Genomic DNA, 339,292 nt, shown 5'->3' on the forward strand with positions numbered 1-339,292 from the left:
CGGTCGGGCCCTCCTGCGTACCGACGGCTTTCTCTGCGCGGCGCAGGTCAGTGGTCGGAGTAGCTGAAGTCGCCCACGGTCCAGGCACTGACATCCGCGATCGAGACTCGATACATCCCACCCGTCTCCGGGATCCCCACCGGGCCCTGCAGGATGCGGGCCACGTGGAAGTGCAGATGGGTCGGCGGCCCGTCCCGGCGGGTCGTGGCGGTGAAGATGGCGGAGAACTCGGCCAGGCGGGCCGAGTCCGTCAGGACCTCCGACACCCGCTTCCTCCACACGGCTTCGGGGGCCAGCCGACCGGTGATGACAGCACCGCTGGTGACCACCGTCAGGGACATCTGGTTGCTCTGCCCGGACTCCACCAGGGTGGCGACATCAACGAGCAGCTGGTCAGGCTTCGACATGAGAGCTGATTCTATTCACCGGCCTTTCCGCCCGCTCCAGCGCTCGCGCTACCAGGCGAGAAGGGCACTCACCGTCTTCCCGCCGGAGGCCCGACGGGTGACCGCGGTCGCTCGGGCGAGTCTGTTGACCAGGGGCCAGCCGAACCCCCCGTGCCACCGTCCATGTCAGGGGTGCGCATGCGCGGCGCGTGCGGGCTGGGGTCGTGGACGGCCACCTCAATGCCCTCCGCGTGGGCCGTCAGTTCCAAGGTGCAGGTCCCTCCGCCATGGCGCAGGGCGTTCGTGACGAGCTCGGACACGACCAAGACCACGGTGTGCGCGGCTTCTGCGGCCATCGCCGGTTGCCGCAGACGATCCAGGAAGGCTCGCGCCGCATCGCGTGCATCCGCAACAACCGCCACGGAACGACTTGTTGCGAAGCTTTCAGCCGTCGTGTTCATCAGGGTCACCCTGGTCTCTGGATCGTGCGCGCCCGACCTCGCCTACCTGACCCCTGTGCCCCGCCCCTCGTTGCGCCAACCCGGTTCAGGTCTCCAAGAGCGGGTCGAAGAGGCGCCAGAGTACGACGCCAATCGGCGAGGCCGGATCCGTCACGCCTTCGGCTGCGGCCCTTCCGGGCGCCTGACCTGCAATGCAGGCTGCTCACGGCATGCTGGCCCGACCGCGAACGTCCAGCTGGCCTCGGCACACCGGAAAATCTATGTCGGCCGGAGTAGACTTTGGGCTGTGGCGTGGTTATGGTTTCTCTCGTAACGCAGAGAGACAGTAGGGCCTGGCAGAGACGAACTGCCGGGCAGCAGTACCCGCAGTTGCAGTGCGCAGGACGGTGCGGTGGTGGAGTTCCGAAGCCAGAGCGGTTGCAGGACGGCGACGGGGCTGACGACCGGACCGGGTGGCCCGCAGTGATCAGGGGCCGCCACGAGCAGTACCGCAGTTAACGCAGTGGCAGTACCCGTAGTAAGCGCAGTTCGCAGTACCAGTAGGGCAAGCAGTAACGCAGTTCCGGCAGTACAGCAGTGAGTGCAGTACCCCGCAGTGAGCAGTCCCTCCCGTTGGGTAAGCAGTTGATCACCGAGGGAAGAACGGAGGAGCAGAGCACCATCAGGATCGCCCGGGCGGAAGTCTCAGCCCGGGTACCGCAGGACATCGATAGTGAGGTGGTCTCCGGTCAAGCAACCGCGATCCCCGCACTCCCGGCAGCATCTTGGCCGGGTCGGCGGACACAGAAGGCCGGCGCAGGACTAGGGCCGGCAGATGGTGTAGCAGTTCCTTCGGGGCCCTGGTGCTGTACGTACCAGGGCCCCTCCGCGCGTTCTCACCCGTTTCCTCCACCTGTTTCGCAGTGAGGTGCGATGACAGCAGACGATTCGTTCAGCCGTCTCGACGACGACCACTACCCCGCCTACACGATGGGCCGGGCCGCCGAGATGCTCGGCACCACCCAGGGCTTCCTCCGCGCCATCGGCGAAGCCCGCCTCATCACCCCGCTCCGCTCCGAGGGCGGCCACCGCCGCTACTCCCGCTACCAGCTGCGCACCGCCGCCCGCGCCCGGGAACTCGTCGACCAGGGCACCCCCATCGAGGCCGCCTGCCGCATCGTGATCCTCGAGGACCAGCTCGAAGAAGCGCAGCGCATCAACAGCGAATACCACCGCGTAGCTGAATCATCCTCTCTGTCGGCCTCGGCCTGAGGTGAATGTGCCCGTCGCCTCGGCGCTTGTCCTGGTGGGTGCCGTGCCAGTCCAAGCAGGTGACCGTGGCGTCGTCCTGGAGACGGCCGCTGTAAGCGCGCGCCACGTCTGCGACCAAGGCCCGGGAGGCCTCGCGCGGGGTGGAGACCGCCCGTGCGCGCGGCAAAAGGAGGGCGGGGCGACCTCCACAGCGCGGCGCCCGCATGCCGTCGGTAAGCATGGCAAGCCGGCCACCCGGGAGTCCAACCGCTCACCCGATGGCGACGCGAGCGTGGACACCGAACGGTAGATCCACTTCGGGAAGGTGTCGCCGCCGACGCGCGTCGCCGGTTCCCGTGCTCCGGCGCCGGTGAACTGGGCCGCCTCAGATGCCAGCGCGGCGGGAAGGAGCCGACCGGCAACGCGTCGGCCCCGCTGGGCCGGCCGGGCGCGCAGCAGGACATCGTCGTGGTCAGCAGGCGACGAGGAAGATGGCGATGTAGTGCGCGGTGAAGGCTGCCACGGTCAAGGCGTGGAACACCTCGTGGTAGCCGAACCAGCGGGGTGAAGGGTCGGGGCGCTGGAGGGCGTACACCACCCCGCCCGCGCTGTAGAGGAGCCCGCCGGTCACGATCAAGGCGAGTACGGCCACCCCTCCACTGTGCAGGAAGTCGGACAGGTAACGCACCGGTGCCCAGCCCAGCGCCAGGTAGCAGGGGGTGTACAGCCAACGGGGAGCTCCGACCCACAGGACGCGGAAGGTGATTCCCGCCAACGCGCCCGTCCACACGATCCACAGGAGTACAGACCTCTGGTCAGGGGGGAGGAGGAGCACGGCCAGCGGGGTACAGGTGCCTGCGATGATCAGGAAGATGTTGGCGTGGTCGAGGCGGCGCAGAACGGCCTCGCCGAGTGGCCCCCAGGTGCCGAGGTGGTAGACGGCACTCGTCCCGAACAGCAGCCAGGCGGTGACGGAGTACACGCTGCACACCAGAGCGGCCTGCGGTGTCCCTGCCAGGCAGATGAGGACGATGCCCGCGGCCAGCGATGCGGGGACCATTCCCGCGTGAAGCCAGCCTCGTAGCTTCGGCTTGATCGGCTCCACCAGATCGGCCGCTCGCTCGACCAGGTCGGCAAGGCCCAGGTCAGCGACCTGGGCCTTTTTCGTCCCTCCGAACCGCCTTCGGCGGATGCGGAATTGGCGCGCCACGCGGGACGCGCTACTTCGTCCGTGGCACGAGGTGGAGAGTGAAGCGGGCGCCGCCGCGTGGGCTGGTGGCGACGTCGAGGGTGCCGCCGTGGGCATGGGCGACCCAGGAAGCGATGGACAGGCCGAGGCCGCTGGAGCCGGAGCCGGAGGCGGAGCCGCTACGGAAACGCTGGAAGAGCGAGTCGGCCAGTTCCCGGGGTACCCCCGGCCCTGCGTCGTCTACGGTCAGCGTGCCGTCGGCGGTCACGGTGAGCTCGACCTCCGCAGGCCGGCCGGGGGCGTGGCCGTGGACGAGGGCGTTGCCGAGCAGGTTGGCCACCGCCCGCCGCAGGAGGTCGGGGTCTGCGACCACGACGACCGGTTCGGTGCGTACGACCACGCGGTGCCCGCCGGTCTCGGTGTCGTCGACGACCGCTTCGACGAGCTGGTCCAGGCGCATGGGCCGGCGGTCCGGGGCGCTGACGCCCGCCGCCATCCGGGCGCGGGTGAGCAGGCCGTCGATGAGGTCGCCCATCCGGTCCGCCAGCCGCACGGTCCTTTCCAGCGCGGCGTCCCGGCTGGCGTCGTCCCGCAGCGCGGTCTCCGCGAGGATGCGCAGCGAGGCTGCCGGGGTCCGCAGGTCGTGGGCCGCGTCGGCGAGGAACTCCTCCTGCTGGCGCAGTGCCGTCAGCGCGGGTCGGATCGCTCGTCCGGAGAGCAGGTGTCCGGCCGCGGCGGACAGGGCCACCAGGCCGGCGCAGCCGCCGATCAGGAGCAGCGTCAGCCGACGGTGCGCGGCCCGGTCCGCGGACATGTCCACTGCGGCGACCAGCGCGCCCTCCGGTGCCGCACCGTCGGCTGCCGTGTAAGGCTCGGCAACCAGCCGGATCTCCTGGCCTTCCTCGCTCAGGGTGTCCGTGGCGATCGCCTCGCCCTCCTTCACGGCTGCGGCGGCCGCCTCCTCGATGTCCTCGTTCCGCGGCCCTACGCAGGCCCGGCGCGGCTGGTAGACGATGGTGGGCTTGTTCGCCGTCGTGGCCACCACGGTGAGCAGTGGGCACTCGGTGTCGATCCCTTCTTCCAGGGCCCGGGCGTCGAGTTTGCCGTTCTCGTCGGTGCCCAGCAGCGGGATCGCCCGGCTGGTCTGGAGGTTGAGTGCGTCGTCGAGCCGGTTGCGCCAGGAGTTGTCGTCGGTGCGGATGGCGAACGCCGCGAGGGCGATCAGCCCGGCCGCGCTGGTCAGGGTGAACAGAGCGGTGAGCCGTCGGCGCAGCCGACGGGCGCGGGCCTCGGCGGCCGTCATGTGCGGCCGGTGGTGAGGGGTGCCAGGCGGTAGCCCACTCCTCGGACGGTGTGGATCAGCGGTGGGTCGCCGAGCTTGCGGCGGAGTTGGGAGACCAGTACCTCGACGACGTTGGAGCTCGGCTCGGCCATCTCGTCCCAGCACTTCTCGATCAGCTCGCCGCGCGGTACGGCCTGGTCCGCCCGGGCGGCGAGGAGTTCCAGCACCGCGAACTCCTTGCGGGTCAGGATCAGCAGCACGCCGCCCCGGTGCACCTGCCGGCGGGCGGTGTCGATCTCCAGGTCGGCGATGCGCTGCACCGGTGGCCGGGCTGCCCCCGCCCGCCGGCACAGGTTGTGCACCCGGGCCACCAGCTCGGGCACGGCGAACGGCTTGACCAGGTAGTCGTCGCCGCCTGCGGCGAACCCCGCGACCCGGTCGGCGACGGTGTCGCGGGCCGTGAGGAACAGCACCGGAACGGTTCGCCCGGCGCGCCGCAGCTGGTCCACGTAGTCGATGGCGTCTCCGGAGGGCAGGGTCCGGTCGAACACCACGCAGTCGTACTCGGTGACGAAAAGTGCCTCGTCGGCGGCCGGCAGATCGGCGACCTCGTCGACGGCCAGCCCCTCGGAGCGCAGCGCCGCGGACACCGCGAACCGCAGATCGCCGTCGTCCTCGACCACCAGTACTCGCACGGCGGTCAGGATAGCCCGCCCTTCAGGCAGGCCCCGGTCCTCGGACCCCGGGCCCGTCCTCATCAAATCCTCAGGTTCCTTCGGGGACCATCCATCCAGGTCACAGCGGAATCGAACACGCGGCGACCTGAGACACCCCCGGGCGTGGCCCCCCACCCCCACCCGGCTCCGCGTCCGGGGGGCAGGCCGCAGGCGGCCGCCTTCCTGCTCTGCGGCACCGGCTTGAACGCCCGTGCCCTGCGTGCGGTGAACCGGCGCCGACCAGTCCCGACGGAGTACTCCCATGAACCACCCGGTCCGCAAGCGCGGCAGCCTGATCCTGGCCCTGGCCGCACTCGCCGCGACGGCACTCGCCGGCTGCGGCCCGGCCGGTGATGACGCACGCCCGCCCGCCGCCGGCGCCGTATCCGGCGATCCTGCCGGGCAGCGCGAGCTGCAGGGCTTCTACCGGCAGAAGCTGTCCTGGACGCGATGCGGTGAGCTGCAGTGCGCCACGCTGACCGTCCCCATGGACTACGCACACCCCGAGGACGGCCGGACGTTCACCCTGCCGCTGGCCAAGGCCGTCACGGCGGATCCCGCCCGGCGCATCGGTTCGCTGGTCTTCAACCCCGGCGGCCCGGGCGAATCCGGGGTCGACCAGCTGAAATCCGGCGGGCTGTCGTCCTTCAGCGAGCGGGCCCGCGCCCGCTTCGACATCGTCGGCTTCGATCCGCGCGGCGTGGCCGGCAGCAAGCCGGCCGTCGACTGCGGGTCCTCGGACCCCGCCGCCGAGGACCCGCCGATATCCGGCGCCGGCGACACGTCGACGAGCCTGTATCCGAAGACCGACGCCGAACGTCACGCCGCGCTCACCGACGCCGAACGCCAGGCCGCCTCCTGCAAGGACCGCAGCGGCGCGATCCTGCCGCATGTCGGCACCCTGGACGCCGCCCGCGACATGGACGTACTGCGCGCCGCCCTCGGCGACGACAGGCTCACCTACCTCGGCTGGTCCTACGGAACCTACCTCGGCACGGTCTACGGCGAGCTGTTCCCGCGCCGGGTCCGCGCCCTCGTCCTGGACGCCGCGGCCGACCCCGCACTCGACTGGTCCGAGGCCGCCCTCCAGCAGGCCACGGGCTTCCGGAAGTCGGTGGAGGACTACGCCGGGCAATGCGCCTCCGTGGCAGGGGACGCCTGCCCCGCCGCCACCCCGGACGGCATCCGCACGGTGATCACCGACCTGTACGCGCGGGTCTCCAAGCGCCCGCTGCGCATCAAGGGCACCGAAGAGCGGCTCGACCAGGCCATGCTGCACACCGCCGTCAGCATGTCGATGTACTCGCCCGAGTCCCAGTGGCAGCCCCTGTCCGAGGCGCTTCGCGCCGCACAGCAGGGCGACGGGACGAAACTCGCCGAGATCGCCGACCCCGGTATATCGGCTCAGGACGAAAGCTCCGACACCTCCGACAGCTCCGACGGCTCCGGATCCGGTCCCGGCGCCACCGACGACCAGCCCCCGGGCAACTCCTCCGACGCCCTCATCGCCGTCAACTGCCTCGACCAGCCGCACCCCGGGGACCCGCAGCCCTACTGGGACCTGCTCGACCGGGCGAACCGCGAGGCCGGCGCCTTCGGCACCTCGGGCGTCCTCGCCGAGCTCATCTGCAAGGACTGGCCCGCCGGACCGCAGAAGCCGCACCGCGTCCAGGCCGAGGGCCTCCCCCCGGCCCTGGTCGTCGGCACCACCGGCGACCCGGCCACGCCCTACGCGTGGTCGAAGAACCTCGCCGCCCAGCTGCCCGGCGGCATGCTGCTCACCTTCCGGGCGCCGGGCCACACCGCCTACGGCCGCGGCAGCGCCTGCGTCGACGACGCCGTGGACGCCTACCTCCTCGACCTCAAGCCGGTCCCGGACGGGAAGACCTGCTGAACAGCCACCTCACAGCTCGTACGTACCACTGGAGACCCTCCGCATGCCCACCGATCTGACCCCGGACTCCTCGCTCGCGCGGGCGGTCTTCCAGCCGTTGCAGCCGGACGACCCGGGCGAAGTGGGCGGCTACCGGCTGCACGCCCGGCTCGGGGCCGGCGGGATGGGGCGGGTCTACCTGTCCTACACACCCGGCGGCCGGCCGGTGGCCCTGAAGACGGTCCGGCCGGAGTTCGCACAGGACCCGGAGTTCCGGCGGCGGTTCGCGCACGAGGTGGCCAACGCCCGGCGGATCCACGGGCTGTACACCGCGCAGGTGATCGACTCCGGTGCGGACGCCGAGGTGCCCTGGCTGGCCACCGCGTACGTGCCGGGCCCGTCGCTCCAGCAGGTGGTACGGGAACACGGCTCGCTGCCGGTGCGCACGGTGCTTCTCCTGATGGGCGGGGTCGCGGAGGCACTGCAGGCGATCCACGGCGTGGGGGTGGTGCACCGGGATCTCAAGCCCGCCAACGTGCTGCTCGCGGCCGACGGACCGCGCGTGATCGACTTCGGGATCGCCCGCGCGGCCGACGCCGTCGCGCTGACCGGCACCGGCTTCCGGATCGGCTCCCCCGCCTTCATGGCGCCCGAGCAGGCCCTGGGCCGGCCGGCCACCTCCGCGACGGACGTCTTCGCGCTGGGCGCGCTGGCGGCCTACGTGGCGGGCGGCACCCCGCCGTTCGGTGAGGGGCCGGAAACCGCGGTGCTGTACCGCGTGGTGAACGAGCAACCCGGGCTCGACCGCGTCCCGGCCGACCTGCGCGCGCTGCTGCTGCGCTGCCTGGAGAAGCGGCCCGAGGACCGGCCGGCTCCCGCCGAGATCATCGAGGCAGCCCGCACCCACCCCGCCGTGGGCGGGCAGTTGCGCTTCGCCGACGACTGGCTGCCCAGGGGGGTCAGCACCGACATCACCCGCCGCTGCGACCTGCGGCAGCACCTTCCCACGGCTGTCTCCCCCGCCTCCGTTCCCGCCCAGGCACCGCCCGGCTCCTTCGGCGCCCCGCACCCCCCGACCCGGATGTCGACCGCCCCGCTGCCCACCCCGCCGGCGGCCGTTGCCGCGCCGGCGCCACCCGAGCAGAGCAAGCCCCGCCGCCGCCTTCGCCGCAAGGGCGCGTCCTGGAAGACGGTGCTCGTCGTGGGGCTGGTGATGGCGCTCGGCGGCGCGGCCAGCGGCGTGGTTCTCGTCATCAAGGCCGACCAGACCCTCGAAAACACGGAATCGTCAGACGACACCAGCCCCGACGCGGCGGCGAGCACGGCCACGTACGCCGCGGCGTACACCGAGACGGTCCTGACCGCACCGGACGACTCCTACGACTTCGACATCACCACCGGCACGCTCACACCCGCACGGTCCACCCCGTGGGCCGTGGGGCACGACGCCGACGGGTTCCTGAGCCCGTCGGACAGCGACGCCTCCATCACCCCCAGCGGCCGGCCGACCCCGGCCGAGTGCGCGGCGGCCATCGACCGGCAGCCGGCGGCGGCCCTCGCCTTCGGCGACCTGCCCGCCGGACGCGCCTTCTGCGTGCGCTCACGCAGCACTCACGACATCGCGATCGTGCGAGTGGTCACCGTGGCCGACAGCGGTCCGGTGACGATCTCGATGGACTACTACCGCAACGGCGACTGACTGCCGTGCGGGGCCGTTCGTACCGGGTCATCGCCGACCTCACCCTGATCGCCGTGTCGGGTGCCACCGTGTGGGTTCTCTTCGGCTGGGTCGACAGCTGGGGCGTCGCAGCCGTGCTGTTCGGTGAGTCGGCGGGCCGTATGGCGGTGGCCGGTTGCGCCGTGTCGGCCGTACTGATCCGCCGACGGGCACCGTCGGCCGCCGTCGTGGTCGTGGCGGGCCTGGTGGGGGTCGATCCGCTGACCGGCGGCGCGCTGGCGATCGTGGCCTATACGGCGGGTCTGCGCTGGTCGAGCCTGCCGCGCAGGCTTGCCCTGCCGGCCGCGTGTCTGGCCGTACCGGCTGCCGTGACCGCTCTCATCGCGGCCGAAGGGCCCCCGCCGCTGCTGCGGTACTCGGTCATGGTGGTGCTCGTCACCGGGGTCGTGTGCGGCGTGCTGCCCGGCCTGGTCGGGGCGCTGGTCGGCCAGCGCGAGCGGCTGGTCAGGGCACTGCGGGAGCGCAGTTCCTCTCTGGAGCAGGCACACCGCGCCACCGAGGAGCAGTCCAGATTGCGGGAACGGTCCCGGATCGCCGGGGAGATGCACGATCTGCTCGGCCACCGGCTGAGCCTGGTCGCGCTGCACTCCGGCGGGCTGGAGATGGCCGGCGAAGGAGGTCATCCCGAGATGCATCGGACAGCGGTGCTCGTGCACAGCTCGGCGCGGGAGGCGATGCAGGAGCTGCGCGGGGTTCTGGGAGTGCTGCGCGCCGGGGATCCGACGGCGGAGAAGTCCGAGCCCCTGACCGGTGTGACCGGCACCCGGGCCGACGTCGACGCCTTGGTCGCCGACTCCCGGGCGGCCGGCATCGCCGTGCATCTGGACTGGGCCGGGGACGATCTGACAGAGGCCGCCGCCTCCGCCCGACGGGCTGTGCACCGGGTGGTCCGCGAGGCGCTGACCAACGTGCACAAGCACGCCGCGGGGTCGGCCGTCGAGGTTGCCGTCCGGCGCGAAACGCGGCAGGTGCGGGTCGAGATCCGCAACGGCCCCGAGCCGGCCGACCGCCCGGCGCACCCCCTTCCCGGCAGCGGTCTCGGGCTGGTCGGCCTGCATGAGCGGCTTCGCCTGCTGGGCGGCACGCTGTGGGCAGGGCACACGCCGGACGGAGGGTTCGCCGTCGGCGCGTGCATCCCCTTGGACGACCGCACCGACCTGGCAGCCGGAGTGGCGCGGCGGCCACCGCTGGGGGGCGGCGGGCGGCCGGCGCAGGCGGCCACCTCCAGGTGGCTGACCCGCGGTGCGACGGCCGCGGCGCTCGGGCTCGGGCTCGTGGGCGTCGTCGCGCTGCAGTTCGCCACGCTGGCCTTCGTCCCGTACCCGACGGAGAACGGGCCGCCGGAGTCTTCGCAGGGCGGGGTCTCGCACGATGAGTTCGTCCGCGAGTTCGGTCCGAGCGATCCGCTCGCCGAGACCGCCGTCCAGGAGGAGGAGCCCGTCCGGCCCGCCGGCACCACATGTGACTACCACGTCGGCGCCGGCGGGCTGCCGTCGCCGGCGGCGGTCGTGCACCGCTACTGCTTCAGCTCCGGCCGGCTCGTCGAGGTGGTAGAGCTCGCCGTGGACCAACCCGCTCAGTGAGGCCCTGTCGTGATACGTGTTCTCCTTGCCGACGACCAGGATCTGGTCCGGGCCGGCATCAAGCTCGTCCTCAAACACGCCGAGGACATCGACGTGGTCGCGGAGGCTTCCGACGGACACGAGGCCACCCGGCTTGCCGCAGCGCACCGAGTCGACGTCGCACTCCTCGACATCCAGATGCCCGGCAGCGACGGACTCCTGGCGGCCGAGCGGATTTCCGAACGGGCACCCTCGGTGCGGGTCGTCATGCTGACCACGTTCGGCGAGGACGAGTACGTGGCCCGGGCGCTGCGGGCGGGGGCGGCGGGCTTCCTGCTGAAGGACAGCACCCCGCAGGAGCTCATCCGGGCGGTCCGGTTGGTCTCGCGCGGCGAGCCGATCGTGTCCCCGCAGATCACGAGACAGCTCATCGGCCGGTTCCTCAGCAACGACAAGGGCCCCACCGATCCGCGACCGGACCGGATCGCGACTCTCACCGATCGTGAGCGCGAGGTGCTGGTGATGGTCGCCGCCGGGGCGCCCAACGCCGAGATCGGCAGGCAGCTGCACCTCGGAGAGGGAACGATCAAGGCGCATGTGAGCCGGATGCTGACCAAGCTGGACTGCGCCAACCGCGTCCAGGCGGCCATCGTGGCCCACGAGGCCGGACTCCTGCCCGGCCGGTGACCCGCCGCCGGGCGGGCTACTTCCAGTGGGGGTTCAGCAGTGCGCTCCAGCCGTCGACGAGCTTCTTGTACTCGTCCTGGCAGCCTTCTGCCCGGTCGGGGTGGAGATGTCCTTCCTCGATCAGGAAGGCGAAGGTCTTCTCGTCGGAGCCGTAGAGGTAGCACAGGAAGTTGGCCGAACGCTGCTGGTCGAGTGAGTGGGTGTCGTAGAACGGCAGGTCGCTCACCCTCTTGATCTCCTCCGCGGACAGGGCGTAGGAGTGGGCGACGCTGATCAGTACGTCCTTGGACTCGTCTCCCTTGGTGAGGACGTAGGCGGCGAGCTGGTCGGCGACGTCCTCCTCCCGACCGGTGAATTTCAGGCCCAGCTCGCCGATCAGGGCGTGACCTGCCTCGTGCCACAGCGTGCCGATCGCGCTGTTGACGACCTCTTTGTCGAGGCTCCCGCCGGAGGTTCCGTCCTTGGCGAACTGCCGGCGTTCCGAGGTCAGCAACTCGTAGCAGAGCTGGATCTTGTGCTCCTCCTCGGAGTAGAACGCGTTGGCCTCGCCGCAGTCCTCCGCTGCGACCCGCAGGTCGCGCGGCAGCTTGATGGACTCGGTGAGCGCCTGGGCGAAGTCCTCCAGGACCTTGTTCTTTCCCAGCAGCCCCTGCTCGGCCTTACCGGCATCGGACTTTGCTCCCCGGTACTCGGCCACTGCCCCGCCGGGGGCGGACCGGGCCTTGTCGGCGGCTGGGGGCGCCTTGCCGGCTGTGGCCGGCTCCGCGCAGCCCGCCAGTGTGGCGAGCATCGTGGCCGCCGCGACCAGCGCGGTCTTCGTGGGGTCTCTCATGGGGTGTCTCATAGGGCCAATGCCTCTATCTTTCAGCGGGAACGGGACCGTCTGTAGGGGATGGTTCGCCCTCGGCTCCGGCTTCCTCGTCGTCGATCGGCGTGTCATCGCCTTCTTCGGTTTCGTCGACTTCTTCGGTTTCGTCGACGGGCAGGTCGCTCTCCGCCGGACCGGGGCCGGTGGAGACCGGTGAGGGGGAGCTGGAGAGGTGAGGGGTCGGATCGGCCGCCGGCGGCCGGGGGCGCGTGGTGTGCGTCGCCCGCGGTGTGGGCGGGACTTCGGGCCGCGGCGAGGCCGGCGAGACAGCCGCCGACCCGGGCGGTGTGTTCCTCAGCTTGGTGAGTTCCTTCGCCCGGTCCGGGGTGACGGGTATCTCCTTGACAGTCTGGGGATCGGGGGCCGGCCGTGGCGGCTTCGCCCCGGCGACGCTCGCGGCCAGGAATGCGCCGGCAGCCCCCGCGACGGCAACCTTGAACAACAGTGCGATCCAGCGCATCAATGCCTCCTCGGCTGTGTGGTGGCGGTGATCAGGCCGTGGCCGGTGACGTTCTGGATCTGCAGGCCCGGGCGGGCGTTGACCTCCAGGATCAGCGGACCACGGTCGGCGTCGACGACGATGTCCGCACCGAGGTACCGCAGGCCGGTCGCACCCGCGCACCGGCGCGCGGCGTCGAGTACCCCCGTCCAGTGCGGGACGGTCGCGCCGATCAGCGGTTGCCCCGTGTCGGGATGGGCCTCGATCGGCTCCTTCCCGACGAGGGCGTACGTGATCCGGCCGGTGGCCAGGTCCACGGCCGCACCGATGGCCTTCTGGTGCAGGTTGGCCCGGCCGCCGCTGAAGCGCGTCGGCAGCCGCAACATCGCCAAGTGCGGCTCGTCGCCGATGCAGATGACGCGGATGTCGGGCAGCCCCTGATGGGACAGGAGCGCCAGAGCAGGGTCCGCACGGATCAGCGGTTCGAACATGGCCCAGTCGTTCGGCCGCGGTGAGAACTCCCCGTCCAGGATCCGGCGCAGCTGGTCGGCGACCATCGGCCGTGAAATCCTCTTGCCCGAAGAGGACAGCCAGTCACGCCTTCGCCGGCCGAAGGACAGGAGGATGCCGCTGCCACCCAGGCTCTGATTCGGTTTCAGCGCCCAGCAGTCGGGCAGACCGTCCCAGTCCAGTGCCGCGATCTCACGCCGGGATCGCAGGAGTGCCAGGGTCGGGGAGGTCGGCGCGCCCACGGACACCAGCGCCTCTTTGGTGGCGTACTTGTCGTTGACGAGCCGGATCGCAGCCGACGCGTTCTCCCGTGAGATCCGGGCATTGCGCAGGTTCATCCCCATGACGTCGTCCCAGCCGCGGAGCCGGATCACGACGCCGCGTCCTGCACCCGGGCGGTGGGCGCGAACCGGAGGAGTTCCATCAGCCGCAGCCCGCGGTAGGTTCCGACGATCAGCGTCCACACGGCACAGACGACCGCCAGTTGCAGCGGCACCCTCTCGGCGAGGTGACGGACGTACGGGGTGAGCAGGAGCAGCGCCACCAGAACCGCCGTGCCCATGGTCAGGGCGGCCCCGACGGCCGCGGCCCGTACGCCGTCGATGTCCCACTGCTCCCACAGTCGTTCGATGATGATCGCGGTGACGACGACAGGCAGTGCCATACCCCATGAGTCGGAGAGCCCCGCGCTGCCCAGCGCGAGCTGAGCCCCGATGAGGCAGGTGGTGACCACTCCGATCAGGGCGCCGAGCCGGGCGACACGCGGCAGGTGAAGGCGGAGCAACAGCGGTTGCACGACGAATCCCAGCGCGAACATCGCCAGCGTCAGGGGTATGCCCAACGTCAGCCCTGCCTGCGCGTACGCCATCGCCAGCAGAACAGGGCTGAACGTGCCCAGGGTGTTCAGCCCGACGACGACCCTCAGTACGACGATCAGCAGGGCGGCGAGTGGCAGCAGCGACATCAGCGACACCGCGTCGATCGCCGGCGCCTTGGCGAACAAGATCTTCAGGGCGGACGGCGCGGTGGTCGTGTCCGGCCGGGTCAGCAGCCGCTTGCCGACAGCCACCTGGAGTCCCTGGACGTCCTGGCGTCCGAGCAGCACCGGTGTCTCGCGCTTGGCACGGCTGTTGACGTTGATCTTGGAAACGAACGACCGATCGGCGAGCTGCATCACCGCATCGACCACGGGACGCTCCTCCCGGCCGAGGGACGAACCGACCGTCACCTTCGGCGCGTGAGCGAGATCGAAACCCAGATCCTTTGCCAGCACGGTGTCCATCGACGAGGCCGTGGCACCTGTGTCGATCAGCGCCAGCACCTCGACCGTCTTGTTGGACGGGCCGGTGATGCGCACCATCTCCCGCTCGCCGATGGTGTCGGACGACCTCGACAGCGCACGGCTGGGAGAGCCGAGCACACCGAACAACAGGATCCCCACGCCGGCCACTGCCGCGATCACCTTCAGGACCACCGGCACCTTCCGGCGCACGCCCCGATGGTCGCCCGGGGGCGTCCGATCACCGCGTTTCATACCCACTCCCGCCATCCGAAGGCCACGACAGCCTCAGCATCCGGGAGCCGGATCCGTGCCCAGTAGTAACGATCGGCCGGGCGAGGTAAACGAAAGTGTCGTCGTGCGTATCGTTGCCGCAGCCTCAGGGAGGAGCCGACCGCACGAGGCCGGGAGGGGGAAGCATGCGGGACACCGTGGCACCAACGGCGACGATCAGGCTTGAGGAGTACCGGGGAGAACTGACCGGGTACTGCTACCGGATGCTGGGGTCGTACGCCGAGGCCGAGGACGCCGTGCAGGAGACGATGGTCCGGGCCTGGCAGAACTTCGAGCGGTTCGAGGGACGTTCGTCGTTGCGGTCGTGGGTCTACCGCATCGCCACCAACGTGTGCCTGGACGCCTTGGCCGCGGGCAGGCGGCGGGCTCTGCCGATGGACCTCTTGGAGCCTTCGTCCGGAGCCTCGTCCCCAGGAGACCCGGAGGACGCCGCCCTGTGGATCGGGCCCTGTCCCGGCGGGGGCCCCGAGGCGGCGGCGACGGCGGGCGAGTCGGTACGACTGGCGTTCATCGCCCTGCTCCAGCACCTGCCGCCCAAGCAGCGAGCCACGCTCATCCTCCGGGACGTGATGGCCTTCTCGGCCCGCGAGGTGGCCGAGCTGCACGGCTCGACCGTTGCCTCGGTCAACAGCGCTCTCCAGCGGGCCCGAGCCACACTCACCGCCCACCGTGGCCACGTCGACGACTCCGGCACCCGGCTCCCCGACGCCGTCCGCCGGATGCTGGCCGAGCGGTACGCGATGGCCTTCTCCCGCTACGACATGGAGGAGCTGAACATGCTGCTCCACGTCGACGCCACCCTGTGCCTGCCCCCGTACGCGAAGTGGATGCGCGGCGTCCCCGACATCCAGGCGTGGCTGACCGGCCCCGCCGTCGGCTGCCGCGGCTCCCGTCTGATCCCGACCACGGCGAACGGCACCCCCGCCTTCGGCCAGTACCGGCCGAGCCGGGACGGAACGGGTTACGAACCCTGGGCACTCCAAGTCATCGAATTCTCCGGCAACCGCATCACCGGCATCCACGCCTTCCGCGACACCGAGCGCTTGTTCCCCCTCTTCGGCCTGCCCGCACGTATCGACCCGGACTCCTCCGTTGAACGCCTGAAGGACCCTGTATGACCTGGTCAGAGCGCACCGTCGTCCGTGAGAACGTCCGCATTTCCTGCCGTGACTGGGGTGGATCAGGGGCACCTGTCGTCCTGCTGCACGGGCTGGCCGGCCACGCCGGTGAATGGGACCCCATCGCCCAAGACCTGAGCCCCCGCTACAGGGTCGTCGCTGTCGACCAGCGCGGCCACGGTGCCAGCGAGCGCCGTCCGGCGGACGTCTCCCGGGCTGCGTACGTTGCGGACGCCGTCGCCGTGGCCGAACAGCTCGGCCTCCACCAACCCGTCCTGGTGGGCCAATCGCTGGGCGGGCACACCGCCATGCTCGCCGCTGCCGCGCACCCCGGGTTCTTCCGTGCGCTCGTCCTGGTGGAGGCGGGGCCGGGTGGTCCGAACCGTCAGGTGCAGGCGGAGATCGGGCGTTGGCTCGACTCGTGGCCCAGGCCGTTCCCGTCGCGCGGAGCTGCCGTCGAATTCCTCGGCGGCGGCCCGGTCGGCGAGGGCTGGGCGGCCGGCCTGGTGGAACGCGATGGCGGCTGGTGGCCGCACTTCGACCGCGACGTGATGGTCGAGTCGCTGGCGGACATCGCCCAGCGGTCCTTCTGGGACGAGTGGTCGAACGTGACGTGCCCGACCCTGGCTGTCCTCGGCCAGACCGGCATCATCGCGCCTGCGGAGATCGACGAGATGCTCCGGCGACGGCCGGAGACCGTGGCCTTGAGTGTGGCCGGGACGGGGCACGACGTCCATCTGGAGCGGACGGACGTCCTGCGGCACGTACTCCATCGGTTCCTTGAAGACGTCACGTGATCTGCCGCCGGCCGGACGGCGGGACCACGATCGCGTTCACTGACCGCTGTTCTCGGCGAGGAGAGGCGGTCCGCTAGCGGTTCGCCGGGGTTCGGGCCAGCCGGGCCGTCACCCCGGTCAGCCACAGCAGGCCGAGTCCCGCGCCGGCGGTGAAAGCCAGGACGGAGACGGCCGAGGCCATGAAGCCCGCGAGGACGACGACCGGTACGAGGCGGGTGGCGACGGCCCAGCCCCGCAGGCCCAGGGCGGCGAGCGGACGGGCCAGGACGACGAACGCGGCGCACAGGGCGAGATAGCCGACCATCCCGCCGAACATGTGGACGGCGCCGTGCCCACTCATCACGGTCGCGTCGGGGGCGCCGACGGGAAAGCCCGCCCCGGCGTCGGCCGGGAAGACCGCGGCGACCCAGAAGGAGACGGCGAACACGCCGACCAGGACCGGCCCCCACGTGCCGCCCGCGCCGCCGCGCAGCACCCGTCGCAGTCCCGCCGCGCCGGCGATCAACAGCGCGCCGGCGAGCAGGAAGTTCACCGTCTGGACCCAGCCCGCCTCGCCGAGGGCGAGCTGGCTGATCGCGTTACGGGTGAAGTCGAAGCCGTCCCGCGCAAAGCCCTGGGCGAGTCCAACCGCCAGGAACAGCGGGCCCGCCACCATGCCGCCGGTCACCGCCCACCGCGCCGCCGGGCGCGATGCGGGCGCGAGGGAGACGATGTCGTGCGGGGCGGTCGGCGTGTGGGTCATGGCGGGCCTTCTTCCAGTCGGTGGTTTCGCTTGTACGACCGACGGCAAGAGGCGAAGTCATCGCTCCCGGCGGCGTGTGCCGGATCACACGCACAGGCAGGTTGAGCCCAGATCGCTGCTCGAAGGCCCCAGCAGAACGGTAGATCCGAGCCTCACCCCCGCCGTTTCAACGCCCGTGACAGGCGGGGGAACTCGTTGTGGAGCAGTCGGCCGGCCAGGGCGCCGCCGAACACGACGACGCCCACGCCGACCAGCCAGGACTGGATGACCAGGACGGTTCCGAACGGGCCGTAGGTGACGGCGCTGGATGCGATCAGCGGTGAGAACACGAGCCGGGAGAAGAGCCTGAGGCCGAGCAGCCCGAGCATGGTGGCGACCGCCCCGGGCAGCAGGGTGGCCCAGGCGACCCGGCCGCCGAGCAGGAGCCGCTGGGACCACCAGAAGAACAGGGTGCCGCTCAGCACGGTGACCACCCCGCGGGCCGAGGATCCACGCCACAGGGGTGTGATCGCGGAGAGGAAGAGGAGCCCGATGAGGACGGCGAGCCACATCACGTGCCGCCACCTGGCCCACCAGCGGGCCGGGGGCAGATCCCAGATCTCCTCGTAGCCGCTCTGCACCGCCGCACCGAACGACAGACCGAATACGGCGAGCACGGCGAGACCGAACGCTGTCGTGGTCCGCCACGCCTGGCCCGGCAGAGCGAACAATCCCTCGATCTCCTGCCTGGCGGCCGTCGAGACACCGAGCCCGTCCCCGAGCCACTGCGCGAACCCCCGTCCGCCCGCCGGATCGGCCGCGGACACGACGATCAGCAGCGGCACCAGGGTCAGGAACCCGAGCGCCGCGAATCCCAGTGAACGCTGCAACAGGTCGAGATCACTGCCCCACCCCCACCGGCGTCCGGCCCGCGCGCGGCGGATCACGCTGCGCAGGCGACCGAGCGGCGAGAAGCGGCCTCCGGCATCGGACGAGATGCCCTCGCTAGGGCGCACTTGAGCGTGTCCCCGAGCCCGGGGCCTCGGTCGGCTGCTCTGCCGAGGCGCCGTGCTCAGGAGCTTTGCGCCAGCGGGCCTCGCAGAACGAATAGAGGCCGAACAGCAGGAGGCCCACGGCCGCGGCGATCAGCAGCACGGGTCCGGCGGGTGTGGTGGCGAACGAACGCAGCGTCTCGTCCATGCCCTTGGCTCGGCCGGGATCGAACTGCACCGCGGCCAGCAGGACGAACAGCCCGGCCACCGCCGCGACCACGCCGCACGCCACGCCGCCGACGATGCCCAGCCCCGCGACGGCCCGCCGCGTCGGCCCGCTCATCTCGCCCGTCCGGAGATTCTCCTCGAACTTCCGCATCAGGCTGCGCACCACGATCACCACGCCCACGATGACCAGGACGGCTCCGACCACGCCGACGAGCACCCGCCCGAGGGGCCAGTCCAGCACCCTCGCGGTGTACTCCTTCGACGTCTCATCGCCGGGACGACCTCCGGCGGACCCGCCGACCAGCGCGGTCTGCACCACGCCGATACAGATCACGGTGTAGAAGACCGCCAACCCCAGAGAGCCCAGGCGCCGGGTCCACTTGTCACCGCCCGTCACCGCCTGTCCGAACGCGGCCTCGGACAGCCGCCACAGCGCCATCGCCGCCAGCCCCACCACCAGCGCCCACAGCAGCACCCGGCCGAACGGCTGCTCACCGATGGTCCGCACCGCACCGGACCGGTCGGCCTCCTTGCCGCTGTCGCCGCCGAAGCCCATCTGCACGGCCAGCAGCCCCACCAGCACGTAGATCACACCCCGCGCGCAGAGTCCGACCCTGGACAGGACCTCCATGGCGCGGCTGTTGGACACACGCCGCCCCTGGGACCTGGCCTGGGCGGCACCCTTTCTGATGGCCATGCCTGGCACCTCCGGGGCCCTGCCGTGAGGCCGGCAGGGCGGGCGCAGTGGTCAGTGCTTGAAGGCGTCCTTGATCTTCGCCCCCGCCTGCTTGGCGTTGCCCTTGATCTGGTCACCACGGCCCTCGGCCCGCAGGTGCCAGCTGCCGGTGACACGGCCGACGGTCTTCTTGGCGCCGCCCTTGACCGCCTCGGCCTTGTGCGCGATCTTCTTGCCGATACTCATCCGTGGCCACCCTTCGTAAGTCGTGGGCCGAGATGTGGCGGCCTACCGGGGCTCCGATCGGTGCTTGAACGGGTTGAGCCCCCTGCGGTGCTCGCCGTCCGGGTCGGGCTCACGCCCACCCGTCGCCTCTGGGCGAGCGGTGCCGCGCTGGTCTACGACGTCTGCACGGTCGTTGCCGGCGGCTGCCCCCGGGCGCGCCGTGCGTCCGGGGCGTACGTCATTGCTGCGGTAAGAGGTACGTCGACGGCGGGCACCGGCCACAACGAGGCTCAGCCCGAGCAGGGCCACGGCCCCGACGACGATGCCGTAGAGGAAGAGGGTGCCGGTGGAGCCGGTGACATGGTAGTCGAATACGGAGAATCCGCCGGTCAGCTGGTGGGCGGTGCCGTCATTGGTGAGGACGCCGGCCACGCCGACGACCAGCGCGGCAATCAGGAGGACGAGTCCGAGGATGACGAGCATGGCACGCTCCAGAGGTCTGGTCGCTGTTCCTCCACGGTAGGACCGTCCCGCCTGGGAAGCCACAGCCAGAGGGCGGACCCATCCTGGGAACAGGGACGACCTCGCACACCCCGGGGGCAAGTGGCCGCTCGGAGTCCGCCACGTCCTGCGGCCAGGCGGACGTGGCGTGCCGCAGGACGGCCAGGCGCCGCAAGGTGCCCGGAGTCATGGCGTCGCCTGGTGCTGGTGGCCGACCTCGCGCGCGAGGTCCAGCCCGAGGACGCGGTCGAGAAAGGCGAACGCCTCGAACTTGGCACCCGCCGGCACGTCGGCGCGCTTCGCCACGCTGTCCAGCATGTCCAGGACAGCGGGGACGCCGAGATCGTCGGCGAGCGCGGCATGGGCCTGTCGCAGCACGTCGGCGGGGATCGGCCTGGACGGCTCCTGCGCCCAGTCGGCCACCTGCTGCCGCCAGCGCCTCAGCATCCGCCGGGCCTCGACGAGCGCGTCGCTGGTGACCGTGACCGGCGTGCGGTAGGCATGGCCGAGCAACAGCATCCTCAGAGCCAGCGGATCGGTCCCCTCTCGGGCGCATGCGTCCGGGAGACCAGAGACGAGAAGGTGGCCCTCGTCCGGGACGCCCCCGTCCGGTGGTACTGCGCTGACCTGGCCCACCTCGATCCGGACCCCGCCCACGGCGTCCTGCACGGCGGTGCCGTACGCGAGCACGTGCACGTCGGCAGCGGCGCACATCGTCTCGGTCAGATGCTGGACGCCGACGGTCGCGGGCGGGTGGATGCCGAGAACAGCCATGGCCCGTTCGAGCGTCTGGGCCGGCTCAGGCGGCAGGTCCGGCGTAGTGAGGACCGTGACGGACTGCAGCCCGTGCAGCTCCGCGGTGCGCGCCAGTACGTCACCGACCAGGGGCGCCCGCACGTGCACCGCGCCGATCCCGGTGTCGGTGACCGGCAGGTGGACGCAGATGCGCAGCAGGTGGCGGTGTGCGGAGGGGGTCTCCACGAGGCGGCCGGTACGGCTGTCGGCGATACGCAGCATGATGCGGAGGTTAGTCGTGGAGACCTCCGGTGCGGGGGAGGACCTGACCACGTCGGCTGTCCGGCCCGTATCGCCGGGAAAAGTCACTGATGCCGGAGAAGCGCCAGGGGCATACCATGATGAATGGGTCGGTGCACTCTCACGTGCAGCGCCCGGAAGGGCGGCCCCGGCGTGTGAATGTGTCGGGGCCGTTGTGTCACCCTCGTAGCCGCAGGGAGCGGGGCATGACCCATTCAGCCGATATCCGCGAGTGGCGCGGCTGCGACGTCGTCGACCCCAAAGGACACAGGATCGGCTCGCTGGAAGCGATCTACGTGAACACCGCTACCGACGAACCGGCCATGGCCACCGTCCTCACCGGCTTGCCCGGCCGCCGGCGCCTGGTCTTCGTTCCTCTCGACGAGGCGATCCTGGGACCGGGCTACGTCAAGGTCGCGCACGCGAAGGCAGTCGTGAAGAAGTCCCCGGCCATCGGTACCGACGACATCCTGCCCGCCGAGCAGGAAGAAGCGATCTTCAAGCACTACGAGATGGCCTACCAGCCGGGTGCCGGCGGTGAACGGCAACTCGCTCGCCGCTGACCGCCCGGGCCCGGCGCCGGAGGAGGTGTTCTCCCCTATGGCGATCTTCCTGTTCCTGCTTCTCGTGGCCGTCGTTCTGGGGCTCATCGGCGTGGTCGCGGAAGGCATGCTCTATCTCCTGATCATCGCCATCCTGCTCGTCGTGGCCGACGTGGCCTTCATCGCCACACGACGGTCCCGGCGCTCGCGTCGCAGCCACCTTCGGTAGTACCGGCAGGGGCCTTCCACCGCGTGCCCCGAATCGCGTCCTCCTCGGCGCTGGAGGGATGGCCGGCCTTTCGACGCCGGCCGCTGGGGAGGGGCCTCATCCGTGTGCCTCGCTTCGCGGCCGACATGATGCGGGCCGTCGCTGTGCGTGTCAGCGTGATCCGAGAGGAATCCGCCCCCCACTCATCAAGAGGAGTCGCCGTCATGGACGGTAGGCAGGACAAGCGTCAGGAGCCGGGCAAGGGCCACGAGGCGCAGGAGCACCATCGCCCCGGAGACCCCGCGCAGCCCCAGCCGGGCAAGTCCCGCGAGAAGGGACAGAAGTCCGGCCCGAAGGAGACCTCACGCCGCCGTGAGGACGACCTGCTGCGCGAAGAGGACCTGCACGACGAGGGGCTCTGACCAGCGCACGACTCGCCCACACGCCCAGAGCCCGGCCGGTCCACAGTCACTCCGGCCGGGCTCTGTGGCATCCCGCCCGACGCCGGAGGAGACGGAGCCGCCCGCCACGGTGGCGCCGCGCTCCCGGCTCGGCCGGTGAGGATTCGGGGTCAGCCTGCCCCATCGGCGTCGCTGTCCTCGGATCCGGGTGTGGTGGCGATGAGGAGCTGAGCGGCCTGCGTGACGTTGTCGGCGCGGACGGCGCGGGCCATCACTTCGCGGGCCGCGTCGGCGGTGGTGTCCGGGGGAACCACCAGCAGGGCGAAGTGGTCGTTGTGGCCGCGGGTGATGAGGACGGTGTCGTCGCCGACCGGGTCGGAGTCGAGGTGCACGATCTGGTCGTCGATGACCAGGCGGGCCGGGAGGCCGTTCCAGGCGGACGCGTCCACGCCCACCCGTGTGATCGGCCCGAGATGCCCGGTCAACACGCTGATCAGCGCAGGCAGCTCCGTCTCGATGTCGCGGGTGCGCGGCCACCACGCGCCATCCAGGCGCCCCTGCCGCGAGCTCGTGGTCTCCAGGCGCAGCAGTGCCGTACCCGGTTTGATCGCCCGGTGGATCGCATCCGGCAGGAGCAGTGGAGGCGTGTGGGGGGTGTCGGAGTCAGCCATGTGGATCCGCCCGTCTATGGGGTGCGGCCGTACGGCGTCGCGGGCCGACACGAGTGCCGTGCCGTCGGGCGACGTGCGCGGGCCTGCCATCCTTTCACGGTACTCTCGCCACCCGCTCCGCGGCCCGCCGGGAAATACCTGGTCACGCCGGTCACAGTCGGCCGAACAGGCGTACAGTGAAAGCACCGGAAGTACTTCGCACACCGGCTTTCACGCGGGTGTCATTTCCGGCGATCGCCTAAAAACCGGGCTGCCGACGGGCAGTCCGGGGGCAGGTCCACATCATGACCACGACCCTCGAACGGACCGCGCCCCGCGACCTCGCCGCAGAGCTTCCGGCTCGCTTGTCCCTCACCCCGAAGAGCACGCTCGCCGGCCAGCTGGACGGCGCCTGGTGGCCCTACTCACGCAACCTCGAAACCGAGCTCCCGGGGCTGCTGGCTGCCCTGGACGAGCCCTGGGGCCGCATCACCCGCGTCACCGTGAACCCCACCCGCTGGCCCGTCGTACCGCACACCGTGCCCATGGACGGGCGCACGCTGCACGTGGGCTGGTTCACCGAACAGGACCCCGACAAGCTGATCCTGCTCTCCTACACCGTCGGCCGCTGGGACCTCCTCGTCATCCCGCCCGAGACCGCACCCGCAGCCGCGGCCCGGCTGATGGCCGCCGCGGCGATACCGGGCAGCGTCCTCACCTCGGGCGTGCTGATGGCCGACGAAGCCGCCATCGGGCGCGGCATCCGCGACGCCCGTCGCGGGGAGGACACCTGGGAGGGCGAAGGCGGGGCATGCATGTCCCCCTTCGGGAACCCGATGGACCGGAGCACCCTCCCGCTGCCCGGAAACGGCTGGAGGTGAGCCTCGTGGAGACCCTCGTCCTCATCGCGGTGATCATCCTCGCGATCGCCATCGGAATGCGCTGGATCCACCTGCTGAACGCCCAGCACGACGCGCGGATCGCCGCCTACCACTTCAGCGACCCCCTGCCGAGGCCTCCCGGCCTACCGGACGACACCAGTCGTCGAGCCCTCCACACGGATGCCGACCGGTGAGGAACAGACCTTCCTCCGACCGGGGGCAGCGGCCGGGGCGCCACGGCGCCCCGGCCCGTCGGCCTCTCACCTCCCCGGAAGGGAACCCGCCCACGTGAAGTACATCGAGACCCAGACCCTGCCGTCGCCCGGGCATGCCGAGGTACGGATCATCGCGCACACACCCGAAGCCGCCCGCGCGGTCGCGGAAGCCCTCCGCGGCTGCTTCGCCGGAGCGGAACAGCGCAGCTACCCCGGCCTCGACGGCGACACCCGCCTGCACCTCACCGTGGACACGGCAACACCCGCCGGCCCCGCCGCCCGCTCGTGGCTGGCCGCCAGCCGGACCCCCGTCGGCACCGGCACCCACTCCGACGAGATCTGAGAGCCCCGGCGGGCCCCGGAGCGCACCCCACACGAAAGGACGCGGTCATGGCCACACTGCGCGAACGCAAGACCTACCGCGAACAGGTGCTCCGGGTCCTGTACGAAGCCGTCGAAGGCAACCGCCTCCTCGGCATCACCGGAGCGCAGCTGCGGCGCGACCTGCACGTACCCGAACAGGACCTGGCCGCCGCCTGCACGTACCTGGCCGGCGAAGGACTGATCACCGTCGACTGGGAACCCGGCAACACCCCCGCGATGGTCACCCTCACCCACGAGGGAATCCGGCGCATGGAGGCCGAGGAGGAAGGGACGGCCGGGGGCCCGGACTGATCCGAAAGGCACGCCCTGACGTATTGATCACGAGCGTTCGGGGCCGGCCGATGTGCGCGCGGACGCGAACGCCGGGCGAACCGGAAACGCCGTCGGGCACGGAAGCCGTGTGGCGGGCCCGGTCGCGGGGGAGCATCCTGGAGGCCAGGCCGCCCATGCAGCCGTACGCCGGCCCGCCGGCCGGTTGGAGGCATCAGGATGACCGTCGGAGGGCGCGGGGACCCGGACCGCTCGGAGAGCTTCGGGGAGGAACTGCTCGGGGTGTTCCTGGACCGGGCGCCCGAGCTGGCGCCGCACATGGTCGGCCCGCTCGTCGCCGAGACGATGGCCCGGCTGGGGGGCCGCGAACCACAGATCCTGCTCCAGGACTACGGACAGCGACAGCTGGTCCCCCTGTCCGCCGGCGGCTTGACCGCAGGTGATCCGCAGCCCATCGACCGGTCCGAAGCCGGCCGGTGCTTCCTGGAGTCACGCCCCGTCGAAGTCCTGACGCCCGACGGCGTACGCGTCCATCTGCCCCTGCTGGACGGCGGCGACCAGGTGGGGGTCCTGGCCGTCACCCTGGACGGGATCGACGACGACGCCCGCCGCCTCCTGCGCAGGATCGCGGGCCTGACGGCCGACCTGCTGGAGACGAAGAACGGCTACACCGACCTCTTCTTCCGCACCCGCCGCAGCGAACCGATGAGCGTGGCCGCGGAGATCCAGTGGTCCCTGTTGCCCCCACTGTCGATGGTGATGCCGCGCGTCGCGGTGGCCGGAGTCCTGGAGCCCGCCTACGCCGTGGCGGGGGACAGCTTCGACTACGCCCTGAACGGCGACGTCCTGCACCTCGCCATGGTCGACGCGATGGGGCACGGCCTGGACGCGGCCACGATGGCCACGGTGGCCATCGGCGCGTACCGCCACGCCCGCCGGATCAGCATCGAACTGTCCGAGATCTACCTCTTCATGGACCGGGCCGTCGCCGAGCAGTTCGACCCGGACCATTTCGTGACCGCGCAGATGATGCGCCTGGACACGAACACGGGCCGCCTCCAGTGGGTGAACGCGGGGCATCCCGCGCCGATGCTGATCCGCGCGCACCGCGTCGTACGCCGTCTGGACAGCCCCACGACCCTCCCCGTCGGCTTCGGAGGGGCCCAGCCCCAGGTCAGCTCGGTGGCACTGGAACCGGGCGACCGCGTCCTCTGCTTCACCGACGGCTTGATCGAAGAACACCAAAGCGGGCAGGAACAGTTCGGCGAGGAGCAGCTGATCGACTGGGTGAACCAGCTGGAGCAGGCTGACAAGGGGATCCGCGTGGTGGCCCGGGACCTGTCCCACACCCTCATGCGGGCACGCGGCGAAACCACCTCGGACGACGCGACGCTCGTCCTGTTCGAGTGGCGCGGATGACGGAAGGCCGTGACCCGACCCCGTACGCCGTTGGGGCGAAACCGCCGGCCGGCGGGGTTCCGGGCCCGGCCCGGCAGGGGAGACCCAACACCGTGGCAAACCGTGGAGCAGGAAACGTCATTCCGTACGAGGTACAGGGCAGCGGTCCGGAGCGGGTCATCGCACTCCACCACTGGCTCAGCGACAGGTCGAGTTTCGGCCCTCTGCGGCAGCACCTGGACGGAGGCGCGTTCAGCTACGCGTTCGTGGACTGCCGTGGGTACGGCGAGGCGATGGACACCCCCGGCACGTACACGATGGAGGAAATCGCGGCGGACGCCCTCGCCGTGGCCGACGGCCTCGGCTGGGACACCTTCTCGGTCATCGGCCACTCCATGGGCGGCAAGGCGGCCCAGCAGATGTTGCTGGACGCCCCCTCACGGATCCGCTCGATCATCGGCATCTCGCCCGTGCCCGCGTCCGGGTTCCCGCTCGAAGGGGAGATGTGGGAGCTGTTCGCCGGGGCCGTGGAGGATTCCGGCAACCGCAGGACGATCTTCGACGCCCTCACCGGCAGCCGGCACGACGACGCGTGGCTGGACGCCAGGGTGAACGGCTCGGAACGCTCCTCGCAGGCGGCCCTGCGCCCGTACCTCGAATCCTGGACGCGCGGCCCCGATATCCACGAGCTGGTCAAGGGAAACACGACGCCAGTGCTCGTAGTGGCCGGTGCGAACGACCCGGCGATGAGCCCCGACACCATGCGGTCCACGTGGCTGCAGTGGTATCCGAACGCCGAGCTCGAGGTCTTCGACGACGCCGGTCACTTCGCCCCCGACGAAAGTCCGCGGGACCTGGCGACGGTGATCGAGAGGTTCCTCGGCCGCTAGACGGCCGGCCTTCTCGTACCCGCCGCACCGCCCGGCGACACACCCCGTGGGACGGCCGGGGCCGTGGCCCCGGGACTCCGTTCAGAAGGCGCTCAGCGCGTCGCGGGTGTTGGTGCGGTACAGGCCGACCTTCGGGTCGGCGACGCTGCCCGGCTTGGCCAGCTGGAGGCTGACGCCGTCCGCGTTCGGCATGTGCTCCTTGTCGGCCAGGATGTTGACCTCGTCGGCCACGGGGCCGTTGCCACCCGACGGGTTGAGGTCCACGGCCGCGTACGCGGTGGCGCCGGGGTGCACCGGGTACGCCGGGGCGCCGCCCAGACCGCCGGGGGCAGCGGCCTGGAGACCGAGCGCGCCGCCCTTGGCGCTGAAGCCGACGGTCGGGAAGTAGTCCAGACCGCAGGAGCTGGAACCGTTGTTGGTCACGGTGATGACGCGGACGGTGGCCGGAGCGCCCGTCGGGGAAGTGACCTTGACGGTCAGGTCGCGGGCCGAGCAGGGGTGGGTGTAGGCGTAGGAGTCACCGGTGGTGCCCCCCGTGCCCTTACCTCCCGAACCGGCCTTCGCCGGGGTGGTGGTGGCCGTGCCGGTTCCGGTGCCCTTGCCGGCGGACGGGGCGGCGGAGGCGCCCTCCCCGGACGGCGTCACGGTCCCGGTCGAGACCGGCTTGTCCGCGCTCTTGGTCGCGGCGGGGTTCCCGGCCGGCCCGCCGGCACTGTCCGAGCCGCCGCAGGCGGTCAGGGCCAGAGCGAGGCCGGCGGTCGCGGCGGCCAGGGCGGTGGTGCGGAGTCGGTGGGTGCGCATGGGGAACTCTCCGTGTCGGTGCGGTCGTCAGACGGAGGCTTCCGCTTCCCGTCTGACGAGACGTTGGGTGGGGCTGCTGTTCCGGTCGGCTGCTGCCGCAGGCGGCCGAGGGCGGTCGCCGGGGCGGGTGGGGGCCCTCCCGTTGCGACCGCCGAATCCGACCGCCGGTCCGATGGCGGACCGACCGGCTGATGACGCAACTGTGGGGCCGGTTTCGTCCCAGTGGCGTCCGGACCGGGATAGTTGGAACCCTGGAACGCTCCCGACCCCTCTCACCTGGGCGATCGGGCGACCCTGGAACGTGCTTCCGGGATGAGGGGGAGGGTGGAATGGCCACGGAGACGGAGCGGTTCGCGGAGCTGATGCGCGGATTCAAAGAGCGCTCGGGGCGCAGCTACGGCACGCTCGCGAAGCGTCTGCACTCCAGCAACTCGACGCTGCACCGCTATTGCAGCGGCGCGGCGGTGCCCACGGATTACGCCCCGGTGGAGCGGTTCGCCCGAGTCTGCGGCGCCTCGGCCGACGAACTGGTCGCGCTGCACCAGCAGTGGCTGCTGGCGCTGGTGGAGCGGCGGCGGGGGGTGACGGAGGGGCAGGCCTCGGGGTCGGGGCCGGCGAACTCCGCGGCGCCGCGGGGCGGTGACGCCGCGCCGGAGGTGCCGCCCGCATCGGCGGCGGTGGTGGCTGGGGAGGCTTCGGAGGTCCCGCCGCAGGCGGAGACCGACCCCGCACCGGCCCCGGCGTCCGCGGCCGGGCCCGCCCCGGCGCCCGGACCTGACGCCGCCGAGGCACCCACCCCGGTGTCCACCCCCGCTGCCGCGCCGGCACCGGCGGAGGACCCCGCCCCCGCACCGGCGACGGAGGTACCCGCAGGTGCCCCCGCCGCCCTCATCCAGCCGGGCCCCGCCCGGACCTCCGTACCGGGGGCCCGGCGTCCTCGGCTGCTGCTCGCCCTTGCGGCCGCCGTGGCCACCGTTGCGGTGGCGGGGACCGCCGCCGCCGTCTCCGCCATGGGAGAGACGGATCACGGGGACACGCGCCACGGCGCCGCCCAGCCGTCCTCGCGCGAGCGGGCGGCGGCGGGCCCGGCCGGGCCGTCCGGCGGGTCGTCGTCACCCACGCCCACAGCGGATTCCGCACCCCCGTCCAGCCCCGGAACGTCGTCCCCCCCGGCAGCGTCCGCGTCCACCCCGGCAACGTCCGCGTCCACCTCGCCGGCCACCGCCAAGGAGGGGGCCTCCCCCGCCGCCCCGTTCACGGTCAACGTCCTGCCCGACAACTGGGACAGCCCCTGCGACCAGTGGTTCGCCCTGGACAAGGCACCCGGCACGGTCCCCCCGCCCCCCGCCGGGCAGGCGACCGAAGGGTGGGCCCGGGCCCTGCAGGCCGTCCCGGCGGGGCACCTGCGCATGCAGCTGACCGTCCAGGGCACCGAGGGCAAGGCCGCGGTCCTGCACGCGCTGTACGTCCATGTCGTGAGCGGCCGCAAGGCTCCCGGCTGGAACGCGTACACCATGGGTGCCGGTTGCGGCGGCGCGCTGGTGCCGGCGTCCTTCGCCGTGGACCTGGACGACGCCTCCCCGAGGGCCAGGCCCGTACCCGGCAAGGAGGGCGAGCGGCTGACGGCCTCGACCGACTTCCCGTACAAGGTCTCCGCCACCGACCCCCAGGTGCTGAACATCGACGCCGCCACACTCGGTCAGGACGTCAGCTGGTACCTGGAGCTGGCCTGGAGCAGTGGCGACCGCAAGGGCACCACCCGCATCGACGACCACGGCCGCCCGTTCCGCACGGTCGCCCTGAACGCCGGCCACAGCTACTGGTACAACGAGAACAACAACGCCTGGCTGCCGTACAGGGAATGAAAGACCCCGGCCCCCCTCCGGAGGGTCAGGCCCGTGCGACGGTGAACAGCACCGGCGTACGGATTCCGATGCGGGCGGCGGAGTCGGCCACGGTCGCGGCGAGACAGCCGGCCCCGTCGCAGGACCACTCCGCCAACTCGCCGGAGAGTGTGATTCCGTGCAGGGGCACTTCCGGCCGAAGGCCGTGCCCGACTCGGGTGAAGGCCCGCGTCCGCGCGAATTCGCTGCCCCGAAGAGGCACTCGGCTACCCGGGGCGGGGTGGCGAGCTGCGCGGAGCCACCAAGCCGGATTCGTAGGCGAGGATCACGAGCTGGGCGCGGTCGCGGGCGTGGAGCTTGGTCATGGCCCGGTTGACGTGGGTCTTCGCGGTCAACGGGCTGATCACCATGCGGGTCGCGATCTCGTCGTTGGAGAGGCCGTGCGCAACCAGGACGACGGCCTCCCGTTCTCGGCTGGTCAAGCCTTCGAGACCTGTGCCCGTGCCGGTGGGGGGCGGCTGGGTGACGTACCGGTTGATCAGTTTGCGGGTGATCGAGGGTGCGAGGAGGGCGTCGCCGCGCGCGGCCACGCGTACGGCGTGCAGGAAGTCCTCCGGCACGATGTCCTTGACGAGGAATCCGGCGGCGCCCGCGGACAGGGCGTCGAAGACGTATTCGTCGAGGCCGTAGTTGGTGAGGATGACGACGTGGACGCCGGCCAGCGCCGGGTCGGCCGCGATGCGCCGGGTCGTCTCGATGCCGTCGAGGACCGGCATCTGGATGTCGATGAGTGCGACGTCGGGCAGGTGTTCTGCGGCGAGCAGCAGGCCCTCCTGGCCGTTGGCGGCTTCGGCCACGACCTCGATGTCGTCTTCGAGGTCGAGGAACGCGCGGAATCCGCTGCGGATGAGCGGCTGGTCGTCGACCAGCAGGACACGGATCACGAGGCACGCTCCACGGGGAGTTCGGCCCGGACGGTGAAGCCGCCCCCGTCGCGCGGTGCTGCCCGGAGGCGACCGCCGAGAGCGGTGACGCGTTCGCGCATCCCGAGCAGTCCGATGCCGGGCACGGGGTCGGTGTCCGGCGTGGCCTTGCCGTTGTCGTCGATCCGGAGGGCGACGGCGTCGGGGCGGTAGTCGATGTGGACCGATGCCGTGGTGGCGTCCGCGTGACGGGCGACGTTGGTGAGGGACTCCTGCACGATCCGGTAGAGGGTACGGCCCACCGCGGCCGGTACGCCGTGCTGCCGGCCCTGGATCGTCAGCGTCGCCTGCACGCCGGTCTTGCCGGCGCGCTCCACCAGTTCGGGGATGTGGTCGAGGCCGTGCGGCGGGGTGGTGTCGTCGTCGCGCAGGGCCTCCAGGGTGGCGCGCAGCTCGCGCGACGCCTCCCGGCCGGCCTCCCGGATGGCCAGCAGGGCCCCGGGGACCTCTTCGCCGCGCTTGCGGGCCACATGGACGGCGGCTTCGGACTGCACCTTGATCACCGAGATCTGATGGGTGAGCGAATCGTGCAACTCCCGCGCGATGTGCAGCCGTTCCTCGTCGGCACGGCGCCGCGCCGTCTCCTCGCGGGTGCGCTCGGCTTCGTCCGCCCGCTGCTCGGCCTGCCGGAGGGCTTCACCGGCGGCGCCGGCGGCGATGAGCCAGGCGATCTGGAGGGCGCCCCGGGCCTGAGCGAACGCCGCGCCCGTGTCGTGCAGGCCCGAGGCGAGGGCCGCGAGGGGGAGCGCTGCCAGCACGGCCACGCTCACCGCCCCCGTGACGATGCGGTGTCCCGCCCGCATGGCCGCGTACACCGCGAAGAGGAACGCGACGGCAGCCACATCGAACCCTGCCGCCTGGTACCCCACCGCGCACAGCCCCGTGACGGCGAGGACGGCGACCGGAGCCCGGCGGCCCCCGGCCAGCGCCAGGCCGCCCACCGCCAGCAGCACGTAGCCGAGCAGGCCGAGGCCCGTGGCGGAGTGCTGCCCGGACAGCCCGGTGATCAGCAGCGCAGCCGCCACGCCCACGGCGATCAGCCAGTCTCTGACACCGGCCCGAACGCGGAACCGTCCATTGCTCATACGCGCACCGTAACCGGAGGCCGCCACGGGCGAATCCCGCTCACGGACCAGCCGCCGACTACCACGCACGCAGTAGCTCCGCGGCAGCTGCCGCGTCCGTGGTAGCGCGAAGTGTCTGCGCCTGCTGGACGACCTGCCGGGGGCCCGGCCGACATGCTCGAAGCACATCCAGTCGTGGGAAGAGAAGGAGCACCTGATGTCCGCCATCTCCGCGATATCCGCGATATCCGCTCGTCGCCTGTTCGCCGCTTCCGCGGCCGCCCTGCTCGGCGGTCTCAGTCTCGGTCTCGGTCTTGCTCTTGCCACACCAGCGGCAGCGCACGCCTCGGTCCAGCCTGTCGCCGCCGGCGTGACCGACTTCAGCCTCGGAAGGCTCGGAGCCACCACCGGCGGGCTGCTGGGGCTGGCCGCCGTGGTGATCGCCGTGCTGGCGCTGACCCGGCCCGCCGGTCGTCTCGGCACTGCCACCGGGTCGCTCGGCGCCACGGCCGCCTTGGCCGCGGGGCCGATCGCCATGGCTCTCGGCGGGCTGGTCGCGGCCACCGCTGACGGTGGACTCGGCACCGGCAACGGGCTCGGCGGCGCCTACGTGGCCCTGCTGCTCGGGCTGGCCGGCACCGTCCTGGGCGGGCGGGCTCTGACCCGCTCCCGCCGCACCGGCTGACCACCCCGGATACGTGTGCGCTGATGACATCGCGTTGCAGTGCGCCACTACGGCGGCCGGCGCCAGGCCGAGCGGCCGCCCCCGACGCGGCCGTCCCGGCCGCCGGAGCCGGGGCCGGGGCCGGGGCCGCGAAGATGCCCGCCCCGGTCATCGGCCCCAGGCCGATCACCGCGGACGGCAAGGTAGCGGCCCCGCCCAGCGGGGGCGGGTTCCGAACGTCGCAGGGGCCCCGTCCCGGACTGGCACGCTCCGATGACGTGCCCACATCCGGAATGCGGACACCCGTCCTCTCGAAACACTGCACTCGGGGTGAGTCAATATCTGCTGCGGCGGTCTAAGAGTTTAACGGGCCCCGCAGGAAGAGTTTTCGCCGCACCGCGCAGGGCGAAAATATTCAACACACGCAGACCCCCGCAGCATGCTACTGTCGATCTCGGTTGCAGTTTTGGTACCCATAAACTTCAAGCGCCTTCGCCGGCCTCCGAGGCCACACGCAGGCGCTTTGCATTCCCCGGATCATTCTCCGGGCGGGGCATCATCGCGGCGACACGGCATCCGCACCTGCGGACGCTGGTGTACTGCCCCCGAAGGAGATATGACATGGCTACTGGCACCGTCAAGTGGTTCAACGCGGCAAAGGGCTTCGGCTTCATCGAGCAGGACGGCGGCGGCGACGACGTCTTCGCCCACTTCTCGAACATCGCCGCCCAGGGTTTCCGCGAGCTGCACGAAGGCCAGAAGGTCAGCTTCGACATCGCGCAGGGCCAGAAGGGCCCGACGGCCGAGAACATCCTTCCCGCCTGACACTGACGCGCATCTTGCAGCTGGGGCCCGCATCCCTCGGGGTGCGGGCCCCAGCTGCACGCATTTCCCGCGGGCGTGTCACCTGGACACGGCACGGAGGGGACGCCCCCTCCTCAAGGTCCACACCCGAGCAATTCTCACGATTTTCGCGTCCGTACGACGCCCCCCATTCCAGCGCCTGCGCCACGCCCGTGCAGTTTCCTTGCGGGCCAGCCGCGCTATCGCATTCCATTCGGCTCGTTCTTGCGATTCTCTGCACTGCTCTTCTGCTGCGGGAATTCCTTGGTGCGTGCCGTATCAAGGAAGGTTCTCAATGAACCCCATCCGCACGAACAACCGCTCCGCCCGCACCCGCAGCCGCACCGGCGGCCCCGCTTTCGGCGCCGGCGCCGGCGCGGAGCGGGGCGGCCGCTTCGGGTCGCCCTCCGCGAGCCGCTCCGGGGGCCGTTCCGGCGGTCCGAGCCGCTCAGGCGGCTACGGCCGCCGGCCCGCCGCGGTGCAGGGTGAGTTCGCCCTGCCGAAGACGGTCACCCCGGCGCTGCCGCCCGTCGAGACCTTCGACGCCCTCGACATGCCGGCCGAGCTGCTGGCCGCACTGCGTACGCAGGGTGTGACGGTGCCGTTCCCGATCCAGGGCGCGACGCTGCCGAACTCCCTCGCCGGCCGTGACGTACTCGGCCGCGGCCGGACCGGCTCCGGCAAGACCCTCGCCTTCGGCCTCGCCCTGCTGGCCCGGACCGCCGGACAGCGCGCCGAAGCCTGTCAGCCGCTGGCCCTGATCCTGGTCCCGACCCGTGAACTGGCCCAGCAGGTCTCCGACGCCCTCACCCCCTACGCCCGCGCCGTGAAGCTGCGCCTGGCGACCGTGGTGGGCGGGATGCCCATCAGGCGTCAGGCCAATGCGCTCAAGGCGGGCGCCGAGGTCGTCGTCGCCACCCCGGGACGGCTGAAGGACCTCATCGACCGTGGGGACTGCCGCCTGAACCAGGTCGCGATCACCGTCCTGGACGAGGCCGACCAGATGGCCGACATGGGCTTCATGCCGCAGGTCACCGCCCTGCTGGACCAGGTGCGTCCCGAGGGCCAGCGGATGCTGTTCTCCGCGACCCTGGACCGCAACGTCGACCTCCTCGTGCGCCGGTACCTCACCGACCCGGTCGTCCACTCGGTGGACCCCTCGCAGGGTGCGGTGACCACGATGGAGCACCACGTCCTGTACGTCCACGGCGCGGACAAGCAGGCCACGACGACGGAGATCGCCGCCCGCGACGGCCGCGTGATCATGTTCCTCGACACCAAGCATGCCGTGGACCGCCTCACCCAGGACCTCCTCAACAGCGGGGTCCGCGCCGCGGCCCTGCACGGCGGGAAGTCCCAGCCCCAGCGGACCCGGACCCTGGCCCAGTTCAAGACCGGGCACGTCAGCGTTCTGGTCGCCACGAACGTCGCCGCCCGCGGCATCCACGTCGACAGCCTCGACCTCGTCGTCAACGTCGACCCGCCCACCGACCACAAGGACTACCTGCACCGCGGCGGACGCACCGCCCGCGCCGGCGAGTCCGGCAGCGTCGTCACCCTGGTCACCCCCAACCAGCGCCGCGACATGACCCGCCTCATGCTGGCGGCCGGGATCGTGCCGCAGACCACGCAGGTCCGCTCCGGCGAAGCGGCCCTCAGCCGGATCACCGGCGCCCAGGCCCCCTCCGGGATCCCCGTGGTCATCACGGCACCGGTCACCGAACGCGCCAAGCGCGGTGCGGCCTCCCGCGGCAGGCGGCGCCCCGCTCCTGCCGGCCGGCGCGAAGGTGCGCGAAAGCCCGCCTTCGACGCGGCCGCATGAGAACCACGTGATCAGAAGACTGACCCATCTCTGCAGGAGGCACGTTGTGACGCTGGTCCGGATGCAGCCCCGCTCAGCACGTCCCGACCCGGTACACCGGACGGTGGACGACGATGCCATCGCCGCCGCCGACCCGCAGGTCTGTGACGACATGACGGTCGAGGTGGCCCTGGCCGTCATGTCCAGTGCCCGCACGGACCGTCTGCTCGTCTGCGACGAGGACGGCCTGTGCAGTGGGCTGGTCACCCGGGCCCAGCTCGCCACCGTCCGTGACAGCTCGGCGTACACGGACCAGGTCCGCCTGCGCGCTGTGATCGGCGAGCGCGGACCGTTCGTCACCTCGTCCAGGACGACGACGGCCGAAGCCGAGCACGCGATGCGCCACCGCGGGCTGGACGCCCTGCCCGTCGTCGACGAGCAGGGCGGCGCCCTGGGAGTTCTCGCCCGCGCCAGCTGACCGGCCCCACCGGCACGACCATCCCCCCCTTCTTCCGACTGTGAGGCCTCATGCGCTGTGTCATCGCCCGCTTCCCGTTCGACCTCACCAAGAGCGGTGTCCTCGAGTCGATGAAGGGCGTCAAGCCCGAAGAGGTCACCGGGGCGTCCGTGATCATCGGCCGCCGAACGTACCCCGCCAAGCAGGTCGGTCAGGTCATCACCCGCCAGGACCGCCGCGACTTCAGCACCGGCGAAGTCCTCCGGGCCATGACCCAGCTCGGGTTCACCTGCCGCGTCCTCCCTCCGGCCGCCGTGGCCCCGCGCGCCCTCAGCCCGCTCCAGCAGGCTTCCGCGATGCTCGGCACCCCAGTGGCCGTCTGACCGGCAGGGCGTCGCGAGCCGACGACCGAAACAGCGATGAGGGGCCGACCGGCACGTGCCGGTCGGCCCCTTCCGCGTGTCCAGGGGGTTCCCAGGCGGGCGGCGGTCAGTGGTCGGCGCCCACCCGGCAGCGCCCCCGCACGTCTGACCCCATCGCGGGCGGTGCCGATTACCTCCTCACCGGACACGCAAAAATCTATCTCGGCCGGAGTAGACATTGGGCCGTGGCGTGGTTATGGTTTCTCTCGTAGCCAGAGAGATCACAGGGCCCGGCAGAGACGAACTGCCGGGCAGCAGTACCGCAGTACCGCAGTACCGCAGTACAGGTAGGTGCAGTTCAGCAGGGCGGTGCGGTGGTGGAGTGTCGAAGCCATGGCTGTTGCAGGACGGCGACGGGACTGACCACCGGACCGGGCGGCCCGCAGTGATCAGGGGCCTCCAAGAGAAGTACCGCGGTTACGCAGTGGCAGTACCCAGCAGTGAAGTCAGTGAGCAGCACCTCGGTGAAGGCGTCGGCTGCGGACGCGCGCACCGGGAAGTTCGGCAGTGGGGTTCCAAGCCAGAGCAGACGCACGATGGGCGACGGGGCTGGCTGCCGGAGAGCGGCGCTGGGCAAGGCCGCTGAGCAGTACGCAGTACCAGCAGTACCAGCAGTACGCAGTACCAGCAGTACGCAGTTGATCACCGAGGGAAGAACGGAGGAGCCCCAGCACCATCAGGATCGCCCGGGCGGGAAGCCGGCCCGGGTACCGCAGGACATCGATAGTGAGGTGGTCTCCGGTCAAGCAACCGCGATCCCCGCACACCCGACAGCAGCCAGGTCGGGTCCGCGGAAACAGGAGGTCGGCGCAGTACCAGGGCCGACAGATGGTGTAGTAGTTCCTTCGGGGCCCTGGTGCCATACGGCACCAGGGCCCCTCCACGCGTTCCCTGAGAGAGGTTCAATGACAGCAGACGACTCGTTCGGCCGCCTCGACGACGACGACTACCCCGCCTACACGATGGGCCGGGCCGCCGAGATGCTCGGCACCAGCCAGGGTTTCCTCCGCGCCATCGGCGAAGCCCGCCTCATCACCCCGCTGCGCTCCGAGGGCGGCCACCGCCGCTACTCCCGCTACCAGCTGCGCATCGCCGCCCGGGCCCGGGAACTCGTCGACCAGGGCACCCCCATCGAAGCCGCCTGCCGCATCATCATCCTCGAAGACCAGCTTGAGGAAGCCCAGCGCATCAACGCGGAATACCGCCGCGCCGCCGAATCGCAGACTCCTCCGACCTCGGCCTGAAACCGCCGCGCCCGCTCCGGCCGGCCGGCGCTCCGGAGCTCATCGGGTCACGTACGGCGTCACGTACTGCGCCGGTCACCGCTTTCACGGCGGAGCCTGTCGGTGTGCCGGGTCATGGCGTCGATCCGCTCGGCGAGTGCGACGTCCTCCGGCCTCAGGTGGGGCCGGGTGCCGGTCAGGGGGCGGACGAGGTGGGCCGCGTCGTTGTCGGCGAGCGCCAGGTTCAGTTCGTCGACCGCTCCTCGGGCGTCGGCCGACAGGCCCGTGAGGGCGGTGACCTGGCCGGCGAGCCGACGCAGGTCCGCCGCGTTGTCGCGGGCCCAGGCCGACACGGTGCGGTCGGCTGCACGCCTGTCCCGGGTGGCCTGGACGCGCTGGTCGCCGGTGCTTCCGGCGACGCCGGGACGCAGTCTCAGGTAGCGCCGTTCGGCGGCCTGACGGCTGGCGACCCCCAGGGGCCCGGCAAGATCCGCCCAGCTCGCACCCTGCTCCCGTGCGGCCTCGATCAAGCCGCTTTCCCAGCCGGCGAGCTGCTCGCGGACCTCGCGCAGCATCAGCAGTGCGGCCAGGGCAGGGTGCGGGCCGGAGTCGGCCATGGGCGGCGGTCCGGCCGCCGCGGTTCCCCGAGGGGATTGCCGCGCATCTCGCACGGTCTGCTCGATGGCTTCCAGCGCCGCGGCAGCGGCCGGAAAGGGAACGGGTGTGGCCGGCTCGGCAGCTTCATTCATGACGTCTCCGCTCTGTCATCCTCCAGATGACCTGTCGCTTGTCATCGTTCCGATGACATGTTACAACGGGAGGACGTTGAAGCGCATTGGCAGTTCCTGCCTGAACCAACTGGAGGTGTTTCGCGATGTTGATGCGCACTGACCCGTTCCGCGAGATGGACCGGATCCTTCAGCAGCTCTCGGGTGCGTCGGGCACGTGGTCGAAGCCGTCCGTGATGCCGATGGACGCCTACCGCCAGGGCGACGCGTACGTGATCGCCTTCGACCTCCCCGGCGTGAGCACCGAGGCCATCGACATCGACGTCGAACGGAACATGCTCACCGTGAAGGCCGAGCGCCGGCCTGCCGAGCAGTCCGACGGCGTACAGATGGAGCTCTCCGAACGGCCCCTGGGCGTCTTTTCCCGCCAGGTCATGCTGGCCGACACCCTCGACACCGAGCACATCGAGGCCGACTACGAAGCAGGTGTCCTCACCCTGCGCATCCCGATCGCCGAACGCGCCAAGCCTCGGAAGATCGCCATCGGTGGAGAGGCCGGCCGCAAGCAGATCTCCGGCTGACCAGCAGGGCCCCCAACGGCGGAGGACGGCGGCTGCGATCCCCCCTCCGGCACCCGCCCCTCCGCCGCCCCCTCCCCTCCCCTCCCCCGGAGGTGATGAGATGCCGATGCGCCCGGAGGCGTTCCTGGAGCACGTCCAGGAACGCGGCGAATACCGCACTCGGGAAGAAGCCGAACGAGCCGCCCGCGTCGTCCTGGCCCTACTGGGCGCTCACCTGGTGGGCACGGTGCGAGCCGAACTCGCCGCCCGGCTCCCCGAGACGTACGCCCTGATCCTCCTCAATCCCCTGCAGGCCGCCGAACCGCTCACGCCCGAACGCTTCGTCCGCGCGGCCGCGGCCTGGATCGAAGGCGCCACCGAGAAGACCGCGCTCTGGGACATCGGCGCGGTCCTCTCCTCCGTGGCCGCCGCGGCCGGAGACGAGCTCACCCGCGAGGCCCTGCTCCAGCTCCCACCTGGCTACGACCTCCTCTTCGGTCTCGCCCGGCCCACCTGACCGCCCCGCCCCGCCCCGCCCGTCTCGGACCGGTGTCCGGCATCGCGCGGGTGCAGCCCTCCGGTCCGACCGAGTCGTAGAGGCCCAGTCGTAGAGGCCCAGCCGTAGAGGCTCGGCATCCCCCCAGGATCAAACGCGTCCTCGTGCGCTGTTCACATCGTGAATCCCCCGGGCGGTCGCGAAGATCCGGTCCAGGTGGTGGTGGAGCACCGCGATCGCCGATTCCGGGCTCCGCTGGCCCACGAGGATGCTGGTGCCCATGGTCGCCGCCATCGCGAGCAGGCTGATCGCCTCCGTGCGGGCGTCGGCGTCCGGGTCGGCCAGGCCGGCCTCCTGCGCCTGCTCCAGGAGCCCGGTCAGGGCGTTCTCCGCGGCGTCGGGGTTGTCGATGAACGGCTGTGCGGCCAGCGCCTCGTCCGTCACGGACAGGATCGCGTACGAGCTGTAGAGCAGGTGGAAGGTACGGCTCTCCTCGTCGGTCGGCAGCGAGGCCAGCAGCAGCGCCTCCACCGTGGCGCGCGGCCCGGGGTCCGGGCCGACGGCGGCCAGGCGGGCGCCCACCCTCGCGGTGAAGCGGTCGGTCAGGTGCCGGAGGCCGTAGAAGAGCAGCTTCTCCTTGGTCTCGAAGTAGTACTGCACGAGCCGGAGCGACACACCGGCTTCCGCGGCCACGTCCCGCATGCCGATCGCATGCAGCCCGCGCCGCCCCGCGACCTGGATGAGCGCCTCGGCGATCTGGGCGCGCCGCTCCTCGTGATCCACCCGCTTCGGCATGGTCCCGTGTCTCCGCCCGTCGATCGTGGTTTCGCGCTCCGCTGCCCGAACCCTTTCATGATACCGATGTACCACATTAGTGATACGGTCGTACCACGAACACGGATCTTCACAGGAGGTGCCGCCGTGCCCGAGAACACCGCCCGCGCACGCCGCGATGTCGGCCGCTACATCGACGACGCCCTGCGTGACCGCTACTTCGCCGCCGCCGACGTGCTCTACGCGATGGGCGCGCCGATCCGCTCCGAGACGGACGTGGAGACCAGCTTCGGCACCACCCACGTCTACCGGTACGGGCCCACGGACCCCGCGGCCGAGTCCCGCACCCCGATCGTCCTGATCCACGGCGCCGGCTACAGCTCGGCGATGTGGTACCCCAACACCCCCGGGCTCAGCCTCGACCGCCCCGTCTACGCCCTCGACACCCCCGGCGACGCGAACCGCAGCGTCCACCGCGAGCCGATGTGGCAGCCGGAGCGTGCCGCGCAGTGGATGGACGAGGCCCTCGACGCGCTCGGCCTCGACCGGGTCCACCTCGTCGGCTCCTCCTACGGCGGCTGGCTCGTGCTCAACCAGGCCCACCGGCGGCCCGGACGGCTCGCCTCGGTCACCGCCCTCGACCCCGGCGGCCTGGAGAAGGTCGGCCTGCGCTTCTTCGCCTGGGTCTTCGTGAGCCTGTTCGCCACCTTCGCCCCGAAGGCGCTGCGCCCCCGGCTCGCCAAGTGGCTGGACCAGCCGGTGATCGCCGTCCCCGAGATGCGCAAGTGGATCCAGCTCGGCGCCCGCGCGTACCGGATCCGCCGCCCCGCACCGCTGCCACTGGCCGAGGACGCACTGCGGTCCATCCGGACCCCGCTCTACGTCATCATGGGCAGGCACAGCCTGCTCGTGCACCCCAAGCGGCAGCTGGAGCGGGTGCCGCGCCTCGTCCCCGGAGCCCGCGCCGAGATCATCACCGCGACCGGCCACGGCCCGCAGATCGACCACCCCGACGTGGTCAACGCCCGGATGCTCTCCTTCATGGAGGACGTCGACTCCCTCGACCCCGCTGCGGTCGACGCACAGTCCTAGGCCGATTCCCGAGGCGGGCCCGGGTCACCACTCGGCGATGAGCGGTGTGTCCGGGCCGTGCTGCCGCCAGGCTTCGCCGAGGCGGACGAGGCGGAGGGGGGCGGCGATGCCGCGCACGGTCGCGATCTTGCCGTTGGTGAGGTCGAACGTCACCGCCCCGACCACCCGGTCGCCGACCACGAAGAGGACGGCGGGGGCGCCGTTGACGAGCGCGTAATGGCCGGAGGCCGCGCCGCCGGCCAGCCGTCGCTTCGCGGGCGTGGATTTGAAGCCGCCCCGTGCGACGGCGGCGACGCGCTGCGGAGTGTCGAACCGCAGCAGCTTCTCGGACAGGCCGGCGCCGTCGGAGATCGCGACCACGTCGTCGGTGAGCATCGCCACCAGCCGTTCGGTGCGGCCCGAGGTGGCAGCGGTGAGGAATTCCTCGACGATCCTGCGGGCGGACGCCGGGTCGACCTCGGGGCCGCGGCGGCGCGCGGCGGTGACGCGGCTCCGGGCGCGGTGGAGGTGCTGCTGGCTCGCGGACTCGGTGATGCCGAGGATCTCGGCGATCTCGGCGTGGCCGTAGGAGAACGCTTCGCGCAGGACGTAGACGGCCCGCTCTAGCGGGGACAGGCGCTCCATGAGGGTCAGCACCGCCAGGGACACCGATTCGCGCTGCTCGAAGGTTTCGGCCGGGCCGAGCATCGGGTCGCCGTCGAGGAGCGGTTCGGGCAGCCAGGCGCCGGCGGTGCGTTCGCGGCGGGCCTGCGCCGAACGGAGCCGGTCGAGGCACAGGTTGGTGACGACCTTGGTCAGCCATGCTTCCGGCACTTCGATCCGCTGCCGGTCGGCGGCCTGCCAGCGCAGGAACGCGTCCTGCACCGCGTCCTGGGCGTCGGCGGCGGAGCCCAGCAGGCGGTACGCCAGCGAGGCCAGCCTGTTCCGGCTGGCCTCGAACCGGCTGGTGTCGAAGCGGTCGCTCGCGGTGCGGTCCACGTTGATCATCCCGGGCCGCTACACGAACGCCTTGGACGGGGCGGTGGCCCCCTGCGGTGCGGCGGCCAGCCGGTGCTTGCGCTTGGGCAGGCCGAAGGTCGGGTGCGAGGTGGCCCACAGCGACATCCTCACGATGCCCGCCTTGATCCGTGCGGCCTTCCGGCCGCCCATGTACGTGGGCTTCGCCCGCCCCTGGTCGTCGACCATCTGCAGGATCCCGTCCCCCCGTCCGAGGCTGATGTGGTTGCCCACGTACTCCAGCTTGGTGTTCGCGATCTCGCGGCCGGTCAGGTGGGCCACGATCGCGTCCACGGCCTGCCGGCCGGTGAAGCCGGCCGAGGCGCAGGACATCGGCAGCGGCCGGCCGTTGTCGCCGATGGCGTGGGCGCTGTCGCCGACGGCGTAGACGTTCGGGTGCGAGACCGCCCGCATGGTGCGGTCGACGACGATCCGGCCGTCCTCGGTGACCTCCAGCCCGCTCGCGGCCGCGAGGGGGTGTACCGCGAACCCGGCCGTCCACACGGTCGCGTCGGACGCGAGGACGGTGCCGTCGGCGCACAGTACGCGCCCGGCTTCGACGGCTTCGACGGTGGTGTGCTCCAGGACGCTGATGCCCAGCCGGTCGCAGGCCCGCCGCAGGTACTCGCGGGCTCCGGCCGCGAGCGCGGCGCCCAGCTCGCCGCGGGCGACCAGCGTCACCGACAGGCCGGGCCGGGATTCGGCGATCTCGGTGGCGGTCTCGATGCCGGTCAGGCCGTCGCCGACGACCAGTACGCGGCCGCCGCCGTCCTGCCGGCTCAGGCCGTCCAGGCGCTCGCGCAGGCGCAGCGCGGAGGGCCGGCCGGCGACGCCGAAGGCGTGTTCGGCCACACCGGGGACCCCGTGGTCGGCGTCGCGGCTGCCGAGTGCGTAGATCAGTGTGTCGTAGCCGAACTCGCCGCCGCCGTCGGCGTCCGCCACGGTGACGGCCTGGCGCTCGGGATCGACGGCGGTGACACGGCCCAGGCGCAGCCCTATCCCCGTGCCCGCGAAGACGTCGGCGAGCTTCGGGGCGTCGATCTCCTGGCCGGCCGCGAGCTGGTGGAGCCGCAGCCGCTGGACGAAGTCCGGCTCGGCGTTGACCACGGTGATCTCGATGTCCTCCGGCGACAGCCGGCGGGCCAGGGTCCCGGCCGCGTAGGCCCCGGCATAGCCGGCACCCAGGACGACGATGCGGTGCTTCATGTCTCGCTCCCGTCGGTTTTGCTTGCTGCTTCGGCGACTTGAGCGGAACAGCGCCCCGATTCCTGACAGGAAACGGGTATGGCGTGGGTCACACGACGGGGGCTGCGGCTGAAGTGCTCCGGCTCACCCGCGCCCAGCTCGCCGGGGAACTGGTCGCGGACGTGAACCTGGAATTCGCCGCCGAAGTGCTGTGCGGCACCTTGTACTACCGCAGCCTGCTGTCGGCCCGCCCCATCGACGAGAGCGCGGTCGACGGCCTGTTGGACATGTTCATGGCCGCCTACGGAACCGGCGGCAGGTGACCGGCGAAGACCGGGCCCGCTGAACCCGCCCCGAACCGCCCCGACTTGCCGGAGGCACCCATGACGACCGCGCCGCCGCGCGCGACCTCATGCGCGACGGCCGCCGGCTCGCCTGAAACAGCCCCGGCCGCCGCCGGGTTCCCGGGCGGCGGCCCGGCCGGCGAGGGCCGGGCGGCCGGCCCGGAGGAACGCGACGGCGGCCGGTGGGGGCTTCGGGGAAGTCAGCCCTGCGGCGGGCGCTCCTGCGGCTTCTCGGTGGTTCCCAGCTGCTCGTTGATCTTCTGCTGGGCCATGTCCACCTGGCTCTGGTACTTGTCGCCGGTCTTCGCGTCGAAGGCGTCGCCCGCCTTCTCGACCCCTTGCCTCGCCGTGTCCTCGTGGCCCTGCAGCAGACTCTTGAGCTTGTCGAGCATCGACATGGGTTCCTCCTCGCGGACGCCGGCACACCCGGAGCGCGGCCGGCACAACCAGCATCCGCGCCTTCGCCGGGACCCGCACCCGGAGGCGGAACGGCCGGGCCTGCGTGGGCGGGGAGGACGGATACACCGACCACCCCGCGCTCCCGGGCCGACCCGGTCAGTCCGCGTACGTGCGGCAGTGCAGGCGGCGGGCCGCCCGGGGCGACGGGACGACGGCGAAGCCGTGGTTGGCGGCGACGGCCCGGGTGTGGTCCGCCGAGAGGGAGCCGTGCCGTTCGAGGGTGAGGACGGGCAGGCCCGAGCGGCCGCGGCCGGGTGCGTGGTGGAAGGACAGCACCGTGGTCGACATCGGGGCGTGGTGCGGGTGGCGGCGGCGGGCCGCGGGCTCGTCGTCGTGCACGAGGATCCTGACGTCCTCCTCGTGGCCGAAGTCGGCGATCACCCCCTCGGCCCGCCAGTGGGCCGGTTCGTGCTCCGCGCCGGTCAGGTACCGGGAACGGTTCACCGAGCTGACGGACAGCAGGGCGCCGCGGGTGCGGTCCAGCGCCTCGGCGAGGAAGCCGTTGGACGGGCAGCGGTAGCCCGGGCCGATGAGCTGCACGGTCGTGACCCCGTCCTGGACGGCCGTCAGATGCCGCGGCACGTGCGCGGCGGCCGGTCCCCGGAACCCGAACGGGCCGAGCAGGAACAGCTCCTCGACGAGCTGGCGGAGCTGCCGGCGCGGCAGGGCCGGGGGGAGCAGGTTCCAGTCGAAGAGCGACGGGACCCGCTCGGGGACCGTGGTGACGCTGCCGACCTGCCCGTCGGGGCGGCCCTTCATCCGGTTGACGCGCTCGACGGCGGCCCGGTCGGCGCGCGCGGTGACGGCGTAGAAGTTCCCGAACCCGTGGGCCACCGCGCAGCCTTCCGCGAGCGCGCCCGCCGCGGTCCGTACGTCCTCGGCGTCGTCCAGGACCAGATGCCGCCCGCTCGTCCTCGTCCGCTGTCCGTTCACTGCCGGCCTCCGAAATGATCTTTTTGGAAGGCCAACGACGGGACTCCCGACTCGTCACCCCCGGGAGCGGCCGCGGCGACCCCCGGCGGGGCCCGTACGTGACGCGGGTCACAGGGAATGTTCGGGGGCCCTCCGTGCTCTTCCTTGCCGAGACCTCGCCGAGGAGGAAGCAAGGGGGATCCCGTGAGCAGAACCGGCACCGCGGAAACGGCCGCGAGCACGACCGCGAGCACGGCCGTGGACACGCAGGCGAACGCGGACGTGGCGGAGCTCGTGCGCGCCGCCCAGCGCGGCGACCGGATGGCCGTCCAGGACCTGCTCGACCTGCTGACCCCCTACGTCGGGCGGCTGTGCGGGCCCATCGCCCTCCAGGACGGCCCGGACGCCGCACAGGAGGCGCTGATCGTGGTCTTCCGCAAGCTGGGGCAACTGCGCGAGCCCGCCGCCCTGTTCGGATGGGTACGGGTGATCGCCGTACGGGAGGCGGTCCGGGTCGCCCGGTCGGCGGCCCGGACCGTCCCGGACCCGCTCGACGACGTACCCGCCGCCGGCGATCCCCAGCTCGCCGCCGACATACGGGACGTGCTGGAGCGCCTCACCCCGGCCCACCGCGCCGTCCTGGTCCTGCGCGACCTGGAGGGCATGGACGAGCACTCCGTCAGCGCACTGCTCGGCGTACCCGAGCCCACCGTGCGGACCCGGCTCTTCCGGGCCCGCCGCAACTTCAGGAAGGCGTGGGGACGTTGAACGAGGACTGGCCCGTCGCCGAACTCGACGCGGTCCGCAGGCTGCGGGTCGTCGCCCGCACCACTCCGGCCGCCAGCTACGCGGAACACCTGGTCCCGGCACCCTTCGACCGGGTCTGGGGGCTGGCCTCCGACCTGGAGGAGCAGCTGCCCCGGCTGATCACCGACATCAGCGCCTTCACCGTGACCTCGGCCCGCGGCGACCGCCTGGAGGCCAGGGCGCGCAGCCCGCTGGGCATGCGGGCGCGCTTCGACATCGTGCTGCGGCCCGGCTGGTGCCTGATGCAGAGCCGGTTCGTCCTGGGCGGGATGGCCGCCGTGCCCGAGGGGGACGGCACCCGCTTCGCCTTCTTCGGCGCCCTGCGGATCCCGGGCGTCCGGCTGCTGGACCGTGCCCTGCACCCCCTGGTGGACCCGCTGGGCGCCAAGGCCCTCAAGCGGCTGACCGACCAGCTGGACACCCCCTGAGGGTGTGGACGGCGGCCGGGAGGGTAGGCGCAGCGGGCGCCCGCGCCGCGGAGAGTGCCGCGGACGGTCGCGGGCGCCGGACATCCCGGGAGGTCTGCCATGGACGGCCCCGAGCTCTCGGAGCGCGAGCGCATGATCCTCGCCGGCATCGAGGGGGACCTGCGGTCCGACGAGCGCCTCGACCGCAGGCTCCGTACGCTGCGCCGCGGGATCGGACCGTGGAGCGGCACCTGGAGCCGGGCGGGCACGTGGACCGCGCTGCTCGTCCTCGGCTGCGCGTGCCTCTTCGTACGGGCCGTGGCGACGGGCGCGCCGGCCCTGCTCTGGCTCTTCGCCGGCGTCTGGGTGGCCACCGCGGTGCGGCTGCTGTGGCTGGGGTGCTCGTGGGGGCGGCGGAAGGCGAACTCCAGGGCCCCGAGCGGGGGGAAGTGAACCGGTCAGGATTCGAGAAGCGCCTCCCGTGGCCCGCAACTAACGTGGCGGGCATGGACATCACCATTCACACCACGGCCCTCCCGCACGACGACCCGGACGCCTCGGTGGCGTTCTACCGCGACGTCCTCGGCTTCGAGGTCCGCAGCGACGTCGGCCAGGGCAAGATGCGCTGGATCACCGTCGGCCCCGTCGGACAGCCCGGTACGTCGATCCTCCTGGCACCGCCGGCCGTCGACCCCGGCATCACCGAGGACGAGCGCCGCACCATCCTCGAGATGATGGCCAAGGGCACCTACGGCTGGATCCTGCTGGCCACCCCCGACCTGGACGGCACCTTCGAGAAGGTGCAGGCCACCGACGCCGAGGTGGTCCAGGAGCCGACCGACCAGCCGTACGGCGTGCGCGACTGCGCCTTCCGCGACCCCGCGGGGAACCTGGTCCGGATCCAGGAACTGCGCTGATGTGCCGCCCCGGGTGGGCGCGCGCGCTCACCGAGGCGCAGCACCTGAGGACGCTCGTGCGGCTGCGCCGGGTGCGCGACCGGATCGACCGGGAGTACGCGCGGCCGCTGGACGTCCTGGCCCTCGCGCGGGGTGAGGACATGCCGGCCGGACAGCTCAGCCGCGAGTTCCGGCTGGCCTACGGCGGGTCCCCGTACGCCTACGTGACCGCGCGCCGGGCCGCCGTCCGCGTGGCGGCCACCGCCGCCGCCGTCTGACCGTCCCGCCCAGGCGCTGTCCGGGCGGCGTGGGCCCGCGAAGATCGCCCGGACAGGGCCTACAGGGGCGCGGTGTCGTCCGCCGGGAAGGCGGGACCGTGGCCGGGGACGATCACGTCCGCGGCGGCGAGCACCCGCTCCCGGGACGCCCGCAGGACGTCGTGGTCGGGGGCGACCGGGTCGTCGACCGGGCCGTTGGGGCGCCACCACAGGTCGCCCACGAAGGCGACGACGCCCTCGTCCGTGCCGGCCAGCAGCGTGATGTCCTCGCGGCTGTGGCCCGGGGTGCGGATCAGCCGGAGCGAGGGGCTCAGCTCGTGACCCTCGGCGTCGCGGTCGGTCCACTGGTCGTTCTCGTAGATCGCCTTGTGGTCGTGGACGCGGGCGTGGCCGAAGAGGCCGACGTTCATGGTGTTGTCGGGGTGGTGGTGGCTGAGCACCACGTCGGTGATGTCGTCGGGGCCGAGCCCCATCTCCGCGAGCGGGCCGAGGATCCGGTCGCGCCCGGCGACCATGCCGGGGTCGACGATCACGTGGCGGGCGCCGTCGCCCACGTAGGAGACGGTGGCGGCCACGCCGGGGCCGGTGGAGAGGGTGTAGCCGGTGGTCAGGATGCGGAAGCGGGCGGTGGCGTCGAGCGGTGTGTTCGTCATGGCCCCAAGTCTTCGTCGTGGCGGGCCCCTTCACGAGTGGCCGTACTGCCACTGATCGCGGGAATCGTGCCACCGCCGCGGCGGTGGCACGTGCCAGACTGCGCGCATGCCGCCCTTCGTGTCCGTCGCCGCGTACGCCCCTCCCGGTGTCGGGATGCTGGGGGCGGGGATCGTTTCCGAGGTGTTCGACGAGCGCGGGCAGGGCCTGCCCCGCTTCGACTTCGCCCTCTGCACGGACCGGCCCGGGGCGGTGCGCAGCGATGTCGGGCTGCCGCTGATGGTGGAGCACGGCCTGGACCGGCTGGCCTCCGCCGATCTCGTGATCGCCCTGCCCTGGGCGGACTTCCGCACGCCGCCGCCGGCCGCGGTGCTGGAGGCGCTGGCCGCCGCGCACGGGCGGGGCGCGCTGGTGGCGGCGCACTGCGTCGGGGCGTTCGCGCTCGCGGCGGCCGGGCTGCTGGACGGGCGCCGCGCCACCACCCACTGGCGGTTCGCCGGCCTGCTGGCCGAACGCCATCCGGGGATCAGCGTCGAACCGGACTCCCTGTACGTGGACGAGGGGGCGGTCGTCACGGGCGCGGGCGCCGCCGCCGGCTTCGACCTGTGCCTGCACCTGCTGCGGCGGGAGTACGGGGCCGCGACGGCCAACGCCATAGCCCGGGACCTGGTGCTGCCCTCCCACCGCGACGGGGGCCAGGCCCAGTACCTGGCGACGCCGGTGCCGGAGGACTGCCGGGACGAGAAGCTGGCCGAGGTGCTGGCGTGGGCGCGGGAGCACCTGCACGAGTCGCTGCCGGTGGCGGAGCTGGCCCGCCGGGCGCTGATGAGCCGGCGTTCCTTCGCCCGCCGGTTCGCGGCCTCGACCGGCACCACCCCGCACGCCTGGCTGCTGGGGCTGCGGCTCAGCCGTGCCGAGGAGCTGCTGGAGACCACCGACCTGCCGGTCGAGGAGATCGCCCGGCTGGTCGGCTTCGGCAGCGCGGCGGTGCTGCGCGAGCAGTTCGTACGGCGGCGCGGGGTGCCGCCGCGCTCGTACCGCAGGGCGTTCAGCCGCGCCGCGCGGTGAGGGGTCCGCGGGCCGTGGCCGGCCGCGTGACGATCCCCGCCACGCCCGGCGGCGGGGCCCCTATAGTCGGTCGGGTGACTGACTCACCGGGATCCCGCACGGCACGGGCGGCCGAGAAGCGCAGGCGCCTCGCCGAGGCTGCCGCGCGGGTCCTGCACGAGCAGGGCGTCGAACGGACCACCCTCGCGGACATCGCCCAGGCGGCCGGCGTCCCCGTCGGGAACGTCTACTACTACTTCAAGACCAAGGACGACCTGGTCCGGGCCGCCCTGTCCGAACAGAGCTCCCACCTGGACGGACTCACCCGGCGGCTGGACGAGCTGTCCGACCCGCTGGAGCGCCTCAAGGGCCTGGTCGCCGCCTGGGTCTCCCAGCGCGAGACCGCCGCCCGGCGCGGCTGCCCCACCGGCACCCTGGCCGTCGAACTCGACAAGCGGCCGGACGGGACGCTGGACGCGGAGGCGGGCGCGGTCATCCGGCGGCTGCTGGACTGGGCCGGCCTCCAGTTCCGGTCCCTGGACCTGCCCGACCCGGACGGTCTCGCCCTCACCCTCGTCGCCGGCTACCAGGGCATGTCGCTCCTGGCCAACGCCCTGCGCGAGCCCGAGGTCATGACCCGCGAGGGCGCCCGCCTCACCGCCTGGCTGGACTCCCTGACCCGCTAGGCCCTGTCCGGGCGATCTTCGCGGGCCCACGCCGCCCGGACAGGGCCTAGGGGGTGAGACGCCGGCCCGCGCGCAGGCCGGTCACCGCCCCGGCCGTCCACAGCACGGCCGCGCAGCCGACTCCCGGCACGGCCTGCCAGACGTGCGCGGTCGCCCCGGGCAGCAGCGCGGCCAGGGCCGCGAGGCCGACGGTGGCGATCATCGCCACGCCGACCACCCGCAGCACCGGCGCGCTCAGGCTCCGCGCCATCGGGAAGAAGTGCGCCCCGACCACCAGCGCCGACCAGCTCAGCATGAGCTCCGGCCGGTGCAGGGAGTTGCGCACGAAGCCGTTGCCCACTCCGAGCGCGACGGCCTGTACGAGCACCACGGTGAGGAACTTCGGCCCGCCGGCCGGGGCGGGCGCCGTCGGCAGGCCCGCCTCCTCGGCGGGGGTGCGCCGCGCCAGCACGAAGAGGCGTACGACGGCGGCCGCGCTCGCCGCCAGCAGGACCAGCCCGGCCCCCAGTACGGCCGGACGGGCGGCGCCCTGGACGGCCGGCTGGCCGAGCGCGAACCACATCAGCCCGAAGGCCGTACCGATCAGCGCTCCCCTGCCGCCGTTGCGGAGCTGCTCCCGCCGGGTGCGGACGGCGGGGCGGACAGCAGGGCGGACGCCGGGGCGGGCGATGGTCTTCTCCACGGGTTTCGTCTCCTTGTCTCCGCACCCAGCCTGGCCCACGGGGGACTCCGGGCGGAAGCGGATCCGGGGGCAGGAAGAACCGCCTGGCAGGTCGGTGCCAGCCCTCCCGGAACCGCCCGAACTGGCGGTCGAACCCGGGCGTCTCATAAGTTGGACGCTTCGGCGCGGCTCGGGCAGGAAGAGTGCGCGGGGGACCGGACGGGGAACACCCATGCTGGAACTACTGGGGCTCGACGCCGGGACGGCCGCGGTCTACCAGCTCGTACTGGCCGACCGCACCTGGGGGGAGACCGAACTCGCCTCCCGTCTGGAGGTGCCGGCAGCCGAAGTCCGCGACTCCCTGGCCAAGCTCACCGAACTGAAGCTCCTGCACCGCTCCCCGCTGGACGACGAACTGCGGCCCAGCGACCCGGCCACGGGCCTGCGCGAACTCCTCAACCACCACAAACGCGAGCTGGAGCGGCGGCAGGAGGCCGTCGAGCGCTGCGAGGCCGACATGGCCGCGGCCCTCAGCACCTATTCCGACCTGTACACCGGTCAGAGCCGGCGTGTGGCACGCCAGTTCCTCGGCGTGGAATCCGTCCAGAGCCGGATCCGGGAGCTGTCCGCCGAGACCGGCTCCGAGTGCCTCACCTTCAACCCGGGCGGCGCCCAGTCCCGGGCCAGCCTGGAGGCGAGCAGGGCCCTGGACCGCGACACGCTCGGCCGGGGCGTCCGGATGCGGACGGTCTACCTCGACAGCGTCTGCAACGACGCGGTGACCCGCGAGTACGCGGAGTGGCTCACCGACCTCGGCGGTGAGGTCCGCACCGTTCCCACACTGCCCGTGCGGATGCTGCTCTTCGACCGGAAGACCGTCATCGTGCCGGCCGACCCGGACAACACCCGCAAGGGCGCGGTGGAGCTGGCCGAACCGGGCGTGATCGCCGGCCTCGCCGGGCTCTTCGACCGGGTCTGGGAGTCGGCCACGCCCCTGGGAACGAGCCGGGACCGCGACGACCACGGCCTGACGCGGCAGGAGAGGGAGCTGCTGAAGCTGCTGGGCTGCGGCCTCACCGACGAGGCCGCCGGCCGCCAACTGGGGCTGTCCCTGCGCACGGTGCGCCGGATGATGGCCGAGCTGATGAAGCGCCTCGGCGCGGGCAGCCGCTTCGAGGCGGGCCTGCGGGCCGCGCAGCGCGACTGGATCTGACGCGCCGGGCGGGACCGGTCAATTGCGCGCGAGCAGCGGCGGGTTGAGGCGCGCGAAGCCCTCCTGCCGCTCGTACGGGAAGTACGGGTACGGCGCCGGCCGGTGGCTGGCGGCGTCCAGCCGGGCCACCTGCCCGGGGGTCAGCTCCCAGCCGACGGCCCCGATGTTCTGCCGCAGCTGTTCCTCGTTCCGGGCACCGACGAGGACGGTGGAGACGGTCGGGCGGCGCAGCAGCCAGTTGATGGCCACCTGCGGGATGGTCCGGCCCGTCTCCTCCGCGACCTCGTCGAGGGCGTCGACCACGTCGTAGAGGTGCTCCTCCTCCACCGGCGGGCCGTAGTCGGCGGTCTGGTGCAGCCGGCTGCCGGCCGGCAGGGGGCGGCCGCGGCGCAGTCTGCCGGTGAGGCGGCCCCAGCCGAGGGGGCTCCACACCATCGCGCCGACGCCCTGGTCGTGGCCGAGCGGCATCAGCTCCCACTCGTAGTCGCGGCCGACGAGGGAGTAGTACACCTGGTGGGCCGCGTAGCGGGGGAAGCCGTGCTTCTCGGCGGCCGAGAGGGACTTCATCAGTTGCCAGCCCGCGAAGTTGGAGACGCCGGTGTAGCGGACCTTGCCGGACCGGACGAGCTGGTCGAGGGTGGACAGCACCTCTTCGACGGGAGTGGCGGCGTCGAAGCCGTGCAGCTGGAAGAGGTCGATGCGGTCGGTGCCGAGCCGGCGCAGGGCGTCCTCGACCGCCCGGATCAGGCGGGAGCGGGAGGTGCCGTACTCACCGGGGCCGTCGCCGGTGGGCAGGCCCGCCTTGGTGGAGATGAGGACCTCGTCCCGGCGGCCCTTGACGGCCTGCCCGAGGACCTCCTCCGAGGCGCCCGCCGAGTAGACGTCGGCGGTGTCGAACAGGGTGATGCCGGCGTACAGGGAGATGTCCACCATCCGGCGCGCCTCCTGGGCGTCCGTGCTGCCCCAGGCGCCGAAGAGGGGACCCCGGCCGCCGAAGGTGCCGGCTCCGAAGCCGAGGGCCGGGACCTTGAGGCCGGACGCGCCGAGCTGCCTGTATTCCATGACGGACTCCTCCCGTAAGCGGTAATGGCACCGCAGACCCTTTAAGGTGATCCCAACGTAACAGCCGATCACCATTAATGGAACCGGAGACCCGTTATGACTTCGCCGAGTGAGGCCCCGGAGGGCGCGGGAGACATGTGCGCCGAGCCGGGGACCGTGCGCCCCGGGGGCCGGACCGCCCGGGTGCGGGCCGCGGTACTGGAGGCGGCCGGGGACATGCTGGCCGAGCAGGGCTTCCACGGGCTGGACCTCGCCGAGGTCGCCCGGCGGGCCGAGGTCGGCAAGACCACCGTCTACCGGCGCTGGGGCACCGTGGCCGGCCTGGTCGCCGACCTGCTGACGGACATGGCCGAGCAGTCGCTGCCGCGCACCGAGACGGGCTCGCTGGAGGAGGACCTGCTCGCCAACGCCGGGCTCGTCCGGCGCACCCTGTCCGACCCGCGCCAGGGCCCCCTGTTCAAGGCCGTCATCGCCGCGGCCACGGGCGACGCCAGGACGGCCGAGGCACTGCACCGGTTCTACGAGGTCCGGGTCGCGGAGTGGGCGCCCTGCGTCCGGCAGGCCGTCGAGCGGGGCGAGCTGCCCGAGGGCACCGACGCGGCCGAGGTGGTCCGCGCCGTCTCCGCCCCGCTGTACTACCGGCTGCTGACCACGGACGCCCCGCTGGACGAGGCCGCGGCCCGGCGGGCGGCCGCGGCGGCGGTGGCGGCGGCCCGCGCGGGGGCCTTCGTACGGACTCCGTAGCCGTCGGCGCTGGTTGTTAGCCTGCGGCGATGGGACTGGACATCACCGTGGTCGCGGCCGACTGGGAGCACCTCGCCCGGATACCGGCGGGCGAGCGTCTGGACGCCCTGACCGACGCCGTGCACCCGTACTTCTGCTGCGACGCCTGCGACGAGGCCGACCGCGCCGTGAAGGGCGACTGGGCCTCGCCGCGCGGGGTCTCGTGGTGCGCCGAGTACCGCTTCTCCGGGACGACCGGCACCTACGCCTGGCACTTCTGGCTGGCCGAGATCTGGCAGAGCGCCAGGGGCTCCGCCGAGCCCGGCCTCCGGGACGGCCTCGACGTCTTCCTCGGCGGCCTGGTGTGGGACGGCCCGGACTACGCCGAGGACCCGGACGCCGAGGACCCGCCGACCCTGCGCGGCTTCCCGGACGACCCCGAGCCGTGGCGCCCGCAGCTGCTGCTGGGCCGGGCGCCGGACGAGGTGCCGGCGCTCGCCCGCGCGTGGCAGGGGGTCGCACCCCGGCTGGCGGAACTGCGCGGACCCCTCGACGCCACGGACTTCCGCTGGCCGGGCCGGCTCGACACCTTCGAGGGGGCAACCGCGCTGATGCGCGAGTGGGGCGAGGTCGTCACGGGCGCCGCCGCCCGGGGGCGGGGGCTGGTCGGCCTGCCGTATTGAGGCCGGCCGCATGGAGGGCCGGACCGCATGGAGGGCCGGCCGCATCGAGGCCGGACAGTACCGAGGCCGGACAGCACCAGGCCCGGGCCTCAGGTGCGGTCGACGAAGACGCTGGTGGACTTCACCCGGGCGGTGGCGCGCATGCCGACCTCCAGGCCCAGCTCCTCCACCGCCTCACGGGTCAGCAACGACACCACCCGGTGCGGACCCGCCTGGATCTCCACCTGCGCGCTGACCGAGCCCAGCCTGATTCCGGTCACGATGCCGGGGAAGGCGTTGCGGGCCGAGGTGTACGGGGCCTCCTCGTCCTCACCGGCCTCCTGGGCCACCTCCACGCAGAACGCCGCCAGGTCCGGCCCGTCGACGATCCTGCGGTTGCCCTCCCGCCGGGTCGGGAAGCGCTCGGCGTCCGCCCAGCGGCGGGCGGTGTCACTGCTGACGCCGAGCAGCCGCGCCGCCTGGCCGATCGTGTAGGACTCCATGCACCGCAGCGTAGGTGGTGCCGGGGGCCGGACGGAGATCAGGGCGGAGGCAGGCCGCACCCACCCCTGTGACCAGGAATTTCGGGCCGGGGGTGGTTTCACGTGAAACATGGCGCGAGAGAAAGCACGGGTATCGACCTGAATCGGGGGGTATATCCACCTGGACGGTGACGGCCCCAACAGCTCATGACCTGGGACCGCGACCCGGGGCCTCCGTCTGAGGAGCGCAGAGCGATGGACCGTACCGAGCGCGACCACACCCCCCTCAAGGGCCGCGACGGCGGCGGAAGCACCGACCGCGCGGACCACACCGACCGCATGGACGCGGCAACCCTCGAGGCCAGAGCCCTCTCCACGGCCCTGTTCCACCGGCTGGCCGAACTGGACGAGGGGACGGCCGACTACTCGTACGTCCGCAACACCCTGGTCGAGCTGAACCTCAGCCTCGTGAAGTACGCCGCCCGGCGCTTCCGCGGCCGCAGCGAGCCGATGGAGGACATCGTCCAGGTCGGCACGATCGGGCTGATCAAGGCCATCAACCGGTTCGACCCGGAGCGCGGGGTGGAGTTCACGACGTTCGCGATGCCGACGATCAGCGGGGAGATCAAGAGGTTCTTCCGCGACACCAGCTGGGCGGTGAAGGTTCCCCGCCGGCTCCAGGAGCTGCGGATCGACAGCGCGAAGGCCCACGACGCGCTGGAGCAGGACCTCGGCCGCGAGCCGACCGACGCCGAGATGGCGCAGGAGCTGGACGTCACGCCGGAGGAGTTCAGCGAGGGCCGTAAGGCTGCCAGCGCGTACTCCGCGCGCTCCCTGGACGCGCCCGTGCAGGAGGACTCGGAGCGCGACCCGGCCGCGGAGCGCGCCTCGCTCGGCGAGGAGGAGCCCGCGTACGACCGGATCGAGTGCCTGGAGTCCCTCAAGCCCATGCTCGCCGGGCTGCCGGAGCGGGAGCGCGAGCTGCTGTCGCTGCGGTTCGGGCAGGAGCTGACCCAGTCCGAGATCGGAGCCCGGCTGGGCCTGTCCCAGATGCACGTCTCACGGCTGCTGAACCGCACCCTGACCCGGCTGCGCGGAGGACTCCTCACCGAGGCGTAGGCCCCGGCCGGGCGGCTCGGGGCACTCGGGGGCACTCGGGGCAGCGGCCCGGGCTGCTCGGGGGCCCGGGCGGACGAAGGGCGGGGGATCAGGGGTCGGGGGGCGGGCGGGTCAGGGGTCAGTGCGGATCAGGGACGACCTGGGAGGCCGGTGGGTCAGGGGCCCGGGAGGCCGCTGGGTCAGAGGCCCGGGAGGCCGCTGGGTCAGGGGCCCGGGAGGCCGCTGGGGGGCTCGGGGGCCGTCACCTCCAGCCAGACCGTCTTCCCGGGGCGGCCGTCCGCGGCCGGCTGGGAGCCCCAGTTCTTCGCGAGCCGCTCCAGCAGGACCAGTCCGTGGCCGCCCGGCCGGGAGCGGTCCCGCATCACCCGGCGCACCGGCTCCTCGGGACTGTCGTCGCTCACCTCGACCCGCAGCAGGCCGGGGCCGTGCCGCAGCACCAGCTCGCGCGGGCCGCCCGCGTGCAGACAGGCGTTGGTGACCACCTCGGAGACCAGCAGGAGCAGGTCCTCCCCGGCCTCCGATCCCTCGGGCCAGAGCCAGTCGGTGAGGGCCCGCCGGGTGAAGTCACGGCACCGGGCCACGACCCCTGCCGTGGCGCCGCCCAGGACCAGCCGCCGCGTCTGCTCCGCCACAGGCCCTCCCGTCTCCGACGCCGCTCCCCCCGGCGCCGCACCTACCCCCGGCCGGGACGGACAAATCCCGCGCGGACCCCACGCTACTGCCGAGTCGGCGCCCGAAGCGTGATGCGCGGCGGCGAGGGGTGCAGGCGAGGCCGTACGAGGTCATGGAGTGCCCCTCAGCCGCCCGCCCGGGCAACGCCGGGCAACGCCGGCCTCGAAGGGGCCTCGAAGGCGGATCCACGGGCCGCGGGGCGGCGGATCAGGGGCGCGCCGGGGGCGGCCCGGGGCCGCCCCCGGCGCGCTACGCGGGGCCGCACAGGGCTCCCACCATGGGTTTTCCGCCGCTCTCCCCCGTGGAGCGGCCGGTCCGACGGACGCTATGCGGGCCGTACGGACCCGTCGAGGACCCGCCCCGGGGTCCGTCAAGTCGCCCGGGCGGGGTGTCGTACCCCAGGCACCCCGGCGTCCACATCCTGGACAACTACCCTCGATATATGAACGCAGAAGCCGACGCCCTCGCGGCCGTGAAAGACGCAGTCAAAGAAGCAGACCGAAACCACGTTTTCCATTCGTGGTCGGCTCAGGAGCTCATCGACCCGCTCGCCGTGGCCGGGGCCGAGGGCTCGTACTTCTGGGACTACGACGGCAACCGCTACCTCGACTTCTCCAGTGCGCTCGTCTACACCAACATCGGCTACCAGCACCCCAAGGTGGCCGCCGCCGTCGCGGAGCAGGCGACCAGGCTCTGCACCCTCGCGCCCGGCTTCGCCGTCGACGTCCGCTCCGAGGCGGCGCGCCTGATCGCCGAGCGCACCCCCGGCGACCTCGACAAGATCTTCTTCACCAACGCCGGCGCCGAGGCCGTGGAGAACGCCGTACGCATGGCCCGGCTGCACACCGGCCGGCCCAAGGTGATGTCCGCGTACCGCTCGTACCACGGGGCGACCACCACCGCGATCAACCTCACCGGCGACGCCCGCCGCTTCGGCAACGACGGTGCGACCGCCGGCGTCGTCCACTTCTGGGGCCCGTTCCTCTACCGCTCGCCCTTCCACGCCTCCACCGAGGCCGAGGAGTGCGAGCGCGCCCTGCGCCACCTGGAGGACACGATCGTCTTCGAGGGGCCGCAGTCCATCGCCGCGATCATCCTGGAGACCGTGGGCGGCGCCCCCGGCGTGCTCGTGCCCCCGGCCGGCTACCTCAAGGGCGTGCGCGAGCTCTGCGACCGCTACGGCATCGTCTTCATCCTGGACGAGGTCATGGTCGGCTTCGGCCGCACCGGCGCCTGGTTCGCCGCCGACCACTGGGAGGTCACCCCCGACCTCCTCTGCTTCGCCAAGGGCATCACCAGCGGTTACGTGCCGCTCGGCGGCGTCGCCATCTCAGCCGCGATCGCCGAGACCTTCGCCCGCCGGCCCTACCCGGGCGGTCTGACGTACTCCGGGCACGTGCTGGCCTGCGCCGCCGCCGTCGCCACGGTCAACACCATGGCCGAGGAGGGCATCGTCGAGCAGTCCGCGCGCACGGGCGCCGAGCTGCTGGGCCCCGGGCTGCGCGAGATCGCGGAGCGCCACCCCTCCGTCGGCGAGGTCCGCGGCATGGGCACCTTCTGGGCCCTGGAGCTCGTGAAGGACGCGCAGACCCGCGAGCCGCTGGTCCCGTACAACGCGTCGGGCGCCGACAACGCGCCGATGGCCGCCTTCGGCGCGGCCCTGAAGAAGGGCGGCCTGTGGCCGCTCCTCGCCGGGAACCGCATCCACGTCGCCCCGCCCTGCAACATCTCGGCCGAGGACGTGGCCAAGGGGCTGGCGATCCTCGACGAGGCCCTGTCGGTCACGGATGCGCACATGGTCTGACCTGCGGTCTTGTGCGGTCGCCCAATCCGTGGGTGCTGGTGTTCGGATGTTCCGTGCGGTGGTCACCCCGCCGTACACATGGTGCAATCCCGTCAGTACTTCAGTACGAATCAGCACCTACGGACCGGGATGCACGTCAGTCCCGGGGCGGTCCTCCGGGGCCGAACGGCGGGGAGCGGGACGTCCTCCAGGAGGGCGGGCGCTGGACGCCGGGCGTACGGGATCCAGAACAACGGACTCCGTGTTCCCGAGTACCCGAAGGAAGACAGCATGAGCAAGCACGTCCTGGGCCAGAACCAGTACGGCAAGGCCGAGAACCGCATCGTCGTGGTGACCCGCAAGGGCAGCGACGGCTCCTGGGCCGAGATCCGCGACCTGAACGTCTCGGTCGCGCTGCGCGGCGAGTTCCGCGACGTCCACCTGACGGGTGACAACGCCAACTGCCTGCCGACCGACACCACCAAGAACACGGTGTACGCCTTCGGCAAGGAGCACGGCATCGCCTCCCCCGAGGCCTTCGGCATCCTCCTCGCCAAGCACTTCGTCTCCTCTCAGGCCCCGATCCGCGAGGCGCAGATCCGCATCGAGGAGTTCGCCTGGGAGCGGATCCCCGTCCCGACCCGCAAGGAGCAGCACTCCTTCGTCCGCAAGGGCCAGGAGGTGCGCACCGCGCAGATCACCTACAGCGAGACCACCGGTCTCCAGGTCATCTCGGGTCTGAAGGACCTGACGGTGATGAACTCGACCAACTCCGAGTTCCACGGATTCATCAAGGACAAGTACACGACCCTCCAGGAGGCGTACGACCGCATCCTGGCGACCAAGGTCACCTCCCGCTGGGCGCACTCGGCGCTGGCCGGCGACGACGCCGCGTACGACTGGGACCAGTCGTACAAGAAGGTCCGCAAGCACATGCTGGAGGCCTTCGCGGAGACGTACTCCTACTCGCTCCAGCAGACCCTGAACCAGATGGCCGAGCGGGTGCTGGACAACTGCCCCAAGGTCAACGAGGTCCGCCTCAACCTGCCCAACAAGCACCACTTCCTCGTCGACCTGGAGCCCTTCGGCCTCAAGAACGACAACGAGGTCTACTTCGCCGCGGACCGCATGTACGGCCTGATCGAGGGCACCGTCCACCGTGACGGCGTACAGCCGGTCATCGCGACCTCGGACTGGATCACGGCCTAGGTCCACCGCCCCAGCCGTTCCGTTCGGCCCGGACCGCGTCGCGGGGTCCGGGCCGTCCGGCGTTCCCGGCCGTTCGGCGTTCCCGCTCGTCCGGCGTTCCCGGCCGCGGCTACCGGGGCTGTCCCACGAGGAGGTTCCAGCGGCCCGCGCGCCCGCTGAGGGACGTCACGGTGTCCGGCCGCACGTCGAGCCGCCAGAAGGCCGCGGCCGGCAGCTCCAGCACGGCCACCACCGCCGCCCGTACGACGGCCTGCGCGACCACCGCGTGGTGCCTGCCGGGGCCCAGGCCCGCCAGGTACTCACCCGTCCGGGTGATCAGCGCCGCCACCGGCTCCCCGCCGCCCGGGGGCGCGTACCGCGGGTCCGTGAGCCAGCGCCGGATGCCCTCCGGGTCCTCGGCGGCCACCTCTTCGAGGGTCCGGCCCGCCCAGTCCCCCATGGCGGGCCCGGCCAGGCCCGGGTGGCCGGGGCACGGCTCCCCGTACCCGAACCGCCCCTGGCGGGCGGCGTCGTCGAGCGGGGGTGTGGCGAGGTGTACGCGTACGGATGGCATGCGGGGAGCGTAGAGCGCACGCCCAGGGCGTGAAACGTCGGCCACGCGCCGTGGTGTTCAAGCCAGGGGCGCGGTACGGTCTCGGACGACATGACGAAGGTATGACGGAAGCACCGGTGAGAATCCGGCACGGTCGCGCCACTGTGAATCCTCCCGCGGCACCCGGGGAGGGAAGTCAGACCCGCCTCCTTCGAACAGAGCACCACTGACCGGGACGCGTGTTCCCCCTGGAGGTTCTGCAATGGCCCACACCGCCGTGTCCGCTTCGGCGCCCGCCGCCGTCGCCCCCATCTCCCTTTCAGCGCTGGCTCCCTGGGCCGCCTTCGCCGCGGTCCTGGCCCTCGTCCTGCTGTACTTCGTCGGCATCGAGCAGGGTGCCACCGCCGTCTTCCAGGGCGAGACCGTCCACGAGTGGCTGCACGACGGCCGCCACCTGCTCGGTTTCCCCTGCCACTGACCCCCTTCCGATCTCCCTCACGATCACCAAGGGGTTCATGCGTGAACACCGTCTCCCCCCGCGTCCTTCTGGTGCGGGGCATGCTGGCCGGCCTGCTCGCGGGCGTCGCCGCCTTCCTCGTCGCGTACCTCCTCGGCGAGTCCAAGGTGGACGCGGCGATCGCCATCGAGGAGGCCGGCCACCTCGCGGCCGGCCATGACCACGGCGCCGAGGACGCTCCGGTCAGCCGGGCCCTCCAGGCCACGGCCGGCCTCGGCACCGGCGTCCTGCTGTACGGGGCCGCCCTCGGCGGCATCGCCGCGCTCGTCTACTGCTTCGCCCTGGGCCGGATCGGGCGCTTCGGCGCCCGGGCCACGGCGGCCCTGGTCACCGGTGCCCTGTTCGTCACCGTGACCCTGGTGCCGTTCTTCAAGTACCCCGCCAACCCGCCGGCCGTCGGGGACCCCGACACGGCCGCCCGGCGGACCGCCCTCTACCTGCTGATGATCGCCCTGAGCGGGCTGCTGGCGGCCGCCGCGCTGATCCTGGGGCGGCGGCTCGCGCCGCGCCTGGGCAACTGGAACGCCTCGGTGGCGGCCTCGCTGGCCTTCGTGGCGGCGGTGGGCGTCTCGTACGCGCTGCTGCCCGGGATCAACGAGGTGCCCGCCGACTTCCCGGCCGCGCTGATCTGGCAGTTCCGTCTCGCGTCGCTGGCCATCCAGGCAGCGCTGTGGACGACTTTCGGCCTGGCCTTCGGTTTTCTAGCCGAACGCGCTCTTGCCCCGTCCGCCGCACCCAAGGAGGCTGTACAGCCAATGAGTTGAGCGCGACGCCTGTTGCGCATGTGACAGGTGTGGAGGTGGGATCCGGCGATGCAGTACGCGATCCGGGAATGGCGGGGCTGGACCGGCGCCGCGCCGTTCTGGCTGAACTCGGTACTGCTGGTCCTGGCCCCCTTCACCGCCGCCACCCTCCTCGCCCAGATCGGCGTCATCAGCGCCCTGGCCGCCCTCGGCGGGCTGGCCCGGCAGCTCTGGTTCGGGGACTACGGCCACCCCGTGATGCACCTCGCCGCCGCCCTCATGGGGGCGGCGGCGGTGGCGCTGGTGGTGGTCTGACCCCTCCTCGGCTCCAGCCCCCTTCCCGCCGCCCGCCGCCCTCCCGGTCGAGTTGATCTTGGTGCGGGGGAGAATGGCGGTTCGTTCGAGCGGAGCCGACCGAGGAGTTGGTGTGGAGTCAGGGCGGGACATACCCGAGGAGTACCTGGACGGGTACGTACGCATGCTCGCGGACGCCTCGGCCACCGGCCGGCGCCCCGGCCGCGAGGAGCTCGACGCCCGCCGCGCGCTCGGCGAGCAGGCCGCCGGGGCCGGATACGGGCTGCGGAGCCTCATCGGCGCACACCTCGCCGCCACCCGCACCGCCATCGGCGGACGCCTCGCCCCCGACCACGTGCTCGCGGTGGTGGAGCAGGCCGTGGACGCCTTCACCGAGGGGTACGAGCGGGCCCACGGGCCGGCCGCGCACCGGGAAGCGGCCGCCCGCCGGGAGTTCGTCGACGACCTGCTGCTCGGCGGAGGCGACCCCGGCCGCCTCGGCGAACGCGCCGCCCGCTTCGGGATGGACCCGGCACCGGCGCACGCCGTGGCCGTCGCGCACGGCCCCGTGCCGTACGAGGACGGGGGCCCGGAGCAACGCCGGCTCCAGTCGGCCCTGGCCGGGTGCTTCGGGGACCGGGACTTCCTGCTCGCCACCAAGGACGGGCGGCTGGTCTGCGTGGCACCGGGCCGGCGGGACGAGATACCAGTGCGCTTCGCCCGGCTGGCGCACGCGGAGTCCGAAGGACGGGGGCTCGTCGCGCTCGGACGCCCGCACCCCAGCGCGGCCGGGGCCGCGACCTCGTACGCGGAAGCCCTGGACGCGCTCGGCGTCGCGGACCGGCTCGGACTCGGGGGCCCGCTGCTGCGCGCCGCCGACCTGCTGGTCTTCCCGGTGCTGACCCGCGACCGGGAGGCGATGGCCGAGCTGGTGCTGGCCGCGCTGGGGCCGCTGCGGGCCGGGCGCGGCGGGGCGGCACCGCTGCTGGACACCCTGACCGCGTACTTCGATTCGGGGTGCGTGGCCGCGGAGGCGGCCCGGCGGCTGAACCTCAGCGTGCGGGCGCTGACCTACCGGCTGGAGCGGATCCACCGGCTGACGGGGACCGACCCGGGGGACCCCGTGCAGCGGTACACCCTCCAGACGGCCGTGATCGGCGCGCGCCTGCTGGACTGGCCGGCCCGGCCGCTCCAGGGAGGTGTCACCTCCTCACCCGTTCGGGGGTAGCAGCCCGACCGGGCGTGTACCGCCCGCGCACCCGCCGCCAGCTGGGAGGACACGGACGCCAGGACCCGGAGAGCACGTGACGCGCCGTCATTTCCCCTGCGGGCGGCGATGTACGGGTGGACGGGGAGCGGTCCACTGCTTCCAGGAACCGGCCGCCCGAGCCGGACAGGAGGAACGCCATGTCCCGCGCCCAGTGGGCCGCCGCCGCGCTGACGGTCACTCTGCTCTGCACCGGTGTCGCCCTGTTGCGCAGCAGCGCGGGCGCGGAGCCCGCCGCCGCGAGCGTCACCGACGCGCTGCCCTCGCGGGCCCTGGGCCTGTCCGGGCACCGCCGGCTCGTACGCGGGCTGGAGCAGTCCGGAGCGCACGGTCCCGGCGCGGACCGCCGGACGGTGTCCGCGCCGCCGATGCGGGCATCACGGCCGCTGCGGCTGCGCATCCCCAGTCTGGGCGTGGACCTCCCGCTGGCGAGGGGCCCGCGGGACGGTGGGGGCGAGGCCGGCTGGGACACCGGGGGCCCCGCTCCCGGCTCCGCCGGCACCGCCGTGGTCACCGGCGACGGGCTGCCGCTCGCCGGACTGCGGCGGGGCCGTGTCATCGAGATCCCGCGCGCGGACCACCGTACGGCGGTGTTCACCGTCGAGCGGGTCTCCCCCCACGCGGTCACGGCGCCGGCCGGGGACACCGGCCTCGCCCGGCTGCGGCTGGTCAGCGGCGAGACCTCCGTACTGGCCCGGCTGACGGGGCCGCTGCGCAGCGGCTGAGTCATCCGTGGGGGGTGTCTTCGTCCCCCGGTCGGGGGCTTCTCGGGCGTCCGCGGAAAGTTGCCCGGCGTGTCGGGGCATGCAGGCCCCATGAACGGTGCGCGGTGCGCGCGGACGGCGCTGACGCGGGCCCTGACGGTGGCCTGCGTGGCTCTCCTGTGCCTGTTCGGCGTCGGTCCGGCGGCCACGGCCACGGCCGGCGCGGAGCCCCGCCCCGCCTCCTCGGCGCCCGCCGATCCCACCGAGGGACAGTCGGAGCCGGCCGGGGATCCCGTAGGCCGCTCGGCACTGCGTACGGTCGAACGCGCGGCGCCGGCCGTACGCCATCTGACACCCCGGATGTTTCACGTGAAACACGCGGGCGAACCCGCCCGCGTGGCCCCCCACGGGGCGGCCGAACCGGCCCTGTCCGGCCGGACGGTACGGAGTGTGGTCCTGCGCTGCTGAGCGGGCCGAGCAGCGTACGCAACCCCCCCACACCCCCGAAGCACCGTGAGGTTCCGCCATGCCCATCGACCCGTACGCCGCCCTGAACGCCATGATCCGCGCCGAGGCCGCCCGCTTCTCCCCGCCGGCCCGGAAGGAGGGCCAGGACCGCCCGCGCCCGGACCGGACCCGCGCCGACCGGACCGTCCCGCAGCCCGCCACCGCCGAGCCCGAGTCCGAGTCCGAGTCCGGTTCCGCGAGCGAGGAGCCGCAGCCGCAGCAGGACCAGCCCGCCGGCTCGGCGGCGTAACGACAGGCGACGGCGCCGGTCCCCGCACCCCGCCGTGGGTGCGGGGACCGGCGCCGGTCCCGCCCGCCGGGCTCAGTCCTCCCGCGTGTAGTACCGGTAGAAGGCCCCGAGCCCGACGCCGAGGCCCACGAACAGGCCGATGACGGTGGCCTTGAGCACCGACTCGTTGGTCAGGCTGTGGAGGTAGCCGGCGGCGATGCCGGCGAAGACCCCGTACGCGGCGGCGTGCAGCTCCCGCTTCAGCCTCGGGCCGACCTTCGCGAGGGTGAACATGATCGCCGCGAAGATCGCGCCGCACAGGATCCCGTAGAACACGTTGCCCGCGTCGACCGGGCCCATCTGGCGCTTGATGAAGGCCGCCCAGACCCCGTAGACGAGGCCCATGAGCAGCGCGCGCGTCAGGCGGTTCCGGTCGGTGTGCCGGTCCGCGTCCGCCGACGCCATCGGGCGGTGCCGCCGGGGGACGGTGGGTGCCGCATGTGCCATGGCGGGGCTCCTCTCTTCCACCCTCAAGGGCACACCCGGCACCCGGGAGCGGCAAGTGGATCACTCGTCCGGACGGTGCGGACCGCGCTCCCGGAGGGAATCCGGGCCCCCGGACGCAGCAGCAGGGGTGGCGCCCCGCACCGCACCCGGCTTTCCCTGGTGACGTGCGCACCTACCTGTCGGCGGCCCTCATCGTGCTCGTGGCCCTGCTCGTACCCGCGAGCGCGGTCGCGTACTGGGCGGACCGCCGGCTGGGCGACGCCGACCACTACACCGCGGCCATGGCCCCGCTCGCCAAGGACCCGGCCGTGCAGGAGGTGGTCGTCGACCAGGCCACCCGTGCCCTCTCCGGGCAGATCGACGCGGGCCCCTTCCAGGGCGCCGTGGACGCCCTCCTCGGCGACGCCCTGCGTTCCTTCACCGGCACCCCCGCCTACCGGACGGCCTGGGAGACGGCCAACCGCGCCGCGCACACCGCCTTCCTCGACGCCCTGAACACCGGTCACGGGGACGCCGTCACCGTGGACCTCGCACCCGTGATCGCGCAGGTCAAAGAGGAACTGATCGCGGACGACGTGCCCTTCGCCGACCGCATCCCGGAGACCCACCTCTCCGTGAAGGTCATGGAATACGACAACCTCGGCGCGCTCCGGGAGGGGTTCCACGTGCTCCAGATCGCCGGCGTCTGGCTTCCCGTACTGACCGTGCTCCTCGCGGTGGCGGCCGTGGCCGTCGCCGTCCGGCGCCGGCGGGCCGTCCTCGCCACCGGCGCCGGGCTCGCGGTCGGCGCCGTACTGCTGTGGGCGGCGGTGGGCGTGTGCCGCCGCATCACGCTCGACGACCTGCCCTCCGACGTCGACCGGCCCGCCGCCGCGGCCGTGTACGACGCGCTCACCGCCTTCCTGCGGACCACCGCCTGGGTGGTCCTCGCCGTCGGGCTGGCCACCGCGCTGGCCGCATGGCTGGTGGGCCGGCTACGCCGCACCCCATAAGCTCGGAAGGTACCCATCCTCCGCAGAACTCCCCAGAACGACCGATTCGCGAGCGGCGACACGGAAGCGGAATGACCACCGAACGACGCACCGAGCACATACCGTCCGGGCGGCCCCGGCCCCACCCCCTGGCTCCCCCCACCTGGCTGCTCGCGGGACTGCGGCCCAGCAGCGCGCCCGTCCCCTGGGCGGCGGCCGCCCGCGCCGGGATCGCGATGGCCGTCCCCCTCGCCGTCGGCTTCGCCCTCGACGAGCCCGAGTACGGCGCCCTCGTCGCCATGGGCGCCCTCGCCGGGGTGTTCGGCGACACCGCCGACGCCTACCGGATGCGGGTCCTGAACATCGCCGTCCCGCAGGCCTTCGGCGCCATCGGGGTGGCCGTGGGCACCCTCGTCTACGGGCGCGGCTGGCTGGCCGTCGCCGTCCTCACCCTCATCGCCCTCGTCTCCGGGATGATCTCCTCGATCGGCACGGTCGCCTCCGTGTCCGGACTGCTGCTCCTGCTCAACGCCGTCGTCGGAGCGGGCCTGCCGATGCCCCAGCCCTGGTGGACCGCGCCGCTGCTGCTCACCGCCGGCGGCCTGTTCGTCCTCGCGCTGACCCTGCTGGCCTGGCCCCTGCGCGGACGGCAGCCCGAACGGGCCGCCGTCGCGGCCACCTACCGGGCGCTGGCCGACGCCCTGGAAGCCTGCGGCGGACCCCAGGACGTCTACGACGAACGCCGCCGCCAGGTCACCCAGGCCCTCAACCAGGCCTACGACCTCGTCCTCGGCCGCCGGGCCCGGGTGCACGGCCGCAGCCCCTCCCTGGTGCGGATGCTGGCCCAGCTGAACGTGCTGATCCCGCTCGCGGAGGCCGCGCCCGCCGCCCACCTGCGGGGCCGCCCGCTGCCCGCCGAGATCCCGGCGGCCGTACGGGAGCTGGCCGGGGCGGTCGAGGAGGGCCGCACCGGGACTCCCGTCCTCACCCTGCCCGCCCCGCACACCCCGTCCGAGCGGGCCATCGACTCCGCGCTGCGGCACGCGGCGGCCATCGTCCACCTCGCCGAACCGGACCCGTACAACGTCGACGACCGCCTCGGCCGGCCCGCCGCCCTGCGCGTCCGGGCCCGGCGCGGGGTGCGCGACATGATGCTGTCCGAGGCCTCCTGGCGGTACGGACTGCGACTGGCCCTGTGCATCGGCCTCGCCCAGTCCCTCGTCTCCCTGATCGAGGTGGAACGCTCCTACTGGGTGGCCCTGACCGTCACCTTCGTCCTGAAACCGGACTTCGGCTCGGTCTTCTCCCGCGCGGTCCTGCGCGCCCTGGGCACGGCGGCCGGGCTGGTCCTCGCCGCCGCCGTCCTCGCCGAGGTGCCGCGCGGCTGGTGGGACGTACCGGTGATGGTGGTGCTCGCCGCGCTGATCCCGGTGTTCTCCGCCAAGGGGTACGCCTTCCAGACCGCGGCCATCACCCCCGTGATCCTGCTGCTCTCGGACCAGCTCAACCACGAGGGCTTCGACCTCATCCTGCCCCGGCTGCTCGACAGCCTGATCGGTTGCGCGATCGTCCTGGTCGCCGGCTACCTGCTGTGGCCCGAGAGCTGGCACACCCGCATCGGGGACCGGCTCGCCGACGCCGTCGACGACGCCGCCCGCTACGTGGAGCGGGCCTTCGCCCCCGTCGCGGACGACGCCGAGCTGCGCGCCGCCCGGCAGTCCCGCCTCCAGGCCCGGCGCCGCATCTACCGCGACCTGTCGGGGGTGCGCAGCGAGTTCCAGCGGGCCCTGACCGAGCCGCCGCCGACGGGGGACCGGGCCGCCGCGTGGTGGCCACTGGTGGTGGCCGTGGAACGCATCGTGGACGCCACCACCGCCGCCCGGGTCCGCGTCAACCACGGCGCCGATCCGCCCGCGGCAGGCGAGGTCGACCGGATCGCCCGGCAGCTCCGCGAACTCGCCGAGCGCGTCCGCAGCAGCCCCACCCCGGTCCGCGTGGACGTACCGCCGCAGGACGCCGGGACGAGCGTCCTGGCCCCGGTCCACCACGAACTGGCGGCGGCCCGGGCCATCTCCGACGCCCCTTCTTGACGCGCCGCGCCCCTTCTTGACGCGCCGCGCCCCTTCTTGACGCGCCGCGCCCCTTCTTGACGCGCCGCGCCCCTTCTTGACGCGCCGCTCGCGCGGCTCGGCCGCAGGCGGCCTCCCCGGCTTCGCGCCGCTGCGCCGGACTCCGTCCGGCGGGGCCGGGGCGGGGTCGGTTCGGGTGGCTGGGACCGGTGGGTCGGGTGCGGGTCGTTGGCCGCTGCGCGGGGCTGGCCCCTCCCCGCCCTTCAACCTCCCCCGGACTCCGTCCGGGGGGACCCCCAGGCCTCAGCGCCGGCGCCGCTCACTGCACGGCTACCGCGCCCGCTCCTCAAACGCCGACGGGGCTGATTCAGCCTCGCCGGGCGGCGGACCCCCGGATGGAGCAGTGGCCGGGCCGGGAGGCCGGGGCCGGGGGAGCATCGGTACATGCGGAGCCCCCACGCGCTGGCCCTCGCCGCCCTCCTGGCGGCCACGGCCGGCTGCGCCGACGTGGAAGGGCTGCGCAGTTCCGGCGACCTGGGCACCGCACACGCCCCCAAGACCCTGTGGAAGGACTACCACCCCGATCCGCCGGGCCCCGGTCAGCAGCCCGGGGCGGCCGCCGTGGTGCCCGGGCTCCCCGAGCCGGACGGCCCGGGCATGCGCGGGGTGGACGCGCTGGCCGTCGTACGGGCCGACATCACCTCCGCCACCGCCGAGGACGCCGGCACCGGCCGGCTCGTCGACCCCCGGGCCGCCCAGCGGCTCGCGCTCTGCACACAGGCTGTGGACGGCGGCCCGTACTGCCCGGTCCGCCCCGGCGTCCTCCACGACCTGACCGGGGACGGCAAGGACGAGCTGATCACCGCCCTCGACGTGGACGGCCGCGTCGGCGAACTGCGCGTCTACACCGTCCAGGACGACGGCAGGATCGCCCGGATCCTGGCCCGGCGCGGGGTGCTGGAGGGGGTGGAGGTGGCCTCCGAGCACCTGGCGGTCCGCGAGCCGACCTCGAACCCCGCCTACATCTCCGTCTCCGACTACGTGTGGGACCCGAAGGCACGCAGCATGAGCCTGACCCAGCTGACCCTCGACGACTGCCCGGCCGTCACGGACGTCCCGCTGAGCGAGGGACGGGCCCGATGCGCCCGCTGAGCAGCCTGCGCTGGAAGATCGCCCTCACCACCACGCTGGTGTGCTGCACGGTGGCCGCCGCGCTGGGGATCCTGGTGCACAACGTGGTCTCGCGGCAGGTCGTCGGCGAGGTCCGCAAGGAGGTCGAACGGGACCTCGACCACGCCCTCGGCCACTACGAGTACGGCACCTCGCACGGGGACGTGAACGTCGCCCTGGACCCGCCCGGCCTGCCCCGCCCGCTGCGCGAGCTCGTCGCCCGCGGACGGACCGGCAGCATGGTCGGCACCCAGGACGGCAAGCCCGTCATGTGGGCCGCCGGGCCGGCCGACCAGAAGGCCCTGGCGGTCTGGATCCCGTACGCGAACACGCGCCACCGGCTGCGCGACGTCGACACCGCGATCCTCGCCTCCTCGGTGGTCGCGGCCGGGGTGGTGGCCCTGGCCGGCGTGTTCCTCGCCGGCCGGATCAGCCGCCGGCTCACCACGACCGCCGCCGTCGCCCGCCGGATCAGCGCCGGGGACCTCGACGCCCGGGTGGCCTTCCCCGCGGACACCGGACCGGGAACGCGCCGCTACCACGACGAGGTGCGGGACGTCGCACAGGCGCTGGACTCGATGGCCGCCTCGCTCCAGGAACGGCTGGAGGCGGAGAAGCGGTTCACCGCCGACGTCGCGCACGAGCTGCGCACCCCGCTGACCGGTTCACTGGCCGCCGCCTCGCTGCTGCCCGAGGGCCGGCCCAAGGAGATGATCAACGACCGGCTGAAGGCCCTGCACCTGCTCACCGAGGACCTGCTGGAGATCTCCCGGCTGGATTCCGGGGTGGAGCGGGCCGACCTGGCCCAGGTGGAGCTGGGCCGGGCCGTGGAACGGGCCGTCGCCGGGACCCGGCTGCCCGCCGAGGTACGGATCGTGCGGGACGCGGTGGTGTTCACCGACCGCCGCCGCCTGGACCGGATCCTGGCCAACCTGCTGGTCAACGCCCACAAGCACGGGCGCCCGCCGGTCGAGGTGACGGTGGAGGGGCCGGTGGTGGTGATCCGCGACCACGGTTCCGGCTATCCCGCCGAGCTCATCGAACAGGGCCCGAAGCGGTTCCGCACCGGGGACCCCGGGCGCGGCCGCGGCCACGGGCTGGGCCTGACGATCGCGGTGGGCCAGGCGGCGGTGATGGAGATCGGGCTGGGCTTCGCCAACGCCCCGGACGGGGGTGCGCTGACGACGCTCCGGCTGCCGGTGGGCCGGCTGCCGGAGCCGGGGTGACCCCCGCCCGCCTGCGGATCAGACGCCGATGTTCTTGCCGTCCTTGCGCCACACGGACACCACGGCCGGGCGGACGATCCTGCCCGGGCCGTCGGGCCACACCGACTGCGGCTTCTCGACGGACGCGCCGTCGATCTCGCCCGGGTGCTGGACCGCGACGAGCACGCGCTTGTCCTGGACCAGCGGGCCGCAGGTCTCGGCGCCGCGCGGGACGGTGAGGAACTGCTTCAGCTCACCGCGGCGCTCACCGGCGGTCGCGACGCCGAACAGGCCGTCGTGCGAGCCGAGCTGGTTGCCGTCGGTCGAGATCCACAGGTTGCCGTGCGGGTCGAAGGTGACGTTGTCCGGGCAGGAGATCGGGCTGACCTTGTCCTTCGGGAAGCCCGCGAAGTAGGTGGCCTGGTCGTTCGGGTCACCGGCGACCAGGAACAGCCGCCAGGCGAAGCCGTCGCCCGCCGGATCGTCGAAGTTCTCGGCGAGCTCCAGGATCTGGCCGTGCTTGTTCAGGTTGCGCGGGTTGGCCTCGTCCGCGCCCGCCTTGCCGGCCTTGCCGCGGTCGGTGTTGTTGGTCAGCACCACGTACACGCGGCCGGTGCGGGGCGAGGGCTCGATGTCCTCGGGGCGGTCCATCTTGGTGGCGCCCACCTTGTCGCCGGCCTGGCGGGTGAAGACGAACACCTCCTCGGCGGTCATGCCCTCGACGTGCGAGACGTTGCCGGAGGGGGAGGCGGTGGCGAGCTTGATCCAGACGCCGGAACCGTCGAACCGGCCGTCGGAGGGGAGCTTGCCGGAGCCGTCGATCTCGGCGGCCGGGGAGTCACCGGTCAGCTTGGCGACGTAGAGGGTGCCCTCGTCGAGCAGCGTGAGGTTGTGCTCCTTCGCGGCGCGCGAGTCGCCCTTCTTCATCTGCTTCGAGGAGACGAACTTGTAGAAGTAGTCGAAGCGCTCGTCGTCGCCCATGTAGACGACGGGACGGCCGTCCTCGGTGAGGCGGGGCTGGGCGCCCTCGTGCTTGAAGCGGCCGAGCGCGGTGCGCTTGCGGGGGGTGGAGTTCGGGTCGTACGGGTCGAGCTCGACGACGTAGCCGAAGCGGTTCGGCTCGTTGGGCTCCTGCAGCACGTCGAAGCGCTTGTCGAAGCGCTCCCACTTGCGCTCGGTGGCGCCGGTGGACACGCCGTAGCGCTTGAGGCGGGCGGCCTGGGTGGCGTCGGTGACCTGCCCGGCGTTGGCGAAGTACTGGTTGAAGTTCTCCTCGCCGTGCAGGGTGGTGCCCCACGGGGTGGTGCCGCCCGAGCAGTTGTTGAGGGTGCCGAGGACCTTGGTGCCGGTGGCGTCGGCGGAGGTCTTCACCAGGGCGCTGCCGGCGACCGGGCCGGAGAGCTTGAACTCGCTGGTCGCGGTGAGGCGGCGGTTGAGCTGGTGGCGGTTGACCGCGGTCAGCTTGCCGGAGCGGTGGTCCTCCTGGACCACGACGACGCCGAGTCCGTGCGCGGCCCAGGCGATCTCGACCTGCTCGCGGGTGGGGTTGGCCGGGTCGTAGTTGCGGAACATGAGGTTCTCGTCCGTGTACTCGTGGTTGGCCACGAGCAGCTGCTGGCGCTCGTACTTGCCGCCGAGCGGGAGGAGGCTCAGGAAGTCGTTGTTGTACCCGAACTGACCGGCCTGGGCGGCAGCGGTCTGCTTGTCCGAATTGAACGCCGGTGCGCCCTTGATGATCGGGTCGCCCCAGCGGATCACCACGTTCTGCTCGTGGCCCTCGGGGACGGTGACCTTGTCGTCGGTGTTCGGCGCGACGGCCTTGAAGCGCAGGCCGCGGGCGGCCTCGCCCGTACGCTTGGCGTCGTCGGCGGAGGGGGCGGCGCTGGCGGTCTGGCCGCCGCCCGCACCGAGGGTGACGGCGGTGCCGGCGGCCGTCGCGACGGTGACGATCGCGGCGGAGCGCAGCATCGAGCGGCGGGAGTAGGCGCGGGCTATGACGTCGCCGACGTACTCGTTGTCGCTGGTGTTGGGCACCTCGTGGAAGCATGCGTCGCCGCAGCGGTAGCGGCAGGTGAGAGCGGAACGGCCGCTGCCATGCGGGTTGCCGATGAGCGGCAGGAGCTTGCGCACGAGGTGTCCTCCGGTAAGTGCACGGCGCCGACGACGTGTCGGTACGAATCCAGCCGCGACGGTAGGCAAGGGTTGCGCCGATGCGGCGGCGTGGGGATGAACGGTGGATGAACCCGGCACGGCGGAGGGGCAGTTAGGACAAGGGGTCCGGTTGTGTGGACGGGCGGGCGCCACGAAAGGCGCCCCTGCCGAAGTTCCAGCCAAGGGGCCGATAACCTTACGTGTCCACTCTGGGCAGGGATCAACCGCACAGCACGGACAAATGACGCACGCACTCATGCGAAAGGCCTGGCCCATGGGTATTCGGAGCTTGTTGCGCAAGGTGTTCGGACGGACTGCGGAGCCGGTCCCCGAGACGGCGGACGCCCCTTCGGCGGCCCTTCCGAGCCAGGCCGAACGCACGCCCTTGGACGTGGCGGCCGAGCTGGTGGCGGCGTCCTTCGACAACCCCACGGTCCCGCCGCAGTCCGCGCCGCGCGACCGCGAGCCGGGTACGGTCCTCACGGCCGCCCCGGCCGCCCCGGCCCCCACGGCGGACCCCACGGTCCCGGAGGCCCGCCGTCCGTCGCCTCCGGCGGCCTCGGAGGGTACGGGCGATCCCGCGACCCCCGGAGCAGCGGCCCCGGAGCCCCCGTCCTCCGCCACCGTGCCGGCGCAGTCGACCGCCGAGGCCGAGGACACCGCTGCCGCGCCCGAGGCCGCCGCCGCGGCCGAGCCGGAGCCCGAAGCCGAGGCCGTGCCCGAGCCGGCCGCCGCCGCCGAAGACACCGCGCCGCAGGCCGGGGCCGACCCCGAACCCGCCGCAGAGGCGGAGCCGGAGGCCCCGGCCGAGGCCACCCCGCCGCAGGCCGACGCGGAGCCGGAGGCTCCCGCGCCGCAGCCGCAGGCCGACGCGGACCCGGAGCCGGTGGCCGCCACCGCGCCGCAGGCCGAGGCCGAACCCGCCGCAGAAGCGGAGCCCGAGCCCGTCGCCGCGCAGCCGGAGCCGGAGCCCGTCGCCGCCGAAGCCACCACGCCGGAGCCGGAGCCGGAGCCCGTCGCCGCCGAAGCCACCACACCGGAGCCGGAGCCGGAGCCCGTCGCCGCCGAAGCCACCACGCCGGAGCCGGAGCCGGAGCCCGTCGCCGCCGAAGCCACCACGCTGGAGCCGGAGCCGGAGCCCGTCGCCGCCGAAGCCACCACGCTGGAGCCGGAGCCCGTCGCCGCCGAAGCCACCACACCGGAGCCGGAGGCCGAGCCCGAGCCCGTCGCCGCCGGAGCCACCACGCCGCAGGCGCAGGACGAGCCCGTCGCGGAGCCTGAGCCGGAGCCCGAGCCCCTCGCCGCCCAGGCGGAGCCGGAGGCCGAGCCGGAGCCCGAGGGCGTGGCCCTCGTAGCCCCCGGAGCGTCGCCGCAGGCGGACACGCAGGCGGACCCGGCGGAGGGACCCGCCATCGCCGCGGCAGCGGTCCGGCGGCGGGCCGCCGGGGTCTCCGGGGCGTACAAGGCCGCCGGGCAGGTCCTGCGGGCCAAGGGGAAGGCAGGGGCCCGCGCGAAGGTCTACCTCGTGCTGGACCGGTCCGGCTCCATGCGCGGCTTCTACAAGGACGGCAGCGCCCAGCACCTCGCCGACCACGCCCTCGCCCTGGCCGCGCACCTGGACGAGGAGGCCACCGTCCACACGGTGTTCTTCTCCACCGAGCTCGACGGCACCGCCGAGCTGACCCTCGACGCGCACGACGCGACCTGGGTCGAGGCCCGCCACGCCGAGCTCGGCCGGATGGGCCGCACCAGTTACCACGTGGCCGTGGAAGCGGTCGTCGAGCGCTACCAGAAGGACGGCGGCACCGGCCCGGCCCTGGTCGTGTTCCAGACGGACGGCGCCCCCGACAACCGCCAGCCGGCCCGCCAGGCCATCACCGACGCGGCGGCCGCCGCCCCCGGCATCCACTGGCAGTTCGTCGCGTTCGGCGACCACGACGCCAAGGCCTTCGACTTCCTGCGCAAGCTGGACGCCGAGAACGCCGGCTTCTTCCACGCCGGCCCGGCCCCCGCGGAGCTGACCTCCGCCGCCCTCCTCAAGGGCATCCTCGACCGGTTCTGACCACCGGAAGCAAACGGAACGCGGAAGGGCCCGGGATCCTCGATCCCGGGCCCTTCCCGCTACAGGAGCGGCGGCGACTAGCGCGCGGCGTCCGGGTGGACGGCCTCCGCGACCGGCTTGGCGTCCGCGGCCTTCGTCTCGACCGGCTTGCGCAGGGCGATGTTCAGCTCGCGCAGGCGGGACTCCTCCAGCACCGTGGGCGCGCCCATCATCAGGTCCTGGGCGTTGCCGTTCAGCGGGAAGGCGATGGTCTCGCGGATGTTCGGCTCGTCGGCCAGCAGCATCACGATGCGGTCCACACCCGGGGCGATGCCACCGTGCGGCGGGGCGCCGAGGCGGAACGCGCGCAGCATGCCCGCGAACTCGCGCTCGACGGTCTCGGCCTCGTAACCGGCGATCTCGAAGGCCTTCAGCATGACCTCGGGCTCGTGGTTGCGGATGGCGCCGGAGGACAGCTCGATGCCGTTGCAGACGATGTCGTACTGCCAGGCCAGGATGTCGAGCGGGTCCTTCTCCTCCAGGTCCTTCATGCCGCCCTGCGGCATGGAGAACGGGTTGTGGGAGAAGTCGATCTTGCCGGTCTCCTCGTCCTTCTCGTACATCGGGAAGTCGACGATCCAGCAGAAGCGGAAGACGTTCTCCTCGAACTGGCCCGCGCGCTTGGCCGCCTCGACGCGGACGCCGGACATGATCTTGGAGACCTCGTCGAACTCGCCCGCGCCGAAGAACACCGCGTGCCCGGCCGCCAGGCCCAGACGCTCGGTGAGGACCTTGACGTTCTCCTCGGTGAGGAACTTGGCGATCGGGCCGGTCAGAGAGCCGTCCTCGCCGACGCGGACCCACGCCAGGCCCTTGGCGCCCAGCGAAATCGCGTACTCGCCGAGGCCGTCGAAGAACTTGCGCGGCTGCGCGGCGGTGTCCGGGACGGCCAGCGCACGCACGTGCTTGCCGGCGAACGCCTTGAACTCCGAGCCCTCGAACACGTCGGTGATGTCGACGAGCTCCAGCTTGGCGCGCAGGTCGGGCTTGTCGTTGCCGTACTTCAGCATCGACTCGCGGAACGGGATCCGCGGGAACGGCGAGGTGACCGGGCGGCCGCCGCCGAACTCGGTGAAGAGCTCGGTCATCAGCTTCTCGATCGGCTGGAACACGTCCTCCTGCTCGACGAAGGACATCTCCACGTCGAGCTGGTAGAACTCGCCCGGCGAACGGTCCGCGCGGGCGTCCTCGTCACGGAAGCAGGGCGCGATCTGGAAGTACCGGTCGAAGCCCGAGATCATCAGCAGCTGCTTGAACTGCTGCGGGGCCTGCGGCAGGGCGTAGAACTTGCCCGGGTTCAGACGGGACGGCACGACGAAGTCACGGGCGCCCTCGGGGGAGGTCGCGGTGAGGATCGGGGTCGCCATCTCGTTGAAGCCGAGGGTCACCATCTTCGAGCGGATGGAGGCGATGACCGCCGAGCGCAGCATGATGTTGCGGTGCATGCGCTCGCGGCGCAGGTCGAGGAAGCGGTACTCCAGGCGGCGCTCCTCGTTCACACCGTCGTCGGTGTTGATCGTGAAGGGCAGCGGGGCGGCCGCGCCGAGCACCTCGACCTCGGCGGCCTCGATCTCGATCTCGCCGGTCGGCAGGTCGGGGTTCACGTTGTCGGCGCCACGGGAGACGACCTTGCCGTCGATCCGGACGACCGTCTCCTTGGACAGCTTGTCCAGGACGTCGGCGGCCGCGGTGCCGGGGCGGGCGACGAGCTGCGTGATGCCGTAGTGGTCGCGCAGATCGATGAAGAGGATGCCGCCCAGGTCTCGACGATTGTGCAGCCAGCCGCTCAGCCGGACGTCGGTGCCGACGTCAGAGGCACGGAGCTCGCCGCACGTGTGGGACCTGTACCGATGCATCAGTCATCCAGTTCTACGCGATACCAGGGTGGATTCAACCGTCCCAAGGTTACCGTCCGGGCGGGGCACCGCGCGGGCGTGCCCGGGCAGGCTCCCGAACAGGCAGGCCGACGGGATCACCTGTAAAGATGACCGGGTGCGCACCGAGGACGTCCTGGCCGCCATCGCGACGGGCCTGTGGCGATGGGACAACGCCTCCGGGACGGTCGCCCTCGACGGCGAGGCCGCCCGGCTGCTCGGCCTGCCCGCCGAGCCCGTGGTCCTGCCCGAGGTGGCGGTGCGCTCGCGCTTCCACCCGGTCGACTGGAACGAGATCAACGGCATCGTCAACCTCGCCGTCGCCGAGGGCACCCTCGCCGAGGCCCGGCTGCGGATCATGGACGAGGACGGGCGCGTGCTGCGCACCGTGCGCAGCCGCTCCAAACCCCTGGAGAACCGGTCGGCCGACGGCCGCGTCGACTACGAGCTGATCGGCACCATCCAGGAGATCGCCGAGCCGCAGCCCGGCACCACCGCCGTCCACACCCCCATCACCGGCGACTGGCGGCGCTCCCGCGAGGCCTTCCTGCTCGACGCCGGCCGGGCGCTCGCCGAGGCCCGGTCCACGGCCGAGGTGCTGCGGGTGGCGGCCTCGCTGTCCATGCCGGGCTTCAGCCCCGACGGGCTGGCGGTGTTCGGGGTGGCGGGCGAGAAGCTGTCGGTCATCGGCCACCACGGGCACGCCCCCGGCGACGAGGCCCCCTTCACGGACATGGTGCTGGACACCGCCTATCCGGCCGCGGAGGTCGTCCGCACCGGCAGGGCGATCTACCTGCCCACCCCGGAGGACTACGAGCGGCGCTTCCCCGTCACCTGGCCGCTGGCCGAGCCCTTCGGCCGGGCCTCCTGGGCCTTCCTCCCGCTGATCGTGGCCGGGCGGACCATGGGGGCCTGGATGGCCGCCTTCAAACAGCCGGTGACCTTCTCGCCCGACGAGCGGTCCGTGCTGACGACGGTCGCCCGGATGCTGGCGCAGGCCCTCCAGCGGGCCGGCGTCGCGGAGTCCGAGCGCGAGCTCACCACCGGACTCCAGCGGTCGATGATGCCGCAGCTCGGGCCCGAGATCCCCGGCATGACCATCGCCGCGCGCTACGTCCCCACCGGCGGCGGGCTCCAGGTCGGCGGCGACTGGTACGACATGATCCCGCTGCCCTCGGGACGGTTCGCGCTGGTCATCGGCGACGTCCAGGGGCACGACGTACGGGCCGCCGGCCTGATGGGCCAGCTGCGGATCGCCGTACGGGCGTACGCGTCCGAGGGCCACCGGCCCGACGCGGTGCTCTCCCGGGCCTCCCGCTTCCTCGCCGGCCTCTGCTCCTCCCAGGAGGAGGAAGCCGGGGCGGGGGCCGGCGGACGCGGCCCCGGCGGCGAGTCCGACTACCTCAGCCCCCGCTTCGCGACCTGCCTGTACGTGGAGTGCGATCCCCGGACCGGCACGCTGGAGGTGGCCCGCGCCGGGCACCCCGACCCGGCGGTCCGGATGACGGACGGCACCGTCCTGATGCGGCCGACCGCCGGCGGCCTCCCGCTCGGGATCGTCCCCGACACCGACTACCCGACGACCCGGTTCACCCTGGAACCCGGCGAGACGATGATGCTGTGCACCGACGGGCTCATCGAGACCGGCGGGCACGACCTCGACACCGGCTGGGCCCGGCTGCGGGCGATCCTGGAGGCCGACGCCGAGACGTACGGGCCCGGCGGGGACGGCGGCACGGACGCCGCAGCCGGGCTCACCGCCGGGCACCTGGAGCGCCTCGCCGACCTGCTGGTCCAGGCCGTGCACGGGCCCTCCTCGCACCACACCACCGGGCCGCTCGCCGACCGCCGCGAGGACGACATAGCCGTGGTGCTGCTCTGCCGCGAGGGCGCCGGCTGCGGCTGCGGGACCGGCCCGCTGCACCCGGCCCGTCCCGCCCGGCGCACGGTGCTGACGGTGGCCCAGGCCGAACCCGGGCGGATCGCGGGCGCCCGCCGGCAGATCCGGGAGCTGCTGCACGACTGGGCGGACCCGGAGCAGGTGGACTCGGCGGAGCTGATGGTCTCCGAGATGGTGACCAACGTGCTGGTGCACACCGACGGGGACGCGCTGCTGGTCGCGGAGGCGGCCGGCGAGCTGGGCACCCGGCGGCTGCGCGTGGAGGTCGCCGACGGCAGCGACGAGCTGCCGCACAAGCGGCACCCCGGCGAGATGGCCTCCAGCGGGCGCGGGGTACTGCTGATGGAGATGCTCGCCGACACCTGGGGCGTGGACCCCAGGGGCGCGGGCAAGTCGATCTGGTTCGAGCTGTACGAGCGCTCCAAACCGGCCGACGAGACCGAGTAGGGCTCCCCGGGAGCCGAACCGTCGCCCTCGCCGACCCGCGCGCGCCGGCCACCCGCCGGGGCGCGCCGCCGTCCTTACGAGTGCTGCTCCGCCGAGGCCGTGCGCTCCCGGGCAGTGGTGGGGATCCGGCCCAGCCGGCCCGCCTGGAAGTCGTCGAAGGCCTGCTGGAGTTCGTGCCGGGTGTTCATGACGAACGGCCCGTAGTGCGCCATCGGCTCGCGGATCGGCCGGCCGCCGAGCAGGACGATCTCCAGGTCCGGGGTGTGGGAGTCCTGGGACTCGTCCGCGCGCACCGTGAGGGAACCGCCCTCGCCGAAGACGACCGTCTGCCCGGTGTGGACCGGCCTGCGGTCGGTGCCCACCGTTCCGCGCCCGGCCAGTACGTACGCGAGGGCGTTGAAGTCCTCGCGCCACGGCAGGGTGAGCTGCGCGCCCGGGGTGACGGTCGCGTGGATCATCGTGATGGGGGTGTGGGTGATGCCCGGGCCCTCGTGCCCGTCCAGCTCACCGGCGATGACGCGCAGCAGCGCGCCGCCGTCGGGGGTGGTGAGCAGCTTGACCTTGCCGCCGCCGATGTCCTGGTAGCGCGGGGGCATCATCTTGTCGGAGGCCGGGAGGTTCACCCACAGCTGGAGGCCGTGGAAGAGCCCGCCGCTGACGACGAGGTGCTCCGGCGGGGCCTCGATGTGCAGGAGACCCGAACCGGCGGTCATCCACTGGGTGTCGCCGTCGTTGATGACTCCGCCGCCGCCGTTGCTGTCCTGGTGGACGAAGGTCCCGTCGAGCAGGTACGTGACGGTCTCGAAGCCGCGGTGCGGGTGCCACGGGGTGCCCTTCGGCTCGCCCGGCGCGTACTCCACCTCGCCCATCTGGTCCATCATGATGAACGGGTCCAGGTACTGGTAGTCGATCCCGGCGAACGCCCGGCGCACCGGGAAGCCCTCGCCCTCGAATCCCCCCGGAGCCGTGGTCACGGCGAGCACCTTGCGGGCGGCGGCCGTCTGGGGCTCGGCCACGCGCGGAAGCGTCAACGGATTCTCAACAGTCACTGCGGGCATGGTCAGGACCTCCTTCTGCGTCGAGTTTAGTTGAAACTCGAACTTTCTGCCACACCGCACGGAACAACTCACCCGAACGGAGCATTCCCGGCCGGGCGCACCCGGCCCCGGGGGGCGGAGGCCGGGCGTTTTCGGCCGTTTGCGCCTCGGGCCATGTTTTTTGCCCGTACCTGACAACCAGGGGGAGGGCGGGCTCGGTCTACCGGGTCATGGAGACGAGCACCCCCCGGACCGACCCCGACCCCGAACCCGGCACCGGACCCGGCCCCGAGCCGCAGTGGAGCCCGCCGGCGTGGCTGCGCGTGACCGGGCCGGCCCTCGCGATGACGGCGCTGATGACCGGCGCCGGGTACGCCGTGTACCGCTGGGCGGCCAGCGGTCTGCCGATGGAGCCGCTGCCCGGCTCGCCCTGGCCCTACCTCGGCGCGTGGGCGGTGCTGACGTTCCTCGCCTCCCTGCTGCTGCAGTGGGCGACGTCCGGGATCGACTACGACGGCCGCTGGGGCCTGATCGGCATCCCCTTCTTCGCCGGGATCCGCCTCTCCCTGGCCTACCGCCCCGACCCCGCGCTGCTGTACGCGTACGGACTGACGGCCCTGGCGGTCGCCGCCGCGGGCATCGCCCTGTGGCGGCTGCGGCGGGCGGCCGGCCGGAGGTAGACGGGCGGGGGACCTCCCCCGTGGGTCCCCCGCCGCTCCCGATGGTGCGGGAGGACGGGCCGCCCCGGCGATCCTTTCGGCGGTGGCCGAAACCTCTAGCGGTCCTCCACCGGTTCTCAGCCGCCGTTGCGCAGCAGTTCCACGCCCAGGCCCGTCACCGAGTGGAGCACCGCCTTCCCGTCCCGCTCGGTGGTGATCAGCCCCGCCGCGCGCAGGGTGCGGGTGTGCTCCGAGACCGACGGGAGGCTGACGTCCAGGTCCCGGGCCAGCTCGCTCGTGGTCCGCTGCTGGACCAGCAGCCGGAGCACCGCCGCCCGGGTCCGCCCCAGCAGCGCGTCCAGCGCTCCCCCCGACGGCCCGCCCCCGCCAGGGCCCGCCTCCACCAGCGGCAGGGGCGTCAGCGCCGGGTACAGGAGCAGGGGCCGCCCGCCGGGCCCGTCGGGGCCCTCCGCGAGCAGCGGCCGGCCCGTCCAGAACGGCGACGGCATCAGCAGCAGCCCGCGCCCGCCGAGGTGCACCTCGTACCCGGGCGGCCCGTCGACCTCCAGGACGGTGCCCGACCAGCGGGCCGCCGGGTGGATGCCGGCCAGGCAGGCCTTGATGCCGTGGGCGGCCAGGAGCCGGGTGCGCCAGGCCACGTCCGCCCGGAAGGACTGCCGGATGTGCGGCCAGTACGGGGCCACTACCACCTCGTACGCGGAGCCGATCGCCCCGCCCAACTGGTCCCAGGCCCCGCGGTCCTGGTCCCACAGGGCGCGCAGCCAGGAGTCGCGGCCGTCGGGGGCGCGGGCGGCGGCGGCGGCCAGCTGTTCGCCGGTGAGCCGCGCGCCCGCCTCGCGGACGGCCGCCAGCCCCTCCTCCAGGGTGGCCGCGTACGGCTCGACGAACTGGGGGTTCTGGCCGTCCGGGCGCAGCAGTTCGAGCAGCGGGCGGGCCCGGCCCGGCAGCTCGCGGCAGACGCGGCGGCGCCAGGGGCCGAAGACCGCCGGCTCGTCGGTGCGCTGCCAGGCCACCAGGGCCATGGCGAGCTCCAGCAGCGGCAACGGCTCGGCGGCGAAGGTGACGTTGAACAGGTCCTCGGCCGTGAAGTGCACCCTCAGCAACGCCCACCCACCCCCGGCGCCGGCACCACTACGACAGGTCAGCCATACATGCGGCGCATCGCGAAGTCGACCATCTGCTCGACGGCCTTCGCGTCGAACACCATCCGGTGGTCGCCCTCCATGTCGAGGACGAAGCCGTACCCGGTCGGCAGCAGGTCGATCACCTCGGCGCCGGTGATCACGAAGTACTTGGACTCCTTGCCGGCGTACCGGCGGAGCTCCTTGAGCGTGGTGAACATCGGGATGACCGGCTGCTGGGTGTTGTGCAGGGCCAGGAATCCCGGGGTGTCGCCGCGCGGGCAGTAGACCTTCGACGTCGCGAAGATCTGCTGGAAGTCCTCGGCGGACAGCGACCCGGTGGTGAAGGCCCGGACCGCGTCGGCGAGCGACGGCGGCGAGGGCTCGGGGTAGAGCGGCTGCTCGCCGTACCCGCCGGCCATCTGCTGCGGGGCGGCGTACTGCTGCTGCCCTGCGCTCACGTTCTGGTCGTAGCCGTACATGGACCGAAGCCTACCGAGCGGCCCCCGTCCCCAGGCACCCTCCAGGGATTCCCGCTTGATGCTGGTCACAGTGGCCGACGAAGGGTTGCTTCTTATTACTGGTGGGTAGCATCATGACGTTACCGATTGGTATGTACGAGGAACCTGTCTCCCCGAGCCTTAACGGAGCCGTCGCCATGGGGCACTACAAGTCGAATCTCCGCGACATCGAGTTCAACCTCTTCGAGGTGCTCGGCCGCGACAAGCTGTACGGCACCGGCCCGTTCGGCGAGATGGACACCGAGACCGCCAAGAGCATCCTGTCCGAGATCGCCCGCCTCGCGGAGAACGAGCTCGCGGAATCCTTCGCGGACGCCGACCGCAACCCGCCGGTCTTCGACCCGGCCACCAACACCGCCCCGGTCCCGGCCTCCTTCAAGAAGTCCTACGAGGCCTTCATGGACTCGGAGTACTGGCGCCTGGGCCTGCCCGAGGAGATCGGCGGCACCACCTCGCCCCGCTCGCTCATCTGGGCCTACGCGGAGCTGCTCCTCGGCTCCAACCCGGCCATCTGGATGTACTCCTCCGGCCCGGCCTTCGCGGGCGTCCTCCACGAGGAGGGCAACGAGGCCCAGAAGCGCATCGCGCAGATCGCCGTGGAGAAGCGCTGGGGCTCCACCATGGTCCTCACCGAGCCGGACGCCGGCTCGGACGTGGGCGCCGGCCGCACCAAGGCCGTGAAGCAGGAGGACGGCTCCTGGCACATCGAGGGCGTGAAGCGCTTCATCACCTCCGGTGAGCACGACATGGAGGAGAACATCCTCCACTACGTCCTCGCCCGCCCCGAGGGCCACGGCCCGGGCACCAAGGGCCTGTCCCTCTTCCTCGTCCCGAAGTTCCACTTCGACTGGGAGACGGGCGAGCTGGGCGAGCGCAACGGCGTCTACGCCACCAACGTCGAGCACAAGATGGGCCTCAAGGCCTCCAACACGTGCGAGATGACCTTCGGCGACCAGCACCCCGCCAAGGGCTGGCTGATCGGCGACAAGCACGACGGCATCCGCCAGATGTTCATGATCATCGAGTTCGCCCGCATGATGGTCGGCACGAAGGCCATCGCGACGCTCTCGACGGGCTACCTGAACGCCCTGGAGTACGCCAAGGAGCGCGTGCAGGGCCCCGACCTCGCGAACTTCATGGACAAGTCCGCGCCCAAGGTCACCATCACGCACCACCCCGACGTGCGCCGCTCGCTGATGACGCAGAAGGCCTACGCCGAGGGCATGCGCGCCCTGGTGCTCTACACGGCCTCCGTCCAGGACGAGATCGCCGTCAAGCAGGCCGCCGGCGAGGACGCCTCCGCCGAGATCGGCCTCAACGACCTGCTCCTGCCGATCGTCAAGGGCTACGGCTCGGAGAAGTCCTACGAGCAGCTCGCCCAGTCCCTGCAGACCTTCGGCGGCTCCGGCTACCTGCAGGAGTACCCGATCGAGCAGTACATCCGCGACGCCAAGATCGACACCCTCTACGAGGGCACCACGGCCATCCAGGGCCAGGACTTCTTCTTCCGGAAGATCGTCCGCGACCAGGGCGCCTCGCTGAACATCCTCTCCGAGACGATCAAGAAGTTCCTCGCCGAGGGCCCCGGCGGCGAGGACCTCGCCCCCGCCCGCGACGCCCTCGCCAAGGCCGCCGTGGACCTGGAGGCCATCGTCGGCCAGATGATCGTGGACCTCACCGCCACCGGCGAGGACGTCAAGAACATCTACAAGGTCGGCCAGAACACCACCCGCCTGCTGATGGCCTCCGGTGACGTCGTCGTCGGATACCTGCTGCTCAAGGGCGCGGCCGTGGCCGCCGGGAAGCTGGCGGGCGCCTCCGCGAAGGACGCCGCCTTCTACACCGGCAAGATCGCCGCCGCGAAGTTCTTCGCCGGCCAGGTCCTGCCGGGCGTCTCGGTCCAGCGCGCGCTGGCCGAGGCCGTCGACAACTCCCTCATGGACCTCGACGAGGCCGCCTTCTAAGGAAACGCGCCCCGCCGACCAGCCTCCCCCAGCTACCGCTGGGGGCGCCCCCAGCGGTGTACGTACGCACAGTGGCCGGACCCTCCCTGTCGGGGGTCCGGCCACTGCTGTCGGACCGTTTCGGCCGTTGTCGGTGGTTCGTGGCACGCTCGTAGACATGAGTCCACAGGAGCAGCACGGCAGCAGGGGGTATTCCGTCCCCACGGGGCGCCCGTACGCCCTCAAGGAGCTCCAGGCGAACGTGGGCGCGCTCGGCGACCGGATCAAGGACCTCTACGACGGCGCCCACCCCGCCGAGTACGACCCCGTGGCCGACGCCCTGTACGTCGCCTTCCAGACGGCGGCGGGCCTGGCCCCCGCCAAGAGCTACACCGGCTGCCCCGAGCACCCCAACGGCGCCCTCGACCCCGAGGCGCCCGAGGGCTGGGGCCGCTGCCTCATCTGCAACGACCGCCGCCGCCTCGGCCGGCGCCTCCAGGGCGGCCGGGCCGCGGGCCCCGCCCCCGCAGGCGAGCAGCGGCGCCTCGGGTACCCCGTCCCCGAGCCCCCGTACACCCTCGACGTCCTGCGCCACTACCTGCGCGTGATCGACGAGCAGCGCTTCCACCTCACGCTCGGCTCCGCCGACCAGGACTTCGTGCGCATCGCGGACGACCTCCACCGCGCCTTCATCGTGGCCCGGGAACTGTCGCGGCCGCGCAACGCGTCGGGATGCTCCGAGCACCCCGGCGCACCGATCGACCCCGATGCCCCTCCGGGCGAGGCCTGTATCTTCTGCGCCGGACGCAAGAGACGCGCGCAGCGCCCGGCGCAGACCCCCGAGATGCTCCCGCGCATCCGCCGGGGCGAGCGCAGACAACTGCAGCGCAGATTCGAGCGTCCGCCGGGCTGAGAACGACGGGATCGCGGGGCAAACCCCCCGCGGTCCTCGTCCTTTCGGCTATCCGCCGCAGTCCGGCCAAGGCGAACACGACCGTCGTTAAGGTGAACCACATGAGCTCTCCCGCCCGCTTCGACCGCGGCCACACCGACGATCTGATGACCTACCTGACGGCCAGTCCGTCGCCGTACCACGCAGTGGCGAACGCGGCGGAGCGGCTGGAAAAGGCGGGCTTCAGGCAGCTGTCGGAATCGGACGCCTGGGACTCGGGCACGGGGGGCAGGTTCGTCCTGCGCGGCGGCGCGCTCATCGCCTGGTACGTGCCCGAGGGCGCGGCCGCGCACACCCCCTTCCGGATCATCGGCGCCCACACCGACTCCCCCAACCTGCGGGTCAAGCCCGTACCGGACACGGGCTCGCAGGGCTGGCGCCAGGTCGCGGTGGAGATCTACGGCGGGACCCTGCTCAACACCTGGCTCGACCGCGACCTCGGCCTCGCGGGGCGGCTGACCCTGCGCGACGGCACCGAGCGCCTGGTGAACGTGGACCGCGCGCTGCTGCGCGTCCCGCAGCTCGCCGTGCACCTCGACCGGTCGGTCAACACCGACGGGCTCAAGCTCGACAAGCAGCGGCACATGCAGCCGATCTGGGGCCTGGGCGAGGCCCGCGAGGGCGACCTGATCGCCTTCCTGGAGGAGGAAGAGGGCCTGCCGCAGGGCTCGGTGGCCGGCTGGGACCTGATGGTCCACTCGATCGAGCCGCCCGCCTACCTCGGCCGCGACCGCGAGCTGCTGGCCGGCCCGCGCATGGACAACCTGCTGTCGGTGCACGCCGGTGTCGCGGCCCTCGCCGCGGTCTCCACCTCCGAGGGCCTGGACCACATCCCGGTGCTGGCGGCCTTCGACCACGAGGAGAACGGCTCCCAGTCGGACACCGGCGCCGACGGCCCCCTCCTGGGCAACGTGCTGGAACGTTCAGTCTTCTCGCGCGGCGGCACGTACGAGGACAAGGCCCGCGCCTTCGCCGGCACCATCTGCCTCTCCTCGGACACCGGGCACGCGGTCCACCCCAACTACTCCGAGCGGCACGACCCTTCGCACCACCCCCGCGCCAACGGCGGCCCCATCCTGAAGGTCAACGTCAACCAGCGCTACGCCACCGACGGCAGCGGCCGCGCGGTGTTCGCGGCCGCCTGCGAGCGGGCCGGGGTGCCGTGGCAGACCTTCGTCTCCAACAACTCCATGCCGTGCGGCACCACGATCGGCCCGATCACCGCCGCCCGCCACGGCATCCAGACCGTGGACATCGGCGTGGCGATCCTGTCGATGCACTCGGCCCGCGAACTCTGCGGCTCCGACGACCCGTTCCTCCTCGCGAACGCCCTGCTGGCGTTCCTGGAGGGCTGACGACAGCCCTCCAGGCCCGGCCGCCCCGTCAGGCGTCCATGCCCGCCAGCACCAGCGGCAGGCGCGCCGCGCCCGCGGCCGTGACCACGACCGGGACGCCCCAGTCCTGCTGGTGGACGTGGCAGGCCGGGTACTCGTTGGCCTCCTCGGCGGAGCTGTCGTCGCAGGACGCGGCCATCGCCGAGACGTGCAGCACCCCTTCGGTGACGGCGGGGTTCAGCACCAGGTCCCGGAACAGGTCCGTACCGGCCCCCTCGCCCTCCGCCAGCAGCTCCGGCGGGGTCGAGGAGACCAGCAGCCGGGTGGAGGGGCCGTAGCGGGTGTCGAGCTTCTGGCCGGCCGGGGCCTGGAAGACCACGTCCAGGCGGAGCGTGCCGGGGGCCACCTCGGTGGCCGCCCGCTGGGTGCGGTGGGCGACCGCGTCCACGCGTACGGCCTCCTCCGGGAGCCGCAGGCGGGTCAGCCGGTGCCGGGCGGACTCCACGACCACGATGTCCTCGCCGGCCAGCACGGCGGCGCTGGGCTCGCGCAGGTCGGTGGCGAGGGTGGACACCTGCCCGGTGGCCGGGTCGTAGCGCCGCAGGGCGTGGTTGTACGTGTCGCAGACCGCGACCGAGCCGTCCGGCAGCGCGGTCACCCCCAGCGGGTGCTGGAGCAGCGCCTGGGCGGCGTCGCCGTCCCTGTGCCCGAAGTCGAACAGCCCGGTCCCGACGGCGGACCGCACGGCGTACCCGTCCTCCCCCTCACGCTCCACGTACCGCAGGGCGCTGGTCTCGGAGTCGGCGATCCACAGCCGGTCCCCGGCGGCCGCGAGCCCGGACGGCTGCGCGAACCAGGCCTCGGCGGCGGGCCCGTCGACGAGCCCCTCGTTCGTCGTCCCGGCGGCGACCCCGACGGTGCCCGTCTCCGGGTCCCAGGTCCACAGCTGGTGCACCCCGGCCATGGCGATCCACACGCGGCCCTGCCACCAGGCGACGTCCCACGGCGAGGACAGGTCCACCTCCAGCGCCGGCCCGGAGGTCGGGGACCCCTGCCACCACTGGCGCCCGGTCCCGGCGACGGTCTCGACGGCGCCCGTCTCCGGGTCGAACACCCGCAGCGCGTGGTTGACGGTGTCGGCGACCACGACCCGCCCGTCCGGCAGCAGCGCGAGCCCCTGCGGCTCGCTGAAGGCGTCCGGCCCGAAGCCGCGTTCGCCGCTGCCGATCCGCCGTACGACGGTCTCCCCGTCGGCTTCCAGCTCCACCAGCTGGTGCCGCGTGGAGTCGGACACCAGCAGGTTCCCGGAGGGCAGCACGAGCGCCTTGCCGGGGAAGCGCAGGTCGGTGGCGACGGGCTCGGGTGCCACGTAGGGCCCGTCCCCGCGCCGCAGGGTCCCCTTGGCCTCGTGCTCGGCCTCCAGCTCCTCGACGAGTCGCGCGATGGCGTGCGCGTGCCCCTCACCGGCGTGCTGCGCGACGACGTACCCCTCGGGGTCGATCACCACGAGCGTGGGCCAGGCCCGCACGGCGTACTGCTTCCACGTCGCGAGCTCGGGGTCGTCGAGCACGGGGTGGTGCACCTCGTACCGCTCGACGGCGTCGACGACGGCGGCGTGCTCGGCCTCGTGGACGAACTTCGGCGAGTGCACGCCGATGATCACCACGGTGTCCCGGTGCTTCTCCTCCAGTTCCCGCAGCTCGTCGAGGACGTGCAGGCAGTTGATGCAGCAGAACGTCCAGAAATCCAAGATCACTACGCGTCCTCGCAGGTCAGCGAGGGTGAGGTCCTTCCCGCCGGTGTTCAGCCAGCCCCCCTTGCCGATCAGCTCGGGGGCACGGACACGGGCACGGCGGGGCGCGGGCGCGGGGGTGGGCGCCGGGGCAGCATCGTTCATCCTTCAAGCTTGCCATCCCGTCCTCCCGCCCTCCCGGCCGCACGGGCTCCCGGGCGGGCGCCTGACGGCACCGGCGGGCTCTAGGAGGGGTCGGCGGAGGGGCCGGCGGAGAGGTCGGCGAAGGCGCGCAGCGAGCGGACCAGGGCGGCCACGAAGGAGTCCCGGACCGGTTCCGGGAGGAGGTCCAGGGACAGGTACGGGTTGAGGTCCTCCAGCTCGACCAGCAGGAGTTCCCCGGACGGGGCCCGGCAGGCGTCCACGCGCTGGATGCCGTGGCCGAGGGTGTTCCAGTCGATGAAGCGGCGGGCGAAGGCCAGGTCCCCGGGGGTCGGCTCGTACGGGGTGAGCTCCCAGCGGCGGGCGGGGTCCGGGGCGTACAGGGCGTACTGGAAGGCGTCGTCGACGAAGTAGAAGGACACCTCGTACGCGAAGTCGATCCGCGGCTGGATCAGGACCTCACCCGCCGGGCCGGACGGGGTGGCGGTGAAGGTGAGGCCGATGGAGTCGGCGCCCTGCTTGGGCTTGACCGCGTACGTGGCGGTGCGCGGCAGGCGGTGGAGGTGCGCCGGGTCGTCCACCGTGGGGATCACGGGGTACCCGGCGGCCGTGAGGTCGAGGAGGTACTGCTTGCCGGCCATGTCGGCGCGGCCGGTGAGCGGGTTGTAGACGGGCGTTCCGGCGGCGAGGGCGGCGGCGCGGAAGTCGTCGTAGGCCTGCTGGTAGCCGAGGACCGGGCCGCTGTTGCGGACGACGACGGCGTCGAAGCCCGGCATGAGGGCCCGCGCCTCCAGCGGGTGGCACAGCGCCAGGTCGAAGTGCTCGCGCAGGCGGGCGGTGAGGAATATGTCCTCGTCGCAGTAGCGGCGGCCGCGCGCGGGGTAGGCGAGGTCGGTCACGTAGAGGAGGCGGGTGCGGGGCTTCGTCGGCATGCGGCAAAGCTATCCGGGCAACGATCAGCGCATGAAATACCTCGTTCGGGACAAACTGCTGGCCATCGGGGACGACTACTGGATCGAGGACGAGGACGGCCGGCACGCCTTCCTCGTCGACGGGAAGGCGCTGCGCTTCCGCGACACCCTGGAGCTGAAGGATCCGCAGGGGCGGATCCTGCTCACCCTGCGGGAGAAGCTCTTCACCCTGCGGGACGCGATGACCCTGGAGCGCGACGGGGTCCGACTCGCGGTGGTCCGGCGCAAGCGGCTCTCGCTGCTGCGCAACCACTTCCGCGTGACCATGGCCGAGGGGACCGAACTCGACGTCAGCGGGCGGATCCTGGACCGCGAGTTCAAGGTCGAGTACGAGGGCGAGCTGCTCGCGCTGGTGTCCCGGCAGTGGTACCGGATCCGCGAGACGTACGCCGTCGACGCGGTCCGGGAGGACGCGGACGCGGCGCTGCTGGTGGCGCTCGCCGTCTGCGTGATCAGAATGGCCGAGAAGGAGCGGGAGGACGGGGACTCCGACGGGTGAGGCCGGAGCCCCCGGAGGGCTACGGGTGGCGGCCCAGGGTGCGGTCCTTCAGGGCCGGGAACTGCTCCCTGGTGTCGGCGACCTTCGCCGGGTCCAGGTCCACCGTCAGCACGGCCTCGCCCGGGCCCGCCTCCGCCAGCACCTCGCCCCAGGGGTCCACCACCAGGCTGTGCCCGGACTGTTCGACGCCCGCGTGCGTACCGGCCGTCGCGCAGGCCAGTACGTACGACTGGTCCTCGACCGCCCGTGCCCGGTTCAGCAGGGTCCAGTGCTCGCGCCGCCGGGCCGGCCAGCCCGCGGAGACGACCATCGTGGTGGCGCCCGCGTCGACGAGTCCGCGGAACAGTTCGGGGAAGCGCAGGTCGTAGCAGGTGGCGAGGCCGAGGGTCTGCTCCGGCAGGGCCACCGTCGTCAGGGAGTCCCCGGCGGACATCAGCACGGCCTCGCCCTGGTCGAAGCCGAAGCGGTGGATCTTGCGGTAGGTGGCGGCGAGCTCGCCGGACGGGGAGAGCACGAGCGCGGTGTTGTAGAGCGAGCCGTCGCCGGCGCGCTCCACGACCGAGCCCGCGTGCAGCCAGACCCCCGCGTCGCCCGCCGCCTTGGACATGGCCGCGAAGGTCGGGCCGTCCAGGGGCTCGGCCTCCGTCTCGAACTGCTCGTAGGCGAAGGCGCCCACCGTCCACAGTTCGGGCAGCACGACGAGATCGGAGCCGCTCTGCTCCCTGACGAGTTCGGCGGCCCGCTGCCGCCGGGAAGCCACCGACTCCCCATCGTTCACCGCGATTTGGATCAGCGAGGCGCGCACACTACCACCGTCCTGGCATGTCAGCCGGTCAAGTCAAGGCCTACGATCGTCACACGAAAGCGCTGTCGGGGTGCTCATCGGCAGCGTAGTTTTGGGAATAGTCCACAACGCGCCACTGAACAGCCAGCGAGGGGTCCCGTTGACCGTCCATCCCAGCCTTGAGCCCTATGCCGACGCGTGGACGCATTCCATCGAGGCGATAACCGAGCTGGTACTCCCCCTCCCGGAGGCCCAGTGGAACCTGCCCACGCCCTGCCCCGGCTGGTCCGTGCGCGACATCGTCTCCCACCTCATCGGCCTGGAGCTGGAACAGCTCGGCGACCCGCGGCCGATCCACACCCTGCCGCGCGATCTGCGGCACGTGGTGGACGAGTTCACCCGGTACATGGAGGTGCCGGTTGACGTCCGCCGCCACCACACCGCCCCGGAGATGACCTCGGAGCTGGAGTACACGGTCATCCGCCGCCAGCGCCAGCTGCGCAACGAGAAGCGTGATCCGGCCACCACGATGGTGCGCGGGCCGCAGGGCAACCAGATCACGCTGGAGTTCGCGCTGCGGCTGCGCGCCTTCGACACCTGGATCCACGAGCAGGACCTGCGGGCGGCACTGGGCGTCCCCGGGAACTGGGACTCGCCGGGCGCGTTCGTGGCGCGGGACATCCTCCTCGCCGGGCTGCCGAAGGTGGTCGCGAAGGGCGCGGGCGCGCCGCCGAACTCGGCCGTGGTCATCGACGTGCACGGGCCGGTGGAGTTCCTGCGGACGGTGCGGGTGGACGCGGCGGGCCGGGCCACCCTCGACAAGACCCCCTCGCTGGGCCCGGACGTGTCGCTGGGCATGGACTGGGAGACGTACGTACGGCTCGCCGCGGGCCGGGTCCGGCCGCACACCGTCGCCGACCGGCTGAAGGTGGAGGGCGACGCCGAGTTGGCGACCGCCGTCCTCGGGGCGTTCGCCGTGACTCCGTAGACGGGACTCCGTAGAACCGCCGCCCGCACCTGGGCGTCCCCCTCTTCACGCGCGAACGCGCGGTGTCCCGAGGGAGGCTGCTCAGGTGTGGGCCAGGTTGTCGGCCGCCGCGGTGCCGGCGGCCGTAGGGACGGCGAGGGCCTCGCGTTCGCGGGCCAGGGCGCGGGGCGCGAGCCGCAGGACCTGGGTGAGGCCGAGCAGCTCCACCACGAACACCGACGAGAAGGCGGTCCGGTAGTCGTCCCCGGTGGCGTCGAGCAGGACGCCGACCGCCAGCAGGGTGGTCATGGAGGCGAGGAAGCCGCCCATGTTGGTGATGCCGGACGCGGTGCCCTGCCGTTCGGCGGGGTTCGCGGGCCGGGCGAAGTCGAAGCCGATCATCGAGGCGGGCCCGCAGGTGCCGAGCACCACGCAGAGCGTGACCAGCAGCCACATCGGGGCCCGGTCGCCGGGGTACACCAGGACGGAGGCCCACAGCAGGGCCGTGACGCCGACCGTGCCCAGTGCCAGCGGGAGCCGGGCGCCCGGCCGGCGGCCGATGAGCTGCCCGTAGACCAGGCCGAAGCCCATGTTCGCGGCGACGACCAGGGTCAGCAGCCCGCCCGCGGTGGTCCGTGACAGCCCTTGCGCCTCGACCAGGAAGGGCATGCCCCACAGCAGCAGGAAGACCATCGCGGGGAACTGGGTGGTGAAGTGCACCCACAGGCCGAGCCGGGTGCCGGGCTCGCGCCAGGAGTCACGGATCTGACGGCGTACGAAGCCCCCCGCGCCCCGGGTGACGGGTGCCGGGCCCTGCCCCTCGGGGTGGTCGCGCAGGAACAGCACGAGCGGGACGAGGACGATCAGCCCCGCCACCGCGCTGCCCGCGAAGGCCGGCACCCAGCCGAGGCCGTGCAGTACGGGCGCCAGCACCAGGGTGGAGACCAGGTTGCCCGCCATGCCCACGAGCCCGGCCAGCTGCGCCATCAGCGGTCCGCGCCGGGCGGGGAACCAGCGGGTGCCGAGCCGGAGCACGGAGATGAAGGTCATCGCGTCGCCGCAGCCCAGCAGGGCGCGGGCGGCCAGCGCCATGCCGTACGAGGGTGAGAGGGCGAAGCCGATCTGCCCGGCGGTGAAGAGGACGGCGCCCAGCGTCAGCACCTTCTTGGTGCCGAGACGGTCGACCATCAGGCCGACGGGGACCTGCATGCCGGCGTAGACCAGCAGCTGGAGGAGGGAGAAGGTGGACAGGGCCGAGGCGTTGACGTGGAAGCGGTCCGCCGCCTCCAGGCCGGCGACGCCCAGGCTGGTGCGGAAGATGACGGCGACGAAGTAGACGGCGACGCCTATGCACCAGACGGCGACGGCCTTGCGGCCGCCGGGCGGCTCGGCGGTCATCGGGCCCCACCGCCGTCACGGGCGTCACGGGCGTCACGGGCGTCGCCGGCTCCGGCACTGGCACCGCCGCCGGCACCGCCACCGCCCCGCACCAGTGCGCCGACCCGGCCCACGTGGCCGCGTACGGCCGCGGCGGCCGCCTCCGCGTCCCCGGCGCGCAGGGCGTCCAGGATCTCGGCGTGCTCGTCGAGGGTGCGCTCCACCCGGTCGGGGTGGGCGTGCAGCAGGGCCACGCCCATCCGCAGCTGCCGGTCGCGGAGCTGGTCGTAGAGCCGGCTGAGGATCTCGTTCCCGGCGTGGCGGACGATCTCGGCGTGGAAGCACCGGTCGGCGGTGGTCATCGCGGCGAGGTCGCCCCGGTCCGCGTACAGCCGCAGCTCCGCCAGCAGTTCCGTGAGCCGCTCCAGCAGCGCGGGCGGGGCCGGCACGGCCCTGCGCACGGTGAACTCCTCGACCAGCAGCCGGGTCTCGACCACGTCGGCGATCTCCTGCGCGGAGACCGGCAGCACCAGCGCGCCCTTCTTCGGGTAGAGCCGCAGCAGGCCCTCGGTCTCCAGCCGCAGCAGGGCCTCGCGGACCGGGGTGCGGGAGACGCCGACGGCCCCGGCGAGCTCGCCCTCGGTGAGCAGGGTCCCGCCCTCGTAGCGCCGGTCCAGTACGCCCTCCTTGACGTGCCGGTAGACGCGGTCGGCGGCGGTGGTGACGCGGGTGGCTGATGGCATGCGCACAGGATAGATACATGAAGGGTGCAACGATCCTCCCGTCCGCGATGTGGACGCCGGGCGCCCACGGCTGCATCGAAGGATGTAGCCCGCGTTCCTCCACCGGCAGGACGAAGCGGGCCGTCCGCCCCGGGAATCTGGAGGCATGGCCGACATCCTCCTCACACCCCGCGCGGACACGACCGCGGCCCGGCTGCCCCTGCTCGACGTCCTGCGCGGCGCCGCGATCCTCGGCACGCTCATGACCAACGTCTGGATCTTCGCCTCGCCCGGCTCCGAGTGGAGCGTCCTCCAGGGCGGCCTGAGCCTGCCCGACCCGATCGCCGACCCCTCCGCCGCCACCATCGCCGAGACCGCCTTCCGCTTCCTGGCCGACGGCAAGTTCCTCTCCCTGCTGACGGTCCTGTTCGGCGTGGGCCTGGCCATCCAGTTCGACTCCGCCGCCCGCCGGGGCGAGCCGTGGCCCGGGCGCTACCCGCGGCGGGCCGCGTTCCTCTTCCTGGAGGGGACCGTCCACTTCGTCCTGGTCTTCGCCTGGGACGTGCTGATGGGGTACGCCGTCACCGCGCTGCTGGTGGCCTGGCTGCTGGCCCGCTCCGAGCGGGTGCGGCGGGTCGCGATGTGGGTCGCGGCCGGCGTCCACCTGACGCTGGTCGCCCTGGTGACCCTCGGCGACGCGGTCACCCCGGACACCCCCAAGACCCCGGATCCGGAGGCCGTCCGGCTCTACGCGCACGGCAGCTGGGCCGAGCAGATCGGCTTCCGGCTCGACAACGCCCTCGCACTGCGCATCGAGCCCGTCTTCACCTTCGGGATGCTGGTGTTCCTCTTCCTCCTCGGCGTCCGCCTCCACCGCGCCGGCGCCTTCGGCCCGACCGCCGCCGGGCGCCGGATCCGCGGCCGGATGGCCGCCTGGGGACTCGGCCTCGGGCTGCCGCTGGGCATCGCCGCCGAGCTGGCCGGCCCCGACTTCTTCGTCCTGGGCCGCTACGGCATCGCCCCGCTCGTCGCCGTCGGGTACATGGGCCTGATCGCGTGGGCCCTCGACCGGTTCGCCGTCCCCGGCGCGGCGGCGCTCGGCTCCGTCGGGCGCACGGCCCTGTCCTGCTACGTCGGCCAGAACCTGCTGTGCGTACTGCTCTGCTACGGCTTCGGGCTCGGGCTGGCGGAGCGGTTCGGCGGGAGCGGGCCGTGGTGGGTGATGGGCCTGTGGGCGGCGGTGAGCCTGGTCCTGGTCGCCGCGTCCCGGCTGTGGCTGCGGCGCTTCGGCCGGGGCCCGCTGGAGGCCGTGCAGCACTGGGCGCTCAGGACCCGCCGGTGACCTCGACGTCCAGGACGAACTCGTCGTAGGGGGCCTCCTCGGGGTAGGGCGGCCGGATCTGCGCGAAGCGGATCCTGGCCCGCCCGCCCGGACAGCGGCCGCGCACCACGTACGTCCGGGCCAGCGGGGCGCCGGGCTCCGCGGACGGGGGCGGGGACGGGGGCGGGGACGGGTCCGGCACTTCCGCCACGGAGACGGCGTCGGCGTTCCCGCTGACCTGCCAGGTCCACACGTACCCGCGCGCCCCGCGCCCGGTGAGCCGCAGCTCGTACGACTCCCCGGCACGCAGCGCGATGCCGCGAACCTCCACCGGCAGCCTCCCTCGTGGTTCACGCCGGCCCGATCACCGCGCCCTCGTGCCAGCCGGCGCCGTCGCGCCAGTAGTGCTGGAGCAGCCGGTCGGTGCGCAGCACGAGGACTTCCAGGTTGAACCCGAAGCTGCCCTGGAGCATCCCGGTGACGGCGAGCGCGTCGTGCCCGAAGACCGCGCTGCGGGCCCAGGGCGCGCCGGCCGCGTTCCCCCGCCACCAGTGCTCGATCCGGCCGTCGGCGCCGGCCACGCACAGCTCGTAGTTCCCGGCGGTGTCCTCGTCGGCGGCCCCGTACTGGCCCTCGATCAGGCAGGGCGCGGAGTTGACGCGGCTGCCGAAGACCTCCCCGGCCCGCCAGACGAACCCGTTGGGGTCGTCGCGCCACCACAGCTGCATCCGGCCGTCGGTGCGGGCGGCGACCAGGTCGAGGGTGCGGGAGCGGGTCTGCACGAGGGCGGGGCCGTAGTGGGCGATGCCGGAGGCGAAGCGGCCGCCGTCGTTCCAGGTCCAGGGGGCACCGTTGATCCGCCACCAGTGGTTGAGGCGGCCGTCGGCGGTGCGGACGACCACCTCGAAGTTGCCGGGCTTGCCGTAGTCGCTCTGGACGAAGGCCGGGGTCGAGCCGATGGCCGCGTCGCCCGGGCCGAAGGCGCCGCCGTCGCGCCAGACGCCGACGGCCTGCTCGTAGTACCAGTGCCGCAGCCGGCCGCCGGTGGTGACGTGCAGGGACTCCATGTTCCGGTTGTAGGTGGAACCGGTGAACGCGGGCTGGCCCGAGGCGTCGGAGGCGAAGGTCCGGCCCCGGGCCCAGGCGAAGGGCGCGTCGCCCTCGCGCCACCAGTGCTGGAGCCGGCCGCCGCCGGCGGTCGCCGCCATCTCGAAGTTGCGGTGGGCCCGGCCGTTGCCGCTCTCGTAGACGCTGCCCGCGTGCAGGCGGCGCTTGCTCCAGGGGTCGATGTTGGTGCCGCGCAGGCCGCACTTGGCCCAGTAGTCGATGTTGACCTCGCCGTACGCGATCCGGCCGTAGCCGCCGACGTGGTAGCCGGGCCCCCAGGAGTTCTTGAACAGCCAGCAGCCGGCCGCGTCGTCGTAGCCGACGACCAGTACGCAGTGCCCGCCGGCCAGTCGGTCGCTGGTGCGGTGGTACACCCCCGCCCCCAGCCCGAAGAAGTCGTCGTAGACGTCGAAGCAGGCGGTCAGCGGGCCGACCGTGTCCAGCCACACCTTCTGCTGCTCGACGTCGCCGAGCCGTACGTAGTCACCGATGCGGACGGTCCGGCCCGAGCGGTCCCAGCTGGGCGTGTACTCGGCGCGCCAGGCGTCGCGCCGCTCGGCCGGGAGGCCGGGGGGCGGGGTGCTGTACGGCCAGCAGTCCGGGTCGGCGAGGCCGCCGTTGTCCTTGATCCAGTCGAGGGCGGTCTCCGGGTTGCCCCCCTGCCCGCAGGTGGACTTCAGTCCGTCGTGGACGTCGCCCTCGGAGCGCTTCGCCCATACGTCGTGCTCGATCCGGGCCATCGACTCGACGAGCCCGGCCGCGCCGAAGGCCCAGCAGGAGCCGCAGGGGTTCTGGTCCTTGACCTTCGTCAGCCAGGGCCAGCCCCAGCGGCCGCGCCAGTCGACGGCGGCGGGCCTCCCCGGCGCCGGCCCCGTCCCGGCCAGCAGCCCGTTGGCGGCGCGCCGCCGGGTCAGGTGCGGGTTGCCGCTCGTCCTCCCCACGAGCGCCCGCAGGTCCACGGAGCCCGCCTCGGCGGCGGGCGTCAGGTTGACCCCCGGCTCCAGGCCGAGCGCGGGCCTCGGCACGGGTTCCGCGTCCGCCAGGTGCTCGCTGACGGTCCACCGCGCCCCGTGCTCCATGAGCTGCGCCCGCAGCTCCCCCACCGTCTGGACAGACTCCTCCGGCATCCCCGGCCCCCCAGCTGCAACCCTCGGTCGTGAGCCCGGGGAGCGTCTCCCCGCCGCCTCCCCCCGTCAAGGGGGGCCGGGCGGTCGCGCGGTGGCACGGGGGTCGTACGCGGGTTCGGAACCTACGGGGTCATGGCCTGGCCCCCGATACCCGCGGCCCCGCCCAACTGGCCGTGCCACCACGCCTCGACCTCGCCCCCGCTCATCCGCCCCCACTCCGGCGTCCGCTCCACCTGCGCCCGCCCCAGCCGCCGCGCCAGCGCGACCAGCTCCCGCCCGGCCGCGCCCCTGGCCGCCTGGTAGTCGCGCAGCAGCTCCTCCCACGTGCCCGCCCCGGCCCACGCCGCCCCGAAGGCGGTGGCGTCCTGGAGCGCCTTCGCGGCGCCGCTGGTGTTGTGCGGGCGCACCACCGTGGCGGCGTCCCCGGCGAGGAGGAGCCGGCCGGCGGTGGTGCTCGCGGTCTCCAGGTCGTAGATGGGCTGCACGAAGGTGTCGGCCGGGTCGGTGAGGCCCAGCGCCCGGCCCCAGTACGGCGGGAACTCCCGCTCCAGCAACGCCCGCAGGTGGTCCAGCAGTTCGGGGGTCAGCGCGCCCGGCGGGAAGCTGGTGGGGTCGTCGAAGCGCAGCCGCCCGTCCGGCGGGGGCGGCGCGTACAGCACCCAGTTCACGCGGGGTCCGTCCGGCCCGGGGATCCGGTAGATCACGCAGCTCCCGCCGGGGAAGCACACGGTGGTGACCGCCTCGGGGAAGGACTCCTCCCCGTCCAGCAGCCCCGCGTCGAAGTTCCCCCGCCAGCACACGTACCCGGCGTAGTGCGGCCGCGCCCCCGGGGCCACCGCCTCCCGCACCACCGACCGGTACCCGTCCGCGCCGACGGCCAGGTCGTACCGCTCGACGGAGCCGTCCCCGAGCCGCACCTCGGCCGCGCCCCCGTCCCCGGCGACCCCGGTGACGGCCACGCCCTGCCGGTACACGACCTCCTGCGGCGTCGCCTCGCGCAGCCCGCGCCACAGCAGTCCCCAGTGGTACGAGTGGAACGGGAACGGCTGCTCCCAGATCATCCGCCCGCCCGGCCCGGCCTCCGGATCCCGCACCACCCACCGCCGGCGCAGCAACCGGTGCGCGGGGATCCCGCCGGGCAGCGCCCCGGCGGCGGCCAGTTCGGCGGCGCGCCCGTCGTGCACGCACAGGCCGACCCCGCGGTCCGCGAGCCGCCCGCGCGTGCGCTCCAGTACGACGACCCCGTCGGCCCCGGCCCGTACCGCGGCGGAGGCGAACGCGCACCCCGCGATGCTCCCGCCGACCACCGCTACCGTCCCGCCCCGCATAACAGCCCCCTACCGCAGCCGAGTTGCCCTGGGACGACCACCGTAGTGGGCGGACCGGCCACGGGTGGGCGTTAGCGATGCGTGAGTCGAACGTCAGCGGCACCGACCAGCATGAATCCGGTCAGCGCAGGTCAACCGACCTGCGCGACGGCACCCATCGAATCCTCAATCCCCACAGGGAGCAGCAGATGAAGATGATCATGGCGCTGGTGAAGAAGTTCAAGAAGGACGAGGAGCTCGCCAACCACGCGTGGGTGCTGCACGTCATCTGACCCACCCCAGTCGGCGCGGGACGCGGCATCCCCCTGTCGCGTCCCGCGCGCCGGCGCCCCACGTCCTTCTCCCGGAGGCAGGATCCCCATGGCAGAAACGGCCCCGAAGCCGGCGGGCGGCCATCGCGTCGTCTACGCCCCGCGCATCCAGGACCTGCTGGCCAGGAAGGAAACGGTCTTCCGGATCGACGCGGCCACGGTCGGCGTCTGTGACCCCGCCCTGATGGCCGAAGTCGTCGCGGCCCGCCCCGTCCTGTCGGCGGAACGTTCCGTCTACAAGCCCGCCGCGGGCGCCGACATCCCCCACGACAGCGCGACGCGGACGATCCGCGCCCTGGGCCAGGACGTCATGGCCGCCATCCGCAACCCGCCGCCCCCGGCGCGCGGGCTTGCGGGCGCCTGGCCGTACGCGGCCACCTCCTACCTGCGCCGGTGGCTCTTCGCCTCCGACCCCCTGCCGATCTCCCTGCTGTCGAAGCGCGGCGTCACCGGCTCCGACGCCCTCTCGCGGCTCGTCGACCGCGCCGTCACCGTCTGGCCGGGCTCGGACCCCCGGGGCACGGCCGGCGCGCTGGCCGGGCAGATCCGCGACGCGCACGGCGCCCACGAACGGAAGCAGGCCATCGCCCTGTACCGGCGGGCGAGCGCCACCCTCTGCGACGGCGTGGCCGCCCTGGCCGGCAACGCCCTGTGGCTCATGGGGCCGGCCCGGGAGCAGCGGGCGGCCCGCCCCGGCCTCACCCCGTTCCTGTGGGAGACGCTGCGGCTGCTCCCGCCCGCCTGGATGCTGTGGCGCAAGGGCGGGGACGCGTACACCGCACTGCATCCGGAGATCCGGGCCGAGGACGACGTCGCGCTCTTCCCGCTGCTGATGCACCGCCACCCCGACTTCTGGTCCGACCCGCTGGAGTTCCAGCCGGAGCGGTGGGCGGGCGTCGCGGATCCGGAGAAGACCCCCGCGTTCATGCCGTTCGGCTTCGACGGCGCCCGCTGCTGGGCCAAACACCTGGTCGTGCCGCTGGCCGAACGCCTGCTGGAGGTCGCCTTCGAGAACCGGATCTCGCTGCGCACCCCGGGCGGGGAGACGCACGTCCCCCTGCGCTCCCTGCTCTCCGTCCGGTTCGAAGCGGAAACCGGGGCATGACCGCCCCCGGCGGCGACACCGACGACACCGACGACACGACCAGGGGACACACCATGGAATCGCCCACGCTGGCCGGCTGGGTCGGCGACGTCGCGAGCTTCGCCGAACGCCGGTGGCAGCGCGAGCCGGCCGTCTTCACACCCTCGTCGCCCGCCCCGCCGTTCGACCTCGACGAGCTGGACGCCGCCTTCGACTCGGGCCTGCTGCGCACCCCCTACCTGGAGATGGTCCGCTCCAACAAGGTCGTCGTGCCGCCCGACGCCTACACCGTCTCCCGGGTGGTCAACGGCATCACGTACACCGGCTTCGCCGACCGTGCGAAGGTCGTCGCCCAGCTGCGCGCCGGGGCGACGCTGCTGCTGCGCTGCGTCGACCAGTGGCACCGCCCGACGGGCGATCTGGTGGCACGGCTGTCCGAGGAGCTCGACCGGCGGGTGGAGGCGTTCTTCTTCGTCACGCCCGTCGGCGGCCAGGGCCTCGCGGTGCACCGCGACGACGCCGACGTGTTCGTCCTCCAGGTGGCGGGGAGCAAGACCTGGTACGTGCACGACGCGCCGACGGTGGCGGACTGGCAGCCCGGCGAGCTCCCGGACGACGAGTACTCCCCCCGGCTCCTGCACAGCGTCCTCGAACCCGGCGCCGTGCTCTACGTCCCGCGCGGCTTCGCGCACCGGGCGGTGGGCGCCGCCGGGCTGTCCGCGCACCTGTCGCTGACCATCCGCGACGTCGGTCTCCAGGACCTGCGGACCGCCCTGGAGAAGCTGCTGACCGAGGGGCTGGACCTGCCGGCCCGCCCGCTGGGCGAGGCGGCGATCACCGAAGCCTGCGCCGCCCTCCTGGGGCGCGCCCGGACGGTGCTCGACACGGCCGGACCGGATGACCTGCGGCTCGCCGCGCGGGCCGCACGGGCGCGACGGCCGGCCGAGCCCGCGCCGCCGCTCGCGGAGACGGCCCGGACCTGGGACGCCGCCGCCCGGCCCGGCCTGACCTCCGTCGGCCGCACCTGGCGCAGGCTGCGCGACGCGGCCCGCACCGCCGGCCCCTGAGGCCCGCCGGGCGGCCCCGGGGGTGCGGACCTACGCTGGGTGGGCCTTGTCCTTCGCTCCTCGGGGACGACAGGAGGCCGCGCCATGACGCCGACCGCCCGTATCCGGCTGCGCCGGGCCTGCACGGCCGTGGCCGCCGCCGGGGTACTCCTCGCCCCGGCCGCCGCCGGTCCCGCGCACGGGGCGCCCGCCCCGGCCCGCGCCGCCGCGGCGGCCCCCTCCCCCGACACGGGCGGGGACTTCCCGCAGCTCACCCCCGAGGTGGCCGCGAAGCTCGACAAGGCCGTCCAGGACACCCTGCGCGAGGCGAAGGTGCCGGGCGTGATCGTGGGGCTGTGGGCCCCGGGCAAGGGCAGCTACGTGAAGACGTTCGGCGTGGCCGACAAGGAGACCGGCGCCCGGATGCGCACGGACTTCTACACCCGCATCGGCAGCCAGACCAAGACCTTCACGGTCACCGCCCTGCTCCGCCTCGTCGACCAGGGCAAGGCGGGCCTGGACGACCCCATCGGCAGGTACGTCTCCGGCGTCCCGAACGGCGACCGCATCACCCTGCGCGAGCTGGCCGGGATGCGCAGCGGTCTGTTCAACTACAGCGAGGACGACGCCTTCGACAAGGCGCTCACCACGGCCGGTACGCGGCCCTTCACCCCGCAGCAGCTGCTCGCCTACTCGTTCAAGCACCCGGTGAACTTCGCGCCGAACGCCGAGTTCGAGTACTCCAACACCAACCTGATCCTGCTGGGCCTGGTCATCGAGAAGATCACCGGACAGCCCCTCCAGCAGGTCCTGAAGCAGCAGGTCATAGACCCGGCGGGGCTGCACCACACCCTCTTCCCCACCAACGCGGCCTTCCCCTCCCCGCACGCCCAGGGCTACACCGACCAGTCGGCGTCCGGCGGCATCGTGAACGCCACCGACTGGGACCCCTCGTGGGCCTGGGCGGCCGGTGCGATGATCTCGGACCTGGAGGACCTGCGCAGCTGGGCCAGGACCCTCGCCACCGGCACCCTCCTGAAGCCCGCGACCCAGGCGGAGCGCCTGAAGACCACCTCGGTCGGCATCCCGGGCGCCGGCTACGGCCTGGGCCTGTTCGACGTCCAGGGCTGGATCGGCCACAACGGCTCGCTCCCGGGCTACGAAAGCCTCGGCGTGTACCTGCCGGAGGAACGGGCGACCCTGGTGGTCATCCTGAACACCGACGCCCTGCACGACGGCCAGGAGCCCAGCACCCTCTTCGGCGAGGCCATCACGGAGATCGTCACCCCGGACCACGTCTACCCGGGCCACAAGCCGACCTCTCCGAGGCACGGCTGAGGCCGGTCCTGTCCGGGGGGAGGGGAGGGGGGTGGGATCGGGGACCGTCATAGGTCCCGAGCCGGCTGCCGGGGACCCTTTGTACCCACCCCCCCTGACCGCGGACCTCTGGGGTTCTCCGACCGGCCTCTGTCCCAACGGGCAAGCTAACAGGGGCCACTGACAACACCCCCGGGCTCAGGACGCCCGGTAGCCGGCGAGCACCTGCTCGGCGATCCGGGTCAGGCCGTGGTCGAGCCGACGGAAGTACGTGGCCCTGCTCAGGTGCAGGCGGTTCGCCACGCCCACGTGGTCGGCCCGGCGGCGCAGGTAGTAGGCGTCCAGGATCCGGCCCGCCTGGGCGGTGGGCGGGTCGCCGGAGGTGATCAGCACCCCGATCGCGTCGACCAGCGCCGCCCGCAGCTCCTTCGGTGCCGGGAACTCGGGCGAGGCCAGCAGCGCGCTCCGGGCGAGGCGGAGAGGATCGTGGAGGTTCTCCAGCGCCTTGCGGACCTCCGCCACGCACCACCGGAGGTCCGGTGGGACGGATCCCCCGGCCAGCCCGGTGGCGGCTATGCGGCCGAGCCATGCGGCCAGCCCGCCCGGGGTGGTGAGGGCCAGCTCGTGGATCTCCGCGTGCTGCCCGCCGTCGGACGGCTCGTGGCGGGCCGTTCCGACGAAGCCGAAGCCGAGCCTGCGGACCAGCAGCTGGTAGTCGGGCGAAGGTGTCGCGACCACCATGCGCCGCTGCTCTATCCCATCGGCCAGGATCCGGCGCAGCAGCGCCGAGTGCGCGTCCGGGTGTCCGTCCTCGCACGCCGCCATCCCGATGAACGTCCCGCCGGACCCGACGGCCAGCCGGTCGGTGTGCTGGCGGGTCACCGGCTCGATCACGGCCGCCGAACGGTCGGTGAGCAGCGGGGTGTAACTCATGCCCACCGGCCGGCCGTCCGGGTCGCACACCACGCGGAAGCCGTCGGGGGTGTGGCGGAGCCAGCCGTCGAGCAGCCGTCCGGTACGGGCGGTGCTGTGTCCGCCGCGGCGCGCCCACTGGTCGGCGAGCCCGGCGATCCACTCGTGGTCGTCGGGCCGTGCCCGCCGTACGGCGGGCACGTTCGGGGCGGGCGGGAACAGCGTCCGCCGGACGACCGGGTCGTCGGTGAGGTAGAGCGAATGCTCCGCGAGCGCCTGGCGGCGTCCGTCGTCGGTGGTCGCGGCCAGCAGGCGGAGGTTGCGGGAGGCGGCCCGCGTGATCGCGGCGCGGTGCGCCACGGGCCGGCGCCATCGGTGCCGGAGGTCGAGGAGGGTCCGGAACGGCTCGACCACCGCCGGACCGCACTCGGTGGCCGTGATCAGCGCGAGGTCGGTGAGCGCGGCGAACCAGTCGGGTCCGTCCGGTGGCCGGACCAGCTCGGACAGCAGTTCCTCGTCCCCCCGGCCCACCGCGGCCAGCGCGTCCAGTACGTCGGACAGGTGCCGGTCCAGCGGAACGTCCGCGAGGAGCTCGCGCAGCGCCCGGTCGGCTACGGCTCCCGGCACGTCCGGCGGTGTCGGCGCGAGCAGTGCCCGGCTCAGCCCGCCCGCCACCAGCGGCAGCCCGCCGGCCAGATCCACCACCAGGTCGAGGCCGGCCGTCACGCCGAGTGCGACCGCCAGACCGCGGACCTCCGCGTCCGTCCACCGGGGTACGGGCACGGTGGACGTGCCGGGTAACGGGCGCGTGCTCGCCAGGACGACGTGCGTCCGTGTCCCGGACCGGCGGAGTTCGCTCCGCAGGACCCCCATGGAACCGGGCTCGTCGGCGTCGTCGACGTACACGACGGGATGTGCGCCCTCGTGCGCACCGCGCAGGGCGGTTCCCGGGTCGTCGCCCCGGGCGCTGAGGACCGGCCGCCCGTCGGCGAGTTGGCCCAGGACGGTGCTCTTCCCGGACCCGAGGGGTCCGAAGAGGCTGATGACGAGGGGCCGTTCCGCCCCCGCGAGGAGCGCCGTCACCTCGTCCCGGACGGCCTTCTGCCCGGAATTGGCTAACGCGGGCTCGGACGGTGCTCTTTCCACGTCGGGATCCCCCCACCCTCTGGTCACCGTTTGGCAGACGATGATAGGGCCGGGGCCGCCGCTGAAGAGGGCGTTCCGATCACTCCGGGAGACCCTGGGGCCTCCCGGAGCGACGCGTCAGCCGCGGATGTCACTCACCGCAGATGACCACGTGCACCACGGTGCCGTCGGAGTAGATGATGTACCCGCCGTACCGGCAGTCGGAGGCCAGAGCCGCCGTCCGCGCGGCACTCGCGTCGGACACCAGCGTGACCTTCTCGGACTTCTCGGCCGGCCCGGTCGCCGCCGAAGCCGGAACCGCCGCGAACAGCATCGCGCCCAGCCCCAGCGCTCCCCCGACCAGTGCGGTACGCATCCCTCGCATCATGATTTCCCCTCACTATCCCTCTGCCCCCTGACGTCAGAGGTGGACACCACTGACGTTACGAGCGGGACGATCGCGCGGAGTCTCACGAAGGTCTCAACCGGCGGCTCAGCCGGCGAGGGCCTGCCGCACCTGGGCGAGCGAGGGGTTGGCCGTGACCGATCCGGCGCCCGAGGCGGAGACGACGCGGACCGTGGGAACGGTCTCGTTGCCGTCCTCGTCGACCGGGCCGTCCGTCCGCTTGCTGTCCCGGACCGCCACTGTGCCGGGCACGCGGTGTCCGGCGAGGAGCGGTACGGGCGCGGGCTGCGGATCGTGGAGGCCGTGGCCCAGCGGTGGGGGGCGTCACAGCGAGTGGTCGCGAAGACCGTGTGGGCCGAGTGCGCGCTCCCGGGGCCCGTATAAGGTCCCCCGTATGGATGGCTGGACGGCGCCGAGTGCGATCGAGAGGGAGTTGTACGAGGCCAAGCGGCGCGGGGACTGGCCGGGCTACCTCGACGCCCTGGCGCGTGCCGAGCTGTTCCTGCCCCAGGCCCGCGCCGACGTCGACGCCGATCCCCGCGCGGCCCGCTTCCACCCCGGCCCCGCCGGCCTCGCCGTCTACACCCGGGGCATGCTCCCGGCCCCCGGCCCGGACACCGTGTTCCTGCGCCAGAGCCTCGCCTGGTTCGCGAACGCCTGGGACCACCGGGACCCCGCCCACCTCGCCGTGAACCCCGGCACGCCCGCCGAGGCGTACCTCACCACCACCCCCGCGGACCGCGCCCGCTGGCGCGCCCACTGGGACGCCGCCCCCTCCTGGGGCCTCACCCCCGGCGCGCTGCACGCCCTGCACACCGGCGGGCCGCTGCACGGCCCCGTCGCGCACGGGCTGGCCGTCGGGACCCACCTCGCGGTCTCCAACGGGGAGTTCTGGAACTCCCTCGCCCACCACGGCAACGGCTACGCCCACGAACGCGACCGGCTGCGCAGGTCCTGGGGCGTCACGGACACCGCCGGCTGGTTCGAGGTGCTCCAGCGGATGCTGAACGCCGAGATCGTCAGCCCCGTATGGGAGTACGCGCTGCGCGTGCGCCGGCTGCTGTCCTCCGAATTCGCCGGGCCGGTCGAGGTGGAGCACTGGCGCGACGCCGCCGAGGCGAGCCTGCGGCACGGCGCCGAGAAGGCGGCCGAGCCGCAGCTCACCCCCGACGGGGTGACCGTCGCCGCCCCGCGTCCCCTGGCGGAGGTCGAGGGGGAGATCGCCGGGGTGCGGCGGCTCATCGGCCGGATAGCCCGCTACGAGCAGCGCTTCCGGGCCGACGGGCTGCTCCCCGAGGACGGCTGGGTGCGCTCGGTGCACGCCTGGGACCTCGGCCGCGCCTCGCAGATGGCCCGCTGGGGGGTCGCCGCCCGCTACGGGACCCTGGAGGACGCCGAGCGGGCCGTGCTCCGCGCGAGCGCGTCGGCCCGGGGGGCGTACCGCTCGTGGGAGGAGTTCTCCGCCGGGTACTCGCTGGGGCGCTGCCTGCACTTCGACGAGGAGGAGTTCGGGCGCTGGTACGGGTCCTCGCTCGCCACCCACCTGACCCTCACCACCGACCCGGCCTCCCCGTACCGGAACATCCCCTGGGAGTGAGAGGGGACTTCGGGTAGTACGGCCCGGCCGCCGGAAACACGGATGAGTTCGCAGGCCGGTCCCACTACCTTCGGCGGTATGACGATTGCGCTGAACGATGCCGTACGGCGGCTGCTCGACTCCCCCCACCCGGCGGTGCTCTCCACCCTCAACCCCGACGGCAGTCCGCAGAGTTCGGTGGTCTGGGTGTCCCGGGAGGGTGACGACCTGCTCGTCTCCACCGAGCGCGGCCGCCGCAAGGAGCGGAACATCGCCCGCGACGAGCGGGTCGGCCTCACCGTCTTCGACCTCGCCAACCCCTACCTCTACGCCGAGATCCGCGGCACCGCCACCGTCACCGAGGACACCGGCCGGGCCGTCGCCGTCCGGATCGCCGAGGAGTACCTCGGCCCGGGTGGCGGCAAGGAGTACCAGGACGCCTCCGACGGGGCGGTGCGCGTGGTCGTGCGCATCACCCCGTCCAAGGTGCTCGGCAACGCCGCGAAGGCGAAGGACTAGCGCCGCCCGGGCAGCCGCAGGGCCGGGATCGCGGCCAGGGCCAGGAGTACCGCCGCGGCTCCGTAGGCGAGGCGGAAGCCCGCCGGGCCCACGCCCACCCCGCCGAGGAGGACGGACAGCAGGGCCGTGCCGACCGAGGCCCACAGCTGGGAGTTGATGCTCAGGGCGGTGCTCGCCGCGGCCATGCGCCCGCCGGGCAGCTCACGGCTGGCGGTGGTCATCGTCGGCATCAGCACCATCCCGGCGCCGACGCCCATGACCAGTCCCGCGCCGACCACCAGCCAGACCGGCACCCCCTCGGTGCCGGTCAGCAGGGCGGTGGCCGCCATGCCGAGGGCCCCCACCAGCGCCCCGGCCGGGATCAGCCGGCGCGGGGAGACCTTGTCCACGCGCCGGGAGGCGATCTGCATGGTCACGCCGACGGCGAGCCCGGCGGGGGCGACGAGGAGGCCGGCCGCGCTCGCGCTCAGACCGCGCGCCTGCTGGAAGTACACCGGGCCCAGCAGCATCGACCCGAAGTAGCCGCAGGTGAAGAAGGCGAGGGTGGCGATGCCGGCGGCGAAGGTGCGGTCGCGCAGCAGCCGCAGGTCCAGCAGCGGTTCGCGCACCTTGAGGGCACGCCGTACGAAGGCGGCGGCGAGGGCCGCTCCGGCCAGCGTGGGCAGCAGCGCGCCGGGAGCGGTGAAGTCGCCGCCCTCGCCGCCCCGGGACAGTCCGAACAGCAGCAGGGCCAGGCCGGGCGAGAGCATCAGCAGCCCGGGAACGTCCAGCCGGGGCGCCGACGCCGGGTCGGCGGGGGCGTCGGGCACGAGGAGCTTCGCCGCGAGCGCCAGGGCGGCCGCTCCGACGGGCAGGTTGACCAGGAAGATCCACTGCCAGGAGGCGGAGTCCACGAGCCAGCCGCCGAGCATCGGGCCGGCGACCGGGCCCACCAGGATCGGCAGTCCCAGCAGGGCCATCGCCCGTCCCATCCGGGCCCGGTCTGCGTTCCGCATGACCATGGTCATGCCCACCGGCATCAGCAGGCCTCCGCCCAGCCCCTGGACGGCCCGGAAGGCGATCAGGCTGCCCGCGTTCCAGGCGCAGGCGGCGAGCAGGGAGCCCAGGGTGAAGAGGACGAGGGCGGTCAGGTAGGTGCGCTTGGCGCCGATCCGGCCCATGGCCCAGGCCGCCGCCGGGATGACGGCGGCGAGCGCGAGGGTGTAGGCGGTGGCGGTCCACTGGATGGTCTCCAGCGGGGCGTGGAAGGCCTCGGAGAGCCGGCCGAGGGCCACGTTGACGATCGTCATGTCGAGGACGGCCATCACCGAGCCGGTGATGACGACGGCGATCGTCTTCCCCAAGGCCCCCGGGCCGGCGGGCGCTGCCTCGCGGGGTGCCGCGGAGGCGGAGGCGGAGGCGGGTGCGGTGGTCATGGCGTCCGGTTCCCTCAGCCCTCGTAGGGCCGGGTCGCGCGCGCCGTCCGCAGCGCCCGCCCCCACCAGTCCAGCTGGCCGATCATGTTCTTGGCGGCGCTCTCGGTGACGGCCGCGTCGCGCGGGGCGCCGTCCTGTCCGAGCCCGGACCACGGGCCGTGCAGGCTCACGGAGTCCCGTACGGTCACGGCGTGCAGCTCGGCGAAGACCAGCCGGAGCTGCTCCACGGCGCGCAGGCCGCCGCCGACCCCTCCGTACGAGACGAAGCCGACGGGCTTGGCCAGCCACTGCGGCCGGTGCCAGTCGATGAGGTTCTTCAGTACGGCCGGGAAGCTGTGGTTGTACTCGGGGGTGACGAAGACGAACGCGTCGGCGGCGGCCAGGCGCGGGCTGACGTCCGCGAGCGCGGCGGCGGCCGCCGGGTCCGGGGTGCCGCCCCAGTCGGGCATGGCCAGCGGGAGCGGTACGTCGGCGAGGTCGATGACGTCGAAGTCGAGGCCGGTGTGGTGGCCCGCCGCGGCGCTCAGGAACCAGTCGGTGACGGCGGGGCCCCGGCGGCCCTCGCGGACGCTGCCGATGACGACGGCCACGCGCAGCGGCTCGTCCAGGACTGTTTCGTTGGCAGACATGATGATCCCCCTTGGACAGCGGACCGGCCGCCCGGTGCGACCTCCGCTCCGGTAAACTACAACGGGCGTTGTAGAAACTGCAACGCCCGTTGTAAAAAATTGAGGAGGCTGGTGTGGACGGCAGCAACGGCACCCGGGCATCGGACACCCGGGCAGCAGAGGTACAGCCCGAGATCCCGCCGCGGAAGCTGGCGAAGCGGATCGCCCTGGCAAAAGCGGCCTGCGGGGTATTCGGCCGCGAGGGGTACGCGCGCGCCTCCGTCGACGCGCTCGCGGAGGCCGCGGGCGTCTCCACCCGGACGCTCTACAACCACTTCCCGGGCGGCAAGGCGGAGCTCTTCGCGACCGTCGTCACCTGGACCTCGGGGGAGGTCCGCGACACCCACATCGCCAAGGTGCGCGCCCTGTTCGACCCCGAGCGCCCGCCCCACCCGGACAACCTGGAACGCGATCTGACGGCCCTCGCCCGCGCGCTGGTCCGCGTGATGTTCGAGCACTCCGACCACTTCGCGCTGGTCCGGCACATCCACGCCGAGGTCAACCACGTGCCGGCCGAGGTGCTGGAGGCGTGGAAGGAGGCCGGGCCGCGGCCCGTCGCCCGCGCCCTCGCCGAGGCCATGGAGGGGCTCGCCGCCGCCGGGCTGATCGACGTGCACGGTGACGCGGAACTGGCGGGCGTCCACTTCACGGCACTGACCGCGCACCAGATCGTGCAGCAGTCCCACTACGGCTTGCTGCCCCTGCCCGAGGAGGAGACCGAACGGCTCCTCACCGGCGGGGTGGCCGCATTCACGCGCGCCTACCGGGCCGGATGACGACCCTGCCCCGGAGCGTGCCTAGGGCAGCCCTGGACGCACCCGCGACCAGGCGTCCAGCGCCACCGCCAGCGGGTCGCCGTCCACCAGGTACGGCCGGGCCGCGCCCGTCCGCCGCAGCAGGTTCTTGAGGTGGCGCAGGTGCACGATCTGCGCGCGCGGCAGCTCCCGCCAGACGCGCGCGCGTGCGGCCGCCTCCGCCGGGGTGAGGTCCACCAGCGCGAGCGCCTCCCGGCACAGGGCGGCCGGATCACCGCCGCGCCCGGGTCCGAACTCCCGGATCAGGTAGCCGCGTACGAAGGCCAGCTCGATCCCCCGGACCAGGTCGGACGCGCCCTCCGCCGCCGCGCAGCGGTACGCCGCCGCCACCGCCAGCCGGCCCCAGCGCAGCCGCGCCGCGTCCGGCAGCAGGTCGTCCTGCATCCCGCCCACCGCGAGGCCGCGCAGGGTGCGCGGGTGCGGCTCGTCCGTCAGCGGCGGCCCGGTGGCCAGCCAGGCCTCCAGCTCCGCCAGGCCGTGCCCGTCCGGGGGTACGCGGGTCAGCAGCTGGCCCCGGCTCAGCAGCGCGACGACGGCGCCCGCGAGGCGGACCCGCGCGGTGTGGCCGGCGCCGAAGGACGCGGCGCCGCGGCCGTGGCGCTCTATCCCGCGCAGCCAGAGCCTCGACTCCCCGGCCGCGTACGCCTGTCCGGCCCGTGCCGTCCCGCCGACGCACCGCACGAGGCACACCCCGCCGGTGACGTCGGCCTGTTCCACGCGATACACCTGCAACTCGGCGAACGGCATGGCCGGGAGGCTACCGCCTCAGCTGCCGGGCGGGGTCTCCAGGACGAGACGGATCTCGGTGACCTCGTAGCCGGCCCGGTCGAAGGCGGCGGCCATCGGGCGGTTCACGGTGTCGGTGGTCGCCGTGATCCGCTCGGCGCCCTCGCCGGCGTGGAAGCGGGTGATCTCGGCGAGGACCTCGTCGATCAGGCCCTTGCCGCGCTGCTCGGGGACGACGCCGAGGTAGCCGACGTTGCGGTGGTAGGGGGTCGCGGAGGGGATGGCCAGCCCGGCGAGGGTGCCGTCGGGGAGGTGGGCCAGGCGCCACCAGGAGCGCTCGCCGGGGCAGTCGCGGTAGAACGCGAAGTCCTCGCGGGCGAACTCCTCCTCGGTCATGCTGCGCAGCTCGTCCTGGGTGTTCAGGTCGAGGCTGCCGCGCGAGAGCCGGGCGAAGGCGTCGAGGAACTCCTCGTCGGTGCCCTCGCGGAAGACGAGCCTGCCGGTCGGCTCCGCCGTCCCGGCGGCCGGCGTCCACTCGTAGCGCAGCCGCTCGATCTCCCGCGTCAGACCGGCCCGGTGCGCGGCCTCCTGCCGCCAGGCCACCGCCGCGGCCAGGTCCGGGCGGGCCCGCCAGTCGCGGGGCAGGGAGACGTTGTAGCCCGGGCGCTTGCCGAAGGCGGAGTGGCCGGCCTCCAGCAGGGCGGCGGCCAGGCCGGCCGGGTCGGCGACCCCGGCGCGGACCTGGAGGCAGTCGAGGGCGACGGGCCGCTCGCTGTCGGCGCGTCCCCACCACAGGGCGCGGGCCAGGACCCGGCCGTCCGCGTCCTCGGCGGACCAGGTCCACTCGGGGCGCATCCGGTTCGCCGCGAACTCCTCGCGGATCCGGTCGGGGGTCAGGGCGGCGACGGGGCCGTCGGCCGGGTGGGCCAGGGCGCGGTCGAGGTCTGCGGGGTCTGCGGTGGCAGCGCGAAATCTCATCCGCCCGATGATCACATCGGGCCTCGCCCTTGACCAGGGGATTTCCTCACGGACGGGGCCGGAGGAACGCCCGATGGCCGGTCCCGCGGAGGAGGGACCGGCCATCGGGGGGTTCGCTGCCCGGGTCTCACACCCGGGGCTCCGCTACGACCAGGTGATCAGCCGGCGCGGGTGCTCCAGTACCGCCGCGATGTCCGCGAGGAACTTGGAACCGAGCTCACCGTCGATGAGGCGGTGGTCGAACGACAGGGCCAGGGTGGTGACCTGGCGCGGCTTCACCTTGCCCTTGTGGACCCACGGCTGGAGCTTGATCGCACCGACCGCGAGGATCGCGGACTCGCCGGGGTTCAGGATGGGCGTACCCGTGTCGACGCCGAAGACGCCGACGTTGGTGATGGTGAGGGTGCCGTTCTGCATGTCGGCCGGGGAGGTCTTGCCCTCGCGGGCCGTGGCGACCAGCTCGGACAGGCCCGTCGACAGCTCGGCCAGGCTCTTGGCGTGGGCGTCCTTGATGTTCGGGACGATCAGGCCGCGCGGGGTGGCCGCCGCGATCCCCAGGTTGACGTAGTGCTTGAGCACGATCTCCTGGGCCGCCTCGTCCCAGGAGGCGTTGACCTCCGGGTTGCGGCGGACGGCGATGAGGACGGCCTTGGCGATCAGGAGGAGCGGGTTGATCCGCAGGCCCGCGAGGTCCGGGTCCTCCTTGAGCTCCTGGACCAGCTTCATCGTGCGCGTCACGTCGAGGGTGATGAACTCCGTGACGTGCGGCGCGGTGAACGCGGAGCCGACCATGGCCTGCGCGGTGACCTTGCGGACACCCTTGACCGGGATACGGGTCTCCCGCGCACCCGCCGCGGACGCCGGCGCGGACGGCGCCGCGGCCGGGGCCGGTACGGACACCGGTGCGGGCGCGGCCGCCGGGGCCGGGGCCTGGACGGGGGCCTGGGGGGCGAGCGCGGCCGCGGCGGCGGCGTGCACGTCCTCCCGGGTCACGACCCCGCCGTCACCGGTGGGGACCACCGCGGCCAGGTCGATGCCGAGGTCCTTGGCGAGCTTGCGCACGGGCGGCTTGGCCAGCGGCCGCTCGCCGGTGGCCACGCCGTTGCCGTTGGCGTACGCGGTGCCGTTCTGCGCCGCGGGAGCGGGCGCGGGCACCACGGCCGCGACCGGCGCGGCCGGGGCCGGGACGGCCGCCACCGGGGCCGCGACGGCGGCCGCGGGGGCCTTGCGCGGGCGGCGCTTGGTGGAGGCCTGGGAGACCCCGTAGCCCACCAGCACGGGCTGGCGGCCCTCGGGCGCCGGCTCCTCGGCCGGAGCGCCGGACGCGCCGGACGCGCCGGACGCGCCGGCAGCCTCCGAGCCCGCCGGGGCGGCAGCGGCGGCCTCCGCCGGGGCCTCGGCCCCGGCTCCGCCGGAGGCACCGGTCTCCACGGAGATGATGACCTGGCCGACGTCGACCGTCACGCCCTCCTCGAAGAGCAGCGCGTGCACCACCCCGTCGAAGGGGATCGGCAGCTCCACGGCCGCCTTCGCGGTCTCCACCTCGCAGACGACCTGCCCGTCGGTGACCGTGTCACCCGGCTGGACGTACCACTTGAGGATCTCGGCCTCGGTCAGGCCCTCGCCCACGTCGGGCATCTTGAATTCGCGGATCGTCATCGCGCTGATCTCCTCAGTACGCCAGCGAGCGGTCGACGGCGTCGAGCACCCTGTCCAGGCCCGGCAGGTACTCGTCCTCCAGGCGGGCCGGCGGGTACGGGGCGTGGAAGCCGCCGACGCGCAGCACCGGCGCCTCCAGGTGGTAGAAGCACCGCTCCGTGATGCGGGCGGCGATCTCCGAGCCGGTACCGAGGAAGACCGGCGCCTCGTGGACCACGACCAGACGGCGGGTCCTCTCCACCGACGCCTGGATCCCGTCGAAGTCGATCGGGGACATCGAGCGCAGGTCGATGACCTCCACCGACTTGCCCTCCTCGGCGGCCGCGGCGGCGGCCTCCAGGCAGACCTTCACCATCGGGCCGTACGCGGCCAGGGTGAGGTCCGTGCCGGAGCGGAGGACGCGCGACTTGTGCAGCTCGCCCGGGATGGCCTCGGTGTCGACCTCGCCCTTGTCCCAGTAGCGGCGCTTCGGCTCGAAGAAGATCACCGGGTCGTCGCTGAGGATCGCCTGCTGGAGCATCCAGTAGGCGTCGCTGGCGTTCGACGGGGAGACCACCTTCAGGCCCGGCACGTGCGCGAAGAGCGTCTCGGGGGACTCGCTGTGGTGCTCGACGGCGCCGATCGCGCCGCCGTACGGGATGCGCACGACGACCGGCATCTTGATCTTGCCGAGGGCGCGGGCGTGCATCTTCGCGAGCTGCGTGACGATCTGGTCGTACGCGGGGAAGACGAACCCGTCGAACTGGATCTCCACGACCGGCCGGTAGCCGCGCAGGGCCAGGCCGATGGCGGTGCCGACGATGCCGGACTCGGCGAGCGGGGTGTCGATGACCCGCTCCTCGCCGAAGTCCTTCTGGAGCCCGTCGGTGATGCGGAAGACACCGCCCAGCTTGCCGACGTCCTCGCCCATGATCAGGACCTTGGGGTCCGTCTCCAGGGCCTTGCGGAGCGACTCGTTGAGCGCCTTCGCGATCGACATCTTCTCGACAGCCATCAGTGACCCTCCTCGAAGGACGCGAGGTAGGCGGCGAACTGGGCTCGCTCCTCGTCGACGAGCGCGTGCCCGTCCGCGTAGACGTTCTCGAAGATCGCCATGGTGTCGGGGTCGGGCATGGCGCGCACGACCTCGCGCACCCGCTTGCCCAGGGCCTCGCTCTCGGTCTCCAGCTCCTCGAAGAACGCCTCGTCGGCGCCGCCGGAAGCCAGCAGGTGGGCCTTCAGGCGCAGGATCGGGTCCTTCGCCTCCCAGGCCGCCGTCTCCTCGTCGAGCCGGTACTTGGTCGGGTCGTCGGAGGTGGTGTGGGCGCCCATGCGGTACGTGAACGCCTCGATCAGGGCCGGGCCCTCGCCGCGGCGGGCGCGGTCCAGCGCCCAGCGGGTGACCGCGAGGCAGGCCAGTACGTCGTTGCCGTCGACGCGGATGCCCGGGAAGCCGAAGCCCTGCGCGCGCTGGTAGAGCGGCACGCGCATCTGGCGCTCGGTCGGCTCGGAGATCGCCCACTGGTTGTTCTGGCAGAAGAACACCACGGGGGAGTTGTAGACGGCGGAGAAGTTGAAGGCCTCCATCACGTCGCCCTGGCTGGACGCGCCGTCGCCGAAGTACGCGATCACGGCCGAGTCGGCGCCGTCCTTGGCCACGCCCATGGCGTAGCCGGTGGCGTGCAGCGTCTGCGAGCCGATGACGATCGTGTACAGGTGGAAGTTGTTGGTGTTCGGGTCCCATCCGCCGTGGTTCACACCGCGGAACATGCCGAGCAGGTTCGTCGGGTCGACGCCGCGGCACCAGGCCACGCCGTGTTCCCGGTAGGTCGGGAAGACGTAGTCGTCGTCGCGAAGCGCCCGGCCGGAGCCGATCTGCGCGGCCTCCTGGCCCAGCAGCGAGGCCCACAGGCCCAGCTCGCCCTGGCGCTGGAGCGCGGTCGCCTCGCCGTCGAAGCGGCGGGTGAGGACCATGTCGCGGTACAGCGCCCGCAGGTCCTCGGTGGTGATGTCCGCGACGAAGGGCGCGAATTCCGCGACGTCGGGGTTGCCCTCGACCTCGACCCTTTCACCCTCGGGCGTCAGCAGTTGTACGAGCTGAGGCTCGGCGTCGTGCGGCTGTGCGGTGGCAGCGGCGGTCTTGCGGGCGCTCGCCGCGCCGGCCGCCCGCTTGGTGCCGCTGCTGCGTCGCGGCTTGCGCGCGGCAGTGCTCTCCACGGTCACGTGTGCTCCTCCGTCGGTCCGGCACCCGGGTTCTCCGGGGACCAGTGCGGCTCACCTGTATCCGTACCCGTGCACGGGGTGGGTGCACGGCGCGTAACGGATTCAGGCGTGACAGGCGCCCCGGCGAGTGCCCTGCGCACAGCACGTTACCCAGTGCGACGCATAACTGCGAAACCCCATTTGACCTGCGATTTTGCTTGGATATCCAAGTAAATCGGCCGCCTGGGGAACATCCACTGGTCACAGCCTTGCAGGGGGCCGGAACAACGGCACGTTATCCCGGGTAACCGCGGCAGGGAAGAGGTGAGTGTGTGAAGATGAGTTTGTGCGCGAAGACGGAAAAATCAAGGTATTTCTCCTGGACGACCACGAAGTGGTACGTCGGGGCGTTCATGAGCTTTTGTCGGTCGAAGAGGACATCGAGATCGTCGGTGAGGCCGGTACCGCCGCCGACGCCCTGGTCCGCATTCCCGCCACCCGCCCCGACGTCGCCGTGCTCGACGTACGCCTGCCGGACGGCAGTGGTGTCGAGGTCTGCCGCGAGGTGCGCTCGCAGGACGAGGACGTCAAGTGCCTGATGCTCACCTCGTTCGCCGACGACGAGGCGCTGTTCGACGCGATCATGGCGGGCGCCTCCGGCTACGTCCTCAAGGCGATCCGCGGGAACGAGCTGCTCAGCGCCGTGCGCGACGTTGCGGCCGGCAAGTCGCTGCTGGACCCGGTGGCCACCGCGCGCGTGCTGGAACGGCTGCGCGACGGCAAGAACGGCAAGGGTGACGACCGGCTCGCCAACCTGACCGACCAGGAGCGCAGGATCCTCGACCTGATCGGCGAGGGCCTGACGAACCGGGTCATCGGCGAGCGGCTGCACCTGGCCGAGAAGACCATCAAGAACTACGTCTCCAGCCTGCTGTCCAAGCTGGGCATGGAGCGCCGCTCCCAGGCCGCCGCGTACGTGGCCCGGCTGCAGGCGGAGAAGCGCTAGCTTCGAGCGTTCCCCGAGCGGTTCTCGACCGTGACGCCCCGTGGCCGCGTGATGCCCCGGGGCGCACTGTTCAATTCGGGACCAACGTCCCCGGTCATCGGGGCGGGATCCTCTGTCCGGCGCTCCGTCGGTGCCCGAGAGTGGCTGCATGTCCCCAGAGGAACTCCACGCCATCGAACTGCTGCGCCGCGTGCCCTACGGCCGGGTCGCCACCAGCATGCGCGCGCTCCCCTTCCTCGCCGTCGCCCGCCACATCGTGGTGGACGGCAGGGTGGTGCTGAGAATGCACAGCGGTTTCGGGTACCACCAGGCGTGCGCCGGCAGTGTCGTCGCCTACGGGGCGGACAACTTCAATTCCGGTGAGGCCACGTTGTGGACGGTGCAGTTCACCGGTACGGCGGAACTGGTCGAACCGACCACGGCAGAACTGGAACTGTTCGGTCCGGGGCCGCATTTCGTGGACGGGGACGTGTTCTACCCCGTCTACATGCGCATCGAACCGCAGCTCGTCACCGTGCACACGCTGCCCGGGAACCCGGCCGCCGAGACCTGCGGCGGCTCCGCGGACCGCCCGTACCAGCACGCCCTCTGACCTGCTGCCGGACGTCGGCCGTCAGACCTCGCTCGCGGGGCTCCCGCCGCTGGTGGGCGGCGTCGGCTTGGTGGGCTGGTCCGTCGGCGGGGTGGTCTTCGGCGTCGGATCCACCGGCGGGGTGGTCTTCGGCGTCGAGGGCGCGGTCGACGGGGCCGACGGGGTGGTGCTCGGCGTGAACTTGCTGCGGCTCGGAGTCGGCCGGTACGTCTCCTCGGTGTGCGAGCCGGTCTCCGGGCTCGGCGAGGTCGACGGGGTCTCCGGCGTGCTCCCGCTGCTCTGCGACGGCGCGGGCGTGCTGGTGCTGGTCTTCGGCTTGTTGCCGCCGCCGCCCACGCCGAGCCCGCCGCTCTTGACCGCGTACGCGACACCGCCGGCGATCGCGAGGACCGCGAGCACCGCGAAGAGCCACGCCTTCCACGCGCCGCCGCGCCGGCCGTTGTCGTACGGGTCGTAGCCGCCGTGACCGCCGTGACCGCCGTGGCCGCCGCCGTGGCCGCCGCCGTGGTTGCCGCCGCCGGGGAAGGCCGTGCCGTCGTCCGGGTTCAGCGGGGGCACCATCGGCTGCTGGAACTGCGAGGTCGTGGCGTGCGAGGGGTACTGCTGGCGCGGGCCGCCGTTCTGGGCGGGCGCCATCGCCGTGGTCGGCGCGCCGCCCGGCTGGCCGTGCGGGAGCGCCATCGTGACGGGGCCGGTGTTCCAGGTGCCGGTGTTCGGCCCCTGGTCCTGGAGCATCTGGAGCGCGTACTGGACGAGCCCGCGCATCTCCTCGGCGCTCTGGAACCGGTCGTCCGGGTCCTTGGCGAGGGAGCGCATGACCAGTCCGTCGAGCTCCTGCGGGATGGAGCCGCCCTCGGGCAGCTGCGAGGGCGGCACCGGCGCGTCCTGGACGTGCTGGTAGACCACCGACAGGGGGGTCTCGCCGGTGAAGGGGGGCCGCAGCGCGAGGAGTTCGTAGAGGAGGCAGCCGGTGGCGTACAGGTCGGAGCGGTGGTCCACGGCCTTGCCGAGGGCCTGCTCGGGCGACAGGTACTGGGGGGTGCCCATGACCATGCCGGTCTGGGTCATCGTCGACTGGGCGCCGTGCAGGGCGCGGGCAATGCCGAAGTCCATCACCTTCACCGCACCGCTGTTGGTGATGATGACGTTGGCGGGCTTGATGTCGCGGTGCACGATGCCGTGCTGGTGCGAGTAGGCGAGCGCTTCGAGCACGCCCGACACGATGATGAGCGCCTGCTCGGGCCCCGGGGCCTCGGCACTGATGAGGAGCTCGCGGATGGTCCGGCCCTCGACCAGCTCCATCACGATGTACGGAACCACGTTCGGGCCGACCCGGTCCTCGCCCGAGTCGTACACGGCGACGACGGCGTGGTGGTTGAGGCCGGCGACCGACTGTGCCTCACGGGTGAAGCGGGCCTTGGACACCGGGTCCTCGGCCAGGTCGGCGCGGAGCAGCTTCACGGCCACGGTGCGGCCCAGCCGTACGTCCTCGGCCGCGAACACCTCGGCCATGCCGCCGCGGCCCAGGCGATGCGTCAGCCGGTAGCGGCCGTCCCCCACGAGGCCACCGGCGCCCCAGTGCTCAGGACCGTCGGTCATCCCGGCGCCGTTTCCCTCGGGTTCGGGTGCCATCAGTCCTCGCCGTCGTCTCTCTCGTCCGCTCTAGCGGTGGGTCCTCATCGGGTGCTCCGACTGAACGCTACAGCCTCTGAACCCGTCACCGTTCGGCTACAGACGCCCCGTAGGCCTGTGGTCACGCAGCGGGCACCGGCTTGACGTGTGCTTGCCCTCCGGCAGACTGGGCGCGACATGCGCTCAGCCAGACGCGTAGGGAAACAGCCCGAGGGGAAGCAACAGTCATGAGCCAGGACGGCACGCAGGGCCGGTACGCAGGCGGCTCCCTGGCCGGTGGCCGTTACCAGCTAAGGGATTTGCTGGGCGAGGGGGGCATGGCCTCGGTCTACCTCGCGTACGACTCCGCACTCGACCGCCAGGTCGCGATCAAGACCCTGCACAGCGAACTCGGGCGCGAGGCGTCCTTCCGCGAGCGCTTCCGGCGCGAGGCGCAGGCTGTTGCGAAACTGTCGCACACCAACATCGTCTCGGTCTTCGACACCGGCGAGGGAACCGTCACCTTCGGCTCCGGCGGCGGGGACGAAGCGGTCATGCCGTACATCGTCATGGAGTACGTGGAGGGCCAGCCCCTCGGCTCGGTGCTCGACGCGGACGTGCGCCAGTACGGCGCCATGCCGGCGGACAAGGCGCTGAAGGTGACGGCCGACGTGCTGGCCGCGCTGGAGACCAGCCACGAGATGGGCCTGGTACACCGCGACATCAAGCCCGGCAACGTGATGATGACCAAGCGCGGCGTGGTCAAGGTGATGGACTTCGGCATCGCCCGCGCCATGCAGTCGGGGGTCACCTCGATGACGCAGACCGGCATGGTCGTCGGCACCCCGCAGTACCTCTCCCCGGAGCAGGCGCTGGGACGCGGCGTGGACGCCCGTTCCGACCTGTACTCCGTCGGCATCATGCTGTTCCAGCTGCTGACGGGCCGGATCCCCTTCGACGCGGACTCCCCGCTGGCCATCGCGTACGCGCACGTCCAGGAGGAGCCGGTGGCTCCGTCGACCGTCAACCGGTCGATCACCCCGGCGATGGACGCACTGGTTGCGCGGGCGCTGAAGAAGAACCCGAACGAGCGCTTCCCCACGGCCGCTGCCATGCGGGACGAGATCATGCGCGTGATGTCGGCCGGCCAGACCGGCGCCCCGGTCATCGTCCCGGGCGCCGCGGCCGGCGGCAGCGGGGCCGGCGTGGGCTCGGCCGTCTTCCCGCCGGTGGACTCCGGTTTCCAGGCGCCGCCGCCGCAGTCGCTCCAGCAGCCGTACCAGGCCCAGACGCCGCCGTCCCCGTACGCGCCGCAGACGCACCAGCAGCCGCAGCAGGCCCAGCAGCCTCAGCAGCAGGGCGGTTACGCGTACCCGCATACCCCGCCGCCGGTGCCGCAGCAGCAGTACGCCCCGCAGACCCCGCCGCCGTTCACCATCTCCCCCACTCCGGCGCCCGCCCGGGCGGCCTCCTCGGGCGGCGGGAAGAAGAACACCCCGGTCGTGGTCGGCGCCATCGCGGTGGCCCTGCTGGCCATCGGCGGTCTGATCGCGGTGCTGAACATGGACGACGACGACAAGAAGGACGAGAACGCCTCCCCGGCCACCTCGGCCTCGGCGTCCGCGTCCGGCTCGGCGAAGCCCGGCCACAAGGGGCCGGACGCGTCGCGCACGATCGACCTGGAGAAGTGCAAGAGCCCGACGAAGTCCTACAAGGACGCCACCAAGGTCGTGGCCCCGGACTTCCGGTACAAGAACCTGCGCTCGGTGAAGGAGTGCATCCAGGCCGCGGGCTGGAGGTTCGAAATCCAGAACCGCGACGAGACCGTCTACGGCCAGGACACCGTCCTGGAGCAGCTGCCGGCGTCCGGGACCGACGTGCCCAAGGAGGGCACGCAGTTCACGCTGGTCGTCTCCACCGGCGACCCCCAGTAGGCACCCGCGCAGGCTGCCCGCGCGCAGGCACCCGCGCAGCACCCGCCAGCCGCGCAGCACCCGCCGGCAGGCGCCCGCGCAGGAACCCGCCAGCAGGCGCCCGCGCACCCGCCCCCGGCCGACATCGCTCGGCCGGGGGCGCTTCGTCTTCGGCCGCCGTACCGCCGGCCCGGTGGAAACGGGGTCCCGGGCACTCCGACGGACCGCCCGGGATGCCCGCTTTGCCCCAGCATGTGAACCTGAGTGCGGCGCTCCGACACCGGACGTCCGGGCCGCACGGAAGGGGAGGGGCACCCCGTGACTCGACGCCTCCGCCCGCCGCACTGGACCGCCGGGGCCTCGCTGGCCGCCGCCGCACTGCTGGCCGCCGCGCCCGCGAGCGCGACCCCCGCCCGCGCCCCGGCCGTCGCCGCGCCCGCGCTCCCCGGCCGGGCGGCCTGGGGGCCCCTCCCGGCGGTAGCCGGGGGAGTACCGCAGGAGGCGTACGAGGAGCTCGCCGGCAGCGCCGCGGGCGTCGCGCGGGAGCACCCCGGACGGCCCGCCGACGCGCCCCCCGACCCCGCCTTCGCCGCCGCCTCCCGGCCGGTGCGCCCGGTCCACCCGGCGCGTCCGGCGCACCCGCTCCAGCCGACGCAGGAGCGGCCGGAGGCCGTCGCACCGCGGCCGGACGCGGTGCCGAGCCCGTCGGGGCCCGTCGCCCCGTCCGACACCGCGCCCGCCACCGCGCCCGTCACCGCGCTCGGTACCGAGCCCAACGAACGGGCCGCCGACCTGGCCGCGCACCTGCTCCCGCTGGGCACCGGACTGGCCCTGATGGGGGTGGGGATCGGCTACATGGGCATGCGGCTGCGGCGGGGCCGGTAGAGGCCGCCGCCCCGGGCCGCGGCGCTTGCAACGAAGAGCATACTCGGTATACATACTGAGTATGTCGATCCGTCACGGCCTTCTCGCACTGCTGGAACGGGGCCCCCGCTACGGCTCCCAGCTGCGCACCGAGTTCGAATCCCGCACCGGCTCCACCTGGCCGCTCAACGTCGGGCAGGTGTACACGACACTGGCCCGCCTGGAGCGCGACGGGCTCGTCGCACCCGGCGGCGAGGACCACGCCGGCCACACCCTTTACGCCATCACCGACGACGGCCGCGCCGAGCTGCGCGCCTGGTACGAGCGGCCCGTCGACCGCACCAACCCGCCCCGGGACGAGCTGTCCATCAAGCTCGCCATGGCCGTGGGCGCACCCGGCGTGGACATCCGCGCCGTCATCCAGGCCCAGCGGCACGCCACGCTCAAGGCGATGCAGGACTACACCCGGCTCAAGGCCGGGGCCCTCGCCGCCATCGAGAGCGGGCAGTCACGCGAACGCGACGACCTGGCCTGGCTGCTGGTCCTGGAGCAGCTGATCTTCCAGACCGAGGCCGAGGTGCGCTGGCTCGACCACTCCGAGTCCCGGCTCGTCAGGCTGGCCGCGCTCGGCCCGGCGGACGCGCCCGGTCCGGCCGGCACCCCGGGTCCGGCAGCAGCACCCGCCACCGGCACCACCGGCGCCACCGGTACCACCGGCACGACCAGGCCCGCCGCCCGCACGCGGCGCGGCTGAACGAACGCTCCAGGGGGGATCCCTCATGCCCGACCAGCACAGCTCGAACCCCGTACTCCGGCTGGACCGCCTCGTCCGCACCCATGGCAGCGGCGCCACCGAGGTGCACGCCCTGCGCGGGGTCGACCTCAGCGTCCGCCCCGGCGAACTCGTCGCCGTCATGGGCCCGTCCGGCTCCGGCAAGTCCACGCTGCTCACCCTCGCGGGTGGGCTCGACACCCCCACCAGCGGCAGCGTCCTGGTCGAGGGCGTCGACATCACCACCGCCTCCCGCCGGCAGCTGGCCGCGCTGCGCCGGCGCAGCATCGGCTACGTCTTCCAGGACTACAACCTGATCCCGGCCCTCACCGCCGCCGAGAACGTGGCCCTGCCCCTCGAACTCGACGGCACCTCCGCCCGCAAGGCCCGCCGCGCGGCCCTCGCCGCGCTGGAGGAGATACGCCTGCCGCAGCTCGCCGACCGCTTCCCCGACGAGATGTCCGGCGGCCAGCAGCAGCGCGTGGCCATCGCCCGCGCCCTGGTGGGCGAACGCCGCCTGGTCCTGGCCGACGAACCCACCGGCGCCCTCGACTCCGAGACCGGCGAGTCCGTGCTCGCGCTGCTGCGCACCCGCTGCGACGCGGGCGCCGCCGGCATCCTCGTCACGCACGAACCCCGCTTCGCCGCCTGGGCGGACCGGGTCGTCTTCCTGCGCGACGGCAGCGTCGTCGACGAGACCATGCGCAGCCAGGCCGACTCGCTGCTCCACGGGCGGGCGGCCGGCCTGTGACCTCCCCGCTCACCGCCTGGTACCACTCCTGGATCGCCGCCCTGCGCATCGCCCGCCGCGACGCGTGGCGCGCCAAGGGCCGCAGCGCCCTCGTCCTCGCGATGCTCGCCCTGCCCATCATCGGGATGAGCGCCATCGACCTCACCTACCGCAGCGCCGAACTCTCCACCGACCAGCGGATGACCCGCGAACTCGGCGCCGCCGACGCCCGGATCAGCCCGGCGGGCCTGCAGGCGCCGGTCTACCAGCACCCCAACGGCGAGCAGTACGCCCCGGTCGGCGGCTACGACAAGTACCGCCCGGGCCGCGAGGAGGACCGGCAGCCGCTGAAGTCCGCGCTGCCGCCCGGGATCCGGTCCGTCGAGGACCGCCGCGGCTTCGCCAAGGTGCACACCGCGCACGGGCTGCTCGGGACGGACCTGCGCGAGCTCGACGTGCGCGACCCGCTGACCCGGGGCCTGCTCACGCTCGACCGCGGGCGCATGCCCCAGGGGCCGGGCGAGGTCATCGCCACCAACGCTTTCCTGAAGGCCTCCGGCCTGTACGTGGGCTCCACCGCGACCCCGCGCGGCGGCACGTCCTCGTACCGGATCGTGGGCGCGTACGAGATACCCGACAGGCTCGCGCGCACCGAGCTGCTCGCCCTGCCGGGCGCCCTGCTCGACCCCCTCGACAAGGCGCTCAAGGCCACCGGAGCACCCGGGATCAGCCCCCGGCCCGCCTACCTCGTCGCGGTGGGCGGCGATGGTTTCACGTGGAACATGGTCAAGGAGGCCAACAAGCACGGCGCGCTCGTGCTCTCCCGTACCGTCGCCCTGCACCCGCCGGCCGACTCCGACGTCCCCCTGTTCAAGCAGCAGCCCAAGAACACGTTCGGCATGCCGGACGGGGGCCTGGTGACGCAGAAGGCCATCCTGGTCACCGTCATCGGCCTCGCCATGCTGGAGATCTGCCTGCTCGCCGGACCCGCCTTCGCGGTCGGCGCCCGGCGCTCGCGCCGCCAGCTGGGCCTCGTCGGCGCCAACGGCGGTGACCGCCGGCACATCCGGGCCGTCGTCCTCTCCGGCGGCATCGTGCTCGGCGCCGCGGCCGCGGTCATCGGCACGGCCATCGGAGCGGCCCTCACCGTCGGGCTGCGGCCCGTACTGGAGGAGCAGCTCGGCGCCCGCTTCGGCGGCTTCGAAGTCCGCCCGCCGGAGCTGCTGGGCATCGCCCTGCTCGCCGTGGTGACCGGCCTGCTGGCCGCGGTCGCCCCCGCCGTCACCGCGTCCCGGCAGACCGTCCTGTCCTCCCTCACCGGCCGGCGCGGGGTGCGCCGCGCCGGCCGGGTGCTGCCCGTCATCGGGATCCTCGCCGTCGCCGGCGGCGCGGCGATCGTCCTGTACGGGAGCCGGTTCCGGGTCAACACCACCTTCGTGATGGGCGGCAGCGCCCTCGCCGAGCTGGGCGTCGTCGCCCTCACCCCGCTGCTGGTCGGCCTGTTCGGGCGGCTCGGGCGGTGGCTCCCGCTGTCACCGCGGCTCGCGCTGCGCGACGCCGTCCGCAACCGGGGGCGCACCGCCCCGGCCGTGGCCGCCGTACTGGCCGCCGTCGCCGGGACGGTCGCGGTCGCCACGTACCAGCACAGCCTGGACGTCCAGTACCGGCACGAGTACGAGGCCGTACTCCCCGACAACGCCGGCTATCTGACGAGCAATGACACCGCCGCCCACAGGGACGTGCCGGCGCTGCGCGACGCCGTCTCGAAGAACCTGCCGGTGGCGGTACGGGCCGATGTGGACCGGCTGGTCGTGGGCAACCCGAACTGCTCCCCGCGCTCGTCGGCCCCGGGGTGCGGGCGGGTCGAGGTCATCGTCCCCAAGGAGCAGCGCTGCCCGCTGTCCGAGGCCGAGCACGGACCGTCCTCCTTCACGCCCGACCAGGCCCGCGCACTGCGGCAGGACCCGCGCTGCAAGCAACAGGGCGGCCGCTACACCCCCTTCGACGTCGTCGTCGCCGACGAGAAGCTGCTCACGGTGCTGGCGGTCTCCGACCCGGGCTCGGCGGCCGCGCTGAAGGAGGGCCGACCCGTCTCCTTCAACGCCAACCAGGTCAAGGACGGGAAGGTCACCCTGCGCCTCGTCACCGACCAGGCCGCCGCCGACCAGGCCGCCGACCGGCGCGCCGACCCGCCCGGCCAGGACAAGGTGCTCGCCGTCCACCAGGCGCCCGACACCGCCCGGGCCTGGGGCGTCGAGCTGGTCCTGCCGCCCGCCGCCGTCCGGGCCTCCGGAATCGCCACGGCCCCGGCGGGCGCCTTCTTCAGCCTCGACCGGAAGGCCGCCACCGCGGAGCGGCAGCGGCTGGACGGCGAGATGGACCGGACGGGCGCCGACGCCGAGGTCAGGATCGAGGAGGGCTACAAGGAGCAGAACACCCTGGGCCTGCTCGCCCTGAGCGTCTTCGCGGGGCTCGTCACCATCGGCGCCGCCGGCATCGCGACGGGTCTGGCGCAGGCCGACTCGGAAGCCGACCTGAAGACCCTCGCGGCGGTCGGCGCGGCCCCGCGCGTGCGGCGCACCCTCAGCGGCTTCCAGTGCGGGGTGGTGGCCCTGATGGGCGTGGTCCTCGGCTCGGCGGCGGGCATCCTGCCGGCGGTCGGACTCCGCCTCACCCAGGAGCGGGAACAGCGGCGGCTCATCCAGAGCGCCCTCGACATGGGGTACGCCTCGGCGCGCGACACCGAGCTGTACGTCCCGATCGCGGTGCCGTGGGACACGCTGGCCGGCCTGCTGGTCCTCGTCCCGCTGGGCGCGGCGTTGCTGGCCGCGCTGGTCACCAGGTCGAGCGGTGCGCAGGCCCGGCGGGCGGCGGGCTGATCCCGGTGCCCCCGTACAGGGTGGATCACGCCCGTACGGGGGCACACCGTGTGAGTACGCAGGTGTGCGAGAGAATGACGGCATGGAGATGCCGAGGAGTGAACGGTCGCAGGACAGCCCCCCGCACGTGCTGATCGTGGGCCAGGACGGGATGGCGGTCGGCGGCACCGATGACGAGTCGCGCGAGGTCCCGGTGACGGAGATGGTCGAACAGCCCGCCAAGGTCATGCGCATCGGCAGCATGATCAAGCAACTTCTGGAAGAAGTCCGCGCAGCTCCTCTGGACGAGGCCAGCCGGGTCCGTCTGAAGGACATCCACGCGGCGTCGGTCAAGGAGCTCGAAGACGGCCTGGCGCCGGAGCTGGTGGAGGAACTGGAGCGGCTCTCCCTGCCGTTCACCGAGGAGGCGGTCCCCTCCGAAGCCGAACTGCGCATCGCGCAGGCGCAGTTGGTGGGGTGGCTGGAAGGCCTCTTCCACGGCATCCAGACGGCCCTGTTCGCGCAGCAGATGGCGGCGCGGGCCCAGCTGGAACAGATGCGCCGAGCCCTTCCGCCGGGCAGCTCCCACGACGACGACGAAGACGGCCCCCACGGCGCGGTCCGCTCCGGCCCGTACCTTTAACTCTCTGCGCCGCTCGCGCGGTGCGGCGCCGGGGCGCCTCACCGGCTTCGCGCCGCTGCGCCGGACTCCGTCCGGCGACTCCCGGGCGGGGCCGGTTCCCGTGGCCGAGGTGGGCCGTCGCCTGCGGGTGATCGCCGCTGCGCGGAGCGGTCCCCGACCCACCCTTCCACCGTTCCCAGGGGCGCTGCCCCTGACCCCGCATGGGCGCTGCGCGCCCATCGCCCCTCCCAGCGGTAGCTGGGGGAGGGTCCGGGGGCTGGCCCCCGGGAACGGCCCGCACCCGAACGCCCAGCGCAGCCAAATTCCAGCCCCGCCGGCGTTTGAGGCGCGGGTCCGGGCGGAGTCCGGGGAACGGGCGAAGGGCGGGTAGGGGACCGCTCCGCGCAGCGGCAGCCCCCAGGCGGCGCGCCCCACCCACCGGCACCGGCACCGGCACCGGCACCGCGGCAGCGTAAACGGCGCATAAGTGGGCCGCCGCGCAGCGGAGATGGCCCGCGCATACTCAGGGGCATGAGCTACGACGCCATCGTCCTGGCCGGCGGCGCCGCCCGGCGCCTCGGCGGGGCCGACAAGCCGACCCTCCACGTCGGCGGCCGCACCCTCCTCGACCGGGTCCTCGCGGCCTGCCCGGACGCCGCCGAGACCGTCGTGGTCGGCACCCGCAGGGCAACGGCCCGCCCCGTCCACTGGACCCGCGAGGACCCGCCCGGCGGCGGCCCGGTGGCCGCGCTGGACGCCGGGATCCGCCGGACCACCGCCCCGCTGGTCCTCGTACTCTCCGCCGACCTGCCCTTCCTCGACCGGGACACCGTCCGCGCCCTGCTCGCCGCGGCCGTCGCAACCACCCCCGACGGCGGCCCGCGCGACGGGGCCCTGCTGCGGGACGCCGACGGACGCGACCAACCCCTCGTCGCCGCCTACCGCGCGGAGCCCCTGCGCCGCGAGATCGCCCTGCTCGCCACCGAGCACGGCACCCTCCACGGCCTCCCGCTGCGCGCCCTCACCGGCGAGCTCGACCTGGCCAGGATCGGCGCCGCTGAGCCACTCGCCTCCTTCGACTGCGACACCTGGGAGGACCTGGCAGCGGCCCGCGCCCGGATCAGGGAGCATGGGAACGTGCTGGAGCATTGGATCACCGCCGCCAAGAACGAACTCGGGATCGACGACGTCCCCGTCGACGTCGCGACCCTGCTCGACCTCGCCCGTGACGCCGCCCACGGCGTGGCCCGGCCCGCGGCACCGCTGACGACGTTCCTCGTCGGCTACGCGGCCGCCCGCGCCGAGGCCACCGGCGCGGACCCCGCCCTGGCCGTCGCCGAGGCCTCCCGCAAGGCCGCCGCGCTCGCGCTGCGCTGGGCCGCCGAAGCCCAGCCCCCACACCCCGAGGAGACCGGCTCCGGATGACCCGTACCGACGCCGACGGCGCCCTGGACGAGGCCCTCGCCCTGGTCAGCCGCAACCCCGACCCCGGCGGCGCCGGCGGCCACCGTGCCGCCCCCTGGCTGCGCGCCCGCGAGACCGCCGCCCGGGCCGGCACGTCCGTGCCGGCCCGCACCCACCGGGTACCACTCGCGGACGCGCTCGGCGAGGTGCTGACCGCACCGCTCGAAGCCCTCAGCGACCTGCCCTCCTTCGACACCTCGGCCATGGACGGGTGGGCCGTCGCCGGCCCCGGCCCCTGGCGCGTCCGCCCCGGCGACGGGATCCTCGCCGGGGACGAACCGCCCGCCCCGCTCGCCGACGGCGAGGCCGTACGGATCGCCACCGGTGCCCGCGTCCCCACCGACACCACCGCCGTGATCCGCAGCGAACACGCCCGCGAGTCCGGCACCCAGCTGTACTCCGACCGGCCCGTGAACACCGGTCAGGACATCCGCCCGCGCGGCCAGGAGTGCCGCTCCGGCGACCTGCTGCTGCCCGTGGGCTCCCTCGTCACCCCGGCCGTACTCGGCCTCGCCGCAGCCGCCGGGTACGACGAGCTGGTCACCCGGCCCCGGCCCCGCGTGGAGATCCTGGTCCTCGGAGACGAACTGCTCACCGAGGGCCGCCCGCACGACGGCCTGATCCGGGACGCCCTCAGCCCCATGCTCGGCCCCTGGATCACCCGGCTCGGCGCCGAGGTCATCGGCACGCGCCGGCTCGGGGACGACCCGGCCGGGGCCGAGGCCCTGCTGGAGGCCGTCACCTCCTCCACGGCCGACGTCGTCGTCACCACCGGCGGCACCGCCTCCGGCCCCGTCGACCACGTCCACCCCGTCCTGGAGCGCGCCGGGGCCGAGGTGCTCGTGGACGGGGTCGCCGTGCGCCCGGGACATCCGATGCTGCTGGCCCGCATCGGCGACCCGGAGCGGCCCCGCCACGTGGTCGGCCTGCCCGGCAACCCGCTCGCCGCCGTGTCCGGGCTGCTGACCCTCGCCGAACCGCTGCTGCGCGCCCTCGCGGGCCGCCGCCAGCGGCCCCGCTACACGGTTCCGGTGGAGGGCGACGTGCCCGGCCACCCGTACGACACCCGGCTCGTGCCGGTACTGCTGACCGACGAACACGCCGTACCACTGCGCTACAACGGCCCGGCGATGCTGCGCGGGGTGGCGGGCGCCGACGCGCTGGCCGTCGTACCGCAGCACGGCGCGCGGTCGGGGCAGGAGCTGGAGATCCTGGACCTGCCCTGGGCTTCCGGGGGATGTTTCACGTGAAACTTCACGGTCAGGACGCCATGGCGCGCGGCGCGGACGAGAAGCTCGTCTCACGCCGCGTCAAACTCCCCAAGCGGGTGATCGAGAAGCCGCTGCGGCAGGTCACCCGACGGCTGCTGATGGCCCTCTTCGTGCTGTGCCTGACGGTGCTGATCGTCTGGCTCGACCGCGAGGGCTACCACGACAACGCCAACGAGAAGGTCGACTTCCTCGACTGCGTCTACTACGCCACCGTGACCCTGTCGACCACCGGCTACGGCGACATCGTCCCCTACAGCGACAGCGCGCGGCTGGTCAACATCCTGCTGATCACCCCGCTGCGCGTGCTGTTCCTGATCATCCTGGTCGGCACCACCCTGGAGGTCCTGACCGAACGCACCCGCGAAGAGTGGCGGCTCAACCGCTGGAGGAAGAACTTGCGTGAGCACACGGTCGTCGTCGGCTTCGGCACCAAGGGCCGCTCCGCCCTGCAGACGCTGCTGGCGACCGGCCTCCCGAGGGAGCAGGTCGTCATCGTCGACCCCAGCGCCAAGGTGATCGACATCGCCAACGCGGAGGGCTTCACCGGGGTCGTCGGCGACGCCACCCGCTCCGAAGTGCTGCTGCGGGCAGAACTCCAGAAGGCCCGTCAGATCATCATCGCCACCCAGCGCGACGACACCGCCGTCCTGGTGACGCTGACGGCCCGGCAGCTCAACCGGGGCGCGAAGATCGTGGCGGCGGTCCGCGAGGAGGAGAACGCGCCGCTGCTGAAGCAGTCGGGCGCGGACGCGGTCATCACCAGCGCGAGCGCGGCGGGCCGGCTGCTGGGCCTGTCGGTGCTCAGCCCGAGCGCGGGCACCGTGATGGAGGACCTGATCCAGCAGGGCAGCGGCCTCGACCTGATCGAACGCCCCGTCAGCAAGTCGGAGGTGGGCCGCAGCGTCCGCGACACCGGCGACCTCGTCGTCAGCGTCCTGCGCGGGCACCGGCTGCTCCCGTACGACGATCCGCACGCGAGCCCGCTCCAGCTGACGGACCGCCTGATCACCATCGTCCGGGCGGTCCCGCCGACCGGGCCCCAGGTCACCCTGGGCCCGGCCGAGTAGCACCGGTAGATTCCGGGCCATGCATGCGATCACGATCGAGCAGCCCGGCGGCCCCGAGGCCCTGGTCTGGGCAGAAGTACCCGATCCGGTGGCGGGCGAGGGGGAGGTGCTCGTCGAGGTCGCGGCGAGTGCCGTGAACCGCGCCGACGTCCTGCAGCGGCAGGGCTTCTACGACCCGCCGCCGGGCGCCTCCCCGTATCCCGGCCTGGAGTGCTCCGGGCGGATCGTCGCGCTCGGGCCGGGCGTGTCCGGCTGGGCGGTGGGCGACGAGGTGTGCGCGCTGCTGGCCGGCGGCGGGTACGCGCAACGGGTCGCCGTCCCGGCGGGGCAGCTGCTGCCGGTCCCGACGGGCGTGGACCTGGTGACGGCGGCCGCGCTGCCGGAGGTCGTCGCGACGGTGTGGTCGAACGTCTTCATGGTGGCGGGCCTGCGCCCGGGCGAGACCCTCCTGGTGCACGGCGGCTCCAGCGGAATCGGCACCATGGGGATCCAGCTGGGCAAGGCCGTCGGGGCGCGGGTGGCGGTGACGGCGGGCGGCAAGGAGAAACTGGCGCGCTGCGCGGAGCTGGGCGCGGACGTCCTGATCGACTACCGCGAGCAGGACTTCGTGGAAGAGCTGCGGTCCGCGACGGGCGGGGCCGGGGCGGACGTGATCCTGGACATCATGGGCGCGAAGTACCTCGCGCGGAACCTGGACGCGCTGGCCACGAACGGCCGGCTCGCGATCATCGGCCTCCAGGGCGGGGTGAAGGCGGAGCTGGACCTGCGCACCCTGCTGGCCAAGCGGGCGGCGATCACGGCGACGTCGCTGCGCGCCCGGCCGCTGGAGGAGAAGGCGGCCATCGTGGCGGCCGTCCGGGAGCACGTGTGGCCCCTGGTCGCCGCCGGCCGGGTCCGCCCGGTGGTCCACGCGACGTACCCGATCGCCGAGGCGGCAGAGGCCCACCGCGTCATGGAGGCCAGCACCCACGTGGGCAAGCTGCTCCTGACGGTCTGAGGCGGGGTGTACCGCTGCGTGGAACGGGCGCGATGGGCGCGCAGCGCCCGTTCCGGGGTCCGGGGCAGCGCCCCGGAGAACGGGTGAAGGGCGGGTAGGGGGCCGCTCCGCGCAGCGGCCCCCGGAACCCCCTACAGCCCGCGCAGCAGAACGGCCGGGTTCTCGACGCAGTCGGCCACGTACCGCAGGAAGCCACCGGCCGCCCCGCCGTCGCAGACGCGGTGGTCGAAGGTCAGGGAGAGCTGCACGACCTGACGGACGGCCAGCTCGCCCTTGTGGACCCACGGCTTCGGGATGATCCGGCCCACGCCGAGCATGGCCGCCTCGGGGTGGTTGATGATCGGCGTGGAGCCGTCCACCCCGAACACCCCGTAGTTGTTGAGGGTGAACGTCCCGCCGGTCAGGTCCGACGGGGCCAGCTTCCCCGCCCGGGCCAGCTCGGTGAGCCGGGCGAACTCCGCCGACAGGGACTCCGGGCTGCGCGTGTGGGCGTCCCGGACCACCGGGACCATCAGACCGCGCTCGGTCTGCGCGGCGAAGCCCAGGTGGACGCCCGGAAGCCGGACGATCTCGTTGGCCGCGAGGTCCACCGTGGAGTTGAGCTCGGGGTACTTGGCGAGCGCCGCCGTGCAGATCCGGGCCAGCAGCGCGAGCACCGAGATCTTCGGCCCGTCCACGGCGTTCATCGCGGCCCGCGCCGCCATCAGCTCGGTGGCATCCGCATCGACCCAGCACGTGGCCTCGGGGATCTCCCGCCGGCTGCGCGAGAGCTTCTCCGCCACGGCGCCCCGCAGCCCCTTGAGCGGGATCCGCTCGCCCTGCGCGGCGACCGCCACGGGGGCGGCCACGGGGGCGGCCACGGGCTCGGGGGACCGGAGCACGGCTTCCACATCGGCCCGCAGGATCAGGCCCTCCGGCCCGGACCCGCGCAGCGCCCGCAGGTCGACCCCGTTGTCCCGGGCCAGCTTGCGCACGAGCGGCGAGATGACGGGCACCGGCCCGGCAGGAGCCGCCGGAGCCGCCGGAGCGGCCGGTACCGGGGCCGGGGCAGGGGCAGGGGCCGCCACGGGCGCCGACACCGCGGCGGTGACGGGTCGCACCCGCCGCCGACGCGCCGGGCGCGAGTGGTCCGAGCCGTAGCCGATCAGCGGCCGGGGCGCGTTGCCTGCACCTTCGGCGTCCGCCTCGGCGCCCGCGCCCTCCGCGGCCCCGGCGGGCGCCGACTGCGCACCCACCGCCACGGTGATCAGAGGCGCGCCGACCGGCAGCTCCTCGCCCTCCTCGCCGAACCGGGCGGTGACCACACCGCCGTACGGGCAGGGCACCTCCACCATCGCCTTGGCCGTCTCGACCTCGACGACCGGCTGATCGATGGTGACGACGTCGCCCACCGCGACCAGCCACCGCACGATCTCGGCCTCGGTCAGGCCCTCACCGAGGTCGGGGAGCTTGAATTCCATTACCTGCGCCATCAGTTCTCCCACTGCAGGCGGGCCACGGCGTCCAGGATGCGCTCCACACCGGGCAGGTGGTGCTTCTCCAGCATCGGCGGCGGGTACGGGATGTCGAAGCCCGTCACGCGCAGCACCGGCGCCTCCAGGTGGTGGAAGCAGCGCTCGCCGATGCGGGCGGCGATCTCCGCGCCCGGCCCGCCGAAGCCGCCGGCCTCGTGGACCACCACCGCGCGCCCGGTGCGGCGTACGGAGGCGACGACGGTCTCCTCGTCGAAGGGGACGAGGGAGCGCAGGTCGACGACCTCCAGGTCCCAGCCCTCCTCACGGGCCGCCTCGGCGGCCTCCAGGCAGACCGGCAGCGAGGGGCCGTACGTGATCAGGGTGGCGCTCGTACCGGCCCGGCGCACCAGGGCCTTGCCGATGCCCGGGACGGCCGTGGGGGCCTCCGGCGACCACTGCGACTTGGACCAGTAGAGCCGCTTCGGCTCCAGGAAGACCACCGGGTCGTCGCTGGCGATCGACTCGCGCAGCAGCCCGTACGCGTCCTCGACCGTCGCCGGGGTCACGACGGTGAGCCCGGGGGTGGCCGTGTAGTAGGCCTCGGAGGAGTCGCAGTGGTGCTCGACGCCGCCGATCCCGCCGCCGTACGGCACGCGGATGGTGATCGGCAGCGGCATCTTGCCCCGGGTGCGGTTGCGCATCTTCGCCACGTGCGAGATGAGCTGTTCGAAGGCGGGGTAGGCGAACGCGTCGAACTGCATCTCCACGACCGGCCGCAGCCCGTACATGGCCATGCCGACGGCGGTGCCCAGGATTCCGGCCTCGGCGAGCGGGGTGTCCGTGACGCGGTCCTCGCCGAACTCCTTCACGAGCCCGTCGGTGATGCGGAAGACACCGCCCAGCGCTCCGACGTCCTCGCCCATCACGTGGACGGTGGGGTCCTCGGCCATCGCGTCGCGCATGGCACGGGTGAGGGCCTGCGCCATCGTCGCGGGCTTCGCGGCAACGGTCGTCATCACTCTCCCTCCGCTTCCAGCTCGGCGCGCAGCATGGCGGCCTGCTCGCGCAGTCGGCCGGTCTGCTCCACGTAGACGTGCGCGAAGAGGTCCATCGGGTCGGTCACGGGATCGGCGTTCATCCGCTCGCGGAGGTCCGCCGCCATCGCCTCGGCCGCGTCGCGCGCCTCCTGGATGCCCTCGGCGTCGAGGATCCCGCGCGCGGTCAGCTCGCGCTCCAGCAGCTGCACCGGGTCGTGCGCCTTCCAGGCCTCGACCTCGGCGTCGGTGCGGTAGCGGGTGGCGTCGTCGGCGTTCGTGTGGGCCTCCATCCGGTAGGTGACGGCCTCGATCAGGGTCGGTCCGCCGCCCGCGCGGGCCCGCTTCACCGCCTCGGTGAGGACCTCGTGCATGGCGGCGACGTCGTTGCCGTCGACCAGCCGGCCGGGCATCCCGTATCCCACGGCCTTGTGGGCCAGGGTGGGCGCGGCGGTCTGCTTGGCGAGCGGGACGGAGATCGCGAAGCCGTTGTTCTGGACGAGGAAGACCACCGGGGCCTGCCAGACGGCCGCGAAGTTCAGCGCCTCGTGGAAGTCGCCCTCGCTGGTGCCGCCGTCGCCGACCATGGCGAGCGCGACGACCTCGTCGCCGCGCAGCCGCGCGGCGTGCGCCAGGCCCACCGCGTGCGGAAGCTGGGTGGCGAGGGGGGTGCACAGGGGGGCTATGCGGTGCTCGCGGGGGTCGTACCCGGTGTGCCAGTCGCCGCGCAGCAGCGTCAGCGCCTGTACGGGGTCCAGTCCGCGCGCCACGGCCGCGAGGGTGTCGCGGTAGCTCGGGAAGAGCCAGTCCTGCTCCTCCAGGACCAGCGCGGCCGCGATCTCGGCGGCCTCCTGCCCGACGGTGGAGGGGTACACGGCGAGACGGCCCTGTCGGGTCAGCGCGGTGGCCTGAGCGTTGTAGCGGCGGCCCCGCACGAGCTCGGCGTAGTACCGGCGCATGAGCGCGGGGTCGAGCTCCTCCGCCGCCGGAGTGCCCAGCACCCGGTAGGGCTCGGGGTCCGGCAGCAGCGGGGCGGCCTCCATACGGGGCCTCCAGGCGGGCGGCGGGGTGACACGGTGCGACGCACCGGCACCGTGCAGCTCTTGGACCGTCATGGCGGCGTACACCTCCTCGTGGGAAGCGGGCTGGGGGCGCCACCGGGTGTGAGGCGCCTCACCAACCGATTGTTCGGTCGTTGGCGCAATTTGGCTACAGGCGGCTCCAGGCTGTGGACAAAGTGGCGGCGGGGCCGTGGGATGGGTGCAGGACGTCCAGGAGAGGGAGGCAGTGGGCAATGCCGGATGAACAAATGGCCGGAGCTGGTTCCGCACCGGTCCCGCCGGGGGGCGCACCTTCAGGCCCACCGGTGCCGCCACGCCCCCTGGACCCCATCGACCGTTCGATCATGCGGTTGCTCCAGGCGGACGGCCGCGCGTCGATACGGTCGGTGGCGGAGCAGGTGCACGTGTCCCGGGCCAACGCCTACGCGCGGATCAACCGGCTGATCGACGACGGGGTGATCCGCGGCTTCACCGCCCGGGTCAACCACGAGCGCGCGGGGCAGGGCGCGTCGGCGTACATCACGCTGAAGATCGTCCAGAACTCCTGGCGGACGGTGCGCGAGAAGCTCCGCGAGCTCCCGGGTGCGGCGCACATCGCGCTGGTCAGCGGGGATTTCGACGTCCTGCTGCTGGTCCACACGCCGGACAACCGCACGCTGCGGGAGCTGGTCCTGACCCGCCTCCAGGCCATCCCGGAGGTGCTGTCCACGCGCACGCTGCTGGTGTTCGAGGAAACGGATCTGCTGGACCCGGGCCCGTCGTCCGGCCCCGCCCTCACGGAGGACTGAGCGGGCCGGCCGGACGGCAGGCCGGACGACCGGACAGCCGGCCACGAAGGCCGGACCGGACGACTGGGGCCGGGCGACTGGGCCGGACGGGCTACGCCGTCTTGGTGCGCAGGCCGTCCAGGGCCATGCTGACCACCGCGTCCGCCAGCTGGTCGGGGGTGGTGCCCGGGTGCGGGCGGTACCACTCGACCAGCGAGTTCACCATGCCGAACAGCAGGCGGGTGGCGAGCCGGATGTCCACGTCGGCGCGCAGGTCCCCGTCGGCGGCGGCGGCCTTGAGGAGCTCCGCGACCTGGTGGTCGAAGTCCCGGCGGCGCTCCAGGGCCCAGCGCTCGGTGCGGGTGTTGCCGCGCACCCGCAGCAGGAGGGTGACGTACGGCAGCTCCGCGACCAGGACCTCGACCGTGCGGCGCGTGACGTACTCGACGCGCTCGACCGCGCGGCCGCGTACGGCGCCCGGCTCGTCCAGGATCCCGAACAGGCCGTCCAGGGCCCGGCTGACGGCCCGGTGGAGCAGTTCCTCCTTGCCCGCGACGTGGTGGTAGATCGAGGACTTGGAGATCCCGGCGGCCTTGGAGAGGTGCTCCATCGAGGTGCCGTCGTAGCCGCGCTCGTTGAAGACCTGCACGGCGACGGACAGCAGCGTCTCCGGGGTGTAGGTGTCCCGCCTGGCCGTGGTCACTCGGTCCCCTCCTCTTCCCCGTCCTCGTCCTCGCCGGCCTGGTAGCCCAGCTTGAACAGCGCCAGCGAGGGCGCGTAGCGGCCGCCCGGACAGCGCTCGTCGAGGTGGTGCAGCAGGTCGTACGCCCAGTCGCGGCCGAGGCGGTCGTGCCATTCGGCGGGGCCGAGCGGGTAGTTCACGCCGAGCCGCATCGCGGTGTCGATGTCCTGCGCGGAGGCCACCCCGCGCGCCACGGCGTCGGCGGTGAGGTCGATCAGCATCGCGACGGTCCGGGCGACGATCATGCCGGGGACGTCGCCGATGACGGAGACCTTCTTGCCGAGCTTCTGGAAGAGGCCGACGGCCTCGGCGAGGGTGCGCTCGGTGGTGTCCTCGCTGGCGGACAGCGCGATCCTGGTCGCGTCGCGGTAGTCGAGCGCGAGGTCGAAGTAGACGACGTCGGCGAACTCGACGGAGGTCTTGCCGTCCGCGAGCACGAGCTGGCCCTCACCGGGCAGCTGGATGTACGGGCCCCCGTGCTCGGTGGCGGTGACCGCGATCCCGGCTTCCTCCATGAGGCCGGCCAGGCCGGCGGCCGGGCCGAGGTCGCCGACGACGGTGACCTTCTCCGGCGCGTCCTGGGGGGCGGCCGTGTGCGGGGCGGGGGCCTGCGCGTCCTCGGCGTACGGGAACCAGCCGTGTCCGGACTTGCGGCCGAGGCGGCCCGCCTGGACCAGCCGGCGCTGGGCGAGCGAGGGGGTGAACTTGGGGCTCCGGAAGAAGGAGTCCCAGACGGAGCGGGTGACGGCCTCGTTGACGTCCTGGCCGATCAGGTCGGTCAGCTGGAAGGGCCCCATCTTGAAGCCGCCGCTCTCGCGCAGGACGGCGTCGATGGTGGCGGGGTCGGCGCCCTGCTCCTCGTACACCGCGAAGGCCTCGGCGTAGAAGGGGCGGGCGATCCGGTTGACGATGAAGCCGGGGGTGTCGGCGCAGCGGACCGGCGTCTTCCCCCAGCCCAGGACGGTGCGGTACGCGCTCTCGGCGGCGTCCGGGTCGGTCGCGTAGCCGCTGACCACCTCGACGAGGGGGAGGAGCGGGGCCGGGTTGAAGAAGTGCAGGCCGAGGAAGCGGCCCGGGTGCGCCAGGCCGGCGGCGAGCTCGGTGACGGAGAGGGAGGAGGTGTTGGTCGCCAGCAGCGCGTCCGGCGAAACCACTCCTTCGAGGGCTGCGAACAGCCCGCGCTTGACGGCGACGTCCTCGACGATCGCCTCGATCACCAGGGCGGCGGAGGCGAGCCCGGTCAGGGTCTCGGCGGAGTCGATCCGGCTGACGGCGTCGTCGGCCTCGGCCCGGTCCAGCCGGCCCTTGGCGACGAGCCGCTCGACCCGGCCGGCCACGGTCTGGACGGCCTCGCGGGCCCGCTCGGGCACGGAGTCGTAGAGGCGTACGCGATGACCTGCGAGGAGAGCGACCTGGGCGATGCCCTGGCCCATGGTTCCGGCGCCGATGACCGCCACAGTGCGAGCCCGCTCGATTGCTGTCATGTCCTGATCCTCCCGCACGCGGTTGTCCACAGGTCCGCCGGGCCCTCTTGTACCGACCGATCGTTCGGTTACTCTAACTCCAGTCTGCTCTTCTTCACCCGCCCCAGCCCGATCCCAGCCTGACTCCAGCCTGATCCCAGTCTGCGAACCAGCCTGATCCTGCCCGGCTCAACGAGGAGTTGGTCCCTGATGGCCGCCGAGCTCACCGTCCCCCAGCTTTCCGAGAAGCACCGGACCACCCTGGACCAGGCGCTGGATGCCATCCGCAGCCGCGCCTACTGGTCCCCGCACCCCGAACACCCCAAGGCCTACGGGGAGAGCGCCCCGGCCGACGGGCTCGCCGCCTTCGAGGCCGTCCGCGGCACCCGCTTCGACCTCGGGCAGCCCGGCACCGACGGCTGGGCGGGCGGCGAGGTGTCGCCGTTCGGCCCGGAGCTGGGCGTGGAGTACCCGCACGTCGACCCGGACGTGCTGCTGCCCGCGATGAAGGCCGGCATCGCCGCCTGGCGGGACGCCGGTCCCGAGACCCGCGCCCTGGTCTCCATCGAGATCCTCGCCCGGATCTCCGCCCGCACCCACGAGTTCGCGCACGCGGTCATGCACACCAGCGGCCAGGCCTTCATGATGGCCTTCCAGGCGGGCGGCCCCCACGCGCAGGACCGCGGCCTGGAGGCGGTGGCCTACGCGTACGAGGAGCAGACCCGGGTTCCCGGGCAGGCCGCCTGGTCGAAGCCGCAGGGCAAGAAGGACCCGCTGGAGCTCGGCAAGACCTTCACGGCCGTGCCGCGCGGCATCGCGCTGATGATCGGCTGCAACACCTTCCCCACCTGGAACGGCTACCCCGGCCTGTTCGCCTCCCTCGCCACCGGCAACGCCGTCCTGGTCAAGCCGCACCCGCGCGCCGTGCTGCCGCTGGCGCTGACCGTGAAGGTGGCCCGCGAGGTCCTGGCCGAGGCGGGCTTCGACCCGAACCTCGTGGCCCTGGCCGTCGAGCGGCCGGGCGAGGGCATCGCGAAGACCCTGGCCGTCCGCCCCGAGATCAAGCTCGTCGACTACACCGGGTCGACCGAGTTCGGTGACTGGCTGGAGGCCAACGCCCGCCAGGCGCAGGTCTACACGGAGAAGGCGGGCGTCAACACGGTCGTCGTCGACTCCACCGACGACTACAAGGGCATGCTGTCCAACCTGGCGTTCTCGCTGTCCCTCTACAGCGGCCAGATGTGCACCACCCCGCAGAACCTGCTGATCCCCCGCGACGGCATCGCGACGGACGCCGGCCACAAGTCGTACGACGAGGTCGTCGCCGACCTCGCGGCCTCGGTCGGCGGCCTGCTGGGCGACGACACCCGTGCCAACGCGCTGCTGGGCGCGCTGGTCAACCCGGGCGTCAAGGCCCGGCTGGAGGCGGCGGCCGGCCTCGGCGAGGTCGCGCTGGCCTCCCGCGAGGTCGCCAACCCCGAGTTCCCCGACGCGGTCGTGCGCACCCCGGTGATCGTGAAGCTGGACGCCGGCAAGCCGGACCCGGAGGCGGCCTACCTGTCCGAGTGCTTCGGCCCGGTCTCCTTCGCGGTGGCGGTGGACTCCACGGCGGACGCCCTCGACCTGCTGCGCCGTACGGTGCGGGAGAAGGGCGCGATGACCGTGGGCGCGTACACCACGTCCGCGGACACCGAGCGGGCGATCGAGGAGGTCTGCCTGGAGGAGTCGGCGCAGCTGTCGCTGAACCTGACGGGCGGGGTCTTCGTCAACCAGACCGCGGCCTTCTCCGACTTCCACGGCTCCGGCGGCAACCCGGCCGCCAACGCCGCGCTGTGCGACGGGGCGTTCGTCGCCAACCGCTTCCGCGTGGTGGAGGTCCGCCGCCAGGCCTAGACGGGCCAGTGCACGGCACTAGGCCTTGGGGCCGCCCCAGTGGAAGAGGGCCATGGCCACGCTGGTGGCCAGGTTGTAGCTGGAGACCTGCGGCCGCATCGGCAGCGACACGAGGTGGTCCGCCCGGGCGCGCAGCTCGGGCGAGATCCCGTGCCGCTCGGAGCCGAAGGCGAGCAGGGCGTCGTCCGGGAGGACGAGGGCACGGATGTCCTCGCCCTCCGGGTCGAGGGCGTACACCGGGCCCGGCGGGAGCTCCTCCAGCTCCAGCCGGTCCACGGTGGTCGCGTAGTGCAGGCCGGCTCCGGCGCGGACCACGTTGGGGTGCCAGGGGTCGAGGTCGCCCCGGGTCACCACCCCGGTGGCCCCGAAGCCGGCGGCGAGGCGGACGACGGCGCCGACGTTGCCGAGGTTGCGGGGGTTGTCGAGCACCACGATGGGGGCGGGCCGGGGAATCCGCGCCAGCGCGGCCCGTCCCGCCTCCCGGCCGGGTCGCACGGCGAGCGCGGCGACCCCGGTGGGGTGCACGCGGGGCAGCAGCTCCTTGAGCGGAGCCCGCCGCACGAGACGGGCCACCCGCTCCTCCACGTCGGGCGCCAGCCCGGCGGCGAGCTCCCGTACGTGCTCGGGCTCGTCGGCGACGACCGCCAGCACCTGCGCCCCGAACCGCAGGGCGTGCTTCAGCGCGTGGAACCCGTCGAGCAGCACCACGTCATCCCGCCCGGCGGCCTCTTCCCACTGCACACTCCACTGCTCACCCATCCCCCGACCCTAAGCCCCGGCAGACGGCGTCCCGCCCCGGCCGGCGATCTCGGCCCCGCCGGCGTTCGAGGTGCGAGGGTCCGGGGGCGGAGCCCCCGGCAGGGGTCCGGGCGCAGCTCGGGGAACGGGGGAAGGGCGGGTGGGGGACCAGCGCCGCAGGCCCCCGGCAGCGGCAGCGACCCCGGCCCCCGCCCACACCAGCAGCCCGGTCGGCAGGAACACCGCATCGGCGGCGATCATCGCCAAGGAGAAGAACGGCAGCCCCAGCAGCACCGCGATCCCGGCGTGCTCCAGCATCATCATCGCCAGCAGCACGTTCTTGACCCGCCGGTTGAACAGCGTGAACGGGAACGCCACCTGCACCAGCACGGTCCCGTACGTCAGCAGCATCACCACCGGCCCGCTGGACGCCACCAGCTCCGACAGCCAGGGCCACGGGGTGAAGTAGTCCAGGCTCAGCGGGTAGTACAGCGCGGTCCCGTCCTGCCACCGCGAGCCCTGGATCTTGTACCAGCCGGCGGTGGCGTAGATCAGGCACACCTCGGCCGTGATCACCAGCATCCCGGCGTTGTGCAGCAGGTTCGCGAGGACGTCGAGGGTCGCCCGCCGCTCGCCCCCGGGTTCGTACCGGTCGGCCAGCCACCACAGCGCCGTCCCGGTCCACAGGGTCCCGAGGACCACGAGCCAGAGCGTGCCGAGGTGCCCGCTCACCGCCCCGTACGCGAACCCGGCGCCCAGCAGCGCCCACAGCACCGGCCCCGCGGCCCCGGCGGTCGCCGAGCCCCGCAGCCGGGCCCGGCGGGCGTCCAGCGACCACACCTGCCCGCAGCGGGTCAGTACGAGGTAGACCGCCATCAGGTGGATGACGTTGTCCCCGCCGTCCCCCATGAACACGCTGCGGTTCTGCAGCGACAGCACGCCGATCATGAAGAGGACCGACGTGGCCCGCGTCCGCCAGCCCAGCACCAGCAGCGCGCTCGCGAGCAGGGACAGCGCGTACACGGCCTCGAACCACAGCGTGGAGTCCGACCACATCAGCACCGTGAAGGCTCGGTTCGAGGCGATCAGCCGCTCGGCCAGCTGCCAGCTCCACGGCCCGTCGGGGCCGTAGAGCTCGTGCCGGTGGGGGAACTCCCGCAGCAGGAAGAACAGCCAGGTCGCGGCGAAGCCGATGCGTACGACGGCGCTCTGGCAGGGGCCCAGCGCCTGTCCGGTGACCTTCGCGACCGCCCGCGCGAGGGCGCTCCTCACACGTTCCACCACGGCAGCTCCCGGTAGTACGTCTGGGTGTCGGTCTTCTCCCCGCTCCAGGAGGGCGCGGCCACGGACCGTGTCGCCGAGCGCAGCTGGATCCGTACGATCCGGTCCCCGGCGGGGTTCCCGGCCTGCTGCCCGGCCGGCTTCCCGCCGGCCAGCCGGTCCACGGCTATCCGCTTCAGGTACTGCTCGGCCAGCTCCCCGCGCTCGCCGTCGGGCTTGTTGTCCTCGTCGTGGGAGCCGGTGAAGAAGTCCCAGGCCCTGCGGAGCTCGTTCTGCTCGGTGTGGCTCGGCAGCAGGCCGTGGCGGATCGCCGCACCGTCCTCGGCGGACAGGTCGCGCCAGTCCCGGGTGACGAGCTCCCCGCCGGCGGTGCGGACCTGGGCGCGGACCTCGACGGCGATGTTCTGCTGGAGGGGGTTGGGCGCGAACAGCTTCCAGTTCTGTTCGAACTCGGGATAGATCCAGCCGTCCACGAGCCGTGCGTTCTGCTTGCCGACGGTGTTGGCCGGCGCGACGTGCAGGAACACCAGCCCGAGGTGCAGGCAGGCGCCGACGCCCAGCGCCCCGAGGGCGAGGGCGGCGAGGATCCGGTAGGGGGCGGAAAGGCCCGCGATCCCGGGCGCGCGGGGCGGTGCGGGCGGCTCCGGAGCGGCTGACGGAAGGGCTTCTTCCGCAGGCTCGCGCTCGTTCGAATCCATCCCGCCCCGATCATCCTGCGTCCACAGGGTTGCCCACAGAGGTTGACACCCTACGGGCCGCCGTCTCACCATTGAAGAGGATGAACCGAACGATCGGTCGGTCGGGCGGACGGCACACTCTGACAGGGGACCGGGATGGTCGCAGTGACCCCGGAAACGGGCACGTCAGGCACGGTGGACGGCGCGGTGGACGGGCAGTCCGCGGACCTCGGCGCACAGCTCCGTGCGGACTTCGATGCCGCCGTGGCGGCCGACGAGCGCGTGGAGCCCCGGGACTGGATGCCCGAGGAGTACCGCGCCTCCCTGGTCCGGCAGATGGCGCAGCACGCCCACTCCGAGATCATCGGCATGCAGCCCGAGGCCAACTGGATCACCCGCGCGCCCTCCCTGCGGCGCAAGGCGATCCTCATGGCCAAGGTGCAGGACGAGGCGGGCCACGGGCTCTACCTCTACAGCGCCGCCGAGACCCTCGGCACCAGCCGCGACGAGCTGCTCGACAAGCTCCACTCGGGCAAGCAGAAGTACTCCTCGATCTTCAACTACCCCACCCTGACCTGGGCCGACGTCGGCGCCATCGGCTGGCTCGTGGACGGGGCGGCGATCACCAACCAGGTGCCGATCTGCCGCTGCTCCTACGGCCCCTACGCCCGCGCCATGGTCCGGATCTGCAAGGAGGAGTCCTTCCACCAGCGCCAGGGCTACGAGCTGCTCCTCGCCCTCTCGCAGGGCACCGAGGCACAGCACGCGATGGCGCAGGACGCGGTGGACCGCTGGTGGTGGCCCTCCCTGATGATGTTCGGCCCGCCGGACGACGAGTCGGTCCACAGCGCACAGGCGATGGCCTGGAAGATCAAGCGGCACTCCAATGACGAGCTGCGCCAGCGCTTCGTGGACATCGCCGTCCCGCAGGCCGAGTCGCTGGGCCTGACCCTGCCCGACCCGGACATCAAGTGGAACGAGGAGCGCGGCCACCACGACTTCGGCGCCATCGACTGGGCCGAGTTCTGGGACGTGCTCAAGGGCAACGGCCCCTGCAACGAACAGCGGATCAGCCAGCGGCGCGAGGCGCACGAGGAAGGCGCCTGGGTCCGCGAGGCCGCCTCCGCCTACGCCGCGAAGCACACCAGCACCGGACGAGAGGTACAGGCATGACGCAGAACTGGCCCCTGTGGGAGGTGTTCGTGCGCTCGCGCCGCGGCCTCTCGCACACGCACGCGGGAAGCCTGCACGCCCCGGACGCGGAGATGGCCCTGCGCAACGCGCGCGACCTCTACACGCGGCGCAACGAGGGCGTGTCCATCTGGGTCGTGCCCTCCACCGGGATCACCGCCTCCTCGCCGGACGAGCGGGACCCGTTCTTCGCCCCGTCCGCCGACAAGCCCTACCGGCACCCCACCTTCTACGAGATCCCCGAGGGGGTGCGCCACCTGTGAGCGCCGGCACCGACACCCGCACCGCGGCCGCCCTCGCCCTCGGCGACGACGCGCTGATCCTCTCCCACCGCCTCGGCGAGTGGGCGGGCCACGCCCCCGTCCTGGAGGAGGAGGTCGCCCTGGCCAACATCGCCCTCGACCTGCTCGGCCAGGCCCGCCTGCTGCTGTCCATGGCCGGCGACGAGGACGAGCTGGCCTTCCTGCGGGAGGAGCGCTCCTTCCGCAACCTCCAGCTGGTCGAGCAGCCCAACGGGGACTTCGCCCACACCATCGCCCGCCAGCTGTACTTCTCCTTCTACCAGCACGAGCTGTACACGGACCTCGCCGCCGGGGACGGCCCGTTCGCCCCGCTCGCGGCCAAGGCCGTGAAGGAGACCGCCTACCACCGGGACCACGCCGAGCAGTGGACGCTGCGCCTCGGCGACGGCACCGAGGAGAGCCGTTCCCGGATGCGCGCGGCGCTGGACGCCCTGTGGAAGTTCACCGGGGAGATGTTCCGGCCGGTCGAGGGCCTCGGCCTGGACCAGGCCGCCATGGAGGCCCTGGAGGGCCGCTGGCTGGCCGCGCTGGGCGACGTACTGGACCGGGCGGGGCTCACCCTGCCCGAGGGGCCGCGTACCGGCGCCTGGGCCGCCGGAGCCGGCCGCCAGGGGCTGCACACGGAGCCGTTCGGGCGGCTGCTCGCCGAGATGCAGCACCTGCACCGCAGCCACCCCGGAGCGTCGTGGTGAGCGCCGGGGCCGGGACCACCCGCCTGGAGGCGGAGCTGGCCGAGCTGGCGGGTTCCGTCCCCGACCCCGAACTGCCCGTGCTGACCCTGGCCGAGCTGGGCGTCGTGCGCGGGGTGCGGATGCACGAGGACGGCCACGCCGAGGTGATCCTGACCCCGACGTACACCGGCTGCCCGGCCATCGAGGCCATGTCCGCCGACATCGAGCGGGTCCTCACCGGCCACGGCATCCCCGAGGTGCGGGTCACCACGGTGCTGGCCCCGGCCTGGTCCACCGACGACATCAGCGCCGAAGGCCGCCGCAAACTGGCCGAGTTCGGCATCGCGCCGCCCCGCCCGCACTCCACCGGCGGCCCGGTACCGCTGACGCTGTCGGTGCGCTGCCCCAACTGCGGCTCGACGGACACCGAACTGCTCAGCCGCTTCTCCTCCACCGCGTGCAAGGCGCTGCGCCGCTGCGTCGCCTGCCGCGAACCGTTCGACCACTTCAAGGAGCTGTAGATGGCCGCACCCCGCCACGGCGCGTTCCACCCGCTGACGGTGGCGGCAGTCGACCGGCTCACCGACGACTCGGTGGCACTTACCCTCCGGGTACCCGAGGAACTGCGCGAGGACTACCGCCACGCCCCCGGCCAGCACCTGACGCTGCGCCGCGGCGCCGCCGAGGGCGCCGAGGTCCGCCGCACCTACTCGATCTGCTCCCCCGCCCCGGCCCCCGACGGGCCCGGCCCGGCCGAGCTGCGGGTGGGCGTACGCCTGGTGGAGGGCGGCGAGTTCTCCACGTTCGCGCACAAGGAGGTCGCCGCCGGCGACGTGCTGGACGTGATGGTCCCGGCCGGACGGTTCGTGCTGGATCCGGCCGCCGCCCCGCAGGCCGCGCACTACGCGGCGATCGTCGGCGGCAGCGGCATCACCCCGGTGCTGTCGATCGCCGCCTCGGTGCTGGCGGCGAGGCCCGACGCCCGGTTCTGCCTGGTGCGCAGCGACCGCACGGCCGCCTCGACGATGTTCCTGGAGGACGTGGCCGACCTCAAGGACCGCTACCCCGACCGCTTCCAGCTGGTCACCGTGCTCTCCCGCGAGGAGCAGGAGGCCGGGCTGCCGTCCGGCCGGCTCGACGAGGCCCGGCTGGTGTCCCTGCTGCCCGCGCTGCTTCCCGTCGAGGAGGTGACGGGCTGGTTCCTGTGCGGGCCCTACGGGCTGGTGACCGGCGCGGAGCGGGCCCTGGGCGCGCTGGGCGTCGTACGGACCCGGGTGCACGAGGAGATCTTCCACGTCGAGGACACCGCCCCGCAGACCCCGGCCCGCTCCGTCCCTTCGCCGGCCCACGGCCGGGTGACCGCCCGGCTCGACGGGCGCTCGGGCACCTGGCCCGTTCAGGACGGCGAGTCCCTGCTGGACACCGTGCTGCGCAACCGCGCGGACGCCCCGTACGCCTGCAAGGGCGGTGTGTGCGGCACCTGCCGGGCCTTCGTGGTCTCCGGCGAGGTACGGATGGACCGCAACTTCGCCCTGGAGGCGGAGGAGACCGACGCCGGGTTCGTGCTGGCCTGCCAGTCCCACGCCATGACGGAGGAAGTGGAGATCGACTTCGACCGGTAGGCCGGTGGGCCGATAGGCCGGTGGTCCGGTAGGTCCGTGGGACGTCCGGCGCGTCCGGGTCGTCCGACGGATCCGGCGCGTCCGACGGGTCGACGGATCCGGCGCGTCCGGGGCCTGTCCAATTGCCGGAAGCTGCTCTATCTTGACGCACCGTCAGATCAGGGCGGTCATCCGGTGCGCGCAGGAGGACAGGCAGTGGACTTCACCTTCACCGAGGAACAGCAGGCCGCCGTCGAGGCCGCCCGGGCCGTCTTCGCCGGCGTCGCCCCCGACGGCGTCCCCAGCCCCGCGCTCACGCCCGGGGCCGTCGCGGACGACTTCGACCGGCCGCTGTGGGCCAGGCTCGCCGGCTCCGACCTGCTGGGCCTCGTCCTCGCCGAGGAACACGGCGGGGCCGGCCTCGACGCCATCGCCCTGTGCCTCGTGCTGCGCGAAGCGGCGAGGGTACTGGCCCGGGTGCCCCTGCTGGAGCACTGCGCCACCGCCATGGCCGTCCAGGCCCACGGCAGCCCCGAGCTGGCCGCCGCCCTGCTGCCCGGTGCCGCGAACGGCACGCTGGTCCTCACCGCGGCGGCGCACGGCCGCACCGGCCACGACCCCGCCGAACTCGCCGTCACCGCACGCCGCGAGGGCGCGGACTGGCTCCTGGACGGGGTGCAGACCTCCGTGGCCTGGGCCCACGGCTGCGACTGGATGGCGGTCCCGGCCCACAGCGGCGAGGGCGAGGCCGTCCTCGCACTCCTGCCCCGCGTCACCCCGGGACTCGCGCTCGCCGACCAGTACTCCACCAGCGGCGAGCGGCTCGCCGAACTCACCCTCGACGCGGTACGGGCGCCCGCCACCCGCGTGATCGACGCCCCCGGCGCCTGGGACCGGCTCCACCAGCTGCTGGCCACCGGCACCTGCGCCCTCGCACTCGGCCTCGGCGAGGCCGCCCTCGCCATGACCAGCCAGTACACCGGCAAGCGGGAGCAGTTCGGCTTCCCCGTGGCGACGTTCCAGGCCGTCGCGGTGCAGGCCGCCGACCGCTACATCGACCTGCGCGCCATGGAGGCCACCCTCTGGCAGGCCGCCTGGCGGCTCGACGCCGCGACCGGCGGGGCGGGCGGCCCGCTGCCCAGCGCCGGGGACGTCGCCGTCGCCAAGATCTGGGCCTCGGAGGGGGTGCGCCGGGTCGTACAGACCGCCCAGCACCTGCACGGCGGCTTCGGCGCCGACACCGACTACCCGCTGCACCGCTACCACGCGTGGGCCAAGCAGCTGGAGCTCCAGCTCGGCCCGGCCGCAGCGCACGAGGAGGCCCTGGGCGACCTGCTGGCCGCCCACCCGCTGGCCTGAGCGGGGACTACAGCACGAAGGCCGGGTTCCCGCTGTCCGACACCATCGGGCGCCCGGCACGGTCCCACGCCTGCATCCCGCCGTCGACGTTCACGGCCTCGATGCCCTGGCGCACCAGGTACTGGGTGACCTGCGCGCTACGGCCGCCCACCCGGCACATCACGTACGCGGTACGGCCGTCCGCGACCGCCTCCGTGACCTCGCCGAAGCGCGCCACGAAGTCGCTCATCGGGACGTGCAGCGCACCCTCGACGTGCCCGGCCGCCCATTCGTCGTCCTCACGGACGTCGAGGACGAAGCCTTCGGCGGGCACCGCGCCGGCGTCCACCGAGGGAAGCGGTCCGAGGTTCATAACAGTCGCCTTCTCTCTTCACGGATCTGGTCTGCCAACCTATCCGAAGCCGCGCCCCGGCCGGGCTCAGCCGGCGGCGTACGACGCCAGCTCCGCCTCGCGCTCGGAGACCTGCGCCAGCAGCTGCTCCGCGATCTCCTCCAGCAGCCGGTCCGGGTCGTCCGGGGCCATCCGCAGCATGGCGCCGATCGCGCTGTCCTCCAGCTCCTTCGCCACCAGCGAGAGCAGCTCCTTGCGCTGGGCCAGCCACTCCAGGCGGGCGTACAGCTCCTCGCTCTCGCTCGGCCGGACCTCCTCGGGCGCCGGGCCGGCCTCCCACTCCTCGGCCAGCTCGCGCAGCAGCCGCTCCTCACCACGCCCGTAGGCGGCGTTGACCCGGGCGATGAAGGCGTCGCGGCGCGTGCGCTCGGCATCGTCCTGCGCCAGGTCGGGGTGGGCCTTGCGGACCAGCTCGCGGTACAGCCGCCGCACCTCCTCGGTGGGCCGCACCCGCTGCGGGGGCTGCACCGACCGGTCGGTGAGCATCGCGGAGGCGTCGTCGGAGATCCCGTCCGAGCCCAGCCAGTCGTGGAACAGTTCCTCCACCCCGGGCATCGGCATGACCAGCGAGCGGGCCTCCCGGGCCCGCCGCAGGTCCTCGGGATCGCCGGTGCGGGCCGCCTTCGCCTCCGCGATCAGCGCGTCCAGCTCGTCGAGCCGCGAGTACATCGGGCCGAGCTTCTGGTGGTGCAGCCGGGAGAAGTTCTCGACCTCCACCCGGAAGGTCTCCACGGCGATCTCGAACTCGATCAGCGCCTGCTCGGCGGCCCGCACGGCTCGCTCCAGCCGCGCCTCGGGCCGCTCGTCACCGGGGACGGCGGACTCTTCGGGGGCGGTGTGTTCGGTCTGCTCGCTCACCCGGCCAGCCTACGGCCCGCACCGCCCCGCACCGGCCCGCACCGGCCCGCACCGCCCCGCACCGGCCCGCACCGGCCCGCACCGGCCCGCACCGGCCTCAGACCTCTCAGACCTCTCAGACCCCGAACTCCGCCGCGATGCGTCCCGAGCGGACCGCCGCCACCAGATCCGCGTGGTCGGCCTCGCTCCGGTCGGCGTACGCCACGGCGAACGCGGCCATCGCCTCGTCCAGCTCCTCGTTCTTGCCGCAGTACCCCGCCAGCAGCCGCGGATCGGCGCTGTGCGCGTGCGCCCGGGCCAGCAGGGCTCCGGTCATCCGGCCGTAGTCGTCGATCTGGTCCACGGCCAGCGCCGCCGGGTCCACGCTGCCCTTGCGGTTGCGGAACTGCCGGACCTGGTACGGGCGCCCCTCGACGGTGGTCCAGCCGAGCAGGATGTCGGAGACCACCTGCATCCGCTTCTGCCCGGCCACCACCCGGCGCCCCTCGTGCTCCTCCTCCGGCGCGTGGAAGCCCAGCCCGGGCAGGTGCGGCAGCAGCACCGACGGCCGCGCCTCCTTCACCTGGAGCACCAGCGGCTCACCCCGGTGGTCCAGCAGCAGCACCACGTACGAGCGGGTGCCCACGCTGCCGGTGCCGACGACACGGAAGGCCACGTCGTGGATCGCGTACCGGGCCAGCAGCGGCAGCCGGTCCCCCGACAGGGTCGCCAGGTACGGGCCCAGCGAGGCGGCCACGGCCGCGGCCTCCCCGTCGCCGACCCGCCGCAGCACCGGCAGCGCGTCCACGAAGCGCCTATGAGCGGCTCCGCCGCGGGGTCGGCCGCCGTCCGCGAGGACCTCGGTCGACTTGGCGGCGAACCGCGCGGAGGTGTTGTTGCGGGCCTTCTCCGAGACCCGCTCCAGCGTGCCCAGCAGGTCCCGGGCGTCGGTGTGGGAGACCAGTTCCTCGTCCGCGATCGCGTTCCACGCGTCGAGCGCGGGCAGCTTCGCCAGCAGCCGCATGGTGCGCCGGTAGGCGCCCACCGCGTCCCGCGCCGCCGCCAGGCAGGTGTCCTCGCAGGCGCCCGCCACCCGACCGGCGAGTACCAGGGAGGTCGCCAGCCGCTTCACGTCCCACTCCCACGGACCGAAGACGGTCTCGTCGAAGTCGTTCAGGTCGATCACGAGCCGGCCGCGCGCGTCCCCGTACAGGCCGAAGTTGGCCGCGTGGGCGTCACCGCAGATCTGCGCGCCCACCCCGGTCACGGGACCGCCGGACAGGTCGTGGGCCATCAGCCCGGCCGCCCCGCGCAGGAAGGCGAAGGGGTTCGCGGCCATCCGGCCCACCCGTATCGGGGTCAGCTCGGCGACCCGCCCCACGTTGGACTCCTCCACCGCGCGCACCGCGTCCGGACGCCCGGCGGGAGCCTCGAACCGCGCGTGGGCCGCCCGTGGAACGCGCAGCCGCAGCGCCCTCCCCGCCGCCCTGGGCGAACCCGTCACGTTCCGCGGCGCGAAGCCCGCGACGCGCGGGATCCGCCCGCCGTCCCACCCCGCGGCCGAGTCCGCCGCCACGCCCGACGCTTCGGCCACCACGCCCGCCGCCGCGTACTGCTCCGGTATCGCCACCATCCGCGCTGCCCCGCCCTGTTCGCGCCACGCCGGCCACCTCGTGGCCGATCAAGTCCGGGCAGACCGTACCTACAGCCCGGCGTCCCTGGCCAGCAGGGCCGCCTGAACCCGGTTCTCGCACTCCAGCTTCGCCAGGATCCGGCTCACGTACGTCTTCACCGTCGCCTCGCTCATGTGGAGCCTGCGCCCGGCGTCCGCGTTGGACAAGCCCTCGCCCAGCAGCGCCAGCACACCGCGCTCCCGCTCGCTCAGCTCCGAGACCCGCCGACGGGCCTCCTCGCCGCGCCCCGCGGCCGGACCCGTGGCCAGCTGGTCGACCACGTGCCGGGTCGCACCGGGCGAGAGGTACGCGTCCCCGGCCGCCGCCGCGCGGACGGCGCCGATCAGCTCGCCGGGCGCCGAGTCCTTCAGCAGGAAGCCCGCGCCGCCCTGGCTCAGCGCCCGCAGCACGTTCTCCTTCTCCCCGAAGGTGGTCAGGATCAGCGCCCGCACCGCCGGCACGGCCCGGCCCAGCTCGCCCAGCGCCGTCAGCCCGTCCATCACCGGCATCTGGATGTCCAGCAGCACCACGTCCGGGGCGTGCGAGAGGGCCAGCTCGACCGCCTCCCGGCCGTTGGCCCCCTCGGCGACGACCTCGATGTCCGGTGCCGAGGTCAGGATCATCCTGATCCCCGCGCGGATCAGCGGCTCGTCGTCAGCGATCACGACTCTGATCACCTTGGCTGTCACCCGCACGCTCCTACTGCTCGACCTCGTACACCTGCTTGTCGACGAGCTTGCCGTCCTTGAAGCAGAACCGGAAAACGGTGTCGTCGGCGGACCAGTCCGAGTTCCCGTCGGAGAGCAGCGCCAGGCAGTCCGAGCCCGCCGGCCGCGGCGGGCCCTTGCGGTCCATCCCCGCCGTCAGGACGCTGTCCCCGTCCGGCAACCGCCCCCGCACCGACTCCTCGGACTCGCCCACGTGGATCGCGTCGTACTCCTCCCTGCCGATCATCGCCTTGTTCGCGGATCCGACCAGCATCACCACCGCTGCCCCCATCACGATGATCAGCAGCACCAGCGCCGCGACGGCGATCCCGCAGCCCATCGCCACGCCCCCGGTCCGGGTGCGCACCGGCACCGACAGCTCGCGGTCCAGCGCGGCCCAGTCCAGCGGCGGCGCGCCCTTCAGCGCCAGCGCCCGGGCCTGCGAGCGCTGCCCGAAGTCGTCGGCCACGTCCTCGACGAGCCCGGCCGGCTCCGTCCCGTACGGCAGCACGCCCGCCACCCGGAACCCGCCGTCCTCGGTCGACCCGGCGTGCACCATGCCGCCGACCAGCCGGGCCCGCTCCCGCAGCCCCGTCAGCCCCTGCCCGCCCGACACGACCTCGCCCGGACCCCGGTCGGTCGCCGGGCCGTTGGCGATCTCCACCACCAGCGAGTCGTCCTCGTAGCGCAGCTCCACGGTGATCGGCGACCCCGGAGCGTGCTTGTAGGCGTTGGTCAGCGCCTCCTGCACGATCCGGTACGCCGCGTGGTCGCAGGCCGCGACCAGCGGCCGCGGCTGCCCCGCCGTGCCGAGCCGTACGTCGGTCCCCGCCGCCCGCGCCGCCTCCACGATCCCGGTGATCCCGGCCACCCCCCGCGCGGCCGGCTGCGCCTCCTCGACCGGCGCGGGCGCCTCCACCCCGTCGCGCAGGATCCCGACGACCTCGCGCAGCTCGTGCATGGCCGCCACCGAAGCCTGCCGCAGCACCCCCACCGCCTCGCGCTGGCGGTCGGTGAGCGCGGGGTCCACCTCCAAGGCCCCCGTGTGCACCGAGATCAGCGCCAGCTGGTGGCCGAGGCTGTCGTGCATGTCCTGGGCGATCCGCTGCCGCTCCCGCAGCCTGGCCTGCCCGGCGACCATGGTCCGCTCGCGCAGCAGCCGGTCGTTGCGCTCCTGGAGCGCGCTGAGCAGGGTCCGGCGCTGGTGCCAGTAGCGGCTGGCCAGACCCGGCATGACGGTCGCCGCGAGGAACAGCAGGGTGGAGAAGACGACCACCAGCAGCGGCCGCATCTGCGCCCACTGGTCGGCCAGGGTGAGGCCGATCTCCGCGAGGAAGGCCAGCAGGAACGCGCCGAGGGCCCGGCCCACGCCGACGATCCGGCGGCCCGCGGACCAGCCCAGCACGACCGTCACGGGGAACACCCCGGGCAGCAGCGCGCTGGCCGCCACGCCCACCACCAGCGTGGTGGCCGGGAGCCTGCGGCGCAGCAGCGTCAGCGACACCACGGCCAGGACCCCGAGGACCGTCTTGAGTACGGAGCTGGTGCTGAGTTCGTCCACGCCGACACCGAGCAGCGCCAGCACCGCGGCGGTCGTCAGGTCCCCCGCCAGCATCCGCCGCGACCAGGGTTCCGGACCCTTCAGCCAGTCCCAGCCCGCACGCGTCCTCGCCTTGGCATCCACACGCCCGACCCTAGACACCGGCCCGTGCCGCCGGCCGTCTTCTTTCGTCGCGTCCCGCGCGACGAAAGTCGTACGCGGCCGGACATGCGAGAAGCCCCGATCCGGAATCCGGATCGGGGCTTCCCCGATGTGGGCGAGGGGGGATTTGAACCCCCACGTCCCGAAGGACACTGGCACCTGAAGCCAGCGCGTCTGCCGTTCCGCCACTCGCCCGAGCAGCGTCCCAGTGGATCTTCCCTTTCGGGCCGTTCCCCTGGCGACGTCGAAACATTAACACGTAGGACGGGCCTGATTGAAATCGCTTTCCCCGGCCCCCCTCACGACGACCGGGACGGCCCCTCCCGCTGTCCCCTCCGGGTGCGGGACACTGTCCCTGGCGCACCCCTACGATCCCTTGTGAGCACCAACACTCCTGCGCGCAGGACCGAAGGGGAACCAGCCGAATCCGCCACGCGTGGATACGATCAGTAAGCAGTACAGGGCGACAACGACGGAGGAGGTGCCCCATGGGAGTCCTGAAGCGTTTCGAGCAGCGCCTCGAAGGTCTGGTGAACGGCACCTTCGCCAAGGTGTTCAAGTCCGAGGTCCAGCCGGTGGAGATCGCCGGCGCCCTCCAGCGCGAGTGCGACAACAACGCCACGATCTGGAACCGCGAGCGGACCGTCGTACCCAACGACTTCATCGTGGAGCTCAGCGCGGGCGACTACGAGCGCCTGAGCCCCTACTCCGGTCAGCTCGGCGACGAACTCGCGGGCCTCGTACGCGATTACGCCAAGCAGCAGCGCTACAGCTTCATGGGCCCCATCAAGGTGCACCTGGAGAAGGCGGACGACCTGGACACCGGCCTCTACCGGGTCCGCAGTCGCACCCTCGCCTCCAGCACCTCCCAGGACTCCCCCCAGGGAGCCCAGGCCGCCCAGGGCCAGCAGGGCGGATACGGCTACCCGCCGGTCGGCGCCCCGCCCATGCCCGCGGGCCCGCCTCCGGGCGGACCCGGCGCGCGCCCCGGCGCCGCGCCGGCGGCTCCCGGCGCCCCGGGGGCCACGCGCCGCTGGATCGAGATCAACGGCACCCGCCACCAGATCTCGCGCCCGACGCTCGTACTCGGCCGCAGCACCGAGGCCGATGTGCGGATCGACGACCCCGGCGTGTCCCGCCGGCACTGTGAGATCCGGACCGGAACACCCCCGACGATCCAGGATCTCGGGTCCACCAACGGCATCGTGGTGGACGGGCAGCACACCACCCGCGCTACGCTCCGCGACGGCTCGCGGATCGTCGTGGGCAGCACCACCATCATTTACCGGCAAGCCGAAGGGTGAAGCGGGGGCAATGTCAGAGCTGACCCTGACGGTCATGCGGTTGGGTTTCCTGGCCGTTCTGTGGCTGTTCGTCATCGTGGCCGTTCAGGTCATCCGCAGCGACCTTTTCGGTACGCGAGTCACGCAGCGCGGCTCACGCCGCGGCGGAGCCGCCGCCGGCGCCCCGCAGCAGGCGGGGCGGCAGGCCGCGCCGCCCCAGCAGCGCCAGCGCAGGGGCGCGCCGACCAAGCTCGTCGTCTCCGAGGGCACCCTCACGGGCACCACGGTGGCCCTCGCCGGCCAGACGATCACGCTGGGCCGCGCCCACGACTCCACGATCGTGCTGGACGACGACTACGCCTCCAGCAGGCATGCCAGGATCTACCCCGACCGTGACGGCCAGTGGATCGTCGAGGATCTCGGGTCCACGAACGGCACGTACCTCGACCGGACCCGGCTGACCACCCCGACGCCCATTCCGCCGGGCGCCCCGATCCGCATCGGCAAGACCGTCATCGAGCTGCGGAAGTAGTACGAGAATGAGCGAGCGGAGCGAGCGAGCCGCGGCGGTCCGTCCCACCGGGGACACGGACCCGAGCGCGCTCCCGACCGGAGGGTGGGCAGTGTGGCTCGAGACCGGTTGTACCCCGAGGCGTCGACAGGGCAGGTGCGCATGAGTCTGTCCCTGCGTTTCGCCGCCGGATCGCACAAGGGGATGATCCGCGAGGGCAACGAGGACTCCGGCTACGCCGGTCCCCGGCTCCTCGCCGTCGCCGACGGCATGGGCGGCCAGGCAGCCGGCGAGGTCGCCAGCTCCGAGGTCATCTCCTCGCTCGTCCAGCTCGACGACGACGTCCCGGGCTCCGACATCCTCACCGCCCTCGGCGTCGCCGTGCAGCGCGCCAACGACCAGCTGCGCGTCATGGTCGAGGAGGACTCCCAGCTCGAAGGCATGGGCACCACGCTCACCGCCCTGCTGTGGACCGGCCAGCGCCTCGGTCTCGTGCACGTCGGCGACTCGCGCGCCTACCTGCTCCGCGACGGCGTCCTCACGCAGATCACCCAGGACCACACCTGGGTGCAGCGCCTCGTCGACGAGGGCCGGATCACCGAGGAGGAGGCGACCACCCATCCGCAGCGGTCCCTCCTCATGCGGGCGCTCGGCAGCGGCGACGTCGTGGAGCCCGACCTCTCCATCCGCGAGGTCCGGGCCGGCGACCGCTACCTGATCTGCTCCGACGGCCTGTCCGGCGTGGTCTCCCACCAGACCCTGGAAGAGACCCTCGCCGACTACCACGGCCCGCACGAGACCGTGCAGTCCCTGATCCAGCTCGCCCTGCGCGGCGGCGGACCGGACAACATCACCTGCATCGTCGCGGACGTCCTCGACACCGACAGCGGCGACACCATGGCCGCCCAGCTGAACGACACCCCGGTCGTCGTCGGCGCGGTCGCCGAGAACCAGCACCAGCTCTTCGACGGCAACGCCATGCAGACCCCGGCCGGCCGTGCCTCCGGGCTCGGCCGCCAGGCCCCGCCGCCCGCGGGCGCCTTCGGCCCTCCGGGCAGCGGTGAGGCCCCCGGCTACGGATACCCCGACCAGAGCCAGGGCGGCGCACCCGGCACCTTCGGCGCCCCGCAGGCCCACGACGCCTACGATGCCGACGGCAAGTACGAGGACACGTACGACCACCCGCGCAAGCGGCGCAGCAAAGGGCGCAAGTGGACCACGCGCACGCTGATCCTGCTGCTCGTGGCCGGTGTCGCCGGCGGCGGCCTGTACGCGGCGCACCGGTGGACGCAGACCCAGTACTACGTCGGTGTCAAGGGTGACCATGTCGCGCTGTACCGCGGCCTCAGCCAGAACCTGGCCTGGATCCACCTCTCGGAGGTGGAGACGGATCACCCCGAGATCGAACTGAAGTACCTCCCGCCCTTCAAGCGCAAGCAGGTCGAGGCCACGATCAGCGAGAGCAGCCTCGACGGTGCGCGCAAGAAGGTCGAGGAACTCGGGGTCCAGGTCTCCGCCTGCAAGCAGGACGAGGCCCGCCGCGCTTCCGAAGCCCAGGGCAACCAGACGCCCGGCCCCAGCCTGACTCCCGCGGAGCAGGCTGTCGTCGGCCAGTGCGAAAAGCAGTAGACAGACGCGGGCACAGGGGGCCCGTCACACCATGAGCGTTGTCACCAACACGACCACCATCGGCGCCATCGAGGCGCCGAGCCGACGGAACACCGAGCTCCTGCTGCTCGCCTTCGCCGTGGTCATCCCGATCTTCGCCTACGCCAACGTGGGCCTTTCGATCCACGGCGAGCTGCCCCCGGGCATGCTGCTCTACGGGCTCGGCTTCGCCGTCCTCGCGGGCGTCGGCCACCTCGTCGTACGCCGGTACGCCAAGTACGCCGACCCGCTGCTGCTGCCGATCGCGACGCTGCTCAACGGCCTCGGCGTCGTCCTGATCTGGCGGCTCGACCAGTCCGAGCGGCTGCAGAACCTCGCCAAGCGCAGCTTCGGCGGCTTCTCGGAGTCCGCACCGCGCCAGATGATGTACACGGGGATCGCCCTCGCCCTCTTCGCCGTCGTCCTGCTGGTCCTCAAGGACCACCGCGTGCTCCAGCGGTTCACGTACATCTCCATGGCCGGCGCCCTGGTCCTGCTGATCCTGCCCGTCATCCCGGGTCTGGGCGCGGACGTCTTCGGCGCCAAGATCTGGATCAGCGTCGGCGGCTTCTCCATCCAGCCCGGCGAGTTCGCGAAGATCGCCATCGCCATCTTCTTCGCCGGCTACCTGATGGTGAAGCGCGACGCCCTGGCCCTGGCCAGCCGCCGCTTCTTGGGCCTCTACCTGCCGCGCGGCCGCGACCTCGGCCCCATCCTGATGATCTGGGCGATGAGCCTCCTCGTCCTCGTCTTCGAGAACGACCTCGGCACCTCGCTGCTCTTCTTCGGCATGTTCGTGATCATGCTGTACGTGGCCACCGAGCGGACCAGCTGGATCGTCATCGGCCTGCTCATGTCGGTCGGCGGCGCCACCGTCGTCGGTGCCACGGCCAGCCACGTCAAGGCCCGTGTCACCGCCTGGCTCGACCCCTTCGCCTGCTACTCCACGTCCGGCGCCTGCGAGCAGGTCGGCCAGTCGATCATGAGCTTCGGTTCCGGCGGAGTGCTCGGCACCGGCTGGGGCCAGGGCAACTCGGACCTGATCGGCTTCGCCGCCAACTCCGACTTCATCTTCTCCACCGTCGGCGAGGAGCTCGGCCTGACCGGCGTCATGGCCTTCCTCCTGCTCTACGGCCTGATCATCGAGCGGGGCGTCCGCACCGCCCTCGCCGCGCGCGACCCCTTCGGCAAGCTGTTCGCCATCGGGCTCTCCGGCGCCTTCGCCCTGCAGATCTTCGTCGTCGCCGGCGGAGTCATGGGCCTCATCCCCCTCACCGGCATGACCATGCCCTTCCTCGCCTACGGCGGTTCCTCCGTCCTGGCGAACTGGGTGCTCATCGCCATCCTCATCCGGATCAGCGACACCGCACGCCGACCTGCCCCGGCCCCCGCCCCGTCCCCCGACTCCGAGATGACCCAGGTGGTCCGACCGTCATGAACAAGCCCCTGCGTCGCATCTCGCTGTTCTGCGGGCTGCTCGTCCTCGCCCTGCTGATCCGGACCAACTGGCTGCAGTACGTCCAGGCCGAGGACCTCAGCACGCGCAAGGAGAACCGCCGGGTCCAGATCGCCCAGTACGCCACCGAACGCGGCAACATCATCGTCCAGGGCCAGCCGATCACCGGGTCCGCCGTCACCGCCGGCAGCGACTACAAGTACAAGCGGACCTACCTCGACGGCCCCCTGTGGGCGCCCGTCACCGGCTACGCCTCGCAGGCCTTCGGCTCCACCCAGCTGGAGTCCCTGGACGACGGCATCCTCACCGGCAACGACGACCGGCTCTTCTTCGACCGCACCATCGGCATGTTCACCGGGGAGAAGAAGCGGGGCGGCAACGTCATCACCACCCTGAACGCCGCCGCCCAGAAGGCCGCCTTCGACCAGCTCGGCACCAAGAAGGGCGCGGTCGCGGCGATCGACCCGCGCACCGGCGCCATCCTGGCCCTGGTCAGCACCCCCTCGTACGACCCGTCCGCCTTCGCCGGCAACTCCAAGGCCGACGAGAAGGCCTGGGTCGAGCTGAAGGACTCCGAGGACAAGAAGCTCGTCAACCGCGCCCTGCGCGAGACGTACCCGCCGGGCTCCACCTTCAAGGTGGTCACGGCCGCCGCCGCGCTGGAGAACGGCGTGGTCAGCGACATCAACGCGCCCACGGACACCCCCGAGCCGTACATCCTGCCCGGCACCAAGACCCCGATGGTCAACCACGCCTCCGGCTGTGAGAAGGCGAGCCTGAACGACGCGCTCAAGGTCTCCTGCAACTCGGTGTTCGCGAACCTGGGCGACAAGGTCGGCCGCGACAAGATGGTCGAGACGGCCCAGAAGTTCGGCTTCAACAACGACAAGATCGACACCCCGGTCCGCGCCTTCGCCAGCGTCTACGACAAGACCATGGGCCGCGACGGCAACGCGCAGAGCTCCATCGGCCAGTTCAACACCGCCGCCACCCCGCTCCAGATGGCCATGGTCACCGCCGCCATCGCCAACGACGGCAAGCTGATGAAGCCGTACATGGTCGACCAGCTCACCGCGCCCGGCCTCGACACGATCGAGAAGCACGAGCCGTCCGAGATGAGCCGGCCCCTCAGCGCGGCGAACGCGCAGAAGGTCCAGCAGATGATGGTCAACGTCGTCGAGAAGGGCACGGGAACCAAGGCCCAGATCAACGGCGTCAAGGTAGGCGGCAAGACCGGTACCGCCCAGCACGGCGAGAAGAACGCCAAGCGCCCCTACGCCTGGTTCATCTCCTACGCCGAGCTCGCCGACGGCAGCTCGCCCGTCGCCGTGGCCGTCGTCATCGAGGACAGCGCCGCCGACCGCGAGGACATCAGCGGTGGCGGCCTGGCCGCGCCGGTCGCGAAGGCCGTCATGGAAGCCGTCCTGAAGAACAAGGGATGAGTACCGGAGACAGGATCCGAGCGCTCGGTACCGGTCCGATATCAGCCTGTGGTCACGAACCGATCACCGACGATCGGCCGGTAGCCTTGCCGCGAACAGCACACCGCCGGACCACACGCCGGTGCGGTCGGGACTGACGGAGAGGGCTGGAACGTTATGGAAGAGCCGCGTCGCCTCGGCGGCCGGTACGAGCTGAGCCACGTGCTCGGCCGCGGTGGCATGGCCGAGGTGTACCTCGGCCACGACACCCGGCTCGGCCGTACCGTAGCCGTCAAGACCCTGCGTGCCGACCTCGCCCGTGACCCGTCCTTCCAGGCCCGGTTCCGCCGCGAGGCCCAGTCGGCCGCCTCGCTGAACCACCCGGCGATCGTCGCCGTCTACGACACCGGCGAGGACTACGTCGACAACATCTCCATCCCGTACATCGTGATGGAGTACGTCGACGGCTCGACCCTGCGCGAGCTGCTGCACTCCGGCCGCAAGCTGCTCCCCGAGCGCACCCTCGAGATGTGCATCGGCATCCTCCAGGCGCTGGAGTACTCCCACCGCGCCGGCATCGTCCACCGCGACATCAAGCCGGCCAACGTGATGCTCACCCGGACGGGCCAGGTCAAGGTCATGGACTTCGGCATCGCCCGGGCCATGGGCGACTCCGGCATGACCATGACGCAGACGGCCGCCGTGATCGGCACCGCCCAGTACCTCTCCCCGGAGCAGGCCAAGGGCGAGCAGGTCGACGCGCGCTCCGACCTCTACTCCGCGGGCTGCCTGCTCTACGAGCTGCTCTGCGTCCGTCCCCCGTTCGTCGGCGACTCCCCGGTGGCCGTCGCGTACCAGCACGTACGCGAGGAGCCCCAGCCCCCGTCGAACTTCGACCCCGAGATCACGCCCGTGATGGACGCCATCGTCCTCAAGGCCCTGGTCAAGGACCCCGACTACCGCTACCAGTCCGCGGACGAGATGCGGGCCGACATCGAGGCCTGCCTCGAGGGCCAGCCCGTCGCCGCGACCGCCGCCATGGGCGCCGCCGGATACGGCTACCCCGACCAGGGCGGCTACGGGCACCAGGGCTACGACCAGCCCACCACCGCCCTGCGCTCCCCGGACGCCGGCCAGACCTCGATGATGCCGCCGATGCCCCCCGGGGACGGCAACGGCAACTACGCGTACGACAGCCAGGGCCACGGCGGCTACGACCAGGGTCACGGCCGCCGCCAGCAGAAGAAGAGCCGCGCCTCGACGATCCTGCTGGCGGTCGCCGCCGTCCTCGTCCTGGTCGGCGCGATCCTGATCGGCAAGACCCTCTTCAACAGCACCGCGGACAACCGCCCCGCCGTGCCCAAGCTCGTCGGCCAGACCTTCGAGCAGGCGCAGAGCAGCACCAAGAACATGGGCCTCGGCCTGGAGAAGGAAGCCGAGGAGCCCTGCGAGGACCAGCCCAAGGGCAACGTCTGCTCGCAGAACCCGGCACCCGACACCAAGGTCGACAAGGGCACCACGGTCAAGGTCAAGGTGTCCTCGGGCGCCCCCAAGGTCGCGGTCCCCGACGTCACGCGGCTGAAGTTCGAGGACGCCGAGTCGAGCCTGAAGTCGAAGAAGTTCCAGGTCGAGAAGAAGCTCGTCGAGTCCGACACCGCCGCTCCCGGCACCGTGCTGGAGCAGAACCCCAAGAGCGGCAGCCAGGCCGAGCAGGGTTCGGTGATCACCCTCCAGGTCGCCAAGGAGGTCGCCAAGGGCGTCGTCCCGGACCTCAAGGGCATGAACAAGGCGGCCGCGGCCAAGGCACTCCAGGACGCCAAGCTGAAGCTCGGCAGCACCACCGAGGTCGACTCCCCGGGAGCCGCGCCCCAGACGGTCGTCCAGCAGCAGTACGAGCCCGGTCAGCAGCTCCCCAAGGACACCCCGGTCAACGTCAGCATCTCCAAGGCGTCCTCCCAGCCGACCGTGGTCCCGCAGCTGGCCGGCCAGACCGTGGCCCAGGCCAAGAACACCCTCAAGCAGGCCAACCTGACCTTCGGGGCGGTCCTGGGCGGTCCGACGGACGACAACGCCGTGATCATGACCTCCGAGCCCGCTGTCGCATCACCGGTCCCGGCGGGAACGGTGGTCAACGTCCGGACGATGGCCAACCCCAACCAGCCGCAGGACGGCGGCCAGCAGGGCGGAGGCTGGTTCGGCGGCCTCACCGGCGGCAGCCGCCGCTAAGCCCCGCGAGCAGTACGTGAAACGGGCCCGGCCCCCTCTCAGGAGGGGGCCGGGCCCGTTTCACGTGAAACAAACGACCTGGGGGCTCCCCCTCAGCGCAGCTCCGCCGGCTTGGTGCGCTTGTCGTCCACCTTCTCCGTCCGCACCAGCTCGCCCCAGACGATGTAGCGGTACTTCGAGGTGTAGACCGGGGTGCAGGTCGTCAGCGTGATGTAGCGGCCCGGGGCGGTCTTGCCCGACTGCTTCGGGACCGGGTTGATCACGTCGGTGTTGTACTTCGAGGTCTGGGCCAGCTCGGCGAAGACCTTGTAGACGTACCAGGTGTCCTTGGTCTCGAAGACGATCGCGTCGCCGTTCTTCACCTTGTCGATGTTGTGGAACTTCGCCCCGTGCCCGTCGCGGTGCGCGGCCAGCGCGAAGTTGCCCTTGTCGTCCCAGGGCAGCGCGGACTTCACCGGGTCCAGGTAGTACCCGGCCACGCCGTCGTTCAGGACGTCCGGCGCGGTGCCCTCCTTGACCAGCACCTCGCCGTTCTTCATCGCGGGTACGTGCAGGAAGCCGACCCCGTCCCCAGTGTCCAGGGCGCCCGGCTGCACGGGACCGCTCGCCGAGGGCGAGGGGGTGCCCCAGCGCTGGCGGATCTCGTCGCCGCGCGCCGAGGCCTGCCGGTCGGCGAGGACGTTGGTCCACCAGAGCGAGTACGCCACGAACAGGCCCAGGACCAGACCCACCGTGATCAGGAGCTCGCCCAGCAGGCTCAGGGCCCCGGCGATCACGCTGCGGTCGGCGGGCGGCGGTGCGGAACGGCGGCGGGCACGAGACACTGCGGGTTCGTCCTTACGGGCTGGTCAGTGCGGGCGGGGCGCCCTGGTTTCGGGGGCGTTCATCGGTCATCCTGCCCCATACGATCATCCGGTAGGTGCTGGTGAACTCCGGGGTGCAGGTCGTCAGCGTGATGTAGCGGCCGGGTCCGGTGAATCCGGAGCCCTCCGGCACCGGCTTGATCACCGCCACGTTCGCCGGCGAGGTCTGCGGCAGCGACGAGGTCATCCGGTACGTGTAGTACGCGTCCCGCGTCTCCACGACAATCGTGTCCCCCGGCACCAGCTGGTTGATGTAGCGGAACGGTTCCCCGTGGGTGTTGCGGTGTCCGGCGACCGCGAAGTTCCCCTGCTTGTCGGAGGGCATCGCCGTCTTCAGCGCCCCCTCGCCGTAGTGGCCGGCCATCCCCTTGTCGAGGACCTTCGCCTTGCTGATCCCCTCGGCCACCGGCACCTTCAGGTCCAGCTTCGGGATGTGCAGGATCGCGAAGCCCTGGCCGGGCTCGAAGGCGGCCACCGGCGGCGGCGCGCCCGCCACCGGCGGGTGCTCCCAGGTCTGCTGGAGCGAGCCCGCGGCCCCGTCGGCCGCCCGCTCCGCCAGGACGTTCGTGTACCAGAGCTGGTAGGTGACGAAGAGCAGCATCACCACGCCTACGGTGATGAACAGCTCGCCGGCGGCCCTGCTGAGGACCACCACCGGCCCGCCGGAGCGCGGACGGGCGCGCCTGCGGCCCCGTCCTCCTCCGCCCCGCCGGCGGGAGCGCGCGTGCGAGCGCTTCGCGGCCTCCTGCGCTGCCTTGCGCCGCGCGGCCCGGCCCTCGCTGGGGACGGACGGCGCGACCGCCGTCACGCGACGGCCTTGCCCACCACCGGGGCCAGCCCCACCGACCGCTCGACGGCCCCGGCGTCACCGCAGCGCACGAGCCAGTTCGCGAGCATCCGGTGGCCCCACTCGGTCAGCACCGATTCGGGGTGGAACTGGACGCCCTCCACGTCGTGCTCCCGGTGCCGCAGGCCCATGATGATCCCGTCCTCGGTGCGCGCGGTCACCTCCAGCACGTCGGGCAGGGTCGCGGGCTCGGCCGCGAGCGAGTGGTAGCGGGTCGCGGTGAACGGCGACGGCAGCCCGGCGAAGACGCCGAGCCCCTCGTGGACCACGGGCGAGGTCTTGCCGTGCAGCAGCTCGGGCGCGCGGTCCACGACGCCGCCGTAGGCGACCGCCATGGACTGCATGCCGAGGCAGACGCCGAAGACCGGTACGCCCGTGTCGGCGCAGTGCCGGACCATGTCCACGCAGACGCCCGCCTCTTCCGGCGTGCCGGGGCCGGGCGAGAGCAGCACGCCGTCGAAGCCGTCCTGTGCGTGCGCGAGCTCCACCTCGTCGTTGCGCAGCACCTCGCATTCGGCGCCGAGCTGGTAGAGGTACTGGACCAGATTGAAGACAAAGCTGTCGTAGTTGTCGACAACCAGAATGCGCGCGCTCACGGAGTGGCTCCCGATCCCTCGTCCACCGTCACATCGTTGAACGGAAGGAGCGGCTCGGCCCACGGGAACACGTACTGGAACAGCACGAACACCACCGCCAGGACCAGTACGAGGGAGATCAGCGCGCGCACCCACGCGTTGCCCGGCAGATGCCGCCAGATCCAGCCGTACATTACGTCCGTTTCCTTCGTCGTCCACGTTCGTTCCTCGTACCGCGGGGGCGGTACCGCAACAGCCTAAGGGCCCGGGGCCCCGTGGCGCGGGTCAGCGGGGCAATCACCCGCTTCCGGCCGGGCCGGCGGGCCGGGTGCCGGTGAGCTCCGCCCAGACGACCAGACGGTGGCTGTGTCCCCATTCCGGATCGCAGGTGGTGAGGGTGAGGTACTTGCCGGGGGTGGCGAAGGGGGACCGGCGGGGCACCGGGGCGACGACCCCGGTCTCGGTGGGCAGGATGCGCAGCGGCGCGGCCCGGACGGTGTACGTGTACCAGCCGGTGGCGTCCCGGACGGTCACGGTGTCCCCGGGGCGCAGCTCGGGGATGTCCTTGAAGGGGTCGCCGTAGGTGCGCCGGTGTCCGGCCACCGCGAAGTTGCCGTCGCCGCCGGGGCGGGCGGAGCCGGTGTAGTGGCCCAGGCCCTTCTTCAGCGGTTCGGGGTCCGTGCCCTCCAGGACGGGCCTGCTCCAGTCCTTGCCGAAGCGGGGGACGTACAGCTCGGCGAAGGCCCGTCCGGGCGGGTAGGGCGCCGGCTGGGGCGCTGCGGCGGAGGCCGCGGGGGCGGGGGCCGCGGCCTGGGCGGACGCCGCCCAGCGGTCGCGCAGCCCCTCGCGCTCGGCCGCCGCGGCCCGGTCCGCCTTGACCCCGGTCCACAGCAGCACGTACGCCGTGAACAGCACGATCAGCGTCCCGGCCGTCAGGCACACCTCGCTGAACGTCCGTACCACCAGGCGCAGTACGACGTCAGGGCGCGGCGGACTCCAGCGGCTTCGCATAGTGGAGGTCCACTGTGCCGGAGTAGCCGGGCAGTGTCAGCCGCTTCTCCTCGTCCACTTTCCAGCCGAGTCCGTACGCGTTGACGTACAGCAGGTAGTTCTGGATGGCGGGGGACGCGCCCACGGCCTTGCGCAGCGCGCCCGGGTCGCCGACGGCGGAGACCTTGTAGGGGGGCGAGTACACGCGGCCCTGGAGGATCAGGGTGTTGCCGACGCAGCGCACCGCGCTGGTGGCGATCAGCCGCTGTCCCATGACCTCGATGCCCTCGGCGCCGCCCAGCCACAGCGCGTTCACCACGGCCTGGAGGTCCTGCTGGTGGATCACCAGGTCGTTGGGCTGGGGTTCGGGCACGCCGGGGACGCGGGCGGTGGCGTTCGGCGGCGCGTCGTTGAGGGTGACCGTCAGGCCGCGGCCGCCTAGCTCCTCGGTGCCGGAGGCGGTGCGCAGGGCGGCGAGCTTGGCCTCCTCGGCCTTGCTGCTGCCGTTGTCCCGCTCGGCGAGGGCGTCCACCTGGGCGCGCGCGGCGGCGGCGGTCTTCTCCAGCTCGGCGTTCTTGGCGCTGCGCTCGTGGATGAGGTCGGACAGCTTCAGGAGCGAGGCGTCCGTCCGGATGTTCGTACCCTTGGAGGTGTTGAAGCTGGTGACGAAGATGAGGCCGGCGAGAGCGAAGACGGCGGCCGTCAGCAGCCGGACGGGCCTGGCCCGCCGGCGGGCACCCGTGGAGGAGTCGTCGGAATCGCTCAACGTACCCTTCTCCTTCAACGCCAGAGGTCCACTACGCTAACGGACGCCCGGGGCAGGCAAGGTCCCCAGCGCATCGACAGGAGAGCCCCTCGTGCCGAAGTCACGTACCCGCAAGAAGGACGACTACACGCCGCCGCCGGCGAAGCAGGCGCAGGCGATCAGGCTGACGAACCGCAGCTGGGTCGCCCCGGTCATGCTGGCCTTCTTCCTCATCGGCCTCGCGTGGATCGTGGTCTTCTACGTGACCGACACCCAGATGCCGGTGGAGGCACTGGGCAACTGGAACATCGTGGTCGGCTTCGGCTTCATCGCGGCCGGTTTCGGCGTCTCCACCCAGTGGAAGTAGCACCGGGCTCTATACCCGGATAGCCGAGCGGCGCAAGCTCTCCCCATGAGTTATCCACAGCGTCATCCACACCTGAGGAAAAGACAGAAGATCTGTGGATAACTCTGTGGAGAGTTGACGCCGGTGTGATCAGGTGAGTTCGGCCGTCCGGACGATGACCACCGCCACGGCCAGCAGGAACACCGCCGCGCAGGCCGCCGTCTGGACGAACGTCCGCTTGCGGCCCGCGGCGGGCACGAGCAGGCCCAGCGCGACCAGGGCGCCGGTGACCAGGCCGCCGATGTGCGCCTGCCAGGACACCGACAGCCCGCCGAACGGCACGAAGGTCACCAGCAGCATCAGCACGAGCGTGACCAGCACCGGCCGCATCTCGTAGCGGAGCCGGCGGGCGAGGACCACGGTGGCGCCGAGCAGGCCGCAGACGGCGCCGGAGGCGCCGAGGGTCGGGGTGTTCGGCGCGGTCAGCAGATAGACGAGGGCGCTGCCGCCCAGCCCGGACAGCAGGTAGAGCGCCAGGTAGCGGGTGCGGCCCAGGGCCGCCTCCAGCGGACCGCCGATCACCCACAGGGCGAGCATGTTGCCGAAGATGTGCCACCACTCGACGTGCAGGAACACCGAGGTCAGCAGCCGGTGGTACTGCCCCGTGGAGATCCCCTCCACGGGTGCACCGTAGTACTCCACGTAGCGGCCGAGCAGCTCCAGGCTCACGGCCAGCCCGGGCATCGCCAGGACGGCCAGGAACACCGCCGCGTTGATCCCGATGAGGATCTTGGTGACGAGCTGGGGGTCGGCGGCCACCAGCCCGCCCGCGACGGTGCGCGGGGCGTTGGCCGTGGGGGAGTGCCCGGTACCGGAGCCGCCCCGGACGCACTCGGGGCACTGGAAGCCCACCGAAGCGCTGATCATGCACTCCGGGCAGATGGGCCGCTCGCAGCGGGTGCAGCTGATCCCCGTGTCGCGGTCCGGGTGGCGGTAGCAGCCCGGCAGACGGTCGGTGTCCATCGGTCCCCTCGATCGGCGGCGTGACGGGGCCCGCGCCCCGCCGGTCCGGTACACATCGAGTACGGACGGGCGGGCCCCGAAGGTTCCCGCCCCGCCGTTTCCGCGGTCAGCGGCGCTCGACGGAGACCGACTGGATGATCACGTCGTCGAGCGGCCGCTCGGTGCGCGGGTTGGTGGCGCCGGAGGCGATGGCGTCGACGACCTTGCGGCTGGCCGCGTCGGTGACCTCGCCGAAGATGCTGTGCTTGCGGGTCAGCCAGGCCGTGGGGGCGACCGTGATGAAGAACTGCGAGCCGTTCGTGCCCGGGCCGGCGTTGGCCATGGCCAGCAGGTAGGGCTTGGTGAAGGCCAGGTCGGGGTGGAACTCGTCGGCGAACTGGTAGCCGGGGCCGCCGGTGCCGTTGCCGAGCGGGTCGCCGCCCTGGATCATGAACCCGCTGATGACGCGGTGGAAGACGGTGCCGTCGTAGAGCGGGGCCGTGGTCTTCTGGCCGTCCGTGGGGCGGGTCCACTCACGCTTGCCGGTGGCGAGCTCCACGAAGTTGCGGACGGTCTTGGGAGCGAAGTTCTCCAGCAGCTCGATCTCGATGTCGCCGTGGTTGGTCTTCAGGGTGGCGTAGAGCTTCTCGGCCACGGATCTGCCTTCCATAGTCATCACTGTCGGCCCCGATCCTCCCACGGAGGGCGGAAGGCCGCGGAAATCCTCCACCCGTATGCCCTGTCGTGCATGCGCGGGCAGCGCTATGGCAGGCATGATCCGACAAAGGGTGGAAAGGTGAACTGTGTCCGCCACCAAGGAGGAGGATCCCGTGACCCGCAAGGACAGCGTGCGCCTGGCCGCCGAGAACGCCAGGGACGCCGTGAAGCACGCAGCGGAAGTGGTGGCGCCGTACGCAGAGACCGCCAGGGACGCCGCCGCACACTACGCGCACGAGGCGAACGAGCGGCTGGCGCCCAAGGTCTCCCAGGCTGCCTGCCAGGCCTCGGTGCACGCGCGCGCCGCGTACGACAACCACCTTCATCCGAGGATGCGGGCGGCGCGCACGCACGTGCCCCCGAACGTGGACCGGGCCGCGGTGAAGGCCGTCCACCAGACCCGCCTCGCCGCGCGCCAGGCGGCCGACTACACGGCGCCCCGGTTCGAGAGCGCGCTCGCGGCGAGCCGGCCGGTGGCCGAGGAGGCCGCGTCCCGGTCGACAGCGGCCCTCGCGGCGCTGCGCGGCCAGGTGTCGGCGAAGGAAGTGCAGCGCCTGGTACGGCGGCACGAGCGCAAGGCGCGGTGCGGCCGCTGGGTGAAGGGGGCCGCGCTGGTCGGGCTCCTGGCGGGCGGCGCCTACGCGGCGTGGAAGTGGTGGGACCAGCAGTCGAACCCGGACTGGCTGGTGGAGCCCCCGGCGGCCACCGAGCTGTCCGCGCAGGACACCGCCCCGGCCAGCTTCGACGACGAACTGGCGGAGAAGGAAAGCGAGTCGAACGGCGGCAAGAACGCCTGACGCGCACCGCGCGCACGAGGGGCCCGGATCCACGCGCGGATCCGGGCCCCTCGTGCACGCGTGCCCTAGCTCGGCAGGGTCAGCACCATCCCCGGCCGGATGAGGTCCGGGTTGGAGCCGACCACGCCCCGGTTCATGGCGTAGAGCTCGCGCCAGCGGGCCTCGTTGCCGAGCTCGCGGCGGGCGATCGCGGAGAGCGAGTCGCCGGGCTTGACGGTGTACGTGCGCTTCTTGGCGGCCGGCGCCTGCGGCGCCTGCTTCGGCGGCACCGGGACGGCCTTGTGCGCCGCCGAGGTGGGGCTCGGCGTGGCGGGCGCCATGGGCTTGGACACCGGCGGCGCCGCCGCCTTGGGCGGAGCGGCGGCGGCCATCCGCTCGGCGGCCGCCTTGGTGGCGGAGGCGGCGTCCGCGTAGGAGTCCGCGTACTTGGAGCCCATGTCGGAGCCCGTCTTCGGCCCCCGCCGTTCCGTCTCCCGCTTCGCCTTCTCCGCGGCCTCGTGTTCCTTCTTCTTGTCCGACTTCAGGAAATCGAAGAGTCCCATTGCGTGCGCCTCCGGCGTGCTGTTGCCCCCTGGCCTCATTGCCTCCCCCCACTGTCGTCCACCGTCAGCCGTACGGCCGGGTGACTGGTCCGTACGGGGGACCCCCGCGGCTACTGGCGGCGGGCGCGCCGGGCCGGGCGGGGGGTCTCGGCGGGCACGGCCAGGGGCCCCTCGGCGAGCCGGCCGAGGACCCGCAGCAGGCAGTCGCGGTCCTCCTCGGCGAGGTCGGCGAGGGCTTCGGCGTGGACCCCGTCGACGATCCGCCGGCTCTCCACGGAGACGGCGGCCCCCTTCTCGGTGACCGCGATGATCCGGGCCCGCCGGTCCTTGGTGGAGGGCCGGCGCTCGGCCAGCCCGGCCTTCTCCAGGGCGTCGACGGTGACGACCATCGTCGTCTTGTCCATGTCGCCGATCTCGGCGAGCTGGGCCTGGGTGCGTTCCGCCTCCTGCGCGTGCACGAGGACGCAGTGCATGCGTGCGGTCAGCCCGATCTCACCGAGGGCCGCGGCCATCCGGGTGCGCAGGACGTGGCTGGTGCGGTCCAGGAGGAAGGACAGGTCGGGCTCGGTCCGGGTGGATCCCATCGCAGTCATGGGACCAGCCTAACAATTCGATCCGAAGAAAATAGTCTGCAACGAAACCATCTGCTACGGTCGTATCAGTTGCCCGCCGACGACCGGAGAGACCCATGACCACCGCAGTTACGGAATCCCCCGCCGCGACGGCCGCTCCGGCCGCTCCGGCCCGCGGCCCGCGCTCGCGCCGGACCGCCCTCGCCGTGCTCTCGACGGGCATGCTGATGACCGTCCTCGACGGCAGCATCGTCACGGTGGCCATGCCGGCCATCCAGGACGACCTGGGCTTCAGCCCCACCGGCCTCAGCTGGGTCGTCAACGCCTACCTGATCGCCTTCGCCAGCCTGCTGCTCCTCGCCGGCCGGCTCGGCGACCTGATCGGCCGCAGGCGCATGTTCCTCGCGGGCACCGCCGTCTTCACGGCCGCCTCCCTGCTCGCCGGATTCGCCGGATCCCCCGCCCTGCTCACAGCCGCCCGCTTCCTCCAGGGCGTGGGCAGCGCCATGGCCTCCGCCGTCAGCCTGGGGATCCTCGTCACCCTCTTCCCCGGGAACCGCGAACGCGCCAGGGCCATCGCCGTGTTCTCCTTCACCGGAGCGGCCGGGGCCTCCCTCGGGCAGGTGCTCGGCGGGGTCCTCACCGACGCCCTCGACTGGCACTGGATCTTCTTCATCAACCTGCCCATCGGCATCGCCGCCCTGCTGGCCGCCCTGCCCGCGCTCCCCGCCGACCGGGGGCTCGGCCTGCGCGCCGGTGCCGACGTACCGGGCGCCGTACTCGTCACCGCCGGGCTGATGACCGGGATCTACGCCGTCGTACGCGTCGAGGAGCACGGCTGGACCTCCGCGCACACCCTCGGCCTCGGGGCGCTCTCCCTGGCCCTGATCGCCGCCTTCGCCCTGCGCCAGGCCAAGGCCCGCACCCCGCTGATGCCGCTGCGGATCCTCCGCTCGCGCACCGTGGCCGCCGCCAACCTGGTCCAGGTGCTGATGGTGGCCGCGCTGTTCTCCTTCCAGGTCCTGGTGGCCCTCCACCTCCAGCAGGTCCAGGGCTACGGGGCCGCCGAGACCGGCCTCGCGATGCTGCCGGCCGCCCTGGCCATCGGCGGGATCTCCCTCGGCGGCGCGGCGAAGCTGATCGCCCGCTTCGGCGAGCGCCGCGTCCTGCTCACCGGCCTCGCCCTGCTGGTCGCCGGCCTCGCCCTGCTCACCCGCCTCCCGGTACGGGCCGACTACGTCACCGACCTGCTGCCCGTGATGCTGCTGGCCTCCGGCTTCGGCCTGGCCCTGCCCGCGCTCACCACCCTGGGGATGTCGGGCGCCGACGAGCGGGACGCCGGGCTTGCCTCGGGCCTGTTCAACACCACGCAGCAGATCGGCATGGCCCTCGGCGTCGCCGTCCTGTCCACCCTCGCCGCCGCGCGCACCGAAGCCCTGACGGCCGCCGGGACCGCCCGGCCCGAGGCCCTCACCTCCGGCTACCACCTGGCCTTCGCCACCGGCGCCGGCCTGCTGCTGGCGGCCACCGCCGTCGCGGCCTTCCTCCCGCGCGCCCCGCGCTCCCGCTGAAGGCGCCCCCGGACACCGGCGCCGCCCCCACGAAAAAAGACCCCCTGGCCAGCGTTTCCGCTGGTCAGGGGGTCTTCTCGAAGTGGAGCCTAGGAGATTCGAACTCCTGACATCTGCCTTGCAAAGGCAGCGCTCTACCAACTGAGCTAAGGCCCCGAGCAACTGGACGCGTACGACCCCCGGGAAGGAGCGTCCGTTCCGCAGGACAGAGTACCCGGTGCACCCCCGCATCCCGCAAAATGATAGGGACTCCCGCCCCGCGACCACGCTCCGTAAGATGCTCGCGAGGTTCGCACCAGCGAAGGGGAGTAGGAAGAGTGGACGCAGTACAGCAGGAGGCCACGGCCAGAGCCCGGGAACTCCAGCGCAGTTGGTACGGGGAGCCGCTCGGCGCGCTGTTCCGTCGGCTCATAGATGACCTCGGTCTCAACCAGGCCCGCCTCGCTGCCGTGCTCGGGCTTTCGGCGCCGATGCTGTCCCAGCTGATGAGCGGGCAGCGCGCCAAGATCGGCAACCCGGCCGTGGTCCAGCGGGTCCAGGCCCTCCAGGACCTCGCGGGCCAGGTGGCCGACGGCAGCGTCAGCGCCGGCGAGGCCACCGACCGGATGGACGAGATCAAGAACACCCAGGGCGGCTCCGTCCTCAGCAACAGCACCCAGACCAGCACCGGCTCCGGCGCCCCCACCGTCAAGCGCGTCGTCCGCGAGATCCAGTCGCTGCTGCGCTCGGTCGCCGCGGCCGGCGACATCATCGAGGCGGCGGACAGCCTCGCCCCCACCCACCCGGAACTGGCAGAGTTCCTCCGGGTCTACGGGGCGGGCCGCACCTCCGAGGCGGTGTCCCACTACGAGGCCCACCAGAACTGACACACGCGGGTGAGGGGGGCGGGCGCAGCAATGGGTGAGGTCTTCGCCGGCCGGTACGAGCTGGTCGATCCGATCGGGCGGGGCGGTGCGGGCGCCGTCTGGCGGGCCTGGGACCAGCGCCGCCGCAGGTACGTCGCCGCGAAGGTGCTCCTCCAGGGCGATGCCCACATGCTCCTGCGGTTCGTGCGCGAGCAGGCACTGCGCATCGACCACCCGCACGTCCTGGCCCCCGCCAGCTGGGCGGCGGACGACGACAAGGTCCTGTTCACCATGGACCTCGTCGCCGGCGGCTCCCTGGCCCACGTGATCGCGGACTACGGGCCGCTGCCGCCCCGCTTCGTGTGCGTACTGCTCGACCAGCTCCTGTCGGGGCTGGCGGCGGTGCACGCGGAGGGCGTCGTCCACCGCGACATCAAACCGGCCAACATCCTGATGGAGGCCACCGGAACCGGGCGGCCGCACCTGCGGCTGTCCGACTTCGGGATCTCCATGCGCAAGGGCGAGCCCCGGCTCACCGAGACCGACTACGTCGTCGGCACGCCCGGCTACTTCGCCCCGGAACAACTGGCGGGCGCCGAGCCCGATTTCCCCGCCGACCTCTTCGCCGTCGGCCTGGTCGCCCTGTACCTGCTGCGGGGGACCAAGCCCGACTCGCGTGCGCTGGTGGAGCACTTCCGGGCGTACGGCACCCCCGACACCCCGGAAGGCGTCCCCGCGCCCCTGTGGGACGTGATCTCGAACCTCCTGCACCCGGACCCCGACAGCCGCTTCCGGACCGCCACAGGGGCGCGCAAGGCCCTTGGTGAGGCCGCCCAGTTGCTGCCGGCACCCGCCTCGGGCGAGGAGCCGGTGGAGGTGTTCGACCAACTCGGTCCGCTTCCGGAGGGTTTCGGCCCGCAGGGGCCTGAAATCGCCGCAGCCGCACCGCCGGTGGGTTTCGGGCCGCCGTCGGCCGCGTACGGTCCCGCGGGGCCCGCCGCGGCCCCGGACACGAGCGGTTTCCACCTGGCCCCGCCCACCGCCACCGCCGGCCCCGCACCGGCCGCGTCCGTCACCGCCCCGCAGGCCGCGCCCCCGGCGCCGCGGGCGGCCCGGTCCGGCGGGATCGCCCCGCCCCCGGCGAAGGTCACCGCCGGCATCCTCACCGCGGCCCTGCTGTGCTTCGCGGTCGGCGTCTGGGCCCTGACGCAGCTCTAGGGCCTGTCCGGCGGATCAGGGCGGACCGGGCCCCGCCCCGGCGGGCCAGCAGGATCCAGCCCCCGAGCACGAGCAGCAGTACCGTCCCCGTCCCGAAGCCGGCCCCGGCCACTACCCGCATCGCCGAGGCGTCCTCCCGCGCGGCCGCCGCCTCCGGAGCGGTGAGCCCCTCCTTCGCGGCGGCCCGGTCGGCGTCGCGGACCCCGAACCCGGCGGCGGCCAGGCTCTCCTTGTACCCCGGGGCCTTGGCCGGGCCGCCGGTCACGTCCATCCGCAGCGTGAGCGGCACCGGCGTCGCGTCCTCGGTGAACTCCCCGACCTTCGCGCCCAGGGTGACGGCGATGTAGTACCAGCCCGCGAGCCGGACCGGCTGTACCTCGTTGGCGCTGGAGAAACGATTCTCGTACGCCACCGGCGCGGTCTTCGGCAGCGTCACGGCCGCCTGCTTCCCGTCGTAGGAGGTGTCCTTGGCATCCACGAGCCCCCGGTACGGGCTGTACAGCGAGACGGTGAGCCCGTTGGAGGCGGAGCCGAAGTCCTTGGTCATCCGGGCCTTGGCCACCTCGGCCCCGATCCCCAGCTGCTGCCCCCAGTCCAGGGGCACCCGGTAGAACCGGGTCTGGCCGGGCCTCAGGTCGTCCCGCCACACCCCGGAGTCCAGGGCGCGCGCGTCGTTGAAGCCGGTGCCTCCGCTACGGGCCACCGGGTCCGCGCCCGGCAGGGTCGGGGAGGCCGAGGGCCAGACGCTGGGCGCGGCGGTGGGGGCGGTGCCGGCGGCCGGGGCCGGCTCGCGCATGACGAGGAGTTCCACCGGCCACCCCGCCCGGTCGGAGTCCTTGCCCGCGGTCCGGGTGACCTTCGCGTAGTACGTGCCCGCGCTCTGGCACTCGGCGTCCTCCGCCAGCCGCCGCTGGCCCACCGCGCCGAGCGGGACGGGGTCGTAACCGAAGGAGGCCCGGCCGGGGTTGTGGGGGCAGGCCCGGCCGCCGCTGGTCATGACCTCGACCTCCAGGTCGTCCCCGTAGCCGACCTTGGCACCGGCGGGCGGCCGCAGCACGGCGGAGACGTAGACGGTGGAGGCGTCGTCGAGGCCGAGCCGGTAGACCCGCTCGCCGGGGGCGAGGGTGTCCTCGTAGGGCGTGCCGGCCTCCAGCAGCGGGGCCTCGGCCGTCGAGGGCGCGCCCCGCACCGGCTTGGCGCCGTCCGCCCGCCGGTACTCCGGCAGGGCCCCGCCCGGCCCGGAGGAAACTGCCGACGGCCCTCCCGACGGCCCGGCGGCCGGGGCCGCGTACGCCGCCCCGGGGAACCATGCCGGCCAGGCCAGCAGGCCCAGGGCCGCCGCCCCGGCCAGCATCGTCCGGCGCGTCCGGCGCACCCGATCCATCACACCCACCCCGAATTCGCTAAAGCAACCTGAATCTTTGCGTAACCGAACTTCTCGCCGGCGAACCGGCACCCGCCCCCGGAACAGCACGAAGCCCCGGCAGCAGCGGCAGCCGGGGCTTCATGGAATCAATCGTGGGGCTCACACACCGGAACCAGAGGGCACGGAGTCGGTTGCCTCCGTCCACAGGTCCTGCTCGGCACGGTCCGCCTGGATCTGGCGGTACACGAGGAGCCCGCCGATGGCGGCCAGGGCGACCAGGAGCAGCTTCTTCACGGCGCGACCTCGTCTTTCGTAGACGTTGGGGACTTCTGGCCGCCAACAATACACACCGACCGATACCGATCGGTTACCTGGGACTCCCCCGGACGGCCCAACGAAGAAGACCCCCAGGCTGGGCCTGGGGGTCTTCGACTCTGTGGGGCTAACAGGATTTGAACCTGTGGCCTCATCCTTATCAGGGATGCGCTCTAACCAACTGAGCTATAGCCCCGCCGCGCCTGCGCGCTGACTCCTGAAGATTAGCGCACAGACGCAGTGGAACCCAAATCCCCCGGGGCGGAGCCCCTGACGTCACCGTCGTGGGGCTTTCCCGCAGGTCAGTCAGCGGGTCATTCGTCCTCGGCCAGCGTGAGCTCCACGCCGCCCACGAAGCCCGCCGACAGGTTGTAGATGAACGAACCCAGCGTCGCCAGCGCGGTCATCAGCACCACGTCGATCACCGCGATCACGGACGTGAAGGTCAGCACGCGCGGCAGCGACAGGAACGACTGGAGGTCGAACCCGTTGCCCTCGTTCGAGCCGGTCGCCTCGCTGATGGTGCCGCCGACGGTCGAGAAGATGCCCATGGCGTCCATGACCATCCACAGCACCGCCGCCGCGACGACGGTGCACAGGCCCAGCGCGATCGACAGCAGGAAGCTGACCTTCATCACGGACCACGGGTCGGCCTTCGCCACCCGCAGCCGCGCCTTGCGCGTCCTGGGGGCCGTACGGACCCCCGGGACGGGCCCGCGCTGCGCACCCGGGCCCGTGGGCGCCGCGTAGGCCTGCGGAGGCTTCTGGGGCTGCCTGGCCTGCCCCTTGGCCTGGTCCTTGGCCTGGGCCTTGGGCTGCTCCTTGGGCTGCTCCTTGACCTCCTCGGCGGCGGGCTGGTCCTTGGTGGCCTGGTCCTTGACCGGGTCCTTCGCCTTGGACTGCGTCTTGGTCTGCGCCTTCGGCTTGGGTTCCGGTTCTCGGGTGTCCGTCACGGTTCCCCCCTGGGAGTCCGCGGCGGGGCCACGGGCACCGTTCGCTCCAGTCTTGGCCGGTCCGGCGCCCGTGGCTCCACTCACGACTTACTCCTCGTGCTCCCCGACCGAGGGCTCCGTGCCCTCGGCCGCCCCGGCGGCCGGTGCGTCGGCCGCCGCGGCCTCGATCTCTGACTCGATCTCGTCGGCCTCGTCAGCTTCCTGACCGGCCTCGGCGTTACGAGCGATGCCGACCACGGCATCGCGCTTGCCCAGGTTGATCAGCTGGACGCCCATGGTGTCACGGCCGGTCTCCCTGACTTCGTTGACGCGCGTACGGATCACACCACCGCCGAGCGTGATGGCGAGGATCTCATCCGTCTCGTCGACCACCAACGCGCCGACCAGCGAACCGCGGTCCTCGACGATCTTCGCCGCCTTGATGCCCAGACCGCCACGGCCCTGGACCCGGTACTCGTCCACCGCCGTCCGCTTCGCGTAGCCGCCGTCGGTGGCGGTGAAGACGAACGTACCCGGCCGGACAACGCTCATCGAGAGCAGTTCGTCACCCTCGCGGAAGCTCATGCCCTTCACACCGGAAGTGGCACGGCCCATCGGACGCAGCGCCTCGTCGGTCGCCGTGAAGCGGATCGACTGCGCCTTCTTGCTGATGAGCAGCAGGTCGTCCTCGGAGGAGACCAGCTCGGCGCCGATCAGCTCGTCGTCGCTGCCGTCCTCCGTCTCCCGGAGGTTGATCGCGATGACGCCGCCCGAACGCGGGGAGTCGTAGTCCTTCAGCGCCGTCTTCTTCACCAGGCCGCCCTTGGTGGCCAGGATCAGGTAGGGCGCCGCCTCGTAGTCGCGGATCGCGAGGATCTGGGCGATCTTCTCGTCCGGCTGGAAGGCCATCAGGTTCGCCACGTGCTGCCCGCGCGCGTCACGGCCGGCGTCCGGGAGCTCGTACGCCTTGGACCGGTAGACACGGCCCTTGTTCGTGAAGAACAGCAGCCAGTGGTGCGTGGTGGAGACGAAGAAGTGGTCGACCAGGTCGTCCTGCTTCAGCTTCGTACCGCGGACGCCCTTGCCGCCCCGCTTCTGCGAGCGGTAGTCCTCGGTCTTGGTGCGCTTGACGTAGCCGCCGTGCGTGATGGTGACGACGATGTCCTCTTCGGCGATCAGGTCCTCCATGGACATGTCGCCGTCGAAGGGCACCAGCTTGGAGCGGCGGTCGTCGCCGAACTTCTCGACGAGCGCGGCCAGCTCCTCGCTGACGATCGAGCGCTGCTTCTCCGGCGAGGCCAGGATCGCGTTGTACTCGTTGATCTTCGCCTGGAGCTCGTCGTGCTCGGCGACGATCTTCTGGCGCTCCAGGGCCGCGAGGCGGCGCAGCTGCATCTCGAGGATCGCGTTGGCCTGGATCTCGTCGATCTCCAGCAGGCCCATCAGGCCCTCGCGCGCGATCTCGACCGTGTTGCTGCGCCGGATGAGGGCGATGACCTCGTCGATCGCGTCCAGCGCCTTGAGCAGGCCGCGCAGGATGTGGGCCCGCTCCTCCGCCTTGCGCAGACGGAAGCGCGTGCGCCGGACGATGACCTCGATCTGGTGCTGCACCCAGTGGCGGATGAACGCGTCGATCGACAGGGTGCGCGGCACCCCGTCCACCAGCGCCAGCATGTTCGCGCCGAAGTTCGTCTGCAGGTCGGTGTGCTTGTACAGGTTGTTCAGCACGACCTTGGCCACGGCGTCGCGCTTGAGCACGATCACCAGGCGCTGGCCCGTCCGGGAGGACGTCTCGTCGCGGACGTCGGCGATGCCGCCGATCTTGCCGTCCTTGACCAGGTCGGCGATCTTCTGCGCCAGGTTGTCCGGGTTGGTCTGGTACGGCAGCTCCGTGACCACCAGGCACTGGCGGTTCTGGATCTCCTCGACCTCCACCACGGCGCGCATCGTGATGGAGCCGCGACCGGTGCGGTACGCCTCCTCGATGCCCTTGCGGCCCACGACCAGGGCGCCCGAGGGGAAGTCGGGACCCTTGATCCGCTCCAGGAGCGCGTCGAGGAGCTCCTCGTGGGAGGCCTCCGGGTGCTCCAGCGCCCACTGGGCGCCGGCCGCGACCTCGCGCAGGTTGTGCGGCGGGATGTTGGTGGCCATACCGACGGCGATACCGGCGCTGCCGTTGACCAGCAGGTTCGGGAAGCGCGCCGGCAGGACCGTCGGCTCCTGGTTGCGGCCGTCGTAGTTGTCCGTGAAGTCGACGGTCTCCTCGTCGATGTCCCGGAGCATCTCCATGGCCAGCGGCATCAGCTTGCACTCGGTGTAGCGCATCGCGGCGGCCGGGTCGTTGCCCGGGGAGCCGAAGTTGCCGTTGCTGTCCACCAGCGGCATGCGCATCGACCACGGCTGGGCCAGGCGGACCAGGGCGTCGTAGATCGAGGAGTCACCGTGCGGGTGGTAGGTGCCCATGACGTCGCCGACGACGCGGGCGCACTTGTAGAAGCCCTTCTCGGGCCGGTAGCCGCCGTCGTACATCGCGTACAGCACACGACGGTGGACGGGCTTGAGGCCGTCCCGTACGTCGGGCAGCGCGCGGGAGACGATGACGGACATCGCGTAGTCGAGGTAGGAGCGCTGCATCTCCGTCTCGAGCCCGACGGGCTCGATGCGCAGCACGGGCTGCTCCTCCGCTGCGTTCTCTGCGTTCTTTGCGGGTTGGGTGGTTTCGTCGGCCATTGCCGGTCAGAAGTCCTTTCGGGCGGTCAGCGTCGGGCCGACTCAGATGTCGAGGAAGCGGACGTCCTTGGCGTTGCGCTGGATGAAGGAGCGCCGCGCCTCGACGTCCTCACCCATCAGCACCGAGAACAGGTCGTCGGCCTGCGCCGCGTCGTCGAGCGTGACCTGGCCGAGCACGCGGTGGTCCACGTCCATGGTGGTGACGCGCAGTTCCTCGGCGTTCATCTCGCCCAGACCCTTGAAGCGCTGGATCGAGTCCTCGCGGATGCGCTTGCCGTTCTGCTTGCCGAGCTCGACCAGGGCGTCGCGCTCGCGGTCCGAGTACGCGTACTCGAAGTCGTCGCGGCCCCACTTGATCTTGTAGAGCGGCGGACGGGACAGGTACACGTGACCGGCCTCGACCAGCGGGCGCATGAAGCGGAACAGGAAGGTCAGCAGCAGGGTGTTGATGTGCTGGCCGTCGACGTCGGCGTCCGCCATCAGGATGATCTTGTGGTAGCGGAGCTTCTCGATGTCGAAGTCCTCGTGCACACCGGTGCCGAAGGCGCTGATCAGCGCCTGGACCTCGGTGTTCTGGAGGATCTTGTCGATCCGGGCCTTCTCGACGTTCAGGATCTTGCCGCGGATGGGCAGGATGGCCTGGTACATCGGGTTGCGGCCGGACTTCGCGGAGCCGCCGGCGGAGTCACCCTCGACGATGAAGATCTCGCACTTGGTCGGGTCGTTCGACTGGCAGTCGGACAGCTTGCCCGGCAGCGAGGCGCTCTCCAGCAGGCCCTTGCGGCGGGTCAGGTCGCGGGCCTTGCGGGCCGCGACGCGGGCCGTGGCCGCCTGGATGGACTTGCGGACGATGTCCGCGGCCTCGACCGGGTTGCGGTCGAACCAGTCGTTCAGGTGCTCGTGGACGACCTTCTGCACGAAGGTCTTGGCCTCCGTGTTGCCCAGCTTGGTCTTCGTCTGGCCCTCGAACTGGGGCTCGCCCAGCTTGACCGAGATGATCGCCGTCAGACCCTCGCGGATGTCCTCGCCGGCGAGGTTGTCGTCCTTCTCGCGGAGCAGCTTCTTGTCGCGCGCGTAGCGGTTGACCAGGCCGGTCAGCGCCGCGCGGAAGCCCTCCTCGTGGGTGCCGCCCTCGTGCGTGTGGATCGTGTTCGCGAAGGAGTAGACGCCCTCGGTGTACTGCGAGTTCCACTGCATCGCGATCTCGACCGAGAGCATGCGCTCCTTGTCCTCGGCCTCGACGTCGATGACGGTGGGGTGGATCAGCTCGCCCTTGCGCGAGTTCAGGTACGTCACGAAGTCGACGATGCCGCCCTCGTAGTGGTACTTGACCGTGCGCGCCTTGGGCTCCTGCGCGTCCGCGTCGGGGTTGTCGGCGTCCGCCGTGGCCTTCGCCGACTCGCGCTCGTCGGTCAGCGTCAGGGTCAGGCCCTTGTTGAGGAAGGCCATCTCCTGGAAGCGCCGCGACAGCGTCTCGAAGGAGTACTCGGTGGTCTCGAAGATGTCGCCGTCGGCCCAGAACGTCACCGACGTGCCGTGCTCGGCGGTCTCCTCGTTCCTGGCCAGCGGGGCCGTCGGCACACCGAGCTTGTAGTCCTGGGTCCAGCGGTAGCCGTCCGTCTTGACCTCGACCGCGACCTTGGTCGACAGGGCGTTCACGACGGAGACGCCCACACCGTGCAGACCGCCGGACACGGCGTAGCCGCCGCCGCCGAACTTGCCGCCCGCGTGCAGGACGGTCAGGACGACCTCGACGGCCGGCTTGCCCTCGGACGGCACGATGCCGACCGGGATGCCGCGGCCGTTGTCGACCACCCTGACGCCGCCGTCGGCGAGGATCGTGACGTCGATCGTGTCAGCGTGCCCGGCCATGGCCTCGTCGACCGAGTTGTCGACGACCTCCTGCACGAGGTGGTGCAGACCTCGCTCACCGGTCGAGCCGATGTACATACCCGGCCGCTTGCGCACTGCGTCCAGGCCCTCGAGGACCTGGATCGCACTGGCGTCGTAATTCTTCTCGTTGGAGTCGCCGGAATCGGCCACGAAGCGCCCTTTCTGGCACAGCGCAGCCCGTACTCCGGACCAGCGTGTGCGCCGGCGGGAGCGGCCGCGTCGATCTGCGTTGTCTGCGTTGTCGTGCTGTCTCCCGCGGATCGGGCGGGATTGCTTCCAGTCTACCGGTACCACTGACATGAATGGGGGTTTGCCGGTGCCTGAGTCCGCATGTGCCGCCCTGAACCTCCTCTCCGAGACTCCCCATATTCGGGGAGGGGCTCAAAGAGGCTCACGCGGGCGTCCAGCGCTTCGGCCTGTCAACCTTCCACTACCGTGAGGGACGCCACCCGCGCCGGCCCCGCCCGGGCGCTCCGACCGGGCCGCCGCGGGGCACTCCGCGAGGGCCGCGCGGGCCTCTTCCCCGGCCCGACCCCGGGCCGCCGCCGGCCGGCCCCCGGGCCGCCGCCGGCCGCCGCCGGCCGGCGCCGAGGCTGTCGCCGGCCGTCGCGGGCCGTCGCCGCGGGCCGTCGCAGGCCGTCGCCGCTGGCCGGAACACGTACGGTCGTGGAACCGGCCGGGGGGGCCGGAACCGGTCAGCCGTAGGTGTCGCCGGGCCCGGTGCTGCCCGGGGCCCGCCACGGGCCGTACCGCTTGGGGCGGCCGCCGGGGCCCTGCACCTTGATCAGCCGGACCGTGCCCTGTCCGAGCTCCGCGTTCAGCCGCGCCACCAGCTGCGGGGCCAGCAGCTTCAGCTGCGCGGCCCACGCCGAGGAATCGCACCGTACGAGGAGTTCACGCTCCTCGTAGCGCTCCGGTTCACAGTGCGCCGCGATCTCCGGGCCGACGATCTCCGCCCAGCGCTCCATCACCCCGGCGACCGCGATCGGCATCTCCCAGCCGCGCTCGGTGCGCAGCCGGTCCAGGGCCGCCATCAGCGGCATCGGGTCCCGGCCGTCGGCGCGGGCCCCCGAACGCAGCCCGGGCTGCTGCTGGCGCTTCTTCCCGCCCACCGCGTTGCCCCGCGCGCGGGCCTGCTCGCGCGCGGCCGCGAGGGCCTGGCGCGCCAGGTCCACCCCGGAGGGCTCCGGAGTCTTGCGCTCGTGCCGCTCGCCGTCGTTCACAGCCGGGTCACCTCACCGCCGGACACCCCGAAGCGCGTGCCCGTCAGCACGCCCGGAACGTCATCGTCGACCGCCGCCGTCACCAGCACCTGTTCGCCGCCGGCCACCAGTTCCGCCAGCCGCTCGCGCCGGCGCGCGTCCAGCTCCGCGAAGACGTCGTCCAGGATCAGCACCGGCTCCGCCCCCTCCGAGCGCAGCAGCTCGTACGAGGCCAGGCGCAGGGCCAGCGCGTACGACCAGGACTCGCCGTGGCTTGCGTACCCCTTCGCGGGGAGTTCGCCCAGGCGCAGCAGGAGGTCGTCGCGGTGCGGGCCGGCCAGGGTCACCCCGCGCTCGATCTCCTGCTTGCGGACCTCGGACAGGGTGCCGAGCAGGACCTCGCAGAGCTCCTCGCGGGTGCGGGCCGCGCCGCTGTCGACCGGGTCTCCGGCGGAGGACCTGTACGCGAGCCCGAGCGGGCCGCCGCCGGGCGCGAGCTGCTCGTACGCCTTGTCGGCGAGCGGCAGCAGGGTGGCGATCAGGTCGAGGCGCTGGGCGAGGAGCTCGGCGCCGGCGCGCGCGAGGTGCTGGTCCCAGACGTCGAGGGTGGAGAGGTCCATGGAGCGGCCGCCGTGGCGGCGGGCCATCGCGGCGGACTTCAGGAGGGTGTTGCGCTGCTTGAGGACGCGCTCGTAGTCGGAGCGGACCGCCGCCATCCGCGGGGACCGGGCCGTCACCAGCTCGTCGAGGAAGCGGCGCCGCTCTCCGGGGTCGCCCTTGACCAGGGCGAGGTCCTCCGGGGCGAACAGCACGGTGCGTACGATCCCCAGCACGTCGCGGGGTCTGACCTGCGAGGACCGGTTGATCCGGGCGCGGTTGGCGCGGCCCGGGTTCAGTTCGAGCTCGACCAGCTGCTGCCGTTCGCCCTGGGTGACGGCGGCCCGGATGATCGCCCGGTCGGCGCCCATGCGGACGAGCGGGGCGTCGGAGGAGACGCGGTGGCTGCCCAGGGTGGCCAGGTAGCCGATGGCCTCGACGAGGTTCGTCTTGCCCTGGCCGTTCGGGCCCACGAAAGCCGTGACGCCCGGGGCGAGGGGAACCTCGGCCCGGGCGTACGAGCGGAAGTCGGCCAACGAGAGATGCGAGACATGCATACGGCGCCGACCTCCCCCGGCTTCCTGCTGTGCTCTGTGGTGCTGTGGTGCTCTGGTGCGCTTACTTCTTCTCGACCGCGTGGCCGCCGAACTGGTTGCGCAGCGCGGCGATCATCTTCATCTGCGGCGAGTCGTCCTGGCGGGACGCGAACCGGGCGAACAGCGAGGCGGTGATCGCCGGCAGCGGGACGGCGTTGTCGATGGCCGCCTCGACGGTCCAGCGGCCCTCGCCCGAGTCCTGGGCGAAGCCCTTGAGCTGGTTCAGGTGCTCGTCCTCGTCCAGCGCGTTGACGGCGAGGTCCAGCAGCCAGGAACGGATGACCGTGCCCTCCTGCCAGGACCGGAAGACCTCGCGGACGTCGGTGACCGAGTCGACCTTCTCCAGGAGCTCCCAGCCCTCGGCGTAGGCCTGCATCATGGCGTACTCGATGCCGTTGTGGACCATCTTCGCGAAGTGGCCCGCGCCGACCTTGCCGGCGTGCACGGAGCCGAAGTCGCCCTCGGGCTTGAGGGCGTCGAAGATCGGCTGGACCACGGCGACGTCCTTCTCGTCGCCGCCGTACATCAGCGCGTAGCCGTTCTCCAGGCCCCAGACGCCGCCGGAGACGCCGCAGTCGACGAAGCCGATGCCCTTGGCCTTCAGTTCCTCGGCGTGCTTCTCGTCGTCGGTCCAGCGCGAGTTGCCGCCGTCGACGACGATGTCGCCGGGGGAGAGCAGCTCGGCCAGCTCGTCGACGGTGGACTGCGTCGCCGCCCCCGCCGGGACCATCACCCACACGACGCGGGGGGACTGCAGGCTGTCCACAAGCTCCTGCAGGCTGTGGACATCGGCGAGGTCCGGATTGCGGTCGTATCCGATGACGGTGTGGCCTGCGCGGCGGATGCGCTCGCGCATGTTGCCGCCCATCTTGCCGAGACCGACGAGACCGAGCTCCATCAGGTGGGTTCCTTAAGCGTTGGGGCCGTCTGTACGGGGCTTCCCCGGTACCGGTGGGTTCCGGTCGTTTCCCTGGGTCGCCCGCCGGGTCCGAGCCTACGCCGGGCCATGGCGTCGGGCCGCTCCGGACGGCGCCGGGCCCGGCACTCGCGGCTGCGAGACCGGGCCCGGTGCCGGCGTACGGCGGGAGCGGGTCAGCCGGAGAGGCGGACCGGCATGATCAGGTACTTGTAGGCCTCGTCGGCCTCCGCGTCGACCGCCGGCCGGCCGCTGAGCAGCGCGGGCTTGGTGGACGTGGTGAAGCTGAGCTGGGCGGCGGGCGAGTCGATGGCGCTCAGGCCGTCCAGCAGGAAGGTGGGGTTGAAGGCGATCGAGATGTCGTCGCCCTCGAGGTTGGCGTCGACGCGCTCCACAGCCTGTGCATCGTCGCTGGAACCCGCTTCCAGGATCAGCACGCCCTGCTCGAAGCTGAGGCGGACCGGGGTGTTGCGCTCGGCGACCAGGGCCACGCGCTTGACGGCCTCGACGAACGGGGCGGTCTCGATCACGGCGACGGAGTTGAACTCCGTCGGGAAGAGGGTGCGGTATTTCGGCAGGTCGCCTTCGAGCAGCCGGGTGGTGGTGCGGCGGCCCGCGCCCTCGAAGCCGATGAGGCCCTCGCCCTGGCCGGAGCCGGAGAGCGCCAGGGTGACGGTGTCGCCGCTGGTGAGGGACTTGGCGGTGTCCAGGAGGGTCTTGGCGGGCACCAGGGCCACGGCCGAGGCCTCCGGGTTCTCCGGCTTCCACAGGAACTCGCGGACCGCGAAGCGGTAGCGGTCGGTGGAGGCCAGGGTGACGCGGTCGCCCTCGATCTCGATGCGGACGCCGGTGAGCACGGGCAGCGTGTCGTCGCGGCCGGCGGCGATGGCGACCTGCGCGGCGGCGGAGGCGAAGACCTCGCCGGGCACGGTGCCGGTCGCGGTCGGCATCTGCGGGAGCGCCGGGTACTCCTCCACAGGCAGGGTGTGGAGTGTGAACCGCGAGGAGCCGCAGACCACGGTCGCCCGTACACCGTCTGTGGAAATCTCGACCGGGCGGTTGGGGAGGGCGCGGCAGATGTCGGCGAGGAGCCGGCCGGAGACGAGGACGGTGCCGTCCTCCTCCACGTCCGCCTCGACGGAGACGCGGGCCGAGACCTCGTAGTCGAAGCCGGAGAGGGACAGGGTGCCCTCCTCGGCCTTCAGCAGCAGGCCCGCGAGCACGGGCACGGGCGGCCGGGCCGGGAGGCTGCGTGCAGCCCAGGCCACCGCCTCCGCGAGTACGTCGCGCTCCACCCGGATCTTCACCGGAACCGCCTCCTGCTGTTGCTCGCTCGTCTGCCGGCCTTCGTCGTCGGCCCGTCGATGCCTCGACCGATGCCGGGGACCAGTCTGACGTACGGCGCCGACAGTCGTCGCGGCTGGCGGTCAAGTCGGGAGCGAGGAGCCGGGACGGCCGAGCGGCGAGTTGTGCACAGGACCCGCTTGAAAACCGAAACCGGCCTAACTCTCCATGGGGGTAGTAGTAGGGCCTGTGGAAACGGTGGATAAGCCCGTTCTCGCAGGTCAGCCCACGTTTTTTATCCCCACAGCCTGTGGGTGGGACCGGTGGACAACCCGGGGTCTCTGTGGAGAACGGAAAGTTCTGCACAGGTCGTCCCCAGGTGACCCTCACTACTCCACAGGTGTGTCCCCAGCTTTTCCCCAGAAGTCCACAGAGCAAACGTCGACATCCGTGTGACCGCTTTCACTCGGGGCGGTGACGGGGGGTGTGCCGTTGCCGAACAGTGGACAACGGTGTGGAGAACCGTCGGGAACCTGTGCACAGGATGCGGGAACCTGTGAGTCGGCGGTGGACAGAGGAGTGGATGAGCCTGTGGATGATTTTTCTGTCCACAGGCTGTGGATGACGCTTGCTCACAATTCCACAGGGGTCTGACCTGCCCTGATGGCCCCTCAACAGGCACCCCTGTGGACAGATTGTGGGCGATGGGGACTGTCCTCAGGCTGTGGACGGAAGAAAACCGTGGAATCTGTGGATGACGGGCCCTCCCGGGGGCGCATTCGAACAGAGCAGGAGCGCACGGACGAAGAAGGGCGCCCCCGGTTCGATCCGGAAGCGCCCTGTCGTGAGGTTTGAGGGACCGCCAGCCGGCCCCCGCGGGGCCCGCCTCAGCCGTTCTTGATGCGGTTGGTGAGCTCCGTGACCTGGTTGTAGATCGAGCGCCGTTCCGCCATCAGGGCGCGGATCTTGCGGTCCGCGTGCATGACGGTGGTGTGGTCCCGCCCGCCGAACTGGGCCCCGATCTTCGGCAGCGACAGGTCGGTGAGCTCCCGGCACAGGTACATGGCGATCTGCCGGGCGGTGACGAGGACCCGGCTGCGCGAGGAGCCGCACAGGTCGTCCACGGTGAGCCCGAAGTAGTCGGCGGTGGCCGCCATGATGTCGGAGGCGGTGATCTCGGGCGCGCTGTCCTCGCCGCCCGGGATCAGGTTCTTGAGGACGTCCTCGGTGAGCCCGAGGTCCACCGGCTGCCGGTTCAGGCTCGCGAAGGCGGTGACCCGGATCAGCGCCCCCTCCAGCTCGCGGATGTTGCGCGAGATGCGGGAGGCGATGAACTCCAGTACCTCCGGCGGGGCGTTGAGCTGCTCCTGGACGGCCTTCTTGCGCAGGATCGCGATCCGGGTCTCCAGCTCGGGGGGCTGGACGTCGGTGATCAGGCCCCACTCGAAGCGGTTGCGGAGCCGGTCCTCCAGGGTGACGAGCTGCTTGGGCGGCCGGTCGGAGGAGAGGACGATCTGCTTGTTGGCGTTGTGGAGCGTGTTGAAGGTGTGGAAGAACTCCTCCTGGGTCGACTCCTTGCTCGCGAGGAACTGGATGTCGTCGACGAGCAGGATGTCCATCTCGCGGTACCGCTTGCGGAAGGCGTCGCCCTTGCCGTCGCGGATGGAGTTGATGAACTCGTTGGTGAACTCCTCCGAGCTCACGTACCGCACGCGCGTGCCGGGGTAGAGGCTCCGCGCGTAGTGCCCGATGGCGTGCAGCAGGTGCGTCTTGCCGAGCCCCGACTCCCCGTAGACGAAGAGGGGGTTGTACGCCTTCGCCGGCGCCTCGGCGACGGCCACCGCGGCGGCGTGCGCGAAGCGGTTGGAGGCGCCGATGACGAAGGTGTCGAAGAGGTACTTGGGGTTCAGACGGGCGGTCGGCTCCAGCGGGCCCGAGGTGGAGCCGCCGGAGGGTGCCGACGGCGGAGGCGCGGGCGTCGGCCGGCCGGGCGCGGGGCGCGGGGCCGGCTGCTCGTACTGCTGCGGCTCGTAGGACTGGGGCTCGTACGGCTGGGGTTCGTACTTCTGGGATTCGTACTTCTGGGGCTCGTAGCCGCCCTGGTCGTAGCCGCCGGGCTCGGACTGCTGGAGGTAGCCGGGCTGCGGGGTGGCGTAGGGGTCCCGCTCGGGGAAGCCGCCGAGGCGCTGCTGCTGCCAGCCGTACTCGTCCTGGCCGCCGCGGGGCCAGGAGCCGGGCTCCTGGCGCGGCTGCTGGTACTCCGGGTAGGCCGGGCGCGCGGTGGGGAGCTGCTCCTCGCCGGGGCCGGCGCCGGGGCGCTGGCCGCCGTACGGCTCGTAGCCCTCGCGCGGGGAGGGGGAGCTCGGGGCCGGCGGCGCGGCCTCGCCCGCGGAGTCGTCCACGGTGATCGCGATCCGGATCGGGCGGCCGCACTCGCGGCTCAGGGCGTCGCTGATGAGCGGGGCGAGACGGCCTTCCAGGACCCGCTTGCCCCATTCGTTGGGGACGGCGAGCAGGGCGGTGTCGGCGACGAGGGCCAGCGGCTGGCATCGTTCCACCCACTGCTTGTCCTTGGGCTCGATCCCCTGCTGGCCCTCCCCGAGCAGCTTCTCGAGCACGCGTGGCCACACTGCGGCAAGATCGGCAGGTACGTCAGCCACAGAGCACGCTCTCTCACAGGTCCCGGTCCCACGAATGTGTGGTTCTTTGGGACGGTCGGGACAAAAAATCCGGGATCAGGCAACGGTAGTCAGGCCGGTGGGTAGGGTTCAAGTCGTTGTCCACAGCCTGTGCACAGTGTGGGGCAGGGGACGCTCGGTTTGACCGGATGGCGTAGCCGCGCGTACCGTAACGAGGTCGAGTTGTCGATGGCTGCTGCCGCCTGCCTACCGATGGGCGAAGGTCACTGATTGTGATCATTTAGCGGTGTCCACTCGGGCGAACACGCGAGTTCCTCGTGGGCGCACGGTGACAGCCAGGCGATGTACCGCCACAACGATTCATTCTCTGGAGCCCCCGAGTGAGCAAGCGCACCTTCCAGCCGAACAACCGCCGCCGCGCCAAGACCCACGGCTTCCGTCTTCGGATGCGTACCCGTGCCGGTCGCGCCATCCTCGCGAACCGTCGCAGCAAGGGCCGCGCCGCCCTTTCCGCGTAACAACGCGCAGGTCGTGACGTCGTGCTGTCTCCCGAAAATCGGCTGAGGCGGCGCGAGGACTTCGCGAGCGCGGTGCGCCGAGGACGTCGGGCCGGTCGCCCGCTCCTCGTCGTCCACCTACGTACAAGCGGTGCAACGGACCCGCACGGGCCGGGGGATGTCGATCCCTCGTCCCGTGCGGGTTTCGTCGTCAGCAAGGCTGTCGGCATCGCTGTCGTCCGCAACCGGGTCAAGCGCCAGCTCCGCCATCTCATGCGTGATCGGCTCGCCCGGCTGCCCGCCGGTAGCCTGGTGGTGGTGCGGGCCCTGCCCGGAGCCGCTGATGCCGGCGTCGACGAGCTGGCCCGTGACCTGGACGCCGCCTTGGCGCGGCTGCTGGGAGGCGTGGCTCGATGAAGTACCCGCTGCTCGCTTTGATCAAGCTGTACCAGTGGACGATCAGTCCGCTGCTCGGGCCGGTGTGCCGCTACTACCCGTCGTGCTCGCACTACGGGTTCACGGCCATCGACCGGCATGGTGCGGTGAAGGGGACGGCTCTGACCGCCTGGCGGATCCTGCGGTGCAATCCGTGGTCCCCGGGTGGTGTGGATCATGTCCCACCCCGGAAACGCCCGCGTTGGCACGAGCAGCTGCGCAGTGCGTTGCGTAGATCTCGCAATGCTCAAGGAGCCTGATTAGTGGACACGATTGCCAGTCTGTTCAGCTTTATCACCACACCCGTGTCGTGGATCATCGTCCAGTTCCACAAGGTCTACGGCGCGATCTTCGGTGCGGACAGTGGATGGGCCTGGGGCCTGTCCATCGTGTCCCTGGTGATCCTGATCCGCATCTGTCTGATCCCGCTCTTCGTGAAGCAGATCAAGGCGACGCGTGGCATGCAGGCGCTCCAGCCGAAGATGAAGGCGATCCAGGAGCGCTACAAGAACGACAAGCAGCGTCAGTCCGAAGAGATGATGAAGCTGTACAAGGAGACGGGTACCAACCCGCTCTCCTCGTGCCTTCCCATCCTGGCGCAGTCGCCGTTCTTCTTCGCGCTGTACCACGTGCTCGCGAGCATCGCCAACGGCAAGACCATCGGCGTGATCAACCAGCCGCTGCTGGAGAGCGCCCGCCAGGCGCACATCTTCGGCGCCCCGCTGGCCGCCAAGTTCATGGACAGCGCCGAGAAGGTCGCGGCCCTGGACGCCTCGATCACCAACGTGCGCATCGTGACCGCGGTCATGATCGTCATGATGTCGCTGTCGCAGTTCTACACGCAGCGCCAGCTGATGCAGAAGAACGTCGACCTCTCGGTCAAGACGCCGTTCATGCAGCAGCAGAAGATGCTCATGTACATCTTCCCGGTGATCTTCGCGGTCATGGGCATCAACTTCCCCGTCGGTGTCCTCGTCTACTGGCTGACCACCAACGTGTGGACCATGGGCCAGCAGATGTACGTGATCAACCAGAACCCGACGCCGGGCAGCAAGGCTCAGGACCAGTACCTGACCCGTCTGCTGAAGCACGTCAGCACCCATGGCGACGTCAAGGGCCGGGGCAAGAAGAAGATCGTCGCGGCGATCGTGGCCAAGGGTCCGGACCGCAACGACAACGAGCGGAAGTTCATCACCGCGCTGACGAAGCAGGGCATGGCCGCGCAGGCGGACGGCTCCGTGATCAAGAGTTCTGATGCCACGGCCGACTCGGACGCGGCGAGCGGCGGTGTCGCCACGAAGCGGCAGCAGCCGAAGCGGCAGACGAAGTCGAAGCGTCAGACGCCCCCCAGCAAGCCCTCCAAGAAGTAGAAGGAGTCCCTCCCGTGACGGAAGGCACCACCACCGCCGCCGCTGAGAGTGGCGACACCCTGACCCGCCTCGAGCAGGAGGGTGAGATCGCGGCCGACTACCTTGAGGGTCTGCTGGACATCGCCGACCTGGACGGCGACATCGACATGGACGTCGAGGCGGACCGCGCCGCGGTGTCGATCGTCAGCGACTCGGGCGGCCGCGACCTGCAGAAGCTCGTGGGCCGTGACGGAGAGGTCCTGGAGGCCCTCCAGGAGCTGACCCGCCTCGCCGTGCACCGGGAGACCGGCGACCGCAGCCGTCTGATGCTGGACATCGCGGGCTTCCGGGCGAAGAAGCGCGAGGAGCTGGCGGCGCTGGGCGCGAAGGCCGCCGCGGACGTGAAGGCCTCGGGCGAGCCGCTGAAGCTGTCCCCGATGACCCCCTTCGAGCGCAAGGTCGTCCACGACGCCGTGGCGGCCGCCGGCCTGAAGAGCGAGTCCGAGGGCGAGGAGCCGCAGCGCTTCGTCGTCGTGCTCCCGGCCTGACCGGGAACGTTGTGTGTCGGCCCCGCCTGTGTCGCAGGCGGGGCCGAAGTTTGTAAGCCTGGCAGTTGAACGACACGGTTGAACGACACGGTTTTGGCGTGAGCGGTTCTGTACGGAAGGACGGTCCCCGTGACGGAGGCAGCGGAGCTTCCCGCGGCGCCTGAAGAGGCGCCCCCGGCGCCCGAAGAGGCGCGCGCGGTGTTCGGTGAGTTTTTCCCGGAAGCGGTGCGGTACGCGGAGCTGCTGGCGGATGCGGGGGTCAAGCGGGGCCTGATCGGGCCGCGTGAGGTTCCCCGGCTGTGGGAGCGGCACCTGCTGAACTGCGCGGTGCTCTCCGAGGTGGTGCCGGAGGGCGTCACCGTGTGCGACGTGGGCTCGGGCGCCGGCCTGCCCGGCATCCCGCTCGCCCTGGTGCGCCGGGACCTGAAGATCACATTGCTGGAGCCCCTGCTGCGCAGGACGACCTTCCTCCAGGAAGCCGTGGAACTGCTCGGACTGGACCACGTCACCGTGGTGCGCGGCCGGGCCGAGGAGGTGCTCGGCAAGCTCCAGCCGGTGCACGTGGTGACGGCCCGCGCGGTGGCACCGCTGGACCGGCTCGCGGGCTGGGGCGTGCCGCTGCTGCGTCCTTACGGCGAGATGCTGGCCCTGAAGGGCGACACCGCCGAGGAGGAGCTGGTCTCGGCGAAGGTCGCGCTGACCAAGCTGGGTGTGGTGAAGACCTCGGTGCTCCACGTGGGCGAGGGCGTCGTCGACCCGCTGTCCACGGTGGTCCGGGTGGAGGTCGGAGAAAGCCCCGGTGGGGTGAGGTTCGCGGCCAAGCGGGCTAAGGCCGCGCGGCAAGGGCGTGCGCGCAGGCGTCGCTGATCGGCGTCGTCGGTGGAGCGTTTTGGGGCGGGTTGCGCCCTATAGGTATGGATTTCGGAGTGTCGTAACGGGCTGAAGACTCCGTGCGGGCATCGTGTTTCACGTGAAACGTCGCTCTCTGCTGCACGGAATCATCAGCCGCGGCCGTGCTGCTGCGGCCCCTCGCCCCCGCAAGGACGCGGGGGTGACGGAGTTGTCCACAACGGTGGATTCATCCACAGGAGTACGGGCCCCGCTGGTTCGCGACCCGGGTGGCATGGCAGTCTCTGTTCATCGCGAGCCCGCTGCCGAGGAGAGTGACACCGTGCGGTCCGACGCCAACCTCGCGGGGCCGATGGCCGATCCGGTCCCCGGTCCCCGCTCTGAATCGCCGGGTGAGGATGTTTCACGTGAAACATCGTCCCCGCCCCTCGTGGACAACGACGACATCGAGGACACCCCGATCGCCCGCGCCGCCCAGCAGGCGATCGAGGGCCTGGGTCACAACGGCGCCGCCCTGCCGCGGCCCGCGCAGACCCGGATCATGGTCGTGGCCAACCAGAAGGGCGGCGTCGGCAAGACCACGACGACCGTGAACCTGGCGGCTTCGCTGGCCCTGCACGGTGCGCGCGTCCTGGTCATCGACCTCGACCCGCAGGGCAACGCCTCCACGGCGCTGGGCATCGACCACCACGCGGATGTGCCGTCCATCTACGACGTGCTCGTGGACAGCCGTCCCCTGCTGGAGGTCGTTCAGCCGGTGGTGGACGTGGAGGGGCTCTTCTGTGCCCCGGCCACGATCGACCTCGCCGGCGCGGAGATCGAGCTGGTATCGCTGGTGGCCCGTGAGAGCCGGCTCCAGCGGGCGATCCAGGCGTACGAGCAGCCGCTCGACTACATCCTCATCGACTGCCCGCCCTCGCTGGGCCTGCTGACGGTGAACGCGATGGTGGCCGGCGCCGAGGTGCTGATCCCGATCCAGTGCGAGTACTACGCGCTGGAGGGCCTGGGTCAGCTGCTGCGCAACGTCGACCTGGTGCGGGCCCACCTGAACCCGGCCCTGCACGTCTCGACGATCCTGCTGACGATGTACGACGGCAGGACGCGGCTGGCCTCGCAGGTGGCGGATGAGGTGCGCACGCACTTCGGCAAGGAGGTGCTGCGCACGAGCATCCCGCGGTCGGTTCGTATCTCGGAGGCTCCGAGCTACGGGCAGACGGTTCTCACGTACGACCCGGGTTCCAGTGGTGCCCTGTCCTACCTGGAAGCAGCGCGGGAGATCGCGCTGCGGGGAGCCGGAATCCATTACGACGCCCAGCACGCCCATCTGGGCGCGGGCATGAACAGCACGCAGAGTGTGGCGGAGGGGATCCAGTGAGCGAGCGACGTAGGGGCCTGGGGCGGGGGCTCGGCGCGCTGATCCCGTCCGCTCCCCAGGAGCCGGTGATGGGTACGGGGTCGACGTCTCCGACAGCGCTGCCGGTCCTGCCGTCGGAGCGGGGGATCGCCGCGGCGAAGCTCGCCGTCCTGGCACAGGCGGATGTTTCACGTGAAACGTTGGCGCCGGTAGAGACGCCGGCTCCGCAGCCGGTGGCCGATGAGGTGGCGGGGGCGACGTTCGCGGAGCTTCCGCTGGACGCGATCACGCCGAACCGGCGGCAGCCGCGCAATATGGACCACCTCGACGAGGACGCGCTGGCAGAGCTGGTGACCTCGATCCAGACGGTGGGGCTGCTCCAGCCCGTGGTGGTCCGGGAGACCGAGCCCGGCCGCTATGAGCTGATCATGGGCGAGCGGCGTTTCCGCGCCTGCGGTCAGGCGGGGATGGAGAGCATCCCCGCGATCATCCGGGCGACGGACGACGACAAGCTCCTGCTGGACGCCCTCCTGGAGAACCTGCACCGGGTACAGCTGAACCCGCTGGAGGAGGCCGCCGCGTACGACCAGCTCCTCCGGGACTTCAGCTGCACGCACGACCAGCTGGCGGACCGGATCGGACGCTCGCGTCCGCAGGTCACCAATACCCTGCGGCTGCTGAAGCTCTCGCCCGAGGTGCAGAAGAAGGTGGCCGCCGGCGTGCTGCTCGCGGGTCATGCACGGGCCCTCGTATCCGTGGAGGACTTCGGGGAACAGCTCGGTCTCGCCGAGCGGATCGTGGCCGAGGGCCTGTCCGTGCGCTCGGTCGAGGAGATCATCCAGCTGATGGGCTCGGAGCCGTCGAGCACCGTCAAGCCCAAGGGCCCGCGGGCGGGGGCACGGGTGTCCCCGGCGCTCAGCGAGCTGGCGACGCGGCTGTCCGACCGGTTCGAGACCCGGGTGAAGGTGGATCTGGGCCAGAAGAAGGGCAAGATCACCGTCGAGTTCGCATCGATGGAGGACCTGGAGCGCATCCTGGGAACCCTGGCCCCGGGTGAGGGACGGGTCCTCGAGCAGGGTCTGTCCGGGGAGTAGCCCCACCGGCTCGTTCCACTCACTGCCCCCTGCTTCTTCGAGATGTCCGCACTCGAAGAAGCAGGGGGCAGTGCTTACGATGTGGGCATGGGTCGTCGGCTTGTACCGCTCACGCTGGACAACCTCCAGGACCTGCCCAGGCGTTGCCGGAGCTGTGTGTTCTGGGAGCTGGATCCCGTCACCGGCGAGGCCGCGGTGAAGGCGGGCACTCCGGAGCTGGAGAAGGAGGCCTGGATCTCGGCCGTCCTCCTGGACTGGGGCTCCTGCGGCCGGGTGGTCTACGTGGACGAAGTCCCCGTCGGGTTCGTGCTGTACGCCCCGCCCGCCTATGTGCCGAGGGCCGCTTCCTTCCCGACCAGTCCGGTCTCCCCGGACGCCGTGCAGTTGATCACGGGCTGGATCATGCCGGGGTATCAGGGGCAGGGCCTGGGGCGGGTGATGGTCCAGACGGTCGCGAAGGATCTGCTGCGGCGGGGGTTCAAGGCGATCGAGGCGTTCGGTGAGGCGCGGTGGGAGCGGCCCGCCTGCCTGCTGCCGGCCGACCATCTGCTGTCGGTGGGCTTCAAGACCGTACGCCCCCACCCGTCCCACCCCCGGCTGAGGCTGGAGCTGCGCACGACGCTGTCGTGGAAGGAAGACGTGGAGCTGGCCCTGGACCGCCTGTTGGGCGGAGCGAGGGCCCGCAAGGAGCCCGCGCTGCGCCCGCTGTGAGGACTCCCGGACATGGGAACGGGGCCGCCCCCTGAAGGGAGCGGCCCCGTTCCACGTAGAACAAGCTTGCCGTCAGGCCTGGATGAAGCCCTCGAGGTCGCGGAGGATGGCGGCCTTCGGCTTGGCGCCGACGATGGTCTTGGCGACCTCGCCACCCTGGTAGACGTTCAGCGTCGGGATGGACATGACGCCGTACTTCGCGGCAGTGGCAGGGTTCTCGTCGATGTTGAGCTTGACGATCTCGATCTGCTCACCGTGCTCGGCTGCGATGGCCTCCAGGGAGGGCGCGATCTGGCGGCACGGACCGCACCAGGCGGCCCAGAAGTCCACGAGCACGGGCTTGTCGCTGCGCAGTACGACTTCGTCGAAGTCCGCGTCGGTCACGTTCTTGAGGGTGCCGGCCACAGCGGCCTCCTTCTCTTCTACGGGGTGTGGGGTGTGGGGATGGAGCCGGGTCAGACGGTCGCGGTCGCCGGCTCGGCGTCCGCGAGCGCCGCGAGGAAGCGCTCCGCGTCGAGGGCGGCGGAGCAGCCGGTGCCGGCCGCGGTGATCGCCTGGCGGTAGGTGTGGTCCACGACGTCGCCGGCGCCGAACACGCCGGTGATGTTGGTGCGCGTCGAGGGAGCGTCGACCTTGAGGTAGCCCTCGTCGTCGAGGTCGAGCTGGCCGGTGAACAGCTCGGTGCGCGGGTCGTGTCCGACGGCGATGAACAGGCCGGTCACGGGCAGCTCGGAGGTCTCACCGGTCTTGGTGTTGCGCAGGGTGAGGCCGGAGAGCTTCTGCTCGCCGTGGATCTCGGCGACCTCGCTGTCCCAGGCGAACTTGATCTTCGGGTCGGCGAAGGCGCGATCCTGCATGGTCTTGGAGGCGCGCAGGCTGTCACGGCGGTGGACGATCGTGACCGACTTGGCGAACCGGGAGAGGAAGGTGGCCTCCTCCATCGCGGTGTCGCCGCCGCCGACGACGGCGATGTCCTGGTCCTTGAAGAAGAACCCGTCACAGGTGGCGCACCAGGAGACGCCGCGTCCGGAGAGGGCGTCCTCGTTGGGCAGACCGAGCTTCCGGTGCTGGGAACCGGTGGTGACGATGACGGCCTTGGCGCGGTGCACCGTGCCGGCGGTGTCCGTGACGGTCTTGATCTCACCGGTGAGGTCCACGGCGACGACGTCGTCCGGGACGAGCTCGGCGCCGAAGCGCTCGGCCTGGTCGCGCATGTTGTCCATGAGGTCCGGGCCCATGATGCCGTCCCGGAAGCCGGGGAAGTTCTCGACCTCGGTGGTGTTCATGAGCGCGCCGCCGGCGGTGACGGCACCTTCGAAGACCAGGGGGTTGAGCGAAGCGCGTGCGGTGTACAGGGCGGCCGTGTAACCGGCCGGCCCGGAGCCGATGATGATCACGTTTCGTACGTCGCTCACGGGTTCTTTCCTCGTCTCTGCGGACTTCGTGCTGCCTACCGGGGGCCGGTGCGGACTCTCACCCCACCCAACGGATCCTACGGCGCGCACATTCCCCGCTTGGCCCCTCCAGTCCCGCAACGCGCGGGGGGCCACCCCGTGATCCCGTCAGTTGCGTGGATATGTGCTGGTCAGTAGGGGCTTGTCCGGTGTTTGCGCCGCATTGTCCGCGCAGCCGGAGGGCACGAGATAGGCGTCCACCCGGGCGGGGTCGCCCGGGTGGGGCAGCACGACGAGGTAGACGGGAGTGCCCTGGTAACTGCCGAGCTCGGCGGCGACCGGCGGTTCGGTGCGGCCGGTGCCCTGCCGGACGCAGGACGGGACCGGGACCGGGACCGGCTCGGGAGAGGCGAGCCGGTCGGCGGGAGCCAGCCCGGGGGAGGTGTCCTGCAGCCCCATGCTCTTGTCGGTCTCGCCCGGTGCGGTCTTCGGGGTGTTCGCCGAGGGTTCGCCGGCGAGTAGCTGCCGGACGCTCTGGCGGAGTCCCTGGGCCGTGTACTCGCCGGGGGTGGCGGAGTCGGCGGAGGCCCTCGCCGTGTCGTTGCGCGTGGCGGTGTCGTGCGAGCCGGTACCGCCCAGTCCGTTGAAGAGGAAGACAGCGAGCGCGCAGGCGGCGGCCCCGGCCAGACCGGAGAGGACGGCGATGCGGCGTCGGGCGCGACGACGGCCAGGCCCGGTTGGGCCAGACGGGTGACCGGTGGGCCGGTGGGCCTCGCTCCGACCGGAGCCGCCCGTGGTTGCCGGCGATGTTTCACGTGAAACATCGCCCGCGGGATGCGGCTCGGAGACGGCGGCCCCGGCCCGGGAGGTCGTCGAGTCGAGGAGCGCTTCGGCGGCGAGGGCGGCGTCGATCCGGCCGGCGATGGAAGAGGGCATGCGCGGCGGTCCCGGGAGGGTGCCGAGCAGGGACCGGATCTCCTCCAGGGAGGCGAGCACGTCGGCGCAGAGCGCGCAGTCCCCGAGGTGGCTGCGCACCTCGGCGGTACGGGAGGGGGAGAGCAGCCCTTCGGTGAGGTCGGAGATCTCCGAGACCTCGGGGTGCCAGGTCGTGCCGGCAGTGCCGGTCGTGCCGGTTGAGGGGCTCACGGTCGTCCACCTCCGCCCTTCACAGCGTCTGGATCCGGTTCTGGATTCCTGGTGTCTGCCGCAGGTGGGACGGCTGTCCCCGGCGTCCGGTTCCTTCCCCGCTCCAAGGTGGGGTTATCCCCGGCATTCGTGCGCAGATGAGTGAGCATCGGCAGGAGTTTGGCCCGGCCCCGCGCGCACCGGCTCTTCACGGTGCCGGTGGGGACGTCGAGGATGCGGGCGGCGTCGGCGACGGGGTATCCCTGCATGTCGACGAGGACGAGGGCGGCCCGCTGCTCGGCCGGGAGGGTGCTGAGGGCGGCCAGGAGCTGGCGGTGGAGGTCCTGGCGCTCCGCGGGGGCCTCGGCGGACTCGTGGGGCTCCAGCAGCCGCTCCAGGCGGTCCGTGTCGTCGAGGGGCGCGGTCCGGCGGGATGCGGCCTTGCGGGCGCGGTCGAGGCAGGCGTTGACGGTGATCCGGTGCAGCCAGGTGGTGACGGCGGAATCGCCGCGGAAGGTGTGGGCGGCCCGGTAGGCGGAGACGAGGGCGTCCTGGACGGCGTCCGCGGCCTCCTCGCGGTCGCCCAGGGTGCGCAGCGCGACGGCCCAGAGCCGGTCGCGGTGACGGCGTACGAGCTCCCCGAAGGCGTCGGGGTCGCCGGCGACGTGCAGGGAAAGGAGATCCTGGTCGCTGTGCTCGCCGGTCGCGGCGTCGTCCAACGGTGAGCCCCCCTCCCCTGCCTGCGTCAGCCCTTGAACTGCACGTCCGTGATGCCCTGCTTGTAGCCGGCGCCGCTGAAGTTGTCGTAGGGCGCGTACGGCATGGCCGTGATCCACAGGAGCACGTAGCGCGTCTTGACCGGCTTCTCCACGGTCAGCTTGACGTTGCTGTCCTTGGTGGTCGTGCCCGTGATCTTCTTCTTCGAGTCGGCCGACTCGCCCGCGTACAGCGTCAGGGTGGTGTGGTCGCCCGGGTACTTCAGCGCTATCGAGACCTCGCTGACCTCCTGCTCGGAGCCGAGGTCGTAGACGATCCCGACACCGGCCTTGATCACGACCTTGGGGCCGTCGGAGAAGCTCTTGGTCCGCCAGTAGCTGGAAGCGTCCCCGTCGTACGTCTTGCCGACGTCACTCGCGTTCTGCGGGACGCCGTCCGGCGCGTACTCCTTCGCGTCCTTGATGGAGAGCGGCGTGAGCTCCTTCTTCTGCGCGGCGTCGTTGGGGCCCTGCTGCTGGGTCTGGGTGTTGTCACCGCCGCCCGACTTGCTGTGTTCCAGGAGGCTGTCGGCGAGCTGCCAGCTGCCGAGGCCCAGGGCGACGATCAGCAGGGCGGCGACGCCCCACTTCAGCGCGCGCCCGGTGCGGCTCTGCAGCGGCGGCGGAGGGACGGACTGGACCGCCTGGGTGGTGGGCAGGCCGACCGGCGCGGGGCGGCCGTAGGTGCCCTGCTGGTAGGTGGTGTGCTGGTACTCCGGGGGCGCGGTGAAGGCGGGCTCCGGCGGCCGGATGCGGGGCATCTCGGCGACGGCCTTGGCCAGCTCCTCGGGGCTCGTGCAGGCGGGCTCCTGGCGGGAGGCGGTCGCCCCGTCGTTGGCGAGGGCGCGCATGGCGAGCTCGCCGAGGCCCCGGTGGACACCGGCGCGGACCTGGTCGGGAGCGAGCAGGCCCACGCCCTTGGGCAGGCCGCGCAGGCCGTACGCGTCGTTCTCGTAGGGCCAGCGCTGGGTGAGGGAGGCGTACAGCAGCGCGCCGATGGCCTCGGTGTCCGCCCGCTGCGGGGTGTCGCTGGTGATGCCGCGCAGGGCGGCGTTCACGGCGAGGCCGCGGATGCGGTACTGGCCCGTGGAGGTGCGCAGTATCGCGCTGGGCGTCAGGCGCAGGTGGGCCAGGCCCTCGCGGTGGGCGGCGGCCATGGCCTGGGAGACCTGGCTGACCAGCTGGTAGGCCTCGTGGGGTTCGAGGGTGCCGGCGGCCAGGACCGAGGTCAGTTCGGTGGCGTCGGGCAGCCACTCGTGGACGACGTAGACGAGGTCGTTCTCCTCCACGGCGTCGAGGACCTGGACGAACCGGGGGTCGCCGAGCAGGGCGGAGGAGCGGGCGGCCGCCAGGACGCTGCGGGCCCTGGGGTGGTCCGCGGGCAGCAGGTGGACGCCCACCGCGCGGCGCAGCTTCTCGTCCATGGCGCGCCAGCTGCTGAACCCGTCCAGACGGGTGACGCACTCCTCCAGGCGGTAGCGCCGTGCGAGCTTGTGCCCGCTGTGCAGTTCCGGCGCGGCCGCGGGTGCCGTGCTCGCGCGCTCGCCGTCCTTCCCGGGTACGGGGCCTTCCGAGACTTTTCCGTTCTTGGCGTCCACCCCGTCGGCCGTGGCCTTGGCCGCATCTGCGGCCAGCGGCTGTTCGCCGCTGTTGTCGGCCACGTCGACGGCAGCCGTGCTACGTTCCGCCACCGTCGTCCCTGCCTCCCCATCCGTTGCGCGCTGTCGGCCAGTCTGCGAAGCCATGCCAATTGTGCCCACAGTCCGCCGCTATGCACGACACACGAAGGGGGGTGACGGTTGTGCGCATCAGCGCCCCAGACGTCCGCGGACCATTCCGACCATGGAGTTGAGCTCTTCGATCCGCATCCTCTTGGCGGCGAGGAGGAACACGCCTCCCAGCGCGATGCCTCCGGCGACCAGGGCGGCGACGGAGCCGAGGGCTCCGCTGCCCAGGACCTGCATGACCCCGTAGGCGACGGCGCCGGCCACCACCGCGGCCGGGACGCACGCGCCGATCAGGCGGGTGTAGGTGCGCATCACGTGGGCGCCGTCGAGGTCCCCGCCGAGGCGCACCTTCAGGCGGCGCCAGGCCACGCCGACACCGACCAGGTAACCGAGGCCGTACGCGGCGGCCATGCCGATGACGGCCCAGCGTGCCGGCAGCACGAAGTAGGCGAGGGCCGAGACGGCGGCGTTGACGGCCGCGACGATGACGGTGTTGTAGAAGGGCGTCCGGGTGTCCTCGTAGGCGTAGAACCCGCGCAGGACCACGTACTGGACGGAGTACGGGATCAGGCCGAGGCCGAAGGCCATCAGCATGTAGCCGATGTTCACGGCGTCCTTGCCGGCGCTGGCGTAGAGCAGGGTGGCGATCGGGACGCCGAGTGCGAGGAAGGCGAAGGCGCAGGGCACGATGGCGACGGCCGAGGTGCGCAGGCCGTAGGAGATGTCGTCGCGGACGGCGGCGGCGTCCCCGTCGTGGGCGGACCGGGAGATCCGGGGCAGGACGGCGGTCATGACCGACACGGTGATGATGGCCTGCGGCATCTGCCACAGCAACAGGGCGTACTGGTAGGCGGTGATGCCGGTACCGCCGTGGCCCAGCTTCTCGGCGGCCGTACCGGCCGCGGTGGCGAGCTGGGTGACGACGACGAAGCCGATCTGGTTGGCGAGGACGAAGAAGAACGTCCACTTCGCCAGGCCGATCGCCTTGCCGAGGCCGTGGCCCTTCCAGTCGAAGCGCAGGCGCGGCTTGAAGCCCGTCTCGCGCAGGTAGGGCACCATCGCGAGGGCCTGGACGGCGAGGCCGAGCAGGGTGCCGATGCCCAGCAGGCGGACGCCCTCGGGGGTGATGGTGGCCTCCGAGACACCGGAGGTGGTGAACCCGCCGAAGGCCCAGATGAAGGCGCCGAAGGTGGCGATGATGACGATGTTGTTGAGGACCGGGGTCCACATCATCGCGCCGAACCGGCCCCGGGCGTTGAGGATCTGACCGAGCACCACGTGGATGCCCATGAAGAACATCGTGGGCAGGCAGTACTGGGCGAACGTCACGGCGACGTCGAGGCGCTTCGGGTCGCCGGCGATGGTCGGCGACATCATGCGGATGAAGATCGGGGCGGCGAGGACGCAGACGACGGTGACCGCGCCGAGCAGTGTGATGACGAGGGTGAGCAGGCGGTTGGCGTAGGCCTCGCCGCCGTCGTCGTCGTTCTTCATCGCCCGGACGAGCTGGGGGATGAAGACCGCGTTGAGGGCGCCGCCGCCGACGAGGACGTAGATCATCGTCGGCAGGGTGTTGGCGACCTGGAAGGAGTCGTTGAGGGAGGCGACGCCGATGGCGCCCGCGGTGACCAGGGTGCGGGCGAAGCCGGTGATGCGGGAGACGATCGTGCCGGCCGCCATCAGGGCGCTGGACTTGAGCAGGCTGGCGGCCTTGCCGGCGGGCTTCGCCGGTGCCGGTGCCGCCACCGGGGCGTCCTCGTCGGACGGGCCGGGGGCGCCGGGAGCGGCCTGCTGGTCGCGGTAGAGGTGCGTGAAGGCGTCGAGCTCGGGCTCTTCCTCGGACGCCCGGGTCACGAGCGAGTCCACTCCGACGAACTGCGTCGTCGCCGCGTGGTCGCCGTAGGGCAGGTGGCGGGAAGGGCCGTCCGGCTCCGGCGGCGGGGTCTGGGCCCAGACGCGCGGGTCGGGGCCGTGCACGGGCGTCTGGGGGGCCGCGTAGAGCGGAGCGGCCTCCTGGTAGGTGCCCGGCGGCGGCGGGGGGTGCGAGGCCCGGTCGTAGAGGGCCTCGGTCACGGGGTCCTGGGCCGACAGGTCCTGCGACCGGTAGGGGTCGTAGTCGTAGGCGTCCTGGACGTACGGGTCGTGGTCCTGCGCGGGCGCGGGCGCGGGAACCTGTCCGGGCACCGGAGCGCCCGGGGCAGTGCCCTGGGAGGGCATAGGCCCGCCAGTGCCCTGCGCGCGGTCACCGTCGTACGGCGCGTTCATCGCAACCCCACCTCATCGTCCCCAGGCCGAACGGCCACGGCATCGCTCAACGGTCCACTGTCTCACCCGTGCCGGACCCCTCGGTGCTTTGCGGTCCGGTGTCCGTGGACTCGTCACTCGGCTGCGTGCTCTCCTCCGCGGCCGCCCGCGCGGCGACGCGCTTGCGGCTGGCGTACATCTTGATGCCCGCCAGAACGAGGAGGAGCACACCGCCGGCGATGACGAGCATGACGGTGGGAGTGATCTCGGTGGCCTCGACCGTGAACTTGCGTTCCTTGCCGTACGGCACGCCGTCCTTGGTGTACAGGCGTGCGCTGACCTCGACCGGACCACTCGCGGTGGCGTTGGCGGTGAACTTTACCGTCTGGCTGTGACCGCCCTGAACGGTGACTTCCTGTTCCGATTCGCCGCTGTCGCCGAACATCAGACGGGTGGGATTGGCGGACTTCACCCGCAGCACGAGGTTGTGGACGTCCTGCACGAGGCTGTTCTGGACGCTGACGGGAATGGTCGCGCTGTGGCCGGACAGGGTGGCGTCGGACTTGGGGACGACCTTGACCTTGTCGGTCAGCCCGACCAGGTAGGCCTGGACCTGGTCGCGGTAGGCGGCCGCCTCCTCGGGGCGGCCCCGCCAGGAGGTCGACATCTCCCGGTTCGTGGTGTTGCCGAAGGGGATCTCGACACGGTCCGGCGCCGAGAGGATGACCTTGAAGTGGTCGAGCGTGTTCTGCGTGGTGCGGATCTTCTCGAAGGCGGTCACCGGAAGCTCCTGCTTGGCGAGGGCTTCCGGATACTGGCCGGCGCCCGGCACCTGGGTCGCGGCGCCGGGGTCGGGCTTCGCCGCGGCCGCCGCTTCCAGGTCGGAGGGCTGGGTCCAGCGGGCCGCCTGGAGTCCTCGCAGGGCGATGGCCATCGAATCCACCTGGCTGGCGGTCGGCCGGCGCTGCGGGGTCACCACGTAGCTGCGCGGCTCGTCGCTGTTCTGCAGGTTCAGGGCGAGGCTGTGGGCCAGGAACCGCTGTACGGCGAGCGTGGAGCTCCCGGCGGTGGCCATGTCGCCCTCGAAGGCGGTGGAGAGGTCCGCGTCGGCCACCACTGCGGTGGTGCCCGCACCGATGGGACGGGCGGCCGTCGGGGTGTAGCCGAGCGCGCCGGTCTCCTGGAGGCTGTCGCTGCGGGCCAGGACGTTGTGCGCGCCGGCCGAGGTGGCCACGTTGACGATCGAGGGGTCGATGGCGCCGTCCACAGGCCAGGAGAAGTCGGTGGACGCGGGGACGTGCAGCACCGTCTCCACGGCCTGCTTCGCCTTGTCGGTGGCGGGCCGCAGCTGGCCCAGGGTGCCGGAGACGTCCTTGCCGTGGTGGGCGAGGGAGGCGATGTCGGGGTCGGCGAAGGGCAGCGCGACGACCTTCTTGCCTTGTACGGCGGTCTCCAGGGCGCTCAGCCACTGCTCGGCGACGGCCCTGTTCCTGCCCTGTACGGGCTTGCCGTCCGGGCTGGAGCTGCGGACCCGGTAGCCCTTGGTCATGGCATCGACCGCGGTGAGCAGATCGGGGTCGATGACCCAGGTGACCGGCAGGTCCTTGCCGAGCGCGACCATCCGCTCCAGGCGGCCGCCCGACCGCAGCTCGTCCGCGAGGGAGTCGTCGAGGAAGACCGGGGTCTGGAGCTCGTCCGAGCCGGTCTCCGCCGTGACGTGCGTGGTGGAGATCAGCGGCCACACGTAGGTCAGGGAGGACCGCTTGGCCGCCGGGTCCGGCTGCCAGGGCAGGAAGGTCCGCTGGATGCCCAGGACCTGCTCGTGCGGGCGGCTGTCGGTCGCCCCGGACAGGGAGACGCCGAGCTGGTAGACCCCGTCCGCCCCCAGGTCCAGCTTGTTCACCGGCACCTTGATCGTGAACTGCTGGCCGACCTTGGAGGTCAGCGAGTCGATCTTCACGGCGAAGGCGGAGTCGATCTCCCCCGGGTCCACTCCGGGCCGGAAGCCCTTGCGGTCCGACACCTCGCCGATCGCCGACCGGTCCCCCAGCCTGGGCCCGACCCGCAGTCCCACGTGGGCGTTCTTGATCGTCTCCGAGCCGTTGTTGACCACGGTGCCGGAGATCGTGAGCGTGTCGCTCTTGACCGGAGCGCTCGGCGACACCTCGGTCAGCTGGACGTCGACCGGGGAATCGGCCGCGTGCGCGGCCGGGGCGGGGGCGTAGATCAGGGCGGCCAGCACCGGCGTCCCGCTGAGCAGGACGACTGCCCGCCGCAGCCAGCGGCGCCGGGCAGGGACGGGGGCCGTCCCCTGGATGTCTGCCGCCTCGGCCACGCGTTTCGCCCGTTCCTCGAAGTGTCAGTGGTCGTCGGTTCTGCGTCCACGCATGGTAACGAGGCGCGCTGTGTGCGAGTGCCGCGCCTTGCTCCACACGATCTTCCGCTTCGGGACCGCCGACGGCGGGGCGGCGGTGAAACGGGGGAGCCCATGCCGGGCGGGCCACGTACCCTTTTCTGTTGTGCCGAACGCCAATGAAGACAACCCCAGTGCCCTGAGTCAGGTGCAGCGCCGCGCGGTCAGTGAACTGCTGCGGGTCGCTCCTGTCGCCGACGAGCTCGGACGCCGGTTCCAGGAGGCGGGCTTCCGCCTCGCCCTGGTCGGTGGGTCCGTACGCGACGCGCTGCTCGGGCGTCTCGGCAACGACCTCGACTTCACCACCGACGCGCGCCCCGAGGCCGTCCTGAAGATCATGCGGCCCTGGGCGGACTCGCTCTGGGACGTCGGCATCGCCTTCGGCACCGTCGGCGCGCAGCGCGACGGGTTCCAGATCGAGGTGACGACGTACCGCTCCGAGGCGTACGACCGGACCTCGCGCAAGCCCGAGGTCTCCTACGGCGACTCCATCGAGGAGGACCTGGTCCGGCGGGACTTCACCGTCAACGCCATGGCCCTGGCCCTCCCGGAGCAGGAGTTCGTCGACCCGCACGGCGGCCTGGAGGACCTGGCCGCCGGCGTGCTGCGGACTCCCGGGACCCCCGAGGACTCCTTCTCCGACGATCCGCTGCGCATGCTGCGTGCCGCCCGGTTCGCCGCGCAGCTGGACTTCGAGGTCGCGCCCGAGGTCGTGTCGGCCATGAAGGCGATGTCCGACCGGATCGAGATCGTCTCGGCCGAACGCGTGCAGGGCGAGCTGAACAAGCTGCTGCTCTCCGCACACCCCCGCAAGGGCCTGGGCCTGCTGGTGGACACCGGTCTCGCCGACCGGGTCCTGCCGGAGCTGCCGGCCCTGCGGCTGGAGCGTGACGAGCACCACCGGCACAAGGACGTCTACGACCACTCGCTGATCGTCCTGGAGCAGGCGATCGACCTGGAGGAGGACGGCCCGGACCTGGTGCTGCGGCTGGCCGCCCTGCTGCACGACATCGGCAAGCCCCGGACCCGCCGTTTCGAGAGCGACGGCCGCGTCTCCTTCCACCACCACGAGGTGGTCGGCGCGAAGATGACCAAGAAGCGCATGACGGCGCTGAAGTACTCCAACGACATGGTGAAGGACGTGTCCCGGCTGGTGGAGCTGCACCTGCGGTTCCACGGGTACGGGGACGGGGAGTGGACGGACTCGGCGGTGCGGCGCTACGTCCGCGACGCGGGCCCGCTGCTCGACCGGCTGCACAAGCTGACCCGGTCGGACTGCACCACGCGCAACAAGCGCAAGGCCAACGCGCTCTCCCGTACCTATGACGGCCTGGAGGAGCGCATCGCGCAGCTCCAGGAGCAGGAGGAGCTGGACGCGATCCGCCCCGACCTGAACGGGAACGAGATCCAGCAGATCCTGGAGATCGGCCCCGGGCCGGCGGTGGGCAAGGCTTATGCCTTCCTGCTGGAGCTGAGGCTGGAGAACGGCCCGATGGACCGTGAGGCGGCCGTCGCGGCCCTCAAGGAGTGGTGGGCGGCTCAGGCTCCCCAGGCCTGATGTGTGATCTACCGGGGCGATGTTTCACGTGAAACATCGCCCCGCCGCAGGAAGCCGGCCGTGGCCGCGTAGAGCAGGGCCACGCTGACGAGCAGGGCGACGGACCGGCCGTCGGTGGGGAGCATGAGGGACGCCACGGCGGCCGCCCCGACGAAGGCGATGTTGAAGAGCACGTCGTAGACGGAGAAGACCCGGCCCCTGAACTCGTCGTCCACCCGGGACTGGAGGACGGTGTCGGTGGAGATCTTGGCGCCCTGGGTGGCGAGGCCGAGGACGAAGGCGGCGACGAGCATGGGCCCGGGCGCGAAGAAGAGCCCGAGCGCGGGCACCAGCACGGCCGAGGCCGCCGAGCAGACGACGATCCAGCCCAGCGGCCCGAGACGGTTCACCAGCCAGGGGGTGACGAGGGCGGCCGCGAAGAATCCGGCCCCGGACACCCCGACGGCGATCCCCAGCAGGGCCAGCCCGTCGGACTCGTTGTCCGACCAGGAGTAGCGGCAGAGCATCAGCAGCATCACGGTCAGGGCGCCGTAGCAGAACCGCATCAGGGTCATCGCGGTGAGCGCCCGTGCCGCCTCCCGGCGGCCGGCCAGGTGCCTGAGGCCCTCGGCCATACCCCGGACCGTGAGGGTGATCCCTTCGAGGAGCGAGGGATGCTCGGGCCCGCCCCGGTGGTCGGGCCCCAGGAGCCCGATGGCCAGGCGGAGCGAGACCAGGGCCGCGCACAGGTAGAGGACGGCGCCGAGCAGGACGACGAGGGCGTTGGACCCCGCGGCCAGTAGCCGGACGAGGAAGGCCAGCCCTCCTCCGGCGACCGCCGCGAGCGTGCCGGCGGTGGGCGAGAGGGCGTTCGCGGTGACCAGCTGGTCGGTGCGGACGACGTGGGGCAGGGACGCGGCGAGCCCGGCGAGGACGAAGCGGTTGACCGCCGTCACGGACAGGGCCGAGGCGTAGAAGAGCCAGTCGGGGACGTGGACGACGATCAGCACGCCGGTCACACAGGCGAGCAGGGCCCGCAGCAGGTTGCCGTAGAGGAAGACCTGGCGCCGGCGCCACCGGTCCAGCAGCACCCCAGCGAAGGGCCCGATGGCCGAGTAGGGCAGCAGCAGTACCGCCATGGCCGAGGCGATGGCCGCCGGCGAGGTCTGCTTCTCGGGGGAGAACACCACGTAGGTGGCGAGCGCGACCTGGTAGACGCCGTCGGCTGCCTGTGAGAACAGGCGCACGGCGAGCAGGTTGCGGAAGTCCCTCAGGCGCAGGAGTACGCGCAGATCACCTACGACGGGCATGAGGGCAAGGGTCACACACACCGAGGGTCCCCGGACACATCGTCCGGGGACCCTCGGTGGAAGAACGTCGGAAGACCGGGTGTCCGGAGGACCCCCTGGGCCGACTAGCGCTCGACCTCGCCCTTGATGAACTTCTCGACGTTCGCGTAGGCCTCGTCGTCGAAGTACTGGACCGGCGGGGACTTCATGAAGTAGCTGGAGGCCGACAGGATCGGGCCGCCGATACCGCGGTCCTTGGCGATCTTCGCAGCGCGCAGGGCGTCGATGATGACACCGGCGGAGTTCGGGGAGTCCCACACCTCGAGCTTGTACTCGAGGTTCAGCGGAACGTCGCCGAACGCGCGGCCCTCGAGGCGGACGTAGGCCCACTTGCGGTCGTCGAGCCACGCGACGTAGTCGGACGGGCCGATGTGGACGTTCTTCTCGCCGAGCTCACGGTCGGGGATCTGCGAGGTGACGGCCTGCGTCTTGGAGATCTTCTTCGACTCGAGGCGTTCGCGCTCGAGCATGTTCTTGAAGTCCATGTTGCCGCCGACGTTGAGCTGCATGGTGCGCTCGAGACGGACACCGCGGTCTTCGAACAGCTTCGCCATCACACGGTGCGTGATGGTGGCGCCGACCTGGGACTTGATGTCGTCGCCGACGATCGGGACGCCCGCCTCGGTGAACTTGTCGGCCCACTCCTTGGTGCCGGCGATGAAGACCGGGAGGGCGTTGACGAAGGCGACCTTGGCGTCGATGGCGCACTGGGCGTAGAACTTCGCGGCCGCTTCGGAACCGACCGGCAGGTAGCAGACGAGGACGTCGACCTGGCGGTCCTTGAGGATCTGGACCACGTCGACCGGGGCCTCGGCGGACTCCTCGATGGTCTGGCGGTAGTACTTGCCCAGGCCGTCCAGGGTGTGGCCGCGCTGGACGGTCACGCCCGAGTTCGGGACGTCGCAGATCTTGATGGTGTTGTTCTCACTGGCGCCGATGGCGTCCGAGAGGTCGAGGCCGACCTTCTTCGCGTCGACGTCGAAAGCGGCGACGAACTCGACGTCACCCACGTGGTAGTCGCCGAACTGGACGTGCATCAGACCGGGGACCTTGGCCGCCGGGTCGGCGTCCTTGTAGTACTCGACGCCCTGCACCAGCGAGGCGGCGCAGTTGCCCACGCCGACGATGGCTACGCGAACCGAACCCATTCCGGTTGCTCCCTGTTTGTTCTCGGAAACGAGGCCTGCGAGATACAGGCCTCACTTTGCAGTTTCGTCGGGCGGTCCGGATCGTCTCCGATCCCGTCCCGCCCGCTCGCTCTCGATCAGCTCGTTGAGCCAGCGCACTTCACGCTCGACGGATTCCATTCCGTGCCGCTGCAGTTCGAGCGTGTAGTCGTCCAGGCGCTCCCGTGTACGGGCGAGCGAGGCGCGCATCTTCTCCAGGCGCTCCTCCAGCCGGCTGCGACGGCCCTCCAGTACCCGCATCCGCACGTCCCGCTCGGTCTGACCGAAGAAGGCGAAGCGGGCGGCGAAGGACTCGTCCTCCCATGTGTCGGGGCCGGTGTGGGAGAGGAGCTCTTCGAAGTGCTCCTTACCTGCTGCCGTCAACCGGTAGACGATCTTGGCGCGGCGCCCTGCGAGTGAAGCGGCGAGAGCGTCTTCCGGGGCGTTCCCCGGTTCTTCGATCAGCCAGCCGTTTGCGACCAGAGTCTTGAGGCAGGGGTAGAGAGTCCCGTAGCTGAACGCCCTGAACACCCCCAGCGAGGTGTTGAGCCGCTTGCGGAGCTCGTAACCGTGCATGGGGGATTCACGAAGCAGGCCGAGGACGGCGAACTCGAGGATGCCGGAGCGTCTGCTCATCCGCCTGCCCCTCTCTGCTTCGGAGTTTATGTCGAGCTGATGTATCGGCTCGATACATCCAGACGATAGAACGGGCTGCTCGAAGCGACAAGCGGTGGCGTGGTGACCGGCGTCACATCACCGATTCGTACGACGCAAGTTGCCTGATTTGGGGTGAACTTCGGCACTGGTTGGGTTTTGGCCCTGCGTAGGCTGTGCGGCAGGACCACCGGGGGGAACCGGAATCACCTGCCGCTTCCAGGCCACTCGCCTGCCCGAGGAGTAGTCGTTCGATGAGCGAGCACCGCCGTAAACCGCCGCAGCCCCAGGGCGGCGGCCGCGCCGCGTCCCGCAGGGCCGCCCCGCAGCACCCCGGCCGTGGTGCCGGACCCGGCCGTGACGTCCCCGCGGGGCCGCCCGGCGGACCCTATGCGGAACACGGGGCGCAAGGGAGCCGAGCCGATGCCCGCAGGGCTGCCCAGCGGGGCCCGGCCGGCCGCGGACGCGCAGGTGGGAAGGGGGGCAGAGGCGGAAAGTCAGGTGGTCGGTTCATCGATTACCCGCGCGCCGGAAAGGTCGGCTGGAAGCGTTTCGTGCCGTCCTGGAAGCTGGTCGGCGGTACCTTCCTGGGGTTCTTCGCCGTGATCTTCGCGGGTGCCGGCATCGGCATCGCCAGCGTGGGCACCCCGGACGCGAACAAGACCGCCAAGGCGCAGAACAACGTCTTCCAGTGGGCCGACGGCACCCAGATGGTCGCCACCGGCGGCGCCACGAACAGGCAGATCGTCCCGATCGACCAGATTCCCCTGGCCATGCGGAATGCGGTGATCGCGGCCGAGAACGAGTCGTTCGAGACGGACAAGGGCGTCGACCCGATGGGTATCGCGCGGGCCGTGGTGAACATGGCCACCGGCGGCTCCACCCAGGGCGGCTCGACCATCACCCAGCAGTACGTCAAGAACACCTACCTCGACTCCGAGCAGACCCTCAAGCGCAAGGTCACCGAGCTCTTCATCGCGATCAAGCTGGGTGTCAGCGAGGAGAAGGACGTCGTCCTCGCCGGCTACCTGAACACCGCCTACTACGGCCGGGACGCCTACGGCATCCAGGCCGCAGCCCGCGCCTACTTCGGCAAGGACGCCAAGGACCTCAACCCGTCCGAGAGCGCCTTCCTCGCCGCCATGCTCAAGGGCCCGAACCTCTACAACCCCGACGGCGGCATCGGCACGGCCGCCACCCCGGAGGCCAACGAGAAGCGCGCCCGGCTCCGCTGGGCGTGGGTGCTCGACCGCGAGGTCGCGGTGGGGCGCATGGACAAGGCGGAGCGGGACAAGTACAAGGAGTTCCCCGCCCGGGTGGACTCCGAGCAGGCCCGCGGGATGTCCGGCCAGACCGGCTACCTCGTCGAGGTGGCCAAGCAGTACGTCATGAAGACCACCGGCATCACCGCCGAGAAGATGGCGCTCGGCGGCTACACGATCACCACCACCTTCGAGAAGCCCAAGGTGGACGCCCTGGTCAAGGCGGTGGAGGACACCCGCAACGACTTCCTCGACGAGAAGAAGCGGCCCCAGTACGACACCTTCGTGCAGTTCGGCGCCGCCTCCGTGGACGTGAAGACCGGGGCGATCGTGGCCCTGTACGGCGGGCCCGGCTGGGACCACAAGTACTTCGCCAACAACGCCAACACCTCCGGCGTCCCCGTCGGCTCGACCTGGAAGCCGTACGTCCTCGCGGCCGCCATGCAGTACGGCACGCAGAACTCCAAGGGCTCGGGCATCTCGGTCGACAGCAAGTACAACGCCGACGACCTCACGGTGATCAACGACCGCACGGGCAAGCCGCTCCTCGGCTCCGACGGCCAGCCGTTCAAGCAGAAGAACGAGAGCGACTACCCCTACGGCTACGTGACCCTCAACGAGGCGATGGAGAAGTCCATCAACGTCCCGTTCGCCCAGCTCGTCTTCGACGTCGGCCACAGCAAGGTCCGCGACGTCGCGAAGTCGACCGGGATCCTCGAGGAGTCGATGGACAAGAACAACAACGCCTCCTTCGCCCTCGGCACCTCGACGCCCAGCGCCATCCGCATGGCCGACTCCTACGCCACCTTCGCCGCCTCCGGCACCCACCGGGAGCCGTTCTCGGTGAAGAAGGTCGTCAAGGACGGCAAGGGCGTGCCCGGCTTCGAGCCGCCCAAGGAGTCCCGCGCCATGGACGACTCGATCGCGGACAACGTCACCAAGGTGCTGCGCAACGTCGTCGAGAACGGCACCGGCACCAAGGCGAAGAAGCTGGGCCGCCCCGCGGCCGGCAAGACGGGCACCACCGACCAGAACAAGTCGGCCTGGTTCGTCGGCTACACCCCGGAGCTGTCCACCTCGGTCACCCTCTTCCGCAACGACCCGACCTCCAAGAACAAGGAGCTCATGTCCATGAACCACGTGGGCGGGGTCGACTCCATCCACGGTGGTGACATTCCGGCGGCCATCTGGACCGAGTACATGCGCGAGGCGCTCAAGGGCACCCCGGTCAAGCAGTTCCCGGAGGCCGACGACATCGGCGTCATCGCGGACGCGGCCGGCGCCCCCCAGCCCACCCCCTCGGCCGTACCGTCGCCCTCCGTCTCGGTATCGCCCTCGCCCAGCACCTCGCCCTCGGTGTCCCCGTCGCCGTCCGGCAACGGCAAGCCGAGCTGCAAGCCCAGGCCCTGGAACCTGAACTGTGACCCGACGGTCACCGGCGGCGCGAACGAGGGAGCCGACGGCGGAACCGGCACCGGCGGCTCCCAGGACGGTGGCACCACCACGCAGCCCTCCACGTCCACCCGCCCCGGCCGCCCGGGCGGAACGACCAACTGGGGCAGCATCATGGGCACCTCCGGCTGACCCGGTCGCCGTACCGCACCCGGGAGGGCCGTCGCGCACCGCGCGGCGGCCCTCCCCCGTGTACGGCGCGGTACGGCAGGATGGGCGCCATGACCAAGGTGCACGAGGACCATCCCGTACCGCCCACCCAGCACGACGAGGTCGCCGCCGCCGGCAGCGAGTTCATCGGGGGCCCGGTCGGACGCCACGCCAGGCTGGGCGGCCACTGGCTGAGCCCGGTCCGCGTCGTGGTCCTCGTAGCCCTCGGCCTGTTCGCGCTGGGCATGGTGCAGAAGCTGCCCTGCTACGACTGGGCCTGGTTCCGGGGGGCGGGCTCGCAGTACACCCACGCCTGCTACTCCGACATCCCGCACCTGTACTCCGCCCGCGGCTTCGCCGACGGTCTGGTGCCCTACCGGGACCAGTTCCCCGACATCGTGACCGACCCGAAGTACGGCGGCATGCAGTACCTGGAGTACCCGGTGCTCACCGGGGCCTTCATGCAGGTCGCCGCCTGGATGACGCCCACCGCCGGCTCCGTCCAGCACCGCGAGCAGATGTACTGGATGGTCAACGCGGGCATGCTGATGGCCTGCGCCGCCGTCATCGCCGTCTGTGTCGCCCGCACCCATCGCCGCAGGCCCTGGGACGCCCTGCTCCTCGCCCTCGCGCCGGCCTTCGCGCTCAACGCCACCATCAACTGGGACCTCCCGGCCGTGGCCCTCACCGCCGTCGCGATGCTGATGTGGTCGCGCGGCCGGCCCCTGCTCGCCGGCGTCTTCATCGGCCTGGCGACCGCGGCCAAGCTCTACCCCGTGCTGCTGCTCGGCGTGCTCTTCTTGCTCTGCTGGCGGGCCGGGAAGTGGCGGGCCTTCGGCGCCGCGGCCCTCGGCGCGGCCGTGTCCTGGCTCCTGGTGAACGGCCCGGTCATGTACTTCGCCTGGGACGGCTGGAAGCGGTTCTACGAGTTCAGCCAGGAGCGGCCCATCGACTTCGGCTCGGTCTGGCTGCTGATCTCCCAGCGCACCGGCAACCCCCTCGACGGGGCCAACACCTACGCGACGGGGCTCACCCTCCTGCTCTGCCTCGCCATCGGGCTGCTCACCCTGACGGCCCCCAGGCGCCCGCGCTTCGCCCAGCTGGCCTTCCTGGTCGTCGCCGCGTTCATCCTGGCCAACAAGGTGTACTCGCCGCAGTACGTGCTGTGGCTCGTCCCGCTCGCCGCGCTGGCCCGCCCCCGCTGGCGGGACTTCCTGATCTGGCAGGCGGGCGAGATCGCGTACTTCCTCGGGATCTGGTTCTACCTCGCCTACACGACCAGCGAGGACAAGCACCAGGGCCTGCCCCTGGAGGGCTACCAGCTGGCCATCACCGCCCACCTGCTGGCCACTCTGTACCTGTGCGCCGTGGTCGTGCGCGACATCCTGCTGCCCGAGCGCGACGTCGTGCGGCGCGACGGCTCGGACGACCCCTCCGGGGGCGTCCTGGACGGGGCCGAGGACGTGTTCACCCTCTCGGAAAAGGCGAAGGCGCCGCAGTACGCGGCGCCTTCGGAGGGACAGCGGGTCGCCTGGGGCGTGGACCCCAGGGACTGACCGGGCCGGCGGGCCCGGAGACCGGGGAACGGCTCAGGAGTCGAGCACCCGGTCGAACTGCGTCGTGGTGTGGCGCAGGTGGGCCACCAGCTCGTCGCCCACCTTCGGCTCGGTCGCGTCCGAGGGCACGAACAGGATCGACACCTGCATGTGCGGCGGCTCGGCGAACCAGCGCTGCTTGCCCGCCCAGACGAAGGGCGACAGGTTCCGGTTGACCGTGGCCAGACCGGCCCGGGCGACGCCCTTGGCGCGCGGCATCATCCCGTGGAGGGCCTTGGGGGCCTCCAGGCCCACGCCGTGGGAGGTGCCGCCCGCGACCACGACCAGCCAGCCGTCGGAGGCGGCCTTCTGCTGGCGGTAGCCGAAGCGGTCGCCCTTGGCGACCCGGGTGACGTCCAGGACAGAGCCCCGGTACTGGGTCGCGTCGTGGTCGCCCAGCCACAGGCGGGTGCCGATGCGGGCGCGGAAGCGGGTCTGCGGGAACTGCTGCTGGAGCCGTGCCAGCTCCTCGGCCCGCAGGTGGCTGACGAACATGGTGTGCAGCGGCAGCCGGGCCGCGCGCAGCCGGTCCATCCAGCCGATGACCTCCTCGACGGCGTCCGAGCCGTCGGGGCGGTCCAGCGGCAGGTGCAGGGCGAAGCCCTCCAGCCGGACGTCCTCGATCGCCGACTGGAGCAGGCCGAGGTCCTGCTCGGAGACGCCGTGGCGGCGCATCGAGCTCATGCACTCGATGACCACACGGGCCCCGACCAGGCCGCGGACCCCGTCCACCGAGGCCACCGAGCGGATCACCCGGTCGGGCAGCGGTACCGGGTCCTCACCCCGCCGGAACGGGGTGAGGACGAGCAGGTCGCCGCCGAAGTGGTCCTTGATGCTCGCGGCTTCGTACGTGGTGCCCACGGCCAGGATGTCGGCGCCCATCCGGGTCGCCTCCTCGCACAGCCGCTCGTGGCCGAAGCCGTAGCCGTTGCCCTTGCAGACCGGGATCAGTCCGGGGAACTGGTCCGTGATCTGCTTCTGGTGCGCACGCCAGCGCGCGGTGTCGACGTAGAGCGTGAGCGCCATGCCCGTCCGGAACCTCTCTCGAAAAACAGCTGGGTCAGCGGCGCGACATGTAGATGTCGAGCGCCTTGTGCAGCACCTTGTTGAGCGGGAAGTCCCACTCGCCGACGTACTCGACGGCCTCGCCGCCCGTACCGACCTTGAACTGGATCAGGCCGAACAGGTGGTCGTTCTCGTCCAGCGTGTCAGAGATGCCGCGCAGGTCGTAGACGCTGGCGCCCAGTGCGTACGAATCGCGCAGCATGCGCCACTGCATCGCGTTCGAGGGGCGGACCTCGCGCTTGTGGTTCGCGGAGGCGCCGTACGAGTACCAGACGTGCTGGCCGACGGTGATCATCGTGGCGGCGGCCAGCGGTTCACCCTCGTGCTTGGCGATGTACAGGCGCATGCGGTTGGGGTCCTCGGAGTTGAGGGCCGTCCACTGGCGCTGGAAGTAACTGAGCGGGCGCGGGCGGAACTTGTCGCGCTCGGCCGTGATCTCGTAGAGGTACTGCCAGGTCGGCAGGTCCTCGTAGCCGCCCTGGACGACCTCGACGCCGGCCTTCTCGGCCTTCTTGATGTTGCGGCGCCACAGCTGGTTGAAGCCCTTGAGGACGTCGTCCAGGGAGCGGTTGGCCAGCGGGACCTGGAACACGTAGCGGGGCTGGACGTCGCCGAAGCCGGCGCCGCCGTCCTCGCCCTGCTGCCAGCCCATCCGGCGCAGCTTGTCGGACACCTCGAAGGCGCGGGGCTCGATGTGCGAGGCCTCGACGTCGCGCAGGCGCTTGACCTCGGGGTCCTGGATGCCGGCCTTGATGGCGGCCGAGTTCCAGCGGCGGATGACGACGGGCGGACCCATCTTCACGGTGAAGGCGCCCTGCTGCTTGAGGTGGGCCAGCATCGGCTGGAGCCACTCGTCCAGGTTCGGGGCGTACCAGTTGATGACCGGGCCCTCGGGGAGGTACGCGAGGTACCGCTTCACCTTGGGCAGCTGGCGGTACAACACGAGCGCGACGCCGACGAGTTCGCCGTTCTTGTCGAACCAGCCGAGGTTCTCCGAACGCCACTCGTTCTTGACGTCGGCCCATGCCGGGACCTGGCAGTGGCTAGCCGAAGGCAGGCTCTGGAGGTACGCCAGATGCTGCTCTCGGCTGATGGTGCTCAGGGACAGGCTCATGCGGGGTGTCTCCTCCGGCGGCTTCGCTGCTATGGCGCGAAGCCTACTGCGACGGTGGCGCCACCCATCTGGGGGACAGGCCGGTGCCTGGGCCGGAGGGAGGCCGGCGCCCCGTCGCGGAGGTCCCCCGGTCAGCCCAGCCAGCCGCCGAAGAGGCCGCCGTGCGCCATTCCCAGCATGAAGCCGAAGGCAGACGCGCCAAGGCCGATGATCAGCGCGAAGCGTTCGCGGGTGGTGGCGGAGATGAACTGTCCGTACAGCCCGGTCCCGATCCCGATCAGCCCGGCCCAGGAGCTGAGCAGGTGCAGATTGTGGAAGAACGCAGTGACGAACGCCACGGCGCCGAGAACCAGGGTGGCCACCATCAGGGCGTCCTGGATCGGGTGGGGCTTGCCGTCGGTGGAGAAGAGGGAGATCGGCGGGGGCGAGGACTGGCCGTGCATTGCCTGTGCCATCGGAAGGCACCTCCTGGCTGACGCAGAGCGGTGCGTGGAGCCGCCTCCGGCCTGGGGCGGGAGGCACGGCGCCGAGCGCACCCGATGGATACAGATTGTGGCCCTCTCCTGCCGGATTTCAACCGGAAGGACGCGAGCAGGTAGTCTGTACAGCTGCGCGGTGTCTGCTCTTGGACGCCGTGCGCACGCATCACGACCCTCCTGCCACGGAACGACCGTGGCCGCTGAGTCCAAAGGAGGTGGGTTCCACATGCGTCACTACGAAGTGATGGTCATCCTCGACCCCGATCTCGAGGAGCGCGCTGTCGCCCCCCTGATCGAGAACTTCCTTTCCGTCGTCCGTGAGGGCAACGGAAAGGTCGAGAAGGTCGACACCTGGGGCCGTCGTCGTCTCGCTTACGAGATCAAGAAGAAGCCCGAGGGCATCTACTCGGTCCTCGACCTGCAGGCCGAGCCTGCGGTCGTCAAGGAGCTCGACCGCCAGATGAACCTGAACGAGTCGGTTCTCCGGACCAAGGTCCTCCGCCCCGAGACCCACTGAACTCCGGTTCAGCGGTAATCGGGACCGAGTAGCACAGCAGCCCAGCAGCAATCCCCGCCGAGAGGTTCATCCATGGCAGGCGAGACCGTCATCACGGTCGTCGGCAATCTCGTCGACGACCCCGAGCTGCGCTTCACCCCCTCGGGTGCGGCGGTCGCGAAGTTCCGTGTCGCGTCCACCCCCCGCACCTTCGACCGTCAGACCAACGAGTGGAAGGACGGCGAGAGCCTGTTCCTGACCTGCTCGGTGTGGCGGCAGGCGGCTGAGAACGTCGCCGAGTCCCTTCAGCGGGGCATGCGCGTCATCGTGCAGGGCCGGCTGCGGCAGCGGTCCTACGAGGACCGTGAGGGTGTCAAGCGCACGGTCTACGAGCTGGACGTCGAGGAAGTCGGCCCCAGCCTGAAGAACGCCACGGCCAAGGTCGCCAAGACCACCGGTCGCGGTGGCCAGGGTGGATACGGCGGCGGTCAGCCGCAGCAGGGCGGTGGCGGCGGCTGGGGCGGAGCCCCCAGCAACGGGCCCCAGGGTGGCGGAGCTCCCTCCGACGACCCGTGGGCGTCCAGCGCGCCGGCCGGCGGCCAGCAGGGCGGCGGCGGGGGCGGCTGGGGCGGAAGCTCCGGCGGCTCCGGCGGCTCCGGCGGTGGCTACTCGGACGAGCCGCCCTTCTAGGGCAGCTCCATCCAAACTTCTTGATCACACAGGAGAGACACAATGGCGAAGCCGCCTGTGCGCAAGCCTAAGAAGAAGGTCTGCGCGTTCTGCAAGGACAAGACCGCGTACGTGGACTACAAGGACACGAACATGCTGCGGAAGTTCATTTCCGACCGTGGCAAGATCCGTGCCCGCCGCGTTACCGGCAACTGCACGCAGCACCAGCGTGACGTCGCCACGGCCGTGAAGAACAGCCGTGAGATGGCGCTGCTGCCCTACACGTCCACCGCGCGATAAGGAAAGGGTGACCGACTAATGAAGATCATCCTGACCCACGAGGTCTCTGGCCTCGGCACCGCCGGCGATGTCGTCGACGTCAAGGACGGTTACGCTCGCAACTACCTGGTCCCGCGTGGTTTCGCGATCCGCTGGACCAAGGGTGGCGAGAAGGACGTGGCGCAGATCCGCCGCGCCCGCAAGATCCACGAGATCGCGACCATCGAGCAGGCCAACGAGGTCAAGGCCAAGCTCGAGGGCGTGAAGGTCCGTCTGGCCACCCGCGCGGGTGACGCCGGTCGTCTCTTCGGTTCCGTCACCCCGGCCGACATCGCTTCCGCGGTCGAGGCTTCCGGTGGCCCGAAGGTCGACAAGCGTCGCGTGGAGCTGGGCTCCCCGATCAAGACCCTCGGTTCGTACCAGGTCTCCGTGCGTCTGCACGCCGAGGTCGTCGCGAACGTGGGCATCGAGGTCGTCGCCGCCTAAGGGCAGCGCATGAAGGGCCGCACCCTCCGGGGTGCGGCCCTTCGTCGTTCCGGGGGATGTTTCACGTGAAACATCCCCCGGGTCACCGGGTGGCTCCCGCGATCAGCCAGCGGCCGGAGCGGGCGCGGAGCTGGAGGGTGGCCATCCGGACCAGCATCATCAGCGTCATGGCCCACCAGAGCGCCGTCAGCCCGCCGCCCAGGGCGGGGACCAGCAGTGCGGCCGGGGCGAAGACGGCCAGGGTCAGCAGCATCGCCCACGCCAGGTAGCGCCCGTCGCCGGCTCCCATCAGCACTCCGTCCAGGACGAAGACGACCCCACAGACCGGCTGGCTCAGGGCCACGACCAGCAGGGCGGGCAGCAGCGCGTCCTCGACCACGGGGTCGCTGGTGAACAGCGGGATGAACACGGGACGTGCGAGGACGACCAGCAGGCCCAGGACGACGCCCGAGACCACGCCCCACATCAGCATCCGTCGGCAGACGGTCCTGGCCCCCTCGGTGTCGCCGGCGCCCAGGTAGCGGCCGATGATGGCCTGGCCGGCGATGGCGATCGCGTCCAGGGCGAAGGCGAGCAGGCTCCAGAGGGACAGCAGGATCTGGTGGGCCGCGATGTCGGCGTCCCCCAGCCGGGCCGCCACGGCGGTCGCGATCATCAGGATGGCGCGCAGGGACAGGGTGCGGACCAGCAGCGGCACACCTGCCTGGGCGCAGGCACGGATGCCGGCCGCGTCCGGCCGCAGGGAGGCGCCGTGGCGCCGGGCCCCGCGGACGACCACGAAGAGGTACGCGCCGGCCATGGCGCACTGGGCGATGACCGTGCCCCAGGCCGATCCCGCGATGCCGAGGCCGGCGCCGTAGACGAGGGCGACGTTGAGGACGCCGTTGAGGGCGAACCCGCCGATGGCCACGTAGAGCGGCGTGCGGGTGTCCTGGAGGCCGCGGATGACGCCGGTGGCCGCCAGGACCATGAGCATGGCGGGGATGCCGAGCGCGGAGATACGCAGATACGTTTCCGCGTAGGGGGCGGCGGTCTCCGAGGCTCCGAAGAGGGAGACCAGGCCGGGCGCGGTGAGCAGGACGGCGACGAGGACCGCGGTGCCGAGCAGGAGGGCGAGCCAGATCCCGTCCATGCCCTGCCGGATGGCGGCCTGGAGGTCACCGGCGCCGACGCGGCGGGACACGGCCGCGGTGGTGGCGTAGGCGAGGAAGACGAAGACGCTCACGGCGGTGGTCAGGAGCGCCGCCGCGACGCCGAGGCCGGCCAGCTGGGGGGTGCCGAGGTGGCCCACGATGGCGCTGTCGGCCATCACGAACAGGGGCTCGGCCACGAGGGCGCCGAAGGCCGGCACGGCGAGCGCGAGGATCTCGCGGTCGTGCCGTCTCGCGGTCGACTTCGCGGTGGTGGGGGCCTGTGTCATGTGCTCAATCTAATCTTCCACAGGTAATGGATACAAGGGCCTTTGGATCCTTACCAGGGCTCTGACTTGGGCGTTCTTTCCGGCCCGTTGGGGGCGATCTTGAGACAGTGGCCAAGAATTTTCTCCACCACTGCCGGTGGAAGAGGAAATCGCAGGTCAGGAGGGGTGCGTGGAGGGGGTGGGTGATTTTGTCCACAGCGTCGTCCCCCGGTCTGTGCACAGCTTCGGGCGACTTACCCACAGCATTGGCTCCGTCGTCCACATCTCATCCACACAGCCTGTGGATAACAAGATTGGCTGACGTCGCTCGCGGCCCTACCGTTGTGCGTTGCCCGACGCGCCCAGAGCCGTTTCGGGTGTCCCAAATGTCAGAGCCGTGTCGTAGAAAGATTGCCACGGCGAGGTCCGCGCTGCGGACGGGAGGAGGTGGCCCGGTGAGCATGCCCGAGCCCATGGACGACCCCTGGGCCGACAGCGGTCCCAGTGACCGTCTGCCCGCCCGCTCGCGCCGGAGCGGCGAAGGCCGCGGCCGCGGGGACGACCAGCAGGACCGGGGCCGCGAGGGCGGCTCCTGGGACGGCGGAGGGGGCGGCTTCGAGCGCGTCCCGCCGCAGGACCTGGACGCCGAGCAGTCGGTGCTCGGCGGCATGCTGCTGTCCAAGGACGCGATCGCCGACGTGGTCGAGGTCCTCAAGGGCCACGACTTCTACCGGCCCTCGCACGAGACGATCTACCAGGCCATCCTCGACCTGTACGCGAAGGGCGAGCCCGCCGACCCGATCACGGTCGGCGCCGAGCTGACCCGCCGCGGTGAGATCAGCAAGGTCGGCGGCGCCTCGTACCTGCACACCCTGGTGCAGTCCGTGCCGACCGCGGCGAACGCCGAGTACTACGCGGAGATCGTCCACGAGCGGGCCGTCCTGCGTCGCCTCGTCGCGGCCGGTACGAAGATCACACAGATGGGTTACGCGGCAGACGGCGACGTCGACGAGATCGTCAACAGCGCCCAGGCCGAGATCTACGCCGTCACCGAGCAGCGGACCTCCGAGGACTACCTCCCCCTGGGCGACATCATGGAGGGCGCGCTCGACGAGATCGAGGCGATCGGCTCGCGCTCCGGCCAGATGTCCGGCGTGCCGACCGGCTTCACCGACCTCGACTCCCTGACCAACGGCCTGCACCCCGGCCAGATGATCGTCATCGCCGCCCGCCCCGCCATGGGCAAGTCGACGCTCGCGCTGGACTTCGCCCGCGCCTGCTCCATCAAGAGCAACCTGCCGAGCGTCATCTTCTCCCTCGAAATGGGCCGCAACGAGATCGCCATGCGCCTGCTCTCGGCCGAGGCCCGGGTGGCGCTGCACCACATGCGCTCGGGCACCATGACCGACGACGACTGGACCCGGCTCGCCCGCCGGATGCCGGACGTCTCGGCTGCCCCGCTGTACATCGACGACTCCCCCAACCTGTCGATGATGGAGATCCGGGCCAAGTGCCGCCGGCTCAAGCAGCGCAACGACCTCTCCCTCGTCGTCATCGACTACCTCCAGCTGATGCAGTCGGGTGGCTCGCGCCGGCCCGAGAGCCGCCAGCAGGAGGTCTCGGACATGTCCCGAAACCTCAAGCTGCTGGCCAAGGAGCTCGAGGTGCCGGTGATCGCGCTCTCCCAGCTGAACCGTGGCCCCGAGCAGCGCACCGACAAGAAGCCGATGGTCTCCGACCTGCGTGAGTCCGGCTCGATCGAGCAGGACGCCGACATGGTGATCCTGCTGCACCGCGAGGACGCGTACGAGAAGGAGTCGCCCCGGGCGGGCGAGGCGGACCTGATCGTCGCCAAGCACCGAAACGGTCCGACGGCCACCATCACCGTGGCCTTCCAGGGCCACTATTCGCGGTTCGTGGACATGGCCAACACGTAGCATCCGATCATGGACGCGCTCTCTGAAGACCTCGAACTGCTTCCCGCCACCCGGCGTGCCCTGCGGCACCGGGTCGCCGTCACCCAGCGCGAGGGCCGGTCCCCTTCGCTGGTGGCGGCCGTCGTACGCGGCGGGGAGGTGGTCTGGGAGGGCTCGCGGACCTGCGTGGAGGGCCACGGGCCGGACGGGAACGTCCAGTACCGGATCGGCTCGATCACCAAGACCTTCACCGCCGTCCTGGTGATGCGGCTGCGGGACGAGGGCCTGCTGGACCTGTCGGACCCGCTGGGCAAGCACCTGCCCGGGAGCGGTGCGGACGAGGTGACCATCGCCCAGCTGCTGGCCCACACCTCGGGTCTCGCGGCGGAGACCCCGGGCGAGTGGTGGGAGCGCTCGCCGGCGGCGCTGCGGCCGGAGCTCGCCGACGTGCTCGGTGAAGAGCCGTTCAAGCACGTCCCGGGGACCCGGTTCCACTACTCCAACCCCGGTTACACCCTGCTGGGCTCGCTCGTGGAGGCGCTCCGGGGCAAGCCGTGGGAGGAAGTGCTGCGCGCCGAGGTGCTGGAGCCGCTGGGGCTCGGCCGTACGAGCGGTCTGCCGCAGGCTCCGCACGCGGGCGGCTGGGCGGTGCACCCGTGGGCGGACGTGATGATGCCGGAGCCGTCCGAGGACCTGGGGCTGATGGCGGCGGCCGGTCAGCTGTGGTCCACCACCGATGACCTGGCCCGGTTCGCGCGGCTGTTGATGCGGGGTGACGACCGGGTGCTGAGTGCCGGGAGCGTACGGGAGATGCGTACTTCGGTGGCGCCCCCGGAGCCCGGCTCGGCCGACCTCGGGTACGGGCTGGGACTCCAGCTGGCGGACCAGGGCGGACGCCGGATCGCGGGGCACGGCGGTTCGCTGCCCGGGTTCGTCGCGGGCCTCTGGTTCAGCGAGGCGGACGACGTTGCGGCGGTCGTACTGGCCAACTGCACCTCGGGCCTGCCGGCCTCCACGGTGGCCGCCGACCTCGTCGCGATCGTCTCGGAGGCGGAGCCGCGCATCCCCGAGCCGTGGCGTCCCTTCGGGGAGCACGACCAGGTGCCGCTGGAGCTGTGCGGCCCCTGGTACTGGGGCACTTCGGCCCAGGTCCTGCGGCTGAACCAGGACGGTTCGCTGGAGCTGAGCCCGGTCGGCGTCACCGGCCGGCCGGCCCGCTTCCGCGCCGAACCCGACGGCACCTGGACCGGCCTGACGGGCTATTACGCGGGCGAGACGCTGCGTGCGGTCAGGCGCGAGGACGGCTCCGTGAGCCACCTCGACCTCGCGTCGTTCGTCTTCACGCGCGAGCCCTACGACCCGGCGGCCCCGGTGCCCGGCGGGGCGGACCCGCAGGGCTGGCGCGGCATCGGCTGACGCCCGGCGGGCCCTGTGCCCGGCTCAGGCGACGAGCTCGCGCTCCAGCGGGGTGCGGAATCGGGGCGTGATGCGGGCGTCGCCCACCCAGATCGCGAGCCGGGCGGCCTCGGCGGCGACCGCCTCCTCGGCGGCCCGGCCGGGGCTGCCCAGCAGCCGCCAGACGACCTCCCCGTCCGGGCGCTGGGCCCAGCCGCCGACGATCTCGCCGTTCCACCACACGGTCGGCCCGATGTTGCCCGCGTAGTCGAAGAGGGCGGGCCGGTGGGCGGGGTCGAGGTGGAAGCCCCGGTCCGCCCAGCCCATGGCGCTGGGGTCGAGGCCGGGCAGCAGCGCGGCCCAGGGTTCCGGGGCCGGCTCGGGCCCGGTGTCACCGGGGCAGACGAGCGCCGTGCCGCCGCCTTCGAGGCGGACCTGCTCGGGGCCCACGGCGGCCAGGGCCTTGCGTACGTCGGTGAGGCTCCAGCCGGTCCACCACTTGAGGTCGGCTTCGGTGGCCGGGCCGTACGCGCGGAGCCAGCGGCGGGCGAGTTCGGCACGGGCCTCGGCGGCGGGCACGGCCGGCCAGGGCTGCGTGTGCACCCACCGGAACTGGCTGGACGTCCACGTCCCGCGCGGCCGGTCCCGCCGGATGCGGCCGTCGGCGGCCAGGAGGCGGATCACGCGGGTGGCCACACCGGTCTCCGCCTCGTACTTCTTTCCCCGGCCGATGGTGATCTTCTGCCGTAGGACGGGCACCGCCGCGGAGAGCTGGCTGCCGGTCGCGGCGCCCAGGGCATCGAGCGCCTCTAGGGCGGCGGCCTCGGCTTGCTCCAGCCAGTCGGAGTCGAGCCCCTGGCCGTCCTCGGCGAGGTGCTTGAGGAGGGTCCGGCGTTCCTTCGCCGCGATGCCCCGGGCGGTGGACGAGTCCACGTACGGGGCGAGTTCGGTGGAGACGGCGAAGAGGGTGTTCCGCATGCTGAGCATGCGGACGACGCTGACGTCCTCGTAGAGGGCCTGCTCGACCGCGGCGGGCCCGCCGTCGGCCAGCCGGGCGCGGACGGAGAGGAAGACCGTCGCGGCGTCCGTGGCGTGCAGGGCGACCACCGCGTCCGCGGCCTGGCCCGTGGTGGTCGCGCGGACTGAGGGAGCCAGGCGGTGCCGCCGGCCCAGCCGGTGACGACGCTCGGCGGTGGTGATGACGGGGAGGCTGGGACTCATCCTCCCGATCGTAGGCCGGGCCGCCGACAGCGGCCCGGGCCGTACCGGAACCGTTCAGAGCTGGAGCTTGAACCCCACGTGGGAGGCTGTGAAACCGAGGCGCTCGTAGAACCGGTGCGCGTCGGTGCGGGTCACGTCCGAGGTGAGCTGGACCAGCTGGCAGCCCTCCCGCCGGGACTGCTCGACGGCCCATTCGACGAACCGGGTCCCGAGCCCGCTGCCACGCTCGTCGGCGTGGACCCGGACGCCTTCGATGATGGAGCGGGTGGCGCCCTTGCGGGACAGGCCGGAGACGATCGTGAGCTGGAGCGTGCCCACGACGCGCTCGCCGCGGACCGCGACGACGACGTGCTGGTGGGGGTCGTCCGTCAGCCGTTTCAGTGCCGCGGCGTACGGGGCCAGGTCGTCCGGGGACTCACGGGTGGCGCCGAGCGGATCGTCGGCGAGCATGGCGACGATGTCGGGCAGATCGGCCTCGGTGGCCGGGCGGATGGTGAGCTCGGGAGCTCCGGTCATGGGTTCTCCTCGTTTCAGCCGGCGGCGACGGTGATCGGCGCCCAGCGGCGGGACCAGTCGCCGGGAAGACCCGGGATGTCCCGGGTCATGACGGCGTTGAAGGCCACGGACACCAGTCCGCGCTCCTTGAGCCACACGAGGAGCTCCTCGTGGCGCACGTCCACGTCGGTGCGCAGGTCCCGTCCGGTGCCGGCGGCCAGCGCGGACACCAGGGCCTTGGCGGTGGCGGTGTCGCGGGCGATCAGGGGGCCCACGACATGGGTGTCCATGTTGGGCCAGATCGAGGCGTAGCCGATGAGTGCGCCCGAGCGGTCCTCGGCGACGAGCAGCCTGTCGGTGAAGGCCGGGAGCCGGGTGATGAGGTGGGTCCGGTCGGTGCCGAACACCTCGGTGTCCAGCCGGACGATCTCCTGGAGGTCCTCGGCGGAGGCCGGGCGGACGCGGACGCCGGCGGGGCCGGCCGCGGGGCCGTCCGGCTCGGGGCGGAAGGCACCCCGGAGCATCTCGGCGCGGCCCGTGGTGTCGAAGCCGAGCTCCTCGTAGAGCGGGCGGCCGTACGGGGTGGCGTGCAGGGTGAGCGGGACGCCGGCGAGCACGTCGTCGCACACGTGCCTCATGAGGCGCCGGCCCAGGCCCTGGCGGGCATACCGGTCGGCGACGAGGACCATCCCGATGGCGGCGAGGTCGGGCTTCGCTCCGATGTCTCCGTACCGGGTGACGACGCAGGCGGCGGCGAGTCCCCGGCCGTCGGGGGCGTCGATCCCGTAGCCGTCGCCGGCGGCGAGGAGCAGCCCCCACTTGTGGTCCTCGCGCGGCCAGCCGCGGTCTTCGGACAGGTCGGCGCAGTGACGGAGGTCTTCCGTGGTCAGTGCGCGGATCGGCAGATCGGTGAGCGGTGGTGGTGTCACCGGCCAAGAGTGGATCATCGGCTCGTGGCGAGTCCAGGGAATTGAGGGATCCGGGCAGCCGATGTTTCACGTGAAACATCGGCTGCGTCCGGAGGAGCGGATAGCCTCGGCAGCTATGACTTCGCTGCACCTGTTCGACCTCGACGGCACCCTGATGTACGGCTCGGCCGCGCCCGTGGAGATCTCCCGGCAGCTCGGCGTGGACACCGAGATCGCCGAGCTGGAGCGGGCCTTCAGCGCACGGGAGATCGGCCCGCACGATTTCTCGGTCGCGGCCCGCGAGCTGTGGGCGGACCTGACGCCCGCGCACGTACGGGCAGCCTTCGACGGGTCGCCCTGGCTGGCGGGCATCCAGGAGGTGTGGACTGAGATCCGGGAGCGCGGAGACTACTGCGCGGTGATCTCGCTGTCCCCCTCGTTCTTCGTGGAGCTGCTGCTGGAGTGGGGGGCGCACGCCGCGCACGGCTCGGTCTTCCCGGCGGTGCCCTTCACCGCTCCCGTCGACGTGGCCGGGATCCTGACGCCCGAGCGCAAGGTGGAGGTCGCGGACTCGCTGTGCGCGCGGTTCGGGGTGGGCCGGGCCGACTGTGTCGCGTACGGAGACTCGATGACCGACGCGGTGCTCTTCGAGGTGGTGCCGCGCTCGGTCGCGGTGAACGCGCGACCCCACCTGGCGGAGCGGGCCACGCACGTCTACCAGGGCCGGGACCTTCGGGAGGCATACCAGCTCCTGGGTGCGGCGCGCCCGGGAGTCGAGGCATCTTAAGGGGAAAAGGGGGTGCGAAACCCCGTTTCTTCCATTCCTCCGCCGCGCTCTCGGTCGGCTGGCACGCTGTGAAACCCGGAACCACGGATCCGAGGCCGTGGCGTGTGAGACCCGACCGAGATTCTCGAAGCGAGGCACCGCATGGACGCTCCGCCCACCAGATCGGCCAGACCGACGGGCTGGATACCCTCCGGGGGCGGTGTGATCGAGCCCTCCCCGGACGCCGTGCTCATCCGCCGGACCCTCGCGGAGATCGCCCCCGTTGCGGACAAGGTGACCTCGTACTTCTACGCCCTGGTCTTCACGGGGCACCCCGAGGTCCGGGAGATGTTCCCGGCGGCCATGGACGTCCAGCGCGACCGGTTGCTGAAGGCCCTGCTGACCGCCGCCGAGCACATCGACGACCCGGCGGTGCTGATCCCGTACCTGCGCCGGCTCGGCGCGGGCCACCGCAAGTACGGCACCGTGTCCGCCCACTACCCGGCGGTCGGTGAGGCGCTGATCGGCGCGCTGGCCCGGTACGCGGAACTCACCTGGGGGCCGGAGACCGAGGCGGCGTGGGTGCGTGCCTACACGGCCATCTCGCAGACGATGATCGACGCGGCGGCGGAGGACGAGGCCAGGGCACCGGCCTGGTGGCACGCCGAGGTGGTCTCGCACGACCTGCGCACCTCTGACATCGCCGTGCTGACCGTCCGCCCCGACCAGCCGTACCCGTTCCTCGCCGGCCAGTACACGAGCCTGGAGACCCCCTGGTGGCCGCGGGTCTGGCGGCACTACTCCTTCGCCTCGGCGCCCCGCGCGGACGGGCTGCTGTCCTTCCACGTCAAAGCCGTCCCGGCGGGCTGGGTCTCCAACGCCCTGGTACGGCACGCCCGGCCGGGCGACGTACTGCGGCTGGGACCGCCGGCCGGTTCGATGGTGGTGGACCACAGCACCGACAACGGGATGCTGTGCCTGGGCGGCGGTACCGGAATCGCCCCGATCAAGGCGCTGATCGAGGATGTCGCCGAGCACGGCGAGCGGCGCCCGGTGGAGGTCTTCTTCGGGGCGCGCAGCGATCACGACCTCTACGACAAGGACACCCTGCTCGGGTTGCAGCGCTCCCACCCGTGGCTGTCGGTCCGCCCGGTGATCGGCGAGGGGCTGGCCGGACAGCTGCCGCAGGCGGTCGGTGAGCACGGGCCCTGGAGCTCGTACGACGCCTTCATCTCGGGGCCGCCCGCGATGGTCCGCAGCGGCGTGGACGCGCTCAAGCGCATCGGGATCCCCGGGGAGCGGATCCGCTACGACGCCCTGGAGGAGCTGGCGGGCGTGGCCGGATGACTCGGCCCGTCCCGCCGGCCTCCCGGCGTGGTCAGCCCAGATCGGGCGCGTGCATGGCACGCACCCCCTCGATGTTGCCGTCGAGGTAGTGGCGCAGTGAGAGCGGAACCAGGTGGACGGCCGCGATGCCCACCCGGCTGAAGGGCACGCGGACGATCTCGTACTCGCCCTGGGGCTCGTCGACCTCGGGCCCGTGGCGCAGGCCGGGGTCCATGGATTCGAGCCGGCAGACGAAGAAGTGCTGCACCTTCACCCCGGTCACTCCGCCGGAGGCGATGTGCTCGACGGTGTCGACGAAACAGGGCACCACATCGGTGATCTTGGCGCCGAGCTCTTCGTGGAGCTCCCGGTGGAGGGCGTCGACGACAGTGCTGTCCGAGGCTTCCACACCGCCGCCGGGAGTGAGCCAGTACGGGTCGACGCCGGGCTTGGTGCGCTTGATGAGGATCAGGTCGCCACCGTCGAGCAGGATCGCGCGGGCGGTGCGTTTGACCACGGGACGTTCGGTCATGGGAGAAGAGTGGCCCACGTCCGCCCTTCCGAAACGCGCCATCGTCCGAAACCCCAGGGGCTCACCAGTGTTCGGCGGCGCGCAGCAGCCGGTCGTGGGCCCGGGCGAGGTGGGCGAGCGCCAGACTGCCCGCCCGTACGACGAGGAACCAGGTGCGCAGCGGGGGCACGGCGGGTTCCAGCAGGGAGACGACCTCGCCGCGGTCGAGGGCGTCCTGGCACAGGTAGCGGGGCAGCACGGCGAGCCCGGAGCCGGCCCGGACGCATTCCAGTACCGCCCGCAGGTCGGGGGCCACGACGGTGGCGGCGGAGTCGGGCACGGAGTCGAAGACGGCGGCCCAGTAGCGGGTGACCAGGGGCAGGCTCTCGTGGACCTCGACGACCGGGATCCCGTCGAGTGCCGCGGGGCCCGAGGTGCTCAGAGCGGCGGGGTCGGCCAGGGCGGCCCAGTAGGGAGCGGCGACCAGCACCTGCTCCTCGTCGCAGAGGACGGTCGTGGTGAAGGGGCCGCCGCGCGGCCGGGCGGTGGTGACGACCAGGTCGTGCTGCCCGGCGGCCAGACCGGCGAGGTTCTCCTCGGCGCCGGGCGCGAGGGCGGTCCGCAGGGTCTGTCCCTGGCCGACCAGGGGTGCGAGGGCGGGCAGTACGCGCAGGCAGAGGAACTCCGGGGGCCCGGCCAGGTGCAGGGTCCGCAGGGCTCCGGCGGCCTCCCGCTCGGTCTCGGCGATCCGGAGCAGCGCGTCGAGGTGCGGGGCGGCCTTGTGGGCCAGTTCGTCGCCGACGGCAGTGGGGGTGACGCCCCGGGCGCGCCGGTGGAACAGGGGCCGGCCGAGCTGCCGTTCCAGGGTGCGGATCTGCGAGGTGACGGCGGGCTGGGACAGCCCGAGGAGCGCGGCCGCCCGGGTGAACGAGCCGGCCCGGTGCACGGCGACGAAGGTACGCAGCAGGGCCAGGTCCATGGCGGCCCCTCTCGGTGGGGCCTTCAACTATAAATATGCCGATAGGCCCCTGTCGTTACCGTGATTGGACTCTGACGCTGAGTCAATTAGCCTTGTCGGCATGGTTCTTCTCTCGGGGAACCCGGGCGGTCCGAGCCACCAGGGGGGAGGCTCGGACCGCTCTGATGCCCCCTCGCCCGTTCAGGCTCCGGTGGCCGCGGAATCGAGGGCCCGGAGCACGTCGGCGACCAGGTCCTCGGGGTCCTCGGCCCCGGCGGAGAACCGGATGAAGCCCTCCGGCACGTCGTCGCCGCCCCAGCGGCCGCGCCGCTCCGCGGTGGAGCGGACCCCGCCGAAGCTGGTGGCGTCCTCGACCAGGTGCAGTGCGGTCATGAAGCGTTCCGCGTGCGCGCGGTCCGGGAGGGTGAAGGAGACCACCGAGCCGAAGCCGCGCATCTGCCGGGCGGCCGTCTTGTGGGAGGGGTCCGAGGGGAGCCCCGGGTAGCGCAGCCCGGTGACGTCCGTCCGGTCGGCCAGCGCCTCGGCCACTGCCAGCGCGTTGCCCCACTGGCGCCCGGCCCGCAGCTGGAGGGTGGCCAGGGAGCGGTGGGCCAGCCAGGCCTCCATGGGACCCGGGATCGCCCCCACGATCTTGCGCCAGCGGCGGACGGCCGCGGCGAGCTCCGGGTCGCGGCAGACGACGTAGCCGAGGAGCAGGTCGCCGTGGCCGGTGAGTCCCTTGGTGCCGCTGGCGACGGAGAAGTCCGCGCCCAGCTCCAGGGGCCGCTGCCCGAGCGGGGTGGCGAGGGTGTTGTCGACGGCGACCAGGGCCCCCGCCGAGTGCGCGGCCGCCACGAGGCGGCGTACGTCGCAGACGTCGAGCCCCGGGTTGGACGGGGTCTCGATCCACAGCAGCCGGGCCCCGTCGAGGGCGTCGAGCTGTGCGTCCTGGCCGGTCGGCGCGGTGCGCACGTGGACTCCGTACGCCTCGAGCTGCTCGCGGACCAGCGGCAGCGCCTGGTAGCCGTCGGAGGGGAGGACGACGGTGTCGCCGGTGCGGGCCTGGGAGAGCAGGACGGCGGAGACGGCCGCCATGCCGGAGGCGAAGACGACGGTCTCCACCCCCTCCTCGCCGGGTGCCTCCAGTTCCCCGATGGCCCGTTCCAGCAGGGTCCACGTGGGGTTCGTGTCGCGGCCGTAGGTGTACGGGCCCGAGACCTCGCCGGGGAGGTGGAAGTGCGCGGCGAAGACCGGCCCGGGCAGCGGAGGTTCGTTCTTGGCGGGCTCGGGGAGCCCTGCGCGTACGGCGCGGGTTCCGTCGCCGTACCGGTCGGCCGGGGCCGCGGTCGCGGCCGTCTCGCCGGGAGTGTGCTCGTTCACGGGGTGTGCTCCTTCACGGCGGTGCGTACGGCGTCCAGCAGGCCGGTGCTCGCGGCCTCGACCAGGGCCAGGCACTCCTCGAACCCGTCGAACGGGCCGTAGTACGGATCGGGCACGTCCGCCGCGCCCGGTACGCCGGCCCGTGCGGCCGGGGCCGGGTCGTACGAGCGCAGCAGCCGGACCTTGGCGGCGGCCTCCGGGGTGGGCGCGAGGCCGCGCAGGTCCCGCAGGTGACCGGCGTCGAGGGCGATGACGAGGTCGAGGCGGTCGAACCACGAGGCCCGGAACTGCCGGGCCCGGTGGTCCTGCTCGTACCCGGCGGCCTCCAGCACGGCCACGGTGCGCGGGTCGGCGCCGTCGCCCTCGTGCCAGCCGCCGGTGCCGGCGCTGTCCACCTCGACCAGCCCGTCGAGGCCGGCCTCGACGACGCGGGCGCGGAAGACCGACTCGGCCATGGGGGAGCGGCATATGTTGCCGGTGCAGACGAAGCACACGCGGTACATGGGCGGTCCGCTCAGTTCTTGTCGGGCAGGGCCAGGTTCACGGCCCAGGAGACGATGGAGATGATCAGGCCGCCGAGGACGGCGGTCCAGAAGCCGTCGACGTGGAAGCTGAGGTCGAACTTCCCGGCCAGCCAGGAGGTCAGCATCAGCATCAGGGCGTTCACCACGAGGGTGAACAGGCCCAGGGTGAGGATGAACAGCGGGAACGACAGCAGCTTCACCACGGGCTTGACGATCAGGTTGACCAGCCCGAAGACCAGCGCGACCAGGATCAGGGTCAGTGCGCGGCGGCCCGTGCTGCTGCCGTCGTCGAGGGTGATCCCGGAGACCAGCCAGATGGCGACGGCCAGGGCCGCAGCGTTGGCGAGCGTCTTGACTACGAAATTCGTCATGGTCTGATCGTGGCAGAGAAGATCCGGGCCGGGCATCGGCAGATCAGCGGATCCCGGGGCAGCACGGGCAAGAGCAAGGGGCACAGCGAAGATGAAGGCCTTCCGGCTGGACGAGCTCGAAGCGGAGCGCGCCGCCAACAACGGCGCCTACCTGCAGTTCCTGCGGGAGCGGAACATGTCGGTCGGGCTCTACGCGCTCGATGCCGGGCAGAGCGACCCGCAACAGCCGCACCGCCAGGACGAGGTGTACTTCGTGGTGAGCGGGCGGGCCTCCATCACGGTCGGGGAGGAGACGACGGTGGTGGCCAACGGCAGCGTCGTCTACGTTCCGGCGGGGGTGCCGCACAGGTTCCACCACATCACCGAGCCCCTGAAGGTGATGGTGGTCTTCTCACCGCCGGAGGGCTGAGCACGGGCCGGGCAGGGCCGGGGCACGGCCGAGCCGGACGAGGGTCTGAGGGTCGTGCCCCCGATCCCCCTAGGGGGCGGGTCAGGGGGTTCCGAGGGCTCACGGCCCCCTGCGCGGGACCGCGGCCTCCTAGCATCGAGAGCGAGGAAAGAAACGGACCCGGGGACTCACGAAGTCACGGAATCACGGGGTCACTGACGAGGAAGAGGTAGGAACATGGACGGGATCCGAGCGACGTTCGCGGGCATGCCCTGGTGGGTCAAGTGGGTCGCCGTTCCGCTGCTGGCGCTCTTCGCCTTCGGTGGAGTGATCACCTCCATCCTCGGTGCGCTGATCTCGTTCGTCTTCAACGCACTGCTCTTCGTCGCCCTCGTCGGCGGGCTGGTCTTCGTGGTCAAGAAGTTCAGCCGCAACGGCAGCGGGGCGAAGGCCTCCTCCAGCGACTGGTAGGAGCCGCGCCGTCACCTTTCCCCCAACGGGTAAGGGGATTGACCCAGGCGGGGGAACGGGACCGGCCAACCGCCCGCACGGCGGGAACCGGCCGATAGGGTGGCAATCCGTGCCGTTCCCTGGGGGCGGCCCCCGCAGCGCGGGCCGCCCCCAGGCCCGCCGCCACCCCTGGGGGTGAGCTTTGCCTTCGGTTCACAATCCCGGTGTCCCGACCCTGATCGGTTCGGTGCAGCGGGCGTTGAGGCTCCTCGAAGCGGCGGGGTCCCATAGCGGGGGAGCCCCGGCGAAACAGCTGGCGCGCGAAGCCGGGCTCCCGCTCCCCACCGCGTACCACCTGCTGCGCACCCTGACGCACGAGGGCTATCTGCGCCGCGAGGGCGGGGTGTTCGTGCTCGGCGACGCGGCCGGCCGGCTGGCGGGCGGCGGACTTCAGCAGAAACGTCGCAGCATGATCCTCGACTCGCTCGCGCACTTCCGCGACGCGGTCGGGGCCCCTGTCTACTTCGCGGTCTACCGCGAGGGTGAGATCGAGGTCGTGGGCGTCTCGGACACCCCGGCCAACCCGGCCTGCCCGGAATGGGCCGACTTCCGCGCGACCGCCCACGCCCACGCCATCGGCCAGTGCCTGCTGGGCCAGCTCGACGAGAAGACGCGCAAGGACCACTACGACCGGCACCCGGTCGAGAGCATCACGCCCTACACGGTCCGGGACATGCACGCGCTGGAGCAGCGGATCGCCTCCCTGGAACGGATGCAGCCGGTTACGGAGCGTCAGGAATACGCCCTCGGCACGGTGTGCGCGGCCATCCCGATCACGGCCGGCGATGCCGCCGCGACCATGGCCATTTCCCTTCCTGTGCACCAAGAAGACCGATTGCTCTATGCGGTTGATCGACTACGGAGTGAAGTAGGCGCGCTGTTGAGCACCCTCTCCTTCTCTATCAGTATCTGAAAACTCACTCCTTGTGATCTGCTGGCGCTTCCACCACCCTTGTCAAGACGGCCCTGGGGGATCATTCCTGGCCACTTCCACTACAGCGGGGTAGGCAATGCGCGAGTCGGTACAGGCAGAGGTCATGATGAGCTTCCTCGTTTCCGAGGAGCTCGCGTTCCGGATCCCGGTGGAGCTCCGGTACGACGCCCGTGACCCCTACGCGGTCCGCCTGACCTTCCACCTTCCCGGAGACGCCCCGGTGACCTGGGCGTTCGGCCGGGAGCTGCTTCTCGACGGCATCAACAAGCCGAGCGGTGACGGCGACGTGCACATCGCGCCCACCGATCCGGACGAGCTGTCCGACGTCCACATCCGGCTTCAGGTCGGGGGTGACCGGGCCCTGTTCCGGGCCGGCGCGGGCCCGCTCGTCGCGTTCCTCGACCGGACCGACCGGCTTGTTCCGCTCGGTCAGGAGCGCAACCTCGGCGACTTCGAGGAGAGCCTCGACCAGGCACTCGGCAAGATCCTCTCCGAGTCGCAGCACGACGAGCGCAAGGCGGGCTGAGGCCGGCCCCGGAAGTCCCGGTCCCCGGCCCGCCCTTCAGCGCTTGCGGCGGCGCCGGCCCCGGCCGCCGCGGGCCGGCGCCGCGGCCGGACCGGCGGCCGGGCTGCCGGCCGCCCCGTCCGCGGGCCCGGGCCGGTCGGCTGAGACCACCAGTGCCGCCAGCGCCGTGGTCACCGGCACCGAGGCCACGAGCCCGATGGAGCCCACGAGGGTCCGTACGATCTCCTCCGCGACCAGCTCGCTGTTGGCCACCGTACCCATGCTGCTGTTCGCGATAGAGAACAGCAGCAGGAGCGGCAACGCGGCGCCCGCATACGCCAGGACGAGGGTGTTCACGACCGACGCGATGTGGTCGCGGCCGATCCGGATGGCGGCCCGGTACAGGGCGCGCGGACCCATGCCCGGGTCCGCCTGGTGGAGTTCCCAGACGGCCGACGTCTGAGTGACGGTCACGTCGTCGAGCACGCCCAGGGATCCGATGATCACGCCTGCGAGCAGCAAACCGCTCATGTCGATGTCCGGGTAGAGCCCGTGGATCAGACCGGTGTTGTCGTCCGTGTTGCCGCTCAGGAACGCCCAGCCGATGAACTGCGAGCCCAGCAGCCCGATCAGCAGCAGCGAGACCAGCGTGCCGAGGACGGCGACCGAGGTCCTGGCCGTCAGCCCGTGGCACATGTAGAGGGCGATCAGCATGATCGCGCTGGCGCCGATGACCGCGACGAGCAGCGGGTTCGAGCCCTGCAGGATCGCCGGGAGGATGAAGAGCGTCAGGACACCGAAGCTGACGACGAGCGCGATCAGGGCGAAGAGGCCGCGCATCCGGCCCACCACGACGACCGCGACGGCGAAGATGCCGGCCAGCAGCGCCATCGGGAACTTGCGGTTCAAGTCGATCACCGAGTACTGGAGGTCCCGGGGCGCGTCCGGGGCGTACGCCACCACCACCTCCTGACCCTTCTCCAACTGCCGGGGCGCGCCCGGCTGGACGATCTCGAAGAAGGCCCGGCCCTGCTCCGGTCCGCTGGTCACCTCGATGGTGGCCTTCTTGCACTCGCCGGTCCGGGCGGCCTGCGCCTCGCGGCCCTCGGGGGTGGACGTGTCACCCGTGGGGGGGACCTGGGAGGCGTTCACCGATTTGCAGTCGACCTTCGCGAGCGCGACGACCTTGCCCTGCTGGGTCTGGCGGTCGAAGCCCACCCCGGTGCGCTCGTGCGCGGGGGCGCCGCCGGGCCAGAGCACGGCCATGCCGATGAAGACGGCGGCGGCGAAGGGGATGAGTACGGCTGCGATCACCTTGCGCAGGTGCTTGGAGACCGGAGCGGCCGGCCCGTGGCCGTGGCCGTGGCCATGACCGTGGCCGGGTCCGTGGCCGTGGGAATGCCCGTGGGAGGAGGCTTCGGCATGCCCGTGGGACGCATGCTCGTGGCCGGTGTGGCCCAAGGGTTCTGTGGGCTCGTGGGGAGGCTGCGGCGAGGACGTCACCGGCAGATCATCGCAAGAGTTGAGGGGGCCTACTGTTCAGCACGCCACACACGACGCTAACGTGGGGGCTACTTTGCACAACGCGGGAGCTCGGAGCACCGGGCTGAGAGGGCGCTGATCACCGTACGCGCATGAGAATGCGTACGGGAGGAGGCTGCGTCGACCGCCGAACCTGTTACCGGGTAATGCCGGCGTAGGGAGATAGGTCTCATGACCATTCAGGACGCACGCACGCCTGCCGTCAGCCAGGACGCCGACGGCCAGACCGAGCGCCAGCCGGGCTGGCACAAGGGCTACGTGGCGGGCTCCCGCCCCGACATCCGGGTGCCGGTCCGCCAGGTCCACCTCACCAACGGCAAGGACGTGACGCTCTACGACACGTCCGGGCCGTACACCGACCCGCAGATCGAGACCGACGTCCGCCGGGGCCTCGCGCCCCTGCGCGAGAACTGGATCATCGGCCGCGGTGACACGGAGGAGTACGCGGGACGCCCCGTCCGCCCCGAGGACGACGGCATCAAGCACACCTCTCCGCGCGGGGGCCTCAAGAACCTCGACGCGGTCTTCCCGGGCCGCCCGCGCCAGCCCCGCCGGGGCCGCGGCGGCGCCGCGGTCACGCAGCTCGCGTACGCCCGCCGGGGCGAGATCACCCCGGAGATGGAGTACGTCGCGATCCGCGAGAACGTCTCCCCCGAGGTCGTCCGCGAGGAGATCGCCGCAGGTCGCGCGGTGCTTCCTGCCAACGTGAACCACCCGGAGATCGAGCCGATGATCATCGGCAAGAAGTTCCTGGTGAAGGTCAACGCCAACATCGGCAACTCCGCGGTCACCTCCTCGATCGAGGAGGAGGTGGAGAAGATGACCTGGGCCACCCGCTGGGGTGCCGACACGGTCATGGACCTCTCCACCGGCCGCAACATCCACACCACCCGCGAGTGGGTGCTGCGCAACTCCCCGGTCCCGATCGGCACCGTGCCGCTCTACCAGGCCCTGGAGAAGGTCGACGGCAGGGCCGAGGACCTGACCTGGGAGATCTACAAGGACACGGTCATCGAGCAGGCCGAGCAGGGCGTCGACTACATGACGGTCCACGCCGGCGTGCTGCTGCCCTACGTGCCGCTGACCGCCCGTCGCAAGACCGGCATCGTCTCCCGCGGTGGTTCGATCATGGCCGCCTGGTGCCTGGCGCATCACAAGGAGAACTTCCTCTACACGAACTTCGAGGAGCTCTGCGAGATCCTCGCGACGTACGACGTCACCTACTCGCTGGGTGACGGCCTGCGCCCCGGCTCCATCGCGGACGCCAACGACGCGGCGCAGTTCGCGGAGCTGAAGACGCTGGGCGAGCTGAACACCATCGCCAAGCGGCACAACGTCCAGACGATGATCGAGGGCCCGGGCCACGTCCCGATGCACAAGATCAAGGAGAACATCGACCTCCAGCAGGAGATCTGCGAGGAGGCGCCGTTCTACACGCTCGGCCCGCTGACCACGGACGTCGCGCCCGCGTACGACCACATCACCTCGGGTATCGGCGCCGCGATGATCGCCTGGTGGGGCACCGCGATGCTCTGCTACGTGACGCCCAAGGAGCACCTGGGCCTGCCCAACCGGGACGACGTGAAGACCGGCGTCATCACCTACAAGATCTCCGCGCACGCGGCGGACCTGGCCAAGGGCCACCCTGGTGCCCAGGAGTGGGACGACGCCCTGTCGGACGCGCGGTTCGAGTTCCGCTGGGAGGACCAGTTCAACCTGGCCCTCGACCCGGACACGGCCCGTGAGTTCCACGACGAGACCCTCCCGGCCGAGCCGGCCAAGACCGCGCACTTCTGCTCCATGTGCGGTCCGAAGTTCTGCTCGATGAAGATCTCGCAGGACATCCGCCGTGAGCACGGCGGTGACCTGAAGGCCGATGAGATCGCGGCGGGCATGGCGGAGAAGTCCGCCGAGTTCGCGGCCTCGGGCAACAGGGTCTACCTGCCGCTGGCCGACTGACCGGCGCGGAAGGACCGGCCGACGGCATTCCGGGGGGAGTCGTCGGCCGGCCTTCGCCGTTTCGGGAAAGCCCGTGGGCACGGGCGGATGTTTCACGTGAAACAGGCCCGGACGGGCGGAGCGCGGCGGCGGGACCCCGACGCCCGGGGTCTCACTCGGGGTCGTGCTCCGGGCCGCCGAAGTCCGGGCTGGTGAAGTCCGGCGAGGTGAAGCCGGGGCGGGAGCCCTGGGAGTTGGGGCCCGGGCTGGTGAAGTCCGGGCGCGTGTAGCCCAGGCTGGGGATCCGTCCGGCCCCCGGCGTGCGCGGCACCGGGTAGCCCGGCCCGGCGGTCGGGTCGGCCAGGGCGTCGCGCAGGAACGGCACGATGCCCCGCTCCAGCAGTGCGTTCCGCCAGGCCTCTCGCGCGCGGGAGAGCTCGTCGGGTATCGGCACGCTCTCTTCCGCCGCGACCTCCGTGGAACTGTTGCGCAGGGCCGTCACGAGCAGCCCGATCACCGCGAACAGCAGGGCGGCCACGGTGAGCCCGCCGAAGAGCCAGCCCGCCGTCAGCATCGTCTCGGCGAAGGCCGGGGCGGGGTCGATCATCTTGAGGCTGTATCCCACCAGCAGGAAGATCAGCATGGCGGTGCCCGCCAGGACCGGTGCCAGGACGCCGACCACGGCGGTGACGCCGGCTCCGCCGTCCTGATCCTCGGCGCCGTCTTCGGCGACCGTCCCGGAGGCCGACAGGGCCCCGTCGCGCAGTTCCTCCCGCACCTTCACGTAGTGGTCGTACTCGGCGGCCGCCGCGGCGGTCAGGAGCGTGGTGGCGGCCAGGGCCATGGTGCGCAGCTGTTCGGCGTTCAGCCGTTCGCCGAGGGTGGCGAGTTCGGGCCGTCCGTCCGCGGTGCGCAGTACCTCGTCGAGGAGCCGGTCGAACTCCGGTCGGTCTTCGGTGAGCAGGTGCGGAGCGCTGGTCATGTGCATCCCCCGATGCTCCGTACATGCCGGTATGCCCGCGTAGATCCGGGGCTCCGGCACAAACGGAGGAGAGCCTGCTACGGATAGAGCGATGGTAGAGCGCCCCTGCCACGCCGTGACAGGGGCTTTGCTGAAATACCCCGCTCCGAGAACGCTCAGTCGCGCAGAGGTAGTTGAACGACGAGCAGCTTGCCCGCCATCGTCACGCCGCCGTCCATCGCGATGGCCAGCCCGTCCGCGTACACGTGCGGCCCGTCCACGGCCTCCGGGCCGTGGGAGTCGTCGCCGTCCTCGGTGCCCACCTCGCCGAGCAGGTACGGGATGGGGCTGTGGCCGTGGACGACCCGGCTGCCGCCGTAGGTGGTCAGGAGTTCCCGTACGGCCTGGGGGCCGGTCTCCTCGTCGCGGAAGGCGAACCGCTTGGTGAACTTGCGGAAGAGGTCCCAGGTGATGTCGGCGTCGTTGCGGTTGAGCAGCTCGTGGATGGTGTCGTTGACGTCCTCGATGGAGTCGCCGTAGTCCAGGTACGCCGTGGTGTCGGAGTGCAGCAGCAGGTGGCCGTCCTGCAGCGTCGCCGCGTCGAGGCGGGACATCCACTGGAGGTGGACGTCCTCCAGGCGCTCCATGTCCGTGCGCTGGCCGCCGTTGAGCAGCCAGGCGGCCTGGAAGGTGGCGGTTCCCGCGCCGGAGGACACGGGGGTGTCGCCGAAGCGCTTGGCGCCGATCAGGAGCAGCTCGTGGTTGCCCATCAGGGCCTTGCAGTAGCCGCCGGCGGCGGCGGCCTCGGCGGAGAGCCGCATGACGAGGTCGATCACGCCGATGCCGTCGGGGCCGCGGTCGGTGAAGTCGCCGAGGAACCAGAGCCGGGCGTTGCCGGCGGACCAGCGGCACTCGGCGTCGATGAGGTGCTGGGCCTGGAGTTCCCGGATGAGTTCGTCCAGGTAACCGTGTACGTCGCCCACCACGTAGAGCGGGCCGGGGCCGGAGCCCGGGTGCTCCTGGGGGACGTACTGGACCTGCACGGTGTCCCCGGGGCCGCCGGCCGAGCCGCGGACGATGATGGGCAGGTCGCGCTGCGTGGGGGTGTAGCCGTCGTCACCGCCGCCGTCGGCGTACTCGCCGTCGCCCGCGGTGCGCTGCTGCGGGACGGCCTCCGTGCCCGGGCGGGCGGCAGGGGCTGAGGCGGGGCGGTCGGGGGCGTACCCGGGCCGCGGGGGCACGGGAGCGCTCTCGTCGTAGTACGCGGGGTACTCGCCGTACACGGGGGGCTCGCCGGGCAGTGCGGCGGGCGCGGTGTACGGCGCGGGTTCGACGACCGGCACCCGGAAGTCCCGCAGCGTGTCCGTCCGCATCGCGGGTCCCTGACCGGCCCCCTGAGTCATCGACCCCTCCACCACCGTCGCGCTGCCGTGCACCTGCGGACCCTCCTCACCTCCGGGGTGGAGGGTCCGTGATGTCGTGCGCCCATCATAGGAATGCGGCTCGCGCTCTGTGACGCACCAGGGGTGGTGAATCCTGGCCGGAACCTCTCCTTCCTGCCCTTTTGTTCCGATTTCGGCGCTGTAGAAATCCTCGGCGGGGCCGTCGGCCCCGCCCATGTGACGGTGTGGCGGTCAGTCCTGGGCCGGTGAACGCGGCGGGCTGACGGTCGTGCGGGGCGTTCTGCGCTGCGACGAGGTGCGGATGATCAGCTCGGTCGGCACGACCTGTTCGACGGGGCGTCCGGTGTCCACTCCCTCGATCGCGTCGATCAGCAGCTGTACGACGGCGGTGCCGATGCGGCGGGGCTTGAGGGAGAGGGTGGTGATGGGCGGTTCGGTGTTGGCGTAGACGGTGGATTCGCTGCAGCAGACGAGGAGCAGGTCCTCCGGGACCCGGAGCCCGTAGCGCCGGGCGGCGGCGAGGAGGTCGGTGCCGTTGGGGTCGAAGAGGCCGTACACGGCGTCCGGGCGGTCGGGGCGGGCGAGGAGCCGGTCGGCGGCGACGGCGCCCGCGCACGGGTCGTGGGCGGGGTAGGACTCGTAGACGGGGTCCTGGCCGACGCGCTCGCACCAGTTGAGGTAGGCGGTCGTGGAGAGCCGGGTGTAGGTGTCGGTGGTGGTGCCGGTCAGCAGCCCGATGCGGCGGGCTCCGGCGGCGGCGAGGTGGTCGAGGAGGCCCAGTACGGCGGCCTCGTGGTCGTTGTCCACCCAGGCGGTGACGGGGAGGGTGCCTGCCGGCCGGCCGTCGGAGACCACGGGCAGGCCCTGGCGGACCAGTTCGCTGACGACCGGGTCGTGGTCGGAGGGGTCGATGACGACGGTGCCGTCGAGGGCCACGTTGGACCAGACGTCGTGTCGTGAGGTGGCGGGCAGGATGACGAGGGCGTAGCCGCGGGCGAGCGCCGCGGAGGTGGCGGCCCGTGCCATCTCGGCGAAGTACGCGAATTCGGTGAAGGTGAAAGGTTCATCCCCGTACGTGGTCACGGTCAGGCCGATGAGGCCCGACTTGCCGGTACGGAGGGTGCGGGCCGCGGCGGAGGGGCGGTACCCCAGCCGGTCGGCGACCTCGCGGACGTGGCGGCGGGTGGCGTCCGGCAGCCTCCCCTTGCCATTGAGCGCGTCGGAGACGGTTGTGATGGACACGCCCGCCGCGGCGGCCACGTCCCTGATGCCGGCCCGGCCCTGTCGACCGCCGACCCGCCGGGTGGTCTCGGTCCGGCTCACCTGATGCTTCCCTGCTGCTGTCATGGCGAGCCGATAGTAGGGCTCGGAGGGGAGGGTGGTTCGGGTGCATATGCACGCGTTGACAGGCACGATTCTGCACGGTTCGCCACCCCCAATGACCTTGGAATTGAAGGTATTTTGCACCTGATGCCGAGAGTGGGGCTTGTCGGCGGGTACGAGCATGCCAAAACGGAGCCGTCTCGGGTCGCCCTCAACTCACCTGCACGAGGGACGCGCGCCACGGCGCAGGCCACCGGCGCGCGCATATATGCGTGCGCTCCCCCTGTGTTCCTGGCGCCCGCCATTCTCGGATCGGCGGAATCCTCATAAGGTGAGCAGTATTGAGTCGACGGAGACGTCGACGGGACGGTCGAGGAGGACCTGCGGTGAGCGAGAAGAGCCCGAAGCTGCGCGCCGAGCTGGACGGCATCCCCACCTACAAGCCCGGCAAGCCCGCCGCCGCGGGCGGGGCCGTCGCGTTCAAGCTGTCCTCGAACGAGAACCCGTATCCGCCGCTTCCGGGGGTCCTGGAGACCGCGGTGGCGGCCGCGGGCCGGTTCAACCGCTACCCGGACATGGCGTGCACCGGGCTGGTGAACGAGCTGGCGGACCGTTTCGGCGTGCCGGTCGAGCACATCGCCACGGGCACCGGCTCGGTGGGCGTGGCCCAGTCGCTGATCCAGTCGACGGCCGGCCCGGGTGACGAGGTCATCTACGCCTGGCGGTCCTTCGAGGCGTACCCGATCATCACCCAGATCTCCGGCGCCAAGTCGGTGCAGGTGCCGCTGACCGACGGGGACGTCCACGACCTGGACGCGATGTTCGCCGCGATCACCGACCGGACCCGCCTGATCTTCGTTTGCAACCCCAACAACCCCACCGGCACCGCTGTGCGCCGCGCCGAGCTGGAGCGGTTCCTGGACCGGGTGCCCTCGGACATCCTGGTGGTGCTGGACGAGGCCTACCGCGAGTTCGTGCGCGACGCCGACGTCCCGGACGGCATCGAGCTCTACCGCGACCGCCCGAACGTGGCCGTGCTGCGCACGTTCTCCAAGGCGTACGGGCTGGCCGGCCTGCGCGTCGGCTTCGCGGTGGCGCACGAGCCGGTGGCCGCGGCACTGCGCAAGACGGCGGTGCCCTTCGGCGTGAGCCAGCTCGCCCAGGACGCGGCGGTCGCCTCGCTGCGGGCCGAGGACGAGCTGATGGGCCGGGTCGGGGCGCTGGTGTGCGAGCGCAACCGCGTGCACGAGACGCTGCTCGCACAGGGCTGGACGGTTCCGGACACCCAGGCCAACTTCGTCTGGATGCGGCTGGGGGAGCGGACCGCCGACTTCGCGGAGGCCTGCGAGAAGGCCGGTGTGGTGGTCCGGCCCTTCGCGGGCGAGGGCCTGCGGGTCACGATCGGTGAGACCGAGGCGAACGACCTCTTCCTGCACACGGCGGAGGCGTTCTTCAAGGAGCTGTAGCCGGGGAGCTGGGGTCAGACCAGTTCCACGCGGATGGGGTCGCCGTCGCGGACGGTGGCCAGGAGGCGGGGGTCGCCGTCGAACGAGCCGAGCACGTTGCACGGGCTCGCCAGGCGGCTCTCGCCTCCGCGCGAGATGGGCGTGGGGCCGTAGGGCAGGGCGAGTGCGTCGCCCTCGGTCCAGAAAGCGACCGTGCCGGGCTCGACGACCTGCTGGGCGTCGTCTTCCAGGGCCACGGAGACCCCGGTGTCGAAGTAGACCTCCTCGCCCCAGGTGTTCGCGGAGGCGGAGATCGGCAGGGCCGCGGCCAGCGCCTTGCTGGTCGGGGTCTCGTCGAGGGTCGCGGTGAGCAGGCCCGCAGGCCAGGAGATTCGAATCTGCATGGGCCATATTCAACAATCTGTTGAAAACCTTGGCTAGTGGCCGATAGGGGGACCCCGGCTGATTCGGGCTGCGGGTGGTAGGACATAATGCTTGTGAATGTGAACGCGTTCACAAGCGTGTCCTGCTTTCTCCCGTTATGGGGAGGAACCCGCCAGGCAGACTGCCCGCTGTGACCACGGCGACGACAAGGAGAAGACGACGTGGACCTAGCTTTGGCGCCTGAGACATTGGCGCGCTGGCAGTTCGGAATCACCACCGTCTACCACTTCCTCTTCGTGCCGCTCACGATCTCGCTCGCCGCGCTGACCGCCGGCCTGCAGACCGCGTGGGTCCGGACGGAGAAGGAGAAGTACCTCAGAGCCACGAAGTTCTGGGGCAAGCTTTTCTTGATCAATATCGCGATGGGTGTCGTCACCGGCATCGTCCAGGAGTTCCAGTTCGGTATGAACTGGTCCGACTACTCGCGATTCGTGGGCGACATCTTCGGCGCCCCGCTGGCGTTCGAGGCCTTGATCGCCTTCTTCTTCGAGTCGACCTTCATCGGTCTGTGGATCTTCGGCTGGGACAAGCTGCCGAAGAAGATCCACCTCGCCTGCATCTGGATGGTCTCACTCGGCACCGTCCTGTCCGCCTACTTCATCCTGGCGGCCAATTCCTGGATGCAGCACCCGATCGGCTACCGCATCAACGAGGAGCGGGGCCGGGCCGAGCTCACCGACTTCTGGGCGGTCCTCACCCAGGACACGGCCCTCACCCAGTTCTTCCACACCATCACGGCCGCGTTCCTCGTCGGCGGCGCGTTCATGGTCGGCATCGCCGCCTTCCACCTCGCGCGCAAGAAGCACATCCCGGTGATGCGCAGCTCGCTGCGGCTCGGCCTGGTCGTCATGATCATCGCCGGTATGGGCACGGCGATCAGCGGTGACCTGCTCGGCAAGGTGATGTTCAAGCAGCAGCCGATGAAGATGGCCGCCGCCGAGGCCCTCTGGGACGGCGAGGCGCCGGCCCCCTTCTCCGTCTTCGCCTACGGAGACGTGGAGAAGGGCCACAACAAGGTGGCCATCGAGATCCCGGGCCTGCTGTCCTTCCTGGCCAACGACGACTTCAGCTCCTTCGTCCCCGGCATCAACGACGTCAACAAGGCCGAGCAGGAGAAGTTCGGCCCCGGCGACTACCGCCCCAACATCCCCGTCGCGTACTGGGGCTTCCGCTGGATGATCGGCTTCGGCATGGCCTCCCTCGGGATCGGCATGCTCGGGCTGTGGCTGACCCGCAAGCGGTTCATGCTGCCGCCGGCGCTGCGCACCGCTGAGGACGAGGTCCCCCATCTCGTCCTCTTCAAGAAGGCGCTCAGCCCCCGGTTCGCCCGGCTGTACTGGATCACCGCGCTCTGGACCATGCTCTTCCCGCTGATCGCCAACTCCTGGGGCTGGATATTCACCGAGATGGGCCGTCAGCCCTGGGTGGTCTACGGAGTGCTGCGCACCAGGGACGCGGTCTCGCCGGGCGTCTCGCAGGGCGAGGTGCTCACCTCGATGATCGGCTTCACGCTGCTCTACGCCGTGCTCGCGGTGATCGAGGTCAGGCTCCTCGTGAAGTACGTCAAGGCCGGCCCGCCCGAGCTCACCGAGGCCGACCTCAACCCGCCCACCAGGATCGGCGGGGACGACAAGAACCCCGACCGGCCGATGGCCTTCTCGTACTGAGGCTGAGGAGACCACACCATGGAACTTCACGACGTCTGGTTCGTACTGATCGCCGTCCTGTGGACCGGCTACTTCTTCCTGGAGGGCTTCGACTTCGGCATCGGTGTCCTGACCAAGCTCCTCGCCCGGGACCGCACGGAGAAGCGGGTCCTGATCAACACGATCGGGCCCGTCTGGGACGGCAACGAGGTCTGGCTGCTCACGGCGGGCGGTGCCACCTTCGCCGCCTTCCCGGAGTGGTACGCGACCCTGTTCTCCGGCTTCTACCTGCCGCTGCTGATCATCCTGGGCTGCCTCATCGTCCGCGGCGTCGCCTTCGAGTACCGCCACAAGCGGTCCGAGGAGCGGTGGCAGGCCAACTGGGAACACGCGATCTTCTGGACCTCGCTGATCCCGGCCTTCCTGTGGGGCGTGGCCTTCGCCAACATCGCGCGCGGCGTGAAGATCGACCAGGACATGGAGTACGTCGGGAACGTCCTCGACCTGCTCAACGTCTACTCGGTCCTCGGCGGCCTGGTCACCCTCACCCTGTTCACCTTCCACGGTGCCGTCTTCGCCGCGCTGAAGACCGTCGGGGACATCCGGGACCGTGCGCGTGCGCTGGCCACCCGGCTGGGTGTGGTGACGGCCGTCCTGGCCCTGGCCTTCCTGATCTGGACCCAGGCCTCGCGCGGTGACGTGTGGAGCCTGGTGGCCATGGCCGTCGCAGTACTGGCACTGGTCGCGGCCCTCGGGTTCAACCTGGCGGGCCGGGAGGGCTGGGCGTTCGCCCTGTCCGGGATCACCATCGCGGCGGCCGTCGCGATGCTCTTCCTGACACTGTTCCCGAACGTCATGCCGTCCTCGCTGGACGCGGCCTGGAGCCTCACGGTCACCAACGCCTCGTCCACCCCGTACACCCTGAAGATCATGACCTGGTGCGCCGCCGTGGCCACTCCCCTGGTCCTGCTCTACCAGGGCTGGACGTACTGGGTCTTCCGCAAGCGGATCGGTACGCAGCACATCGTCGACGCGCACTGAGCCGCGCGCGTCACTCCCGCCCGAGCCTGCCGAGGGGATGTTTCACGTGAAACCGATCGACCCGCGCCTGCTGCGGTACGCCCGTTCCACCCGCCTCTTCCTGGGGGCGGTGGTAGCCCTCGGGCTCGCCGGAGCGGGGCTGGTCGTCGGTCAGGCGATGCTCATCGCCGAGATCGTGGTCGGAGCCTTCGAGCGGGGACTCGACGGTGCCGCGCTCCGGACGCCACTGCTGCTGCTCGCGGCGGTTGCCCTGGGGCGCGGCCTCGTCGCCTGGCTCACGGAGCTGGCCGCGCACCGGGCGAGCGCGGCGGTCAAGTCCGAGCTCCGGGGCCGGCTGCTGGACCGGGCCGCAGACCTGGGGCCCGGCTGGCTCAGCGGACAGCGCACGGGATCCCTGGTGTCCCTGGCCACCCGGGGCGTGGACGCGCTCGACGACTACTTCTCCCGCTACCTGCCCCAGCTGGGGCTCGCCGTGGTGGTCCCCGTGGCGGTCCTCGCCCGGATCGTCACCGAGGACTGGGTGTCGGCGGCCATCATCGTGGTCACCCTGCCGCTGATCCCGCTGTTCATGATCCTCATCGGCATGGCCACCCAGAGCCGGATGGACCGCCAGTGGCAGCTGCTCTCCCGGCTGTCGGGGCACTTCCTCGACGTGGTGGTGGGCCTTCCCACGCTGAAGGTGTTCGGGCGGGCCAAGGCCCAGGCCGAGTCCATCCGGAAGATCACCGACGACTACCGCCAGGCCACGATGCGCACCCTGCGCATCGCCTTCCTCTCCTCCTTCGCGCTGGAGCTGCTGGCGACGCTGTCGGTGGCCCTGGTCGCGGTCACCATCGGCATGCGGCTCGTGCACGGGGAACTGGACCTCTACACCGGGCTGGTCATCCTGGTCCTCGCGCCGGAGGCCTATCTGCCGCTGCGCCAGGTCGGGGCGCAGTACCACGCGGCCGCCGAGGGGCTGGCCGCCGCGGAAGAGATCTTCGAGGTCCTGGAGACCCCGGCCCCCGCACCGGGCGGCGGCGCCGACGTACCGGCCACGGGACTGGGGATCGCGCTCGACGGGGTCGAGGTGCGGTACGAGGGGCGCGGCGCGAGCTCTCCCGGACCCGTCTCGCTCGTCGTCGGACCGGGCGAGTGCGTGGCCCTCACCGGGCCGAGCGGGGCGGGCAAGTCCACACTGCTGAACGTGCTGCTGGGCTTCGTCACCCCGACGGCGGGGCGGGTCCGGGTCGGGGACGCGGACCTGGCGGAGCTCTCCCTGGAACAGTGGCGGGAGCGCATCGCGTGGGTTCCGCAGCGGCCGCACCTGTTCGCCGGGACCATCGCCGAGAACGTCCGCCTGGCCCGGCCCGGGGCCGATGACGAAGCCGTGGAGGCGGCTCTGCGTGACGCCGGGGCGTGGGAGTTCGTCTCGGTCCTGCCGCACGGGGCGCGGACCCTGCTCGGTGAAGGCGGGGCCGGGCTGTCCGCAGGGCAGCGCCAGCGCCTCGCCCTGGCCAGGGCGTTCCTCGCGGACCGGCCGGTGCTGCTGCTGGACGAGCCGACGGCGGCCCTGGACGGGGAGACCGAGGCGGCCGTCGTGGACGCCGTACGCCGCCTCGCGGTCGGGCGGACCGTGCTGCTCGTGGTGCACCGGCCGGCCCTGCTGGCGGTGGCCGACCGGGTGGTGGCGGTGGGCGAGGGGATCCCGGCCCGGCCGGTCGCGGCCCCCGCGACCGCCGCGGGTACGGCCCCGGGGGTTGAAGGGGGGACGGCTGCGCGCGGGTCCGCGGAGGTCTCCGGCCCCGGGGAGTGGATCCTCGGGGACGGACCGGAGCGGACCGGACGCGGCTCGGCCGGCGGGAACACCGCCGGCGCCGGCCCGGCCGGTGATCCGCTGCGGCGGGTACGGGCCGTGGCCGCGGCCTGGCAGGGCCGGTTCCGGCTCGGGCTGCTGCTCGGGGCGCTGGCCGTCGGGAGCAGTGTCGGGCTGATGGCCGTCTCCGGATGGCTGATCTCCAGGGCCTCCGAGCAGCCTCCGGTGATGTACCTGAGCGTGGCCGTCACGGCGACGCGCGCCTTCGGCATCGGGCGGGCCGTCTGCCGCTACGCCGAGCGGCTCGTGTCGCACGACGCCGTCCTGCGGATGCTCGCCGACCTGAGGGTCGCGGTGTACCGCCGGCTGGAGCGGATCGCCCCCGCAGGGCTGCGCGAGCAGCGGCGCGGGGACCTGCTCTCCCGGCTGGTGGCCGATGCCGACGCGCTCCAGGACTACTGGCTGCGCTGGCTCCTCCCGGTGGGCACCGCGGTGCTCGTCGGCACCGGATCGGTGGCGTTCACCGCCTGGATGCTGCCCGAGGCGGGGGCCGCGCTCGCGGTGGGGCTGCTGGCTGCGGGGGTGGGGGTGCCGCTGCTCAGCGGGGCCTGTGCGCGGCGTGCCGAGCGGCGGCTCGCGCCCGCCCGGGGCGAACTCGCAACCCGGGTGGCCGAACTGCTGACGGGTACCGCCGAACTGACGGTGGCCGGGGCGCTGGCAGGCCGCAAGGAGCGGGCGCGGGAGAGCGACGGCGTACTGACCCGGATCGCCTCGCGCGGGGCGGCGGCCACCGGACTCGGTGGCGGGCTGTCCGCCCTGGTGTGCGGACTCACGGTGGTGTGCGCCGCGTTCGCAGGTGCGGAGGCCGTCGTGGACGGCCGGCTGTCCGGGGTGGCCATGGCGGTGGTGGTGCTGACCCCGCTCGCCGCCTTCGAGGCCGTCAGCGGGCTTCCGCTGGCCGTCCAGTACCGCCAGCGGGTGCGCCGCAGTGCCGAGCGGGTGTACGAGGTCATCGACGCTCCGGTGCCCGTCGCCGAGCCGGCCGAACCCCGGGCGCTGCCGGCCTCGCCGTTCCCGCTGCGGCTGACGGGGCTCGCCGCCCGGCACGGCGGCCAGGAGCGGGACGCGCTGCACGGGCTGGACCTGACCCTCGAAGCGGGCCAGCGCATCGCGGTCGTCGGGCCGTCGGGTTCGGGCAAGACCACCCTGGCGCAGGTCCTGCTGCGCTTCCTGGCCCCGCGCGAAGGCGCGTACACCCTGGGCGGGACGGACGTCCGCGCCCTCGACGGCGACGGCGTACGCCGGATCGTGGGCCTGTGCGCCCAGGACGCGCACCTCTTCGACAGCTCGGTGCGCGAGAACCTGCGGCTGGCCCGGACCGGAGCGAGCGAGGAGGAGCTGCGCGGGGCGCTCGCCGCGGCCCGGCTGCTGGAGTGGGCCGACGGGCTTCCGGACGGGCTGGACACCCTCGTCGGGGAGTACGGGGAACGGATCTCCGGCGGGCAGCGGCAGCGGCTGGCCCTGGCGCGGGCGCTGCTGGCGGACTTCCCCGTCCTCGTCCTGGACGAGCCGGCCGAGCACCTGGACCTGGCGACCGCGGACGCCCTGACGGCGGACCTGCTGGCGGCCACCGAGGGCCGGACCACCGTACTGATCACGCACCGGCTCGCCGGGCTGGCGGCGGTGGACGAGGTGCTCGTACTGGACGGGGGAGCGGTCGTGCAGCGTGGTGCCTATGCCGAGCTGGCAGCGGTCGAGGGACCGCTGCGGAGCCTCCTGGAGCGGGAGCGGGAGGCCGATCGGGCCCTCGCCGGCACCAGGGGCTGACTTTCCCTCCTAAACGGGACTAACTACGCTCAAGAGCATGTCAGTGCAGGAGTCGCAGGAATCGCCGGAGTCGCCCGAATCCCGTGGGGGCGCACCGGATCCGCTGGAGGCCGCCACGCAGGCCACCCGGAGCCTGCACGGGCTGTCCACGGAGCTGACCGCGCGCGTCCCGCAGCTGTTGGAGGCCATGCGCTCGGTCGGCACCGGCCTCGAACTGCACTCCACGCTCGACCGCATCTGCGAGACGGCCGCCGAGCTCGCGGACGCCCGCTACGCGGCGATCGGGGTCGTGGACACGGACGGCCCGGGGCTCTCGGACTTCGTCACCTTCGGCGTCAGCGGTGAGCTGGCGAGGAGGATCGGGCACCGCCCGGACGGGAAGCGCGGCCTGCTCGGGGCGCTCATCTCCCACCCGGACACCGTCCGGCTCCCCGATCTGACGAAGGACCCGCGGTCGGCGGGCTTCCCCGCGCACCACCCGCCCATGAAGACCTTCCTGGGCGTCCCGATCCGGGTGCAGGGCGAGATCTTCGGGAACCTCTACCTCGCCGAGAAGAACGGCGGCGGCGAGTTCAACGACTACGACGTCCACATGGTCCGGGTGCTGGCCACCGAGGCGGGCATCGCCATCGGCAACGCCCGGCTCTACGAGGCCGCCACCCAGCGCGAGCGCTGGATCGACGGCTCGGTGGCCGTCACCACGGCCCTGCTGTCCGGCGGGGACGCGGACGACGCCCTGTCGGTGGTGGCCGAACAGGCCCGCAGGCTGGCCGACTCCGCCGCCGGGATCGTGATGCTGCCGGCGGAGGAGGGCGGCATGGAGATCGTCGCGGTCTCCGCGGACAACCCGGGCACCTCGCTCGGCGTGGTCATTCCCGCCGAGAGCCCGGTGGTGGACTATCTGCTGCGGGGCGAGCCGGTCTTCGTGGACGACGCCGCCTCCGACCCCCGCATGATCAGTCGGCTGACCAGCCAGTACGGACCCTGCATGATGCTGCCGCTGCACAGCGGCGGGCGGGTGCTGGGCGCGCTGGTCACCCCGCGGGCCCGGGGCAAGCGGCCCTTCACGGAGGCGGAGCGGACCCTGGCCACGCAGTTCGCCTCCCAGGCCGCTCTCGCGCTGATGATGGCCGAGGCCCAGCGCGACCGGGAGCGGCTCGCGGTGTTCGAGGACCGCGACCGGATCGCCCGGGACCTGCACGACCTGGTCATCCAGCGGCTGTTCGCCACCGGGATGATGCTGGAGGGCGCGCAGCGCAGGTCCATCGTCCCCGAGGTCCGCGACGGCGTGGGCAAGGCCGTGGACGAACTGGACGTGACCATCCAGGAGATCCGCACCGCGATCTTCGCGCTCCAGCAGGGCCCGGCGGAGGCTCCGTCGGGGCTGCGCACCCGTGTGCTGCGGGAGATCAACATGGCCGCCGTGCCGCTGGGCTTCAAGCCCGCGCACCGCTTCGTCGGCGCGATCGACACGGTCGTCGGCGAGCTGGTCGGCAAGAACCTGATCGCGGCCCTCCGCGAGGCCCTGTCGAACGCCTTCCGGCACGCGGACGCGTCCCGGATCGAGGTGTTGGTCGACTCGACCGCCAGCCTGCCCGACGGCCGGCCCGGGGTACGGCTGGAAGTCGCCGACGACGGCGTGGGCATGCCGGAGGGCGGCCGGCGCAGCGGCTTGCGGAACCTGCGCCGCAGGGCGGAGTCGCTCGGCGGGTCCAGCTGGTACGGATCCGGCATCGGTGAGGACGGCGGCGGGACCACCCTGGTGTGGGAGGCACCGCTGTGATCCGTCGCTCCGGCGTGAGGGCCTAGCTGCGCGCGGCGCGCTCGGCCAGGATCCGTTCGATCACCACGGCGACCCCGTCCTCGTTGTTGGCGACCGTACGGCCGGACGCGGCCGCGATCACGTCCGGGTGGGCGTTGCCCATCGCGTACGAGGTGCCGGCCCAGCGGAGCATCTCCACGTCGTTCGGCATGTCGCCGAAGGCGACGACCTCCGCGGGGGAGATCCCGCGTTCGGCACAGCACAGCTCCAGGGTGCTGGCCTTGGACACGCCGAGCCCGCTGATCTCCAGCAGTGCGGTCGGGCTGGAGCGGGTGATGGAGGCGTAGGCGCCGGCGGCGGACCGGGCCAGGGCGAGGAAGTCGTCCGGGGCCTTTTCGGCGTGGTGCGCGAGCAGCTTCAGCACCGGCGCCGCATGGTCGTCGTGTTCCTCGTGGAGCAGCTTCTCCGCGGTGGCGACCGTGGCGCCCGGGTCCTGGAAGAACGGCGGGTACGCCGGCTCGTAGTTGATGCCGGTGGTCATCTCGACCGCGAAGGAGGTGCCGGGAGCGGCCTTGCGCAGGGTGTTCACGACGGTGAGGGCCGTGGCCCGGGCCAGCGCCCTGACCTGTACGAACTCCCGGCCCGCGTGGAGGTCGACGACGGCGGCGCCGTTCGCGCAGATCGCCAGGCCGTGGCCGTGGACGTGATCGCTGACCACGTCCATCCAGCGCGCCGGGCGGCCGGTGACGAAGAAGACCTCGATCCCGGCCTCCTCGGCAGCGGCGAGCGCGGCGACCGTGCGGAGCGAGACGGACTTGTCGTCGCGCAGCAGGGTGCCGTCGAGGTCGGTGGCGATGAGCCGGGGTGCGGGGGTCGGCCCGTCCGGGCCCTGAGAAGCCGAGGTCACCGCTCCATCTTCGCCCATGGGCCCCTGCCGCCGGACCATGATCGTCCAGACGTCTTCCCGGCTCCCGCCGCGAGGCGCCTGTGGAACCGTCCGGCCCGGCGCATGTTTCACGTGAAACATGCGCCGAAGCGGACGAGCCGGGCCCTGATGGACGAGGCGTGGTTGGTGTACGGGCCACGGACCGCCGTACGCTCGACGGCATGACTCTGCGCCTGAGCACTGTGATCCTGCCGGTACGCCCGTGGCACGAGGGAGGCCGCGACCAGTGGGAGCGGGCCGAGCGCCTCGGTTTCCACACCGCCTACACCTACGACCACCTGAGCTGGCGGGGATTCCGCGATCACACCTGGTACGGCGCGGTGCCCACGCTGACCGCCGCGGCCGCTGTCACCGAGCGGATCCGCCTGGGCACCCTGGTCACCTCGCCGAACTTCCGCCACCCGGTGACCCTGGCCAAGGAGCTGATGTCGCTGGACGACATCTCGGGCGGACGCGTCACCCTCGGCATCGGCGCGGGCGGCAATGGCTTCGACGCGACCGCGCTGGGGCAGGAGGAGTGGAGCCCGCGCGAGCGGGCGGACCGCTTCGCGGAGTTCGTGCCGCTGCTCGACCGGCTGCTCACCGAGCAGGCGGTCACCCACCACGGCACGTTCTACTCCGCCGACGAGGCGCGCAACATCCCCGGGTGCGTCCAGCGCCCGCGCCTGCCCTTCGCCGTCGCGGCGACCGGCCCGCGCGGTGTGAAGCTGGCGGCGAGCCATGGCCAGGCCTGGGTGACCGCTGGCGACCCGAAGCACTCCGAGAGCACGCCCGAGGAGTCGCTGGAGGCCCTGCGCGTCCAGCACGGGCGCCTGGAGAAGGCCCTGGCGGAGATCGGCCGGGACTCCGGCTCCATTGAGAAGGTGCTGCTGACCGGCTTCACCCCGGAGCGCGGCAGCATGCTGGAGTCCGTGGACGCGTTCGTCGACTTCGCAGGCCGCCACCGGGAGCTGGGCTTCACCGAGCTGGTCATCCACGCCCCGATCCCGGACTCCGACTTCGCCGCCGACGAGAAGGTCTTCGAGCGGATCGCCACCGAGGCGCTCGCCCAGCTGGACGGCTGAACCTCCCCCAGCGGCCCCGGCCGGGGCCCGTCGCACGACGGGCCCCGGCCGGGCCGTCAGGCGCTCAGGCCGTCAGGTTCGTGATGATCCGCCGCGCCTGGGGGACCACCCACTCCGGAGCCATGCCCTCGGGCAGCGACTCGACCTCCTCCAGCAGCGCCGACATCCTGGCCACGCCCGCCTCCGGCCGGCCCATCTCGTGATCGGTCCACGCGGCGTTGTTCAGGCACTGGAAGCGGTCCTGGAGGTGCTCCAGCCCGAGCCGCGCGTACAGCTCGGCCGCCCGCTCCCACAACTGGATCTCGTCCAGCCGCAGGGCCTCGACGGCGGCCGGGTCCAGGACAACCCCGTCGTGGGACTCAGCGGCCTCCTCCGGGGCCCGGGAGCTCACCAGCCGGTCCAGTACCTGAGCCAGCTGGTGCCAGGTCTGCGCCAGTTCGGAGTGCAGTTCCGGGTCCTCGGCGCCGCCGGCCGCCAGGGCGACCTCCAGGACTTCGACAGCCTCGTCCATGAGCACCCGGGCGGCTGCCGCGGTCTCCTCGGTGACCTCCTCGCGCATCCCCAGCCAGGCCAGCGAGCGGAGGATCCTGACCTCGGAGACCACCGCGTCGCCGGTCAGCCGGCGCAGCTCCAGAGCGCGCCGGTACGCGGCGACGGCCTCATCGGCGAGGCCGGCGTCGGAGAGGCTGTCGGCGGCCGCCTGGGCGAAGCCCGCCTGCGGCCGGGGGTCTTCCCAGTCCTCGACCAGGTCGGCGGCGAGCAGGAACTGCTCCGCGGCGGCCCGGGACTCGCGCAGGTCGCGCAGCAGGTTTCCCAGGAGGTCCCGCGCCGAGACGGCCTGCCCCTCGCCGTGCTCCAGCAGGTCCGGAAGCGCCGACTGCAGCACCTCCGCCGCGTCGGCGGTCCGGCCGTCCCGGGCGTAGGCCTGGGCCAGCATCCGCCGGGCCTGGGCCCCGCCGTCGGAGGCCAGCCCCGCCTGGTCGAACCAGTGCGCCGCCGCGAGGGCGTGCTCGGCGGCCTCCGCCGCCGTGCCCCGCCCGCGCAGCAGGACGTCCGCGAGGGTGAGGCGTACGATGCCCTGCTCCTCGGGGTCGGTCACCTCGGCGGAGTGCTCCAGGCCGGACCGTGCGGCCTCCTCGGCCTCCTCGGGCCGTCCCAGCGAGAGCAACACCCCGGCCCGCAGTACGAGGGGGTCCGCCGCCTGCCACGGCCGGCCCGCCTCGACCGCCCGGTCCGCGGCGGAGGCCAGCAGTTCCAGGGCCCGTTCGGTGTCGCCCTGCGAGAGGGCCAGCCGGCCGAGCAGTTCCTCGGCCTCGGAAGCCAGGTCCGGGAGTGCCTGCCCGTAGGAGGAGACGAAGGAGACGAGTTCGGCCACCAGCAGCCCGTGGTCGTGCTCATGGTCGTGGTCGTGGCCGTCGCCGTGGTCGTGGGTGTGCTCCCGCGCGGCCTCCGCCGAGCGCAGGTACGGCTCCAGCCGCAGCGCCGACAGCTCCGCGACGGCGATCCGGCGGGTCCGCAGCGGCTCCCCCGCGTCCAGTGCCTCGGCGGCGCGCAGGCCCGCCGCCAGCAGCGCGCGGACCTCCTCCGGCGCGGCCCCGGCCTGCGCCGCCGCGCTCGCCAGCCGCAGTTCGGCCAGGGCGGCGCGCTCGGCCTGCCCCAGCTCCCGGTAGCCGTCGCGGACGGCCGCCAGCAGCTCTGCCGCGTCCGGTGCCCCGGCCCGCGCCGCCGCCAGGGCCCGGTGGTCGGCGACCTCGGCGAGCAGCAGCGGGTGCACGTCCGGCTCCGGCAGCGCGGAGACCCGTACGGCGACCTCCGTCCAGAGCCGGTCCGAGTCCGGGTGGCCCGTGTCGCGGGCGCCACGGGCCCGCTCCACGAGCCCGCTGAACTCGGCGGCGCTGACGGGCACGGGTGCCGGGGCCGGTGCCGGGGCCGGTGCCGGGGCCGGCTCTGCCGACTGCGGCAGCGCGGCGCTGCGCACGCCCAGGGGCAGCGCCTCGGCCAGCGGGGCCCGGGAGAGCCGCTCCATGAGCCGCTCGGAGACCCGGGTGGTGCCGTTGCGCACGTCGAACCGCGCGGCGATGCCCACGGCCTCCGCGCGCAGGATGCCGTGCAACTCCTCGACGGTGTGCGCGGAGCCCTCGTACGGCACCGTCGGGTCGGCGCCGTGGCCGAGTTCGATCAGCCGCCGGAGCAGGACGAGGACCCCGGCGTAGAAGTCCAGCTGGGTCTTGAAGTCCACGAGCGGCCGCAGGTGCGCCCCGTGTTCGGCGAGGATCTCCACACCGCGCGCCTCGTTGCCGGTGAGCGCGCAGAACTCGATGTGCTGGCCGATCGCGCGCAGCAGGCTCTCCTTGCCCCGGGCCATCCGGTAGCCGCGCAGGTGGTGCGAGCGGGCCTCGTCGGTGCGGCCGAGGTGCAGCAGGGGGAGCAGCGAGCGGGCGAGCACCCGGTGCGGTTCCTCCATGCAGGTCTGCTCGCCCGACAGGACGGGCTCCCAGACCTCGATGGCCTTGGCGTGGTCGCCCTTGGTCGCCCAGAAGACTCCCTGGGAGTTGGTCTCGCAGGCGTGGCAGTCGCTCATGGTGTCGCGGTCGGCCGCGCGCCACTGCGCCATGGCCCGCTCGGCGCGCTCGTCGTCGCCGATGGCGTCGGCGAGGAAGTACTCGGACTGGCGTACCGCCCGCTCGCTGTAGCCGGCGATCCGGTAGCGCTTCTCCATGTCGTCGAGGTAGCCGGTGACGGAGGAGACCGGGACGTCCGGGGAGCTGATGATCTGGCCCGAGACCCACTTGAAGCGCCAGAAGAGGGAGTGCGCGTCGCCCGAGCCGAACGCCGACGGGTCGCGGTCGTACTCCTGGAGCAGGCGGGCGAAGGGGACCACCATGCGGCTCTGCTCGGCGCTGTACTTGTAGGAGTCGATCTGGTTGATCAGTGCAGCCCGGAACACATCGCTGTCACCGCAGACCTCGGCGGCCGCGGTCAGCGCCTCGGCCTGGGCGTTGCGCGCGGCGTCGTGGGGCAGGCCGCGGTTCTCGTGCAGGGCGCGCCGGATCTCATCGGCCGTCAGGGTGCTCACTTCTCGTCCTCCTCGGACGTGGGGGTCGGGGTGCCGACAGGATGGGTCGCCCATTCGAGGAGCCCGAGGAAGGCCCGGTTGAGCAGGGCCGAATCGGCCGGGCGGAGCGGCCGCTGGGACATCAGCAGCGCCTGGCCGTACAGCGATTCGACGGCGGTGCCGGCGAGCGTCGGGTCGGGGAGGCCCGCGATCCGCCGGATCAGCGGGTTGTTGTGGTTGAGGACGAGACGGGCGCGCGGGCCGGAGCCGCGCAGTGAGCCGAGGATGCCGCTCCACAGGGAGTCGGCGGATTCGAGTGCGGCGGTCCGGTCCCGCTCCTGGCGGGCCTGGCGGTCGTCGAGGTAGAGGGCGGGGACGGCCACGGGCTGGAAGGCGCGCAGCACCACGTCGCAGCTCTGGGGTTCCAGCCGGGTGCGGGCGGTGGAGAGGAACGCGGCGAGGGAGAGTTCGACCGCGGTGGGGACCGGGTCGAGGCGGTCGGTGACCGCTCCCGCGTCCAGCTCGGCGACCTTCAGGTCGGGGCGTACGGAGGGCAGCAGGGCCAGCAGGTCGGCGTCGTAGGTGTAGCCGGCGTTGACGACGCCGAGGCCGTGGGCCGCCGCGATCGGGGCGATCTGCCGGAACTCCTCGACGGTCCGCGTGAAGTGGATCTCGGAGTGGGCCGCCGTGAACTCCTCCAGGTTCATGGAGCCGTCGCTGGTCTCGAAGGGCAGCCACGGCAGCATCAGGCCGAGCAGCTCGGCGTCGTGCCGGGCGAGGGACTTCACGCCGAGGTGGTGGACGCTCAGGAAGGCGGCCAGGCGGTCCGGTTCGCTCGCGGCGAGCTCGGCCAGCCAGGATCGGATGCGGGCGCCGAGGGCTTCGCGTACGGCGGCGAGCGTCTCGTCGTCGTAGAGGTTCTCGCGGGAGGCGGTGGGCCGCAGGGTGTCGGTGTCGAGCACGGCGCGGACGAAGAAGGCCCAGTCGGGCAGCAGGTTGTCGGCCTGGTCGGTGAGCAGCATGCCCTTGAGGTGGACGCGGTGGCCGGCCCGGTGTGCGGGGCTGGTCGGCTCGGGCAGTACGTACGCGACTCCGCGCACCCCGGCCACCGGCAGGTCGAGGTCGATGCTGTCGAGCGGGGTGAAGCCGAAGAGCTGCGCGCAGTGCCCGGCGAGCGCGACGCGCCGGGCGGCCGGGGTGGGATGGGCGCGGTCCCATACGGCGGGCCGGTCGGTGATGGGCCGGGGGGCGCCGCCGAGGCCGTCGTCGAAGGTGATCGGGTAGGGGAGCAGGGAGCCGTAGTCGCGGGCCAGGCGTTCGACCCGGGCGGGGTCGGTCCACTCCTCGGCGCCCGGGCGGGCTTCCAGGTGGACGGTGGTGCCGGGCTCGGGGCGGGCGTCGTGGGGCAGTTCGCGCACGGTGTACGAGCCGTCGTCCGTGGCCAGCCACTCGACGGGCGCGGCCTGCGGGTCGCGGGCGGAGCGGGTGACGACCCGGATCTGCTTGGCGACGACGAAGCAGGCGAGCAGGCCGATGCCGAACTGGCCCAGGAACTGCCGGCGGGTGGTCTCCAGGCCCTGGAGCTCGGCGGCGGAGGCGCCCTCGCCGCGGCGCTTGGAGCTGCGGCCGATGGTGGCGAGGAGGGAGTGGGCCTCGGCGGCGGTCAGGCCGATGCCGGAGTCCTCGATGGTGATGCGGCCGGCGGCCGCGGACAGGCGGATGCGGACCTCCGCGCCGGGCTCGTGCGCATGACGGGCGGTCACGGCGTCCACGGCGTTCTGGAGGAGTTCGCGCACGTAGACGCGGGGGCTGGAATAGAGGTGATGGGAGAGCAGGTCGACCAGGCCGCGCAGATCGACCTGGAAGTTGTTGACGGCGCCCTCGGCCGGGGAATCGGCGGGGAATTCGGACGGGGACGGGGACACGGATGTCATCAGGCATCAGCTCGCTTGTTCGCGTGGTCGGTCGGCGATCGCGAGGTACCCCCCTCACTGATCCCGGAACGAGGAACAGAGTAGGTGGACGATCCGACAATCACTCCGTGAATTCCGCCCGGGCCGCCGGTCCCCGGGCGGTTAGCGGAAGCGGAGGAATTCCGGCGGTACGGCGTCCGCCAGCCACACCCCGTTGGCGCTGATCCGGAACACGTGCCCGGCCGCACGCATCGCCGCGGCGTCCACGGCGAGGACCACCGGCCGGCCCCGGCGCGCGCCGACCCGGGTCGCCGTCTCGCGGTCGGGCGACAGGTGCACGTGGTGGCGGGCCATGGGGCGGAGGCCTTCGGCGCGGATCGCGTCCAGGGCTGCGGCCACGGTGCCGTGGTAGAGGTACGCGGGTGGTTCGGCCTCCGGCAGGCCCAGGTCCACCGCGACGGTGTGCCCCTGGCTGGCCCGGATGCGGGTGCCATCGACGGCGAACCGCTGCTTGTCGTTGGCGGCGACCACGTGGTCGAGTTCGGCCCTGCTGAACGGGAATCCGTGTTCCGCGGCGGCCCGCAGGAGATCGTCGATCTCCACCCAGCCCTGGGGGTCGAGCACCAGTCCGATCCGTTCCGGCTGGTGCCGCAGGTGTTTCGAGACGTATTTGGACACCTTCACGGCGCGTCGGTCATCCATGTCCCCAGCTTGGCGGCTCGCAGGGGCCCCGGGCAGCGATTTTCCACCCTCGGTCGGGCGGGACACCCCCCTATCATCTTTCCAAGATACGGAATACATTTTCCGCATCACGACTTATCAGAGGGAGAAACTATGACAAATAAGGCCTCACTGCTTCGGCGTGCGGCTGCCGAGCTCATCGGCACCGCAGGCCTGCTCGTGGTGGTGATCGGCTCGGGCATTCAGGCCGCGAACCTCAGCCGCGACACCGGTGTCGCCCTCGTCGCCAACTCGCTCGCCTCCGCGATCGGCCTCGGCCTGATCATCACCCTCTTCGGCCCGCTCTCCGGAGCCCACCTCAACCCGGTCGTCACCCTCACCGCCTGGTGGGCACGGCGCACCGGCGGGGAGGGACTCGACGCGCGTGAGGCCTTCGCGTACGCCGCCGCCCAGACCGCCGGCGCCATCGGCGGTGCCGTACTGGCGGAGACGATGTTCGGCCGCACCCCCGGAACCTTCTCCACCCAGGTCCGCGACGGCGGCCACCTGCTGATCGGGGAGATCGTCGCCACCGCCGGACTGGTCCTGGTCATCCAGGGTCTCGGCCGCATCGGGCGGCCCAGGCTGATCCCGGCCGCGGTCGCCGCGTACATCGCCGCCGCGATCTGGTTCACCTCGTCGGGGTCCTTCGCCAATCCCGCCGGCACCGTCGGCCGGGCCTTCAGCGACTCCTTCACCGGCATCGCCCCGCAGTCGCTGCCCGGTTTCGTCGCGGCGCAGCTGCTCGGCGGCGTCCTCGGACTCGCCCTGGCAGCGCTCCTCTACGGCCGCGAGCGCCGTGACGGCGGCACCGGGGCGCCGCGATCCGGACAGCCGGAGACGGAGGCCTCGGTGGCCGATATCCCTCGCCCGGGCTCGGCGTTCGAGGCCGTCGTCTAGTCGGTCATCCGTGTTGCCCACAGGCGGACGGGAGTTGTCCACAGCCGTTTCGGCGGGTTTCGGCGACATCTGAGCGGTTCGCCCCGGGGACCCCCTGTGGACTACCGATCGAGTATTACCGGCCGCCCCTGCTGGCCAGATCGTTCATCGTCCGGGCCTGGAGCTCTCGCTCCGTGGCGGCCCGGACGAACTCCGCCACGTGCTCCGGCCCCACCAGTTCCTGGACTGCCCGCACCGTCCCGGCGGGCAGGGCCACCGGGGCGGGGCCCGTCGGCTGCGCCGCACCGGGAGCACCCAGGTGGCGCTGGAGGTGCCGGGTCGCGAACAGCCGCATCGCCCGCGCCAGCTCGGCGTCCACCGTCTGCTGGGCCAGCGGCCGCAGCCTGCGCACCATCGTCGCCGCCTCGGCTGCGTCGGCGTCGGTCGGCGGCACCTGCCCGAGGTAGCGGGCGAAGACGTGCTCGGTGGTGAACTCCAGGAAGCGCGAGGCGATGTGCTCCACCTGCCCGCGCAGCTCGCGCAGGTGCCCGGTGATCGCCCCCAGGGGCACCCCCGCCGCGTACAGCTCGGCCGCGACGGCCAGCTCCTGCGGCGAGGGCACGAGGAACTCCTCCGGGCGGCCGGGGATCCGCTCCAGCACCCCCAGCTCACAGGCCTCGTCCACCGCGTCGTCGTCGGGCAGGCCGCCGAACCGCGCGTTGAGGTCCTCCCGGCTGATCCGGTCGGCCTCCTCGTCGGTCCAGGGCCCGTGCACCTCGGCGACCAGGCCGAGTACGCCGCCCAGCCCGCGCCCCGCGTCCCAGGCCTCCAGCAGCTCCTTGATGGAGGCCAGGGTGTAGCCGCGGTCCAGCAGGTCCGCGATCTGGCGCAGGCGGGCCAGGTGCGTGTCCCGGTAGACGTTGGACCGGCCCCGCCGCTCCGGCTTCGGCAGCAGGCCGCGGTCCTGGTACGCCCGGATCGTGCGCACCGTCGCCCCGCTGTGATGGGCCAGATCCTCGATCCGGTACTCGGCTACCGCCTGATCGGACAATCCCGGCTCCCTACGACATGGCGGCTCGGCCGACCGCGCCCGCCGCGGTCCGGGCGGCAGGAGATGCCGCCAGGTACTCGACCGCCTCGAGCAGCGAGCCCTCCTGCGAGGGATGGTACGACCGCGGGCAGGAGCGGGGTATGGCCGTGCCGCGCATGCCGTCGCACGGCATCACAGCCGGGGCTCCAGCCGTGCGATCCGGCGCAGGGCGTTCGGCGCGAAGCGGGACATCAACAGGGCGGCCTTGGACTCGGGCGTCACCGGGACCACGGCCCTGTTCTTCACCACGGCCAGCAGGATCGCGTCCGCGACCTTCTCCGGGGGGAAGTTGCGCAGCCCGTACAGCCGCGAGGAGCGCTCCTGGCGGCGCTTCTCCTCGGCCGCGTCCACCCCGGCGAACCGGGAGGTGGCCGTGATGTTGGTGTTGACGATGCCCGGGCAGATCGCCGAGACACCGATCGACTTGGACGCCAGCTCCGCGCGCAGGCACTCGCTCAGCATCAGGACCGCGGCCTTGGAGGTGCTGTACGCCGGCAGCGTCCGGGAGGGCAGGTAGGCGGCCGCGGAGGCGGTGTTGACGATGTGGCCGCCCTGCCCCCGCTCGGCCATCTGCTTCCCGAAGATCCGGCAGCCGTGGACGACCCCCCACAGGTTGACGTCCAGGACCTTCTTCCAGTCCTCGGAGCCGGTCTCCAGGAAGGAGCCCGAGAGACCGATCCCCGCGTTGTTGACCAGCACGTCGACGATCCCGTACTCGGCGGCGACCTTCACCGCGAGCTTCTCCATCGCCTGCTCGTCACTGACGTCGACGCACTCGCCCCAGGCCTCCGGGGCACCGACGAGCCGTGCCATCTCGGCCGTGCGGGCAGCGCCCTCGCCGTCCCGGTCGACCGCCACGACCCGGGCCCCGGCCTCGGCGAACGCGAACGCGGTGGCCCGCCCGATCCCGCTGGCGGCGCCGGTGACCAGCACCAGCTGTCCACCGAACCGGTCCGCGTACTTGCCCGGAGCCCGCTGCTCCGGCGCCCGCGCGGCAGGTTCCTCCCGGGCCGTCACGAAGTCGGTGATCCACGCGGCCACCTGGTCCGGCCGGGTCCTGGGGATCCAGTGCTTCGCGGGAAGGGTCCGCCGCACCAGTCCCGGCGCCCAGCGCTCCACGTCGTCGTAGAGCCGCTCGGACAGGAAGGCGTCCCCGGTCGGGACGATCAGCTGCACCGGTACGTGCGCGTACGCGTCGGTGCGGGGCCGGCTCATCCGGGCCCGCACGTTGTCCCGGTAGAGCCAGGCGCCGTGCGCCGCGTCGGAGGACAGTGAAGCCGTCGGATACCCGCCGACCGGGATCCCCTCGCTGCGCTCGATGAGCTTCGGCCAGTGCTTGCCGAGCGGGCCGCGCCAGGCGAGCTCCGGCAGCACCGGAGTGTGCAGCATGCCCACGTACCAGGACCGGACGCCCTGGCCCAGCAGCTGGGCGGTCCGGCGCGGAGAGGGCCGCCTCACCCGCTGCTTGATCCAGTGCCCGAAGTGGTCGAGGGAGGGCCCCGACATGGAGGTGAAGGAGGCGATCCGCCCCTCGGTACGGGCGACCGTCGCGAACTCCCAGCCCTGCACGGAGCCCCAGTCGTGGCCGACCAGGTGCACCGGCCGGTCCGGACTGACCGCGTCCGCCACGGCGAGGAAGTCGTCGGTCAGTTTCTCCAGGGTGAAGCCCCCGCGCAGCGGCACCGGAGCCGAGGACCGCCCGTGGCCGCGTACGTCGTAGAGCACCACGTGGAAGCGGTCCGCGAGCCGCTCGGCGACCTCCGACCAGACCTCCTTGCTGTCCGGGTAGCCGTGCACCAGCACCACGGTCGGCCGGCCCGTCTCACCGAGCTCGACGACGCACAGCTCGATCCCGCCGGTGCTCACCCGGCGCTCGCGCGCACCCTCCAGAGCCGTCCCGCTCATCCCGCTCATGCCGCCTTCTCCTCAGCCCAGCGCCGCACGTGCGGCAGGTCGTCGTCCAGCCAGAACGCGCTCTCCTCGGGGTCCCGGGAGTCGGTGACCACCAGGATCTCCTCGAACTTCGCGCCGGTGCCCCGGAAGCCCAGGTGCGGCTCCACCGCCCACAGACCGGGCTGCGGCGGGTGGTCGGAGAAGTGGTACGGACTCCACAGCGGCGACCAGCCCTCCCGGTGCCCGTGCAGGGCGTCGGAGGCCAGACCCTTGAGTGACTGTGTGCCGAAACCGAACGCGGTCGGGGACCAACGGCGCTCCTTGACCCGGTCTATCTTGTGCGCGATGACGCCGAAGGGGTAGGCCCGGTGCCGGTTGGCGTACCCCTGGCGGGTCATCAGCCGTTCGACGTTCTCGTAGATCTCCCGCAGCGGCCGGCGCTCGCGCACCTGCTCCAGGATCAGCTCCCGGTGCGGCCGCAGGTCCGACATCAGCCTGTCCTGCACCGGATTGAGGCCGAGGCTGCCGGAGTAGCCGATGTCGGCCGCGTAGCCCCGGTACACCGGCGCCATGTCGAGGATGAACGGCATCCCCGGCTCCAGCCGCCGCGAGGTCGGGAAGAACTGGAGGGGGATCTTGAAGTTCGCGAAGGCGGTACGGTCCCCGAACCAGGCGAAGGGCAGATGGAACCAGTCCCGTACCCCGCGCTCGCGCAGCCATTCGCGCTGCATCCGCGCCGCCTCGCGCTCGGTCACTCCCGGGCGCAGCTGCGCCGCCACGGTCTCCGCGCACTCGTACGCGAGCCGCTGGACCTCCCTGAAGCCGCGCAGCCCGGCGGAAAGCTGCCCGGAGTCGTGCGCGGTGCGCTGCTTGGTGTCCCCAGTCATGCCGGCCGTCCGTCCCTGTCGCCCAACGCTCCCGAAACCTGCCACTGATGAATGTGACAATGGGCGGAGATCACGTCAAGGCCCCTGCAGGGACCTGTGGACAAACTTCGCCGGCATCAGCCTTGCGTCAGGGTCCGTAGTCCTCAAGGCGGATACGCGATCCCGCTCCAGGTCTGACGATCGGCGGCCCCGGCGGCACTAACGTCGAAGCCGTGACTGTCATCGCGACCGAAAGCCTGAGCAAGCGGTACCCCCGAGTGACCGCCCTCGACCGGCTCTCCCTGGACATCGGGCCCGGCGTGACCGGCCTCGTGGGCGCCAACGGAGCCGGCAAGTCCACGCTGATCAAGATCCTGCTCGGACTGTCCCCCGCCACCGAGGGCCGCGCCGCCGTGCTCGGACTGGACGTCGCCACGCATGGCAGCGCCATCCGCGAACGGGTCGGCTACATGCCCGAACACGACGCCCTGCCGCCCGACGTCTCGGCCACCGAGTTCGTCGTCCACATGGCGCGCATGTCCGGCCTACCGCCCACCGCCGCCCGTGAGCGCACCGCCGACACCCTGCGCCACGTCGGGCTGTACGAGGAGCGCTACCGCCCCATCGGCGGCTACTCCACCGGCATGAAGCAGCGGGTCAAGCTCGCCCAGGCGCTGGTCCACGACCCGCAACTGGTCCTCCTTGACGAGCCGACCAACGGCCTCGACCCGGTCGGCCGCGACGAGATGCTCGGCCTGATCCGCCGCGTCTACACCGACTTCGGCATCTCGGTCCTGGTCACCTCCCACCTCCTCGGAGAGCTGGAGCGGACCTGCGACCACGTGGTCGTCGTCGACGGCGGCAAGCTGCTGCGCTCCAGCTCCACCAGCGACTTCACCCAGACCACGACCACCCTCGCGGTCGAGGTCACCGACTCCGACGCGTACCCGGACGGCTCCGCCGCCCTGCGCAAGGCGCTGACCGCGGCGGGCATTACCCTCCACGCGGGCGAGGAGCAGGGCCTGCCCGGCGCCGGCCACATCCTCCTCGTCGAGGCCACCGGCGAGGAGACGTACGACACCGTCCGCGACACCGTCGCCGACCTCGGCCTCGGCCTGGTCCGGATGGAGCAGCGCCGCCACCACATCGCCGAGGTCTTCCGCGACAGCGACCGGCCCTCGTCCCCCGCCCACCCGAAGGGAGCCGGCACCGATGGCGCCTGAGACCTCGACCCAGATCCACAACATCGGCTACCGGTCCTACGACGGCCCCCGGCTCGGCCGCGGCTACGCCCGCACCTCGCTGTTCTCGCAGTCCCTGCGGGGCGCGTACGGACTCGGCCGCTCCGCCAAGTCCAAGGTGCTGCCGATGATCCTCTTCGCGGTGATGTGCATCCCCGCGCTGATCATCGTCGCGGTGGCCATCGCCGTCCCCGGCTCCAGCGACCTGCCGATCAAGTACACGACGTACGCCCTGACCACGCAGGTGGTCATCGGCCTCTACCTCGCCTCGCAGGCGCCCCAGTCGGTCTCGCGCGACCTGCGCTTCAAGACCGTGCCGCTGTACTTCTCGCGGCCCATCGAGCGGGTCGACTACGTGCTGGCCAAGTACGCCGCCATGGCCTCGGCCCTCTTCATCCTCACCGCCACCCCGCTGCTGATCATGTGGATCGGCTCGCTGCTGGCGAAGTTCGACTTCGGTCACCAGACCAAGGGATTCGGGCAGGGACTGGTGTCGGTACTGCTGCTGTCGCTCCTCTTCGCCGGCCTCGGCCTCGTCATGGCCGCACTCACCCCGCGCCGCGGCTTCGGCGTGGCCGCCGTCATCGCCCTGCTGCTCATCCCCTACGGAGCCGTCTCCACCGTCCAGGCCGTCGCCTACTCCACCGGGAACACCGGGGCCATCGAGTGGATGGGCCTGTTCTCCCCGATCTCGCTGATCGACGGGGTGCAGACCGCCTTCCTCGGCGCCACCTCCGCCTTCCCGGGCGGCGAGGGCCCCTCCGCCGCCACCGGAGTGGTGTACCTGCTCGTCGTACTCGGCCTCATCGTCGGCTCCTACGCCGCCCTGATGGCCCGCTACCGGAAGGCCGGGCTGTGACCATCATCGACATCGACCACACCTCCCGCTGGTTCGGGAACGTCGTCGCCGTCAACGACGTGACCATGCGCATCGGTCCCGGCGTCACCGGACTCCTCGGCCCCAACGGCGCCGGCAAGTCCACCCTCATCAACATGATGGGCGGCTTCCTCGCCCCTTCCACGGGCACCGTCACCCTCGACGGTGCGCCGATCTGGCGCAACGAGCAGGTCTACAAGCAGATCGGCGTCGTGCCCGAGCGCGAGGCGATGTACGACTTCCTCACCGGCCGGGAGTTCGTCGTGGCCAACGCCGAGCTCCACGGGCTCGACGACGCCGCGGCCCAGCGCGCGCTCGCCACGGTCGAGATGGAGTACGCCCAGGACCGCAAGATCGCCACGTACTCCAAGGGCATGCGCCAGCGCGTGAAGATGGCCTCCGCACTCGTCCACCAGCCGTCGGTGCTCCTGCTCGACGAGCCGTTCAACGGCATGGACCCGCGCCAGCGCATGCAGCTCATGGACCTGCTGCGGCGGATGGGCGACGAGGGCCGCACCGTCCTGTTCTCCTCCCACATCCTGGAGGAAGTCGAACAGCTCGCCTCCCACATCGAGGTGGTCGTCGCCGGCCGGCACGCCGCATCCGGCGACTTCCGCAAGATCCGCCGCCTGATGACGGACCGCCCGCACCGCTACCTCGTCCGCTCCTCCGACGACCGGGCGCTCGCCGCGGCCCTGATCGCCGACCCCTCCACGGCCGGCATCGAGGTCGACCTCCAGGAAGGCGCGCTGCGCATCCAGGCCGTCGACTTCGGGCGCTTCACCGAGCTGCTGCCGCGCGTCGCCCGCGAGCACGGCATCCGGCTGCTGACGGTCTCCCCCTCCGACGAGTCCCTCGAGTCGGTCTTTTCCTACCTCGTCGCGGCCTGAAGGAGCTGGCACCCATGTACAACCCCACCGTCGCCCGGCTCACCTACCGGGCCCTGCTCGGCAGGCGCCGCGCGCTGATCCTCTTCGCGCTGCCCGCACTGCTGATCGTCATCTCCATCGCCGTCCGGTTCTTCACCGGTGTGGACGACAAGGTGGCGGCCGACCTCCTCGGCGGCTTCGCCCTCGCGACGATGGTCCCGCTGATCGGCGTCATCGCCGGCACCGGCGCCATCGGCCCCGAGATCGACGACGGCTCGATCGTCTACCTGCTCTCCAAGCCGGTGAAGCGGCCGACGATCATCATGACCAAGCTGATCATCGCGATCGCGGTCACGATGGCCTTCTCCGCGATCCCCACCCTGATCGCGGGCTTCATCCTCAACGGCAACGGCCAGCAGATCGCCATCGCCTACACCGTGGCCGCCCTCGTCGCCTCGATCGCCTACAGCGCCCTGTTCCTGCTGCTGGGCACCGTCAGCCGGCACGCGGTCGTCTTCGGCCTGGTCTACGCCCTCATCTGGGAGTCCCTCTTCGGCAGCCTGGTCTCCGGAGCCAAGACGCTCAGCGTCCAGCAGTGGGCCCTGGCCCTGGCCGAGAAGGTCGCCGGACAGGGGTACGTCGACGCCAGCGTCGGCCTGCCCACCGCGGTGGTCCTGCTCCTCGCGGTCACCGTCGGCGCCACCGTGTACGCGGGCCAGAAGCTGCGCCGCCTCACCCTCGCCGGCGAGGAGTAGGACCCCGCCGGCAGCGTCCACGACCGTGCCCCGCCCGGCCCACCGGCCGGGCGGGGCACAGCTTCGCGGGGCATCATCGGGTGCATGATCCAGCACCCCGAGCCTGAGCCGTCCAGGCCCTTGCGGTCCTGGATACGCTCCTCGCCCGGCACGCACATATGGCTGCTGATCGTCGCCGTCACCAGCCTCGTCGTGGCGATCGCCCCGGACCGGCTCGACCACGTGCTGCTCCACCGCAACAGCAGCAACATCCACCAGCTGGTCAAATACCCCGTCCGGGCACTGCTCAGCAGCGCCTTCTGGATCGAGAACCCCGCCTCGCTCGCCCTGTACGCCGTGCTCTTCGAGTTCTTCCACGCCCCCGTGGAGCGATGGCTCGGCACCCTGCGCTGGCTCCTGATCGTCGCGACCGCGCATGTCGTCGCCACCCTCATCAGCCAGAAGGTGCTCCTGATGGCCATCCAGGACCACCGTGCGCCGCACAGCATGACCCACGTCGTCGACATCGGCGTCAGCTACGGGCTGGCGGCCTCCATCGGTGTGCTGACCTACCGGCTCCCGAACCCCTGGAGATGGTGCTACCTCCTCGGCGTGGTCGCCTTCTTCGGACTGCCCCTGCTCACCGGGGGCACCTTCACCGACCTCGGCCACGCCACCTCGCTCGCCGTAGGGCTCCTCGCCTGGCCGCTGACCCTGCACCGCGATCCGCATGGGCCCGGGCACGGACCTGACCCCGATGTTTCACGTGAAACACGAGCCTGACCCGTGTTTCACGTGAAACATCGGGGTCCTTGCTGGGCCCTACTCGGGGCCGACCACTCCGTGCTCCCAGGCCCACGCGGCGATCCCCACCCGGTTCCGGGCCCCCAGCTTGGCCTGAACGTTCGCGATGTGCGTTTTCGCGGTACCGGCGCTGATGAACAGCTCTGCCCCGATCTCGGCGTTCGTACGGCCTCGTGCCACCAGCCGTACGATCTCCAGCTCGCGCCCCGTCAGCACCTGCTCGGGCGGCACAGGAGCAGCGTTGGTCCCGGGCCCCGACAGCCGGCTCAGCAGCCGTACGGTGATCTGAGGGCTGATCAGCGTGTCCCCGGCCATCGCCGCCCGCACTCCCTCGATCAGCAGCGTCGGGCCCGACCGCTTCAGCAGGAAGCCGCAGGCCCCGTTGCGCAGCGCGGTGTGGACGTAGTCGTCCTGGTCGAAGGTGGTCACCACCACGACCCGGGTCTGCGGGGACAGCAGCCGGGTGACCTCCAGCCCGTCCAGGCGCGGCATGCGGATGTCGGCGAGCACCACGTCGGGGTGCAGCCGCCGGGCCAGCTCCACGGCGCTCTGCCCGTCGGCTGCCTCCCCCACCACGGTCATGTCCGGCTGGGAGTCGAGGATCAGCCGGAATCCGCTGCGGATGTCCTCTTGGTCGTCGGCTATCAGGATGCTGGTGGTCACGCTGCCATGATCACCCCTGAAGGGCGCCGACCGGTGGGAAGACCGCCGAAACCCTCCATCCCCCGGACTCGTCGGGCCCCGCTCCGAAGGCGCCGCCCGCAGCCTCCACCCGCTCCCGCAGGCCCGCGAGCCCTGTCCCGCCACCGCGCCGGCGGCCGAGGAGGCCCCGGGGTACGCGCGGCGGCGCGGTGTTCGCCACGCTCAGCTCTATCCCCGCGGGAGCCCGGTGGACGCTCACCCGTACCGAGTCCGCTCCGGGCGCATGGCGGCGTACGTTCGTCAGCGCCTCCACCGCGACGCGGTACGCCGTCGTGTCCGCCTCGCGCGACAGAGCGGCCAGGGCCTGCTCCTCGGTATCCAGTACCCCTCCCTCGAACCGGTCCACCAGCTCCGGCAGTTCGGCGAGCCCCGGTGCCGGGGTGGCGGGGCCGCCGCCCGCCGCGCGCAGCGCGTGCACCGTCCGGTCCATCGAGGCCAGCGCGCTCAGGCCGGCCGCCTCGATGCGCTCCAGGGCGAGGACCGCCTGGCGGGGATCGTTTCCGGCGACGAACCGGGCCGCCTGGGCCTGCACCACGATGGCGCTCACGTCGTGCGCGACGAAGTCGTGCAGATCGCGGGCCAGTTCGAGCTGCTGACCGCGCCGGGCGTCCCGTACGGCCCGCCGCGTCCTGCCTTCGTGCCTGCGCAGGTGGCCGCCGAGGGCCAGTGCGGCGAGAGCGGGCGCCGACCAGAACGCCGCCGCCCCGCTGCACTCCAGCCACGACGCCCCGTCCGCCCGCAGCAGCGCTACCGGCCAGATCGAGACCGCCGCGACGCCCAGGGCGCCGGCCACGGCGGCGGGCCGCACCGGAGACCACCGGGCCACGAGCGCCAGCAGGGGCAGCAGCAGAGCCATCCCCGCCAGGGTCCATTCCGCGGGCACCCGGGCGAAGGACCCGCCGAGGGACAGCACGGAGGCACAGGCCAGCGCCGGGGCGTACAGGGCACGCGGATTCACGGTCATGCCGCCGACCCTACGAGCCGGGCCGGGCCCGTTCCATCTGCCGTTCGGCAGAGGCGGATCCGGCTGCAGGCACTCCTGAACCTGCTGATCGGCCGATGGTTTCGCGGACCCCGCCGGACGAGGCTTGAAGCACCACCAGCCGCCTCCTGAACAGGACTTGGACCCGTGACTCTCACCGCCCCCGCCCCGGCCGCTTCCGCTGTCTCCGTCGTCCCCGGTGTCTCGCGTCCGGTCCGCTGGGCCGCGAAGGCCGCGGCCCTGACCCTCCTCCCGAGCGGGCTGTGGCGCGTACTGATCGCGGTCGGGATCCCCGTCGGCTGGGGAGCCGGCGACGCGCTGCACGCCGACAACTTCCCGGGCATCGGATCGCTCTACCTCATCGCGCTCAGCGCCTTCGCCGAATGCCTGGGCCTGCTCACGCTGGGCCTCGTGCAACGGTGGGGCGAGGAGGTGCCGCGCTGGATCCCCGGGCTGGGCGGCCGCCGCATCCCGCCGCTGGTCGCGGTGGTTCCCGCGGTCCTCGGCGCCGCCGCCGTCACCGCGGTCACCGTGCTCTCCTCGTTCGCATGGAACGCCAACTTCACCCAGAGCCCGACGGCTCCCAGCGGGGCCGCGTACTGGTTCATGACCCTCTGCTACGCCCCCCTGCTGCTGTGGGGGCCGCTCCTGGCCTTCGTGACGGCGGCCTACTGGCGGCGTCGCCGGCTCCACGGCTGACCGGCGGAAATTCGCTGGTACGGTCCGTGCGGCCGGGGCACAGTGAGTGGTGCGGGGAGTAACAAAAGGTCCGGGACGGCCACTTCGAGCGCGCCTCGCGGCGCGGGCCGTCCCGGACCTCTCGTACGTCCGGTCCCGGGTGCTGCGTCCCGGGGACGCTGCGCCCCGACTGCTACGCGGCGCCGAGCAGGCGCTCCAGGACCACCGCGATGCCGTCCTCCTGGTTGGAGGTCGTTACCTCGTCGGCCACCGCCTTCAGCTCCGCGTGGGCGTTGGCCATGGCGACGCCGTGCGCGGCCCAGCCGAACATGGGGATGTCGTTGGGCATGTCGCCGAAGGCGATCGTCTCCGCGGCCTTGACCTTCAGCCGGCGTGCGGCGAGCGAGAGGCCGGTGGCCTTGCTCAGGCCCAGCGGAAGGATCTCCACTATGCCCGGGCCCGCCATGACGATGTCGACCAGGTTGCCGACGAGCTCCCGGGCGACCTTGACGAGTTCGTCCTCGCCCATCCCCGGGTGCTGGATGTAGAGCTTGTTCAGCGGGGCGGTCCAGACCTCCGCGGTGTCCTCCAGGTAGAGCGCCGGGAGGCCCTCCTGCACCTGGTATCCGGGGCCGAAGAGGACCTCGCCCTCCACCCCGTCACGGCTGGCGGCCAGCGCCAGCGGACCCACCTCGGCCTCGATCTTCGACAGGGCCAGACCGGCGAGCTGCCGGTCCAGCGTCACCGAGGTCAGCAGCCGGTGCGCTCCCGCGTCGTAGACCTGGGCGCCCTGCCCGCACACCGCGATCCCCCGGTAGCCGAGGTCGTCCAGTACGTGCCGGGTCCAGGGCACGGCACGGCCGGTGACGACGATGTGCGCCGCGCCCGCCGCGGTGGCCGCGGCGAGCGCTTCACGGGTGCGCTCCGAGACGGTGCCGTCGTCACGCAGCAGCGTGCCGTCGAGGTCCGTCGCGACGAGCTTGTACGGGAACGGAGCGGGGCTCACTTGGCGATCGGCTCCAGGACCTCGCGGCCGCCCAGGTAGGGGCGGAGCACAGGGGGGACCCGCACGGAGCCGTCGGCCTGCTGGTGGTTCTCCAGGATCGCGACGATGGTGCGCGGTACGGCGCACAGGGTGCCGTTCAGCGTGGAGAGCGGAGCGGTCTTCTTGCCGTCGCGGTAGCGGATCGCCAGGCGGCGGGCCTGGAAGCCGTCACAGTTCGAGGCGGAGGTCAGCTCGCGGTACTTGCCCTGGGTCGGGATCCAGGCCTCGCAGTCGAACTTGCGGGAGGCGGAGGCGCCCAGGTCGCCGGTCGCGACGTCGATCACCTGGAACGGCAGCTCCAGGCTGGTCAGCCACTGCTTCTCCCACTCCAGGAGCCGCTTGTGCTCGGCCTCGGCGTCCTCCGGCGCGACGTAGGAGAACATCTCGACCTTGTCGAACTGGTGGACGCGGAAGATGCCGCGGGTGTCCTTGCCGTACGTACCGGCCTCGCGGCGGAAGCAAGGGGAGAAGCCGGCGTACCGCAGGGGCAGCTTCTCGGCGTCGATGATCTCGTCCATGTGGTACGCGGCGAGCGGGACCTCGGAGGTGCCGACCAGGTAGTAGTCGTCCTTCTCCAGGTGGTAGACGTTCTCCGCGGCCTGGCCGAGGAAGCCGGTGCCCTCCATGGCGCGCGGGCGGACCAGCGCGGGGGTCAGCATCGGGATGAAGCCGGCCTCGGTGGCCTGCGCGATCGCCGCGTTCACCAGGGCGAGCTCCAGCAGGGCGCCGACACCGGTGAGGTAGTAGAACCGCGAGCCGGACACCTTCGCGCCGCGCTCCATGTCGATGGCGCCCAGCGACTCGCCGAGCTCCAGGTGGTCCTTGGGCTCGAAGCCCTCGGCACCGAAGTCCCGGATCGTGCCGTGGGTCTCCAGGACGGTGAAGTCCTCCTCGCCGCCGACGGGAACGTCCTCGTGGACGATGTTGCCGAGCTTGAGCAGGAGCTGCTTGGCAGCCTCGTCCGCCTCGTTCTGCTCGGCCTCGGCGGCCTTGACGTCCTGCTTGAGCTGCTCGGCCTTGGTCAGCAGCTCGGCCCGCTCCTCCGGAGAGGCCTTGGGGATGAGCTTGCCGAGCGACTTCTGCTCGTTGCGCAGTTCGTCGAAGCGCATGCCGGAAGACCTGCGGCGCTCGTCGGCGGAGAGCAGTGCGTCGACGAGTTCGACGTCCTCTCCACGGGCGCGCTGCGAGGCGCGGACACGGTCAGGGTCTTCACGGAGCAGCCGGAGGTCAATCACCCCTCCAGGCTACCGGGCTGGGCTTCCCGGGCTCACACCGATATCACGCTGCGTGTCGCTATGTCCCAATTCGGGCGAATGGAAATGGCTGGGTCCGGGCTTGTCCCGCACTCGCCGGGCGGCCGGATCCAGACCCTGCGGGCCGGTCGATAAAATCGGCTCCTTTCTCCGAAAAGGGGCACAACGGCGATCGGTGCGCGGGGTCTGAGCAGGGCCGGAGGGTGGGAGGGGGGCGGCCCTTGTCCACAGGAATTCCTCCCGGGGCACTCTTATCCACAGGCTGTGTGCCGGATCTGTGGACATCGAATTAGATCAATAGGCATCCGCGACCGGTCCGGGCCGATCAGGGTTCAAACCGCCCTCACACACTCATTCGGGTGGGAATGGCTCGCTCCAAAGAGTTGATCGGTGATACGGGGGTGACGCCGTTCACCTGCCGCTCCCCAGCGCGAAACCTGGGCCACCCGGCCGATATGTCGACCTTGTCGCGCCGCTCTGTCGACTTGTCCCCAGGTCCCCATCTCGGCCTGTGGATAACTCTGTGGACAGTGGACGGAGTACTACGCCCGGCCGTCGAGGCAGCGCGTCAGCCAGTCGGAGGCCTCGGTGAAGTCGCCGTCGGAGGTTCCCGGCCGCGCGGCCCGCACCTCGCTCAGCGCGACCCCGGCGCGCGGGTAGGAGCCGAGGAAGCGCACCTGGGGGCAGGTCCGCTTCAGGCCCATCAGCGCCTCGCTGACCCGGCGGTCGGAGATGTGCCCCTCGGCGTCGACGGCGAAGCAGTAGTTGCCGATGCCCTCGCCGGTCGGGCGGGACTGGATCAGCATCAGGTTCACCCCGCGGACGGCGAACTCCTGGAGAAGCTCCAGCAGCGCACCGGGGTGGTCGTCGCCGAGCCACAGCACGACGGAGGTCTTGTCCGCGCCGGTGGGCGCGGCCGGCCGGGCGGGCCGCCCGACGAGCACGAAGCGGGTCTCGGCGTTCTGGGCGTCGTGGATCTCGGTGACCAGCGCCTCCAGCCCGTAGGTGGCGGCGGCGAACTCGCCCGCGAAGGCCGCGTCGAAGCGGCCCTCCTGCACCAGCCGGGCACCGTCGGCGTTGGAGGCAGCCGACTCCCACAACGCGTCCGGCAGGTGCGTCCGCAGCCAGTTGCGCACCTGCGGCTGGGCGACGGGATGACCGGTGACCGTCTTGATGTCCGACAGCTCGGTCCCGGGCCGCACCAGCAGCGCGAACGCGATGGGCAGCAGCACCTCGCGGTAGATCATCAGCGGCTCGCCGGAGGCCAGCTCGTCGAGCGTGGCGGTCACCCCGCCCTCCACCGAGTTCTCGATCGGCACCAGCGCCGCCGCGGCCTCGCCGTTGCGCACGGCGTCAAGGGCGGCCGGGACGGACACCATCGGGACGAGCTCCCGGGTGGCTGCTTCCGGCAGCGTGCGCAGGGCGGCTTCGGTGAAAGTGCCCTCGGGACCGAGATACGTGAAGCGGGTGGCCGACATGCGGTCAGCCTAATGCCGGGCCACCCGCCGGTGCGGTGCTGTTCACCCTTCGAGCAGGCGCTGCCCGACGTACTCCCCGTCGCGGGGCCCGGCCGGGACGGCGTACAGCCCGCTGGACTCGTGGCGGATGAACTCCGACAGGGCGTCGCCGCGGTCGAGCTTGCGCTGGACCGGGACGAACCCGCGCAGCGGGTCGGCCTGCCAGCAGACGAACAGCAGGCCGGCGTCGGGGCTGCCGTCAGCACCGATGCCGTCGTGGTACGAGAAGGGCCGCCGGAGCATGGCGGCGCCGCCGTTCTGTGCCGGGGCGGAGATCCGGGCGTGGGCGTTGGACGGGATGACCGGCTTGCCGTCGGGGCCGAGCTTGTCCAGGGCCATCGCGGTCTTCTCGTCGCCGCCGGTCAGCGGTGCGCCGGTGGCCTTGGTCCGGCCGATGACCTGTTCCTGCTGGGCGAGGGACTGCTTGTCCCAGTCGTCGAGCAGCATCCGGATCCGGCGGACGACGGCGTACGAGCCCCCGGCCATCCAGGCGTGCTCGGCGGGTCCGGGGCCCGCGTCCGGCACGAAGATCCGCTTGTCGAAGTCGGGGTCCTTGGGCCGGGGGTTCGCGGTGCCGTCCACCTGGCCCATCAGGTTCCGGGCGGTCATGGGCGAGACCGTCGCTCCGGGGGACCGGTTGAAGCCGTTCATCTGCCAGCGCACGCGGGCGGCCTCCCCGGCGTCCTTCTGTACGGCGCGCAGGGCGTGGAAGGCGACGAGCGCGTCGTCGGCGCCGATCTGTACCCACAGGTCGCCGTTGCTGCGCTGGGGGTCGAGCCGGTCCGAGGAGAAGTCGGGCAGCGGGTCGAGAGCCACCGGCCGCCGCGCGGTGAGGCCGGTGCGGTCGAAGAAGGAGTGGCCGAAGCCGAAGGTGAGGGTGAGGGAGGACGGTCCCGCGTCCAGGGCGATCCCGCTGTCGGCGGTCGGGGCGGTCTCGCCCGCCATGAGCCGCCTGGCCGTGTCGGACCAGCGGCGGAGCAGCGCGGCGGCCTCCTTGCGCCCCGCCCCCGGCGCCAGGTCGAAGGCGAGGACGTGGCCCTTGGCCTGGAGCGGGTCGGTGATCCCGGCCTGGTGGTCCCCGTGGAAGGCGACCCGGGTGGCGCCGAGGGAAGCGAGGGACCCGGCGGCTCCGGGGGAGCCGGCCGGGGAGTCGGAGACCGCTGACTGCACGAGCGCGCCGCCCGTGGCGCCGAGTGCGAGCCCCGCGGCGCCCGCGGCGCCGACGGTGCCCAGCAGTCGGCGCCGGGAGATCTCGATGTCGGGGGTGCTACCGGTGCTGTCGGTCACGCTGTTCAGCCGATCTTCACGTTCTTCTGGACGGTCGTCTGGTCGATGTCGGAGGTGCGTACGGTCACGTCGATGCGCCATTCGCCCGCGAGCGGCAGCTGGACCCCGGACGCGGTCCAGTGTCCGGCCGCGGCCCGGTCCGGGGCGAGCGGCAGCGGGCCGATCTCCTTGGCCGGCAGGGTGAAGGAGATCTTGACCTCGGGGAGGTCGAGGGGCTTGCCGTCGGGGCCGTCCGCCCACAGGTGGAGGGTGTTGGCGCCGACCCGGCCGGGGTCGAGCTCCAGCCGCACGTTGCCCTTGCCGTTCTGGCCGCCGGTGTCGAAGGGCAGGGTGATCTTGACCGGGCGATTGGGTACGGCGGTGGTGGACGCTCCGCCCCGGCCGGCCTCCCGCTCGACCGCGCGTCCGGGCTCCGTGCTGGTCAGGACGGTGGTGACGGCCAACAGTACGACGGCCACTCCGGCCTCGGCGAGTACGGAGCGGCGCAGGCCGGCACGGCCCGGATCGGAATCGCGGACGCGGGTCTCGCGGGCCTTCTCGCGGGCCGCGCGCTGCCGGGCGAGCTGGGCGGCCCGCTTCGGGTCGGTGTCGGTCTCGGCGTCGGAGCCGGAGACTTCGGCCCCGGTGTCTTCGGCCCCGGTGTCTTCGTCGGCCCCGGCGGAACCGCCCGAGGTGCTCCCGATCGATGTTTCACGTGAAACATCGGCTCCCGCGAGCACCTTCGCCGGCTCTTCGGCCCGGGCCTCCCCGAGCCGGGCGGTCCACTTCCGCGAGAGATAGGCGATGCCGACGAGGACGGCGACGAGCGCGACCTTGATGAGCAGCAGCCGGCCGTAGCTGGTGCCGGTGAGGGCGGACCAGCTGCCGACCTGGCGCCAGGACTGGTAGACGCCGGTGGAGGCGAGTACCAGGACGCTGATGAAGGCGACCCGGGAGAAGCGCTGGACGGCTTCCCGCTCGATGTCCGGCACCTTGCGCAGGGCAACCAGCAGCGCGGTGAGCCCGCCGAGCCAGGTGGCCACGGCCAGCAGGTGCAGGATGTCGGCCGGCATCGCGATCGCGGGCTGGATGCCGGTGGAGGCGTGCTCGGAAAGGGCCCAGGTGGCGGCGATGCCGCCGGCCACGACCGAGCCGCCGATGCCGAGCCCGAAGGCGAGGTCGCTCGTCTCCTTGCTGTCCTCGGCCCGGTCCTCTGCGCCGTCGGTCCCTGTCACGTCCGCGGCTGCGGCCTTCTGGCGGCGGGCGTAAGCGCCGAAGAGCACGGCGATGAACAGCGCGGCCGCGCCGAGCAGCAGCAGCCGGGAAAGGAAGGCGGCACCGGTCTTGGTGTCCAGGACGGCCTTGAGACCGTCGAGGTCGAAGGCGTCGGCGAACTTCCCCGAGCCGGTGTACGGGGTGCGCAGCACCAGCATCGCCAGGGTGGCGGCGGTCAGGGTGACCCAGCCGCGCACCACCAGCTTCTGCAGCGGGCGCTCCGCGGAGCCCCGGCGCCAGCACAGCAGGATGAAGGCGGCGCCGCCGACGAGGACGGTGAACCCGGCGTAGGCGGCGTAGCGGGCGATGCCGTACGCGATGCCGACGGGGCCGCCGCCCACCTTCCGGTCGGGCAGGGTGACGCTGGTCGCCGAGGGGGCGCCGACGGAGAAGGTGAAGGCGCCCGAGATCGGGTGGCTGTCCGCGGAGACGGCCTGCCAGGCGACGGTGTACGTGCCGTTGGGCAGGCCCGGGTGCAGGGCGGTGCCGTAGCGGATGGTCGATCCGCTGCACATGTCCCTCAGCTCGCCGGTGTCGACGCGCTTGCCCTGCGGGTCCATGACGCGGATGGAGTCGTCGCCCATGGCGACCTGCTCCGAGAAGGAGAGGGTGACCTGAGCGGGCGCCGTGGCGACCACCGCCCCGTCCTGGGGGTCGCTCGCCGTGAGTGCCGCGTGCGCCGTGGCCGGGGCGGCCGCGGTGAACAGGGTGGCCAGCAGGGCTGCGAGAACCAGCGCGAGGCGCGGCAGGAACGCCGTGGCGCGAACGCGGGCGGAAGGAGGAGCGGGGGCGGTGGCCGTCATGGCGTGTCAGTTCCTCGGTCCGTCAGTGGGCGGTGGAGTTCTGTGCGTTGTACGTCCGTTCCTTGACGTCCAGCTCGACCTTGACCGGGTCGGCCTTCTCGAAACGCAGCTCGATGGTGATCTTGTCACCGACCTTCGGCTGGTTCTTGAGCCCCATGAACATGATGTGGTTGCCGCCGCGCTGCAGTCGGAGCTCGCCACCCGCGGGCACGTCCATCGACTGGACCTGCTGCATCTTCTGGTCCTTGGTCTCGTGGATCTGAAGATCGTCCGAGAGCGGGCTGGTGACGGAGACCAATTTGTCGGCGGTCTTCGAGTCGTTCTTGATGACCATGAAAGCGCCGGCCATCTTGTCGTTGACCGGTTCGGGCATGTACGCCCCGCTGACCGTCAGGGCGGGCTTGCCGGCCTCTGCGGAGCCGGAGGCCTTCGTGTCGGCCGAGGCCTTCGTGTCGGCCGAGGCGCCGGACGCGGAGTCCGAGTCCGAGGAGGAACAGCCGGATATGGCGAGCGCTGCCGTCAGGGAGAGGGCGGCGGCGATGGTGCGGATGGTGCGGGCGTTCACGGGTTTTCTCCCTTGATGATCTTCGGCAGGTCCTTGGTGTAGTCGTCGACGGTCGTGCCCTCGCCGTAGAGGACGTAGCCCTCGTCGGTCTTGGGCGAGAACGCGATGACCTGGGCCCCGTGCATGGAGACGACGGTGCCGTCGGCCTCCTTCTTGGGGGCCTCGATACCGATGCCGAGAGATCGGGCGGCGGCCTGGATCGTTGGGAAGTCCCCGGTCAGTCCGGTGAAGGACGGGTCCTGGGCCCTGAGCCACGCGCCGAGGGAGTCGGGGGTGTCCCGCTCCGGGTCCGTGGTGACGAAGACGACCTGGAGCTTGTCCTGGTCCCCCTTGGGGAGTGCCTTCTTGGCGACGGCGATGTTGCTCATCGTCAGGGGGCACACGTCGGGGCAGTTGGTGTAGCCGAAGTAGATGAGGGTCGGCCGCCCCTTGGTCTGCTCGCGCAGGTTCCACGGCTTGCCGGTGGTGTCCGTGAGGACGAGGTCCGGCTTGTCGAAGGGGCGGTCGAGTACGGTCGCGGATCCGGCCTTCTTCTGGCCGGTGATCTGGGTGACCGAACCGGTGTTCTTGTCCGTCTCACTGCCACAGGCAGTGAGGGCGAGCGCGGTCGCCACCGCGAGGGCGGCGACCGTCACACGTGTGGTGCGCATGAGGAGATGTCCCTGGGAATCGGGGATGGTGCGGATGTCGTGCGTACGACGGTGGAGCGACGGGCCCGGGGCCCGCCGCCTCAGTTGGCGGCGCGGCGGCGCGAGGTGATGCCGAAGGCGACGCCGGCGAGACCGACGACGATGCCCACGATGCCGAGGGTGCGGGCCGTCGTGTCGGAGGCGCTCTTGGCGGCCTCGTCGTGCCCGCCCTTCTCTTCGCCCTTGTCGTTCTTGTCGCCGTTCTTGGCCCCGTCGGCGGCCGGCTTGGCGGCGGCGCCGTGGTCGTCCGCGCCCTTGGCGGCGGTCAGCTTCAGCACGGGGGCCGGGGTCTGCGGCTCCGGGGCGCCTTCCTTGGGCTCCTCGATCCAGCGGACGACCTCGTTGTTGTCGTACGTCTGGATCGCCTTGAAGACCATCTTGTCGGCGTTCTCGGGGAGCTTGCCGACGGAGACCGGGAACTGCTGGAACTTGCCCGGCTCGATCTTGCCCCCGGTCCAGGTCACCTTGGTGACGACCTCGTTGATCTGCTTGCCGTGCACGGTCAGCGGCTTGTCGAGCTTGGTCTTCTCGACGGTGGACGTCCAGCCGGGGAGTTCCTGCGGCATGACGGACGTGAGCGGCTGGTCGGCCGGGAAGTTGACCTCGATCTGGGTGGTGGAGGCGTTGTCACGCTCGTTGGGGACCTTGAAGTTGATCGTCGCGTAGCCGCCCTTGGCGGCCTCCCCGGCGGGCTGCACGCTGACGTGCGCGAAGGCGGTACCGGACAGGGCGAGGACGGTGCCGGCGGCGAGGGCGGCGGCGAAGGAGACGCGAGAGGTCTTCATTGCGGGAACACTCCACGGAAGCAGTGGTGACGTCGGCTCCGCACACGGGCGCGCGCGGAGGTCGCGGCACCGGTGCTCCCGCCGGGTGTTCCGGGGAGTGGGGGTGCCGCGTCAGGCTGCGAGGACGAGCAGTGCCGTCGGCGGCCCGCGCCGGACCACGGTGTGCTGCAGTGCGTCCCGGCCGGTCGAGGTCGCGGGCACGGCAGCGATCCGGCGGGCCCGGGGGCCGCGCGCGGGTGCGCCGGGGAGCCCGGCCGCGAGGGCGCGTACGAAGGCCAGCGCGGCGCGCAGCGGACGTACGGGGTCGGCTTCGGCGGAGAGCCGGGACAGTTCGACGAGCCGGAACAGCGCGGCGTCGCCCCGGGCCAGCAGCCAGCCGGCCGCGAGCGCGGCCAGCAGGTGGCCGATCAGCATGGCCGGGCTGAACAGGCCGGTCGCCGGTGCCGCGGCGCCCGCCAGGTGGGCGTGGGCCATGTGGCCCTGAGCTGCGGCCTGGGCGGCCACGGCGGCCGGGTCCAGTCCGGCGGCCTCCAGGATCTGCCGGGCGTCGGCCGCGCTCAGCGGTACCGAGTTGCCCCCGCAGACCAGCTGGGCGGCGAGCGCCGCCAGCGAGGTGTCGGTGCCGCCGGCCGGTGCCTGGGCGGCCGCGGCGCCGTGCTGGCCGAGGCCGAACAGCGTGTGCAGCCCGAGCTGGCCGACGGCCAGTCCGGCGGCGATGCCGGGCAGCGGGCGTCGGCGCCCCGCGAGCGGGGCCGCGACGGCGAAGACTGCGATGAAGGCCAGGGTCAGGGCCCACCACGGCACCGTCGCGCAGGAGGCCACGGCGTGGCCGGCCGCGGACAGCACGACGCAGACCGCGGTGAACACCGCGGCCCGGGTCATCCGGAGACCTGCTCCGGCGCGTGTCGTGTGGGTTCCAGTCATGGCCGGGCAATCATCGCACTGGGCCCGGGCCCTGCCTACGGCAGGTGCTGGAGGGACCCTTGGGTTCCGGTCGCCGGTCGGCGTCCGGTCCGTACCGGGTCAGCCCGCCGTCAGCTCCGCGCCCGGTGCCGACGGGGCCCTGACCGTGGGGTGACCGGACCGTGAGGAGGCCCCGGCCAGGGACGGAGCACCGGGTCCGGCCGGCACCCGCCGGCGACCCCGCGCCCCCGCCTACACCGCCGCCCGGGAAACGCACATCGGCCGAATGAGGGCTGTGCCGGCCGCCGGGGGCTTACGGCCCGGTGCGGGCGGCAATAGGTACCCGTATGAGCATCTGGTGGTCTCTCCACTTGAGGCGCGAAGCCGCGAGCGTGCCGCTCGCCCGGCGGCTGCTGCTGGGGACGATGGAGACCGCGGGGGTGGATTCGGACATCTGCCACGACCTGTCGGTCGCGCTGAGCGAGGCCTGCGCGAACGCGGTCGAGCACGGCGGCCGCGTCGGCCGTCCCGGCGCGTACCCCGGCGAGGGCTCCGGCGGGAGCTCCGCCGGCGGCGCGGCGGACGGGACCGAGGCCTACCGCGTCACGGCCTATCTGGACGGGGACCGCTGCCGCATCGAGGTGGCCGACTCGGGTCCGGGATTCCCGCCCTCGACGGTCGCCCGGCCCAGATCCGCCGGTGCCTGCCTCGCCGAGAACGGGCGGGGGCTGCACCTGATCGAGCAGCTCTCCGACCACGTGCGCTTCCGCAACAGGCCGGGCCGCGGCGCGGTGGTGAGCTTCGACAAGATGCTGAAGTGGCGCGACGGCGCGCTGCTGAAGGCGTCGTAGCGAGACAGGGGTCCTCGTACGACGGCGGGCGGGAACCGGATCCGGTTCCCGCCCGCCGTCGTACGCTCATGCGCCGGCGTCAGCCCTTCAGTCGCGCCATCCACGCCTCGACCTCGACCGAGGTGCGGGGCAGCCCGGCCGACAGGTTCCGGTTGCCGTCCTCGGTGACGAGGATGTCGTCCTCGATCCGGACGCCGATGCCGCGGTACTCCTCCGGCACGGTCAGGTCGTCGGCCTGGAAGTACAGACCGGGCTCGACGGTGAGGCACATGCCCGGCTCCAGGGTGCCGTCGACGTACGCCTCGGTGCGTGCGGCGGCGCAGTCGTGGACGTCCATGCCGAGCATGTGGCCGGTGCCGTGCAGGGTCCAGCGGCGCTGCAGCCCGAGCTCCAGGACCCGCTCGACCGGGCCCTCCAGCAGGCCCCACTCGACGAGCTTCTCCGCCAGGACGTGCTGCGAGGCGTCGTGGAAGTCGCGGAACTTGGCGCCCGGCTTGACGGCGGCGATGCCGGCTTCCTGGGACTCGTACACCGCGTCGTAGATCTTGCGCTGGATGTCGCTGTACGTGCCGTTGATCGGCAGCGTGCGCGTGACATCGGCGGTGTAGAGGGAGTCGGTCTCCACTCCGGCGTCGAGCAGCAGCAGGTCACCGGAGCGGACCGCGCCGTCGTTGCGGACCCAGTGCAGGGTGCAGGCGTGGGCACCGGCGGCGGCGATGGTGCCGTAGCCGACGTCGTTGCCCTCGACGCGGGCGCGCAGGAAGAAGGTGCCCTCGATGTAGCGCTCGGAGGTGGCCTCGGCCTTGTCGAGGACCTTCACGACGTCCTCGAAGCCGCGGACCGTGGAGTCGACGGCCTTCTGCAGCTCGCCGATCTCGAAGGCGTCCTTCACCGCGCGGGCCTCGGAGAGGTAGACGCGCAGCTCCTCGTCGCGCTCCTTGGTCACCTTGTCGGTGAGGGCGGACTCGATGACGGAGTCGTGGGCGCGGACGACGCGCACCGGGCCGGTGGCCTCGGTGAGGGCCTCGGGGAGCTCGCGCACGTCCTTGGCCGGAATGCCCAGGAGCTGCTCGGCCTCGGTGAGGGAGTGCCGGCGGCCGACCCAGAGCTCGCCCTGGCCGGACAGCCAGAACTCGCCGTTCTCGCGGTCGGAGCGGGGCAGCAGGTAGACGGTGGCCTGGTGGCCGGTCTCGCCGGTGGGCTCCAGGACCAGGACGCCGTTCTCGGTCTGGTCGCCGGTGAGGTACGCGTACTCGGTCGAGGCGCGGAAGGGGTACTCGGTGTCGTTCGAGCGGGTCTTCAGCCGGCCCGCCGGGACGACCAGGCGCTCGCCGGGGAAGCGCGCGGACAGCGCGGCGCGGCGGTCGGCGGTGTGGCCGGCCTGGGCGATGGGCTCCAGGCCGTGCAGCTCGGTGTCGGCCCAGCCGGAGCGCATGTTCTCCGAGAGTTCGTCGCTGACGCCCGGGTACAGCCCGTTCTTGCGCTGCTTGTGCTTCTTCTGGGGCTGCTCTTCTTCCGGGGTCTCCGGGGTGAGCTCGTCAGCCACGTCTTCTCCTCAGCTGCTACGACATGCAAGGACCGGGTGCGGACCCCGTCCATCGTATGTGCGAGAGGAAGGCCCCCGGTTCGACCTGTGACATATCAGTCAAACCGGGCGCAGGCTTCCACGGCGGCCCGAGGCGAGCAGGCCTAGGCCGACCGGGACCCGGCCGGACCGGTCCTCAGTCGAACCGGGCCGCGAGCAGTACGACGTCCTCGGACTCCTCGGCCGTGCCGGGCCCCTCCTCCGGGAGCACCGTCTTCAGGATGTGCTCGCAGATGGCCGCCGGGTCCTCCCGCGCGCCGCGCGGAACCCCTGCGGCGGCCGCGTGCAGCCGTGCGTAGGCCCGGTCCATGGCGTCCCCGGTACGGCGCAGCAGCCCGTCCGTGTAGAGAAGCACCGTTTCTCCGGGCGCGGGCTCGATCTCCACGCTCGGTGCCTCCCAGCACGCCAGCATCCCGAGCGGAGCGGAGAGGGAGGTCTCCACGTACTCGGTCCGGCGCTCGCCGATGAGCAGCGGCGGGGTGTGCCCCGCGCCGGCCAGGATGATCTTGCGGGCGGCTGGCTCGCAGTACGCGAAGAGCGCGGTCGCCGAGCGCGCGGGCTCGGTCAGGCGCAGCAGCAGCTCCAGGTCGGACAGGACCGCGACGGGGTCCTCCCCCTCCATCACGGCGTACGCGCGCAGCGAGGCCCGCAGCCGCCCCATCGCGGCGACGGCGCTCGGGCCGGACCCGGTGACCGATCCGACGGCCAGCCCCATGGCGCCCTCGGGCAGCGGCAGCGCGTCGTACCAGTCGCCGCCGCCGCGCGGCCCCGTGCGGTGCCGGGCGGCGAGCTGGACCCCGGGGATCCGGGGCAGCCGGCTGGGCAGCAGTTCCTCGGCGATGGTGGCCAGCCGCTCGCGCGAGCGCGTGACCTCCACCATCCGGGCCAGGTGCTCGGCGGCGTGCCGGACGTACAGCCCGACCAGGTCGCGCTGGCGGTCGCTCGGCTCGGCCTGCTCGTCGTACAGCCAGACCGCGGCGCCGAGCCGGCCGGTGGCATCGGCGGTCACCGGGAGGGCGTAGCTCGCGGCGTAGCCGAGCCGGGCCGCGACCTCGCGGTGCCGGGGGTCGACGGGGGGCTCGTGGCCGCCGGAGCCGGCAGCCGCGGCCTGGCCCGGCTCGGGCAGTACCTCGGAGCCGCCGTGGGCGTCGGGGAGCCCGTCGAGGATGCGGCCGTACGAGGTGGCGCTGCGCGGCACCGTCTCGATGTGCCCGAGGTCCGCGCGCCCGAGGCCCAGGCCGATGGTGGTGGCGGGGCCGAGGCCGTCGGAGGGCTCCAGCACCACCAGCCCGCGGCGCGCGCCGACGAGGGCGGCTCCGGCGCGCAGGAACTCCTGGAGGGAGGAGTCGAGGTCAGCGGCCCGCGCGAGGCGCTCGGTGAGTTCGTGGAGGGTGGTGAGGTCGGAGACCATGCCCGCCAGCCGGTCCTGGATGACGCTGCTCGCCGCGGGCGAGGCGCCCTGGGCGGGGGCGGTCCGGGGGGAGCCCGCGGAGGGGCCCGGGGCGGTGGTGGATGTGGACGCCGCGGAAGTGGAGCCGGGCGTGGGTGCCGCAGTGTGCGCTGACGCTGTAACGGCTGGATCGATTCCAGCCACTTTCGGCAGATGCGGGGCGCTCATGGCGTCCGCCTTTCCACCTGGTGCGATTCGCCATATAGCATCGCAAACCCCCAGATTGTGCTGCGCCGCCATCAATGGATCCACATCTACACGCACACGAGGATCGATGTCCAGCATTGCCCAGGCGGGAATACTGGTGTCCGTGGGACGGCAACTCACTGTCCAGCCGGGGCTAAAACTTGGCCGGAAAAAGCGCCAAGCAGACGGTTTTTGCGATCGACTGGACAGGCGCTCCAGGGGCTCCGGGTACGTAATCGATGGTGCCCGGGGTCAGTTGACGCCCTCCCGCGCACCGCCGGGGAACCACCCGGCGCGGGTAGCCGTCCTTAGCGGCGGCAGCCGGTTTCGAGACCGGCGCGGGTCGCCCGGACCGCTCGCTCCGGGTCCCCGCCGGACGTTTGACGGACCCGTAAGAAAACTGCACGAACCGTGTGAACCTGCTTCTGGCGGACAGTGACGCGAAACGTGTACGTGTGGTGAAACACCGGTTACATGGTGTGATGTGGCCCTTCGGCGTTCAACGGAAAGGAACGAGCGCTCATGCGCGAGATCCTCGGAAGGCGTCTCCAGCGGCTCCGCGATCGCTTGAAATTCCCGCGGGCGGCCTCCCGCCCGGCCGAGACGGCTGCGGACGGCGCGGCGGCCGGCTCCCTCCTTGACAGCGCTCTGACCTGCGCCAACGTCTGGAACTGGCCCGTACTGCCCGGCGTCGGCCGGGCCGGCGCCGACAGCGCGCGGTGTGCCTGCCCCGACCCCGACTGCGTGGTGCCCGGCGCGCATCCCTTCGACCCCGGTCTGCTCGCCGCCACGGCCGACGCCCGGATGGTGGCCTGGTGGTGGGCCCGGCGGCCCGCCGCCCCGGTGCTGCTGGTCACCGGCGGGAAGGCGCCGTGCGCGGTGAGCCTGCCGGCCGGCGCGGCCGCGCGTGCCGTCGGGCGCCTGGACGCGCAGGGCCTGCGGCTCGGCCCGATCGTCGCCACGCCGACCCGGTGGTCCCTGCTGGTGGCGCCGTACTCGCTGGAGCGGCTCGGCGAACTCCTCTACGCGAAGGACCACGTGCCCTCCTCGCTGCGCTTCCACGGCGAGGGCGGTTACCTGCTGCTGCCGCCGTCCACGGCCAGCGGCGGCGGGCAGGTCCGCTGGGAGAGGGAGCCCGCGACCGGGCCCGGCCGCGACGGGCTGTGGCTGCCGGAGGTCGAGACGGTCGTGGACGCGCTCGTCGAGGCGAGCAGCGGTGCGCCGGGCGGCGGCAGCCGGCTCGCGTACTGAACGTCATGCGGCGGCAGCGGGCCGCCGCATCACTCGTACGGGTGCCAGCGCGACGGGTTTCCAAGGGAATTGGGCGCGGGGATCTCCGCGCCCCTTTCCCCCGTCGCTATCTTCGGCGAATGAATCTCCGCCTGATCGGTATCGGCGCCGGTGTGCTGATCATCTTGTCGCTTCCCCTGGCCGGAGCGATCGCCGGGCCGGATTTCGCCGGTCAGGGTGACGGAAAAGGCGGGGGGTTGCTCTCCTCGCTGGGCCTTTCCCACGCTTCCGGTACGCCCGACGGGGCGCGGCCCGCCGCGGCGCCCGCGCGGCCGGGACCCGTCGAACAGCCGCGCACCGACTCGCGGTGCGGACCCGAACTCTCCGCTCCGCAAGGGCTGGAGGCGCAGACCTGCGTCCTGGAGAGCGCGGGGCAGACCTGGGGCCGCAGTTACTACCGCAACACCAGCGGACGCGCGCTGGACGCCGTGCTGACCGTGATGGGACCGGCCGGCCGGACGGTGCAGATCCGCTGCGCGGTGGGCGCGGGGGACGAGCCGGGGCTGTGCGAGACGCCCCGGGGCGATTCGGCGGGGGCGCCCCAGGACTACTCGGCTGTAGCGGAGTTTGCAGTTCCGGATGAGGAAGGGCGACTGCTGCTGCGGTCCGGGAGCAACTCACCGGGCCCGGGCGAAGGTTGAGCGCCACCGGAAAGACAAGGGCCCGGTCGCTGGCGACGGGGGATGCACCAGCGACCGGGCTACAAGAACGGTAACAAGAGATCGCCTGTTCGCAAATTCGATCTCTGATATTCAGACATCGATTTGCAGGCGATTAGCGGGAGTTGTGACCCCAGTCACCGGACCCGTGCGTGTCCGTTCGTCAGCTGAGCGTGACCTGACGGTTGGTGAGGCCGCCGCGCGCCCGGCGCTCCTCGGCGGTCAGCGGGGCGTCGGTGGACAGGGCCGCTGCCAGCCGCTCCGCGAACTCGGCGGCGGGCTTCTCCACGTCCTCCGCGGAGACCCCGGTCGGCAGGTCCCAGACCGGGACCACGAGGCCGTGGGCGCGGAAGGATCCGACGAGCTTGGTGCCCTCGCCCAGGGAAGAGGTGCCCGCCGCGTGCAGTCGCGCGAGGGCGTCGAGCAGCTTCTCCTCGGGGTGCGGCATGACCCAGCGCAGGTGGTTCTTGTCCGGGGTCTCGCACCAGTAGGCCGCGTCCACGCTCGTCAGCTTGACGGTCGGGATGGCGGCGGCGTTGGCGCGTTCCAGCGAGGCGGCGATCTCCGGGGAGGCGTTCTGGGCGTTCTCCGCCTCCGGAATCCAGAATTCGAAGCCCGTGTGGACAACCGGCTCGAAAACGCCGTCCGGGTCGAGGAGATCCTGAAGTCGGGGACCCTCGGTCGGCACCCGGCGCGCCGGGACCGGGGTGCCGGGCTCGGCGACGAGCGCGCGCTCCAGCGTGTCGGCCATGTCGCGGGCCAGGTCGCCGGTGGTCGAGTCGTTCTGGAGGCCGAGCAGGACCGAGCCGTCCTCGCGCCGCAGGGCCGGCCAGGCCATGGGCAGTACGGTCACCAGCGTGACGGACGGGACGCCCTCGGGCAGGCCGCCCTTGAGGGACAGCGGGATGGTGGCCGCGGGGACGAGCTCGCGCAGCGCCACCCAGTCGCACTCACCCGGCAGTCCCTCGAACGGACGCTGGACGTGCTCGGTCGCGGCGTGCGAGGCGGCCGCACCGTGGCAGGCCTTGTAGCGGCGCCCGGAACCGCAGGGGCAGGGCTCGCGCGCGCCGACGACCGGGATCTCCCCGTTCTCGAGCTGGGGCTTCGCGGTCTTCGCGGCGGGGCGCTTCTTGGCCATCGTGGGTGTCTCCCGGTTGCGGCGGTACGGCGGTGTCTCTGGGCGCGAGCCTAGCCGTTCGTACCGCCGGAACCGGTGGGGTGCGGCCGGGAGCACGGTCGGCGTGCGCTCCCGGACGGCCGCCTGTGCGGATGGCCGGTGCTACTGGTCGTGCGGGCGGATCCGCTTCAGGGATCCAGGTCGTCGAAGGCCGATGCGAAGTCCATCGCCGGGGCGGTGACGCGCGTAGCGAAATCGTCGTGGCGGGGCCCCCGGGCGACGATCACCCAGACGGTGACCTCACCCGCCGCTCCGTCCCGGACACCCCAGTCCTGGGCAAGGGCGCTGATGATGTTCAGCCCCCGCCCGCCGTGTGCGGTGACCGAGGGAGTGGCCGGAATCGGGCGGGTGGGGCCGCCGCCGTCCGTGACCTCCACCGTCAGCCGCCCCGCGGCGTCGACGCGCCAGGCGGCGCGTATCTCCCCGTCTCCGATCTCGTGGCGGCCCAGCGGCCGGCCGTGCCGGCAGGCATTGCTGAGCAGTTCGGAAAGGATCAGTACGGCATCGTCCACGACCGATTCGGACAGGCCGCTCATGCGCAGCTGTTCACGCATCCGGCGCCTTGCCTCGCCCACGCCCGCAGGACCATGGCGTATGTCCATGCACGACGACGTGGGCACTTCCTGTGCCATCACCAACGCCACCCCCGGAACCTCCTTAGCCCCACGCCATGGTCTGGATGCCCCAATGGCCTGGACCGGAAACCGCCATGACGAGGCCCTCTGACACCGTCCTGACGCATTCATGACCGTCGGATGCGGAGCGGATGCGCCGGTGCACTCCCTGTCACGCACGGGGCGTGCGTGACGGGTGGGCAAAAGGGGACGTCAGCGTCCGAGTTGTGACAGAACCTGGCGTGGCCTGTTCGTGATGATCGCTTCTACACCCAGATCAGCGCATAGCTGAACATCTTCGGGAGCGTTCACCGTCCATACGTGTACGGAGTGCCCGGCGGCCTGGAGCTTGCGGATGAAGCCGGGGTGGTTGCGGACGATCCGCATCGCCGGGCCGGCGATCCGGACCCCTGCGGGCAGCCGCCCGTCCCGCATCCGGGGAGAGACGAACTGCATCAGGTACACGGTCGGGACCGTCGGCGCGGCCGCCCGGACCCGGTGCAGGGAGCGCGCGGAGAAGCTCATGACCCGGACCGGGTGCGGGCCTCCGGCGGGCGGGGCGTCCAGTCCGAAGCGCTTGAGGAGGAAGAGGAGGCGCTCCTCCACCTGTCCGGCCCAGCGGGTGGGGTGTTTCGTCTCGATCGCGAGCTGGACGGGCCGGCCGGCGTCGGACACCAGCTCCAGCAGCCGTTCCAGGGTGAGTACGGAGGTGCGCTCGGGGTCCGCGTCCCAGTCGGGGGACTCCTCGCGGTCCTTCCAGGAGCCGAAGTCGAGGGCGGCGAGATCTGCGAGCTCCAGGGCGGAGACCGCGCCGCGGCCGTTCGAGGTGCGGTTCACGCGGCGGTCGTGGACGAGGACCAGGTGTCCATCGGCGGTCAGCCGGATGTCGCATTCGAGGGCGTCGGCACCGTCCTCGATGGCTTTCCGGTACGCGGCCAGGGTGTGCTCGGGGGCGTCCTCCGAGGCGCCGCGGTGGGCGACGACCTGGATGGGGCTCGACGATGCGTGGGTCACCCGGTCATGGTGCCACCCAGGAGGCCTCGCGCGTCGGGGTGGGACCTGCGGGTGCGTCTGATATGTCGGATATAAAGAATGGAGGGAGATGCACAGGTCCGGCTTACAGTGCCCTGACGGGTCATGGGAAAGGCTTCGTCCTGGAACTTGTACGGCGCCTCGAACGTTCAGTCGGACCGATGCCAGGTGGGTGTCGGGCCGGTTTCGCCCGATATGCCCAGTACCTGAGACGCCCAGAGCCTGTGCAGCCGTGTAAGCCTGTAAGCGTGTGTGACGAGGAGAGAGCGCTGTGAGCACCGAGAACGAGGGCACCGCGGCCCCGACGCCCCCCGCGGCCCCGTCCGTACCCCCCGCGCCGGCCGCGTCCACCCCCGACCTGGCGAAGGCCCCGGCCGCGCCCGCCGGGGCGCCGGCGGATCAGGGGTACGCGCCGGCCGCGCCGGCCGCGCCGGCCCAGACCCCGGCTCCCGCGCCGGCCCAGACCCCGGCTCCCGCGCCGGGAGCCGAGCAGACCCAGCAGCTGCCCCCCGCCCCGGCGGCGCCGCCCGCCGCGCACCCGGCCTACGGCTACGACCAGACGCAGGCCCACGCCCAGAACCCGGCCCAGCACCCGGCCGGGCAGACGGCGTACGGCGCCGAGGCATGGCCCCCGCCGCCGCCCGCGGTCCCCGCGTACGGCGGCCAGGGCGGCCACGGCGGTGGCGCCTGGGGCGCCCCCCTCACCACCGACGGCACCCCGCCGCCCAAGCCGAAGGGCAAGGGCGGCATGGTCGCGGCCGTCCTGGTGGCGGCCCTCCTCGCGGGCGGCGTCGGCGGAGGCGTCGGCTACTGGGCGGCCGAGCGCAACAGCGGCGGCGGCTTCGGCTCCACCACCATCACCGCGGGCAACACCCCCAAGGACCTCAAGCGCGACGCCGGCTCCGTCGCGGGCCTCGCCGCGAACGCCCTGCCCAGCGTCGTCACCATCGAGGCCTCGGCCGGCGACGGCGAGGGCGGCACCGGCACCGGCTTCGTCTACGACCAAGAGGGCCACATCCTCACCAACAACCACGTGGTGGCCTCCGCCGCGAACGGCGGCAAGCTCTCCGCGACCTTCTCCGACGGCAAGAAGTACGAGGCCGAGGTCATGGGCCGGGCCCAGGGCTACGACGTCGCCGTGATCAAGCTGAAGAACCCGCCCTCCGGCCTCAAGCCGCTGCCGCTGGGTGACTCCGACAAGGTCGCGGTCGGCGACCCGACCATCGCGATCGGCGCCCCCTTCGGCCTGTCCAACACCGTCACCACCGGCATCGTGAGCGCCAAGAACCGCCCGGTGGCCTCCGGCGACGGCTCCGGCGGCAAGAACTCGTACATGAGCGCCCTGCAGACGGACGCCTCCATCAACCCGGGCAACTCCGGCGGGCCGCTGATCGACGGCCGAGGCGCGGTCATCGGCATCAACTCGGCCATCCAGTCCGCGGGCGGAGGCGGCGGCTTCGGCGGCGGCGGTCAGGCCGGCTCCATCGGCCTCGGCTTCGCCATCCCGATCAACCAGGCCAAGAACGTCGCGGAGTCCCTGATCAAGACGGGCAAGCCGGTCTACCCGGTGATCTCCGTCTCGGTGGACCTGCAGGCCAAGGCGGACGGCGCCAAGATCTCCGAGCAAGGAGCCCCCGCCAACGAGCTGGTCGACCCCAACGGCCCGGCCGGCAAGGCCGGCCTCAAGCCCGGCGACATCATCACCGAGTTCGGCGGCAAGCAGGTCGACAGCGGCCCGACCCTGATCAGCCTGATCTGGACGTACAAGCCGGGCGAAACCGTGAAGCTGACCTACCTGCGCGCGGGCAAGCCGACCACGGTCGACATCACGCTCGGCTCGCGCGTCGGCGACAAGTAGCCGCGGCCGGACCGCGAACGGTCCGTGGGCGCAGTGGTGAACAGGCGCTCGACAGTGGCTTGATGGGAGGGGCCGTGGGCGGGATTCCGCCTACGGCCCCTCCCAATATCTGCTTATGCTTCGCTCGTGTTCGATTCACGGCACATACGGACATTCCATGAAGTGGTCGCAGCGGGCTCGTACTCGGCGGCCGCCCGCGTCCTGGGCTACACCCAGCCGGCGATCACCCAGCAGATGAAGGCGCTCGAACGCGCCGTCGGCACCCCGCTGTTCACCCGGGTCGGCCGCCGTATGAAGCTCACCGAGGCCGGTGAGTCGCTGGCCCGGCACGCCGAGTCCATCCTCGGCAGCCTCTCCGCCGCCGAGGCCCAGCTGAAGGCGTACACGCGGCTGCGCACCGGGCGCGTACGGGTCTGCGGATTCCCCAGCGCCAATGTCACGCTCGTCCCGGAAGCCCTCAGCGGCCTGGCCAAGGATCACCCCGGAGTCCAGGTCGAGCTGCTGGAGGGCGAGCCCCCGGAGTCCCTGCGCAGGCTCCAGCGCGGCGAGTGCGACATCACCCTCGCCTTCACCTACCCGGGTCTGCACGAGGAGATCCCGGAGGAAGTCGCCGAGGTCAGACTGCTGGAGGACCAGCTCACGGTGCTGCTGCCGACCGGCCATCCGCTGGCCCGGCGGCGGGCCGTGCACCTCGCCGACCTCGCCGAGGAGCGGTGGATCGCGGGTTGTCCGCGCTGCCGGGCCAACCTGCTGCACGAGTGCGCGGAACTGGGCTTCGTACCCGACATCCGCTTCGCGACCGACGACAACCTGGTGGTGCAGAGCCTGGTCGCGCAGGGTCTGGGCGTGGCGATGATGCCCGCGCTGGTGCTGCCCTCGCTCTCCCTGAGCCGGGTCTGCGGGCGGGTGCTGGAGCCCGCCGCCCGCCGCCACATCGCCGCGTACGTCTACCGGGACCATCTGCGGATCCCGGCGACGGCGGTGGTGCTGGACGAGCTGAAGAAGGTCGCGTCGAACCGCGTCGGCTGCTGATCCGACGACTCCAGGGATCCTCCATCCATAAGCGCCGCTTGGGATTTCAGGTCACAACTGTCGTTGGACGTGATGGATGCGCCGACCGACGCTGCTTGTATGACCACCACCACGCCGGCCCGTACGACCACGAGGATGGCCGCCCTCGTCACCGAGATCCGCAGCGTCGTGGACCGGGGCCTGGCCCCCGACCTGACCTCCTACCTGGTCGGCGAACGGCTCGCCCCGCACCTGGGCACGGCCGACCTGCTGACCGCGGAGCAGCAGGAGGGCGACCCGGAGCACTACCGGCAGCACATCCTGCACGCGGAGCCCGACGGCAGCTTCTCGGTCGTGGCCCTGGTCTGGATGCCCGGCCAGGAGACCTGCATCCACGACCACGTCTCGTGGTGCGTGGCCGGCGTGCACCAGGGCGAGGAGAGCGAGCGCCGCTACCGGCTCGCCCCGGGCCCTGACGCCGCCCGTCTGGTGGCCACCGAGGACGTGGTCAACGCCCAGGGCGAGGTCTGCGGTTTCGCGCCGCCGGGAGACATCCACAAGGTGCGCAACTCCTGTACCGGCAAGGCGATATCGATCCACGTCTACGGGGCCGACGTCTCCCGCCTGGGCAGCAGCATCCGCCGCGTCTACACGCTCCCCGTCGACTGATGGCCCTCCTCCACCGCCCCCAGGGCGAGGCGGTCCTCCATGTTTCACGTGAAACACCCACCCCCTGGCCCGGGTTGGGGATGGCTGCCGCCGGCGCGCTGGTGGCATGGGGCGTGCACCGGCTGGTGCCCGGCGTGCCGATGCTGACCGCCTCGGTGGTGCTCGGGATCGCCGTGGCCCACCTTCCGGGCGTACGGACCGTCGTACGCGGACCGGCCCGTCCGGGCCTGTCGCTGGCCGGGCGGCGGCTGATGCGGATCGGCATCGTCCTGCTGGGCCTCGGCCTCGGGCTGGACCAGGTGCTCCGCCTCGGCTGGGCGACGGTGGCGATGGTGTGCGCCGTGGTCGCGGCCACCTTCTTCGGCACGGTCTGGCTGGGCCGCCGCCTCGGCCTCCCGGGGGACCAGCCCCTGCTGATCGCCACCGGGTACTCGATCTGCGGGGCCTCGGCCATCGGCGCGGTGAGCGAGGTCTCCGGCAGCGACGAGGAGGACGTGGCCGCCTCGGTGGCGCTGGTCACCCTGTGCGGGACCCTGGCCATCGCGGTACTCCCGCTCCTCCAGGACCCGTTGGGGCTCTCTGATCCGGCCTTCGGGCGGTGGGTGGGGGCGAGCGTCCACGACGTGGGCCAGGTGGTGGCGACGGCCCAGACCGCGGGCCCCGGGGCGCTGGGCGAGGCGGTGCTGGTCAAGCTGATGCGGGTGGCCCTGCTGGCCCCCTTGGTGGCGGCGGTGGCCTTCTCGATGCGGGCCCGGCGGCGCGGCGTACGCACCTCCTCGGGGCGGCGTCCGGCTCCGGTGCCGCTGTTCGTCGCTGGGTTCCTGGCGGCGGCCGCCCTGCGCGCCACCGGCCTGCTGCCCGGCGTCGTGCTGGACTGGGGGCACACGGCGCAGGAAGCCCTGCTGGCGGCTGCCCTGTTCGGGCTGGGCAGTGCGGTCCACCTGCCGACCCTGGCCCGCACCGGCGGGCGCGCCGCACTGCTCGGGCTCGGCGCCTGGGTGGTGGTGGCCGGGGTCTCCTACGCGGGCGTCCTCGTGACCACATGACGGTGGGACCCAAGGCGAGTTGGCCATTTCCTGGCCGGAACCGACCGAACGTCCGGACTGCCCCCTGACATCTCCGGGCCCCCGTGCGACTCTGCCCCCGCAAGCCGAACAGCCGATCCGCACCGACAGCTCTTCACCCCCACCCCTGCCCGGGTCTCTCCGGCACGGGCACGGCAGAAGGAGTCCTGCGTGAATCGTCATCGCACGGCGGTATCCGTCCTCCTGGCCGCGGGCGCCCTGCTCGCGGGAGCCCTGACGGCGGCCTCCCCTTCGGCGGCGGCCGAGTCGCCCTCCTCGTTCCGGCCCGGGCAGACCCCCGGCTTCTGGACCGCGGAGCGGATGCGCCAGGCCACCCCGCTCGACCTGGAGGCGACCCCGGGCGGCGCGCGTACGGCGCCCGCGAAGACGGCCCTGCCCACCCGGGTGCCCCCGACCTCCCCCACGTCCGTCATGGCGTTCCCGCAGGCGGGCGGCGCCTGGTCGGGCGGCGGGGCCGTGGTGAGGACCTCGGGCCGGGTGTTCTTCACCTTCCAGGGCCGCACGGCCTCCTGCTCGGGCGACTCCGTCACCAGCCAGAACGGCAGCACCGTCATCACGGCCGGCCACTGCGTGAAGTACCAGGGCGCCTGGCACACCAACTGGATCTTCGTGCCGGCGTACGACAACGGCAACGCCCCCCACGGCCAGTGGTCGGCGGTCAAGACCTTCGCCACCGACCAGTGGGCGGCGAGCGAGGACATGAACATGGACGTGGGGCTCGCCGTCGTCGCCCCGCTGAACGGCCAGAAGCTCAGCCAGGTCGTCGGCGCCCAGGGCATCCTGTTCAACGGCGGCTACAACAAGCGGATGTACTCCTTCGGCTTCCCCGCGGCAGCTCCTTACGACGGCACCAAGCTCGTCTACTGCAGCGCCAACACGGGCAAGGACTTCCTGCTGACCAAGGACCACAGCATGGCCTGCAACATGACGGGCGGCTCCAGCGGCGGCCCCTGGTTCCAGGACTTCAACGAGTCCACGGGACTCGGTACCCAGGTCTCGGTGAACAGCTTCGGCTACAACTTCCTGCCCAACACGATGTTCGGCCCCTACTTCGGCAACGAGGCCAAGGCGGCCTACGACAAGGCCCAGACCTCCTGACCCGGCCGACCGAAACTCCAACCCCACCCACCCCGACATCCCGGTACTCTGTACCGGCCAGGTGGGTTGCCCGAGCGGCCTAAGGGAACGGTCTTGAAAACCGTCGTGGCGCGAGTCACCGTGGGTTCAAATCCCACACCCACCGCCACACCTCAGCGCATGCGCTGACCAGAAGGGGCGCCCCGATTCCGGGGCGCCCCTTCTTCGTGGGTTCGGGCCGGCGGCCCGTTGGCACCGGGGCCGGGGAGAGGGGTCCTGGGCCTTTCGAGTGGTGTTTGTCGGAAGATCGGCGCGCGTTGAGAGGGCTGTGCGGTTGCGGTCGCATCATGACGAATGTATGCAGATCCGCCCGTCGGAACATCGCGAAATGAGGGGCCCGTCATGACCCACCGCAGCATCACCTCGATCTGGACCACCGTCCTGGCCGCGCTCGTGGCGCTCCTGGCCGCCCTCGGTCTCGGTGGGAAGGCGGCCCCGGTGGCCGCGGGTGAGGCGGTTGCCGCCCCGGTGGCTCCCGCGGTGCGTCGGCGGCCGGCCGTGGTGGCGCGGCGGACCTGGCGGGCGGTGATGCGGGGCGGTTCGCTCCCGCCGACGATCAAGCAGCGGATCCGGGCCGAGGCCCACGGCAAGGCCCCGTCCGTCCGGCGCTCGACCACCGCCGCGGCCCTCGCCCCCGATGCGGCCTTCGCCCTCAGCGCGCCCCTCGCCCCTGCTGCGGCCTTCGCCGCCGAGTCCCGCGCCCCCGGCGCGGATCAGGACCGGCTCGCCCTCGCCGCTTAGCGGGACCCCGAGCAGGGGCCGTAGGGGCAGCAGGGCAGCAGGGCAGTAGGGCAGTAGCGGCAGCAGCAGGAACGGCAGGATGCGGCGCAGGCGCGCCGCGCAGTGCCCCCGGGGATGGGGCACAGGGGGTCGCACCGGCGTTCGTGCGGGGCGTGCAGGGGGCGTGAAGCTTGGTACGGCAGGGCCGCAGGGCCGGGAGACGGCGGGGTTCCCGGACGGCGCGGCCCCTTTCGGCATGTCCGGGGCGGGCCGGTTTGGCGGAACGATTCGCCTCTTGCGCGCGTAAGACTTCGCGCGATGCGGGTGCGCCGCGTGGGGCGGCAGGGGCGTGAACAGGGTTTATCCGCAGTTGGTCATGCTTGCGGGGGAATAGCAGGCTGCGGGGTGGTTCGCCGGGGATTCGGTGGGCAACTCTGGTCTCGCGACGTCGTCAGCAGCACGAACGTCCGAGGCGGTCGGCCAACTGCCTTGGATTACACCCGACTTCGGTTTCCTGGAGGAAAATCAGACATGGCAAGCATCCGTACCGCCCGCGTCATCGCCGCCATCGCCTCGCTCCCCCTCGCCGTCGCCGTCTTCGGCGGGGTGGCCACGGCCGACAACGGCTCCTTCGCGAACGACGGATCGAATGCGAGCGTCGCGAGCATCGTCGGCAGCGGTGTGGGCGGAGGCAACAGCGGCAACTCCTCCACCTCGCAGCAGGTGGCCACCGGCTCCGGAGCGTCGAACCAGAACAACACCGCGCAGGTCAACGGCTCCGCGTACACGGCGATCCACCAGGCCAACTCCAACGCCGCGGTGAACTTCTTCCCCTGGTGGTAGACGGCGCCCCCGGAGCCGCTTGACCGTTGAGGGCGCCCGTACGACCGGACCGGCTGGGGTCCGGTAGTACGGGCGCCCTTCCGCGTGTCGGGCGCCCGCCCTTCCGACCTTGACATCCACAGTGAATCTGACGGACAGTCAGTTTCACTCGTCCGATGTGATGCCGGGAGGCCAGCGCCGTGCACCTCGCCCCGTCCGAAGGCCAGGCGCGACTGCGCGCCGAACTGCGCGAGTACTTCCGGAACCTGCTCCCCGACGGGGTCCCCCAGGGCCCGGCCGCCCAGCGCGCACTGCTGCGCCGGATCGGCACCGACGGCCTGCTCGGCCTCGGCTGGCCCGTCGAGTACGGCGGCCAGGGCCGGGGCCCCGACGACCAGTTCGTCTTCTTCGACGAGGCCTACCGGGCCGGCGCCCCCGTCTCCATGGTCACCCTCAACACCGTCGGCCCCACCCTCATGAAGTACGGCACCCAGCGGCAGAAGGACCACTTCCTGCCCCGGATCCTCCGCGGCGAGATCGTCTTCGCCATCGGCTACTCGGAGCCCGAGGCCGGTACCGACCTGGCCTCGCTGCGCACCAGGGCCGTCCGCGACGGCGGGGACTGGGTGATCGACGGACAGAAGATCTTCACCTCGAACGCCCAGAACGCCGACTGGATCTGGCTGGCCTGCCGCACCGACCCGCAGGCCCCCAAGCACAAGGGCATATCGATCATCCTGGTGCCCACCGACAGCCCCGGCTTCGCCTGGACCCCGATCGACACCGTCGGCGGCCTCACCACCACCGCGACGTACTACGACGCCATCCGGGTCCCCGAGGGCAACCTCGTCGGCCCCGAACACGGCGGCTGGGGCCTGATCACCAACCAGCTCAACCACGAACGCGTCGCCCTCGCCGCCATCGGCATGCAGGCCGAGGACTTCTACGAGCGCGCCCTGCGCCACGCCCGCACCCCCGACCCCGTCACCGGCGAGCGCCCGGCCGACCAGCCGTGGGTGCGCTCCCGGCTCGCCGAGGCCCACGCCCGGCTGGCCGCCGTACGCCTCCTCAACTGGCGCCTCGTCCAGGACGTGGGAGCGGACACCCTGGCCCCCGGCGACGCCAGCGGGGTGAAGTTCCTCGGCACCGAGTCCACCGTCGAGGTCTACCGGATCTGCCAGGAAGCGGTGGGCGAGGCGGCCCTCGTACGCGGTCCGGACGCCTTCGCCGGCGGTGAGCTGGAGCGGATGAACCGGGCGGCCCAGATCAACACCTTCGGCGGCGGGGTCAGCGAGGTCCAACGGGAGATCGTCGCCATGATGCGGCTCGGAATGAAGGGGAGGAAGCGATGACCGCCGGGGAGAGCGACCCGTTCCACGAGAGGCTCAAGGCCTTCGAGGGGCGGCCCGCCGCCACCGCGGGCCGGGCCAAGGACGCGGTCAACGAGCCGATGATCCGCCACTGGTGCGAGGCGATGGGCGACACCAACCCCGCCTACACCGGACCGGACGCCATCGCCCCGCCCACCATGCTCCAGGCCTGGACGATGGGCGGCCTCTCCGGCCACACCGACCGTTCCTCCGCCTACGACGAGCTGTTCGAGCTCCTCGACGGCGCGGGCTGCACCTCCGTGGTCGCCACCGACTGCGAGCAGGAGTACCTGCGGCCGCTGCGCCCCGGCGACCGGGTGAGCTTCGACGCCGTGATCGAGTCGGTCTCGCCGCGCAAGACGACCAAGCTGGGCACCGGGCACTTCGTCACGACCCGCATGGACGTCCGGGCGAACGGCGAACTCGCCGGAACCCACCGCTTCCGCATCCTGAAGTACGCTCCCGCCGCCCGGCCCGAGAGCCGTCCCCCGGCCCCGCCCCGCCCCCGCCCGGTGATCAACCGCGACAACCAGGGCTTCTGGGACGGGGTCCGCGAGCACAGACTGCTGATCCAGCGCTGCACGGCCTGCGCGACCCCGCGCTTCCCCTGGCTGCCCGGCTGCAACGCCTGCTCCTCCCCCGACTGGGACACCGTCGAGGCGAGCGGCGCCGGCACGGTCTTCTCGTACGTCGTCATGCACCACCCGCCCTTCCCCGCCTTCACGGCGCACGAGCGTCCCGCCGCCCCGGGGGGTCCCTACGCCGTGGCCCTGGTCGAGCTGGCCGAGGGCGTACGGATCATCAGCAACATCACCGGAGTCCCCTACGACAAGGTCCGCATCGGCATGCCCGTCCGGCTGGAGTTCCTGCGCGTCGACGACACCCTCGAACTCCCCGTCTTCCGAGGGGAGGCGGGCTGACATGGACTTCCGCCCCACTGAGGAACAGGCCGCCGCGGCCGGTCTCGCCGCGAGGATCTTCCGCGACCTGGCCACCCACGAACGGCTCGCCGCCGCCGGAACCGGCAGTGACGCCGAGCTCTGGAAGGCCCTGACCTCCGCCGGGCTGACCGCCGCCGTCGAGGACGTCGGCCTGCTCGGCCTGGTCCTGCTGCTGGAGGAGCAGGGCCGCACCACCGCGCAGGTCCCGTACGCCGCCACCTGCGCGTACGGCGTCCTGCCGGTGGCCGCGCACGGCAGCCCCGAGCAACGCGCCCGACTGCTGCCCGCCCTCGGCTCCGGCGAGGCCGTGGCCACCGGCGCCTTCCCCGAGCGCGGCCGGTTCACCGCCACGCCCGACGGCCGCCTCACCGGCACCGCCCCCGCCGTGCCCTGGCTGCGCGACGCCACGCACGTCCTGGTCCCCGACACAGGCCGCGCCCTGTGGCTCGTACGGACGGACGCGCCCGGGGCCGGCGTCCGGCCGGTGGAGACCACCGCACCCTGGGCGGCGGGGAGCCTCACCCTGGACGGGGCGCGGGCGGAGCGGCTCGGCGGCCCGGACGCCCACGACCAGGTGCTCGGCGCCGCCCGCACCGCCTTCGCCGGACTCCAGGCGGGGGTCTGCGCGGGATCGCTGGCCCGGGCCGTGGAGTACACCTCCACCCGCGAGCAGTTCGGCCGTCCGCTGTCCACGAACCAGGGCGTCATGCTCCGCGCGGCCGACGCCTACATGGACACGGAGGCGATCCGGGTCACCGCGTACGAGGCGGCCTGGCGCGTCGACGAGGGCCTCCCGGCCCGCGACCATGCGCTCACGGCGGCCTGGTGGGCCTCCGAGGCCGGCAAGCGGGTCGTCCACGCGGGCCAGCACCTGCACGGCGGGATGGGCGCCGACCTGGACCACCCCGTCCACCGGCACTTCCTGTGGGGACGCCAGCTGGACGCCTACCTGGGCTGCGGCAGCGAGCTGCTGGCCGAGCTGGGAGCCCTCATATCCGAGGGGGAAGAAGAGGGGGAACACGCATGAACGTCGGCGACGCGCTGCCGCCGCTGGAGATCCCGGTCACCCGCACCCTGATCGTGGCGGGGGCGATCGCCTCCCGCGACTACCAGGACGTGCACCACGACGCGGAGCTCGCCCGCGCGAAGGGCTCCCCGGACGTCTTCATGAACATCCTGACCACCAACGGCCTGGTCGGCCGCTACATCACCGACCACCTGGGCCCCCGCGCGGTCCTGCGCAAGGTCGCGATCCGCCTCGGCGCCCCGAACTACCCGGGCGACACGATGACCCTCACGGGGACGGTCACCGCCGTCGACGGGGACACCGCCGAGATCAGGGTCGTCGGAGCCAATCGCATCGGCCACCACGTCACGGGCACCGTGACCGTCACCCTGGGGGCCGCCGCATGAGCGTCCACACCCGCGACGGCCTCGGCGGCCGGGCCGCCATCGTCGGCATCGGCGCGACCGAGTTCTCCAAGGACTCCGGCCGCAGCGAGCTGAAGCTCGCCGTCGAGGCCGTGCACGCCGCCCTCGACGACGCCGGACTCAGCCCCGCCGACGTCGACGGCATGGTCACCTTCACCATGGACACCAGCCCCGAGATCACCGTGGCCCAGGCGGCCGGCATCGGGGAGCTGTCCTTCTTCTCCCGCATCCACTACGGCGGCGGCGCGGCCTGCGCCACCGTCCAGCAGGCCGCTCTCGCCGTCGCCACCGGGGTGGCCGAGGTCGTGGTCTGCTACCGGGCCTTCAACGAACGCTCCGGCCGCCGGTTCGGCTCCGGAGTCCAGCAGCGCGAACCCTCCGCGGAGGGCGCCGCCCTCGGCTGGTCCCTGCCCTGGGGCCTGCTCACGCCCGCGTCCTGGGTGGCCATGGCCGCCCAGCGCTACCTGCACACCTACAACCTGACCCCCGAGGCCTTCGGCCACGTCGCCGTCACCGGCCGGAAGTACGCCGCGAACAACCCCGCCGCGTACTTCCACGGCAAGCCCGTCACCCTCGCCGACCACGCCGCCTCGCGCTGGATCGTCGAGCCGCTGCGGCTGCTGGACTGCTGCCAGGAGACCGACGGCGGCCAGGCCCTCGTCGTCACCACGGCCGAGCGGGCCCGGGACCTGCGGCAGAAGCCCGCCGTGATCACCGCTGCCGCGCAGGGCGCCGGCCGCCGTCAGGAGGCGATGACCTCCTTCTACCGGGACGACCTCACCGGACTGCCGGAGATGGACGTGGTCGCCCGCCAGCTGTGGCGCACGAGCGGCCTGCGGCCCTCGGACATCGGCGTGGGCATCCTCTACGACCACTTCACCCCCTACGTCCTCATGCAACTGGAGGCGTTCGGCTTCTGCGGCCCGGGGGAGGCCGCGGACTTCACGGCGGCCGGCGCGCTCCCCCTCAACACCCACGGGGGCCAGCTGGGGGAGGCCTACCTGCACGGCATGAACGGCATCGCCGAAGCCGTCCGCCAGGTGCGCGGCACTTCCGTCAACCAGCTTCCGGGGGCGGAACACGTCCTGGTCACGGCCGGTACGGGGGTGCCGACCTCCGGCCTGGTCCTGGGGGCCGGGCTCTGACCCCGGTCCCAGTCGCCGGCCGCGTCCTCCACCTTCAGGAGGTGCGGCGCGGCCCGGCCGTACAACCTGAGAGGGATCCGGCTCCAGCACCTGGGGCCGATCCCAGAAGGGCGCGCCGCTTCTAGCGTGGAGCCATGACCACGCCAGTGTGCACGCTCGCCTCGAACCCGACGCAGTACCCGTCGTTCTCGGCGTACGTGCGGACCCGTGGCACCGTCCTCCTGCGCACCGCGCGCTCCCTGACCGCCAACCCCTGTGACGCCGAGGACCTGCTCCAGACGGCCCTGGCGAAGACCTACGTCGCCTGGGACCGGATCGAGGACCACCGGGCCCTCGACGGCTACGTCCGGCGGGCCCTGGTCAACACCCGCACCTCCCAGTGGCGCAAGCGCAAGGTCGACGAGTTCGTCTGCGACGAGATCCCGGAGAGCGAGACCCCGGCGGGAACGGACCCCGCGGAAGCTCAGGCGCTGCGCGACGCGATGTGGCGCGCGGTCACCCGGCTGCCCGACCGGCAGCGGGCCATGGTCGTCCTGCGCTACTACGAGGACATGAGCGAGGCGCAGACCGCCGAGCTGCTCGGAGTCTCGGTCGGCACGGTCAAGAGCGCCGTTTCCCGGGCGCTGGTCAAGCTGCGCGAGGACCCCGAGCTCACCCCGGTGCGCTGAACGGCGGCCGGTAGCCGCTCCGGTGGCGGCCGACGTGTTTCACGTGAAACATCGGCCATGGAACGGCTCCGGACAGTGATTGGCCAGCCTGTTTGTACTCCCGGGTAGTGACATGCCGACCGGTACGTGCGCAGAATCGGCAGCATCCGACAGCCGCCGCAGCGCCGCAGCGCTCACCGGGAGGACGCTTTGCTGAGCACGATGCAGGATGTACCGCTGCTGATCTCGCGGATCTTGGCCCACGGGTCGACGATTCACGGGAAGTCCCAGGTCACCACCTGGACCGGCGAGGCCGAGCCGCATCGGCGCAGCTTCGCCGAGATCGGCGTCCGCAGCGCGCAGCTCGCACACGCGCTGCGCGACGAGCTCGGGGTCCAGCCGGACGAGCGTGTCGCGACCCTCATGTGGAACAACTCCGAGCACGTCGAGGCGTACTTCGCCATCCCGTCCATGGGCGCGGTCCTGCACACGCTCAACCTGCGGCTGCCCCCCGAGCAGCTGGTCTTCATCGTCAACCATGCCGCGGACCGGGTAGTGCTGGTGAACGGCACCCTGCTGCCGCTGCTGGCGCCGCTGCTGCCGCACCTGAAGACGGTCGAGCACGTCGTGGTCGTGGGCATCGGCGACCGCTCCGTCCTCGACGGCCTGGGTATCCGGGTCCACGAGTACGAGGAGCTCCTCGCAGGCCGTCCCGAGCGCTACGACTGGCCCGAGCTGGACGAGCGCCAGGCCGCGGCCATGTGCTACACCTCCGGCACCACCGGGGACCCCAAGGGCGTCGTCTACTCCCACCGCTCGATCTACCTGCACTCCATGCAGGTCAACATGACCGAGTCGATGGGCCTCACCGACCATGACACGAGCCTGGTCGTGGTGCCCCAGTTCCATGTGAACGCCTGGGGCCTGCCGCACGCCACCTTCATGACCGGCATCAACATGCTGATGCCGGACCGCTTCCTCCAGCCGGCCCCGCTCGCCGAGATGATCGAGCAGGAGAAGCCCACACACGCCGCGGCCGTCCCCACCATCTGGCAGGGACTGCTCGCCGAGGTCACCGCGAAGCCGCGCGACCTGACCTCGATGAAGCAGGTCACCATCGGCGGCGCGGCCTGCCCGCCCTCCCTGATGGAGGCCTACGACAAGCTCGGCGTCCGCCTCTGCCACGCGTGGGGCATGACGGAGACCTCCCCGCTGGGCACCATGGCCCACCCCCCGGCGGGGCTGACCGCCCAGGAGGAGTGGCCGTACCGGGTCACGCAGGGCCGCTTCCCGGCAGGCGTCGAGGCCCGCCTCATCGGCCCCGCCGGCGACGTCCTGCCCTGGGACGGGGAGTCGGCGGGCGAGCTGGAGGTCCGCGGCAACTGGATCGCCGCCTCCTACTACAACGGCGTGTCCGGCGAAGCCCTGCGCCCGGAGGACAAGTTCAGCGCGGACGGCTGGCTCAAGACCGGGGACGTCGGCGTGATCAGCTCCGACGGCTTCCTCACCCTCACCGACCGGGCCAAGGACGTCATCAAGTCCGGCGGCGAGTGGATTTCGAGCGTGGACCTGGAGAACGCCCTGATGGCCCACCCCGAGGTGGCCGAAGCGGCGGTGGTCGCCGTCCCGGACGAGAAGTGGGGCGAACGCCCCCTGGCCACGGTCGTGCTCAAGGAGGGCGCCACGGTGGACTACGAGGGCCTGCGCGCCTTCCTCGGCCAGTCCATCGCCAAGTGGCAGCTCCCGGAGCGCTGGACGGTCGTCCAGGCCGTGCCGAAGACCAGCGTCGGCAAGTTCGACAAGAAGGTGATCCGCAAGCAGTACGCGGACGGCGACCTGGACGTCACCACCCTCGCGTAGGGCCCGCGGACGTCAGCCGCGCGTGAGCCATGACCGCAGCAGCCTGCTGACGGCGGGCATGGCCACGTAGGTCATCAGGGTGCTGAAGACGACCGCGAAGGCGGCCGTCCGCACCACGAAGTGCAGGTCCACCAGGTACGGCCCGAGCAGCGCGTTGCCCGCGAGCGAGATCGGGAAGATGGCCAGCCCCGAGCTGATCACCATCTTCCAGCGCGGCGGCGCGGGCCGGGTCGTACCCGGCTTGGCGAACCAGGTCTCCATCCCGTGCAGTTCGCGCCGGGCTATCTCGGTGTGGTGGTGGCCCAGGCAGTTCGAGAACCACTGGGCCCGCTCGGGGGAGTCCTGCCAGTGCTGGAAGGCCGCCTGGTCGCGGAAGCGGTGCACCAGGAACCACGGGCCGCCCTCGGTGGCAGGCCGGAACAGCCCGTATCCGAGGTGCCCGGGGAAGGCGGCGGCCGTCTCCAGGATCCCGTGGGCCCAGGCCTCGAACGTCTCCTCGTGGCCTGGCTCCACCTGCCGGGCGATGAGGAGGTTGACCTCCCCGTTGTCGGCGGGAACGGTGTGCTCGGACGTGTCGGTGATGGCCATGGGGCCCAGGATCGCTAGTTGGTCCCGATCTTGGCCAGCAAGTCCACGATGCGGCCCTGCACATCGGCCGTGGTGGCCCGCTCGGCGAGGAACAGCACGCTCTCGCCCGAGGCCAGCCGCGGCAGGTCGGCGGGAGCGATCCCGGCAGTCGTGTAGACGACCAGCGGAGTGCGGTTCAGCAGCCCGTTCGCGCGCAGCCAGTCCACGATCCCGGCCCGTCGGCGACGGACCTGCATCAGGTCCATGACCACCAGGTTGGGTCGCATCCGGCTGGCCAGCTCCACGGCGTCGGTGTCCGCGCCCGCGCGAGCGACCTGCAGGCCGCGCCGTTCCAGCGCGGCGGTCAGCGCAATGGCGATCTCGTCGTGCTCCTCGATCAGCAGGACCCGGGACGGGTGCTGCTCGCTGTCGCGCGCCGCGAGCGCCTTGAGCAGTACGGCCGGATCGGCACCGTACGCCGCCTCGCGCGTGGCGTGCCCCAGCCCGGCCGTCACCAGTACGGGAACCTCGGCGGCCACCGCGGCCTGGCGCAGGGCCTGCAAGGCGGTCCGGGTGATCGGCCCGGTCAGCGGATCGACGAACAGCGCGGCGGGGAACGCCGCGATCTGCGCGTCCACCTCCTCGCGCGAGTGCACGATCACGGGGCGGTAGCCGCGGTCGCTCAGCGCCTGCTGCGTCTGAGCGTCCGGCGCCGGCCACACCAGGAGCCGGCGCGGGTTGTCCAGCGGCTCCGGCGGCAGCTCGTCGTCCACGGGCTGCGGTACGGGCCGGCTGACCACCTCGACCGCTCCCCCGGGACCGTCCAGCGGCTCCGGACCCTCGGCCGCGCCCGCCTCGGGGGCCCCTATGGCGAAGGCCCGCCCCTGGGGCGCGGGTTCGGCGAGCCGACGGCGCCGGCCGGAACCGGAACCCTCCGCGCCCGCGGCGCCCGGGTCCACGGCGATGCCCTGGCCCAGGGTGCCCAGAGCGCGCACGCTGATCGGCTGCCCCGCACCCACCGGGGCCTCACCGGGCCGGCGGGCACCGGGGACGGAGGGCTGCCCGGGGGTCTCGTTGTCCTCGGGAGCGGTACGGGCGGCGGGCACCGGCCAAGCGGGGGTGGCGGGCAGCGCACGCCGCCGCCCGGTCGGGAGCGCGGGCTCCGCACCGTCCGCCGGATGCGGCGGCTCGGGGTCCGCGGGCGCGCCGAGCACCCGCCGGCCACGGCGGCCGCCCGGGCCCTCGGGGTCGGACTCGGCGGAACCGGAACCCGCGGCGGGCCCGGCCGGCAGGGCGAAGCCGCCCTCGGGGGCGACGGGCCGCGGCGCGGCGGGCGCCGGGAGCCCGGCCGCCGGCACCGGGCCGGCGGGCTGCGCAGCCGCCCCGGCCGGCCCCAGCGCCCTGCGGCGGCCCGCCGGGTGCTCGGTCACCGGAACCGGGGGCACCGACGGTACGGGCGGCAGCGCGGGCATGGCGGTGCCCTGCGGCGGCACGGGCCGGTCGTGCGGGGCGTCGTCACCGTCGCGGCCCCGCCGGCGCCCGGTACCCAGCCCCGCCGGGTTCACCGGGGACTGGGCCAGCTCCGCCGGACCGGACACGACGGCCTGCGCGGGGGCATCGCCCTCCGCCCGGCGGCGCCCCGACGGCAGCGCCAGCGCGCCCCCGCCCTCGCGCGCCTCGGGGCCCTTCGGCCCGGCGGCCTCGTCCTCCAGGAAGGCGTCCACCCCGCGGCGGCCCCGCCGGCCGCCGGAGACCGTCGCGGGGGCGGCCTCGGGCTCCGGCGCGGGCTGCTCCTCGGGCTCCGGCAGGGTCACCGTCCCGGCGCCCGAACCCAGCGGCAGCTCCAGCACGTACGCCCCGCCCGGCGCACCGGGTACCTCCACCGTCTGCAGGACACCGCCGTGCGCGGTGACGATGCCCCGCACGATCGGCTCGTGCACCGGGTCGCCGCCCTCGTACGGGCCGCGCACCTCGATCCGTACGACATCGCCCCGCTGGGCCGCGGCCACGACGACGGTGGAGTCGCCGTACCCGCTGCCCTGGGCGGTCTTGCCGGTGGCGTCCACTCCGGCGACGTCCGCGATCAGGTGCGCGAGGGCGGCCGCGATCCGTCCCTCGTCCACCTCGGCCTCGATCGTCGGGGCGTGGACGGCGAACTGCACCCGCCCGGGGCCGACCAGATCGACCGCGCCGTCGACACCCGCCGCGACGACCGTGTTGATCAGGACGTTCTTCTTCTTGAGCTTGTCGCTGCCCGCGTCCAGGCGCTGGTACTCCAGCACGTTGTCCACGAGGGTCGTCATCCGCGAGTAGCCGGCGGCGAGATGGTGCAGCAGCTGGTTGGCCTCGGGCCACAGCTGGCCCCCGTCGTCGGCTGCCAGCGTGGCCAGCTCCCCGCGCAGCTCCTCCAGCGGGCCGCGCAGGGAATCCCCGAGGACGGCCAGCAGCTGGGCGTGGCGCGCGGCGAGGGCGTCGTACTGGCGCCGGTCGGTGAAGGTCATCACCGCGCCGACGAGCAGCTCCCCGTCCCGTACGGGCGAGGTGGTCAGGTCGACGGCGACGGCCTGACCGGCCTTGTTCCACAGCACCTGGCCGCGGACCCGGTGCTTGCGCCCGCTGCGCAGGGTGTCGGCGAGCGGGGACTCGTCGAAGGGGAAGGGCGAGCCGTCGGCGCGCGAGTGCTGGATCAGCCCGTGCAGCTCGCGGTTGCCGAGATCGGTGGCGCGGTACCCGAGGATCTGCGCGGCGGCCGGATTGACGAGGACGACGCGGCCCTCGGTGTCCGTGCCCACGACGCCCTCGGCGGCGGCGCGCAGGATCATCTCGGTCTGCCGCTGGGAGCGGGCCAGCTCGGCCTCGGTGTCCACGGTCTCGGAGAGGTCCCGCACGACGAGCATCAGCAGTTCGTCGCCGGTGTACGGCTGGGGCTCGCGGTAGGCGTCACGGCCGTCGAGGTGGGCGCTGGTGACCTCGACGGGGAACTCGCTGCCGTCGGTGCGGCGCGCGGTCATCCGCTTCGGCCGGGAGCGGCCCTCCTCGCGGTCGCCGGGACGGCGCATCGAGCCGGGGATCTGCTTGGAGTCGAACTCCGGCAGGAGGTCGAGCACCCCGCGGCCGACGAGCCCGGTACCGGGGCTCTCCATGACTTCGAGGGCGATCGAATTGGCGTTGACGACCGTGCCGTTGGCGTTGACGAGCAACAGCGCGTCCGGGAGCGCGTCGAGTATTGCTGCGAGGCGAGCAGCGCCTCGGGATGGCCTGCTGCTCACGACGAGCTTCCTCCCTGACCACGACTACCGGCATGTCACGGGAGGAGTCTAAGGGCACCGTCCTGCCGCGAGGTGGCGGATGTACGGGGGAAAACGTGCATCCGCCGCATCGTCCCAGGTCAGGAATGCTCCCCCGGAAGCACAGGTTCCAGGTTCTTCCACCGGGCGATGTCGCAGCCGTTCCTGCGCTGGAAGGTGGTGTCCACCTTCTGGCCGCGCCACGTTCCCGTCACGCGGGCGACGGCCGACCCGCCGTACTGGAACGAGCAGTTCTTGGAGTCCGGCTCGGCGAAGGGGTCCTTGCCCTGTCTGGCCAGCGTGTCGAGACGGGCGCAAGCCTCCTCGGCGAAGGGGTGGTCGCCGCCGGCGGGGTGGCACTCCAGCCGGTGCGTGCCGTCGACGAGTCGGTTGCCGCTCTTGGAGATCTCGATGGTGAGCCGGTCGGGCGCGGACAGCAGGCGCCCCAGGGGCAGGGGCGGCAGCGGTCCGGCAGCCGCGGCGGCCAGGGCGGAGGTGACGGCGAAGGCGGCGAGACGCAGCATGGGGCACTCCAGGTCGTCCGTACGTCGTACGCCTCACCAACGACCTTCCCGCTCGGACGTTGCGTGCTTAAGCCTTTGCCCTGTGGCCCCGGCTCCTTGTACCGTTGGGAGCGGATTGGTGACCGGCCCCGCGCCTGTGTCATCATCTGCACGCACCTTCGTACGCGGGGGTGTGCTGGAGGCGTCGCCTAGTCCGGTCTATGGCGCCGCACTGCTAATGCGGTTTGGGGCTTACACCCCATCGAGGGTTCAAATCCCTCCGCCTCCGCACCTCACCGAAGCCCCGGTCCTGATGGACCGGGGCTTCGGTGCGTTCGGGCTCCGGTGTCCTCGGGCGCCGGTGGGGCGTGGTCCGGTGCGCGTGGTCCGGTGCGTTCAGGGCTTGGAGGGGTTTCGGATGGGCCCGTGTGGGTAGTCCGCCGGGCCCGGCGCTGCGGCGCGGACGCTTCCGGACGATCTTCTTCCAGGGTGTTTCCGCAGGTCAGAGGCGTTGTGGCTAATGGATTTCGCGTCCCGGCGCGGTCCATGTATTGTTGTTCTCGCAAGGCCAACGGGGCGAAAAAAACCCGGGAAGCCCAAGCACTCGTAGCTTAACGGATAGAGCATCTGACTACGGATCAGAAGGTTGCAGGTTCGAATCCTGCCGAGTGCACAGCCGAGAGGCCCTCAGGACCAGTCCTGAGGGCCTCTTTCGTGTGTCCGGACGGTACTCAAGGCGGAGGGGTCCCCCGGGAGGGCTCAGGGGTGGAATGGCTCCTGAGGGGGACGTGGACCAGGCGGCCGCCCGGATACGGTTTTCGAAGATCGTTCGAACCTTGATGGGGGCTCTCATGGGACTCTTCGGAAACGCGCACACCGTCGACCCGTCGTCGGCGCAGCGGGACTACGCGCGGCTGCTGGGCAACGGCGAGCAGGTCTACGCCGCGTACCTGCTGGTGCGCGACACGATCCTGTTCACGGACCGGCGGCTGGTGTTCGTCGACAAGCAGGGGCTTACGGGCAAGAAGGTGGAGTACCACTCCATCCCGTACCGGAGCATCACGCACTTCTCGGTGGAGACGGCCGGGCACTTCGATCTCGACGCCGAGCTGAAGATATGGATATCCGGCAGCCCGGCGCCGATCGAGAAGACCTTCACCAAGGGGGTCGACATCTACGAGATGCAGGCGATCCTGACGCAGTTCGTCGCACGCTAGGCGGAAGAGGGCTGGGCCGTCCGGCTGAAGATCCGCCCGCCGGAGTGGGAGCCGGAGTGGGAGCCGGAGTGGGAGCCGGAGTGGGAGCCGGAGTGGGGGCCGGAGTGGGGGCCGGAGCGGGGGTGGGGCCTCAGGGGCGGCCGGGCAGGACGCGCGGGAGGCCGGTCACCGAGAGCACCAGCGAGTAGAGCGAGGTGGTGGCGGTGATGAAGAGGCGGTTGTTCTTCGGGCCGCCGAAGGCGATGTTCGAAACGGGTTCCGGGACGCGCAGGCGGCCGATGAGGTCTCCGTCCGCCGCGTAGCAGTGCACGCCCGACGCCATCGCGGCCGCCCACAGCCGGCCCTCGTCGTCGAAGCGGATGTTGTCCACCGAGGGGCAGTCCGTGAAGACGCGGTCCCCGCTGAGGGTGCCGTCGTCGCCGACCTTGAAGGCGCGGATGTGGCCGGCGCGGGTGTCGGCCGCGTACAGCTCGCTCTCGTCGGGGGAGAAGACCAGGCCGTTCGGCCCGAGGAAGCCGTCGGCGACGAGGCGGACCTCGCCGGTGGCCGGGTCGGCCCGGTAGAGGTTGCAGGCGCCGATCTCGCTCGGCGCCCGCCGGCCCTCGTAGTCGTTGGTGATCCCGAAGTCCGGGTCGGAGAACCAGATGGATCCGTCGGAGCGGACCACCGCGTCGTTGGGGCTGTTGAGCCGCTTGCCGTCGTAGCGGTCGGCGATGACGGTGAGGCTGCCGTCGGGTTCGGTGCGGGTGACCCGCCGGTTGCCCTGCTCACAGGTGATCAGGCGGCCCTCGCGGTCGAGGGTGTTGCCGTTGGAATGGCCGGCCGGCGAGCGGAAGACGGAGACCGCGCCGGTCGCCTCGTCCCAGCGCAGCATCCGGTCGTTGGGGATGTCGCTCCATACGAGCTGGCGCCAGGCGGGCAGGTACAGCGGGCCTTCCGCCCAGCGGCAGTCGTCGTGGAGCCGCTCCAGGCGGACGTCTCCGTTGGCACAGCGGCCGGTCCGGAAGCGCTCGTCCAGGATCTCGTACAAGGTGAGGTCGGCTATGCCCAACATGATTCCCCCAGATTGGTGACGCACTGAATTTTGTTCGGTGCGATGGTGAGATTGCAGGATCAGGTACCGTCTTCGCAAGAGCCGGCGGCTCAACCGGCTCAACCGGCCCAAGGGGCCCAAGGGGCCCGCTGGCCCATGGGAGGAAGACGGCGTGGACGACATCGACCGGGCGCTCGTCCTGCGCCTGCAGCAGGACGCGGGCCAGTCCTACGCCGCCCTCGGCGCGGCCGTCGGGCTCTCGGCCGGGGCCACCCACGAGCGCGTACGCAAGCTGCGCGAGCGCGGGGTCATCCGGCGGACCACCGTCGACGTGGACCCGGCCGCCGTCGGCAGCGGGGTGCTGGCCTACGTGATGGTCGACTCCAACGCGTGGATGGGTGAGTCGGCGGAGGACTTCGCGGCCATCCCCGAGATCCAGGAGGCGCACATCATCGCGGGCAGCGCCTCGGTGCTGGTCAAGGTGCGCACGGCCACCACCGAACAGCTCCAGGACGTCCTGCGGCGGCTCTACGCCATCGACGGGGTCAGCGGGACGCAGGCCACCGTGGTCCTGGAAACCTTCTTCGAGCGGCCGCTCCCGCTGTGACCGCCCCCGCCGAGGGCTGGTGGTGCACCGGGATCCGGTGGAGCGAGCGGGGTCCCGCCATCGGGTGGTGCGGGCGAGGGGAGCGCGGCAGCCCGCTCCCCCCGGGGCAGCGGCTGGCCTTCGCCGCCCGCGGCGAGCGGCACTGCCTGGGCGTGAGGCGGGCCGGGAAGCGGACCCCGTGCCCGGCGGCCCGGCCGGTGCCGGGCCGGGCGGGGAGCGCCCAGTGCCCCGAATGCGCCCGGCTGGACCGGTCGTTCTCGGTGGCCGCGGACACCAACGTGGCCGACCCGCGGACCTACCGCGTCTACCTGGCGTGGTTCGGGCCCGGGATGGTCAAGGTCGGCATCACCGCCGAGGAGCGCGGTCCGGTCCGGCTGCTGGAGCAGGGGGCGGTCACCTGGGCCTGGCTGGGGCGCGGGCCGCTGATGGCGGCGCGCCGCACCGAGGAGCTGCTGCGGGCCGCCCTGGGGGTGCCCGACCGGATCGCGTATGCCCGCAAGCGCGCCGTACGGTCCCGGCTGCCGGCGCAGCCCGAGCGGGCCCGGGAGGTCGCCGAGCTGCACGCGCGGGCCGCCGCACTGCCCGGCTGGCCGGACTCGCTGGAGCGGGTGGGGTGCGAGATCACCGACCACGCCGGGGCGTTCGGGCTGGCCGGGCTGCCGGATCCGGCCCGGGTGGTCACGGAGCTGATCCCCGGCGGGACCGTCGTGGGGCGGCTGGCGGGGGCCGCCGGGCCCGACCTGCACTTCGCGGACGGGCTCGTGGTGGACACCCGGCTGCTGGCCGGATGGGAGCTGTCCGCCGCGCCTGAGGAGGCCCGCACCGACGTCCCGCTGACCGCCGTCGCGCCCGCGCCGCCCGGGGCCGAGCAGGGCGGACTGTTCTGAGCCCGGGTGCGGCCCTCGGCTCGTCCCGGGGCCGGGGGCAAGGTCAAAACTTGGATCCCTTTGGGCTCCCGGGGCTGATTTTGATGGACACGCCAAGGGCCTTCCACGGAGGGTGGGGGCATGAGCATTCAGCCCGTTCAGGCGTTCGAACCGCCTTACGTGATGGCCGTATTCAGCAATGTCCGCTGCCCTGACGAGAGCGGCTATCCGGAGACCAACGCCCGGATGAACGAGATCGTCAAGGAGAACCCCGGGTTCCTCGGCTACGAATCCGCCCGGACCCCCGGCGGCCTCGGGATCACCGTCGCGTACTTCCGCGACCACGAGTCCCTGCGCGTATGGCGGGAGGACCTGGAGCATCAGGCGGCCATGAAGCAGGGCCGCGCCCATTGGTACGAGAGCTACACCCTGCACGTCGCGACCGTCGAGCGGAGCCACGGCTTTGCCCGCAACGGGTGAGGCGGTCCGCGCCTTCCGCGAGCGGCTCGGCCTGCCGGGACTGGTGGACGTCCACACGCACTTCATGCCGGAGCGGGTGCTGGCGAAGGTCTGGGACTACTTCGACGCGGTCGGCCCGCTGACCGGCGTCGAATGGCCCATCACCTACCGCCACGAGGAACAGCGGCGAGTGGCGCTGCTGCGGGAGTTCGGGGTCCGCGCCTTCACCTCCATGCTCTACCCGCACAAGCCCGCGATGGCCGCATGGCTCAACGCGTGGGCCGCGGACTTCGCCGCCCGCACCCCCGACTGCCTGCACACCGCGACGTTCTTCCCCGAGGAGGACGTGGCGGCGTACACCGCGCAGGCCGTGTCCGACGGGGCACGGGTCTTCAAGGCACACCTCCAGGTCGGCGGCTACGACCCGAACGACGACCGCCTCGACCCGGTCTGGGGCCTGCTGGCCGAGGCGCGGATCCCGACCGTCGTCCATTGCGGTTCGGGGCCCGCGCCGGGCAAGTACACCGGCCCCGAGCCGGTCGCCCGGCTGCTGGCCCGGCACCCCCGGCTGCCGCTGGTCGTCGCGCACATGGGGATGCCCGAGTACGCGGACTTCCTCGACCTGGCCGACCGGTACCCCGAGGTGCGCCTCGACACGACCATGGCGTTCACCGACTTCTCGGAGCGGCTCGGCGCCTTCCCGCCCGCAGAGCTGGGGCGGCTCGCCGACCTCGGGGACCGGATCCTGCTGGGCACCGACTTCCCGAACATCCCCTACCCCTACGAGCACCAGCTGCAGGCCCTGGAACGGCTCGGCCTCGGCGACGACTGGCTGCGCGCGGTCTGCCACGACAACGCCGCCCGTCTGTTCGGCCTCGCTCCCTGAACGCCCTTTCTCAGGAGATTCACAGGTAGGGGCAAGAACGCTCTCAGAGGCGGCCGCCAGCGTGGGGCCATGACCGCGACGACCACCTCCCACGCGTCCACGTCCACCGGCAACCCGACGGCCCTGCTGCGGCCCGACGGCGGACCTTGCCGGGTCCTCGTCGTCGACGACGAGGCCTCGCTCTCCGAGCTGCTCTCCATGGCCCTGCGCTACGAGGGCTGCGAGGTCCGCAGCGCAGGCGACGGGGCAGGCGCAGTGCGGGCCGCGCGGGAGTTCCGGCCGGACGTGGTGGTCCTCGACATCATGCTCCCGGACATGGACGGGCTGGCCGTCCTGGGACGGCTGCGCCGCGAGATCCCGCAGCTCCCGGTGCTGTTCCTGACCGCCAAGGACTCCGTGGAGGACCGCATCGCGGGCCTGACGGCGGGCGGCGACGACTACGTCACCAAGCCGTTCAGCCTGGAGGAGGTCGTGGCCCGGCTGCGCGGGCTGGTGCGCCGCTCCGGCGCCGCACAGGCCGCCCGCGGCGGCTCGGTCCTGACCGTCGGCGATCTGCGACTCGACGAGGACAGCCACGAGGTGGTCCGGGGCGGTCAGGAGGTCCACCTGACCGCCACCGAGTTCGAGCTGCTGCGCTACCTGATGCGCAACCCGCGCCGGGTGCTCAGCAAGGCGCAGATCCTGGACCGGGTCTGGTCCTACGACTTCGGCGGCCAGGCCAACGTGGTGGAGCTGTACATCTCCTACCTGCGCCGGAAGCTGGAGAGCGGCACCGGCCTGCCCCCGATGATCCACACCCGGCGCGGCGCCGGCTATCTGATCAAGCCCGCCGACTAGTGGCCCTGCGGCGCCCCTGGTCGCTGCGGACGCGGCTGGTCGTCTCGGCGGTGGCGCTGATCGCCGTCGTGGGCGCGGCCATCGGCACCGTCACCACCCTCGCCATGCGCTCCCGCCTGGTCGGCGAGCTGGACAAGCAGCTGACCACCTCCGTCGAGATGGCCGTCCGGGGCCCCGGCGCGGCCAAGTCGGCCCGCGACGCCGGCCTCGGCTTCGTCTTCGCCCCCGGCTCCCCGATGGGTGCCGCCGGGATCCGCCTCGACCCGGCGCGCACGGTGATCGGGGGCGCCCGGATCGTCCCCGTGTCCGACCAGAGCCTCGACCACCGCGAGTCCCTCACCGAAGCCCAGACCGCCGCCCTCGCGGCGGTAGCCCGCAAGGCCGGCCACGGCCGCACCGACGCCGTGGACGCGGACCTGCCCGGCCTGGGCGCCTACCGGGTGGCGGCCGCCCCCGACGGCACCCTCGTGCTCGCCTTCCCGCTCCAGGGCGTCGACTCCACCGTGAGCACCCTGATCGCCGTCGAGGTCTGCGTCACCCTGGCCGGACTGATCGCCGCCTCCCTCGCCGGACAGGCCCTGGTCGGGGTCGCCCTGCGCCCACTGCGCCGGGTCGCCGCCACCGCCACCCGGGTCTCCGAACTCCCCCTGCACAGTGGCGAACCCGCCCTGCACGAGCGGGTCCCGGACGCCGAGGCCGATCCCCGCACCGAGGTGGGGCAGGTCGGCGCCGCCCTCAACCGGATGCTGGGGCACGTCTCGTCCGCACTGACGGCCCGCCAGCAGAGCGAGACGCAGGTCCGGCAGTTCGTCGCCGACGCCTCCCACGAGCTGCGCACCCCGCTCGCCTCCATCCGGGGCTACGCCGAACTCACCCGCCGGGGACGGGAGGAGCCCGGCCCCGACACCCGGCACGCCCTGGGCCGGATCGAGTCCGAGGCCACCCGGATGACCGGGCTGGTCGAGGACCTGCTGCTGCTGGCCCGGCTGGACGCCGGCCGCCCGCTGTCCTTCGAGGACACCGACCTGGCCCCGCTCGTCGTCGACGCCGTCAGCGACGCCCGCGCCGCGGGCCCAGGCCACCACTGGCGCCTCGCCCTCCCTGACGAGCCCGCACCCGTCCGCGCCGACGCGGCCCGGATCCAGCAGGTCCTGGTGAACCTCCTCGCCAACGCCCGCACCCACACCCCGCCCGGCACCACCGTCACGGCGCATGTTTCACGTGAAACATCCTCCGTCCGGCTCCGGGTCGAGGACGACGGTCCCGGAATCCCGGCCGAGCTGCTGCCCCACGTCTTCGAGCGCTTCGCCCGCGGCGACGCCTCCCGGTCCCGCTCGGCGGGATCGACGGGACTCGGCCTCGCCATCGTCCAAGCCGTGGTCGGCGCGCACGACGGCCGGGTCGACGTACGCAGCGAGCCCGGCCGCACCTGCTTCGAAGTACTGCTCCCGCTGGCGGCCCATGGCCGCGGCACGCACTCACAGACGGCGCACAGGCTCAGCACACCGAGGTGACAGGGCGCCCGGCGAGGGTCGGAACATGCCCACCGACACCTCTCCCGACGCCCTCCCGGCCCGGACGCCGCTCGCGTCCGCGCCCGGCGAGCCCGTACTCGACGTGGTGATCCCGGTCTTCAACGAGGAGAAGGACCTCGGCCCCTGCGTACGCCGGCTCCACGCACACCTCACCCGCACGTTCCCGTACGCCTTCCGCATCACCATCGCCGACAACGCCAGCACCGACCGCACCCCCGAGGTCGCGGCCGGGCTCGCCGCCGCGGTCGAGGGAGTACGCAGCTTCCGACTGGAGGAGAAGGGCCGCGGACGCGCCCTGCGCACCGTCTGGTCACGCTCGGAGGCGCCCGTCCTCGCGTACATGGACGTGGACCTCTCCACCGACCTGAACGCGCTGCTGCCGCTGGTCGCCCCCCTCATCTCCGGCCACTCCGACCTGGCCATCGGCACCCGGCTGGCCCGCTCCTCGCGGGTCGTACGAGGAGCCAAGCGGGAGTTCGTCTCGCGCGCCTACAACCTGCTGCTGCGCTCCTCCCTCGCCGCCCGGTTCAGCGACGCCCAGTGCGGCTTCAAGGCCATCCGGCGCGAGGTGGCGGAGCGGCTGCTGCCGCTGGTCGAGGACACCGGCTGGTTCTTCGACACCGAGATGCTGGTGCTGGCCGAGCGGGCCGGGCTGCGGATCCACGAGGTGCCGGTGGACTGGGTGGACGATCCCGACTCCACGGTCCACATCGTGAAGACCGCCACCGAGGACCTGAAGGGCGTCTGGCGGGTGGGCCGGGCGCTGGCGGTCGGAGCGCTCCCGCTCGACCGGCTCGCCCGTCCCTTCGGCGATGACCCGCGCGACCGCACGGCCCTGCCCGGGGTACCGCGCGGGCTGGCCCGCCAGCTCCTCGGCTTCTGCGTGGTCGGGGTGCTGTCCACCCTCTGCTATCTCGCCCTGTACTCCCTCTTCCGGCTCGGCGCCGGCCCGCAGCCTGCCAACGCGGCCGCCCTGCTGCTCTCCGCCGTGGCCAACACCGCAGCCAACCGCCGGCTCACCTTCGGGGTCCGGGGCCGCGACCGGGCCGTCCGCCACCAGGCCCAGGGGCTGGTGGTCTTCGCCATCGGGCTGGCCCTGACCAGCGGTTCGCTCGCAGCCCTCGACGCGGCTGCCGCGGACCCCGCGCACAGCACCGAGCTGGCCGTCCTGATTACGGCCAACCTCGCCGCCACCGTGCTGCGGTTCCTGCTCTTCCGCGCCTGGGTCTTCCCCGAGCGGCACACCACTCCCGTGAAGGACGACCACCGATGACCACCGCACCAGCCCCCTCCGACTCCCCCTTCCCCGAAAGGCCGCCCGCCGCGGCCGCAGGTACCGCCGCCGCACACCGGGCCGGCGCCGTGCGGCCGCGCTGGGAGCGGCCCGCGTACGCGGCGCTGCTGCTCGCCACCGCCGTGCTCCTGCTGTGGAACCTGGGAGCCTCCGGCTACGCCAACTCCTTCTACTCCGCCGCCGTACAGGCCGGCTCGGAGAGCTGGAAGGCCTTCTTCTTCGGGTCCTCCGACGCCGGGAACTCCATCACCGTCGACAAGCCCCCGGCCGCCCTGTGGCCGATGGCGCTGTCCGTCCGGCTGTTCGGGCTCGGCTCCTGGCAGATCCTCGTGCCCCAGGCCCTGATGGGCGTCGGCACCACCGCCGTGCTGTACGCGGCCGTGCGGCGCCAGTTCGGGGCCGGGGCCGCCCTGCTGAGCGGTGCCGCCTTCGCGCTCACACCCGTGGCCGCGCTGATGTTCCGCTTCAACAACCCCGACGCGCTGCTGACGCTGCTGCTGACGGTCACCGTGTACTGCGTGCTCCGGGCCCTGGACGGGGCGCGGACGGGGTGGCTGGTGGCGGCCGGCGTGGCGATCGGCCTGGGCTTCCTGACGAAGACCCTGCAGGCCTTCGTCATCCTGCCGCCGCTTGCCCTGCTGTACGCCGTCTGCGCGCCGGCCCGGCTGCGCCGCAGGCTCGGGCAGCTGATGCTCTCCGGGCTGGCGGCGGTGGCGTCCGGCGGCTGGTGGGTGGCCGTGGTGGAGCTGTGGCCCGCCGCCTCCCGCCCGTACATCGGCGGCTCGCAGAACAACTCCTTCCTCGAGCTCACCTTCGGCTACAACGGCCTCGGCCGGCTGAACGGCAACGAGACGGGCAGCGTGGGCGGCGGCCGGGCCGCGGCCGGCGGGTACGGCGGGTACGGGATGCCCGAGGGCGGCCCGGGCCTCAGGGGCGGCGGGGGCTGGGGGGAGACCGGTATCGACCGGCTGTTCTCGGGCAATGTGGGCGGCCAGATCTCCTGGCTGCTGCCGGCGGCGCTGGTGCTGCTCGTGGCCGGGCTGGTGGTCACCTGGCGGGCCCGCAGGGCCACCGACTCCCTGGAGGGCATGGCCCGCGCGGCCTTCCTCGCCTGGGGCGGCTCGCTGCTGATCACCGTGCTCGTCTTCAGCTACATGCAGGGCATCTTCCACGAGTACTACACCGTCGCGCTCGCGCCCTTCGTGGCCGCTCTGGTCGGCATGGGCACGGCGGTGCTCTGGGAGGAGCGGGGCGCGATGGCCGCCGCGCTCACCCTGTCCGGGACGCTGGCCCTGACCGCCGTCTGGTCGTACGTACTCCTCGGCCGCTCCTCCGGCCATCTGCCGTGGCTGCGCTGGGCGGTGCTGGTCGGGGGCCTGCTCGCCGCCGCCCTGCTGCCGTTCGCGGCCCGCTTCGGGCGGCGGGTACTGCCGGCGGCGGCCGCGCTGGGACTGGGGGCGGCTCTGGCGGGCCCCCTCGCCTACTGTCTGACCACCGTGGGTACGGGCCACACCGGGTCGATCCCGACGGCCGGCCCGGCGGTGGCCGGCGGCCGGGGCGGACCGGGTGGCCCGGGCGGGATGCGCTTCGGCCCCGGCGCCGAGCAGTTCCAGGGCGGCCAGGGCGGCCAGGGCGGCCAGGGCGGCCAGGGGGCGCCGGGCGGCCAGGGGGCGCCGGGCGGTCAGGGCGGCCAGGGTGCGCCGGGCGGGTTCCCGGGCGGGTTCCCGGGCGGAGCGCCGCAGGGCGGCGGCCCGATGGGCGGCCCCGGTGCGATGCGGCCGAACGGCGCCCCCGGCGGCGGCCAGGGCGGCCAGGGCGGCCGTGACCGCCTGGGCGGTGCCGGCGGTGGCCCCGGCGGGCTGCTGGGGGGTACCCGGGTCGGCGCGGAGGCCAAGGCCGCGCTGAGCACCGACGCCGCCCGCTACACCTGGGCGGCGGCCACCATCGGCTCCCAGAACGCGGCGAGTTACCAGCTGGCCTCCGGCGCGCCCGTGATGCCGATCGGCGGCTTCAACGGCAGCGACCCCTCGCCCACGCTGGAGCAGTTCAAGGAGTACGTGAAGGCGGGGAGGATCCACTGGTTCATCGCCCAGGGCGGCCTCGACGGCGCCTCCGGCGAGGGGGGCACGGGTACGAACCGGCCCGGAGGCATGGGAGGTCCCGGCGGAGCGGCCGGTTCGGCCATCGACAGCTGGGTGAAGGCGAACTTCAAGGCCACCACCATGGGCGGAGCCACCTTCTACGACCTGACGACCCCCTAGCATCAAGAGGGCGGACCGGGCATTCCGGGCCGATCCCCTTGTGGTGAGGAGGGTGCCTCCATGGTGACCGAGGCTGATCCGGGCGGGGCAAGGACCAGTGTGTGGCTGGCCGCCAGAGCCACCGCCCCCACCAGACGCCGCAGTGAGGCGCCCTCGGGCCTGGACCGGGACCGGATCACCGCCGCCACCGTACGGCTGCTGGACGCGGAGGGGCTCGGCCGTTTCTCGATGCGCCGGCTGGCCGCCGAGCTCGGGGTCACCGCGATGTCCCTGTACTGGTACGTGGACACCAAGCACGATCTGCTCGAACTGGCCCTGGACAGCGCCCTGGGACAGCAGCGGCTGCCGGCCGGCCCACCCCCTCGGGAGTCCTGGCCGGCCCGGCTGCGGACCCTCGCCTGCGGCTACCGGCAGCTGCTGGCGGAACATCCGTGGGTGGCTCCGCTCAGCGTCGCCTACCCGAACATCGGCCCGCACGCCCGGGCCTTCGACTCCGCCCTGCACCGGCTGCTGGATGCCACCGGCCTGGTGGACGCCGCCCGGACGGGCGCGCACCTGGCCGTCTCCCAGTTCCTCGGCGGCTGCGCCCTGAACGGCTGCGGCGGCACGGTCCGGCGGGCGCCCGAGGCGGAGTTCGCCCTGGCCCTCGACGTCCTGATCGCCGGTATCGAGGCCAAGGCCGCGCATACGGCGGCGGCCCGGACCTGAACCCCGTCGGGGTCCGGGCCCGGGCCGCCCACGGCCGGGCGGGGTGAGCCCGCGGTCAGGCCTCGGCCCGTGCGGCGGCGGCGTCGGCGGGCGCGGAGGCCGCGGACGCGGTGCCGGCACCGCCCTCGGCGGCCGGGTCGTGCAGGGCCGGCTTCGACTTCAGCGCGACCTCCTTGATGAACAGCACCAGCAGCAGCGCGAGCAGCGCGGTCGGGGCGGCGTACAGGAAGACGTCGCCGACGCCGTGCCCGTACGCGGACTCGATGACGGTCCGGAACGGCGCGGGCAGCTTGTCGAGGTCGGGGATCCCGCCGCCGCCGGTGCCGCCGTGTCCGAGGGCCGCGGCCTTCGGGCCGAGCGCGGCCAGCCCGTCCTTGACGTAGTCGGTGACCCGGGTGGCCATGACCGCGCCCAGCGCCGATACGCCCATGGCGCCGCCGAGGGAGCGGAAGAAGGTGACGACGGAGCTGGCGGCGCCGAGGTCCTCGGGGGCCACCTGGTTCTGGGTCGCGAGGACCAGGTTCTGCATCATCATGCCGAGGCCGAGCCCGGTGAGCACCATGTAGAGCGCGATGTGCCAGTACGGGGTGTCGTGGCGCAGGGTCCCCAGCAGGCCGAGTCCGGCGGTCAGCAGCACGCCGCCGGAGACCAGCCAGGCCTTCCACTTGCCGGTCTTGGTGATGATCTGGCCGGAGACCGTGGAGGAGACGAACAGGCCGCCGATCATCGGGATGGTCAGGATGCCGGACATGGTGGGGGACTCGCCCCGGGCCAGCTGGAAGTACTGGCTGAAGAAGACCGTGCCGGAGAACATCGCGATGCCGACGAACAGCGAGGCGGCGGAGGCCAGGCTGATGGTCTTGTTGCGGAACAGCCGCAGCGGGATGATCGGGTCGCTCGCGCGGGACTCGACGAGGAGGAAGAGCAGGCCGAGCACCACGGCCCCGCCGGTCATCGCCAGGGTGGTCCAGGAGATCCAGTCGTAGGAGTCGCCGGCCTGGGTGACCCAGATCAGCAGGAGCGAGACGGCCCCGCTGATCAGGAAGGCGCCGAGCCAGTCGACCTTGACGTCGCGGCGGACGACCGGGAGGTGCAGGGTCCGCTGGAGGACGATCAGGGCGATCACCGCGAACGGCACTCCGACGTAGAAGCACCAGCGCCAGCCGAGCCACGAGGTGTCGGTGATGACGCCGCCGAGCAGCGGGCCGCCGACGGTGGCGACGGCGAAGACGGCGCCCAGGTAGCCGCTGTAGCGCCCGCGCTCGCGCGGGGAGATCATCGCGGCCATCACGATCTGGGCGAGGGCGGAGAGGCCGCCGACGCCGATGCCCTGGACCACGCGGCAGGCGATGAGCATCCCGGTGTTCTGGGACATGCCCGCGACGACTGAGCCGAGGACGTAGATCACCAGGGATATCTGGACGAGCAGCTTCTTGCTGAAGAGGTCGGACAGCTTGCCCCACAGCGGGGTCGCGGCGGTCATCGACAGCAGCGCGGCGGTGACGACCCAGGTGTAGGAGGACTGGGTGCCGCCGAGGTCGCTGATGATCTGGGGCAGGGCGTTGGAGACGATCGTGGAGGACAGGATCGCCACGAACATGCCGAGCATGAGCCCGGACAGCGCCTTCATGATCTGCGGGTGGGTCATGGGTGCGCCGTCGGACGTGGTCTCCGACTGGCCGCCTCCCCGCACACCGTTGGGTGTGGTCGTAGCCATGTGTTTCCTTTGCCTAGAAGCTCGATCGGAGTCGGGCCAGCAGCGTGTTCAGTACGTCGACGTCCTCGGCCGACCAGTCGGCCAGGGCCTTCTCCAGCGCGTCCGTGTAGCGGGCGCCGAGCTCGGCGAGCACGGCGCGTCCGGCCCCGGTGAGGCGCAGGATCCGGCAGCGGCCGTCGCCGGGGTCGGTCTCCCGCTCGATCCAGCCGTGCTGCGCCACGTGGGCGACGTGCCGGCTGCTGACCGAGATGTCGACGGCCATGAACTCGGTGAGCCGGCTGAGCCGCATCTCGCCGTGCCGGTCGAGGACGGTGAGGACGGCGGCGGAGCCGGGCGGGCAGTGCGGGGGCAGCATCCGGGCCAGGTCGCGTTTGACCGCGCCGATGCCGGTGAGCTGGCGGGCCAGCTCCTCGTAGCGGGTGTGCCGGTCCGTCTGCGTGGTCACCGGGAACCGCCCCCATCTTGTTGCTTTGGGCAACCATAGAAGCGCATGGTTGCTACAGGCAAATGAATTCGGGGGACGGGGCGGTAAAGGAATCGGAAAACCGGGATCGTCCGGGGGCCGGGGCCGGGGCCGGGGCCGGAGCCGGGGGGCAGGAGGGCCGGGGGGCTCAGCTCCAGGTGGCGCTGACGTTCCGGGTCTCCACGCGCATGCCCAGCGGGACCCGCCACGCCTCCACGCAGACCGTGTAGGTCTGCGTCTTCGAGCTGCCGCCCGCGATGGGGGCGGGAAGGGGCTGGGACGTGGTGATCGTGGCCCAGTCGACGCCGAGGGCGCCGATGATGTGCGTCGCGAAGCTGACCGTGCCGGAACGGGCCGCCGTGGTCCCGGTGTTGGTGAAGGTCACCGTGACACGTTCGCACCAGCGGGCGGACGCCGCCGCGCGGACCGGGGCGCCGAGCGTGAGCCGGGCCGGGGTGGCCGGCGGGGCGGGCGGCGTCGTGCCCGGCTTCGGGGCCGGAGGGGCCGGGGTGCCGGGAGCGCCGGGTGCGGTCGGCGGGGCGGGTGGGGCCGGGGTGCCGGGCGTGCCCGGGGTGGTGGCGCCCGTGCCCGCGCCCCCGGTGCCGCCGGGGGCGGCCGGAGTGCCCGGGTCCGGCGGGGCGCCGGGGGCGGGTGCGGAGCCGACCGGGGCGGTGGCCGTCCCTCCGCCCAGGCCGGAGCCGCCGGCCGGCTGGGACCCGGGCGCGCCGGGCTGCGTAGAACCGGGGGCGTCGGCGGAGGAGCCCGGTCCGCCGGATGCCAGCGGCTGGAACTCCACCTGGCCCCCGGGCGGCACGTTCTCTCCCGCGCCCCGCTCGGGGCCCGCTGCGGCGGCGCCCACGACGACGTAGCCGTCCTGGTCCTGCCCGCAGCCGGTGAGGGCGGCGAGGGCCGTGCAGCAGAGGGCGAGGGCGAGGGCGGCGCGGGGTCCCGTTCGCATCGCGCCAGTGTTCCTGACGCCATGTCAAATGTGAACCCCGCGGCCGCCGCTCCATGGCTCGGTGCCCCGGTGGCTCAGTCCCCGATCAGGCCCGTCCGCAGCTGGGCGAGCGTGCGGGTGAGCAGGCGGGAGACGTGCATCTGGGAGATGCCGACCTCCTCGCCGATCTGCGACTGGGTCATGTTCGCGAAGAACCGCAGCATGATGATCTGCCGCTCCCGGGGCGGGAGTTTGGCGAGCAGCGGCTTGAGCGACTCGCGGTACTCGACGCCCTCCAGCGCGGTGTCCTCGTACCCGAGGCGGTCCGCGAGCGAGCCCTCGCCGCCCTCGTCCTCCGGGGAGGGCGAGTCGAGCGAGGAGGCGGTGTAGGCGTTCCCGACGGCGAGGCCGTCGACGACCTCCTCCTCGGAGACCCCGAGCACGGCCGCCAGCTCCGGAACGGTCGGGGACCGGTCCAGCTTCTGGGCCAGCTCGTCGCTCGCCTTGGTCAGCGCGAGGCGCAGTTCCTGGAGCCTGCGCGGGACGCGGACGGACCAGGAAGTGTCTCGAAAGAATCGTTTGATCTCGCCCACGACGGTCGGCATCGCGAACGTCGGGAACTCCACGCCGCGTTCGCAGTCGAAGCGGTCGATCGCCTTGATCAGGCCGATGGTGCCGACCTGGACGATGTCCTCCATCGGCTCGTTGCGGCTGCGGAACCGGGCCGCCGCGTAGCGCACCAGCGGCAGGTTCAGCTCGATCAGGGTGTCTCGTACGTACGCCCGTTCGGGGCTGTCCGCGTCCAGGGCGGCGAGTCGCTGGAAGAGGGAGCGGGAGAGGGTGCGGGTGTCGATGGCTTCCGAGCGGTCGGCCACTGCCGGCAGCTCACGCTTGTCGAGCGTGAGCACCTTGGAGCTGCCCTGTTCTACGGACATGCCACCCCCTTGAGGTCGCGGACGGTCGCGTCTCTGCGCCCGTCGGAGGAACGCAGCCTCCACCTGAATACCGGAGGCGGGGCTGCGGCAAACGCGGTTCCAGCAGAATGTCACATGTCGGCAACACGCTGTAGCGTCATGTCGACAAGTATCTCCAGCGACAGACGGCCGACCGAGCAGAATGAGCCGATTCTGTAGGGAAACGCGGGAACAGCTCCACCCGATCCGGTTAAGCCTCGATCCTGTTTGCGGATCTCAGACGGGCGAAGCTCCGGGCGAGCAGCCGGGACACGTGCATCTGCGAGACGCCCAGCTCCGCGCTGATCTGCGACTGCGTCAGATTGTTGTAGTAGCGCAGCAGAAGGATCCGCTGCTCCCGCTCGGGCAGCTGTACCAGCAGGTGGCGCACGAGGTCGCGGTGCTCGACGCCGGCCAGTTCGGGGTCCTCGTAGCCGAGCCGGTCGAGCAGTCCGGGCATGCCGTCGCCCTCCTGCGCGGCCTCCAGCGAGGTCGCGTGGTAGCTGCGGCCGGCCTCGATGCAGGACAGCACCTCGTCCTCGCTGATCCGCAGCCGCTCGGCGATCTCGGGAGTGGTCGGGGTCCGGCCGTGGAGGGTCGTGAGGTCCTCGGTGGCGGCGTTGACCTGGACCCACAGCTCGTGGAGGCGGCGCGGGACGTGGACGGTGCGGACGTTGTCGCGGAAGTACCGTTTGATCTCGCCCACGACCGTCGGCATGGCGAAGGTGGGGAACTGGACCCCGCGCTCCGGGTCGAACCGGTCGATCGCGTTGATCAGGCCGATGGTGCCGACCTGGACCACGTCCTCCATCGGCTCGTTGCGGCTGCGGAACCGGGCGGCCGCGTACCGGACGAGCGGGAGGTTGGCCTCGATCAGGGCCCCGCGCACCCGGTGGTGCTCGCTGGTGCCCGGCTCCAGGCCCTTCAGCTGGCCGAAGAGCGCCTGGGTCAGGGCCCGGGTGTCGGCGCCCCGGCCCTGCGGCCTCGGCGGCGCCTGGGGCGGGTCCTCGGCCGTGTCCTCGGCCGCGTCCTGGGACTGCTCCCGGGGCTGCTCCTGGGACTGCTCCCGGGGGGCGTCCTGACCGGCCTCGTGAGACCCGTGGAGGGCCCCGGGGAGTGTTCCCTGGAGCGGCTCCTGCGGACGGGGTCCGGGGCGCGGCTCCCCCGGACGGGGCTCCCCCGGACGGGGCTCCCCCGGACGGGGCCCGCCCGGGCGGGGCTCGGCCTGACGCGGCTCGGCCGGGCGCGGGTCCTGGTGGCGTGGTTCGTGCGGGCGGAGCTCTTGCTGGGGAGGCACCTGAGGCGCAGTACTGGCCGGCACGGTCACGCCACCCCTTCGATCAACTCATCGGTCAAAAGCGGTCATAGCATCACAAGAGATGTGCACTATGTGCAAGCACCGTATATGGCCGTGTTGAGGGCAAGTTGGGCATTTAGGGGTATTCTTTTTACCGACTCCACCGGCCGTGAACGCGAAAAGTCCCCCACCCGTCGGAGTGGGGGACCCGGAAGTCCGGAAATCGCTTCGGCGTACGGTTTCAGTTCACCAGTTCGGTGATGAACTCGCCGATGCCGGAGGCGGCATCCGATATGCCCTGGAAGCCTATTCCCACCATCTCCGCCGCCCGCTTGGGCTGGGTGATGATCACGAAGAGGACGAACACGGTGAGGACGCCCGTGATGAGCTTCTTGGTGTCCATGGACGGTGTCGGCCTCCCCAACCGGCGCTGCAAAGTCGGGTGAGTCTAACCGGTCGGGTTTGGTCACTCACCTGCCCTTTAAGGACCAATGACCCGGTGGTTGGGGCCCTTTGCCGCTGGGTGCCCGGTCGGGGCGGGCGCAGGATTGAACACGAGCCCACCGGTTCTGGCAGGAAACTGGTGGGTGAGGGACAGGACCTCACTGCGGGGTCCGAGCCGCGAGCTTCCCCCCTGACTGCGGCTCGGGCTGGCAGGTCCCGTCCCCGCCGGGGGAAGTGGCTCGTCCCCCCGATCGCCACTTCCCCCGTCCCCACCGTCGAAGGTCCCGACTCCGGTCGGGACCTTCTTCGTGTCCGGGCGCGGGGCGGGCCGGGGGACGGGGGACGGGGGCCGGGGCGGGCCGGGGAGGCCGGGGGCTACTGGATGGCGCCGGCCAGGCCCAGCAGCGGCTCGACGGGCGCGATCACGGGGGCGAGCTGGTCGGGGAGGGTCATCAGCTGGTTGAGCTGGTTGGCGCCCTGGCTGAGCCGCGCGCCGATCTCGGGCACGGAGGGCTGGGCGCCCGCGGGCATGCCCGGGGCGGCGGCCGGGAGGTCCGGGAGGGTGAGCGGGGCCGCGTCCAGGGGCGCGGCGGAGGCGGCGGGTGCGGCGAGGCCCGCGGCGGCCCCCGCGAGGGCGATGGCGGCGAGCATGCGCTGGGTCTTGGTCATGCCGTGACAACGGCCGAGCGGGCGGCCGGTCACGGCGGGCACGCACGAGAGCCCCGGTTCGTACGAACCGGGGCTCTCAATGGCGGTGGTGGAGGGATTTGAACCCCCGATGGGTTGCCCCATACTCGCTTTCGAGGCGAGCTCCTTCGGCCACTCGGACACACCACCGAGAGAGATCCTAGCCCAAGGTGGGGAGTGCTTTGCAAATCCGCAGGACGTGGCCTGGCTCACCGCTCCCGGAAGGGGCTCACAGCTCCCGGAAGAAGTCCGTGAGCTGCCGGGCGCACTCCTGCTCCAGCACCCCGCGGATCACCTCGGGACGGTGGTTGAGCCTGCGGTCGCGTACGAGGTCCCAGAGCGACCCGGCCGCGCCCGCCTTCTCGTCCCCCGCGCCGTAGACGACCCGCGCCACGCGGGACTGCACGAGCGCGCCGGCGCACATCACGCACGGCTCCAGGGTCACCACCAGCGTGCACCCGGTCAGCCGCCACTCCCCGAGCCGGGCGGCCGCCCGGCGCAGCGCCAGCACCTCGGCGTGCGCCGTGGGATCTCCGGCGGCCTCCCGTTCGTTGTGCCCGGTGGCGAGGAGCTCCCCGCCGGGGCCGAGCACGACGGCACCGACCGGCACGTCGCCGGCCGGTACCGCCAGGGCGGCCTCCTTCAGCGCCAGGCGCATGGAGTCCCGCCAGGGATCCCGTACGGGATCGGGGTCGTACGTGATGTGGTGCTCGGCGATCACTAGCGGACGGCCTCCAGCACCTCGGTGGCGCCGAGGGCGTCGGCGATCTCGGTGAGGGCGTCTCCGTCGAGGGTCAGCAGTTCCTTGTGGCCGACCCCGAGGTCGTCCAGCAGTCGGGGGTCGCCGAGGGGTCCGGCCGGCAGGGGCTCGGAGCCGGCGCGCGGCTCGTCGTCCGCGTCGTCGTCCTCGTCCGTGTAGGCGGCGACCGGTTCGTCCTCGCCGTCCTCGGTGCCGTCCAGGTCCAGTTCGTCGAGGTCGTCGTCCTCCTCGTCGGTGCCCAGCAGCTCCTTCGTCAGCATCGATCCGTAGGAGCTGCGGTCGGCCATGGAGGCGTTCGAGACGAAGTACCGAGGGTCCTCCTCTCCGTCCATGCGGATGACGCCGAACCAGGCGTCCTCCTGCTCGATGAGGGCGACCACCGTGTCGTCGTCGACAGCGGCGGACCGTGCGAGATCGATCAGATCACTGAGGGACTCGACGTCGTCGAGTTCCAGGTCGCTCGCTTCCCACCCGTCTTCGGTGCGCGCGAGCAGTGCGGCGAAATACACCGTGACTCTCCCACTGGTCATAGGCGTGCCGGTTGGAGGTCCCCCCGGCCGGAGGTTGGGGTGTGAACGGCCGTGACGCTTGCCGTCCGCACCCCGCCCAATCGGCATCGTGGCAGAAACAGCGGCTTTGCGAGAGGTCTTCCGCGCGGCGGCCGTGTCGCGGCGCCGGCGGCGCTCCCGGTCGCGGGTCCGTCGGCGCGCACGCCGGTGCGCGCGGTGACGCGCCCGGCCGCACCCCCCGTCACCAGCGGAAGGTACGCATCCGCATCTGCTGCCGCATCCGGGCCGCCCGGGCGCGCCGGGGCTGGACCCGGTCGCGCAGCTCCCTGGCCTCGTTCAGATCGCGCAGGAACTGCGCGCGTCGCGCCCTGCGCTGCGCCGCCGTCTCCGGCGCCTCGTACGCCTCTCTCCCGTCGGTGTCGTTCGGCTGCGTCTCGGGCATCGGCACCACCCCAGGCTGGTCCGGTCGTCCTCCTCCGCCGTCGCGGAGCAGACCCCCCGCTCCCACCTTCCCCCGGCCGGCTCGTTTGATGCCACCGGCGCGCAGATCGCCCCAGGTCAGGGGTCAGACCCCGTCGTCCTCGTCCGTGAGGGCCGGTACGACGGCCACCGGGCCGTGCGCGTGCTGGAGCACCGCGTGCGCGACCGAACCGATCAGCAGCGACCGTACGCGCGGGTGGTGGCGGCCCACCACGACCAGCGCGGCCGACCGCGACGCCTCCACCAGCCGCCCGGCCGCGTTCCCGGGCTCGGCGGCCTGCTCGACGGGTACGTCCGGGTACCGGGCCCGCACCGGCTCCAGCCGCCGGATCTGGGCCCGCAGCGTCTCCCGTTCGGCCGGCACCGCGTCCCCGCCGTCGGCGAGCACCTCGGGCGGGATCACCACGAAGGGGCCGCCGAGCACGTTCGCCGGGCCGGGCGGGACCGCGTACGCCGAGACCACCTGGACGGTGGTCCCCCGTGCGGCGGCTTCCGCGAAGGCGAACGACAGCACGTCCTCGGGGGTCTCGGTGACGTGCAGCCCGAGCACCACCTTGCCGGCCGAGGCGCCCGCGGCCGCCCCGGCGGCGTCGGCGGCGGCGTCGCGGTCGGCGTGCGGGACCACCACCACGGGGCAGGAGGCGGTGGTGGCCACGGCCCTGCTGTTCGAGCCGAGCAGCAGCGCGGCGAACCCGCCGCGCCCCCGGGAGCCCATCACCAGCATCCGGGGCGAGCCCTCGCCGCTGATCACCCGCAGGGCCGCCGGAACCGAGCCCTCCAGAGCCTCGTAGCGGATCTCCGCGGGCTGCTCGGGGGAGGCCTCCAGGATGGCGCGTACGCGGTCGCTGACCGGGTCCGCGTACTCCTCGGGCTCGTTCGGGTCGTGCAGGGCCGAGCGGCGGCCGGCGTACAGCTGGGTGACCTCGGGCAGCACGTGGGCGACCAGCAGCCCGGTGCCGTGCCGCAGCGCCGCCGTGCGGGCCCACTCCAGGGCGCGGAGGCTGTGCTCGGATCCGTCGACGGCCGCGATCACCAGTCCGTTGCTCACCAGTCAAGGGTGCTCGGCGGCGGCGCCGCCCGCATCCCAGGGCCCGCGACGGACGCGCCGCGGTGCGCACAGCGCGTAGCCTTTTGCCAGTGGGTCGCGAACAGGCGGCCGTTTTCGCAGGTAGCAGGGTCTCGCAGTTCGCTGATCGCAGGTCGAAGCCCGGCTGAGTCTTGGAGGATGTTGTGCGTTTGCAGGTCGTCGATCACCCCTTGGTGGCGCACAAACTCACCACGCTGCGCGACAAGCGCACCGACTCCCCCACCTTCCGTCGGCTCGCCGACGAGCTGGTGACGCTCCTCGCGTACGAGGCCACCCGCGACGTGCGCACCGAGCAGTCCGACATCGAGACGCCGGTCGGCCCGACCACCGGCGTCAAGCTGTCGCACCCGCGCCCGCTGGTCGTCCCGATCCTGCGCGCCGGCCTCGGCATGCTGGACGGCATGGTGCGCCTGCTGCCGACCGCCGAGGTGGGCTTCCTGGGCATGGTCCGCAACGAGGAGACCCTGGAGGCCTCCACGTACGCGACGCGCATGCCCGAGGACCTCTCCGGCCGCCAGGTGTACGTGGTGGACCCGATGCTGGCCACCGGCGGCACGCTGGTCGCCGCGATCCAGGAGCTCATCAAGCGCGGCGCCGACGACGTGACCGCCGTGGTGCTGCTGGCCGCGCCCGAGGGCGTCGAGGTCATGGAGCGCGAGCTCGCGGGCACGCCGGTGACGGTGGTGACGGCCGCCGTGGACGAGCGGCTCAACGAGCACGGCTACATCGTGCCGGGCCTGGGTGACGCGGGCGACCGTATGTACGGCTCGGCGGAGTAGTCGGGGTAGTCGGCGCAGTCGGGGCAGCCGGAGTAGTTACGATCCCGCCCCGGCAGGGGGATCAGCACTTCGCGGAGGGCGCGGGCGCGGGGTTGGCCAGGACGGCCAGCGCCTTGTCCGCGTCCTCCTTCGTGCTGAGCTCCTTGAAGGAGTCGCCGAGGATCAGGTCGATGTCCGCGCCCTCGCGGGCGTCGGTCTGGGTGGTGACCCCGGCGAGCTGGGTGCCGAGGACGGAGTAGGCGGCCTTGTCGGTCTGCGGGGAGCCGAGCAGTATCCCGGGGCCGGGGACCTTCTTGTCGAAGTCGGCGGGGGCGTTGCCGACGTGGCCGATGGCGAAGCCGCGCTTCTTCAGCTCGTCGCCGACGGCCTTGGCAAGGCCCGCGCGCGGGGTCGCGTTGTAGACGTTGACGGTGATCTGGCCGGGCTGCGGAAGGGTGACCGCGGGGGCCTTGGAGGCGGCGGGGGCCTTGGAAGCGGCGGGGCCCGCGTCCGGGGCGGTGGCGGGCTTCACCGCGTTCGCGGGCTTGGCGGAGGCCGTGGGGCAGTTCCCGTCAGCCGCCGCCGTGGTGCGCTTGCCGCTGTCGTCGCCGCGGAACACGTCGATGAGCTGCAGCGCCCCGTAGCCGAGCAGGGCCAGGGCCAGGACGGATCCGAGCAGGGTCAGGACGATCTTCCGACGTCGCCGGGGACGGCTCATACGGGGGTAGGCAGCTCCCGTTACGCGGTACTTTCCGCCCATGCCGGGGGGAGTGAGCATGCTCATGGGCGCAGCGTAGTGCCGTACCGGAACGATGCCTACTAAATGATCTGTTGATCGGGTAAGGGAGACCCGAAAGGCGCAATCAGTCCATCTCGAGGACGCGCGCGTGCAGGACCTGGCGCTGCTGGAGGGCCGCGCGCACGGCGCGGTGCAGCCCGTCCTCCAGGTAGAGGTCGCCCTGCCACTTCACGACGTGGGCGAAGAGGTCCCCGTAGAAGGTGGAGTCCTCCGCGAGCAGGGTTTCGAGGTCCAGCTGCCCCTTGGTCGTCACGAGCTGGTCGAGCCGTACCGGGCGCGGCGCGACGTCCGCCCACTGCCGGACGCTCTCCCGGCCGTGGTCGGGGTACGGCCGCCCGTTTCCGATGCGCTTGAAGATCACACGGAAAGCCTACCGGGCCGGTGCCTCCGGGCGCAGCCTCGCGCCGTCGGTGCAAAAGTGGCAGACGGGGCTATTCCGGGAGGGATGTATGAGCCAGAGCACCGACCCGGCCGTTCCGGCCGACTCGCCCGGACCAGTCGGCTCGCCCGGACCGGCCGGGGCGCCCGACCCCGCCGCCGACGCGATCGCCGCCGGGTACGCCTTCACCGGACCCGCGCTCGACCTCGGAGCCCTGCTCTGGGACGGGAAGTGCCTGCCCGAGCGGCAGATCCGGATCCCGCTGGCCATGCTCAACCGGCACGGGCTGGTGGCCGGAGCCACCGGCACCGGCAAGACCAAGACCCTCCAGCTGATCGCCGAGCAGCTGTCGGCGAGCGGCGTGCCCGTCTTCCTGGCCGACATCAAGGGCGACGTCTCCGGCATCTCGGCCCCCGGCGCGGCGAACGAGAAGACCGCGGCCAGGGCCGGCGAGGTCGCGCAGCAGTGGGAGGCGACCGGATGCCCCGCCGAGTTCTACTCCCTCGGCGGGATCGGCCCCGGGATCCCGGTCCGCGCGACCGTGACGGCCTTCGGGCCCGTGCTGATGTCCAAGGTGCTCCAGCTGAACCAGACCCAGGAGCAGTCCCTCGGCCTGATCTTCCACTACGCCGACTCCAAGGGTCTGGAGCTGATCGACCTCAAGGACCTGCGGGCGGTCGTCGCCTTCCTCGTCTCCGACATGGGAAAGCCCGAGCTCAAGGGAATCGGCGGGCTCTCCACGGTGACCGCCGGAGTGATCCTGCGCGCCCTGACCGCCTTCGAGCAGCAGGGCGCCACGGAATTCTTCGGCGAGCCCGAATTCGACACGAGCGAATTGCTCCGGACGGCCGCCGGCGGGCGCGGAGTGGTCTCCGTACTGGAACTCCCGGCAGTTCAGGACAAACCGCAGCTTTTCTCTACATTCCTGATGTGGCTCCTCGCCGACCTCTACGGAGGACTTCCCGAAGTCGGCGATCTGGAACAGCCCAAGCTGGTGTTCTTCTTCGACGAGGCACACCTCTTGTTCAACGGGGCCTCGAAGGCGTTCCTGGAATCCATCACCCGGACCGTCCGGCTCATCCGCTCCAAGGGGATCGGCGTCTTCTTCGTCACCCAGACCCCCAAGGACGTGCCGGCGGACGTGCTGGCCCAGCTCGGCAACCGCGTCCAGCACGCCCTGCGCGCCTTCACCCCCGACGACGCGAAGGCCCTCAAGGCCACGGTGAAGACCTTCCCCAACTCCGCGTACGACCTGGAGGAGACGCTCACCGGGCTCGGCACCGGCGAGGCCGTCGTCACGGTGCTCAGCGAGAAGGGCGCCCCGACCCCGGTCGCCGCCGTCCGGCTGCGCGCACCGCAGTCGCTGATGGGGCCGGTCGATGCCGAAGCCCTGGACCGGGCCGTCAAGTCCTCGCTGCTGTACTCGCGCTACGCCGCGCCGGTCGACCGCGAGTCCGCGTACGAGAAGATCACCGCCGAACAGGCCGCCGCGGAGGCCGAGGCGGAGGCGGCCGCCGCGGCGGCGGAGGCCGAGAAGCAGGCCAAGGAGGCGGCGAAGGCCGCCCGCTCCGCCCCGAAACCGGAACCTTCCCTGGCCGAACAGGTCGTGGGGAGCGGGCTGTTCCGCTCCCTGGCGCGGTCGGTCGGGACACAGCTGGGCAGGGAGATCTCGCGGTCGATCTTCGGGACCGCGCGCCGCCGGCGCTGAGCCGGGACGCCGGGACCCCCCTCCAGAGGGAATCGAGCGAACCGGCTGTCGGCCTGGCGGCGGGCGCTGACAGACTCGGGGGTATGCGGACCGAACTCACCGACACCACGTCCAGCAAGATCGGCCGGGCGCTGCTCGACGCCCGCCGGGCCGTTGGCAGCCCGACCATGGGCCTGGTGCTGACCCTCGTCATAGTCACCGACGAGGAGAACGCCTACGACGCCGTACGCGCGGCCTCCGAGGCCTCGCGGGAGCACCCGTGCCGCATCATCGCGGTGATCAAGCGGACCCACCGGGGCCCCGAACGGCGGCGCCGGACCCGGCTCGACGCCGAACTGCGCGTGGGATCGGACGCCGGGTCCGGGGAGACCGTGATCCTGCGCCTGCACGGCGACCTCACCACCCAGGCCGGCTCGGTGGTGCTCCCGCTGCTGGTGCCGGACGCGCCGGTGGTGGCGTGGTGGCCGGCCGACGCCCCCGCCGATCCCGCCCGCGACGAGCTGGGCGCCCTGGCGAAGCGCCGGATCACCGACGCGCAGGAGGCGCCCGACCCGGCCGGTGTGCTGGACGCGCGCGCCGCCTCGTACGCCCCCGGCGACACCGACCTCGCCTGGACCCGGCTCACGCCGTGGCGCTCCCTGCTGGCCTGCGCGTTCGACCAGAAGCCGCTCCCGGTGACCGCCGCGGCGGTGGAGAGCGAGCCCGACAACGCGAGCGCCGAGCTGCTGGCGCGCTGGCTGGAGGACCGCCTCGGCGTGCCGGTGGCCCGGGTGGCCACGGAAGGGCCGGTCATCACCCGGGTCCGGCTGGAGACCTCGGCCGGCGAGGTGGTCGTGGACCGCCCCACAGGCTCCCTGGCCACCCTGGTGCTGCCCGGCTGGCCCGACCGCAAGGTCGCGCTCAAGATCCGCAGCACCGCCGAACTGATCGCGGAGGAACTGCGGCGGCTCGACGCCGACGAGGTCTACGCCTCGGTGCTGCGCGGCCGGGCGGACCAGGCGTCGCTCTCGGCGTAGTGGTTGTCGTAGGTGGGCTGGCTGTCGATGATGTCCTGCACGGTGGCCTCGCCCGCGCGCACCCGCCCGAGGAGGCGGTAGTAGTCGAAGCGGGCCATGCCCGGGGTGAAGCCGACGAACACCTCGGCGGTGTGGCCGGCGGCCGGGGCGAAGGCGTGCTTCACACCGGGGGCGATGCTGATGAAGTCGCCCTTGGCGAGGGTGTGGACCTCGTCGCCGACGAGTACGTCGAGCCGGCCGTCGGTGACGTGGAAGAACTCGGTGGCCTTGGTGTGGAAGTGCACCGGGGCACCGGCCGCGCCCACCTCGAAGCGGGCGGTGTTGCAGGTCAGCTCGGGGGTGTCGGTGAGCAGCGTGATGAAGCTGCCGGGGCCATCGGAGATGACTTCGGCTCCGGCGGCGCGGGTGAGGTTCTCGATCATGCGGCCGACCCTACGGTGCCCCCTGCGCGGCCCTGCCGGGCGGGGTGGACGGACCGTCAGATTCCCTTTCCCGTCCGCCCCTCGCGCTGCTCGGTGCCGGGACGCACGGGTGCCCGGAGGGTTTCCGTCCGGGGGGCCGGGGGTCCGGGGGATGGGGCGGGTGGACGACAGGGCCGTGCAGCGGTACCGCCACCCGCCCGGACAGGGGGCTACGCGGAGCGCTTGGCGGCGGCCTTCTGCGCCTGCTTGTACTCGCGGACCTTCGCCAGGGACTCCGGGCCCGTGATGTCGGCCGCCGAGCGGTGGACGTTCGCCAGGCCGTAGCCGCCGGCGGCCTCGCGCCAGCCCTTGGGGCGGACGCCGAACCGCTTGCCCAGCAGGGCCAGGAAGATCTGCGCCTTCTGCTCCCCGAACCCCGGCAGCGCCTTCAGCCGGGCCAGCAGCTCCGCGCCGCTCGCGGCGTCGGCCCACACGGCGGACGCGTCACCGTCGTAGTGCTCCACCAGGTACGCGCAGAGCTGCTGGATCCGCTTCGCCATCGATCCCGGGTAGCGGTGCACGGCGGGCTTCTGCGAGAGCAGCGCCGCGAAGGCCTCCGGGTCGTGGGCGGCGATGGCGTGCGCGTCGAGGTCGTCGGTGCCGAGCCGCTGGGCGATGGTCCAGGGACCGGAGAACGCCCACTCCATCGGCACCTGCTGGTCGAGCAGCATGCCGGTGAGCGCGGCCAGCGGGCTGCGCGCGAGCAGGGCGTCGGCCTCGGGCTGCTGCGCGAGCCGGATGGTGATGTCGTCCATGCCCCCAGCCTCCCCCAGTGAGGGCCCCGGCGCCCGGTCGGCGCGCGATTGTCGGACCCCCCGCCTAGCGTGGGAGCGGCAGGGCAAGCACGCGTACGGACGGCACACGACACAGGAGTCGATCGACCATGGCTGAGTTCCCGGAAGGCGCCCCGTGCTGGGTGGACGCGATGTTCACCGACGTGGAGGGCGCCAAGGAGTTCTACGGCGACGTGCTGGGCTGGACCTTCGGCGAGGCCGGCAGCGAGTACGGCGACTACACGCAGGCCTACTCCGACGGCAAGGCGGTCGCGGCCGTGGTGCCGCCGATGCCGGGTGGTGACGCTCCTTCGCAGTGGTGCCTCTACTTCGCCTCGTCCGATGCCGCCGCCACCGCCGAGAAGATCAAGGCGGCGGGCGGCACGCTGATGATGGAGCCGATGCAGGTCGGGACGTTCGGGACGATGGCGATCGCCAAGGAGCCGAGCGGTGCGGTCTTCGGCGTCTGGCAGCCCGGTGAGCACAAGGGCTTCGAGAAGCTCGGCGAGTCCGGTGCGTACGCCTGGGCGGAGGTGTTCACGCGCGAGCCGGACAAGGCGGACGGCTTCCTGTCGAAGGTCTTCCCGTACGAGTCCCAGCAGATGGACCCCGGTGACGACCCGGAGGCGGCCGGGATGGACTTCAAGGTCTTCAGCGTCGGCGGTCCGCAGAACCCGGTGCTGGGCCGGATGCGGATGGGCGAGGAGTTCCCGCCGGAGATCCCCTCGTACGTACAGGTCTACTTCGCGGTGCCGGACTGCGACGAGGCGGTCGCGAAGACCAGGAAGCACGGCGGGCAGCTGCACTTCGGGCCGATGGACAGCCCCTTCGGCCGCTTCGCGGCGGTCACCGACCCGCAGGGCGCGGCGTTCGCGGTGATCGACCTGTCGACGACGGCCGGGGAGATGCCGAGCTTCGGCTAGGCCGTCTCTTTCGGATCTTGGCGGGCCCCGACAAGATCCGAAAGAGACGGCCTAGGGCCCTGTAGCCCGGACAGGGCCTAGGGGGCGGAGCGGACACCGGCTGGTCCCCTGGGCCGTCACTCGCCCGTCTGCCTCCCCCGTGCGGGGGCGCCGGTTCCCCCTGCCGGGGGAGGTGGCGGGGTTATGGGCGGCCGCGGCGGCCGCGGCGGAGGGCCTCCCAGGCGGCGCCGAGGACAGCGGACTGCACGAGGGCGCAGGCGACCAGCACGCCGACGGAGAACCAGAGGGGAGGCTTCGACGCACCCCAGAGCAGCATGCCGACGGACATCGTGGCGAAGGAGGAGGGGGCGGTGAAGAGGGTGGGCCACATCCAGATGAACCCCGGGTCCTGACCGAAGAGGGAGACGCCCGTCGCGACCGCGATGGCGCCGGCGACGAGGGTGAGGTAGACCGCCGAGGCGGGATTGGCGAAGGCCAGGCGTATCAGCGTGCGCTTGTTCATCGGTTCTCCCCGGAGCGTGGTGTGCCTCCAGGGTCGGCCGGGACGCGCGCGGTGTCGTGAGTACCCGTACCCAATCGCACTCGGTACTGCCGCAGTTGCGGCAGGCCCCCCGCGTAAATGGGGGAGAGGGTTTTCCGGAGGCCCCCTAGGGTGATCGACCATGCCTACCAATGAACAAGTGATCGAACAGGCGCTGGAGCGGATCAGTGCGGGTTATGTCTTCCCCGAGAAGACCGGCGCCGTCGAGGCGGCGCTCCGGGGGAGGCTCGCGGAGGGCGCGTACGCGGGCCTGGAGGGGCCGGTGCTCTGCGAGACGGTGACGGCGGACCTCCAGGAGGTGTGTCCGGACAAGCACTTGCGCCTGCTGTGGACGGACGAGCCGCAGTCGCTCGAACCGGTGGACGACGACGGGGGCCAGGCCGCGTTCCTCGCGCTCCTCAGGGCGGAGCACCAGGGGATCCGCCGCGTCGAGCACCTGGAGGGGAACGTGGCGGTCATCGACGTCCGCCGCATCGCGACCGCCACCGAGGGCGCGAGTGCGATCGGCGCGGCCATGCGGCTGGTCGCGAACAGCTCCGCACTCGTCCTGGACCTGCGTGAGTGCCTCGGCGGGATGCCGGAGGGGGCGGCGCTGTGGTGCAGCTACTTCTTCCCCGACGACCAGGTGCACCTCAACGACATCTACGACCGGAGCACCGACACGACCCGGCAGTTCTGGACGACCGGGCACCTGCTCGCGCCGCGCTACACGGACCGCCCGGTCTACGTGCTCACCAGCGGGACGACGTTCTCCGGGGGCGAGGACGTGGCGTACACCCTGCAGGCGCACGGCAGGGCCGTCGTCGTCGGCGCGACCACGCGCGGCGGGGCCCATCCGACGGCCCGCCACGCGGTCGCCGAGCACATCCTGGTGACCGTGCCGACGGCCCGGTCCATCAACACCGTCACCGGCACCAACTGGGAGGGCGTGGGCGTCGTACCGGACGTCCAGGTCCCGGCGGAGCAGGCCCTCGAAGAGGCGCTCAGGGCCATGCGGCCTTCGCGGCCGTGATCTCGTCCGTGCAGGAGCCGCAGGTGCCGGGCATGCCCGGCAACCGGCCGCAAAACCAGCCGAGTTGGACGTGTTCACCCGTGCGAGTGAGGTGCCCTCGGCGGGGAGGGCTGGGTGGGGTGGGCAAGGTGCTTTCCCTCAGTGCTGCGTAGCAACAGAACGTACGGACCCACCGGCTCGCGCTTTCCCGCGGGCCGGTGATCCGGGCCGGAACGCCGTCAACGCGGGGGCAGTTGGTCGTACGTCTTGAAGGTGTACAGCGCGGACATGGTGATCGAGTTGCCGGTCTTCGCGGGCAGGCCGAGCTTGTCGTTCAGCACCTTCCCGAGCGGTCCGCAGCCCTCGGCGGCCGGCACCGCGAAGGAATCGTCGGCGGCGGCGAACTTGATCACCGGCGGGTTCTTCGAGAGCCACTCGGACTTGCCCACGCGCTTCAGCCGGATCTCGATGGGCGCGTCGCCCGCGCCGATGGCGCAGCCCGGCGGGAGCAGCGGGCTCAGCGCCCGGTAGCGCACCGTGAAGAGGCCCATGTCATTGCCGACGCTGTAGAAGTCCGAGCGCCCGCCGTACTCCGGCTGGACGGAGAGGCCGAGTGCGGGGCTGCGGTCGCCGCCGGGGTTGCCGAACAGGCCGCCGGGGACGGCGGTCGGCGCGCTGCGCAGCGCGCCCCAGACCTGGCCCTTGCTCCCGTCGGGCAGCGGGCCTTCGGCGTGGGTGACGGTCATCGGGGCGAACTCGGGCAGGTTGCGGCTGCCGAGCGTCAGCGACCCGGTGGCGGTCATGACCTCGCACTTCCACTGCGCCGCGTCGACCCCGGCGGGGAGCGCCGGGCAGTCGGTGAAGTCGTACGAGGGACCGGGCGCGGGCGCAGGTGCGGGCGCGGCGCCCGCGGTCCCGGCGACAGCGACGGTGAGGGCGGCGGCGAGGCCGAGTCCGGCGGCCGTGCGGCGGAGGAGGGTGTTGGTCTGCATGCCTCCAAGGTGCCGCCGGGGCCGGCCGGCGGGTCACCGGGAAAGCCCCGGGCCCACCCTGACGCATCCCTGATGTGGGCTCAGGGGTCGCCCCTCACGCGCGAGTTGGAAAGTGGTTCGGCGAGGTCGTGCGGTGGTTCATTCGATGTAGAGGCTCCGGCCGTGACCGATCGCCAGCTGTCCCGGGAAGATCGGGTGCACCACCCGGCCGTCGCACGCCGGTCCGCTCCAGACCCACGCCACGCCGTCCGTGAGGTTGACGACCTCCGACGGGGCGAAGTCCCCCAGCGGGAAGCAGCCGCTGGGGTCGCCGTTCGGCGCGCCGTCGATGAACAGGACCCCCTGGGCCGCCTGTGCCGTGCCGGGCGCCGCGAGCGCCAGCACCGCGGCCGCCGCGCACGCCCCGAGCAGCCTTGCCGTCCTCCGCGTCCTTCGCGTCCTCCGCGTCGTCATCGCCATGCGCCCGCCTCGTTCCTCTCGCCTGACCAGCAGTTGTGACCCACGGTAGAATGGAAGTAACGGTGGGTGATACGGCGTGCGGTGGTGAAGGAGGGGCGCGTGGAACTCCAGAGTGCGGTGGAGGCGCTCGTCGCCTCCGGCGAGGAGGCCGGACTCCAGGCCGCCGCGTACCTGCACGGCCGGCCGCTCGTGGAGGCGTACGCCGGCGTGCCCGGGCCCGGGGCCCTCGTCCACGGCTTCTCCATCGGCAAGGGCTGCACGGCGACCCTGGTGCACCTGCTCGCCGAACGCGGGCTGCTCGCGTACGAGGACCCGGTCGCCCGGTACTGGCCGGAGTTCGGGGCGCACGGCAAGGCGGGGATCACCGTCCGGCACGCCCTGACGCACACCGCCGGGATCCCCCAGCTCCCCCGCTCCCTCACGGTCGCCGAGCTGTGCGACTGGGACGCCATGTGCGGGATCGTCGCCGGGACCAGGCCGCTGTGGGAGCCGGGCGGCGCCGGCGGGTACCACGGCTGGACCTTCGGCTGGATCCTGGGGGAGACGGTCCGCCGGATCACCGGGCTCACCCCTGGGCAGGCCCTGCGGGAGTACGTCGCCGAGCCCCTCGGGATCGCCGACGAGCTGTACTTCGGGCTGCCGGAGTCCGAGCTCCCCAGGGTCGCTCCGCTGGTGGAGGGCGGCTGGGAGGCGTACCTGGCCGGGCTTCCGTACGACGCGCCCTTCGCGCGGCTCGTCGCCCCGAACCGGGGCGTGTGGACCACGGCCGCCCTGGCCAACCGGCCCGCCTACCTCATGGCCGACCTGCCCGCCTGCGGCACCATGACCGCCCGCGCCGCCGCCCGTATGTACGCGGCGCTGCTCGGTGAGGTGGACGGGGTCCGGCTGCTCCCGCCGCGGCGGATCGCCGAGGCCGCGGCGATCGCGGTCGAGGGGAAGGACCGGATGCTGCTGCGCCACCACATGAAGGGGCTCGGCTACTTCCTGGGCCTGCCCCCGACGGGCGGAGCGGCGACCGCCTTCGGCCATCACGGCAGCGGCGGCTCCATCGCCTTCGCCGACCGGGAGCGGGGCCTGTCCTTCGCACTCACCCGCACCCGCCTGGTCCACCCCGCCAACGGCACGGCACGGTCGCTCGCCGACCTCGTCAGGGCCGCCGCGGCCGCGCCCCGGCGCCGCGCCGGGCGCGACGGCTGACCCGGGCCCGGACCGGGCCCCTCACGCCGCGGTCAGCGCCGGCACGGACAGGTGCTGTCGGGGGTGCGCAGCGAGGGCAGCCGGCCTGCGTCGGGTCCAGCGGCGGACGGTCTCGGGGCTCACGCACAGCAGGGCCGCGGCCTGTCCGGTCGAGTGAGACGGCATGCCCGCAGCTCAGGGGTCGCGCCGCTCTGTCGTGAGGTTGCGGGTCATCCGCTCCAGGACGCCGACGGCGGTCCGGTACTCCTGCGGGGAGATGCCGGCCGTCGACAGCTCGCGGAAGGCGCCGACGCGCTCGGCCGCCAGCACGAGCCGGGCGCGGCCTTCGTCGGTCAGGGCGAGGCGGTCCGGCTCCGGCCGGGCCGCCAAGCCGCCGTCCAGGACGGCCGCGATGGCGGAGTCCAGGGCGGCGGTGTCGGCGTTGGCCGCGAGGGCGGTCCGTACGGCGGCGTCGCCGGCCGCGGGGTCGTCGCGTACGACGTTCAGGACCTGCCAGCCGAGGCGGGTGAGGCCGAACTCGGCCAGCAGGGCGTCCATGGCGGTGGTGAGGGCCTGGTCGGTGCGGTTGAGCCAGTAACCGATGGGCTTCATGGCGGGTACTCCTCCGGAGTTCAGTGGCCGGCGAACGCGGGGGCGTTCTCGCGGGCCCACTGCGCGTAGGTGCGGGCGGGGCGGCCGAGGAGGGTTTCGGTGGTGTCGGCGACGGCGGCGGGGCCGTGGCAGGCGGCCTCCCACAGGTCGAGGAGCGAGGCGACCATGTGGGCGGGCATGTGGGCGCCCATCTGCTGCTCGGCCTCGGCGCGGGTGATCCGCTCGACGGGGATCTCACGGCCGATGGCGTCGGCGA

326 protein-coding genes, 7 tRNA genes and 5 pseudogenes are annotated in these 339,292 nt (G+C 72.2%); 171 read left to right on the plus strand and 167 right to left on the minus strand.

Annotated features, from left to right (window positions below):
- Positions 1-47: 47 nt before the first annotated feature.
- Both ACZ518_RS16465 and ACZ518_RS16470 read right to left on the minus strand, forming a co-directional pair.
- Positions 48-407 carry a hypothetical protein gene (locus tag ACZ518_RS16465; protein WP_469113721.1) on the minus strand — a complete coding sequence of 120 codons (360 nt, stop codon included), beginning with the start codon at positions 405-407 and terminating at the stop codon, positions 48-50.
- A gap of 48 nt (positions 408-455) precedes the next feature.
- Positions 456-847, minus strand: a pseudogene (locus ACZ518_RS16470) (ATP-binding protein).
- 912 nt (positions 848-1,759) lie between these two features.
- Here ACZ518_RS16470 and ACZ518_RS16475 point away from each other — a divergent pair.
- The gene (locus ACZ518_RS16475; protein ID WP_469113722.1) at positions 1,760-2,098 is read left to right on the plus strand and encodes a MerR family transcriptional regulator; all 339 of its coding nucleotides are present in this window, start codon (positions 1,760-1,762) and stop codon (positions 2,096-2,098) included.
- 451 nt (positions 2,099-2,549) lie between these two features.
- On the opposite strand, the gene trhA is transcribed toward ACZ518_RS16475, so the two are convergent.
- The 3 genes from trhA to ACZ518_RS16490 are packed head-to-tail and all read right to left on the minus strand — an operon-like array spanning position 2,550 to position 5,243.
- Positions 2,550-3,269 carry a PAQR family membrane homeostasis protein TrhA gene (trhA, locus tag ACZ518_RS16480; protein ID WP_469114006.1) on the minus strand — a complete coding sequence of 240 codons (720 nt, stop codon included), beginning with the start codon at positions 3,267-3,269 and terminating at the stop codon, positions 2,550-2,552.
- A 28-nt stretch (positions 3,270-3,297) separates the two neighbouring features.
- Positions 3,298-4,569: a sensor histidine kinase gene (locus ACZ518_RS16485; protein ID WP_469113723.1), complete on the minus strand. Its 1,272-nt coding sequence runs from the start codon at positions 4,567-4,569 to the stop codon at positions 3,298-3,300.
- On the minus strand, positions 4,566-5,243 hold the full coding sequence (locus ACZ518_RS16490) for a response regulator transcription factor (RefSeq protein WP_469113724.1): 678 nt from the start codon (positions 5,241-5,243) through the stop codon (positions 4,566-4,568). The genes ACZ518_RS16485 and ACZ518_RS16490 overlap by 4 nt, the downstream gene beginning before the upstream one ends.
- 283 nt (positions 5,244-5,526) lie before the next feature.
- On the opposite strand from ACZ518_RS16490, the gene ACZ518_RS16495 reads away from it, so the two are divergent.
- The 4 genes from ACZ518_RS16495 to ACZ518_RS16510 are packed head-to-tail and all read left to right on the plus strand — an operon-like array spanning position 5,527 to position 11,124.
- Positions 5,527-7,158 carry an alpha/beta hydrolase gene (locus ACZ518_RS16495; RefSeq protein WP_469113725.1) on the plus strand — a complete coding sequence of 544 codons (1,632 nt, stop codon included), beginning with the start codon at positions 5,527-5,529 and terminating at the stop codon, positions 7,156-7,158.
- A 43-nt stretch (positions 7,159-7,201) separates the two neighbouring features.
- Entirely contained in the window at positions 7,202-8,836 is a 1,635-nt protein-coding gene (locus ACZ518_RS16500; protein ID WP_469113726.1) for a serine/threonine-protein kinase, read from the plus strand.
- Positions 8,837-8,841: 5 nt separating this feature from the next.
- On the plus strand, positions 8,842-10,458 hold the full coding sequence (locus tag ACZ518_RS16505) for a sensor histidine kinase (RefSeq protein ID WP_469113727.1): 1,617 nt from the start codon (positions 8,842-8,844) through the stop codon (positions 10,456-10,458).
- Positions 10,459-10,467: 9 nt separating this feature from the next.
- Positions 10,468-11,124, plus strand: coding sequence for a response regulator (locus ACZ518_RS16510; protein ID WP_469113728.1), 657 nt, complete (start codon positions 10,468-10,470; stop codon positions 11,122-11,124).
- A gap of 16 nt (positions 11,125-11,140) precedes the next feature.
- Here ACZ518_RS16510 and ACZ518_RS16515 read toward each other — a convergent pair whose 3' ends face one another.
- From ACZ518_RS16515 to ACZ518_RS16530, 4 genes are read right to left on the minus strand one after another with little or no spacing between them, the layout of a single operon-like run.
- Positions 11,141-11,956: a DUF4344 domain-containing metallopeptidase gene (locus ACZ518_RS16515; protein WP_469113729.1), complete on the minus strand. Its 816-nt coding sequence runs from the start codon at positions 11,954-11,956 to the stop codon at positions 11,141-11,143.
- Positions 11,957-11,981: 25 nt separating this feature from the next.
- Positions 11,982-12,452 carry a hypothetical protein gene (locus ACZ518_RS16520; protein ID WP_469113730.1) on the minus strand — a complete coding sequence of 157 codons (471 nt, stop codon included), beginning with the start codon at positions 12,450-12,452 and terminating at the stop codon, positions 11,982-11,984.
- The gene (locus ACZ518_RS16525; protein ID WP_469113731.1) at positions 12,452-13,315 is read right to left on the minus strand and encodes a sugar-transfer associated ATP-grasp domain-containing protein; all 864 of its coding nucleotides are present in this window, start codon (positions 13,313-13,315) and stop codon (positions 12,452-12,454) included. Before ACZ518_RS16525 ends, ACZ518_RS16520 begins: the two co-directional genes overlap by 1 nt.
- On the minus strand, positions 13,312-14,433 hold the full coding sequence (locus tag ACZ518_RS16530; RefSeq protein WP_469113732.1) for a 7TM domain-containing protein: 1,122 nt from the start codon (positions 14,431-14,433) through the stop codon (positions 13,312-13,314). Before ACZ518_RS16530 ends, ACZ518_RS16525 begins: the two co-directional genes overlap by 4 nt.
- Positions 14,434-14,639: 206 nt before the next feature.
- Here ACZ518_RS16530 and ACZ518_RS16535 point away from each other — a divergent pair, with 206 nt between their 5' ends.
- Positions 14,640-15,632, plus strand: coding sequence for a sigma-70 family RNA polymerase sigma factor (locus ACZ518_RS16535; RefSeq protein ID WP_469113733.1), 993 nt, complete (start codon positions 14,640-14,642; stop codon positions 15,630-15,632).
- Positions 15,629-16,429 (plus strand): alpha/beta fold hydrolase, encoded by an 801-nt coding sequence (locus ACZ518_RS16540; RefSeq protein WP_469113734.1) that lies wholly within the window; start codon positions 15,629-15,631, stop codon positions 16,427-16,429. The genes ACZ518_RS16535 and ACZ518_RS16540 overlap by 4 nt, the downstream gene beginning before the upstream one ends.
- A gap of 73 nt (positions 16,430-16,502) precedes the next feature.
- Here the strand turns inward: ACZ518_RS16540 and ACZ518_RS16545 are convergent, their stop codons facing one another.
- The 6 genes from ACZ518_RS16545 to ACZ518_RS16570 all read right to left on the minus strand — a co-directional run bounded on the left by ACZ518_RS16545 (position 16,503) and on the right by ACZ518_RS16570 (position 20,789).
- The gene (locus ACZ518_RS16545) at positions 16,503-17,171 is read right to left on the minus strand and encodes a DUF998 domain-containing protein (protein ID WP_469113735.1); all 669 of its coding nucleotides are present in this window, start codon (positions 17,169-17,171) and stop codon (positions 16,503-16,505) included.
- A 152-nt stretch (positions 17,172-17,323) separates the two neighbouring features.
- Entirely contained in the window at positions 17,324-18,106 is a 783-nt protein-coding gene (locus ACZ518_RS16550) for a YhjD/YihY/BrkB family envelope integrity protein (RefSeq protein WP_469114007.1), read from the minus strand.
- A gap of 49 nt (positions 18,107-18,155) precedes the next feature.
- Positions 18,156-19,067 carry a DUF1206 domain-containing protein gene (locus ACZ518_RS16555; RefSeq protein WP_469113736.1) on the minus strand — a complete coding sequence of 304 codons (912 nt, stop codon included), beginning with the start codon at positions 19,065-19,067 and terminating at the stop codon, positions 18,156-18,158.
- Between the two features lie 51 nt (positions 19,068-19,118).
- On the minus strand, positions 19,119-19,292 hold the full coding sequence (locus ACZ518_RS16560) for a CsbD family protein (protein ID WP_469113737.1): 174 nt from the start codon (positions 19,290-19,292) through the stop codon (positions 19,119-19,121).
- A gap of 42 nt (positions 19,293-19,334) precedes the next feature.
- Positions 19,335-19,754, minus strand: coding sequence for a hypothetical protein (locus ACZ518_RS16565; protein WP_469113738.1), 420 nt, complete (start codon positions 19,752-19,754; stop codon positions 19,335-19,337).
- Positions 19,755-19,958: 204 nt separating this feature from the next.
- Positions 19,959-20,789, minus strand: coding sequence for a hypothetical protein (locus tag ACZ518_RS16570; RefSeq protein ID WP_469113739.1), 831 nt, complete (start codon positions 20,787-20,789; stop codon positions 19,959-19,961).
- 224 nt (positions 20,790-21,013) lie between these two features.
- Between ACZ518_RS16570 and ACZ518_RS16575 the strand changes: the two genes are divergently transcribed.
- From ACZ518_RS16575 to ACZ518_RS16585, 3 genes are all read left to right on the plus strand, one after another.
- The gene (locus ACZ518_RS16575) at positions 21,014-21,370 is read left to right on the plus strand and encodes a PRC-barrel domain-containing protein (protein ID WP_469113740.1); all 357 of its coding nucleotides are present in this window, start codon (positions 21,014-21,016) and stop codon (positions 21,368-21,370) included.
- Positions 21,371-21,407: 37 nt separating this feature from the next.
- Positions 21,408-21,578 (plus strand): hypothetical protein, encoded by a 171-nt coding sequence (locus tag ACZ518_RS16580; protein ID WP_469113741.1) that lies wholly within the window; start codon positions 21,408-21,410, stop codon positions 21,576-21,578.
- A gap of 203 nt (positions 21,579-21,781) precedes the next feature.
- Entirely contained in the window at positions 21,782-21,979 is a 198-nt protein-coding gene (locus ACZ518_RS16585; RefSeq protein WP_469113742.1) for a hypothetical protein, read from the plus strand.
- Positions 21,980-22,128: 149 nt separating this feature from the next.
- Here ACZ518_RS16585 and ACZ518_RS16590 read toward each other — a convergent pair whose 3' ends face one another.
- Positions 22,129-22,629: a DUF5994 family protein gene (locus tag ACZ518_RS16590; RefSeq protein ID WP_469114008.1), complete on the minus strand. Its 501-nt coding sequence runs from the start codon at positions 22,627-22,629 to the stop codon at positions 22,129-22,131.
- A 284-nt stretch (positions 22,630-22,913) separates the two neighbouring features.
- Between ACZ518_RS16590 and ACZ518_RS16595 the strand changes: the two genes are divergently transcribed.
- From ACZ518_RS16595 to ACZ518_RS16620, 6 genes are all read left to right on the plus strand, one after another.
- Complete coding sequence (locus ACZ518_RS16595) at positions 22,914-23,489, plus strand: DUF5994 family protein (protein WP_469113743.1); 576 nt, start codon at positions 22,914-22,916, stop codon at positions 23,487-23,489.
- 5 nt (positions 23,490-23,494) lie between these two features.
- Positions 23,495-23,683 carry a hypothetical protein gene (locus ACZ518_RS16600; protein ID WP_469113744.1) on the plus strand — a complete coding sequence of 63 codons (189 nt, stop codon included), beginning with the start codon at positions 23,495-23,497 and terminating at the stop codon, positions 23,681-23,683.
- Positions 23,684-23,777: 94 nt separating this feature from the next.
- Positions 23,778-24,047 (plus strand): hypothetical protein, encoded by a 270-nt coding sequence (locus ACZ518_RS16605; protein ID WP_469113745.1) that lies wholly within the window; start codon positions 23,778-23,780, stop codon positions 24,045-24,047.
- Between the two features lie 47 nt (positions 24,048-24,094).
- Positions 24,095-24,379, plus strand: coding sequence for a hypothetical protein (locus ACZ518_RS16610; RefSeq protein WP_469113746.1), 285 nt, complete (start codon positions 24,095-24,097; stop codon positions 24,377-24,379).
- Positions 24,380-24,577: 198 nt separating this feature from the next.
- A complete protein-coding gene (locus ACZ518_RS16615; protein ID WP_469113747.1) occupies positions 24,578-25,777 on the plus strand; it encodes a PP2C family protein-serine/threonine phosphatase in 1,200 nt (399 codons plus the stop codon).
- Positions 25,778-25,869: 92 nt separating this feature from the next.
- Entirely contained in the window at positions 25,870-26,646 is a 777-nt protein-coding gene (locus ACZ518_RS16620) for an alpha/beta fold hydrolase (RefSeq protein WP_469113748.1), read from the plus strand.
- A gap of 81 nt (positions 26,647-26,727) precedes the next feature.
- On the opposite strand, the gene ACZ518_RS16625 is transcribed toward ACZ518_RS16620, so the two are convergent.
- A complete protein-coding gene (locus ACZ518_RS16625; protein ID WP_469113749.1) occupies positions 26,728-27,447 on the minus strand; it encodes a DUF4232 domain-containing protein in 720 nt (239 codons plus the stop codon).
- A 329-nt stretch (positions 27,448-27,776) separates the two neighbouring features.
- On the opposite strand from ACZ518_RS16625, the gene ACZ518_RS16630 reads away from it, so the two are divergent.
- Positions 27,777-29,312: a helix-turn-helix domain-containing protein gene (locus ACZ518_RS16630; protein ID WP_469113750.1), complete on the plus strand. Its 1,536-nt coding sequence runs from the start codon at positions 27,777-27,779 to the stop codon at positions 29,310-29,312.
- Positions 29,313-29,557: 245 nt separating this feature from the next.
- Here ACZ518_RS16630 and ACZ518_RS16635 read toward each other — a convergent pair whose 3' ends face one another.
- Both ACZ518_RS16635 and ACZ518_RS16640 read right to left on the minus strand, forming a co-directional pair.
- Positions 29,558-30,235 carry a response regulator gene (locus tag ACZ518_RS16635; protein WP_469113751.1) on the minus strand — a complete coding sequence of 226 codons (678 nt, stop codon included), beginning with the start codon at positions 30,233-30,235 and terminating at the stop codon, positions 29,558-29,560.
- A complete protein-coding gene (locus ACZ518_RS16640; protein ID WP_469113752.1) occupies positions 30,232-31,359 on the minus strand; it encodes a sensor histidine kinase in 1,128 nt (375 codons plus the stop codon). The genes ACZ518_RS16635 and ACZ518_RS16640 overlap by 4 nt, the downstream gene beginning before the upstream one ends.
- 223 nt (positions 31,360-31,582) lie before the next feature.
- On the opposite strand from ACZ518_RS16640, the gene ACZ518_RS16645 reads away from it, so the two are divergent.
- The 6 genes from ACZ518_RS16645 to ACZ518_RS16670 all read left to right on the plus strand — a co-directional run bounded on the left by ACZ518_RS16645 (position 31,583) and on the right by ACZ518_RS16670 (position 36,769).
- Entirely contained in the window at positions 31,583-32,023 is a 441-nt protein-coding gene (locus tag ACZ518_RS16645; protein WP_469114009.1) for a DUF6223 family protein, read from the plus strand.
- 600 nt (positions 32,024-32,623) lie between these two features.
- A complete protein-coding gene (locus ACZ518_RS16650) occupies positions 32,624-32,827 on the plus strand; it encodes a cold-shock protein (protein ID WP_469113753.1) in 204 nt (67 codons plus the stop codon).
- Positions 32,828-33,140: 313 nt separating this feature from the next.
- On the plus strand, positions 33,141-34,667 hold the full coding sequence (locus ACZ518_RS16655; protein WP_469113754.1) for a DEAD/DEAH box helicase: 1,527 nt from the start codon (positions 33,141-33,143) through the stop codon (positions 34,665-34,667).
- A 46-nt stretch (positions 34,668-34,713) separates the two neighbouring features.
- Complete coding sequence (locus ACZ518_RS16660) at positions 34,714-35,124, plus strand: CBS domain-containing protein (protein WP_469113755.1); 411 nt, start codon at positions 34,714-34,716, stop codon at positions 35,122-35,124.
- Between the two features lie 50 nt (positions 35,125-35,174).
- Positions 35,175-35,486 (plus strand): SCO5918 family protein, encoded by a 312-nt coding sequence (locus ACZ518_RS16665; protein WP_469113756.1) that lies wholly within the window; start codon positions 35,175-35,177, stop codon positions 35,484-35,486.
- A 944-nt stretch (positions 35,487-36,430) separates the two neighbouring features.
- Complete coding sequence (locus ACZ518_RS16670) at positions 36,431-36,769, plus strand: MerR family transcriptional regulator (RefSeq protein WP_469113757.1); 339 nt, start codon at positions 36,431-36,433, stop codon at positions 36,767-36,769.
- A gap of 59 nt (positions 36,770-36,828) precedes the next feature.
- On the opposite strand, the gene ACZ518_RS16675 is transcribed toward ACZ518_RS16670, so the two are convergent.
- Positions 36,829-37,497: an HSP18 transcriptional regulator gene (locus tag ACZ518_RS16675; RefSeq protein ID WP_469113758.1), complete on the minus strand. Its 669-nt coding sequence runs from the start codon at positions 37,495-37,497 to the stop codon at positions 36,829-36,831.
- Between the two features lie 125 nt (positions 37,498-37,622).
- Between ACZ518_RS16675 and ACZ518_RS16680 the strand changes: the two genes are divergently transcribed.
- A complete protein-coding gene (locus ACZ518_RS16680; RefSeq protein WP_469113759.1) occupies positions 37,623-38,057 on the plus strand; it encodes an Hsp20/alpha crystallin family protein in 435 nt (144 codons plus the stop codon).
- A gap of 100 nt (positions 38,058-38,157) precedes the next feature.
- Positions 38,158-38,553, plus strand: a complete 396-nt coding sequence (locus tag ACZ518_RS16685; protein WP_469113760.1) for a DUF2267 domain-containing protein — start codon at positions 38,158-38,160, stop codon at positions 38,551-38,553.
- A gap of 129 nt (positions 38,554-38,682) precedes the next feature.
- Here ACZ518_RS16685 and ACZ518_RS16690 read toward each other — a convergent pair whose 3' ends face one another.
- Positions 38,683-39,327, minus strand: a complete 645-nt coding sequence (locus ACZ518_RS16690) for a TetR/AcrR family transcriptional regulator (protein ID WP_469113761.1) — start codon at positions 39,325-39,327, stop codon at positions 38,683-38,685.
- Between the two features lie 126 nt (positions 39,328-39,453).
- Here ACZ518_RS16690 and ACZ518_RS16695 point away from each other — a divergent pair, with 126 nt between their 5' ends.
- Positions 39,454-40,398, plus strand: coding sequence for an alpha/beta fold hydrolase (locus tag ACZ518_RS16695; protein WP_469113762.1), 945 nt, complete (start codon positions 39,454-39,456; stop codon positions 40,396-40,398).
- Between the two features lie 24 nt (positions 40,399-40,422).
- Here the strand turns inward: ACZ518_RS16695 and ACZ518_RS16700 are convergent, their stop codons facing one another.
- Together ACZ518_RS16700 and ACZ518_RS16705 are read right to left on the minus strand one after the other, a co-directional pair.
- Positions 40,423-41,385 carry a sigma-70 family RNA polymerase sigma factor gene (locus tag ACZ518_RS16700; protein ID WP_469113763.1) on the minus strand — a complete coding sequence of 321 codons (963 nt, stop codon included), beginning with the start codon at positions 41,383-41,385 and terminating at the stop codon, positions 40,423-40,425.
- A gap of 9 nt (positions 41,386-41,394) precedes the next feature.
- Positions 41,395-42,600, minus strand: coding sequence for an NAD(P)/FAD-dependent oxidoreductase (locus tag ACZ518_RS16705; RefSeq protein ID WP_469113764.1), 1,206 nt, complete (start codon positions 42,598-42,600; stop codon positions 41,395-41,397).
- A gap of 83 nt (positions 42,601-42,683) precedes the next feature.
- On the opposite strand from ACZ518_RS16705, the gene ACZ518_RS16710 reads away from it, so the two are divergent.
- Positions 42,684-42,902: a TetR-like C-terminal domain-containing protein gene (locus ACZ518_RS16710; RefSeq protein ID WP_469113765.1), complete on the plus strand. Its 219-nt coding sequence runs from the start codon at positions 42,684-42,686 to the stop codon at positions 42,900-42,902.
- A 221-nt stretch (positions 42,903-43,123) separates the two neighbouring features.
- Here ACZ518_RS16710 and ACZ518_RS16715 read toward each other — a convergent pair whose 3' ends face one another.
- Both ACZ518_RS16715 and ACZ518_RS16720 read right to left on the minus strand, forming a co-directional pair.
- The gene (locus ACZ518_RS16715; RefSeq protein WP_469113766.1) at positions 43,124-43,321 is read right to left on the minus strand and encodes an antitoxin; all 198 of its coding nucleotides are present in this window, start codon (positions 43,319-43,321) and stop codon (positions 43,124-43,126) included.
- A 157-nt stretch (positions 43,322-43,478) separates the two neighbouring features.
- Positions 43,479-44,315, minus strand: coding sequence for an L-threonylcarbamoyladenylate synthase (locus tag ACZ518_RS16720; RefSeq protein ID WP_469113767.1), 837 nt, complete (start codon positions 44,313-44,315; stop codon positions 43,479-43,481).
- Between the two features lie 183 nt (positions 44,316-44,498).
- On the opposite strand from ACZ518_RS16720, the gene ACZ518_RS16725 reads away from it, so the two are divergent.
- The 5 genes and pseudogenes from ACZ518_RS16725 to ACZ518_RS16745 form a co-directional block, all read left to right on the plus strand.
- The gene (locus ACZ518_RS16725; RefSeq protein ID WP_469113768.1) at positions 44,499-45,062 is read left to right on the plus strand and encodes an RNA polymerase sigma factor; all 564 of its coding nucleotides are present in this window, start codon (positions 44,499-44,501) and stop codon (positions 45,060-45,062) included.
- On the plus strand, positions 45,050-45,529 hold the full coding sequence (locus ACZ518_RS16730) for a hypothetical protein (RefSeq protein ID WP_469113769.1): 480 nt from the start codon (positions 45,050-45,052) through the stop codon (positions 45,527-45,529). Before ACZ518_RS16725 ends, ACZ518_RS16730 begins: the two co-directional genes overlap by 13 nt.
- 99 nt (positions 45,530-45,628) lie before the next feature.
- Complete coding sequence (locus ACZ518_RS16735) at positions 45,629-45,961, plus strand: DUF3040 domain-containing protein (RefSeq protein ID WP_469113770.1); 333 nt, start codon at positions 45,629-45,631, stop codon at positions 45,959-45,961.
- Positions 45,962-46,014: 53 nt separating this feature from the next.
- On the plus strand, positions 46,015-46,425 hold the full coding sequence (locus tag ACZ518_RS16740; protein WP_469113771.1) for a VOC family protein: 411 nt from the start codon (positions 46,015-46,017) through the stop codon (positions 46,423-46,425).
- Positions 46,425-46,643 (plus strand): annotated as a pseudogene (locus ACZ518_RS16745) (AraC family transcriptional regulator); the annotation flags it as partial. The gene ACZ518_RS16740 and the pseudogene ACZ518_RS16745, both read left to right, overlap by 1 nt.
- Before the next feature lie 98 nt (positions 46,644-46,741).
- Here the strand turns inward: ACZ518_RS16745 and ACZ518_RS16750 are convergent.
- Entirely contained in the window at positions 46,742-47,335 is a 594-nt protein-coding gene (locus ACZ518_RS16750; protein ID WP_469113772.1) for an MBL fold metallo-hydrolase, read from the minus strand.
- A gap of 106 nt (positions 47,336-47,441) precedes the next feature.
- Between ACZ518_RS16750 and ACZ518_RS16755 the strand changes: the two genes are divergently transcribed.
- Together ACZ518_RS16755 and ACZ518_RS16760 are read left to right on the plus strand one after the other, a co-directional pair.
- Complete coding sequence (locus tag ACZ518_RS16755; RefSeq protein WP_469113773.1) at positions 47,442-48,401, plus strand: GlxA family transcriptional regulator; 960 nt, start codon at positions 47,442-47,444, stop codon at positions 48,399-48,401.
- Positions 48,402-48,475: 74 nt separating this feature from the next.
- Complete coding sequence (locus tag ACZ518_RS16760) at positions 48,476-49,066, plus strand: TetR/AcrR family transcriptional regulator (RefSeq protein WP_469113774.1); 591 nt, start codon at positions 48,476-48,478, stop codon at positions 49,064-49,066.
- Between the two features lie 46 nt (positions 49,067-49,112).
- Here the strand turns inward: ACZ518_RS16760 and ACZ518_RS16765 are convergent, their stop codons facing one another.
- On the minus strand, positions 49,113-49,748 hold the full coding sequence (locus ACZ518_RS16765) for a hypothetical protein (RefSeq protein WP_469113775.1): 636 nt from the start codon (positions 49,746-49,748) through the stop codon (positions 49,113-49,115).
- Positions 49,749-49,959: 211 nt separating this feature from the next.
- Here ACZ518_RS16765 and ACZ518_RS16770 point away from each other — a divergent pair, with 211 nt between their 5' ends.
- Entirely contained in the window at positions 49,960-50,940 is a 981-nt protein-coding gene (locus tag ACZ518_RS16770; RefSeq protein ID WP_469113776.1) for a LuxR C-terminal-related transcriptional regulator, read from the plus strand.
- Positions 50,941-50,958: 18 nt separating this feature from the next.
- On the opposite strand, the gene ACZ518_RS16775 is transcribed toward ACZ518_RS16770, so the two are convergent.
- On the minus strand, positions 50,959-52,002 hold the full coding sequence (locus ACZ518_RS16775) for an aldo/keto reductase (protein WP_469113777.1): 1,044 nt from the start codon (positions 52,000-52,002) through the stop codon (positions 50,959-50,961).
- Positions 52,003-52,098: 96 nt separating this feature from the next.
- On the opposite strand from ACZ518_RS16775, the gene ACZ518_RS16780 reads away from it, so the two are divergent.
- Positions 52,099-52,746, plus strand: a complete 648-nt coding sequence (locus tag ACZ518_RS16780) for a TetR/AcrR family transcriptional regulator (protein ID WP_469113778.1) — start codon at positions 52,099-52,101, stop codon at positions 52,744-52,746.
- 29 nt (positions 52,747-52,775) lie between these two features.
- Positions 52,776-53,408 (plus strand): hypothetical protein, encoded by a 633-nt coding sequence (locus ACZ518_RS16785; RefSeq protein WP_469113779.1) that lies wholly within the window; start codon positions 52,776-52,778, stop codon positions 53,406-53,408.
- Between the two features lie 89 nt (positions 53,409-53,497).
- On the opposite strand, the gene ACZ518_RS16790 is transcribed toward ACZ518_RS16785, so the two are convergent.
- Positions 53,498-53,890, minus strand: a complete 393-nt coding sequence (locus ACZ518_RS16790) for a TOBE domain-containing protein (RefSeq protein WP_007265105.1) — start codon at positions 53,888-53,890, stop codon at positions 53,498-53,500.
- A gap of 234 nt (positions 53,891-54,124) precedes the next feature.
- Between ACZ518_RS16790 and ACZ518_RS16795 the strand changes: the two genes are divergently transcribed.
- Positions 54,125-54,988 carry a SigB/SigF/SigG family RNA polymerase sigma factor gene (locus ACZ518_RS16795; RefSeq protein WP_469113780.1) on the plus strand — a complete coding sequence of 288 codons (864 nt, stop codon included), beginning with the start codon at positions 54,125-54,127 and terminating at the stop codon, positions 54,986-54,988.
- Between the two features lie 203 nt (positions 54,989-55,191).
- On the opposite strand, the gene ACZ518_RS16800 is transcribed toward ACZ518_RS16795, so the two are convergent.
- Positions 55,192-55,620 (minus strand): ATP-binding protein, encoded by a 429-nt coding sequence (locus ACZ518_RS16800; protein WP_469113781.1) that lies wholly within the window; start codon positions 55,618-55,620, stop codon positions 55,192-55,194.
- Positions 55,621-56,102: 482 nt separating this feature from the next.
- On the opposite strand from ACZ518_RS16800, the gene ACZ518_RS16805 reads away from it, so the two are divergent.
- The gene (locus ACZ518_RS16805) at positions 56,103-57,464 is read left to right on the plus strand and encodes an aminotransferase class III-fold pyridoxal phosphate-dependent enzyme (RefSeq protein ID WP_469113782.1); all 1,362 of its coding nucleotides are present in this window, start codon (positions 56,103-56,105) and stop codon (positions 57,462-57,464) included.
- A gap of 270 nt (positions 57,465-57,734) precedes the next feature.
- Positions 57,735-58,652, plus strand: coding sequence for a factor-independent urate hydroxylase (pucL, locus tag ACZ518_RS16810; RefSeq protein ID WP_469113783.1), 918 nt, complete (start codon positions 57,735-57,737; stop codon positions 58,650-58,652).
- Positions 58,653-58,761: 109 nt separating this feature from the next.
- Here pucL and ACZ518_RS16815 read toward each other — a convergent pair whose 3' ends face one another.
- Entirely contained in the window at positions 58,762-59,205 is a 444-nt protein-coding gene (locus tag ACZ518_RS16815) for a histidine phosphatase family protein (protein ID WP_469113784.1), read from the minus strand.
- A 241-nt stretch (positions 59,206-59,446) separates the two neighbouring features.
- Here ACZ518_RS16815 and ACZ518_RS16820 point away from each other — a divergent pair, with 241 nt between their 5' ends.
- The 6 genes from ACZ518_RS16820 (at position 59,447) to ACZ518_RS16845 (ending at position 63,466) form a co-directional block, all read left to right on the plus strand.
- Positions 59,447-59,662, plus strand: a complete 216-nt coding sequence (locus ACZ518_RS16820) for a CbtB domain-containing protein (protein ID WP_125813272.1) — start codon at positions 59,447-59,449, stop codon at positions 59,660-59,662.
- 41 nt (positions 59,663-59,703) lie between these two features.
- Positions 59,704-60,465, plus strand: coding sequence for a CbtA family protein (locus ACZ518_RS16825; RefSeq protein WP_469113785.1), 762 nt, complete (start codon positions 59,704-59,706; stop codon positions 60,463-60,465).
- Positions 60,466-60,513: 48 nt separating this feature from the next.
- Positions 60,514-60,759 carry a hypothetical protein gene (locus ACZ518_RS16830; protein WP_285343695.1) on the plus strand — a complete coding sequence of 82 codons (246 nt, stop codon included), beginning with the start codon at positions 60,514-60,516 and terminating at the stop codon, positions 60,757-60,759.
- 163 nt (positions 60,760-60,922) lie between these two features.
- The gene (locus ACZ518_RS16835; RefSeq protein ID WP_469114010.1) at positions 60,923-61,966 is read left to right on the plus strand and encodes a PucR family transcriptional regulator; all 1,044 of its coding nucleotides are present in this window, start codon (positions 60,923-60,925) and stop codon (positions 61,964-61,966) included.
- A gap of 179 nt (positions 61,967-62,145) precedes the next feature.
- Positions 62,146-62,730, plus strand: a complete 585-nt coding sequence (locus ACZ518_RS16840) for a class F sortase (protein ID WP_469113786.1) — start codon at positions 62,146-62,148, stop codon at positions 62,728-62,730.
- A gap of 505 nt (positions 62,731-63,235) precedes the next feature.
- Positions 63,236-63,466 carry a hypothetical protein gene (locus ACZ518_RS16845; protein WP_469113787.1) on the plus strand — a complete coding sequence of 77 codons (231 nt, stop codon included), beginning with the start codon at positions 63,236-63,238 and terminating at the stop codon, positions 63,464-63,466.
- Between the two features lie 72 nt (positions 63,467-63,538).
- On the opposite strand, the gene ACZ518_RS16850 is transcribed toward ACZ518_RS16845, so the two are convergent.
- A complete protein-coding gene (locus ACZ518_RS16850) occupies positions 63,539-63,952 on the minus strand; it encodes a hypothetical protein (protein WP_469113788.1) in 414 nt (137 codons plus the stop codon).
- 164 nt (positions 63,953-64,116) lie between these two features.
- Here ACZ518_RS16850 and ACZ518_RS16855 point away from each other — a divergent pair, with 164 nt between their 5' ends.
- The 4 genes from ACZ518_RS16855 to ACZ518_RS16870 all read left to right on the plus strand — a co-directional run bounded on the left by ACZ518_RS16855 (position 64,117) and on the right by ACZ518_RS16870 (position 69,388).
- Positions 64,117-64,944, plus strand: coding sequence for a hypothetical protein (locus tag ACZ518_RS16855; RefSeq protein ID WP_469113789.1), 828 nt, complete (start codon positions 64,117-64,119; stop codon positions 64,942-64,944).
- A 71-nt stretch (positions 64,945-65,015) separates the two neighbouring features.
- On the plus strand, positions 65,016-67,013 hold the full coding sequence (locus ACZ518_RS16860; protein WP_469113790.1) for an FUSC family protein: 1,998 nt from the start codon (positions 65,016-65,018) through the stop codon (positions 67,011-67,013).
- A gap of 423 nt (positions 67,014-67,436) precedes the next feature.
- Positions 67,437-68,144: a hypothetical protein gene (locus tag ACZ518_RS16865; protein ID WP_469113791.1), complete on the plus strand. Its 708-nt coding sequence runs from the start codon at positions 67,437-67,439 to the stop codon at positions 68,142-68,144.
- Positions 68,132-69,388: an ATP-binding protein gene (locus ACZ518_RS16870; protein ID WP_469113792.1), complete on the plus strand. Its 1,257-nt coding sequence runs from the start codon at positions 68,132-68,134 to the stop codon at positions 69,386-69,388. Before ACZ518_RS16865 ends, ACZ518_RS16870 begins: the two co-directional genes overlap by 13 nt.
- A gap of 18 nt (positions 69,389-69,406) precedes the next feature.
- Here the strand turns inward: ACZ518_RS16870 and ACZ518_RS16875 are convergent, their stop codons facing one another.
- Positions 69,407-71,497, minus strand: a complete 2,091-nt coding sequence (locus tag ACZ518_RS16875) for a PhoX family protein (protein WP_469113793.1) — start codon at positions 71,495-71,497, stop codon at positions 69,407-69,409.
- Between the two features lie 295 nt (positions 71,498-71,792).
- Here ACZ518_RS16875 and ACZ518_RS16880 point away from each other — a divergent pair, with 295 nt between their 5' ends.
- On the plus strand, positions 71,793-73,580 hold the full coding sequence (locus tag ACZ518_RS16880; protein WP_469113794.1) for a VWA domain-containing protein: 1,788 nt from the start codon (positions 71,793-71,795) through the stop codon (positions 73,578-73,580).
- Between the two features lie 77 nt (positions 73,581-73,657).
- Here the strand turns inward: ACZ518_RS16880 and aspS are convergent, their stop codons facing one another.
- Positions 73,658-75,475: an aspartate--tRNA ligase gene (aspS, locus tag ACZ518_RS16885; protein WP_469113795.1), complete on the minus strand. Its 1,818-nt coding sequence runs from the start codon at positions 75,473-75,475 to the stop codon at positions 73,658-73,660.
- 136 nt (positions 75,476-75,611) lie between these two features.
- Between aspS and ACZ518_RS16890 the strand changes: the two genes are divergently transcribed.
- Entirely contained in the window at positions 75,612-77,840 is a 2,229-nt protein-coding gene (locus ACZ518_RS16890; RefSeq protein ID WP_469113796.1) for a SpoIIE family protein phosphatase, read from the plus strand.
- Between the two features lie 74 nt (positions 77,841-77,914).
- Here ACZ518_RS16890 and ACZ518_RS16895 read toward each other — a convergent pair whose 3' ends face one another.
- A complete protein-coding gene (locus ACZ518_RS16895; protein WP_469113797.1) occupies positions 77,915-78,898 on the minus strand; it encodes a pirin family protein in 984 nt (327 codons plus the stop codon).
- 209 nt (positions 78,899-79,107) lie between these two features.
- On the opposite strand from ACZ518_RS16895, the gene ACZ518_RS16900 reads away from it, so the two are divergent.
- Positions 79,108-79,557, plus strand: coding sequence for a hypothetical protein (locus tag ACZ518_RS16900; protein WP_469113798.1), 450 nt, complete (start codon positions 79,108-79,110; stop codon positions 79,555-79,557).
- Between the two features lie 116 nt (positions 79,558-79,673).
- On the opposite strand, the gene ACZ518_RS16905 is transcribed toward ACZ518_RS16900, so the two are convergent.
- Positions 79,674-80,651, minus strand: coding sequence for an ArsR/SmtB family transcription factor (locus ACZ518_RS16905; RefSeq protein WP_469114011.1), 978 nt, complete (start codon positions 80,649-80,651; stop codon positions 79,674-79,676).
- Positions 80,652-80,698: 47 nt separating this feature from the next.
- Positions 80,699-81,160, minus strand: a complete 462-nt coding sequence (locus tag ACZ518_RS16910) for an SseB family protein (protein WP_007265129.1) — start codon at positions 81,158-81,160, stop codon at positions 80,699-80,701.
- Positions 81,161-81,336: 176 nt separating this feature from the next.
- Between ACZ518_RS16910 and ACZ518_RS16915 the strand changes: the two genes are divergently transcribed.
- The 3 genes from ACZ518_RS16915 (at position 81,337) to ACZ518_RS16925 (ending at position 85,449) form a co-directional block, all read left to right on the plus strand.
- Positions 81,337-83,163, plus strand: a complete 1,827-nt coding sequence (locus ACZ518_RS16915) for an acyl-CoA dehydrogenase (RefSeq protein ID WP_469113799.1) — start codon at positions 81,337-81,339, stop codon at positions 83,161-83,163.
- A gap of 157 nt (positions 83,164-83,320) precedes the next feature.
- The gene (locus ACZ518_RS16920) at positions 83,321-84,055 is read left to right on the plus strand and encodes a hypothetical protein (protein WP_469113800.1); all 735 of its coding nucleotides are present in this window, start codon (positions 83,321-83,323) and stop codon (positions 84,053-84,055) included.
- A gap of 101 nt (positions 84,056-84,156) precedes the next feature.
- Complete coding sequence (locus ACZ518_RS16925) at positions 84,157-85,449, plus strand: M18 family aminopeptidase (protein WP_469113801.1); 1,293 nt, start codon at positions 84,157-84,159, stop codon at positions 85,447-85,449.
- A gap of 28 nt (positions 85,450-85,477) precedes the next feature.
- Here the strand turns inward: ACZ518_RS16925 and ACZ518_RS16930 are convergent, their stop codons facing one another.
- Together ACZ518_RS16930 and ACZ518_RS16935 are read right to left on the minus strand one after the other, a co-directional pair.
- Positions 85,478-87,325 carry an NHL domain-containing thioredoxin family protein gene (locus ACZ518_RS16930; protein ID WP_469113802.1) on the minus strand — a complete coding sequence of 616 codons (1,848 nt, stop codon included), beginning with the start codon at positions 87,323-87,325 and terminating at the stop codon, positions 85,478-85,480.
- 80 nt (positions 87,326-87,405) lie between these two features.
- Positions 87,406-88,254 carry an ATP-grasp domain-containing protein gene (locus ACZ518_RS16935; RefSeq protein ID WP_469113803.1) on the minus strand — a complete coding sequence of 283 codons (849 nt, stop codon included), beginning with the start codon at positions 88,252-88,254 and terminating at the stop codon, positions 87,406-87,408.
- A 31-nt stretch (positions 88,255-88,285) separates the two neighbouring features.
- Between ACZ518_RS16935 and ACZ518_RS16940 the strand changes: the two genes are divergently transcribed.
- Positions 88,286-88,792 (plus strand): LURP-one-related/scramblase family protein, encoded by a 507-nt coding sequence (locus tag ACZ518_RS16940; RefSeq protein ID WP_469113804.1) that lies wholly within the window; start codon positions 88,286-88,288, stop codon positions 88,790-88,792.
- A gap of 19 nt (positions 88,793-88,811) precedes the next feature.
- On the opposite strand, the gene ACZ518_RS16945 is transcribed toward ACZ518_RS16940, so the two are convergent.
- The gene (locus ACZ518_RS16945) at positions 88,812-89,597 is read right to left on the minus strand and encodes a carbon-nitrogen family hydrolase (protein WP_469113805.1); all 786 of its coding nucleotides are present in this window, start codon (positions 89,595-89,597) and stop codon (positions 88,812-88,814) included.
- 139 nt (positions 89,598-89,736) lie between these two features.
- On the opposite strand from ACZ518_RS16945, the gene ACZ518_RS16950 reads away from it, so the two are divergent.
- On the plus strand, positions 89,737-90,564 hold the full coding sequence (locus ACZ518_RS16950) for a maleylpyruvate isomerase family mycothiol-dependent enzyme (RefSeq protein ID WP_469113806.1): 828 nt from the start codon (positions 89,737-89,739) through the stop codon (positions 90,562-90,564).
- An 81-nt stretch (positions 90,565-90,645) separates the two neighbouring features.
- Here the strand turns inward: ACZ518_RS16950 and ACZ518_RS16955 are convergent, their stop codons facing one another.
- Both ACZ518_RS16955 and ACZ518_RS16960 read right to left on the minus strand, forming a co-directional pair.
- Positions 90,646-91,941 carry an MFS transporter gene (locus tag ACZ518_RS16955; RefSeq protein ID WP_469113807.1) on the minus strand — a complete coding sequence of 432 codons (1,296 nt, stop codon included), beginning with the start codon at positions 91,939-91,941 and terminating at the stop codon, positions 90,646-90,648.
- Positions 91,938-92,663 carry a GntR family transcriptional regulator gene (locus ACZ518_RS16960; protein WP_469113808.1) on the minus strand — a complete coding sequence of 242 codons (726 nt, stop codon included), beginning with the start codon at positions 92,661-92,663 and terminating at the stop codon, positions 91,938-91,940. Before ACZ518_RS16960 ends, ACZ518_RS16955 begins: the two co-directional genes overlap by 4 nt.
- Positions 92,664-92,808: 145 nt before the next feature.
- Between ACZ518_RS16960 and ACZ518_RS16965 the strand changes: the two genes are divergently transcribed.
- Entirely contained in the window at positions 92,809-93,984 is a 1,176-nt protein-coding gene (locus tag ACZ518_RS16965; protein ID WP_469113809.1) for a DUF418 domain-containing protein, read from the plus strand.
- Here ACZ518_RS16965 and ACZ518_RS16970 read toward each other — a convergent pair.
- The 3 genes from ACZ518_RS16970 to ACZ518_RS16980 all read right to left on the minus strand — a co-directional run bounded on the left by ACZ518_RS16970 (position 93,968) and on the right by ACZ518_RS16980 (position 97,525).
- Positions 93,968-94,294: a protease inhibitor I42 family protein gene (locus tag ACZ518_RS16970; protein ID WP_469113810.1), complete on the minus strand. Its 327-nt coding sequence runs from the start codon at positions 94,292-94,294 to the stop codon at positions 93,968-93,970. The genes ACZ518_RS16965 and ACZ518_RS16970 overlap by 17 nt on opposite strands.
- Positions 94,295-94,313: 19 nt before the next feature.
- Positions 94,314-96,197, minus strand: coding sequence for a C1 family peptidase (locus ACZ518_RS16975; RefSeq protein ID WP_469113811.1), 1,884 nt, complete (start codon positions 96,195-96,197; stop codon positions 94,314-94,316).
- 122 nt (positions 96,198-96,319) lie between these two features.
- A complete protein-coding gene (locus ACZ518_RS16980; protein ID WP_469113812.1) occupies positions 96,320-97,525 on the minus strand; it encodes an FAD-dependent monooxygenase in 1,206 nt (401 codons plus the stop codon).
- Positions 97,526-97,602: 77 nt separating this feature from the next.
- On the opposite strand from ACZ518_RS16980, the gene ACZ518_RS16985 reads away from it, so the two are divergent.
- The 4 genes from ACZ518_RS16985 (at position 97,603) to ACZ518_RS17000 (ending at position 101,304) form a co-directional block, all read left to right on the plus strand.
- The gene (locus tag ACZ518_RS16985) at positions 97,603-97,797 is read left to right on the plus strand and encodes a hypothetical protein (RefSeq protein ID WP_469113813.1); all 195 of its coding nucleotides are present in this window, start codon (positions 97,603-97,605) and stop codon (positions 97,795-97,797) included.
- Between the two features lie 88 nt (positions 97,798-97,885).
- The gene (locus ACZ518_RS16990; protein ID WP_469113814.1) at positions 97,886-98,941 is read left to right on the plus strand and encodes a cytochrome P450; all 1,056 of its coding nucleotides are present in this window, start codon (positions 97,886-97,888) and stop codon (positions 98,939-98,941) included.
- Positions 98,938-99,987 carry a JmjC domain-containing protein gene (locus tag ACZ518_RS16995; protein WP_469113815.1) on the plus strand — a complete coding sequence of 350 codons (1,050 nt, stop codon included), beginning with the start codon at positions 98,938-98,940 and terminating at the stop codon, positions 99,985-99,987. The genes ACZ518_RS16990 and ACZ518_RS16995 overlap by 4 nt, the downstream gene beginning before the upstream one ends.
- Before the next feature lie 84 nt (positions 99,988-100,071).
- Positions 100,072-101,304, plus strand: a complete 1,233-nt coding sequence (locus tag ACZ518_RS17000) for a serine hydrolase domain-containing protein (RefSeq protein ID WP_469113816.1) — start codon at positions 100,072-100,074, stop codon at positions 101,302-101,304.
- A 177-nt stretch (positions 101,305-101,481) separates the two neighbouring features.
- Here the strand turns inward: ACZ518_RS17000 and ACZ518_RS17005 are convergent, their stop codons facing one another.
- From ACZ518_RS17005 to ACZ518_RS17015, 3 genes and pseudogenes are all read right to left on the minus strand, one after another.
- Positions 101,482-103,341, minus strand: coding sequence for a hypothetical protein (locus ACZ518_RS17005; protein WP_469113817.1), 1,860 nt, complete (start codon positions 103,339-103,341; stop codon positions 101,482-101,484).
- Between the two features lie 130 nt (positions 103,342-103,471).
- Positions 103,472-103,696 (minus strand): hypothetical protein, encoded by a 225-nt coding sequence (locus tag ACZ518_RS17010; protein ID WP_469113818.1) that lies wholly within the window; start codon positions 103,694-103,696, stop codon positions 103,472-103,474.
- 117 nt (positions 103,697-103,813) lie between these two features.
- Positions 103,814-103,918: pseudogene (locus tag ACZ518_RS17015) on the minus strand (NrdH-redoxin); the annotation flags it as partial.
- A 202-nt stretch (positions 103,919-104,120) separates the two neighbouring features.
- Here ACZ518_RS17015 and ACZ518_RS17020 point away from each other — a divergent pair.
- Together ACZ518_RS17020 and ACZ518_RS17025 are read left to right on the plus strand one after the other, a co-directional pair.
- Positions 104,121-105,323, plus strand: a complete 1,203-nt coding sequence (locus tag ACZ518_RS17020; protein ID WP_469113819.1) for a DUF1266 domain-containing protein — start codon at positions 104,121-104,123, stop codon at positions 105,321-105,323.
- Positions 105,324-105,401: 78 nt separating this feature from the next.
- Positions 105,402-105,821, plus strand: coding sequence for a PPOX class F420-dependent oxidoreductase (locus tag ACZ518_RS17025; RefSeq protein WP_469113820.1), 420 nt, complete (start codon positions 105,402-105,404; stop codon positions 105,819-105,821).
- On the opposite strand, the gene ACZ518_RS17030 is transcribed toward ACZ518_RS17025, so the two are convergent.
- Complete coding sequence (locus ACZ518_RS17030; RefSeq protein ID WP_469113821.1) at positions 105,818-107,236, minus strand: DHA2 family efflux MFS transporter permease subunit; 1,419 nt, start codon at positions 107,234-107,236, stop codon at positions 105,818-105,820. The genes ACZ518_RS17025 and ACZ518_RS17030 overlap by 4 nt on opposite strands.
- Before the next feature lie 14 nt (positions 107,237-107,250).
- Entirely contained in the window at positions 107,251-107,865 is a 615-nt protein-coding gene (locus ACZ518_RS17035) for an NADPH-dependent FMN reductase (RefSeq protein WP_469113822.1), read from the minus strand.
- Between the two features lie 113 nt (positions 107,866-107,978).
- Here ACZ518_RS17035 and ACZ518_RS17040 point away from each other — a divergent pair, with 113 nt between their 5' ends.
- Positions 107,979-108,680 carry a TetR/AcrR family transcriptional regulator gene (locus tag ACZ518_RS17040; RefSeq protein WP_469113823.1) on the plus strand — a complete coding sequence of 234 codons (702 nt, stop codon included), beginning with the start codon at positions 107,979-107,981 and terminating at the stop codon, positions 108,678-108,680.
- Positions 108,681-108,701: 21 nt separating this feature from the next.
- Here ACZ518_RS17040 and ACZ518_RS17045 read toward each other — a convergent pair whose 3' ends face one another.
- The 5 genes from ACZ518_RS17045 to pdhA (ACZ518_RS17065) form a co-directional block, all read right to left on the minus strand.
- Positions 108,702-109,466: a hypothetical protein gene (locus tag ACZ518_RS17045; RefSeq protein WP_469113824.1), complete on the minus strand. Its 765-nt coding sequence runs from the start codon at positions 109,464-109,466 to the stop codon at positions 108,702-108,704.
- A gap of 18 nt (positions 109,467-109,484) precedes the next feature.
- Positions 109,485-110,423: a GNAT family N-acetyltransferase gene (locus ACZ518_RS17050; RefSeq protein WP_469113825.1), complete on the minus strand. Its 939-nt coding sequence runs from the start codon at positions 110,421-110,423 to the stop codon at positions 109,485-109,487.
- 144 nt (positions 110,424-110,567) lie between these two features.
- Complete coding sequence (locus tag ACZ518_RS17055; RefSeq protein ID WP_469113826.1) at positions 110,568-112,082, minus strand: dihydrolipoamide acetyltransferase family protein; 1,515 nt, start codon at positions 112,080-112,082, stop codon at positions 110,568-110,570.
- Positions 112,083-112,095: 13 nt separating this feature from the next.
- On the minus strand, positions 112,096-113,076 hold the full coding sequence (locus ACZ518_RS17060) for an alpha-ketoacid dehydrogenase subunit beta (protein WP_469113827.1): 981 nt from the start codon (positions 113,074-113,076) through the stop codon (positions 112,096-112,098).
- The gene (gene pdhA, locus ACZ518_RS17065; protein WP_469113828.1) at positions 113,076-114,284 is read right to left on the minus strand and encodes a pyruvate dehydrogenase (acetyl-transferring) E1 component subunit alpha; all 1,209 of its coding nucleotides are present in this window, start codon (positions 114,282-114,284) and stop codon (positions 113,076-113,078) included. The genes ACZ518_RS17060 and pdhA (ACZ518_RS17065) overlap by 1 nt, the downstream gene beginning before the upstream one ends.
- Before the next feature lie 325 nt (positions 114,285-114,609).
- Between pdhA (ACZ518_RS17065) and ACZ518_RS17070 the strand changes: the two genes are divergently transcribed.
- Both ACZ518_RS17070 and ACZ518_RS17075 read left to right on the plus strand, forming a co-directional pair.
- Positions 114,610-115,269: a response regulator gene (locus tag ACZ518_RS17070; RefSeq protein ID WP_469113829.1), complete on the plus strand. Its 660-nt coding sequence runs from the start codon at positions 114,610-114,612 to the stop codon at positions 115,267-115,269.
- A gap of 148 nt (positions 115,270-115,417) precedes the next feature.
- Positions 115,418-115,861, plus strand: a complete 444-nt coding sequence (locus tag ACZ518_RS17075; RefSeq protein ID WP_469113830.1) for a pyridoxamine 5'-phosphate oxidase family protein — start codon at positions 115,418-115,420, stop codon at positions 115,859-115,861.
- Positions 115,862-115,882: 21 nt separating this feature from the next.
- On the opposite strand, the gene ACZ518_RS17080 is transcribed toward ACZ518_RS17075, so the two are convergent.
- The gene (locus ACZ518_RS17080; protein ID WP_469113831.1) at positions 115,883-117,493 is read right to left on the minus strand and encodes a protein kinase domain-containing protein; all 1,611 of its coding nucleotides are present in this window, start codon (positions 117,491-117,493) and stop codon (positions 115,883-115,885) included.
- A 227-nt stretch (positions 117,494-117,720) separates the two neighbouring features.
- On the opposite strand from ACZ518_RS17080, the gene ACZ518_RS17085 reads away from it, so the two are divergent.
- The 10 genes from ACZ518_RS17085 (at position 117,721) to ACZ518_RS17130 (ending at position 130,030) form a co-directional block, all read left to right on the plus strand.
- A complete protein-coding gene (locus ACZ518_RS17085) occupies positions 117,721-119,406 on the plus strand; it encodes a protein kinase domain-containing protein (protein WP_469113832.1) in 1,686 nt (561 codons plus the stop codon).
- Between the two features lie 297 nt (positions 119,407-119,703).
- Positions 119,704-120,270 carry a hypothetical protein gene (locus tag ACZ518_RS17090; RefSeq protein WP_469113833.1) on the plus strand — a complete coding sequence of 189 codons (567 nt, stop codon included), beginning with the start codon at positions 119,704-119,706 and terminating at the stop codon, positions 120,268-120,270.
- Between the two features lie 61 nt (positions 120,271-120,331).
- On the plus strand, positions 120,332-121,003 hold the full coding sequence (locus ACZ518_RS17095) for a PadR family transcriptional regulator (RefSeq protein ID WP_469113834.1): 672 nt from the start codon (positions 120,332-120,334) through the stop codon (positions 121,001-121,003).
- A 25-nt stretch (positions 121,004-121,028) separates the two neighbouring features.
- Positions 121,029-121,772: an ABC transporter ATP-binding protein gene (locus tag ACZ518_RS17100; RefSeq protein WP_469113835.1), complete on the plus strand. Its 744-nt coding sequence runs from the start codon at positions 121,029-121,031 to the stop codon at positions 121,770-121,772.
- Between the two features lie 101 nt (positions 121,773-121,873).
- The gene (locus ACZ518_RS17105; protein ID WP_469114012.1) at positions 121,874-124,630 is read left to right on the plus strand and encodes an FtsX-like permease family protein; all 2,757 of its coding nucleotides are present in this window, start codon (positions 121,874-121,876) and stop codon (positions 124,628-124,630) included.
- Between the two features lie 82 nt (positions 124,631-124,712).
- Entirely contained in the window at positions 124,713-125,252 is a 540-nt protein-coding gene (locus ACZ518_RS17110) for a bacterial proteasome activator family protein (protein ID WP_469113836.1), read from the plus strand.
- A 510-nt stretch (positions 125,253-125,762) separates the two neighbouring features.
- Positions 125,763-126,656, plus strand: coding sequence for an NTP transferase domain-containing protein (locus tag ACZ518_RS17115; RefSeq protein WP_469113837.1), 894 nt, complete (start codon positions 125,763-125,765; stop codon positions 126,654-126,656).
- Positions 126,653-127,945, plus strand: coding sequence for a molybdopterin molybdotransferase MoeA (locus ACZ518_RS17120; protein WP_469113838.1), 1,293 nt, complete (start codon positions 126,653-126,655; stop codon positions 127,943-127,945). Before ACZ518_RS17115 ends, ACZ518_RS17120 begins: the two co-directional genes overlap by 4 nt.
- A complete protein-coding gene (locus ACZ518_RS17125; RefSeq protein ID WP_469113839.1) occupies positions 127,933-129,033 on the plus strand; it encodes a potassium channel family protein in 1,101 nt (366 codons plus the stop codon). The genes ACZ518_RS17120 and ACZ518_RS17125 overlap by 13 nt, the downstream gene beginning before the upstream one ends.
- Positions 129,034-129,052: 19 nt before the next feature.
- Complete coding sequence (locus tag ACZ518_RS17130; RefSeq protein WP_469113840.1) at positions 129,053-130,030, plus strand: NAD(P)H-quinone oxidoreductase; 978 nt, start codon at positions 129,053-129,055, stop codon at positions 130,028-130,030.
- 131 nt (positions 130,031-130,161) lie between these two features.
- Here the strand turns inward: ACZ518_RS17130 and ACZ518_RS17135 are convergent, their stop codons facing one another.
- From ACZ518_RS17135 to pdhA (ACZ518_RS17145), 3 genes are read right to left on the minus strand one after another with little or no spacing between them, the layout of a single operon-like run.
- A complete protein-coding gene (locus ACZ518_RS17135; protein WP_469113841.1) occupies positions 130,162-131,502 on the minus strand; it encodes a dihydrolipoamide acetyltransferase family protein in 1,341 nt (446 codons plus the stop codon).
- The gene (locus ACZ518_RS17140; protein WP_469113842.1) at positions 131,502-132,500 is read right to left on the minus strand and encodes an alpha-ketoacid dehydrogenase subunit beta; all 999 of its coding nucleotides are present in this window, start codon (positions 132,498-132,500) and stop codon (positions 131,502-131,504) included. The genes ACZ518_RS17135 and ACZ518_RS17140 overlap by 1 nt, the downstream gene beginning before the upstream one ends.
- Positions 132,500-133,633 (minus strand): pyruvate dehydrogenase (acetyl-transferring) E1 component subunit alpha, encoded by a 1,134-nt coding sequence (gene pdhA, locus ACZ518_RS17145; protein ID WP_469113843.1) that lies wholly within the window; start codon positions 133,631-133,633, stop codon positions 132,500-132,502. The genes ACZ518_RS17140 and pdhA (ACZ518_RS17145) overlap by 1 nt, the downstream gene beginning before the upstream one ends.
- A 179-nt stretch (positions 133,634-133,812) precedes the next feature.
- Here pdhA (ACZ518_RS17145) and ACZ518_RS17150 point away from each other — a divergent pair, with 179 nt between their 5' ends.
- Entirely contained in the window at positions 133,813-134,367 is a 555-nt protein-coding gene (locus ACZ518_RS17150) for an Lrp/AsnC family transcriptional regulator (protein WP_469113844.1), read from the plus strand.
- 91 nt (positions 134,368-134,458) lie between these two features.
- Here ACZ518_RS17150 and ACZ518_RS17155 read toward each other — a convergent pair whose 3' ends face one another.
- A complete protein-coding gene (locus ACZ518_RS17155) occupies positions 134,459-135,049 on the minus strand; it encodes a TetR/AcrR family transcriptional regulator (RefSeq protein ID WP_469113845.1) in 591 nt (196 codons plus the stop codon).
- On the minus strand, positions 135,046-136,572 hold the full coding sequence (locus ACZ518_RS17160; RefSeq protein WP_469113846.1) for a 3-hydroxyacyl-CoA dehydrogenase: 1,527 nt from the start codon (positions 136,570-136,572) through the stop codon (positions 135,046-135,048). The genes ACZ518_RS17155 and ACZ518_RS17160 overlap by 4 nt, the downstream gene beginning before the upstream one ends.
- A 189-nt stretch (positions 136,573-136,761) precedes the next feature.
- Here ACZ518_RS17160 and paaN point away from each other — a divergent pair, with 189 nt between their 5' ends.
- Entirely contained in the window at positions 136,762-138,444 is a 1,683-nt protein-coding gene (gene paaN, locus ACZ518_RS17165) for a phenylacetic acid degradation protein PaaN (RefSeq protein WP_469113847.1), read from the plus strand.
- Between the two features lie 18 nt (positions 138,445-138,462).
- Here the strand turns inward: paaN and ACZ518_RS17170 are convergent, their stop codons facing one another.
- From ACZ518_RS17170 to ACZ518_RS17180, 3 genes are read right to left on the minus strand one after another with little or no spacing between them, the layout of a single operon-like run.
- Positions 138,463-139,203: a TrmH family RNA methyltransferase gene (locus ACZ518_RS17170; RefSeq protein ID WP_469113848.1), complete on the minus strand. Its 741-nt coding sequence runs from the start codon at positions 139,201-139,203 to the stop codon at positions 138,463-138,465.
- A gap of 9 nt (positions 139,204-139,212) precedes the next feature.
- Entirely contained in the window at positions 139,213-140,466 is a 1,254-nt protein-coding gene (locus ACZ518_RS17175) for an HTTM domain-containing protein (protein ID WP_469113849.1), read from the minus strand.
- Complete coding sequence (locus tag ACZ518_RS17180; protein WP_469113850.1) at positions 140,451-141,161, minus strand: DUF5819 family protein; 711 nt, start codon at positions 141,159-141,161, stop codon at positions 140,451-140,453. The genes ACZ518_RS17175 and ACZ518_RS17180 overlap by 16 nt, the downstream gene beginning before the upstream one ends.
- A gap of 135 nt (positions 141,162-141,296) precedes the next feature.
- Here ACZ518_RS17180 and paaA point away from each other — a divergent pair, with 135 nt between their 5' ends.
- From paaA to ACZ518_RS17210, 6 genes are all read left to right on the plus strand, one after another.
- On the plus strand, positions 141,297-142,313 hold the full coding sequence (gene paaA, locus ACZ518_RS17185) for a 1,2-phenylacetyl-CoA epoxidase subunit PaaA (RefSeq protein ID WP_469113851.1): 1,017 nt from the start codon (positions 141,297-141,299) through the stop codon (positions 142,311-142,313).
- Positions 142,310-142,594 (plus strand): 1,2-phenylacetyl-CoA epoxidase subunit PaaB, encoded by a 285-nt coding sequence (gene paaB, locus ACZ518_RS17190; protein ID WP_053675581.1) that lies wholly within the window; start codon positions 142,310-142,312, stop codon positions 142,592-142,594. The genes paaA and paaB overlap by 4 nt, the downstream gene beginning before the upstream one ends.
- Complete coding sequence (gene paaC, locus ACZ518_RS17195) at positions 142,591-143,325, plus strand: 1,2-phenylacetyl-CoA epoxidase subunit PaaC (RefSeq protein ID WP_469113852.1); 735 nt, start codon at positions 142,591-142,593, stop codon at positions 143,323-143,325. Before paaB ends, paaC begins: the two co-directional genes overlap by 4 nt.
- A complete protein-coding gene (paaD, locus tag ACZ518_RS17200; RefSeq protein ID WP_469113853.1) occupies positions 143,319-143,825 on the plus strand; it encodes a 1,2-phenylacetyl-CoA epoxidase subunit PaaD in 507 nt (168 codons plus the stop codon). Before paaC ends, paaD begins: the two co-directional genes overlap by 7 nt.
- A complete protein-coding gene (locus ACZ518_RS17205; RefSeq protein ID WP_469113854.1) occupies positions 143,826-144,926 on the plus strand; it encodes a 2Fe-2S iron-sulfur cluster-binding protein in 1,101 nt (366 codons plus the stop codon).
- A 195-nt stretch (positions 144,927-145,121) separates the two neighbouring features.
- Entirely contained in the window at positions 145,122-146,264 is a 1,143-nt protein-coding gene (locus tag ACZ518_RS17210; protein WP_469113855.1) for an acyl-CoA dehydrogenase family protein, read from the plus strand.
- 7 nt (positions 146,265-146,271) lie between these two features.
- Here ACZ518_RS17210 and ACZ518_RS17215 read toward each other — a convergent pair whose 3' ends face one another.
- From ACZ518_RS17215 to ACZ518_RS17240, 6 genes are all read right to left on the minus strand, one after another.
- Positions 146,272-146,616 (minus strand): rhodanese-like domain-containing protein, encoded by a 345-nt coding sequence (locus tag ACZ518_RS17215; protein ID WP_469113856.1) that lies wholly within the window; start codon positions 146,614-146,616, stop codon positions 146,272-146,274.
- A gap of 66 nt (positions 146,617-146,682) precedes the next feature.
- Positions 146,683-147,513: a J domain-containing protein gene (locus ACZ518_RS17220; protein ID WP_469113857.1), complete on the minus strand. Its 831-nt coding sequence runs from the start codon at positions 147,511-147,513 to the stop codon at positions 146,683-146,685.
- Positions 147,514-147,628: 115 nt separating this feature from the next.
- Complete coding sequence (locus tag ACZ518_RS17225; protein ID WP_469113858.1) at positions 147,629-149,125, minus strand: DUF2252 domain-containing protein; 1,497 nt, start codon at positions 149,123-149,125, stop codon at positions 147,629-147,631.
- A 69-nt stretch (positions 149,126-149,194) separates the two neighbouring features.
- Complete coding sequence (locus ACZ518_RS17230; protein ID WP_469114013.1) at positions 149,195-149,842, minus strand: response regulator transcription factor; 648 nt, start codon at positions 149,840-149,842, stop codon at positions 149,195-149,197.
- Between the two features lie 22 nt (positions 149,843-149,864).
- On the minus strand, positions 149,865-151,556 hold the full coding sequence (locus ACZ518_RS17235; protein ID WP_469113859.1) for a sensor histidine kinase: 1,692 nt from the start codon (positions 151,554-151,556) through the stop codon (positions 149,865-149,867).
- 130 nt (positions 151,557-151,686) lie between these two features.
- Positions 151,687-151,769 (minus strand) — tRNA-Leu (locus tag ACZ518_RS17240).
- Positions 151,770-152,062: 293 nt separating this feature from the next.
- Here ACZ518_RS17240 and ACZ518_RS17245 point away from each other — a divergent pair.
- The 6 genes from ACZ518_RS17245 (at position 152,063) to pknB (ending at position 160,118) form a co-directional block, all read left to right on the plus strand.
- On the plus strand, positions 152,063-152,878 hold the full coding sequence (locus ACZ518_RS17245) for an FhaA domain-containing protein (RefSeq protein ID WP_469113860.1): 816 nt from the start codon (positions 152,063-152,065) through the stop codon (positions 152,876-152,878).
- A 10-nt stretch (positions 152,879-152,888) separates the two neighbouring features.
- On the plus strand, positions 152,889-153,389 hold the full coding sequence (locus tag ACZ518_RS17250; RefSeq protein WP_469113861.1) for an FHA domain-containing protein FhaB/FipA: 501 nt from the start codon (positions 152,889-152,891) through the stop codon (positions 153,387-153,389).
- Between the two features lie 141 nt (positions 153,390-153,530).
- Entirely contained in the window at positions 153,531-154,997 is a 1,467-nt protein-coding gene (locus ACZ518_RS17255; RefSeq protein WP_469113862.1) for a PP2C family protein-serine/threonine phosphatase, read from the plus strand.
- A gap of 31 nt (positions 154,998-155,028) precedes the next feature.
- On the plus strand, positions 155,029-156,453 hold the full coding sequence (locus ACZ518_RS17260; protein ID WP_469113863.1) for an FtsW/RodA/SpoVE family cell cycle protein: 1,425 nt from the start codon (positions 155,029-155,031) through the stop codon (positions 156,451-156,453).
- Positions 156,450-157,913 carry a peptidoglycan D,D-transpeptidase FtsI family protein gene (locus ACZ518_RS17265; RefSeq protein WP_469113864.1) on the plus strand — a complete coding sequence of 488 codons (1,464 nt, stop codon included), beginning with the start codon at positions 156,450-156,452 and terminating at the stop codon, positions 157,911-157,913. The genes ACZ518_RS17260 and ACZ518_RS17265 overlap by 4 nt, the downstream gene beginning before the upstream one ends.
- Before the next feature lie 156 nt (positions 157,914-158,069).
- Positions 158,070-160,118: a Stk1 family PASTA domain-containing Ser/Thr kinase gene (pknB, locus tag ACZ518_RS17270; protein WP_469113865.1), complete on the plus strand. Its 2,049-nt coding sequence runs from the start codon at positions 158,070-158,072 to the stop codon at positions 160,116-160,118.
- Between the two features lie 92 nt (positions 160,119-160,210).
- Here the strand turns inward: pknB and ACZ518_RS17275 are convergent, their stop codons facing one another.
- The 6 genes and pseudogenes from ACZ518_RS17275 to ACZ518_RS17300 form a co-directional block, all read right to left on the minus strand.
- Entirely contained in the window at positions 160,211-160,942 is a 732-nt protein-coding gene (locus tag ACZ518_RS17275) for a class E sortase (protein ID WP_469113866.1), read from the minus strand.
- Between the two features lie 13 nt (positions 160,943-160,955).
- A pseudogene (locus ACZ518_RS17280) lies at positions 160,956-161,756 on the minus strand (class E sortase); the annotation flags it as partial.
- Between the two features lie 29 nt (positions 161,757-161,785).
- Positions 161,786-162,424 carry an aminodeoxychorismate/anthranilate synthase component II gene (locus ACZ518_RS17285; protein ID WP_125595746.1) on the minus strand — a complete coding sequence of 213 codons (639 nt, stop codon included), beginning with the start codon at positions 162,422-162,424 and terminating at the stop codon, positions 161,786-161,788.
- On the minus strand, positions 162,421-162,597 hold the full coding sequence (locus ACZ518_RS17290; RefSeq protein WP_030011120.1) for a hypothetical protein: 177 nt from the start codon (positions 162,595-162,597) through the stop codon (positions 162,421-162,423). Before ACZ518_RS17290 ends, ACZ518_RS17285 begins: the two co-directional genes overlap by 4 nt.
- A 103-nt stretch (positions 162,598-162,700) precedes the next feature.
- On the minus strand, positions 162,701-163,414 hold the full coding sequence (locus tag ACZ518_RS17295) for a class E sortase (RefSeq protein ID WP_469113867.1): 714 nt from the start codon (positions 163,412-163,414) through the stop codon (positions 162,701-162,703).
- Positions 163,383-164,159: a DUF881 domain-containing protein gene (locus ACZ518_RS17300; protein ID WP_469113868.1), complete on the minus strand. Its 777-nt coding sequence runs from the start codon at positions 164,157-164,159 to the stop codon at positions 163,383-163,385. The genes ACZ518_RS17295 and ACZ518_RS17300 overlap by 32 nt, the downstream gene beginning before the upstream one ends.
- Positions 164,160-164,250: 91 nt before the next feature.
- On the opposite strand from ACZ518_RS17300, the gene crgA reads away from it, so the two are divergent.
- The gene (gene crgA, locus ACZ518_RS17305; RefSeq protein WP_469113869.1) at positions 164,251-164,505 is read left to right on the plus strand and encodes a cell division protein CrgA; all 255 of its coding nucleotides are present in this window, start codon (positions 164,251-164,253) and stop codon (positions 164,503-164,505) included.
- 129 nt (positions 164,506-164,634) lie between these two features.
- On the opposite strand, the gene ACZ518_RS17310 is transcribed toward crgA, so the two are convergent.
- Together ACZ518_RS17310 and ACZ518_RS17315 are read right to left on the minus strand one after the other, a co-directional pair.
- Positions 164,635-165,507: a rhomboid family intramembrane serine protease gene (locus ACZ518_RS17310; RefSeq protein ID WP_469113870.1), complete on the minus strand. Its 873-nt coding sequence runs from the start codon at positions 165,505-165,507 to the stop codon at positions 164,635-164,637.
- 106 nt (positions 165,508-165,613) lie between these two features.
- Positions 165,614-166,141 carry a peptidylprolyl isomerase gene (locus ACZ518_RS17315; protein WP_469114014.1) on the minus strand — a complete coding sequence of 176 codons (528 nt, stop codon included), beginning with the start codon at positions 166,139-166,141 and terminating at the stop codon, positions 165,614-165,616.
- 175 nt (positions 166,142-166,316) lie between these two features.
- Here ACZ518_RS17315 and ACZ518_RS17320 point away from each other — a divergent pair, with 175 nt between their 5' ends.
- A complete protein-coding gene (locus tag ACZ518_RS17320) occupies positions 166,317-167,000 on the plus strand; it encodes a DUF5324 family protein (RefSeq protein ID WP_469113871.1) in 684 nt (227 codons plus the stop codon).
- A 65-nt stretch (positions 167,001-167,065) separates the two neighbouring features.
- On the opposite strand, the gene ACZ518_RS17325 is transcribed toward ACZ518_RS17320, so the two are convergent.
- Together ACZ518_RS17325 and ACZ518_RS17330 are read right to left on the minus strand one after the other, a co-directional pair.
- The gene (locus ACZ518_RS17325; RefSeq protein WP_469113872.1) at positions 167,066-167,542 is read right to left on the minus strand and encodes a LysM peptidoglycan-binding domain-containing protein; all 477 of its coding nucleotides are present in this window, start codon (positions 167,540-167,542) and stop codon (positions 167,066-167,068) included.
- 110 nt (positions 167,543-167,652) lie between these two features.
- On the minus strand, positions 167,653-168,135 hold the full coding sequence (locus ACZ518_RS17330; RefSeq protein WP_469113873.1) for a MarR family winged helix-turn-helix transcriptional regulator: 483 nt from the start codon (positions 168,133-168,135) through the stop codon (positions 167,653-167,655).
- Positions 168,136-168,230: 95 nt separating this feature from the next.
- On the opposite strand from ACZ518_RS17330, the gene ACZ518_RS17335 reads away from it, so the two are divergent.
- The gene (locus ACZ518_RS17335; RefSeq protein WP_469113874.1) at positions 168,231-169,685 is read left to right on the plus strand and encodes an MFS transporter; all 1,455 of its coding nucleotides are present in this window, start codon (positions 168,231-168,233) and stop codon (positions 169,683-169,685) included.
- An 83-nt stretch (positions 169,686-169,768) separates the two neighbouring features.
- Here ACZ518_RS17335 and ACZ518_RS17340 read toward each other — a convergent pair.
- Positions 169,769-169,841: transfer RNA gene (locus ACZ518_RS17340), tRNA-Ala, on the minus strand.
- A 161-nt stretch (positions 169,842-170,002) separates the two neighbouring features.
- Between ACZ518_RS17340 and ACZ518_RS17345 the strand changes: the two genes are divergently transcribed.
- A complete protein-coding gene (locus ACZ518_RS17345; RefSeq protein ID WP_469113875.1) occupies positions 170,003-170,551 on the plus strand; it encodes a helix-turn-helix domain-containing protein in 549 nt (182 codons plus the stop codon).
- A 30-nt stretch (positions 170,552-170,581) separates the two neighbouring features.
- The gene (locus tag ACZ518_RS17350; RefSeq protein WP_469113876.1) at positions 170,582-171,748 is read left to right on the plus strand and encodes a serine/threonine-protein kinase; all 1,167 of its coding nucleotides are present in this window, start codon (positions 170,582-170,584) and stop codon (positions 171,746-171,748) included.
- On the opposite strand, the gene ACZ518_RS17355 is transcribed toward ACZ518_RS17350, so the two are convergent.
- From ACZ518_RS17355 to dnaA, 11 genes are all read right to left on the minus strand, one after another.
- The gene (locus ACZ518_RS17355; RefSeq protein ID WP_469113877.1) at positions 171,693-173,132 is read right to left on the minus strand and encodes a hypothetical protein; all 1,440 of its coding nucleotides are present in this window, start codon (positions 173,130-173,132) and stop codon (positions 171,693-171,695) included. The genes ACZ518_RS17350 and ACZ518_RS17355 overlap by 56 nt on opposite strands.
- Positions 173,133-173,273: 141 nt before the next feature.
- Entirely contained in the window at positions 173,274-173,408 is a 135-nt protein-coding gene (locus ACZ518_RS17360; protein WP_208809277.1) for a DLW-39 family protein, read from the minus strand.
- A 143-nt stretch (positions 173,409-173,551) separates the two neighbouring features.
- A tRNA-Ile gene (locus ACZ518_RS17365) sits at positions 173,552-173,625 on the minus strand.
- Positions 173,626-173,743: 118 nt separating this feature from the next.
- Entirely contained in the window at positions 173,744-174,466 is a 723-nt protein-coding gene (locus tag ACZ518_RS17370) for a DUF3566 domain-containing protein (protein WP_469113878.1), read from the minus strand.
- Positions 174,467-174,469: 3 nt separating this feature from the next.
- A complete protein-coding gene (gyrA, locus tag ACZ518_RS17375; RefSeq protein ID WP_469113879.1) occupies positions 174,470-177,091 on the minus strand; it encodes a DNA gyrase subunit A in 2,622 nt (873 codons plus the stop codon).
- A gap of 42 nt (positions 177,092-177,133) precedes the next feature.
- Positions 177,134-179,155 carry a DNA topoisomerase (ATP-hydrolyzing) subunit B gene (gyrB, locus tag ACZ518_RS17380; protein WP_469114015.1) on the minus strand — a complete coding sequence of 674 codons (2,022 nt, stop codon included), beginning with the start codon at positions 179,153-179,155 and terminating at the stop codon, positions 177,134-177,136.
- Between the two features lie 524 nt (positions 179,156-179,679).
- A complete protein-coding gene (locus tag ACZ518_RS17385; RefSeq protein WP_469113880.1) occupies positions 179,680-180,207 on the minus strand; it encodes a DciA family protein in 528 nt (175 codons plus the stop codon).
- Positions 180,204-181,340 carry a DNA replication/repair protein RecF gene (gene recF / locus ACZ518_RS17390; RefSeq protein ID WP_469113881.1) on the minus strand — a complete coding sequence of 379 codons (1,137 nt, stop codon included), beginning with the start codon at positions 181,338-181,340 and terminating at the stop codon, positions 180,204-180,206. The genes ACZ518_RS17385 and recF overlap by 4 nt, the downstream gene beginning before the upstream one ends.
- A 61-nt stretch (positions 181,341-181,401) precedes the next feature.
- Positions 181,402-182,277 carry a phosphogluconate dehydrogenase (NAD(+)-dependent, decarboxylating) gene (gene gnd, locus ACZ518_RS17395; protein ID WP_469113882.1) on the minus strand — a complete coding sequence of 292 codons (876 nt, stop codon included), beginning with the start codon at positions 182,275-182,277 and terminating at the stop codon, positions 181,402-181,404.
- A 194-nt stretch (positions 182,278-182,471) separates the two neighbouring features.
- Positions 182,472-183,602, minus strand: a complete 1,131-nt coding sequence (dnaN, locus tag ACZ518_RS17400) for a DNA polymerase III subunit beta (RefSeq protein WP_007265226.1) — start codon at positions 183,600-183,602, stop codon at positions 182,472-182,474.
- Positions 183,603-184,466: 864 nt separating this feature from the next.
- Positions 184,467-186,239, minus strand: coding sequence for a chromosomal replication initiator protein DnaA (gene dnaA, locus ACZ518_RS17405; protein WP_469113883.1), 1,773 nt, complete (start codon positions 186,237-186,239; stop codon positions 184,467-184,469).
- Between the two features lie 359 nt (positions 186,240-186,598).
- Here dnaA and rpmH point away from each other — a divergent pair, with 359 nt between their 5' ends.
- From rpmH to ACZ518_RS17450, 9 genes are all read left to right on the plus strand, one after another.
- Positions 186,599-186,736 carry a 50S ribosomal protein L34 gene (gene rpmH, locus ACZ518_RS17410; protein ID WP_018547628.1) on the plus strand — a complete coding sequence of 46 codons (138 nt, stop codon included), beginning with the start codon at positions 186,599-186,601 and terminating at the stop codon, positions 186,734-186,736.
- Between the two features lie 21 nt (positions 186,737-186,757).
- A complete protein-coding gene (gene rnpA, locus ACZ518_RS17415) occupies positions 186,758-187,132 on the plus strand; it encodes a ribonuclease P protein component (protein ID WP_469113884.1) in 375 nt (124 codons plus the stop codon).
- Complete coding sequence (gene yidD, locus ACZ518_RS17420; RefSeq protein WP_007265231.1) at positions 187,129-187,410, plus strand: membrane protein insertion efficiency factor YidD; 282 nt, start codon at positions 187,129-187,131, stop codon at positions 187,408-187,410. The genes rnpA and yidD overlap by 4 nt, the downstream gene beginning before the upstream one ends.
- 3 nt (positions 187,411-187,413) lie before the next feature.
- Positions 187,414-188,520, plus strand: a complete 1,107-nt coding sequence (yidC, locus tag ACZ518_RS17425) for a membrane protein insertase YidC (RefSeq protein WP_469113885.1) — start codon at positions 187,414-187,416, stop codon at positions 188,518-188,520.
- Positions 188,521-188,534: 14 nt separating this feature from the next.
- Positions 188,535-189,047: a Jag family protein gene (locus tag ACZ518_RS17430; protein WP_469113886.1), complete on the plus strand. Its 513-nt coding sequence runs from the start codon at positions 188,535-188,537 to the stop codon at positions 189,045-189,047.
- 129 nt (positions 189,048-189,176) lie between these two features.
- Positions 189,177-189,914 carry a 16S rRNA (guanine(527)-N(7))-methyltransferase RsmG gene (gene rsmG, locus ACZ518_RS17435; protein WP_469113887.1) on the plus strand — a complete coding sequence of 246 codons (738 nt, stop codon included), beginning with the start codon at positions 189,177-189,179 and terminating at the stop codon, positions 189,912-189,914.
- Positions 189,915-190,170: 256 nt separating this feature from the next.
- Positions 190,171-191,271 (plus strand): ParA family protein, encoded by a 1,101-nt coding sequence (locus ACZ518_RS17440; RefSeq protein ID WP_469113888.1) that lies wholly within the window; start codon positions 190,171-190,173, stop codon positions 191,269-191,271.
- Complete coding sequence (locus ACZ518_RS17445) at positions 191,268-192,344, plus strand: ParB/RepB/Spo0J family partition protein (RefSeq protein ID WP_469113889.1); 1,077 nt, start codon at positions 191,268-191,270, stop codon at positions 192,342-192,344. Before ACZ518_RS17440 ends, ACZ518_RS17445 begins: the two co-directional genes overlap by 4 nt.
- An 87-nt stretch (positions 192,345-192,431) precedes the next feature.
- On the plus strand, positions 192,432-193,055 hold the full coding sequence (locus ACZ518_RS17450) for a GNAT family N-acetyltransferase (RefSeq protein WP_007265237.1): 624 nt from the start codon (positions 192,432-192,434) through the stop codon (positions 193,053-193,055).
- Positions 193,056-193,127: 72 nt separating this feature from the next.
- Here the strand turns inward: ACZ518_RS17450 and trxA are convergent, their stop codons facing one another.
- From trxA to ACZ518_RS17485, 7 genes are all read right to left on the minus strand, one after another.
- Complete coding sequence (gene trxA, locus ACZ518_RS17455; RefSeq protein WP_469113890.1) at positions 193,128-193,460, minus strand: thioredoxin; 333 nt, start codon at positions 193,458-193,460, stop codon at positions 193,128-193,130.
- A gap of 50 nt (positions 193,461-193,510) precedes the next feature.
- Positions 193,511-194,470 (minus strand): thioredoxin-disulfide reductase, encoded by a 960-nt coding sequence (trxB, locus tag ACZ518_RS17460; protein WP_469113891.1) that lies wholly within the window; start codon positions 194,468-194,470, stop codon positions 193,511-193,513.
- A 147-nt stretch (positions 194,471-194,617) separates the two neighbouring features.
- On the minus strand, positions 194,618-195,595 hold the full coding sequence (locus ACZ518_RS17465) for an anti-sigma factor family protein (protein WP_469113892.1): 978 nt from the start codon (positions 195,593-195,595) through the stop codon (positions 194,618-194,620).
- On the minus strand, positions 195,592-196,293 hold the full coding sequence (gene sigM, locus ACZ518_RS17470; protein WP_469113893.1) for an RNA polymerase sigma factor SigM: 702 nt from the start codon (positions 196,291-196,293) through the stop codon (positions 195,592-195,594). The genes ACZ518_RS17465 and sigM overlap by 4 nt, the downstream gene beginning before the upstream one ends.
- 26 nt (positions 196,294-196,319) lie before the next feature.
- Positions 196,320-198,020: a serine/threonine protein kinase gene (locus ACZ518_RS17475; RefSeq protein ID WP_469113894.1), complete on the minus strand. Its 1,701-nt coding sequence runs from the start codon at positions 198,018-198,020 to the stop codon at positions 196,320-196,322.
- Between the two features lie 117 nt (positions 198,021-198,137).
- Positions 198,138-200,321, minus strand: coding sequence for a murein biosynthesis integral membrane protein MurJ (gene murJ / locus ACZ518_RS17480; RefSeq protein ID WP_469113895.1), 2,184 nt, complete (start codon positions 200,319-200,321; stop codon positions 198,138-198,140).
- Positions 200,322-200,367: 46 nt separating this feature from the next.
- Positions 200,368-202,635: a DUF6049 family protein gene (locus ACZ518_RS17485; protein WP_469113896.1), complete on the minus strand. Its 2,268-nt coding sequence runs from the start codon at positions 202,633-202,635 to the stop codon at positions 200,368-200,370.
- A gap of 184 nt (positions 202,636-202,819) precedes the next feature.
- Here ACZ518_RS17485 and ACZ518_RS17490 point away from each other — a divergent pair, with 184 nt between their 5' ends.
- Positions 202,820-204,271, plus strand: coding sequence for a CCA tRNA nucleotidyltransferase (locus tag ACZ518_RS17490; protein WP_401245688.1), 1,452 nt, complete (start codon positions 202,820-202,822; stop codon positions 204,269-204,271).
- A gap of 8 nt (positions 204,272-204,279) precedes the next feature.
- Here ACZ518_RS17490 and ACZ518_RS17495 read toward each other — a convergent pair whose 3' ends face one another.
- The 3 genes from ACZ518_RS17495 to ACZ518_RS17505 form a co-directional block, all read right to left on the minus strand.
- On the minus strand, positions 204,280-205,560 hold the full coding sequence (locus ACZ518_RS17495) for an MFS transporter (protein ID WP_469113897.1): 1,281 nt from the start codon (positions 205,558-205,560) through the stop codon (positions 204,280-204,282).
- A 104-nt stretch (positions 205,561-205,664) separates the two neighbouring features.
- Positions 205,665-206,747: an inositol-3-phosphate synthase gene (locus tag ACZ518_RS17500; RefSeq protein WP_469113898.1), complete on the minus strand. Its 1,083-nt coding sequence runs from the start codon at positions 206,745-206,747 to the stop codon at positions 205,665-205,667.
- Between the two features lie 51 nt (positions 206,748-206,798).
- Positions 206,799-207,401: a PadR family transcriptional regulator gene (locus tag ACZ518_RS17505; protein ID WP_249766869.1), complete on the minus strand. Its 603-nt coding sequence runs from the start codon at positions 207,399-207,401 to the stop codon at positions 206,799-206,801.
- 272 nt (positions 207,402-207,673) lie between these two features.
- On the opposite strand from ACZ518_RS17505, the gene ACZ518_RS17510 reads away from it, so the two are divergent.
- Both ACZ518_RS17510 and ACZ518_RS17515 read left to right on the plus strand, forming a co-directional pair.
- Positions 207,674-210,265 carry a transglycosylase domain-containing protein gene (locus ACZ518_RS17510; RefSeq protein WP_469113899.1) on the plus strand — a complete coding sequence of 864 codons (2,592 nt, stop codon included), beginning with the start codon at positions 207,674-207,676 and terminating at the stop codon, positions 210,263-210,265.
- 89 nt (positions 210,266-210,354) lie between these two features.
- Positions 210,355-211,839: a glycosyltransferase family 87 protein gene (locus tag ACZ518_RS17515; RefSeq protein WP_469113900.1), complete on the plus strand. Its 1,485-nt coding sequence runs from the start codon at positions 210,355-210,357 to the stop codon at positions 211,837-211,839.
- A 33-nt stretch (positions 211,840-211,872) separates the two neighbouring features.
- Here ACZ518_RS17515 and ACZ518_RS17520 read toward each other — a convergent pair whose 3' ends face one another.
- From ACZ518_RS17520 to ACZ518_RS17530, 3 genes are all read right to left on the minus strand, one after another.
- Positions 211,873-212,904, minus strand: a complete 1,032-nt coding sequence (locus tag ACZ518_RS17520; RefSeq protein ID WP_469113901.1) for an alanine racemase — start codon at positions 212,902-212,904, stop codon at positions 211,873-211,875.
- Positions 212,905-212,938: 34 nt separating this feature from the next.
- Positions 212,939-214,057: a lipid II:glycine glycyltransferase FemX gene (locus tag ACZ518_RS17525; protein WP_007265252.1), complete on the minus strand. Its 1,119-nt coding sequence runs from the start codon at positions 214,055-214,057 to the stop codon at positions 212,939-212,941.
- Between the two features lie 131 nt (positions 214,058-214,188).
- Positions 214,189-214,512 carry a hypothetical protein gene (locus ACZ518_RS17530; protein WP_469113902.1) on the minus strand — a complete coding sequence of 108 codons (324 nt, stop codon included), beginning with the start codon at positions 214,510-214,512 and terminating at the stop codon, positions 214,189-214,191.
- Positions 214,513-214,762: 250 nt separating this feature from the next.
- On the opposite strand from ACZ518_RS17530, the gene rpsF reads away from it, so the two are divergent.
- From rpsF to rplI, 4 genes are all read left to right on the plus strand, one after another.
- Positions 214,763-215,053, plus strand: a complete 291-nt coding sequence (gene rpsF / locus ACZ518_RS17535; RefSeq protein WP_007265254.1) for a 30S ribosomal protein S6 — start codon at positions 214,763-214,765, stop codon at positions 215,051-215,053.
- 72 nt (positions 215,054-215,125) lie between these two features.
- A complete protein-coding gene (locus tag ACZ518_RS17540) occupies positions 215,126-215,722 on the plus strand; it encodes a single-stranded DNA-binding protein (RefSeq protein ID WP_469113903.1) in 597 nt (198 codons plus the stop codon).
- Positions 215,723-215,764: 42 nt separating this feature from the next.
- Positions 215,765-216,001 carry a 30S ribosomal protein S18 gene (rpsR, locus tag ACZ518_RS17545; protein WP_005315025.1) on the plus strand — a complete coding sequence of 79 codons (237 nt, stop codon included), beginning with the start codon at positions 215,765-215,767 and terminating at the stop codon, positions 215,999-216,001.
- A gap of 18 nt (positions 216,002-216,019) precedes the next feature.
- Positions 216,020-216,466 carry a 50S ribosomal protein L9 gene (gene rplI, locus ACZ518_RS17550; RefSeq protein WP_125594108.1) on the plus strand — a complete coding sequence of 149 codons (447 nt, stop codon included), beginning with the start codon at positions 216,020-216,022 and terminating at the stop codon, positions 216,464-216,466.
- Between the two features lie 82 nt (positions 216,467-216,548).
- Here the strand turns inward: rplI and ACZ518_RS17555 are convergent, their stop codons facing one another.
- Positions 216,549-217,886, minus strand: coding sequence for an MATE family efflux transporter (locus ACZ518_RS17555; RefSeq protein WP_469113904.1), 1,338 nt, complete (start codon positions 217,884-217,886; stop codon positions 216,549-216,551).
- 452 nt (positions 217,887-218,338) lie between these two features.
- Here ACZ518_RS17555 and dnaB point away from each other — a divergent pair, with 452 nt between their 5' ends.
- Both dnaB and ACZ518_RS17565 read left to right on the plus strand, forming a co-directional pair.
- Positions 218,339-219,802 carry a replicative DNA helicase gene (dnaB, locus tag ACZ518_RS17560; protein WP_469114016.1) on the plus strand — a complete coding sequence of 488 codons (1,464 nt, stop codon included), beginning with the start codon at positions 218,339-218,341 and terminating at the stop codon, positions 219,800-219,802.
- Between the two features lie 9 nt (positions 219,803-219,811).
- On the plus strand, positions 219,812-221,197 hold the full coding sequence (locus ACZ518_RS17565; RefSeq protein ID WP_469113905.1) for a serine hydrolase domain-containing protein: 1,386 nt from the start codon (positions 219,812-219,814) through the stop codon (positions 221,195-221,197).
- 24 nt (positions 221,198-221,221) lie between these two features.
- On the opposite strand, the gene ACZ518_RS17570 is transcribed toward ACZ518_RS17565, so the two are convergent.
- Genes ACZ518_RS17570 through ACZ518_RS17580 form a run of 3 tightly spaced genes read right to left on the minus strand, consistent with a single transcriptional unit; the run spans position 221,222 to position 223,821 of the window.
- Positions 221,222-222,397, minus strand: coding sequence for a winged helix DNA-binding domain-containing protein (locus ACZ518_RS17570; RefSeq protein ID WP_469113906.1), 1,176 nt, complete (start codon positions 222,395-222,397; stop codon positions 221,222-221,224).
- Between the two features lie 54 nt (positions 222,398-222,451).
- Positions 222,452-222,913 (minus strand): GNAT family N-acetyltransferase, encoded by a 462-nt coding sequence (locus tag ACZ518_RS17575; RefSeq protein ID WP_469113907.1) that lies wholly within the window; start codon positions 222,911-222,913, stop codon positions 222,452-222,454.
- 14 nt (positions 222,914-222,927) lie between these two features.
- Complete coding sequence (locus ACZ518_RS17580) at positions 222,928-223,821, minus strand: GNAT family N-acetyltransferase (protein WP_469113908.1); 894 nt, start codon at positions 223,819-223,821, stop codon at positions 222,928-222,930.
- A 115-nt stretch (positions 223,822-223,936) separates the two neighbouring features.
- Here ACZ518_RS17580 and ACZ518_RS17585 point away from each other — a divergent pair, with 115 nt between their 5' ends.
- Both ACZ518_RS17585 and ACZ518_RS17590 read left to right on the plus strand, forming a co-directional pair.
- Positions 223,937-224,587, plus strand: a complete 651-nt coding sequence (locus tag ACZ518_RS17585; protein ID WP_469113909.1) for an HAD family hydrolase — start codon at positions 223,937-223,939, stop codon at positions 224,585-224,587.
- Between the two features lie 120 nt (positions 224,588-224,707).
- The gene (locus tag ACZ518_RS17590; protein ID WP_469114017.1) at positions 224,708-225,913 is read left to right on the plus strand and encodes a globin domain-containing protein; all 1,206 of its coding nucleotides are present in this window, start codon (positions 224,708-224,710) and stop codon (positions 225,911-225,913) included.
- Positions 225,914-225,944: 31 nt separating this feature from the next.
- Here ACZ518_RS17590 and ACZ518_RS17595 read toward each other — a convergent pair whose 3' ends face one another.
- The 5 genes from ACZ518_RS17595 to ACZ518_RS17615 form a co-directional block, all read right to left on the minus strand.
- Complete coding sequence (locus ACZ518_RS17595; RefSeq protein WP_469113910.1) at positions 225,945-226,424, minus strand: NUDIX domain-containing protein; 480 nt, start codon at positions 226,422-226,424, stop codon at positions 225,945-225,947.
- A gap of 61 nt (positions 226,425-226,485) precedes the next feature.
- Positions 226,486-227,382 carry a LysR family transcriptional regulator gene (locus tag ACZ518_RS17600; protein WP_469113911.1) on the minus strand — a complete coding sequence of 299 codons (897 nt, stop codon included), beginning with the start codon at positions 227,380-227,382 and terminating at the stop codon, positions 226,486-226,488.
- Between the two features lie 180 nt (positions 227,383-227,562).
- The gene (locus ACZ518_RS17605) at positions 227,563-228,741 is read right to left on the minus strand and encodes a cystathionine gamma-lyase (RefSeq protein ID WP_469113912.1); all 1,179 of its coding nucleotides are present in this window, start codon (positions 228,739-228,741) and stop codon (positions 227,563-227,565) included.
- Positions 228,738-229,244, minus strand: coding sequence for a low molecular weight protein-tyrosine-phosphatase (locus tag ACZ518_RS17610; RefSeq protein ID WP_469113913.1), 507 nt, complete (start codon positions 229,242-229,244; stop codon positions 228,738-228,740). The genes ACZ518_RS17605 and ACZ518_RS17610 overlap by 4 nt, the downstream gene beginning before the upstream one ends.
- 11 nt (positions 229,245-229,255) lie before the next feature.
- Positions 229,256-229,636: a phage holin family protein gene (locus ACZ518_RS17615; RefSeq protein WP_007265269.1), complete on the minus strand. Its 381-nt coding sequence runs from the start codon at positions 229,634-229,636 to the stop codon at positions 229,256-229,258.
- A 91-nt stretch (positions 229,637-229,727) separates the two neighbouring features.
- Here ACZ518_RS17615 and ACZ518_RS17620 point away from each other — a divergent pair, with 91 nt between their 5' ends.
- The 4 genes from ACZ518_RS17620 to ACZ518_RS17635 all read left to right on the plus strand — a co-directional run bounded on the left by ACZ518_RS17620 (position 229,728) and on the right by ACZ518_RS17635 (position 231,994).
- On the plus strand, positions 229,728-230,045 hold the full coding sequence (locus ACZ518_RS17620; RefSeq protein WP_427706964.1) for a cupin domain-containing protein: 318 nt from the start codon (positions 229,728-229,730) through the stop codon (positions 230,043-230,045).
- A gap of 225 nt (positions 230,046-230,270) precedes the next feature.
- The gene (locus tag ACZ518_RS17625) at positions 230,271-230,495 is read left to right on the plus strand and encodes a DUF5326 family protein (RefSeq protein ID WP_469114018.1); all 225 of its coding nucleotides are present in this window, start codon (positions 230,271-230,273) and stop codon (positions 230,493-230,495) included.
- A 181-nt stretch (positions 230,496-230,676) separates the two neighbouring features.
- Positions 230,677-231,447 carry an IclR family transcriptional regulator gene (locus ACZ518_RS17630; protein WP_469113914.1) on the plus strand — a complete coding sequence of 257 codons (771 nt, stop codon included), beginning with the start codon at positions 230,677-230,679 and terminating at the stop codon, positions 231,445-231,447.
- A gap of 97 nt (positions 231,448-231,544) precedes the next feature.
- A complete protein-coding gene (locus tag ACZ518_RS17635) occupies positions 231,545-231,994 on the plus strand; it encodes an SsgA family sporulation/cell division regulator (RefSeq protein WP_469113915.1) in 450 nt (149 codons plus the stop codon).
- A gap of 36 nt (positions 231,995-232,030) precedes the next feature.
- Here the strand turns inward: ACZ518_RS17635 and ACZ518_RS17640 are convergent, their stop codons facing one another.
- Complete coding sequence (locus tag ACZ518_RS17640) at positions 232,031-233,476, minus strand: YibE/F family protein (protein WP_469113916.1); 1,446 nt, start codon at positions 233,474-233,476, stop codon at positions 232,031-232,033.
- 210 nt (positions 233,477-233,686) lie between these two features.
- On the opposite strand from ACZ518_RS17640, the gene thiC reads away from it, so the two are divergent.
- On the plus strand, positions 233,687-235,474 hold the full coding sequence (gene thiC / locus ACZ518_RS17645) for a phosphomethylpyrimidine synthase ThiC (RefSeq protein ID WP_469113917.1): 1,788 nt from the start codon (positions 233,687-233,689) through the stop codon (positions 235,472-235,474).
- A gap of 151 nt (positions 235,475-235,625) precedes the next feature.
- Here thiC and ACZ518_RS17650 read toward each other — a convergent pair whose 3' ends face one another.
- The 3 genes from ACZ518_RS17650 to ACZ518_RS17660 form a co-directional block, all read right to left on the minus strand.
- Positions 235,626-236,441 (minus strand): hypothetical protein, encoded by an 816-nt coding sequence (locus tag ACZ518_RS17650; protein ID WP_469113918.1) that lies wholly within the window; start codon positions 236,439-236,441, stop codon positions 235,626-235,628.
- Positions 236,442-236,590: 149 nt separating this feature from the next.
- Positions 236,591-237,832: a metallophosphoesterase gene (locus ACZ518_RS17655; protein ID WP_469114019.1), complete on the minus strand. Its 1,242-nt coding sequence runs from the start codon at positions 237,830-237,832 to the stop codon at positions 236,591-236,593.
- 216 nt (positions 237,833-238,048) lie between these two features.
- Positions 238,049-239,164: a LacI family DNA-binding transcriptional regulator gene (locus ACZ518_RS17660; RefSeq protein WP_007265278.1), complete on the minus strand. Its 1,116-nt coding sequence runs from the start codon at positions 239,162-239,164 to the stop codon at positions 238,049-238,051.
- Between the two features lie 362 nt (positions 239,165-239,526).
- Between ACZ518_RS17660 and hisC the strand changes: the two genes are divergently transcribed.
- A complete protein-coding gene (gene hisC / locus ACZ518_RS17665) occupies positions 239,527-240,606 on the plus strand; it encodes a histidinol-phosphate transaminase (RefSeq protein ID WP_469113919.1) in 1,080 nt (359 codons plus the stop codon).
- Between the two features lie 14 nt (positions 240,607-240,620).
- Here the strand turns inward: hisC and ACZ518_RS17670 are convergent, their stop codons facing one another.
- Positions 240,621-240,989, minus strand: coding sequence for a cyclophilin-like fold protein (locus ACZ518_RS17670; RefSeq protein WP_042801275.1), 369 nt, complete (start codon positions 240,987-240,989; stop codon positions 240,621-240,623).
- Positions 240,990-241,190: 201 nt separating this feature from the next.
- On the opposite strand from ACZ518_RS17670, the gene ACZ518_RS17675 reads away from it, so the two are divergent.
- From ACZ518_RS17675 to ACZ518_RS17690, 4 genes are read left to right on the plus strand one after another with little or no spacing between them, the layout of a single operon-like run.
- Positions 241,191-242,696 (plus strand): cytochrome ubiquinol oxidase subunit I, encoded by a 1,506-nt coding sequence (locus ACZ518_RS17675; RefSeq protein ID WP_469113920.1) that lies wholly within the window; start codon positions 241,191-241,193, stop codon positions 242,694-242,696.
- An 18-nt stretch (positions 242,697-242,714) separates the two neighbouring features.
- On the plus strand, positions 242,715-243,716 hold the full coding sequence (cydB, locus tag ACZ518_RS17680) for a cytochrome d ubiquinol oxidase subunit II (protein ID WP_469113921.1): 1,002 nt from the start codon (positions 242,715-242,717) through the stop codon (positions 243,714-243,716).
- 46 nt (positions 243,717-243,762) lie between these two features.
- Positions 243,763-247,338, plus strand: coding sequence for a thiol reductant ABC exporter subunit CydD (gene cydD / locus ACZ518_RS17685; RefSeq protein WP_469113922.1), 3,576 nt, complete (start codon positions 243,763-243,765; stop codon positions 247,336-247,338).
- Between the two features lie 37 nt (positions 247,339-247,375).
- Entirely contained in the window at positions 247,376-249,121 is a 1,746-nt protein-coding gene (locus tag ACZ518_RS17690) for a GAF domain-containing sensor histidine kinase (protein WP_469113923.1), read from the plus strand.
- A 22-nt stretch (positions 249,122-249,143) separates the two neighbouring features.
- Here the strand turns inward: ACZ518_RS17690 and ACZ518_RS17695 are convergent, their stop codons facing one another.
- Positions 249,144-250,025, minus strand: a complete 882-nt coding sequence (locus ACZ518_RS17695) for a Cof-type HAD-IIB family hydrolase (RefSeq protein WP_469113924.1) — start codon at positions 250,023-250,025, stop codon at positions 249,144-249,146.
- A gap of 182 nt (positions 250,026-250,207) precedes the next feature.
- Here ACZ518_RS17695 and ACZ518_RS17700 point away from each other — a divergent pair, with 182 nt between their 5' ends.
- Positions 250,208-251,110: an LLM class flavin-dependent oxidoreductase gene (locus ACZ518_RS17700; RefSeq protein ID WP_469113925.1), complete on the plus strand. Its 903-nt coding sequence runs from the start codon at positions 250,208-250,210 to the stop codon at positions 251,108-251,110.
- 64 nt (positions 251,111-251,174) lie between these two features.
- On the opposite strand, the gene ACZ518_RS17705 is transcribed toward ACZ518_RS17700, so the two are convergent.
- From ACZ518_RS17705 to ACZ518_RS17715, 3 genes are all read right to left on the minus strand, one after another.
- Positions 251,175-254,186 (minus strand): tetratricopeptide repeat protein, encoded by a 3,012-nt coding sequence (locus tag ACZ518_RS17705; RefSeq protein ID WP_469113926.1) that lies wholly within the window; start codon positions 254,184-254,186, stop codon positions 251,175-251,177.
- Positions 254,183-256,099 carry an HSP90 family protein gene (locus ACZ518_RS17710; RefSeq protein WP_469113927.1) on the minus strand — a complete coding sequence of 639 codons (1,917 nt, stop codon included), beginning with the start codon at positions 256,097-256,099 and terminating at the stop codon, positions 254,183-254,185. The genes ACZ518_RS17705 and ACZ518_RS17710 overlap by 4 nt, the downstream gene beginning before the upstream one ends.
- Before the next feature lie 141 nt (positions 256,100-256,240).
- On the minus strand, positions 256,241-256,780 hold the full coding sequence (locus ACZ518_RS17715; RefSeq protein WP_469113928.1) for an RNA 2'-phosphotransferase: 540 nt from the start codon (positions 256,778-256,780) through the stop codon (positions 256,241-256,243).
- A 132-nt stretch (positions 256,781-256,912) separates the two neighbouring features.
- Here ACZ518_RS17715 and ACZ518_RS17720 point away from each other — a divergent pair, with 132 nt between their 5' ends.
- Complete coding sequence (locus tag ACZ518_RS17720; protein ID WP_469113929.1) at positions 256,913-257,698, plus strand: aquaporin; 786 nt, start codon at positions 256,913-256,915, stop codon at positions 257,696-257,698.
- A 115-nt stretch (positions 257,699-257,813) separates the two neighbouring features.
- On the opposite strand, the gene ACZ518_RS17725 is transcribed toward ACZ518_RS17720, so the two are convergent.
- The 3 genes from ACZ518_RS17725 to ACZ518_RS17735 all read right to left on the minus strand — a co-directional run bounded on the left by ACZ518_RS17725 (position 257,814) and on the right by ACZ518_RS17735 (position 261,547).
- A complete protein-coding gene (locus ACZ518_RS17725; protein ID WP_469113930.1) occupies positions 257,814-258,728 on the minus strand; it encodes a MerR family transcriptional regulator in 915 nt (304 codons plus the stop codon).
- Positions 258,729-258,899: 171 nt separating this feature from the next.
- A complete protein-coding gene (locus ACZ518_RS17730) occupies positions 258,900-260,672 on the minus strand; it encodes an SDR family oxidoreductase (RefSeq protein WP_469114020.1) in 1,773 nt (590 codons plus the stop codon).
- Positions 260,673-260,677: 5 nt separating this feature from the next.
- Positions 260,678-261,547: a M24 family metallopeptidase gene (locus ACZ518_RS17735; RefSeq protein WP_125813412.1), complete on the minus strand. Its 870-nt coding sequence runs from the start codon at positions 261,545-261,547 to the stop codon at positions 260,678-260,680.
- 212 nt (positions 261,548-261,759) lie between these two features.
- Here ACZ518_RS17735 and ACZ518_RS17740 point away from each other — a divergent pair, with 212 nt between their 5' ends.
- The 5 genes from ACZ518_RS17740 to ACZ518_RS17760 all read left to right on the plus strand — a co-directional run bounded on the left by ACZ518_RS17740 (position 261,760) and on the right by ACZ518_RS17760 (position 266,030).
- Positions 261,760-262,749: an ABC transporter ATP-binding protein gene (locus tag ACZ518_RS17740; RefSeq protein ID WP_469113931.1), complete on the plus strand. Its 990-nt coding sequence runs from the start codon at positions 261,760-261,762 to the stop codon at positions 262,747-262,749.
- Positions 262,739-263,626 (plus strand): ABC transporter permease, encoded by an 888-nt coding sequence (locus ACZ518_RS17745; protein WP_469113932.1) that lies wholly within the window; start codon positions 262,739-262,741, stop codon positions 263,624-263,626. The genes ACZ518_RS17740 and ACZ518_RS17745 overlap by 11 nt, the downstream gene beginning before the upstream one ends.
- Positions 263,623-264,534 (plus strand): ABC transporter ATP-binding protein, encoded by a 912-nt coding sequence (locus ACZ518_RS17750; protein WP_469113933.1) that lies wholly within the window; start codon positions 263,623-263,625, stop codon positions 264,532-264,534. The genes ACZ518_RS17745 and ACZ518_RS17750 overlap by 4 nt, the downstream gene beginning before the upstream one ends.
- Positions 264,535-264,548: 14 nt before the next feature.
- Positions 264,549-265,268 (plus strand): ABC transporter permease, encoded by a 720-nt coding sequence (locus ACZ518_RS17755; protein WP_469113934.1) that lies wholly within the window; start codon positions 264,549-264,551, stop codon positions 265,266-265,268.
- An 84-nt stretch (positions 265,269-265,352) separates the two neighbouring features.
- Positions 265,353-266,030, plus strand: a complete 678-nt coding sequence (locus ACZ518_RS17760) for a rhomboid-like protein (RefSeq protein ID WP_469113935.1) — start codon at positions 265,353-265,355, stop codon at positions 266,028-266,030.
- Between the two features lie 39 nt (positions 266,031-266,069).
- On the opposite strand, the gene ACZ518_RS17765 is transcribed toward ACZ518_RS17760, so the two are convergent.
- Together ACZ518_RS17765 and ACZ518_RS17770 are read right to left on the minus strand one after the other, a co-directional pair.
- On the minus strand, positions 266,070-266,714 hold the full coding sequence (locus tag ACZ518_RS17765; protein ID WP_469113936.1) for a response regulator: 645 nt from the start codon (positions 266,712-266,714) through the stop codon (positions 266,070-266,072).
- A 10-nt stretch (positions 266,715-266,724) separates the two neighbouring features.
- Positions 266,725-267,717 carry a histidine kinase gene (locus tag ACZ518_RS17770; RefSeq protein WP_469113937.1) on the minus strand — a complete coding sequence of 331 codons (993 nt, stop codon included), beginning with the start codon at positions 267,715-267,717 and terminating at the stop codon, positions 266,725-266,727.
- A gap of 165 nt (positions 267,718-267,882) precedes the next feature.
- Between ACZ518_RS17770 and ACZ518_RS17775 the strand changes: the two genes are divergently transcribed.
- Positions 267,883-268,434, plus strand: coding sequence for a hypothetical protein (locus ACZ518_RS17775; RefSeq protein ID WP_469113938.1), 552 nt, complete (start codon positions 267,883-267,885; stop codon positions 268,432-268,434).
- A 172-nt stretch (positions 268,435-268,606) separates the two neighbouring features.
- On the opposite strand, the gene ACZ518_RS17780 is transcribed toward ACZ518_RS17775, so the two are convergent.
- The 9 genes from ACZ518_RS17780 to ACZ518_RS17820 all read right to left on the minus strand — a co-directional run bounded on the left by ACZ518_RS17780 (position 268,607) and on the right by ACZ518_RS17820 (position 278,535).
- Entirely contained in the window at positions 268,607-269,419 is an 813-nt protein-coding gene (locus tag ACZ518_RS17780) for an HAD family hydrolase (protein ID WP_469113939.1), read from the minus strand.
- Positions 269,416-270,693, minus strand: a complete 1,278-nt coding sequence (gene serS, locus ACZ518_RS17785) for a serine--tRNA ligase (protein WP_401245595.1) — start codon at positions 270,691-270,693, stop codon at positions 269,416-269,418. The genes ACZ518_RS17780 and serS overlap by 4 nt, the downstream gene beginning before the upstream one ends.
- A 560-nt stretch (positions 270,694-271,253) precedes the next feature.
- The gene (gene pheA, locus ACZ518_RS17790) at positions 271,254-272,189 is read right to left on the minus strand and encodes a prephenate dehydratase (protein ID WP_469113940.1); all 936 of its coding nucleotides are present in this window, start codon (positions 272,187-272,189) and stop codon (positions 271,254-271,256) included.
- Positions 272,190-272,231: 42 nt separating this feature from the next.
- Positions 272,232-273,515: an iron uptake transporter deferrochelatase/peroxidase subunit gene (efeB, locus tag ACZ518_RS17795; RefSeq protein WP_469113941.1), complete on the minus strand. Its 1,284-nt coding sequence runs from the start codon at positions 273,513-273,515 to the stop codon at positions 272,232-272,234.
- 5 nt (positions 273,516-273,520) lie between these two features.
- On the minus strand, positions 273,521-275,572 hold the full coding sequence (locus ACZ518_RS17800; RefSeq protein ID WP_469113942.1) for a copper resistance CopC/CopD family protein: 2,052 nt from the start codon (positions 275,570-275,572) through the stop codon (positions 273,521-273,523).
- A gap of 22 nt (positions 275,573-275,594) precedes the next feature.
- Positions 275,595-276,137 carry a copper chaperone PCu(A)C gene (locus ACZ518_RS17805; protein ID WP_469113943.1) on the minus strand — a complete coding sequence of 181 codons (543 nt, stop codon included), beginning with the start codon at positions 276,135-276,137 and terminating at the stop codon, positions 275,595-275,597.
- Positions 276,134-276,787, minus strand: a complete 654-nt coding sequence (locus tag ACZ518_RS17810) for an SCO family protein (RefSeq protein WP_469113944.1) — start codon at positions 276,785-276,787, stop codon at positions 276,134-276,136. The genes ACZ518_RS17805 and ACZ518_RS17810 overlap by 4 nt, the downstream gene beginning before the upstream one ends.
- An 80-nt stretch (positions 276,788-276,867) precedes the next feature.
- The gene (locus ACZ518_RS17815) at positions 276,868-277,611 is read right to left on the minus strand and encodes a YcnI family copper-binding membrane protein (protein ID WP_469113945.1); all 744 of its coding nucleotides are present in this window, start codon (positions 277,609-277,611) and stop codon (positions 276,868-276,870) included.
- A 111-nt stretch (positions 277,612-277,722) separates the two neighbouring features.
- Positions 277,723-278,535, minus strand: a complete 813-nt coding sequence (locus ACZ518_RS17820; protein ID WP_469113946.1) for a hypothetical protein — start codon at positions 278,533-278,535, stop codon at positions 277,723-277,725.
- A gap of 326 nt (positions 278,536-278,861) precedes the next feature.
- On the opposite strand from ACZ518_RS17820, the gene ACZ518_RS17825 reads away from it, so the two are divergent.
- On the plus strand, positions 278,862-279,365 hold the full coding sequence (locus ACZ518_RS17825) for an ATP-binding protein (protein WP_469113947.1): 504 nt from the start codon (positions 278,862-278,864) through the stop codon (positions 279,363-279,365).
- A 79-nt stretch (positions 279,366-279,444) separates the two neighbouring features.
- Here the strand turns inward: ACZ518_RS17825 and ACZ518_RS17830 are convergent, their stop codons facing one another.
- Together ACZ518_RS17830 and ACZ518_RS17835 are read right to left on the minus strand one after the other, a co-directional pair.
- Positions 279,445-280,911: an aminopeptidase P family protein gene (locus ACZ518_RS17830; protein WP_469113948.1), complete on the minus strand. Its 1,467-nt coding sequence runs from the start codon at positions 280,909-280,911 to the stop codon at positions 279,445-279,447.
- Between the two features lie 175 nt (positions 280,912-281,086).
- Entirely contained in the window at positions 281,087-282,685 is a 1,599-nt protein-coding gene (locus ACZ518_RS17835; RefSeq protein ID WP_469113949.1) for a PP2C family protein-serine/threonine phosphatase, read from the minus strand.
- Positions 282,686-283,108: 423 nt separating this feature from the next.
- Between ACZ518_RS17835 and ACZ518_RS17840 the strand changes: the two genes are divergently transcribed.
- Positions 283,109-283,837, plus strand: a complete 729-nt coding sequence (locus ACZ518_RS17840; RefSeq protein WP_469113950.1) for a bifunctional DNA primase/polymerase — start codon at positions 283,109-283,111, stop codon at positions 283,835-283,837.
- Between the two features lie 119 nt (positions 283,838-283,956).
- Positions 283,957-284,517: a hypothetical protein gene (locus ACZ518_RS17845; RefSeq protein ID WP_469113951.1), complete on the plus strand. Its 561-nt coding sequence runs from the start codon at positions 283,957-283,959 to the stop codon at positions 284,515-284,517.
- A 181-nt stretch (positions 284,518-284,698) separates the two neighbouring features.
- Here the strand turns inward: ACZ518_RS17845 and ACZ518_RS17850 are convergent, their stop codons facing one another.
- The 3 genes from ACZ518_RS17850 to ACZ518_RS17860 all read right to left on the minus strand — a co-directional run bounded on the left by ACZ518_RS17850 (position 284,699) and on the right by ACZ518_RS17860 (position 287,340).
- Entirely contained in the window at positions 284,699-285,673 is a 975-nt protein-coding gene (locus tag ACZ518_RS17850; RefSeq protein ID WP_469113952.1) for a DUF5926 family protein, read from the minus strand.
- Between the two features lie 167 nt (positions 285,674-285,840).
- Positions 285,841-286,458 (minus strand): ATP-binding protein, encoded by a 618-nt coding sequence (locus ACZ518_RS17855; RefSeq protein ID WP_469114021.1) that lies wholly within the window; start codon positions 286,456-286,458, stop codon positions 285,841-285,843.
- 81 nt (positions 286,459-286,539) lie between these two features.
- The gene (locus ACZ518_RS17860; RefSeq protein ID WP_469113953.1) at positions 286,540-287,340 is read right to left on the minus strand and encodes a glycerophosphodiester phosphodiesterase; all 801 of its coding nucleotides are present in this window, start codon (positions 287,338-287,340) and stop codon (positions 286,540-286,542) included.
- A gap of 289 nt (positions 287,341-287,629) precedes the next feature.
- Between ACZ518_RS17860 and ACZ518_RS17865 the strand changes: the two genes are divergently transcribed.
- The 15 genes from ACZ518_RS17865 (at position 287,630) to ACZ518_RS17935 (ending at position 302,054) form a co-directional block, all read left to right on the plus strand.
- Positions 287,630-289,216, plus strand: a complete 1,587-nt coding sequence (locus ACZ518_RS17865) for a S1C family serine protease (RefSeq protein ID WP_469113954.1) — start codon at positions 287,630-287,632, stop codon at positions 289,214-289,216.
- A gap of 126 nt (positions 289,217-289,342) precedes the next feature.
- Positions 289,343-290,248: a LysR family transcriptional regulator gene (locus ACZ518_RS17870; RefSeq protein WP_469113955.1), complete on the plus strand. Its 906-nt coding sequence runs from the start codon at positions 289,343-289,345 to the stop codon at positions 290,246-290,248.
- Positions 290,249-290,347: 99 nt separating this feature from the next.
- Positions 290,348-290,896: a cysteine dioxygenase family protein gene (locus ACZ518_RS17875; protein ID WP_469113956.1), complete on the plus strand. Its 549-nt coding sequence runs from the start codon at positions 290,348-290,350 to the stop codon at positions 290,894-290,896.
- Entirely contained in the window at positions 290,896-291,942 is a 1,047-nt protein-coding gene (locus tag ACZ518_RS17880; RefSeq protein WP_469113957.1) for a YeiH family protein, read from the plus strand. Before ACZ518_RS17875 ends, ACZ518_RS17880 begins: the two co-directional genes overlap by 1 nt.
- 189 nt (positions 291,943-292,131) lie before the next feature.
- Entirely contained in the window at positions 292,132-293,079 is a 948-nt protein-coding gene (locus tag ACZ518_RS17885) for a trypsin-like serine peptidase (protein WP_469113958.1), read from the plus strand.
- Between the two features lie 60 nt (positions 293,080-293,139).
- A tRNA-Ser gene (locus ACZ518_RS17890) sits at positions 293,140-293,227 on the plus strand.
- Positions 293,228-293,460: 233 nt separating this feature from the next.
- Complete coding sequence (locus tag ACZ518_RS17895; RefSeq protein ID WP_469113959.1) at positions 293,461-293,859, plus strand: DUF6344 domain-containing protein; 399 nt, start codon at positions 293,461-293,463, stop codon at positions 293,857-293,859.
- Between the two features lie 510 nt (positions 293,860-294,369).
- Complete coding sequence (locus ACZ518_RS17900; protein ID WP_469113960.1) at positions 294,370-294,681, plus strand: hypothetical protein; 312 nt, start codon at positions 294,370-294,372, stop codon at positions 294,679-294,681.
- A 179-nt stretch (positions 294,682-294,860) separates the two neighbouring features.
- Positions 294,861-296,012, plus strand: a complete 1,152-nt coding sequence (locus ACZ518_RS17905) for an acyl-CoA dehydrogenase family protein (RefSeq protein ID WP_469113961.1) — start codon at positions 294,861-294,863, stop codon at positions 296,010-296,012.
- The gene (locus tag ACZ518_RS17910) at positions 296,009-296,950 is read left to right on the plus strand and encodes a bifunctional MaoC family dehydratase N-terminal/OB-fold nucleic acid binding domain-containing protein (RefSeq protein ID WP_469113962.1); all 942 of its coding nucleotides are present in this window, start codon (positions 296,009-296,011) and stop codon (positions 296,948-296,950) included. Before ACZ518_RS17905 ends, ACZ518_RS17910 begins: the two co-directional genes overlap by 4 nt.
- Position 296,951: 1 nt before the next feature.
- Positions 296,952-297,998 carry an acyl-CoA dehydrogenase family protein gene (locus ACZ518_RS17915; RefSeq protein WP_469113963.1) on the plus strand — a complete coding sequence of 349 codons (1,047 nt, stop codon included), beginning with the start codon at positions 296,952-296,954 and terminating at the stop codon, positions 297,996-297,998.
- On the plus strand, positions 297,995-298,384 hold the full coding sequence (locus tag ACZ518_RS17920) for a MaoC family dehydratase (protein ID WP_385760762.1): 390 nt from the start codon (positions 297,995-297,997) through the stop codon (positions 298,382-298,384). Before ACZ518_RS17915 ends, ACZ518_RS17920 begins: the two co-directional genes overlap by 4 nt.
- On the plus strand, positions 298,381-299,547 hold the full coding sequence (locus tag ACZ518_RS17925; RefSeq protein WP_469113964.1) for a lipid-transfer protein: 1,167 nt from the start codon (positions 298,381-298,383) through the stop codon (positions 299,545-299,547). The genes ACZ518_RS17920 and ACZ518_RS17925 overlap by 4 nt, the downstream gene beginning before the upstream one ends.
- Before the next feature lie 134 nt (positions 299,548-299,681).
- Positions 299,682-300,215 carry a SigE family RNA polymerase sigma factor gene (locus ACZ518_RS17930; RefSeq protein WP_469113965.1) on the plus strand — a complete coding sequence of 178 codons (534 nt, stop codon included), beginning with the start codon at positions 299,682-299,684 and terminating at the stop codon, positions 300,213-300,215.
- A gap of 189 nt (positions 300,216-300,404) precedes the next feature.
- Complete coding sequence (locus ACZ518_RS17935) at positions 300,405-302,054, plus strand: long-chain fatty acid--CoA ligase (protein WP_469113966.1); 1,650 nt, start codon at positions 300,405-300,407, stop codon at positions 302,052-302,054.
- A gap of 12 nt (positions 302,055-302,066) precedes the next feature.
- Here the strand turns inward: ACZ518_RS17935 and ACZ518_RS17940 are convergent, their stop codons facing one another.
- The 3 genes from ACZ518_RS17940 to ACZ518_RS17950 form a co-directional block, all read right to left on the minus strand.
- A complete protein-coding gene (locus tag ACZ518_RS17940) occupies positions 302,067-302,642 on the minus strand; it encodes an antibiotic biosynthesis monooxygenase (RefSeq protein ID WP_469113967.1) in 576 nt (191 codons plus the stop codon).
- 14 nt (positions 302,643-302,656) lie between these two features.
- Complete coding sequence (locus ACZ518_RS17945; RefSeq protein WP_469113968.1) at positions 302,657-305,890, minus strand: PAS domain-containing protein; 3,234 nt, start codon at positions 305,888-305,890, stop codon at positions 302,657-302,659.
- A gap of 119 nt (positions 305,891-306,009) precedes the next feature.
- The gene (locus ACZ518_RS17950) at positions 306,010-306,432 is read right to left on the minus strand and encodes an SSI family serine proteinase inhibitor (RefSeq protein WP_469113969.1); all 423 of its coding nucleotides are present in this window, start codon (positions 306,430-306,432) and stop codon (positions 306,010-306,012) included.
- Positions 306,433-306,609: 177 nt separating this feature from the next.
- On the opposite strand from ACZ518_RS17950, the gene ACZ518_RS17955 reads away from it, so the two are divergent.
- The 3 genes from ACZ518_RS17955 to ACZ518_RS17965 all read left to right on the plus strand — a co-directional run bounded on the left by ACZ518_RS17955 (position 306,610) and on the right by ACZ518_RS17965 (position 307,628).
- A tRNA-Ser gene (locus ACZ518_RS17955) sits at positions 306,610-306,700 on the plus strand.
- Between the two features lie 311 nt (positions 306,701-307,011).
- Positions 307,012-307,084: transfer RNA gene (locus tag ACZ518_RS17960), tRNA-Arg, on the plus strand.
- Positions 307,085-307,262: 178 nt separating this feature from the next.
- The gene (locus tag ACZ518_RS17965) at positions 307,263-307,628 is read left to right on the plus strand and encodes a PH domain-containing protein (RefSeq protein WP_007265334.1); all 366 of its coding nucleotides are present in this window, start codon (positions 307,263-307,265) and stop codon (positions 307,626-307,628) included.
- A 130-nt stretch (positions 307,629-307,758) separates the two neighbouring features.
- Here ACZ518_RS17965 and ACZ518_RS17970 read toward each other — a convergent pair whose 3' ends face one another.
- Positions 307,759-308,682 (minus strand): SMP-30/gluconolactonase/LRE family protein, encoded by a 924-nt coding sequence (locus ACZ518_RS17970; protein WP_469113970.1) that lies wholly within the window; start codon positions 308,680-308,682, stop codon positions 307,759-307,761.
- Between the two features lie 151 nt (positions 308,683-308,833).
- Here ACZ518_RS17970 and ACZ518_RS17975 point away from each other — a divergent pair, with 151 nt between their 5' ends.
- The 9 genes from ACZ518_RS17975 (at position 308,834) to ACZ518_RS18015 (ending at position 318,114) form a co-directional block, all read left to right on the plus strand.
- Positions 308,834-309,268 carry an Lrp/AsnC family transcriptional regulator gene (locus tag ACZ518_RS17975; RefSeq protein WP_007265336.1) on the plus strand — a complete coding sequence of 145 codons (435 nt, stop codon included), beginning with the start codon at positions 308,834-308,836 and terminating at the stop codon, positions 309,266-309,268.
- Positions 309,265-310,155, plus strand: coding sequence for a DUF2797 domain-containing protein (locus ACZ518_RS17980; protein ID WP_469113971.1), 891 nt, complete (start codon positions 309,265-309,267; stop codon positions 310,153-310,155). Before ACZ518_RS17975 ends, ACZ518_RS17980 begins: the two co-directional genes overlap by 4 nt.
- 120 nt (positions 310,156-310,275) lie before the next feature.
- Positions 310,276-310,614, plus strand: a complete 339-nt coding sequence (locus ACZ518_RS17985) for an antibiotic biosynthesis monooxygenase family protein (RefSeq protein ID WP_469113972.1) — start codon at positions 310,276-310,278, stop codon at positions 310,612-310,614.
- Complete coding sequence (locus ACZ518_RS17990) at positions 310,598-311,479, plus strand: amidohydrolase family protein (protein ID WP_469113973.1); 882 nt, start codon at positions 310,598-310,600, stop codon at positions 311,477-311,479. The genes ACZ518_RS17985 and ACZ518_RS17990 overlap by 17 nt, the downstream gene beginning before the upstream one ends.
- 69 nt (positions 311,480-311,548) lie before the next feature.
- Entirely contained in the window at positions 311,549-312,316 is a 768-nt protein-coding gene (locus ACZ518_RS17995) for a response regulator transcription factor (protein ID WP_469113974.1), read from the plus strand.
- Between the two features lie 5 nt (positions 312,317-312,321).
- Complete coding sequence (locus ACZ518_RS18000; protein ID WP_469114022.1) at positions 312,322-313,830, plus strand: sensor histidine kinase; 1,509 nt, start codon at positions 312,322-312,324, stop codon at positions 313,828-313,830.
- A 25-nt stretch (positions 313,831-313,855) separates the two neighbouring features.
- Complete coding sequence (locus tag ACZ518_RS18005; protein WP_469113975.1) at positions 313,856-315,124, plus strand: bifunctional glycosyltransferase family 2/GtrA family protein; 1,269 nt, start codon at positions 313,856-313,858, stop codon at positions 315,122-315,124.
- Positions 315,121-317,406, plus strand: a complete 2,286-nt coding sequence (locus ACZ518_RS18010; protein ID WP_469113976.1) for a glycosyltransferase family 39 protein — start codon at positions 315,121-315,123, stop codon at positions 317,404-317,406. The genes ACZ518_RS18005 and ACZ518_RS18010 overlap by 4 nt, the downstream gene beginning before the upstream one ends.
- Positions 317,407-317,466: 60 nt before the next feature.
- On the plus strand, positions 317,467-318,114 hold the full coding sequence (locus ACZ518_RS18015) for a TetR/AcrR family transcriptional regulator (protein ID WP_469113977.1): 648 nt from the start codon (positions 317,467-317,469) through the stop codon (positions 318,112-318,114).
- A 55-nt stretch (positions 318,115-318,169) separates the two neighbouring features.
- Here the strand turns inward: ACZ518_RS18015 and ACZ518_RS18020 are convergent, their stop codons facing one another.
- From ACZ518_RS18020 to ACZ518_RS18075, 12 genes are all read right to left on the minus strand, one after another.
- Positions 318,170-319,762: an MDR family MFS transporter gene (locus ACZ518_RS18020; protein WP_469114023.1), complete on the minus strand. Its 1,593-nt coding sequence runs from the start codon at positions 319,760-319,762 to the stop codon at positions 318,170-318,172.
- An 82-nt stretch (positions 319,763-319,844) separates the two neighbouring features.
- On the minus strand, positions 319,845-320,276 hold the full coding sequence (locus tag ACZ518_RS18025; RefSeq protein WP_469113978.1) for a MarR family winged helix-turn-helix transcriptional regulator: 432 nt from the start codon (positions 320,274-320,276) through the stop codon (positions 319,845-319,847).
- Positions 320,277-320,442: 166 nt separating this feature from the next.
- Positions 320,443-321,252: a hypothetical protein gene (locus ACZ518_RS18030; RefSeq protein ID WP_469113979.1), complete on the minus strand. Its 810-nt coding sequence runs from the start codon at positions 321,250-321,252 to the stop codon at positions 320,443-320,445.
- Between the two features lie 74 nt (positions 321,253-321,326).
- Positions 321,327-322,166 carry an RNA polymerase sigma factor SigF gene (locus tag ACZ518_RS18035; RefSeq protein ID WP_469113980.1) on the minus strand — a complete coding sequence of 280 codons (840 nt, stop codon included), beginning with the start codon at positions 322,164-322,166 and terminating at the stop codon, positions 321,327-321,329.
- A gap of 229 nt (positions 322,167-322,395) precedes the next feature.
- Positions 322,396-323,481: an RNA polymerase sigma factor SigF gene (locus ACZ518_RS18040; protein WP_469113981.1), complete on the minus strand. Its 1,086-nt coding sequence runs from the start codon at positions 323,479-323,481 to the stop codon at positions 322,396-322,398.
- A gap of 241 nt (positions 323,482-323,722) precedes the next feature.
- Entirely contained in the window at positions 323,723-323,884 is a 162-nt protein-coding gene (locus ACZ518_RS18045) for a hypothetical protein (RefSeq protein WP_164720920.1), read from the minus strand.
- A gap of 416 nt (positions 323,885-324,300) precedes the next feature.
- Positions 324,301-324,594: a hypothetical protein gene (locus ACZ518_RS18050; RefSeq protein WP_469113982.1), complete on the minus strand. Its 294-nt coding sequence runs from the start codon at positions 324,592-324,594 to the stop codon at positions 324,301-324,303.
- Between the two features lie 80 nt (positions 324,595-324,674).
- A tRNA-Ser gene (locus ACZ518_RS18055) sits at positions 324,675-324,762 on the minus strand.
- A 79-nt stretch (positions 324,763-324,841) separates the two neighbouring features.
- Positions 324,842-325,270 carry a tRNA adenosine(34) deaminase TadA gene (tadA, locus tag ACZ518_RS18060; protein ID WP_401245806.1) on the minus strand — a complete coding sequence of 143 codons (429 nt, stop codon included), beginning with the start codon at positions 325,268-325,270 and terminating at the stop codon, positions 324,842-324,844.
- A gap of 62 nt (positions 325,271-325,332) precedes the next feature.
- Entirely contained in the window at positions 325,333-325,881 is a 549-nt protein-coding gene (locus ACZ518_RS18065) for a tRNA adenosine deaminase-associated protein (protein WP_469113983.1), read from the minus strand.
- Positions 325,882-326,122: 241 nt separating this feature from the next.
- Positions 326,123-326,323: a hypothetical protein gene (locus ACZ518_RS18070; protein ID WP_050779660.1), complete on the minus strand. Its 201-nt coding sequence runs from the start codon at positions 326,321-326,323 to the stop codon at positions 326,123-326,125.
- 123 nt (positions 326,324-326,446) lie between these two features.
- The gene (locus ACZ518_RS18075) at positions 326,447-327,409 is read right to left on the minus strand and encodes a universal stress protein (protein ID WP_469113984.1); all 963 of its coding nucleotides are present in this window, start codon (positions 327,407-327,409) and stop codon (positions 326,447-326,449) included.
- Positions 327,410-327,591: 182 nt separating this feature from the next.
- On the opposite strand from ACZ518_RS18075, the gene upp reads away from it, so the two are divergent.
- Positions 327,592-328,227, plus strand: coding sequence for a uracil phosphoribosyltransferase (upp, locus tag ACZ518_RS18080; RefSeq protein WP_030225496.1), 636 nt, complete (start codon positions 327,592-327,594; stop codon positions 328,225-328,227).
- 61 nt (positions 328,228-328,288) lie between these two features.
- Here the strand turns inward: upp and ACZ518_RS18085 are convergent, their stop codons facing one another.
- Both ACZ518_RS18085 and ACZ518_RS18090 read right to left on the minus strand, forming a co-directional pair.
- Entirely contained in the window at positions 328,289-328,990 is a 702-nt protein-coding gene (locus ACZ518_RS18085; RefSeq protein WP_469113985.1) for a LytR C-terminal domain-containing protein, read from the minus strand.
- Between the two features lie 79 nt (positions 328,991-329,069).
- Complete coding sequence (locus tag ACZ518_RS18090) at positions 329,070-329,366, minus strand: type II toxin-antitoxin system VapB family antitoxin (RefSeq protein WP_007265358.1); 297 nt, start codon at positions 329,364-329,366, stop codon at positions 329,070-329,072.
- A gap of 88 nt (positions 329,367-329,454) precedes the next feature.
- On the opposite strand from ACZ518_RS18090, the gene ACZ518_RS18095 reads away from it, so the two are divergent.
- Together ACZ518_RS18095 and opcA are read left to right on the plus strand one after the other, a co-directional pair.
- Positions 329,455-331,092 carry a helicase HerA-like domain-containing protein gene (locus ACZ518_RS18095; RefSeq protein WP_469113986.1) on the plus strand — a complete coding sequence of 546 codons (1,638 nt, stop codon included), beginning with the start codon at positions 329,455-329,457 and terminating at the stop codon, positions 331,090-331,092.
- Positions 331,093-331,175: 83 nt separating this feature from the next.
- On the plus strand, positions 331,176-332,108 hold the full coding sequence (opcA, locus tag ACZ518_RS18100; RefSeq protein ID WP_469113987.1) for a glucose-6-phosphate dehydrogenase assembly protein OpcA: 933 nt from the start codon (positions 331,176-331,178) through the stop codon (positions 332,106-332,108).
- Here opcA and ACZ518_RS18105 read toward each other — a convergent pair.
- Entirely contained in the window at positions 332,057-332,530 is a 474-nt protein-coding gene (locus ACZ518_RS18105) for a cupin domain-containing protein (protein WP_469113988.1), read from the minus strand. The genes opcA and ACZ518_RS18105 overlap by 52 nt on opposite strands.
- 209 nt (positions 332,531-332,739) lie before the next feature.
- The gene (locus tag ACZ518_RS18110) at positions 332,740-333,324 is read right to left on the minus strand and encodes an HhH-GPD-type base excision DNA repair protein (RefSeq protein WP_469113989.1); all 585 of its coding nucleotides are present in this window, start codon (positions 333,322-333,324) and stop codon (positions 332,740-332,742) included.
- Positions 333,325-333,452: 128 nt separating this feature from the next.
- Between ACZ518_RS18110 and ACZ518_RS18115 the strand changes: the two genes are divergently transcribed.
- Positions 333,453-334,265, plus strand: a complete 813-nt coding sequence (locus ACZ518_RS18115; protein ID WP_469113990.1) for a VOC family protein — start codon at positions 333,453-333,455, stop codon at positions 334,263-334,265.
- Positions 334,266-334,446: 181 nt separating this feature from the next.
- Here the strand turns inward: ACZ518_RS18115 and ACZ518_RS18120 are convergent, their stop codons facing one another.
- Entirely contained in the window at positions 334,447-334,767 is a 321-nt protein-coding gene (locus ACZ518_RS18120; RefSeq protein ID WP_469113991.1) for an SCO4225 family membrane protein, read from the minus strand.
- 160 nt (positions 334,768-334,927) lie between these two features.
- Between ACZ518_RS18120 and ACZ518_RS18125 the strand changes: the two genes are divergently transcribed.
- The gene (locus tag ACZ518_RS18125; RefSeq protein WP_469113992.1) at positions 334,928-335,818 is read left to right on the plus strand and encodes a S41 family peptidase; all 891 of its coding nucleotides are present in this window, start codon (positions 334,928-334,930) and stop codon (positions 335,816-335,818) included.
- A gap of 218 nt (positions 335,819-336,036) precedes the next feature.
- Here ACZ518_RS18125 and ACZ518_RS18130 read toward each other — a convergent pair whose 3' ends face one another.
- Both ACZ518_RS18130 and ACZ518_RS18135 read right to left on the minus strand, forming a co-directional pair.
- A complete protein-coding gene (locus tag ACZ518_RS18130) occupies positions 336,037-336,789 on the minus strand; it encodes a hypothetical protein (RefSeq protein ID WP_469113993.1) in 753 nt (250 codons plus the stop codon).
- 138 nt (positions 336,790-336,927) lie between these two features.
- Positions 336,928-337,248 carry a hypothetical protein gene (locus ACZ518_RS18135; protein ID WP_469113994.1) on the minus strand — a complete coding sequence of 107 codons (321 nt, stop codon included), beginning with the start codon at positions 337,246-337,248 and terminating at the stop codon, positions 336,928-336,930.
- 99 nt (positions 337,249-337,347) lie between these two features.
- Here ACZ518_RS18135 and ACZ518_RS18140 point away from each other — a divergent pair, with 99 nt between their 5' ends.
- On the plus strand, positions 337,348-338,445 hold the full coding sequence (locus tag ACZ518_RS18140) for a serine hydrolase domain-containing protein (RefSeq protein WP_469113995.1): 1,098 nt from the start codon (positions 337,348-337,350) through the stop codon (positions 338,443-338,445).
- A gap of 174 nt (positions 338,446-338,619) precedes the next feature.
- Here the strand turns inward: ACZ518_RS18140 and ACZ518_RS18145 are convergent, their stop codons facing one another.
- Together ACZ518_RS18145 and ACZ518_RS18150 are read right to left on the minus strand one after the other, a co-directional pair.
- On the minus strand, positions 338,620-339,036 hold the full coding sequence (locus tag ACZ518_RS18145) for a MarR family winged helix-turn-helix transcriptional regulator (RefSeq protein ID WP_469113996.1): 417 nt from the start codon (positions 339,034-339,036) through the stop codon (positions 338,620-338,622).
- Between the two features lie 20 nt (positions 339,037-339,056).
- Positions 339,057-339,292, minus strand: a pseudogene (locus ACZ518_RS18150) (NAD(P)H-binding protein); the annotation flags it as partial.

The organism is Streptomyces sp. NPDC033966 (assembly GCF_055575955.1).

Bases quoted from the DNA above. Each gene is read 5' to 3' on its own strand.
- ACZ518_RS16465 (WP_469113721.1), bottom strand. From the start codon at position 407: ATGTCGAAGCCTGACCAGCTGCTCGTTGATGTCGCCACCCTGGTGGAG.
- ACZ518_RS16475 (WP_469113722.1), top strand. From the start codon at position 1,760: ATGACAGCAGACGATTCGTTCAGCCGTCTCGACGACGACCACTACCCC.
- ACZ518_RS16485 (WP_469113723.1), bottom strand. From the start codon at position 4,569: ATGACGGCCGCCGAGGCCCGCGCCCGTCGGCTGCGCCGACGGCTCACC.
- ACZ518_RS16495 (WP_469113725.1), top strand. From the start codon at position 5,527: ATGAACCACCCGGTCCGCAAGCGCGGCAGCCTGATCCTGGCCCTGGCC.
- ACZ518_RS16500 (WP_469113726.1), top strand. From the start codon at position 7,202: ATGCCCACCGATCTGACCCCGGACTCCTCGCTCGCGCGGGCGGTCTTC.
- ACZ518_RS16515 (WP_469113729.1), bottom strand. From the start codon at position 11,956: ATGAGAGACCCCACGAAGACCGCGCTGGTCGCGGCGGCCACGATGCTC.
- ACZ518_RS16520 (WP_469113730.1), bottom strand. From the start codon at position 12,452: ATGCGCTGGATCGCACTGTTGTTCAAGGTTGCCGTCGCGGGGGCTGCC.
- ACZ518_RS16535 (WP_469113733.1), top strand. From the start codon at position 14,640: ATGCGGGACACCGTGGCACCAACGGCGACGATCAGGCTTGAGGAGTAC.
- ACZ518_RS16540 (WP_469113734.1), top strand. From the start codon at position 15,629: ATGACCTGGTCAGAGCGCACCGTCGTCCGTGAGAACGTCCGCATTTCC.
- ACZ518_RS16545 (WP_469113735.1), bottom strand. From the start codon at position 17,171: ATGACCCACACGCCGACCGCCCCGCACGACATCGTCTCCCTCGCGCCC.
- ACZ518_RS16555 (WP_469113736.1), bottom strand. From the start codon at position 19,067: ATGGCCATCAGAAAGGGTGCCGCCCAGGCCAGGTCCCAGGGGCGGCGT.
- ACZ518_RS16560 (WP_469113737.1), bottom strand. From the start codon at position 19,292: ATGAGTATCGGCAAGAAGATCGCGCACAAGGCCGAGGCGGTCAAGGGC.
- ACZ518_RS16565 (WP_469113738.1), bottom strand. From the start codon at position 19,754: ATGCTCGTCATCCTCGGACTCGTCCTCCTGATTGCCGCGCTGGTCGTC.
- ACZ518_RS16570 (WP_469113739.1), bottom strand. From the start codon at position 20,789: ATGCTGCGTATCGCCGACAGCCGTACCGGCCGCCTCGTGGAGACCCCC.
- ACZ518_RS16575 (WP_469113740.1), top strand. From the start codon at position 21,014: ATGACCCATTCAGCCGATATCCGCGAGTGGCGCGGCTGCGACGTCGTC.
- ACZ518_RS16580 (WP_469113741.1), top strand. From the start codon at position 21,408: ATGGCGATCTTCCTGTTCCTGCTTCTCGTGGCCGTCGTTCTGGGGCTC.
- ACZ518_RS16585 (WP_469113742.1), top strand. From the start codon at position 21,782: ATGGACGGTAGGCAGGACAAGCGTCAGGAGCCGGGCAAGGGCCACGAG.
- ACZ518_RS16590 (WP_469114008.1), bottom strand. From the start codon at position 22,629: ATGGCTGACTCCGACACCCCCCACACGCCTCCACTGCTCCTGCCGGAT.
- ACZ518_RS16595 (WP_469113743.1), top strand. From the start codon at position 22,914: ATGACCACGACCCTCGAACGGACCGCGCCCCGCGACCTCGCCGCAGAG.
- ACZ518_RS16610 (WP_469113746.1), top strand. From the start codon at position 24,095: ATGGCCACACTGCGCGAACGCAAGACCTACCGCGAACAGGTGCTCCGG.
- ACZ518_RS16615 (WP_469113747.1), top strand. From the start codon at position 24,578: ATGACCGTCGGAGGGCGCGGGGACCCGGACCGCTCGGAGAGCTTCGGG.
- ACZ518_RS16625 (WP_469113749.1), bottom strand. From the start codon at position 27,447: ATGCGCACCCACCGACTCCGCACCACCGCCCTGGCCGCCGCGACCGCC.
- ACZ518_RS16630 (WP_469113750.1), top strand. From the start codon at position 27,777: ATGGCCACGGAGACGGAGCGGTTCGCGGAGCTGATGCGCGGATTCAAA.
- ACZ518_RS16640 (WP_469113752.1), bottom strand. From the start codon at position 31,359: ATGAGCAATGGACGGTTCCGCGTTCGGGCCGGTGTCAGAGACTGGCTG.
- ACZ518_RS16650 (WP_469113753.1), top strand. From the start codon at position 32,624: ATGGCTACTGGCACCGTCAAGTGGTTCAACGCGGCAAAGGGCTTCGGC.
- ACZ518_RS16655 (WP_469113754.1), top strand. From the start codon at position 33,141: ATGAACCCCATCCGCACGAACAACCGCTCCGCCCGCACCCGCAGCCGC.
- ACZ518_RS16665 (WP_469113756.1), top strand. From the start codon at position 35,175: ATGCGCTGTGTCATCGCCCGCTTCCCGTTCGACCTCACCAAGAGCGGT.
- ACZ518_RS16670 (WP_469113757.1), top strand. From the start codon at position 36,431: ATGACAGCAGACGACTCGTTCGGCCGCCTCGACGACGACGACTACCCC.
- ACZ518_RS16675 (WP_469113758.1), bottom strand. From the start codon at position 37,497: ATGAATGAAGCTGCCGAGCCGGCCACACCCGTTCCCTTTCCGGCCGCT.
- ACZ518_RS16680 (WP_469113759.1), top strand. From the start codon at position 37,623: ATGTTGATGCGCACTGACCCGTTCCGCGAGATGGACCGGATCCTTCAG.
- ACZ518_RS16685 (WP_469113760.1), top strand. From the start codon at position 38,158: ATGCCGATGCGCCCGGAGGCGTTCCTGGAGCACGTCCAGGAACGCGGC.
- ACZ518_RS16690 (WP_469113761.1), bottom strand. From the start codon at position 39,327: ATGCCGAAGCGGGTGGATCACGAGGAGCGGCGCGCCCAGATCGCCGAG.
- ACZ518_RS16700 (WP_469113763.1), bottom strand. From the start codon at position 41,385: ATGATCAACGTGGACCGCACCGCGAGCGACCGCTTCGACACCAGCCGG.
- ACZ518_RS16705 (WP_469113764.1), bottom strand. From the start codon at position 42,600: ATGAAGCACCGCATCGTCGTCCTGGGTGCCGGCTATGCCGGGGCCTAC.
- ACZ518_RS16715 (WP_469113766.1), bottom strand. From the start codon at position 43,321: ATGTCGATGCTCGACAAGCTCAAGAGTCTGCTGCAGGGCCACGAGGAC.
- ACZ518_RS16735 (WP_469113770.1), top strand. From the start codon at position 45,629: ATGGACGGCCCCGAGCTCTCGGAGCGCGAGCGCATGATCCTCGCCGGC.
- ACZ518_RS16740 (WP_469113771.1), top strand. From the start codon at position 46,015: ATGGACATCACCATTCACACCACGGCCCTCCCGCACGACGACCCGGAC.
- ACZ518_RS16750 (WP_469113772.1), bottom strand. From the start codon at position 47,335: ATGACGAACACACCGCTCGACGCCACCGCCCGCTTCCGCATCCTGACC.
- ACZ518_RS16755 (WP_469113773.1), top strand. From the start codon at position 47,442: ATGCCGCCCTTCGTGTCCGTCGCCGCGTACGCCCCTCCCGGTGTCGGG.
- ACZ518_RS16770 (WP_469113776.1), top strand. From the start codon at position 49,960: ATGCTGGAACTACTGGGGCTCGACGCCGGGACGGCCGCGGTCTACCAG.
- ACZ518_RS16775 (WP_469113777.1), bottom strand. From the start codon at position 52,002: ATGGAATACAGGCAGCTCGGCGCGTCCGGCCTCAAGGTCCCGGCCCTC.
- ACZ518_RS16780 (WP_469113778.1), top strand. From the start codon at position 52,099: ATGACTTCGCCGAGTGAGGCCCCGGAGGGCGCGGGAGACATGTGCGCC.
- ACZ518_RS16785 (WP_469113779.1), top strand. From the start codon at position 52,776: ATGGGACTGGACATCACCGTGGTCGCGGCCGACTGGGAGCACCTCGCC.
- ACZ518_RS16790 (WP_007265105.1), bottom strand. From the start codon at position 53,890: ATGGAGTCCTACACGATCGGCCAGGCGGCGCGGCTGCTCGGCGTCAGC.
- ACZ518_RS16795 (WP_469113780.1), top strand. From the start codon at position 54,125: ATGGACCGTACCGAGCGCGACCACACCCCCCTCAAGGGCCGCGACGGC.
- ACZ518_RS16805 (WP_469113782.1), top strand. From the start codon at position 56,103: ATGAACGCAGAAGCCGACGCCCTCGCGGCCGTGAAAGACGCAGTCAAA.
- pucL (WP_469113783.1), top strand. From the start codon at position 57,735: ATGAGCAAGCACGTCCTGGGCCAGAACCAGTACGGCAAGGCCGAGAAC.
- ACZ518_RS16815 (WP_469113784.1), bottom strand. From the start codon at position 59,205: ATGCCATCCGTACGCGTACACCTCGCCACACCCCCGCTCGACGACGCC.
- ACZ518_RS16820 (WP_125813272.1), top strand. From the start codon at position 59,447: ATGGCCCACACCGCCGTGTCCGCTTCGGCGCCCGCCGCCGTCGCCCCC.
- ACZ518_RS16830 (WP_285343695.1), top strand. From the start codon at position 60,514: ATGCAGTACGCGATCCGGGAATGGCGGGGCTGGACCGGCGCCGCGCCG.
- ACZ518_RS16835 (WP_469114010.1), top strand. From the start codon at position 60,923: ATGCTCGCGGACGCCTCGGCCACCGGCCGGCGCCCCGGCCGCGAGGAG.
- ACZ518_RS16840 (WP_469113786.1), top strand. From the start codon at position 62,146: ATGTCCCGCGCCCAGTGGGCCGCCGCCGCGCTGACGGTCACTCTGCTC.
- ACZ518_RS16845 (WP_469113787.1), top strand. From the start codon at position 63,236: ATGCCCATCGACCCGTACGCCGCCCTGAACGCCATGATCCGCGCCGAG.
- ACZ518_RS16850 (WP_469113788.1), bottom strand. From the start codon at position 63,952: ATGGCACATGCGGCACCCACCGTCCCCCGGCGGCACCGCCCGATGGCG.
- ACZ518_RS16860 (WP_469113790.1), top strand. From the start codon at position 65,016: ATGACCACCGAACGACGCACCGAGCACATACCGTCCGGGCGGCCCCGG.
- ACZ518_RS16865 (WP_469113791.1), top strand. From the start codon at position 67,437: ATGCGGAGCCCCCACGCGCTGGCCCTCGCCGCCCTCCTGGCGGCCACG.
- ACZ518_RS16870 (WP_469113792.1), top strand. From the start codon at position 68,132: ATGCGCCCGCTGAGCAGCCTGCGCTGGAAGATCGCCCTCACCACCACG.
- ACZ518_RS16880 (WP_469113794.1), top strand. From the start codon at position 71,793: ATGGGTATTCGGAGCTTGTTGCGCAAGGTGTTCGGACGGACTGCGGAG.
- aspS (WP_469113795.1), bottom strand. From the start codon at position 75,475: ATGCATCGGTACAGGTCCCACACGTGCGGCGAGCTCCGTGCCTCTGAC.
- ACZ518_RS16895 (WP_469113797.1), bottom strand. From the start codon at position 78,898: ATGCCCGCAGTGACTGTTGAGAATCCGTTGACGCTTCCGCGCGTGGCC.
- ACZ518_RS16900 (WP_469113798.1), top strand. From the start codon at position 79,108: ATGGAGACGAGCACCCCCCGGACCGACCCCGACCCCGAACCCGGCACC.
- ACZ518_RS16910 (WP_007265129.1), bottom strand. From the start codon at position 81,160: ATGTACGGCTACGACCAGAACGTGAGCGCAGGGCAGCAGCAGTACGCC.
- ACZ518_RS16915 (WP_469113799.1), top strand. From the start codon at position 81,337: ATGGGGCACTACAAGTCGAATCTCCGCGACATCGAGTTCAACCTCTTC.
- ACZ518_RS16920 (WP_469113800.1), top strand. From the start codon at position 83,321: ATGAGTCCACAGGAGCAGCACGGCAGCAGGGGGTATTCCGTCCCCACG.
- ACZ518_RS16925 (WP_469113801.1), top strand. From the start codon at position 84,157: ATGAGCTCTCCCGCCCGCTTCGACCGCGGCCACACCGACGATCTGATG.
- ACZ518_RS16930 (WP_469113802.1), bottom strand. From the start codon at position 87,325: ATGAACGATGCTGCCCCGGCGCCCACCCCCGCGCCCGCGCCCCGCCGT.
- ACZ518_RS16935 (WP_469113803.1), bottom strand. From the start codon at position 88,254: ATGCCGACGAAGCCCCGCACCCGCCTCCTCTACGTGACCGACCTCGCC.
- ACZ518_RS16940 (WP_469113804.1), top strand. From the start codon at position 88,286: ATGAAATACCTCGTTCGGGACAAACTGCTGGCCATCGGGGACGACTAC.
- ACZ518_RS16955 (WP_469113807.1), bottom strand. From the start codon at position 91,941: ATGACCGCCGAGCCGCCCGGCGGCCGCAAGGCCGTCGCCGTCTGGTGC.
- ACZ518_RS16960 (WP_469113808.1), bottom strand. From the start codon at position 92,663: ATGCCATCAGCCACCCGCGTCACCACCGCCGCCGACCGCGTCTACCGG.
- ACZ518_RS16965 (WP_469113809.1), top strand. From the start codon at position 92,809: ATGGCCGACATCCTCCTCACACCCCGCGCGGACACGACCGCGGCCCGG.
- ACZ518_RS16975 (WP_469113811.1), bottom strand. From the start codon at position 96,197: ATGCCGGAGGAGTCTGTCCAGACGGTGGGGGAGCTGCGGGCGCAGCTC.
- ACZ518_RS16980 (WP_469113812.1), bottom strand. From the start codon at position 97,525: ATGCGGGGCGGGACGGTAGCGGTGGTCGGCGGGAGCATCGCGGGGTGC.
- ACZ518_RS16985 (WP_469113813.1), top strand. From the start codon at position 97,603: ATGCGTGAGTCGAACGTCAGCGGCACCGACCAGCATGAATCCGGTCAG.
- ACZ518_RS16990 (WP_469113814.1), top strand. From the start codon at position 97,886: ATGGCAGAAACGGCCCCGAAGCCGGCGGGCGGCCATCGCGTCGTCTAC.
- ACZ518_RS16995 (WP_469113815.1), top strand. From the start codon at position 98,938: ATGACCGCCCCCGGCGGCGACACCGACGACACCGACGACACGACCAGG.
- ACZ518_RS17000 (WP_469113816.1), top strand. From the start codon at position 100,072: ATGACGCCGACCGCCCGTATCCGGCTGCGCCGGGCCTGCACGGCCGTG.
- ACZ518_RS17010 (WP_469113818.1), bottom strand. From the start codon at position 103,696: ATGCGTACCGCACTGGTCGGGGGAGCGCTGGGGCTGGGCGCGATGCTG.
- ACZ518_RS17020 (WP_469113819.1), top strand. From the start codon at position 104,121: ATGGATGGCTGGACGGCGCCGAGTGCGATCGAGAGGGAGTTGTACGAG.
- ACZ518_RS17025 (WP_469113820.1), top strand. From the start codon at position 105,402: ATGACGATTGCGCTGAACGATGCCGTACGGCGGCTGCTCGACTCCCCC.
- ACZ518_RS17030 (WP_469113821.1), bottom strand. From the start codon at position 107,236: ATGACCACCGCACCCGCCTCCGCCTCCGCCTCCGCGGCACCCCGCGAG.
- ACZ518_RS17035 (WP_469113822.1), bottom strand. From the start codon at position 107,865: ATGTCTGCCAACGAAACAGTCCTGGACGAGCCGCTGCGCGTGGCCGTC.
- ACZ518_RS17045 (WP_469113824.1), bottom strand. From the start codon at position 109,466: ATGCCGTTCGCCGAGTTGCAGGTGTATCGCGTGGAACAGGCCGACGTC.
- ACZ518_RS17050 (WP_469113825.1), bottom strand. From the start codon at position 110,423: ATGAGATTTCGCGCTGCCACCGCAGACCCCGCAGACCTCGACCGCGCC.
- ACZ518_RS17055 (WP_469113826.1), bottom strand. From the start codon at position 112,082: ATGACGATCCGCGAATTCAAGATGCCCGACGTGGGCGAGGGCCTGACC.
- ACZ518_RS17060 (WP_469113827.1), bottom strand. From the start codon at position 113,076: ATGGCTGTCGAGAAGATGTCGATCGCGAAGGCGCTCAACGAGTCGCTC.
- ACZ518_RS17075 (WP_469113830.1), top strand. From the start codon at position 115,418: ATGTCCCCAGAGGAACTCCACGCCATCGAACTGCTGCGCCGCGTGCCC.
- ACZ518_RS17080 (WP_469113831.1), bottom strand. From the start codon at position 117,493: ATGGCACCCGAACCCGAGGGAAACGGCGCCGGGATGACCGACGGTCCT.
- ACZ518_RS17085 (WP_469113832.1), top strand. From the start codon at position 117,721: ATGAGCCAGGACGGCACGCAGGGCCGGTACGCAGGCGGCTCCCTGGCC.
- ACZ518_RS17095 (WP_469113834.1), top strand. From the start codon at position 120,332: ATGTCGATCCGTCACGGCCTTCTCGCACTGCTGGAACGGGGCCCCCGC.
- ACZ518_RS17100 (WP_469113835.1), top strand. From the start codon at position 121,029: ATGCCCGACCAGCACAGCTCGAACCCCGTACTCCGGCTGGACCGCCTC.
- ACZ518_RS17105 (WP_469114012.1), top strand. From the start codon at position 121,874: ATGCTCGCCCTGCCCATCATCGGGATGAGCGCCATCGACCTCACCTAC.
- ACZ518_RS17110 (WP_469113836.1), top strand. From the start codon at position 124,713: ATGGAGATGCCGAGGAGTGAACGGTCGCAGGACAGCCCCCCGCACGTG.
- ACZ518_RS17115 (WP_469113837.1), top strand. From the start codon at position 125,763: ATGAGCTACGACGCCATCGTCCTGGCCGGCGGCGCCGCCCGGCGCCTC.
- ACZ518_RS17120 (WP_469113838.1), top strand. From the start codon at position 126,653: ATGACCCGTACCGACGCCGACGGCGCCCTGGACGAGGCCCTCGCCCTG.
- ACZ518_RS17125 (WP_469113839.1), top strand. From the start codon at position 127,933: ATGTTTCACGTGAAACTTCACGGTCAGGACGCCATGGCGCGCGGCGCG.
- ACZ518_RS17130 (WP_469113840.1), top strand. From the start codon at position 129,053: ATGCATGCGATCACGATCGAGCAGCCCGGCGGCCCCGAGGCCCTGGTC.
- ACZ518_RS17135 (WP_469113841.1), bottom strand. From the start codon at position 131,502: ATGGCGCAGGTAATGGAATTCAAGCTCCCCGACCTCGGTGAGGGCCTG.
- ACZ518_RS17140 (WP_469113842.1), bottom strand. From the start codon at position 132,500: ATGACGACCGTTGCCGCGAAGCCCGCGACGATGGCGCAGGCCCTCACC.
- pdhA (WP_469113843.1), bottom strand. From the start codon at position 133,633: ATGACGGTCCAAGAGCTGCACGGTGCCGGTGCGTCGCACCGTGTCACC.
- ACZ518_RS17150 (WP_469113844.1), top strand. From the start codon at position 133,813: ATGCCGGATGAACAAATGGCCGGAGCTGGTTCCGCACCGGTCCCGCCG.
- ACZ518_RS17160 (WP_469113846.1), bottom strand. From the start codon at position 136,572: ATGACAGCAATCGAGCGGGCTCGCACTGTGGCGGTCATCGGCGCCGGA.
- paaN (WP_469113847.1), top strand. From the start codon at position 136,762: ATGGCCGCCGAGCTCACCGTCCCCCAGCTTTCCGAGAAGCACCGGACC.
- ACZ518_RS17170 (WP_469113848.1), bottom strand. From the start codon at position 139,203: ATGGGTGAGCAGTGGAGTGTGCAGTGGGAAGAGGCCGCCGGGCGGGAT.
- ACZ518_RS17180 (WP_469113850.1), bottom strand. From the start codon at position 141,161: ATGGATTCGAACGAGCGCGAGCCTGCGGAAGAAGCCCTTCCGTCAGCC.
- paaA (WP_469113851.1), top strand. From the start codon at position 141,297: ATGGTCGCAGTGACCCCGGAAACGGGCACGTCAGGCACGGTGGACGGC.
- paaB (WP_053675581.1), top strand. From the start codon at position 142,310: ATGACGCAGAACTGGCCCCTGTGGGAGGTGTTCGTGCGCTCGCGCCGC.
- ACZ518_RS17205 (WP_469113854.1), top strand. From the start codon at position 143,826: ATGGCCGCACCCCGCCACGGCGCGTTCCACCCGCTGACGGTGGCGGCA.
- ACZ518_RS17215 (WP_469113856.1), bottom strand. From the start codon at position 146,616: ATGAACCTCGGACCGCTTCCCTCGGTGGACGCCGGCGCGGTGCCCGCC.
- ACZ518_RS17225 (WP_469113858.1), bottom strand. From the start codon at position 149,125: ATGGTGGCGATACCGGAGCAGTACGCGGCGGCGGGCGTGGTGGCCGAA.
- ACZ518_RS17245 (WP_469113860.1), top strand. From the start codon at position 152,063: ATGGGAGTCCTGAAGCGTTTCGAGCAGCGCCTCGAAGGTCTGGTGAAC.
- ACZ518_RS17250 (WP_469113861.1), top strand. From the start codon at position 152,889: ATGTCAGAGCTGACCCTGACGGTCATGCGGTTGGGTTTCCTGGCCGTT.
- ACZ518_RS17255 (WP_469113862.1), top strand. From the start codon at position 153,531: ATGAGTCTGTCCCTGCGTTTCGCCGCCGGATCGCACAAGGGGATGATC.
- ACZ518_RS17260 (WP_469113863.1), top strand. From the start codon at position 155,029: ATGAGCGTTGTCACCAACACGACCACCATCGGCGCCATCGAGGCGCCG.
- ACZ518_RS17265 (WP_469113864.1), top strand. From the start codon at position 156,450: ATGAACAAGCCCCTGCGTCGCATCTCGCTGTTCTGCGGGCTGCTCGTC.
- pknB (WP_469113865.1), top strand. From the start codon at position 158,070: ATGGAAGAGCCGCGTCGCCTCGGCGGCCGGTACGAGCTGAGCCACGTG.
- ACZ518_RS17290 (WP_030011120.1), bottom strand. From the start codon at position 162,597: ATGTACGGCTGGATCTGGCGGCATCTGCCGGGCAACGCGTGGGTGCGC.
- ACZ518_RS17295 (WP_469113867.1), bottom strand. From the start codon at position 163,414: ATGCGAAGCCGCTGGAGTCCGCCGCGCCCTGACGTCGTACTGCGCCTG.
- ACZ518_RS17310 (WP_469113870.1), bottom strand. From the start codon at position 165,507: ATGGACACCGACCGTCTGCCGGGCTGCTACCGCCACCCGGACCGCGAC.
- ACZ518_RS17325 (WP_469113872.1), bottom strand. From the start codon at position 167,542: ATGGGACTCTTCGATTTCCTGAAGTCGGACAAGAAGAAGGAACACGAG.
- ACZ518_RS17330 (WP_469113873.1), bottom strand. From the start codon at position 168,135: ATGACTGCGATGGGATCCACCCGGACCGAGCCCGACCTGTCCTTCCTC.
- ACZ518_RS17335 (WP_469113874.1), top strand. From the start codon at position 168,231: ATGACCACCGCAGTTACGGAATCCCCCGCCGCGACGGCCGCTCCGGCC.
- ACZ518_RS17350 (WP_469113876.1), top strand. From the start codon at position 170,582: ATGGGTGAGGTCTTCGCCGGCCGGTACGAGCTGGTCGATCCGATCGGG.
- ACZ518_RS17355 (WP_469113877.1), bottom strand. From the start codon at position 173,132: ATGGATCGGGTGCGCCGGACGCGCCGGACGATGCTGGCCGGGGCGGCG.
- gyrA (WP_469113879.1), bottom strand. From the start codon at position 177,091: ATGGCCGACGAAACCACCCAACCCGCAAAGAACGCAGAGAACGCAGCG.
- recF (WP_469113881.1), bottom strand. From the start codon at position 181,340: ATGCATGTCTCGCATCTCTCGTTGGCCGACTTCCGCTCGTACGCCCGG.
- gnd (WP_469113882.1), bottom strand. From the start codon at position 182,277: ATGGAGCTCGGTCTCGTCGGTCTCGGCAAGATGGGCGGCAACATGCGC.
- yidD (WP_007265231.1), top strand. From the start codon at position 187,129: ATGAAGTACCCGCTGCTCGCTTTGATCAAGCTGTACCAGTGGACGATC.
- ACZ518_RS17440 (WP_469113888.1), top strand. From the start codon at position 190,171: ATGGCAGTCTCTGTTCATCGCGAGCCCGCTGCCGAGGAGAGTGACACC.
- ACZ518_RS17450 (WP_007265237.1), top strand. From the start codon at position 192,432: ATGGGTCGTCGGCTTGTACCGCTCACGCTGGACAACCTCCAGGACCTG.
- murJ (WP_469113895.1), bottom strand. From the start codon at position 200,321: ATGAACGCGCCGTACGACGGTGACCGCGCGCAGGGCACTGGCGGGCCT.
- ACZ518_RS17495 (WP_469113897.1), bottom strand. From the start codon at position 205,560: ATGCCCGTCGTAGGTGATCTGCGCGTACTCCTGCGCCTGAGGGACTTC.
- ACZ518_RS17500 (WP_469113898.1), bottom strand. From the start codon at position 206,747: ATGGGTTCGGTTCGCGTAGCCATCGTCGGCGTGGGCAACTGCGCCGCC.
- ACZ518_RS17505 (WP_249766869.1), bottom strand. From the start codon at position 207,401: ATGAGCAGACGCTCCGGCATCCTCGAGTTCGCCGTCCTCGGCCTGCTT.
- ACZ518_RS17510 (WP_469113899.1), top strand. From the start codon at position 207,674: ATGAGCGAGCACCGCCGTAAACCGCCGCAGCCCCAGGGCGGCGGCCGC.
- ACZ518_RS17515 (WP_469113900.1), top strand. From the start codon at position 210,355: ATGACCAAGGTGCACGAGGACCATCCCGTACCGCCCACCCAGCACGAC.
- ACZ518_RS17520 (WP_469113901.1), bottom strand. From the start codon at position 212,904: ATGGCGCTCACGCTCTACGTCGACACCGCGCGCTGGCGTGCGCACCAG.
- ACZ518_RS17525 (WP_007265252.1), bottom strand. From the start codon at position 214,057: ATGAGCCTGTCCCTGAGCACCATCAGCCGAGAGCAGCATCTGGCGTAC.
- ACZ518_RS17530 (WP_469113902.1), bottom strand. From the start codon at position 214,512: ATGGCACAGGCAATGCACGGCCAGTCCTCGCCCCCGCCGATCTCCCTC.
- rpsF (WP_007265254.1), top strand. From the start codon at position 214,763: ATGCGTCACTACGAAGTGATGGTCATCCTCGACCCCGATCTCGAGGAG.
- ACZ518_RS17540 (WP_469113903.1), top strand. From the start codon at position 215,126: ATGGCAGGCGAGACCGTCATCACGGTCGTCGGCAATCTCGTCGACGAC.
- rpsR (WP_005315025.1), top strand. From the start codon at position 215,765: ATGGCGAAGCCGCCTGTGCGCAAGCCTAAGAAGAAGGTCTGCGCGTTC.
- rplI (WP_125594108.1), top strand. From the start codon at position 216,020: ATGAAGATCATCCTGACCCACGAGGTCTCTGGCCTCGGCACCGCCGGC.
- ACZ518_RS17555 (WP_469113904.1), bottom strand. From the start codon at position 217,886: ATGACACAGGCCCCCACCACCGCGAAGTCGACCGCGAGACGGCACGAC.
- dnaB (WP_469114016.1), top strand. From the start codon at position 218,339: ATGGACGACCCCTGGGCCGACAGCGGTCCCAGTGACCGTCTGCCCGCC.
- ACZ518_RS17565 (WP_469113905.1), top strand. From the start codon at position 219,812: ATGGACGCGCTCTCTGAAGACCTCGAACTGCTTCCCGCCACCCGGCGT.
- ACZ518_RS17570 (WP_469113906.1), bottom strand. From the start codon at position 222,397: ATGAGTCCCAGCCTCCCCGTCATCACCACCGCCGAGCGTCGTCACCGG.
- ACZ518_RS17575 (WP_469113907.1), bottom strand. From the start codon at position 222,913: ATGACCGGAGCTCCCGAGCTCACCATCCGCCCGGCCACCGAGGCCGAT.
- ACZ518_RS17585 (WP_469113909.1), top strand. From the start codon at position 223,937: ATGACTTCGCTGCACCTGTTCGACCTCGACGGCACCCTGATGTACGGC.
- ACZ518_RS17595 (WP_469113910.1), bottom strand. From the start codon at position 226,424: ATGACCGAACGTCCCGTGGTCAAACGCACCGCCCGCGCGATCCTGCTC.
- ACZ518_RS17600 (WP_469113911.1), bottom strand. From the start codon at position 227,382: ATGGACCTGGCCCTGCTGCGTACCTTCGTCGCCGTGCACCGGGCCGGC.
- ACZ518_RS17610 (WP_469113913.1), bottom strand. From the start codon at position 229,244: ATGTACCGCGTGTGCTTCGTCTGCACCGGCAACATATGCCGCTCCCCC.
- ACZ518_RS17615 (WP_007265269.1), bottom strand. From the start codon at position 229,636: ATGACGAATTTCGTAGTCAAGACGCTCGCCAACGCTGCGGCCCTGGCC.
- ACZ518_RS17620 (WP_427706964.1), top strand. From the start codon at position 229,728: ATGAAGGCCTTCCGGCTGGACGAGCTCGAAGCGGAGCGCGCCGCCAAC.
- ACZ518_RS17635 (WP_469113915.1), top strand. From the start codon at position 231,545: ATGCGCGAGTCGGTACAGGCAGAGGTCATGATGAGCTTCCTCGTTTCC.
- thiC (WP_469113917.1), top strand. From the start codon at position 233,687: ATGACCATTCAGGACGCACGCACGCCTGCCGTCAGCCAGGACGCCGAC.
- ACZ518_RS17650 (WP_469113918.1), bottom strand. From the start codon at position 236,441: ATGCACATGACCAGCGCTCCGCACCTGCTCACCGAAGACCGACCGGAG.
- ACZ518_RS17660 (WP_007265278.1), bottom strand. From the start codon at position 239,164: ATGACAGCAGCAGGGAAGCATCAGGTGAGCCGGACCGAGACCACCCGG.
- ACZ518_RS17670 (WP_042801275.1), bottom strand. From the start codon at position 240,989: ATGCAGATTCGAATCTCCTGGCCTGCGGGCCTGCTCACCGCGACCCTC.
- cydB (WP_469113921.1), top strand. From the start codon at position 242,715: ATGGAACTTCACGACGTCTGGTTCGTACTGATCGCCGTCCTGTGGACC.
- ACZ518_RS17690 (WP_469113923.1), top strand. From the start codon at position 247,376: ATGTCAGTGCAGGAGTCGCAGGAATCGCCGGAGTCGCCCGAATCCCGT.
- ACZ518_RS17695 (WP_469113924.1), bottom strand. From the start codon at position 250,025: ATGGGCGAAGATGGAGCGGTGACCTCGGCTTCTCAGGGCCCGGACGGG.
- ACZ518_RS17700 (WP_469113925.1), top strand. From the start codon at position 250,208: ATGACTCTGCGCCTGAGCACTGTGATCCTGCCGGTACGCCCGTGGCAC.
- ACZ518_RS17710 (WP_469113927.1), bottom strand. From the start codon at position 256,099: ATGACATCCGTGTCCCCGTCCCCGTCCGAATTCCCCGCCGATTCCCCG.
- ACZ518_RS17715 (WP_469113928.1), bottom strand. From the start codon at position 256,780: ATGGATGACCGACGCGCCGTGAAGGTGTCCAAATACGTCTCGAAACAC.
- ACZ518_RS17720 (WP_469113929.1), top strand. From the start codon at position 256,913: ATGACAAATAAGGCCTCACTGCTTCGGCGTGCGGCTGCCGAGCTCATC.
- ACZ518_RS17730 (WP_469114020.1), bottom strand. From the start codon at position 260,672: ATGAGCGGGACGGCTCTGGAGGGTGCGCGCGAGCGCCGGGTGAGCACC.
- ACZ518_RS17735 (WP_125813412.1), bottom strand. From the start codon at position 261,547: ATGACTGGGGACACCAAGCAGCGCACCGCGCACGACTCCGGGCAGCTT.
- ACZ518_RS17745 (WP_469113932.1), top strand. From the start codon at position 262,739: ATGGCGCCTGAGACCTCGACCCAGATCCACAACATCGGCTACCGGTCC.
- ACZ518_RS17755 (WP_469113934.1), top strand. From the start codon at position 264,549: ATGTACAACCCCACCGTCGCCCGGCTCACCTACCGGGCCCTGCTCGGC.
- ACZ518_RS17760 (WP_469113935.1), top strand. From the start codon at position 265,353: ATGATCCAGCACCCCGAGCCTGAGCCGTCCAGGCCCTTGCGGTCCTGG.
- ACZ518_RS17770 (WP_469113937.1), bottom strand. From the start codon at position 267,717: ATGACCGTGAATCCGCGTGCCCTGTACGCCCCGGCGCTGGCCTGTGCC.
- pheA (WP_469113940.1), bottom strand. From the start codon at position 272,189: ATGTCGGCCACCCGCTTCACGTATCTCGGTCCCGAGGGCACTTTCACC.
- ACZ518_RS17800 (WP_469113942.1), bottom strand. From the start codon at position 275,572: ATGACGGCCACCGCCCCCGCTCCTCCTTCCGCCCGCGTTCGCGCCACG.
- ACZ518_RS17810 (WP_469113944.1), bottom strand. From the start codon at position 276,787: ATGCGCACCACACGTGTGACGGTCGCCGCCCTCGCGGTGGCGACCGCG.
- ACZ518_RS17815 (WP_469113945.1), bottom strand. From the start codon at position 277,611: ATGAAGACCTCTCGCGTCTCCTTCGCCGCCGCCCTCGCCGCCGGCACC.
- ACZ518_RS17820 (WP_469113946.1), bottom strand. From the start codon at position 278,535: ATGACTGGAACCCACACGACACGCGCCGGAGCAGGTCTCCGGATGACC.
- ACZ518_RS17825 (WP_469113947.1), top strand. From the start codon at position 278,862: ATGAGCATCTGGTGGTCTCTCCACTTGAGGCGCGAAGCCGCGAGCGTG.
- ACZ518_RS17835 (WP_469113949.1), bottom strand. From the start codon at position 282,685: ATGCTGGACATCGATCCTCGTGTGCGTGTAGATGTGGATCCATTGATG.
- ACZ518_RS17840 (WP_469113950.1), top strand. From the start codon at position 283,109: ATGCGCGAGATCCTCGGAAGGCGTCTCCAGCGGCTCCGCGATCGCTTG.
- ACZ518_RS17845 (WP_469113951.1), top strand. From the start codon at position 283,957: ATGAATCTCCGCCTGATCGGTATCGGCGCCGGTGTGCTGATCATCTTG.
- ACZ518_RS17850 (WP_469113952.1), bottom strand. From the start codon at position 285,673: ATGGCCAAGAAGCGCCCCGCCGCGAAGACCGCGAAGCCCCAGCTCGAG.
- ACZ518_RS17855 (WP_469114021.1), bottom strand. From the start codon at position 286,458: ATGAATGCGTCAGGACGGTGTCAGAGGGCCTCGTCATGGCGGTTTCCG.
- ACZ518_RS17875 (WP_469113956.1), top strand. From the start codon at position 290,348: ATGACCACCACCACGCCGGCCCGTACGACCACGAGGATGGCCGCCCTC.
- ACZ518_RS17880 (WP_469113957.1), top strand. From the start codon at position 290,896: ATGGCCCTCCTCCACCGCCCCCAGGGCGAGGCGGTCCTCCATGTTTCA.
- ACZ518_RS17895 (WP_469113959.1), top strand. From the start codon at position 293,461: ATGACCCACCGCAGCATCACCTCGATCTGGACCACCGTCCTGGCCGCG.
- ACZ518_RS17900 (WP_469113960.1), top strand. From the start codon at position 294,370: ATGGCAAGCATCCGTACCGCCCGCGTCATCGCCGCCATCGCCTCGCTC.
- ACZ518_RS17910 (WP_469113962.1), top strand. From the start codon at position 296,009: ATGACCGCCGGGGAGAGCGACCCGTTCCACGAGAGGCTCAAGGCCTTC.
- ACZ518_RS17915 (WP_469113963.1), top strand. From the start codon at position 296,952: ATGGACTTCCGCCCCACTGAGGAACAGGCCGCCGCGGCCGGTCTCGCC.
- ACZ518_RS17920 (WP_385760762.1), top strand. From the start codon at position 297,995: ATGAACGTCGGCGACGCGCTGCCGCCGCTGGAGATCCCGGTCACCCGC.
- ACZ518_RS17925 (WP_469113964.1), top strand. From the start codon at position 298,381: ATGAGCGTCCACACCCGCGACGGCCTCGGCGGCCGGGCCGCCATCGTC.
- ACZ518_RS17930 (WP_469113965.1), top strand. From the start codon at position 299,682: ATGACCACGCCAGTGTGCACGCTCGCCTCGAACCCGACGCAGTACCCG.
- ACZ518_RS17940 (WP_469113967.1), bottom strand. From the start codon at position 302,642: ATGGCCATCACCGACACGTCCGAGCACACCGTTCCCGCCGACAACGGG.
- ACZ518_RS17950 (WP_469113969.1), bottom strand. From the start codon at position 306,432: ATGCTGCGTCTCGCCGCCTTCGCCGTCACCTCCGCCCTGGCCGCCGCG.
- ACZ518_RS17965 (WP_007265334.1), top strand. From the start codon at position 307,263: ATGGGACTCTTCGGAAACGCGCACACCGTCGACCCGTCGTCGGCGCAG.
- ACZ518_RS17970 (WP_469113970.1), bottom strand. From the start codon at position 308,682: ATGTTGGGCATAGCCGACCTCACCTTGTACGAGATCCTGGACGAGCGC.
- ACZ518_RS17985 (WP_469113972.1), top strand. From the start codon at position 310,276: ATGAGCATTCAGCCCGTTCAGGCGTTCGAACCGCCTTACGTGATGGCC.
- ACZ518_RS17995 (WP_469113974.1), top strand. From the start codon at position 311,549: ATGACCGCGACGACCACCTCCCACGCGTCCACGTCCACCGGCAACCCG.
- ACZ518_RS18005 (WP_469113975.1), top strand. From the start codon at position 313,856: ATGCCCACCGACACCTCTCCCGACGCCCTCCCGGCCCGGACGCCGCTC.
- ACZ518_RS18010 (WP_469113976.1), top strand. From the start codon at position 315,121: ATGACCACCGCACCAGCCCCCTCCGACTCCCCCTTCCCCGAAAGGCCG.
- ACZ518_RS18015 (WP_469113977.1), top strand. From the start codon at position 317,467: ATGGTGACCGAGGCTGATCCGGGCGGGGCAAGGACCAGTGTGTGGCTG.
- ACZ518_RS18020 (WP_469114023.1), bottom strand. From the start codon at position 319,762: ATGACCCACCCGCAGATCATGAAGGCGCTGTCCGGGCTCATGCTCGGC.
- ACZ518_RS18030 (WP_469113979.1), bottom strand. From the start codon at position 321,252: ATGCGAACGGGACCCCGCGCCGCCCTCGCCCTCGCCCTCTGCTGCACG.
- ACZ518_RS18035 (WP_469113980.1), bottom strand. From the start codon at position 322,166: ATGTCCGTAGAACAGGGCAGCTCCAAGGTGCTCACGCTCGACAAGCGT.
- ACZ518_RS18045 (WP_164720920.1), bottom strand. From the start codon at position 323,884: ATGGACACCAAGAAGCTCATCACGGGCGTCCTCACCGTGTTCGTCCTC.
- ACZ518_RS18050 (WP_469113982.1), bottom strand. From the start codon at position 324,594: ATGACCAAGACCCAGCGCATGCTCGCCGCCATCGCCCTCGCGGGGGCC.
- tadA (WP_401245806.1), bottom strand. From the start codon at position 325,270: ATGCGCCTGGCGCTGAAGGAGGCCGCCCTGGCGGTACCGGCCGGCGAC.
- ACZ518_RS18070 (WP_050779660.1), bottom strand. From the start codon at position 326,323: ATGCCCGAGACGCAGCCGAACGACACCGACGGGAGAGAGGCGTACGAG.
- ACZ518_RS18085 (WP_469113985.1), bottom strand. From the start codon at position 328,990: ATGAGCATGCTCACTCCCCCCGGCATGGGCGGAAAGTACCGCGTAACG.
- ACZ518_RS18095 (WP_469113986.1), top strand. From the start codon at position 329,455: ATGAGCCAGAGCACCGACCCGGCCGTTCCGGCCGACTCGCCCGGACCA.
- opcA (WP_469113987.1), top strand. From the start codon at position 331,176: ATGCGGACCGAACTCACCGACACCACGTCCAGCAAGATCGGCCGGGCG.
- ACZ518_RS18105 (WP_469113988.1), bottom strand. From the start codon at position 332,530: ATGATCGAGAACCTCACCCGCGCCGCCGGAGCCGAAGTCATCTCCGAT.
- ACZ518_RS18110 (WP_469113989.1), bottom strand. From the start codon at position 333,324: ATGGACGACATCACCATCCGGCTCGCGCAGCAGCCCGAGGCCGACGCC.
- ACZ518_RS18115 (WP_469113990.1), top strand. From the start codon at position 333,453: ATGGCTGAGTTCCCGGAAGGCGCCCCGTGCTGGGTGGACGCGATGTTC.
- ACZ518_RS18120 (WP_469113991.1), bottom strand. From the start codon at position 334,767: ATGAACAAGCGCACGCTGATACGCCTGGCCTTCGCCAATCCCGCCTCG.
- ACZ518_RS18125 (WP_469113992.1), top strand. From the start codon at position 334,928: ATGCCTACCAATGAACAAGTGATCGAACAGGCGCTGGAGCGGATCAGT.
- ACZ518_RS18130 (WP_469113993.1), bottom strand. From the start codon at position 336,789: ATGCAGACCAACACCCTCCTCCGCCGCACGGCCGCCGGACTCGGCCTC.
- ACZ518_RS18135 (WP_469113994.1), bottom strand. From the start codon at position 337,248: ATGGCGATGACGACGCGGAGGACGCGAAGGACGCGGAGGACGGCAAGG.
- ACZ518_RS18145 (WP_469113996.1), bottom strand. From the start codon at position 339,036: ATGAAGCCCATCGGTTACTGGCTCAACCGCACCGACCAGGCCCTCACC.